At 67.5% G+C, this 450,256-nt stretch carries 438 protein-coding genes, 10 tRNA genes, 1 other RNA gene, 5 pseudogenes, 1 riboswitch and 1 other annotated feature (2 of these 456 only partly in view); of the genes and pseudogenes, 235 read left to right on the forward strand and 219 right to left on the reverse strand.

Going from position 1 to position 450,256, the window contains the following annotated elements:
• A protein-coding gene (locus NVV32_RS07120) for a dihydrodipicolinate synthase family protein (protein ID WP_422391822.1) crosses the window boundary here: on the forward strand, positions 1-852 show its 3' portion. It extends 48 nt beyond the left edge of the window; the window shows 852 of its 900 coding nt (coding positions 49-900); its start codon lies off the left edge, out of view; its stop codon occupies positions 850-852.
• Positions 853-928: 76 nt separating this feature from the next.
• Here NVV32_RS07120 and NVV32_RS07125 read toward each other — a convergent pair whose 3' ends face one another.
• From NVV32_RS07125 to NVV32_RS07135, 3 genes are read right to left on the reverse strand one after another with little or no spacing between them, the layout of a single operon-like run.
• On the reverse strand, positions 929-1,900 hold the full coding sequence (locus NVV32_RS07125) for a COX15/CtaA family protein (protein WP_422391823.1): 972 nt from the start codon (positions 1,898-1,900) through the stop codon (positions 929-931).
• A gap of 4 nt (positions 1,901-1,904) precedes the next feature.
• The gene (locus tag NVV32_RS07130; protein ID WP_422391824.1) at positions 1,905-2,711 is read right to left on the reverse strand and encodes an ABC transporter permease; all 807 of its coding nucleotides are present in this window, start codon (positions 2,709-2,711) and stop codon (positions 1,905-1,907) included.
• A complete protein-coding gene (locus NVV32_RS07135) occupies positions 2,708-3,664 on the reverse strand; it encodes an ABC transporter ATP-binding protein (RefSeq protein WP_422391825.1) in 957 nt (318 codons plus the stop codon). The genes NVV32_RS07130 and NVV32_RS07135 overlap by 4 nt, the downstream gene beginning before the upstream one ends.
• Positions 3,665-3,787: 123 nt before the next feature.
• On the opposite strand from NVV32_RS07135, the gene NVV32_RS07140 reads away from it, so the two are divergent.
• The 6 genes from NVV32_RS07140 (at position 3,788) to NVV32_RS07165 (ending at position 9,095) form a co-directional block, all read left to right on the forward strand.
• A complete protein-coding gene (locus NVV32_RS07140) occupies positions 3,788-4,699 on the forward strand; it encodes a helix-turn-helix transcriptional regulator (RefSeq protein ID WP_422391826.1) in 912 nt (303 codons plus the stop codon).
• On the forward strand, positions 4,699-6,171 hold the full coding sequence (gene sufB / locus NVV32_RS07145) for a Fe-S cluster assembly protein SufB (protein WP_055773500.1): 1,473 nt from the start codon (positions 4,699-4,701) through the stop codon (positions 6,169-6,171). Before NVV32_RS07140 ends, sufB begins: the two co-directional genes overlap by 1 nt.
• A gap of 2 nt (positions 6,172-6,173) precedes the next feature.
• Positions 6,174-7,517, forward strand: a complete 1,344-nt coding sequence (gene sufD, locus NVV32_RS07150) for a Fe-S cluster assembly protein SufD (protein WP_082471653.1) — start codon at positions 6,174-6,176, stop codon at positions 7,515-7,517.
• On the forward strand, positions 7,517-7,876 hold the full coding sequence (locus NVV32_RS07155; RefSeq protein ID WP_055773499.1) for a non-heme iron oxygenase ferredoxin subunit: 360 nt from the start codon (positions 7,517-7,519) through the stop codon (positions 7,874-7,876). The genes sufD and NVV32_RS07155 overlap by 1 nt, the downstream gene beginning before the upstream one ends.
• Positions 7,877-7,946: 70 nt before the next feature.
• Positions 7,947-8,714: a Fe-S cluster assembly ATPase SufC gene (gene sufC / locus NVV32_RS07160; RefSeq protein WP_055773496.1), complete on the forward strand. Its 768-nt coding sequence runs from the start codon at positions 7,947-7,949 to the stop codon at positions 8,712-8,714.
• 51 nt (positions 8,715-8,765) lie between these two features.
• Positions 8,766-9,095, forward strand: a complete 330-nt coding sequence (locus NVV32_RS07165; RefSeq protein WP_055773495.1) for a metal-sulfur cluster assembly factor — start codon at positions 8,766-8,768, stop codon at positions 9,093-9,095.
• Positions 9,096-9,197: 102 nt separating this feature from the next.
• Here the strand turns inward: NVV32_RS07165 and NVV32_RS07170 are convergent, their stop codons facing one another.
• From NVV32_RS07170 to NVV32_RS07180, 3 genes are read right to left on the reverse strand one after another with little or no spacing between them, the layout of a single operon-like run.
• A complete protein-coding gene (locus tag NVV32_RS07170) occupies positions 9,198-9,866 on the reverse strand; it encodes an energy-coupling factor transporter transmembrane component T family protein (RefSeq protein ID WP_422391827.1) in 669 nt (222 codons plus the stop codon).
• A complete protein-coding gene (locus NVV32_RS07175) occupies positions 9,863-10,585 on the reverse strand; it encodes an energy-coupling factor ABC transporter ATP-binding protein (protein ID WP_422391828.1) in 723 nt (240 codons plus the stop codon). The genes NVV32_RS07170 and NVV32_RS07175 overlap by 4 nt, the downstream gene beginning before the upstream one ends.
• A gap of 27 nt (positions 10,586-10,612) precedes the next feature.
• On the reverse strand, positions 10,613-11,242 hold the full coding sequence (locus NVV32_RS07180) for a biotin transporter BioY (protein ID WP_422391829.1): 630 nt from the start codon (positions 11,240-11,242) through the stop codon (positions 10,613-10,615).
• A 171-nt stretch (positions 11,243-11,413) separates the two neighbouring features.
• Here NVV32_RS07180 and NVV32_RS07185 point away from each other — a divergent pair, with 171 nt between their 5' ends.
• Positions 11,414-13,012 (forward strand): ABC-F family ATP-binding cassette domain-containing protein, encoded by a 1,599-nt coding sequence (locus NVV32_RS07185; protein ID WP_055773488.1) that lies wholly within the window; start codon positions 11,414-11,416, stop codon positions 13,010-13,012.
• A gap of 318 nt (positions 13,013-13,330) precedes the next feature.
• Here the strand turns inward: NVV32_RS07185 and NVV32_RS07190 are convergent, their stop codons facing one another.
• Positions 13,331-14,686, reverse strand: coding sequence for an ice-binding family protein (locus tag NVV32_RS07190; protein ID WP_422391830.1), 1,356 nt, complete (start codon positions 14,684-14,686; stop codon positions 13,331-13,333).
• 216 nt (positions 14,687-14,902) lie between these two features.
• Here NVV32_RS07190 and NVV32_RS07195 point away from each other — a divergent pair, with 216 nt between their 5' ends.
• The gene (locus NVV32_RS07195; protein WP_422391831.1) at positions 14,903-15,295 is read left to right on the forward strand and encodes an MmcQ/YjbR family DNA-binding protein; all 393 of its coding nucleotides are present in this window, start codon (positions 14,903-14,905) and stop codon (positions 15,293-15,295) included.
• Positions 15,296-15,315: 20 nt separating this feature from the next.
• On the opposite strand, the gene NVV32_RS07200 is transcribed toward NVV32_RS07195, so the two are convergent.
• From NVV32_RS07200 to NVV32_RS07210, 3 genes are read right to left on the reverse strand one after another with little or no spacing between them, the layout of a single operon-like run.
• A complete protein-coding gene (locus NVV32_RS07200) occupies positions 15,316-16,143 on the reverse strand; it encodes an SURF1 family protein (protein ID WP_422391832.1) in 828 nt (275 codons plus the stop codon).
• Positions 16,144-16,437 (reverse strand): hypothetical protein, encoded by a 294-nt coding sequence (locus NVV32_RS07205; RefSeq protein ID WP_422391833.1) that lies wholly within the window; start codon positions 16,435-16,437, stop codon positions 16,144-16,146.
• Positions 16,430-16,783, reverse strand: a complete 354-nt coding sequence (locus tag NVV32_RS07210; protein WP_422391834.1) for a DUF3099 domain-containing protein — start codon at positions 16,781-16,783, stop codon at positions 16,430-16,432. Before NVV32_RS07210 ends, NVV32_RS07205 begins: the two co-directional genes overlap by 8 nt.
• 281 nt (positions 16,784-17,064) lie before the next feature.
• On the opposite strand from NVV32_RS07210, the gene fabG reads away from it, so the two are divergent.
• A complete protein-coding gene (gene fabG / locus NVV32_RS07215) occupies positions 17,065-17,802 on the forward strand; it encodes a 3-oxoacyl-ACP reductase FabG (protein WP_422391835.1) in 738 nt (245 codons plus the stop codon).
• 67 nt (positions 17,803-17,869) lie between these two features.
• Positions 17,870-18,619 (forward strand): SDR family oxidoreductase, encoded by a 750-nt coding sequence (locus NVV32_RS07220; RefSeq protein ID WP_422391836.1) that lies wholly within the window; start codon positions 17,870-17,872, stop codon positions 18,617-18,619.
• Between the two features lie 222 nt (positions 18,620-18,841).
• Here the strand turns inward: NVV32_RS07220 and serB are convergent, their stop codons facing one another.
• Positions 18,842-19,723: a phosphoserine phosphatase SerB gene (gene serB, locus NVV32_RS07225; RefSeq protein WP_422391837.1), complete on the reverse strand. Its 882-nt coding sequence runs from the start codon at positions 19,721-19,723 to the stop codon at positions 18,842-18,844.
• A gap of 92 nt (positions 19,724-19,815) precedes the next feature.
• Between serB and NVV32_RS07230 the strand changes: the two genes are divergently transcribed.
• From NVV32_RS07230 to NVV32_RS07245, 4 genes are all read left to right on the forward strand, one after another.
• A complete protein-coding gene (locus NVV32_RS07230) occupies positions 19,816-20,601 on the forward strand; it encodes an ABC transporter ATP-binding protein (protein ID WP_055773469.1) in 786 nt (261 codons plus the stop codon).
• A 40-nt stretch (positions 20,602-20,641) separates the two neighbouring features.
• Positions 20,642-21,475, forward strand: coding sequence for a TrmH family RNA methyltransferase (locus NVV32_RS07235; RefSeq protein WP_422391838.1), 834 nt, complete (start codon positions 20,642-20,644; stop codon positions 21,473-21,475).
• Positions 21,476-21,599: 124 nt separating this feature from the next.
• A complete protein-coding gene (locus NVV32_RS07240; RefSeq protein WP_055773464.1) occupies positions 21,600-21,857 on the forward strand; it encodes a type B 50S ribosomal protein L31 in 258 nt (85 codons plus the stop codon).
• 160 nt (positions 21,858-22,017) lie between these two features.
• Positions 22,018-23,094: a lipoate--protein ligase family protein gene (locus NVV32_RS07245; protein ID WP_422391839.1), complete on the forward strand. Its 1,077-nt coding sequence runs from the start codon at positions 22,018-22,020 to the stop codon at positions 23,092-23,094.
• Here NVV32_RS07245 and pepN (NVV32_RS07250) read toward each other — a convergent pair.
• Complete coding sequence (pepN, locus tag NVV32_RS07250; RefSeq protein WP_422391840.1) at positions 23,079-25,679, reverse strand: aminopeptidase N; 2,601 nt, start codon at positions 25,677-25,679, stop codon at positions 23,079-23,081. The genes NVV32_RS07245 and pepN (NVV32_RS07250) overlap by 16 nt on opposite strands.
• A 117-nt stretch (positions 25,680-25,796) precedes the next feature.
• On the opposite strand from pepN (NVV32_RS07250), the gene NVV32_RS07255 reads away from it, so the two are divergent.
• From NVV32_RS07255 to NVV32_RS07265, 3 genes are read left to right on the forward strand one after another with little or no spacing between them, the layout of a single operon-like run.
• Positions 25,797-27,365, forward strand: coding sequence for a circularly permuted type 2 ATP-grasp protein (locus NVV32_RS07255; RefSeq protein WP_422391841.1), 1,569 nt, complete (start codon positions 25,797-25,799; stop codon positions 27,363-27,365).
• A 51-nt stretch (positions 27,366-27,416) separates the two neighbouring features.
• Positions 27,417-28,343, forward strand: coding sequence for an alpha-E domain-containing protein (locus tag NVV32_RS07260; protein ID WP_422391842.1), 927 nt, complete (start codon positions 27,417-27,419; stop codon positions 28,341-28,343).
• Complete coding sequence (locus NVV32_RS07265) at positions 28,340-29,191, forward strand: transglutaminase family protein (RefSeq protein ID WP_422391843.1); 852 nt, start codon at positions 28,340-28,342, stop codon at positions 29,189-29,191. Before NVV32_RS07260 ends, NVV32_RS07265 begins: the two co-directional genes overlap by 4 nt.
• Positions 29,192-29,324: 133 nt before the next feature.
• On the opposite strand, the gene NVV32_RS07270 is transcribed toward NVV32_RS07265, so the two are convergent.
• Positions 29,325-30,512, reverse strand: coding sequence for a glucose-1-phosphate adenylyltransferase (locus tag NVV32_RS07270; protein ID WP_055773452.1), 1,188 nt, complete (start codon positions 30,510-30,512; stop codon positions 29,325-29,327).
• A 189-nt stretch (positions 30,513-30,701) separates the two neighbouring features.
• On the opposite strand from NVV32_RS07270, the gene glgA reads away from it, so the two are divergent.
• Positions 30,702-31,904, forward strand: a complete 1,203-nt coding sequence (glgA, locus tag NVV32_RS07275) for a glycogen synthase (protein WP_422391844.1) — start codon at positions 30,702-30,704, stop codon at positions 31,902-31,904.
• A 177-nt stretch (positions 31,905-32,081) separates the two neighbouring features.
• On the opposite strand, the gene NVV32_RS07280 is transcribed toward glgA, so the two are convergent.
• The gene (locus NVV32_RS07280; protein WP_422391845.1) at positions 32,082-34,202 is read right to left on the reverse strand and encodes an acyl-CoA dehydrogenase; all 2,121 of its coding nucleotides are present in this window, start codon (positions 34,200-34,202) and stop codon (positions 32,082-32,084) included.
• Positions 34,199-35,020: a TetR/AcrR family transcriptional regulator gene (locus tag NVV32_RS07285; protein WP_422391846.1), complete on the reverse strand. Its 822-nt coding sequence runs from the start codon at positions 35,018-35,020 to the stop codon at positions 34,199-34,201. The genes NVV32_RS07280 and NVV32_RS07285 overlap by 4 nt, the downstream gene beginning before the upstream one ends.
• 64 nt (positions 35,021-35,084) lie before the next feature.
• Here NVV32_RS07285 and NVV32_RS07290 point away from each other — a divergent pair, with 64 nt between their 5' ends.
• The 6 genes from NVV32_RS07290 (at position 35,085) to NVV32_RS07315 (ending at position 41,954) form a co-directional block, all read left to right on the forward strand.
• Positions 35,085-36,401 carry an acetyl-CoA C-acetyltransferase gene (locus tag NVV32_RS07290; protein WP_422391847.1) on the forward strand — a complete coding sequence of 439 codons (1,317 nt, stop codon included), beginning with the start codon at positions 35,085-35,087 and terminating at the stop codon, positions 36,399-36,401.
• Entirely contained in the window at positions 36,401-37,777 is a 1,377-nt protein-coding gene (locus NVV32_RS07295) for a 3-oxoacyl-ACP reductase (protein ID WP_422391848.1), read from the forward strand. Before NVV32_RS07290 ends, NVV32_RS07295 begins: the two co-directional genes overlap by 1 nt.
• Entirely contained in the window at positions 37,774-38,691 is a 918-nt protein-coding gene (locus tag NVV32_RS07300; RefSeq protein WP_422391849.1) for a MaoC family dehydratase, read from the forward strand. Before NVV32_RS07295 ends, NVV32_RS07300 begins: the two co-directional genes overlap by 4 nt.
• 154 nt (positions 38,692-38,845) lie before the next feature.
• Positions 38,846-39,811, forward strand: a complete 966-nt coding sequence (locus NVV32_RS07305) for a trypsin-like serine peptidase (RefSeq protein WP_422391850.1) — start codon at positions 38,846-38,848, stop codon at positions 39,809-39,811.
• A 124-nt stretch (positions 39,812-39,935) separates the two neighbouring features.
• Positions 39,936-41,180 (forward strand): kynureninase, encoded by a 1,245-nt coding sequence (locus NVV32_RS07310; protein WP_422391851.1) that lies wholly within the window; start codon positions 39,936-39,938, stop codon positions 41,178-41,180.
• A 36-nt stretch (positions 41,181-41,216) separates the two neighbouring features.
• Positions 41,217-41,954, forward strand: coding sequence for a M50 family metallopeptidase (locus tag NVV32_RS07315; RefSeq protein ID WP_422391852.1), 738 nt, complete (start codon positions 41,217-41,219; stop codon positions 41,952-41,954).
• A 15-nt stretch (positions 41,955-41,969) separates the two neighbouring features.
• Here NVV32_RS07315 and NVV32_RS07320 read toward each other — a convergent pair whose 3' ends face one another.
• The gene (locus NVV32_RS07320; RefSeq protein ID WP_422391853.1) at positions 41,970-42,245 is read right to left on the reverse strand and encodes a hypothetical protein; all 276 of its coding nucleotides are present in this window, start codon (positions 42,243-42,245) and stop codon (positions 41,970-41,972) included.
• Between the two features lie 279 nt (positions 42,246-42,524).
• Between NVV32_RS07320 and NVV32_RS07325 the strand changes: the two genes are divergently transcribed.
• From NVV32_RS07325 to NVV32_RS07345, 5 genes are all read left to right on the forward strand, one after another.
• Positions 42,525-42,611: transfer RNA gene (locus NVV32_RS07325), tRNA-Leu, on the forward strand.
• A gap of 288 nt (positions 42,612-42,899) precedes the next feature.
• Entirely contained in the window at positions 42,900-43,169 is a 270-nt protein-coding gene (locus tag NVV32_RS07330) for a hypothetical protein (RefSeq protein WP_422391854.1), read from the forward strand.
• 195 nt (positions 43,170-43,364) lie between these two features.
• A complete protein-coding gene (locus NVV32_RS07335) occupies positions 43,365-43,625 on the forward strand; it encodes a hypothetical protein (protein ID WP_422391855.1) in 261 nt (86 codons plus the stop codon).
• Between the two features lie 118 nt (positions 43,626-43,743).
• Positions 43,744-43,896 carry a hypothetical protein gene (locus NVV32_RS07340; RefSeq protein ID WP_422391856.1) on the forward strand — a complete coding sequence of 51 codons (153 nt, stop codon included), beginning with the start codon at positions 43,744-43,746 and terminating at the stop codon, positions 43,894-43,896.
• 1,438 nt (positions 43,897-45,334) lie between these two features.
• Positions 45,335-45,466 (forward strand): ANTAR domain-containing protein, encoded by a 132-nt coding sequence (locus NVV32_RS07345; RefSeq protein WP_422391857.1) that lies wholly within the window; start codon positions 45,335-45,337, stop codon positions 45,464-45,466.
• A gap of 214 nt (positions 45,467-45,680) precedes the next feature.
• Here NVV32_RS07345 and NVV32_RS07350 read toward each other — a convergent pair whose 3' ends face one another.
• The 5 genes from NVV32_RS07350 to NVV32_RS07370 all read right to left on the reverse strand — a co-directional run bounded on the left by NVV32_RS07350 (position 45,681) and on the right by NVV32_RS07370 (position 49,192).
• Complete coding sequence (locus tag NVV32_RS07350; protein ID WP_422391858.1) at positions 45,681-46,352, reverse strand: GNAT family N-acetyltransferase; 672 nt, start codon at positions 46,350-46,352, stop codon at positions 45,681-45,683.
• Positions 46,353-47,073: 721 nt separating this feature from the next.
• Positions 47,074-47,730 (reverse strand): ANTAR domain-containing protein, encoded by a 657-nt coding sequence (locus NVV32_RS07355; protein ID WP_422391859.1) that lies wholly within the window; start codon positions 47,728-47,730, stop codon positions 47,074-47,076.
• A 121-nt stretch (positions 47,731-47,851) separates the two neighbouring features.
• Positions 47,852-48,106, reverse strand: coding sequence for a hypothetical protein (locus tag NVV32_RS07360; RefSeq protein ID WP_422391860.1), 255 nt, complete (start codon positions 48,104-48,106; stop codon positions 47,852-47,854).
• Positions 48,107-48,159: 53 nt separating this feature from the next.
• Complete coding sequence (locus NVV32_RS07365) at positions 48,160-48,429, reverse strand: hypothetical protein (RefSeq protein WP_422391861.1); 270 nt, start codon at positions 48,427-48,429, stop codon at positions 48,160-48,162.
• Positions 48,430-48,823: 394 nt separating this feature from the next.
• Positions 48,824-49,192, reverse strand: coding sequence for a hypothetical protein (locus tag NVV32_RS07370; RefSeq protein ID WP_422391862.1), 369 nt, complete (start codon positions 49,190-49,192; stop codon positions 48,824-48,826).
• Positions 49,193-49,591: 399 nt separating this feature from the next.
• Between NVV32_RS07370 and NVV32_RS07375 the strand changes: the two genes are divergently transcribed.
• The 3 genes from NVV32_RS07375 (at position 49,592) to NVV32_RS07385 (ending at position 52,475) form a co-directional block, all read left to right on the forward strand.
• Positions 49,592-50,428: an alpha/beta fold hydrolase gene (locus tag NVV32_RS07375; protein ID WP_422391863.1), complete on the forward strand. Its 837-nt coding sequence runs from the start codon at positions 49,592-49,594 to the stop codon at positions 50,426-50,428.
• 297 nt (positions 50,429-50,725) lie between these two features.
• Positions 50,726-51,499, forward strand: coding sequence for a hypothetical protein (locus NVV32_RS07380; RefSeq protein ID WP_422391864.1), 774 nt, complete (start codon positions 50,726-50,728; stop codon positions 51,497-51,499).
• A gap of 517 nt (positions 51,500-52,016) precedes the next feature.
• Entirely contained in the window at positions 52,017-52,475 is a 459-nt protein-coding gene (locus tag NVV32_RS07385) for a sigma-70 family RNA polymerase sigma factor (RefSeq protein ID WP_422391865.1), read from the forward strand.
• On the opposite strand, the gene NVV32_RS07390 is transcribed toward NVV32_RS07385, so the two are convergent.
• The 3 genes from NVV32_RS07390 to NVV32_RS07400 all read right to left on the reverse strand — a co-directional run bounded on the left by NVV32_RS07390 (position 52,455) and on the right by NVV32_RS07400 (position 54,649).
• On the reverse strand, positions 52,455-52,862 hold the full coding sequence (locus tag NVV32_RS07390; RefSeq protein WP_422391866.1) for a hypothetical protein: 408 nt from the start codon (positions 52,860-52,862) through the stop codon (positions 52,455-52,457). The two genes, NVV32_RS07385 and NVV32_RS07390, sit on opposite strands and share 21 nt — an antisense overlap.
• A gap of 7 nt (positions 52,863-52,869) precedes the next feature.
• Complete coding sequence (locus NVV32_RS07395; RefSeq protein WP_422391867.1) at positions 52,870-53,601, reverse strand: GAF and ANTAR domain-containing protein; 732 nt, start codon at positions 53,599-53,601, stop codon at positions 52,870-52,872.
• Between the two features lie 256 nt (positions 53,602-53,857).
• The gene (locus tag NVV32_RS07400; RefSeq protein WP_422391868.1) at positions 53,858-54,649 is read right to left on the reverse strand and encodes an ANTAR domain-containing protein; all 792 of its coding nucleotides are present in this window, start codon (positions 54,647-54,649) and stop codon (positions 53,858-53,860) included.
• A 619-nt stretch (positions 54,650-55,268) separates the two neighbouring features.
• Here NVV32_RS07400 and NVV32_RS07405 point away from each other — a divergent pair.
• Complete coding sequence (locus NVV32_RS07405) at positions 55,269-55,847, forward strand: TetR/AcrR family transcriptional regulator (protein WP_422391869.1); 579 nt, start codon at positions 55,269-55,271, stop codon at positions 55,845-55,847.
• A gap of 96 nt (positions 55,848-55,943) precedes the next feature.
• On the opposite strand, the gene NVV32_RS07410 is transcribed toward NVV32_RS07405, so the two are convergent.
• The gene (locus tag NVV32_RS07410; RefSeq protein WP_422391870.1) at positions 55,944-57,107 is read right to left on the reverse strand and encodes a glycoside hydrolase family 26 protein; all 1,164 of its coding nucleotides are present in this window, start codon (positions 57,105-57,107) and stop codon (positions 55,944-55,946) included.
• A gap of 319 nt (positions 57,108-57,426) precedes the next feature.
• On the opposite strand from NVV32_RS07410, the gene NVV32_RS07415 reads away from it, so the two are divergent.
• The gene (locus tag NVV32_RS07415) at positions 57,427-57,789 is read left to right on the forward strand and encodes an Hpt domain-containing protein (protein ID WP_422391871.1); all 363 of its coding nucleotides are present in this window, start codon (positions 57,427-57,429) and stop codon (positions 57,787-57,789) included.
• 104 nt (positions 57,790-57,893) lie between these two features.
• On the opposite strand, the gene NVV32_RS07420 is transcribed toward NVV32_RS07415, so the two are convergent.
• The 4 genes from NVV32_RS07420 to NVV32_RS07435 all read right to left on the reverse strand — a co-directional run bounded on the left by NVV32_RS07420 (position 57,894) and on the right by NVV32_RS07435 (position 62,822).
• Positions 57,894-58,142, reverse strand: coding sequence for an antitoxin (locus NVV32_RS07420; protein ID WP_422391872.1), 249 nt, complete (start codon positions 58,140-58,142; stop codon positions 57,894-57,896).
• Between the two features lie 305 nt (positions 58,143-58,447).
• Positions 58,448-60,463, reverse strand: coding sequence for a putative bifunctional diguanylate cyclase/phosphodiesterase (locus NVV32_RS07425; protein WP_422391873.1), 2,016 nt, complete (start codon positions 60,461-60,463; stop codon positions 58,448-58,450).
• A gap of 88 nt (positions 60,464-60,551) precedes the next feature.
• Positions 60,552-60,833, reverse strand: coding sequence for a hypothetical protein (locus tag NVV32_RS07430; RefSeq protein ID WP_422391874.1), 282 nt, complete (start codon positions 60,831-60,833; stop codon positions 60,552-60,554).
• Positions 60,834-61,499: 666 nt separating this feature from the next.
• Positions 61,500-62,822 carry a tail fiber protein gene (locus NVV32_RS07435; protein ID WP_422391875.1) on the reverse strand — a complete coding sequence of 441 codons (1,323 nt, stop codon included), beginning with the start codon at positions 62,820-62,822 and terminating at the stop codon, positions 61,500-61,502.
• Between the two features lie 374 nt (positions 62,823-63,196).
• On the opposite strand from NVV32_RS07435, the gene NVV32_RS07440 reads away from it, so the two are divergent.
• The 3 genes from NVV32_RS07440 to NVV32_RS07450 all read left to right on the forward strand — a co-directional run bounded on the left by NVV32_RS07440 (position 63,197) and on the right by NVV32_RS07450 (position 64,634).
• Positions 63,197-63,772, forward strand: a complete 576-nt coding sequence (locus NVV32_RS07440) for a recombinase family protein (protein WP_422391876.1) — start codon at positions 63,197-63,199, stop codon at positions 63,770-63,772.
• Between the two features lie 151 nt (positions 63,773-63,923).
• Complete coding sequence (locus NVV32_RS07445) at positions 63,924-64,130, forward strand: hypothetical protein (protein ID WP_422391877.1); 207 nt, start codon at positions 63,924-63,926, stop codon at positions 64,128-64,130.
• Positions 64,131-64,184: 54 nt separating this feature from the next.
• A complete protein-coding gene (locus NVV32_RS07450; protein ID WP_422391878.1) occupies positions 64,185-64,634 on the forward strand; it encodes a GAF and ANTAR domain-containing protein in 450 nt (149 codons plus the stop codon).
• A 123-nt stretch (positions 64,635-64,757) separates the two neighbouring features.
• Here the strand turns inward: NVV32_RS07450 and NVV32_RS07455 are convergent, their stop codons facing one another.
• The 4 genes from NVV32_RS07455 to NVV32_RS07470 form a co-directional block, all read right to left on the reverse strand.
• Positions 64,758-65,237, reverse strand: coding sequence for a GNAT family N-acetyltransferase (locus NVV32_RS07455; RefSeq protein ID WP_422391879.1), 480 nt, complete (start codon positions 65,235-65,237; stop codon positions 64,758-64,760).
• A 599-nt stretch (positions 65,238-65,836) separates the two neighbouring features.
• Positions 65,837-66,118 carry a hypothetical protein gene (locus NVV32_RS07460; RefSeq protein ID WP_422391880.1) on the reverse strand — a complete coding sequence of 94 codons (282 nt, stop codon included), beginning with the start codon at positions 66,116-66,118 and terminating at the stop codon, positions 65,837-65,839.
• 564 nt (positions 66,119-66,682) lie between these two features.
• A complete protein-coding gene (locus tag NVV32_RS07465) occupies positions 66,683-68,884 on the reverse strand; it encodes a transglycosylase domain-containing protein (RefSeq protein ID WP_422391881.1) in 2,202 nt (733 codons plus the stop codon).
• A gap of 539 nt (positions 68,885-69,423) precedes the next feature.
• Positions 69,424-69,822 carry a DUF1622 domain-containing protein gene (locus NVV32_RS07470; RefSeq protein WP_422391882.1) on the reverse strand — a complete coding sequence of 133 codons (399 nt, stop codon included), beginning with the start codon at positions 69,820-69,822 and terminating at the stop codon, positions 69,424-69,426.
• A 690-nt stretch (positions 69,823-70,512) separates the two neighbouring features.
• Between NVV32_RS07470 and NVV32_RS07475 the strand changes: the two genes are divergently transcribed.
• Complete coding sequence (locus NVV32_RS07475) at positions 70,513-70,992, forward strand: MarR family winged helix-turn-helix transcriptional regulator (protein ID WP_422391883.1); 480 nt, start codon at positions 70,513-70,515, stop codon at positions 70,990-70,992.
• Positions 70,993-71,006: 14 nt separating this feature from the next.
• Here the strand turns inward: NVV32_RS07475 and NVV32_RS07480 are convergent, their stop codons facing one another.
• Entirely contained in the window at positions 71,007-71,456 is a 450-nt protein-coding gene (locus NVV32_RS07480) for a hypothetical protein (protein WP_422391884.1), read from the reverse strand.
• A gap of 91 nt (positions 71,457-71,547) precedes the next feature.
• Positions 71,548-72,048: a hypothetical protein gene (locus tag NVV32_RS07485; RefSeq protein ID WP_422391885.1), complete on the reverse strand. Its 501-nt coding sequence runs from the start codon at positions 72,046-72,048 to the stop codon at positions 71,548-71,550.
• A gap of 466 nt (positions 72,049-72,514) precedes the next feature.
• On the opposite strand from NVV32_RS07485, the gene NVV32_RS07490 reads away from it, so the two are divergent.
• The 8 genes from NVV32_RS07490 (at position 72,515) to NVV32_RS07525 (ending at position 79,212) form a co-directional block, all read left to right on the forward strand.
• Positions 72,515-73,063: a hypothetical protein gene (locus tag NVV32_RS07490; protein ID WP_422391886.1), complete on the forward strand. Its 549-nt coding sequence runs from the start codon at positions 72,515-72,517 to the stop codon at positions 73,061-73,063.
• Between the two features lie 288 nt (positions 73,064-73,351).
• Entirely contained in the window at positions 73,352-74,047 is a 696-nt protein-coding gene (locus NVV32_RS07495) for a hypothetical protein (protein WP_422391887.1), read from the forward strand.
• Complete coding sequence (locus NVV32_RS07500) at positions 74,022-74,363, forward strand: hypothetical protein (protein ID WP_422391888.1); 342 nt, start codon at positions 74,022-74,024, stop codon at positions 74,361-74,363. The genes NVV32_RS07495 and NVV32_RS07500 overlap by 26 nt, the downstream gene beginning before the upstream one ends.
• A 394-nt stretch (positions 74,364-74,757) precedes the next feature.
• Positions 74,758-75,093 carry a hypothetical protein gene (locus NVV32_RS07505; RefSeq protein ID WP_422391889.1) on the forward strand — a complete coding sequence of 112 codons (336 nt, stop codon included), beginning with the start codon at positions 74,758-74,760 and terminating at the stop codon, positions 75,091-75,093.
• 75 nt (positions 75,094-75,168) lie between these two features.
• On the forward strand, positions 75,169-75,753 hold the full coding sequence (locus NVV32_RS07510; protein ID WP_422391890.1) for a hypothetical protein: 585 nt from the start codon (positions 75,169-75,171) through the stop codon (positions 75,751-75,753).
• 76 nt (positions 75,754-75,829) lie between these two features.
• Entirely contained in the window at positions 75,830-77,179 is a 1,350-nt protein-coding gene (locus NVV32_RS07515) for a DUF2254 domain-containing protein (RefSeq protein WP_422391891.1), read from the forward strand.
• 568 nt (positions 77,180-77,747) lie between these two features.
• Positions 77,748-78,407, forward strand: a complete 660-nt coding sequence (locus NVV32_RS07520) for an amino acid permease (protein ID WP_422391892.1) — start codon at positions 77,748-77,750, stop codon at positions 78,405-78,407.
• A 256-nt stretch (positions 78,408-78,663) separates the two neighbouring features.
• Positions 78,664-79,212, forward strand: a complete 549-nt coding sequence (locus NVV32_RS07525; protein ID WP_422392018.1) for a MarR family winged helix-turn-helix transcriptional regulator — start codon at positions 78,664-78,666, stop codon at positions 79,210-79,212.
• Between the two features lie 892 nt (positions 79,213-80,104).
• Here the strand turns inward: NVV32_RS07525 and NVV32_RS07530 are convergent.
• From NVV32_RS07530 to NVV32_RS07545, 4 genes are all read right to left on the reverse strand, one after another.
• Positions 80,105-80,578, reverse strand: coding sequence for a MarR family winged helix-turn-helix transcriptional regulator (locus NVV32_RS07530; protein WP_422391893.1), 474 nt, complete (start codon positions 80,576-80,578; stop codon positions 80,105-80,107).
• On the reverse strand, positions 80,575-81,417 hold the full coding sequence (locus tag NVV32_RS07535; protein ID WP_422391894.1) for a phosphatase PAP2 family protein: 843 nt from the start codon (positions 81,415-81,417) through the stop codon (positions 80,575-80,577). The genes NVV32_RS07530 and NVV32_RS07535 overlap by 4 nt, the downstream gene beginning before the upstream one ends.
• A 98-nt stretch (positions 81,418-81,515) precedes the next feature.
• Complete coding sequence (locus NVV32_RS07540) at positions 81,516-82,679, reverse strand: AI-2E family transporter (protein WP_422391895.1); 1,164 nt, start codon at positions 82,677-82,679, stop codon at positions 81,516-81,518.
• Between the two features lie 74 nt (positions 82,680-82,753).
• Positions 82,754-83,995, reverse strand: a complete 1,242-nt coding sequence (locus tag NVV32_RS07545) for a DUF368 domain-containing protein (protein ID WP_422391896.1) — start codon at positions 83,993-83,995, stop codon at positions 82,754-82,756.
• 116 nt (positions 83,996-84,111) lie between these two features.
• On the opposite strand from NVV32_RS07545, the gene NVV32_RS07550 reads away from it, so the two are divergent.
• A complete protein-coding gene (locus tag NVV32_RS07550) occupies positions 84,112-84,288 on the forward strand; it encodes a CsbD family protein (RefSeq protein ID WP_104121794.1) in 177 nt (58 codons plus the stop codon).
• A 364-nt stretch (positions 84,289-84,652) separates the two neighbouring features.
• On the opposite strand, the gene NVV32_RS07555 is transcribed toward NVV32_RS07550, so the two are convergent.
• Positions 84,653-85,210 carry a hypothetical protein gene (locus NVV32_RS07555; protein WP_422391897.1) on the reverse strand — a complete coding sequence of 186 codons (558 nt, stop codon included), beginning with the start codon at positions 85,208-85,210 and terminating at the stop codon, positions 84,653-84,655.
• A 65-nt stretch (positions 85,211-85,275) separates the two neighbouring features.
• Between NVV32_RS07555 and NVV32_RS07560 the strand changes: the two genes are divergently transcribed.
• A complete protein-coding gene (locus tag NVV32_RS07560; protein ID WP_422391898.1) occupies positions 85,276-85,872 on the forward strand; it encodes a TetR/AcrR family transcriptional regulator in 597 nt (198 codons plus the stop codon).
• A 100-nt stretch (positions 85,873-85,972) separates the two neighbouring features.
• On the opposite strand, the gene NVV32_RS07565 is transcribed toward NVV32_RS07560, so the two are convergent.
• From NVV32_RS07565 to NVV32_RS07575, 3 genes are all read right to left on the reverse strand, one after another.
• Positions 85,973-86,521: a hypothetical protein gene (locus tag NVV32_RS07565; RefSeq protein WP_422391899.1), complete on the reverse strand. Its 549-nt coding sequence runs from the start codon at positions 86,519-86,521 to the stop codon at positions 85,973-85,975.
• Between the two features lie 11 nt (positions 86,522-86,532).
• Positions 86,533-86,901: an SdpI family protein gene (locus NVV32_RS07570; protein ID WP_422391900.1), complete on the reverse strand. Its 369-nt coding sequence runs from the start codon at positions 86,899-86,901 to the stop codon at positions 86,533-86,535.
• Between the two features lie 85 nt (positions 86,902-86,986).
• Positions 86,987-87,553: a TetR/AcrR family transcriptional regulator gene (locus tag NVV32_RS07575; RefSeq protein WP_422391901.1), complete on the reverse strand. Its 567-nt coding sequence runs from the start codon at positions 87,551-87,553 to the stop codon at positions 86,987-86,989.
• Positions 87,554-87,606: 53 nt separating this feature from the next.
• Here NVV32_RS07575 and NVV32_RS07580 point away from each other — a divergent pair, with 53 nt between their 5' ends.
• Positions 87,607-88,323, forward strand: a complete 717-nt coding sequence (locus NVV32_RS07580) for a DUF998 domain-containing protein (protein WP_422391902.1) — start codon at positions 87,607-87,609, stop codon at positions 88,321-88,323.
• Between the two features lie 1,115 nt (positions 88,324-89,438).
• Here the strand turns inward: NVV32_RS07580 and NVV32_RS07585 are convergent.
• The 3 genes from NVV32_RS07585 to NVV32_RS07595 all read right to left on the reverse strand — a co-directional run bounded on the left by NVV32_RS07585 (position 89,439) and on the right by NVV32_RS07595 (position 91,877).
• A complete protein-coding gene (locus NVV32_RS07585) occupies positions 89,439-89,714 on the reverse strand; it encodes a hypothetical protein (protein WP_422391903.1) in 276 nt (91 codons plus the stop codon).
• A gap of 110 nt (positions 89,715-89,824) precedes the next feature.
• Positions 89,825-90,211, reverse strand: coding sequence for a hypothetical protein (locus tag NVV32_RS07590; protein ID WP_422391904.1), 387 nt, complete (start codon positions 90,209-90,211; stop codon positions 89,825-89,827).
• An 895-nt stretch (positions 90,212-91,106) separates the two neighbouring features.
• The gene (locus NVV32_RS07595; protein ID WP_422391905.1) at positions 91,107-91,877 is read right to left on the reverse strand and encodes a MerR family transcriptional regulator; all 771 of its coding nucleotides are present in this window, start codon (positions 91,875-91,877) and stop codon (positions 91,107-91,109) included.
• Between the two features lie 54 nt (positions 91,878-91,931).
• Here NVV32_RS07595 and NVV32_RS07600 point away from each other — a divergent pair, with 54 nt between their 5' ends.
• From NVV32_RS07600 to NVV32_RS07610, 3 genes are all read left to right on the forward strand, one after another.
• Positions 91,932-92,513, forward strand: coding sequence for a HEAT repeat domain-containing protein (locus NVV32_RS07600; protein ID WP_422391906.1), 582 nt, complete (start codon positions 91,932-91,934; stop codon positions 92,511-92,513).
• 369 nt (positions 92,514-92,882) lie between these two features.
• Entirely contained in the window at positions 92,883-93,491 is a 609-nt protein-coding gene (locus NVV32_RS07605) for a hypothetical protein (RefSeq protein ID WP_422391907.1), read from the forward strand.
• 302 nt (positions 93,492-93,793) lie between these two features.
• Entirely contained in the window at positions 93,794-94,525 is a 732-nt protein-coding gene (locus NVV32_RS07610; protein ID WP_422391908.1) for a DNA/RNA non-specific endonuclease, read from the forward strand.
• A 236-nt stretch (positions 94,526-94,761) separates the two neighbouring features.
• Here NVV32_RS07610 and NVV32_RS07615 read toward each other — a convergent pair whose 3' ends face one another.
• Positions 94,762-94,962 (reverse strand): hypothetical protein, encoded by a 201-nt coding sequence (locus tag NVV32_RS07615; RefSeq protein WP_422391909.1) that lies wholly within the window; start codon positions 94,960-94,962, stop codon positions 94,762-94,764.
• A 395-nt stretch (positions 94,963-95,357) separates the two neighbouring features.
• On the opposite strand from NVV32_RS07615, the gene NVV32_RS07620 reads away from it, so the two are divergent.
• Positions 95,358-95,624, forward strand: coding sequence for a hypothetical protein (locus NVV32_RS07620; protein ID WP_422391910.1), 267 nt, complete (start codon positions 95,358-95,360; stop codon positions 95,622-95,624).
• A 77-nt stretch (positions 95,625-95,701) separates the two neighbouring features.
• Here NVV32_RS07620 and NVV32_RS07625 read toward each other — a convergent pair whose 3' ends face one another.
• From NVV32_RS07625 to NVV32_RS07655, 7 genes are all read right to left on the reverse strand, one after another.
• On the reverse strand, positions 95,702-97,024 hold the full coding sequence (locus NVV32_RS07625; RefSeq protein ID WP_422391875.1) for a tail fiber protein: 1,323 nt from the start codon (positions 97,022-97,024) through the stop codon (positions 95,702-95,704).
• A gap of 629 nt (positions 97,025-97,653) precedes the next feature.
• A complete protein-coding gene (locus tag NVV32_RS07630; protein ID WP_422391911.1) occupies positions 97,654-98,094 on the reverse strand; it encodes an SRPBCC family protein in 441 nt (146 codons plus the stop codon).
• Between the two features lie 541 nt (positions 98,095-98,635).
• On the reverse strand, positions 98,636-98,875 hold the full coding sequence (locus NVV32_RS07635; RefSeq protein ID WP_422391912.1) for a hypothetical protein: 240 nt from the start codon (positions 98,873-98,875) through the stop codon (positions 98,636-98,638).
• Positions 98,876-99,097: 222 nt separating this feature from the next.
• Positions 99,098-99,763 (reverse strand): ANTAR domain-containing protein, encoded by a 666-nt coding sequence (locus tag NVV32_RS07640; protein WP_422391913.1) that lies wholly within the window; start codon positions 99,761-99,763, stop codon positions 99,098-99,100.
• 423 nt (positions 99,764-100,186) lie between these two features.
• A complete protein-coding gene (locus tag NVV32_RS07645; protein WP_422391914.1) occupies positions 100,187-101,023 on the reverse strand; it encodes a GNAT family N-acetyltransferase in 837 nt (278 codons plus the stop codon).
• A gap of 652 nt (positions 101,024-101,675) precedes the next feature.
• Positions 101,676-102,131 carry a MarR family winged helix-turn-helix transcriptional regulator gene (locus NVV32_RS07650; RefSeq protein ID WP_422391915.1) on the reverse strand — a complete coding sequence of 152 codons (456 nt, stop codon included), beginning with the start codon at positions 102,129-102,131 and terminating at the stop codon, positions 101,676-101,678.
• Between the two features lie 239 nt (positions 102,132-102,370).
• On the reverse strand, positions 102,371-102,946 hold the full coding sequence (locus NVV32_RS07655; protein WP_422391916.1) for a MarR family winged helix-turn-helix transcriptional regulator: 576 nt from the start codon (positions 102,944-102,946) through the stop codon (positions 102,371-102,373).
• Between the two features lie 299 nt (positions 102,947-103,245).
• Between NVV32_RS07655 and NVV32_RS07660 the strand changes: the two genes are divergently transcribed.
• The 6 genes from NVV32_RS07660 to NVV32_RS07685 all read left to right on the forward strand — a co-directional run bounded on the left by NVV32_RS07660 (position 103,246) and on the right by NVV32_RS07685 (position 106,197).
• Entirely contained in the window at positions 103,246-103,758 is a 513-nt protein-coding gene (locus NVV32_RS07660) for an Asp23/Gls24 family envelope stress response protein (protein ID WP_422391917.1), read from the forward strand.
• Between the two features lie 131 nt (positions 103,759-103,889).
• Positions 103,890-104,072, forward strand: a complete 183-nt coding sequence (locus NVV32_RS07665) for a DUF2273 domain-containing protein (RefSeq protein WP_422391918.1) — start codon at positions 103,890-103,892, stop codon at positions 104,070-104,072.
• Positions 104,073-104,264: 192 nt separating this feature from the next.
• Positions 104,265-104,597 (forward strand): Asp23/Gls24 family envelope stress response protein, encoded by a 333-nt coding sequence (locus NVV32_RS07670; RefSeq protein ID WP_422391919.1) that lies wholly within the window; start codon positions 104,265-104,267, stop codon positions 104,595-104,597.
• Positions 104,594-105,142, forward strand: a complete 549-nt coding sequence (locus tag NVV32_RS07675) for a DUF6286 domain-containing protein (RefSeq protein WP_422391920.1) — start codon at positions 104,594-104,596, stop codon at positions 105,140-105,142. Before NVV32_RS07670 ends, NVV32_RS07675 begins: the two co-directional genes overlap by 4 nt.
• Positions 105,143-105,157: 15 nt before the next feature.
• Positions 105,158-105,784 (forward strand): hypothetical protein, encoded by a 627-nt coding sequence (locus NVV32_RS07680; RefSeq protein WP_422391921.1) that lies wholly within the window; start codon positions 105,158-105,160, stop codon positions 105,782-105,784.
• A 239-nt stretch (positions 105,785-106,023) separates the two neighbouring features.
• On the forward strand, positions 106,024-106,197 hold the full coding sequence (locus tag NVV32_RS07685; protein ID WP_422391922.1) for a CsbD family protein: 174 nt from the start codon (positions 106,024-106,026) through the stop codon (positions 106,195-106,197).
• 445 nt (positions 106,198-106,642) lie between these two features.
• Here NVV32_RS07685 and NVV32_RS07690 read toward each other — a convergent pair whose 3' ends face one another.
• Entirely contained in the window at positions 106,643-107,356 is a 714-nt protein-coding gene (locus tag NVV32_RS07690; RefSeq protein WP_422391923.1) for a TetR/AcrR family transcriptional regulator, read from the reverse strand.
• 89 nt (positions 107,357-107,445) lie between these two features.
• Between NVV32_RS07690 and NVV32_RS07695 the strand changes: the two genes are divergently transcribed.
• Positions 107,446-108,360, forward strand: coding sequence for an NAD(P)H-binding protein (locus tag NVV32_RS07695; protein WP_422391924.1), 915 nt, complete (start codon positions 107,446-107,448; stop codon positions 108,358-108,360).
• 445 nt (positions 108,361-108,805) lie between these two features.
• On the opposite strand, the gene NVV32_RS07700 is transcribed toward NVV32_RS07695, so the two are convergent.
• Complete coding sequence (locus NVV32_RS07700) at positions 108,806-109,276, reverse strand: Hsp20/alpha crystallin family protein (protein WP_422392019.1); 471 nt, start codon at positions 109,274-109,276, stop codon at positions 108,806-108,808.
• Between the two features lie 503 nt (positions 109,277-109,779).
• On the opposite strand from NVV32_RS07700, the gene NVV32_RS07705 reads away from it, so the two are divergent.
• Positions 109,780-110,232 carry a hypothetical protein gene (locus tag NVV32_RS07705; RefSeq protein ID WP_422391925.1) on the forward strand — a complete coding sequence of 151 codons (453 nt, stop codon included), beginning with the start codon at positions 109,780-109,782 and terminating at the stop codon, positions 110,230-110,232.
• 83 nt (positions 110,233-110,315) lie between these two features.
• Here the strand turns inward: NVV32_RS07705 and NVV32_RS07710 are convergent, their stop codons facing one another.
• The 5 genes from NVV32_RS07710 to NVV32_RS07730 all read right to left on the reverse strand — a co-directional run bounded on the left by NVV32_RS07710 (position 110,316) and on the right by NVV32_RS07730 (position 116,183).
• Complete coding sequence (locus tag NVV32_RS07710) at positions 110,316-110,771, reverse strand: VOC family protein (RefSeq protein WP_422392020.1); 456 nt, start codon at positions 110,769-110,771, stop codon at positions 110,316-110,318.
• Positions 110,772-110,837: 66 nt separating this feature from the next.
• On the reverse strand, positions 110,838-111,386 hold the full coding sequence (locus tag NVV32_RS07715) for a hypothetical protein (protein WP_422391926.1): 549 nt from the start codon (positions 111,384-111,386) through the stop codon (positions 110,838-110,840).
• An 11-nt stretch (positions 111,387-111,397) separates the two neighbouring features.
• Positions 111,398-111,766: an SdpI family protein gene (locus tag NVV32_RS07720; RefSeq protein WP_422391927.1), complete on the reverse strand. Its 369-nt coding sequence runs from the start codon at positions 111,764-111,766 to the stop codon at positions 111,398-111,400.
• Positions 111,767-113,337: 1,571 nt separating this feature from the next.
• Positions 113,338-114,591, reverse strand: coding sequence for a phospholipase D-like domain-containing protein (locus NVV32_RS07725; protein ID WP_422391928.1), 1,254 nt, complete (start codon positions 114,589-114,591; stop codon positions 113,338-113,340).
• An 875-nt stretch (positions 114,592-115,466) separates the two neighbouring features.
• Complete coding sequence (locus NVV32_RS07730) at positions 115,467-116,183, reverse strand: DUF998 domain-containing protein (RefSeq protein WP_422391929.1); 717 nt, start codon at positions 116,181-116,183, stop codon at positions 115,467-115,469.
• Positions 116,184-116,236: 53 nt separating this feature from the next.
• Here NVV32_RS07730 and NVV32_RS07735 point away from each other — a divergent pair, with 53 nt between their 5' ends.
• A complete protein-coding gene (locus tag NVV32_RS07735; RefSeq protein WP_422391930.1) occupies positions 116,237-116,803 on the forward strand; it encodes a TetR/AcrR family transcriptional regulator in 567 nt (188 codons plus the stop codon).
• 33 nt (positions 116,804-116,836) lie between these two features.
• Here the strand turns inward: NVV32_RS07735 and NVV32_RS07740 are convergent, their stop codons facing one another.
• Positions 116,837-117,748 (reverse strand): MerR family transcriptional regulator, encoded by a 912-nt coding sequence (locus NVV32_RS07740; RefSeq protein WP_422391931.1) that lies wholly within the window; start codon positions 117,746-117,748, stop codon positions 116,837-116,839.
• Positions 117,749-117,932: 184 nt separating this feature from the next.
• On the opposite strand from NVV32_RS07740, the gene NVV32_RS07745 reads away from it, so the two are divergent.
• Both NVV32_RS07745 and NVV32_RS07750 read left to right on the forward strand, forming a co-directional pair.
• Positions 117,933-118,283, forward strand: coding sequence for a hypothetical protein (locus NVV32_RS07745; RefSeq protein WP_422391932.1), 351 nt, complete (start codon positions 117,933-117,935; stop codon positions 118,281-118,283).
• A 170-nt stretch (positions 118,284-118,453) separates the two neighbouring features.
• Positions 118,454-118,945: an AAA family ATPase gene (locus NVV32_RS07750; RefSeq protein WP_422392021.1), complete on the forward strand. Its 492-nt coding sequence runs from the start codon at positions 118,454-118,456 to the stop codon at positions 118,943-118,945.
• Here NVV32_RS07750 and NVV32_RS07755 read toward each other — a convergent pair.
• The 3 genes from NVV32_RS07755 to NVV32_RS07765 all read right to left on the reverse strand — a co-directional run bounded on the left by NVV32_RS07755 (position 118,864) and on the right by NVV32_RS07765 (position 122,778).
• Positions 118,864-120,657 (reverse strand): BCCT family transporter, encoded by a 1,794-nt coding sequence (locus tag NVV32_RS07755; RefSeq protein WP_422391933.1) that lies wholly within the window; start codon positions 120,655-120,657, stop codon positions 118,864-118,866. The genes NVV32_RS07750 and NVV32_RS07755 overlap by 82 nt on opposite strands.
• A 559-nt stretch (positions 120,658-121,216) precedes the next feature.
• Entirely contained in the window at positions 121,217-121,471 is a 255-nt protein-coding gene (locus NVV32_RS07760) for a YrhK family protein (protein WP_422391934.1), read from the reverse strand.
• A gap of 23 nt (positions 121,472-121,494) precedes the next feature.
• Positions 121,495-122,778 (reverse strand): DUF2254 domain-containing protein, encoded by a 1,284-nt coding sequence (locus NVV32_RS07765; protein ID WP_422391935.1) that lies wholly within the window; start codon positions 122,776-122,778, stop codon positions 121,495-121,497.
• 1,085 nt (positions 122,779-123,863) lie between these two features.
• On the opposite strand from NVV32_RS07765, the gene NVV32_RS07770 reads away from it, so the two are divergent.
• Positions 123,864-124,640, forward strand: a complete 777-nt coding sequence (locus NVV32_RS07770; protein ID WP_422391936.1) for a GAF domain-containing protein — start codon at positions 123,864-123,866, stop codon at positions 124,638-124,640.
• A 120-nt stretch (positions 124,641-124,760) separates the two neighbouring features.
• Here the strand turns inward: NVV32_RS07770 and NVV32_RS07775 are convergent, their stop codons facing one another.
• Positions 124,761-125,471: an ANTAR domain-containing protein gene (locus tag NVV32_RS07775; protein WP_422391937.1), complete on the reverse strand. Its 711-nt coding sequence runs from the start codon at positions 125,469-125,471 to the stop codon at positions 124,761-124,763.
• Between the two features lie 416 nt (positions 125,472-125,887).
• Between NVV32_RS07775 and NVV32_RS07780 the strand changes: the two genes are divergently transcribed.
• From NVV32_RS07780 to NVV32_RS07800, 5 genes are all read left to right on the forward strand, one after another.
• Entirely contained in the window at positions 125,888-126,340 is a 453-nt protein-coding gene (locus NVV32_RS07780; RefSeq protein ID WP_422391938.1) for a VOC family protein, read from the forward strand.
• Between the two features lie 120 nt (positions 126,341-126,460).
• On the forward strand, positions 126,461-127,426 hold the full coding sequence (locus NVV32_RS07785; RefSeq protein ID WP_422391939.1) for a nitronate monooxygenase: 966 nt from the start codon (positions 126,461-126,463) through the stop codon (positions 127,424-127,426).
• Positions 127,427-127,749: 323 nt separating this feature from the next.
• A complete protein-coding gene (locus NVV32_RS07790; protein WP_422391940.1) occupies positions 127,750-128,043 on the forward strand; it encodes a hypothetical protein in 294 nt (97 codons plus the stop codon).
• A gap of 110 nt (positions 128,044-128,153) precedes the next feature.
• Positions 128,154-129,455: a M20/M25/M40 family metallo-hydrolase gene (locus NVV32_RS07795; protein WP_422391941.1), complete on the forward strand. Its 1,302-nt coding sequence runs from the start codon at positions 128,154-128,156 to the stop codon at positions 129,453-129,455.
• Between the two features lie 29 nt (positions 129,456-129,484).
• Entirely contained in the window at positions 129,485-130,657 is a 1,173-nt protein-coding gene (locus NVV32_RS07800; RefSeq protein WP_422391942.1) for an acyl-CoA dehydrogenase family protein, read from the forward strand.
• 45 nt (positions 130,658-130,702) lie between these two features.
• Here NVV32_RS07800 and NVV32_RS07805 read toward each other — a convergent pair whose 3' ends face one another.
• Positions 130,703-130,936 carry a DUF5703 family protein gene (locus tag NVV32_RS07805; protein ID WP_055771038.1) on the reverse strand — a complete coding sequence of 78 codons (234 nt, stop codon included), beginning with the start codon at positions 130,934-130,936 and terminating at the stop codon, positions 130,703-130,705.
• A gap of 41 nt (positions 130,937-130,977) precedes the next feature.
• Here NVV32_RS07805 and NVV32_RS07810 point away from each other — a divergent pair, with 41 nt between their 5' ends.
• Complete coding sequence (locus NVV32_RS07810) at positions 130,978-131,268, forward strand: hypothetical protein (protein WP_422391943.1); 291 nt, start codon at positions 130,978-130,980, stop codon at positions 131,266-131,268.
• A 113-nt stretch (positions 131,269-131,381) separates the two neighbouring features.
• Here the strand turns inward: NVV32_RS07810 and NVV32_RS07815 are convergent, their stop codons facing one another.
• Entirely contained in the window at positions 131,382-132,317 is a 936-nt protein-coding gene (locus tag NVV32_RS07815; protein ID WP_422391944.1) for an aldo/keto reductase, read from the reverse strand.
• A 44-nt stretch (positions 132,318-132,361) separates the two neighbouring features.
• Here NVV32_RS07815 and NVV32_RS07820 point away from each other — a divergent pair, with 44 nt between their 5' ends.
• Together NVV32_RS07820 and mshC are read left to right on the forward strand one after the other, a co-directional pair.
• A complete protein-coding gene (locus NVV32_RS07820; RefSeq protein WP_422391945.1) occupies positions 132,362-133,192 on the forward strand; it encodes an undecaprenyl-diphosphate phosphatase in 831 nt (276 codons plus the stop codon).
• A gap of 23 nt (positions 133,193-133,215) precedes the next feature.
• Positions 133,216-134,481 carry a cysteine--1-D-myo-inosityl 2-amino-2-deoxy-alpha-D-glucopyranoside ligase gene (mshC, locus tag NVV32_RS07825; RefSeq protein ID WP_422391946.1) on the forward strand — a complete coding sequence of 422 codons (1,266 nt, stop codon included), beginning with the start codon at positions 133,216-133,218 and terminating at the stop codon, positions 134,479-134,481.
• Between the two features lie 110 nt (positions 134,482-134,591).
• Here the strand turns inward: mshC and NVV32_RS07830 are convergent, their stop codons facing one another.
• Positions 134,592-135,482, reverse strand: a complete 891-nt coding sequence (locus NVV32_RS07830; protein WP_055771052.1) for a PAC2 family protein — start codon at positions 135,480-135,482, stop codon at positions 134,592-134,594.
• Between the two features lie 105 nt (positions 135,483-135,587).
• Here NVV32_RS07830 and NVV32_RS07835 point away from each other — a divergent pair, with 105 nt between their 5' ends.
• The 18 genes and pseudogenes from NVV32_RS07835 (at position 135,588) to NVV32_RS07920 (ending at position 156,885) form a co-directional block, all read left to right on the forward strand.
• A complete protein-coding gene (locus tag NVV32_RS07835; protein WP_082471500.1) occupies positions 135,588-136,364 on the forward strand; it encodes an HAD family hydrolase in 777 nt (258 codons plus the stop codon).
• Positions 136,361-137,515: a site-2 protease family protein gene (locus NVV32_RS07840; protein WP_422391947.1), complete on the forward strand. Its 1,155-nt coding sequence runs from the start codon at positions 136,361-136,363 to the stop codon at positions 137,513-137,515. The genes NVV32_RS07835 and NVV32_RS07840 overlap by 4 nt, the downstream gene beginning before the upstream one ends.
• A gap of 110 nt (positions 137,516-137,625) precedes the next feature.
• Positions 137,626-138,720, forward strand: coding sequence for a tRNA (adenine-N1)-methyltransferase (locus NVV32_RS07845; RefSeq protein ID WP_422391948.1), 1,095 nt, complete (start codon positions 137,626-137,628; stop codon positions 138,718-138,720).
• 233 nt (positions 138,721-138,953) lie between these two features.
• Positions 138,954-140,708, forward strand: a complete 1,755-nt coding sequence (arc, locus tag NVV32_RS07850) for a proteasome ATPase (RefSeq protein WP_055771060.1) — start codon at positions 138,954-138,956, stop codon at positions 140,706-140,708.
• Positions 140,708-142,360, forward strand: coding sequence for a depupylase/deamidase Dop (gene dop, locus NVV32_RS07855; RefSeq protein WP_422391949.1), 1,653 nt, complete (start codon positions 140,708-140,710; stop codon positions 142,358-142,360). The genes arc and dop overlap by 1 nt, the downstream gene beginning before the upstream one ends.
• A 45-nt stretch (positions 142,361-142,405) precedes the next feature.
• A pseudogene (locus NVV32_RS07860) lies at positions 142,406-142,617 on the forward strand (ubiquitin-like protein Pup).
• Between the two features lie 3 nt (positions 142,618-142,620).
• Complete coding sequence (gene prcB, locus NVV32_RS07865) at positions 142,621-143,448, forward strand: proteasome subunit beta (protein WP_422391950.1); 828 nt, start codon at positions 142,621-142,623, stop codon at positions 143,446-143,448.
• A gap of 2 nt (positions 143,449-143,450) precedes the next feature.
• On the forward strand, positions 143,451-144,191 hold the full coding sequence (prcA, locus tag NVV32_RS07870) for a proteasome subunit alpha (protein ID WP_422391951.1): 741 nt from the start codon (positions 143,451-143,453) through the stop codon (positions 144,189-144,191).
• The gene (pafA, locus tag NVV32_RS07875; protein ID WP_422391952.1) at positions 144,191-145,552 is read left to right on the forward strand and encodes a Pup--protein ligase; all 1,362 of its coding nucleotides are present in this window, start codon (positions 144,191-144,193) and stop codon (positions 145,550-145,552) included. The genes prcA and pafA overlap by 1 nt, the downstream gene beginning before the upstream one ends.
• A gap of 132 nt (positions 145,553-145,684) precedes the next feature.
• Positions 145,685-146,647, forward strand: a complete 963-nt coding sequence (locus NVV32_RS07880; protein ID WP_422391953.1) for an FKBP-type peptidyl-prolyl cis-trans isomerase — start codon at positions 145,685-145,687, stop codon at positions 146,645-146,647.
• Between the two features lie 45 nt (positions 146,648-146,692).
• Positions 146,693-147,088, forward strand: a complete 396-nt coding sequence (locus NVV32_RS07885) for an FKBP-type peptidyl-prolyl cis-trans isomerase (RefSeq protein WP_055771076.1) — start codon at positions 146,693-146,695, stop codon at positions 147,086-147,088.
• A gap of 122 nt (positions 147,089-147,210) precedes the next feature.
• Positions 147,211-149,199: a helix-turn-helix transcriptional regulator gene (locus NVV32_RS07890; RefSeq protein WP_055771081.1), complete on the forward strand. Its 1,989-nt coding sequence runs from the start codon at positions 147,211-147,213 to the stop codon at positions 149,197-149,199.
• A 10-nt stretch (positions 149,200-149,209) separates the two neighbouring features.
• Positions 149,210-149,560: a hypothetical protein gene (locus tag NVV32_RS07895; RefSeq protein WP_055771082.1), complete on the forward strand. Its 351-nt coding sequence runs from the start codon at positions 149,210-149,212 to the stop codon at positions 149,558-149,560.
• A gap of 37 nt (positions 149,561-149,597) precedes the next feature.
• Entirely contained in the window at positions 149,598-149,972 is a 375-nt protein-coding gene (gene tatA / locus NVV32_RS07900) for a Sec-independent protein translocase subunit TatA (protein WP_422391954.1), read from the forward strand.
• A gap of 69 nt (positions 149,973-150,041) precedes the next feature.
• Entirely contained in the window at positions 150,042-150,827 is a 786-nt protein-coding gene (gene tatC, locus NVV32_RS07905; RefSeq protein WP_422392022.1) for a twin-arginine translocase subunit TatC, read from the forward strand.
• A 382-nt stretch (positions 150,828-151,209) separates the two neighbouring features.
• Positions 151,210-154,032 carry a DEAD/DEAH box helicase gene (locus NVV32_RS07910; protein WP_422391955.1) on the forward strand — a complete coding sequence of 941 codons (2,823 nt, stop codon included), beginning with the start codon at positions 151,210-151,212 and terminating at the stop codon, positions 154,030-154,032.
• Between the two features lie 59 nt (positions 154,033-154,091).
• Positions 154,092-155,732 carry an amidohydrolase gene (locus tag NVV32_RS07915; RefSeq protein ID WP_055771093.1) on the forward strand — a complete coding sequence of 547 codons (1,641 nt, stop codon included), beginning with the start codon at positions 154,092-154,094 and terminating at the stop codon, positions 155,730-155,732.
• A gap of 427 nt (positions 155,733-156,159) precedes the next feature.
• Entirely contained in the window at positions 156,160-156,885 is a 726-nt protein-coding gene (locus NVV32_RS07920) for a polyprenol monophosphomannose synthase (RefSeq protein ID WP_055771097.1), read from the forward strand.
• Between the two features lie 106 nt (positions 156,886-156,991).
• On the opposite strand, the gene NVV32_RS07925 is transcribed toward NVV32_RS07920, so the two are convergent.
• Both NVV32_RS07925 and NVV32_RS07930 read right to left on the reverse strand, forming a co-directional pair.
• Positions 156,992-157,339 (reverse strand): RNA polymerase-binding protein RbpA, encoded by a 348-nt coding sequence (locus NVV32_RS07925; RefSeq protein ID WP_043445375.1) that lies wholly within the window; start codon positions 157,337-157,339, stop codon positions 156,992-156,994.
• Positions 157,340-157,551: 212 nt separating this feature from the next.
• A complete protein-coding gene (locus NVV32_RS07930; protein ID WP_055771100.1) occupies positions 157,552-158,409 on the reverse strand; it encodes a putative RNA methyltransferase in 858 nt (285 codons plus the stop codon).
• An 80-nt stretch (positions 158,410-158,489) separates the two neighbouring features.
• On the opposite strand from NVV32_RS07930, the gene NVV32_RS07935 reads away from it, so the two are divergent.
• Positions 158,490-160,532, forward strand: coding sequence for a S9 family peptidase (locus NVV32_RS07935; protein WP_422391956.1), 2,043 nt, complete (start codon positions 158,490-158,492; stop codon positions 160,530-160,532).
• 31 nt (positions 160,533-160,563) lie between these two features.
• Here the strand turns inward: NVV32_RS07935 and NVV32_RS07940 are convergent, their stop codons facing one another.
• Complete coding sequence (locus NVV32_RS07940) at positions 160,564-161,229, reverse strand: peptide deformylase (RefSeq protein WP_200914821.1); 666 nt, start codon at positions 161,227-161,229, stop codon at positions 160,564-160,566.
• A gap of 147 nt (positions 161,230-161,376) precedes the next feature.
• Here NVV32_RS07940 and NVV32_RS07945 point away from each other — a divergent pair, with 147 nt between their 5' ends.
• From NVV32_RS07945 to NVV32_RS07985, 9 genes are all read left to right on the forward strand, one after another.
• On the forward strand, positions 161,377-163,776 hold the full coding sequence (locus NVV32_RS07945) for an ATP-binding cassette domain-containing protein (protein ID WP_422391957.1): 2,400 nt from the start codon (positions 161,377-161,379) through the stop codon (positions 163,774-163,776).
• A 56-nt stretch (positions 163,777-163,832) separates the two neighbouring features.
• Entirely contained in the window at positions 163,833-164,540 is a 708-nt protein-coding gene (locus NVV32_RS07950) for a histidine phosphatase family protein (protein ID WP_055771107.1), read from the forward strand.
• Positions 164,541-164,549: 9 nt separating this feature from the next.
• A complete protein-coding gene (locus NVV32_RS07955) occupies positions 164,550-165,104 on the forward strand; it encodes a DUF3090 domain-containing protein (RefSeq protein WP_422391958.1) in 555 nt (184 codons plus the stop codon).
• Complete coding sequence (locus tag NVV32_RS07960) at positions 165,104-165,871, forward strand: SCO1664 family protein (protein ID WP_055771112.1); 768 nt, start codon at positions 165,104-165,106, stop codon at positions 165,869-165,871. Before NVV32_RS07955 ends, NVV32_RS07960 begins: the two co-directional genes overlap by 1 nt.
• A 257-nt stretch (positions 165,872-166,128) precedes the next feature.
• A complete protein-coding gene (locus NVV32_RS07965) occupies positions 166,129-166,779 on the forward strand; it encodes a nucleoside/nucleotide kinase family protein (RefSeq protein ID WP_422391959.1) in 651 nt (216 codons plus the stop codon).
• A 109-nt stretch (positions 166,780-166,888) separates the two neighbouring features.
• Positions 166,889-167,461 (forward strand): carboxymuconolactone decarboxylase family protein, encoded by a 573-nt coding sequence (locus NVV32_RS07970; RefSeq protein ID WP_422391960.1) that lies wholly within the window; start codon positions 166,889-166,891, stop codon positions 167,459-167,461.
• A gap of 659 nt (positions 167,462-168,120) precedes the next feature.
• Positions 168,121-169,665 carry an APC family permease gene (locus tag NVV32_RS07975; RefSeq protein ID WP_422391961.1) on the forward strand — a complete coding sequence of 515 codons (1,545 nt, stop codon included), beginning with the start codon at positions 168,121-168,123 and terminating at the stop codon, positions 169,663-169,665.
• A gap of 52 nt (positions 169,666-169,717) precedes the next feature.
• Entirely contained in the window at positions 169,718-170,824 is a 1,107-nt protein-coding gene (locus NVV32_RS07980) for an agmatine deiminase family protein (RefSeq protein WP_422391962.1), read from the forward strand.
• Positions 170,824-172,584, forward strand: coding sequence for an amidase (locus NVV32_RS07985; protein ID WP_422391963.1), 1,761 nt, complete (start codon positions 170,824-170,826; stop codon positions 172,582-172,584). Before NVV32_RS07980 ends, NVV32_RS07985 begins: the two co-directional genes overlap by 1 nt.
• 20 nt (positions 172,585-172,604) lie before the next feature.
• Here NVV32_RS07985 and NVV32_RS07990 read toward each other — a convergent pair whose 3' ends face one another.
• Entirely contained in the window at positions 172,605-174,119 is a 1,515-nt protein-coding gene (locus NVV32_RS07990; RefSeq protein ID WP_422391964.1) for a GntP family permease, read from the reverse strand.
• Positions 174,120-174,263: 144 nt separating this feature from the next.
• On the opposite strand from NVV32_RS07990, the gene NVV32_RS07995 reads away from it, so the two are divergent.
• The 11 genes from NVV32_RS07995 (at position 174,264) to NVV32_RS08045 (ending at position 187,558) form a co-directional block, all read left to right on the forward strand.
• Positions 174,264-175,742, forward strand: coding sequence for a four-carbon acid sugar kinase family protein (locus NVV32_RS07995; protein ID WP_422391965.1), 1,479 nt, complete (start codon positions 174,264-174,266; stop codon positions 175,740-175,742).
• A gap of 40 nt (positions 175,743-175,782) precedes the next feature.
• Positions 175,783-176,673: an NAD(P)-dependent oxidoreductase gene (locus NVV32_RS08000; RefSeq protein ID WP_422392023.1), complete on the forward strand. Its 891-nt coding sequence runs from the start codon at positions 175,783-175,785 to the stop codon at positions 176,671-176,673.
• Entirely contained in the window at positions 176,651-177,373 is a 723-nt protein-coding gene (locus tag NVV32_RS08005) for a FadR/GntR family transcriptional regulator (protein WP_422391966.1), read from the forward strand. The genes NVV32_RS08000 and NVV32_RS08005 overlap by 23 nt, the downstream gene beginning before the upstream one ends.
• A complete protein-coding gene (locus NVV32_RS08010; protein ID WP_422391967.1) occupies positions 177,370-178,134 on the forward strand; it encodes an SDR family NAD(P)-dependent oxidoreductase in 765 nt (254 codons plus the stop codon). The genes NVV32_RS08005 and NVV32_RS08010 overlap by 4 nt, the downstream gene beginning before the upstream one ends.
• Positions 178,135-178,360: 226 nt before the next feature.
• Positions 178,361-178,487, forward strand: a riboswitch (SAM riboswitch).
• Positions 178,488-178,646: 159 nt separating this feature from the next.
• On the forward strand, positions 178,647-180,329 hold the full coding sequence (locus tag NVV32_RS08015) for an ABC transporter substrate-binding protein (RefSeq protein WP_422391968.1): 1,683 nt from the start codon (positions 178,647-178,649) through the stop codon (positions 180,327-180,329).
• Positions 180,330-181,262 carry an ABC transporter permease gene (locus NVV32_RS08020; protein ID WP_055771132.1) on the forward strand — a complete coding sequence of 311 codons (933 nt, stop codon included), beginning with the start codon at positions 180,330-180,332 and terminating at the stop codon, positions 181,260-181,262.
• The gene (locus tag NVV32_RS08025) at positions 181,259-182,176 is read left to right on the forward strand and encodes an ABC transporter permease (RefSeq protein ID WP_422391969.1); all 918 of its coding nucleotides are present in this window, start codon (positions 181,259-181,261) and stop codon (positions 182,174-182,176) included. The genes NVV32_RS08020 and NVV32_RS08025 overlap by 4 nt, the downstream gene beginning before the upstream one ends.
• A gap of 97 nt (positions 182,177-182,273) precedes the next feature.
• Positions 182,274-183,920 carry a dipeptide ABC transporter ATP-binding protein gene (locus NVV32_RS08030; RefSeq protein WP_422391970.1) on the forward strand — a complete coding sequence of 549 codons (1,647 nt, stop codon included), beginning with the start codon at positions 182,274-182,276 and terminating at the stop codon, positions 183,918-183,920.
• Positions 183,917-185,506 (forward strand): LLM class flavin-dependent oxidoreductase, encoded by a 1,590-nt coding sequence (locus NVV32_RS08035; protein WP_422391971.1) that lies wholly within the window; start codon positions 183,917-183,919, stop codon positions 185,504-185,506. The genes NVV32_RS08030 and NVV32_RS08035 overlap by 4 nt, the downstream gene beginning before the upstream one ends.
• Positions 185,503-186,951, forward strand: coding sequence for an acyl-CoA dehydrogenase family protein (locus tag NVV32_RS08040; RefSeq protein ID WP_422391972.1), 1,449 nt, complete (start codon positions 185,503-185,505; stop codon positions 186,949-186,951). The genes NVV32_RS08035 and NVV32_RS08040 overlap by 4 nt, the downstream gene beginning before the upstream one ends.
• Positions 186,952-186,988: 37 nt before the next feature.
• Positions 186,989-187,558 carry an MOSC domain-containing protein gene (locus NVV32_RS08045; RefSeq protein ID WP_422391973.1) on the forward strand — a complete coding sequence of 190 codons (570 nt, stop codon included), beginning with the start codon at positions 186,989-186,991 and terminating at the stop codon, positions 187,556-187,558.
• 240 nt (positions 187,559-187,798) lie between these two features.
• On the opposite strand, the gene NVV32_RS08050 is transcribed toward NVV32_RS08045, so the two are convergent.
• Positions 187,799-188,353 (reverse strand): isochorismatase family protein, encoded by a 555-nt coding sequence (locus NVV32_RS08050; RefSeq protein ID WP_055771144.1) that lies wholly within the window; start codon positions 188,351-188,353, stop codon positions 187,799-187,801.
• Between the two features lie 176 nt (positions 188,354-188,529).
• On the opposite strand from NVV32_RS08050, the gene NVV32_RS08055 reads away from it, so the two are divergent.
• Positions 188,530-188,967 carry a VOC family protein gene (locus tag NVV32_RS08055; RefSeq protein WP_422391974.1) on the forward strand — a complete coding sequence of 146 codons (438 nt, stop codon included), beginning with the start codon at positions 188,530-188,532 and terminating at the stop codon, positions 188,965-188,967.
• A gap of 126 nt (positions 188,968-189,093) precedes the next feature.
• Here NVV32_RS08055 and NVV32_RS08060 read toward each other — a convergent pair whose 3' ends face one another.
• Complete coding sequence (locus NVV32_RS08060; protein WP_055771151.1) at positions 189,094-189,558, reverse strand: VOC family protein; 465 nt, start codon at positions 189,556-189,558, stop codon at positions 189,094-189,096.
• A gap of 103 nt (positions 189,559-189,661) precedes the next feature.
• On the opposite strand from NVV32_RS08060, the gene NVV32_RS08065 reads away from it, so the two are divergent.
• Together NVV32_RS08065 and NVV32_RS08070 are read left to right on the forward strand one after the other, a co-directional pair.
• On the forward strand, positions 189,662-190,093 hold the full coding sequence (locus NVV32_RS08065; RefSeq protein ID WP_422391975.1) for a DUF3054 domain-containing protein: 432 nt from the start codon (positions 189,662-189,664) through the stop codon (positions 190,091-190,093).
• A 31-nt stretch (positions 190,094-190,124) separates the two neighbouring features.
• A complete protein-coding gene (locus NVV32_RS08070) occupies positions 190,125-190,406 on the forward strand; it encodes an Lrp/AsnC family transcriptional regulator (RefSeq protein WP_055771154.1) in 282 nt (93 codons plus the stop codon).
• A gap of 50 nt (positions 190,407-190,456) precedes the next feature.
• Here the strand turns inward: NVV32_RS08070 and trpD are convergent, their stop codons facing one another.
• Entirely contained in the window at positions 190,457-191,518 is a 1,062-nt protein-coding gene (gene trpD, locus NVV32_RS08075) for an anthranilate phosphoribosyltransferase (RefSeq protein WP_422391976.1), read from the reverse strand.
• Positions 191,519-191,666: 148 nt separating this feature from the next.
• Between trpD and NVV32_RS08080 the strand changes: the two genes are divergently transcribed.
• The 5 genes from NVV32_RS08080 (at position 191,667) to NVV32_RS08100 (ending at position 196,720) form a co-directional block, all read left to right on the forward strand.
• Positions 191,667-192,305: a cytochrome c oxidase subunit 3 gene (locus NVV32_RS08080; RefSeq protein WP_082471506.1), complete on the forward strand. Its 639-nt coding sequence runs from the start codon at positions 191,667-191,669 to the stop codon at positions 192,303-192,305.
• Positions 192,306-192,391: 86 nt separating this feature from the next.
• Positions 192,392-193,183: a c-type cytochrome gene (locus NVV32_RS08085; protein WP_191931786.1), complete on the forward strand. Its 792-nt coding sequence runs from the start codon at positions 192,392-192,394 to the stop codon at positions 193,181-193,183.
• Between the two features lie 72 nt (positions 193,184-193,255).
• Entirely contained in the window at positions 193,256-194,278 is a 1,023-nt protein-coding gene (locus NVV32_RS08090; protein ID WP_055771161.1) for a ubiquinol-cytochrome c reductase iron-sulfur subunit, read from the forward strand.
• Between the two features lies 1 nt (position 194,279).
• Entirely contained in the window at positions 194,280-195,965 is a 1,686-nt protein-coding gene (locus NVV32_RS08095) for a cytochrome b (protein ID WP_422391977.1), read from the forward strand.
• Positions 195,966-196,075: 110 nt separating this feature from the next.
• The gene (locus NVV32_RS08100; RefSeq protein WP_422391978.1) at positions 196,076-196,720 is read left to right on the forward strand and encodes a phosphatidic acid phosphatase; all 645 of its coding nucleotides are present in this window, start codon (positions 196,076-196,078) and stop codon (positions 196,718-196,720) included.
• A 123-nt stretch (positions 196,721-196,843) separates the two neighbouring features.
• Here NVV32_RS08100 and NVV32_RS08105 read toward each other — a convergent pair whose 3' ends face one another.
• From NVV32_RS08105 to NVV32_RS08130, 6 genes are all read right to left on the reverse strand, one after another.
• On the reverse strand, positions 196,844-197,635 hold the full coding sequence (locus NVV32_RS08105; RefSeq protein ID WP_055771586.1) for a GntR family transcriptional regulator: 792 nt from the start codon (positions 197,633-197,635) through the stop codon (positions 196,844-196,846).
• 126 nt (positions 197,636-197,761) lie between these two features.
• Positions 197,762-198,163, reverse strand: coding sequence for a cytochrome c oxidase subunit 4 (locus NVV32_RS08110; protein WP_055771172.1), 402 nt, complete (start codon positions 198,161-198,163; stop codon positions 197,762-197,764).
• A complete protein-coding gene (gene ctaD / locus NVV32_RS08115) occupies positions 198,160-199,887 on the reverse strand; it encodes a cytochrome c oxidase subunit I (RefSeq protein ID WP_055771175.1) in 1,728 nt (575 codons plus the stop codon). The genes NVV32_RS08110 and ctaD overlap by 4 nt, the downstream gene beginning before the upstream one ends.
• Entirely contained in the window at positions 199,887-200,759 is an 873-nt protein-coding gene (coxB, locus tag NVV32_RS08120) for a cytochrome c oxidase subunit II (protein ID WP_422391979.1), read from the reverse strand. The genes ctaD and coxB overlap by 1 nt, the downstream gene beginning before the upstream one ends.
• 203 nt (positions 200,760-200,962) lie before the next feature.
• The gene (locus NVV32_RS08125; protein ID WP_422391980.1) at positions 200,963-201,343 is read right to left on the reverse strand and encodes a HesB/IscA family protein; all 381 of its coding nucleotides are present in this window, start codon (positions 201,341-201,343) and stop codon (positions 200,963-200,965) included.
• 170 nt (positions 201,344-201,513) lie between these two features.
• Positions 201,514-202,935 (reverse strand): dipeptidase, encoded by a 1,422-nt coding sequence (locus tag NVV32_RS08130; protein ID WP_422391981.1) that lies wholly within the window; start codon positions 202,933-202,935, stop codon positions 201,514-201,516.
• Between the two features lie 96 nt (positions 202,936-203,031).
• Between NVV32_RS08130 and NVV32_RS08135 the strand changes: the two genes are divergently transcribed.
• Positions 203,032-203,622 carry a DUF3043 domain-containing protein gene (locus tag NVV32_RS08135; RefSeq protein ID WP_055771187.1) on the forward strand — a complete coding sequence of 197 codons (591 nt, stop codon included), beginning with the start codon at positions 203,032-203,034 and terminating at the stop codon, positions 203,620-203,622.
• 129 nt (positions 203,623-203,751) lie between these two features.
• Here NVV32_RS08135 and NVV32_RS08140 read toward each other — a convergent pair whose 3' ends face one another.
• The gene (locus NVV32_RS08140; RefSeq protein WP_422391982.1) at positions 203,752-204,822 is read right to left on the reverse strand and encodes a quinone-dependent dihydroorotate dehydrogenase; all 1,071 of its coding nucleotides are present in this window, start codon (positions 204,820-204,822) and stop codon (positions 203,752-203,754) included.
• A 107-nt stretch (positions 204,823-204,929) separates the two neighbouring features.
• Here NVV32_RS08140 and NVV32_RS08145 point away from each other — a divergent pair, with 107 nt between their 5' ends.
• The gene (locus NVV32_RS08145; RefSeq protein WP_422391983.1) at positions 204,930-205,994 is read left to right on the forward strand and encodes an alpha/beta hydrolase; all 1,065 of its coding nucleotides are present in this window, start codon (positions 204,930-204,932) and stop codon (positions 205,992-205,994) included.
• 52 nt (positions 205,995-206,046) lie between these two features.
• Here NVV32_RS08145 and NVV32_RS08150 read toward each other — a convergent pair whose 3' ends face one another.
• From NVV32_RS08150 to leuA, 3 genes are all read right to left on the reverse strand, one after another.
• Positions 206,047-206,847 carry an isoprenyl transferase gene (locus NVV32_RS08150; protein WP_422391984.1) on the reverse strand — a complete coding sequence of 267 codons (801 nt, stop codon included), beginning with the start codon at positions 206,845-206,847 and terminating at the stop codon, positions 206,047-206,049.
• Positions 206,844-207,590, reverse strand: coding sequence for a DNA repair protein RecO (recO, locus tag NVV32_RS08155; protein ID WP_055771199.1), 747 nt, complete (start codon positions 207,588-207,590; stop codon positions 206,844-206,846). The genes NVV32_RS08150 and recO overlap by 4 nt, the downstream gene beginning before the upstream one ends.
• A gap of 107 nt (positions 207,591-207,697) precedes the next feature.
• Entirely contained in the window at positions 207,698-209,440 is a 1,743-nt protein-coding gene (gene leuA, locus NVV32_RS08160; protein WP_422389798.1) for a 2-isopropylmalate synthase, read from the reverse strand.
• Positions 209,441-209,666: 226 nt separating this feature from the next.
• On the opposite strand from leuA, the gene NVV32_RS08165 reads away from it, so the two are divergent.
• Positions 209,667-211,634 carry a M13 family metallopeptidase gene (locus NVV32_RS08165; RefSeq protein ID WP_422389799.1) on the forward strand — a complete coding sequence of 656 codons (1,968 nt, stop codon included), beginning with the start codon at positions 209,667-209,669 and terminating at the stop codon, positions 211,632-211,634.
• Positions 211,635-211,710: 76 nt separating this feature from the next.
• Here NVV32_RS08165 and NVV32_RS08170 read toward each other — a convergent pair whose 3' ends face one another.
• The 5 genes from NVV32_RS08170 to NVV32_RS08190 form a co-directional block, all read right to left on the reverse strand.
• Complete coding sequence (locus NVV32_RS08170) at positions 211,711-213,300, reverse strand: LCP family protein (RefSeq protein ID WP_422389800.1); 1,590 nt, start codon at positions 213,298-213,300, stop codon at positions 211,711-211,713.
• A gap of 182 nt (positions 213,301-213,482) precedes the next feature.
• Positions 213,483-214,412 carry a GTPase Era gene (gene era / locus NVV32_RS08175; RefSeq protein ID WP_422389801.1) on the reverse strand — a complete coding sequence of 310 codons (930 nt, stop codon included), beginning with the start codon at positions 214,410-214,412 and terminating at the stop codon, positions 213,483-213,485.
• Positions 214,399-215,709 (reverse strand): hemolysin family protein, encoded by a 1,311-nt coding sequence (locus NVV32_RS08180; protein ID WP_422389802.1) that lies wholly within the window; start codon positions 215,707-215,709, stop codon positions 214,399-214,401. Before NVV32_RS08180 ends, era begins: the two co-directional genes overlap by 14 nt.
• On the reverse strand, positions 215,706-216,179 hold the full coding sequence (gene ybeY, locus NVV32_RS08185) for an rRNA maturation RNase YbeY (protein ID WP_422389803.1): 474 nt from the start codon (positions 216,177-216,179) through the stop codon (positions 215,706-215,708). The genes NVV32_RS08180 and ybeY overlap by 4 nt, the downstream gene beginning before the upstream one ends.
• Positions 216,176-217,210 (reverse strand): PhoH family protein, encoded by a 1,035-nt coding sequence (locus NVV32_RS08190; protein ID WP_422389804.1) that lies wholly within the window; start codon positions 217,208-217,210, stop codon positions 216,176-216,178. Before NVV32_RS08190 ends, ybeY begins: the two co-directional genes overlap by 4 nt.
• Before the next feature lie 445 nt (positions 217,211-217,655).
• Between NVV32_RS08190 and NVV32_RS08195 the strand changes: the two genes are divergently transcribed.
• Positions 217,656-218,645, forward strand: coding sequence for a GerMN domain-containing protein (locus tag NVV32_RS08195; RefSeq protein WP_422389805.1), 990 nt, complete (start codon positions 217,656-217,658; stop codon positions 218,643-218,645).
• Positions 218,646-218,700: 55 nt separating this feature from the next.
• Here NVV32_RS08195 and NVV32_RS08200 read toward each other — a convergent pair whose 3' ends face one another.
• From NVV32_RS08200 to hrcA, 3 genes are all read right to left on the reverse strand, one after another.
• Positions 218,701-219,468, reverse strand: coding sequence for a 16S rRNA (uracil(1498)-N(3))-methyltransferase (locus NVV32_RS08200; RefSeq protein WP_055771221.1), 768 nt, complete (start codon positions 219,466-219,468; stop codon positions 218,701-218,703).
• A 2-nt stretch (positions 219,469-219,470) separates the two neighbouring features.
• Positions 219,471-220,601 carry a molecular chaperone DnaJ gene (gene dnaJ, locus NVV32_RS08205; protein ID WP_422389806.1) on the reverse strand — a complete coding sequence of 377 codons (1,131 nt, stop codon included), beginning with the start codon at positions 220,599-220,601 and terminating at the stop codon, positions 219,471-219,473.
• 77 nt (positions 220,602-220,678) lie between these two features.
• Positions 220,679-221,692: a heat-inducible transcriptional repressor HrcA gene (gene hrcA / locus NVV32_RS08210; RefSeq protein ID WP_422389807.1), complete on the reverse strand. Its 1,014-nt coding sequence runs from the start codon at positions 221,690-221,692 to the stop codon at positions 220,679-220,681.
• A 175-nt stretch (positions 221,693-221,867) separates the two neighbouring features.
• Between hrcA and NVV32_RS08215 the strand changes: the two genes are divergently transcribed.
• Positions 221,868-222,719, forward strand: coding sequence for a DUF3097 domain-containing protein (locus NVV32_RS08215; RefSeq protein WP_422389808.1), 852 nt, complete (start codon positions 221,868-221,870; stop codon positions 222,717-222,719).
• Between the two features lie 79 nt (positions 222,720-222,798).
• Complete coding sequence (locus NVV32_RS08220; RefSeq protein ID WP_055771234.1) at positions 222,799-223,215, forward strand: DUF4870 domain-containing protein; 417 nt, start codon at positions 222,799-222,801, stop codon at positions 223,213-223,215.
• A 96-nt stretch (positions 223,216-223,311) separates the two neighbouring features.
• Here NVV32_RS08220 and hemW read toward each other — a convergent pair whose 3' ends face one another.
• Positions 223,312-224,541 (reverse strand): radical SAM family heme chaperone HemW, encoded by a 1,230-nt coding sequence (gene hemW, locus NVV32_RS08225; RefSeq protein ID WP_055771236.1) that lies wholly within the window; start codon positions 224,539-224,541, stop codon positions 223,312-223,314.
• A gap of 27 nt (positions 224,542-224,568) precedes the next feature.
• Positions 224,569-226,422, reverse strand: a complete 1,854-nt coding sequence (lepA, locus tag NVV32_RS08230; protein WP_200914824.1) for a translation elongation factor 4 — start codon at positions 226,420-226,422, stop codon at positions 224,569-224,571.
• Positions 226,423-226,610: 188 nt separating this feature from the next.
• Between lepA and NVV32_RS08235 the strand changes: the two genes are divergently transcribed.
• Both NVV32_RS08235 and rpsT read left to right on the forward strand, forming a co-directional pair.
• Entirely contained in the window at positions 226,611-227,171 is a 561-nt protein-coding gene (locus NVV32_RS08235) for a type II toxin-antitoxin system PemK/MazF family toxin (RefSeq protein WP_055771242.1), read from the forward strand.
• Between the two features lie 186 nt (positions 227,172-227,357).
• Positions 227,358-227,618 carry a 30S ribosomal protein S20 gene (rpsT, locus tag NVV32_RS08240; RefSeq protein WP_055771245.1) on the forward strand — a complete coding sequence of 87 codons (261 nt, stop codon included), beginning with the start codon at positions 227,358-227,360 and terminating at the stop codon, positions 227,616-227,618.
• Between the two features lie 221 nt (positions 227,619-227,839).
• On the opposite strand, the gene holA is transcribed toward rpsT, so the two are convergent.
• From holA to NVV32_RS08280, 8 genes are all read right to left on the reverse strand, one after another.
• Positions 227,840-228,853: a DNA polymerase III subunit delta gene (gene holA, locus NVV32_RS08245; protein ID WP_055771249.1), complete on the reverse strand. Its 1,014-nt coding sequence runs from the start codon at positions 228,851-228,853 to the stop codon at positions 227,840-227,842.
• 158 nt (positions 228,854-229,011) lie between these two features.
• Positions 229,012-231,612 (reverse strand): ComEC/Rec2 family competence protein, encoded by a 2,601-nt coding sequence (locus tag NVV32_RS08250; RefSeq protein WP_422389809.1) that lies wholly within the window; start codon positions 231,610-231,612, stop codon positions 229,012-229,014.
• Positions 231,609-232,466 (reverse strand): helix-hairpin-helix domain-containing protein, encoded by an 858-nt coding sequence (locus tag NVV32_RS08255; RefSeq protein WP_422389810.1) that lies wholly within the window; start codon positions 232,464-232,466, stop codon positions 231,609-231,611. The genes NVV32_RS08250 and NVV32_RS08255 overlap by 4 nt, the downstream gene beginning before the upstream one ends.
• A gap of 366 nt (positions 232,467-232,832) precedes the next feature.
• Entirely contained in the window at positions 232,833-233,678 is an 846-nt protein-coding gene (locus NVV32_RS08260) for a DegV family protein (RefSeq protein WP_055771256.1), read from the reverse strand.
• An 88-nt stretch (positions 233,679-233,766) separates the two neighbouring features.
• Complete coding sequence (gene leuS / locus NVV32_RS08265; protein WP_422389811.1) at positions 233,767-236,265, reverse strand: leucine--tRNA ligase; 2,499 nt, start codon at positions 236,263-236,265, stop codon at positions 233,767-233,769.
• A gap of 385 nt (positions 236,266-236,650) precedes the next feature.
• Positions 236,651-238,168 carry a glycerol kinase GlpK gene (glpK, locus tag NVV32_RS08270; protein WP_055771261.1) on the reverse strand — a complete coding sequence of 506 codons (1,518 nt, stop codon included), beginning with the start codon at positions 238,166-238,168 and terminating at the stop codon, positions 236,651-236,653.
• 66 nt (positions 238,169-238,234) lie between these two features.
• Complete coding sequence (locus tag NVV32_RS08275; protein WP_055771264.1) at positions 238,235-238,981, reverse strand: MIP/aquaporin family protein; 747 nt, start codon at positions 238,979-238,981, stop codon at positions 238,235-238,237.
• Positions 238,982-239,120: 139 nt separating this feature from the next.
• Positions 239,121-240,833, reverse strand: a complete 1,713-nt coding sequence (locus NVV32_RS08280) for a glycerol-3-phosphate dehydrogenase/oxidase (RefSeq protein ID WP_055771267.1) — start codon at positions 240,831-240,833, stop codon at positions 239,121-239,123.
• Between the two features lie 155 nt (positions 240,834-240,988).
• On the opposite strand from NVV32_RS08280, the gene NVV32_RS08285 reads away from it, so the two are divergent.
• From NVV32_RS08285 to NVV32_RS08305, 5 genes are read left to right on the forward strand one after another with little or no spacing between them, the layout of a single operon-like run.
• Positions 240,989-241,987 (forward strand): sugar-binding transcriptional regulator, encoded by a 999-nt coding sequence (locus NVV32_RS08285; RefSeq protein ID WP_055771592.1) that lies wholly within the window; start codon positions 240,989-240,991, stop codon positions 241,985-241,987.
• Positions 241,988-242,033: 46 nt separating this feature from the next.
• Complete coding sequence (locus NVV32_RS08290; RefSeq protein WP_422389812.1) at positions 242,034-242,867, forward strand: aldo/keto reductase; 834 nt, start codon at positions 242,034-242,036, stop codon at positions 242,865-242,867.
• Positions 242,867-243,763: an alpha/beta fold hydrolase gene (locus NVV32_RS08295; protein ID WP_055771273.1), complete on the forward strand. Its 897-nt coding sequence runs from the start codon at positions 242,867-242,869 to the stop codon at positions 243,761-243,763. Before NVV32_RS08290 ends, NVV32_RS08295 begins: the two co-directional genes overlap by 1 nt.
• Positions 243,760-244,881, forward strand: coding sequence for a glycosyltransferase family 4 protein (locus NVV32_RS08300; RefSeq protein ID WP_422389813.1), 1,122 nt, complete (start codon positions 243,760-243,762; stop codon positions 244,879-244,881). Before NVV32_RS08295 ends, NVV32_RS08300 begins: the two co-directional genes overlap by 4 nt.
• Positions 244,882-244,915: 34 nt before the next feature.
• On the forward strand, positions 244,916-245,200 hold the full coding sequence (locus NVV32_RS08305; protein ID WP_055771281.1) for a hypothetical protein: 285 nt from the start codon (positions 244,916-244,918) through the stop codon (positions 245,198-245,200).
• Between the two features lie 86 nt (positions 245,201-245,286).
• Here NVV32_RS08305 and NVV32_RS08310 read toward each other — a convergent pair whose 3' ends face one another.
• The 13 genes from NVV32_RS08310 to pyrR form a co-directional block, all read right to left on the reverse strand.
• Positions 245,287-247,494, reverse strand: a complete 2,208-nt coding sequence (locus NVV32_RS08310) for a primosomal protein N' (protein WP_422389814.1) — start codon at positions 247,492-247,494, stop codon at positions 245,287-245,289.
• A 43-nt stretch (positions 247,495-247,537) separates the two neighbouring features.
• Entirely contained in the window at positions 247,538-248,749 is a 1,212-nt protein-coding gene (gene metK, locus NVV32_RS08315) for a methionine adenosyltransferase (RefSeq protein ID WP_338403214.1), read from the reverse strand.
• A 77-nt stretch (positions 248,750-248,826) separates the two neighbouring features.
• A complete protein-coding gene (coaBC, locus tag NVV32_RS08320) occupies positions 248,827-250,038 on the reverse strand; it encodes a bifunctional phosphopantothenoylcysteine decarboxylase/phosphopantothenate--cysteine ligase CoaBC (RefSeq protein WP_422389815.1) in 1,212 nt (403 codons plus the stop codon).
• Between the two features lie 10 nt (positions 250,039-250,048).
• Positions 250,049-250,309, reverse strand: a complete 261-nt coding sequence (gene rpoZ / locus NVV32_RS08325) for a DNA-directed RNA polymerase subunit omega (protein ID WP_055771293.1) — start codon at positions 250,307-250,309, stop codon at positions 250,049-250,051.
• A 43-nt stretch (positions 250,310-250,352) separates the two neighbouring features.
• Positions 250,353-250,922, reverse strand: coding sequence for a guanylate kinase (gene gmk, locus NVV32_RS08330; protein WP_055771296.1), 570 nt, complete (start codon positions 250,920-250,922; stop codon positions 250,353-250,355).
• Positions 250,923-250,931: 9 nt separating this feature from the next.
• Positions 250,932-251,270: an integration host factor, actinobacterial type gene (gene mihF, locus NVV32_RS08335; protein ID WP_055771299.1), complete on the reverse strand. Its 339-nt coding sequence runs from the start codon at positions 251,268-251,270 to the stop codon at positions 250,932-250,934.
• Positions 251,271-251,400: 130 nt separating this feature from the next.
• Complete coding sequence (gene pyrF, locus NVV32_RS08340; protein ID WP_422389816.1) at positions 251,401-252,282, reverse strand: orotidine-5'-phosphate decarboxylase; 882 nt, start codon at positions 252,280-252,282, stop codon at positions 251,401-251,403.
• The gene (gene carB / locus NVV32_RS08345) at positions 252,272-255,577 is read right to left on the reverse strand and encodes a carbamoyl-phosphate synthase large subunit (RefSeq protein ID WP_055771305.1); all 3,306 of its coding nucleotides are present in this window, start codon (positions 255,575-255,577) and stop codon (positions 252,272-252,274) included. Before carB ends, pyrF begins: the two co-directional genes overlap by 11 nt.
• On the reverse strand, positions 255,577-256,926 hold the full coding sequence (carA, locus tag NVV32_RS08350) for a glutamine-hydrolyzing carbamoyl-phosphate synthase small subunit (protein ID WP_422389817.1): 1,350 nt from the start codon (positions 256,924-256,926) through the stop codon (positions 255,577-255,579). Before carA ends, carB begins: the two co-directional genes overlap by 1 nt.
• Complete coding sequence (locus NVV32_RS08355; protein ID WP_422389818.1) at positions 256,923-257,498, reverse strand: hypothetical protein; 576 nt, start codon at positions 257,496-257,498, stop codon at positions 256,923-256,925. Before NVV32_RS08355 ends, carA begins: the two co-directional genes overlap by 4 nt.
• On the reverse strand, positions 257,486-258,916 hold the full coding sequence (locus NVV32_RS08360) for a dihydroorotase (RefSeq protein ID WP_422389819.1): 1,431 nt from the start codon (positions 258,914-258,916) through the stop codon (positions 257,486-257,488). Before NVV32_RS08360 ends, NVV32_RS08355 begins: the two co-directional genes overlap by 13 nt.
• Complete coding sequence (locus NVV32_RS08365; RefSeq protein WP_055771311.1) at positions 258,913-259,950, reverse strand: aspartate carbamoyltransferase catalytic subunit; 1,038 nt, start codon at positions 259,948-259,950, stop codon at positions 258,913-258,915. Before NVV32_RS08365 ends, NVV32_RS08360 begins: the two co-directional genes overlap by 4 nt.
• Entirely contained in the window at positions 259,947-260,534 is a 588-nt protein-coding gene (gene pyrR / locus NVV32_RS08370; protein WP_055771314.1) for a bifunctional pyr operon transcriptional regulator/uracil phosphoribosyltransferase PyrR, read from the reverse strand. Before pyrR ends, NVV32_RS08365 begins: the two co-directional genes overlap by 4 nt.
• A 96-nt stretch (positions 260,535-260,630) precedes the next feature.
• On the opposite strand from pyrR, the gene NVV32_RS08375 reads away from it, so the two are divergent.
• Positions 260,631-261,908, forward strand: coding sequence for a PrsW family intramembrane metalloprotease (locus NVV32_RS08375; protein WP_422389820.1), 1,278 nt, complete (start codon positions 260,631-260,633; stop codon positions 261,906-261,908).
• Between the two features lie 117 nt (positions 261,909-262,025).
• On the opposite strand, the gene NVV32_RS08380 is transcribed toward NVV32_RS08375, so the two are convergent.
• Entirely contained in the window at positions 262,026-262,970 is a 945-nt protein-coding gene (locus NVV32_RS08380) for an oxygenase MpaB family protein (protein WP_422389821.1), read from the reverse strand.
• A gap of 201 nt (positions 262,971-263,171) precedes the next feature.
• Here NVV32_RS08380 and NVV32_RS08385 point away from each other — a divergent pair, with 201 nt between their 5' ends.
• Entirely contained in the window at positions 263,172-263,432 is a 261-nt protein-coding gene (locus tag NVV32_RS08385; protein WP_422389822.1) for a hypothetical protein, read from the forward strand.
• Positions 263,433-263,596: 164 nt separating this feature from the next.
• Here NVV32_RS08385 and NVV32_RS08390 read toward each other — a convergent pair whose 3' ends face one another.
• Both NVV32_RS08390 and NVV32_RS08395 read right to left on the reverse strand, forming a co-directional pair.
• Positions 263,597-263,983 carry a VOC family protein gene (locus NVV32_RS08390; protein ID WP_055771324.1) on the reverse strand — a complete coding sequence of 129 codons (387 nt, stop codon included), beginning with the start codon at positions 263,981-263,983 and terminating at the stop codon, positions 263,597-263,599.
• 209 nt (positions 263,984-264,192) lie between these two features.
• A complete protein-coding gene (locus NVV32_RS08395) occupies positions 264,193-265,083 on the reverse strand; it encodes an EamA family transporter (RefSeq protein WP_422389823.1) in 891 nt (296 codons plus the stop codon).
• Positions 265,084-265,169: 86 nt separating this feature from the next.
• Here NVV32_RS08395 and NVV32_RS08400 point away from each other — a divergent pair, with 86 nt between their 5' ends.
• A complete protein-coding gene (locus NVV32_RS08400) occupies positions 265,170-266,021 on the forward strand; it encodes a LysR family transcriptional regulator (protein WP_422389824.1) in 852 nt (283 codons plus the stop codon).
• 135 nt (positions 266,022-266,156) lie between these two features.
• Here NVV32_RS08400 and NVV32_RS08405 read toward each other — a convergent pair whose 3' ends face one another.
• Both NVV32_RS08405 and NVV32_RS08410 read right to left on the reverse strand, forming a co-directional pair.
• Positions 266,157-266,600 (reverse strand): DinB family protein, encoded by a 444-nt coding sequence (locus NVV32_RS08405; protein ID WP_422389825.1) that lies wholly within the window; start codon positions 266,598-266,600, stop codon positions 266,157-266,159.
• A 305-nt stretch (positions 266,601-266,905) separates the two neighbouring features.
• On the reverse strand, positions 266,906-267,244 hold the full coding sequence (locus NVV32_RS08410; RefSeq protein WP_422389826.1) for an ArsR/SmtB family transcription factor: 339 nt from the start codon (positions 267,242-267,244) through the stop codon (positions 266,906-266,908).
• Here NVV32_RS08410 and NVV32_RS08415 point away from each other — a divergent pair.
• Entirely contained in the window at positions 267,243-267,365 is a 123-nt protein-coding gene (locus NVV32_RS08415; protein ID WP_162237546.1) for a JAB domain-containing protein, read from the forward strand. The two genes, NVV32_RS08410 and NVV32_RS08415, sit on opposite strands and share 2 nt — an antisense overlap.
• An 86-nt stretch (positions 267,366-267,451) precedes the next feature.
• Here the strand turns inward: NVV32_RS08415 and NVV32_RS08420 are convergent, their stop codons facing one another.
• Complete coding sequence (locus NVV32_RS08420) at positions 267,452-268,816, reverse strand: MFS transporter (protein ID WP_422389827.1); 1,365 nt, start codon at positions 268,814-268,816, stop codon at positions 267,452-267,454.
• 451 nt (positions 268,817-269,267) lie between these two features.
• Here NVV32_RS08420 and NVV32_RS08425 point away from each other — a divergent pair.
• A pseudogene (locus tag NVV32_RS08425) lies at positions 269,268-270,086 on the forward strand (IS3 family transposase); the annotation flags it as partial.
• 171 nt (positions 270,087-270,257) lie between these two features.
• On the opposite strand, the gene NVV32_RS08430 reads toward NVV32_RS08425, so the two are convergent.
• From NVV32_RS08430 to NVV32_RS08455, 6 genes and pseudogenes are all read right to left on the reverse strand, one after another.
• Positions 270,258-270,398, reverse strand: a complete 141-nt coding sequence (locus NVV32_RS08430) for a DUF1905 domain-containing protein (protein ID WP_414826631.1) — start codon at positions 270,396-270,398, stop codon at positions 270,258-270,260.
• Positions 270,388-270,546 (reverse strand): annotated as a pseudogene (locus tag NVV32_RS08435) (DUF1905 domain-containing protein); the annotation flags it as partial. The gene NVV32_RS08430 and the pseudogene NVV32_RS08435, both read right to left, overlap by 11 nt.
• Positions 270,547-270,664: 118 nt before the next feature.
• Positions 270,665-270,982 carry a hypothetical protein gene (locus tag NVV32_RS08440; RefSeq protein ID WP_422389828.1) on the reverse strand — a complete coding sequence of 106 codons (318 nt, stop codon included), beginning with the start codon at positions 270,980-270,982 and terminating at the stop codon, positions 270,665-270,667.
• 200 nt (positions 270,983-271,182) lie between these two features.
• Positions 271,183-272,109 carry a DUF1349 domain-containing protein gene (locus NVV32_RS08445; protein ID WP_422389829.1) on the reverse strand — a complete coding sequence of 309 codons (927 nt, stop codon included), beginning with the start codon at positions 272,107-272,109 and terminating at the stop codon, positions 271,183-271,185.
• Positions 272,110-272,450: 341 nt separating this feature from the next.
• Positions 272,451-272,978 (reverse strand): hypothetical protein, encoded by a 528-nt coding sequence (locus NVV32_RS08450; RefSeq protein WP_055771338.1) that lies wholly within the window; start codon positions 272,976-272,978, stop codon positions 272,451-272,453.
• 89 nt (positions 272,979-273,067) lie between these two features.
• Complete coding sequence (locus tag NVV32_RS08455; protein WP_157365889.1) at positions 273,068-273,829, reverse strand: hypothetical protein; 762 nt, start codon at positions 273,827-273,829, stop codon at positions 273,068-273,070.
• A gap of 314 nt (positions 273,830-274,143) precedes the next feature.
• Here NVV32_RS08455 and NVV32_RS08460 point away from each other — a divergent pair, with 314 nt between their 5' ends.
• The 6 genes and pseudogenes from NVV32_RS08460 to mscL all read left to right on the forward strand — a co-directional run bounded on the left by NVV32_RS08460 (position 274,144) and on the right by mscL (position 279,898).
• Complete coding sequence (locus NVV32_RS08460) at positions 274,144-275,100, forward strand: hypothetical protein (protein WP_422389830.1); 957 nt, start codon at positions 274,144-274,146, stop codon at positions 275,098-275,100.
• A gap of 253 nt (positions 275,101-275,353) precedes the next feature.
• Positions 275,354-276,615 (forward strand): annotated as a pseudogene (locus tag NVV32_RS08465) (IS3 family transposase).
• Positions 275,654-275,787, forward strand: a sequence feature (AL1L pseudoknot). It overlaps the preceding pseudogene by 134 nt.
• Positions 276,616-276,737: 122 nt before the next feature.
• Complete coding sequence (locus NVV32_RS08470; protein WP_422389831.1) at positions 276,738-277,133, forward strand: SRPBCC family protein; 396 nt, start codon at positions 276,738-276,740, stop codon at positions 277,131-277,133.
• A gap of 297 nt (positions 277,134-277,430) precedes the next feature.
• The gene (locus NVV32_RS08475) at positions 277,431-278,258 is read left to right on the forward strand and encodes a GNAT family N-acetyltransferase (protein WP_055771349.1); all 828 of its coding nucleotides are present in this window, start codon (positions 277,431-277,433) and stop codon (positions 278,256-278,258) included.
• Between the two features lie 320 nt (positions 278,259-278,578).
• Complete coding sequence (locus NVV32_RS08480) at positions 278,579-279,208, forward strand: ANTAR domain-containing protein (RefSeq protein WP_422389832.1); 630 nt, start codon at positions 278,579-278,581, stop codon at positions 279,206-279,208.
• Between the two features lie 270 nt (positions 279,209-279,478).
• Positions 279,479-279,898 (forward strand): large conductance mechanosensitive channel protein MscL, encoded by a 420-nt coding sequence (gene mscL / locus NVV32_RS08485; RefSeq protein WP_422389833.1) that lies wholly within the window; start codon positions 279,479-279,481, stop codon positions 279,896-279,898.
• Between the two features lie 329 nt (positions 279,899-280,227).
• Here the strand turns inward: mscL and NVV32_RS08490 are convergent, their stop codons facing one another.
• Positions 280,228-280,596, reverse strand: a complete 369-nt coding sequence (locus tag NVV32_RS08490) for a hypothetical protein (RefSeq protein ID WP_422389834.1) — start codon at positions 280,594-280,596, stop codon at positions 280,228-280,230.
• A 672-nt stretch (positions 280,597-281,268) separates the two neighbouring features.
• Here NVV32_RS08490 and NVV32_RS08495 point away from each other — a divergent pair.
• Entirely contained in the window at positions 281,269-281,577 is a 309-nt protein-coding gene (locus NVV32_RS08495) for a hypothetical protein (protein WP_157365890.1), read from the forward strand.
• A gap of 534 nt (positions 281,578-282,111) precedes the next feature.
• Here NVV32_RS08495 and NVV32_RS08500 read toward each other — a convergent pair.
• Both NVV32_RS08500 and NVV32_RS08505 read right to left on the reverse strand, forming a co-directional pair.
• Positions 282,112-282,489 carry a hypothetical protein gene (locus NVV32_RS08500; protein ID WP_422389835.1) on the reverse strand — a complete coding sequence of 126 codons (378 nt, stop codon included), beginning with the start codon at positions 282,487-282,489 and terminating at the stop codon, positions 282,112-282,114.
• A 180-nt stretch (positions 282,490-282,669) separates the two neighbouring features.
• On the reverse strand, positions 282,670-282,945 hold the full coding sequence (locus tag NVV32_RS08505) for a hypothetical protein (RefSeq protein WP_422389836.1): 276 nt from the start codon (positions 282,943-282,945) through the stop codon (positions 282,670-282,672).
• A gap of 420 nt (positions 282,946-283,365) precedes the next feature.
• Between NVV32_RS08505 and NVV32_RS08510 the strand changes: the two genes are divergently transcribed.
• Together NVV32_RS08510 and NVV32_RS08515 are read left to right on the forward strand one after the other, a co-directional pair.
• Positions 283,366-284,088, forward strand: coding sequence for a GAF and ANTAR domain-containing protein (locus NVV32_RS08510; RefSeq protein ID WP_422389837.1), 723 nt, complete (start codon positions 283,366-283,368; stop codon positions 284,086-284,088).
• A 132-nt stretch (positions 284,089-284,220) separates the two neighbouring features.
• Complete coding sequence (locus NVV32_RS08515; protein WP_422389838.1) at positions 284,221-284,997, forward strand: GAF domain-containing protein; 777 nt, start codon at positions 284,221-284,223, stop codon at positions 284,995-284,997.
• A 102-nt stretch (positions 284,998-285,099) separates the two neighbouring features.
• Here the strand turns inward: NVV32_RS08515 and nusB are convergent, their stop codons facing one another.
• The 13 genes from nusB to NVV32_RS08580 all read right to left on the reverse strand — a co-directional run bounded on the left by nusB (position 285,100) and on the right by NVV32_RS08580 (position 298,001).
• On the reverse strand, positions 285,100-285,510 hold the full coding sequence (gene nusB / locus NVV32_RS08520) for a transcription antitermination factor NusB (protein WP_422389839.1): 411 nt from the start codon (positions 285,508-285,510) through the stop codon (positions 285,100-285,102).
• The gene (gene efp / locus NVV32_RS08525) at positions 285,507-286,070 is read right to left on the reverse strand and encodes an elongation factor P (RefSeq protein WP_055771376.1); all 564 of its coding nucleotides are present in this window, start codon (positions 286,068-286,070) and stop codon (positions 285,507-285,509) included. Before efp ends, nusB begins: the two co-directional genes overlap by 4 nt.
• Positions 286,071-286,241: 171 nt before the next feature.
• Positions 286,242-287,336: a 3-dehydroquinate synthase gene (gene aroB, locus NVV32_RS08530; RefSeq protein ID WP_422389840.1), complete on the reverse strand. Its 1,095-nt coding sequence runs from the start codon at positions 287,334-287,336 to the stop codon at positions 286,242-286,244.
• Entirely contained in the window at positions 287,326-287,988 is a 663-nt protein-coding gene (locus NVV32_RS08535) for a shikimate kinase (protein WP_422389841.1), read from the reverse strand. The genes aroB and NVV32_RS08535 overlap by 11 nt, the downstream gene beginning before the upstream one ends.
• A complete protein-coding gene (gene aroC / locus NVV32_RS08540) occupies positions 287,988-289,196 on the reverse strand; it encodes a chorismate synthase (RefSeq protein ID WP_422389842.1) in 1,209 nt (402 codons plus the stop codon). The genes NVV32_RS08535 and aroC overlap by 1 nt, the downstream gene beginning before the upstream one ends.
• A 32-nt stretch (positions 289,197-289,228) precedes the next feature.
• Positions 289,229-290,110, reverse strand: a complete 882-nt coding sequence (locus tag NVV32_RS08545; protein ID WP_422389843.1) for a shikimate dehydrogenase — start codon at positions 290,108-290,110, stop codon at positions 289,229-289,231.
• The gene (locus NVV32_RS08550; RefSeq protein ID WP_422389844.1) at positions 290,111-291,340 is read right to left on the reverse strand and encodes an endolytic transglycosylase MltG; all 1,230 of its coding nucleotides are present in this window, start codon (positions 291,338-291,340) and stop codon (positions 290,111-290,113) included.
• Entirely contained in the window at positions 291,337-291,951 is a 615-nt protein-coding gene (gene ruvX, locus NVV32_RS08555; RefSeq protein WP_422389845.1) for a Holliday junction resolvase RuvX, read from the reverse strand. The genes NVV32_RS08550 and ruvX overlap by 4 nt, the downstream gene beginning before the upstream one ends.
• An 8-nt stretch (positions 291,952-291,959) precedes the next feature.
• A complete protein-coding gene (alaS, locus tag NVV32_RS08560; RefSeq protein ID WP_422389846.1) occupies positions 291,960-294,638 on the reverse strand; it encodes an alanine--tRNA ligase in 2,679 nt (892 codons plus the stop codon).
• Positions 294,639-294,756: 118 nt separating this feature from the next.
• The gene (locus NVV32_RS08565) at positions 294,757-295,038 is read right to left on the reverse strand and encodes a DUF6167 family protein (RefSeq protein ID WP_055771399.1); all 282 of its coding nucleotides are present in this window, start codon (positions 295,036-295,038) and stop codon (positions 294,757-294,759) included.
• A gap of 24 nt (positions 295,039-295,062) precedes the next feature.
• The gene (locus NVV32_RS08570; RefSeq protein WP_055771402.1) at positions 295,063-295,437 is read right to left on the reverse strand and encodes a DUF948 domain-containing protein; all 375 of its coding nucleotides are present in this window, start codon (positions 295,435-295,437) and stop codon (positions 295,063-295,065) included.
• 160 nt (positions 295,438-295,597) lie between these two features.
• A complete protein-coding gene (gene rpsD / locus NVV32_RS08575; protein WP_055771608.1) occupies positions 295,598-296,224 on the reverse strand; it encodes a 30S ribosomal protein S4 in 627 nt (208 codons plus the stop codon).
• A 280-nt stretch (positions 296,225-296,504) separates the two neighbouring features.
• Positions 296,505-298,001, reverse strand: coding sequence for a replication-associated recombination protein A (locus NVV32_RS08580; RefSeq protein ID WP_422389847.1), 1,497 nt, complete (start codon positions 297,999-298,001; stop codon positions 296,505-296,507).
• Between the two features lie 147 nt (positions 298,002-298,148).
• Here NVV32_RS08580 and NVV32_RS08585 point away from each other — a divergent pair, with 147 nt between their 5' ends.
• Positions 298,149-298,853 carry an acVLRF1 family peptidyl-tRNA hydrolase gene (locus NVV32_RS08585; RefSeq protein ID WP_422389848.1) on the forward strand — a complete coding sequence of 235 codons (705 nt, stop codon included), beginning with the start codon at positions 298,149-298,151 and terminating at the stop codon, positions 298,851-298,853.
• A gap of 162 nt (positions 298,854-299,015) precedes the next feature.
• Here the strand turns inward: NVV32_RS08585 and NVV32_RS08590 are convergent.
• The 6 genes and pseudogenes from NVV32_RS08590 to NVV32_RS08615 form a co-directional block, all read right to left on the reverse strand.
• Positions 299,016-299,117, reverse strand: a pseudogene (locus tag NVV32_RS08590) (D-2-hydroxyacid dehydrogenase family protein); the annotation flags it as partial.
• 277 nt (positions 299,118-299,394) lie between these two features.
• Positions 299,395-300,081 carry a ribulose-phosphate 3-epimerase gene (gene rpe / locus NVV32_RS08595; protein WP_422389849.1) on the reverse strand — a complete coding sequence of 229 codons (687 nt, stop codon included), beginning with the start codon at positions 300,079-300,081 and terminating at the stop codon, positions 299,395-299,397.
• A 62-nt stretch (positions 300,082-300,143) separates the two neighbouring features.
• Positions 300,144-301,727 (reverse strand): RsmB/NOP family class I SAM-dependent RNA methyltransferase, encoded by a 1,584-nt coding sequence (locus NVV32_RS08600; RefSeq protein WP_422389850.1) that lies wholly within the window; start codon positions 301,725-301,727, stop codon positions 300,144-300,146.
• The gene (locus NVV32_RS08605) at positions 301,724-302,707 is read right to left on the reverse strand and encodes a methionyl-tRNA formyltransferase (protein WP_422389851.1); all 984 of its coding nucleotides are present in this window, start codon (positions 302,705-302,707) and stop codon (positions 301,724-301,726) included. Before NVV32_RS08605 ends, NVV32_RS08600 begins: the two co-directional genes overlap by 4 nt.
• The gene (gene def / locus NVV32_RS08610) at positions 302,704-303,312 is read right to left on the reverse strand and encodes a peptide deformylase (protein ID WP_422389852.1); all 609 of its coding nucleotides are present in this window, start codon (positions 303,310-303,312) and stop codon (positions 302,704-302,706) included. Before def (NVV32_RS08610) ends, NVV32_RS08605 begins: the two co-directional genes overlap by 4 nt.
• A 154-nt stretch (positions 303,313-303,466) precedes the next feature.
• Positions 303,467-304,384, reverse strand: a complete 918-nt coding sequence (locus tag NVV32_RS08615; protein ID WP_422389853.1) for a cytochrome — start codon at positions 304,382-304,384, stop codon at positions 303,467-303,469.
• A gap of 240 nt (positions 304,385-304,624) precedes the next feature.
• Here NVV32_RS08615 and NVV32_RS08620 point away from each other — a divergent pair.
• The 5 genes from NVV32_RS08620 (at position 304,625) to NVV32_RS08640 (ending at position 305,451) form a co-directional block, all read left to right on the forward strand.
• Positions 304,625-304,698: transfer RNA gene (locus NVV32_RS08620), tRNA-Gly, on the forward strand.
• A 52-nt stretch (positions 304,699-304,750) separates the two neighbouring features.
• A tRNA-Cys gene (locus NVV32_RS08625) sits at positions 304,751-304,821 on the forward strand.
• A gap of 33 nt (positions 304,822-304,854) precedes the next feature.
• Positions 304,855-304,926 (forward strand) — tRNA-Val (locus NVV32_RS08630).
• A 29-nt stretch (positions 304,927-304,955) separates the two neighbouring features.
• A tRNA-Gly gene (locus NVV32_RS08635) sits at positions 304,956-305,029 on the forward strand.
• 170 nt (positions 305,030-305,199) lie between these two features.
• Positions 305,200-305,451, forward strand: coding sequence for an antitoxin (locus NVV32_RS08640; RefSeq protein WP_157365892.1), 252 nt, complete (start codon positions 305,200-305,202; stop codon positions 305,449-305,451).
• A gap of 92 nt (positions 305,452-305,543) precedes the next feature.
• Here the strand turns inward: NVV32_RS08640 and zapE are convergent, their stop codons facing one another.
• Positions 305,544-306,575 (reverse strand): cell division protein ZapE, encoded by a 1,032-nt coding sequence (gene zapE, locus NVV32_RS08645; protein WP_422389854.1) that lies wholly within the window; start codon positions 306,573-306,575, stop codon positions 305,544-305,546.
• A 263-nt stretch (positions 306,576-306,838) separates the two neighbouring features.
• Here zapE and NVV32_RS08650 point away from each other — a divergent pair, with 263 nt between their 5' ends.
• Both NVV32_RS08650 and NVV32_RS08655 read left to right on the forward strand, forming a co-directional pair.
• Positions 306,839-307,765, forward strand: a complete 927-nt coding sequence (locus tag NVV32_RS08650; protein WP_055771432.1) for a sulfurtransferase — start codon at positions 306,839-306,841, stop codon at positions 307,763-307,765.
• Positions 307,762-308,214: a SufE family protein gene (locus tag NVV32_RS08655; protein WP_422389855.1), complete on the forward strand. Its 453-nt coding sequence runs from the start codon at positions 307,762-307,764 to the stop codon at positions 308,212-308,214. Before NVV32_RS08650 ends, NVV32_RS08655 begins: the two co-directional genes overlap by 4 nt.
• Here the strand turns inward: NVV32_RS08655 and NVV32_RS08660 are convergent.
• The gene (locus NVV32_RS08660; protein ID WP_422389856.1) at positions 308,198-309,484 is read right to left on the reverse strand and encodes an alpha/beta hydrolase family protein; all 1,287 of its coding nucleotides are present in this window, start codon (positions 309,482-309,484) and stop codon (positions 308,198-308,200) included. The two genes, NVV32_RS08655 and NVV32_RS08660, sit on opposite strands and share 17 nt — an antisense overlap.
• Before the next feature lie 101 nt (positions 309,485-309,585).
• Here NVV32_RS08660 and NVV32_RS08665 point away from each other — a divergent pair, with 101 nt between their 5' ends.
• The 9 genes from NVV32_RS08665 to NVV32_RS08705 all read left to right on the forward strand — a co-directional run bounded on the left by NVV32_RS08665 (position 309,586) and on the right by NVV32_RS08705 (position 319,470).
• Positions 309,586-310,071, forward strand: coding sequence for a hypothetical protein (locus tag NVV32_RS08665; protein WP_422389857.1), 486 nt, complete (start codon positions 309,586-309,588; stop codon positions 310,069-310,071).
• 14 nt (positions 310,072-310,085) lie between these two features.
• Positions 310,086-310,511 carry a peptide-methionine (R)-S-oxide reductase MsrB gene (gene msrB / locus NVV32_RS08670; protein WP_055771444.1) on the forward strand — a complete coding sequence of 142 codons (426 nt, stop codon included), beginning with the start codon at positions 310,086-310,088 and terminating at the stop codon, positions 310,509-310,511.
• A gap of 234 nt (positions 310,512-310,745) precedes the next feature.
• Entirely contained in the window at positions 310,746-312,116 is a 1,371-nt protein-coding gene (locus NVV32_RS08675; protein WP_422389858.1) for a DUF6421 family protein, read from the forward strand.
• Positions 312,113-312,823, forward strand: a complete 711-nt coding sequence (locus tag NVV32_RS08680) for an SDR family NAD(P)-dependent oxidoreductase (protein ID WP_422389859.1) — start codon at positions 312,113-312,115, stop codon at positions 312,821-312,823. The genes NVV32_RS08675 and NVV32_RS08680 overlap by 4 nt, the downstream gene beginning before the upstream one ends.
• Before the next feature lie 19 nt (positions 312,824-312,842).
• Entirely contained in the window at positions 312,843-313,913 is a 1,071-nt protein-coding gene (locus NVV32_RS08685) for a threonine aldolase family protein (RefSeq protein WP_422392024.1), read from the forward strand.
• A 93-nt stretch (positions 313,914-314,006) separates the two neighbouring features.
• The gene (locus NVV32_RS08690) at positions 314,007-314,633 is read left to right on the forward strand and encodes a DUF3000 domain-containing protein (RefSeq protein ID WP_422392025.1); all 627 of its coding nucleotides are present in this window, start codon (positions 314,007-314,009) and stop codon (positions 314,631-314,633) included.
• A gap of 61 nt (positions 314,634-314,694) precedes the next feature.
• Positions 314,695-316,011, forward strand: coding sequence for an HRDC domain-containing protein (locus tag NVV32_RS08695; RefSeq protein ID WP_422389860.1), 1,317 nt, complete (start codon positions 314,695-314,697; stop codon positions 316,009-316,011).
• Positions 316,012-316,096: 85 nt separating this feature from the next.
• On the forward strand, positions 316,097-317,347 hold the full coding sequence (locus NVV32_RS08700) for a thiolase family protein (RefSeq protein ID WP_422389861.1): 1,251 nt from the start codon (positions 316,097-316,099) through the stop codon (positions 317,345-317,347).
• Complete coding sequence (locus tag NVV32_RS08705) at positions 317,344-319,470, forward strand: 3-hydroxyacyl-CoA dehydrogenase NAD-binding domain-containing protein (RefSeq protein WP_422389862.1); 2,127 nt, start codon at positions 317,344-317,346, stop codon at positions 319,468-319,470. Before NVV32_RS08700 ends, NVV32_RS08705 begins: the two co-directional genes overlap by 4 nt.
• Before the next feature lie 136 nt (positions 319,471-319,606).
• On the opposite strand, the gene NVV32_RS08710 is transcribed toward NVV32_RS08705, so the two are convergent.
• The 3 genes from NVV32_RS08710 to NVV32_RS08720 form a co-directional block, all read right to left on the reverse strand.
• Positions 319,607-321,850 (reverse strand): rhamnogalacturonan lyase, encoded by a 2,244-nt coding sequence (locus NVV32_RS08710; protein ID WP_422389863.1) that lies wholly within the window; start codon positions 321,848-321,850, stop codon positions 319,607-319,609.
• A 178-nt stretch (positions 321,851-322,028) separates the two neighbouring features.
• Positions 322,029-322,409 carry a hypothetical protein gene (locus NVV32_RS08715; RefSeq protein ID WP_422389864.1) on the reverse strand — a complete coding sequence of 127 codons (381 nt, stop codon included), beginning with the start codon at positions 322,407-322,409 and terminating at the stop codon, positions 322,029-322,031.
• Between the two features lie 123 nt (positions 322,410-322,532).
• Positions 322,533-323,354, reverse strand: coding sequence for a GAF domain-containing protein (locus NVV32_RS08720; protein ID WP_422389865.1), 822 nt, complete (start codon positions 323,352-323,354; stop codon positions 322,533-322,535).
• A 524-nt stretch (positions 323,355-323,878) separates the two neighbouring features.
• Here NVV32_RS08720 and NVV32_RS08725 point away from each other — a divergent pair.
• The 3 genes from NVV32_RS08725 to NVV32_RS08735 all read left to right on the forward strand — a co-directional run bounded on the left by NVV32_RS08725 (position 323,879) and on the right by NVV32_RS08735 (position 326,780).
• Entirely contained in the window at positions 323,879-324,595 is a 717-nt protein-coding gene (locus NVV32_RS08725) for a PAS and ANTAR domain-containing protein (protein WP_422389866.1), read from the forward strand.
• 353 nt (positions 324,596-324,948) lie between these two features.
• On the forward strand, positions 324,949-325,758 hold the full coding sequence (locus NVV32_RS08730; protein WP_422389867.1) for a hypothetical protein: 810 nt from the start codon (positions 324,949-324,951) through the stop codon (positions 325,756-325,758).
• The gene (locus tag NVV32_RS08735) at positions 325,755-326,780 is read left to right on the forward strand and encodes a glycosyltransferase (RefSeq protein WP_422389868.1); all 1,026 of its coding nucleotides are present in this window, start codon (positions 325,755-325,757) and stop codon (positions 326,778-326,780) included. The genes NVV32_RS08730 and NVV32_RS08735 overlap by 4 nt, the downstream gene beginning before the upstream one ends.
• A 4-nt stretch (positions 326,781-326,784) precedes the next feature.
• Here the strand turns inward: NVV32_RS08735 and NVV32_RS08740 are convergent, their stop codons facing one another.
• Positions 326,785-327,699 (reverse strand): 2-hydroxyacid dehydrogenase, encoded by a 915-nt coding sequence (locus tag NVV32_RS08740; RefSeq protein ID WP_055771471.1) that lies wholly within the window; start codon positions 327,697-327,699, stop codon positions 326,785-326,787.
• Positions 327,700-327,868: 169 nt separating this feature from the next.
• On the opposite strand from NVV32_RS08740, the gene NVV32_RS08745 reads away from it, so the two are divergent.
• The gene (locus NVV32_RS08745) at positions 327,869-329,251 is read left to right on the forward strand and encodes a D-arabinono-1,4-lactone oxidase (RefSeq protein ID WP_422389869.1); all 1,383 of its coding nucleotides are present in this window, start codon (positions 327,869-327,871) and stop codon (positions 329,249-329,251) included.
• Between the two features lie 42 nt (positions 329,252-329,293).
• Positions 329,294-330,148, forward strand: coding sequence for a glycosyltransferase family 8 protein (locus NVV32_RS08750; protein WP_422389870.1), 855 nt, complete (start codon positions 329,294-329,296; stop codon positions 330,146-330,148).
• Positions 330,149-330,289: 141 nt separating this feature from the next.
• On the opposite strand, the gene NVV32_RS08755 is transcribed toward NVV32_RS08750, so the two are convergent.
• The 5 genes from NVV32_RS08755 to ileS form a co-directional block, all read right to left on the reverse strand.
• Positions 330,290-331,255 carry an aldo/keto reductase gene (locus NVV32_RS08755; RefSeq protein ID WP_422389871.1) on the reverse strand — a complete coding sequence of 322 codons (966 nt, stop codon included), beginning with the start codon at positions 331,253-331,255 and terminating at the stop codon, positions 330,290-330,292.
• 68 nt (positions 331,256-331,323) lie between these two features.
• The gene (ndk, locus tag NVV32_RS08760; protein WP_422389872.1) at positions 331,324-331,740 is read right to left on the reverse strand and encodes a nucleoside-diphosphate kinase; all 417 of its coding nucleotides are present in this window, start codon (positions 331,738-331,740) and stop codon (positions 331,324-331,326) included.
• 62 nt (positions 331,741-331,802) lie between these two features.
• Positions 331,803-332,255, reverse strand: a complete 453-nt coding sequence (locus NVV32_RS08765; RefSeq protein WP_422389873.1) for a DUF4233 domain-containing protein — start codon at positions 332,253-332,255, stop codon at positions 331,803-331,805.
• Positions 332,256-332,261: 6 nt separating this feature from the next.
• Positions 332,262-333,662, reverse strand: coding sequence for a bifunctional folylpolyglutamate synthase/dihydrofolate synthase (locus NVV32_RS08770; RefSeq protein WP_422389874.1), 1,401 nt, complete (start codon positions 333,660-333,662; stop codon positions 332,262-332,264).
• The gene (gene ileS / locus NVV32_RS08775; protein ID WP_422389875.1) at positions 333,655-336,951 is read right to left on the reverse strand and encodes an isoleucine--tRNA ligase; all 3,297 of its coding nucleotides are present in this window, start codon (positions 336,949-336,951) and stop codon (positions 333,655-333,657) included. Before ileS ends, NVV32_RS08770 begins: the two co-directional genes overlap by 8 nt.
• A 432-nt stretch (positions 336,952-337,383) precedes the next feature.
• Between ileS and NVV32_RS08780 the strand changes: the two genes are divergently transcribed.
• Positions 337,384-338,712: a cytochrome P450 gene (locus NVV32_RS08780; RefSeq protein ID WP_422389876.1), complete on the forward strand. Its 1,329-nt coding sequence runs from the start codon at positions 337,384-337,386 to the stop codon at positions 338,710-338,712.
• A 10-nt stretch (positions 338,713-338,722) separates the two neighbouring features.
• On the opposite strand, the gene NVV32_RS08785 is transcribed toward NVV32_RS08780, so the two are convergent.
• The 5 genes from NVV32_RS08785 to NVV32_RS08805 form a co-directional block, all read right to left on the reverse strand.
• Positions 338,723-339,037, reverse strand: coding sequence for a winged helix-turn-helix domain-containing protein (locus NVV32_RS08785; RefSeq protein ID WP_422389877.1), 315 nt, complete (start codon positions 339,035-339,037; stop codon positions 338,723-338,725).
• Positions 339,034-339,483 (reverse strand): hypothetical protein, encoded by a 450-nt coding sequence (locus NVV32_RS08790; RefSeq protein WP_422389878.1) that lies wholly within the window; start codon positions 339,481-339,483, stop codon positions 339,034-339,036. Before NVV32_RS08790 ends, NVV32_RS08785 begins: the two co-directional genes overlap by 4 nt.
• A gap of 104 nt (positions 339,484-339,587) precedes the next feature.
• Complete coding sequence (locus NVV32_RS08795; RefSeq protein WP_422389879.1) at positions 339,588-340,481, reverse strand: diacylglycerol/lipid kinase family protein; 894 nt, start codon at positions 340,479-340,481, stop codon at positions 339,588-339,590.
• Positions 340,482-340,587: 106 nt separating this feature from the next.
• A complete protein-coding gene (locus tag NVV32_RS08800; RefSeq protein ID WP_422389880.1) occupies positions 340,588-341,385 on the reverse strand; it encodes an SDR family oxidoreductase in 798 nt (265 codons plus the stop codon).
• Between the two features lie 78 nt (positions 341,386-341,463).
• Positions 341,464-341,826 (reverse strand): MerR family transcriptional regulator, encoded by a 363-nt coding sequence (locus tag NVV32_RS08805; protein WP_422389881.1) that lies wholly within the window; start codon positions 341,824-341,826, stop codon positions 341,464-341,466.
• Positions 341,827-342,033: 207 nt separating this feature from the next.
• On the opposite strand from NVV32_RS08805, the gene NVV32_RS08810 reads away from it, so the two are divergent.
• Positions 342,034-343,557: a SulP family inorganic anion transporter gene (locus tag NVV32_RS08810; protein ID WP_422389882.1), complete on the forward strand. Its 1,524-nt coding sequence runs from the start codon at positions 342,034-342,036 to the stop codon at positions 343,555-343,557.
• Between the two features lie 44 nt (positions 343,558-343,601).
• Entirely contained in the window at positions 343,602-346,226 is a 2,625-nt protein-coding gene (gene valS / locus NVV32_RS08815) for a valine--tRNA ligase (RefSeq protein WP_422389883.1), read from the forward strand.
• 62 nt (positions 346,227-346,288) lie between these two features.
• Here the strand turns inward: valS and NVV32_RS08820 are convergent, their stop codons facing one another.
• Positions 346,289-346,906 (reverse strand): DsbA family protein, encoded by a 618-nt coding sequence (locus NVV32_RS08820; protein WP_422389884.1) that lies wholly within the window; start codon positions 346,904-346,906, stop codon positions 346,289-346,291.
• Positions 346,907-347,179: 273 nt separating this feature from the next.
• On the opposite strand from NVV32_RS08820, the gene NVV32_RS08825 reads away from it, so the two are divergent.
• Complete coding sequence (locus tag NVV32_RS08825) at positions 347,180-348,646, forward strand: glyceraldehyde-3-phosphate dehydrogenase (RefSeq protein WP_235498958.1); 1,467 nt, start codon at positions 347,180-347,182, stop codon at positions 348,644-348,646.
• A 68-nt stretch (positions 348,647-348,714) separates the two neighbouring features.
• Here the strand turns inward: NVV32_RS08825 and clpX are convergent, their stop codons facing one another.
• The 5 genes from clpX to NVV32_RS08850 all read right to left on the reverse strand — a co-directional run bounded on the left by clpX (position 348,715) and on the right by NVV32_RS08850 (position 353,516).
• Positions 348,715-350,007 carry an ATP-dependent Clp protease ATP-binding subunit ClpX gene (gene clpX, locus NVV32_RS08830; RefSeq protein ID WP_055771521.1) on the reverse strand — a complete coding sequence of 431 codons (1,293 nt, stop codon included), beginning with the start codon at positions 350,005-350,007 and terminating at the stop codon, positions 348,715-348,717.
• Positions 350,008-350,183: 176 nt separating this feature from the next.
• A complete protein-coding gene (locus NVV32_RS08835) occupies positions 350,184-350,858 on the reverse strand; it encodes an ATP-dependent Clp protease proteolytic subunit (protein ID WP_055771523.1) in 675 nt (224 codons plus the stop codon).
• Positions 350,859-350,899: 41 nt separating this feature from the next.
• Positions 350,900-351,526 (reverse strand): ATP-dependent Clp protease proteolytic subunit, encoded by a 627-nt coding sequence (locus NVV32_RS08840; protein WP_277819703.1) that lies wholly within the window; start codon positions 351,524-351,526, stop codon positions 350,900-350,902.
• Positions 351,527-351,777: 251 nt separating this feature from the next.
• Positions 351,778-353,373 carry a trigger factor gene (gene tig / locus NVV32_RS08845; RefSeq protein WP_422389885.1) on the reverse strand — a complete coding sequence of 532 codons (1,596 nt, stop codon included), beginning with the start codon at positions 353,371-353,373 and terminating at the stop codon, positions 351,778-351,780.
• A 69-nt stretch (positions 353,374-353,442) separates the two neighbouring features.
• Positions 353,443-353,516: transfer RNA gene (locus NVV32_RS08850), tRNA-Pro, on the reverse strand.
• Positions 353,517-353,630: 114 nt separating this feature from the next.
• Here NVV32_RS08850 and NVV32_RS08855 point away from each other — a divergent pair.
• Positions 353,631-353,701 (forward strand) — tRNA-Gly (locus tag NVV32_RS08855).
• Positions 353,702-353,790: 89 nt separating this feature from the next.
• Here the strand turns inward: NVV32_RS08855 and NVV32_RS08860 are convergent.
• The gene (locus NVV32_RS08860; RefSeq protein ID WP_055771531.1) at positions 353,791-354,669 is read right to left on the reverse strand and encodes an Fpg/Nei family DNA glycosylase; all 879 of its coding nucleotides are present in this window, start codon (positions 354,667-354,669) and stop codon (positions 353,791-353,793) included.
• Positions 354,662-355,132 (reverse strand): ribose-5-phosphate isomerase, encoded by a 471-nt coding sequence (locus NVV32_RS08865; RefSeq protein WP_055771534.1) that lies wholly within the window; start codon positions 355,130-355,132, stop codon positions 354,662-354,664. Before NVV32_RS08865 ends, NVV32_RS08860 begins: the two co-directional genes overlap by 8 nt.
• 214 nt (positions 355,133-355,346) lie before the next feature.
• Here NVV32_RS08865 and pepN (NVV32_RS08870) point away from each other — a divergent pair, with 214 nt between their 5' ends.
• The 4 genes from pepN (NVV32_RS08870) (at position 355,347) to NVV32_RS08885 (ending at position 360,070) form a co-directional block, all read left to right on the forward strand.
• Entirely contained in the window at positions 355,347-357,899 is a 2,553-nt protein-coding gene (pepN, locus tag NVV32_RS08870) for an aminopeptidase N (protein WP_055771622.1), read from the forward strand.
• A gap of 178 nt (positions 357,900-358,077) precedes the next feature.
• The gene (locus NVV32_RS08875) at positions 358,078-358,563 is read left to right on the forward strand and encodes an OsmC family protein (RefSeq protein ID WP_422389886.1); all 486 of its coding nucleotides are present in this window, start codon (positions 358,078-358,080) and stop codon (positions 358,561-358,563) included.
• A 122-nt stretch (positions 358,564-358,685) separates the two neighbouring features.
• Complete coding sequence (locus tag NVV32_RS08880; RefSeq protein ID WP_422389887.1) at positions 358,686-359,435, forward strand: mechanosensitive ion channel family protein; 750 nt, start codon at positions 358,686-358,688, stop codon at positions 359,433-359,435.
• A gap of 170 nt (positions 359,436-359,605) precedes the next feature.
• The gene (locus NVV32_RS08885) at positions 359,606-360,070 is read left to right on the forward strand and encodes a globin (protein ID WP_422392026.1); all 465 of its coding nucleotides are present in this window, start codon (positions 359,606-359,608) and stop codon (positions 360,068-360,070) included.
• Between the two features lie 357 nt (positions 360,071-360,427).
• Here NVV32_RS08885 and NVV32_RS08890 read toward each other — a convergent pair whose 3' ends face one another.
• Positions 360,428-361,120 (reverse strand): hypothetical protein, encoded by a 693-nt coding sequence (locus tag NVV32_RS08890; RefSeq protein WP_422389888.1) that lies wholly within the window; start codon positions 361,118-361,120, stop codon positions 360,428-360,430.
• On the reverse strand, positions 361,104-361,568 hold the full coding sequence (locus NVV32_RS08895; RefSeq protein ID WP_422389889.1) for an acyl-CoA thioesterase: 465 nt from the start codon (positions 361,566-361,568) through the stop codon (positions 361,104-361,106). The genes NVV32_RS08890 and NVV32_RS08895 overlap by 17 nt, the downstream gene beginning before the upstream one ends.
• Before the next feature lie 170 nt (positions 361,569-361,738).
• Between NVV32_RS08895 and NVV32_RS08900 the strand changes: the two genes are divergently transcribed.
• Complete coding sequence (locus NVV32_RS08900; protein WP_422389890.1) at positions 361,739-362,713, forward strand: acyl-CoA thioesterase; 975 nt, start codon at positions 361,739-361,741, stop codon at positions 362,711-362,713.
• A 113-nt stretch (positions 362,714-362,826) separates the two neighbouring features.
• Here NVV32_RS08900 and ettA read toward each other — a convergent pair whose 3' ends face one another.
• The 3 genes from ettA to ssb form a co-directional block, all read right to left on the reverse strand.
• Complete coding sequence (ettA, locus tag NVV32_RS08905; protein WP_055773380.1) at positions 362,827-364,509, reverse strand: energy-dependent translational throttle protein EttA; 1,683 nt, start codon at positions 364,507-364,509, stop codon at positions 362,827-362,829.
• 99 nt (positions 364,510-364,608) lie between these two features.
• On the reverse strand, positions 364,609-365,166 hold the full coding sequence (locus NVV32_RS08910) for a DUF6993 domain-containing protein (RefSeq protein ID WP_422389891.1): 558 nt from the start codon (positions 365,164-365,166) through the stop codon (positions 364,609-364,611).
• A gap of 57 nt (positions 365,167-365,223) precedes the next feature.
• A complete protein-coding gene (gene ssb / locus NVV32_RS08915) occupies positions 365,224-365,814 on the reverse strand; it encodes a single-stranded DNA-binding protein (RefSeq protein WP_422389892.1) in 591 nt (196 codons plus the stop codon).
• Positions 365,815-366,032: 218 nt separating this feature from the next.
• On the opposite strand from ssb, the gene NVV32_RS08920 reads away from it, so the two are divergent.
• Entirely contained in the window at positions 366,033-366,521 is a 489-nt protein-coding gene (locus tag NVV32_RS08920; RefSeq protein ID WP_422389893.1) for a DUF6098 family protein, read from the forward strand.
• A 95-nt stretch (positions 366,522-366,616) separates the two neighbouring features.
• Here NVV32_RS08920 and NVV32_RS08925 read toward each other — a convergent pair.
• The 3 genes from NVV32_RS08925 to mptB form a co-directional block, all read right to left on the reverse strand.
• Positions 366,617-366,689, reverse strand: a tRNA-Arg gene (locus tag NVV32_RS08925).
• A gap of 80 nt (positions 366,690-366,769) precedes the next feature.
• Positions 366,770-367,201: a DUF3224 domain-containing protein gene (locus tag NVV32_RS08930; protein ID WP_422389894.1), complete on the reverse strand. Its 432-nt coding sequence runs from the start codon at positions 367,199-367,201 to the stop codon at positions 366,770-366,772.
• Positions 367,202-367,283: 82 nt separating this feature from the next.
• Positions 367,284-368,735 (reverse strand): polyprenol phosphomannose-dependent alpha 1,6 mannosyltransferase MptB, encoded by a 1,452-nt coding sequence (mptB, locus tag NVV32_RS08935; RefSeq protein WP_422389895.1) that lies wholly within the window; start codon positions 368,733-368,735, stop codon positions 367,284-367,286.
• 428 nt (positions 368,736-369,163) lie between these two features.
• On the opposite strand from mptB, the gene orn reads away from it, so the two are divergent.
• From orn to def (NVV32_RS08955), 4 genes are all read left to right on the forward strand, one after another.
• The gene (gene orn, locus NVV32_RS08940) at positions 369,164-369,766 is read left to right on the forward strand and encodes an oligoribonuclease (RefSeq protein WP_422389896.1); all 603 of its coding nucleotides are present in this window, start codon (positions 369,164-369,166) and stop codon (positions 369,764-369,766) included.
• A gap of 135 nt (positions 369,767-369,901) precedes the next feature.
• Positions 369,902-369,974: transfer RNA gene (locus NVV32_RS08945), tRNA-His, on the forward strand.
• Between the two features lie 153 nt (positions 369,975-370,127).
• Entirely contained in the window at positions 370,128-371,300 is a 1,173-nt protein-coding gene (locus NVV32_RS08950; RefSeq protein ID WP_422389897.1) for an acyl-CoA dehydrogenase family protein, read from the forward strand.
• A 4-nt stretch (positions 371,301-371,304) separates the two neighbouring features.
• Positions 371,305-371,877: a peptide deformylase gene (gene def / locus NVV32_RS08955; RefSeq protein WP_055773370.1), complete on the forward strand. Its 573-nt coding sequence runs from the start codon at positions 371,305-371,307 to the stop codon at positions 371,875-371,877.
• A 57-nt stretch (positions 371,878-371,934) separates the two neighbouring features.
• Here the strand turns inward: def (NVV32_RS08955) and NVV32_RS08960 are convergent, their stop codons facing one another.
• The 3 genes from NVV32_RS08960 to rnpB all read right to left on the reverse strand — a co-directional run bounded on the left by NVV32_RS08960 (position 371,935) and on the right by rnpB (position 374,539).
• Positions 371,935-373,230: an MFS transporter gene (locus tag NVV32_RS08960; RefSeq protein ID WP_422389898.1), complete on the reverse strand. Its 1,296-nt coding sequence runs from the start codon at positions 373,228-373,230 to the stop codon at positions 371,935-371,937.
• 527 nt (positions 373,231-373,757) lie between these two features.
• Positions 373,758-373,967, reverse strand: coding sequence for a hypothetical protein (locus NVV32_RS08965; RefSeq protein WP_422389899.1), 210 nt, complete (start codon positions 373,965-373,967; stop codon positions 373,758-373,760).
• 182 nt (positions 373,968-374,149) lie between these two features.
• An RNA gene (gene rnpB / locus NVV32_RS08970) (RNase P RNA component class A) lies at positions 374,150-374,539 on the reverse strand.
• A 101-nt stretch (positions 374,540-374,640) separates the two neighbouring features.
• Here rnpB and NVV32_RS08975 point away from each other — a divergent pair.
• Complete coding sequence (locus NVV32_RS08975) at positions 374,641-375,402, forward strand: YaaA family protein (RefSeq protein WP_422389900.1); 762 nt, start codon at positions 374,641-374,643, stop codon at positions 375,400-375,402.
• A gap of 92 nt (positions 375,403-375,494) precedes the next feature.
• Here the strand turns inward: NVV32_RS08975 and NVV32_RS08980 are convergent, their stop codons facing one another.
• From NVV32_RS08980 to NVV32_RS08990, 3 genes are all read right to left on the reverse strand, one after another.
• Entirely contained in the window at positions 375,495-376,439 is a 945-nt protein-coding gene (locus NVV32_RS08980) for a reverse transcriptase-like protein (protein WP_422389901.1), read from the reverse strand.
• Entirely contained in the window at positions 376,436-377,185 is a 750-nt protein-coding gene (locus NVV32_RS08985; RefSeq protein ID WP_422389902.1) for a zinc ribbon domain-containing protein, read from the reverse strand. Before NVV32_RS08985 ends, NVV32_RS08980 begins: the two co-directional genes overlap by 4 nt.
• Before the next feature lie 193 nt (positions 377,186-377,378).
• Positions 377,379-378,374 (reverse strand): Nif3-like dinuclear metal center hexameric protein, encoded by a 996-nt coding sequence (locus tag NVV32_RS08990; RefSeq protein WP_422389903.1) that lies wholly within the window; start codon positions 378,372-378,374, stop codon positions 377,379-377,381.
• 142 nt (positions 378,375-378,516) lie between these two features.
• Here NVV32_RS08990 and msrA point away from each other — a divergent pair, with 142 nt between their 5' ends.
• The 3 genes from msrA to epsC all read left to right on the forward strand — a co-directional run bounded on the left by msrA (position 378,517) and on the right by epsC (position 380,767).
• Positions 378,517-379,041, forward strand: a complete 525-nt coding sequence (gene msrA, locus NVV32_RS08995; protein ID WP_422389904.1) for a peptide-methionine (S)-S-oxide reductase MsrA — start codon at positions 378,517-378,519, stop codon at positions 379,039-379,041.
• Between the two features lie 110 nt (positions 379,042-379,151).
• Positions 379,152-380,087, forward strand: a complete 936-nt coding sequence (gene cysK, locus NVV32_RS09000; RefSeq protein ID WP_422389905.1) for a cysteine synthase A — start codon at positions 379,152-379,154, stop codon at positions 380,085-380,087.
• 92 nt (positions 380,088-380,179) lie between these two features.
• Positions 380,180-380,767, forward strand: coding sequence for a serine O-acetyltransferase EpsC (epsC, locus tag NVV32_RS09005; RefSeq protein ID WP_422389906.1), 588 nt, complete (start codon positions 380,180-380,182; stop codon positions 380,765-380,767).
• 60 nt (positions 380,768-380,827) lie between these two features.
• Here the strand turns inward: epsC and gndA are convergent, their stop codons facing one another.
• Positions 380,828-382,267 carry an NADP-dependent phosphogluconate dehydrogenase gene (gene gndA, locus NVV32_RS09010; protein WP_422389907.1) on the reverse strand — a complete coding sequence of 480 codons (1,440 nt, stop codon included), beginning with the start codon at positions 382,265-382,267 and terminating at the stop codon, positions 380,828-380,830.
• A 242-nt stretch (positions 382,268-382,509) separates the two neighbouring features.
• Here gndA and rlmN point away from each other — a divergent pair, with 242 nt between their 5' ends.
• Both rlmN and NVV32_RS09020 read left to right on the forward strand, forming a co-directional pair.
• The gene (gene rlmN / locus NVV32_RS09015; protein WP_422389908.1) at positions 382,510-383,763 is read left to right on the forward strand and encodes a 23S rRNA (adenine(2503)-C(2))-methyltransferase RlmN; all 1,254 of its coding nucleotides are present in this window, start codon (positions 382,510-382,512) and stop codon (positions 383,761-383,763) included.
• 97 nt (positions 383,764-383,860) lie between these two features.
• A tRNA-Val gene (locus NVV32_RS09020) sits at positions 383,861-383,933 on the forward strand.
• A 142-nt stretch (positions 383,934-384,075) separates the two neighbouring features.
• On the opposite strand, the gene NVV32_RS09025 is transcribed toward NVV32_RS09020, so the two are convergent.
• From NVV32_RS09025 to NVV32_RS09040, 4 genes are read right to left on the reverse strand one after another with little or no spacing between them, the layout of a single operon-like run.
• Complete coding sequence (locus NVV32_RS09025) at positions 384,076-385,188, reverse strand: tyrosine-type recombinase/integrase (RefSeq protein WP_422389909.1); 1,113 nt, start codon at positions 385,186-385,188, stop codon at positions 384,076-384,078.
• Positions 385,160-385,372 (reverse strand): DUF3263 domain-containing protein, encoded by a 213-nt coding sequence (locus NVV32_RS09030; protein WP_422389910.1) that lies wholly within the window; start codon positions 385,370-385,372, stop codon positions 385,160-385,162. The genes NVV32_RS09025 and NVV32_RS09030 overlap by 29 nt, the downstream gene beginning before the upstream one ends.
• A gap of 4 nt (positions 385,373-385,376) precedes the next feature.
• Entirely contained in the window at positions 385,377-385,778 is a 402-nt protein-coding gene (locus tag NVV32_RS09035; RefSeq protein ID WP_422389911.1) for an ImmA/IrrE family metallo-endopeptidase, read from the reverse strand.
• Between the two features lie 46 nt (positions 385,779-385,824).
• Entirely contained in the window at positions 385,825-386,277 is a 453-nt protein-coding gene (locus NVV32_RS09040; protein WP_422389912.1) for a helix-turn-helix domain-containing protein, read from the reverse strand.
• Between the two features lie 200 nt (positions 386,278-386,477).
• Between NVV32_RS09040 and NVV32_RS09045 the strand changes: the two genes are divergently transcribed.
• The 11 genes from NVV32_RS09045 to NVV32_RS09095 all read left to right on the forward strand — a co-directional run bounded on the left by NVV32_RS09045 (position 386,478) and on the right by NVV32_RS09095 (position 395,039).
• Entirely contained in the window at positions 386,478-386,774 is a 297-nt protein-coding gene (locus tag NVV32_RS09045; RefSeq protein WP_422389913.1) for a helix-turn-helix domain-containing protein, read from the forward strand.
• Positions 386,775-386,856: 82 nt separating this feature from the next.
• The gene (locus NVV32_RS09050) at positions 386,857-387,105 is read left to right on the forward strand and encodes a hypothetical protein (protein WP_422389914.1); all 249 of its coding nucleotides are present in this window, start codon (positions 386,857-386,859) and stop codon (positions 387,103-387,105) included.
• A 72-nt stretch (positions 387,106-387,177) separates the two neighbouring features.
• Positions 387,178-387,393 (forward strand): helix-turn-helix domain-containing protein, encoded by a 216-nt coding sequence (locus NVV32_RS09055; RefSeq protein WP_422389915.1) that lies wholly within the window; start codon positions 387,178-387,180, stop codon positions 387,391-387,393.
• Between the two features lie 120 nt (positions 387,394-387,513).
• A complete protein-coding gene (locus NVV32_RS09060) occupies positions 387,514-387,882 on the forward strand; it encodes a hypothetical protein (protein ID WP_422389916.1) in 369 nt (122 codons plus the stop codon).
• Positions 387,883-387,889: 7 nt separating this feature from the next.
• Positions 387,890-388,726, forward strand: a complete 837-nt coding sequence (locus NVV32_RS09065; RefSeq protein WP_422389917.1) for a hypothetical protein — start codon at positions 387,890-387,892, stop codon at positions 388,724-388,726.
• Between the two features lie 31 nt (positions 388,727-388,757).
• Positions 388,758-389,453: a hypothetical protein gene (locus tag NVV32_RS09070; RefSeq protein ID WP_422389918.1), complete on the forward strand. Its 696-nt coding sequence runs from the start codon at positions 388,758-388,760 to the stop codon at positions 389,451-389,453.
• Between the two features lie 155 nt (positions 389,454-389,608).
• Positions 389,609-389,743, forward strand: a complete 135-nt coding sequence (locus NVV32_RS09075) for a hypothetical protein (RefSeq protein ID WP_422389919.1) — start codon at positions 389,609-389,611, stop codon at positions 389,741-389,743.
• An 84-nt stretch (positions 389,744-389,827) separates the two neighbouring features.
• Positions 389,828-390,043, forward strand: a complete 216-nt coding sequence (locus NVV32_RS09080; protein ID WP_422389920.1) for a hypothetical protein — start codon at positions 389,828-389,830, stop codon at positions 390,041-390,043.
• Between the two features lie 97 nt (positions 390,044-390,140).
• The gene (locus NVV32_RS09085; RefSeq protein ID WP_422389921.1) at positions 390,141-392,678 is read left to right on the forward strand and encodes a phage/plasmid primase, P4 family; all 2,538 of its coding nucleotides are present in this window, start codon (positions 390,141-390,143) and stop codon (positions 392,676-392,678) included.
• A gap of 223 nt (positions 392,679-392,901) precedes the next feature.
• Positions 392,902-393,696: a DUF4406 domain-containing protein gene (locus NVV32_RS09090; protein ID WP_422389922.1), complete on the forward strand. Its 795-nt coding sequence runs from the start codon at positions 392,902-392,904 to the stop codon at positions 393,694-393,696.
• On the forward strand, positions 393,693-395,039 hold the full coding sequence (locus NVV32_RS09095) for a hypothetical protein (protein ID WP_422389923.1): 1,347 nt from the start codon (positions 393,693-393,695) through the stop codon (positions 395,037-395,039). Before NVV32_RS09090 ends, NVV32_RS09095 begins: the two co-directional genes overlap by 4 nt.
• A gap of 2 nt (positions 395,040-395,041) precedes the next feature.
• On the opposite strand, the gene NVV32_RS09100 is transcribed toward NVV32_RS09095, so the two are convergent.
• Positions 395,042-395,803, reverse strand: coding sequence for a hypothetical protein (locus NVV32_RS09100; protein WP_422389924.1), 762 nt, complete (start codon positions 395,801-395,803; stop codon positions 395,042-395,044).
• A gap of 228 nt (positions 395,804-396,031) precedes the next feature.
• On the opposite strand from NVV32_RS09100, the gene NVV32_RS09105 reads away from it, so the two are divergent.
• Positions 396,032-396,715 (forward strand): hypothetical protein, encoded by a 684-nt coding sequence (locus tag NVV32_RS09105; RefSeq protein ID WP_422389925.1) that lies wholly within the window; start codon positions 396,032-396,034, stop codon positions 396,713-396,715.
• 275 nt (positions 396,716-396,990) lie between these two features.
• Here NVV32_RS09105 and NVV32_RS09110 read toward each other — a convergent pair whose 3' ends face one another.
• Entirely contained in the window at positions 396,991-397,827 is an 837-nt protein-coding gene (locus tag NVV32_RS09110) for an HNH endonuclease signature motif containing protein (RefSeq protein WP_422389926.1), read from the reverse strand.
• A gap of 57 nt (positions 397,828-397,884) precedes the next feature.
• Between NVV32_RS09110 and NVV32_RS09115 the strand changes: the two genes are divergently transcribed.
• Genes NVV32_RS09115 through NVV32_RS09130 form a run of 4 tightly spaced genes read left to right on the forward strand, consistent with a single transcriptional unit; the run spans position 397,885 to position 402,316 of the window.
• The gene (locus tag NVV32_RS09115) at positions 397,885-398,367 is read left to right on the forward strand and encodes a helix-turn-helix domain-containing protein (RefSeq protein ID WP_422389927.1); all 483 of its coding nucleotides are present in this window, start codon (positions 397,885-397,887) and stop codon (positions 398,365-398,367) included.
• Positions 398,360-399,634, forward strand: a complete 1,275-nt coding sequence (locus NVV32_RS09120) for a PBSX family phage terminase large subunit (RefSeq protein ID WP_422389928.1) — start codon at positions 398,360-398,362, stop codon at positions 399,632-399,634. The genes NVV32_RS09115 and NVV32_RS09120 overlap by 8 nt, the downstream gene beginning before the upstream one ends.
• Positions 399,635-399,643: 9 nt before the next feature.
• Entirely contained in the window at positions 399,644-401,218 is a 1,575-nt protein-coding gene (locus tag NVV32_RS09125) for a phage portal protein (protein ID WP_422389929.1), read from the forward strand.
• Between the two features lie 9 nt (positions 401,219-401,227).
• The gene (locus tag NVV32_RS09130) at positions 401,228-402,316 is read left to right on the forward strand and encodes a phage minor capsid protein (protein ID WP_422389930.1); all 1,089 of its coding nucleotides are present in this window, start codon (positions 401,228-401,230) and stop codon (positions 402,314-402,316) included.
• Here NVV32_RS09130 and NVV32_RS09135 read toward each other — a convergent pair.
• On the reverse strand, positions 402,313-402,534 hold the full coding sequence (locus NVV32_RS09135; protein ID WP_422389931.1) for a hypothetical protein: 222 nt from the start codon (positions 402,532-402,534) through the stop codon (positions 402,313-402,315). The genes NVV32_RS09130 and NVV32_RS09135 overlap by 4 nt on opposite strands.
• Before the next feature lie 93 nt (positions 402,535-402,627).
• On the opposite strand from NVV32_RS09135, the gene NVV32_RS09140 reads away from it, so the two are divergent.
• The 19 genes from NVV32_RS09140 (at position 402,628) to NVV32_RS09230 (ending at position 422,803) form a co-directional block, all read left to right on the forward strand.
• On the forward strand, positions 402,628-403,434 hold the full coding sequence (locus NVV32_RS09140; RefSeq protein WP_422389932.1) for a hypothetical protein: 807 nt from the start codon (positions 402,628-402,630) through the stop codon (positions 403,432-403,434).
• 18 nt (positions 403,435-403,452) lie between these two features.
• A complete protein-coding gene (locus tag NVV32_RS09145; RefSeq protein WP_422389933.1) occupies positions 403,453-404,412 on the forward strand; it encodes a major capsid protein in 960 nt (319 codons plus the stop codon).
• Positions 404,413-404,507: 95 nt separating this feature from the next.
• Entirely contained in the window at positions 404,508-405,098 is a 591-nt protein-coding gene (locus NVV32_RS09150) for a hypothetical protein (protein ID WP_422389934.1), read from the forward strand.
• A gap of 21 nt (positions 405,099-405,119) precedes the next feature.
• On the forward strand, positions 405,120-405,551 hold the full coding sequence (locus NVV32_RS09155) for a hypothetical protein (RefSeq protein WP_422389935.1): 432 nt from the start codon (positions 405,120-405,122) through the stop codon (positions 405,549-405,551).
• Positions 405,551-405,880: a hypothetical protein gene (locus NVV32_RS09160; protein WP_422389936.1), complete on the forward strand. Its 330-nt coding sequence runs from the start codon at positions 405,551-405,553 to the stop codon at positions 405,878-405,880. Before NVV32_RS09155 ends, NVV32_RS09160 begins: the two co-directional genes overlap by 1 nt.
• A 9-nt stretch (positions 405,881-405,889) precedes the next feature.
• Entirely contained in the window at positions 405,890-406,228 is a 339-nt protein-coding gene (locus NVV32_RS09165) for a hypothetical protein (RefSeq protein WP_422389937.1), read from the forward strand.
• Entirely contained in the window at positions 406,229-406,666 is a 438-nt protein-coding gene (locus tag NVV32_RS09170; RefSeq protein WP_422389938.1) for a minor capsid protein, read from the forward strand.
• 33 nt (positions 406,667-406,699) lie between these two features.
• Positions 406,700-407,194 (forward strand): phage tail tube protein, encoded by a 495-nt coding sequence (locus NVV32_RS09175; RefSeq protein ID WP_422389939.1) that lies wholly within the window; start codon positions 406,700-406,702, stop codon positions 407,192-407,194.
• Positions 407,195-407,291: 97 nt separating this feature from the next.
• The gene (locus NVV32_RS09180) at positions 407,292-407,915 is read left to right on the forward strand and encodes a DUF7426 family protein (RefSeq protein ID WP_422389940.1); all 624 of its coding nucleotides are present in this window, start codon (positions 407,292-407,294) and stop codon (positions 407,913-407,915) included.
• Positions 407,916-408,020: 105 nt separating this feature from the next.
• A complete protein-coding gene (locus NVV32_RS09185) occupies positions 408,021-412,454 on the forward strand; it encodes a matrixin family metalloprotease (RefSeq protein WP_422389941.1) in 4,434 nt (1,477 codons plus the stop codon).
• Positions 412,455-412,463: 9 nt separating this feature from the next.
• Positions 412,464-413,306, forward strand: coding sequence for a phage distal tail protein (locus NVV32_RS09190; protein ID WP_422389942.1), 843 nt, complete (start codon positions 412,464-412,466; stop codon positions 413,304-413,306).
• A 7-nt stretch (positions 413,307-413,313) separates the two neighbouring features.
• On the forward strand, positions 413,314-414,366 hold the full coding sequence (locus NVV32_RS09195; protein ID WP_422389943.1) for a hypothetical protein: 1,053 nt from the start codon (positions 413,314-413,316) through the stop codon (positions 414,364-414,366).
• Between the two features lie 16 nt (positions 414,367-414,382).
• Positions 414,383-415,447, forward strand: coding sequence for a hypothetical protein (locus tag NVV32_RS09200; protein WP_422389944.1), 1,065 nt, complete (start codon positions 414,383-414,385; stop codon positions 415,445-415,447).
• The gene (locus tag NVV32_RS09205; protein WP_422389945.1) at positions 415,448-420,115 is read left to right on the forward strand and encodes a hypothetical protein; all 4,668 of its coding nucleotides are present in this window, start codon (positions 415,448-415,450) and stop codon (positions 420,113-420,115) included.
• Between the two features lie 10 nt (positions 420,116-420,125).
• Positions 420,126-420,554, forward strand: coding sequence for a hypothetical protein (locus NVV32_RS09210; RefSeq protein WP_422389946.1), 429 nt, complete (start codon positions 420,126-420,128; stop codon positions 420,552-420,554).
• Positions 420,555-420,603: 49 nt separating this feature from the next.
• Positions 420,604-420,990, forward strand: coding sequence for a hypothetical protein (locus NVV32_RS09215; RefSeq protein ID WP_422389947.1), 387 nt, complete (start codon positions 420,604-420,606; stop codon positions 420,988-420,990).
• The gene (locus tag NVV32_RS09220) at positions 420,983-421,381 is read left to right on the forward strand and encodes a hypothetical protein (RefSeq protein ID WP_422389948.1); all 399 of its coding nucleotides are present in this window, start codon (positions 420,983-420,985) and stop codon (positions 421,379-421,381) included. Before NVV32_RS09215 ends, NVV32_RS09220 begins: the two co-directional genes overlap by 8 nt.
• 70 nt (positions 421,382-421,451) lie before the next feature.
• Entirely contained in the window at positions 421,452-422,498 is a 1,047-nt protein-coding gene (locus tag NVV32_RS09225; RefSeq protein WP_422389949.1) for a hypothetical protein, read from the forward strand.
• The gene (locus NVV32_RS09230; RefSeq protein WP_422389950.1) at positions 422,498-422,803 is read left to right on the forward strand and encodes a hypothetical protein; all 306 of its coding nucleotides are present in this window, start codon (positions 422,498-422,500) and stop codon (positions 422,801-422,803) included. The genes NVV32_RS09225 and NVV32_RS09230 overlap by 1 nt, the downstream gene beginning before the upstream one ends.
• Before the next feature lie 52 nt (positions 422,804-422,855).
• Here the strand turns inward: NVV32_RS09230 and NVV32_RS09235 are convergent, their stop codons facing one another.
• A complete protein-coding gene (locus tag NVV32_RS09235; RefSeq protein ID WP_422389951.1) occupies positions 422,856-423,101 on the reverse strand; it encodes a hypothetical protein in 246 nt (81 codons plus the stop codon).
• Positions 423,102-423,394: 293 nt separating this feature from the next.
• On the opposite strand from NVV32_RS09235, the gene NVV32_RS09240 reads away from it, so the two are divergent.
• Positions 423,395-423,523 carry a hypothetical protein gene (locus NVV32_RS09240; RefSeq protein WP_422389952.1) on the forward strand — a complete coding sequence of 43 codons (129 nt, stop codon included), beginning with the start codon at positions 423,395-423,397 and terminating at the stop codon, positions 423,521-423,523.
• Here NVV32_RS09240 and NVV32_RS09245 read toward each other — a convergent pair.
• The gene (locus NVV32_RS09245) at positions 423,520-424,185 is read right to left on the reverse strand and encodes an OB-fold protein (RefSeq protein WP_422389953.1); all 666 of its coding nucleotides are present in this window, start codon (positions 424,183-424,185) and stop codon (positions 423,520-423,522) included. The two genes, NVV32_RS09240 and NVV32_RS09245, sit on opposite strands and share 4 nt — an antisense overlap.
• 473 nt (positions 424,186-424,658) lie before the next feature.
• Here NVV32_RS09245 and NVV32_RS09250 point away from each other — a divergent pair, with 473 nt between their 5' ends.
• Positions 424,659-425,696 carry an XcbB/CpsF family capsular polysaccharide biosynthesis protein gene (locus NVV32_RS09250; RefSeq protein WP_422389954.1) on the forward strand — a complete coding sequence of 346 codons (1,038 nt, stop codon included), beginning with the start codon at positions 424,659-424,661 and terminating at the stop codon, positions 425,694-425,696.
• A gap of 347 nt (positions 425,697-426,043) precedes the next feature.
• Here the strand turns inward: NVV32_RS09250 and NVV32_RS09255 are convergent, their stop codons facing one another.
• The 4 genes from NVV32_RS09255 to NVV32_RS09270 all read right to left on the reverse strand — a co-directional run bounded on the left by NVV32_RS09255 (position 426,044) and on the right by NVV32_RS09270 (position 428,891).
• The gene (locus NVV32_RS09255; RefSeq protein WP_422389955.1) at positions 426,044-426,895 is read right to left on the reverse strand and encodes a hypothetical protein; all 852 of its coding nucleotides are present in this window, start codon (positions 426,893-426,895) and stop codon (positions 426,044-426,046) included.
• 119 nt (positions 426,896-427,014) lie between these two features.
• Positions 427,015-427,902: an NAD-dependent protein deacetylase gene (locus NVV32_RS09260; RefSeq protein WP_422392027.1), complete on the reverse strand. Its 888-nt coding sequence runs from the start codon at positions 427,900-427,902 to the stop codon at positions 427,015-427,017.
• A gap of 102 nt (positions 427,903-428,004) precedes the next feature.
• A complete protein-coding gene (locus NVV32_RS09265; protein ID WP_422389956.1) occupies positions 428,005-428,469 on the reverse strand; it encodes a redoxin domain-containing protein in 465 nt (154 codons plus the stop codon).
• 2 nt (positions 428,470-428,471) lie between these two features.
• The gene (locus NVV32_RS09270; RefSeq protein ID WP_191931470.1) at positions 428,472-428,891 is read right to left on the reverse strand and encodes a DUF3052 family protein; all 420 of its coding nucleotides are present in this window, start codon (positions 428,889-428,891) and stop codon (positions 428,472-428,474) included.
• Between the two features lie 348 nt (positions 428,892-429,239).
• On the opposite strand from NVV32_RS09270, the gene aceE reads away from it, so the two are divergent.
• The 6 genes from aceE to fabF all read left to right on the forward strand — a co-directional run bounded on the left by aceE (position 429,240) and on the right by fabF (position 437,221).
• Positions 429,240-431,993 carry a pyruvate dehydrogenase (acetyl-transferring), homodimeric type gene (gene aceE, locus NVV32_RS09275; protein WP_422389957.1) on the forward strand — a complete coding sequence of 918 codons (2,754 nt, stop codon included), beginning with the start codon at positions 429,240-429,242 and terminating at the stop codon, positions 431,991-431,993.
• Positions 431,994-432,112: 119 nt separating this feature from the next.
• On the forward strand, positions 432,113-433,447 hold the full coding sequence (locus NVV32_RS09280; RefSeq protein WP_422389958.1) for a PucR family transcriptional regulator: 1,335 nt from the start codon (positions 432,113-432,115) through the stop codon (positions 433,445-433,447).
• Positions 433,448-433,525: 78 nt separating this feature from the next.
• Entirely contained in the window at positions 433,526-434,491 is a 966-nt protein-coding gene (locus tag NVV32_RS09285; protein ID WP_422389959.1) for an ACP S-malonyltransferase, read from the forward strand.
• A complete protein-coding gene (locus NVV32_RS09290; RefSeq protein WP_422389960.1) occupies positions 434,488-435,549 on the forward strand; it encodes a beta-ketoacyl-ACP synthase III in 1,062 nt (353 codons plus the stop codon). Before NVV32_RS09285 ends, NVV32_RS09290 begins: the two co-directional genes overlap by 4 nt.
• A 76-nt stretch (positions 435,550-435,625) precedes the next feature.
• Positions 435,626-435,871, forward strand: a complete 246-nt coding sequence (locus NVV32_RS09295; RefSeq protein ID WP_026552001.1) for an acyl carrier protein — start codon at positions 435,626-435,628, stop codon at positions 435,869-435,871.
• A gap of 114 nt (positions 435,872-435,985) precedes the next feature.
• Positions 435,986-437,221 carry a beta-ketoacyl-ACP synthase II gene (fabF, locus tag NVV32_RS09300; RefSeq protein ID WP_422389961.1) on the forward strand — a complete coding sequence of 412 codons (1,236 nt, stop codon included), beginning with the start codon at positions 435,986-435,988 and terminating at the stop codon, positions 437,219-437,221.
• 161 nt (positions 437,222-437,382) lie between these two features.
• Here fabF and NVV32_RS09305 read toward each other — a convergent pair whose 3' ends face one another.
• From NVV32_RS09305 to NVV32_RS09330, 6 genes are all read right to left on the reverse strand, one after another.
• Positions 437,383-437,886, reverse strand: coding sequence for a DUF3145 domain-containing protein (locus tag NVV32_RS09305; protein WP_055773336.1), 504 nt, complete (start codon positions 437,884-437,886; stop codon positions 437,383-437,385).
• 222 nt (positions 437,887-438,108) lie between these two features.
• The gene (locus tag NVV32_RS09310) at positions 438,109-439,191 is read right to left on the reverse strand and encodes a tyrosine recombinase XerC (RefSeq protein WP_422389962.1); all 1,083 of its coding nucleotides are present in this window, start codon (positions 439,189-439,191) and stop codon (positions 438,109-438,111) included.
• An 86-nt stretch (positions 439,192-439,277) separates the two neighbouring features.
• Entirely contained in the window at positions 439,278-440,003 is a 726-nt protein-coding gene (locus NVV32_RS09315; RefSeq protein WP_422389963.1) for a methylated-DNA--[protein]-cysteine S-methyltransferase, read from the reverse strand.
• A gap of 114 nt (positions 440,004-440,117) precedes the next feature.
• Positions 440,118-441,320 carry a DNA-processing protein DprA gene (gene dprA / locus NVV32_RS09320; protein WP_422389964.1) on the reverse strand — a complete coding sequence of 401 codons (1,203 nt, stop codon included), beginning with the start codon at positions 441,318-441,320 and terminating at the stop codon, positions 440,118-440,120.
• Complete coding sequence (locus NVV32_RS09325) at positions 441,317-442,813, reverse strand: YifB family Mg chelatase-like AAA ATPase (RefSeq protein WP_422389965.1); 1,497 nt, start codon at positions 442,811-442,813, stop codon at positions 441,317-441,319. Before NVV32_RS09325 ends, dprA begins: the two co-directional genes overlap by 4 nt.
• Before the next feature lie 38 nt (positions 442,814-442,851).
• Positions 442,852-443,217, reverse strand: a complete 366-nt coding sequence (locus NVV32_RS09330; RefSeq protein WP_422389966.1) for a YraN family protein — start codon at positions 443,215-443,217, stop codon at positions 442,852-442,854.
• Between the two features lie 228 nt (positions 443,218-443,445).
• Between NVV32_RS09330 and NVV32_RS09335 the strand changes: the two genes are divergently transcribed.
• The gene (locus NVV32_RS09335; RefSeq protein ID WP_422389967.1) at positions 443,446-443,739 is read left to right on the forward strand and encodes a hypothetical protein; all 294 of its coding nucleotides are present in this window, start codon (positions 443,446-443,448) and stop codon (positions 443,737-443,739) included.
• A gap of 174 nt (positions 443,740-443,913) precedes the next feature.
• Here the strand turns inward: NVV32_RS09335 and NVV32_RS09340 are convergent, their stop codons facing one another.
• From NVV32_RS09340 to NVV32_RS09385, 10 genes are all read right to left on the reverse strand, one after another.
• Positions 443,914-444,240, reverse strand: coding sequence for a DUF2469 domain-containing protein (locus NVV32_RS09340; protein WP_055773327.1), 327 nt, complete (start codon positions 444,238-444,240; stop codon positions 443,914-443,916).
• A 7-nt stretch (positions 444,241-444,247) separates the two neighbouring features.
• Positions 444,248-444,988, reverse strand: a complete 741-nt coding sequence (locus NVV32_RS09345; RefSeq protein ID WP_422389968.1) for a ribonuclease HII — start codon at positions 444,986-444,988, stop codon at positions 444,248-444,250.
• Positions 444,985-445,818: a signal peptidase I gene (gene lepB / locus NVV32_RS09350; protein ID WP_422389969.1), complete on the reverse strand. Its 834-nt coding sequence runs from the start codon at positions 445,816-445,818 to the stop codon at positions 444,985-444,987. Before lepB (NVV32_RS09350) ends, NVV32_RS09345 begins: the two co-directional genes overlap by 4 nt.
• Before the next feature lie 91 nt (positions 445,819-445,909).
• The gene (gene lepB / locus NVV32_RS09355; RefSeq protein ID WP_235499043.1) at positions 445,910-446,530 is read right to left on the reverse strand and encodes a signal peptidase I; all 621 of its coding nucleotides are present in this window, start codon (positions 446,528-446,530) and stop codon (positions 445,910-445,912) included.
• A 73-nt stretch (positions 446,531-446,603) separates the two neighbouring features.
• Positions 446,604-446,963 carry a 50S ribosomal protein L19 gene (gene rplS, locus NVV32_RS09360; protein ID WP_055773319.1) on the reverse strand — a complete coding sequence of 120 codons (360 nt, stop codon included), beginning with the start codon at positions 446,961-446,963 and terminating at the stop codon, positions 446,604-446,606.
• A 210-nt stretch (positions 446,964-447,173) separates the two neighbouring features.
• A complete protein-coding gene (gene trmD / locus NVV32_RS09365; protein ID WP_422389970.1) occupies positions 447,174-447,965 on the reverse strand; it encodes a tRNA (guanosine(37)-N1)-methyltransferase TrmD in 792 nt (263 codons plus the stop codon).
• A complete protein-coding gene (rimM, locus tag NVV32_RS09370) occupies positions 447,965-448,555 on the reverse strand; it encodes a ribosome maturation factor RimM (protein ID WP_055773316.1) in 591 nt (196 codons plus the stop codon). Before rimM ends, trmD begins: the two co-directional genes overlap by 1 nt.
• A gap of 112 nt (positions 448,556-448,667) precedes the next feature.
• Entirely contained in the window at positions 448,668-448,913 is a 246-nt protein-coding gene (locus NVV32_RS09375; RefSeq protein ID WP_055773313.1) for an RNA-binding protein, read from the reverse strand.
• A gap of 1 nt (position 448,914) precedes the next feature.
• Positions 448,915-449,319: a 30S ribosomal protein S16 gene (gene rpsP / locus NVV32_RS09380; protein WP_055773311.1), complete on the reverse strand. Its 405-nt coding sequence runs from the start codon at positions 449,317-449,319 to the stop codon at positions 448,915-448,917.
• 153 nt (positions 449,320-449,472) lie between these two features.
• On the reverse strand, positions 449,473-450,256 hold the 3' portion of the coding sequence (locus NVV32_RS09385) for a VOC family protein (protein WP_055773309.1). 110 nt of this gene lie beyond the right edge of the window; only the last 784 of its 894 coding nucleotides appear in the window; the start codon falls outside the window, past its right edge; it ends in the stop codon at positions 449,473-449,475.

The following is a 450,256-nucleotide window of genomic DNA, read 5'->3' on the forward strand; positions in this document are numbered from 1 at the left end:
GACGGCGGCGTGGCCCACGCGGACCTCCGCTCCCTCCTCGACGGCCTGGCGGCGTCGGACGTCGACGCGATCACGGTCCTCGGATCCTCGGGGAGCTTCGCCTACCTCGACCGCACCGAACGGGCCGAGGTGGCACGCACCGCCATCGACGCGGTGGGTGGCAGGAGACCCGTCGCCGTGGGCATCAGCTCGGTGGGCACGCGGGAGGTCCTCGAGTCCGCGGTCGACGCCGAGCGGGCCGGTGCCGCCGGACTCGTCCTCTCCCCGGTCTCCTACGTGCCGCTCACGGATGACGAGGTGGTGGCGCAGGTGCATGCGGTGTGCTCGGCCACCGACCTGCCGATCTGCCTCTACAACAACCCCGGTACCACCCAGTTCGACTACTCGCTCGACGTGGTCGCCGAGGTGGCCGCGCTCCCTCAGGTCGTCGCGTTCAAGGACACCGCGCCCGACGCCGCGACCTTCAACGCGCGGCACCGTGCACTGCGGTCGCTGGTCGGCGGATCCTTCAGCCACGGCGTCAGCGGGGATGTCCTGATGATGTCCGGCGAGGTCGCTGCGGACGCGTGGCACAGTGGTCCGGCAGCACTGCTGCCCACCGTCTACGCCCGCCTCAGGTCTGCCGTGGTGGACGGCGAGCAGAGGGAGATCGACCGGGTGCGGCACGTCCTCGCCCCCCTGGTCGACCATGTGGCCGGCCTCCGGAAGATCAGCGGGCTCCACCTCCTGGCACGGGCGTGCGGGGTGGCCGCCGGTGATCCGCGGCCGCCCCTGCTGCCGAGCCCCGGGTCCGAGCTGCGCGAACTCGGCCGGCTGCTCGACGTGCTCGAGGGCGAGTTCGACGACGACTGACGCGGACCGTCCGTCCGGCGTGGCCGCCGACGTGGCCGCCGGACTCGCGCATCACCTCGCGATGCCGGCGGTCGCGCTATGCGACGGGCTGCGGGACCCTCGTCGCCGCGACCGTCCCCGGGAGGGTGCGTCGGGTCGTCCCGGTGTAGTGGGCGTGCACCGCAGCTGCCATCAGCAGCGACGCGCCGAGCATGTGCAGCGCCACGAGCACGACCGGCAGGTGCAGGAAGTGCTGGGTGTAGCCGATGGCTCCCTGGACGAGCACGACGGCGGTCAGCAGGACGAGCGCCTTGCGGAGCTTCGCGTGGACGTCCGTGCGGTAGGCGACGACGACGGCGAGTGCCACCGTGGCGACCAGCAGGTACACCGGGACCGCATGGAGACGCGTCATGAGGTCGGAGTCGAGGCCGTTGCGCGCGGCACCGTGGTCCCCCGCGTGCGGCCCCGAACCCGTCACGATCACGCCGAGGACGACGGCTACCGAGGTCAGCACGGTCGAGGTGACGAGGAGCTGCCGCAGGAGTGCCGGGGCTGCCGCGGGCCTGCGGATCGCGTACTGCTCCGTCGTCAGCCGTGCGCGGTTGACGAGGACGGTCGCGAGCGCCACCAGGACCATCGAGACGACGAAGTGCAGTCCCACGATCCAGGGGTTCAGCCCCGTCCATACCGTGATGCCGCCGATCACGGCCTGCGCCGGGATGCCCAGGAACAGTCCCACGGAGAGCCTGAACAGGTCCTTGCGCTCCCGCCGCATCCCGAGCACGGCCACGATCATGGCGACGGCGATGATGACGAGCACGAAGGTCAGGAGGCGGTTGCCGAACTCGATGACCCCGTGGAAGCCCATCTCGGGCGTGGTGACGATCGACTCCGGCGTGCAGCGCGGCCACTCGGGGCACCCGAGCCCCGAGGCGGTCAGGCGGACAGCCCCGCCGGTGACGACGATGGCGATCTGGGACACGAGGGATGCGATTGCGAGGCGGCGCACCAGCGATGTGGTGGTCCTCGGCAGGCGGCCGGTGAGGCGGGTAAGTGCGGGGAAGGTCATGAGATCAGCTCCATTTGAACCAGCGGATGGCCGCCAGGCCGGCGAGGGTGGCCCAGGCGAGGAGCACCAGGCACGCGAGAGGGTCGAGGGCGCCGTCCACGAGGGCGTTCCGCAGGCCGTCGCCGAGCGCGGAGGACGGCAGGATCGAGACGAACGGTTCGACGGCGGCGGGGAGGCCCGTGGCCGGGATGATCACGCCGCCGGCGGCGGCGAGGAGGATCCAGACGAGATTGGTGACCGCGAGGGTCGCCTCGGGCCGCAGCGTGCCGGCGACGAGGAGTCCGAGGGAGGTGAACGCCGCGGAGCCGACGAGCAGCAGGAGGGCGACGGGGAGGATCCCCTCCGGCCGGGGAGACCATCCCAGCAGCAGCGCGGCTCCGCCGATCACCACGAGCTGCACGGCGAGGACGGCGGCCACGGCGACGGCTTTGCCGAGGATGAGGCCCGATCGACCGAGCGGAGTGGTCGAGAGGAACCGGAGCACCCCGTACCGCCGGTCGAAGCCCGTGGCGATTCCTTGGCCCGTGAAGGCCGTCGACATGGTGCAGAGGGCCAGGACTCCCGGGGCGGCGACGTCGATGCGGCTCGGCCCGTAGGCGTCCAGCAGGGGGGTGACGACGAGGGCCACGAGGGCGAGCAGCGGCAGTACGATCGCGAGCACCAGCTGCTCCCCGTTGCGCAGCATCGCCAGCGCCTCGTAGCCGCCGTGCCGGAGCACCCGTGCGGACAGCGGCGCGGCCGTCCCCGACGTCGTCCTGCCGCGGGGGAGGGGCGCGGCAGGAAGGCCGGAGGCCGTGTCGGGCCGGCTCATCGGATGCTCCGTCCGGAGATGTCCAGGAAGACGTCCTCGAGGGATCGGGGCGCCAGGGAGATGGTCGTGGGCATGACGCCGCAGGAGGCCCACCAGGTGGCCAGGTGTGCGACGTCCTCCGCCGTGAGCGTGCCCCGCAGGACGTACTGCCCGGGTTCGGATTCGAGCTGGTGCAGATGGGGGAGGAGGCCGGGCGGGAGTGTGAGCCCGGGGACGGTCTCGAAGCGCAGCTCGCGTATCCCGTCCGTCTCGCTGTCGGCCGTGAGCTCCGCGACGGTCCCTTCGGCGACGGTCCGGCCGCCCTCGACGATGTACACGTAGTCGGCCAGCTTCTGGGCGTCGTCGAGCAGGTGCGTGGTCAGGACGACCGCGAGGCCGTCCGCACGCAGTTCCCTGATGAGATCGAACACGATGGTCCGCGACTGGGGGTCCAGACCTGCACTGGGTTCGTCGAGGAACACCACCTCGGGTCGACCCACCAGGGCGCAGGCGAGGGCCAGGCGCTGCTTCTGCCCGCCCGAGAGCCGGCGGATCGAGACGGCGCCGAATTCGTCGAGCCCGAGGCGCCCGGCGAGGTCGTCGACCGGCAGGGGATCGCTGTACATCGAGGCGACGTGGCGGAGCAGTGCCAGCGGGCGCACCGACGGAGGCAATCCGCCGTCCTGCAGCATCACGCCGACCCGGGCGCGCAGGTCCGGCGATGCACGGTACGGGTCCTGGCCGAGGAGTCGCACCACGCCGCCGTCGGCGCGCTGGAGTCCCTGCGCGCACTCGAGAGTGGTGGTCTTGCCTGCTCCGTTCGCGCCGAGGAGCACGGTCACCGCCCCGTGCGACGCCCGGAGGTGCACGCCGTCCAGCACGCGGACCATGCGGCCGTCGAGGGAGCCGACCGGACCGAAGTCCTTGATCAGGCCGTCGATCTCGAGGGCGGGGGCAGTAGTCGGCACCCTCATATTCTACGACAGGTAGTAGTGCTGCGGAGGGTCCTCGATGGGTAGCCTCGCCTAAGTGGTCGGCCGGAATACATTAGGTCATGCTTGTGTTGTGTATTTTGTCGCCGACGGGAGGAATGGACTGTGACCGTATCGCCACGCGCCGCCCTCTCCACTCCGGATCCCGCGCCGGCGGTCGGCCCGCGCAGTGCGCAACGGACCGCCCAGATCGTCTCCCCGGATCCCGACGAGCGCACCAGGGACCGGGTCCTGTCCGCGGTCCTCGAGCGCGGCCCCGTGAGCGCCGCCGAACTCGGTGACAGTCTCGGATTCACCCCCGCAGCCATGCGGCGGCACCTGGACGCACTGTCGCAGGACGGCCTGATCGAGGTGAAGCGCGCGCGGAGCTCCGCCACCGGCGCGGGACGCCCTGCACGCCGCTACGTGCTCAGCCGGCGTGGCCAGACCGAGATGGGCGACGACTACCTCGACATCGCCACCGCTGCGCTGGCGCAGCTCGGTGCGGCCGCGGGCCCGGAGGCCATCGAGGAGTTCGCCCGTGCGCGCTTCTCCGGGATGGAGGAGCGTTACCGGCCCGTCGTCGAGGCCGCGGGCCCGGACCTCGAGGCACGGGCCCGGGCGCTGGCCGGTGCGCTGACCGCAGACGGCTTCGTCGGGTCGACCAAGACCGTCGGACTGCCGCAGCTTCGGGGCTCCCGCCCCGTCGCGTCCTCGGCTAGGCCGGTGATGCTGAGCGTGCAGCTCTGCCAGGGCCACTGTCCCATCCAGGGGCTGGCTTCGGCCTTCCCCGCCTTCTGCGAGCAGGAGACCGGCGTGTTCTCCCGGCTGCTCGGCGTCGACGTCCGGCGCCTCTCCACCCTGGCGGCAGGCGGCCACGTCTGCACCACCCACATTCCCCTGGGACGGACGACGGCGGCACCTGCCGCGCCGGCCAGCCCGGATGCTCCCGGCGCCGCCGAATCCACGGCGGCTGCGGAAGCCGCGCCGCCCAGCAATCCAGCAACCCCTTCTATCCATCAGCAAGGAAGGCCGTGATGACGGATCAAGTAGACCGCAAGCCAGCCGCGTCGGCAGTGCCGGAGTCGGTGATCAGCGACATCCTGGAGAAGAACCCGGAGCTCGAGGGCATCGGTACCTACCAGTACGGGTGGGCCGACAAGAACGAAGTGAGCGACAACGCCCGCCGCGGCCTGAGCGAGGAGGTCGTCCGCGACATCTCCGCGAAGAAGAACGAGCCCCAGTGGATGCTCGACCTCCGCCTCAAGGGCCTGAAGTACTTCGACCGCAAGCCCATGCCCGCCTGGGGTGCAGATCTCTCCGGCATCGACTTCGACAACATCAAGTACTTCGTGCGTTCCACGGAGAAGCAGGCGAACACGTGGGAAGACCTCCCCGAGGACATCCGCAACACGTACGAGAAGCTCGGCATCCCCGAGGCGGAGCGTGCACGCCTCGTGTCCGGCGTCGCTGCCCAGTACGAGTCCGAGGTGGTGTACCACCAGCTCCGTGAGGACCTGGAGCGCCAGGGTGTCCTGTTCCTCGACACCGACACCGCGCTGCGCGAGCACCCCGAGATCTTCAAGGAGTACTTCGGCACGATCATCCCCGTCGGGGACAATAAGTTCGCGTCGCTCAACACGGCCGTGTGGTCGGGCGGTTCCTTCGTCTACGTCCCCAAAGGCGTCCACGTGGAGATCCCCCTCCAGGCCTACTTCCGCATCAACACCGAGAACATGGGCCAGTTCGAGCGCACGCTGATCATCGCGGACGAGGACTCCTACGTGCACTACATCGAGGGCTGCACCGCCCCGATCTACACCTCGGACTCCCTGCACTCGGCCGTCGTCGAGATCGTGGTCAAGAAGGGCGCGCGCGTCCGGTACACGACCATCCAGAACTGGTCGAACAACGTGTACAACCTCGTGACCAAGCGCGCCATCGCGCACGAGGGCGCCACCATGGAGTGGATCGACGGCAACATCGGGTCGAAGGTCACTATGAAGTACCCGGCCGTCTACCTGGTCGGCGAGCACGCCAAGGGTGAGACGCTCTCGATCGCCTTCGCCGGCGAGGGCCAGCACCAGGACACCGGGTCGAAGATGGTGCACATCGCGCCGAACACGAAGTCCTCGATCATCTCGAAGTCCGTCGCCCGTGGCGGTGGCCGCGCCGCCTACCGCGGTCTGGTCCAGGTCCGCGAGGGAGCCAAGCACTCCGCGAACACGGTGCGGTGCGACGCCCTCCTGGTGGACACCATCTCGCGGTCGGACACGTACCCGTACGTCGACATCCGCGAGGACGACGTCACCATGGGCCACGAGGCGACGGTGTCGCGCGTCAGCGAGGAGCAGCTGTTCTACCTGATGTCCCGCGGCCTGCCGGAGGACGAGGCCATGGCCATGATCGTGCGCGGGTTCATCGAGCCCATCGCACGCGAGCTGCCCATGGAGTACGCGCTCGAGCTCAACCGGCTGATCGAACTGCAGATGGAAGGGGCTGTAGGCTAGTAATGGCTGAGACCACCCACACGGAATCCACACCCGACACTGCGCCTGACGCCGAGGTCACCGATCTCGGCGACCTCGACGAGAAGGCGCGCCTCGGCGCTCCCGCAGGCGCCGTCGACCGCTCGAGAGCGATCGACGGCTTCACCGAGGAGGGCGAGTCCCTCTCGACCGGGGACACCGGCAGCGAGCAGCTCGGCCTGAAGAAGCACAGCCACGGCAATGCCCCGGTGATCCCGGAGGCGTCTCGCGGTGAGCGTCGCAGGTCCTTCGACATCGCGGACTTCCCGACCCTCACGGGGCTCGAGGAGGACTGGCGTTTCACCCCGCTGAAGCGCCTGCGCGGCCTGCACACGGAGGCGCTGTCCGCCTCTGCGCCGGCGGTCGAGGTCACCGGGGCCGGCAACGTGACCGTCGAGACGGTCGGTCGCGACGACGTCCGGCTCGGCGCCTCGGCGACCCCCGAGGACCGCGTGTCCGCCGCCGCGTGGAACGCCTTCGGTGACGCCACCGTCATCACCGTCCCGCAGGAGACCGTGGCCGACGGCGAGGTCATGGTCAGCGTCCGGGGGACGCACGCCGAAGCCTCGGCGCAGCACATCCTCATCGACGCGAAGGCCTTCTCGAAGGCCGTCGTCGTCCTCGACCACCAGGGCTCGGCGACGCTCGCGCAGAACGTCGAGATCGTGGTCGGCGACGGCGCGGAGCTCACCGTCGTCAGCGTCCAGGAATGGGACGACGACGCCGTGCACGTCTCCTCGCAGCAGGCGAAGGTGGGCCGCGACGCGCGCTACAAGCACGTCGTCGTCAGCCTCGGCGGCGACCTCGTGCGGCTGACGCCGTCGTCGATCTTCACCGCGCCCGGCGCGGAGGTCGAGATGTACGGGCTGTACTTCGCCGACGCCGGCCAGCACCTCGAGCAGCGCCTCCTGGTGGACCACGCCGTACCCAACTGCAAGTCCCGCGTCACCTACAAGGGCGCCCTGCAGGGCGACGACGCGCACACCGTCTGGGTGGGCGACGTCCTCATCCGCAAGGCCGCCGAGGGTACCGACACCTACGAGACCAACCGCAACCTGATCCTCACGGACGGTGCGCGCTCGGATTCCGTGCCGAACCTCGAGATCGAGACCGGCCTGATCGAGGGTGCCGGCCACGCCAGCGCCACCGGCCGCTTCGACGACGAGCACCTGTTCTACCTGATGGCACGCGGCATCCCCGAGAAGGCTGCACGCCGCCTCGTGGTCCGCGGGTTCCTCACCGAGGTCATCCAGCAGATCAAGGTGCCCGCCCTCGAGGAGCGCCTGTCGGAGTCCGTCGAGCGCGAGCTCGCTGCGGGCAACCTCTGATGGCTGCCGAACCCCGCGGCGAGCTGATCTGCAGCGTCGACGACATCCAGGTCAAGCAGGCCCTGAGGGTCCTCATCGACGACTACCCCGTAGCCGTCGTCCGTGACTCCGACGGGGAGATCCACGCGCTGGGGGACACCTGTTCCCACGCGGACATCTCCCTCTCGGAGGGCGATGTCGAGGGGTGCGCCATCGAGTGCTGGGGCCACGGTTCCCAGTTCGACCTGCGCAGCGGCGCCCCCCTGCAGCTCCCGGCGTACGAGCCGGTCCCGGTCTTCGCGCTGGAGATCCACGACGGCAACGTCTACGTCGATGTCACCACCGTCACCAACGGGGCGCCGGCACCGCAGTTCGGCTGACGGAACGCCGTCCCGCACCCCCTACTTCCTGCACTCTTCCTGCACCAGCAGGCGAAGGAGAAAGAACACGATGTCCACACTTGAAATCAAGGACCTGCACGTCAGCATCGACACCGAGCAGGGGAATGTCCCCATCCTCAAGGGCGTCACGCTGACCATCAACACCGGCGAGACCCATGCCATCATGGGGCCCAACGGCTCCGGCAAGTCGACCCTCGCGTCGACCATCGCCGGCCACCCCCGCTACACGGTGGACAGCGGCTCCATCACGCTCGACGGCGAGGACGTCCTGTCCATGAGCGTCGACGAGCGTGCGCGTGCCGGCCTCTTCCTCGCGATGCAGTACCCCGTCGAGGTCCCGGGCGTCACCATGACCAACTTCCTGCGGACCGCGAAGACCGCCCTCGACGGCGAGGCGCCGAGCCTCCGCCACTGGACCAAGGACGTCAAGACCGCCATGGCCCAGCTGCGCATCGATGCGGACTTCGCCCAGCGCAACGTCAACGAGGGCTTCTCCGGTGGTGAGAAGAAGCGCGTGGAGATCCTGCAGCTCGAGCTCTTCCGCCCCAAGTTCGCCATCCTCGACGAGACCGACTCCGGCCTCGACGTCGACGCCCTGAAGGTCGTCTCCGAGGGTGTCAACCGTGAGCACTCGAAGGGCGAGATGGGCACGCTCCTCATCACGCACTACACGCGGATCCTCCGCTACATCAAGCCGGACTTCGTCCACGTGTTCGTCGCCGGTCGCATCGCCGAGCAGGGCGGGCCCGAACTCGCCGACCAGCTCGAGGCCGAGGGCTACGATCGGTTCACGGCCCAGACTCCGGTCGAGGCCTAGGACCACTCCGATCTCCCGACCGCCGTCGGGATACGCGAAAGGAACAGTTCGATGACTGATGTGCAGCAGGCGCAGACCGCGCTGGGCGACGTCGAGGAAGCGCTCCGTGATGTGATCGACCCCGAGCTGGGCGTCAACATCGTCGATCTCGGCCTCCTCTACGGCCTGAAGTACGCGGAGGACGGTGCCCTCCTGATCGACATGACCTTGACGACGGCGGCCTGCCCGCTGACCGACGTGCTCGAGGAGCAGGTCGGCCAGGCGCTGGACGGCGTCGTGGACGAGTGGCGCCTCAACTGGGTGTGGATGCCGCCGTGGGGTCCCGAGAAGATCACCGAGGACGGCCGCGACCAGATGCGGGCACTCGGCTTCAACATCTGATCGTCCGACGCCGGCTGCCGATGTCGGCTGCCGACGGGCGTGATGGACATGGAGGGCGGTTCCGGCGACGACCGGGACCGCCCTTCTGCGGACCCGGCGGTTTCATCCGACGACGCTCCCGTGGTCCTGCCCGCGGTCGTCCTCCTCGTCGTCGTGCTCACCCAGCCCCCGGGCGGCCAGCGCCTCACCCGTCCGGTGCGCGTACGCGACGGCGCCGAGGACCAGCGGGGTCACCGCGACCCGGGGGCTCCGCTCCAGGCCCCGGGCGCGTGCTGCCTCCCGGACGTCGACGAACAGGCCTGCGAGGTAGGGGATGCTCCGCAGCATGATGGACAGGGCCAGGGCGAAGCGTTCCGGGTCGGCGCCCAGTCGCCGGAACGGGCGGGCGAGCGACGCGGTGCCGTCCAGCAGCACCTGCAGGGGAGTCGTCAGCGTCACCGACCGCGCCGCGAGGAGGCATCCCGCGATCCCGCCCACCACGACGAACGCCTGGACCCAGCCCTGCGAGAAGCCCTGGTAGAGCGCGAGGATCCCGAGCACGGGGGCCACCGGAAGCAGCATCCGCGCCGTCTGCAGCACGGATTGTCGGGCGCCGATCAGCAGGCCGGCGAGCGCGAGTACCAGGACGGTGCTCGTGGTGGGCACGGAACCCCACCCGACGACGGCGATCGCGCACCCGAGTGACGCCGCCGCTTTCGGTGCGAGCGGCAACCGGTACAGGAGGCCCGCTCCCGGACGGTACAGGCCGAGCGTGCTGCCGAATCCCCTCACGGCAGGAGGTGTCCGTCGCCCGCCGGGCCGCCGTCGGGCTGGGCGGACAACGCCCGGTAGAAGGACACCGCGTCGTCGGGCCTGCCGTCGAACACCACCCGTCCGCCGTCGATGACGAGGGTACGCTCCGCCTCCCGGGCGAAGTCGAGGTTGTGGGTGGTGAACACCACCTGCTGCCCGAGGCCGGCGAGCAGGGCTCGCACCGCCCTGTCGTTCCGCAGGTCGAGCAGCGTGGTCGGTTCGTCGGCCAGGAGGATGTGCGGCTCGACCGCGAGGACCACGGCGAGGGCGAGGATCTGCCGTTCACCGCCGGAGAGGTCGTAGATGCTGCGGTCGGCGAGGTGCTCCAGGCCGAAGTGCCGCAGCACCTCGCCGGCGCGCAGCCGGCGCTCCGCGGCAGGCAGCTTGCGGGTCCGGAGGGACAGCTCGACGTCCTCGCGTCCCGTGGGCATCACCAGCTGCGAGAGTGGATCGGTGAAGACGAACCCCACCGATCTGCGGACGGTGTTGCCGGCCTTCCGGGTGTCCCGACCGAGGACCTCGACCCGCCCCTGCGAGGGCAGCCGCAATCCGTTGACGAGGCGGAGGAGGGTCGACTTGCCCGAGCCGTTGGCGCCGATGACGGAGATCCGTCGTTCCACCAGGGACAGGGTCAGCGGGTGCAGCAGCGTGCGCCGGTCGTCGTCCGACCGCACTGCCGCTCCGATGAACTCGATCATCGTCGGCGGGCTCGGCAGTCGGGGCGCTCAGGCACGGGGTCGGGCGAGGAGCCGCGGGAAGGCGCGATGCACCGACACCGCGAGGAGGGCCGCGAGGACGTTCTTGACGACATCACCCGGCAGGTATGCGGCGTCGACGAGGACGGCGTCACGGAGGGACAGCTCGGCGTTCACCATGAGCCCCGCCACGCCGAGCGGATGGATGGTCGACAGGCTCGCGACGACGCACGCGAGGAAGAGCAGGACGGCGCGGAAACGGGTGGCACTGCGCAGGACCGCCCTGGCGAGCAGTCCTGCGACGAGTGCCGCCGGCGGGAAGGCGATGAGGTAGCCGGCGGACGGTCCGGCGAGGACGCCGAAGCCGCCGCTGAAGCCACTGAACACGGGGAGGCCGATCAGTCCGGCGGCGAGGTACAGGAGGACGGCGGCGGTCCCGCGCCCTGGTCCCAGGACCGCTCCGGCGAGCATGACGCCGAGCGTCTGCAGGGTGATCGGCACGCCGAGCGGGCCGACCGGGATACCGGGTACGATTGCAAGGGCGGCGATGAGGGCGGCGAAGACCGCGACCAGCGAGAGATCGGTGGTGTCCCACCGCTTGCGGGACGACGGACGGCCGTCGGTGATAGGTCCGGGAGAGGTCTTCTCGGTCGGCTGCATGGCACACGCTCCTCCAGCGGGCCGGAGTCGCACCGGTTGCTCCGGTGATTTGTCGACTTCCTCCAGCCGTAACTGCTTCTGTACCGAGACTAGCGCCGGTCACCAGGGGATCCCTTGTGGGATTCCTACAATAAACCGCCGTCTCAGGCACACCATCGAAAGGCCCTGACCGTGATCAACGTATCGAACCTGGAGCTCCGGGCCGGCGCTCGCCTGCTCATGGACGAGGTGTCCTTCCGCGTGGACAAGGGCGACAAGATCGGCCTCGTGGGCCGGAACGGCGCAGGCAAGACGACGCTGACCAAGGTCCTGGCGGGGGAGTCGCTGCCCGCAGGAGGCACTGTCACCCGGTCCGGCGAGATCGGCTACCTGCCCCAGGACCCGCGCACGCCCGACATGGAGCAGCTCGCCCGGGACCGCATCCTCTCCGCCCGGAACCTGGACGCAGTCGTGACCGAACTGCGCCAGGCGCAGGAGGACATGGCGAGCGAGAAGACGTCGGTGCGGAACAAGGCCATGGCCCGCTACGACCGCATCGAGGCGGCATTCCTCGCCGGTGGCGGCTACTCGGCAGAGGCCGAGGCCGCGGCCATCTCCTCCAACCTCGCTCTGCCGGAGCGCATCCTGAACCAGCCGCTGAAGACGCTCTCGGGCGGCCAGCGCCGCCGGGTCGAGCTGGCGCGGATCCTCTTCTCCGGCGCGGAGACGATGCTCCTCGACGAACCCACCAACCACCTCGACGCCGACTCCATCACCTGGCTGCGTGAATTCCTGAAGAACCACCAGGGCGGCCTGATCGTGATCAGCCACGACGTGGAACTGCTGCAGGCGACCGTCAACAAGGTGTTCCAGCTCGACGCGAACCGCGGCACGATCGACATCTACAACATGGGCTGGAAGCGATTCCAGCTGCAGCGCGAGACGGACGAGCGCGCGCGGAAGCGCGAGCGCGCCAACGCGGAGAAGAAGGCGCAGGTCCTCATGGACCAGGCGAACAAGATGCGCGCGAAAGCCTCGAAGGCCGTCGCTGCGCAGAACATGGCCAAGCGGGCCGAGCGGCTGCTCGGCGGGCTCGACGCCGTCCGCGCCTCGGACCGCGTGGCGGCGCTCCGCTTCCCCGAGCCCTCGCCCTGCGGCAAGACCCCGATGACGGCCGAGGGGCTCAGCAAGTCCTACGGGTCGCTCGAGATCTTCACCGACGTCGATCTCGCCATCGATCGCGGTTCCAAGGTGGTCATCCTCGGGCTCAACGGAGCCGGCAAGACGACATTGCTCCGCATGCTCGCGGGCGTCGACACGCCGGACACCGGCAAGGTCATCGCCGGTCACGGTCTCAAGGTCGGCTACTACGCCCAGGAGCACGAGACGCTCGACACGGAACGCTCCGTGCTCGAGAACATGAAGTCCTCGGCCCCCGACATGCAGGACGCCGAAGTACGCGGCATCCTCGGCTCGTTCCTCTTCTCGGGTGACGATGTCGACAAGCCGGCCGGAGTGCTGTCCGGTGGTGAGAAGACCCGCCTGGCCCTCGCCACGATCGTCGCCTCCTCGGCCAATGTGCTGCTCCTGGACGAGCCCACCAACAACCTCGATCCCGCGAGCCGCGCCGAGATCCTCGGGGCGCTGAAGAACTACAGCGGTGCCGTGGTGATGGTGAGTCACGACGAGGGTGCGGTCGATGCGCTCGACCCCGAGCGGGTGGTGCTACTGCCCGACGGCGTCGAGGACCTCTGGAACCAGGATTACCTGGAGCTCGTCACCCTGGCCTGATCCGTCAGGTGGCCTGATCCGCGTCACCCGGCGGCGGTCCGCGGAACGGACGCGCCGGTGACATGGATCCATCGACCGCGGAACGACCGCCGGCGAACCACCGGCGGCGAACCACCGGCGGGGAACAACAGGTCAGCGGCTGCTCTCGCCGTCACCGGCTGAGCCGAGACGGCGGACCCACAGGGACGAGGGTGGGCCCGGAGGCCGCACCCTCGCACCGGTGGACAGGTCTGTCCGGGCCGACGTCGACCGACCTGGGGCCCGAGAACAGCCGCGACGCCGGACGGATGATGCGCCCGGTCCGTGGCCCGATGCGGGTCAGTGCCGGCGGTGCGATCGCGCCGTGCGCCTGATTCCCACGTCCTTAAGCGAGCCGAGCGCGGCGACCGCGCACAGCAGGGCAGCGCCGGCGAACGTCGGAGTGAATGGCGTCGACGGGCCCGCGACAGTGGCCGAGGTCTGGACGTTCGTCCCGCGATTCATGCCGAGCGACCTGCTGCCGCCGCCGGCCGTATCGTCGGTCGACCCGCTGGAGCCGCCGCCGATACCGCCCGAACCACCGGTGCCGCCGCCCAGACCGCCCGATCCGCCGAAGCCGTCGCCCGTGCCGCCCGAACCACCGGTACCGTCCCCAGTGCCCGGCAGGATCGGTGCGCCGGGCGCGTCGGAGGGACCGGTCGTCGGCTGGGGAGCGGTCGGCTGCTGGGAGGGTGTCGGCGTGGCCGTGGCAGTGGGCGTCGGCGTAGGAGTGGCCGTCGGAGTGGCAGTAGGAGTGGCCGTAGGTGTCGGTGTGGCAGTGGGAGTGGCCGTGGGTGTCGGTGTGAGCGTCGGCGTGGCCGTGACCGTCGGCGTGGCCGTGGGGGGCACGGTCGGCGTGGCGGTCGGCGTCGCACTGGGGCTCCCGGTGGGCTCCGCCGTCGGTACGGCGGCGCACGAGTCGGTGACGAAGACATTGTCGTCGAGGGTGACGGCACCGGTCCGCGCGAGCGCCCGGCCGTCGACGGTGGCGGATGTCGTCACCGCGATCGAGCTGAGGGCGAGGATCGTGCCCGTGAAGGAGGAAGCGGTCCCGAGGGTCGCGGAAGAACCGACCTGCCAGAAGACGTTGCAGGCGCTGGCCCCGCCGATGAGGGCGACGTTGCTCGCGGACGCCGTGATGAGCGTCGACGCGACCTGGAAGATGAAGACGGCATTCGGGTCGCCCTGCGCGTCGAGGGTCACCGTGCCGCTGAGCGCCAGCGGGCCGGTGGAGTTGTAGACGCCCGCAGGGAACGTGCGCCCCACCAGATCGCCCGCAACGCTTTCGGTGAGGGCCCTGCTCGCGGCGTCGTCGTAGGCGATCCCGACGTCGGACTGCGCCTGAAGTGCTTCGGCGTTCGCGGTATTGATCGTTCCGGACGCGACGCCCGGCGGGAAGCCCGTGATCGCGGACCCGGGGCTGACGCCGAGGTTGCCGGTGAGGGTGGTGGGACCGGTGTTGGTGACGGTCTCACCGCCGAGGACGGAGTAGGACCCGGCCGTGCCGAGGCCCACGGGGGCTTCGGCGGCGGACGCCGACCAGGGGCCGCTGGCCGTGGCCAGCAGCGTGAAGACGAGCGCCCCCGCCGCCAGGGCGCCGGGCGCCCGTCGGTTCGGGCGGGAGTGGGCATGGCGTGCTGTACTGCTGCTTTTCAAGGTTCGCCTTCCAGCGGAGGGGCGGGGCCGAAAGCGCGATCGCACTGCTGAGTATCCAGAAGGGATGATCTCGGATCAGGTCACGAGGTGATCAGCACGAGGGTCCGTCAGCATAACTCCTCAGGGGGCTGTCGAACCGATCAGCTCCGACGTTTCTCGGACGACTTTCCACCGGTCCGGCGGCGCAGTCACGGACGTCAGGACTAGGGTGGCCGTATGGACGTCGAATGGCTCCGGGCCGCCTGCCTGGGACTCACCGGTGCCTATGAGGACTATCCGTTCGGCCCGGAGATCGCCGTGTTCCGGGTGCGGGTCCCTGGACGGGCCGCACCGCCCGGCCCGGGCAGAATCTTCGCCCTCGTCCGGGTGGAGGTGGAACCGCTCTCCATCTCCCTCAAATGTGACCCCGCCCTCGCCGTGCAGCTCCGCTCCGCCCATCCGGAGATCACCGGCGCATGGCACCTGAACAAGAAGCACTGGAACGGTGTGCGTCTCGACGGCGCCCTGGACGAGGAGATGCTCCGCGACCTGATCGAGGACTCCTACGACCTCGTCGTCTCGTCGCTGCCCGTGGTCCAGCGTGCTGCGCTCGGCTGGCTCCGTCGCTGACGGAAGCCCGGCATCCGGAGCTAGCGGATCCCCTGTGCGTCGAGGATGGCGTCCTCCTCCTCCTCGGACGAGGGACGACGGCGCTGCCGCGTCGGCAGGTCGGGGGCGGTCCCGTCCAGCTCGGCATTGCTGCGTCGCTGCTGCCGGGCTGCGTACCCGAGGCCCACGAAGGCGAGGACCCCGAAGGCGAACCACTGCAGGGAGTAGGACAGATGCGGGCCCTCGTCGATCGACGGTTTGGGGGCCGCGACGGGCGTGACTGCGGCTCCTGGCCGCTCGAGCGCGAGGAGTCCGTAGGCCGCGTCCTGCAGTGGGTAGTTGAGGCGGTCGGACAGCGCGACGAGGTCGATCGACGCCACCTGGCCCTCCGGCGCTCCGCGGTTGACGGCCGGCTCACCCGGCTTCATCCTCGCGGTCACCTCGACCTGCCCGGACGGAGGGGCCGGGATCTCATCGGGCCGGCCAGCCTCGATGTTCCCGATCGGCAGCCAGCCGCGGTCGATGATGACGGCCGTGCCGTCGTCGAGCCGCAACGGCGTGAGCACCTCGTATCCGGGCTGGCCGTTGAGGGGACGGTTCCGTGCCACGACCTGGTTGTCCACGTCATAGGTACCGATGAAGGTCACGGGGGTCCACTCGCGTGCTGGGTCGTACCTGTCGAAGCCGTTCTCGCCCGGGACGTAGCGCTGGGGCGCCGCGTCGTAATTCGCCTCGATGCGCTGGATGTCCTCCACGACGGCCTCCCGCCGGTCGAGCTGCCAGCGGCCGAGCCCCACGCAGCCGGCTGCCAGCACGATCACCATGGCGAGCCAGCCGAACCAGCGTGCGGAGAAGAGGAACCGGTACATCTAGCGGGCTCCCATCGGCCGGCCGGCGGTCAGGGGCAGCGTCTCTTTCCACAGCCCGCGCTCGCGCAGGTACTCCTCGAACCACGTCACGTGCTCGGGACAGGAGGCCCAGGCCTTGCGTCGCCCGGGTGCATGGATCCGCGGATTGTTCCAGAGCAGTTGCCAGGTGGCCCGCTCGCGGCATCCCTTGCGGGAGCAGACCGGAGCGTCGCCGGGTGCCGGGTGCACACCGAACAGACCGAGACCCGCGGTCGGGGTGACCGCGGGTCGGGGGAGCGGTGATACGTCAGGCATCCGTGCCCGGTCCTCCGATGCGCGCCGCGCGTGATCCGTGATGGGCAGGGTCGACGCTGTCGTCGACGATCTCGCCACTCAGGATGTCGTCGTCGTCCTCGGGACCGGCGTCGACCACCTTCGCCTCGATCTCGCGGACCGGCGCACGGTCGATCAGCGCATCGCTGTGCCGGATGTTGCTCGTGTCACCGCCGCCGTTGGCGACCACGACCGCGAAGTACGGCAGGAAGACCGCGCCCGCGATCATGACCCAGGACAGCCAGCCGTAGGGAACGACGAAGACCAGGATGAAGCAGACGAGGCGGATACTCATCGAGACCGTGTAGCGGATCATTCGGGTTCGCATTTCATCGCTGTGTGATTCACGTGCGTCTGAGATGCTGTGGACGTCTGTGTTGTGCTTCGTTTGTTTACTCATCACACTCCAAAGAGACTCCCTCTATTGTCTCACTTCGGGCTTCGTTCCCGAAGTCGAGGGATGCGCCGATAGGATCGTCGGGATAGTTCGACGGACAGGCGCGGACGGGGCCGGCGGGACGCGGTACATCCCCGCCGGATCGCTCGCGACGATCGTCGATACGGACAACGCGGACCCCTTTCCGGCCCGCAGACAGAGGAGTTCTTCCCGTGGCATCTGGTGCAGACAACACGACGACGGCCACCGGCCGCAGCGTCCTCATCACCGGGGGTAACCGTGGGATCGGACTGGCCATCGCCAAGGTATTCGTAGCCAACGGCGACAAGGTTGCCATCACCTACCGAAGTGGTGAGATTCCCGAGGGCATGCTGGGCGTCAAGGCCGACGTCACCAGCGAGGAGCAGATCGACGCCGCCTTCACCCGGGTCGAGGCCGAGCACGGTCCCGTGGAGGTCCTCGTGGCCAACGCCGGCATCACCCGGGACACGCTGCTCCTGCGCATGACGGAGAGCGACTTCACCGATGTCATCGACACCAACCTCACCGGTGCCTTCCGTGTGGTCAAGCGCGCCTCCCGCGGCATGATCCGGCTCCGCCGGGGTCGGGTGATCCTCATCTCGAGCGTGACCGGCCTGTACGGCGCGCCCGGACAGATCAACTACTCGGCCTCCAAGTCGGGGCTCATCGGAATCGCCCGCTCCCTCACGCGGGAGCTCGGCTCGCGCGGCATCACGGCCAACGTCGTCGCGCCCGGGTTCATCGACACCGACATGACGGCGGAACTTCACGAGGACACCCGCAAGAGCTACCTCGCCACCATCCCGGCCGGCCGGTTCGCCTCGCCGGAGGAGGTGGCCGGTGTCGTGTCCTGGCTCGCCGGTGAGGACGCGGGGTACATCTCCGGCGCCGTGATCCCGGTCGACGGCGGCCTCGGCATGGGGCACTGACGCAGAAGGCTCGCCCCGGCCACCCGAAGCACCCTTTTCCGCACCAGCCCCCAGAACAAGGAGCACCATGTCCACCCTCGAGGGAACCACTGCAATCGTCACCGGCTCGTCGCGCGGCATCGGCGCCGATGTCGCCCAGCAACTCGCAGCGCAGGGCGCTGCCGTCGTCGTCAACTACCGGCAGAAGGCACCGCGCGCCACGAAGGTCGTCGCCGGCATCGAGGCAGCCGGCGGCAAAGCCGTCGCCGTGGGCGCGGACCTCACCACGCCGGAGGGCCCGGCGGCCCTCGTCGACGCCGCCGTCTCGACCTTCGGTGGGCTCGACCTCCTGGTGCTGAACGCGTCCGGGGGCATGGAGACCTCCATGGGGGAGGATTACGCACTCCGGCTCAACCGCGACGCGCAGGTGGCCATGCTCACCGCAGCCGTCGAGGTCATGCCGGCCGGCTCCCGCGTGGTCTTCATCACGAGCCACCAGGCACACTTCATCGAGAAGGTCGAGACGATGGATGCCTACGAGCCGGTTGCGCGCAGCAAGCGCGCGGGCGAGGACGCGCTCCGCGCACTCATCCCCGACCTCGAGGCCAGGGGCATCTCGCTCGTCGTCGTGTCCGGCGACATGATCGAGGGGACGGTGACGGCCACGCTGCTGGACCGCGCCACCCCCGGCGCCATCGAGGCCCGCCGCCAGGAAGCCGGTCGGCTGTACTCCGTGGCGGAGTTCGCCACGGAGATCGTCCGGATGGCCAGGGCCGACATCGCCACCGGACACACCGAGTACGTCGGCGGTGCGGAGGACTTCCTCGCCAAGAGCTGACGTCCACCCACGGCGGGACGCTGCGGCCGGCTCGGGGCGGGCGGTCGCAGCGTGACCGCGGACCGACGCGGAATGGGCGTCGTCGGGTCGCCGGCCGCGCGGGGCCGAGCAGCACAGGCCGCTGGCCGCGCCGGGCGGATCGCAGCGGGATCGTTCCGGGCCGCTGTCCGCCGCAGGATCCGAGCCGTCGGCGCCGGTCCGAGGTCCCGCGCTGCAGCCCTGTCAGAGTCCTGACAGGTGGCGGACGACGTCGAGGTCCGGCAGGTCCAACGCGACATCCGCGGCCGCACGCACGGCCGGCTTGGCATTGAACGCCACGCCGAGTCCCGCGGCCGCGAGCATGTCGAGGTCGTTGGCGCCGTCCCCCACCGCGATGCTCGAGGCCAGGGGGACCCCCGCACGCTCCGCCTCCGAGCGCAGGACGCGTTCCTTCTCCGCGCGGTCGACGACGGCCCCGGACACCCGGCCGGTCAGCATCCCGTCCTGGAGCCCCAGCTCGTTGGCGCGCGCGAAGGACAGGCGCAGCCGCTCCGCCACAGGCGCGAGGACCTGGGAGAACCCGCCGGAGACCACGCCGACCACATGGCCGGCGTCCCGGTAGGCGGCGACGAGCTGCTCCGCGCCGTCGCTCAGCTCGATCCGGGACACCACCTCGTCGATCACGGACATGGGCAGGTTCTCGAGCGCACGGACCCGCTGGTGCAGGGACTGCGAGAAGTCGAGGTCGCCCCGCATCGCTGCCTCCGTCACGGCCCTGACCTCGGCCTCGCGTCCCGCATGGGCCGCGAGCAGTTCGATGACCTCCTGCTTGATGAGCGTGGAATCGACGTCCATGATGAGCAGCTTGCGCCCGGGTGCATAGACGGGTTCACGTACGAGGGCGGCGCCGATGCCGGAGGCCGCGCTCCACGCGGCCAGTCCGGTCCGCAACGACGCGTCCAGGGCTCCGGCCCGCACCTCCAGGGTCAGGACGTCGTACGTCGCGCCGCGGTGCAGGGACCCGACCTCGACAATGACGCCGGCGCGCTCGAGTCGTGTGGCCAGCTCGTCGCGGTGGGCGTCGTCGAGCCGCGCCGCCCAGGCGACCACCCGTGCCTTGATCACTCCGTACGCTCCTGTCCCGCCGCGGTCGGCGCCTCTCCCGAAAGGCCGGTGGTTTCGCCACGAAGCCGCTCCTTAGCCTAGTGTCTAGGACCATGAGTGACGTTCTGGAACTGGCGGGAGTGAGCCTCGTCAGGGGTGGCAAGACCCTGCTCGACGGGATCGACTGGCAGGTCGGCGAGGGTGAGCGCTGGGTCGTCATGGGCCCCAACGGGGCGGGCAAGACCACACTGCTGCAGCTCGCGGGCGCACGGCTGCACCCCACGCGCGGCATCGTCGGGATCCTCGACGAGGTCATGGGTGCCGTCGATGTCTTCGAACTCCGGCCGCGGATCGGACTCGCCTCGGCGGCCCTCGCCTCGCAGGTGCCCGACCACGAGACCGTGCTGGACGTCGTCGTCACCGCCTCCTACGGCGTCACCGGCCGCTGGCGCGAGCAGTACGAGCGCCTCGACGAGCGCAGGGCCTTCCGCCTGCTGGACACGTGGGGCATGTCCCGCTACATGAACCGTTCCTTCGGCTCCCTGAGCGAGGGGGAGCGCAAGCGCGTGCAGATCGCGCGGGCACTCATGGCCGATCCCGAGCTGCTGCTCCTGGACGAACCCGCCGCTGGCCTCGACCTCGCGGGACGCGAGGACCTCGTGCGCCGTCTGACGGACCTGGCACGTGACGAGGACGCGCCGGCGATGGTCCTCGTGACGCACCACCTCGAGGAGGTGCCGCCCGGCTTCACCCACGCCCTCCTCCTGCGCGACGGCAAGGTCGTGTCCGCAGGACCCCTCGCCGACGTCCTCACCGAGGACAACCTGAGCGCCGCGTTCGACGTCGCGCTGAAGGTCACGGAGGAGAACGGCCGCTACAGCGCGGTCGCCCGGGCGTGACCTGCCGCACCGCGGCAGGCTCTCCGTCCCCGGGGTCCTGATGCTGGTCCACCTCGATTCCGTCGATGATCCCCGGCTCGCTGACTACCGGAACCTGACCGACGTCCAGCTGCGGCTCGCCAGGGAACCCGCCGAAGGCCTCTACATCGCGGAGAGCTCGAAGGTTCTGCGCCGGGCGATCGACGCGGGGCATGTTCCCCGGTCGTTCCTGCTGGCCCCCAAGTGGCTGCCTGACCTCGAGGACGTCGTCGGCCGCTTCCCCGCCGCGCCCGCGTTCGTTGCACCGGAAGCGACCCTCGAGGCGATCACGGGCTTCCACCTGCACCGGGGTGCGCTGGCCGCGATGAACCGTCCGCCGGGCCGGACCCTGGGCGACGTGCTCGCGACCGCGCGCCGCGTCGCCATCATCGAGGACATGGTCGACCACACGAACCTCGGAGCGGTGTTCCGTTCGGCGGCGGCCCTCGGGATCGACGCGGTCCTCTTCAGCCCCCGCAGCGCGGACCCGCTGTACCGCAGGGCCGTCCGGGTCAGCATGGGCAGTGTCTTCCAGGTTCCCTGGGTCCGGCTCGCCTCCTGGCCCGATGACCTCGCCGAGGTCCGGGCCGCCGGCTTCACCATCGCCGCGCTCGCACTGGTGCCGGGCGCCGTCAGCCTCGACGCCTTCGCCGGCCGCGACCACGAGCGCCTCGCCCTGCTCCTCGGGACGGAGGGCGACGGACTGAGCGCGGACGCCCTCGGGGCAGCCGACGTCGCCCTCACCATCCCCATGCACGGCGGGGTGGACTCGCTGAACGTCGCCGCCGCTGCCGCCGTCGCCTTCTGGGAGTGCCGCTCCGCGCCGGCAGGGCCGTCGGCGTCCTCCACCGTCTAGCCGCCGTCTAGCCGCCGTTTAGCCGCCCGCCACGGGCTGCGCTAGTATGGACAGCTGGCGCATCCGCCACCCTTTCGTACGTCCCGTGCCTGGCAAAATCCAGGCAACCAGAGAAGGTAGTCCTGTGAAGTCTGATATCCACCCCAAGTACCAGTCCGTCGTCTTCCGCGACCTGGCCTCCGACAAGGCGTTCCTGACCAAGTCCACGGTCGGCTCCGCGAAGACCATCGAATGGGAGGACGGCAACACCTACCCCCTCATCGAGGTCGAGATCTCGTCCGAGTCGCACCCGTTCTACACGGGCAAGCAGCGCATCATGGACTCCGCCGGTCGCGTCGAGCGCTTCAACGCCCGCTTCAAGGGCTTCGGCGGCAAGAAGTAGGACGTCCCCGACGGGACACGGAACCAGGGCGCATGCCCTGGTCCACCAGCAGGAGCCACGCCGGTCCGGCGCGGCTCCTGCTGCGTTAACCCAGGAGAAGCACCCCGACCGCCGGCCGGTACCGACCGCCGCGGCCGGATCGACACGAGAGGACCAGACCATGGCCCAGCACCCCGACGCCGACGGCCTGCACGGCGAGTTCAAGACACCGGGCGGGAAGCTCACGGCCGTCGACCTCGCGGTCCGCCACGGTCGGCTGTCCGGGGTCTCGGTCAACGGCGACTTCTTCCTGGAACCGGACGAGGCGCTGCTGGACATCAATGCCGCCCTCGAGGGCCTGCCCGCCGACACGGCACCGGGTGAGATCGCCGCAGCCGTCACCGCACGGCTCGACCCGTCGGCGGTCCTGTTCGGGTTCTCGGCCGAGGCCATCGCGACGGCGGTCCGCCGTGCACTCGGGCGGGCTACCGGCTTCGCTGACCACCAGTGGGAGATCATCCCGCCGACGCCCCTGTCCACGGCGATGCACGTCGCCATGGACGAGGTCCTGACGCACGACGTCGGCACTGGCGCGCACAACCCGACCCTGCGCTTCTGGGAGTGGCAGTCCCCGTCGGTGGTGATCGGGAGCTTCCAGTCGATGCGCAACGAGGTGGATCCGGCCGGAGCGGAACGCCACGGCGTGACGGTGGTCCGGAGGATCAGCGGCGGAGGCGCCATGTTCATGGAGCACGGGAACGCCATCACCTACTCGCTGTACGTCCCGCAGTCCCTCGTGGACGGTCTCAGCTTCGCCGAGTCCTACCCCTTCCTCGACGCATGGGTGATGGAGGCGCTGGAGAAGCTGGGCATCACCGCGTGGTATCAGCCCCTGAACGACATCGCGACGGACCTCGGGAAGATCGGGGGAGCCGCGCAGAAGCGCCTGGCCAACGGCGGGATGCTGCACCACGTCACCATGAGCTATGACATCGATGCGGACAAGATGCTCGAGGTGCTGCGGATCGGCAAGGAGAAGATGTCCGACAAGGGCACGCGCAGCGCGAAGAAGCGGGTGGACCCGCTGCGGCGACAGACCGGGATCACCCGCGAGGAGATCATCCAGGTGATGATCTCCACGTTCCGCCGGCGCTACGGAGCCGTGGACGCCACCCTGTCCGCCACCGAACTCCAGCGGGCCGAGGACCTCGTGGAGCGGAAGTTCGGAACCGAGGAGTGGCTCTACCGCGTCCCCTGAGCCTGTGCGCGCAGTGCGCGGAGCAGGTGGTCCCGTTCCTCGACGACGATGCGGCGGAGCGCGGCGGGCGCCTCGGCGTTGGCGGCCAGCCAGTCGTCGGTCCGGACGACGACGGAGTGGTCCGTGGGCTCACCCTCGAGGTCCTGGTGACCCGGGTACAGTCCGCGCACGATCCTGCTGGCCATCTCGATGCCACGGGTCGCCCAGACGTCGCGCAGCGCTGCGAAGTAGGGCTCCTCGTACGCCCCGAGCAGGTCCCGGGACCCCAGCATGAACCCCTCGACGGCGGCGCTGAGGAGGTCGTTGGACAGACGCGTCCCGTGCACGGCCTCGTCCCACGTGGCCTTCTTGATCGCCGCGTCGGGCAGTGCGGCCGACGCGAGCGCGAAGCCCACCCGTCCTGACGCCGTCGGGTCCGCGCTCTTCTCCGCCTCCAGTTCCCCGGGCAGGACGCGCTGCTGCGCGGCGAGGCCCTGGAGGAAGAACCAGCGCAGTTCGGCGTCGAGCCGCAGGCCCGGCACCTTCTCCTCGCCGTCGAGCACCGAACGCAGATGGTCCGCCGCCGCGGGGGCTGAGCGCGCCGTGGCAGCCAGCGCCCGCGCCCAGGCGAGCTGGAGGTCCGAGCCCGGCTCCGCGCCACGCAGGCCGTCCCAGAGGAAGGCGCCCACGCGTTCCCACAGCCCGGGTCGTTCGGAAGCGGGTGCGAAGCTGCCGATGGCCGTCCGGACATTGGCGAGGAGGACCTGGAGGACCCCGACGCCGGTCTCAGCCGGTGCGGCGAGCATGACGGCGTCCAGGTAGGACGGCACGGGCAGGGTTGCGTCGCGCGTGCTCGACCACAGCGCGGTGAGGCACGTTGCGCGGGCCAGCGGATCCTGCAGCCGGTCGATCGAGGTCAGGAGCGTGGCGAGCGATCGCTCGTCGAAGGACAGCTTGGCGTAGGTGAGGTCGTCGTCGTTGACCAGCAGCAGGTCCGGCTGCCGGACACCGACCAGTGCGGCGACCCGCGTGCGTCCGCCGTCGACCGTGACCTCCTCGGATCCCGACCGGACGAGGGCGCCGTCGTCGTCGAACGCGTACAGGCCCACGCGCACGAGGTGCGGCCGGTACTCGTCGATACCGGTCACGGGGTCCACGGCGTCCTGGACCACGGTCACGTCCGTGAGGACACCGTCCTGCACCGCGACCTCGGCGCGCAGCGCGGGGACCCCCGAGGTCTGCAGCCAGGACCGCGACCAGGCGGTCAGATCGCGGCCCGTGGCTTCCGCCAGCACGTCGAGCAGATCGGCGAGCGTGGTATTCCCGTACGCGTGCCGGCGGAAGTACCGGCGGGCCGCGTCGGTGAAGGCGTCCCGACCCACGAAGGCGACGAGCTGCTTCAGGACCGAGGCGCCCTTCGCGTAGGTGATGCCGTCGAAGTTCTGCTTGGCGGCTTCGAGGTCGGTGATGTCGGCGACGATGGGGTGCGTCGTCGGCAGCTGGTCCTGCACGTAGGCCCAGGACTTGCGGCGATTCGCGAAACTGACCCACGACGTGCTCCACCGGGTCGCCTCCGCCACGGCGAGCGCCCCCATGTAGTCGGCGAAGGACTCCTTCAGCCAGAGATCGTCCCACCAGGTCATGGTCACGAGGTCGCCGAACCACATGTGCGCCATCTCGTGCATGATCGTGTTCGCGCGTGCCTCGCGCTGGGCGTCGGTCGCGGCCGACTGGAACACGTAGCTCTCGGTGAAGGTCACCAGCCCGGGGTTCTCCATCGCGCCGAGGTTGTACTCGGGGACGAAGGCCTGGTCGTACTTCCCGAACGGGTAGGGGTAGTCGAAGAGGGTGTGGAAGAAATCGAGCCCGCGCCTGGTGGTGTCGAAGATCTCCGGGGCATCGAACGCAGGGGCGAGGGAGCGGCGGCAGTACAGGGCCAACGGGATGCTGAGGCCCTCTCCCGCCGTGCCGGCCGTACCGGTCCAGACGTCCGTCTCCCGGTGGTACGGTCCCGCCAGCACGGCGGTGATGTAGGTGGAGATGCGCTCGGTCGGCGCGAAGGTCCAGCGCGCCGCAGTGTCCGAGACCTGCTCCCTGGCGCTCTCGCTGCCGTTGGAGGCGACCGTCCAGCCACTCGGGGCCAGCACGGTGAAGGAGAAGGACGCCTTCAGGTCCGGCTGCTCGAAGGTGGCGAAGACGCGGCGCGCGTCGGCCGGCTCGTACTGCGTGTAGAGGTAGGTCTCGCCGTCGGCGGGGTCGACGAAGCGGTGGAGCCCTTCGCCACTGGAGCTGTAGTGCGCCTGGCCGGTGACCGTGACCGTGTTCCGCCCGGCACGTGCCTCGAGGTGGATCCTGGCTCCGTCCCGGACGGAGGAGGGGTCGAGGGCCGTTCCGTTGAGCTCCACGGCGGTGACGTCGCCGATGAAGTCGAGGAAGGTCGAGGCACCCGGCTCCCGGCAGGTGAAGACCACCGTGGTGGTGGTCCGGTAGGTCCGTTCCCGGGCGTCCCGCGCCTCGGAGAGGTCCAGTTCGACGGCGTAGGTCTCGGTCCGCAGCAGCGCCGATCGGGCGGCCGCCTCGTCCCGGCTCAGGTTCTCGTTCTCCATCCGGCCATTCAACCACGCGCCCGGAGGGGGCCCAGCGGCTGTTTCCGGGAGGTTAACGGTGACGGGGGCGGTGTGTACGGCTGTGTCCGGCGGGGTCATCCATGGCACTGTTGACCCATGTCCGAGCTCTTCGCTGACTATGCAGCCGCCGCCCGCAAGACGCCCGCGTTCGACGAGATGTTCGATGTCGTGCAGTCACCGCGTACCGAGTACGGCCAGGTGGCGGCAGCCCTGGATGCCCTGAACCTCGCCGATGTGACGGCCCGCGCGGACTCCATGGCGCGAACCTTCCTCGACCGCGGCGTCACCTTCGATTTCGCCGGGGAGGAGCGGCCCTTCCCCCTGGACATCGTGCCGCGCGTGATCGCCGGGGACGACTGGGACGTCCTCGAGAGCGGTGTCGCCCAGCGGGTACGCGCCCTCGAGGCGTTCCTGGGCGACGTCTACGACAAGATGGCGGTCGTGGCCGACGGTGTCATCCCCCGCCGGCTGATCACCTCGAGCGCCCATTTCCACCGGGAGGTCGCCGGGTTCAGCCCGGCGGGCGGCGTGCGCGTGCACATCTCGGGCATCGACGTCGTCCGCGACCAGCAGGGCACCTTCCGGGTGCTCGAGGACAACGTCCGGGTCCCGAGCGGCGTCAGCTACGTGCTGGAGAATCGCCGGGCCATGGCCAAGGGCCTGCCGGAGGCGTTCGGCCAGCAGCACATCCGCCCCGTGGAGGAGTACCCGCGACGTCTCCTCGCAGCCCTCCGGAAGACGGCGCCTCCGGGCGTGGACGACCCCACCGTCGTCGTCCTCACCCCTGGAGTGTTCAACTCCGCCTACTTCGAGCACACGCTCCTGGCGGGGCTGATGGGTGTCGAACTCGTCGAGGGCCGCGACCTCATCTGCCGCGGGAACCGTGTGTACATGCGGACGACGGCGGGGGAGCAGCGTGTCGACGTCATCTACAAGCGGATCGATGACGAGTTCCTCGACCCCCTGCAGTTCCGTGCGGACTCCGTGCTCGGCTGCCCCGGCATCGTGAACGCCGCACGTGCCGGGATGGTCACCATCGCCAATGCGGTGGGGAACGGTGTCGCGGACGACAAGCTCGTCTACACCTACGTGCCGGACCTCATCCGCTACTACCTGGGTGAGGACCCGATCATCGCCAACGTGGACACCTACCGCCTCGAGGACGCCCCCGCGCGCGAGGAGGTGCTGGACCGCCTCGACGAACTCGTCGTCAAGCCCGTCGACGGCTCCGGCGGCAAGGGCCTCGTGATCGGGCCGGACGCGACCCGGGCCGAACTCGACGCGCTGCGCGCGAAGGTGCTCGAGGACCCGCGCGGCTGGATCGCCCAGCCGGTCCTGCAGCTCTCGACCGTGCCCACGATGTCCGGCGGCCAGTTCAGCCCGCGCCACGTGGACCTGCGCCCGTTCGCGGTCAACGACGGCGAGGACGTCTGGGTGCTGCCGGGCGGGCTCACGCGCGTCGCCATGAAGGAGGGCTCGCTGATCGTCAACTCGAGCCAGGGCGGCGGCTCGAAGGACACGTGGGTGGTCGACGGCGAGGTGCGGCGCCCCGCGGACGGCAGCGTCCCCGCCGAGCGGCCCTCCGTCAGCGTGCGGGAACGGACCAGCGTGTGGCCGATCGAGACCAACTGGCAGGACAAGCAGCCGGAACAGCAGCAGCAATGACCCGTTTTCCAGCGCCGGACGTCCCAGCACCCCTTCGGAAAGGCAGGACCCATGCTCAGCCGCATCGCTGAATCGCTCTTCTGGATCGGCCGCTACGTGGAGCGGGCCGACGGCACCGCGCGCATCCTCGACGTGCATCTCGAACGGCTCAACCAGATGCCGCTCCCGCAGCAGCGGGAGACGTCGCGCCAGCTGCTCGGCGTCATGGGCAGCCGCCCGGAGAAGCAGGACCTGGAGCTCTCGGACCTCCTCCAGGCACTTGCGTACGACCGCACGAGCGCGACGTCGATCGCCGGCGCGCTCGGTGCCGCACGCGAGAATGCCAGGCGGGCCCGCGAGACCGTCTCCAGCAGCGTCTGGGAGAGCCTGAACACCACCTGGTACGGCCTCACCCAGCACCGCAAGGACGTCGTCGGGACCTACCGTTTCTGCCACTGGGTGGTGGAGCGCACCGCCATGGTGCGCGGCCTGTCCGACACGACCATGAGCCACGACGAGAGCTGGCAGTTCCTCGTGCTGGGGCGCAGCCTCGAGCGGGCGGACATGACCGCGCGCATGCTCTCGACCCACGACGTCCACGCGGCCGGACTGTCCTGGGTCAACATGCTGCGGTGCGCCGGCGCCTACGAGTCCTTCCTGCGTACCCGGCGGGCGGCCTTCGGCGACCAGCAGGCAGCGGAGTTCCTCCTGCTGGACCGGCTCTTCCCGCGATCGATCGTGTACGCGCTCAGTGACGCGGAGAAGTGCCTGACCCAGCTCAATCCGGCCTATCAGCGTGTCGGCTTCATCAACGACGCCAGCCGGATCGTCGGTCAGGCGAGGACCTTCCTCGAGTTCCACCAGACGCGGGACCTCATGGCGGAGCTGCCCGAGCACATGGACCGCGTGCAGAAGGCCTGCGCTAAGGCGTCCGACGCCGTGTCCCGTACGTACTTTTCCCAGGCCGACGAGCTGTCCTGGGTCGGAGAGGTCTCATGACACGCCTGCTGATCGAACACCGCACCGGCTACGACTACCTCCGCCGGGTGTCCCTGTCCTACAACGAGGCGCGCATGACGCCGCTGACCGATCCCCAGCAGGTGGTGCTCGAGTCGACGCTGAAGGTCACCCCGTCCAGTGCCGCCGTCGCCACCTACCGCGACTACTGGGGCACCCGGGTGACGTCCTTCGACGTGCACGTGCCGCACGAGCATCTCGAGGTCACAGCGGTCTCCACCGTCGAGGTCAGCCGGACGGAGCGCGTCCCGGCCGAGGGCGACATCCTCTCCTGGGAGGACCTCGCCTCACCGGCCCTCACCAACGACTTCGCCGACTGGCTCGGCCAGACGGCGCTCAGCGAGCCCGGGGACGAGGTGCGGGAGCTCGTGGCGGAGACCGCGCGCGGCCTCGACCCGCACGAGGCCGCGCGCGCGGTGTTCGACCGGCTGCGGTCCGAGATCGACTACGTGCAGGGGGCCACGGGCGTCCAGACCAACGCGCAGGACGCGTGGGCCGAGCGGAAGGGTGTGTGCCAGGACCTCGCCCATGTCGCGATCGGAGCACTCCGCAGCCTCGGCATCCCCGCCCGGTACATCTCCGGCTATCTGCATCCGCGCCGCTCGGCGGCCGTCGGTGAGACGGTCGCCGGACAGTCCCACGCCTGGGTCGAGTGGTACGACGGCGAATGGCGCGGCTGGGATCCGACGAACAGCGGGCCCGTCAGCGATTTCCACGTCTCCGTGGCCCGCGGGCGTGACTACCGGGACGTATCGCCGCTGAAGGGCATCCTGTCCGGCGGCGGCGGATCGACCCTGAACGTCACGGTGGCCATCACGCGCGTCGCGTAGCCGGCCGTGCTACCGGCCGTCGGATCCGGTCACGTCGGATCCGGTCACGTGGGGTCCTGACACAGCGAGAGCCCCGGCGGACGCCGGGGCTCTCGCTGTGTCGGCGCCTCGTGCCGGCGCGTCGGTTGTCCGATCAGGCCGGTTCCACGGCCTGTCCCTTGCTGACGATCGTCAGTCCCGATTCCGTGACGGAGAAGCCCCGGCGCCGGTCCAGCTCCGGATCCACGCCGATCGTCGCCCCGGCGGGGATGCGGACGTTCTTGTCGATGATGGCCCGGCGCACCACGGCGCCCGCTCCGACGTTGACCTTGTCGAGGAGCACGCTCCCGGTGACCTCGGCCGATTCCGCGATGAAGACGTCGGTCGCGAGGATGGAGCTCTGGACGGCGCCACCGGACACGACCACGCCCGCGGAGACGATGGAGTCGTGCGCCTCGCCGGACTGGCCCGAGGAGCTGCGGACGAACTTCGCGGGTGGGGACACGCTCTGCCGCGTGTAGATGGGCCACTGCAGGTTGTACAGGTTGAACAGGGGCAGCGGCGAGATCAGGTCCATGTTCGCGTCGTAGTACGAGTCCATGGTGCCGACGTCGCGCCAGTACTGCCGGTCCCGGTCGGTGGCCCCGGGGATGTCGTTCTGCGTGAAGTCGTACACCGCGGCGTCGTTGCGCTCGACGAAGTAGGGGATGATGTCCCCGCCCATGTCGTGCTTCGTGTCCAGCCGTGCGGCGTCGTCCTCGAGTGCCTTCACGAGCGCGTCCGTCGTGAAGACGTAGTTGCCCATCGAGGCCAGGAAACTGTTCGGGTCGTCGGGCAGGCCGGGGGTGGAGTCCGGCTTCTCGACGAAGGCCGCGATCCTGCCCGGATCGTCCTGCGCTGTCTCGATGACGCCGAATTGGTCCACGAGGTTCATCGGCTGCCGGACGGCCGCGACGCTCACGGATGCCCCGCTCCTCACATGGGCGTCGACCATCTGCTCGAAGTCCATGCGGTAGACGTGGTCGGCGCCGATCACGACGACGATGTCGGGCTGCGCGTCGTGGATCAGGTTCAGCGACTGGTAGATGGCGTTGGCGCTGCCGAGGAACCAGCTCTTGCCGCGTCGCTGCTGCGCCGGGACGGACGCGATGTAGTTCTGCAGCTGGGTGGACATGCGCCAGGTCTCGGAGATGTGGCGGTCGAGGCTGTGCGACTTGTACTGCGTCAGCACCACGATCTGCAGGTAGCCGGAATTGACGAGATTGGAGAGGGCGAAGTCGATGAGCCTGTAACTCCCCGCGAACGGGACGGCCGGCTTGGCCCTGTCCGCGGTCAGCGGCATGAGCCGCTTGCCTTCTCCGCCTGCCAAGACCACGGCAAGTACTTTCTTCGGTGCCACTGGTGACCCCCCGCTCTTCCTCGAGTGTTCTGCGTCCACGACCGGTGGTCGATCAAGCGTAGGTCCGCGTTCCGGAACCCCTCCGGTCACTTCACACTAGAGGACTCCGCCGCACTGCACTACGTTGGTTCGGTGCGAGTAGACATTGTGACCAAGGAGTTCCCGCCCGAGATCTACGGTGGCGCGGGGGTGCACGTCGCCGAGCTCAGTAGGGTGCTCGCGCCGCAGGTCGACCTGCGGGTGCACGCGTTCGGCATGCCGCGTCCCGGGGACTACCACGGCGCGGCCGTGTTCTCCTACGGGGTGCCGGAAGGCCTCGTGCAGGCCAACGCGGCGGTGCAGACGCTGGGCACGGACCTGCAGATGCTCGACGGCATCGGTGGGGCGGACCTCGTCCACTCCCACACGTGGTACGCGAACATGGCCGGGCATCTCGCCTCGTTGCTGCACGGCATCCCGCATGTGCTGAGCGCCCACAGCCTGGAGCCGTTGCGCCCCTGGAAGGCCGAGCAGCTCGGGGGCGGCTACGCGCTCTCCTCGTGGGCCGAGAAGACCTCCTACGAGGCCGCGGCAGCCGTCATCGCCGTCTCGGCCGGAATGCGCGCCGACATCCTCCGCAGCTACCCGGACGTCGACCCGGCGAAGGTGCACGTGGTGCACAACGGCATCGACGTGGCCACCTGGACGCGGGACGAGGACGACGACGCCCTCCGGGCCCACGGCATCGATCCGGGCCGGCCCAGCGTCGTCTTCGTCGGACGCAACACCCGCCAGAAGGGCGTCCCGTATCTGCTGCGCGCAGCAGTGCACCTGCCCGTCGAGGTCCAGCTGGTGCTCTGCCTCGGCGCTGCGGACACCCCGGAGCTGGCCGCGGAGACCGAGGTGCTCATCCGCACCCTCCGCGAGCAGCGGGGTCGCGAGGACTCCGTGATCCTCATCGAGAGGATGCTGCCGCGGCGCGAGGTCGTCCAGATCCTCAGCCATGCCACCGTCTTCGCCTGCCCGTCCATCTACGAGCCGCTCGGGATCGTCAACCTCGAGGCCATGGCGTGCGGCGCAGCCGTCGTCGCCTCGGCCACCGGGGGGATCCCGGAGGTCGTCGACGACGGCGTGACCGGCACCCTGGTGCCGCTGGAGCAGGTGCAGGACGGTACGGGGACCCCGCTGGACGCCGAGCGCTTCGTCGCGGATTTCGCAGCCGCGCTGAACGCCCTGGTCGGTGATCCCGGACGGGCCCGGGAGATGGGCGCAGCGGGACGGGAGCGTGCTGAACGCCACTTCGACTGGGGGTCCATCGCCGAGACGACCCTCGGGGTGTACCGGAGCGTCCTCTAGCCGTCGCGGCCCGGTGATCGCCGCCTGCGTGGTCACCGGTGCGGATCCTTCGACGCCGGGCCGAGCCCGGGAGGCGATGAAGCCCGTGCGCAGCCGGTTCCCCCGGCGGGGCCGACCTGCACCCCCCGTCGCCCGACCCTCGGGGGCCCGATCAGCCCGGCCCGGCGCCTGCGCCGATCAGCCGGCGCGGGCGGTTTTCTTCGCCTTCTTCGCCTTCTTGTCCTTCGCCACGCGGGCGAGGAGGGTCTTCTCGTCGATGGGTGCATCGCCGCCCGCCCGACGGCGGCGCATGTACTCGGCCGCCTCCTCCTGGCGGAGATCCTCGACGCCCGTCGCGATCTCCGACCTGAGGTGCTCCGGTCCGTAGCCGAACGCCTCGACGAGGTCGAGGGCATGCGGGCGGATCTTGGCCAGGAGCCGGTTGATGTACCCGTCCAGCGTGCGCGCACGCTGCGAGGAGAGCCGGCCGTTCATCAGGAACCAGGCCAGGTCCTTCTCGATGAGGCACAGACCGAAGAGATCACGGAGGCGGGTGAGGACCTCCCGCGTCCCGGGATCCTCGATCCTCTCCAGGCCCCGTGTGAAGGCTTCCCACTGGAGCAGTTCGGCGTGGGCGTGGGCCACCTCGATGAGCTCGTTCTGGTGCTGGTTGAAGAGTGCGGCGGACTTCTCCTGGGACATGCCCTTGGCTCCGCGCAGTGCGCCGGCGAGCTCGGCGACACGCGTCTGCACCCGGTCCGAGAGCAGCTCGTGCTGGGTGTCCTCGTCACGCAGCGCGATCGCCGACTTCTTGCCGGATCCCGAGTCGGCCACGGTCTGTGCGACCCGGCGCAGGCCGGAGCGGTGCAGCGTCCTGCCCGCGGCCTGGGACACGGCGTAGCGGGCGAGCACCCCGAAGTCGACGCCCTTGAACTCCTTGGCGTAGTCCGTCAGCAGGCGCTTCGCCACGAGCTGCAGGAGCACCGTGTTGTCACCTTCGAACGTCACGTACACGTCGAGGTCGGCGCGCAGCGACGCGAAGCGGTTCTCGATGAGGAAGCCCTGACCGCCGGTCGCCTCGCGGCATTCCTGCAGGGTGTCGAGGGCGAGCCACGTGGAGAGGGGCTTGAGGGCTGCGGCAAGGGTCTCGAGGTCCTGCCGGTCCTCGTCCGTGTCGTGCGCGCCGGAGAAGACGTCGTCGAACTTCTCGAGGAGTTCCTCGTGGGCGAAGGAGGCCGCGTAGGTCGCCGCGAGGCGGGGGAGCAGGCGGCGCTGGTGCCGCTGGTAGTCCATGAGCACCTCTTCCTTGAGGTCCGACGAGGCGTTGAACTGCCGTCGCTGGGTGGAGTACGTGACGGCCGCGGTGAGCGCGAGCTTGCTCGCTGCGACGGCGGCACCGTCCAGCGAGACACGGCCCTGCACCAGCGTCCCGAGCATGGTGAAGAACCGGCGACCCGGCGAGGCGATGGGGGAGGTGTACGTACCGTCCTCGGCGACGTCCCCGTAGCGGTTGAGCAGATTGGTGCGCGGCACCCGCACGTCGGTGAAGTGCAGCCGCCCGTTGTCGATCCCGTTCAGGCCACCCTTGATGCCGTCGTCCTCGCCACCCACACCGGGCGTGAAGGAGCCGTCCTCGGTGCGGAGCTCGACGTAGAGGCCGTGCACGCCGTGATTGACGCCGTTGGTGATGAGCTGGGCGAAGACGACGGCGGCGCGCCCGTCGATGGCTCCGTTGCCGATGTAGTCCTTCCAGGCGGCCCGGAACGGGGTGTTGATGACGAACTCGTCCGTCGCGGCGTCGAAGGTCGCGGTGGTGGCGATGCTCGCCACGTCGCTGCCGTGTCCGGTCTCCGTCATCGCGAAGCAGCCCGGGATTTCCATGTCCATGATGCCGGGGAGCCACGCCTCGTGGTGCTTCTGCGTCCCGAGGTGCATGACGGCGGAGCCGAAGAGGCCCCACTGCACGCCGGCCTTGATCTGCAGTGACGGGTCGGCGACGACGAGCTCCTCGAAGCCGGCGATGTTGCCGCCGTGGTCGTCGTTGCCGCCGAACGCGACCGGGAAGGCGCGGTGCACGGCCTGCTGCTGCACCAGGTAGTGCAGCTGGTCGAAGCAGCGCAGCCGGTGGTCGTGGTGCGTCAGGCCCTCGATCTTGTGGACCTCGGGGCGGCCGGCCAGCTCACGGGCGACGCGGCGAACGTCCGCCCACTTGCCGAGGAGCAGTTCGCCGAGTTCCGCGGTGTCCACCGTGGCTCGCTCGTCGTCGCGGATGTCGACCGTCGCGGGGATCTGCTGCGGCCGGGAGATGGTCTGCGTCATGGTGTGTCCTTCGCTGGTCGGCGGGTGGGTGAACGCGTCGGTGGGACCGGGGGTGGGGAGGGAGCGTCAGGGGAGCGGGGCGGGACGCGACGGCCGGGGGAAGCCGCCTGCGCGAGGGCTTCGTACCTGGTGATGCCGTCGAAGAGCCAGCCGGTGATGTGGTGGGCCATCTGCTCCTCGGTCGGTCTGTCCGGACCGTCCGGGGTGGCGAGCCAGTGCTCACCTGCTGCGCGCACCATGCCGATGGCTGCCGCCGGCCAGTACTCGGGTGCGGAATCGTCGGGACCGCTCGGCCGGTCGGGGGAGACCAGGTAGGCGCGCATGGGGCGGGACACCATGTCGGTGACGGCTGCGAGGAAGTGGGCGAGGGTATCCTGGGCGCCGTCGTCGTGCGCTCCTGATTCCGCGATCCCGACCCTCGTCACGAACGCGTAGACGTTGGGAGAGGTCCTCGCCATCTGGAGGTAGGCGAGGACCATGGAGTGGAGTCCTTCGCGTGGGGTCGCGGCGGCCCGCGCCGCGTCGATGACCTTCTGCTGCATCTGCCCGATGACCACTTCCGCGACGGCCCGCTGAAGGCCGGTCTTGTCGCCGAAGTAGCGGTAGTACACGGACTTCGACGTGTCCGCCGCAGCGGCGATGTCCTCCATGGAGGCTCCGGGACCGAGTGAGTCGATGGCCCGCCGGGCCGTCTTGATGAGTTCGCGTCGCCGTGCCGCGCGGTGTTCCTCCCAGCGGCTCGACCGTCCGTCCGGGGCGGTCGGCGCATCGACGGACGCCTGGCGGGAGGCACCCTTCCGGGCAGCGGCGAGCTTCATGATACTCAGCGTATCAGGTACGCTAGGTATCGGTAATCCACCCCCTCGTACCAGGAGTCCTTCCATGGCAGATCAGGCCGGCGCGCAGAACGCTGCCCAGTCACCCCGCAAGGCAGTCGTCATCGGCGGCAACCGCATCCCCTTCGCCCGCGCCGGCGGTGCCTACGCCTACTCGTCCAACCGCGACATGCTCATCGCCGCGCTCGACGGGCTCGTGGCCCGCTTCGGCCTGCAGGGCGAGCGCATCGGGGAGGTCGCCGCGGGCGCCGTCCTGAAGCACTCCCGCGACTTCAACCTGACCCGCGAGGCAGTACTCGGATCGGCACTCTCGCCGGAGACTCCCGCCTACGACCTGCAGCAGGCCTGCGCCACCGGACTCGAGACCGTGGTGGGGCTGTCCAACAAGATCAAGCTCGGCCAGATCGAGTCGGGGATCGCCGGTGGCGTCGACTCGGCGTCCGACGCCCCGATCGCCGTCAGCGAGGGGCTGCGCCGCGTCCTGCTGGACCTCTCGCGCGCCAGGACGACCCAGCAGAAGATCCGCATCCTCAGCACGCTCCGGCCGAAGGACCTCTCGCCCAACGCGCCGGGCACGGGCGAACCCCGGACCGGGCTGTCCATGGGGGAGCACCAGGCCATCACCACCGCCGCCTGGCAGATCACCCGCGAGGCCCAGGACGAGCTCGCCTACCGTAGCCACCAGAACCTCGCGGCAGCCTACGACCGGGGCTTCTTCGCCGATCTCCTGACGCCCTACCGTGGACTGCTGCGTGACGCGAACCTCCGCGCCGACACCTCGCCGGAGAAACTCGCAACGCTCAAGCCCGTCTTCGGCAAGGGCCTCGACAGCCCGGCGACCATGACGGCCGGCAACTCCACGCCGCTGACCGACGGAGCCGCCGTCGTGCTGCTCGGCAGCGAGGACTACGCGCGTGCCAACAACCTGCCCATGCTCGCGAACGTCGTCGACGCCGAGGCGGCCGCGGTGGACTTCGTGCAGGGCGACGAGGGCCTGCTGATGGCGCCGGTCCACGCGCTGCCCCGCCTGCTGAAGCGCAACGGCCTCACCTTCGCGGACTTCGATTTCTTCGAGATCCACGAGGCGTTCGCCGGGACGGTCCTCAGCTCGCTCGCGGCCTGGGAGGACGAGGAGTACTGCAGGCGAGTGCTCGGCCTGGACGGCGCGCTCGGCAGCATCGACCGTTCGAAGCTCAACGTCAACGGGTCCTCGCTCGCTGCCGGGCACCCGTTCGCCGCGACGGGCGGGCGCATCGTCGCGTCCCTCGCCAAGACGCTCTCCGAGCAGGGCGGACGAGGACTCATCTCCGTCTGCGCCGCGGGTGGCCAGGGCGTCGTCGCGATCCTCGAGGCGAGGAACTGATGGCCGACGCGTACCTGGAACTCGTCAACACGCCCCTGCCCGCGAGGATCGCCAAGGCGCTCGGTCTTCCCCGCCCCTCGGTACTGCGGCGCTGGACGCCCGGTGAGGTGCTCGCGCCGCACCCCGTCCTGGTCGCCGGCGCCGGTGCGGGGGCGGACGCGCTCGCCGACGTGCTGCTCGGCTGGGACATCGAGGTGCGGCGCCACGTCCTGCCCGGCGAGAAGCTGAGCGCCGCCGTCGTCGTCCTGGAGGCAGCGACCGAGCCCGCCGACCTCGCCGCCCCGATGCTCGAACTCGGGCACGCCGTCAGGCTGCTGGTACGGGGCGGACGCGTGATCGGCGTCCTCCGCTCGGCCGCGGACGCCTCCGGACCCGCGCAGGCGGCTGCCCGCCAGGGGATCGACGGCGCCCTCCGCTCGGTCGCGCACGAACTGCGGGGCGGGGCGACGGCGAACGGCATCATCCTGCGCGGCGACGCCACCACGACGGATCCGACGACGCTCGGCGCCCTGCGCTTCTTCCTCTCGGGTCGCAGCGCCTATGTCGACGGCCAGTTCGTCGAGGTGGCTTCCACTCCGTCGGGGAGCATCACCGACCTCGCCGCCGCGACCGCTGCCTCGGGCGAGGGCGTCGCGGACCAGCCCCTCGCCGGGAAGACCGCCGTGGTCACGGGCGCTGCCCGCGGCATCGGTGCGAAGATCGCCGAGGTCCTGGTGCGGGACGGAGCGCGTGTCGTCGCCGTCGACGTCCCGGCCGCGGGGGAGCAGCTCGCCGCCGTGGCGAACAGCGTCGGCGGGACGGCGCTGCAGCTCGACATCACCGCGGCGGACGCCGCCGTGCGGATCCTCGACCACGTGCGCCGGCGCTTCGGGACGCTCGACATCGTGGTGCACAACGCCGGGATCACGCGGGACAAGCTCCTGGCCAACATGGATGCGTCCCGCTGGGAGTCCGTCATCGCGGTCAACATCGCCTCGCAGCTGCGGATGAACGAGCAGTTCATCGCCTCCCCGGTCTTCTCGGAGACTGGACGGATCGTCAGCCTGGCCTCGACGAGCGGCATCGCCGGAAACCGCGGGCAGAGCAACTACGCTGCGTCCAAGGCGGGTGTGATCGGCATGGTCCGGGCGCAGGCGGCCGAGTTCGGGGGCGCGGGCCGCAGCATCAACGCCGTCGCCCCGGGCTTCATCGAGACCGACATGACGGCGAAGATCCCGCCGCTCACGCGCCAGGTCGCCCGGCGCCTCAGCAGCCTGCAGCAGGGCGGCCTGCCCGTCGACGTCGCGGAGACCGTCGCGTTCCTCTCCTCCGATGCGGCGGCTGGTGTCAACGGCCAGGTGCTCCGTGTGTGCGGGCAGAACCTGGTGGGCGCGTGAGCCAGGGGAACGGTGCGACCGATCTCGTGCAGCTGGAGGCCGTCCCCGCCCTCGCCGGGCTGTACCGCCGGGCGCTGCTGACGACGGCCGCCCGCAGGGTGGCACGGAAGGGTGCGCCGTCGGACCTGCCCGCCGTGCGGCACCGCGTCGGCGGCGTGCGCGTGGAGCTGCCCGCACTCACGCGCTTCCAGCATTTGCTCGGGTCCGCGGCCCGGGACCAGCTGCCCTCCGCCTACCTGCACACCGTCGCGTTCCCCGTGGCCATGAGCGTGCTCGCGCGGCCGGACTTCCCCCTCCCGCTCCTCGGCATGGTGCACCTCAGCAACGAGGTGCGGCAGGAGCGGCAGGTGGGCGTGTCGGAGACGCTCGACGTCGTCGCGTGGAGCGAGTCCCTCAGGCCCCACCCCGCCGGGACGCAGGTCGACCTCGTGACGGAGATCGCCGTCGATGGGCAGCGCGTGTGGTCGGGACGCTCCGTCTACCTCGCCCGCGGCATCCGGTCGGAGGGCGCACCGGAACGCTCATCCGTGGAGCGGCCCGCCTTCGTCCCGCCCGTCCCGACGGGACGCTGGCGTCTCGACGCCGACCTGGGGAGGCGGTACGCGGCCGTGTCGGGAGACTGGAACCCCCTCCACCTGAGCGGTCCCTCCGCGCGGCTGCTGGGCATGAAGGGCGCCATCGCCCACGGCATGTACCTCGCGGCACGGATGGTCGACGAAGCCGTGCCTGCTCCGTCGGGTGCGCTCTCGTGGCGTGTCGACTTCGCCACGCCCGTGCCGCTGCCCGGCAGGGTGGCGCTCTCCTTCGCCTCGCCGACCGGCGAAGTCGCTGCAGCCGGCTCCCGGATCGACGTCGTGGGCTGGGATGCGAAGCGCCGCCGGCCGCACTTCACGGGGTGGGTCCGCGCGGAATAGTTCCATGCCGGGCAGGCCCTGTCCAGAGAGCCGGTGGTTTTCACGGGTGATTCTTCCGAAGTCACCGAATCGGCTGGGCAGGGCACGTGGGCGCGGGGCAGACTCCAGGGACCGGCCCCCGAAGGCCGCCCCACTGGATGGAAAGAGGAGTTTCGTGAACTCTAGAGGTCTCAAAGCCGGCATGATCGCCGCGTCGGCCCTGATGGCATCAGCGCTGATGGCAGCAGGTCCGGTCCAGGCAGCGCCGTCGCCCGCCACCGACACGAGCGTTGCCGGCGTCGTGTCCCACGCCCAGAACGAGAGCCAGGCGTCGCTGGACGCCTACTGGACCGCGGACAGGATGAAGAACGCCAAGCCGGCGACCGCGATCAACTCCGGATGGGCGGCCGAGGGCCGGTCCATCATGCCGAAGGCAGGCCAGGAGTCGGTGGCCAAGGCGCCGAAGCAGCCCGTCGTCGAACCCCGCGCCGTCGCCCAGACGGCCGTACCGCGCATCGGCAAGGTGTTCTTCACCCAGGGCGGCCAGAACTACGTGTGCTCGGGCAACTCCGTGCAGAGCGGCAACCAGAGTGTCGTCGCCACCGCCGGCCACTGCACGCACGACCTCGCCACGGGATTCGTCACGAACTTCGTCTTCGTGCCCGCCTACAACAACGGTGCGGCGCCCTACGGCAAGTTCACCGCGCGTTCGCTGGTCGCAGCGAGCGAGTGGGTCTCCCGCAACGACATCAACTACGACGGCGCCTTCGCCGTCATGAACACCCTCAACGGCCGGACCCTCTCGGCGACGGTCGGCGCATCGAGCATCGGCTTCAACATGGCCCGCGGGCTGAACTACACCGCGTACGGCTACCCTGCCGCCTCGCCCTTCAACGGTGAGCGCCTCTACAGCTGCACGGGGACCGCAACGGCCGATCGCATCGGCGGCACGCAGTCGCAGGGCATCCCCTGCGACATGACCGGCGGCTCCTCGGGCGGTCCGTGGTTCGTCGGCTCCGGATCCGGCGGCACGCAGAACTCCGTCAACAGCTTCGGCTACAGCACCCAGAAGAACGTCATGTACGGCCCGTACTTCGGCAGTTCCATCCAGGCGGCCTACAGCACGGCATCCAGCCTGTAGTCGTCCCGCGCGCAGTACCCACGCAGTACCCGTGCAGTATCCAGGAGGGCGGTTCCCCAGGGAGCCGCCCTCCTGGACCTCCGCGGCCGCCGGAACGGCAGGGCGCGCCACCTAGACTGGAGCGATGACCAGCTCCACCCTCGCCGACAGGGCGGCCGAGCTCGACGCCGCCGACCCCCTCGCCCGTCACCGCGCACTCTTCCTGGGGACCGCGGATGTATCCGTCCGCTCGTACCTCGACGGCAACTCCCTCGGTCGTCCCCTCGCCGTGACGCCGGACAGCCTCACGGCGTTCGTCGGGGAGCAGTGGGGCGGCCGCCTCATCCGGGGCTGGGACGAGGGCTGGCTGGAGCTGCCGCAGCAGGTGGGCGACAGGATCGCGCGGGTGGCCCTCGGTGCCGCCGAGGGACAGTGCATCGTCGCCGATTCCACGAGCGTCCTCCTCTACAAGCTGGCGCGCGCGGCCGTTGCAGCGCGGCCGGAGCGGACCGAGATCGTCGTGGACCGCGACAACTTCCCGACGGACCGCTTCATCGTGGAGGGCATCGCCCGCGAGCGGAACCTGACGGTGCGCTGGATCGACGTCGCCTATGACGGCGGGGCGACGACGGTGGACGTCGCGGGCGCCGTCGGGCCACAGACCGCCCTGGTGCTGCTCAGCCACGTGGCCTACAGGTCCGGCCACGTCGCCGACGTCGAGGGCATCACGCGGGTGGTCCACGACGCCGGGGCGCTGGTCCTGTGGGACCTCAGCCATTCGGTCGGGTCCGTCCCGGCCGAGCTGGACGCCTGGGACGTGGACTTCGCGGCCGGGTGCAGCTACAAGTACCTCAACGGTGGACCGGGCGCTCCCGCGTGGGCGTACGTCGCGCAGCGGCACCTGGCGACGCTCGACCAGCCGATCCCCGGCTGGCTCGGCAGCGCAGACCCCTTCGCGATGGGTGCTGCGTACCGGCCGGCAGACGGGATCCGCAGGCTCGTCTCGGGAACCCCGCCCATCGTAGGCATGATCGCCATGCGCGACATGCTGGACCTGCTCGAGGTTGTGGGCATGCCCGCCGTCCGGGCGAAGTCCGAGCGGCTCACGGCGTTTGCCGTCGAGGCCGTGGAGGCCGTGCTCGCGCCGCACGGCGTCGTTGTCGCCTCACCGCGCGATCCCGCCCGGCGTGGCGGTCACATCACCATCGATCATCCCGCGTTCGCCGCCATGGTGCCCGATCTGTGGGCGGACGGCATCATTCCCGACTACCGCAATCCGAACGGCATCAGGCTCGGACTGTCGCCCCTGTCGACCTCCTTCGCGGAGGTCGCCGTCGCGATCGGTGCCATCGCCGAGCGCCTCGATCGGGCGGCCGACGCCGATCGGTAGGACGGCCGTGCAGGCCGGGGTGGGACGGGACGGCACATGAGCACGCCGGCGGCCGAGTTCCGGGACCGCATCGTCGGCGGATTCGCGCAAGCCGCTCCGCCGTCGGTGGGGCTCACCGGCATCCTGGTGATCGCGGTCGCTGCCGCCGTGCTGTGCGTCCCGCGGCGTTCCTGGCGCATCTTCGGACTCTTCGTCACCGTGGTCCACGAACTGGGCCACGTGGGGGCCGCCCTGCTCACCCTGCAGCGCGTCACGGGGATCACTCTCCGCCTCGACCACTCGGGCACCACCACCAGTCTCGGGCGCGGCGGCCGGCGCGCGGCCTTCACCACGTTCTGGGGCTACCCCGCGCCTGCGGTCGTCGGGCTCGGGCTCCTGTGGAGTGCCGCGCACGGGTGGGCGGGGGCTGCGCTCTCAATCGGGGCGCTGCTCCTGGTGGCAGCCCTCGTCCTCGTGCGGAACGCACAGGGCATCCTGATCCTGGGCGGCAGCGCCGCCGTCGCCCTCGCGCTCGTGTGGTTCGGGGGAGGGGAGCCCGCGGGATACGCCTGCCTGGTCCTCGGGATCGCCCTGCTTGTGGGTGCCTGCCGTGACTGGATCAAGGTGGTGCGGGTCCATGCCCGACGGCGGGACCTGGGGTCGTCCGACGCCTACCTGCTGAAGGCCGCCACCGGCATCCCGTCGGCGCTGTGGCTCGGTGGCTTCGCCGTCGTCATCGGCGGGTCGCTGGCACTCGCGTCCGGCCCGCTGGCGCGCATGGCCGTCGCGCCCTGACCGCAGGGCCCCTCGTCAGTCGTCGCAGATCCTCGTACGCCCGGAGCTGTAGGGGGCGCCACGCTGCCGGCAGAGGTCGTCGTACAGCTCGTTGACAGCCTGCGAGATGCAGTCGCGCTCATGTTCCGGCAGGTCGATCAAACCGTGCAGGTAGGCGTTCACCTCGTACTCGTCGACGCCTCCGCCCATGCTGAAGTAGTGGAGCCAGAGTTCCCCCGTGGAGATGTTGGTCCGTTTCATGGCGTCGAACGTCAGGGCGAACTGCTCCTGGCCGGGATTCGTCTCGTCCACCGCATCCATTCCCTGTTGCCTTGAATTTCCTCGTCACCACGGCACATGCCGGCCCGTGGTCTGGCCAGCATATGCCGCGCGACGTGTGCGACGGGTCGGGCAGGGGGTGGTTGCCGCGGTCGCGGGCGCCACGGTAGGGGGTCCTCCGTGCTCCGTGCTCCGTGTTGTGCCGGTTGTCGTCGGCGGCCCGAGGGCAGGCCGCCGATTCAACTCCTGAGCGGTTCTCGTGGTAGAGTCTTTCTCGTTGCTTTCGCCGGTTTATACGGCGAAAAACCACCCGCGCGGGTGGCGGAATGGCAGACGCGCTAGCTTGAGGTGCTAGTCCTCTTATTGAGGGTGGGGGTTCAAGTCCCCCTCCGCGCACCAAGAAAACCCCGGTTCGCCGGGGTTTTTTTGTGCCCTCGACCACGCGGCGGCTTTCGCCGACCACGTGAGTGCGCCCATCCGCGACCCGTGGCCGCTCGGACCGCCCCGTGAAGTGCATGGCGAGCATAGAGAGAAGAAGCCGCAGGAACGGTCAGACGGCCTCCCTGCGGCAACGGGTCGACAAGCGACCTTCTGAACGGACGTCTCACCGGTTCGAGGACGTCTCTTTGCCAGATCGGACAGTCGTGGATCGGTAGGGGCAGCCGCTGGCCCTTCGTCGACTTCGAAGTGATCGAGGACAACCTCGAAGGACTCTCCGGCGGTGAACGCCGGTTCATGCTGCTGGTTGCATCCCTCGGCGACGGGGGAGTGCTGGTCGACCTCGGCGACATCATCCCGGGCCTGGACGGTGGCGTGCTGGCACTTGTCCTCGCCGCGATCGCGCACGCCGGCGGAAGCCACGAACACTCAGGGTTCGAGTTCACCGAGGACGGCACCCCAACGTCCATCGTGCGCCTCGCCCGGCTTTACGACTGGCTTAACGGCAACATCATCTGAGCCGCTGCGCGGCACACCCGCCGCCGAAGAAGCGGTACTCGAGGGCAGTGCTCGATGACAGTGGGACGTCCTGCCCAGGGTGCACGGTAGGTCGAGTACGACGGACACCCCGGACAGGACTCCACTACAGAGCGTAGAACACTACTCTGACACCATCCCCGGGCAGCAGTTGGTGGAGGCTGACAGACTGATTGGATGCCTGCGACCCGCCCCGACAACGACCAGGTGGCCGAATGCGCGGAATGCGGCAGGACCGCCCCGCTGACGCTCACCGGTGATGGAACGCCGAAGGATTGGGCGTACATCGCGGATGCGGGACTGACATTCTGCCCGCTGCACCGGCCGCGGATGCCCGAAGGCCGGCAGGACGTCATCAGGATCTACAAGAAGGGCGAGCTCGACAAGCTTGCCGGCGAGCCCAAGTCTCCGCCCACCGGTTCGTTCGAGGAACAATGACGAAGGCCCCGGGGAGGCTGCGTGGATGGGGGATCAACACACAGACGACCGGGGCCCTCACCGACAGTTCTACTGGGTGAGAGCGCTCCCCACCTAGCCGAAACAGACGCATGACCTGATGAGAACTCCAGCCCTGGCACAGTGCTGCATCTGCCGCGGGACGACCAAGCTCCAGGACGAGGGAAGGCCCCTGCCCGAGGGCTGGCTGTACCGGACGATCACCGTCGACGTCGGCCGCTACTACTGCCCCGAGCACGCGCACCGGGCTTGATGCGAGTGCGCTGCATGGACCAGAACACAACACCAGCGAGCAGTCCGGCCCACTGCCACCGCACGAGACCCGGTGGCGGCCGAGTCAAGAGCAAGCTGACGCGGTCAGAGAGCATGTCCACGAGAGACTGTCCTGCATCCCCTCACTGCAGTCGGCCGGTGCGTGAATCGTGCTGGAACAGCCGGACACCTACAACGGGGTTCCAGGAACTCGACATAGCAGATCTGCATCTGCTCATGAACCGCGCTTTGTCGTCGTCATGATGTGCGGGTTCATTGGCTGGGGGGTTCGTGTTTGGGTAGAGTGCCTGCCAGTGGCTCAGCAGTGGGCTCGACCAACGTCGTGTCTGGAGATGATGATGTGCCCCCACTGCTCAACACCCCGCCTCGAATCACCAACGACGTCGCCCGTAGAGTCGCCGTCCAGACCACTGCGGAATCCTTCTGACGCTCTGCCCCCGAATTACCTGCGGATGCCCTTGCGGGAGCTTCGCGTCCATGCGAACCGGCTCTACGAGGTTCTGGACACATCGGATCCGCCCGAAGACGCTGTGTACGAGTATCGGCTGGTCAGTTCCATCCTGACGCTGCGTGCCGAGTACGCCCGGCGCCGCTCACCCTGACCTACGAGCTGACCGGTTCCCGGCATCAGGTGCGAGCACGGTCCCCGCCAGGGGCCCTCCCGGTGCGGTATCGAGGACCGTGATCGGCGGGCTTCCGCGTTGGTCGGAGTGATACCAGATCGCGGTGGAACGTTGTGGAGAAACCAGGACGCGGGCGAGGTGCCATGGCCGGTGACGCTACCGGTATGGTCGCTCAGATCGTCCCGTACCGAGGACGATGTCATGACACGGGTACTTCCGGTAGGCGCTCGAATTCTGAGAGCTCGCCTACAAGGGCCTCAGCTGTGGTGAGGACCATGATGAACAACCGTTCATTCGCGCAAGACAACGCCCCGTAAGGCGCGGACCCTGACACCAAGGGCGGCTCCGAGCACGACCGGGAGATCCCCGAGCTCTTACACCGCTCGGTCACCGATAGCGGGAACCTCGTGGAGCACCTCGAGATCCTGGTGAGCACGGCGGTCGATGTCCTCGAAACCCCAGGAGAGGACGTGTTCTGCGGGGTGACGCTCCTGCTGCCACGCCGCGCAGCGACGGTGTCCAGCAGCAATGACGTTGCCCAGAAGATGGACGAGGTCCAGTGCAGGTCAGATGACGGGCCACGCCTAACAGCGGCTCACGAGGAACGAGAGGTCTACCTCGACGAAGCCCGGCGCCTTCACACCCCGGTCCACGAATCTGGCCCATAGATTCGCGCAGGAGGCATCGAAGTCCCTCCGGATCGCAGTGCGCCTGGCGGACCTGTCCGATAGGGGCGCTGACCTACGCGCCGCGATGGAGGGCCGGCACGTCATCGACACCGCAGGAGGAATCATCATGTCCCAGACCCTCTGCAGCCAGGAGGAAGCCTTCGTCACCCTCCGTCAGGCCTCCAGCTCCCGCAACACGAAGCTGCTGGTCCTCGCCCAAAGCATCCTCGACAACATCGGCACCACACCCACCCCATAGAGAACTTCCACCCATGAGCCGACTATCCGGCTGAGCGCCCCCGACTTGCTACCCCCGACTGACGCCCCCCCCGACTGACGACCCCCGACTGACGACCGCACCAGTTGGAGCGGCCGGCTCAGACAGGACAGCCGAAAACGCCCCACCGCAGCCCTGCCCGACCGGATGCCGCTGGCTCCACAGCGAAAGCGGGACCCAGCGAATCAGCGATAGGTCAATGGTGGCCGGTGTACTGCTGATATTGAGGGTGATCGGCCAGGAACGCGTGAGCCATCGGGCAACGGGGGATGAGGTTCAACCGCCGCTTGTGGGCGTCGAGGACGATGTCGCGCATCAGGATTGTAGCAGCGCCTTGGTTCCGGAAGCCCGGCAGTTCGTTACCCATGATCAGGGTCAGGTCCCCGCCGGTCATCCGGTACTGCATGTACGCGACCACGTGTCCGTCGATGAACAGCTCGAACCGGGAGGACAGCGAGTTATCGCGGAACTTCTGCCGCGTCGCGCTCGCCGGATGCCGTTTCTTCGCTGCCTCGGCTCTGCGCTCGAGCTCGTCGACGAGCATCTCGTACCGGTCCACCGTCCGGCTGGGCGGGAAGCCGGTATCCATCAGCGTGTACGCCTGGTTGACCAGCGTCCTCAACCGGCGGACAGAGAGTGACGCGAGAACAGCTGGGGTCGGTCGTTCATCGTCAGTGAGGGAGTCATCAGGCTCCTGCCGGGATTCCATCCACGCAGTCGGCTGCTCCGTGTCGATCGTCCCGAACTGATTCGCCCGGGTGAGCTTTGCCGTCGTCTTGGACCGATCGGATTCTGTGAGGAGCGTGAGCGATGCTGCAGCGGCAGTGGTGCTCGTGGGTATTGCGGGGTGATTCATCAGTTCGGTCATGGCCGTCTCCGCACTAACTACACATCCCTGGCCTGTGTCTAGACCTATGTGTGATTCGAACACTAGACCTAAAGCCCGCAGAAGCAACCAGCATCAGCTGAACAGTTGGTGACGGCCAACCCGTGAGGGATTGGGAGGTTGAACGGGGCGACAGGGCACGAATTTTGTGCAGTATCGCTACCGCTCCTCTACGCCTTCCTGCCCACTGCTATACAGATGAAGCCGCACGTCTTGGTAGGGACCCCGCGGAGGGGGACTACCGGTGACGAGATCGCCACCGAAGAAACTACTCACTACAGCGGCAACCGTCTCCGCCGGCATCGGGCACACCGATCCTGTACGGCGCTCCTGAGTCGCAGATGGCCGACCTCGACGACGTTCCGACGTCCGGCGCTAGCGGGCACGATGTGCCGCTTGTGAGGCCGTTTTGGACCTTTCAATTCCTCATCTGCGACATCGCAGCCCTCACCGGGCCTGACGCCGATCAGCTGGTAGGGGTTGATTCCGCCGTTTCGGCGAGGCGGCCAGCATCGCGCCCCTGAAGGTGCACTATGTCGTTGCGTGCTGCAAGGGACACGGCGATGACCCGGCCGACGTCGCTCGAAGCTCCGTTGATGAGCGCTGAGCCCTCCATCCGGCAACGTCACCCCGATGACTGATCGTGGTCAGAGGCCCGGTCAACAGCAGACATGCGCATGACGCACCCGCCAGGGGAGTGCGGCTACAGAGAGCGCAGGAACTGACGTGCCCGGTCCTTACCGTCGACCTGCCGGGGGATATGGTGCCCGATGGCGTCGACGATGTCCTGTGCGATAAGGCTGACCTTGCGGTTGGTGTCCTGGCTGTGTTGGGAGATGACGTCGAAGGCTTCGCTGGCGCTGATGCCGGTCATGCCGGTGAGGATGCCTTTTGCCTGGTCGATGGTGCTGCGCTTCAGGGTGGCCGCGGCGACGGCTTCGTTGGCGAGCCGGTGCGAATCGGTGTGAATTGAGCGCGTGAGATCGATCAGCAGCCCCCACACCCCGACGTGCTGACCGTCCTCGAACAGTGGGCCGCCCACTACGAGAGTCTGATAGTCCTTGCCCCTTCTGTCCTGAAGGGTCAGATACATCGACAATGGGCCGGCGTGGTCTGTCACTTCGACCCAGAATGCAGCGCTGCTCTCCCGCATCGTGGGGTGGACGTGGGACTGGCCGAGCTCGAAGGTCGGCTCGATCTCGCCGGGCTCGTACCCGTGCATGATGAGCATCTCGTCGGACCAGTGGAAGGTGTCGGTCGCGAAGTAGTACTGGAAGGTCCCGGTCGGACAGTTATGGAACAGGTGAGAAGGTACACCGAAGCCAGGGGTGGACTTCGGGGCATCATCGAATGACTGCACGAGGAGATGGCTCTCCACGGGTCGTCGCAGAGCTAGCTGCACAACTCTGTTCGCCCTGAAGAATAGCAACACGGTCTGACACGGTCCGACATGAACCGGAGGGCAGCCAGGGGCGGACTAATCAGGGAATTCCCGAAGCGTCTGTGGCGAGGTTGAAGATCACGGGGTCCAGCTCCCGCAGAACCTGTTCGAGCATGGATCGATCAACGGCCGGGAGGGTGTTTATCCCGTAGACGTAGGCATCGAGGTCCAAGAGTTCGAGGTTGCCGCCCATTGCGTAGTACCCCAACCACAGGTCAGGCAGGCTGATTCCGAGGAGGTGCACTGTCGAGGAAAGGGCGGTGTACTGTTCAGCGGCAGTCATCGGTCTGCCCATCGCTGTCCCTCCTCACGAGGTTGCGCTACACCCACCGTAGACCTGTCATCTCGTCAACCGGTCGGATTCGGGGTGGCTTTGAGGTAGGAGGCGAGGCGGGCGGCGTTGCGGAACAGCCCGGGGTCGGTGGACGCGACGGGGTCGGGGACCTGGTCGAGGTCCTTGAAGTCGACTATTTGCATGGCTTCGCCAACCCAATAGGCGCCGCCCTGTACGGGGAGGGTGAACCCGACGTCGTTGAGTCCCTGCATGAGGTCCGCGACGGTTTCGTGTGCGCCGTCTTCGTTGCCGACGACAGCGACGGTGGCGACTTTCCCGTACATGATGCGCCGTCCCTCGTCATCGGTTGCGAACAACTAGGCGTCAAGGCGTTCCATGACCTGCTGGGCGATGCTGCAGGGGTGGCGAATCCAGATCGGGGTGGACAGGACCAGGATGTCTGCGGCGAGGATCGGGGGAGGGTGTCAACGTACAGATCAACGCAAGAGCAGCTGGATCAGCCATGAGGGGCTGCGTTCCCTTCAGTGATCCTGGTAGTCAGGAGGGTGGGGGTGACCATGGAGCTTCACCGCATTGGCGGTGAAGGTCACGTGCTTCCCCTCGCCGATCCTCGGCCTCCCCAGCTAGCAGGCGGCTCACTCGCCACCTGTCGGTCGACTTGTCAACGTCTGTTGACCGACTTCAGTCAGTGATTCAGGCAGCTGACAGGCGTGGATATCAGGGGTGGAGGAGGATTGTGGTCCAGCCGTTCTCGCGCTTGTCGACGTTGGAGTAGGCGTCCACGGCGTCGTCGAGTGAGAGTTCATGGGAGACGATCCAGGACGGGTTCGCCCGTCCGCGGATGATGATGTCCCGTAGCTCCCGGTTGTACTTTTTCACCGGGCATTGGCCGCCGGCGATGCTGATGCCTTCAATGAACGCTTCGCAGTCGTTGAACCCGATGCGCCCCTCATGCGGGTGTAGGTCGGACCCGTAGATGTTCGCTGTCGTGATCCGGATGATCGTGTCCAGTGGACCTTGGATCGTGGGGTCATCGACGGTCTCGACGGACAGTTCGTACGGTGCTTTGAAAACTACTGCCTTCATAGGAGAACCCCCTCTACCGGAGATCGGCCCGATCGCTTAAGGACCCGGGCGGGCCCTGCTCAGTATCCAGCCGCTTCTTGACCAGATGCTAAGCCTACTGATGAGTCAACGCGACCAGCCGCACCGACGTCAAGCAAGCACCGATTGTGGGGCACTGTTTGACGATCCGGCATGGCGCGACCGCTACAGACGAGAGGCCCTCCATCTCCGGCGCATCCAGGTCCGATCCTGGGGCCCGGCTGCCCAGCGTGGTATCACGCGTCTTGCGGCAGCGCAACCGGCACCCATCCGAACGACAGCATGCTGACGAATGTCTAGGGTGAAGGACGCGCCCATGGCGCGTCACCGACAAAGAAGCTTCGGTGAAGTATCAGTGAAGCATCAGAAGGAGTTACCCCTATGGCGGAGATCGTCGCGCATCATGGTCTGTTCAAGAACACCAACCTCCACGTCGATGACACCGGAGGAACAGGTCGCCCCGTGGTCCTGATTCATGGGTGGCCCCTGTCGGGGGAGGCGTTCAAGAATCAGGTCCCTGCACTGCAGTCTGCCGGGTACCGGGTGATCACCTATGACCGGCGCGGTTTCGGTCGCAGTGACAAGCCGATGACCGGGTACACGTACGACACTCTGACCGAGGATCTCCAGGCCCTGCTCGAGGAACTCGATCTGCGGGACGTGACCCTGGTCGGGTTCTCCATGGGCGGGGGAGAGGTCGCCCGCTACTTTTCCAAGTACAGCCATGAGCGCATCCGCAGCGTCGTGTTCGCCTCCGCGGTCCCGCCGTTCATGATGCAGGGCGAAGACAACCCTGACGGACCTCTCACCAAGGACGCTGCTGCCGGGATGACCAAGGATCTGTCCAAGGATGAGGAGTCGTTCTATGACGGGTTCACCACCGATTTCTTCTCGGCGAACGGGGAGCTGAAGGTCACCGAGGGACAGCGTCAGGAAGCCCTCGAGCTGTGCCGGCAGGCTGATAAGAAGGCAGCCCTGGCGTGCATCGAAGCGTTCGGGACCACGGACTTCCGCGACGACCTGCTCAAGGTCACCGTTCCGGCCCTGGTCCTGCACGGCGACGCCGATGCGACCGTTCCGTTCGAGGGCTCCGGGCAGCGCACCCATGCAGCGTTGCTCGGCAGCGACCTCCACGTCATCGCCGGTGGCCCGCACGGGTGCAACGTCAGCCACCCCGATGAATGGAACCAGGCCCTGATCACCTTCCTCGCCAAATAGAGCAGCCGACAAATTTGCCGGGCATAGGAAATTGGGTGCTCAGAACTGGCTGACACGACCAGTCTGAAAGACCGACGGGTAGGGTAACTCCGTGTGGCTCGGGCGTCTCACCCTTCCCTGGGATGAGGCGCCTAATCCGCTGACCAGTCCTGGTGTCGAATGCGTCCATCCAAGCCCGCTGTTCACCCCTGCTGTCTGACGCGCGCTCAATCCGCCAATCCAGATCCGGGTGTGGTCCGAAGCACAGTAGGCACACTGAGAAAGGTGTGCCCATTCGCACAGTAAAGGAATCACCTGATGAAGAACAGCATGCGACTGCTCGCAGTCCCCACCCTCGCCCTCGGCGCCCTGGCCCTGTCCGGTGGGTCCGCCATGGCAGCGGACGCCTCCTACTCCTCGACCCTGGGCCAGCTCAACGGCACCACGGGCACCGGCACGATCACCGTCGACGTCACCGGTGATAAGGCCATGGTCAACCTGCAGGTATCCGGCCTCGCCGAAACCTTCATGGACGGACCGTACCCCCACGTCCAGCACATCCACGGCGGTGCGGCGGGTGTCTGCCCGACCCCGGCCAACGACACCAACGGTGACGGCATCATCAGCGTCACCGAAGGCGCCGGCGGCTACGGCGCCATCCAGACCACGCTGACCACCAGCGGTGCCACCACCCCGGCCGAGGGCCTGAACCTCGAGCTCGGCGGCCAGGGCGGCACCTACAGTGTCCAGCGCGAGATCACCCTCGACGCAGCCACTAAGGCATCGCTGGAGTCCGGGACCGCTGTCGTCGTCGTCCACGGCCTGGACCCCGCTACCGCTGGCGTCTCGACCGAGGTCTTCTCCTCCCCGAGCGACCTGAACCCCGATCTGCCCCTCGGCGCTACCTCGCCGGCACTGTGTGGCACGCTGACCGCCACCCAGATGGGTGCTATGCCCCAGGGCGGAGCCGACACCGGTGTCGCACAGGAGACCGGCACGAACACCGCCGCTCTCGCCCTCGGTAGCGGCCTCGTCCTGGCCGCAGCAGCCGGCGGCGCTTACATGGTCCGCCGCAGCAATACCAAGGTCTGACACCAAGGCCCGCACGAAGTTCGGAGGCGAAAGCTTGATGTCCTCGGACGTCTCAGCCGTAGCAGCACGAGTAGGCGCCGCTCACCCTGATCGAGGGTGGGCGGCGTTTGCTGTTCCTGGTCTTAGGAGCAGGGTTGGCGCAAGGAAGAGCGTCGACCAGCAGGATTGCTGATGATCTGTGGTTGGGTGTCCTTAGTTTGTTTAGCAGTCGGGTAGGTCGCGTGCGGGGCGTGATGCGTATCGGCTGGACGCGATGGTCTCTCTTGAAGGTCTCACTCTCATGCATACAGTTCAGTTGCCGCTCGTTGTTCCCTCACGAGGTGCCCTCATGTCGGACACGCCCTTCACAGTTCTCGGGTCTGACGCTCCTGCGGTGCCTGCTCAGCCTGCTCAGCGTTCGTCAGGACCCGCCAGTTCGAACGTTGGTCGGGGGTGTGAGGTCGGAGCTCTTCTGCTTCGTCTTGAGCAGGGTGACGCCAGCGCCTTCACGGAGCTCTATGAGCGCACGTCTCACCGCGTGTACGGGCTGGTGCGGAAGGTCCTCGTCGACCCAGATCTGAGCGCCGAGACAACCCAGGACGTCTTCCTCGCTCTGTGGGTCGGTAGTGGAGTTCACTTTGATCCTGCCAAAGGCTCCGGAATCTCGTGGGTCATGACCCTCGCCCACCGCCGCGCAGTGGACAGGGTCAGGGCAGACGAATCCCACCGTGTACGCGACCTCAAATGGGGGCTCAAGAACCGCGGCAATGACCACGACCAGGTCACCGAGGTCGTCATCCAGAACGCGGAAACCGACGAGCTCAGGGAGTCGCTCAGCAAGCTCTCAGACCTGCAACGGGAAGCTATTTTCTTCGCTTACTACCGCGGTCTGACCTACGTCCAGGTCGCCGAGCACCTCGGGATTCCAATATCCACGGCTAAGACCCGTATCCGCGACGGCATCAGACACCTCAGCTCACACCTGCAGAACCTCTGACCGACACCTGATTGACCGAACACCCCCACACCGGCTGATCAGGCCCCTGGAAGCGTCGGCCGATGTCGTCGCACAGTCACGCCAGCACTCAGAGGCCAGAGCCAGGTTCGGTGCCGTTATTGGTGCTGGGTCGGATGTCGGTGCTGTAGGGGCTCGTGGCAGGGGTGGTTGTTCGTCGATGAGTTCGTTGATGGCCAGAGCGATGAGGTAGCAGTCCAGGACCGGGAGGCGTATCAGTCCGTGCAGGTACGCGTTGATGTCGTACTCGTCAACGTTGCCGGTCATCATGAAGTACCGGATCCACACGTCCTGCACGCCGAGGTTCGCGGCGCGGAGTGCGCCTAGGGTACGCCGGCGCTGCTCCTCGAGTAGCTGGGCAGGGGTCATCGCTGCATCACCGCCTGGTGGTGAGGTCGGAGCCGTTCTGACGCTCGGCGATCCTGCTTGCCATCACGACAAGAGGGCTCTCGGCTTCGACGGCCATCTTGACCAGATGATTCATGGCTTCGTCCCTGGTCAGGTCGAGGCGTTCCATGATGATGCCCCGGGCGAGAGCAACCGTATCGCGGGCATCGAGGGCGATTTTCATTTCGGCGCTGATCCGCTGCGGTAGATCACTGGCCTGAATGTGGCTGAGAAGAGCGGCAGCGGAGCGTGAAAGGTTCATCAGCACCTGCTCATGACCATCGGTGAACGCGCGGGGAGTGTTGGCGTACACCTTCAGCGCCCCTACCCGACCCGAATCGGCGTGCAGGAGCGGGACGCTGAGGCAGGACCGCACACCCCTGTCCGCGACGGCGGCCGACCACTGCGGCCACCGCTGATCCTCTTCGGTGTCGGGAATGTGCGCCGGTTCCCCGGACGCCCAGGCCGTCAAGCACGGACCTTCGCCGAGTTCGTACTGCAGTGTGTCGGCTTCGAGGACGCGGGCGTCCGTAGCCCCTATGCTTTGCCGTTGCCCGTCGACGCTGATCACACTCACTCCTGCCCCTGTGGCCGGACCCACCACGTCCCGGGCTACTTCCGCCAGACCGTCGACCGCGTCATGAGCAGTCTGCTCCGTCAGCAGATAGCCCTTCGTACGCCCGAAAATCGTCTTCAACTCATCGGAAGATGGTGTGGTCACGGGTTCGCCCTACCTGTCATCGGCAAGGCGCCACCCTGCATCGGAAGCTGTCTGCTCAACCCCACAGCGCTCGTATGAGCGCCTGGGGCTTACGCTAGCCTGCGCAAGCCCCCACTGCACCGAGAACCTTGACTGCCGCAGCAGCGCAGGGAAAGGATATGGCCGCCCCCTTCAGTGGACACTCTGCTCCGCCGTGCGGGTGTCAGGAGAACCTCACACCCGGGTCGCTACTTAGGCAGTGCCCTACAGTTTCCCCTCAGTGGTCAAAGTAGGTGGTGACGTTGCCGGCTTTCATGGCATCGAGGATTGCTGAGGCGACGTCGCGGGCAGGGATACCCCGGGCCTGGGCGGTGTCCATGATCTTCCTGCAGGCGTGATCGTGCGTGCATCTCTCCTTCGCCATGATGGTGCCGACGGCAAGATCGATGATTGTCCGCTCGTGCATCGCGGCAGTTAGCTCCTCGGCCCTTCGTGCCAGACGGGCCAGTGTCATGGCCAGCATCAGAGGCTTCGCCGCGGTGACAGCGAAAGACTTCAACGTCCACATCATCTGCGGGGTCAGCGCCCCGGCAGGCGTGGAATACAGGGCGAAGGAGACCTGCGCTGCACCATCGATGGGCAGCATCACGTCAATGACCGAACCGACGGACAGCTCACGTGCGGCGCGTGAGAACGATGGGTACTCATGATCCGTGCGGGTCTCCCGGATGTAGACCCTGTGAGCGGCCACTGCGATGGACGGTACCTTCAGACCACCGTTCCCGCCCTGCACGGCCGGTTCTCCGACGTCATCAGCGTGGTGTCTCGGATCGAGGGACGCTATGCGGCGATCAACTGGTCCCGGTCCTGCAACGACCGTGACCGGAGACCGCTGCTGGTCCGTCACCCGGATACCGAGGAGAGCTTCATCATGCACAGTGTCCTTCAGGTTCTCTGCGGCGATGTGTGCGACCGCCTGAAGGTAGGAGGTGAAGCCTGTTTGTAGGAGAAGGAGGTCCTGTAACAGGAGCTGCAGTTCCTGACTCCGGACCATCCCTGTATCGCCCATCGGGGCCTCACTGACCAATCGGAGGAGGGAGGGCCATCCCGACGCTACGCGTGCACTCCCGTCGCTGGCTGCTCAACAACTGGCCGTAACCATACCGACTGCTGATCGACACCGATAGAGGAAGACCCGAATTGGTCGGGCCCGCCACAGAGCCTAATTCCACGGCGGGTACTGAGGGTTCGACACCTGACGCCCAGTTCCACCTCGTCACCCGCGATGGAGAGCACGAACCAGCGCTGGGGCACTGGCCGGGCAACATGGTTTTGTTCGCTTGACGGGTAGCAGGTTGAACACCTCACGTGAGTCAGAGGCTGCACATGTAGGGACCTGCCGGGACGCACATGTAGGGACGTGCCGAGATTTGGGTGGACGCCGAGATGTCTGAGGTCGCGACTCATAGTTCGAGCGGTCCTGACGAACGGTGGTGTCGGCTCCTATCTGACACGTCGGATCATCCGGCGTTCGTTTGCCTGAGCTCGGGGACCATCGGTGTGGCGCGAGATGATCGGCTTTGTCCGACGGAGGTTCACCGCTGGACGTCGCCCGCGTTCAGCAGACAGACTGGTCTTGCTGGATCGGCGCGGGACGCCAAGTAAAGGGGAAAGGGAGATGTAGCGACATGTCTGTACAAGCTGCTGGTTCGGATGTGAGGCAGCGGATTCTTGACACGTCGTATGACCTGTTCGTCGACCGAGGTGTGCGGCAGGTGGGGATCAACGAGATCATCAGGACTGCGGGGGTGGCGAAAGCTTCCTTTTACAGTTACTTCCCGTCGAAGGACGATCTGATTCTCGCGTTCCTGGAACAACGTAAGGATCTCTTTACCATCGGGTACCTGTCGGCTGAAGCGCAGGAGCGAGCGGACACCCCGGAGGGCCGGCTGTTGGCCATTTTCGATATCTTCGATGAATGGTTCCGTGCGCGGGACTTCAGGGGCTGCCCCTATATTCGTGCCCTGCTGGAGACCGGCCCGAATGACCCGGTCGGGCGGGCCAGCGCAGGATATTTGCGCGAGATCCGCGACGAGGCCGAGCAGTCGGCTGTCGACATGGGGCTTGTTGATCCTCGGGAGTTCGCCGAGAGCTGGATGATCCTCCTGCAGGGCACCATCGTTGCCGCCCTGGGTACCGGTTACTCGTCTCCTGGCCGGGTGAAGAACCTTGGCACGATGCTCATCTCGAGCCACCGAAACACCTGAACCACCACTCTGACCAGAGAGTCCCTTACCCGTTCGTATTCGCCGCGCCTAGGTGCGACTGCTGAATTGCCGCCGCCCACGGTCAAACGGGTCCTGTCAGGTGAGGGGTTCTCCGCAGGTGTGTGGTTCGGGTGCGTAGTGGTACCAGTCTGGTAGTGCGGTGGTGAACTCGTCGTGGGTGGTGTTGTTTTCCAGGACTGTCCAGTCCACGGGTGCGCCGACTTCGGGTTCCATCTTGTTCCACTCGAACCAGTTGACCATTTTCAGGTGGGGGAACCGTTTGTGCACTGTGGGGTCGAAGACTTGCTCCCACCAGGCCCGTTTGATGTTCAGGCTTCGTAGTTCCCCGATGTCGGCCTGTACCAGGGATGCTGTCTCGGGGATGGCGACGGGTTTGCCGTGGTCCACCCCGTACTGGGTGTAGAAGTCCGGCAGCATCGAGTCGTTGCCGTTCTTTCCGTTGTAGGTTCCGGTGAGCTGGTCGATGAACTTGCCTTCCTCGGGCATCTCACTTTCGGACCAGGGGTAGGTGTTGCCCCAGTGGTAGAGGGACATGCCCACCCAGTCCACGGCGTCGTCGCCGGGATAGTAGGGGGCGTACGGGTCATCGAACGCGGTCAGGGTTCCGTCGCCGGTGGTGTCCAGGGCGGGAAACCCGGGCGCTCCGGGGAGGGATTCGAACTCACCTCCGGCGAATGGGTACCCGCCGGCGTAGTTCGGCGCCCACATCATCGCCGATCCTGGAGCCTGAGCGTGGACGGCGTCGGCGACCCGTCGGTAGGCGGCGATGTACTCGGCTGGTTGCTGACCCCATGGGTACCAGGACCCGTTCATTTCGTGCGCGAAACGAATGATCACCGGCACGCCGTTGGTGTTGAACCGTGCGAGCAGTGCTGCGAGTTCATCGGCACGCTCGGAGGTAACCGCGTCGAGGCCGTCCATCGGTTCCAGGGTCAGCAGCAGCATCCCCCCGTTCTGGCGCAGCTGCTCGGCCGCTGAGGCCAACAGGCCCGGGTCTTCCTCGTTGAACGGAAAGTCCGCGAACGTCACCGCGACCGCGGGGCGTTCACCGAGCTTCTCGGAGTACTCGGCGAGGGTCTCCCTGCCCCATTCCAGATTCACGCCCATCAGCGTCCCGGTATCGGGTGCGAGATTCCTGCCGTCGATCGGATCGCAGGGCACGGCTTTGGGGTTGATGTTGCAGGCACACAGGGACAGCAGAAGTGCCGCCATGACCAGGCGAACGAGACGTGAGACCACACCCTCAATGTACGGGGAGGGGACCCGCCGGGAACGGGAACAGACCGAAGCTCACCGAGTCCTGCGAATACCCTGCCGAACCGAACCCACCAAAGGAGTGAACTCATCGAGGGCGGCCCAGAACAGGTAGCCGCTACTCGTGTGCTGGCCGGCCTGTCCGGACGACACTGGGAACGGTTGCCACGGTGGCGGCGGGTGTCGGAACTGGGGCGGCGATGAACAGGCAGCAGGGTGGCTCGACCTCGACGTTCGTGGCCTCGCACGAGGATCTCGGTGCGTCGCTCGTGCGGTGCCTGTGATTCCGGCGTTTGACCCTGCAGTGTTCGAGGAGCTGATTGATCAGCTGGACTCGCGGGCGACTGCCACTGATTTCCTCGACTCCTTTGCTGCCATGCTCACTGACCGTATCCGCGTCATCGAGCACGCGCTCAGAGCCCACCACCATGAAGATGCTCTGCGGGCCCTGCATAGTCTGCGGGCCAGCGCCGTCATGGTCGGAGCGCGCCAACTGGAGGCATCCACCACCCGCGCACTCGAACTCAGCAACCCCGAGTCGACTGCCGTCGGGCCACTCGTGCGCAAGCTTCAAGGCCAAGCTGACCTGTTCCGCACAGCCAGTATCCCGTTCCGCACGCCCGCGGATCTCTCCCTACATGAGGCCGAAGCGCGACAGCACGCCTGACCGAAAGCTAGGCGTTCTTGCCGGGGCCCGCGGTCACGGTAGGGACATGATGCGTACCCCTCACGAAAAGGCTTTGGCGCCCGTTCACGCCGTTCTCCTGATGGCTACCTGGTCGGTCCGAAGCCTGTACCGTCACCTTCTCGACCGTTCTTCCTGTTGAGCTTCGTAACGGCGTCGGCGATTTTCGTTTGGGCACCGGTGATGTGGCGTGAGTACTTCCCGTGGGTGCGTTTGTTGATGAAGTCGCCTGCTTTCGCGACCCCGTTGTTGACCTTGTCGGGGTTGCTGCTGATGAAGTGCAGTGCCTTGGATGCGAGGGATCCTGCTTTGCCCTGCCTGCCGAACAAGCCCATATCGAACTCCTGCCGTCGTGGGTGAGGGACGCGTGTTCCCTGGGTCCTTCACTGTAGGTGGTGAGGATGAGAGAAGCGTGAAAGCGTCCCACGCCTCAGTGGTACGACTTCGATAGGGCAGTGAGCATGTTTGTGGCGGCTCGTCGGTGGTGCGTCCTACTCGGGAAGATAGGGCTTGTAGGGGTCGAGGGTGTTGTCGACGACAGGGACGAGCAGTTCCACGTCCCCGGCGTCAGTCGTCGCGGTCAAGCTTCAAGGAGGGGAAGAGGGTGATGCTCGTTGTCCATCGGCCACTCGCCGCTCGCTCAGCTGCCGGGCGTTGGTGTTGGGCGGATGAGTGAGGAGAGCCAGTCGATGAGGTGGCGGCTTGATGCTCGGTGGATGCCGTTGTCGGTGTGTTGTTTTGCGTGCCAGAGGGGTGCGTCGTGGGGGGAGCCGAGCTCGGTGATGAAGCGTGTGAGGGGGCAGTGGTCGAGGTCCAACGGGTGGGGTGAGTGAAGTCGGGCGAATTGCCAGTGGTAGGCGAGTGCTCCCAAAAGGGTCTTGATTGGTGTCTGGTGCAGTGTGAGGGAGAACGTTTCGAGCCACTGGCGGCTGAGTGCAGGTGATCGTGGTCGGGCGAAGAAGTAGCCCTGCCCCAGGGGTGCTCCGAGGACGATTGCTGCTTCGGTCAGGCTTTCGTCCTCGAGGCCTTCGATGACGACACCCATGTCGAGGTCCCGGCCCATCTGAATGAGGGTGGCCATGATGCTCAGGGATTCCAGCGGCCTGTCATGCACATTGCCGAACAGTCCTCTGTCCAGCTTCAGTGCGTTGAACGGGAAGCTGGCGAGCCGTTGCAGGCTGCTGTGTCCGGCTCCAAGGTCATCGATGGCCAGGCCCACTCCGAGATCCACGAGTTGCTGGATGGAGGCGCGTTGGGTGTCGAGGTTCATGACCTGGGATTCGAGGATCTCCAGTCCCAGGCGTGAGGGGGCGATGGCATGCGCTTCCAGGAGTGCTTTGACGGTGCCTGGTGTCGCGGTGTCTTTGAGGACGATGGGCGGCAGGTTGACGGAGACGTTGTGGTGCGCGCCGTCCTCGTCCCATCGGGTCAACACGCGCAGTGCCTGATCGAGGACCGTCGTGAAGAGGACTTGTTCATCCTCGTCCGTCAAGTAAGGGAGGAACTGGTCGGGTTGAGCTGTCCGGCCGTCGGGAAGATGAAGTCGGGCCAGCGCCTCGAAGAGGTGGATCGATCCGTCACGGAGATCGACGACGGGCTGAAGTTCGATGAACACTGCGGCGGGTGAGAACTCGGACCCCGGGGTCCACGTTGCCCTCGCCGGCCGATTCTGCGTGTCGGCCGGTCCTGCCGAGGCAAAGCCTGCGTCCCCCTGTGCTGGGAGGCCAGGTGAGCGGTGCTCGGGAGTTGATCGTGCGGTGCCGAAGCTCCACCATGTCGACCGGTTGGCTCGCTTGTCCTTCACGTCGTAGAGGCACACGTCAGCTGCGTGAAGCACCGTTTCTGCGGAGGTCAGGTCCTGGGGAGCCAGGACGAGGCCCATGCTCATACCGATGAGTGCTGTCTGGCCACTGATGACGAAGGGTTCCTCGACCACGCGGTGGAGCCGGTCCAGTTCGCGGGCCATGTCCGCATGGCCGGCGTGCCACCGGTCAGGTCGAAGGACGAGCAGGAACTCGTCTCCTCCAATGCGCCCGAGGAAATCGTCACTACGGAGAGCGTTCCTCATCCGATCAGACCATTGCCGGAGTACGGCGTCGCCGGCAGCATGCCCGTAGACGTTGTTGATCGTCCGGAAATCATCCAGATCGATCATGCCGATCACAAGGTCGGACGTGGGGGATCTGGGTTCTCTCAGGGCTTTCGTTACCGCCTGCTCTGTTGCGCTCCTGTTCGGTAATCCTGTGAGGTGATCGCGCAGTGCCTGATGGTGCAGTTGATTGACCAGTGCAACGCGATTACTCACATCGCGTTGCACGCTCACAAAATGGGTGATCGCGTTGTCGACGCCCAGACGCAGGGGAGTGACTTTCAGGTCGGACCAGAAAGCCGATCCGTCCTTACGGTAGTTGAGGATTTCGCCTTCGAAGACACCGCCGGAGGCCAGGACCTGATTCATGTCGCGGATGGTCGACCGGCTCGATCCGGGCCCCTGAAGAAACCGGCACGTCTTCCCCAAGACATCCCTGGACGGGTAACCAGTGTGCAGGGTAAAGGAGTCCGACGCGTAGATGATGCGCTGGGCGGCGTCGGTGATGACCGCGAGCTCTGCCACGGCGATCTTCGCGGCGTCGATCACGCCGGAAGGGAAGTCCACGGCAGCCGGTCGAGAGCTTGTCACAGTCATCGGAGCCACCCAATCCTTGAGGCGGGGGTGCTCGAACGCCCTCGTCGGGGCTGCGACGTCACGCTGATTGGAGTACAGCATCGCTTGTCGGCGCCGGGTGGTCGTTGTCCGGGCCCGCTGCCCTGAGCTTGAACGCAGCTCCGCTGTCCACGCGAGCCAACGCCTGGCGTTGCATCTCCTGGATCGTCACCTTCATGTCCTCCAGACACCCCAGCATCCACGAAGCCGCTTCGACATCAGCCCGGCACTCCTTGCCGAGCTTCGGCGATAGAACCTGAAGATCCACATAGAGGGTCAGCGACGACGCCAGTTCCTCCACAATGGACGCACTCTTACTCATAAGTGAAGCGCACTGAGTTTTAGTCTCTTTATTCATCATCAGCCTTGCTTTCTCCTACCACCGGAGTCGGTGACCCGAGTGCGTTTTTCCCTTTTCAATCCACAGCGTCGAGGATGGAAAGGAGGTGCTTGAACGTTATATTATCCATTCCGTCCCGTGTATAGACAAAGCTCTGAGCACATTTTTCGCGCAGTTTTCGGCTTTAATCAGGATCTCCGACGGTTGAAAGCGCCGCCAAAGCTCTCGGCAAGGTCAATTAGCTAAACAAACTAGCTATCAGGGCAAGGGATATATCCCACTTATTGGCCAAGCTAGACGAAACGAGAATATCGTTAGTCGATCCTCGAGCGGGCCTCCGTTGGAAAATCGTTCAGTGCTCCTGGTTAGTAGTCCGCGAGTCTCGCCGGCCGTGAGGGGTTCGACGAGCAGTTCCTCGGCGTCCCGGTACCCGTGCCAGCACTGGCTAGGGTCGAGACGGTCCTGCTCCCGTGCACGCACTTCTCGGTGCTCATGCCGCCGGACAAGCGACTGGCTGCTGGGCACCGGCACCGGCACCGGCACCGTCGACGTCGACGTCGCCGTCGCCGTCGACCAGGCTATGAGCGCCGCTCAGTGGCGGGGCGGTCAGACCACCCGGCGACGCCCTTGAGTCGGAAGTTTTTGGGGCTATCCCCGTCTGGGAAAAGAGCCTTGGAAGGCCGACATTTTCACGCTGAGCCCGGGAACAGGGCTTTCCACCCTCGGAAGGGAGAAAGTCGACTTGCCGTCGCCGCCAAAAGTGGTCCCGAGTAGCGAGAACAACGCACTGTACTGCGAAATCGGCATTAGCTCGCCCCGAATGCCCGCAGAACCCTGGCCGTACCATCCCTGCGGAGCCTGGGTATCTGCCGTCGCCCAGTAGCTCACATCACCCATGGTCGTCGGGGATTGATCAGGCGTGTAGACCGACCACTGGAAGTAGCCTGACTGGCATACCTGCTGGCTCATCCCGGGAGGGGCCGGGATGGAAGGTGTAGCGAAAGTCTTGACTCCGTCTCCTCCGAAGGTAGTTCCTGCGTAGGCGAACAGGCGGGAGGTCTTCGGCAACTCCTGCCCATTGGCCAGCGCGTACCCGTACACAGGCTGCTCCTGCGCAAAGAGTTGCACCTTGCCGACGGAACATGTCGTATCAATCTCATCGTCCGGACCATCGAAGGCAGGGTCGGCGCCTTGAGTGCAGATTCGCGCCTCGATACCGGGAGCGAGATCAGGCACAGACGGCACGGCGAACGTGTCCCCGTCTCCCCCGAATCGGTTGCCCAGCACCTCGAACAGTTCGGGGTACGCCTGGACGTTGAGGGTACGACCGTCGGCAGGAACGTAGGGCAATGCCTCCGATTCGAATGGGAAGTAGTCGACCTCGCCCCTGAACAGGCAGCTCGTCTGGATTGAGGCATCGTCTATGAAGAGAGAGGCTTCCCCGAAGGTTGAGGGGATGTCGCCGACAGCCTCGTGTCCGATCACTCGCACGTTCAGGGTGAGCTGATTCGTTGCGTCCTCGAAGGCCGGTGACATCAGTTCAATGACGAGTCCGGGCTGCGACTCTCTGCCTGTGACGCTTAGGACAGCGTTGGGTGCGTCCCCTTCGAATCCGAGAGCCGCCCACTCGTTGATTAGGGTCGCTGTGTCGATGGTGCCGCCGTCGCGCACCGGCCTGTCAGAGAACCAGGTTGTCCGGTCAGAAGCGTCGGAGAGCGTGAGTGTGAAGGTGCCCTCGCCCTCTGCCTCCTCAAGCGTTCCTGATGCAGCTTGCAGCGCAAACAGCAGGTTCTCGCCCTCTGGCAGGTCGTTTGAGGCGACTCCTTCGGCAGTGGCACCGGTACTCGATGCTTCGTTGGGCGCCGCCGAGACGGCCGGGCTCTCAGCTGGGGGTGATGTTTCGGTGCTCGTGCAGGCGGCGAGGGGGGCGATGAGCGCAAGAGCAGCGGCGAGCCCGACTATTCGATTCATGGAGGCTGAGACCTTTGATGAGTGCTTACCTCGGCCACCTTCAGGCACGAGTTGCCTCAGTGTAAGCGAGTCCCCCTGCGGTCCTCAGCTTGCGACCGAGGTGCGCGAACTGTGACGCCCTCATCGCCGCGGGCCTGAGTGCTGATGGTGAATGCTGTGGCCCCGCCGCCCACATTCGGACCGAAACCGGTGCCGATGAGCAGTCCAATCAAAGGATCCTTTGACTGGACGCGTGTGCGGGGTCCCGAGCGGTCCGAGCGTTTTCAGTGTCGGCGCGAGATTCTGTAGTTGGCGCTTGTCTCAGCAATGTGTCTCACGCGGAGTATTCTCACCAAAGTGGTAGTGGGCCTTTGATGAGTGTGGGGAGCGCCGGGATGGGAAGAATCGGGTACGCGAGGGTCAGCACGTTGGAGCAGAACGTGGATCTGCAGCGCGCGGCGCTGTCCGCGGCAGGCTGCGATCGGATCTTTACCGATCATGGCGTGAGCGGAACGATGGCGAGCCGGCCGGAACTCGATAAGCTCCTCGATCACCTGCGCAGCGGTGATGAGGTGGTGGTGTGGAAGTTGGATCGGTTAGGACGCAACACCCGGAGCCTGCTTGCCCTCATCGATGACTTGGAGAACAGGGGAGTGCACTTCCGGAGTGTCACCGAGGGCATCAGTACGACAGGATCGATGGGGCGGGCGATGCTGACGGTGATGTCTGCCTTCGCTCAGCTCGAGCGTGATCAACTCGCAGAGCGGACCAGGGCGGGTATGGCTGCGGCTGCTGAGCATGGCCGTAAGGCCGGCCGGCGGGAAGTCACGACCGACCATGCGAAGGTCAGGCGCGCGGTGGACCTCAAGGCTCAGGGGCTCGCCCCAGCCGACATCGGGAAGATCATCGGAGTCAGTCGGGCGACGGTGTATCGGTATCTCAGTATTGGCGGCAGTGAAGTAGTCATGTGAGTGCCGCGCTGAGGCCAACGTAAGCTCGTGCGCAGGAGATGTTTTTGAACGCGTGCACAGCGCCTACCGGAGGGTGCGCCGTAATCACCCCATCCTGTCGTCAGATTACCGAGTTGAGGACCCTATGAGTTCTACAGAGAATGATTCACCGGTGTCGCCCACCATGGTCTTACAGGACGCGGTGTTGGACAGTGAGGATGTGCGCGGGTTCCTGAACTCCCTGGCCATGACTGCCGCCGAGCAGCTGTCTACGGAAACGGCGCCGGTGTTGTGCGGGGTGACGCTTCTTCGGCCGCGCAGGATGGCGACGGTCGCCAGCAGCAGTGTTGAGGCCGAGAAGATGGACGAACTTCAGTGAGAGCACAATGACGGCCCCTGCCTGCGGGCTGCGCGGGAGGAGAAGGTGTACCGGGTGGAGGACTTCCGCACCGAGGAACGGTTCGGCGGGTACTCTACCGATGTCGCCGAGCACGGGATGCTGTCCGCGATCGGAGTGCCGATCGTTCTCGACGGTCAGGCCAACGCCGGCCTGAACCTCTACTCGCCGCGGGTTAGCGGCTTCGACGACGCAGCTTTGGAGAAGGCACGCGCCTTCGCCCGGGACACGTCGAACGCGCTGCGTACGGCGGTGCGGATCGCTGACCTGACAGATCATTCGAGGGACCTCGAGACCGCGATGCAGAACCGCACGATCATCGATGTGGCAGCGGGGATCATCATGGGGCAGAACAGGTGCTCCCAGGACGAGGCCATGACGATTCTCAAGATGGCTTCCAGTTCCCGGAACCAGAAGTTGAGCGCGGTTGCCGCCGCAGTCGTGGAAAGTGTCACTCAGGCCCCGGTCGCTACCCACTTCGACTGACACCCACTACGTCTGCTGCAACCGCGTATCTGGGACGAAGTGCTTACCTAGAAGCCTGTTCGCTGCGTACTACGGCGAGAAGGGGCTGCACATCAGTAAGGTCCCACCAAGTGTTCCGTGATGTCAGTAGTGGCCGGTGTATTGCTGGTACTGGGGGTGGTCGGCGAGGAACGCGTAGGCCATCGGGCAGCGGGGGATGAGGTTCAGGCGCCGCTTGTGGGCGTCGAGGACGATGTTGCGCATGAGGGTCTGATCGGCGCCCTGGTCCCGGAAGCCGGGCAGTTCGGTGCCCATGACAAGGGTGAGGTTCCCGCCGCTCATCGTGTACTTCACGTACGCGGCGAGATTCCCGTCGGTGAACAGCTCGAACCGGCAGTACAGGGGGTTGTCCCGGAATTTCTCCCGGGCCGTTTTGGCGACACCTGAGGTTAATGTCACCTGAGCCCGCAGGTCGAGTTCGTCGACGAGCATCTGGTACCGGTCCAGGGCTTGGTATGGCGGGTAATCGGTGTCGATCACCGTGTAGGCGCGGTTCACCAGAATCCTCAGCCGCCGCGTGGACAGTGACGCCAGCTCAGCTGGAGTCAGTTCCTCGGCGGTCATGTCGTCGTCATGGTCCTGTTCAGAGGCTACCCACGCTGTCAGCTGGTCCGTGTCGACCGCACCGGACCTGCTCGCACGAGCAAGCCGCGCGAGCGTTACAGGTACCTCGGGCGACGGCCGGCCTGTGAGCTGCGCCTCTCGGCCTGATCCTCGGGCTGGTGCTGGGGTGGTTTGTGGTGCGGGGTTGTTCAGAAGGTCGGTCATGGCCGTCTCCGGGGTGCTATGCACATCCGTGGCCTGTGTCTAGACCTATGTGTGCTTCGAACACTAGACCCAATCCCAGGAAACGCCACCAGCAGAAGCTGAACATCCGGTGACCAAGCCCTGCCAACAGCACCGATAGAGGAACGCGCTGAGTTGTGGATGGTGAGACGGGGCGGCAAGGCACCAACCTTGCACAGCGTCCCTGCGGCCCTGCGCGTCTTCCTGCCCACTGCTAGACAGATGGAGTTGCACTCTCAAGTAGGCCTTTTCATCCGGGCTAACCACCTGTGACGAACAACCCACACGGAAAGATACCCAACAGCCCTGTCGCGTGCCACGCGTGCGGGGCATCAGGAGGGCAACCTGGATCCGCGGTCGCACCGGTAAGTGTGTGCCTATCTGTCTTCGACCCCGGTGTTAGTGCAGGTGACGTGCGGAAAGAACCGCCGCAGCTGGTGATCCCATTCCTTCTCCACGAGACTCTTCAGCCCCTCGTCGAGAAGGTCCCGCTCGAGCTGAGGCAGATCGCCCCTACCAAAGACGTAGTCAGCGACAGCCTTCTCCGATGCGTTGCCGGCGACCGCGATGTACTCGACCCACACCTCCCACGGTTGAAAGCCATGACTCTGCACCAGTTCCACCACGTCCCGCTGCTGGGGATCCCATTCGACGCTCATCGATCGTTCCTTTCCTGAGGCTGCTACCCCTCCATCAAGGTCATCAGACTGGTCATTAGTCCGCAACCAGGAAATACCGCTTGCACCCGGTCGTCCCAGTGCCCAGCGGGCACCACTGCTGGTCGGGCTAAACCCCGATCACCACCACGCCAGACGTTGTTCCCTACTCAAGCAAAAGTCCTGGGCTCATGGGTGCAGATGGGACTCTGGTTCCTGCTGTCCAGGTGTGTGCAGGACAAGCAGCGAAGCGTGGGGGAGCTTGTGCCGTGCATAGGTGGTCAGGAGGCGCGGACCTTCGACACGCACCCAACGGCTCCGACCGACTCTGCACCACTCATGCGCGACGTCTTAACAAGCTGCTGGTTCTGCCGATCTCCAATCTGACTCTCAAAGCCCTAATACGAGCACTTTTGAGACGAAACACAGTGAGACAGGTTTTCGAGACAAGGGCAGACCTGTGGTTACGGGGGAGTGGTTGCGCGGCGCTCGGCTCGATCGAGTGTCTTGTAAAGCTTTAGGTTTGCGAGACACCCGTGAACGTTCTGGCGGTGGTAGGTGCAGTTGCTATGGTCGGTCGTTCGGATTGCTATTCGGGACCTTGTCTATGGGTGGGTTGGTGCCGTCTCGGATGGTATTTGTGGGGTTGACGAACGGTTCGGCGGGATGGATGCCGGGAATTTGGCGCATGAATTGTGCCCAGGAAGGGGCTGCAATGAGGGAGCCGTCGACTTCCGGGTAGGTTTGGCCGCCGATTTTCAATCCACTGAGGGAGCCGTTGCCTTCTTTCCAGTTCCCGATCCAACTGGCGGTGGCTATTCCGGAGTTGTAGCCGATGAACCAAGTCTGTGATCGCCGGTCATTGGTTCCAGTCTTGCCGGCCATCGGGATGTTTCCGTAGTCGAGCAGCCGGCCGGATCCTGTTTTCATGACTTCCTGGGTTGCGTAGTTGACCCCGCGAGCAATCCCCTTCGGGATGACTTGGTCGCAGTCGGTGGTAGGAACCGGGTAGTTGGTGCCGTCGGCTGCTGTGACCTTCAGGAGGGCACGCGGTTGACACACTTTGCCCTCGGCGGCGAAACCGGCGTAGGCGGTGGCCATGGATAGCGGTGCGACGTCCTGGACACCTCCGATGAGGCCGGGCGCGAGGACGTCCAGCCTTTCGAGATGACCGCTGGAGCTCTTGCCATCATGGACGCCCATTTCGTAGGCGAGGTCGAAAATCCTGCACATATCGAGTTGCCGGGCTGTTTCCATGGTGATGGTGTTGTAGGACTGGGCGAGTCCGCGGAGAACTGTGTAAGTGCCGTAGTTGATGTCTCCGTAGTTCTGCGGCGTGTACCCTTCCCCCTGAGGTGTCCGTACGGTGTAGGAACCTCCGGGGAGGCAGCTCGCGGGCCATTCATCACCCTCCGGGTAGGTGCGTTTCCGGCCGTCGATAGGGGTGTTCAGGGAACCGCCGGCCTCGATCCACGCGGCGACGACGAATGGTTTGAACGTTGATCCGGGCTGAAAGCCACCCACGCCACCGAGAGGTTTGGATTGGTCGCCGCCCTGGTACAGGTCGACATTGAAGTTCAGCACGGAGTTGCCCGGCGCGGCCCCTGGTAGGTAACGGGTGTTCTGGGCCATCGAAAGAATGTTGCCGGTGCCGGGTTCGATGCTGACCATGGAGTGGCCCACGGCCTCGTTCGTGGTGTCCGGATCCGCGGTGTCGTCAATGGCGGTTTGCGCCGCACTCTGCACCCGGGAATCGAGTGTTGTCTTGATGGTCAGACCGGAGCGGTAGAGCACCTCCTTGCGATCTTCCCTGGTTTCCCCGTATGCAGGGTCGTTGAGGATCAGGTGCGAGACATAGTCGCAGAAATAGGGTGCTTGTGCTGCGCCGGCACAGCCGTTGAGGGTGGGTGTGATGTTCAGGCCGAGTTCGGTGGTCACCGCGGCGTTGTGCTCTTCCACGGTGATCTTTCCGTGGGTGAGCATCGCGTCGATCACGAGATTTCTGCGCTGTAGTGCGCGTTCAGGGTGCTCGATGGGGTTGTAGAACGTGGGACCGTTGACCAACCCGGCCAGCAGAGCGCCCTGATCGATGGTGAGGTCTTTGGCGTCGACGTTGAAGAAGTACCGGGCGGCGGCTTGGACACCAAAAATGGTCCCGGTGAACGGGACGATGTTCAGATACCCAGCGAGTATCTCGTCCTTGCTCAGGGTTTTTTCGACCGTGATGGCCAACTTCATTTCGCGGAGCTTGTCACCTACCGTTTTACTGCCGCTGAACACGGCCTGCTTGTCGTCGCGTAGAGCGGAATCGATGAGGACATTCGTCACGAACTGCTGCGTGATAGTCGAAGCCCCGCGGGTCGAATCACTCGTGAGGTTGCTGGCGATGGCGCCCGCGATGCCCTGGAGGTCAACGCCTCCGTGCTCGTAGAAGCGATAGTCCTCGATGGCTATCAATGCATCCTGCATGTCCTGAGATACCTGATCGAGGGTTACCGGCTGTCGGTTCTCCTCGTAGAGGGTCGCAATCAAAGACCCGTCCGATGCCAGGATCGTCGTCGGCTGGGCGAGGGCTTCCCGTTCCAACTCGGCTGGCAGGTCTTCGAAGAAGTCGATGGAGGCAGAAGCTCCGGTACCCGCGACGGCGGCGACCGGCACCAGTAAGCCCGCGGCGAGCACACCCGTCAGGGCGCTGATGCTCAGGAACGCCAGAAGGGAACCGATGATGGATCCCGAGCCGAACCAGGGGAAAGGCTGCCTTTCCATCATGTGTGATTTTCGGAGTGACGGGCGTCGTGTCGCTCGCTCTGGTGCAGGTGTGTTGTATCGCAGATCTCGTTGTCTCCTTCAAAGGACTTGATCGAGAAGACATTGACTGTCTTCTGATTGCTTACTCGCTTCACATGGGCATAACGTCAGCGGCCCCGTTAGGTACAACCAGAACGTCTACCCAAACTGGTAAACAGTCCTGTTGCCCGTCTGTAACGTCCTTGCGTGCGTCGTTGCGTAACTGTCGCTGGGCAGTGTTCTGAACGTCACCAACTGTCTGTTTGCTGGACTCGATCGTTTCGACGCACTTGTCAGCGGTTTATCGAAGCTGCTGATACGTGGGAGTTGTGTGGGAAGGTCCCGTTGGAGCGCCCGGGTGCACTCCGAGTCTCCGTCAGTAATGCCTTCGCCGTCATCGCTACCGGGCTCCGCCGTCATCCGGCCGGCGGCGCCCGCTCGTCGGATACCTGTTTTGGGGTTTTGGCCGTGGTTACAGGAGTCGTGTTCGAGAGGGTTGCCCAGCAGCAGTGGGTTGGGAATCACGGCTGTGTTGGTTGCTGTGGGGCTGTTCCGTGAGGACGGCTATCAGGGTGAGCGGATGTTTTTTGCCATGGCAGTTGTCCGGTGATCTCGAGCTCAAGGGAGAAGCTGAGGAAGGTACGGATGACCACGATGAGGGCCAGAACTCCGACGGACTCGAAGGTCGGGGTAACGGCGACCGTGCGGATGATGTCGGCTGCGACGAGAAGCTCGAGTCCGAGCAGAATTGATCGTCCAAGGCGCTTACGGTACGTGTGATACGTCCTATCTGCGTCCTTACGGCGGAGGATCGCTGCGGCGGCGATCAGGGTTGCAACGACTGCGCCTAGGACGATGGCGATGACTCCTGCCGCGTCAACTGCCTTCCCGACTGATTCCATGAGGTGTTGGAAGCTCATGCGCTACCTGCTGTCAGGTGGTGGAGTCAGGGGCTGCTTCCGCAGGATTGCTTCGGCACCCCATCGGGCCTCGTTGCTGATGATGTACGGGTAGCCGAGAGAGGCTGAGGTGGCCGCGGCGTCGAGCCATAGACCACTGGGTGGGGTGACACGCATTCCGATAATCGCTTCAGCCAACTTCCGCCGCACTTCATGAACAGGTTCGCCTCGGGCTGTCTTTGCGACTTCGAAGACGGCCAACTGCAAGTCAACGACCTCCGTACGCTGTTTCGAATCGAACGGAGTGTGCATCATGTGGACCTCCCCACATCGGATGAGTGAAGCGTAGGACGAGCGTGATCTCCAGGTACCGGCAACACATCGACCGTCAGGCCCTTTACCTGCTCGTGTACACGCAGATCCGGTAGCGGTGCCCGCAAGAAACCCGCTCATCCCACGGTAAACCTATTATTTGCCGTACCGCAACTATCCCTTCTGAGGCTGAGAACTGGTGCGTCGGAACTCGTAGGGACGTAACAGGCGGCGTGGGCGGTCACTTCTGCCGTCTTCGGCGTTCGAGTCTTGAAGCAGCCTGCGGCCACCAGTGTGTTAGAGGCTGGAAAGGGGTACGGAGACATTGCCATTCAAGATGAGCGCAGGCTCTGGGGAAGCATTTTGTCGGGTTGTGGACCCGGTTGGATACTGGGAGGCATGGACGAACATCCGGTCTCAACTGCTCAGATCGACGCGATGATGCGTGCTTCGCGGGTATTGCTCTCGGTCATCGCCAAGTCGTTGGCTGAGGTCGACAACATCGTGACGCCGTCCCAGCTGCGGGTCCTTGTCATGATCGCCAGTCGCGGACCACAAACACTGACAGCCGTGGCCGAGGACCTGGGTGTTCACCCATCGAACGCCACGCGCTTGTGTGACCGGCTTGTTGCGGCCAAACTGATGCGCCGCGACAACAACCCGCAGGACCGTCGTTTCCTGCAGCTCCGCCTGACGGAACAGGGCCTGGATCTTGTATCGACGGTAATGGTGCGGCGCCGGGCGGCCCTGGCTGCGGTTCTTTCCCGGATGACGCCCGACGAGCGGCACTATCTGGAGCAGGTGATGAGTTCGTTTGCACTAGCCGCCGGCGAAGACCCGGCTGAGGCAATGCCCGCAGCCCTGGGAATCGCGCCCTGATCACCCGCTTGCTGCTACTGGTCTTCGGCGTCATTGGGAACGATGTCCCCATACTGGTCCACAGTCCCATCGACGACGGGTAACTCGACGGCTTCCTCGTCGGAGGCGACCCTGATCATGACGGTCATGATCGTTCCAGGCTGGACGTCCGCAGTTTCAAACACGGTTGCTGTTGTCCCTAGATCCAGTGTGCTGTTCGCGGGGATCGTCACCGACGTTTCGTCGTCGTCGTCGCTGAAGGTCATCTCCAATGGTGCTGCGCTTTGGTTGGCGAGAACACCGAGGAACTGTGCGGGCTCACCTTCGGCGAAGGTAGTGAGCCTGAGGTCCGCGATCTCGACCTGCTGGACCTGGCCGTCGGTCCCGGCGAGCTCAGCTCCTTTCGGGTCCGCATACCCGGTACTGCACGCGGTCAGGGTGAGACCGAGGACGGCGGGTAGAGCCAAGGCCCGGGGCGAGGGCATCCGAGCGAGAGGCGCCCGGGGTGGACGCGTGGGCATGGTTTGCCTACGTGAGGAGTGCATGGGGGTTCTACTCCTTGGGTGTTGTGGGTGATCAGGTGTGCTGGCCCGGTGATGTGCGGGGCCGGACCAGCAGCGCTCCCAGCGCCGCGGCAATACTCGCGACAAGCAGGACTGTTCTCACAACAGTGAGAGTGGAGGCCATGGCGACCTCGCTGGAGAGCACGTCAGGGTCGTTGACGAGAGCTTCTAGGGTGAGGTTCTCCGCGATGTCGACGGCGGCGAACAGGATCGGGGGCACCATGAGCAGCCAGGCGATTGTCCGCCCCTTGCAGATGTAGTGGACCAGGGTGAGGACCGTCGCGGCGAAGACGAGTGGAAACAGCAGATCCCACAGGTAGTGCGACGCGCCGTACCTCTCGAGGAGCTCATCGGTCATACGCCCGCGTATGAGCTCGATGTACCCGGTGTCGTAACCACCGAGCTGGGATTCCGGCAGGGCCAACCCGCCGAGCGCCCGTTGCAGGGACGCCAACTGCAACCCGTTCACGGCAGCCAAGACAGCGCTGAGAGCTACTCCGATCACGATCAGCACAGGCGCCTTCCACCGCCCACGCCTTTCACCCGGACGGCCAAGCGAGCCGGGATGACCCGTTGCGTCGGCCTGCATGTTGCCCTGTCCTTCCTGTAAGGCCGGTCGCCCAGTAGCTGAACTGTGCGGAATGCCCGGTCCTGCCTCATCCGCAAGACCGGCAGAGGTGTCATTTACGGACTGATGAGGCGACCGCTGGGGTGATCGGTGGCTTGATCTGTGGTCGAAGGCTGGAGTGGACATAGCCCCAGTATGACCCCCAAGTTTGTGGTTTTCACCCTTAAGATCCGCGAGATAACGGGACAGTTGCGATTGCGCAAAGGTTTGCTGGGAATCGGGTAACGGAGCCGCAACGGCTGTTGATTCCTCTTCTGCGGCCTGCTTACGGTCGGTGCAGGCGCAGCACAACCCAACCGATAGAAGGGCCGGACTTGCGCCCCGGTCCCGAACCGAAAGGAACGTGGACACCATGGCAAATTCCACTCTCGTAGAAGCAACATCAGCAGGCGATCACCTCTGGAAGAAGAGGCTCGCAGCACTGTCCATTGCACCGATGGCCGCCTTCGGCCTGGTCGGGTGCAACAGCACCTCCGGCACGGAGGAGGGTGCTGACGTCGAGGACATCGTCGAGGAAGAGCCGGTTGTCGACGAGGCCGATACCGGCCCGTACGACGGGGTCTATGACCAGGGCTTCTACGATGACGTCGACACCTACGTCGGTGAGGAAGTCACTGTCTCGGCGGACGTGAACGAGATCCTCACTCCGATGTCGTTCACCATCGCCGGAACCGATGACACGACTGTCGATGCTCTGCTGGTCCTGCATGACACCGAGCTGCCCGAGGTGACACCCGGACTGACGGTCGGTGTCACCGGCACCGTGCAGGAAGCCTTCGACCTGCCAACCGTCGAGGAGGAGATGGGCGTCGACCTCGATGACGCGGCCTTCGAGGACTGGGACGGCGAGCCCTATATCGAAGCCACCAGTGTCGACACGTCCCTGGACGCTGACAGCTGACAGCAGGTACTTGTCCGTCGTTGATCAATTGTTGGTACGTGGCAACTCATCACTGCCAGGATTGACGGCCTTCCCGACGCTGACCCGGCCCCGGTTCCCTGCCGGGCATGAAAGCCGGCGTCTGTATCAATTTTCGCGCTAGTTCCGCTATTGGCTTCGTTGCTGGTGCACGTGCTGGCCCCCTGACCCCGGGTGGGTGGTATCCGACAGCGGACGGTTGGACGCCACCTGCCCGGCACCTACGGAAAGTCAACGGTCGTGCCTAGAACCACTGCACAGGACAACATTATGAACACCACGTCAGATCCCGTTCCGGATCTCATCGCGGATCATCGTCGACACCTCGTCCAGCACCGAATCGCTGACGGGGTACGCCTGTCATCCGTGGTGAGCATCGTCGTAGCGGCAGTGTGGTTCGACCTGCCAGCGGTACTGGGGTTGATCGTCGTCACCATCGGGTTGATCATCCCGCGGCTCTGCCGGCTGGCAGGCCCATTCGACGCAGCGTTCTGCATCACGATCCTCATCGCAGCGTGGAGCGGCATCGGCGGCCTGTACCGGGCAATTTCCTGGTGGGACCTCGCCGTGCATTTCGTGACAGCAGGATCATCGGCCGCGGTCCTCTACCTGATCATGGCCCGCACGAGCATCACCCCGACCGCCACCAAGCAGGCCTTCCCTGCCCGCTCGGTCATCGTCCTCACCACAGCACTTGGCATGACAGCAGCGGTGCTGTGGGAGTTCCTGGAATGGGCCGGAAACCGGTACATCACCGATCGCATTCATGTCGGCTACAACGACACCCTCTCAGACCTAGCCATCGGCGGTCTCGGCGCCGTCATCGCAGGCGTAGCCTTGGCCCGCTGGAGCACGAGAGCCCCCGACAACACCAAGAGCACCAACAGCGACAACCCCAACCACGACACCGATCACCACTCTGAACAGAGAACGGATCATCATGAAACCCATCGAATACGTCCGTGAAGGCATGGACGTCTTCAACTCCTCCGGTGCCAGGATCGGCACAGTCGCCCGCGTCAAAATGGGCGACCCTGAAGCCATCAGCGCCCAAGGACAGCAACCGGATCAAACCGGTGGACTCATCGGAGCCCTCATGTCAGCCGTCGACGGATCCCCCACCCTCCCCGAGGAACGCAAGAACCGGTTACTCCGCCTGGGATACGTGGAAATAAATGGCCCCGGCATCGGGAACCATCAGTACGAGTCAGCCGAAGCGATCAACCGCGTCACCGGCGACAGTGTGTTTCTCAAAGCCCCCACCACAACACCAACGACCTGACCTAGTCTGCCGATCGCCCGGCCGACCCAACCCGAATCCGGTCTGCCTGAACCACCGGGACCTACAAAAGCACGCAGCTGCCAAATACCCAGTTGGACGGACCAGCGATTCAGCCCGGTAGTGCCCCTCGAGCGGCGCTACCGGGCAATCGCCGTCAGCAGGACTGGACGCATCCCGGTACCACCCTGGCGGGCCGAGCCGGAGCAGAACAACGAAAGGACAGGACGGTATGGCGGTTCAAGGTTCACCTCGACAACCTCGACAACCTCGGCGGCCTCTACGACGCTTACCCCTTCTGCTAGGGCTGCTCCTCGTCGCGGCCAGCGCTGCAGTTATTCTCGAGGGATGCTCTTGGATGCCAGGGTCACGCATCGAGCTCGGGCCCGGACAGGACATGAGCATCGGCGAGGTCCAGGGCGCCGACCTGAAACTGGTCACCGACGGCACGGAAGAACCTGCACGCTTGTTAGGAACCCTGGCCAACACCTCCGACGCATCCCTGGAGGTCACCGTCAGTGATTCCGACGACAGAGCGACAGTAGCGATCTCTGCAGGACAATCCTTCAGCTTCACCGACAACCCAACCCTTTTCGCCACCCTCGACGCAGAAATCGGTGGAGAGGCAACAATGGTCTTCAGCAGCCCGGGTGAACAGGAGGACGTCCTGATACCGGTCTATGAAGGTCCCATCGGAGGGTACGTGCACTACACCTCCGACACTGACGAGTGACACCTGACCGACCACTGACTGATGAGCAAGTACCCGGGGCCAGAACCCTCTGGTCCGAAAACCAAGGAGTCCGCCATGCACCGCAACACACCCCGCACCACGCAGACCTCACACAAGACCTCACACAAGACCCCACACAAGACCTCAGCTAAGAGCGCACGCGATGTCGTGGATGAGGCTTCAGCTCGAGCTGAACCCGATGTAGTGCACCCCCGAGCGCATCGCCGGACCCTGATGCGGGGATCGTTCACGCTGGCGCTTCTGACCGCTCTGACGGTGACCGGGTGCAGCGGTCCGGAGGAATCCATGGATGCCATCGCTAACGGGGAGGATGGGCAGGTCGGCGTCGTGGAGCTGCGCAGCATGCTCCTGGTATCGGCAGAGGAAGGAGGGCCCGGCCGACTCCTGGGAACCCTCGTCAATGACACTTCGGCCCCGGTCGAAGTCATGATCAGCGACCCGGACGATCAGATCGTGGTGACAGTGCCGGCGGACGGCCAGTACCCGCTGGACACCAACGAGCAGATCTTCAGCTCGGTGGAGGAACCGCCCGGCGCCCTGACGGAGATTTCCCTGAGCACCCCGGCTGAATCCACGACACTGAACATTCCTGTGCTCGATGGGACACTCGACCCGTACAAGCCATACCTGCCCGAATAGGCGCACACCCACAAACAACGCCCAGCACGGTGGGGTGGCACTCATGGTGGACGACACGACGGACAGGTGAGCAGTCATGGCCGAATTCGACTCGGCGCTGGATCCAGCACTGGTACGTGATTCCCTCCGCAGCCAGCTCTGGCCGGTACCCCTCGCGGCTGTTGTTGTAGCAATCCTTCTGGGGCAGTTCCTCCCGGTCGTTGACCGCAGGCTCGACGATGACCTGCCGGCCTGGCTGACGGGTGTTCTGTTCAGCGGCGGCCCTGAAGCGGCACGCTCACTGCTGGAAACGATCGCGAGTTCCATGGTCACGGTCACGTCCCTGACGTTCTCCCTGACCGTCGTCACCCTGCAACTGGCCAGCAGCCAGTTCTCCCCACGCCTGCTCCGGACGTTCACCAGGGACCGGTTCGTCCACAACACCCTCGCCCTGTTCCTGGCAACCTTCGTCTTCGCTCTGACCGTACTGCGCAGCATTCGCGTCGAGACCAGTTCCGGTCCCGCGTTCGTTCCCGAACTCGCCGTCACAGCCGCATTCGTGCTCGTAATAGCCAGCGTCATCGGCCTCGTTCTCTTCCTCGCCCACCTCTCCCGACAAATCCGCGTCGAAACCATGCTCCGCGACGTGCACCACGAGACCAATCAAACCCTCGACAAGCTCTTCCCACCCGATGAACCGGCCAGAGAAAAAACCTGCGTCCCACGAACGCCGGCTGCAGTCATCACGACGCGGTCCTCTGGTTTCCTGATCCGGGTCGACCCCGACAAGGCCGTTGCAGCAGCAACCCGGGCAGAAGCCTTCGTCAGCATTGACGTCGCACCAGGAACATCCCTGATCAGCGGCATCCCGGTCGCCCGAGCATGGTCGCTCACTGGTTCCATTCTGGAAGGAGACCGGCTGAGCGACCTGGAAAAGCAACTCGACAGTGCCCTGCATACAGGGTTCGAACGCACCTCAACCCAGGACGCGGGCTTCGGACTGCAGCAACTCCTCGACGTCGCGAACAAGGCCCTGTCTCCCGGGGTGAACGACCCCACGACCGCCGTGCACGCCATCAGCCACATCTCCGCAGTCCTGTGTACCCTCGTTAGCCGTCCCACCGGACCTCGAACCCTGCACGATTCCGACGGATCCGCGCGGCTCACCCTCACCTACCCGACCTTCATCCAACTGCTCGAGCTCGCTGTCGACCAACTGCTCACATACGCGTTTACCGACCCGAGAGCTGCGCGCCGCACCATAGCGATGCTCCAAGAGATAGCCCTGACCGCGCACACCGCACCTAAACCATTCACGGCCCGCAGATCCGTCCAATCACACATCCGCCGTGTGCGTTCCGCGATCGACGCCAGCCCCCTGGACTCCGACATTCGCGCGCGGCTGCACCACGAGTTACTGCATCTCGAAAACGAGCTGCGAGTCTGACCTGACGAAACAAGTCACATCCCGCGGCAGGGATTCTCACCAAGCACGCACAATCGGGCCCGCTCGTCCCCAGTTCCCTGTCTGCCCGAAGCGCTGTGAAAATCACCGACCAATCTTGACCCCAGCGATAGGACATCGTGACGCACAGGCGCCCATACTGAGTGCACCCTGCAGCGTCCCGACTCCGTGTCGCGGACTCAGCCGGACACACCGACGAGACTCGTGCACAGACGTGGGACTCTCCTCAATGGTCAAGCAGCCGGCTGTTGGGGACAGACTAACGAGTCCGCCCGTCACCCATGGCTCACCCACAGATGGACGGCTTTAAGCTCCACCCTTCGGGGTCCACCCGCCCACGGTAATAGTGGAAACTGATCGCGGGACCGGTGTGGCTCTCCGCCCACATGACGTGGCTCTTGGGCTACTGTCCGTCACTTGACCTGTCCGCTGGCCCCGCGATCGCTTCACGCGCCGGTGGGTATGGCCTGATAGGAGCCTGACCAGATCCCCTTACCGTATTGCCTACCCGTTCTGGCGCGTGGAGATTCACCTCCATCGAAAGGCAGACATGTCAGAGTCAGAAGCTCAGGAAAAGCGCGTCGTCGTCGGCATCGACACGCACGCTGATACGCATCACGTCGCCGTCGTAACCGAGTACGGGAAACCGCGAGGTGATCGTGAATTTCCGACGACGTCAGCGCGCTACCGGGACATTGTGACCGCAAGCGGCGCTGGGATCCCGCCCTGGCTGTTCGGTCTGATCGCGCTCATCGCGATCGCCAACGGCGCGCTGCTGTTCATGGTGATGGCCAGCCGCGTCGGATACGGCCTGGCCGAAGCCGGACTCCTTCCCCGGGCCTTCGGCCGGGTACTTCCGAAACGGCGCACACCATGGGTCTCGATCCTCGTCGTCGCCGGGTTGACGATTGTGCTCACCCTCGTCGGGAACGTGTCCACCCTCGCGGAAACCACGGTGCTGCTGCTCCTGCTGGTGTTCCTGTCCGCCAACATCAGTGTGCTCGTCCTGAAGAAGGACAAGGTCGGGCATGACCACTTCACCGTGCCGCGGATCGTACCGATTCTGGCCATGATCGCCAGCATCGCACTGCTGACCCAGCAGACCGGCGTCGTATGGCTCGGCGCCATCGCCTACATCGTGGTCGGGTCACTGCTGTTCCTCGCCGCCCGCGCCGGCCGGTCGAGAGAAGAACGTGTCGCGGCGAAATAATCCATCAACCGACTGCTGAACCTAAGCACGAGCCAGCACCGTACTCACGACAGGTACCAACGGTTGGTATCAACGACTGATACCAACCGGCGATATCCGACCAGTCCGCCCAACCTGCTCACCAGCCACGCCTGAACCTGTCATCGACACGGCCGAGGGTAATAGGCAGGATCGAGCAACAGGCGAGATCGCGGTCCGCTCAATAGATCAGGTGGCTCCCGACGAGGGCTCATGAAGACTTCCGTAAGTGGACGAAATGACAGACTCTGACGTCAACTCCGCCGCCACCACCACCACCGCTAAAGCTAAAGCTGAAGCCCACGCTGGCGTTGACGCAGGTGGGAGAAGGACTAGCACCCAGGGCGGCAGCCAGGCAACCATTGCAAAGGCCCTTGAGGCGCTCGACGAGCAGGTCGCGGCTCTTCTCGCCTCGCACCGTGCCTGGTTCCGACGGCACGACACACAGGATCAGGGGCTGAATGCCTCGGAGTACGCGTTCCTCTACGTGATCCATCAGCACACCTCACTCCGACCCAGAGACCCCGATCTGTCCCTGCACTTCTCATCCGCCACTATCAGCCAACATGCCATCCGATTGGAGCGACAAGGCCTGCTTGCCCGCACCCCTGATCCCCACGATGGTCGCGGACGAGTACTAACCCTCACCCCGCTCGGCGCCGAGCGACTAGCTCACATGCGCAGCAGCTACACGGTGTTCCTCAAGAACGCCCTCTCTTCATGGCCAACCTCAGACATCCACAGGGTTGGACACTTCCTCGCACTCATGGACACGCCAACGAAATGAACCGCTGTCCATCCCACCCGGAACGCATCCTCGCAGCCTGTCGAAAGAGCATGCTCACCACGAAAACTTTGCCATGATCACGTCGCGGGCCATACGGGGACCACTAGGTTCACCAGCGTGCTGGCCCTTACTTTATGCGGCGGCTTTTTCCGCGCACTCCGTTGGTGAAAGCGCCACAGCCTCAATCAGGAGGTCATCTTCGTCGTACCATTGGCCCTCCAGCAGGTGATCATCGCCTCACCCCCCGCTGACGAATCAAGAGTGCCGTCGAAGCGCGCCGTCCTGACTCACAAACCCCGGATACGAGCACTTCTGAGACGAAACGCGTCGAGACGAGTTTCCGAGACAAGAGTAAGACCGGCATTGAGGGGGAGTGGTCGCGCAGCGTTCGACTGGTTCAGACGTCTTATAAACCTTTAGGTTTCTAAGGCACTCTTCTGCGGTCCGGAGTCGGGGTGGAGTGGGCTGGCACCTCTTATAGGGGGAGGATTTGCGCGGTTCTACGGATGTGTACAGGCTGGATGTATGGGTGAGCAGGAGAGCGAGGTCCGGGCTGGCGGTGATGCGGTCGGGCGCCACTTGGTGGGCGCGTTGGCCTGGCTGGCAGTTGCAGGGTCGTGGCTATGGGCAGCGATCATCAGTGATGGAATCGCCGGACCGTACTTCTTTCTTCACCTCAGCGCGGTGTGTTTGTGCATGGCTGCGGCTGCCCACAGCTGGATGTCGTTTCGCGGCCAGGCCCTGAAGGCAAGTCGCCGGCATCGCCGCCCGTAGCGGAACCAGAGGACTTCTCGCCAGCATCGAGTCCGATCATCATGATGAGTGCCGGACTCCGCGTTCTGGCTGGCGAATACCTTCCTCGCGTTGATGCGGAACAGACCGCTGTTTTGTCTTACTGTGGCGGGCGAATCTGGTCGAGGATTTTGGTGCTGATGCGCTCGAGATCTGATACGTCCTGGTTATCGAGAGCGTCGAAGACCACGGCCCGCACCTGTCTCACATGGTTCTCGGCGAGGGACACGACAGTGTCGAAGCCGACGTCTGTCAGCACGGCCATGCCACGGTTTCCTCTGCTGTCTCTCTGTCCGTCGGCATCAACGGCGCTGCGGGTGATCCATCCGCGTTTTTGGAGTTTGCGAATGACATGACCGAGGCGGGATAGGGAGCATGACAGAGTTCCGGCGAGTTCCTTTAAGGTCATCCGCGTCCTTTCGGCTTCGGACAATATCGCCAGTACGTAGTAGTCGAACATGGTGATTCGTGCCGCGTGGAATAGGGGTGAGCTCAGCCGCGGCGGGACGTTCAGGGTTACCGCCTGAAGGATCAGCCATGTCCTTCGCTCCTGCTCGGAGAAGGTTTGATTCACTCGTCGTTTTCCTCATTTGCCGTGGTCCGACGATCCCCAGAGAGAAGTTTGGAGGTGAGGTAGAGGCGGTGGGTGGTGATGACGATGGTGAGCCAGATTGCGCCCAGCGCCCAGGCCATGAGGACGTCGGTGAGCCAGTGATGGCCGAGATACACACGGCTGATACCCATGGTGACCGCGAAACCGATGGCGATGACCGCTGTCCATGCCACGGTTCGTTGTGTCCGTCGGCGGAGCATCAGCAGGTAGGCGATGATGCCGGCCAGGACCAGTGAGTTCAGTGCGTGGCCGCTGGGGAAAGAGTCGGAGTATTCGTACGGGGGGATGGCATTGCTCAGGGGTGGTCGGGCGCGTCCGATGAACTGTTTGCTGACGACGGTGATGAGAACGGACCCGGCAGCGGCGAGGACGATCAGTACCACGGGGGTCCAGGATCGTCGCCGGATGGCCAGCACAATCATGATCGTGCCGGCCAGGGCGGTCATGCCGGTGGGCCCGCCGATCGTCGTGTACGCGGTGAGGGCTTCATCGACAGGAGGCGACCGTATCGCCATCGCCGCTTGGAGTGCTGGCGTGTCGAGGAGCTGGGCGCCGTCTCCTTCCACGGTCGCCTCGTACAGTTCGGTGGCGCCGGTCGCAGTTCCTAGGGTCAGCAGAACCCCGGTAAGGAGCACGACGGCGAAGGTCACCACGGCGCCAATGCGCGAGCTCAGTCGAAATAGGAGGGCGACGAAGCGCTGCATGAGCAGGGTGTGCCAATGCGTCAGGTCGTAGCTCAGTAGGAACCTGTCCGAAGGAATACTTCGTTTCGCTCTCGTCAGTGGTGCGTGCTCACTCATCGTGGCTCCATCCTTCGTAAGTACCCGGCTCGAAGAGTCCCGATCTGCTGGGGCCCTCCCCAGGGCAACTCGATTCGGCCGGTATCAATGGGTGTCTCTCACGAGCGAGAGTCCGGTGCAGGGTGTGGGCGTTCCGTCGTGGAAGGGATGTTGGCTTCTGTTTCGGTCCTGATGAGTTCCTCGCCGGTGTCCGTGTGCGGGGCTGCGGCGGGTTCGAGCATTTGTTCCCGCGCGTACTGGAAGGCCGTCATGCCGACGGCGATGACCGGGGTCGCGAGGAACGCCCCGATGAGACCGAAGAGAGAACCACCAGCCGTCACCGCGGTGAGCACGACGGCCGGGTGGAGTTTGAGGGATTTGCCGACGAGGATCGGTTGCAGGACGTTGCCCTCCAGTTGTTGCACGAGCAGCACGATGCCCAGCACGATCAGCGCTGTGACCCACCCGTCGGCCAGGAGCGCGACGAGGGTGGCGAGGAAGCCCGATCCGACGGCCCCGATGACGGGGAGGAATCCTCCGAAGAAGACCAGGACCGCTAGTGGGAGGGCCAGCGGTACGCCGAGTATCCAGAGGCCGACACCAATACAGACGGCGTCCACGAGTGCCACGGCTGCCTGTGAGGAGACGTAGGCGGAGAGGGTCTTCCAGCTTCTCGATGAGATCTCGGCGGTGTGCACGAAGACCGTGCCGGTCGTCCAGCGCAGGAGCCATGCGGAGAACCGGTCGCCGTCCTTCAGACAGAAAAACGTCAGGACGAGGGTCAGCAGGATCGTTACGGTGACGGACCCGATCGTGCCGAGACCGGAGGACACCCGGGAGAGGATCTCGCCGACGTTCTCCTGCAGCCAGGACAGACCGGAGGTCAGTAGTTCGTCGATGTCCGGTGCATCGAAGGGGAGGGACTCGACGAACTCGCCCAGGTTCCTGACGTTATCCACGGCCTGGCTGGACAGGTCCTTCACACCATCGACAGAGAGCGCTGCCGCGCTCCAGCCCACACCGATCATGCCCACGAGCAGACCGATGATGGTCAGTGCCGCGGAGGCAGCAGCGGGCATGAACCGCCGCAGGAGCCTGTTGGCGGGCCAGAGGATGGAGGACAACAGAAGGGCCAGGATCAACGGCAGGACGATGACCCACAGGGCGGACAGGAGGTAGAACAGGCCCACCACCACGGCAGCGACGATCAGGAGTCGGCCGAGAATTGTTGTCGCGGTCGTCAGCGTCTCGAGGAACGCGCCGCGGCGGACCCGCTGCAGCATCGCCCGCGAAGGTGTTGATCCGTGTCCTCGCGTTTCGGGGCGCTGCTGATCCTGGGAGGTATTGGCGTGCTCGGTCATGTAGTCCCTGTCCCTTGTGCGGTTGTTGCAGCGCTGACCGATTTCCGGCGGTCCCATGCCCAGAGCAGGAGGACGAATCCTGCGCCTACGGTGAAGGCGGCCAGGGCGCCGGTCCACTCCCCGGCCGGGGGAGTCTGGAGCGCACTGTCGTCCTGCCACGGCCAGAGGGCGCGGAGGGACCCGAGGATCAGGCCCGTCGCGACGAGCAGAACCGCCCGTCGATGCGCGCGCAGCAGATACGCCAGAAGCTGCACCACGGACACCAGGCCGAGAACCGCTCCGGCGACGAACGGAGCGAGGTAACTCATGTCCCTGGTGCTGACCGCCTCGAGGGTCGGCTCATACAAACCGAGGGTGAGCAGGACGAAGGACCCTGACAAGCCGGGAAGGGCCAGTGCGCAGACAGCAGCAGCGCCGCTGAGGACGATCACCCACACCGGCGGGTGTCCGATGGTGAGGGTGGGCAGCCCGAGCACGACGAACGCCACGGCAGCGACCCCGAGGATGACCACCAGCGCAATCAGGTCTGATCGGGCCGGTCGGGCTGATCGGGTCGAGAGTGGGGGTGTGGCGTCCCGGGCCATACTGATCGGCACCAGCAGACTCGCGGTCACCATGCCCAGGAACAGAGCGCTGGAGACCACAAATTGTGTCTCCACAAACGTGTGCAGGGGAGTCGCCAGGGTGAACAGGGCGGCGAACATGCCCACGATCAGCGGAAGGATCAACAACCACTCGACGGCCGCGAACGAGGCCGAAGCACTGGTTCGAGCACGATGCTTCACACTGTTCGTACTGGCTGTGGTCCTGGTGGTGGTCTTGGTTGTTGCTCTGCGGGGGAGGAGCCCAGTGATGCCGCGCAGGAGGTGGTGCGCCGAGAGGACGAGTCGGTCGTAGATTCCGAGTACGAGAGCGACTGTGCCGCCGGAGACACCGGGAACAAGCTCGACCAGACCGATCAACGCACCGCGAAGGGCATGGGCCAAACCAGTCTTGGCCACTCCAAAAATAGAGGGTAAAGCGGCGGAAGGGGCCTTTAGGGTCTGGTTTCGTGGAGCATCAGCGCGGGTTGGTGGGCCATGAGGTTGCGGGGAGGAAGAAATCACCGTTTCAACGCTAACGATCCGGTTGCGGTCGTCTCTGCCCACGGGGTGGTTCGAGATAGGTCCGATGCAGAATCGATGACTGCCCGTGACCAAAGCGGGCCTTTCGTGTGTCGTCCACCACGTCCATAGCACGAGTCAGATTCTCCCGAGGGCGTCCGCAACGCCTTCAGGAATCTCTCCTAGGATCAGGAGCGGTCGGTCACCGTCCGACCGCACCATCAAGCACGCCGATCAGAAGGAGAATGACCATGGGTCTGGATGACAAGATCAGCAACGCCGCGCAGAAGCTCGGCGGACAGGGCAAGGAAGCCGCCGGTCACGCGACCGGCGACGAGAGCCTGAAGGCCGAGGGTCAGGGCGACCAGGCCAAGGGTGACCTCAAGCAGGCTGGCGAAAAGATCAAGGACGTCTTCAAGAAAGACTGATCCTCTTACCGTCGTCGGTAAGTGAGCCTGTGACGTGAGGGGAGCACTCCTTCGTGGAGAGTTCCCCTCTGGCGCCCGGGCTTTCAGCGAAGTGGTTTGGTCTTCGACGGTGTGGCTTGAGGCTCCTCGGGCCAGCTGTCACTCGCAACCGCCCTACGGAAGGGTCGGGCACGGGAGGGCTTAGAGGAGGGGCCGCAGGGGTACGAGGACGGTTTCGGCGCAGCGGGCTGCGGGGTGACGCTTGGTCCACTCATCCAGTTCCACCCTGGTGGAGTTGTCCCGGCCGATCGCGAACATGGCACGACCACCTTTGATAACAGCCGTGTTCGACTCGATCATGCGGCTGTCGGTGAGCGGTTGGTGATCAAGGCGTTGGAAGGCTCCGGGGGATTGATGGAAATGGTCTGCGCGGCCAGATGGTGTAGCTCAGAGCCCAGATGAATTCGGCGGCCACGATTATTCCGAGGATGCCATTCCATCCCGTGAGCGCTCCGGTGCGGCCCGGATCGTCGATCCACCAGGTGATGACTGCAAGTATTCCTGCGGCGATCACTGCAGAGCCGACTGTGCGTAGGAAGTCGCCCCAGCACCGCTGCGTGTACTGCGCACCGGAAAGCTTCACTGGTGCCGGTCCGTCGGCGAACCGGTGGGCGAATCGTGTGTCGGCCCAAGTGATCATCCGGTGGCCGTAGGTGATGGAGAACCCGATGTAGAGGGCGGCTAGACCGTGGTGCCAGGAAGCCGTGGCGCCGGTGGACAGGTGCAGGGCGACTGTCACGAGCAACACCACATCGATCAGCGGAGCGCAGAGGAGCAAGGCGGCACTGAGTCGTCTGGATCCGAGGATGTATCGGGCTGCGAGTCCACAAAGGATGGCGACCCAGAACCCAATCTCGCACGCGATGATGATCCCCAGGATCATGGATCCTCCCTTAGTAGCACGACTGTGCCACGAAGTTATCATACGGTCGTGCCAGAATCGTGGTCATGCCCAAGTTGATTGACAAGCAGGCCCGGGAAAGGCTGATTGGTGAAGCCGCCTGGCGGGTCGTCGTGCGCGACGGGATCACGAGTCTCTCCGTCCGCAATGTCGCCGTGGAGGCCGGGATTGCCGCCGGCTCCCTGCGGTATGTCTTCCCGACGCAGGAGGTCCTGCGCGTCTACGTGCTGGACCTGGTCCGTCAGCGTGTGCTGGACCGGATCGTCGCAATGAAACCTTCGGTATCGCCGCGTCAGACGGTGGAGAACTACTTCTCCCAGCTCCTACCACTGGATGCCGAGCGGCGCGTAGAGATGGAAGTCTTCCTCTCGGTAGGGGTGCTCGCCTTCACAGATCCAGTACTGCAGCCCGCCTACGATCGAGCGCACCAGGACCTGCGGGCAGGATGCTACAGATTCCTCGAGTTGTTGAGCGAGGACCCAAGCTATGGCGGGCTCAACCCAACCGCCGAGACAGCCCGTACTCACGCCGTCATCGACGGGCTGGCACTTCACCTCATCAGGCAGCGTAAGGACGAGGACACAAGCTGGGTATCGAACGAACTCTCCCGTCATCTCGACTCCCTTGCCATAGCCGCCGAATAAACCCTATGGAGGCCCGCCACCACGCAACCGTGCTAAGCCTGCTCCCTCCCAAGATGCAAAGCGAAAGGACCGTTATCGAGCCGTCCCAGTGACGGATCGCCTAGCGCTCAAGGTGGTTGCTGCGGGTGGGCCCATGCGTGAGTCTGAAGCGAACGAGGCGCTGGATCATGATCGGATAGATATGCAGGATTGCTCCGACGAGCAGGATCTGCAGGGCGCCCACGGGGTGGGACGTCACCACGGCAAGAAGGACGAGGAGCCCTGTGGCGGCGAGGCCGAGAAGGTGACCAGTTTCGGACTGTTCAGTCCCTCGACGAAAGCCGCTTGTGCCCGGCTCTTCATTCTCCGTCTGACGCATGTTCTTGATGACCCGGTTCCAGCCGACGAGGTCGAGGGTACGCCGGAACGCTTCGGCGCCCAGCAGCTTATAGATCCGTGGTTCGAGCGATCTGACCTGGTAGCGGGAGCGCGCAACGTCGACCAGTGACGGACCGATCAGCAGCGCCATGAAGAGAAACCCGCCCTGGACGATGACCGCGTAGACGACGTGGTCGGGCCCGATAGCGAACCAGCCGGCACCAGCTAGTCCGACACCGACCAGCAGGCCCGCAACAACTGGTGTAGGTGATGTGTCTTGTTCAGCGCCCACTGTTCTGGGCTCTACTCGGTCGCCGTGCGTGCGGCGGCATTAGCCAGTGCAGTCGAGCGGAAGAGAACGACGGTCTGCGCGATGAGCGCCGCGAACGCGATCAGCGGTCCTGTTTGTCCACCAACAAGGACCTGTGCGGTCAGGGCCGTAATCATTCCGATGCCGGCGACTGGCATCATCTTCCTCAACGCTGGAAGAGCGGCCCTGTGCCCGGCTGCCCAGGCTTCATCGGATGCCTGGGTGTGCCTGGTGCGGATTCCGGCTGCTGCGTTGCGGCTGATCAGGCCCTCAGCTGCCTGACGGGTGACGAACAGGCAGATAGCGGGTAGGAACACCAGGGTGAGAAGCAGGATGGTCAGAGCGACATACTCTTCAAACATCAGAGACCAGCAGCGACGAAAGCATCGTTGTCATGCTCTCGAGTCTATCCAGCTCCATTGGACAGACGTCCTGTAGACCAATCGCTTAGCGGGACGAAGGATCGAGTCTGTTGAGGTATCTGTCGATGAGTTGCTGGGCTCGGGTTGGCGTCATGCGGTCGGTTTCGGTTGCCCTAGCAATGGCGATGCCATCAAGTAGTGCCATTAGCATGGCGGCGTCATCATCTCCAAGGGATGGATTCCATCGCTGGAGCAGAGTTGTCAGGCCCTCTTCCATGAGGCGCCAGGATGACTGATGAGCGTCGGCTACTGCGCTGCTTGTTGTTGCCTTCGCAGCGTAGGCCAACCAGATGACTGAAGCGGTACGGGACTCGTCATCTAAGCCACCGAGGATCCTGCACACCGCATCCAGGTTCTGGCGTGCTGACGCCTCCGGCGTCAGCGCGGCGCTCACCCTCTCGATGAAGTTTCTGGAGACCTCGTCCATGGCCGCCATGATCAAATCGTCCTTGGTCCTGTGGTGATGCTGGACTGCACCTATAGAGAGACCGGCGGCTGCGGCGACGTTACGGATCGTCACGTCCTCAATGCCCCTCTCGATCAGGATGTCCTGCACGGCCGTCAGGATGCGCTGAGCGCCAGCGGAGGTCATGAGCCGAGGCTACCCCCAATCAGAACAATACGATCGTATTGTATGCTCGTGGCATGACACGAACTCGTCTGGGTGCCACGCTGTGGATTCTTTGCCTCCTGACCTTCCCGGCCCAGGCATTCGCAGCCGCTCAGTGGCCTAACCAGTATTCCTGGTCATCGAACTTCATCAGCGATCTGGGCGTGACCGAGTGCGGAATCTACGACGCCGGTACCCGCGTCGAACGGTACATCTGTTCACCCGCACACCTCCTAGCCAATGGCGCGACAGTAGCCAATGGCATCTTGTTGACCGTAGGCGCGATTCTTTTCTGGTCCATATGGCCGAGACGACGGACCGGGCAGGCAGCGATGGCCTTCCTCGCTTTGGGCGGTCTACTTGTGGCGGCAGTCGGTCTCCTGCCCTGGGACCTGCAGCCCGCAGCTCACGACAATGCGGCCCTCGCCCAAGCCGTGCTCCAATGGGTGGGAATGCTCGTCCTCGCGGCCGCACTCAAAGGCAGCACCGCAGCACGCTGGGCACGTGTTCTGACCCTGGCCAGTGTCGGGCTCTCACTCGCTGGATTCGTTCTATTCATCGACGCGATCAGCGGCCGGCCATCAATACCACTGGGGCTCGGCACAACCGAACGCTTCGCCTTCGACACCCTCACGATATGGGGTGCCGCGCTGGGCCTGATCCTGCTCACGACACGACACAGCAAACATCACGCCAGCTCAGGCCACAACGAAAAGCCGGACCACGCCATGCCAACATCACCAGTCGTGTAGGTCAGCAACACCAGCTTTTCCAGCCGATGGGCCAGCGGGACGTTGCCTGGAAGGGGTCACGGATCTTTGCGGTGTAAAGATGTGGTCATGACGTCCCAGGAGAAGCGATTCATGTGGGTATTGGTCTGCGGAGTCGCTGCGCTGTTCCTCTTCGTGGGAAGCGGTTCCCTCGCGTATGTCTTTGACTCCTCACCTGAGATGTCCTGCACGGTTCAGCAGCGGGACGCCGCTAAGGACTGCTGAGCGGGCATTGCCGTCTGCGGACCGATCCTGCTGCAAACAGTGGGGCATGCACGGCTCAGTTTTTGTACCTGTCGGAGCAAAGGATGCGCCTTTGTGGCACGGTGAACATAGTTTGCTGCGATGAAGATGGGGGACGTGATGGGTGCACTACGATGGTTCGGTTTGCTTCTCGCTGGGATGGTGCTGATCTATTCCGTCATAGGGGGGGTGCGGGGTTCGGGTCCTCTATGGGCGACCGCTGCGGCAATGGTCATTGTTTTCGGAGGCATTATTTGGACTGCTCGTCAGGATCGGTCCCGCCCCGGACCGCCGCCGCAGAGCCCAGAACCATGAGTGGTGCGTACACCGGGACTCAAGCGCAACGGCAATAGGTGGACGACTTTGAGCTCTATCCTTCGGGCTCCACTTGCTCACAGGTGGATGACCTGGTGATCACCCGACACATAAGTAGGGTCCCTGCCGGTGCCGGTGCCGGTGCCGGTGCCGGTGCCGGTACCTGTGCCTCGTAGCGTGATCGGCGTCGTGGTTCCAGTCCTGACGTCACCGGACCTGCCGTCCTCGATCAGCTAGGCAGGTAGCAGAAAAGGGCCCTCCTGCGTAAGCGGGAAGGGCCCTTTCCATGCGCTCGTCCGACTAGGGATGTCGACAAGAACACAAACCAGCGTAAGTGCCGGTATAGCGTGCATGCTGGAGCGACGCGCGCCCTTCCGCTGATTACCCGACTGACCGTAACCCTGACCGTGACCCTGACCCTTGTGGCCGTGGTGATGACTTGGGTTGTTATTGGACGGACGCGAGGTCCCTCGCGAACGACGATGACGTGAAGTTGCAGCGCGTCGCTATCCGCTCATTCGCGGCAGTGTCGGCTTCCGTTATCGGGGCGTTCGTGGTCGGGAGTGACGGCGGATGAGATCGTTGATCGCGAGTGTCGCGATGATGATGGAGATCGCTACGGCTGCCAGGCCGACGTAGAGTCCGGTCAGCATCATGAGGGGCGAGCTCGCTTCGGCCAGGAACCCGATTCCGTTGATCGCCCCAACAACCCAGAGCGCGGCAGTGGCGAGCAGTGCGGAGATTGACGGCAGATCCCCCCGGTGCTCGCGTAACCAATGCGTCGTGCGTGCCTCTTGTGCCCCCATGAGTGCCATGCTCCAAGTCTCCGGTGACAACATCACAAGGAGGCTGACGACACGTACCGGAATGGTCACAGTCCGGTAGGAGAAGACCACAACCTGCGGCTGACCCGGTCTAACGGTCTTCACTGGATGTCGAGGCAGTCATTGATGATCCACCAGACCCCGTCGAGGGTGTACCCGCGGTCTTGGTCCTGGCTGAGCGTGTGCGCCCGGACTGCTCGCATGGCGATGCCTGCGTGCGCCCAATCATCGATGGTGGCATGCCGATCATCGACGTACCGGTTCCACAGGTCATCGTGCTGCTCTTTGGGTAGTCGCACCATCGCACCGTAGGGTCCCCGGAAATCATCGACCGGGCCCTCGAACCGGACGGTCGCGAAACCCAGCCGGGCTTCGGCCGAGAGCAGCCTCAGGCCGCTCAGGCTCGGACAACGCACGAACGCCCGCTCGATCGCCGGCACATACTCCTCAGACTGTGGTGGTGCACTATGTCCCTTCACGTTCCCCATGACAGTAAGTTTCCCACCCCCGTCGCCCGGCACCCCAGATACAGGAGTACCTGCGCGAAGGTCCAGATCGGCGTCCTTCCCCCAGGCGGCGCTTCATCCTCGACATTGCTGCACGAGCCCCTGGTACGAGCTTGTGCTGGGTGCACGTGGTCAGGAGGCCGGCCGATCAGAGTTCGCGCTGTAGAGGGGGCGCGGGGGCTTCGGCAGACGTCGTCGTACATCTCGTTGACGGATTGCCAGAGCATGACGCGGGTGAGGAACGAATTCGCCGTGAGCGGCACAATCCACGTCACAACCACGCGATGAAAAGACGGGGTGTAGATCCCGCTAAATCTACAGATCTACAAAACAAGGTTTGTTGGACGCCCTTGCACATGTACGAGTGCTCACGCGCCCCGCAGGGTGGGGCTCACCCACAGGTGGACGGCTTTGAGCTCCACCCTTCGGGCTCCACCCGCCCACAAGTGGATGACCCATCACCAGTCTCCAGCGCCTTCGAAAGCCTCATCGGCCATTCGGATCAACCAGATCGCGCTGTTCACGACCACGCTGGTAGGAGGCTGTGCACGCCTACCTCTCGCTCGAGGTGATCTATTTCGTGTCGGTGAGGTGGTGGGTGTGTGCAGGCGGGCTATCGGTTCCTGCTGTCCAGGTGTGTGCGGGACAAGCAGCGGAGCGTGGGGAGCTTGTGCCGTGCACAAGACGCTCCTATAAGAGTCAAACCAAGGCGGGTGGCATCAGTCATTGTTGCGGTTGACCCGCTGGCACTGGGCAGTTGTCCGGCTGTTTGCGTAACTGCTCGAGGTCGCCTGCCTGGATTTAGAGCGGCCGATGACGGTCATTCGCTGCGTCCGTCGACACGGCGATGCATCGCGTTCGTGCTCGCATTCTGTGTTCAAGCGACCTGGTGGTTGAGGTGGTGAACTGCGTAAGCGCGGATGGCAGTTGCTACCCAGGGGGGAAGATCAGAATCCTCAGCTGCGAGGGCGTCTCGTTGTTCGGGATCGGTCTCGATCAGGTCAGCGAGGGCGTAGTAGGCGGCTGCGTCGACGGGCCATACGGCCCGTATCGCTGCGTAATGCTCTGCGATGAGGTCAAGCGCTGCAGGTGATGTGGGATCGACACCCGTTCGACGGGCCTCGGACAGACGGGCATAGAGCTCTTGCCCATCGGCTGCTGCTTGGTCGTAGTCGCTCCTCGTCCACTGTGCTGTGCGAATGGTTACGGCTTCCACGCTGGCGCCGGCAGCCGCTCCGAATCGTTCCTGGAGAGTGGCGGCGAGGTTCGCACGTTTCTCGTCCAGGCCGCGGAAGAAGTCCTCATCGGCGAGACGGTCATTGCGTTCCAGGTCGTCCACGGTGTGCATGATGGTGGCAGCGATCCGGTCGAGGCGATCACGTTCGGCGGTAATGAGCGTCAAGTGGCGGCGCAACGCGGACGCTTCGTCGTCATCGCCGGCGATAATGGCCTTGATCTGGGTGAGCGGAATGTCGAGCTCGCGCAGCAACAGGATGCGCTGTAGTCGGCGCAGCTGGTGACGCCCGTACCAGCGGTACCCGTTGGATGACACAGCGGCAGGGATGAGTAACCCGATGTCGTCGTAGTGCCGCAGAGTCCTGGCTGAGACGCCTGCCATCTTCGCGACCTGACTGATCGAGTACCGCATACCTCGACGGTAGCGGTTTGACTCTCTCGTAATGGCAACTTCTAGCGTTGCCCCATGGAATCAGCACAGCCTGTCATTGAACCCACCAACATCGAATTCACCGGCGAACCCCGGGTCGACGGGGCCCTTCGGCGGCTCGTGGATCCAGACCGGGACGTACGTCAAGCCGCAGCCCTTGATCTCGGCACGATCGCCGCCCCAGCCGCAGCGCAGGCACTGGTAGCAAGGCTGGGGCGTGAGCAGGACTTCTTCATACGCGACACCCTTTCCTGGGCACTCACCCGCATCCCCAACGCCGCCACGCCCCTTCTGCTCGACTCGCTCACCGGAACGGACACTGCCAGCCGTGTGCAGGTACTTCATGTCCTGAGTAAGATCGCCGACCCTGCCACCACGAGAGCCATCGTGGCGCTGACAGCAGACACGGACTCCGCCGTGGCCTCCAAAGCCAGATGGGCGCTCACCCGCATCGGGGACCCCACAGTAGTTCCCGCCCTGGCGGTGCACTTGGGAATCGGTGGGGAACGCCTGGTCACCCAAGGGCTTTCCGTACTCGGTGACGACGGCGACGTGATGGGTATCAGCGTGTGTGTCGATTCCAACGACAATGCGCTGTTCCTGCAGCTCAGGGTCTGACATGTCTGCCTTTCGTTGGAGGTAGGTCTCCACGTAGCCGGACCGGGCAGGCAATACGGTAAGGGGATCTGGTCAGGCTCCTATGAGGCCATACCCGGCGGCACGTGAAGCGATCGCGGACCGGTGGACAAGTCTTGTGAAAGACAGCAACCCCGAAGGGCCGCGTCAGGTGGTCAGAGAGCCACACCGGAACCGCGATCAGTTTTCACTATTACCGTGGTCAGGAGGCGCGCCAACTCCTTCACCCCTGTCGACCAGCCCCGACCGATTGAGCACCGGCGGGTTTTGCTAGCCAGCTGTTTCCCCAAAGGAAGTGAAGGACTCCTCGTACAGTGGCGTGAGGGGCGACAGAGGAGACACGAGGTCGGCATGACGTATCGGGAACGCTGGATCAGAGCGATCACACGCACGCCCAAGAAGCTGTTCGGCGGGGGACACGAATGGACGTATGCCCTCATGGACGGACATGGTACGGAGCGTCGAATGGTGGGCACGCGCGAGCTGTTGAGCCGGCTGGTGGAGGACACGAGGTTCCCAGGCAACGACGCGTACAACGCCCTGAGTCTGGCCCAGAAGGCGTTCCTCGCGGGTAATAGGAGCTGGGTCGGCTATCCGTCAGGGTCCGAGGTGGAAGACCCGCTGGCGACGAACCTGCACGCAGTGAGTCTGGACATGCTGGCCTTCGGCTCCCTGTTGAGGGTGCGGCGTCTTCCAGCTCTGGCGCAGCAGTACGAGGCGATGGCGCTGGATATGCGGGCGGACCCCACCGAAGCTGAGGTCGAGGCGGCGCGCGCATGGGTCGGACCGACTTTGCGGGGCGGAGCCGGGAGCCTCAACGACGCCTACGTGCAACATCACGGCACGGTGGACGAGTACCTCGACGACTGGTTCGAGGCGATCAAGCTCAGGCTCTGGGACTTCTCCAGCGGCGGCAAACGCTTCCATGACGATGCTCCTGAGCATGGCATTATGTCCTAGCCATCGGTTCGACACTTGGAGAAAGACCCAGCGGTTGGTCGAAGCCGGTCAACGGTCTCGAGGTGCCCTATCAATTCACTCAACCAGGGTCGGTAGCGCTGCGTATGGGTACACCCAGCGCAACAGCGCAGATCGGCTCGTATCGTGTTGTTCTTGGGTCCTTCTGCGGCTTCTGCAACAGAATTGTTCAAGGGTCTGGACGTTGTGCAACGTCTGTGAGCTGCCTTGTGGTGCGCGAAGGTGCCGGTTCTACTCCTGGTTGGATCGTTCACCGTGGCACTTGCCGCTGGTAGCTTCACCGGATGGACGCCACCCTGCCTACACCTGAAATCGGGCACACTGCCACGGCTGCGAGTCTCGCCGGCCGTGAGGGGTTCGACGAGCAGTTCCTCGGCATCCCGGTACCCGTGCCGGCCCTGCCGGGGGTCGAAACTGTCCTCCTCCCGTACACGCACTTCTCGGTGCTGATGCGCCCGGACAAGCGCCTGGCCGCGATCACAGCTCTCGGGATCGACGGGGCGAAGCTCATGGACCTCGACCGGTCCGGCATCGACTGGCGGTTGGATCCGCGGCTACCCGAGGATCAGCAGACGGGGGAGCGAGTCTACGCGCGCAACGACATCGACCGCGGACACCTCGTCCGGCGAGCCTCAGCGGTGTGGGGTGATACCCGGGCCGAGGCTGCGACCGCGAACGAGGACACGTTCCACTACACCAACGCTGCCCCGCAGGCCGCGAAGTTCAACCAGGGACTCGAGCTCTGGTTGGGCTTGGAGTCGTACCTGCTGGAGAACGCGGCCGACAACGGACGGCGCCTGATCGTGTTCACGGGCCCGATCTTCAGCGACGTCGACCCCGTGTACCGGGGCGTTGAAATCCCTCTGCGATACTTCAAGGTCGCCGTGTTCCTTCACGAAGGCGCGTTGGCTGCGACCGGGTACGTCGTGGACCAGACCCCGCAGCTCGCTGACCTCGACGACGTGTCGAAGCCCGGTGCTGTCGGGGATGCTGTTGGAGATGACGCACCCCGTTAGGGCCGTTCCGAACGTTTCAGGTGCCGGTCCGCGACATTGCCGCGCTAACCCAGCTGGACCTCGAGCAGCTGGTTGGGGTTGATCGGATGCCGATCGCCGTAGCCCTACCCAGCGCACGCGTCACTTCCCCCTGGCGGGAGCTCTCGAACCCGGAATGCCTCGACCTCGGCTTCGACCTCAGAGGCTGACTTCGATTTGAAGCTGTCTTGCTTGTTGAGGAGAGCGGGACTATTCCGTCACTTCACCGAGCGGAGGAAGTGTGCGAGGTCCTGGGGTTCGTTTCCGGTGATGCGGTAGACGTCGCGGGTGACCGGGGTTAGTTCGTTCGCGGCGATAGCTGTGTAGGTGGAGACCCAGGCGTCGTACTTCCACTGGGGTGCGTCCCACGCTCGACGGGAAGCGTATGCCTCTTCGATCGTCTCGTCGTGGAAGCTCACGGGCTTATGTGTCTGTTCGGTAAGGATCGCGGCGATCTCTGAGAAAGTCAGAGCTTCGGGGCCGGTGAGGTTGTAGGTGGCGCCGGCGTGGGGTTCTGGGTTGCTGAGGACAGTGATCGCTACTCGGGCGACGTCGGCTCGGGTAACGGCGCCTCCGCTGGCTGGCATCGGAAATGCGAGCCGATAGCCCCCGGTTCGCAGTGACTGGACTGGAAATCCATGAGCGACGAGATTGAGCGCCCAAAATCTGAGGGCCCGACGGCTGATATCGGAATGATCGTCGGCGCCGGTCGGGCGACGGTGTACCGCTACCTCAGCATGGGACAAGAGAAGGTGCCTTAAGAAACTGCGTCCGCTCTCGATTCGCTGCGCCGCTAACAGTTCTGCAGGAAGCCTTGGGCCACGGGGCAGTAGGGGATGGCTGTAAGACGGCGCTGGCCGGGGAGTTCGTCGACGCTTTGCGTAGCGGCGGGGATGAGGGTCACTATGCCAAGGCTTGCGAGGCCGAAGCCGATGATGATCGAGAGGGTACTCGGGATGAGGAGGACTGTTCCCATGCCGACGAGGACGGTGATGCCGCCGAGTCGGGCGATGAGTCGTTGGCCATTCCGGTCGATCAGACGGTCGGCAAGAGTTCTAGGAGATTTTTTATACTTGCGTAGAACTCCCTACATCAGCGCCGCTCGATGGCGGGGCGGTCAGACCACCCGGCGAAGCCCTTGTGTAGGAGTTTTTGGGGCTATCCTCGTCTGGGAAAAGAGCCTTGGAAGGCCGACATTTTCACGCTGAGCCCGGGAACAGGGCTTTCCACCCTAGGAAGGGAGAAAGTCGACTTGCCGTCGCCGCCAAAAGTGGTCCCGAGTAGCGAGAACAACGCACTGTACTGCGAAATCGGCATTAGCTCGCCCCGAATGCCCGCAGAACCCTGGCCGTACCATCCCTGCGGAGCCTGGGTATCTGCCGTCGCCCAGTAGCTCACATCACCCATGGTCGTCGGGGATTGATCAGGCGTGTAGACCGACCACTGGAAGTAGCCTGACTGGCATACCTGCTGGCTCATCCCGGGAGGGGCCGGGATGGAAGGTGTAGCGAAAGTCTTGACTCCGTCTCCTCCGAAGGTAGTTCCTGCGTAGGCGAACAGGCGGGAGGTCTTCGGCAACTCCTGCCCATTGGCCAGCGCGTACCCGTACACAGGCTGCTCCTGCGCAAAGAGTTGCACCTTGCCGACGGAACATGTCGTATCAATCTCATCGTCCGGACCATCGAAGGCAGGGTCGGCGCCTTGAGTGCAGATTCGCGCCTCGATACCGGGAGCGAGATCAGGCACAGACGGCACGGCGAACGTGTCCCCGTCTCCCCCGAATCGGTTGCCCAGCACCTCGAACAGTTCGGGGTACGCCTGGACGTTGAGGGTACGACCGTCGGCAGGAACGTAGGGCAATGCCTCCGATTCGAATGGGAAGTAGTCGACCTCGCCCCTGAACAGGCAGCTCGTCTGGATTGAGGCATCGTCTATGAAGAGAGAGGCTTCCCCGAAGGTTGAGGGGATGTCGCCGACAGCCTCGTGTCCGATCACTCGCACGTTCAGGGTGAGCTGATTCGTTGCGTCCTCGAAGGCCGGTGACATCAGTTCAATGACGAGTCCGGGCTGCGACTCTCTGCCTGTGACGCTTAGGACAGCGTTGGGTGCGTCCCCTTCGAATCCGAGAGCCGCCCACTCGTTGATTAGGGTCGCTGTGTCGATGGTGCCGCCGTCGCGCACCGGCCTGTCAGAGAACCAGGTTGTCCGGTCAGAAGCGTCGGAGAGCGTGAGTGTGAAGGTGCCCTCGCCCTCTGCCTCCTCAAGCGTTCCTGATGCAGCTTGCAGCGCAAACAGCAGGTTCTCGCCCTCTGGCAGGTCGTTTGAGGCGACTCCTTCGGCAGTGGCACCGGTACTCGATGCTTCGTTGGGCGCCGCCGAGACGGCCGGGCTCTCAGCTGGGGGTGATGTTTCGGTGCTCGTGCAGGCGGCGAGGGGGGCGATGAGCGCAAGAGCAGCGGCGAGCCCGACTATTCGATTCATGGAGGCTGAGACCTTTGATGAGTGCTTACCTCGGCCACCTTCAGGCACGAGTTGCCTCAGTGTAAGCGAGTCCCCCTGCGGTCCTCAGCTTGCGACCGAGGTGCGCGAACTGTGACGCCCTCATCGCCGCGGGCCTGAGTGCTGATGGTGAATGCTGTGGCCTCGCCGCGCACATACGTTCCGAGGCCGGTGCATTTCGGCGCGCTACCCCCAGCGAACGAACCGACGCGATTGGAAGTCCAACGACCACTTCTGAGGAAGCAGCAAGCAGCACGTCGGTCGATCCGGTACCCAAGGAGATTGTGCGCAAGTGCTGTGCCGGCAAGAGCTGCGGCAACACCAACTTCTACCTCGATGAATCCGCCATCCTTGACGCGTGTCGAACGAGTGAAAGTTCCATCAACAGCGCGTCGTCCGGTTCAAGATCGAAACCTAAGGGTCTCTGAGGCGGAATACGGCAAGACAAGTTCACGAGACAGGAGGAGCCCCCCGGAATCTCGGGCGATTCATAGATCGAAGCGAATCTGCTTCAACCGTCCTACAAAGCTTTAGCTCGGAGCAGCTCGGAGCAGCTCGGAGCAGCTCGATGCAGCTCGGTGCACGGAGCGTTGCACCGGCAGAGTGGTGATTTAGGTTCGCTCAACCAGGTTCTTGATCTCGATGATTGCGTCCGACCACATACCTCGCATGTCAGCGGCCCACTCCTCGGGTACCTCGAGGTCCACGACGAGGGTCGTGACTCCGTCCGTCTCGCTGAAGGAATAGTTCTCATGCGATCCGACGGCCGGCCCTTCGAGTACGTCGACGTCGTTGTCGATCATGCCAAGATAGCGAATCGACACGAACTCGTAAGGCCGGCTCTGAACGATCTCACCGAGCAAACCACTCCTCTTACCGTCGTCGCTCGGGCCGAGAAAGCGGATCGTGTCGCCTTCGTTCCATCCACCCTCATAGGTCGAACCCTCGTGGAATGCGCCCGTCCACTCCTGATAGGTATCGAGGTCGAGCATGGTTTCCCAAACGCGCTGCGCGGAGGCGTGCACATCGACGCTGAACTGAAGATTCTCCATGAACGATGGTAGATCGTTGGTGCCGGGACGGCGCAAGATCGGGACAGCTCCGCAAATCACGAGGGCTAGCGGTCATGAGCTTTAGCCATCTGACGACAGACGATTCGCTGTCGTCGTGCCCCTGATGGCGATGTCCATCCCGGCCTGGAGTGGGGCAGATGATCGAGCATGAATGGAGGGAATTACTCATCGGTGGTGTTGTGCTGGGGCATACCCCAAGGCCACAGTGCAGGTGGGCTCAAACCGTGTTGTTCTAAGGTCCTTCTGAGGCTTTGCAACAGAGCTGATTGGGGGTCCAGGCGTTATGTAATGCCGACAGAGGGGTATGGGGCCGTCCGGGGCTACCAGGTTGGATGGACCTGCTTCGAAGGTCAGTGGTTGGTTGTTGACCTTGTTTATCGAGCAATGGGGGAGAGGCCGACATGGCAACGAGGTTTGATTGTCTGCAGGTCGTTGCAGCAGGGGCGATTGTCTGTCTCGCTACTGTCGCCGCAAAAGGCTCGTCGACTCTGAGGCGAGAAGGTGCTTGCTCGTCGTTGGGCTATCTGGTGTTCGGCTGGTCAGCGAGGAGTTCGAAGAGTGCGTGATTGAGGAGGAGGCAGTCGAAGGTGGGGACGTCGGTGAGGTCGTAGAGGAATGCTTCGATGTCGAGTTCGGCGAGGTTCCCGCCGATGCCGTAGTAGTACACCCACAACTCCCAAGGCGTGATGTGTGCGCGGTCGATGGCAATCAGGACGTCCGGCCCGCGGAGGTTACTCGTTCGTCGGCGACTCCCGCTCATCTGCCTGATCCGCCTGTTCCGCTATCGCCGTGTCCTACCTCTACCTAACCGTAGAGCGGCGTTCGGCTAAGGGTGGCCAACCAGCAGAAAATGACCTTGGGGTTGCGCACCGAGGAATTGAAGTGTCACCAGGAATGACTCATTGACCAAGCTGGCCTGCCGCCCAATGACGCGAGGTCCTGCGGAAGCTCAGCAGAATGGGTTATCCCCGCTGGCCGGGCTTCAGTCAGTGGTAAGGAGTTTCAGTAGCTCGTGCTCGGAATCGAGACCTGTGCGTGAGGTGCCGCGGTGGAGGTGGTGGGCGAGGTCGATGATGTCCTGTGCGACGATGACGACTTTGCGGTTGGCGTTCTGGCTGTAGCTGCTGATGCGTTGGAAGGCTTCCAGCGCGTTGATCCCGTGCCGGCTCATGAGGATGCCCTTGGCTTGTTCGATGACGGCCCGGCTGACTGTTGACGCGGCGACGGCTTCGTTCGCGAGTTGGTGCCGGTCGGCGTGGATGGACCGTGTGAGGTCCACGACGAGCCCCCACACCCCGACGGGGGTGTCGCCGTCGAGGATGAGGTCGGCGCTCACCAGGATCTTATGGACCCGGCCGTCCACCGACCGCAGGGATGCGTACGCTGACGCTGGGCCCTTGGTCGTGGATACGCGGTCCCAGAACGCCTGGATCCTGTCCCTGTCGACGGCTTCGATGTGCGCGAGACCGAGCTCGAGGGTGGGAACGATGTCGCCGCGTTCGTAGCCGTGGATCCGGAACAGCTCATCGGACCATTGGAACGTCGGTGACCCGAAGTAGTACTCGACCGTCCCGGTGGGACAGTCAATGAAGTAGTCGATACCAGTGTCCCCGGTGTGGGGTGCCGCCGATTCTTCGGAAATGGTCATGGTGATAGAACCCATTCAACGGACTTGCCTCGGGCTAGCGTCTTAACCCGGACCTCAAAGGAGGACAGTAGCAAAGCCCTCCGACACCATTCTCCCGCTGTCACCTCGGCGGATCGGACGCCTGCCACAGATCGCCCTACCACCACTACGGCAGCAGCGTGCGCAACGGCACCTGACTGGCGGGTACGGGCGGTCGATGATGGGATTGATCCTGGACACGAGGCGCCGCTCAAGAAGCGGGCGGCGAGCCCACGTCCTGGGACGGCGGCTTCCCTAGCCAACTACTGCCGCTACGAGGCCGCCGTCCCAGCCCTCCCTACCACCGCCTTTTTGTCACTGCCTTCCTACCACTGCCTTCACCTACTACGAGCTGAGCGTCCCGGAGTGTTTGGCAGTGTCATCTGGAGTGTTGTGCGGGTCGGTTCAGGTGTGGACGAGTTGCTTGTACTGGGGGTTGAGCTGGAGGAAGTCCTGGGCTTTCTGGCAATACGCGATAGCTGCGAGGCGGCGCCGGTGGGCGGTGAGGAAGACCTGATGGATCAGGATGCCCTCAACGCCCTGATGCTCGAACGGCTCCGAAACGACCGTTCGCTTCAGGCGCAGCACCCCTGCCCGCATGGAGTAGGCGATAAAGCCGGCAAGCACACCGTCGCGGAAGAGTTCGAACCGTCGGCCCCGAGCGTTGTCCCGGAACTTCTGCCGGAACTCCGGCGGGTTCGCGCTGGAAGCCGCGTCGGCATCACGGCGTTCGATTTCCTCGATGACTCGTGTGTAGTCATCAACGATCATGAAGGACGGCGAGTCCCTGTTCAGTTGCTTGAACAGGTCAGTACTCCACCGGCGTAGCTGACGGTCGCTGGCCTCGCCCAGGTGGAACGGGATGACGTCCGGCGCTTCGCTGGCCGGCCGAGACCAGCCCTCGAGCTCCGAGTCCGAAAGGCCCTCGATGCGATCCGAGGAAGACGCAATACCGTCGACACCATCAACGCCGTCGACGCCGTGGAGGTCGTCATCAGGTGACTCGGATGAGGTCTCGCTTGCGGCTGAAGCGGCGACGGTGAGAGCGACGACGGAGCCGATGATTTCCTCAGCGACAGATGCCGGATCAAGCGCATGAGCCGCCCTCGTCGCTTCGGAAGTCGGAGCCGGATCAGCCAGATCCGCCGGGTTCGCTAGATCTGTTGTCTGCGGAGACATAGATGGGGAGCCGTAGGCTGCATCAGTAGCCTCAGCGGCGTCGGTCACGGGTGAAACGGACATGTATTCGTCCTTCGTGCAACAAGCTGTAGTGGCCGTTTCTTGACCTAAGTTCCACTGTACGCACTCAACTCACGAACCGTAAAGCTAGGCAAACTAGCTATCAGTCTTGTTTCGATACCCGGGAAACGCGGCGTGCTTCCTAACCGGCCTGCTGCTAACCTCGATGCCTTTGGCTGTCAGCCGCACGACTTACGCGATTTAGATGGATCTCACCGTTGTCCTTGAGCGCAGATGGTCCACCAGAACTTCGTCCAGTAGAAGACCGACGACGGTCGCAACTAAGAGGAATGGCCCGTGAGGTGAATCACGTGAAACGAGCGTGCGACATCGGTCTGCTGCCACGACTTAGCGATGGCAGGACGGGTTCCACCGCCCCCTAGGAGCCCGTTCTGTCCTTCCGGTCCTGCCCGAAATTTCACCTGAGAGGCTGGTTTCGTCAGAGATCAACCGCTCGACACGGAATGCATGCATTGAGAACGACCGTGCGATGCAGGCGCGGGACGCCCGGCTCTCATCGTGTAGGCGACATATCCGGTGAGGGCGCTATCACCGAAAGAGCTCGAATCGGCATCGGCGCGCGTTGTCCCGGAACTTCTCCCGAACTTGACGGTGCTTTCACTTCCTGGCGCCGCGTCCTGTCGTCTCTGTGTAGCTAGAGCTGGGCAAGGGTGCGCAACCCTTTTCTGAAGGCGTCGGTATCGCCGGCGGAAAGAGGGGCAAGCGCGTCGAGGACGATCGTTCCTAGATCCTCCTGGAGGCGGGAGTGAGCAGCTGCCCCTTCAGGAGTGGGGTGAAGACAAATCTTCCTCCGGTCTGCCACGTTCGGTCTGCGCTCTACCAGTCCGGCGGTTTCGAGGCGGTCGGTGACAGCGGTCATGCTCGCCGTTGACACATCCAGAACATCAGCAAGGACGCGTGGACTGAAGGCTTCCACCCCTGCATCCGCTTCAACGATGAGGGCCAGCGCCCGTGCCGCAGTGATGTTCAGGCCGGCTTTCTCGGCGAGGTCCTTCTCCACCCCGGCAAGATAGATCGAGGTTCTACGCAGCAGGTCAACCAGTGGAAGATCCTCGGAATCCGTCAAGTACCTGCCCACAGGTGAAGTCATGACTTATGCCTACCACGGGAGAAACGAATCAGCGTTAGGTCTGACGCGCCCCCGGAGCTTGCTGAGCCTGATGAGCTGGCCACGAAATGCTGCGTGAGCCTCATCTCGGTCTCAGCGGGTCTGTTCAAAGTGGGCTGAAGGAGATTCATCGATTCTGATCAGGGACTGCGCGGCGACGGACTCGAACGGTGGAGTTCGATCGTCGGGCTGTACGGGCAGAGTCTTTGGTGTGGGTCGTGTCAGGGCAGTCTGTGGTTCAGGTTTTCGAGTACTGCCGAGAAGTACCGTTCGATGATGTCGACGTCCTTGCAGTCAATTCCTTCCGCTACCTCGAGGAAGCTCGTTCGAAGGATTTCGGACGGATGCTGTTCGAGCCAGTCGGGTAGGGACTCTGCAGGTTCCAGATGAATGCCTCGCCTGTCAGTGGCACTGGGGCGACGACGCAGATAGCCGTCTGCTTCCAGCCGGTCCAGAACAGACGTCGTGGTCGCCGAGGAAAAGCCCAGGTGCGCGGCAACGTCCTTCGGTGCCACAATCCGCTTCTCTTTCCATTCCTGGCTGAGATAGAAGAGGGCCGCCATGTCCTTGTCGTTGAGGTTCCGCGAGTCACGCTGCAGCCGATAGGCGCGATCGGTGGCCTGGCGCATCTGCCGAAGCCGGAACACCATCTGATCCACGTGGCGTAGATGCTGCTCGAAATCCTCCAGGGGGCGTTGAAGCACCCCCGGCGTTTCCTCATGCGCCTCCGGCCCCGCACCGCCTTCCATGTAATTGGTCAACTGTTCTGCACGCATCTGTGGTTCGTGGTGATTCATCTGCCATCCGCCCGCCGTGAAAACACAGGGCCCAGAGGTTGCGCCCCCGCAACATGCCTCTACCGTCCCACAGCAGGGCTGATATGTCATAAAACGAATAGCTAGATTGTCTAGCTTGTTGATTTGCGATTGAACGTGTAGCGTTCGAAACAAGTCATCAACGGTTCTGCGGGGGCGCATACCGATGAAGCAGCACGTGTTCCCCCGCACCGTCTGCTCCTTCTTGTGTGTGCCCGCTCACCACGGGTGACTCACCCCCACAAGGAGCGCACAGCGCTCGAACAAGAAGGAGCACTTCGATGACCGAGAATCCGACCCGACCCACCACCAACGGCCAGGCGCCCCGAGCAGCCACGCCGATCGTCGACCCGGCGAGGACCGGGGCCCAGTCCTCCGGCCTTCACACGGATCAGGGCAACACCTCCATTGCGGACACCGTGGTGCAGAAGATCGCCGGCGTTGCCGCACGTGAGGTCCCCGGCGTCCACGCCATGGGTAACGCCGCCCGGCGCGCCTTCAACCAGATCACCGAGCGCATCCCCGGATCCCAGACGAACGCGTCCGGAGGCGTGAGCGTCGAAAAGGGCGAGAAGCAGACAGCCATCGATGTAACGATCGTCGTCGAGTACGGGGCATCCATCGTCGATGTCAGCAACACCATCCGCAAAAACATCATCAGCGCCGTCGAGCGTGCGACGGGCCTTGAGGTTATCGAAGTCAACGTCAACGTCTCCGACGTGCACCTTCCGACCGATGACGCCGACGAGTCCGACGACAACAAGACGTCCTCCACGGGCAAGGAACTCGAGTAGCAGCACAACCATCTGGCCCCTGCGGTCACCGGGACACCGCCCGGAAGAAGACACCGGACCGGCCCGGTGACCGCAGCCCCGCCCCACCGCGACTTACCTTCACACACCCATCACAGCGTCAGGACCACACCATGTCACGCAGCACCATCGGACTTTTCGTGGGTCTCCTCCTCGGCTTCGTCGCCGTCTTCGGAGGCTTCCTGGAATTCCTCGCCGTCATCATCTTCGCCGCCGTCGGTCTTCTGATCGGACGATTCCTTGACGGGTCCCTCGATCTCAACCAGCTCGCCGGTTCCCGCGCGAGGAAGGACTAACCCGTGGAGCCCACGCTTGACTCGCGCGAGGCCGGGCCGGGCAGATCGGCCCGACGCCGGGCAGCGAACACCTCAAGAGACGGGGAGCCCGGACGGGACGCAGCGAGCCTTGATCCTCACCCGGTTCCCTCGCACCACCCCACCGGTCGTAGCCTGACCCCCCGCCCCGCAGCTGATCGAGGTTCGCTGACGATGAGCGAGAAAGTCTTCGAGAAGCTGGCAACCCAGAGCGCCTCGGAACTCCCGTATGTCACCGGTACCGGTGGAGGACTGCTCGGCCTCGGCCGGAACCCCGGAAGAGATCAACGACCGCATGCAGCGATAAACCTCAGCGGCCGTAACGTCACAGTTTTCCTCGATGTCGCACTCGAGTTCCCGACAGACATCGCAGCTAGGTCCGCGCAGATCCGGCACCACGTCACCGCCAGCATCGAGCATGCCACCGGACTGGATGTACGCCGCATCGACATCACCATCAAGGCCCTCACCCCACAGACGGACCGATCACGCAGGAGCCTTCAATGAGCACCCGAACCACCCGAGCCTCGATCCGGAAGCGCCCCAGCCGCAGCATCCCGGCCGTCATCGTCGCCCTTGTCCTCCTAGCAGTAGCCGTCACGGCGGTCTGGTCCGGCATCACCGTCCTGACCGGCGGCAACACCGCGATCGTCGACGGAATCTCATCAGCAGCCGACACACCATGGTCGGCGCAAGCGGCGTACGTCCCCTCGATCGCCGTCGCCCTCATCGGCATCGCCCTGATCATCACTGCCCTCGTCCCCGGTCGGCACGACACGTACCTTCTGAACCACGACGGCGCGGCCGAAGCCGCGCTGACCCGGAAAGGACTGAAGACCTACCTCCAGGACCAGGCAGCCGACATCGACGGAGTCGACTCCGTGCGGGCCTCCACGAAAGGACGTCAGGTCGGTGTCCGCATCAACACCTACGCCCTAGATCGCCGCCAGGTCGAGAAGGACCTCGACCAAAGACTGCGGGGCAGGATGAACTCCTTAAACCTCAAGCACTCCCCACGCGTCCACATTCGCACCAGCACTCTCAAGGACTAGGAAGAGGATCCCACCATGCGACACACCGCAGCACGCCTCAACCGTGTCTGGCTCGCCATCATCGGCCTCATCCTCACCTTGGGAGCAGGTGCGGCGGCCACCATCGGCCTCGGATTCCTTGATCGCCGGTCCCTGGCCGGCATCCAGGCACCCGACCGCGCCCAGCCCATCCTCGGACTACCCGATGACCCGGCAACCGCCACGACACTCGCGACCATTCTGGTGGTGGGCGGCGCCATCATGGGCGTCCTTTGCCTCCTCTGGCTTCTGGCGCAGATTCCTCGCAAGCACGGGGCATCCGCGATAAAACTTCAGGACCCCGACAACAAGGGCCTGACCGTCATGAAGCCGAGCCTGCTCGAGAACGCGATCAGCGGCCGGGTCCAGGAGCTCGAGGACGTCACTGGCGCCACAACGATCATCCGTGGCTCCTCCCGCGCACCCGACATCGCCATGCGCATCACGACAACCTCACACGCCGACATCCCCACGATCGTCGGCGACGTCGAACAGCGCATCAACCACGACCTACGTCTGACCCTGGGCAGGGAGCCGGCTTCGCTAACCATCGCCATCGACGTGACAGCCGATCCGAAAAAAGACGACTCTGTCACCCTTCAACCAGCGCTCGCCCACGCGTGACTCACGCACATCTCATAAGCCCGCGCCAAACTGACGAAATGTCGAGGACACCATGAAGAAGATTGCCATCACCATCATCACAGCACTGTTCGGCCGATACATGGAGCGCCGGCGCGTCGCCGAGGGCCGCCCGAAAAAATCCCACGGCCGCCGCTGAACTAGCTATACCTTTTCAGACCCCGGCCCACTCATCGGACCGGCACATCAAAAACACCCCATCACAACGCAAGGAAAACATCGTGGGACTCGACGACAAGATCAAGAACGCAGCCGAGAAGATCACCGGCCAGGCCAAGGAAGCCTACGGCGACGCCACCGACAACGATCGCCTACGCGCCGAAGGCCAGGCTGACCAGTCCACAGCAGACATCAAGAACGCCGGCGAAAACGTAAAGGACGCCTTCAAGAAGTAGGGCAACCCCGAGCTGGAGGTCACCAGCCCGCCGCACACCCGCCGATGGCCTCCAGCTCCACCCCTCCCTGCCCGCACCCAAATCCCGGCAGACGCTGTGCACTCCTCTTCACGAGAGTGGTTGCGCGGCGCTCGGCTCGATCGAGTGTCTCGCAGATCTTTAGGTTTTCGAGACGTGTCTCGGCGGCCGATCGACCGGATTAGCTGTTGCAGTTGTGGTACCTCTGCGCCCGTTTTCATCGTCGCAGGTAGACGTCCCTTCGCCGGTCCGGCGGTGCTGATCGAGGAAGGAGTGTCAGAAGGTACGGAGAACCACCGGCTTGCGGGCCACGCTGTGCTCTCATCTTTCTTGCGCGAGTGCAACGTGAAGTGCGGTTCAGCTTCCCATCCCGGTGTCTAACTCGTTGATCCTTGCGTAAAAGGTTTTTCTTTCGGCTTCGTCGCGATCAGTGCTGTTGTGCGGTTTGGATGGAACGGTTTAACCACTCAACCATGAGGGACCGTTCCGCGGCACTCAGGCCGGGCAGTTGCGGAACGAGCGTGGCGAAGTTGACCGTGATTGAGGTGTTGCTGCCTGTTTCATCCACTGCGCGTCGTGGTCGGGTGATCTGGTTGAGCACGGCCTCGAAGAGGGCGTCTGCGAGCCCAGGATCCCTCCGCTCGGGTGGAGTCTCGAGTAGGGCTTGCACGGCGCCGGTGCCAGCGGCGTGAATCATCTCGAGAGCGCGCCTTTCGCTGACTTGCAAGAGGCCAGCAGTCGCGAGGGCGTGGATGCGACCCTGCAGCACCTCGATGCCTGTCTCGATGGCGGGAGAGGTTCCGGGGCGGGCATTCATCAACCGGATCAGTTCGGGGTTCGAGAGGCCAAAATCCATCTGCATACGCCACCCTGACCTCAGGGCCTCCACCGGGTCTTGGTGCCCGTCGGCATGTGCCGCTTTGCCTGCGACATGAACAGCCATGACGTGTTCCGCAATGGCGTCGAGGAGTCCGTCCTTATCACCGAATAGACGGTAGATCGTCGGCGCCTGAACGCCGGCGGCGTCCGCGACCCGTCGGGTCGTGACCGCAGCAGCTCCGCCCTCGCGAAGCAACCTGGCGGCGCCCTCGATGATGTGCGCGCGCAACTCTGCGCGGGGAGCATCCATGTCGACCGTCATGTATCGATGGTACTCGTTGATTGATTCCATCGGAAACAAGGGGTACAGTCGCCGCAGCAGTTATCAATGGAAACAACGAAGGTGAACCAATGATCATCATCACAGGAGCAACCGGGAATCTCGGCGGCCGAATCGTGGCCCGACTACTCGAGCGCGTGCCAGCCGCGGCGATCGGGGTCAGTGTCCGAGATGAGGCCAAGGCGACAGGACTCACTGCGAAGGGAGTACGAGTCCGGGAAGGAGACTTCACCCGGCCGGCCACGCTCGAGAAGTCACTCGAGGGTGCTGATCAAGTCCTCGTCGTATCCGCTGCCATCCGCGGAGGAGGAGCATTCGAGGCGAACAGCGCCGCCATCGATGCTGCGGTCGCGGCAGGCGCCTCACGGATCCTGTACACGAGCCATCAAGCAGCCTCAGCGACATCGCTCTTCCCGCCCCAGCGGGTCCATGCCGCAACCGAGGAGTACCTGGCGCAGCAAGGCATACCTTTCGTCGCCCTCCGAAACGGCTTCTATGCCAACGCGCTCGGCATACACCTCGACAGCGCGCTGTCCACCGGGAAGATCACGATTCCCGAAGACGGCCCAGTCTCCTGGACGGCGCACGAGGACCTGGCTGAAGTCGCCGCAGTCGCTCTTACCGAACCCGACGCGATCAGCGGCACCTCACCGCCGCTTACCGCGTCAGCAGCCCTCGACCTCGGTGACGTGGCCAGGGTCCTCACTCGACTTACCGAACGTACCATCACCCGAGTGACGATCGGCGACGACGAATGGAAGGCTGCAGCGATCGCCCGCGGGCTGCCACCCATGGTCGCCGACTTTTCTCTCGGCATGTTCCAAGCCGCACGACGAGGTGAGTTTTCTGTCGTAAACCCCACCCTCGAGACCACCATTGCCCATCCACCTCTACCCGTTGAGCACACGCTCCAGCAGCTCCTCGGAAGGCGTGATCGAAGCGCGGCGGGTCAAAATCGAGCAGTCCCGCATCGTCCCAATAGATGATGGTCAAAAGGAACTGAGCAAGCGGCCACAAAGCGCTGTGAGAACCGCGCCACTTACCGTTGCGATTCACACACGGGGGAGTCGTCGCGCGGCGCTCGGCTCGATCGAGTGTCTTGTAAAGCTTTAGGGTTTGAGACGGTCTGAAATGGATCGATGTCTTATGGCGGCGCCGTCGAGCGGTGGCGCGCTCATCAGGCGTCGGACAGCAACATTTCTTGAAGGTGAGCAGCTCCGCCCAGCCAGTTCAAGGGATAAGGACGAGGCGTCCGCGGAGCCTTCGTCGTTCCAGGCGGGTGTGTGCCGCAGAAGCGGCGGTCAGAAGAGGGGAACCTATTGTTCACGAAGTTTATGGGCGTTTCCTGCTGGGTGCGTGCCACGAGATCGAATGATTAGTACCCCCGCACGTCTGCGCGGGGGTACTAATTCTTAGGGAAGGACGGTAGAACTATGCCTCGACTGCCTTTTGGTTTTCGGTAGCGGATGCCGGGGATTCGACTGCCGCTGATTCGACCGGGGTGGAGGAATCGGCGCTGACGATCTCGATCTTGCGGGGCTTGGCCCGTTCGACGACGGGGATCATCACGTTCAGGACCCCGTTTTCGTACCGGGCGGAGATCCCTTCGGTGTCGATGCCCTGGCCGAGGTTCAGCTGGCGCAGGAACGAGCCACTCTCACGCTCACGGGTCAGCCATTTCACACCTTCAGTGCCGTGTAGAGTGCGCTCGGCGCGGATGGTCAGCAGCTGGCCGTCGACGTCGATGTCGACCGAACCGGGGTCGATGCCCGGCAGGTCCGCGGAGAGGATGTAGTGGTCCTTCTCCCGGTACAGGTCCATCGGCATCAGGCGCAGTCCCGGACGGTTCTCCAGCAGGGCGCCGGCAACGCGGTTCAGCTCACGGAACGGATCAAAACTCATGGCCACTGGAATCAACTCCTTTGCAGAAGCCACCGACAGGTGGTTTGTTCTTCAAGGTTGAGCGTCCTCCGCTCAACTACGAAAAATGTTAGCACTCACCCTGGCAGAGTGCCAGATGCTGTTCACGGACGTCGTCCCGACGGCTGTTGGCGTGCGACCAGTGGTAGTCAGATGTGCCAGTTGGTTGGACGGTCACCCCGTTCGATCGGACGGTCGGACGGTCGAACGAGGGTCATTGCTGGCAGCGCACTCCTGCCGGCAAAGGTCGAGTTTCCCCAACGAGGTCTCTCCACTCGGACAAGGATTTTCGACAGCGACAAATGCAGATGGGTGGAGCTGAAGCAGCGCCTCATCCCAGCGCCTCCCACCGGGTCTTCTTCGAGTGTGTTCACTCTGAGGGGTTTGGCTGTTCTCCTTCTTAAACCCGTCGAAAAAACGACCGTTCTTTCGAGATCCGCCTTGCGACTGATGACCACAAGCTCCAGGTCGCTTACTGTGCGAGCATGTCCCATAAGAAGCTTGCATCCAGCATCGTGAGGAACCCCTGGTCTCACGCCGTCGCCGGCGGAGCACTGGCTCTTATCCCGGGTAGGAAGTACCCAGCCTGGCTGCGCCGAACCATCACTTTGGGCTCCACAGCAACGGTGGTCGCTGTCATCACGGTCCCAAGACTCGGCTCTAAGTTCCTCAAGCACACCTCCGTACAGGAAACACCACCAGTCACCAACATCAGCCCAAAAGCCAAGGCCGGCTTCGCCACCGTCGCCGGAGCCCTGATGTACGGGACGATGCGGCTTGGTTGGTGGTTCGACGAAGCCGCCGAACAGACTATGCGGAAGATACAGGTGCCCTATCCCCGGGTCGTCCTAGGAGTAGCTACCGGTGTGCTGTACTACTACACCGACGATCGACGATTGAAGAAAGACGATCAAGGACGGACAAAAGCCGACGTCTGAGGATACTCACGACGGTCACGACTGCTCCACCCGATCGCTCAGCGGATGGGGCTTGAGCCTGCCCGCGTCGAACGGTGTGTCTCTCACTGGACGGATCGCGCGTGCTGCTCGAACGACGGTGATTCTGCGGGAACAACGTCGAAGAGAAGCCCCGCTGGATCTTGCATCACCACCCACGTCCTGCCGACAGCGACCTGGACGGCTCCGAGCCGTTTAGAGCGATCGACCTCGGCGTGCACGTCATCGGTCTCGATATCGAGGTGATACCTGGCGGTCCTCGCAGGTCCAATGTCCTGTAATCCGACCCAGGACAGGGCAGCTGGCTGCGGAAGAGCCGTGAACTCAGGAAATTGCTTGACTTGCTGGGCATCGGTGAGCAGAGCGGCGGCCCAAAAATCGGGGTTGCGGCGAATGTCTCGGACGGCGCGTCGATGATGACCTCGCGCAGCAGTATCCGGTGCATAGCTCTTAGTAGAACGTGACAACAGTCGACGGCGCCACATCTTCCGAGCTTCAAATCTGAACGTCGGGCACGACATCGTGCGGGTCGATTGACGGCCACCCACCGTCGTGTCCGACGGGGCGACGTTCCGGTAGCCGGTCCCTTAGCGCTCAACGTAGTTGCTGCGGGTGGGCCGCTGCGTGAGTCTGAAGCGAACGAGGCGCTGGATCATGATCGGGTAAACGTGAAGGAGGACTCCGATGAGCAGGATCTGGAGTGCGCCCGCGGGGTGGGACGTCACTGTGGCAATGAGGACGAGGAGCCCTGTGGCGGCGACGCCGAGAAGGTGACCAGTTTCGGACTGTTCAGTCCCTCGAAGAAAGCCGCTCGTACCCGGCTCTTCGTTCTTCGCCTGACGCATGTTCTTGATGACCCGGTTCCAACCGACGACATCGAGGGCACGCCGAACGGCCTCAGCACCCAGCAGCGTATAGATCCGTGGCTCGAACGATCGGACCCGGTAGCGGGAGCGCGCAATATCGACCAGTGACGGACCGATCAGCAGCGCCATGAAAAGAAACCCGCCCTGGACGACGACCGCGTAGACGACGTGGCCGGGCCCGATAGCGAACCAGCCGGCACCAGCTAGTCCAATACCGACCAGAAAACCCGCAACAACTGGTGTAGGTGATGTGACTTGTTCAGCGCCCACTGTTCTCGGTCCTACTCGGTGGCGGCGCGTGCGGCGGCATTAGCTAGCGCAGTCGAGCGGAAGAGGACCACGGTCTGCGCGATGAGCGCCGCGAACGCGAGCAGCGGTCCTGCCTGTCCACCAACAAGAACCTGTGCGATCAGGGCCGTAATCATTCCGATACCGGCAACGGGCATCATCTTCCTCAGCGCTGGAAGAGCAGCTCTGTGCCCGGCTGCCCAGGCTTCACTGGATGCCTGGGTGTGCCTGGTACGGATCCCGGCTGCTGCGTTGCGGCTGATCAGGCCCTCAGCTGCCTGACGTGTGACGAACAGGCAGACAGCGGGTAGGAACACCAGGGTGAGAAGCAGGATGGTCAGAGCGACATACTCTTCAGACATCAGCGACCCGCAGCGACGAAAACATCGTTGTCATGCTCCCGAGTCTATCCAGCTCCATTAGTCAGACGGCCTGTGGACCAATCGCTCAGCGGGACGGAGGTTCGAGCCTGTTGAGGTACCTGTCGATGAGTTGCTGGGCTCGGGTTGGCGTCATGCGGTCGGTGTCGGTTGCCCCAGCAATGGGGACGCTCCAGCAGCCATCCCTCATCAGTCAGGTACCTCCAACCCTTCAACAGTCGGTTGTCCTACGCCACCTGATCCTGTGGTTTCTCCTATCTAGGGCGACCCTCTTGGAACCACGCGTCCCGGTTGTCGTTAGTGTCCAGTGGACGGCGGATGTTTTGTTTTATCTCCATCATCGAGATACTGGTCTATGAGCTCTCACCATCCGGCGCCTGTAGCCCGCCCGACGAAAAGCACTCGCCACGTCGATCGGGCGCGTCAGATCGCCGTTACTGCAAGCGAAATCATCAGTCTCCTTGGACCTCTCATCGGTGCGGGGATCATCGGATCTCAGGTCGAGGAGTCCTCAGGCGGTGACCTGTCCTCCGACGCAACACTCGTAGCGCCAGGTGGACCCGCTTTCTCCATCTGGTCGGTCATCTATTTGGGCCTTTTCATCTACACAATCTGGCAATGGTTACCGTCACGGACTGCTGATACGAGGATGCGGGCAACGGGCTGGCTCTCGTCCCTGTCCATGCTGCTGAAGGCTGCATGGCTCGTGGTGACTCAGCAAGATTGGATCTGGGCAAGCGTCGCGGTCATCGTCGCATTGCTGGTCACCCTGGTTCTTCTAGTCAGGCGGCTTACCCGGCACAGAGCATCACATGGCAGGAGTGAGCTTCTGGTCGTGGACGGTACGTTCGGGCTGTACCTTGGCTGGGTCTGCGTCGCCACCGCAGCGAATATCGCAGCAGCCCTCGCCTCAGCGGGCGTCGCGACAACAGGGTTGAGCGCCGAGTGGGCTACGGCCGCCTTGATTCTGTTCCTCGCTGGCGCTTTGACACTGCTGCAGACCAAGGTCGGAAGGAGATGGGCGGTAGCTGCAGCATCATGCTGGGGGTTGGCTTGGGTAGCCATAGCAAGGATTGCTGATCAGCCCCAGTCGGTGGTCGTAGCCGGCACGGCTGCCGTAGCGACAGTGCTTGTCCTCGGTGTCACCGCCCTCCTCAGATCCAGGCACGCCTTGTCCCGTTAGGTTTCGGCTCCCTACCCTGAAGTTTCTCCATTCGTGGGTGTCGGCTGGCCAGTGGTGGCCGAGGTGGACGTACCTGGTGCCCATGGACACGCCAACACGATGGCAGCTCGGCTCAGGGATGGTCTGGTGCGTCGGATGATGGGCTTGCCGAACAGGCCGCCGAAAAGGTTAAGGCTGTTCTCGAGAAGGATCGGCCTGTCCAGCGGTATGAGTAGCTGTGCAGTTGCCATGAGAGGAACTCTCTTTAGGGGAAGCTCCCTTCTGGCTTTGGGTCTCTCAGGCCAGGTTGATAACCGCTGGTGCGGCCGGAAATTCCAGTGGGCAACCCGCACCCACAACTGCCCTGCAGACGGTCTGGTCACGAAAGCCGCTAGAGGAGGGGTCGCAGGGGTATGAGGACGGTTTCGGCGAAACGGGCGGCGGGGTGACGTCTACTCCATTCGTCCAGTTCGACTTTCGTCGAGTTGTCCCGGTCGATGGCGAAGATCTTCTCCATGTCGGCGGCAAAGCCCTCGTCCTGGACCTCGAGGTTGGTTTCGTAGTTGAAGCGCAGACTGAGCCGGTCGATGTTCGCGGTCCCGACGATGGACCACTGGCCATCGATCGTGGCGGTCTTGGCGTGGATCATCGCGTTCCGATACTGCAACACGGTAATACCGGCTTCCAGGAGTGAGGAGTAGAAGCCTCTCGAGAGCCAGTCGGCGAGGATGTGATTGGAATCCTGCGGGACGATGATCTGGACGTCGACTCCTCGACGGGATGCTTCGACCAGGCCTGCGAGGATCCTTTGGTCGGGGATGAAGTACGCGGTCGTGAGGTAGATGTGGTGCTGGGCTCGGCTGATCGCATCGAGGTAGACGCTGCGGATCGGGTAGACCAGGTCGGCGGGGATGTTGTTGATCGCCACGATGCGCGAGTTCCAGTGCACCGGGTTCTGCGGGGATAGTTCGGGGCGTCTGACGGCGAGGTGATTCCATACCTGTCCGAAGGCGTGTCCGAGTTCGAAGGCTGCCGGCCCGACGAGCCGCACATGCGTGTCCCGCCACTCCGTTGCATAGAGGGATCCGATGTTGTATCCGCCGATGAACGCGGTGTCGTTATCGACCAGGAGGATTTTGCGGTGCGTCAGCCCTGTCGCCGCGACGGGACCGTATTGCAGTTTCGGTCCCAGGGCGGGGAAGCGGAACACATGGACGTCGGGGTGGAAGGTGTAGAACGACGAGGGCACCACGAGGTTCCCGAAGTGGTCGTAGATGACGTACACGGCAACGCCCCGGGCGGCAGCTTCATTGAGGGCGTCGCGGAACGCGTGCCCTACCTCGTCGTCCTTCCAGAGATATGTCTCGAGGAAAATCCGGTTCTCGGCCGCCCTGATGGCCTCGAGCATGTCGTCGAACAGGTCCTGGCCGTAGGTGTAGGTCGTCGTTGCCGTTTCACCGACCTGCGAGTGGAACGTGCCGGGACGAGGGAAGCCGGTGCGCTGGGACCTATCCTTTTTCTTCAGAGCGTCAGCGGCTATGAGTGCCGCGATTACCGCTCCCTGAGCGGCGACGACGCCGGCCGCGCCCTTCATGGCGAAGCGCCGGAGGGAGGGGACAAGGGAACTCCTACCGGCAGCGACCATGATCTGAGCCTAACTGCACATCTTCTCCCTGCTTTGCCGCGTCACTCACATTTCATTGGAGCACCGATGAGTTCTTCGTTTTCGAACGGCAACGAGGGCGTACCAGCTCGAAGCTTTCAGCTGTGCGAGACGTCGTGGCTTTACGGGTCTCGGGGACAGGCATCCGCGGAAGGCGTGGATCGGATGGCCGGCACTGTTGGTGGTGAGATTGGTATGGGGTCGATCTGTTATGTGACAGATTCTGCGCGCGGTCTAGATCGACACGGTTGCGGGCATCTCCACGTCACCGGGGTAGTGGAGCCCTATTTGATGGCGGGCCTCGTCGAGGAGCTCCATGGTCATGACAGTTTCAGAGGTCGTCATGTGGGGGCTTTCGGTCATGCCGGTTTGTATGCAGCGGGTGACCTCACGTAGTTCGTGGCTGAAGCCTTGCCCGTATGCCTCGAAGTGTTCCGTTCTGAGGGTGCCTTGGCGGGGTTGAATGATGAGTTCACCGGGGTTGAACAGGGGAGTGGATGACCGGAGCCAGCCTTCAGTGCCTCCGACGGTGACGATGCTGGGGCATTGGGAGCCGATGGATGTGATGAGTTGTGCGTGGGCTCCGGTGTCGTAGGTGAGGGTCAGGGCGGGTACACCCCTACGCCACAGCTCAGATCGGTTCAGATCGTGTTGATCTAGGGTTCTTCTGCGGCTTCTGCAACAGAAGTGCTCAAGGGTCTAGACGTCGTGCACCGACAACGGGGCGTGGGGACTGCCGTCTTACCTCTTCCTGACCCGCCTTCGATGAGGAAGTTTCGCTTGCCCATACCAAAGGGTAAACGCGACTCGCACTGTCGGACATAAGGCGATCGGCTAAAGAAACTCGTGTTGGTGACCTACGTGACTGGAGATGTTGGCATGGCGTGGTCCGGCTTTTCGTTGTGGCCTGAGCTGGCGTGATGTTTGCTGTGTCGTGTCGTGAGCAGGATCAGGCCCAGCGCGGCACCCCATATCGTGAGGGTGTCGAAGGCGAAGCGTTCGGTTGTGCCGAGCCCCAGTGGTATTGATGGCCGGCCGCTGATCGCGTCGATGAATAGAACGAATCCAGCGAGTGAGAGCCCGACACTGGCCAGGGTCAGAACACGTGCCCAGCGTGCTGCGGTGCTGCCTTTGAGTGCGGCCGCGAGGACGAGCATTCCCACCCATTGGAGCACGGCTTGGGCGAGGGCCGCATTGTCGTGAGCTGCGGGCTGCAGGTCCCAGGGCAGGAGACCGACTGCCGCCACAAGTAGACCGCCCAAAGCGAGGAAGGCCATCGCTGCCTGCCCGGTCCGTCGTCTCGGCCATATGGACCAGAAAAGAATCGCGCCTACGGTCAACAAGATGCCATTGGCTACTGTCGCGCCATTGGCTAGGAGGTGTGCGGGTGAACAGATGTACCGTTCGACGCGGGTACCGGCGTCGTAGATTCCGCACTCGGTCACGCCCAGATCGCTGATGAAGTTCGATGACCAGGAATACTGGTTAGGCCACTGAGCGGCTGCGAATGCCTGGGCCGGGAAGGTCAGGAGGCAAAGAATCCACAGCGTGGCACCCAGACGAGTTCGTGTCATGCCACGAGCATACAATACGATCGTATTGTTCTGGTTCGGAGTAGCCTCGGCTCATGACCTCCGCTGGCGCTCAGCGCATCCTGACGGCCGTGCAGGACATCCTGATCGAGAGGGGCATTGAGGACGTGACGATCCGTAACGTCGCCGCAGCCGCCGGTCTCTCTATAGGTGCAGTTCAGCATCACCACAGGACCAAGGACGATCTGATCATGGCGGCCATGGACGAGGTCTCCAGAAACTTCATCGAGAGGGTGAGCGCCGTGCTGACGCCGGAGGCGTCAGCACGCCAGAACCTGGATGCGGTGTGCAGGATTCTCGGTGGCGTGGATGATGAGTCCCGTACCGCTTCAGTCATCTGGTTGGCCTACGCTTCGAAGGCAACAACAAGCAGCGCAGTAGCCGACGCTCATCAGTCATCCTGGCGCCTCATGGAAGCGGGCCTGACAACTCTGCTCCAGCGATGGAAACCATCCCTCGGAGATGATGACGCAGCCATGCTGATGGCACTACTTGATGGCATCGCCGTTGCTAGGGCAACCGAGACCGACCGCATGACGCCGATCCGAGCCCAGCAACTCATCGACAGGTACCTCGACAGGCTCGAACCTCCGTCCCGCTGAGCGACCTCCGTGCGGGCATTTGTGGGCCCCTATTCAGGACGTCGGCTCCGGCGCCTCGGGTGCTCCGAGTTGCACTGCCAACTCCATGCAGCGCAGGCGGGCTGGGGAGAAGTCGTAGGGCATGCTCCGGATGACCTCCGCCGCGCTCCTGGCGCGGGAGCCCTCTGGCGGCTTGGGGCCGGGCGCTGCGTCGGCGTCTTCGGGCGGGTGCAGTTCGTCCCAGGCGTCGAAGAGTGCGTTCTCCTTCTCCATTTGGCCGGACTCCTCGATGACGCGCATCAGCGCGGTCTCGAAAGCGTGCCGCTCGGCCGCCGCCTGCGCCACGCGGGGGTCGTCGACGGCGACAGTGTCGTCCAGGGCCGCCTCGGCGGCGTCGATCCTGTCGGACTCCGCCCGCAGTGCCGGATCGGCGGCCAGAGCGAGGAAGCGGCCGGCCTGGACGGCGGCGCCGAGCGGACCGAAGATCCGTTCGGTGACCAGCAGGACATCCAGGTCGTCCTGGCGCAGCGAGCCCTCGGGCGCGCCCTCGAGGCGACCGGAAACGATGCCGTCGAGCAATCCCAGCCGACTGCCGAGCGTCTGCATGCGTTGCACCGAGGCGCGCTTTCGCTGCAACTCGGCCTCCTGAGCGGCGAGGGTGTCCTCCAGCCGAGTGAGGACGCCTGCCATCTCGTCCTCGCCGTCACCGCCGTCGGTGTCACTTGGTGCGCCGTCGAAGGCGTCGCGGATGTCGTCGAGGGCGATCCCGGCGTCGGCCACGCGTCGGATCCAGAGCAGCCGGATGATTTCCTCGTAGCCATATCGGCGGCGGCCGTCGCCGCCCCGCTCCCGCTCGGGAAGCAACCCGACCTGGTGGTAGTGGCGGATCGCCCGGGGCGTGATGCCGACGAACGCAGCAGCGTCACCGATCAGAACCTGTCGGGGCGGGGCCGGAAACGGGTGCAAGGGGGACCTTTCGGAGCGGGACGGGACGTGCTTCGAGCAGACCACATGACCCTGCGGCAGGTGCAAACCCGATCTCACGGCCCGCGGCCTGCAGCCGGGACAGACGGCCCCGTCGGGGATGCTCCTGGAGCGTTCCACAGGGGACGGATCAGCGGACGCTGTGTAGGCCCTTTACGATCGGAGGATGATTCCTGAATCGTGGGCGGCGTACTACCGGCAGGACGACGGGGAGCTACTGGGGTACCTCGTTCCTGACGGCGATTCGTTCCTGCCAGTGACCGTCTTCGGGTACGAACTCGGGGAGCCTGTCGAGGAATACGATGCCTCCTACGTCCTGGAGAGCATTGGCCTGAGCTATCTGGCCGACACGTGGGCGTTGTCCGTCGCGGACCGTAGTGAGCCGATCAGCGTGCAGATCGTCGAGGCGAGCCCCGAGGCCTTGAAGGTGAAGAGCGTGGACTACGGGTGGGGGCAGGACTACGGCACGATGATCGAGCTACCCGTACCGGAACCGGGCCGACTACGCCGGCGCTGAGGCTTGAATCGATCGCCCTGCAGATCCCGGTGATGGATCCTGGACCGGACGTTGTACCCGGTGGCGGGCACACTGAGCGAATGGCCTTCGATCGTTTCCCGATCCGAAGCCTGACCGAGCACCCCGCCCATACCCTTGATCGCCGGGCCTGGCCGGCGATCTTGGCGCCAATGACGACGATCCTTGATCACGGACTCGATAATGGTCCAGCAACTGCCCTGGTCGGTGAGAACGGATCCGGGAAGTCCACGATCATCGAGGCGATAGCTCTGGCCTACGGGCTGTCTCCCGAGGGAGGGTCGACCGGAGCACAGCACCGGACGCGTTCCACAGAGTCGGTTCTAGCGGATCATCTTCAACTGGTCCGCACCGCCGGCACCACCCGTCGCGGGTACTCCCTGAGGGCCGAAACCATGCACGGGTTCTTCACGTACCTTGAGTCACATCCGAGCACGAACGGCCCGGACGTTCCTTTTCATGAGATGTCCCACGGAGAATCGTTCCTCGAGCTAGGTGTGGTTCACCGCATCACGGCTGACTTCCTGCACGCAGCTCTGGAGGGGCTGCGTGCAGGGTCGGCTTATCGTGTGTCGGTGGGGCGGCGTGTAGCGCGGCTGCTGCTGTGCGAGCGGAGGTGCTCCGCTTCCTGCTCGCTGGAGTAGTCAGCGAGGTGCTCCTGTACCTGGCGTTCGACCTGGCCAGACATCGATTCGCTGACCTGGTCGCTGACGCGGTCTGCCATCGCTGCTGCGGCGGCCTTGCGTTGGGCTGACTGCCAGGCGCGGTGCTCGCCGTGGAACGCCTTCGCGGTGGCGATGCACATGAGGAGCATGACGACGCTGAAGGGTAGTGCTGTGAGGATCGCTGCGGTCTGGATGGAGCTCAGACCCGTGTCACCGACCAGCAGCAGGGAGATCGCTACCAGGGCGGCGAGGCCGGCCCAGAACACGCGGATCCAGTTCCGCGGGTTGGGATCGCCGCCGGTGGAGATCATGCTCATCACCAGGGCCCCGGAGTCCGCGGACGTGATGAAGAAGATGGCGATGAGGAGGATCGCGCCGATGAGCAGTGCTGGGCCGCCGGGCAGCTCACCGAGGAGACCGAAGAGAGCGTTCTCGGTGTCCACCGATCCGTCCTCTGCGATCAGGCCGCCCTGACCGAAGATCTCCCGGTAGATCGCGGAACCACCGAGCACGGAGAACCAGAGGAACCCGAGCGTCGTGGGGACCAGCAGCACGCCGGCGACGAACTCGCGGACGGTGCGGCCCTTGGAGATCCGGGCGATGAAGATGCCGACGAAGGGTGCCCATGACATCCACCAGCCCCAGTAGAACGTGGTCCAGGCCGCCTGCCAGGCCTCGCCCTCGGCACCGGAGAACGCGAGGGTGTTGAACGTGAGGCCCACCACGTTCTGCAGGTAGTTGCCGATGGACTGGACGAACTCACGCAGGAGGAAGAGCGTGGGCCCGGCGAAGAGGACCACGAGCAGCAGGACACCGGCGAGCACCAGGTTGATGTTGGACAGCCATTTCATGCCCTTGCCGACCCCGGAGATGACCGAGACGATGGTCAGCGCCGTGATGCAGAGGATCAGGCCGACCTGCGTGGCCTTGGTCGCGGCGAGGATCCCGACGGTGTCGAGTCCGGACGAGATCTGCAGTACACCGAGTCCGAGCGAGGTCGCCACGCCGAAGAGGGTGCCGACGAGCGCGACGACGTCGATGGCGTGGCCCCAGCCGCCTTTGACGTGATCACCGAGGAGCGGCTCGAGGGTCCAGCGGATGGAGATGGGGCGTCCCCGACGGTGGACGGCGTAGGCGATGGACAGACCGACGACCACGTAGATGCTCCATGCGTGCAGCCCCCAGTGGAGGAAGGTCTGCGTGATGGCCTGCTGCCCTAGCTGGACGTCAGTGCCCGTGACCCCGGGGCGCGGGCTGGCGAAGTGGTTGAGCGGCTCGGCGACGCCCCAGAAGACCAGCCCGATGCCCATGCCGGCGGCGAAGAGCAGCGCGAACCAGGACATGACGGAGAACTCGGGTTTGTCGTCGTCCTTCCCGAGGCGGATATCGCCGTAGCGGCTGAACCCGACCCAGAGGGAGAAGGCAACGAAGAAAGCGACGAGGGCCACGTAGTACCAACCGAAGGCACCAATGACGTTCTCCTGAATGCCGGCGAACAACGAGGACGCGGAATCAGGGGCGATCAGCGCATAGGCCACAAACAGCACGATAAGCGCCGCCGCGGGAACGAAGACCGGAAGCGCCAGGCGCGCGGTATGGACGGGCTTCGTGCGGGCGGGCTTCGTACGGGACGTCGGACGGGCGGAGTCGGGCGGGCCGACGACACCCTCTTCCCTGTTCTTTATACTCACGGCAGTTCTCCTTCGTCGATGCGTGGCGGGCTCATTGAACATCCCGGCCCGCACTCCGGACAGGATGACGGGTAATAAGCCTACAGACGGCATTCGTGTCGAGGACTTGGACCAAGGCGTCTACGGCACCTAGCGCCTGGGCGGAGAGGCACGGCACGCACCGGCAGGCGAACGCCGTTTACGCGTCATGGCAGCGATGCGCGGGGGTTGCATGGCAGGTTCATCCTGTAAGGGCATCGTGGGCCAATAGTTATCTCCCCGCTCTCACCCGAGGGGCAATCCGGGCTGTGGGCCACTGGTGTTCCCGTGGACGCCATGTCGGCGGTGGCCCGACAGGATTTCCTCGAGGCCTACGTGTCGGCTCATATGCGGGTCGCTCCGATGATCGTATGCAGAGTGGTGCGGATGCCTACTGATCCTTGAGCGGGACAAACCATCATGCCGATGCGGCCTGTACCCGCTCCTGTTCCGTCGTAGGACTTACGGGCTGCGCCACGTAGGTGTACCCGTTTGCCGGGTAGGTGATTCGGGGCTGCCGTGCCTGGTTCGGGGGGGCGGATCAGTAGTCGTTGCTGTTCCTCGTGCGGGTGATCGCGCGCAGATGGACGTTCCTGGAGAGGCGGATCACGGGGCGGACCAGGAGTTCGATCGATCCGATCAGGAACAGCCAGGTCCCCGCCGTCGTGGTGCTCTCCTGGAAGAAGAGGATGCTGCCGATGATGAACCAGAGCGCGACCAGGATGTCGTTCACGATCGACAGGACTTCGTACCTGTTGTGCACGACCAGTTCCCGTCCACCCAGTGGTACGTCCATATCGTCGCCCTCAGAGATCGCCCTCACCGACCGATACTCGTGCTGATGGTCGTCCTGATGCTGTTGATCTTTTCGGTGAGGTTCCGCTGGATCGTGTCGTCCATGGGGGAGTTCTCGACCGCGGTGCGGACACGCTCGAGCTGTTTGTCGAGCTGCGCGTTGAGCGGGGTGGTGGTGGACAACGCGGCGCCGGTAAGAGTGGCTGTGGTGTGGATCTCGGAGAGCATGTCGATGGTGCGGTTGGCGGTCCGCGGGTCGGAGAAGGCGTAGGTGATGAGTTGATCCATGACGAGTTCCACGAGATCGGTGAAGGTCGGCAGGTGCAGCTTCACCCGGGGTACCCCCTCGCCGTCGGTGAGTGTGCGGGGACCTGTGGACCGGCCGGCGAGTGAGCACAGCAGTGCCGAGATGTGGCTCAGCGCGTGGACGGCGGTCGTGGGGTCGTTCACCCCGGGGGAGAGAGCTTTGTCGGTCACGTCCAGGAGCTGCTGCAACCCGAACGACGGGTCCTGGGTCGAGGTGCGCTCGAACCCTGTGCTGAAAGCTCCGAGGATCTCCTCCGACACTTTTGCGCTTTCGTGATCCTCGAGCGGAGTGCCGTCGGCGGTCCAGAACCTTCCGACGGGAACGGATTCGATGAGGGAAGTCCCGGGGCTGACGTCGACGCTGACAACAACCTTCCGGCGGGTAGCGATGTCCAGGAGGCCGCCCTCGTCGACCCGGGTCAGGAAACCCGAGCGCGGGCTTCGCAGCAGCCCCCTGTTCGTTGGAGAACCTACCTCAAGGGGTGTTGTGTCCCCGGGTTCGGGGTAGATGCGCTCGAGGCTGTGTTCGGTTTCGCGGTGCACGTCGCGGAGCATCGTTTCGACCCGGATCTGCCGCGCGAGGTGGGCCAGGAAGAGGACGAGGCCGACGACGCTGGCAAGGGTCAGGAGGAACGCTGTGGTGACGGCGATCTCCGGGACGAAACTCTCTCCTGCGCTGCTCTGCACCCGGATGCTTCTCAGGACGGTCAACACGAACACGAAAGTCGCCAGGAACAGCGCCAGGGTGTTGTGGACGAACCGGTCCCGGGTGAAGGTGCGCAGAAGGCGGGGGGAGAACTGGCTGCTGGCCAGTTGCAGAGTCACCACCGTCAGGGAGAACGTCAGCGACGTCACGGTGATCGTGGAACTGGCGATCGTTTCCAGTAAGGACCGGGCCGCTTCCGGGCCCCCGCCGAACAGCACACCGGACACCGCCGCCGGAAGCCGGTCATCCACGCGCTCATCGAGGAACGGAAGAGCCTGCCCGAGAACAACTGCCACCAGCACCGCCGCCAATGGGACCGGCCACAACTGGGCGCGCAACGACTCCCGAACAGACTGCCCATCCACACGACTCATCTCAGAACACCCCTCATATCGTCGCCCTCATCTTTGTCCCATCCGCCGTCGATAGTGCCGTCCAGCCACCGAGCGGCAGCCACGTGGCAGCTTGCTGACCGAGAAGCTGACGGTGAATCTGCGAAATTGCACTGCCTGCGCCGCGGGTAGCGGTGACACCCGGGCGTTACGAAGGGGTGGGACAACGACGGAATCGCTCGGGGAGGTAGGGCTGGTATCGCTCGAGTGTGCCGTCCAGGACGGGGATCGTGAGCTCAGTTGTTTCGCCGTCGCCTTCGCCCGTGATGGTCGTGTTTGCTCCTGGTGCGTCTCCTGCTGTGTCGAAAACTACCTCGTATGCCTCAAGGGATCCAGCGAGCCCTGAGGAGGAACTCGGCGACGAACACCGCCCAGAACATCCACCCCACGACGGTGAAGTACAGAATCATGCCGGAACTGGTGGCCATAATCTGCCCCAGCACCACGAACAGGAAGATGACACCCAGCGGGCCGGGCCCACGGGCCTGTCCAAGCGAGCTGCCACGACCTCGGTGCGGAACAGACCGCTCTCGCGTCCCCCCGGTACTTCTTTCTGTTTCTGGCGCGGAGTCAGCGTCGTCTGGTCTCTCCGCTATCACCCACTTCACGTTCCTAAGCGTCGAATAGCCGTCCATTCGAACGGAATCGTCGTGCCTCCGGGCCTTGGCGCCATTGGACGGGTGTGCTCGCACGGGCTGTCACCTGGTAGCGGCCACGTCTTCGCGCAGGGCTGATCATGAGTGATCGACTCGCTGATCACGTGTGACGACCCATTATGGGCCGCGGATCAGCTCATCCCCGACGGAAGGAGAACGATCGGACCGTCACACGAGGTGATCGTTTCCTTTGCGCCAAGTACTGCTCTACCCTTGGAAAACTAAGCTAGCTGATTATTGGTGCTGCACAGCACGCACTGCTTCAGCCCCAGCTCGCCGTTGCCGAAGGTCGAGCGGTTTGGTTTTACGAGGATGGACGGGACCGGAGATCCTATGGACGGCCAGACGCAGATCAGGCTCACGACCCTCGCGTTGTCGAAGGCGAACATCACTGTCGGTGAGCTGTGGGTGAAGTACTACGGCCTGGGCGGGGAGGTATCGGAGTTCGAGGTCGAGGCGTACCTCGGGGGACTCCTGATTCTGTCCGGAGCGGAGCGTTCCATCCTCGCGGATGCCATGAATGAACTCCTCGAGGGTAGTTCTGTGAACATCCAGATTCCCCGCAGTGAGGACGACGAAGCCGCCGAGACGCCGGAGGATGCCCGTAGGGCGCTGGGCGCGTTCGGCGCTTTCCTGTTCACGGATGAGGAGGCTGAGCAGGAACGCCTGGACGCTGTCATGCACACGAACCTCGTGGGTTCGCCGTTCGAGGAGCGTTTCGACCGGTACACGCAGCAGGCCCGCGACCACTTCAACGTCAGCTCGTCGATCGTGGCGCTGGTCGACGACCACAAGTTGTTCCTGAAGTCGGTGGTCGGGCCCATCGAGCAGAACATGCCACGGGAAATCACCTTCTGCAACGCGACGATTCGCAACGCCGGACCGCTGATCGTCGCCGATGCCCTCGAGGACGACCGCTTCCGGACTAACCCTTTGGTCACAGGGGAGCCCTTCATCCGTTTCTATGCCGGCTACCCTCTCCGTGGCTTCGGAGGCTGGACGGTAGGAACACTGTGCGTCATTGACCAGAAGCCGCGCGGCTTCTCACCCCAGGACGGGCGTTTCCTGCGCAAACTCGCCCGCCTCGTCGAAGACGAAATCAACTCCTGACGCCTGCGATCAGCGGGCACCGCTCGTGGCCACGGCTTGCCGCGCAGGAACATCGCGCAGGACTACACCGGACGGCGAGGACCAGCATGGAGGGCCAGTTGGTGGGACCGGTGGTGGGGATCAGCTGTCGAAGTAGGTGACGACGGGTCTGTGCTGCCCGATCGAGTTCAGGATCTCGGCGGACAGGTCGCGGAGCTTCACGTTCCGGTTCGAGGATGCCCTACGGAGGATCGCGGTGGCTTCGTCCTGACTGCACCGGTTCTGGGCCATGATCGCGCCGATCGCCATGTCGATGCTGGTGCGTGATTCCATGGCCGTGCGCATGTTCGTGCCGGCTTCGGTGAGCTTGGCGACCCGGACGGCGAGGCGAAGGGACTGGGAGGCATCGCGGGCGAATCCCTCCGCGACGCGGATGCCCTTTGCGTCGAAAGTGTTCGGTTCGGTGGAGTAGAAGTCGAGGCCGGCGCTGGCCCCGTCGTCGAGGCGGATCGGGATACCCAGGGCCGAGCGGAGTCCGTAGCTGGCGATCGCGTCGCGGTACTCCGGGAAGCGGGGGTCGGTGAGGAAGTCCCTGATGTGGATGGTGATGCCTTCTCGAGCCGCCCGCAGGCATGGTCCGTCGTCGAACCCGTACTGCACCTCGTCGACCTGCCGGGCTTTTTCGCTGCTGCTGGCGACGGTGACCATGGACCGTGGGCGCAGGAGCGTGATGCCGCAGAACACGTCCCCATAAGGGCCGGTGAACGCCTGAGCCGCAACCGTGACCAGTCCGTTCAGGAACTCCTGGACGTCGTCGCTTTCCAGCACCATGCTCTGCAACTGGGCTGTCACGCTGTCACGCTCACGTAGAACCGGATCCCGGCAGCGGGCCTGACGTGATGGGACACGCGTCCTCGTGCTGCACGGACCCTGATGTCGAATTCCTGCCGTCGGCGATCCTGTCTTGGCGGTCAGATAATCGGCCGAAGCCTCAACAGTCACCATTGCGCCGGTCGAAGCGATCGCGTCCGTCGCGGCCGTGCTTCATGCTGAGCTCTGCAACGGCGTGGACGGCTTTCGTCTGCCGTCCACGTGGAGCGTGAGTACGTTCGGTGGGTGCGCGTGTCGCGCTCATTGGACTTGATGCCGTGGGTGTCGAGGACGAGGGCTTGCTGCGGGGTGCTTGACAACGCGGTGAACCCGTCTTCATCATGCAGTGACGATCGGTGGCGGCGGACCACCAACGTCTTCAGAGAAGGGTCATGTCGATGCCCACCACGATCTTCGTCAACCTGGCTGTCAGGGATCTCGCCCGATCCCGAACGTTCTTCGAGTCTCTGGGGTACTCCATCGACGAAGGATTCAGCGACGAGAATGCCGTCAGCGTGGTCATCAGCGACACGATCACGGCGATGCTGCTCACACGCGAGTTCTTCTCCGCATTCACCAGCAAATCGATCATCGACGCCACCACCTCCACCGAGGTCCAGCTCGCGCTCAGCGCTGACAGCAAGGAGGAGGTCGACGGCCTCCACGAGAAGGCCCTCGCCGCAGGCGCGACCCCTGCAGGCGAGCAGGACCATGGGTTCATGTACTCGAAGAGCTTCGACGACCCGGACGGCCACCACTGGGACTTCGTGTGGATGGATCCGGCCGCGGCGGCCGACGGTGCACCGAAGCTGAGCCTCGAGGAAATCCGGGAGAACACGACGCACAGCTGAATTGCGGGGGCCGCAATCAGGAGACACGCGTTCAGGTGTCCACGTGATGTTCGACCCATCCACGATTATTGTCCTGTGCCCTTACCCTTCGCGTTGAAGCGACCGATCATTGGAGCCCCGATGGCGGGAGGGCCTTCAACGCCCGAACTCGTCGCCGCCGTCACCCGTGCCGGTGGTATGGGTTTCCTCGCCGGTGGGTACAGGACGCCGGCGCAGCTCGCGGACCAGATCACCCGCACCCGGGCACTGACGGGAGGGTCCATCGGGGTGAACCTGTTCGTCGTTTCCAGAAACGACGTGGACGCGGACGAACTGGAGGACTACCGGCAGGAGCTGAAGTACTACGCCGACCGGTACGGCATCGAGGTCGGCGCCCACAAGTGGGACGACGACGCCTGGCAGGAGAAGCTCGACGTGATCCGAGACCTCAGACCTGACCTCGTGTCCTTCACCTTCGACTGCCCCGAAGCCGACGTGCTGCACGAGCTGACCACCCTTGGCATCCATACCGCCGTCACCGTCACGTCCACGAGCGAAGCGGTGACCGCGGCAGGCCGCGGCGCGCGGATCCTCGTGGTGCAGGGCCCGGACGCAGGCGGCCACCGAGCCACCTTCGACCCCGCTGCGGATCCGGGCACCGACGCACTTCCCGAGCTGATCACTGCCATCAGGAACACCGTCGACCTACCGCTGATCGCGGGAGGCGGTATCAGCACGCGCCAGCAGGTCGAGGCGATCCTCGGCACTGGAGCCGCCGCGGTCCACGTCGGGACTGCCCTGCTCCTGGCCGACGAAGCCGGGACTACTCCCGCCCACCGTTCAGCACTGCATGACCCGGCCTTCACCGAGACGAAGGTGACCCGGGCTTTCACCGGCAGACCTGCCCGGGGCCTACGGAACAAGTTCATGGACGACCACGAGCGACCAGGGCACGCCTACCCGCAGATCCACTACATCACCGCGCCATTGCGTGCTGCAGCGGCAAGGAACAATGACCTGCAGGCCCTCCACCTGTGGGCCGGCACAGGCTACCGCACCACCCGCACCGGGCCGGCCGCCGACATCATCGCCGACCTCGCACCCTGACGTCGACACCAGGCACGCCACGCGGGCACCAGACGGGCGACCGTGATCAGTCAGGCGGAGATCACCGGGCAGCGACCAAGCGCTGGACTGTTCTGCGGCCTGCTACTCCGGGCCGACCGTCGGTCGGGTCAGCGCGGGCGGACGACCGCCAAGCGCCCGGGCCCGTCGATGACCGTGTACGAGTTGGCGCTGAGGATCGGACCGATGGCGAGGAGTGGCGCCGAGCACGTGCCAGCCGCGTCGCCACGCCCCGACGCGTCGAGCGTCGTGGTCCTGACGGTCCGCAACCCGAACAACCCTTGTCCGAGAGTTCGCCGCGTACCGTGGACGGCGCCGTAGACGACGACGATGATGACGAAGAGCCCGACGGGCCGAGGACGGTGAGCGCACTACTGAGGAAGACACCGAGGGTAAGCACCATGAGGCCCGGAACAGCGGCGATGACAAAGCTGACGGGCGAAGCGACCCTGGCGACCGCCGGTTCGTGGCAGTACCGGATGGTGCTCGCCGCACGCACTCCCGGGGCCGCGATGAGCCCGGTGGCGATCCAGGAGACGACGCTCAGGTGCCGGATCTCCATGCTTACCCGCTGCCGCACTTCCGGTCAGGGTACCTGACGGGCGCGCTTGTCCGAAGCCGTCGGGCGGAACGGCCGCTCACCCGCCGGTCCCCACGGCGCCCGCCACCCTCGGTAGGCTGGGCAGCAACTGCTACCCAGGAGGACCACATGGGCATCACCCCCGAAGATGAAGTCGTCAGGATCTGCCAGGAACTGATCCGGTTCGACACCTCGAACTTCGGCGACAACGCCGGTCCGGGCGAGCGGTCCGCCGCCGAGTACACCGCCGGCCTCATCGAGGAGGTGGGCCTGTCCACGGAACTGTTCGAAGCCGCTCCCGGCCGCACGTCCGTCGTCGCGCGCATGGAGGGCACGGATCCGTCGCTCCCGGCCCTCGTCGTGCACGGGCACCTCGACGTCGTGCCCGCCCAGAAGGAGGACTGGACCGTCGACCCCTTCGGCGGGGAGGAGAAGGACGGGCTCATCTGGGGCCGTGGCGCCGTGGACATGAAGGACATGGACGCGATGATCCTGTCCGTCCTCCGCTCCATGCAGCGCGACGGCGTCAAACCGCAACGGGACCTCATCTTCGGGTTCTTCGCCGACGAGGAGGCCGGCGGCGCGTACGGTGCCTCCTGGCTCGTGGACAACAAGCCCGAGGTCTTCGAGGGTGCCACCGAGGCCATCTCCGAGGTGGGCGGCTTCTCGGCGACCATCGGCGGGCAGCGCACCTACCTGCTGCAGACCGCCGAGAAGGGTATCTCCTGGCTGCGGCTGGTGGCCCACGGCCGGGCCGGGCACGGCTCGCAGATCAACACCGACAACGCGGTGACCGCCCTCGCCCGGGCCGTCACGCGCATCGGTGACCACGCCTGGCCCATCGAGCTCACGCCCACCACGCGCCAGTTCCTCGACGGCGTCACCGAACTGACCGGCGTCGAGTTCGACCCGGACAATCCCGACATCCTCCTGCGGGAACTCGGCACCGTGGCACGCTTCGTCGGGGCGACGCTGCAGAACACGGCGAATCCGACGGTCCTCAAGGGCGGGTACAAGCACAACGTCATCCCCGGCACCGCCGAGGCGCTGATCGACGTGCGCACCCTCCCGGGCCAGCAGGACCAGGTCCTGGAGATCATCCGCGGACTCGCGGGGGAGGGCGTCGACGTGAGCTACGAGCACAAGGACACCTCCCTCGAGGTGCCGTTCGCGGGGAATCTCGTCGACTCGATGATCGATGCCCTGCACGCCGAGGATCCCGGCGCCAAGGTGCTGCCGTACACGCTCTCGGGCGGCACGGACAACAAGTCGCTCAGCCGCCTCGGCATCACCGGGTACGGCTTCGCACCCCTGCAACTGCCGGACGATCTCGACTTCACCGGCATGTTCCACGGCGTCGACGAGCGCGTGCCTGCGGACTCGCTCCGCTTCGGCGCCAAGGTGCTCGCCCGCCTGCTCACCACCTACTGACGGCAGGTGTCGGGACGGCAGGGGCGATCATGACGACGACGTCCGCAACGGCCGCCGGTCAGCTCCTCACCGCGGAGCTGCTCGAGCGCTTCCGGGGCAGGGCCGCAGGCTACGACGCCGCAAACTCCTTCTTCACGGAGGATTTCGACGACCTTGCGGCCGGCGGGTATCTCCGCATGCTCGCGGACGTGCGGCCCGGCGCCTCGGGCGGGCTGACGCGCGCAGCCCGGGCCCAGCGTCTCCTGGCCTCCGCGGCGCCGGCCACCGCCCTCGGCACGAACATGCACCTCGTCTGGACTGCGGTGGCCGGCCTGCTCGCGGACCGCGGTGACACCAGCCTGGAATTCGTGCTCGACGACGTCGCCCGCGGCGAGGTCTTCGCGTTCGGGGTGTCCGAGCCGGGCAACGACGCCGTCCTCTTCGACTCCCTGACGCGCGTCGAACGGACCCCCGACGGCGGGTACGGCTACACCGGCACCAAGGTCTTCACCAGTCTCTCGCCCGTCTGGACCCGGCTCGGTGTCTTCGGCAAGCTCGAGGGGCGCGACGGCGCCGAGGACTCGATCCTGCACGCCTTCGTTCCGCGCGGTACGCCCGGGGTGGAAACCCTGGCCGATTGGAATCCCCTCGGTATGCGGGCCACGCAGTCGAACACCACACGCCTCACCGATGTCCGTGTCCCTGCAGCCGCCGTCTTCCGCCGCCTCCCCGTCGGACCGAACGCCGACCTCCTGGTCTTCGGGATCTTCGCCGCGTTCGAGACCCTCATCGCCGCGGTCTATCTGGGCATCGCCGACCGTGCGCTGGAACTCGCGGCGCAGTCGCTCCTGCGGAGGCGGAGCCACACCGCAGGACGACCGCTCGCCGACGACCCGGTGCTGCGGAACCTGCTCGCGGGGGCGGCGATGCGGCGCACAGCAGCGGATGCCGAACTCGAGAACGTCATACGCGACCTCGATGCGGGGGACGAGGCCGGACCGGCGTGGTTCCCGCGCCTCGTGACCCTCAAGACCCACGCGGTCGACGCCGCTGTGGAGGCGACAGGGGTCGCGCTGCATGTGGGGGGAGGGTCGGGCTTCTCGGCGGACTCCGAGGTGGTGCGCCTGCACCGTGATGCCCTGGCGGGGCAGTTCCATCCGTCGACCGTCGAATCAGCCCGGTCGACGGTCGCGACCTCGCTGCTGGGGCCGCCGTCATCGTGACTGACCGATGGTTCCGGGACCTGACCGACCGGCGGCCCGGTGGGGTCAGGCCGTGCGCTCCACGCGCAGGACCTTCCGCCTCAACCAGTAGCGCCTGCTGCCGCCCATGTAGATGCAGCTGCGCTCGAGCTCCCACTTGCCGTACTCGGCATGTTCGGTGAGCAGTTTCCGCGCCGCGGGGAGAGGTTCACCCGCGGTGACGGTGAGCACCAGATACTCGTACTGCCGCCCGTAGTCGCGCTCCCGGACGGCTGTCGCGTTCAGAAAATGTTCTCGCATATCCCTCCAATTTCGATCACTTTACCGATAACGTCTAGGCCATGAGCATTGATCCGCGTGTCGCGCTCCAGTCCCTCGTGACAGCCCTCGAAGAGCATCTTGCTGCCTCGGCGTCACGTCGGCGGGAGGACGATCCCGCGGTGGAGGCGGCCTACCTCGGCATCGCCGACGCCTTCGAAGTCTACGAGGAAGCCCTGTACGACGCGTTCGGTGAGGTCACCCCGCTCGAGATCTACGAAGAGTCGGACGACGACGACGATAACGAGGATAACGACGACAATGACGACGCCGAGTACGCCTCCGACCTCGTCGACGCCGAGATCGAGCACTGACCTCTCACGCCAGGGCTCTCGCCCGGAGCGCTCGACCTTCTGATCGCCGCTCACGCTGAGCGGCTCGCCGCTCACGCGCGGTCCGGCCACTCACGCACAGCCTGCCGTGGATCTCAGGAAAGCAGTGCGGAGACCTCGTCGAGGACCTCGGAGATCGGCCCCGCGACGGGTGCGCCGCTGACCTGGAGGATCTCCTTCAGCTGCTGGGGAGTGCGGGCGCCGATGATGGCCGAGGCCACGCCGGGCCGGTGCAGCAGCCACCGCAGCGCCACCTCGTGGGGTTGCAGGTCCAGCCCGCGCGATGCCGTGCACAATGCCTCGGTGACGCGCTGCGGCTTCCCTGACAGGTAGGGCTCCACGTAGGGCGACCAGACGTCGGAGGCGCCCCTCGATTCGGACGGGATCCTCCCGCGGTACTTCCCCGTCAGGACACCCCGCCCTAGCGCACCCCAGGCGAGGATCCCCGCGCCCGAGGCAGCCGCCGCCGGGAAGACGTCGCGCTCCGCGCCGCGGTTCACGAGGGAGTACTCGACGTCGTTCACGAGGAGCGGGAAGGACGCGGTGGCGGCTGCGCGCGCGAACTCCCACCCCGCGTAGTTGGAGACACCGACGTAGCGGGCCCGGCCGGAGGAGTAGGCCACGTCGAGCGCGCTGAGGATCTCCGGCAGCGGCACGGAGGGATCGGGGGAGGGCGCCAGCCAGACGTCCGCGTGGTCCGTACCCAGCAGGGCCAGGGACGCATCGAGCGAGTCGAGGAGGCCACGGCGCGAACTGTCCAGCCTCCTGCTGCCGGACCTCGTGGTCCCGCCCTGCACCACGAGGACGAGCTCCGAGCGGGCCACGGTGTCATTGATGAAGCCGCCCAGCATGGCCTCCGACTGACCCTCGCCGTAGCGCGCCGCCGTCTCCACGAGGGTGCCGCCGGCATCGGTGAAGAGGCGCAGCTGCTCACGCGCCGATTCCTCGTCGACCTCCTGGCCCCAGTTCATGGTGCCGAGTCCCAGAGCGGAGACGGTCAGGCCGCTCGCTCCCACGTTTCGCCGTTGCATGAGGCCAAGCCTAGGGCCTGCGCCCGGCTGCATGGCTTAGGGTCATGAGCGTGCATTGGATAGAAGCTGTCATCCTGGGATTCGTCCAGGGCCTCACCGAGTTCCTCCCCATCTCCTCGAGCGCCCACCTGCGCATCGTCGGCGAACTCCTCCCCGACGCGCAGGACCCGGGAGCCGCGTTCACCGCCATCACCCAGCTGGGCACCGAGACCGCCGTCGTGGTCTTCTTCTGGCGGGACATCGTCCGGATCGTGAAGGCGTGGTTCGGAGCGTTGCGGGGCACCGTCCCCCGGAACGACCCGGATGCCCGCATGGGATGGCTCGTGATCCTCGGAAGCGTCCCGATCGTTGTGCTCGGGCTCCTCTTCCAGGACCAGATCGAGAGCACGTTCCGCAGTATGTGGATCGTGGCGACGATGCTGATCGTCTTCGGGCTGATCCTCGCCGTCGCTGACCATGTGGGGCGCCAGACGCGGGAGCTGCACACCCTCACCTACCGGCATGGCATCCTCTTCGGGCTTGCCCAGGCGCTGGCCCTCGTCCCGGGCGTGTCGCGATCGGGCGGGACCATCACCGCGGGCCTCCTCATGGGGTACACGCGGGAGGCTGCGGCGCGCTACTCGTTCCTCCTCGCCATCCCCGCGGTGTTCGGCAGCGGTGTCTTCCAGCTGGTCAAGAGCTACGACGAGACCGGACCGTACGCGCTGCCCGAGACGGCCCTCGCCACCGTGGTGGCCTTCGTCGTCGGCTTCGCGATCATCGGCTGGTTCCTGAAGTTCGTGACGACCCGCGGGTACGGGCTCTTCGTCTGGTACCGGATCCTGCTCGGACTCGCTCTCTACGTGCTGCTCGGACTGGGCGTCATCAGCGCCTGACGCCGAGCCGTAAGGTAGAACGTGTGATTGCGTGGAACTCGACTCCTGTCCCTGAACTCGACGGCACCCAGTCGGACATCACCCTGTTCGACACGGCCCTGCAGGGAGGGACGGTCCTCGAACGGCATCCGGAGCGCAGCCTGTACGTCTGCGGCATCACGCCCTACGACGCCACACACCTCGGCCATGCGGCCACCTACGTAGCCTTCGACCTCCTCAACCGCACCTGGCGGGACGCCGGCTCGACCGTGTCTTACGTCCAGAACGTCACGGATGTCGACGATCCCTTGCTGGAGCGGGCCACGGCCACGGGCGTCGACTGGCGGGACCTCGCCACCGAGCAGATCGCGCTCTTCCGCGAGGACATGGAGGCACTCAATGTCCTCCCGCCCGACCACTACGTCGGAGCCGTCGAGGCGGTCGGGTGGATCGTCCCCGCCGTCGAGGACCTCATGTCCCGCGGTCTGGCCTACACCGTCCCCGGTGAGGGCGGGGACCCCGACGGCGACGTCTACTTCTCGCTGGATGCGGCCGCCCTGCTGGACGAGGACGACGACGCCCGCTGGTTCCTCGGTCAGGTCTCGCACCTCGACGCCGACGCCATGGTGGCCCTGTCCGCCGAGCGCGGGGGAGACCCGACGCGGCCGCACAAGCGCAACGCGCTCGATCCACTCCTCTGGCGCGTCGCGCGGCCGGCCGAGCCCGACTGGCCGGGAGCCACTCTCGGCGACGGCAGGCCCGGCTGGCACATCGAATGTGCCGTGATCGCGCACCGCTACCTCCCGGCTCCCTTCACGGTGCAGGGCGGCGGCTCGGACCTCGTCTTCCCGCACCACGAGATGAGCGCCTCGCACGCCTGGGCCTCGAGTGGCTCACCGCTCGCTCAGCACTATGCCCACGCCGGCATGGTGGGCTACGACGGCGGCAAGATGAGCAAGTCACGCGGCAACCTGGTGCTCGTCTCGAAGCTGCGCCGGGCCGGCGTGGACCCGGCAGCCATCCGGCTCGCCATCCTCGCGCACCACTACCGCTCGGACTGGTCCTGGACGGACGCGGTCCTCGAGGAAGCCGTCGCACGGCTCGCCACCTGGCGGTCCGCAGCCACGCTCGCGTACCGCGCCGACGTCGCCCATCTCCTCGCACAGGTCCGGGAGCACCTCGCGGACGACCTCGACGCCCCCTCGGCGCTGGCCGCGATCGACGCCTGGGCCGCCGGCATCCACGGCGACGGCTCGGGCCGGCAGGAGTTCGCCGACCTGGTGGACGCCCTGCTCGGGGTGCGCCTCTAGGCCCTTCCTCCGGGTCGAGCGCCGGGCCACCGCAACGCGTGAGCACGGCGGGCGGGCATCCCGTGGCGGCTCAGCGGGCCGCGTTCATGGGGGGCTGCTACCGCCGACACTCACTGCTCGCGGCGGCGCTTCTTCAGGTAGCGCTCGAACTCGCGCGCGATCGACTCGCCACTCGCCTCGGGCAGGTCGACGGTGTCCTTCGCCTCCTCGAGCTGACGCACGTAGGCTGCCACCTCGGGGTCCTCGGTGGCGAGCTCGTCGACCCCGCGCTCCCAGGCTTCGGACTCCTCGGTGAGGACGTGCGTCTCCACCGAGATCTGGAGGATCTCCTCGAGCTTGTTGAGCAGCGCGAGCTGCGCCTTCGGCGACGGCGACTGACCGACGTAGTGCGGCACCGCGGCCCAGAGCGACATGGTGGGAATGTCCGCCAGGAGGCCCATCTCGGCGAGGACGCCGACGATCCCGATGGGTCCCTCGTAGGTCGACGGCTCCACCTCGAGGCTCTCCCGGACGAGGTCGTCGTCGGAGGTCACCGTCACCGGGATGGGACGGCTGTGCGGTACGTCGGCCAGCAGTGCACCCACGAGGACGATGCAGTCGACGTTCAGCTCCTTCGCCAGCGCCACGAGTTCGGCCGTGTAGGCACGCCACTTGTAGGAGGGCTCCACGCCGTTGACGAGGATGAGGTCCACGGCCGAATCCGGCACGACAGCCTTGCTGATCCGCGTGTTCGGCCACTTGATACGCCGCTGACCGGCGGAGTTCCGCTTGATGACGGGACGGGTGAACTGGAAGTCGTAGAACTCGTCGGCGTCGATGGTGGAGATGCGTTCGCTGCCGAAGAAGCGCCCCATGTAGGTGAGGGCGTCACTGGCGGCCTCACCGGCGTCGTTCCAGCCCTCGAAGGCCGCGAGCATGATGGTGATGCGCCGCTCCGGCTCGCCGGCATCCTGGAAGAGATCCTGCACGCCGGTCGGCTGGTGTTCGTCGAAGCTGTCCACGTTCTCACCCTAAACCCCGCTGCGCGGCCATGTCAGGCGAGGTTGGACGGCTACGCGGACAGCTGACGCGCAGTCCTGTCAAGGGGTCACCGTAGACTTGGGACCATGGCACACCACCCCACCGGCACCGTCCAGACCCTTGCCCGCGTCGAGGCCGAGCCGGACGGCAGCAGCACCGGCGGGAACCTCGGGAGACTGCAGGGCGTGCTCTGGGACATGGATGGAACCATCGTCGACACCGAGCCGTACTGGATCCGCGCGGAGAGGGATCTCGTCGAGTCCCACGGCGGGACCTGGAGCATCGAGCAGGCCACCGCCCTGGTCGGCCAGGCCCTCGATTTCTCGGCGGGTCGGCTGCAGCAGGCCGGCGTGGACCTCGGGATCAGCGCCATCATCGAACACCTGACCGGGCGCGTCGCCGCCGACGTCGCCGCGGACGTGCCCTGGCGACCCGGCGCGCGCGAACTCCTGGCGGCCCTGCGTCAGGCGGGCATCCCCTGCGCCATGGTCACCATGTCCGAACCACTGCTGGCGACGGCCGTCGCCTCGCACCTGCCCGAGGGCACGTTCTCCCACCTCGTCACCGGCGACCGCGTCTCCGCGGGGAAGCCGGACCCGGAGGCGTACCAGCTGGGCTTCGACCTCCTCGCCGCAGATCATCCAGGGCTCACGAAGGATCGCGTGGTCGCCATCGAGGATTCCCTGCCGGGTGTGACCTCCGCCCTGGCCGCGGGCCTCGTGACACTGGCCGTCCCGCACTTCGTCCCACTGCCGCCCGACTCGCGCCGCACGGACTGGAGCACGCTGGAGGGCCGCACCCCCGCCGAACTCGCCGCCCTCGTCGCTGCCCCCGGCACGGCCCCCGCGGAGGAGCGGGCATGACCAGCTCCCCGCCTCCCGTGAAAGCAGAGCCGAGCCCGGGACTGTCCCTGGGCCGCATCGCCGGGATCCCCGTGGTCCTCGCGTGGTCCTGGTTCGTCATCACGGTGTTCATCGTGCTGGTGTTCGGCCCCCGCGTCACGAACGCGTTCCCCGGGATCGGCGCAGGCGCGTACGCCGTCGCCCTCGGCTACGCGCTCCTGCTCGCCGCCTCCGTGCTCATCCACGAACTCTCCCACGCGCTCACCGCCCGGGCCTTCGGCTGGCCCACCACGCGGATCGTCCTCAACCTGTGGGGCGGCCACACGCAGTTCGCCAGCTTCAACGCGTCCCCCGGGCGATCCCTGCTCGTCGCCCTCGCGGGGCCGGCCGCGAACTTCGTCCTGGCAGGTATCGGCTGGGGCATCCTGCAGGTCATGACCCCCGGGTCGGTCACCTACCTCCTGGCGACCATCCTGGTCTGGGCCAACCTGCTCGTCGCGGTGTTCAACGTGCTCCCCGGTCTGCCACTCGACGGCGGCCGCCTCGTCGAGAGCGCTGTCTGGAGGGCCACGGGGAGCCAGGAGAAGGGAACGGTCGCCGCGGGGTGGGCGGGCAGGGTGCTGGTGATCCTGCTCCTCGCCGTCGTGATCGGGCTGCCCCTGCTCCAGGGCCGCTGGCCGGACTTCACGGTGATCATCATCGCCGTCGTCATGGGCGCCTTCCTGTGGATGGGTGCCACGGCGGCCATCGAGAACGCACGCATGCGGCTCCGTCTGCCGGCCATCAGTGCCGGGCGTCTCCAGCAGCGCGCTCTCGGACTGCCCGCGGGGACGACCGTTCTCGCCGCCCGTCGCCTCCTCCGCGAACACCCGGGGGCCGCGGTCGTCATCACGGGCGCCACCGGCATCCCCGAAGCCGTGGTGGACGAGGGCGCCCTCCTCGCCGTCCCCGAGGAGGTCGCCGGGACGACGGCGGTGAACGCGACCGCCCGGCGCCTCGCCGCAGGGGCGTACGTCCCCGAGTGGGCCGAGGGGCAGGAACTGGTCCAATTCCTCGCCCGGCTGGAGGGCAACGAATACGCCGTCGTCAACCGCCAGGGTGCCGTCACCGGACTGCTGCACCAGCGCACCGTGGTGCAGGCCATCACGGGCAAACCGTCGCCGGGCGCCTGACCGCCGCGCCGGGCGCCGGAAGGCTTGGCCCCGTGCTCCCGACCAGCGCCCCCGAAACATCCCCCATCACTGACACTGCCGGCCCCGCTGGCACCTGCCGAAGGACCACCATGAGCGACACCCCGTCCACCCCCACCGTGCCGTCCTCCGACGTCGAACCGCAGGCCGCACCGCACGGCGCCGCTGCTCGCCGAGGGCCCTTCCGGCCCGGTGAGCGCGTCCAGCTGACGGACGAGAAGGGCCGGATGAACACCGTCACCCTGACGCCCGGCGGCGCCTTCCACACGCACAAGGGCTTCCTGCAGCACGACGCCATCCTCGGCACCGCGGAGGGGACGATCCTCGAGAACACGAGCGGCCAGCTCTACCAGGCGCTCCGTCCGCTGCTCTCGGACTTCGTCCTGTCCATGCCGAGGGGCGCTGCCGTCGTCTATCCGAAGGATGCCGGGCAGATCGTCACGATGGCCGACATCTACCCGGGCTCCCGCGTGGTCGAGGCCGGTGTGGGCTCGGGCGCGCTGTCCATCTCGCTGCTGCGCGCCGTCGGCGACTCCGGCTACCTCCACTCCTTCGAACGCCGCGAGGAATTCGCCGACATCGCCCGCGGCAACGTCGAGACGATCTTCGGCGGCCCGCACCCCGCCTGGCAGATCACCCTCGGCGACTTCCAGGAACAGGTGGTGGAGCACGAGGAACCGGGCTCCGTGGACCGCGTGGTCCTCGACATGCTCGCTCCGTGGGAGTGCCTCGACGCCGTGGCCACCGTGCTGGCACCGGGCGGCGTGTGGATCAGCTACGTCGCGACCGTCACCCAGCTGTCCCGCACCGCGGAGGCCATCCGCGCCGACGGCCGCTTCACCGAGCCCGACGGCTGGGAGTCCATGGTGCGCGGCTGGCACCTCGAAGGACTCGCGGTGCGCCCCGACCACCGCATGGTCGCCCACACGGGCTTCCTGCTGACCACGCGCCGGCTCGCCGACGGCGCCGTCGGGTTCACGCCGAAGCGCCGGCCCTCGAAGACCGGGTTCAGCGCGGAGGACCTCAATGCGTGGACCCCGCAGGCGGTGGGCGAGCGGGACGTCTCCGACAAGCGGCTCCGCCGGGTGGCCCGCGACGCTGCATCCACCATCCAGCGCGGCTCCCTGCCCGCCGAGGAGGCGCAGGCGCGACGCGACGCCATCGCCGACGGCGGCACGGTCGAGTAGAGGTCGGCCCGGCGCCGCCTGCCGGCCCGGGTCAACTGCGGGTCCAGCGGGGGAGAGCCTCGCCGTCGTCGCGCGTTGGAGCGTGAGTGATGGCCGTGCAGCTGATGCAGCAGGCACGGGACGGCCGCGTCAACCCCGCGTCGTCGCACGAACGACCGGTGGGCTCCGCGGGGCGGGGTCTGCGCTAAGGTCGAAAGACAGCTGACGGACCGAACCCAAGGTGGCGAACCGATATGCCGGACTCCCAAGACAACCCCGCCGCTGACCAGCGGGACGTGACTCCGCCCGCCGTGGATGCCTCGATCGCCCAGCGGCAGCTCAACGTCCTCCGCGACAAGCTCCGCCACATCGACCGGCAGCTCGCGGCCGCCACCCAGAACAACGGAAAACTCGTCAGCGCCCTCGAAGCGGCGCGCACGGAGATCGTCCGGCTGAAGGCCGCCCTGGAGAAGGAGGGCGCTGCGCCCTTCAGCTTCGCCACGGTCATGCAGGTGAATCCGCGGCGTCCCGCCGAGCCCGGCACCACCACCGAGGCCACCGTGCAGGACACCGCGGACATCCTCCAGTCCGGGCGGAAGCTCCGCGTCACCGTGAGCCCGCTCATCAACGTGCGGCAGCTCGCCGCCGGCCAGGAGGTGCTGCTCAACGAGTCCCTCACGATCGTCGCGGCCCTCGGCTTCGAGCGTGCCGGCGAGCTCGTCACGGTCAAGGAGCTCATGGGCACGGACCGCGCCCTCGTGGTCGGCCGGACCGACGACGAGCGCGTCATCAAGCTCAGCGGCCCCCTGCAGGCGGAGCGGATCCGTGTCGGGGACGCCCTCGCCGTCGACACGAAGTCCGGGTACGGGCTGGAGAAGGTCCCGCGGAGCGAGGTCGAGAACCTCGTGCTCGAGGAGGTGCCCGACATCGCCTATGGCGACATCGGCGGCCTCGGCCCGCAGATCGAGCAGATCCGCGACGCCGTCGAACTCCCGTTCCTGCACCCGGACCTGTACCGCGAACACGGGCTGAAGCCACCCAAGGGGATCCTGCTCTACGGGCCTCCCGGCTGCGGCAAGACCCTCATCGCGAAGGCCGTGGCGAACTCCCTCGCTGCCCGGGCCGCCGAGCGGGCAGGGCTGGAGCAGATCCGCAGCTACTTCCTGAACATCAAGGGACCCGAGCTGCTGGACAAGTACGTGGGCGAGACCGAGCGCCACATTCGCCTCATCTTCGCCCGCGCCCGCGAGAAGGCCTCCGACGGCAGCCCCGTCGTCGTCTTCTTCGACGAGATGGACTCGCTGTTCCGCACACGCGGCACCGGTGTGTCCTCCGACGTCGAGACGACGATCGTCCCGCAGCTGCTCAGCGAGATCGACGGCGTGGAGAAGCTCGAGAACGTGATCGTCATCGGGGCCTCGAACCGCGAGGACATGATCGACCCGGCGATCCTGCGTCCCGGGCGCCTCGACGTCAAGATCAAGATCCAGCGGCCCGACGCCGAGGGCGCTGCGGAGATCTTCGCGAAGTACATCACCCCGGATCTGCCCCTGCACGCGGACGACCTCGCCGAGAACGGCGACGACCCGCGGACCACCATCGCGGAGATGATCCGGCGGACGGTGGAGCAGATGTATTCCACGGACAAGTCCAACGAGTACCTCGAGGTCACCTACGCCAACGGGGACACCGAGATGCTGTACTTCAAGGACTTCAACTCCGGCGCCGTCATCCAGAACGTCGTGGACCGTGCCAAGAAGTACGCCATCAAGGACCTGCTGCTGGACGGCAGCAAGGGCCTGCGGATCGAGCACCTCATGCGCGCCGTGGTGGACGAGTTCCGCGAGCACGAGGACATGCCGAACACGACGAACCCCGACGACTGGGCGCGCATCTCGGGCAAGAAGGGTGAGCGCATCACGTACATCCGGACCATCGTGCAGGGCAAGGCGGGCCAGGAGCCCGGCAAGTCCATCGAGACGACGGCGAACACCGGCCAGTATCTGTGATGGACACGGGTGGACGGCTCACGGGCCGCCCACAGGGGCTGCCTGCCGTCGGTGAGGGGATCTCCGTCCACCGCGTGATGGGGACGGAGACGGAGTACGGCATCATCGCGCCTGCCCTGCCGTCGGCCAACCCCACGCTGCTGTCCTCCCAGGTGGTCAACGCCTATGCCGCGACCCTGCGCGAGGGTCTCGGCAACCTGGCCGGCACGCGCTGGGACTACACCGACGAGACCCCGCTGACGGACGCGCGCGGTTTCCGGATGGACCGGGCGCGTGCGCATCCGAGCCAGCTCACCGACGAGCCGCCGGAGCTGGACGAGCTGACGGCCGAGCAGATCGCCCTCGAGCGCGGTGAGCCGGCCGAGGCGGCGGTGCTCATGAACCTCGTGCTGAACAACGGGGCCCGCCTCTATGTGGACCACGCCCACCCCGAGTACTCCTCGCCCGAGGTGACCAATCCGCTCGACGCCGTCCTGTGGGACCGCGCCGGCGACAGCGTGGCCGTCGCGGCGATGGAGCGGATCGCCGCCACGCCAGGCTTCTCCCCGGTGATCCTCTACAAGAACAACACCGACAGCAAGAGCGTCTCCTACGGCTCGCACGAGAACTACCTCGTCCCGCGGAGCGTGCCCTTCTCGAAGCTCGCCGAGGCACTCATCCCCTTCTTCGTCTCGCGGCAGGTCATCTGCGGAGCGGGCCGGGTGGGGCTCGGTGCACTGAACCAGGACGCAGGCTTCCAGATCAGCCAGCGCGCGGACTTCTTCGAGAACGAGGTCGGCCTGGAGACCACGGTCCGGCGGCCCATCATCAACACACGGGACGAGCCCCACGCGGTCGCGGAGAAGTACCGGCGCCTGCACGTGATCATCGGGGACGCCAACCTCCACGAGGTCTCCAACTACCTGAAGACCGGGACGACGGCGCTGGTCCTCGCGCTCATCGAGCAGGGCCGCGCGCCCGTGCCCGTCCTGGCGGATCCCGTCGCGGCGCTCCAGTCGATCAGCCACGACGCATCCCTCACCCGCACCGTGCAGCTCACCGACGGCCGCGCGATGAGCGGCCTCGACCTCCAGGAGCTCTACTGCGAGGCCGTCACCGCCGCCCTCCCGCCGGACGCCGACGACCAGACGCGTGACGTCGTCGAGCGCTGGCAATCACTGCTCGCCACCCTGCGCCGGGATCCGATGGACGCTGCCCGCCAGGTGGACTGGATCGCGAAGCTCTCGGTGCTGGAGGCGTACCGTGCGCGGGACGGGCTCGACTGGACGGACCCGCGCCTCGCGCTCGTCGACCTGCAGTACGCGGATCTCCGACCGGACAAGGGCATCTACCGACGCCTGGCGCGACGCGGCGACGTCGAGCTGCTCGTCGGGCCGGGAGACGTGGCCCGTGCCGTCGTCGAACCCCCGCGGGACACCCGCGCGTACTTCCGGGGACGCTGCATCGCCGAGTACCCGGCAGAGGTCGTCGGAGCGAGCTGGGACTCGCTGATCTTCGAACTCCCGGGCGAGCGGCGGCTGCAGCGCGTACAGACCAGGGAGCCGCTCCGGGGCACGGCCGAGCTCACCGGTGCGCTCTTCGACGCGGCGGTCGACGCTGAGGATTTCCTGTCCCGATTACTGAGCGGCCCCGAGCGCCGCGTGGCACCATAGGAACCTGACCACCGCACGCATCACGACCACGAAAGGGTGGCCACCATGGCTTCACAGGACCGCATCTCCACCGGCGGCTCGACCTCGGGATCCGAGGAGGAACTCCCCGAGCCCGCCCCGGCGGCCCCGCCGCCCCCGCCGCCCAGGAGTCGTCGCAGACGCAGGGCGTGGACGATCTCCTCGACGAGATCGACGGTGTCCTCGAGTCCAACGCGGAGGAGTTCGTCCGGGGCTTCGTGCAGAAGGGCGGCCAGTAGCGGATGCTCCCGGACGATGCAGCCGCAGCCGTTCCACGGGCCGCCTCGGCCTCCTTCTCCGCCTATCTCGGTGAACACCACCCGGGACTGCTGCCCGCCAACCGGTCCCTGGGTCCCGTGACCGCCTCGACCGACGCCTCCCACCTGGCGCCGCACGCGACGACGATCGTCTCCCTGACCTTCCCGGGCGGCGTGCTGATGGCCGGTGACCGCCGGGCCACCATGGGCAACGTGATCGCCAGCAGGCACATCGAGAAGGTGTTCACGGCCGACAACTACTCGGTCCTCGGCATCGCGGGAAGCGCCGGGATCGGTCTTGACCTGACCCGCCTGTTCCAGGTGGAGCTCGAGCACTACGAGAAGATCGAGGCCACCATGATGAGCCTCGACGGCAAGGCGAACCGGCTCGCGGCCATGGTGCGGCAGAACCTCCCGATGGCGATGCAGGGCCTCGCCGTCGTCCCGCTCTTCGCCGGCTTCGACCCGGACCGCCACGTGGGGCGCCTGTTCTCCTTCGACGTCACCGGCGGGCGGTACGAGGAGCACGAGCACCACTCGGTCGGCTCCGGATCGGTGTTCGCCCGCGGCGCCCTCAAGAAGCTGTGGAGTCCGCGCCTCGACGAGGCCTCGGCCGTGCGTGTCGCCGTCGAGGCGCTCTACGACGCCGCAGACGACGATTCAGCCACCGGTGGCCCCGATACCGTCCGCGGGCTGTGGCCCGTGGTGTACGTGGTCGACGGTGCCGGTGCGCGCCGGATCCCCGAGCGCGAGCTGGAAGCGGTGGCACACGCCATCATCGACGCCCGCTCCTCGGCCGGCAGGGAGGCATAGCCATGACGCAGCAGTTCTACGTCTCACCCGAACAGCTGATGAAGGACCGCGCCGACTTCGCGCGGAAGGGGATCGGGCGGGGGCGTTCGGTCGTGGTGATGAGCTGCCGCGACGGCATAGCCCTCGTCGCCGAGAACGCCTCGCCCTCGCTGCACAAACTGGGCGAGATCTACGACCGCATCGCCTTCGCCGCCGTCGGCAAGTACAACGAGTTCGAGAGCCTCCGACAGGCCGGCGTACGGTACGCCGATGTCCGGGGCTACTCCTACGCCCGCGAGGACGTGACGGCCCGCGGGTTGGCGAGCGTCTACGCCCAGAGCCTCGGCGCCGTGTTCACGGCGGAGAGCAAGCCCTTCGAGGTGGAGCTCGTCGTCGCCGAGGTGGGCCGCTCGCAGGACGCAGACCACCTCTACCGCCTCACCTTCGACGGCTCGATCGCCGACGAGACGGGCTTCGTGGTCATGGGCGGCGCGGCGGACGCCGTCGTCGACGCCCTGCGCGGTTCCTGGTCCGCCGACCTCAGCCTTCCCGAGGCCGTCCGGGCAGCAGCCCGTTCCCTCCGGCACGACGGCGTCGTCGCCGCCGGGGCGGGGGACGCGGGCGCACCCGTGCTCGATCCCTCCGTCCTCGAGGTCGCGTTCCTCGAACGCGACCCGGACACGCTGCGGGGAAGCAGGCGGGCGTTCCGCCGCATCGGCGCGCCCGAGCTCGACCTCCTGCTGCAGACCGGGCAGGACAGCTGATGGACCGCCGGATCTACGGTGTGGAGACGGAGTTCGGCATCTCCTACTCGGGGCCCAACTCCCGGCCCCTCTCGCCGGAGGAGGTGGCGCGGTACCTGTTCAGGAAGGTCGTGAGCTGGGGGAGGTCCTCGAACGTCTTCCTCACCAACGGCTCGCGCCTGTACCTCGACGTCGGCTCCCACCCCGAATACGCCACGGCGGAGTGCGACGATCTCGCGCAGCTCATCGCGCACGACCGCGCAGGTGAACTGATCCTCGAGGACCTCGTCGCCGAGGCGCAGCGCAAACTCGCGCAGGAGGGCTACGACGGCAAGATCTACCTGTTCAAGAACAACACGGACTCCGCCGGCAACTCCTACGGCAGCCACGAGAACTACCTGATGCCGCGCAAGCTGGAGTTCGCGCGCCTCGCCGACATCCTGATCCCCTTCCTCGTCACCCGGCAGCTGCTCGTCGGAGCCGGGAAGGTCCTGAAGACGCAGACCGGATCCCTCTACGCCTTCTCCCAGCGGGCCGATCACCTGTGGGAGGGCATCTCCTCCGCCACGACGCGCTCCAGGCCGATCATCAACACGAGGGACGAGCCGCACGCGGACGCCGAGCACTACCGCCGCCTGCATGTGATCGCCGGCGACTCGAACATGTCCGAGACCACCACGCTGCTGAAGGTCGGGTCCGTCGACCTGCTGCTGCGGATGGTCGAGGCAGGCGAGATGATGCGCGACTTCCGCCTGGAGAATCCGATCCGCAGCATCCGCGAGATCTCCCACGACCTCACGGGACGCCAGCTCCTGAAGCTCGCCAACGGACGGCAGATGACGGCGCTGGAGATGCAGCGGGAGTACCTCGCGCGAGCCACCGCGTTCGTGGCGGACCACGGCGCGCACAACGCGCACGTCCCGACGATCCTGGACCTGTGGGAACGGGTACTCGACGCCGTCGAGACGGGAGACACCGCGCGGATCGACACGGAGATCGACTGGGCGATCAAGAAGAAGCTCATCGACCGATACCTCGCACGGTCCGGGGGAGACCTCGAGTCCGCCCGCGCGGCGCAACTGGACCTCACCTACCACGACATCTCGCGGTCGAGGGGCCTGTTCTTCCTGCTGCAGGCGCGGGGGGAGGTGGCACGCGTCGTCGACGACACCGCTGTGAAGGAAGCCGTCGACCTTCCGCCGCAGACCACGCGCGCACGCCTGCGCGGCGAGTTCGTCCGGCGGGCGAAGGAGGCGAACCGCGACTACACCGTCGACTGGGTGCACCTCAAGCTCAACGACCGCGCCCAGCAGACCATCCTCTGCAAGGATCCGTTCACTTCGGTGGACGAGCGCGTGGAGGCCCTGCTGCAGCAACTGTGAGCCGCCCGCACCCGCGATCCGGCGTCTGCCAGCACTTTCACAGGAGAAACCGCCGGCCGGCAGCCGTTAGGCTTGTCAGGGCCCTTTCTTCTGCGGGCAGCCTGAACCGGTCACCAACCCGAAAGTAGTTCTGTGCGAAAAGTACTAGCATTCCTCCTTCCGCTGCTGCTGTTGCTGCTGACGGGCTGCGGCGGACCGACGACGGACAACCTGACCGGCGAGGAGTCGGGGAACTCGGCTGGCGCCGCCGAGGTCTTCGACACCGTCGAGGTGAGCGGCGGTTCCGACGAGGAGCCCCCGACCGTCGAGTTCGAGTCTCCCCTCGAGATCACCGGCGTGGCGGCGAAGACTGTCATGGAGGGCGAGGGCGACGCGATCGAGTCCGGGCAGCGGATCCGGTACCAGCTCGTCGCGCTGAATGCCACGGACGGTGAGGTCCTCGGCGACACGTACGCCCAGGGCGAGCCCCAGGTCCTGCCGGTCGACGACACGCTCAAGGAGCAGGACGCAGAACTGTACGACGTCCTGGTCGGTACGAAGGTCGGCGCCCAGATCGCCTACACCCGCCCCTCGCCCGAGCCCGCGGAGGGCCAGACCGCCCTGCCCGAGCAGCTGATCGTCCTCAAGGTCCTCTCCGCCGAGCAGCCTCCGCCCGAGCCCGAGGTCCTCTCGCCCGAGGACGTCCAGAAGCTCGACGACGAGGGTCAGCTGCCCACGTTCGAGTTCGACGACGCCGGCGTGCCGGCGGTCACCATCCCGGAGAACGGGCCCTCCGACGACCTCGTGGTCAAGGTGCTCGAGGAGGGCGACGGCGAGGTCCTGACGGACGCCGACACCATCACCGCGAACTACTCGGGCTGGACCTACAGCGACGGCGAGAAGTTCGACTCGAGCTTCGACCGCGGTGAGGCCGCGGAGTTCCCGCTCAACGGCGTCATCACCGGCTGGACCAAGGGCCTGGCCGGACAGAAGGTCGGCTCGAAGGTCATGCTTGTCATCCCCGAGCCCTGGGCCTACCCGAACGCCCAGCAGGGACAGCCCTCCGGAACCCTCGTGTTCTACGTCGAGATCGTCAGCAAGGCCGCGGCGGAGTAGTCCGGCCGGTCACCCCACACCCCCGAAGCTCCAGGAAAGGAAACCATGTCCTTCGGACAGCGCGACTTCGACCGGCAGAAGCCGGAGATCGACTTCCCCTCCCATGACGTCCCCGCGGACCTCGTCATCGAGGACCTCATCGAGGGCAAGGGTGACGAGGCGAAGCCCGGCAACACCGTGTCCACCCACTACGTCGGCGTCGCCTTCTCGACCGGTGAGGAGTTCGACGCCTCCTGGAACCGCGGGGCGCCACTTGACTTCAAGGTCGGCGTGGGCCAGGTCATCCAGGGCTGGGACCAGGGACTGCTCGGCATGAAGGTCGGCGGACGACGTCGGCTGGAGATCCCCTCCCACCTGGCCTACGGACCCAGCGGCGCCGGTTCGGCGATCGGACCCAACGAGGCACTGATCTTCGTCGTCGACCTCCTGGCGGTCCGCTAGCACCACCTCCGCCCCGCCCGTCGGGCCGGAGGAAAGCACCACGGTTTCGTCCGGAAGGGACGCAGGTCGACGATCGTCGGCGTGCGTCCCTTCCGTGCTTGCAGTGAAGGTAGGGTTTCACCGTGTCCGCAAAACGTACCGAGCGCCTCCTCACCCTCGTGATCATGCTCCTCTCGAGCCGCCGGGGATTCACCAAGGAGGAGTTGTTCGACGAGATCGACCTCTACCGGGAGGCGACGTCCGTCGCCGCCCGGGAGAAGCTCTTCGACCGTGACAAGGCCGCGCTGAGGGAACAGGGGATCCCGCTCGAGTCCTTCAGCGAGGACACCCTCTTCGACAACGACAACACCGTGCAGCGGTACCGGATCAGTGCGGAGGACTACCGACTCGGCGGGGTGACCTTCCTGCCGGAGGAGTACGCCGTCCTCAACCTGGCCGCGGGCGTCTGGGACCAGGGGTCCCTGGACTCGGCGGCGTCGCGCGCCCTGCGCAAGCTCAGTTCGCGGAGCACGGACGGCGGCACCGAACTCACGCCCCTCATCCAGCCCCGCATCACCACCGACGCCCCCTACTGGGACATCGTGTGGCAGGCCCTGACCACGCGGACGCCGCTCCGCTTCCCCTACCGCGCCGCCAGTACCGGGCGCGAGGAGGTCCGCACCGTGCACCCGTGGGGCATGGGGGCCCGGTTCGGCCACTGGTACGTGGTGGGGTACGACACGACGCGCAAGGCCGAGCGCTTCTTCCGGCTCTCCCGCATGACCGGTGAGCCCGTGGTGCTGAGCGGGACGTTCGACGTCCCGGACTCCTTCGACATGAACCAGACACTCTCCTCGCTGTCCCGCAGCGAACCGGACCGGACCGCCGTCGTCGCCGTCCGCCCCGGTTCGTGCCAGGTGCTGCGCGTCCGCAAGGATGCAGAGGTCCTGCAGACGGGGGAGGAGTGGGACATCCTGCGCGTCCCCTACGCCGCGTCCAGCCCCATGGCGGCGACGATCACCGGGCTGGGCACCAATGCGCGCGTCGAGGAACCGCAGGAACTGGCGGTCGAGGTGGGGCGGCTGCTCGAGAAGGCGTACGACGCCGCCCTGGCCGCCCCGCAGGGCCTCGAGATCACCGACGGTGTGCGTCCGGCTCCGCGGCGCAAGTCCTCGTCGCAGGACCACCTCCTCCGGCTGCTCGACCTGGTGCCCTACCTCCTCGCGCACCCGGGCTCCGAGGTGGGCGAGACCGCCAGGAGGTTCGACGTGAGCGAGAGCCAGCTCACCAAGGACCTCGACCTCCTGTTCGTCAGCGGTCCGCGCCACTACCCGGACGGGCTGATGGACGTGAACATCGAGGACGGCCGGATCTACCTGACGAATGCCCGCGACCTCGCCGAACCCGTGAAGCTCAGCATGGACGAGGCCTGCTCGCTGATCGTGGGCCTGCAGGCGCTGCGGGAGCTGCCCGGCATGCGGAACAACGAGGCGATCGTGAGCGCCCAGACGAAGCTCACGGCAGCCGCCGGCGACGCGGCGCGCATCGGCACCGCGGTGGCCACGAAACTGACCGAGGACGACATCGATCCCACCCTGGAGGTGCTGCAGGCCGCGCTCCACTCGGGCGTGCGCGTGGAGGTGGACTACTTCGTCCCCACGCGGGACGAGATCACGCACCGCCTGCTCGAGCCGATCCGCATCTTCCTGCACCAGGACACGTGGTACCTGGAGGCGTGGAGCGTCGACTCCGACGGGCTCAGGAACTTCCGCCTGGACCGGATCCAGCGGGCCGCGCTCACGGACCAGCCGGCGACGGCGAGCATCGACGAGGAGTCCCTCGCCCGCGGGAGGAAGGCCGTCTCGCCCTACCGCTCGGGTGCGAAGGACCGCACGGTGACCCTGGTGCTCGAGCCCAGGGCGCGGTGGATCGCCGCCCAGTACAACGCCGAGGCCGTGCAGGAGCTCGGCGACGACCGCCTGGCGGCGAGGCTGCGCGTCGCCTCGAGCACGTGGATCCCCGGACTCGTCGCGGGTCTCGGCGGCTCGGCCGCCGTCGTCGCGCCCGAGGAACTGCGGCAGGAGACCCTGCAGTGGCTCGCCGCCGCCCGTGCCCACCAGGCCCTGGCCTAGACTGGACCCCATGCTCTGGTGGATGTGGATCGTGCTCTGGGTCGCGCTGGTCGCCGTCAGCGTGATCTTCCTCGTGGCGGTCGGTTTCGGCGTCTTCCGTCGCGGAATGCGAACTCTCGGTGAATTCGGGGAAGCCATGGATCGCTTCGAGGTGAACGCCCCCGCCGACGCAGCGGCTCCGCCCCGCGCGGCCGGTGTCCCGGGTATCGCCGTCCCCGCCGTGTTCTCGGCGCCTGAGGACGTCCGAGCTGCCCGTGACCTGGCCAGGACCCGCCGGCTCGACGACCGACGCAGCAGGCGTGTCCTGAAGCGCGACCGCCGTGGACAGCCGCAGCTCCTGCGGGACATGCCCCACCTGTGACCTAAACTGTGGTGGGGATCAACGAGAGGAATTGGGCATGAGGCTCGAAGGCTGGCATATCGTCATCATCATCGTTCTTGCGATCGTTCTGTTCGGTGCGCCGAAGCTTCCGGGTCTGGCGCGCAGCGTCGGTCAGTCATTGCGGATCTTCAAGTCCGAGGTGAAGCAGATGAAGGACGAGAACAACACCGGTGGGGCCGGTACGGATCCGGTCGAGGGTCGTGTGGTCGACCCGGCGTCCCAGACGTACACCCCGACGTACCAGGCTCCCGTTCAGCACTCGCAGCCTGGTGGGCAGCCGGGCCAGTTCCAGCAGCCCGGGCAGCCGGTCCAGCATGGTGAGGGTCCTGTGGGGGGCCAGTCTCCGGCGGGGGAGTCCCGGCAGGGTGGTTCCTCGCACACGAACCAGTAGCTGGTCCTTGATCCTGTGACGACCGAGAAGGTTCCTGCGCGCGGCAGGAAGGCGAATCCTGAGGGCCGGATGGCCTTGAAGGAGCACCTCCGCGAGGCGCGTAACCGGCTGTTCAAGTCCGCGTTGGCGGTGCTGGCCGGGACGGTGGCGGGGTTCTTCCTGTATGAGCCGGTGCTGGAGGCGTTGGGTGCGCCGATCGTGGCGATCAACGAGCAGGACGGCCGGACGGCGTCGCTGAACTTCGACACTGCGGCGTCCCCGTTCGATCTGCTGATCCAGGTGTCGATCTTTTTGGGTGTGGTGCTTTCCAGTCCGGTCTGGCTGTATCAGTTGTGGGCGTTCATCACGCCGGGGCTGAAGACGGGGGAGCGCCGGACGGCGCTGGGGTTCATCGTGGTCGCGGTCCCGTTGTTCCTGACCGGGATCTATCTGGCGTGGCTGATCCTGCCGAACGCGGTGCGGGTCCTGACGGATTTCACGCCGGACCAGTTCTCGAATCTGATCAGCGTGACGGTGTATTTCGCGTTCGTGCTGCGGTTGATGTTGGCCTTCGGTATCGCGTTCCTGCTGCCGGTGGTGCTGTTCGGGCTGGACATGGTGGGTCTGGTCTCGGGGAAGCAGATCCTGAAGGCGTGGCGGATCACGGTGTTCCTGGTGTGTCTGTTCGCGGCGATGGCCGCGCCGGGTGGGGATGCGCTGAGCATGTTCTATCTCGCGGTGCCGATGTTGGTGCTGTTCTTCGTCGCGATCGGTCTGTGCCTGCTCAATGACAAGCGTCGGGCCCGCCGGAACGCGGCCCGGGAAGCGGACGTGGAAGCACACGCGGACCGGGCGACACCCCTGAACGACCTCTAGACCACACCCCTGAACGACCTCTAGACCACACCCCGGCCGACCGGCGCCGGGAAGACGGCGGTGCGCCACGAGCCGTCCCCGCGCGGATCCCGAACGACCGACACCGATGACGACGGCTGGGTGCTGGCCGGGGGCACCTGGGATGAACTCCGCATGGCCGGACTGCCCGCGTCGACCCCGGCCCTGATGCCCCGGGGACGGTCGAGAACCAGGCCCGCCACTGCGGCACCCCGATCTGCTCCGGGAGTGCATCGACGGGAGAGTCGGCCAGTGGGCGTGCAGACGGTTCCGCTGCCTCCTATCACCGTGGGCAGGACCGGTACCCGAACGCTCTGCGCGTACAGGACGCACCCGGCCCCGCGGATGCGTCTAGGGTGGAAAGATGAGCACTCCCGCTGAGAGATACGCAGCTGCGAAGGCCCGTACGCAGCACGCGCGGACGCAACTGTCCCACTTCGAGCAGACCCTCGAGTTCGAGCTCGATCCGTTCCAGCGGGAGGCGTGTACGGCCCTCGAGGCGGGCAGGGGCGTCCTTGTGGCCGCGCCCACCGGTGCTGGTAAGACCGTGGTGGGCGAGTTCGCCGTCTTCATGGCCCTGCAGCATGGGCTGAAGGCTTTCTACACCACCCCTATCAAGGCGCTGAGCAACCAGAAGTACTCGGAGCTGGCGGCGGTCCACGGCAGCGAGCGTGTGGGGCTCCTGACCGGCGACACGAGCATCAATGCCGACGCCGACGTCATCGTCATGACCACTGAAGTGCTGCGGAACATGCTCTACGCCAACTCCGATGCCCTCGACAACCTCGGTTACGTGGTGATGGACGAGGTCCACTACCTCGCGGACCGTTTCCGCGGAGCCGTGTGGGAGGAGGTCATCATCCATCTCCCCAGCGAGGTCAAGCTCGTCTCGCTCAGCGCCACGGTGTCCAACGCCGAGGAGTTCGGGGCCTGGCTCGACACCGTGCGCGGCGACACCGACGTCGTCGTGTCCGAACACCGGCCGGTGCCGCTCTGGCAGCACGTCATGGTCGGCCAGAACCTGATCGACCTGTTCGCCGGCGACGTCGCCTTCGACGAGGCCGCTCCCGCTGGTGCCGAGGCCGGCGCTCGGGACCAGTACGACGTCAACCCGGAGCTGCTCGATCTCGCGAGCAACGAGATCCGCCTGAACCAGCGCGCCAACTGGGGGGCCGGCGGGCGGCGTGGGAAGTCCCGTGCAGGCCGCGGCGGTCCACCCCAGCAGACCATCGTGCGGCGTGCCACGCGACCCCAGGTGATCAGCGCACTGGACCGTTCGGACCTGCTGCCGGCCATCACCTTCATCTTCTCCCGGGCGGGCTGCGAGGCGGCGGTGACGCAGTGCCTCCACGCCGGTCTGTGGCTCACCACGGAGGACGAACGGGACGAGATCAGCGAGACGATCGACGCCGCGACGACGGACATCCCGCGGGACGACCTCGAGATCCTCGGATTCTGGACCTGGCGGGAGGGCCTGATCAGGGGCTTCACCGCCCACCACGCCGGGATGCTCCCCACCTTCAAGGAGGTCGTCGAGCGCCTCTTCGCGGCGGGGCTGGTCAAGGCCGTCTTCGCGACCGAGACGCTCGCGCTCGGCGTGAACATGCCGGCACGCACGGTGGTCCTCGAGAAGCTGGACAAGTTCAACGGCGAGGCGCACGTCAACGTGACGGCGGGGGAGTACACCCAGCTGACGGGCCGTGCCGGCCGCCGAGGGATCGACGTCGAGGGCCACGCCGTGGTGCTGTGGCAGCCCGGGACGGACCCGGGCGCGGTGGCCGGACTCGCCTCCCGGCGGACCTACCCGCTGAACTCGAGCTTCCGGCCCACCTACAACATGAGCATCAACCTCATGGCCCAGTTCGGGCAGGAGCGGTCCCGGGAGATCCTCGAGACCTCCTTCGCGCAGTTCCAGGCGGACCGGTCCGTCGTCGGCCTCGCCAAGCAGGTCCGCAGCCGCGAGGAGTCCCTCAAGGGCTACGAGAAGTCGATGACCTGCCATCTCGGTGACTTCCGCGAGTACGCGAACCTCCGGCGCGAACTGTCCGACCTCGAATCGAATGCGTCCCGCGACCGCTCGCGCACGCTCCGGTCCGCCGCGGAGTCCTCGCTGGAGTCACTGCGGCCGGGGGACGTCATCGACGTGCCGGGCGGGCGGAGCCAGGGCTTCGCCGTCGTCCTCGACAGCGACACGGCCCGGGAACCGCGACCGACAGTCCTGACGCTCGAGACGCAGATCCGCCGGGTGGGCGTGCAGGACCTGGACGGCCCCGTGGAGGTCCTGTCCCGCATCCGGATCCCCAAGCACTTCAGCGCCCGCAGCCCGAAGGACCGGCGGGACCTCACGTCCTCGCTCCGCAACGCGCTGCAGGACCGGCGACCGGCGCGGCGCGGCGCGGACCGCGTGGCCGCAGGCTACTCGGCATCGGCGGCGGCGGAGGAGCGGGCCATCACCGACCTGCGCCGCCGCCTGCGCGCGCACCCCTGCCACGGTTGCAGCGAGCGGGAGCAGCACGCCCGCTGGGCCGAGCGGTGGTGGAAGCTGCGCCGGGAGACCGACAAGCTCGCCGGCCAGATCCGCGGCCGCACGAACACCATCGCGAAGACCTTCGACCGCGTGTCCGAGGTCCTCGGGCACTACGGCTACCTCGAGTACACCGATGACGCCGTGCGGGTCAGCGCGGCCGGTCAGAAGCTCCGCCGCATCTATGGGGAGAAGGACCTCCTGATCGCGCTGTGCATCGAGGCAGGCGCCTTCGGCGACCTCGACGCGGCCGAGCTCGCCGCCGTGACCACGGTGCTGGTGTACCAGGCGAAGCGGGAGGAACGCGGTGTGCGGCCGGTGATGCCGAGCGTCGCGCTGGAGGGCTCGGTCGAGACGATCATCCGCCAGTGGTCCCAGCTGAACGACGTCGAGGAGCAGCACCGGCTGCCCGTGACCAGCGAGCCCGAACTCTCCCTGGTCTGGCCCATGTTCAAGTGGGCGCAGGGGCGTTCCCTGCAGGCGGCCCTCAGCGGCACGGAACTCGCCGCGGGGGACTTCGTGCGGTGGTCGAAGCAGGTGATCGACCTGCTCGACCAGCTGGCCAAGGTCCCCGACCTGCCGGGCGGACTCCAGCAGACCTGCGTGCGGGCCATCAGGCTGGTGCGCCGGGGCGTGGTGGCATACTCGAACATCAGTGAGTAGGACCGGCTGCAGCCCGCGTCCTGACCCGACCCCTCCACGGAAAGCAGCCCAGCACAGCGATGCCCACGTCCCAGCGCCCCCGCCCCGTCCTCTACCGCAACGGCTCCGTCTACAGCCCCGCTGATCCGTTCGCGACGGCGATGCTCGTCGACGGCGGGACCGTCGCGTGGGTGGGAACCGAACACGCAGCCACGAACCTCGAGGGTCCGGATGTCCGGACCGTGGACCTCGACGGCGCCCTGGTCACGCCCGGCTTCGTGGATGCGCACACGCACACCACCGAGACGGGTATCGCCCTCGGCTCGATCGACCTGACAGCGTGCCGATCGCTGGCCGAGCTCCTCGCCGCCGTCGAATCAGCGGCGGCCACGGGCGCGACGACCATCCTCGGCTACGGGTGGGACGAGTCCTCCTGGCCGGAGCGGCGCGTCCCGACGGCGTCGGAGCTCGACCGCGCCGGAGGAGGAGCGCTGGTGTATCTCGTCCGCGCGGACATCCACTCCGCCGTGGTCTCGGGGACCCTGGCAGCGGGTCTCGGACTTGCCGCGGTGGACGGATGGGACGACGGCTTCGTGGTGCGCGCCGCCCACGAGACCGCCCGGCGTGCCACCCGACGCCTGACGGTGGACCAGCGCCGCAGCTACCAGCAGGCCGCGCTGCTCCACGCCGCCTCCCGCGGCTATGTCGCGGTCACCGAGATGGCAGCACCGCACATCGCGCCGAGGGAGGACCTCGAGACGCTGCTATCGATCGACGGACCGGGCCACGACCTGTCGCTCCCCGAGGTCATCCCCTACTGGGCGCAGCTGACCTCGTCGCGCGAGGAGGTCCGGGAGCTCATGCGGGGATTCGGGGGCAGGCTCGCAGGCCTCGCGGGAGACCTCAACGCCGACGGGTCGATCGGGTCCCGGACGGCCGCGCTGCGTGAGCCGTACAGCGACGACGCCGGGTCCAGCGGGACGCTCTACCTCACGGAGGACGACGCCGCCGCCCACTTGGTCGCGACCACTGCCGAGCAGGTGCAGGCCGGCTTCCACGTCATCGGGGACGCGGGCCTGGATCTCGTGCTGCGTGCCCTGGAGCGCACCGCCCAGGAGCTGGGCGTTGAGGAGGTCCGCCGCGCGAGGCATCGCCTCGAGCACGTCGAGATGGCCGACGACGCCGCGATCGCCGCGCTGGTCCACTACGGCGTGGCGGTCAGCGGCCAACCCGTGTTCGACGCGCTGTGGGGCGTGGACGGCGGCCTCTACGAGCAGCGCCTCGGACATCGCAGCAGCTCCATGAACCGTTTCGCGTCCCTCCTGTCGGCCGGTGTGCTCGTGGCCCTCGGCTCGGACAGCCCCGTGACCCCGCTGGATCCGTGGGCCTCGGTGCGGGCCTGCCTGGAACACACCTCCGCCGCGGAGACCATCTCGGCGAGGGCGGCGTTCATCGCCCACTCGAGGGCGAGCTGGCGGCTCTCGGGCCGCAGCCCGATGATGGGTCAGCTGGCTCCGGGTACCCCCGCATCCTTCGCCGTCTGGAAGGTCGACGAACTCATGGTCCAGACGCCCGACAACCGCGTCCAGTCCTGGAGTACGGACCCGCGCGCAGGCACCCCGCTCCTGCCGGCGCTGGACACCGAGAACGCTCCGCTGTGCCTCGAGACGGTGCACGACGGCACCCGCCTGTACGCCGTCGACGGCTTCGCCACGGCCTGATCCGCAGATCGTCCGACGTCGTTCCCCGGCCGGGGAACCACCCCCGCCTGACCTGCGCCGAAGGACGTTTCCGCAGGTCAGCGGGCTGTTGACACCTCCTCCACAGCACGTAAGCTTTTGCCCTACGGGTTAGAGGAACTCCTGCGGGAGGAAACCTGGCTGGTCTCCACGAGCGCAACGCATCGGCCTTCTTCCATGGCGCGTGTTGCCCCTTCGGCTGGAGCCGGCACTCACAAGGGCAGGTTCACACGTCAGTAGAAAACGATGCCGGCACGCGTGCCGGGATCGGTACGAAGACGCGTGGGCCTGCCCGAGGAGTGGCACCGGATCTCCGACGCCCGATACCGGTCGCCTATACTTGCTGACTGGCTCTGCGTGCGGAGCAGTCCCCGCGCGATGCGCATCCTCGATGGAAAGGCCCACCTGCGTGCGAGTCGTCACGATCATCCCCACCTACAACGAGATCGAGTCCCTCCCGCTGACCCTCGCCCGGCTCCGCGCGGCGGTGCCGGCCTCCGACGTCCTGATCGTGGACGACAACAGCCCCGACGGGACAGGGGAGCTCGCCGACCGCGCCGCTGCCGAGGACGACCAGGTACACGTGCTGCACCGGACCGGCAAGGAGGGCCTGGGTGCTGCGTACATCGCCGGGTTCCGCTGGGGCCTCGCGCGGGACTACGACGTCCTGGTGGAGATGGATGCCGACGGGTCGCATCGCCCGGAACAGCTGCAGGGACTCCTGGACGCGATCGATCGCGCCGATCTCGTGATCGGCAGCCGGTGGGTGACCGGCGGCAGCGTGGTCAACTGGCCCCTGCACCGCAAGCTGCTCTCCCGCGCGGGAAGCACCTACTCGCGGCTCATGCTGGGCCTTCCGGTCCATGACATCACCGCCGGATTCCGGGCCTTCCGCCGCTCCACCCTCGAGACACTGGACCTCTCGGCCGTGGAGTCGGTCGGTTACGGCTTCCAGGTGGACATGACGTTCCGTGTCGCGCGCCTCGGGTTGACGATCGTCGAGGTCCCCATCACCTTCGTCGAGCGGGAACTCGGTGACTCGAAGATGAGCGGCAACATCGTGCTCGAGGCCATCGCCAATGTCACCCGCTGGGGCCTCGCTGCGCGCTGGACCACCCTGACCGGCCGCTCCTGAGGATTCACCGACGCGTCCTCCCCGGGCCTGACGCACCGAAGGCACCCGCCGAACGGCGGGTGCCTTCTCATCGGTGCGAGGACCTGCGTCAGCAGGCCTCTCCGTCCTAGGCGGAGCGGCGCTCTCCGCGGCGCTCACGCAGGATGGTGAGCCGGTCCTGGAGGATCTGCTCGAGTTCCTCCACCGAGCGGCGCTCCAGCAGCATGTCCCAGTGCGTACGCACCGGCTTGTCGTTCGACGTGTCCGGCTTCTCGCCGTCCACCAGGAGGGCTTCCTTGCCGGTCTTGGAGACCCAGGTCGCCGGGATGTCGGCCTCGGAGGAGAAGGTCACGAACACCCGCTCGCCGTCCTCGCAGCGGTACTCGACCCGCTGGCGGGGAGCGGGCTCGACGCCGGACTCCGTCTCCATCGATTGTGCTCCGAGGCGCATGCCCCGCAGGCTGCGATCGCTCATGTCGTTCTCCTTGTCACCGTGATCCCCGCAGGACGGGGATCGTTACCGCTTGTGTGCCGTGCCGCCCGCCACCTGCAGGTGGCGGGGGAAGTCATGTGTACAACACCGGCGGGCGCGCGGATGTTCCTGCGCAGGACCGGGTAAACACCTAAGTGTACAGGGTGGGCAGTGGACCCCTGCGGCGGCCGGATCGTCGCCGGGGGCGCGCGGAGCTAGGCCGGTCGGGTCAGGACCTGCAGCGTGAAGCGCGCATCGACCTCCAGCGGTCCGGCGTCGAGCCCCCGATCGGCGGCGGCTCCTCCGGTGGTTCCGGTGACGCGCAGGTCCGCGTGCCGCGCCGCCGGTCCCATCACCAGCGCCGACCGTGCGAGGTCCCGGGGGAGAACCATCGTGTAGTCGATGTCCGTGCGCTCGGCTTCGGCGAGGACACCGGCGAAGGATGCGGCGACGTCGTCGGCCTTCTGCGGCGGTACCGAGAGGAGGGGCCCGACGGCGTCGAGCCCGGCGAGGTGCCCGGGCCGCGGGGTGACGACCACGAGGCATCCGTTCGGAGCAAGCACCCGCACGAACTCGGCGGCGTTGCGCGGGGCGAAGACGTTGAGCAGGACGTCCACCGAGGCGTCGGCCAGCGGGAGCGGGCGCCACACGTCCCAGACGAGGCTGACGCCGTGCGGCAGGCGGCGGGCAGCACGTCGGAGCGCGGCCTTGGAGACGTCGAGCGCGATCGGGACGTGGGACGGCAGGGCCTCCGACACGCCCGCGAGGTAGTATCCCGTCCCCGCTCCGGCATCGAGCGCGACCCCGCCGCGCGCAGCGTGGCGGAGGCTCGCGGCGATGACCGCATCCCTCAGCGGCGCATAGTGCCCGGAGCCGAGGAACGCCTCCCTGGCGTCGACCATCTCCGGGGTGTCGCCCTCGAACGGCGAGCCCTTGCCGGTCAGGAGGTTCACGTAGCCCTGGCGGGCCGCGTCGAACCGGTGCCCTCGACCGCACACCAGCGCCCGGCCGTCCGGAGCCAGGGGGGACGAGCAGACGGGACAGGTGAGGACGTCGTGGGGCAGCGCGGGCATCGTCCCATCCTAGGGATCCCCACCGATCTATCCTCCGTCCACCGTTGACTCAGGCCACTATTTCGGGTCTGATCGGGAGGGTGAAACCAGACCAGATCGAACTCCTGACCACCACGGGCGCACCGACCCTCCACCCGGACGGTTCCCGTCTGGTCGTCGCCGCCACCCGCCCCGACCTCCGCGCCGACAGCTATGTCGGGCAGCTGTGGGAGATCACGCTCGACGGCGGACGTCGCCGGCTCACGCGCGGCTTCCGCGACACCTCGCCCCGCTTCGCACCGGACGGGACCGTCCTCGTGTTCCTGCGCGCGTCCGCCGGCGGGAAACCGCAGCTGTTCGCCGTGCAGGCCACCGGAGGGGAACCCGTCCAGCTGACCGACCAGCCGCTCGGCGTCGGCCGGTTCGACATCTCCCCGGATTCGGCGACCGTCGTCTTCGCCGCCCGCGTCCCCGAGCACGGTCGCTATGGGACCATCGACGGCGTCGGTGCCGGCCTCGAGGACCCCCGGCTGGTCACGCAGTACAAGTACCGTATGAACGGCCTCGGCTACACGACGGACAAGCGGTCGCAGCTCTTCTCCGTCACCCTCCCGGACCTCGACGACGAGCCGTATGTCACCGCCGTCGGGCGGCTCGGGCAGAAACCCGTGGAGGGCCCGGGCGCCCTGGAGGAGCAGGGGGCGGTGCCGGCGGCCACGCAGCTGACGGGTGCGGACGCGGACCACCTCGAACCGGTCTTCTCCGCCGACGGACACCGGATCCTCTTCACCGCAGCGCTGGGCGACGACGCCGATTCGACGCTGGTCTCCGACATCCACTCCATCGCGCTCGACGGCGGCGACCGTCGGCAGCTCACCAACCTGGGCGGCGACACGCTGCTCGGCTGCGGAGCACCGCGCCCCAGCGCGGACGGTGGGTCGGTCTTCTTCCTGGCCTCGGACCTCTCGCCCTCGGGTCTCGACTTCGTGGCGCGGAACACCGCCCTCTACGTGCTGAGCGTCGACGATCCGACCAGCGTCCGGCGGCTCAGCGAGCCCGAGACGGTCGACTTCGGCGACGTGCAAGATCTCGTGGCCGCCGGACCGGACGCGGTTCTCGCCTTCAACCGGACGCGGGGCGCGGGCGAACTGCTGAGGATCTCCGCCACGGGCGAGACCGAGGCCCTCGTCACCGGCCCCACCGTCGTCACCGGGGCGGACGCGGCGGGTGACGCCGTCGTCGTGTCCTACACGGATCCCGCCACCTCGGGCGACGTCGCGGTGGTCGAGGGCGCAGGGCTCCGGACGCTCACCGACTTCTCGGCGGGGCTCCGCGCGGACACCCGCGTCGGCACACCGCAGGAGCGCACCTACACCGCTCCGGACGGGACGCCCGTCCACGGATGGGTGGTGCTGCCCGAGGGGGACGGCCCGCACCCTGTCCTGCTCGTCATCCACGGCGGGCCGTTCGCGCAGTACGGCTGGGGCTACTTCGACGAGGCCCAGGTGTACGCCGCTGCGGGGTACGCCGTGCTGCTGTGCAATCCGCGCGGTGCCGCGGGGTACGGCCAGGCCCACGGGCGGGTCATCAAGGAGGCCATGGGCACGGTGGACCTCGACGACGTGCTGGCGTACCTGGACGGCGCCGTCGCCGAGTTCGACGCCATGGACGGCGAGCGCCTGGGTGTCATGGGTGGTTCCTACGGCGGCTACCTGACGGCGTGGACCATCGCGCACGACCACCGTTTCCAGGCGGCGATCGTGGAGCGCGGCTACCTCGATCCGCCGTCGTTCGTGGGTTCCTCCGACATCGGGTGGTTCTTCTCGGAGGAGTACACCGGCACGGATCCTGCGCACGTCGAGACGCAGAACCCCTTCGCGACGATCGGCGCGGTGCGGACACCGGCCTTCGTGATCCACTCGGAGGAGGACCTGCGCTGTCCCATCGAGCAGGCCCAGCGGTACTACACGGCCCTCAAGAAGCAGGGCGTCGAGACCGAGATGCTGGTCTTCCCGGGCGAGACGCACGAGCTCTCACGCTCCGGGTCCCCGTGGCACCGCCGGCAGCGGTTCGAGCACATCCTGCGCTGGTGGGCGCGCTACCTCCCGACGCCTGCGAACCCCTCGGACCCCGCCGTCCGGTAGCGGCCTCCGGGCGGCAGGAGGCGCGCCGTGGTCAGAAGCCCAGGCCGCGGCGCGCGTCCTCGACGGTCGGCTGCGCCCAGCGTGCGTGTTCCCGGTCGGACGAGAGCGAGCGCACATGCGCCCGGTCCAGGTAGAGCCGCCCGTCCAGGTGGTCGGTCTCGTGCTGGACGATCCGTGCCGGCCAGCCCTCGAAGACCTCCGTGGTGCGGGTGCCGTCCGGTCGCGTGTAGGTCGCCTCCACGGCGTGGTGGCGATCGACGACCGCCTGGTAGCCGGGGACCGAGAGACACCCCTCGTAGAAGCTGTCCTTCGCGTCGCCGACCGCGGTGTAGTGCGGATCGATCATCACGGTGAAGGGAAGGGGCGTGCGGGAGCGGGCGGCAGCCACGGCCTCGTCCGGGACGCCGCGATCCTCGAGCACAGCGATACGCAGGGGGATGCCGATCTGCGGCGCCGCGAGGCCCACCCCAGGCGCGGCATGCATCACCCTCCTCATGGTGGCGATCAGCCGGTCGAGGAGTTCGTCGTCGAGCCGGCCGTGGACCTCCTCCGCCGGATGGCGCAGCACCGGGTGGCCGGCGACGACGATGGGCGGGAGCTCGTGCGCAAGGACGGACCCGACCAGCTCGGTCATCGCCGCCGCCGTCAGGGCGTCCCCGGGGGCCGCCGGGTCGGGACTGTGGTCGAGGGTGCTCATTTCCTCAGCCAACCACACATCGCGGACAGGTCCGGGTCAGGAGCCCATTGCCGGTTCCGCCGCGGCACAGGACAATCGGACGAGCCGAACCGGGCGGGGCGGCAGCAGGCGGGGCTGACCGCCGAGCAGGAGCTTCGAGGGGACACCATGACCACGGCCACGGCGGACGAGCAGCAGGCAGCGGACGGAAGGACCGGACACGCGGCGGACACCCATGACCTGATCAGGGTGCAGGGCGCCCGGGAGAACAACCTCGACAACGTGACGATCGACATCCCGAAACGGCGGCTGTCGGTGTTCACCGGTGTCTCGGGCTCGGGCAAGAGCTCCCTGGTGTTCGACACCATCGCCGCGGAATCCCAGCGGATGATCAATGAGACCTACAGCGCCTTCCTGCAGGGCTTCATGCCCACGCTCGCGCGGCCCGACGTCGACGTCCTCGAGGGACTGACGACGGCGATCATCGTGGACCAGGAGCGCATGGGTGCCAACCCCCGCTCGACCGTCGGCACGGCGACCGACGTCAACGCGATGCTGAGGATCGTCTTCTCCCGCCTCGGCCGGCCGCACATCGGGTCACCGCAGGCGTTCTCCTTCAACGTGGCGTCCATCAGCGGTGCGGGCGCGGTGACCATCGATCGCGGCGGCACCACGGTCAAGGAACGGCGCAGCTTCACGATCACCGGCGGGATGTGCCCGCGGTGCGAGGGCATGGGCTCGGTGACCGACATCGACCTGACGCAGCTCTACGACGAGACGAAGTCCCTGAACGGGGGAGCCCTGACCATTCCCGGCTACAGCATGGAGGGCTGGTACGGCCGGATCTTCGGTGGGTGCGGGTACTTCGACGCGGATACCCCAATCCAGGACTTCACGGAGCGCGAGCTGCAGGATCTCCTCTACAAGGAACCGACCAAGATCAAGGTCGACGGCATCAACATCACCTACGAGGGCCTCGTCCCCAAGATCCAGAAGTCCATGCTCGCCAAGGACCGCGAATCCATGCAGCCGCACATCCGGGCCTTCGTGGACCGGGCGGTCACGTTCACCACCTGTCCGGAGTGCGACGGCACCCGCCTCAGCGAGGCGGCGCGCTCCTCGACGATCGACGGCGTCAGCATCGCCGACGCCTGCCGGATGCAGATCAGCGATCTCGCGGCCTGGGTGCGCGGCCTCCACGAACCATCGGTCGCGCCGCTGCTGAAGGCACTGGGGGAGACGCTCGACTCCTTCGTGGAGATCGGCCTGGGCTACCTCAGCCTCGATCGGCCGTCGGGCACCCTCTCCGGCGGTGAATCCCAGCGCACCAAGATGATCCGGCACCTCGGCTCCTCCCTCACCGATATCACCTACGTCTTCGACGAGCCGACGATCGGCCTCCACCCGCACGACATCCAGCGCATGAACGACCTCCTGCTGCGCCTGCGCGACAAGGGCAACACCGTGCTGGTGGTGGACCACAAACCCGAGATGATCGCGATCGCCGACCACGTCGTCGACCTCGGTCCCGGGGCCGGGACCGCCGGCGGGACGGTGTGCTTCGAGGGGACGGTCGAGGGCCTGCGCGCCAGCGGGACGCTCACCGGCCGGCACCTCGACGACCGTGCCGCCCTCAAGGACGGCCTGCGCTCGCCGAAGGGTGTCCTCGAGGTCAGGGGCGCGACGGCGCACAACGTCCGGGACGTCGACGTCGACATCCCCCTCGGGGTGCTGTGCGTCGTCACCGGAGTGGCCGGCTCCGGGAAGAGCTCGCTGATCCACGGCTCGGTCTCCGGTCGCGACGGGGTGGTGGCGGTGGACCAGACGGCGATCAAGGGATCACGGCGCAGCAACCCTGCGACCTACACGAGCATGCTGGAGCCCATCCGCAAGGCCTTCGCGAAGGCCAACGGGGTGAAGCCCGCCCTCTTCAGCGCCAACTCCGAGGGTGCATGCCCCACCTGCAACGGCGCGGGCGTCATCTTCACCGATCTCGCGATGATGGCCGGGGTCGCCACCACGTGCGAGGTCTGCGGTGGCAAGCGCTTCATGGCCGAGGTGCTCGAGTACACGCTGGGCGGGAAGAACATCAGCGAGGTGCTCTCCATGCCGGTGAGCGAGGCGGTCCGGTTCTTCGCCGAGGGCGACGCGAAGGTCCCGGCAGCCCTCGCGGTTCTCCGCCGGCTGGCCGACGTCGGGCTCGGCTACGTGAGCCTCGGCCAGCCGCTGACCACGCTGTCCGGCGGCGAACGCCAGCGCCTCAAGCTCGCCACCCACATGGGGGAGAAGGGCGGCATCCTGGTCCTCGACGAGCCGACGGCCGGCCTGCACCTCGCGGACGTCGAGAACCTCCTGGGACTGCTGGACCGTCTCGTGGACGCGGGGAAGTCGGTCATCGTCATCGAGCACCACCAGGCGGTCATGGCGCACGCCGACTGGCTCGTCGACGTCGGACCGGGTGCCGGCCACGACGGCGGGACGATCGTCTTCGCGGGGACACCGGCGGAACTGGTGGCGAGCCGTGCGACACTCACGGGCCGGCACCTCGCCGCGTACGTGGGCGCCTGAGGCACCCGGCGGACGCTGTGTCCGCCCGCCGTCGTGCCGATGGTTAGGCTGGGGTCATGGCCACAGTCATCCTCGTGCGGCACGGACGCACCACAGCGAATGCCACCGGCCTCCTCGCCGGCCGGACCCCCGGCGTCAGCCTCGACGGGACCGGGCGCGGGCAGGCGGCGACGACGGCGGACCGGCTGTCCGCGGTGCCCCTGGTCGGGGTGGTGTCAAGTCCCCTCGAGCGGTGCCGCGAGACGGCGCAGTTCATCGTCGACCGCCAGTCCGGGACCCCGCAGGTCCCCATCGACGCCGATCTCACGGAATGCGACTACGGCCGGTGGCAGGGCCGATCCCTGAAGGATCTCGCGACCGAAGGGCTCTGGTCGACAGTGCAGTCCCAGCCCTCCGCCGTCGTGTTCCCGGGCGGTGAGTCGATGGCCGGGATGCAGGCGCGGGCCGTGGCGGCGATCCGAAGACAGGACGCGGCCTTCGAAGCAGAACACGGTGCCGGCGCGGTCTGGGTGGCGGTCAGCCACGGGGACATCATCAAGTCCGTCCTCGCCGATGCCTACGGGATGCACCTCGACCTGTTCCAGCGCATCACCGTCGGTCCCGCCTCGGTGTCGATCGTGCAGTACGGCAGCATGCGCCCGACGGTGCATCTGACCAATTCCGATGCGGGTGACCTGTCCTGGCTGAAGGCCGCCGCGGCCGCAGCCGATGCGCCCGTCGGCGGTGGCGCAGGTCATCCGTCACCACCGTCCCCGAGCGCCTAAAATAGGATCATGCCTACCATCGTTCACGAGTTCACCTGGCCTGACCGGGTCGTCGTCGGCACCATCGGAGTACCGGGGGAGCGCACGTTCTACCTGCAGGTGCGCACCGGGAAGCAGATCGTCAGCATCGCGCTGGAGAAGCAGCAGTCGGCGCAACTCGCCGAGAAGATCGACGAGATCCTCGACCAGCTCATCACCCTCGAGGGCAACCCCTTCAGCGTCCCCACGGGAACGCCGATCGAACTCGTGGACAACGACCAGCTCGACTCCGTGCAGGAGCAGTTCCGGACCGGCACCATGAGCCTCGGGTGGGACCCCACCACCGCGCAGATCGTCGTGGAGGCCTATCCGCTCGTCGACGCCGACAGCGACGACGACCTCGATGCCCTGGACGACGACGAGACGGACGCGTCCGAGATGCTGCTGGTGCGGATGCCGGTCGGCACCGCACGGGCCTTCGCCAAGCGGACCAGGGAGATCGTCGGTGCCGGCCGTCCGATCTGCGTGATCTGCGGCCGGCCGATCGATGCCGACGGGCACACCTGCGCCATGCCCGAGGCCTGATGCCGGCACCCGACCTCGTGGGCGCCGAACTGACGCTCACCGGCCGCATCAGGACGGCGTCCAATGCGACATTCCTCGGCAGCGTCGACGGTGCGGCGGTCGTCTACAAGCCGATCGCGGGGGAGAACCCGCTGTGGGACTTCCCCGACGGCAGCCTCGCACACCGCGAAGTGGCCGCGTTCCTCGTCTCCGAGGCGTTCGGATGGGACGTCGTCCCGCGGACCTGGCTGCGCGACGGACCGTTGGGCGACGGCATGGTCCAGCTGTGGCAGGACGCCGATCCGGAGCAGGATGCCGTCGACCTCGTCGGGGCCGACGAGGTTCCCGAGACCGGCTGGAAGCACGTCCTCGAAGGTCAGGACGAGACCGGCCGGACCGTCGCCCTCGTCCACGAGGACACGACGGCGCTGCGGCGCATGGCGGTGTTCGACGTCGTCGTCAACAACGCCGACCGCAAAGGGGACCACATCCTCGCGATGACCGACGGGCACCGGCACGGCGTGGACCACGGGCTGACCTTCCACACCGAGCACAAGCTCCGCACCGTCCTCTGGGGCTGGGTGGGGGATCCGCTGACCGCCGACGAACTCGACGGCGTCGCCCGTGTCAGCGGAGCGCTCGATGGCGCATTGGGTCGTGCCCTCGCGGCGCTCATCACGCCGGGTGAACTCGCGGCCCTCGCGGCCCGTTGCGACCGGCTGCGATCCGCGGCGCGATTCCCCGAGCCACGCGGCGGGATGCCCGCTGTGCCGTGGCCGCTGTTCTGACCCCGTTCCGACCGCTGTTCCGACCGCTGCCAGGGAGGGGACAGGGGAGGCGTCGGGCGCTGTCCCGGACGCTGATGGTCGTGACCGACCGCCGGTCCTTCCGCCCGGTGGCCGACCACGACGGACCGGAATCGCCGGTCGACCCGTGCAGCCGGAGCTTGTCCGGGCCCACGTGGTGCAGAATCTCCTGTCATGACCATCACTGCTGACCAGCGACGTCCGACCATGAAGCGACTCATCCCGCGACGCTCCGCGCGATGATCGTCACGCCTGTCTCGGACCCTCGCCAGCTCGCGGCACTGCTTCCGCGGGCCACCGACGGCAGTCGCTTCCTGCTCGGCATCGTCGGGGCGCCCGGCGCCGGGAAGTCGACCGTGGCAGAAGCCGTCGTCGGCCTCGACGCCGCCGCGCACGCCTCGGTACCCATGGACGGGTTCCACCTCGCCGATCAGGCTCTCCTCACCCTCGGGGTGCTCGACCGGAAGGGCGCACCCGAGACCTTCGACGCCCACGGCTACGTAGCTCTTCTCTCCCGGCTGCACGAACGACCGGACCACGTCGTGTACGCGCCGGCTTTCGAGCGCGCCCTCGAGCAGCCCCTGGCGAACGCCCTGCCGGTGCCGCCGTCGTCGACCCTGATCGTCACCGAGGGGAACTACCTGCTGCTCGATGCCCCCGGCTGGCGGGAGGCTCGGGACCGCCTCGACGAAGTCTGGTTCATCGACATCGACCCCGACGTACGCCGTGCGCGGCTCATCGCCCGCCACGTCCTGTTCGGTAAGACGCCCGCGGCCGCCGAGGAATGGGTGCGCCGCGTCGATGAACCCAATGCCGACCTCGTCGCTGCGACCCGTGACCGTGCGGACCGGGTCCTCGACCTCTCCGCCTGGCAACCCGCCCGACCTTGATCGGGGAGTCCGCGACGGCGCGGGAAGCGTTCACCGGTGCCGCCTGCTCTGGTCTGCCGTTCTCCGACGCCTGATACTGGAGGCCCGACGTACTGCAGGAGGTCCGACAGTGAGTATTCTCGAGCAGGTGTCCGAGAGCGAGGCGACGGGCGAGATCGCCGCCATCTATGGCGAGGATGCCGACTCCCTCGGCTACGTCGCGGCGCACACCAAGGTCCTTGCGCTGCATCCTCCCGCCTACCGTGCGTGGGAGGGACTGATCAGCGCCATCGCCGGGTCGATGGACCCCCGGAGATACGAGTTGGTGACGCTGGCTGCGGCCCTGGGCATCGGAAGCAGGCATTGTCGGCTCGCGCACGGCCGGAAGGCGTTGCCCTACATCGGCGAGGAGGAACTGACGGCCATTGCCCGGGACTACCGCACGGCGGGCCTGTCGTCTCCAGAGGTGGCGATGATGGTCTTCGCCGAGAAGATGAGCACCGCGTCGGCGTCGATGACCGACGCCGATGCACTCGCCCTGCGCGCCGAGGGGTTCACGGACCCGGAGATCGTGGAGATCGCTCTCGCGGCGGCCGCCCGTAACTACCTCAGCCGCGCACTGCAGGCGCTGGGCGCGGACGTGGATGTTCCGCCCGGCCTGAGCGCGACCCTGACATCTGCACTTCTCGATCCGCTTCCGTAGATCATCCGTGGCGCTTCCAGAGCCGACGGTCGACGACCGATGATGCCGCGGCCCGCAGTTCTCGCACCGGTGCGGGCAAGACCTTCAGGAACCGGATAGCCCCTTCCAGAGGGACTAATAATTCGCCGATAATCTACATTATGTCAACTAGCGTCGGCGATCACCCCTCGTCAAGGCTGCGCCGACCTCACGTCAAATAACAGCGAGTCTGCAGTGGGCCCATAGAGACGGCTCCCGCCGCTCCATTCCCGGCGAGCTCCTCACAGGTGTCGACGGCGCTGCCTTTCTCTCGACGGCCGGAGTGCCCCTCGTGATGCCCATGGCGAGCAGGGCATCGGCCGTCTCTTGCCGAAGGGCTTGTGCCGGATCAGTCACGTCCTCTACAGTGATCCAGAAATAATGAACGTCATTCATTTTGTGGCGTCCGTCATGACCAGGAGGACACCATGCGCGCTGCGGGATGTACCGCGGACGCACGACCCTCCAGGGCAGTCGGCGCACACGCCTGACCGTACGGTCCGGTCGACGACGAAGCACGATCTGCTCCGTCCGCGTCGTCCGAGGATCGTCACCGCACCTCACGGCTGCGGCATGTCACCACCTCCCGCGGACGGGTCGACGAGGACCCTCCGCCCCGTCAGAAGAGGCACACCATGAGAATGTCCGGCACCGGAGCGACCAGCACCGTACCCACACCGAGGGATTCCCCATCCCTGTCCCCCAAGGGTCTGGCCCGGGGCCAACTCGGTCTGCTCGCCATCGTCGTCATCGGGATCTCGACGATCGCTCCCGCCTATGTCCTCACCAGCACCCTGGGTCTCACCGTGGCCGAGATCGGCGTCCACCTCCCCGCGATCTTCATCGTCGGCTTCATCCCGATGTTCCTGGTCGCCCTCGCCTACAAGGAACTCAACGCCGACTCCCCCGACAGCGGCACGACCTTCACCTGGGTCACGAAGGCCTTCGGGCCGTCGCTGGGCTGGATGGGTGGGTGGGGCCTGCTCGCTGCCAACATCATCGTGCTCTCCAATCTCGCGGGTGTCGCCGTCGATTTCTTCTATCTGTTCCTCGCCCAGCTCACCGGCACTGCGTCCCTCGCCGACCTGACGACCAACAAGGCCGTGAACATCGTCACGTGCCTGGCGTTCATGGCCATCGCCGTCTGGGTGTCCTGCCGTGGCATCCGCACCACCAAGTCCGTGCAGTACGTCCTCGTGGGATTCCAGCTCCTCGTCCTGGCCTGGTACACCATCCAGGCCTTCGGCCGCATCGCCGCCGGTCAGGCCTCAGGACTGGCCTTCAGCTGGGAATGGTTCAACCCGCTCGGTATCGAGAGCTTCTCCGCGTTCGCGGCCGGCCTGTCCCTGTCGATCTTCGCCTTCTGGGGATGGGACGTCTGCCTGACCGTCAGCGAGGAGGCCACCAACGGGCGGCGTACTTCGGGGCTTGCCGCGACGATCGCTGCGGCAGTCATTCTCGCGATCTACCTGATCGGCTCCATCGCCACGATCATGTTCGCCGGGACCGGGGACACAGGCCTCGGCCTCAACAACCCGGACAACTCCGAGAACGTCTTCACGTCCCTCGCGGCGCCCGTCATGGGCCCCTTCGCGATCCTGCTCTCACTGGCCGTCCTCTCGAGCTGCGGCGCATCGCTGCAGTCGACCTTCGTGTCCCCCGCGCGCACCCTGCTCGCCATGGGCTACTACAAGGCCTTGCCTGCCAGGTTCGGATCGGTCAGCCCGACCACGAATTCCCCCGTATACGCCACGATCTTCGCCGGCGTCCTGTCCGGCGGCTTCTACGTCCTCATGCGCATCATCAGCGAGAACGTCCTCAACGACACGATCCAGGCCCTCGGGCTGATGATCTGCTTCTACTACGGACTGACGGCGCTGGCCTGCGTCTGGTACTTCCGGGCCTCCCTGTTCACCAGCACGAGGAACATCCTCTTCAGGTTCCTCGCCCCACTCCTCGGCGGCCTCGGCCTCATCGTGGTGTTCCTGCAGACCGCCATCGACAGCTGGGACCCCGCTTTCGGCAGCGGATCAGAGCTCTTCGGCGTGGGCCTCGTCTTCGTGATCGGCATCGGCATCCTCGTCGCCGGCGCCGTCATCATGCTGATCTTCCGGGCCCGGAATCCGGAGTTCTTCAACGGGCGCACCCTGACCGAGGAGTCGTCGGCGCTCGTCATCCCCGAGTGACGGGGCACCCGACGGCGACGACCACCGACTCACACCACGGAAGCAAGGAATCATGAACAGCTCAGGAACCGCGGCCCCCGACACGGCGACGGACGCAGGGCCGGGTCGGGCGGACGCGCGCACGACGACGATGCCCCCGGAGTGGGCACCGCACGAACGCACCTGGATGGCCTTCCCGCCCTCCAACGACACCTTCGGGCGGCCCGGATCAGAGACCCTGGGCCGCGCCCGCGCAGCGTGGGCCCGCGTCGCCCGCACCATCGCCCGCTACGAACCCGTCGCCGTCCTGGCCGACCCGGCAGACGTCGACACCGCACGGACCATGCTCGGGCACGCCATCGCCGTGCACCCCGTCCCGCTCGACGACGCCTGGCTCCGGGACTCCGGACCCACCTTCGTCCACGGGCCCGACGGATCGGTCCACGGTATCGACTGGATCTTCAACGGCTGGGGAGCGCAGTCCTGGGCGGAGTGGGGCAAGGACGAACAGGTCGGACGGCAGGTCACCGAGCTCGCCGGCGTGGGAGCGACCAGCAGCGTCCTGGTCAACGAAGGAGGTGGTTTCCACATCGACGGACACGGTGCCGTCCTGCTCACCGAGACGGTGCAGCTCGACCCCGGACGGAACCCCGACGCCACCAGGGCGAGCGTGGAAGCCGAGGTCCATGCCCGGCTCGGAACACGTCATGCGATCTGGCTCCCACGGGGCCTCAGCCGCGACTACGAGGAGTTCGGCACGCGGGGGCATGTCGACATCGTCGCGAGCTTCACGCCGACCGGCACACTCCTGCTGCACCGCCAGGACGACCCCGACCACCCCGACCACCCCGTCACCCGATTCCTGCGCTCCGTCCTCGAAGCGGCTGTCGACGCCGACGGATCTCCCCTGACGATCGTCGACGTTCCCGCTCCTACCGTCATCGAGGAGGAGGACGGCTTCGTCGACTGGTCGTACATCAACCACTATGTCGCCAACGGCGTCGTCGTCCTCTGCGCCTTCGACGACCCCAACGATGCAGCAGCACGACGGATCCTCCAGGAGGCCTACCCCGACCGCTCCGTGGAACTGGTCGATGCCCGCGACATCTTCGCCTTCGGCGGCGGCATCCACTGCATCACCCAGCAGCAGCCCGCTCCCCACCCGGGCACGGTGCGCTGATGTTCGACGTCGTGGAAGCGAGCATCGCCGAGCTCAGGGACGCGCTCACCACCGGCAGGACGACGAGTGAGGAAATCGTCACGGCCTACCTCCGCCGGATCGAGGCCTACGACCGAAGCGGCATCCGGCTGAATTCCGTCGTCGTCATGAACCCCGCGGCCCTCGACGAAGCTCGTGCGTCAGATCGACGCAGGGCACGTACCGGGACCCTCGGCCCGCTCGACGGCATCCCCTACACCGCCAAGGACAGCTACAAGGTGCAGGGGCTCACCGTCGCCGCCGGATCTCCCGCCTTCGAGGACCTCGTGGCGCAGCAGGACGCCTTCACCATCGCACGGCTCCGCGCCGGCGGAGCCGTGCTGATCGGACTCACCAACATGCCGCCCATGGCCAACGGCGGCATGCAGCGCGGCGTTTACGGTCGCGCCGAAAGCCCCTACAACGCCGACTACCTCACCGCTGCGTTCGCCTCCGGATCGTCCAACGGATCCGGGACTGCCACCGCCGCGAGCTTCGCCGCCTTCGGCCTCGCCGAGGAGACCTGGTCGTCAGGGCGCGCCCCCGCCTCCAACAACGGCCTGTGCGCCTACACGCCATCCCGCGGCCTCATCTCCGTCCGCGGGAACTGGCCGCTCGTGCCGACCATGGACGTCGTCGTCCCCCACACCCGCACCATGGCCGACATGCTCGACGTCCTCGAGGTGATCGTCGCCGACGACGACGAGACCCGGGGTGACTTCTGGCGCGTGCAGCCCTGGATCCCCATCCCGCCCACATCCGAACTCCGTCCCCACTGCTACACAGACCTTCATCCCGGGGCTCCCGACGCGGCACGGCATGTCCTCGCCGGCAGACGGTTCGGTGTCCCCCGCATGTACATCAACGCCGATCCCGACGCCGGTACCGGTCCCGACCCCGGTATCGGAGGACCCACGGGTCAGCGCATCACGACCCGCGATTCGATCATCGAGCTGTGGAAGCGGGCGCGGCGGATCCTCGAGCAGGCAGGCGCCGAGGTCGTCGAGGTCGATTTCCCCGTCGTCTCCAACTACGAGGGCGACCGGCCCGGAGCTCCGACGATCGCGACCAGAGGGCTCGTCAGCCCGGACTACCTGCGCCGCGAGATCCTCGACCTGTCGGTATGGGCCTGGCACGATTTCCTGCAGGCCAACGACGACCCACGGCTCTCGTCACTGGCCGACGTCGACGGAACCCTGATCTTCCCCGCGCCCGACGGCGCACTGGATCGCTACAGCGGCTTCGACGACGACATCGCGGCGTATCCCGAGCACATCCGCCGCAACGGTGCCGTCAGCATGACGAGCATCCCCCACCTCGCGGAGGGGCTGCGGGGTCTCGACCAGACGAGGCACGTCGATCTGGACCAGTGGATGGACCGCCTCGGACTGGACGCCGTCGTCTTCCCCGCGGCAGCCGACGTCGGACCGGCGGACAGCGACAGGAACCCCGCGTCGGCGGACATCGCCTGGCGGAACGGCGTGTGGGTCTCCAACGGGAACCTCGTCCCCCGCCATCTGGGGCTGCCCACCGTCACCGTCCCCCTGGGCATCATGGCGGACCTGCAGATGCCCGTGGGCCTCACCTTCGCCGGCTCCGCCTACGACGACACCGAACTGCTGCGCATCGGAGCCGCCTTCGAGGCGGTGAACCCGACGCGAAGGACGGTTCCCGCCCGCACCCCGCGCCTCGACCCGGAGGTCGCGCCGCGCTCGGCGAGCGGCGGCGGGGCGGCGGCCTGAGCGACGGCGGGCCTCGCGGATCAGCCCAGAACCGCGTTGGCGATGAACAGGAGCGGAATGGAACCGGCCCACACCGCCGTCGTGATGCCCGACCATCCCTTGAGGGCCGCGACGCCGTCGAGCCCGGCGAAGCGGGTCACGACCCAGAAGTAGGAGTCGTTGAAGTAGCTGAACACCATCGATCCGGCGGTGCAGGCCATCGCCGCCACGATCGGGTCGATGCCGAGTGAACCGACCAGCGGCGCGGTCACCGATGCTGCGGTGATCATCGCGACCGTCCCGGAGCCCTGGGCAAGGCGCACCAGTGTGGCGATGAGGAACGGTACGAGGAACGCCGGCAGGGCGGTGCCGGCGATGGCCTCCGCCAGGGCGTCCCCAACACCTGAGCTCCGCAGCACCTGACCGAGCGCCCCACCGGCACCGGTGATGAGGAGGATCAGGCCGGCGGACGCCGCAGCCTCGGCGAACCAGCCCTGCACCTTCGACCTCGGGGTCCAGCGCGGCAGCAGGATGTAGACGGCCAGGATGACACCGATCACGAGAGCCACGACGGGGTTGCCGACGAAAGCCAGCGGAACGGCCCATGACGACGGCACGTACTCCCCCGTACCGACGACGCCCTGGTTGTTCTGGTCGATCGCGCCGCTGACGGTGTTGAGGATGATCAGGAGCAACGGGACCAGCAGCGGCAGCGATGCGACGAAGGCACCGACCCGGTGCGGTGCGGCGCCCTCCGGAGGGGTGCCGAGGGTGGTGTTGTCGACGTCCATCGACGGGGCATCCCCATCGGCGCCTGTTCCGGCTCGGCCCCCACCACGATCCGCAACAGCGGTCCCTCCTCGGTGCCCTGACTGCGCCTGCGCCGTGCCGTAGACGACCTCGCGCACGCTCTCGTTCATGGACGGCTCGATCTTCGGACCGATCCACTTGGCGTAGACGATGACGATCGGCAGCAGCAGGATGGTGAACACGAGACCCGCGAGGATCAGCGCACCGAGATCCGCACCGAGGATTCCGGCGACCGCCAGCGGGCCAGGGGTCGGTGGTACCAGGTGATGGGTCAGCGTCATGCCGCACCCGAGGGCCAGCGCAAGGGTGATGTAGCCGGCGCGCTTGACCCGGGCGATCGAACGGGCCAGCGGATTCATGATCACGTAGCCGGAGTCGCAGAACACCGGGATGGACACCAGTGCGCCCACACTCCCGAGCGCCCAGGGCTCTCGTCCCTTGCCGAAGAGTTTGAGGAACGCCATCGCCAGCGAATTGGCAGCACCCGATACCTCGAGGATCTTGCCGATGCCGACGCCCAGGCCGATCACGATGCCGATCGACGCCAGGGTGTTGCCGAAGCCCGTCGTGATCGACGTGACGATGTCCAGCGGTGCCTGCCCGGCGACGATACCGGTCACGAGCGCGGCGATCAGAAGGGCGACGAAGGCATCGAGCCGGGTCCTCAGCACCAGCACGATGATGGTGGCGATGCCCAGGACGAGCGCCAGAAGAAGTTGAATATCCACGTACTGCTCCTCGATCACTGAGGGGGCCTCGTTGCCAACCCAGGGGTAGCACGGACCTGGCCGGTACTTTGACGGGGAATGTGCTGCCTGTCACACTAGCACTGGACATATGACATCTGACAAGGGTCCTGGGGCGATGACCAGGAGTGAAGGTGCGGATCAGTGATACTCGAGGAAGAGTTGCTCGGCCCCTATCCGGCGGTCCGGCCCGTGGACCCGGCGACGATCGCCGCCGCGGTCCAGGAATCCGGGCGGATCCTCGTAATCCTCGACGACGACCCGACCGGCACCCAATCGGTCGCCGATCTGCCCGTCCTCACCTCCTGGGAGCCGGTCGACTTCGCGTGGGCCTTCGCCCAGCGGATCGATGGAATGCCTGCACCGGCGGTCTATGTCCTGACCAACACGCGCAGCCTCGACCGGCAGGCCGCTGCATCGCGCAACCGGGAGATCGTTGCGAACTCGCTCCGGGCCGCTCGAGACGCCGGCGTCACCGTCGGGTTCGTCAGCAGAGGGGATTCAACCCTCCGGGGCCACTTCCCGCTGGAGACCGACGTCATCGGCGGGACCCTTCGCTCGCTCGCAGGCATCAGGACCGACGGCGTCGTCATCGTCCCGGCCTTTCCCGACGCCGGCCGGATCACCATCGGCGGCACCCACTACCTCCGGGGAGACGAGGGTACGGTCGTCCCGGTCGGGCACACCGAGTTCGCCAGGGACGCCACGTTCGGGTTCACGTCCTCGGACCTGGGTGACTACGTGGCGGAGAAGAATGGTGGAACGGCCGGCGCCGTCGTCCGGCTCGACCTCTCGATCATCCGCTCGGGAGCCCAGGCCATAGCCGACGCACTGGACCGCGTGACCGACGCCGTGCCGATCGTGGTGGACGCCGTCACCGAGGACGACCTCCGAGCCCTCGCCCTGGGGCTCGAGGAATCGGAAGGCCGCGGCAAGAAGCTGCTCTACCGGGTGGGTCCGCCCTTCGTCCGTGCCCGGATCGGCCAGAGCGAACGCGCGCCGCTCACGGCCGAGGACGTCTTCGCCGACCTGGACGCTCCCACCTCGGGCGGACTGATCGTGGTGGGCTCCCACGTGGGACTGACCACCCGGCAGCTGGACGCCCTGGTGGCCCGTCGACCCGAGGCAGGGCTGGTCGAACTCGACGTCGAGGCCGTCCTCGACCCCGATCGTCGGCAGACCGCGGTGGCCGACGCCGTGCAGGCCGTCGTCGACGGGCTCCCCCTGGGCGAGGTGATCCTGCACACGAGCCGCCGCGTGATCCGGACGGACGATCCGGAGCAGAGCCTCGAGGTGGCCCGCACCATCTCCCGCTCCGTGGTCGACGTCGTCCGCTCCACCCTTGGCGCAACCTCGGTCCGCTTCGTCGTCGCCAAGGGTGGCATCACCTCCTCCGACGTCGCCGCTCACGGCCTCTCCATCCGGCATGCGATGGTGCGCGGACCCATGCTCCCGGGCATCGTCTCCCTCTGGCAACCGGCCGACGGCCCCGCCCGCTCCGTCCCGTTCGTGGTCTTCGCCGGCAACGTGGGAACGGATGACTCCCTCGCCGACGTCGTGGACATCCTCCACTCTCCAGCGACGGACCGCACAGCATCGGCGGGTGACACCCGTGACGCCTGAGGCCGGCCCCCCGCAGGTCGCCGTCCTGGGCCTCGGCGCCATGGGCCTGCCGATGGCAACCCGGCTGGCCGGTGCCTTCAGGATCATCGGCTACGACCCGCTGCCGGCTTCCCGGGAGAAGGCCGAGCAGACCGGCGTCAGGTGTGCGGCGTCGGCCGCCGACGCGGTGGCCGACGCCGGGATCGTGCTCCTCGCGGTCCGCGATGCAGCCCAGGTGGAGAGCGTCCTCTTCGGCGAGCACGGCATCGCCGCCGAACTTGCGCCGGGTGCCGTCGTCGTGATGACCAGCACCGTGGGCCTGGGCGCCGTCGCCGCTTGGACCGCGCGTCTCGCCGAGCAGGGCGTGGCCCTGGTAGACGCACCCCTGTCCGGTGGCCCCGTGCGAGCCGGCGACGGCGATCTGCTGATCGTCGTGGGCGCCGAACCACGCGCCCTCGACACCGCACGCCCCGTCCTGGAACGGCTCGCCTCGACCCTGACCGTGGTCGGGACGAAGGCAGGGGACGGTCAGGCCTTGAAGACCGTCAACCAACTCCTCTGTGGCGTGCACATCGCGGCGGCGGCCGAGGCACTCGCCCTCGCGGATGCTCTGGGGCTCGACCGGCGGCAGACGCTTGCCGCGCTGGAGGCGGGGGCAGCATCGTCGTTCATGCTGTCCAACCGTGGACCGCGCATGGTGGAGGGGTACGACGACGACGACGTCCAGGTGCTGAGCCGCTTGGACATCTTCGTCAAGGACCTGGGCATCGTCGGGAATGCTGCCCGGGCGGCGGGACTCGCCGCCCCTGTGGCCGCCGCGGCCGAACAGCTGTTCCTCCTCGGCCAGGTGCAGGGTCTGGGCACTGCCGACGACTCAGCCGTCATCAAGGTGCTGGCTCCCCGACGACGCACGACCGAGGAGGACACGGATGGCGCGCAAATCCCTCGCTGAGTCGGTGTTCGACGACCTGCTCGAACGGGTCATCGACGGCACCTACGCACCCGGCTCGGCCCTCCCACCCGAGAAAGACCTCGCAGCGTCGAGCGATGTGAGCCGTCTGACGGTGCGGGAAGCGCTCAAGCGACTCCAGGCGCAGAACATCGTCCAGATCAGGCGGGGCCTCGGAACGTATGTGAATCCGGCGGCCCAGTGGACGGATCTGCAGGCCATCCTCAGATACGCGTCCACCACGGCCGACTCCCCCGACGTGGCGCTGCGCCTGCTGGAGATCCGCAGGATGGTGGAGACCGGTGCAGCGGAGCTGGCGGCACTCCATTCCACGGACGAGGACCTCGAACGTATGGAGGAGGCGAACCTCGCCTTGCGGGCCGCTCACCACGCCGGCGACCTCGATGCCGTGACCGCGTCGGACCTCGCCTTCCACGACGCGATCTTCCGGGCCTCGGCGAACCCGTTCCTCCCGGTGATCCTCGGACCGCTCAGTCAGCTGCTCTACGCGATGCGACGCGCGACCTCGTCCTTCCCCCAGGTACAGGAACACGCCATCGAACATCACCAGGTGGTCCTCGCGGCGATCCGTACCCGCAACCCGGAGGTCGCGCGCAAGGCGATGCAGGCGCACATCAACCAGACCTACGACGACTACGAGCACTTCATCCACCAGCAGCAACGACACCAGGAGACCACGTGACCTTCCCGACAGAACGCACCGCAGTCCTGACCGGCGCGGCCTCGGCCCGCGGCATCGGCCGTGCCACGGCCGACCGGCTGGCCCGCGACGGGTGGTCCGTCGCCATCCTCGACATCGACGGTGCCGCAGCCGAGGAAGCCGCAGCAGCCATCGCGGAGCGGCACGGTGTTCGTACGGTCGGCGTCGCCGCCGACGTGTCCGACGAGGCCTCGGTCGACGCCGCGATCACCACGGTCGAGGCGACGGTGCCGCCGATCGTCGCCGTCATCAACCTGGCCGGCATCAGCTCTCCTACGGGGTTCATGCAGGAGACCAGGGCGGCCTGGGACAAGGTCTTCGCCGTCAACATGACCGGCACCTTCCTCGTCACGCAGCGCGCCCTGCGCGGGATGATCGAACGCAAGCTCGGCCGAGTGGTCAGCATCTCCTCCATCTCCGCTCAGCGCGGCGGCGGCACGTACTCGAAGGTGGCCTACAGTGCGTCGAAGGCGGGCATCATCGGCTTCACCCGTGCCCTTGCGCGCGAGATGGGGGAACATGGCATCACCGTCAACGCCGTGGCACCCGGCCCTGTCGATACGGACATCATGGGCGGAACCCTCACCGAGGATCGCAAGCAGGACATGTCCAGGGACATCCTGATGGGACGTGTGGGCACCGTCGATGACATCGCCGCGCTCATCTGCTTCCTGGTGGGACCCGACGCCGGCTACATCACCGCGGCCACCTACGACATCAATGGCGGTCTGCAGATCTCCTAGGCCTGCGCGGGATCCGCGACGCGCTGTCGGTGACGATGAGCGGCACCGCCGGGGATTCTCACGTGCGCGCCTTTCCGGAGTGCAGGGAATTACGGCGTGTCCTTCTGGACATCTCGAAGGCGCCTTCGCCGAATTCCCTGCACTTTTGATAGATGATCGGATCTTCGCGTCACATTACTTCTTTTGTTTCCCCAAGCCATCAGCACTCTGCTTATAGTTGGGACAGCTTCAAGAGACGCGGTCGGAAAGCTCCGACTGGACCGCGCACCAACCCCATGTTCCTGGGTGGTTCGGATGACGAAGCGGCCTCCACCCCGGCGCATGCGCCGGACCGGTGCGGGCAAGAGCACTCCGAAAGGGCTTCGCCGTGAGCTGTCCAGCACTCCCCTAGCATTTCTCTCCCTGTCCCGACGCCGCGCCCTGCGCTGCTGACGAGGGACTGCTTCCACCTTTCTCCGGACGCCCTTCGCTCGAATGCTTCCTTTTTCCCGAGGGAATTCACCATGCCTGAAATGTCGATCCATCCTGCCCGGAATTCATCCGGTGCATTCACCTCCGCCCTACCCTTCCGCACGCCGCTGTCACGGACGGCCCTCGGCGCCGTCACCCTGATCGTCGTCCTCGCCGGATGCGCCGGACCCACGGGATCCACTGCGCCGGCAGGCACCGAGCCGGTGTCCGGTGGCATCCTCGACGTCTCCATCTCCGCAGAGCCCGGCTGCCTCGACGGGCACGGTATCTCGGCCACGCAGCAGCAGTTCCTCGGGCGTCTCATCTACGACAACGTCGTGACCCTGGACGAGGACGGGGAGATCGCGCCGTACCTCGCCGAGTCCTGGGAGATCTCCGAGGACGGCAGGACGTACACCTTCCGCCTGCGCGAAGGTGTCACGTTCAGCGACGGGTCACCCTGGAACGCGGAGGTCTTCGGACAGAACCTGGAGCACATGCGGGACCCGGCCACCAAGTCGCCCCTGGCCGCCGCCTACATCGCCCCGTACGTGGACGGGACGGTCGTGGACGAGTACACCTTCGAAGCACACCTCGCCTACCCCTACACGCCGTTCCTCTACACACTCGCGCAGTCCTGGCTCGGCATGAACTCGGGCAAGGCCATCACCGAGTCCCCGGAGACCCTCTGCCAGAATCCCATCGGCACCGGCCCGTTCACCGTGGAGGACTACCGGCCCGGGCAGAGCATCAGCTACGCGAAGCGGGAGGACTACGACTGGGCGCCCGCGTGGCTCGAGGGTGAGGGCGCGGCCCACCTCGACGGCGTCGAGGTCACCCTCGTCGCGGAACCGGTGATCCGGCACCAGTCCCTGGTCTCGGGACAGTACGACCTCACCGAGAACCTGGCACCCCAGAACGCGGCGGCGGTGCAGGCGGACCCGAACTTCGTGTACGAGAACCTGCCGAGGACGGGCAGTCCCTACGTGCTCGGCTTCAACCTGGCGCGCGCTCCGTTCGACGATCTCGCCGTCCGCCAGGCCTTCGCCGCTGCCGTCGACACCGAAGCGGTGACCGAGAGCCTCGGGTTCGGCACCTACACACCGATCGACAGTTTCCTCTCGAAGGAGAGCAAGTACTACGATCCGACCGTCGAGGGCGTGCTGACCTACGATCCGGCACGAGCGGACGCGCTCCTCGACGAGGCCGGCTGGACGGGGCGGGACGCAGATGGCTTCCGCACCAGGGACGGCGCGCGGCTCACCGTCGAGGTGCCGACCGTCGAGAGCTCGACGCCCAGTCCCCTGCTCGTGCAGCTGCAGGGTGAGGCGCGGAAGGTGGGGTTCGATCTCCGGATCATCCAGGTACCCCAGGCCCAGCTCACGGAACTCCGCTACGCCGGCGATTACGACGCCCTGGCCGGCGTGTGGCACACCAACACCACCGATGTCCTCTTCATCCGGTACCACTCCTCGGAGATCACGGGTGAACGGATCGGCCAGAACTCCTCCTCGGTGGATGACCCCGCCCTGGACGCGCTGCTGGCCACCGCGCGGGAGTCCGATGACGGGCCGGAAGCGGCGGAGGCCTACGCGAAGGCCCAGCACCGCCTGCTGGAGATCGTTCCCGGGGTGCCGCTCTACGAGAATCCGAGCCAGTTCGCCTACTCGAGGACGGTGCAGGGCGTCGCCGTGGACACCTCGCATCCCGTGCCCGTCCTCACCTACGCCTGGAAGGCGGAGTAGGTGGCCGTCCTCCGCCGCGTCGTCACCCGCCTGCTGATCGGGGTCGGCGTCCTGTGGGGCGCGGCCTCCCTCACCTTCCTCGCGATCCATCTGGTACCGGGGGACATCGCCCTGCTGATCCTCGGTGGGCCGGACGCCCGACCTACCCCGGAGGCCCTCGCCCAGGTCCGCGCCGACTATCTGCTCGACCAGCCGTTCGTCGTACAGTACGGCAGCTACCTGGGCAACCTGCTGCAGGGTGACCTCGGACAGTCCTATCGGCTGCGCATCCCCGTGTCCGAGGCCATCGGACAGCAGATCGGGGCGACGGCGGCCCTGTCCGCCGCCGCCGTCGCCCTCGCGCTGCCCCTCACGTTCGCGGTGGCGATCCTCTCGGCGCAGCGCGCCCCGTGGATCCGCGGGATCGTCTCCGGGATCGAGGTGGTCCTCGCTGCAACCCCCACGTTCATCATCGGGTTCGCCCTCCTGATCGTCTTCTCCTTCACGCTCCACTGGTTCCCCATCGGCGGCAACCAGGGGCCGGCCGCGCTCGTCCTGCCTGCCCTCACCCTGGCCCTGGCCGTCTTCGGCACACTGTCGCAGGTCCTCCGCAACGAACTCGAGGACGTCCTGGAGCAGCCCTTCATCCTCACGGCACGGTCCCGGGGCCTGCGGGATCTCGCCGTCCGCTTCCGCCACGCCCTGCGGCACGCCATCATCCCCGTGCTGACGATGTCCGGCTTCGTGGTCGCGGCACTGCTCGGCGGTTCCGTGGTCGTGGAGACGCTGTTCAGCCGGCAAGGGCTCGGTTCCCTCACCCTGGCGTCCGTGTACAACAAGGACCTCCCCGTCATCATCGGGATCGTGCTCCTCGCTGCCGCGGTCTACGTCGTGGTGAACCTCGTGATCGACCTTCTGTACACCCTCATCGACCCGAAAGTGGTGACCGCATGAGCATCACCGACCGCACGCTCGCGCCGGTCGCGGTGCAGGCCGCCCCGACCGGTACGCTCCCCACGCCCGCGGAGCCGAGGCCGCACGTACGAGCGGCACGACGACGGCCCGGTCTCCGCCCGGGGCTCGTCCTGGCCTCCGCGTTCCTCCTGTGGCTCGCCGCGGCGGTCCTCGTTCCCGGACTGCTCGCTCCCGGCGATCCCTACGCCGTCGAGCCGGCGAGGAGTTTCGAGGCACCCGGCCCGCAGGCGTGGTTCGGCACGGACGACTCCGGCGCCGACGCCTACACGCGGATCATCCACGGCACAGCGACATCGCTCTCGATCGGTCTCGGCGCGACCGCGATCGGGGTGGTCGGCGGCACCGCGATCGGCCTGCTGGCCGGCCTGAACGGGCGGCTCGTCGAGGCATCGGTCATGCGGGTGCTCGACGTGACCCTCGCCATCCCGGAGATCCTCCTGGCGCTCGTGGTGATCGGCATCATCGGCGGCGGGACGGGGAACGCCATCCTGGCGATCGGCGCCGGCAGCATCGCCTACTACGCGAGGATCACCCGTGCGCAGACCCACCTGGTCCGCCGCTCCGGGTACGTCGAGGCGGCGCGTACCCTGGGGCTGCCCGGCTGGCGCATCCTGCTCGCGCACATCCTGCCGAAAGTCCTCAAGCCGGTCCTGGTGCTGGCGACGATCGGCGTCGGGTCCGCCATCGGAGCAGGTGCCTCCCTCAGCTTCCTCGGGCTCGGCACCCCTCCCCCCGCGCCCGAATGGGGTGCCATGCTCTCGGCCGGGCGCAACTTCATCTCCAACGCGCCGTGGCTGATCACGCTCCCCGCGGCCTTCCTCGTCGCCACCGTCCTGTCCATCACCGTCGTCGGGCGCGAGCTGCGCCGGCGGTCCGAAGGAAGACTCCCATGACCTCGCTCCCCGTGTCCCCCGTGTCCCCCGTGTCCCCCTCGTCGAGCTCCACAACCTGACCGTCGCCTTCGGGCACGGCGCCCGGCGCCGCGAGGTGGTGCGCGGCGTCAGCCTGTCCGTCCGGCCCGGTGAGTGCCTGGCCCTCGTGGGTGAATCGGGATCCGGGAAATCGGTCACCGCCCGCACCCTCGTGGGCCTGACCGGTCCGTCCGCAGTGGTCCGGTCCGACGTCCAGCGGTTCGGCGGGGTGAATGCCGGGCAGTGGTCCGAACGGCAGTGGTCCCGCGTCCGCGGGCGCCGCGCCGGGTTCGTCCTGCAGGACGCACTGTCCTCCCTCGATCCGCTCCGGACCATCGGCGCCGAGGTCGGTGAGGTCCTGCGGCTCCACTCCGAGCTGGACCGGCCAGGACGACGGCGTCGCGTCGCGGAGCTCCTGGCCTCCGTGGGCGTGCCGGATCCCGAGCTGCGCGCGGACCAGTACCCGCACGAGCTGTCCGGTGGTCTGCGGCAGCGGGCGCTCATCGCCTCCGCCGTCGCAGCGGACCCGGCCCTCCTCATCGCGGACGAACCGACGACGGCGCTGGACGCGACGATCGCGGCGCAGGTCCTCCGGCTCCTCGGCGGCCTCAAGGGATCACGGACCGGCATGCTCGTGGTGAGCCATGACCTCGCCGTCGTCGCCGACCTCGCCGATCGCGTGGCGGTCATGCGGGACGGGGAGATCGTCGAGGAGGGTTCGGCCGAGGCCGTCCTGCGGGATCCCCGCCACCCCTACACGCAGGGACTGCTGGCGGCCGTACCGTCCCGCGCGTCCCGGGGTCGCCGCCTCACCGCGCCTTCGTCCGCCGCCGCCGCGGGGACACCGGACCGGCCACCGTCGGACGCGCCCGCCCCGGCGGTGCGTGACCTCCGCGGGTCCGCCCGCCGGTCCCCGGCCGGCGACGCCCCGATCCTGACGGTCGCCGGGCTCCGGAAGGACTATCCCGGACCGTCCCGCACCACGCGCACCGCGCGCACCGCGGTGCAGGACGTCTCCTTCACCCTCGAAAGGGGGACGACCCTCGGGATCGTCGGCGAGTCCGGTTCGGGAAAGAGTACCGTCGCCCGGATCGTCCTCGGGGTCGAGCAGCCCGACGCGGGCTCCGTGCTGGTCCACGGACGCACCTGGGACGAGCACCGCGCGGCTCGCGACACCGCTGCTCGGCGCTCCGTGCAGATGATCTACCAGGATCCCCTGCAGTCCTTCGACCCGCGCAGGACCGTGCGGCAGGTCATCGGTCAGGCCGTCGCCGCGGCAGGGGTTCCGCGCAGGGCCCGGGCCGCCCGCGTCCTCGACCTCCTCGAGCTCGTGGACCTGCCGGCGGACCGCGCACGGTCCCGTCCGCTCGACCTCTCGGGCGGCCAGCGCCAGCGCGTCGCGATCGCCCGCGCGCTCGCCGCCGAGCCGGAGGTGATCATCTGCGACGAGCCGGTGTCCGCCCTCGACGTCACCGTGCAGGCGCGCATCCTCGACCTCCTGGCGGATCTCCAGGAACGGTTCGGTCTCAGCTACCTCTTCATCTCGCACGACCTCGGCGTGATCCAGCACGTGAGCCGCGACGTCCTGGTCCTCCGCGATGGCGTGGTGCTGGAGCACGGCCCGGTCGACCACATCTTCGAGTACCCGCGCCACGCGTACACGCAGCACCTCATCCATGCCATCCCCGCGCTTCCCGCCCTCCGGAAGGACACCGTCCGCTCATGACACGCCAGATCTCCTTCAATCTCTTCGAGATGAACTGCGTGGGACACATCTCCCACGGTCTCTGGGTCCACCCTGACAACAACCGCCACCGCTTCAACGACCTCGACTTCTGGGTGGAGACGGCGAAGCTGCTCGAGGCCGGTCTCTTCGACAGCGTCTTCCTCGCCGACGTCATCGGCACCTACGACGGCTATCGGGCCGGGCCGGAGACGGCACTTCGGGAAGCAGTGCAGATCCCGAGCAACGATCCGCTCCTGATCATCCCCGCCATGGCGGCGGTGACCGAGCACCTCGGGTTCGCTGCGACGTTCTCGACGACCTACGAGCCGCCGTTCGCCTTCGCCAGGAGGGCGTCGACCCTCGATCACCTGACCAAGGGCCGTTTCGGCTGGAACATCGTGACCTCCTACCTGCCGAACGCCGCCCGCAACTTCGGCCTGCCCGACGAGGTGGAACACGATCAGCGGTACGCGATCGCCGACGAGTACCTGGATGTCCTCTACAAGCTGTGGGAGGGGTCGTGGGACGACGATGCGGTGATCGAGGACCGCGAGCGCCGCGTGTACACCGATCCGTCGAAGGTGCGGTACATCGACCACCGCGGCCCCCACTTCTCGGTCGCGGGTCCCCACCTCAGTGCTCCGTCGCTGCAGCGCACGCCGGTGCTCTTCCAGGCCGGCAGTTCGACGGCCGGCAAGGCCTTCGCGGCGAGGCATGCGGAAGGGGTCTTCGTCGGAGGGCGTGACGCCGCCGCGTACCGCGACAACGTCGCGGACGTCCGCCGGCTCGCCGTCACGAACGGCAGGGCAGCGCACCACATCAAGGCCTTCGCCGGTGCCGTGGTGATCGTCGGGCGGACCCACAAGGAGGCCCAGCGCAAGGCCGAGGAGTTCCGCCGGCTGTCCAGCGCGGAGGGCTACCTCGCCCATGCCGGCGGTGGCGGGATCGATCTCGCCGCGTACCGTGCCCACGAGGTGATCGACGACATCCTCGCGCGCGAGGACCGCCCCGGTCGTGACCGGCTGCCCAGCAACCGACGGCATCCGGCGGGCACGACCGTCGGCGAAGCCCTCGAGCGCATCACGAGGTTCGACCGCGGCCCCTTCGTGGCCATCGGCACGCCGGTCGAGGTCGCGGACGAGATCGAGCGATGGGTGGAGGCCACGGATCTCGACGGCTTCAACCTCCGGCAGTTCCTCACGCCCGGGACCGCCGAGGACTTCGTCGAGTTCGTCGTTCCGGAGCTGCAGAAACGGGGGCTCTACCGGCGCTCCTACGAGGAGTCCACGCTGCGCGAGCGCCTCTTCGGGCCCGGCAACAGGCGCCTGTTCCCAGAACATCCGGGAGCCCGCTACCGCAACGGTGCGCACCTCGGCGACGACGCGCGCCCCCTCGCCCGGGAGGAGGCGTCCGACGACGGGCACCTTGCCCTCCTGTCGGTTGCCGGCTCGTCGGTCGCCGCCTCGTCCCCCGCTGACCGGAGCGCTGCTGCGCCAGCCGGCGCCGGAGCGCCCGCAGGGGCCGACGCGTCCGGCGCCACGCCGTCGTCCGCCGCTACGCCGGCTTTCGCCGGAGGCAGGCGATGAGCGTGGCCGCGGATCGGGAACCGTCGACCGCCCGGGCCGAAGGGACACCTGTCCGGGCCGAAGCGACCACCGCCGGGCCGGCCGGGCGGACCTCCGGAACGCCCCACGCCGACAGGGCGGTCGGTGCGGTCGGTGCGGTCGGTGCGGTCGGTGCGGTCGGCCGCGGGCCCGGCACGGCGGATCCATCATCGACCGCCGCCCTCCTGGACCGGTTCCGTCCGCTGTTCGCCGGCATCGCCGAGGGCGCCGTGGACCGCGAGCAGCAGCGCCGGCTGCCCTTCAGGGAGGTGGCGGCCCTCAAGGAGGCCGGCTTCGGGGCCCTGCGGGTGCCGGTCGAGTACGGAGGCTCCGGTGCCGCGCTCCGGCAGCTGTTCTCGCTGCTCACCGAGCTGGCAACCGCCGACTCCAACCTCACGCAGCTGTGGCGCGGCCACTTCGCGTATGTCGAGGGGCTCCTGCTGCAGCCGCCGTCGGCACATCGCGACCGCTGGCTCTTCGACATCGCGGCAGGAGCGATGATCGGGAACGCGTCGAGCGAGCTGACGGGAACCTCGCTGCGCGACATCCGGACCGCCCTCACCGAGACGGACGGGCGGGACGGCGCCCTCACCCTCACCGGGTCGAAGTACTACAGCACCGGGAGCCTCTACGCGGACTGGATCGCGGGCAGCGCCGTGCGCGACGGCGAGTGTGTGGGCTACGCGGTCCGCGCCACCGCCGCCGGCGTGGAGCGCGTCGACGACTGGGACGGCTTCGGGCAGCGGCTGACCGGCAGCGGGACCACCCATTTCACCGACGTCAGGGTGGACCCGGCGCATGTCCGCACCTACTCCCCGGACGCCCCGAGCCATGTACACGGCTTCTTCCAGCTCGTCCTCGTCGCAGCGCTCGCGGGTGTCGCCCGCGCGGCGGCCCGTGACGCTGCGGACTTCGTGCTCCCGCGCACGCGCTCCTACATCACGGCGACGACGGCGCTCCCCCGGGAGGACCCGCAGGTGCTCCAGGTGGTCGGAGAGGTGGCGGGGCGTGCGTTCGCGGCCGAGGCCGTGGTGCTCGCGGCCGCCGACGCCCTCGACGCCGCCGTCGGACTCCTCCGGGCGGACCCGGCCGGCGTCCGGCTCGCCGGGGACGGCCCGGGTACCCGCCCGGCGACCTGCACGGCGGCGGCGGATCGTTCCGCCACAGGTCCCGACACCGCTGCACGGGCTGCAGTGGACGCCGCCGAGGTCGCGGTGAACCAGGCCCAGCTGGTCGCGGTCGAGCAGTCGCTGAGGGCGGCGACAGACCTCTTCGAGATCGGCGGAGCCTCCGCGACGGAGGCAGGCAGGGCGCTCGACCGGCACTGGCGCAACGCGCGCACCATCGCCTCCCACAATCCGGCCGTGTACAAGGCGCGCTCGGTGGGCCACTGGCTGGTGCACGGCGAGCGCGAGCCCGTCCCCTGACCCGCAGCGGGTCCGGCCGTGCGGGTAGCGTGGGTGCATGGCCGAGTACAGGTACGACGTCGAGATCCTCCACCTCCTGGTCTCGCCTGCGCACGCGTACTTCGGGCGCGCGAAGGACGGGGCTGCGGACGTCCCGACACAGGATGCCCCCGGCGTCGACGTGGTCGCGGGCAAGGGGATCGTCGGTGACCGGTTCTTCGGGAAGGCCGCCCACATGGACGCGGCGGTGACACTGATGGCCGTGGAATCACTCGACGCCATCGCTGCGGACCTCGGTGCAGAGCCCTTCGACGCCCTCCTCCCCCGCCGCAACATCATCCTGCGCGGTGCCGAGCTGACGCCGCTCATCGGCCAGGACTTCGCCCTCGAGACGCCGGCGGGAACCGTCGCGTTCCACGGCGGACGCCACGCGCACCCGTGCGCTTGGATGGACCGCGTGCTGGCGCCGGGTGCGCATAAGGCCATGCGCGGCCGGGGCGGGGTCCGCTGCCGCCCGCTGACCAGCGGGACGCTGCAGCGCGGGCGCGCCGTCCTGATCAGCCCGGTCCTGCTCGACCCCGGCAGGGCGCACGTCGCCTCGGTGCTGCGACCGGGCCGCCTGCCCTGACGGGGGTCCTTCCCCGACGCCTGTCGTCATTCCCCGGGTGAGCCGCCGGAATCGCCGTCACCGGCAAGATGGCGAGGCGTCATCGCGCGCCGGAAGGATGCGCACACTGCCCACGCCCACGCCCACGCCCTCGATCGCCGTCGCTCGCCCGCTCGCCCGGTCGGCCGACGCGTCCACGGCGTCCACGGCGTCCATCAACGGCTCACCGGCGTCCACGGCGTCCATCGACGGCTCACCGGCTCACTCCGAGAAGGCCACCTCCCGGGTCGTCGCCACTGCGGCCTTCCTGCCGGGCGCGGTCTGGTTCCGCCAGTACAGGTTGGTGTGCGCGATGACCCTGTCCGGCGTCGGCGCGCCCCACGCGCTGAGGTCCTCCGTCGTGTGGGCGTCACCCACGAGGGTCACGTCGTACCCGCGGACGAAGGCCCCGTGGATGGTCGAGCGGATGCAGGCGTCCGACTGTGCGCCCGAGACCACGAGCCGCCCCACCCCTGCCGCCGCCAGGACGTCCTCGAGGTCCGTACCCTCGAACGCATCGCCGTGCGCCTTGTGCACCAGGCGCTCGCCGTCGAGGGGACGCAGCTCGGGCACGACCTGCCACGCGTCCGAGTCGCGCTCGAGCTCCTCGTCGGAGTGCTGCACCCAGACCACCGGGACCGCCTCGGCACGCGCGCGCCGGACGAGCGCACCGATGTTCGCGACCACCGCGTCCCGGTCATGGGCGGACGCGACGACCCCGTTCTGTACGTCGACCACCAACAGTGCTGTGGAGGGACGGTGCTCGAGTGTCGTCATGGCTTCTCCTCGTCGGTACCGGATGTTCGTGCTGCGCTCCCCTCGGGGCAGCGGGATCCTTCAGCGGCTGCCACCCAGAGTACGACGACGGCGCCTCCCGGAGGGAGGAATGCGGACAGGGCAGTTCCGCAGGGTCGGGAAGCCGCCACCACCGCTCCGTCCGCGATACTCAGGTCATGGATCAACAGGTGCACTTCGTCACGCTGGCAACGCCCGACCTCGACGCGGCACGGCAGTTCTACACCGCAGGCCTCGGCTGGACACCCCTCATGGACGTCCCCGGCGAGATCATCTTCTTCCAGGTGGCCCCCGGCGTCCTCCTCGGGCTGTTCGACGCGGAGTCCTTCCGCCGCGATGTCGGCGGCAGTGCGTCGGGCGCTCCCGCGGGTGCGCACGGGATGAGCCTCTCCCACAACGTCGGCTCACGGGAGGAGGTCGCGGTGACCGTCGGACGCCTCGCCGACGCCGGCGGAACCGTCCTGAAGGACCCCCAGGACGGCGAATTCGGCGGGATCCACCATGGCCTCGTTGCCGATCCCAATGGCATCATCTGGGAGATCGCCCACAACCCCGGCTGGCGCGTCGACCAGCTCGGGAACGTCCGTCTGGCGTGAGGGCCGCGCGAGCGGCCCCGGCCCCGGCTCAGGACTCGGCGTACCTCGCGTGAGGCCGGCCGGGCCCCGGATCGGGACCTGCCCGATGCGGCTGCAGGGCGTCGGGGCCCAGGTCGGGTGACCCGTTCAGGTACCGCGGTAGGCCGTCTCCAGGGCGGCGATGTCGAGTTTCTGCATCGTCAGCATCGCGGCGACCGCGCGCTGGGCGCCGTCGGGGTCGGCTCCGCCGATGAGGGACGGGAAGACGGCAGGGATGATCTGCCAGGACAGGCCGTAGCGGTCCTTCAGCCATCCGCACCGGCTCTCCTCGCCGCCCTCGGTCAGCGCCGCCCAGTACCTGTCGACCTCCTCCTGGTCGTTGCAGGAGATCTGGAAGGAGACGGCTTCGGTGAAGGAGTACTGGGGACCGCCGTTCAGCCCGACGAAGGGTTGCCCGTCGAGCTCGAAGGACACCGTGAGGGCCGGGTCGCTCTCGGCGGGGCCCGTGCGGGAGACATCGAGGATGCGCGAGTTCCGCACCACGGAGGTGTACAGCGCGGCAGCCTCCTCGGCCTGGCCGTCGAACCAGAGGCACGGAGTGATCGATCCCATGGGGGTACCCTTCGTCTGGCCGTGCAGCCGTGCACGGCTTCGTGTGGTGCGTGGCTCGAACCTAGTCCAGGAGACCGGGGTCGACAAGCAGTAGGGTGGCCCCATGCCGAGCCGCCCCACGACCAGCCCGACACAGGATCGCTCCGGCCCGCCCCGCACCTCCCCGGTCAGCCCGGCTCTCGTCTGGACCGGAGTCGACGTCGTCCTGATCCTCGCCTTCGCGGTGTCCGGTCGCAGGACCCACGAGCACGGGGTGACCTTCCTCGGCGTGCTCGACACGGCGTGGCCCTTCCTCGCCGCCTATGCCGTGGTGAACCTGGCACTGCGCGCCCGGCGCTCGCCGTCGACGCCGTGGCCCACCGCCGTCGTGCTCTGGCTGGCGACCGTGGTGGGCGGGCTCCTCCTGCGCGCGGCGTCGGGTGAAGGGGTGGCGCTCAGTTTCCAGATCGTGACGCTGCTGGTGCTCGGGACCTTCCTGGTCCTCCCCCGCGCCGTCGTGCGCGCCCTCCGCCGCCGTCGCCTGCCGGTAGCGTAGGAGCAGATCCCTTCCCCCCGAAAGGCACTCCATGATCACCGCATTCGTCCTCATCCAGACCGATGCCTCACGCATCCCCGAGAGCGCGCAGGCCATCTCCGAGATCGAGGGCATCAGCGAGGTCTACTCCGTCACCGGCGAGTGGGACCTCATCGCGATCGCCCGCGTCAGTCGCCACGAGGACCTGGCCGACGTCATCGCGGACAGACTGTCCAAGATCGAGGGCATCCGCTCGACGACGACGCAGATCGCCTTCCGTTCCTACTCCCAGCACGACCTCGACGCCGCGTTCTCCCTCGGGTTCGACAGCTGACGGCCACGCTTCCGGGAGGACCGACCGCAGAGCCCTCGGCGGCCGTCGGGTCAGAGGGCCCGGCTGACGTCGATCCAGCGGGTTAGGGCGTTCTCGGCGGCGCCCGAATCGATGGAGGCACGGGCGCGGACCATGGCGGCCCGGAGGCGCTCGACGAGTGAGCCCTCCGCCGCCTCGTCGAGGGCGACCAGCCCTGCGGCGGCGTTGAGCACGACGGCGTCGCGCACCGGACCGGGGTGGCCTGCCAGGACGGATCGTACGACGGCGGCGTTCCCGGTCGCGTCGGACCCGCGGAGGGCGTCGACGGGTACCACATCGAGCCCGACGTCGCCGGGGTGGACCACCTGGGCCTCGACCCTGCCGTCCCGTACCTCCCACACCGTGGAGGAGCCGCTCGTCGTCATCTTGTCGCGGCCGTCATCGCCCCGGAAGACGAGGGCGCGGATGCCACGAGCCGCGAGCACCCCGGCCATCAGCGGCGCCATCCGCGCGTCCGCGCAGCCGAGCGCCTGGGCGCTGACGCCGGCAGGGTTGCTGAGCGGCCCGAGGAAGTTGAAGGTGGTGGGGATGCCGAGCTCACGTCGCGGGACCGCCACGTGTTTCATGGAGGGATGGAACACCTGCGCGAAGCAGAAGGTGATGCCCGCCCGCTCGGCGGTCAGGGCCACCTCCGCGGGCGCGAGGTCCAGGCGTACACCGAGCTCTTCGATGACGTCGGCGGCCCCCGAGGCGGAGGAGGCACCGCGATTCCCGTGCTTGACAACCCTCGCGCCGGCACCTACGGCCACGAGGGAGGACATGGTCGAGATGTTCAGGGTGTTCAGTCCGTCGCCGCCCGTGCCGACGATGTCGAGGGTGGGCCCGGCCACCTCGATCCGGTGGGCCCGGCCCAGCATCGCCTGCACCAGGCCGACGAGCTCGTCGACCGACTCCCCCTTGGCGCGCAGGGCCACGAGGAAGCCGGCGATCTGGACGTTGCTCGCCTCGCCGGACATGATCGCGTCCATCGCCCAGCGGCTCTGTCCGGTGCTCAGATCCTTCCGCCCGAGGAGGGAGGAGAAGATCGAGGGCCAGGTGGGGTACGCCGCGTCAGGGCTGGTTGTCAGGCTCACTCCCACAGATTATCTACGAATTGTAGAAAGTCATCACGGGGAACTTCCGCGTAAACACGGGCGTCGGCGCCCACTTCGGCGCGGTGGCGGCCCTGTGGGCCCCGTTTCGCGTTGGTGATCACGCCGATCTTGGGGACATAATGAGTCTGTGACATCTGCGACCCAAGCCCCCAGCGCCGCTCCGCATCCCGCCCTGAACCGCCCCAACATGGTCTCCGTCGGAACCGTGGTGTGGCTGTCCAGCGAGCTGATGTTCTTCGCCGGCCTCTTTGCCATGTACTTCACCCTCCGCTCCACCTCGAGCGAGCTCTGGGCGATGGAGACCGAGAAGCTGAACGTCCCCTTCGCCCTCGTGAACACCATCATCCTGGTGTCGAGCTCCTTCAGCTGCCAGTTCGGTGTGTTCGCCGCCGAGCGGCTCCAGCCCCGCCGCACCGGCGGGGTCTTCCAGCTGGCCCGCTGGGGCATGGTCGAGTGGTTCCTCCTCACCTTCGTGATGGGCGCGATCTTCGTGTCGGTGCAGGCCTACGAGTACGCCGAACTCGTCGCGGAGGGCGTCGCACTCTCCTCCAACGCCTTCGGCTCGGCCTTCTACATCACCACGGGCTTCCATGGCATCCATGTGATCGGCGGACTGATCGCGTTCCTGTTCATCATCGGCCGCGCCTTCATCGCACGGCAGTTCGGACACTTCGAAGCGACCTCCGCGATCGTCACGTCCTACTACTGGCACTTCGTCGACGTCGTCTGGATCGGCCTCTTCATCATCATCTACTTCCTTCAGTGATTCCCTCCGCTAGACTCTTCTACTAGAGGTAGAATTCAATGAAGAACACCAGCAGCTCTGGCACCACGACAGGTAGGAAACACTCCGTGAAGGCACTTTCCCAGAGGCGGCGTCACCCACTAGCAGCGTTCGCCCTGCTCCTGATGGCGCTCCTCGTCACCGGCGGGATCTACGCCGCAGCCAGCACCGCCAACGAGGCTCAGGCGCAGACCACCACGTTCACGGCGAACGACGTCGAAGAGGGCAGCAAGCTGTTCTCCGCCAACTGCGCCTCCTGCCATGGCATGGGCGCCACGGGCTCGGACGCCGCTCCCTCCCTCGTCGGTGTCGGCGCCGCCTCCGTGGACTTCCAGGTCGGCACGGGCCGCATGCCCATGCAGATGGACGGACCCCAGGCGCAGGCGAAGCCGGTCCAGTTCACCGACGAGCAGATCCGTCAGATGGCCGCCTACGTCGCCTCGCTCGGTGCCGGCCCGGCCATCCCGGGTGAAGAGATCCTGAACGCCTCGGAGGGTGATTCCTCCAACGGCGGCGAGCTGTTCCGCGTGAACTGTGCCATGTGCCACAACGCCGCCGCGGCCGGTGGCGCCCTGACCCGGGGGAAGTTCGCCCCGTCGATCGACGGCACCAGCGAGAAGCACATCTACGAGGCCATGGTCACCGGCCCCCAGAACATGCCGGTTTTCAGCGACGCGAACATCTCCCCGGATGACAAGCAGGACATCATCGCCTTCCTCAAGACCATCGAGGAGCAGGGCTCCCCCGGCGGAGCGGACCTCGGTTCGCTCGGACCGGTGTCCGAGGGCCTGTTCATCTGGGTCGCCGGTCTCGGCGTCATCATCGCCTTCACGGTGTGGCTCACGTCAAGGTCCTCGTGACCATCCGACTGAACACCGCCAACGAATCACAGACAGTGCGCATGCACCAGCCAAAGAAGGATGAGAGGGATCATGGCCGACTCTAGTCACGGCGCTCCCGGCACGTCGGTCACCGTAGCCGCACCGGGCGGGGAGCTCGACGAGTTCCAGAACCCGGGCCTGCCCCCGCACCGGCCGCGCCTGGCCGACCGCGACCCTAAGGCGGAGAAGCGTGCCGAGCGCCAGGTGGCGCTGCTGTTCGCGATCTCCGTCGTCGGGACCCTGCTCTTCTTCGTCGGATACTTCTTCATCCCGCTCGACCAGACCATCGAACGCCTCCGCCTGCAGAATCTCATGCTGGGCCTCGGCACAGCCTTCGCCATGCTCGGCATCGGCGTAGGAATCGTGCACTGGGCCAAGACGCTGATGCCGGACCACGAGGTCACGGAGAGTCGCCACGAGGTCCGCCCCGAGCAGGACCGCCAGGACGCCGAGAAGATCGTCAACGACATCCTCGAGGAGTCCGGCATCAAGCGCCGTCCCCTCATCCGCAACACCCTGCTCGGTGCAGCGATCCTCGCTCCCCTGCCGGCGATCGCCATCTTCCGGGACCTCGGTCCCCTGCCCGGGAATTCGCTGAAGCAGACCATGTGGGACACCGGCGTCCGTCTCACCCGCGACCCCAGCGGCACCCCCATCCGTGCCTCGGACGTGACCGTCGGATCGGCGTTCCACGTCATCCCGGAGGGTCTCAACGAGGTCGAGAACAAGCTCGAGGAGAAGGCCAAGGCAGTCGTCCTGCTCATGCGCCTCGACCCCGAGGAACTCAATCCCTCCCCAGGCCGGGAGAATTGGGGCTACGACGGAATTGTTGCGTATTCCAAGATCTGCACGCACGTCGGCTGCCCGGTAGCACTGTACGAACAGCAGACGCACCACCTGCTGTGCCCCTGCCACCAATCCACCTTCGACCTCGAGCAAGAGTGCAAGGTGATCTTCGGACCGGCAGCACGTCCGCTACCACAGCTACCCATCGAGATCGACGACGAGGGCTATCTCGTCGCATCGAGCGATTTCCAAGAACCCGTAGGACCTAGTTTCTGGGAGCGAGGCTGACATGAGCAGCTCAACCGCGACACATACCTACACGCCGAAGACGCGTGTCGGAAAGGTCACCGACTACGTCGACTCCCGGGTCGGCGGTTCGGGAATCGTCAAGGAATTCGGCCGGAAGATCTTCCCCGACCACTGGACGTTCATGTTCGGTGAGGTGGCGCTCTACACCTTCGTCATCCTGCTGATCTCCGGTACCTTCCTCACCTTCTTCTACGACCCCTCCATGGCGGAGACGCACTACGAGGGCAGCTATCTGCCGCTGCGTGGCGTCGAGATGTCCGTCGCCTATGCGTCGTCGCTGGACATCTCCTTCGACATCCGCGGCGGACTGTTCATGCGTCAGATCCACCACTGGGCTGCGCTGCTGTTCGTCGCGTCGGTCGCCGTGCACATGCTGCGCGTCTTCTTCACGGGTGCGTTCCGTCGCCCCCGCGAGTTCAACTGGGTCGTCGGCTGCGTCCTCCTCATCCTGAGCCTGGCCGCCGGCTTCACCGGTTACTCGCTCCCCGACGACCTGCTCTCCGGAAACGGCCTGCGGATCATCGACGGTGTCATGAAGGCCATCCCGGTGGTCGGAACCTACCTGAGCTTCTTCCTCTTCGGCGGCGAGTTCCCGGGCACCATGATCATCGGCCGCCTCTACGTGCTGCACATCCTGCTGATCCCCGCGGTCATCCTGCTGATGATCGGCATCCACCTGTTCATGGTGGTGCTGCACAAGCACTCCCAGTTCCCCGGCCCCGGACGGACGAACACCAACGTGGTCGGGTACCCCGTGGGTCCCGTCTACGCAGCGAAGGCCGGCGGATTCTTCTTCATCGTCTTCGGTGTCCTCGCAGCGATCGCCGCGGCGTTCACGATCAACCCGATCTGGAACTACGGTCCCTACGACCCCTCCCCCGTATCGGCCGGCACACAGCCGGACTGGTACATCGGCTGGGTCGACGGCGCCCTGCGGCTCATGCCCGGCACCCTCGGTGACAACTTCGACTTCGAGTTCATGATCCCGTTCCCCTGGGGCGTCAACGCGCTCTCGCTGAACGTGCTCATCCCGGCCCTTGTCCCGGCGATCATCGTCTTCACGGCGATGTTCCTGTGGCCCTGGATCGAGGCCTGGGTCACGAAGGACAAGCGTGAGCACCACCTGCTGAACCGGCCGCGCAACGCCCCGACCCGCACGGCCATCGGCGTCGCCGGCATCACGTTCTACTGCGTCATGTGGGCCGCTGCCAGCTCGGACCTCATCGCCACGCACTTCCTGGTGTCGCTGAACGACGTGCTGTACTGGCTGCGCTTCCTCGTGATCTTCGGCCCGATCCTCGCCTTCATGGTCTCGCGGCGCATCTCCCTCGCACTGCAGCGCAAGGACCGCGAGATCGCGCTCCACGGTCGCGAGACCGGCCGTATCGTCCGACTCCCCCACGGCGAGTTCATCGAGGTCCACGAGCAGGTCGACGACTACAAGCGGTACAAGCTGACCGCCTTCGAGTCGCCCGAGGTCATGGTCCCGACGCCGGACGAGAACGGCAAGGTCGGTCTGGTCGACAAGGTTCACGGACGGGTGTCGCGCTTCTTCTTCGAGGACCGCGTCGCACCGGTCACGCCGAAGGAGCTCGCCGCCTCGCACGGCGACCACCACGGCGAGATCGCCGGCGCGAAGGATCGGGAGTCCATCGCCAGCCACTGATCGGCTGCTGATCTCGTCCTGATCGACCGAAGGGCCCGGGCCTCACCGTCCGGGCCCTTCGTCATGTCCACGGAGGGCGGTACGCGCCGTCCAGTCCGGAGGTACTTCCCATGCACCACCACGACGACTCCCGGCCACTGCCCGATCCCGTTCCCTCCGGACACCGGCGGCACACCGGGCTGCACAAGGCCGCGACGATCGTGAGCGAGGTCCTCGCGCCGGCCGTACTAGTCTCGTTGTTCCTCGTGATCCTGGCCTTCCGCTTCGCCGGATGGCCCGCCGGGCTGCCCACCGCGCTGGTCGCCGTGGGATTCACCACCGCGCTCCCCCTGGCCGGCGTGCTTGCGCTGGTGAGACGGGGCTCGATCACCGACCACCATGTCAGCGACCGACGTCAGCGGGCGCCGATCCTCGGCGCAACCCTCGTATCCATCGCCCTGGGCCTCGGGCTGCTCCTGGTGATCGATGCACCATGGGAGCTCATCTCCGGGGTGCTGTGCACCGTGGGCGGCGTGGTGGCGGTCCTGCTCGTCAATCTGGCGTGGAAGCTGTCCGCGCATTCCGCCGTGGCGGTCTTCGTCGTCGTCGGGTCCATGGGATTCGCCGGCGGGTGGATCGCCGTCCTCCTCGTGGTGCCTCTCATCATCGGCTGGTCCCGCGTCACGCTCGCTGCCCACACTGCCGGGCAGGTCCTCGCCGGATACGCCGTCGGTGCCGTCATCGGCGGCGCCTTCGTCCTCGCGATCAGCGACTAGGACACAGCGCTCCCGAGGGAACCGCGCCGGGAGCTGACACGCCCACGGTGCGCGACGCCGTCCTGGCGGAACAACCGTCCGCGGCCACCAGCAGCCTCCTGGACGCCGGGGACGGGAATCCGGTCATCCGAGCCGCTTGGAGCTGTACGCGCGCGGCGTGCGCACCCCTGGGCGCTGCAGCGGAACCCACAGCTTGTAGCGGTCCGCCCGATAGTAGGACACCGAGTAGTCGATCATCGAGCGGGCCACATAGGCGTGCCGCTGGATCCTCAGCAGGGGTGCATTCAGCTCGACATTGAGCAGGCGGGCAATCGACGGTGAGGCTGCCGTCGCCTCGATGGTGTCCTCACCCCATTCCATGACCAATCCGTACTTCTCGCTCAGCACGTTGTACAGCGAGGTCGGCGGAGGGTCGTCGAGGATGCCGACAACCCGGTGCGCCGGAATGAAGTTCTCGTCGACGCTCATCGGCTCACCGTCGGCAAGGAGCTGCCGACGGAACCGCACCACAGGCTGACCGATGTCGATCTGGAGCTCCCGCGCCACGAGCGGCGACGCGCCCTGCTGTTCGAAGGCGAGGACCCGTGCGTCCGGCACCATGCCGCGACGGATCATCTCCTCGGTGTAGGACGTCATCTTCATGTGGAGGTCCATCTTGCTCCTGGCGACGAAGGTCCCGAGCCCGACGATCCGCTCCAGCACCTCCTCGGCGACGAGAGCATCGATGGCCTGCCGGACGGTCATTCTCGCGACACCGAAATACTCGCTCAGCTGCCGCTCGGAGGGGATGGCGGTCCCCGGTTCTCCGTACGTCTCCAGGTATCGCCGCAGGCTCTCGCGGAGCTGCACGTGCTTCGCCTCGTGCGACACCGGGTCCAGCGGCTCGGCGTCGAAGGGACGCGGGAGGATCGTCATGGCCATCCAGCTCCTGTCGTCCTGGTTCCTACCGGCCGACGACGGTGCGGCGGTCGACCGTGGTTAACGCGAAGGGAGCCCGCTCGTGGCGGACTCCCTGTGACGCGATGATGCTGTCGTTCTGCCCTAGTGGGCGTGGTACCCGCGGCTGTATTCGAAGACCCAGCCGACCAGCGCGATCACGGCGAGTCCCATGCCGATGTAGAGGATCCAGAAGCCGATGGCGATGCCGAGGAATCCGGTCGCTGCGGACAGGCCGAGAACCAGGGGCCACCAGCTCCAGGGGCTGAAGTGCCCCTGCTCGCCGGAACCCTCGTGGATCTCCGCGTCCAGACGATCCTCCGGTCGCTGCCCGACCCGCTTGCCGGTGAACGCCAGGTAGAAGCCGATCATGCCGGCGAGTCCGCCGACCAGAAGGATCCCGAGGAATCCGACCCATTCGGACCATTCGGTCAGCCAGCCGTAGACGAGGGCGATGGGAACGAAGATCGGCACGCCGATCAGGAACAGGTTCTTCTCGATCCTCATGACTTGGCATCCTGTCGGTCCGCCGAGCCCATGAAGCTCGCGGCGCTGTCGTCCGGCGTGTGCGTCTGCTGCAGCTCCGGGTGGTGCAGGTCGAGAGCAGGGCGCTCGGACCGGATCCGGGGCAGGGAGGTGAAGTTGTGGCGCGGCGGCGGGCAGGAGGTCGCCCACTCCAGCGAGGCACCGAAGCCCCAAGGATCATCGACCTCGACCTTCTTGCCGGTGCGCCACGTGATGTAGACGTTCCAGAAGAAGGGGATCAGTGACGCACCGAGGACGAAGGACCCGACGGTGGAGAACTGGTTCATCGCCGTGTAGCCGTCCTCGGGCAGGTAGTCCGCGTAGCGGCGCGGCATGCCTTCGACACCGAGCCAGTGCTGGATCAGGAACGTGGCGTGGAACCCCAGGAACAGCATCCAGAAGTGGATCTTCCCGAGCCGCTCGTTCAGCATCTTCCCGGTGAACTTCGGCCACCAGAAGTAGAAGCCCGCGAACATCGCGAAGACCACGGTCCCGAAGACCACGTAGTGGAAGTGCGCCACGACGAAGTAGGTGTCCGAGACGTGGAAGTCCAAGGGCGGCGACGCGAGGATGATCCCGGTGAGCCCACCGAACAGGAAGGTCACGAGGAAGCCGAGGCTCCAGAGCATCGGGGTCTCGAACGTCAGCGAGCCCCTCCACAGGGTGCCGATCCAGTTGAAGAACTTCACGCCCGTCGGCACCGCGATCAGCATCGTCATGAAGGCGAAGAACGGCAGGAGCACGGCTCCGGTCACGTACATGTGGTGCGCCCAGACCGTCACGGACAGCGCGGCGATGGCGATCGTCGCGTACACCAGGCCCTTGTAGCCGAAGATCGGCTTGCGGCTGAAGACGGGGAAGATCTCGGACACGATGCCGAAGAACGGCAGCGCGATGATGTAGACCTCGGGGTGGCCGAAGAACCAGAACAGGTGCTGCCAGAGGATGGCACCGCCGGCCTCGGGGTCGAAGATGTGCGCCCCGAAGCGCCGGTCCGCACCGAGCGCGAACAGGGCGGCGGCGAGGGGCGGGAAGGCCATCAGAACGAGGATCGCCGTGATCAGCGTGTTCCAGGTGAAGATCGGCATCCGCCACATCGTCATGCCGGGAGCCCGCATGCAGATGATGGTGGTGATGAAGTTGACCGCACCCAGGATGGTGCCGAAGCCCGAGAGGGCGAGGCCGAAGACCCACAGGTCACCACCGACACCCGGGGAGAACGTGGTGCTCGAGAGCGGGGCGTAGGCGAACCAGCCGAAGGACGCCGCGCCCTGCGGGGTGATGAAGCCGGACACGGCGATGGTGCTGCCGAACAGGAAGAACCAGAACGCGAGGGCATTCAGTCGCGGGAAGGCCACGTCGGGTGCGCCGATCTGCAGCGGCATGATGACGTTCGCGAAACCTGCGAAGAGCGGCGTGGCGAACATCAGGAGCATCACGGTGCCGTGCATCGTGAAGAGCTGGTTGTACTGCTCCTTCGTCTGCAGGATCTGCATACCCGGCTCGAACAGCTCGGCGCGGATGATCAGCGCCATCACACCGGCGAAGCAGAAGAACACGAAGGACGCCATCAGGTACATGTACCCGATGGTCTTATGGTCCGTGGAGGTGATCCAGTTGACGACGATGCGTCCCTTGGACCTCGGAACTACACGGGGAGCGGCGATGGTGCCGGCTTCCTCAAGGGTGTATTCGAAGGTGGACATCAGCTGCTGCTCCTAGCTGGGTCGGTATCGGGATCGTCCTCCGGGTAGGAGTCGCGGTCGTACTCGTCGCCGAGCTGTCCGTCCTCCAGCTGCGCCATCTGTGCGTCGAACTCCTCCTGGGAGACCACCTCGACGTTGAAGAGCATCTCCGAGTGGTACTGCCCGCACAACTCGGCGCACTTGCCCGCGAAGGTGCCCTCCTTGGTGGGCGTGAGGTTGATGTAGTTGGTGCGGCCCGGGTAGAGGTCACGTTTCTGCAGGAACGCGGGGACGAAGAAGGAGTGCTGGACGTCGCGGGCGTTGAGCTGGAGCTCGACGCTCCTGTTGACCGGGAGGTACAGCGTCGGGAGGTTCTCCGGAACACCTTCCTCGCCGTTCAGGCTGCCCTGGACACCGGTGGAGTACTTGTCTTCCTTGACATAGTTGAAGTCCCACGACCACTGCTTGCCGCGGACGTCGACGATGACGTCGGGATCCTCGACGCGGGCGTCGATCGTCGCGATGTCGCGCTCCGTGAAGTAGAAGAACACCAGCACCATGAACAGCGGGATGGTCAGGTAGAAGATCTCCAGCGGCAGGTTGTAGCTCATCTGGCGCGGGTACCCGGTGTCGTTCTTGCGGCGGCGATAGGCGATCATGCACCAGATGATCAGGCCCCACGTGATGATGCCGACGGCGAGCGCCGCGATCCACGAGTTGACCCACAGGTCCGTGATGATGCCGGTGTGGTTGGTGTTGTCCCGGTCTGCCGGAAGCCAGCCCTTTTGGGCTTCAGCCGAACAGCCGGTCAGTAGGAGGGCGCCGACCAGCGAGATGCTGGAGATCTCCGCGATCCTGACGCGCTTGCTACCGGTTCGGTCCTGCGAAATCACAGACGGACCTTCCTTTTCTACGTGCGTTGCCACCCGCTCATGAAGCTGCCCGGGGTGCACATCCAGTTTTACTACTCACTGTAGAGCTTACCCGTAACACCGACGATTCGGTGACATGCAAAAGGCCCGGGAAGCACGTCCAGCGTGCAGTCCCGGGCCTTTCCGCAATGCCGTCCCACCGCGGCTGCGGTGCGGACAGGAGGTCAGTGGAAGGAGTCCCCGCAGGCGCAGGATCCGCCCGCATTCGGGTTGTCGATCGTGAAACCCTGCTTCGAGATGGTGTCCTCGAAGTCGATGGACGCGCCCGAGAGGTAGGGGACGCTCATCTTGTCGACGATGACCTCGACGCCGTCGAAGTCGCGGACGGCGTCGCCATCGAGCACGCGTTCGTCGAAGTAGAGCTGGTAGATGAGGCCGGAGCAGCCCCCGGGCTGGACTGCGACGCGCAGCCTCAGGTCGGTGCGCCCCTCCTGCTCGAGGAGGCTGCGGACCTTGCCGGCAGCGACGTCGGACAGGTCGACCTCGTGCGCGGGGAGCTCGGTGGTCTCCTCGAGGGAGGCGGTCTCGGTGGTCGAAGTACTCATGGTGTTTCTCCTAGCTCGGACGACAGCATGCCGTGTCCGCTCTCAGTGCTGTCCGCGGTGTCGCGCGCACGGCTTCGTTCCATGGTACGCCGGGCCCGCTCTCGTCATAACGAGGGGACGGGCGGAAACATTTCCACCCGCCCCCTCGGGCACCTACTGTGGGGCGGCCCTCAGGCGCTGAGGCCGCCGTCGTTGATCCGGGCCAGGAGGATGGCTTCGGCGAGGACGGCCTTCCGGAACTCATCGAGGTGGAGGGACTCGTTGGCGCTGTGCGCGCGCGAGTCCGGGTCCTCGACGCCGGTGATGAGGATCTGCGCGGACGGGAACAGTTCCGTGAGGTCCGCGATGAACGGGATGGACCCGCCCATCCCGGCCTCGACGGCCTTGACGCCCCACGCCTCCTCGAAGGACTCGAGGGCGAGGCGCGAGGCGGGCTCGCCGGTGTCGGTGCTGAAGGGGCTGCCGGTCTCCCCCGGCGTGAAGGTCACGGTGGCACCGAACGGGGCATGTGATTCCACGTGTGCACGAACGGCGTCCATGGCAGCCGCGGGCTGCTGGCCCGGGGCGAGACGGAGGCTGAATTTGGCGCGCGCCCTGGGCAGGAGCGTGTTCGAGGACAGCGCGACGGTCGGGACGTCCATCCCGATGATGGAGAGGGCCGGCTTGTGCCACAGGCGCGACGCGATCGATCCCGTTCCCGCGAGCTGTACGCCCTGGAGCACCGACGCGTCCGAGCGGTAGTCCTGCTCGTCGTAGTCCACGGTCGCGTGGTCGCCGCCGGCGAGTCCCGCGATGGCGACGTCGCCGCCGTCGTCGTGCAGGGTGGCGATGAGACGCGCGAGGAGGGTCGGTGCGTCGAGCACGGGACCACCGAACATCCCGGAGTGCACGGCGTGGTCGAGGACCTGGACCTCGATGGTGCCGTCGACGAGGCCGCGCAGGCTGGTGGTGAGCGCGGGGACGCCGACCTTCCAGTTGCTGGAGTCGGCCACGATGATGACGTCCGCTGCGAGATCGTCCCGGTAGGTCTCGAGGAAGGAGCGGAAGGTCGGCGAGCCGGCCTCCTCCTCACCCTCGATGAAGAGGGTCACGCCGACGCCGAAGGAGTCGCCGAGCACCTCGCTGAGAGCGCCGAAGGCACCGATGTGGGCCATGATGCCGGCCTTGTCGTCGGCGGCTCCGCGCCCGTACAGCCGACCGTCGCGCTCCGTGGCGACGAAGGGTTCGGACTCCCACAGGTCGGGGTCCCCCGGCGGCTGCACGTCGTGGTGGGCGTACAGCAGGACGGTGGGCCTGCCCTCGGCCGGGGCACGGCGGGCGACGACGGCGGGTCCGCCGGGCGTGCCGTCGTTGTCCACGCGGAGGATGCGCACGTCGTCGATCCCGACGCTGCGGACCAGCGCGGCGACGGCCTCGGCGCTGCGATCGAGTTCGTGGGCGTCGAAGGCGTCCCAGGCGATGCCCTGGATCGCGACGAGATCGGAAAGCTGCTGCACGATCCGCGGGAAGGCCGCATCCACGCTGGCACGGAGGCGGGAGCTGACGGCCGACGGCTCGTCCGGGAGCGCTGGGGAAGTGTTCGAGGAGGTCATGCCGAAAACCCTACACAGCCGGATGATCCGCTCGGCCCTCCCGGTCGTGATCTGGCGCAGGGACGGCGGCGGGCGGGGAGCCGGTATCCTGAGGGGGTGTTCGGACGTAAAGAGAAGACTCCCGCTGCCCCTGCTGTCGTCGACGGGGCCCCGCGCTCCCAGGAAGCCGTGCGTGCGCAGGGCAAGGGAGCGCCGACGCCCAGGCGCAGCGTGCAGGAGGCAGCGCGGAAGCGCCCTCTCGTCCCGAACGATCGCAAGGCGGCCCGGGAGCAGAGCCGGTCGACCGTGCGGGACGAACGGGCGAGGATGCGCCAGGCGCTCGACACCGACGACGAGAAGTACCTGCCGCTGCGGGACAAGGGGCCGAACCGGCGGTACATCCGCCAGTTCGTCGACGCCCGCGTCAACATCGGCGAGTTCCTGATGATCGCGGCGCTGGTCTTCGTGATCCTGAGCTTCTTCCAGTCCCTCGCCGTGCAGAGCGCGGTCCTGATGGCGTTCTGGGTGCTGATCGTCGCCGTGGTGGTCGACTGCGTGCTGCTGCGGCGCAAGCTGAAGAAGAAGCTGACGGAGAAGTTCGGGTCGCCGAACCAGGGCGACCTCTGGTACGGCGTGACGCGTGCGCTGCAGTTGCGCAGGCTCCGGCTGCCGAAGCCCCAGGTGAAGCGCGGCCAGTACCCCTCCTGACCTCCCGCGGGAGGTCAGGACGCTCCCTGCTCAGAAACGTCACGAGCCGGGCCTTCGGGCCCGGCTCGTCGCGTCTTCGACGATGGTCGCCCACGGACGAAGGCCGCCCGGTCCAGCGGACGCGAGGCCTCAGGCGCCCGAGCGTGCCAGCCCGCGGTTGATCCGCCGGGCCCAGAACGGGCCCTCGTAGAGGAACGCCGTGTACCCCTGGACGAGGGTGGCTCCTGCGTCGAGGCGTTCCCTGACGTCCTCGGGTGTCTCGACTCCCCCGACGGCGATGATCGCCAGACCGTCGCCGACAGCCGCGTGGAGCCGCTTCAGCACCTCGAGCGAGCGCGCCTTGAGGGGTGCACCGCTCAGGCCGCCGACCCCCTTCGACATGACGGTCGCAGCGTCGGTGGCCAGGTTCTCGCGGGTGATCGTGGTGTTCGTCGCCACGATGCCATCGAGACCGAGGTCCAGGGCGAGGGCACCGACGTCGTCGATGTCCTGATCGGTGAGATCCGGCGCGATCTTCACGAGGAGGGGGACGTGTCGACCGGCGGCCGAGTCCGCCGTCGACCGGACGGCTTCGAGCAGGGGCCGCAGCGACTCGACGCTCTGCAGGAGCCGGAGGCCGGGCGTGTTCGGCGAGGAGACGTTGACGACGAGGTAGTCGGCGACGGGAGCCAGCTGCTCGGCACTCACGAGGTAGTCGGCGACCGCGTCGACGAGGTCCACCTTCTTCGTCTTCCCGATGTTCACGCCGACCACGGGTCGGGTCCGTGGCCCGTAGCGGCGGGTGAGCCTGGTCCTCGCGGACCGCAGGCGCGGGGCGACGGCGGCAGCGCCGTCGTTGTTGAAGCCCATGCGATTGATCACGGCACGGTCCTCGACGAGCCGGAACAGGCGCGGGGCCGGGTTCCCCGGCTGCGCCTGCCCGGTGATGGTGCCGATCTCCACGTGGCCGAACCCGAGCGCGGTCAGGGAGAGGATGCCCTTTCCTGCCTTGTCGAAACCGGCGGCCAGTCCGAACGGCGACGGGAAGTCCACGCCGAACGCCGTGGTCGCGAGGCCGGGGTGCGGTGCACAGAAGCGGCGCAGGGCCCAGCCTGCCGGGGTGAGGTCGGCGGCACGGATGAGGGCGAACCCGATCCTGTGCGCCTTCTCGGCGTCCATCCCGGAGAAGACGATCCGGAAGAAGGTCGGGTAGATGCGCATGGTCCCAGAATTCCACGCTCCGTCGCCCCGGACCAACTCGCCGGCCGTCATCGGTTCCATGCCGGACAGCTGCAGCCGACCCGCTGCGCACGCGGTACTGTCGCTGCATGGACGATCCCTGGGTGGAGGACATCCTCGGCGAAGACTTCCGGGCCCTGACCCTGCACCTCGAGCCCGACGACGAGGGCCCGCGGGTGGCCACGCTCGTCGCCTACGAGCCGGTGGGCGGGACCGCCACTGCAACTGCGCCGGGAACCGGTCCACAGGACGATCCGCCGGCCCGCGCAGTCCTGTACCTGCACGGCTTCAGCGACTACTTCTTCCACCGGGAGCTCGCCGCAGCCCTGCACCTGTGCGGGTGGGCCTTCTTCGCCCTTGACCTGCACAAGTACGGGCGCAGCCTCCGTCCCGGCCAGACTCCCGGTTTCACCACCTCCCTCGAGGAGTACGACGCCGACCTGGAGGCCGCCGTCGCAGCCCTCGGCAGGCGCATCGCGGGCCGTGCCCGGCGGGTCCCCGATGATCCGGCGCCGGGGTCCGTGGACCTCGTCCTGATGGCGCATTCGACGGGCGGCCTGACGGCGGCGCTCTGGGCGGCGCGGCATCCCGGCCGGGTGGCAGGCCTGGTCCTCAACAGCCCCTGGTTGGAGGCGCAGGGCAGCGCACTGCTGCGCTCCGCGGCACAGGGCATCCTCGACACCGTCTCCCGCCGACGGCCCAAGGCGCGCCTGCGCCTGCCCGAGCTCGGCTTCTATTTCAGGAGCATCAGCGATACGCGCGACGGCGAGTGGCCCATCGATGCGGCCTGGCGACCGGAGGCCGGCTTCCCGATCAGGGCGGGCTGGCTGGCAGCGGTCCTCGCGGGTCACGCCGCGGTGGCCCGGGGTATCGCGATCGACGTTCCGGTCCTCGTCCTGTGCTCGGCGGCGTCGACCCTCAGCACCACGTGGAGTGATGCCATGCTGCGCACCGACAGCGTCCTGGACGTGTCGGCGATGGTGCGGCGAGCAGCGGAACTGGGCCACACGGTGACCATCCGGCGGCTGCAGGACGCGCTGCACGACGTCTTCCTGTCCCGGCGCGATGTGCGCGAACAGGCCATCGACACCGTGGAGTGGTGGCTCGAGGCCTCGGTGCCACCCCTTCGCACCGCCCGCACAACTCCCCGCTGACGGGGTCCGACCGCCTTCGCGCGGTCGGGACCCTGGCGGAACGCCCGTCACCTCAGGAGGACTTCCGCTCCGCCGACGCCTGATCCACGGCTCCGCCGTATCGGCGATCGCGCGCGGCGTACTCCTCGATCGCCCGCCAGAGCGTGCGTCGATCGACGTCCGGCCACAGCGTGTTCATGAAGACCATCTCGGCATAGGCCGACTGCCAGAGCATGAAGTTGGACAGCCGCTGCTCCCCGGAGGTCCGGAGGAAGAGGTCGACGTCGGGCAGATCGGGTTCGTCGAGGTACCGCTGGATGGTCTTCTCGCTCACCGACGACGCCTTCAGCCTGCCCGCCGCGACGTCCTCGGCGATGGCCCTCGCCGCGTCCGCGATCTCCGCACGGCCCCCGTAGTTGACGCACATGGTGAGCGTGCAGGTGGTGTTCGCGACCGTGTGGCGCTCGGCCTCCTCCAGTTCGCGGATCACGGACTGCCACAGCCGGGGCCGCCGCCCGGACCAGCGGATACGGACCCCCCACTGGTTCAGCTGGTCGCGCTGGCGCCGCAGGACGTCCTTGTTGAAGCCCATCAGGAACCGGACCTCCTCGGGGGACCGCTTCCAGTTCTCGGTGCTGAAGGCATAGACCGAGACGTGCTTGACGCCGATCTCGATCGCGCCGGCCATGACATCCAGCAGGGCCGCCTCGCCGGCGCGGTGCCCCTCGGTGCGCGGCAATCCGCGTTCGTTGGCCCAGCGCCCGTTGCCGTCCATGACGATCGCCACGTGCCCGGGAACGAACTGCGCGGGAATCGACGGCGCCCGCTCGCCGCTCGGGTGCGGCCAGGGTGCTACGGATCCGTCGGGCTTCATACACGCTCCACATGTTTGAGGGAGGCGACCCCGCGTTCGAGGTGCCATTGCAGGTAGGCCGCGACCAGGCCGGCCGCTTCGCGCCGGGCCGCGGCCTCCGAGGTGTCGGCGACCGTCCAGTCCCCGGTCAGGAGGGCGCCGAGCAGCGCCATGGTGGACGACGACGGCGACGCCGCTCCCGGCGGCCTGCAGTCGGGACAGACGGCCCCGCCGAGCGGTGCGGAGAACGCGGAGTGCGGTCCGGGCGCGGCGCAGCGCGCACAGTCCGTGAAGCTGGGAGCCCATCCCGCGGTGGCCAGGGCGCGCAGGAGATAGGAGTCGAGGATGAGCTCGGACGGGTGCAGGTTGCGGCTGAGTGCGGAGAACGCGCCGGCTACCAGGGCGTACTGCGCTCCCCCGGTCTCGCCGATGTCCGTGAGCCGCTCGGCGGTCTCGGCGATCGCGGTCGCTGCCGTGTAGCACCCGTAGTCGGAGGCGATCCCGTGGCCGTAGAGCCCCTTCGTCTCGACCTGGGTGATGACATCGAGGGTGCGGCCCCGCGCCAGCTGCAGGTCGACCGACATGAAGGGCTCCAGCCTCGAGCCGAACTTGCTGCTGGTGCGGCGGACCCCCTTGGCGACGGCCCGCACCTGCCCCTGGTCACGGGTCAGCAGCACGATGATGCGATCCGCCTCGCCGAGCTTGTACGTGCGCAGCACCACTCCGTGGGTGCGGTAGGTACGCGAGGCCGACGAGGAAGTCACGTCCCCATTCTTCCACCTGCCACCCCCGCGCCGGCCGAGCGGCACGGGGGCGGCAGGTGCGGCGATGCCGGGCCCGGCAGAAGGACCCGGCCGCGCGGCGCGATGGATCAGGCGGCGTCGCGGATGGCGCGGTTGACGGCCGAGACGACGGCCTTCAGCGCGGCCATCGTGGTGTTGGCGTCGATCCCGACGCCCCACAGCACCCGCTCGCCCACGGCGCACTCCACATACGCCGCAGCGCGGGCGTTGCCGCCGGAGGACAGCGCATGCTCGGTGTAGTCCAGCACCCTGACGTCCACGCCGTCCTCCCCGAGGATGGTCAGGAGTGCGTCGATGGGACCATTGCCCGTGGAGGACCTGCGCTGCTGCACTCCGTCCACCAGCAGGGTGGCGACGAGCTTGAACGCGCCGTCCTCGGCCGTGTCGGTGTTGACCGAGGTCAGTTCGTAGTGGCCCCAGGTCTCTGAGCCGCCCTCCGCACGGGTCGGCAGGTACTCGTCCTGGAAGACAGACCACAACTGGGCGCCGCTGACCTCCCCGCCCTGCGTCTCGGTGCGGCGCTGGATGACGCCGGAGAACTCGATCTGCGCGCGGCGCGGCAGGTCGAGGCTGTGCTCGTTCTTCAGCAGGTACGCCACACCGCCCTTGCCGGACTGGGAATTGACGCGGATGACCGCCTCGTAGGACCGGCCGATGTCCTTCGGGTCGATGGGCAGGTAGGGGACCGCCCACGGCAGGTCGTCCACCCCCACACCCGCTGCGGCGGCGTCGCGCTCCATGCTCTCGAAGCCCTTCTTGATGGCGTCCTGGTGGGAGCCGGAGAAGGCGGTGAAGACGAGGTCGCCGCCGTACGGGGAGCGCTCGGGCACGCTGAGCTGGTTGCAGTACTCGGCCGTGCGGCGGATCGAGTCCATGTCGGAGAAGTCGATCTGCGGGTCGATGCCCTGGCTGAACAGGTTCATGCCGAGCGTCACGAGGTCCACGTTGCCGGTCCGCTCACCGTTCCCGAAGAGGCAGCCCTCGATCCGGTCCGCGCCGGCCAGGTAGCCGAGTTCGGCGGCGGCGACGCCTGTCCCCCGGTCGTTGTGCGGGTGCAGCGACAGGATGATGCTGTCCCGGTCGGCGAGGTTGCGGCTCATCCACTCGATGGAGTCGGCGTACACGTTGGGTGTGGCCATCTCGACGGTCGCGGGGAGGTTGAGGATCATCTGCCGGTCGGCGTAGGCCTCGAAGACGGCGGAGACCTCGTTGCTGATGCGAGCGGCGAACTCGAGCTCGGTGCCCGTGAAGGACTCGGGCGAGTACTCGTAGGTGATCCGGGTGTCACCCATGGTCTCCTCGAACTTGCGGCACAGGCGCGCACCCTGCGTCGCGATGTCGATGATGCCGTCCTGGTCCTGGTTGAAGACGACCCGTCGCTGGAGGACCGAGGTGGAGTTGTAGAGGTGGACGATCGCCCGGTCCGCTCCCTCGAGAGACGCGTAGGTCCGTTCGATCAGGTGCTCGCGGGACTGTGTCAGCACCTGGATGGTGACGTCGTCGGGAATGCGGTCACCCTCGATCAGCTGCCGGACGAAGTCGAAGTCGGTCTGCGAGGCGGACGGGAAGCCGACCTCGATCTCCTTGTAGCCCATGCGGACCAGGAGATCGAACATCTTGTGCTTGCGCTCCGGGTTCATCGGATCGATGAGGGCCTGGTTCCCGTCGCGGAGGTCGACGGCGCACCAGCGGGGTGCCTTCGTGATCGTGCGGTCGGGCCAGGTGCGGTCCGGGAGCTCGACCGTGATCTGGTCCTGGAACGGCATGTACTTGCCGAACGGCATTCCGGAGGTCTTCTGAGCGTTGTCCATGAACATCGGCCTTGTCTGTGGGAGGTGAGGTGCTGGCGGCCGGGCATCGCGGACTCCGCGGCGAGGGGTGGCCAGTAGCTCTACAGCGTCCTAGGCCTCGCCGCGGCACCGAAGGAGAGTCGTCTGTGCGCGCACTCCGTCACCCTAGCACGGCACCTAGGATGGGTTCCGGGGCGCTCGGACGGGCGTCGTCCTGCGCTGCACCACGGAGAACCAGGAGCCGATCTTGACCATCAGCACGTTCGATCCAGCCCATCTCGACGGGACCACCCGTCCCCAGGACGATCTCTTCCGGCATGCCAACGGCGTGTGGCTGAAGGACGCCGTGATTCCCGAGGACCGCCCGCTCGCCGGGTCCTTCACCGCACTGCGCGACGCCTCGGAGCTCGCCGTCCGGGCGATCATCGAGGAGGCCGCCGCACGATCGGCGGACGGTGCCGGTGCGGCCGCGGACGGGATCGACGCGAAGCTGGGGACGCTCTATGCGGACTTCATGGACGCGGACCGCGTCACCCGGAACGGTTCGACGCCGGTCCTGCCCCTGCTCGAGCGCATCTCCGCCGTGACGACGGCCGATGAACTGGTGGGCCTCAGCGCAGGCCTGTCGCGCTCGGGCGTGCAGGGCCTCCTCGCGCCGTACGTCAGCAACGACGCCGGGAACCCGACCCGCTACCTGCTGCACCTGTACCAGTCCGGACTGGGCCTGCCGGACGAATCCTACTACCGCGAGGACGGCTTCGCCGAGACACGGCAGAAATACCAGGCACTCCTCGAGCAGCTGTTCGTGCTCGTCGACGCTCCCGACGCCGCCGGCGCGGCCGCGCGGGTCGTCGCACTGGAGACACGCCTCGCGTCCTCGTCGATGGGCTCGGTGGAGCGTCGGGACCCCCAGAAGACCTACAACCTCCTCGGGCACGGGGACCTCGAGGATCTCTCCCCGCACCTGGTGCCCTGGCTCTCCACGGTGACCGACACTGCGGCGCAGTACGCCGAGCTCGTGGTGAACCAGCCCGACTTCGTGCGCGGGCTGGACGCCGCACTCCGCGAGGAGGAGCTCGGGACGTGGCGTGAGTGGCTCGCGAGCCGCGTCCTGCTGCACGCATCCGACTACCTCGACGATCGCTTCGTCGACGCGACCTTCGCGTTCTACGGCACCCACCTCGCCGGGACCCCGCGCCTGAAGGACCGATGGAAGCGCGGGGTCGCCCTCGTGGAGGGAGCGATGGGCGAGGCGATCGGCCAGAAGTACGTCGAGCGGCACTTCCCCGCCACCCACAAGGAGGCGATGCTGGCTCTCGTCCGGAACCTCATCGCGGCCTACGGGACGAGCATCCGCGGCCTCTCGTGGATGACCGACGAGACCCGGTCGAGGGCCCTCGAGAAGCTCGCGCAGTTCACCACGAAGATCGGGTACCCGGAGGAGTGGATCGACTACGCCCCGCTCGAGGTGATCCCCGCGGACCTGTATGCCAACGTCCTCCGTGCCGCGGAGTTCGAGCACAGCCGGCAGCTGGGCAAGCTCGGCGGACCCATCGACCGTGGCGCGTGGCTCATGACGCCGCAGACCGTCAACGCCTACTACATGCCGACCATGAACGAGATCGTGTTCCCGGCGGCGATCCTGCAGCCGCCGTTCTTCGACATCGAAGCCGACGACGCCGTGAACTACGGCGCGATCGGCGCGGTCATCGGTCACGAGATCGGACACGGTTTCGACGACAAGGGCTCGCAGTTCGACGGGACCGGGATGCTGTCCAACTGGTGGAGCGAGGACGACCGGAAGGCCTTCGACGAACTCACGGGCCGCCTCGTCGCCCAGTACGCCGCCCTCGAGCCCTCGGAGGTCCCGGGGCAGGCGGTCAACGGCGAACTGACCCTCGGCGAGAACATCGGCGACCTCGGCGGACTCGGGATCAGCTACCGGGCGTATCTCCTCAGCCTCGAGGGCAGGGAGGCACCCGTGGTCGACGGCCTCACGGGGACGCAGCGCTTCTTCCTCTCCTGGGCCACGTGCTGGCAGCAGAAGATCCGCCCCGAGGAGGCCCGGCGTCGGCTGACCGTGGACCCGCACTCCCCCAACGAGTTCCGCTGCAACCAGGTGGTACGGAACCTCGACGAATTCCACGAGGCCTTCGGCGTGGGTGAGCAGGACCGCCTGTGGCTCGGGCCGGAGGACCGCGTCCGCATCTGGTGACGCAACGGGAGGTCCGCCCGTCGGCTCGGGGCCGGACCTCCCCGGGGCACGGACCCCGGTCGTGCGCGGTTCGCGGCTACAGCCCCGAGGATGCCTGGCAGGTGATCTGGTCGGCGGTCTGGCCGTCGAGCTCGTTCCCGAGTGGGGGGACAACGACGGCGGAGCCGGTCGCGAGATCCGCTCCGACCTGCACCTGGACCCCGACGAGACCCGGATCGGCGATGACATTCGGCGTGGCGACCCCGAAGCGCGTCGCCACGTCCGCTGCCGCGGCGTCGTAGCCCGGTCCGTAGACCACGAGGGTGGTCTCCGCAGGCACCGACTCGAACGTCGTCGCCTGCGTGTACCCGGCCTCGAGGACCAGCCGCTGCACCTCTGCAGCGCGGCCCGCGTCCGTCGTCGCGTTCACGACGAGCAGCGGCACGGATGCAGGGTCGAAGGCCGGTGCCTCGGGTGTGGCAGGAGCATCGGAGGGGTCCGGCGTCGTCCCCGGTGCGGAGGGTGCGGACGGTACCGCGCTCTCCTCGGTCAGGCCACGATCCTCGCGCAGCGCATCGAACAGGGGTGCTGCCGCCGCTTCGTCGATCACGAGGCGGTTCGGATCCTGGTCCCAGGGCTGCACCGGGACCGTCACGAACGCCATGTTGCCGAGGTCCACGTCCTTGAGCCGGTCGGCGATCTTCAGGATCTCCGCAGGCTGGGACAGGCCTTCATCCACCGTGAGGTTCCGCGTGACCACGTCCGCGATGGAGTAGAGCTTGGGCAGGTTGGTGAGGGTACCCTCTGCACGCACCTTGCGGGCGAGCGACGCCATGAACGACTGCTGGGCAGCGATCCGGCCGATGTCCCCTCCGTCACCGAAGCTGTGGCGCGTCCGGAGGAACGCGAGGGCCTGGTCGCCCTCCACCTCACTGGTTCCCGCGGGCAGCCTCAGGCCCGAGAACTCGTCGTCGACCGGTTCCTGAACGCAGACCTCGACACCGCCCACCTCGGACGAGAGCTCGCTGACCGCAGTGAACCCCGCCATCATGAAGTGGTCGACGGAGAGCCCCGTCAGGTCGTTGATCGCGGCGACGGTGCAGCCGGGACCGCCCTCGTTCAGTGCCGCGTTGAGCTGGCCCAGCTCCTGGGCCTCCGACGGCCGCCCCGTGTCGGGGTTCACGCACGCGGGCAGCGGAACGAGGAGGTCCCGCGGGAACGAGACGACCGTGACGTTCTCCCGATCGGCCGAGAGGGTCAGGAGCATCATCACGTCCGAGTTGCCCTCGCCCGAGGAGTCGCTCTCGTCACCGAAGAAGTCGCCCGAGTTGCCCGTCCTCGTGTCGGAGCCGAGGATCAGGATCTGGAGGGGATCCGTGCTCGAGTCGACGGGAAGCGCGGACTCCTGGCCCTCCGCGAGATTGAGCGGCATCGTGACGACGTTGGACTGGAGCCTGAAGACCTGGACCCCGACGAAGGCGACGGTCGCGACGATCAGCGTCGTCATGACGAGGGCCGTGATCTTCAGTCCGCGGTGGTGCGGGGCGTGCCCGAGGTGGCGGCCGACCGGACCGTCGCCGTCGGTCGTGCCGCTGATCCCGCCGTCTCCGACCGACGGGTCACCCGACGCGCCGGACGGCGGGACGTCGACGCGGTCGGCGCCCTCGGGTGGCTGTCGGCGGGTCATGCCCGGGCTCCTTCGGATGGCTGGACGATTCGGATCATTCTGTCACCGTCCGGACGGCCGGGCGCGCGATGCGCCCGTGGCGCTCCCGAACGTGATGGAGGGACCTGCTCGCCGATGATCCACGCCGTGCGTGACAGGACCCCGCTGAGGTGCCAACGACCGGGGCAGGTCGTTGGTGCCCGTCAGAAGCCGAGCTTGACGAGCTGCTTGGGGTCGCGCTGCCAGTCCTTGGCGACCTTCACGTGGAGGTCCAGGTAGATCCGCGTCCCGAGCAGCGCCTCGATCCCCCGCCGCGCGTTGGTGCCCACCTCGCGGAGGCGGGCACCACCCTTCCCGATGATGATGGCCTTCTGGGACGGCCGCTCGACATACAGGTTCACATGGACGTCCAGCATCGGATTGTCCTCGCTGCGCCCCTCGCGGGGAATCATCTCCTCGACGACGACGGCGAGGGAGTGCGGCAGCTCGTCACGCACTCCCTCGAGGGCCGCCTCCCTGACCAGTTCGGCGACCATGATCGCCTCCGGCTCGTCGGTGAGCTCACCGTCCGGGTACAGGACGGGCGATTCGGGCATGTGCCGGCTGAAGACGTCGGCCACCGTGTCCACCTGGAACCCGTCCGCCGCGGAGACGGGAACGATGTCGGCCCACCCCTCCGGCCCGGCAACATCGGTGCCGAGCGTGGCGACGGCCAGGAGCTGTTCGGTCAGCGCCCTGCGATCCACGAGGTCCGTCTTGGTGACGACGGCGATCAGCGGCTTGCGGCGCAGGCGTGCGAGCTGTTCGGCGATGAAGCGGTCGCCGGGGCCGATCTTCTCGTTCGCGGGGAGGCAGAAGCCGACGGCGTCGACCTCGGCGAGCGTGTCCGCGACGAGGTCGTTCAGGCGCTGCCCGAGCAGCGTCCTCGGCCGGTGCAGGCCGGGCGTGTCGACGAGGACGATCTGCGCGTCCTCCCGGTTCACGATTCCACGGATGGTGTGGCGGGTCGTCTGGGGCTTGGCCGAGGTGATGGCGACCTTCTGCCCCACCAGGGCGTTGGTGAGGGTCGATTTCCCGGCGTTCGGGCGTCCGACGAGCGAGACGAACCCCGCCCTGTGCTTAGCGTCGCTCATGGTCTGCCTCTGTCGTCTCTCGTTCGTGGTGCTCGGTGTTGATGGGCGCGATGCGGTGCGCGATCACGTGCGAGACCCTGTTGCGTCGACCCTCCACGCGCTCGGCCCGTAGACCGATACTGTCTATTGTGACCTCCGACCCGACGATCGGCACCCTGCCCAGGGTCTTCGCGAGCAACCCTCCGACGGTGTCGACCTCCTCGTCATCGAGATCGAGGCCGAAGAGCTCCCCGAGGTCGTCGATCCCCATCCGCGCACTCACGCGGAATTCGCCGTCGTCGAGCCTCTCCTGCTCCGGTACCTCCGAGTCGTACTCGTCGACGATCTCGCCGACGATCTCCTCGATCAGGTCCTCCAGCGTGACCAGACCCGCGGTGCCGCCGTACTCGTCGATGACGATGGCCACGTGCGTGGACTCCCGCTGCAGCTCCCGCAGGAGGTCGCCCACGGGCTTCGACTCGGGGACGTACCGGGCAGGCCTGCATTCGGCGTCGACCGCTCGCACGAGATGGGAGGCAGGCCTGCCGTGGAGGCTGGCCACGACGTCCTTGAGGTAGAGCAGACCCTTGATGTCGTCCGAACTCTCGCCGATCACGGGGATCCTCGAATAGCCGGAGCGGAGGAACAGGGACATCGCCTGGCTCAGCGTCGAGCCGGACTCGATGGTGACCATGTCGGTGCGCGGGACCATGACGCTGCGGACCTTCGTATCGCCGAGTTCGAACACCGAGTGGATGAGTTCGGCCTCGTTGTCCTCGATCATCTCGGCATCGGAGGCACGCGAGAGCAGTTCCCTGAACTCCTCCTGCGTGAAGAAGGCCGCCTCATCCCGCGCGGCCCCCGGCGTGATCGCGCTGCCGATGCGGACCAGCCAGCGCGGGACAGGGCCGAGCAGGGCACGGAGGAACGCCACCAGGCCGGCCGTCAGGCGGACGACGGTCGCGGCGTGCATCCGTCCGAGCTGGCGCGGGGACACGCCGACGATCACGAACCCGATGGCTGCCATCACCGCGGTAGCGAGGAGTCCTGCCAGCCAGATGCTGTCCAGCAGATCGTGGAAGAGGATCGCCACCGCGACGGCGCCGGCCATCTCGAACCAGACCCGCCAGAACCGCAGGGCGTGCATGTGGGCCACGGGGGCGTCCAGGATGCGACGCAGGGACGAGGTCCGCGAGCCCTGGACGAGGGCTTCGCCCTCCTGTCGTGGCAGGTAACTGAAAGCTGCTTCGGCCGCCGTGACGAGTGCAGCGGTCAGGGCGAAGAGCAGGCCCATGAGCCCGAGGAGCCAGATGGTCAAGCGCGGGTCTCCCGGGGGGCGTCGCCACCGAGGAAATCGGCGAGCAGTTGGCGCTGCAGACCGAACATCTCCTTCTCCTCGTCGGGCTCCGCGTGGTCGAATCCGAGAAGATGCAGGATGCCGTGGGTGGTCAGCAGCAGGAGCTCGTCCCGCGTCCCGTGGCCTGCTGCCGCACCCTGCGCGGCGGCCACCTCGGGGCAGAGCACGATGTCACCGAGGAGCCCCGCGGGTGTCACCCGGCCCGCGGTCCCCGGCCGGAGTTCATCCATCGGGAAGGAGAGCACGTCGGTGGGGCCCGGCTCGTCCATCCACTCGATGTGGAGTTTCTCCATCGCTGCGGTGTCCACGAGGATGACGGACAACTCGGCCTCGGGATGGATGAACAGGGATTCGAACAGGAAGTTGGTCAGGCGGACGAGGGATTCCTCGTCGACGTCGTAGCCGGACTCGTTGTTGACCTCGACGCTCATCGGCCGGTCACCGGGCGGCCGGAGCGCTGCTGGTTGCCGCGCTGCTCCTCGTCCCAGGCGCTGTAGGCGCTGACGATGTCGCCCACGAGGCGGTGGCGCACCACGTCCGAGGCGTCGAGTTCGCTGAAGTAGACGTCGTCGACGTCGCGCAGGATCTCGCTCACGATCCGCAGTCCGGAACTGGTGCCGTTGGGCAGGTCCACCTGCGTGACGTCGCCGGTCACGACCATCTTGGACCCGAACCCGAGGCGTGTGAGGAACATCTTCATCTGTTCCGGCGTCGTGTTCTGCGCTTCGTCGAGGATGATGAAGGCATCGTTGAGCGTCCGGCCGCGCATGTACGCGAGGGGCGCCACCTCGATCGTGCCGGCGGCCATCAGGCGCGGGATCGAGTCGGGGTCCATCATGTCGTGGAGGGCGTCGTACAGCGGGCGGAGATACGGATCGATCTTGTCGTTGAGCGTTCCGGGCAGGAAGCCGAGACGCTCCCCTGCCTCGACGGCGGGCCGGGTGAGGATGATCCGGTTGACCTCCTTCTGCTGCAGGGCCTGCACCGCCTTGGCCATCGCCAGGTAGGTCTTGCCGGTACCCGCCGGTCCGATGCCGAAGACGATCGTGTTGCGGTCGATCGCTTCGACGTAGGTGCTCTGGTTCAGGGTCTTCGGGCGGATCGTCTTCCCGCGGGAGGACAGGATGTTGACCGAGAGCACCTCCGAGGGGCGTGCGGCGCTCTGCGTCTTGAGCATCGTCACGAGCTGCTCGAGCACCTGCGGGGAGACGGTCGCGTTGTTGCTCGCCATGGTGCGGATCTCGCTGACGAGGCGCTCGGTGCGCAGCACGTCGGCAGACGGTCCGGAGATGGTGAGCTCGTTGCCCCTGGCCTGGAGGCCGACGCCGGGGAAGGACTCCTCGATCAGGCGGAGGGCCTCGTCATTGGAGCCCAGTGCCTGCACCATCTGCTCCGTCGAGTCGAAGTAGACGGTCCTCGTATCAAGTCCTGCCACGTTGATCCCTGTTGAAGATTCGCTCATAGCTCGGCCGTGCGGCCTTCGATCGCCCCTCGTTCGCGTTGTCGTCCTGGCTCCGTACCCTGCGTGCCGCGGCTGTGTCCACCCGTTCACGGCGAACCGGTTCGGCCTGGGACAGAGAGCTTAATCGTACGTCATAGGCACGGCGCAGCAGGGGCCGATGCTCCGGGGGCACCAGGGCTCCCGATGCATCCCGAGGGCTGCCGACCCAGCCGGTTCCCGTCGCGAATCGGCAACGGCTTCGTATCGATCCGGTTTCAGTCCTCCACACCCCTCGTATTCCTGCCGGGCCGCCGTTCGGGCTGTGCCAAGCTGATGCAGGTTCGGCAGGGGTGACCCGTCCCGTGGCCGGCCTGGCGAGAGCACCCTCCGTGCCCGCTCGTCACCCGAGAATCTCGTACCGATCGACCCATCGCGCCCTTCAAGCGCCTGACGGAAAGGGGCCAGCATGAACAGCCAGGACCCCCTCCGGCAGAGCAGGCTCGGCCTCCGCGGGATCCTGCTCGTCTCCGGCGGCGTCCTCGTGGCGAGCAGTGTCTTCCTCCTCCCGAATCTCGACGTGTTCGAGGGCAGTGCCGCGAGGACGGATCTCGCCCGGCCGATCGAGGCCTCCGGTCCGGGGACCGTCAGCGGCACCCCGTCCGAGGAGGCCCTGAAATCGCAGGGGGCCGCTGCGGGGCCGGCGGCGACCTCACGGCCGCTCGTGCCGGTCTACTGGCTGGGTGATGTGAACGGGTCGGACAGGCTGTTCCGGGAGTTCCTGCCCTCCCCTGCGGCATCGAGCGGTGATCCCATCTCCGAGGCCGTGCGGATCATGACCGAGGGCGAACCCCTGGACCCCGACTACACCTCCCCCTGGGATCCCGCCTCGAGCATCAGTTCCTCCGTCTCGACGAGGAACGTCATCACCCTCGACATCTCCTCCGACGCGCTGTCGCAGCGCCTCGACGAGGAGGATGCCCGGCTGGCACTGCAGCAACTCGTGTTCACGGCGACGGCGGCAGCGTCGGACGGCGGTCTCATCACGGGCGGTGAGGCCAGCTCGGTCGTGGTGCTGGTCGACGGGACCGCCGACTACCGTGCCTTCGGATCGGTGGACCTTGGCGGACAACTGACCAGGGACACCGGCGTCCTCGCTCCGGTGTGGATCATCGACCCGCAGCAGGGCGTCGAACTCGGCAGGGAGAGCTTCACCGTCCATGGGCTGGGACCGGCGGGAGACGACTCCGTGGTCTGGCGCATCGACCGCAGGACCGAGGGCTCTGCCGGCGGCACGGACCTGTTCCTGGACGGCGTGGTCGAGATCGTGCCCGCCGACGGCGCGCCGGGCGCCTACTCCTTCGCTGTCGGCCTGCCTCCGGGGAGCTACGACATCACGGTCTCGGCAGGAACCGGCGAGGGCGTTGCTGAGGACTCGAAGTCCGTCGTGGTCCGCTGACCGGATCTGTGACGGTGCCGCGCGGGTACCAGCGCCCGGGCAGGTGACCGAGCGACTACCAGCGCCCCAGCAGGTGGTTCAGCAGGACGAGCGCCGCCGGACCGGCGGACGATGACCGGAGCACGTGCGGCCCCAGCCGCGCGCTCTCGGCGCCCGCGGACCGCAGCTTCCCGAGTTCCGCGTCGCCGATCCCACCCTCGGGTCCGACGACGACGGCCGTGGTCGACGGCCCGTCGAGTCCGCCGGTGCTGCGGAGCACGTCGAGGTGATCGGACAGCGAGGCGTGGGCGTCCTCGTGCAGCACGATGACGTGGTCGACCGCGGCGGCCCAGGCGATGAGCCCGGCGGTGTCCATGACGGGCAGGACGTCGGGGACGAACGAGCGCCGCGACTGCTTCGACGCCGCATTCACGAGGGACAGCCACTTCTGCCGGCCCTTCTCCGCCTTCTCGCCGCGCCAGCGCACGATGCTCCGCTCGGCATGCCACGGCACCACCGCGTCGACCCCGAGTTCTGTCGCCGCCTCCACCGCCTGTTCGTCGCGGCCGGCCTTCGCCAGGGCCTGGACGAGGACGAGGCGGTGCAGGGGTGCGGGGTCCTGCCCGGCAGTCTCGACGGTGAGCTCGACCGTCCCTGCTCCGACGGCCACGATGACACCGGTCAGGCGGTACCCCGTCGAGTCCGAGACATCGATCCTCTCGCCCTGGCCGAGTCGACGCACCGTGGCGGCATGGCGTCCCTCGTCTCCCCCGAGGACGAAGGGGCCCCCAGGGCAGGCGGAACGGACCTCGGTGCCCGGCGCGAAGAACAGCGGACGCGTCATGGTCAGCGGTTCCCGAGCCGCTCCCGCAGACGGGCGAACACGCCGGAGCCGTTGCTCGCCAGCTGACCGTCGGTGTACTCCTCGTTCCGGAGCTCGGCGAGCCTCCGGAGAAGTTCCTCCTGCTGGTGGTCGACGTTGCGCGGCGTCTCGACGTTGAGGTGGACGCGGAGGTCTCCCCTGCCCTGGTTGCGCAGGTGCGTGACGCCGAGCCCCCGCAGGGTCAGGATCTCCCCGGACTGCGTGCCCGGCTTGATCATCAGCTCCTGGTCGCCGTCGAAGGTGTCCAGGTGGACGGAGGTACCGAGCGCCGCCGCCGTCATGGGGACACTGAGCGTCACGTGGAGGTCGTCGCCGTCGCGCAGGAAGGTGGAATCCGCGTTGACCCGGATCTCCACATAGAGATCGCCCTGGGGCCCACCGGCGATCCCGGCCTCGCCCTGACCGCCCAGCTGGATGCGGGTGCCGGTGCTCACGCCTGCGGGGACCTTGATGGTCAGGGTCCGGCGGGCACGGATGCGTCCCTCGCCGCTGCATTCGTGGCAGGGGCTCGGGATGACGGTGCCGTAACCCTGGCACGTACCGCACGGCGCGCTGGTCATGACCTGGCCGAGGATGGACCGGACGGCCCGCTGGACCTGTCCGGAGCCACCGCAGATGTCACAGGTGCGCGGCGAGGTACCGGGCTGGCAGCAGGAGCCGTCACAGGTGGGACACACCTCGGCGGTGTCCACCTCGATCTTCTTGTTGGTGCCGAAGACGGCGTCCTTCAGATCGATCCGTACATTGATCAGCGCGTCCTGCCCCCGGCGTGTGCGGGACGGTGCGCCGCCCTGCTGGCCGCTCCCCCCGAAGAACGTCTCGAAGATGTCCTGGAAGGCGAACCCGGAGCCGGAGTAGCCCGAGCCGTAGCCGGTGTCCGTCCCGTTCTCGTTCCCGGTCGTGTCGTAGACGCGACGCTTCTGCGGGTCGGAGAGCACCTCGTAGGCGCGGGTGACGAGCTTGAACTCCTCGGCCGCACCATCGCCCGGGTTGACGTCCGGGTGGAGCTTGCGGGCCAGCTTGCGGTAGGCCTTCTTGATTTCCTCCCCGGTCGCGCCCTGCGCCACACCGAGGACCTCATAGTGATTACTCACTCCTGCACATCACTTCCTGTTGGAGACAACTGTCGTCTGCTCACCGGCCGGGCCGGTGGGAATCCTGCGGGGCCCCACTACTCCTCGAGGATCCTCGAGAGGTAGCGGGCGACGGCGCGCACGGCGGCCATCGTGGTCGGGTAGTCCATGCGGGTGGGTCCGAGGACACCGAGCTTCGCTCCGGCGTCCGGTCCGTAGCCGGTCGCCACCACCGACGCCCCCGAGAGGCCGCCGTAGGGGTTCTCGCTGCCGATCCGCACCGAGATCCCGCGTGCGTCGTACTCCATCTCGGAGAGGAGCCGCAGCATGACCACCTGCTCCTCGAGTGCTTCGAGGATCGGGCCGATGCTCAACGGGAAGTCGCCGGTGGACCGTGCGAGGTTGGCCGTCCCCGCGAGCAGGATCCGGTCCTCGCGGCCGAGCCCGGCAAGCTGCTCGAGCGCCCTGACGATCGTACCCCCGTGCGTGCGGAGGCCGGCCGGCAACTGGGCGAGCGCGGAGCCGAGCTCCGCGGGGAGGTTCGTGAGCCTGACCCCGGAGACCGCGGACAGGATCCTCTGCTTGAGTTCGGCGAGTTCGCTCTCCTGGATGTCCGTCGGCGTCCGGACCATCCGCTGCTGGACCGTCCCGCTCGTCGCGATCAGCACCACCAGGATCTGCTGAGGAGCGAGCAGGACGAACTCGATGTGGCGGACCGATGCCCCTCCCACGCGGGGGAACTGGACGACGGCGACCTGGTTCGTCAGCTGCGCGAGCAGCCGCACCGTCCGGTCCATGACGTCGTCGACGTCCTCTGCACCCTCGAGCAGCGTCTGGATGGCTTTCTTCTCCGGACCGGAGAGGGGCTTCACCTCCGAGATGCGGTCCACGAAGAGGCGGTAGCCCTTGTCCGTGGGGATCCGGCCGGAGCTCGTGTGAGGTGCGGCGATCAGCCCCTCCTCCTCGAGCACCGCCATGTCGTTGCGGATGGTGGCCGAGGACACCCCGAGCCGGTGGCGGTCGACGAGCGCCTTGGAGCCGACGGGCTCCCTCGAGTGGACATAGTCCTCGACGATGGCCCGGAGCACTTCCAGGCGTCGCGGTTCACTCACTCCTCAAGTCACCTCCGGGTCTGTCCCTACCTCACGAGCACGCGGTCAGGGTGGTTCCGAGCGGTTAGCACTCGACACACCCAAGTGCCAAGTCTAGTACGTCGCGGGCGATTGTTAGCATTGGCAACCCGGGCCGCGGCATACCGCCGGAGCCCTCGTCGGAAGGGTATTCGGGATGGATCACGGCTGGGGAGCACAGGACATCTCGGCTCCGCGACGCGTCACCCTCCCGGAGGTCCCGGTCGAGCGGGACATGGTCCTCGAGGACGTCCAGAGCGGATTCGTGGGCGCTGTGGTGCGCGTGGAGAAGTCCGGCGGACTGCACGTCATGGTGCTCGAGGACCGCCGGGGCAGGCACCGGACGTTCAGGCTGGGACACGGCTTCCTGCTCGACGGCGCTCCGGTGCAGCTGGTCGCCCCGCGCCCGGTGACGACCGCGGCACGCACCCGAACGGCGTCGGGGAGTGTCCGCGTCGAGGGGGCGCGCGCCCGGACCGCCCGCGCGAGCCGGATCTGGGTGGAGGGCCAGCACGACGCCGAACTCGTGGAGAAGGTGTGGGGTGACGACCTGCGGCTGGAGGGGATCGTCGTCGAACCGCTCCACGGAGTCGATGATCTCGAGGGCGCGATCCGCGCGTTCGGGCCCGGGCCGACCCGCCGCCTCGGGATCCTCGTCGACCACCTCCTGCCCGGCACGAAGGAATCACGGATCGCGCAGCAGGCGATGACCGTACCCGGAGCACGTGACCACGTGCTGATCGTCGGCCACCCCTACGTGGACGTCTGGCAGGCGGTGAAGCCGGCCGTCCTCGGGCGGACGGCCTGGCCCGTGGTGCCGCGCGGTCAGGACTGGAAGACGGGCATCCTCGCAGGGCTCGGCTGGCCGCACCAGGACCAGGCCGCTGTCGCCCAGGGGTGGAAGCGCATCCTCGGAGGCGTCGGGAGCTACGCGGACCTGGAGCCCTCGCTGCTCGGTCGCGTCGAGGAGGTCATCGATTTCCTGACCGTTCCACCGGGCACGGCCTGAAGCGATCCGCGGCGGCCAGCCCGTATCCTTGGAGCACAGTCACGGCGGAGGAATTCCGCGAGCCAGCAAAGGAATACCGTTGTCCAACACCGCCGACCATCAGCACGAAGGACAGAGCGCGTCCCTCCCCGCCTTCGAGGGAACTCCGGCCAACGCGCTGCCGCTCACGGCGTCCGAGGACCGGCAGTTCGCCACCCTCGCGCACTTCGGCGGCATCCTCGGGTTCATCCCCTCGCTGCTGATCTTCCTCATCTTCAAGGACCGCGGCCCGTTCACCGCCCAGGAATCGAAGGAGGCGCTGAATTTCACGCTCCCACCGACCCTCCTGGCCCTCACGGCCTGGCTGCTGTCCCTCGTGCCGGACATCGGCGGGATCTTCGCCGTCGTCAACGCCCTCATCTGGGTCGCCATCACGATCTTCTCCGTGAACGCCGGTATCCAGGTGAACCGTGGACGGCCCTACCGCTACGCCCTGAACCTCCGGCTCATCCGCTAGGCACGACCGCCCGTATACCTCCGGCGCCTGCGCCGCGGTGATCCGGCGACCCTCCGGAGGTGTGCGGGGGCAGTGTGCGGCGGCGCTCCGTCGGTGTCAGTCGGGCAGCAGTCGGCGCACGACGGCGTCGGCCAGCAGGCGTCCCCTGAAGGTCAGGACCACGCGACCCGCGAAGGCCTCGACGGGCTCCACCAGCCCATCGGCGATGAGACCGGCCACGGCCTTCCTGCCCGACGCCGTCAGGACCGCCGTCGGGAGTCCCTCGCGCAGGCGCACCCGCAGCATGACGTCCTCGACGTAGCGGTCCTCGCCACCGAGGATCTCGCGGCCGGCTGCGGGAGACGACCCGCCCTCCAGCGCGGCGGCATAGGCGCGCGGATGCTTGACGTTCCACCAGCGCGTCCCGCCGACATGGGAGTGCGCGCCGGGACCGGCTCCCCACCAGTCGTTCCCGCGCCAGTAGGCAAGGTTGTGGCGGCAGGCGTCGGCGGGCGTCCTGGCCCAGTTGCTCACCTCGTACCAGTGCAGTCCCCCGGCCGTCAGCAGCTCATCCGCAAGGGCGTACTTGTCCGCGTGGTCGTCGTCGTCGATGGGTGGGACCTGCCCGCGACGGATCTGGGACGCGAGGCGGGTGCCCTCCTCGATGATCAGCGCATACGCGGAGATGTGGTCCGGCGCGTAGGACAGCGCCGTCGTCAGCGAGGTCCGCCAGTCGTCCAGGCTCTCCCCGGGCGTCCCGTAGATGAGGTCGAGACTCACCGCCAGGCCCGCCTCGCGGGCCCACTGGACGGCCTGCGGCACGCGTTCCGGCGCGTGCGTCCGGTCGAGCACCGCGAGGACGTGCGGGACGGCGGACTGCATGCCGAAGGACACACGCGTGAAGCCCGCGTCACGGAGGATGCGCAGGGAGTCCGGCGTCACCGAGTCCGGGTTGGCCTCGGTGGTGACCTCCGCACCGGGCGCCAGTCCCCAGCGACCCGTCGCGGCCCGGAGGATCGAGGCGAGATCCTCCGCGGGCAGCAGGGTCGGCGTCCCGCCGCCGAAGAACACGGTGGACATCGGGCGGGCCGGCACGCCGGATGCCGCCAGCGCCCGTGCTCCGAGGTCCAGCTCGGCGAGGACGGAGCCGGCATACGCGTCCTGCGACGCTCCCCCACCCAGTTCGGTGGCGGTGTAGGTGTTGAAGTCGCAGTAGCCGCAGCGCACGGCGCAGAAGGGGATGTGGACGTAGAGGCCGAAGTCGCGAGCCCCGGCATCGACGGCGGCCTCCGCCGGCAGGATCCCGTCCGCCGGCGCGGGCAGGCCGAGTGGCAGGGCGCTAGGCACTCCTGACCTCCTTCGAGGGGTAGAACGTCACTTCTTGGCTTTGTCCTTCGACTCGTCCGAGGACAGTGCGGCGATGAACGCCTCCTGGGGAACCTCCACGCGACCCACCATCTTCATGCGCTTCTTGCCCTCCTTCTGCTTCTCGAGGAGCTTGCGCTTGCGGGTGATGTCACCGCCGTAGCACTTGGCGAGGACGTCCTTGCGGATGGCCCGAATACTTTCGCGCGCGATGATGCGGGCGCCGATGGCAGCCTGGATGGGCACCTCGAACTGCTGGCGCGGGATCAGTTCGCGCAGCTTCCCCGTCATCATCACGCCGTAGGCATACGCCTTGTCGCGGTGGGTGATGGCGCTGAAGGCGTCGACCTGCTCGCCCTGCAGCAGGATGTCCACCTTGACAAGGTCCGAGACCTGGTCGCCGTCGGCCTTCCAGTCCAGCGAACCGTAGCCGCGGGTCTTCGACTTCAGCAGGTCGAAGAAGTCGAAGACGATCTCCGCGAGGGGCAGTCGGTACCTGATCTCGACGCGGTCCTCGGACAGGTAGTCCATGCCGCCCAGCACGCCGCGGCGCTGCTGGCACAGCTCCATGATGGCGCCGACGAACTCCGACGGCGCCAGGATGGTCGCGGACACCATGGGCTCGCGGACCTCGGCGATCTTCCCCACCGGGTACTCGCTCGGGTTGGTCACCTTCAGGACCCGCTTGTCCTCGAGCGTGACCTCGTACTCCACGTTCGGAGCCGTGGAGATGAGGTCCAGGTTGTACTCGCGTTCGAGGCGCTCCCGCGTGATCTCGAGGTGCAGCAGGCCGAGGAAGCCGACACGGAAGCCGAACCCGAGCGCGGCCGAGGTCTCGGGCTCGTAGACGAGGGCGGCGTCGTTCAGCGTGAACTTCGCGAGGGCGTCGCGGAGCACCGGGTAGTCGGTGCCGTCGAGCGGGTACAGCCCGGAGAACACCATGGGCTTCGGATCCTCGTAGCCGCCGAGCGACTCCGCGGCCGGCTTCTGCAGGTTGGTGACGGTGTCACCGACCTTCGACTGGCGCACGTCCTTCACGCCGGTGATGAGGTAGCCCACCTCGCCCACACCGAGGCCCTTGGAAGGCTTCGGCTCGGGCGAGCTCACGCCGATCTCGAGCAGTTCGTGGCTCGCGCGCGTCGACATCATCTGGATGCGCTCCCGGGGGCTGAGCTTGCCGTCGACCACCCGGACGTAGGTGACCACGCCGCGGTAGGTGTCGTACACGGAGTCGAAGATCATGGCGCGCGCCGGTGCGTTCGGGTCTCCGGTCGGCGCGGGGAGGTCGCGCACGATCTTGTCCATCAGCGCCTCGACGCCGACGCCGGTCTTGCCCGACACCATGAGGACGTCCTCGGGTTCGCCGCCGATGAGGCTCGCGAGCTCTGCCGCGTACTTCTCCGGCTGCGCTGCCGGGAGGTCGATCTTGTTCAGGACCGGGATGATCGTCAGGTTGTTCTCCATGGCGAGGTACAGGTTCGCCAGGGTCTGCGCCTCGATGCCCTGCGCGGCGTCCACGAGGAGGACGGCCCCCTCACATGCCGCGAGGGACCGCGAGACCTCGTAGGTGAAGTCGACGTGCCCGGGGGTGTCGATCATGTTCAGCGCGTAGGCGGTCCCGTCGACCTCCCAGGGGAGACGAACGGCCTGGGACTTGATGGTGATGCCGCGCTCGCGCTCGATGTCCATGCGATCGAGGTACTGCGCCTTCATGTCCCGCTGCTCGACGGCACCCGTGAGCTGGAGCATGCGGTCAGCCAGGGTGGACTTCCCGTGATCGATGTGGGCGATGATGCAGAAGTTCCTGATGATCGCCGGATCGGTGGCGGCAGGCACCGGCGCGGTGCGGGCCATGGGTGACACGTGTGTTCCTCACTTCGACGGGACGGGGGTCGGCGTACTGGGCGAGCGGTCACCCTCGTGCGGCGACCCGCCCGGTCGCGGCGGCCTGCCCCTAGTCTCCCACGACGCCGGTCGGCGCCGACAATCGCGCGAGGACGCACGACGGCGGGCCCCGCGGCCCGCGTGGGCCGGCTCGGTAGGATCGCTGCATGGCATTCTCGGTCAACACCCTCGTGTCACTCGCCCGCGACGTCCTTCGGGTGGTGGCCCGCCCGTCGAGGACGACGGACCGTCGCACGGGCGGTGGCGGCACCCGGGACGCCGGACGCGCGACGAACCCGTCGTCGACCCCGACGAAGCGGTCCGCCGCCCACCCAGATGCCTCGGCGCGCCGCCACAAGGCCGTCGTCTCCTACTCGCCCTCCGCGGACGGTGACCCGGATCCCGGCGAGATCGTCTGGTCATGGGTGGCCTACGAGGATGATCCGACGCAGGGCAAGGACCGCCCGGTGCTCCTGATCGGCCGGTCGGGCTCGGACCTGCTCGGGCTCATGCTGACCAGCCGGGACCGTAACAACGACCGGGATCACGACGACAGGTATGTGGACGTCGGTACCGGGGGCTGGGACCGGCAGGGCCGGCCGAGCGAGGTGAAGGTGGACCGCGTGCTGCGGCTGTCCGCGGCGGACATCAGGCGTGAGGGCTCGGTTCTCCCGCGTGAGCGCTTCGAGCGCGTGATCGCCGCCGTACCTGCCCATCTCCTGCACTGATCACCGGCTCACCCTGCCTGGCAGGTCCTCTGCGCGGTGCGTTTCTGGTAACCTTAACAGCTGTGTGTCCGCGCAGGTCTTCGGGCACTTTGGCCGATCACCGCACGGTATCCCCACGCCGCTCAGTCTCCGGTTGGCCGAAATACCCTCACGACCCAGTCCGCAATACAAAGAAAGTTCTCATACGTGGCAAATATCAAGTCCCAGAAGAAGCGCATCCTCACCAACGAGAAGGCGAGGCAGCGCAACAACTCGGTCAAGTCCGAGCTGAAGACCGCCATCCGCGCCGTGAACACGGCCGTCGAAGGTGCTGACAAGGATGCTGCCGCAACGGCCCTCCAGGCCGCCAGCCGCAAGCTCGACAAGGCTGTCAGCAAGGGTGTCCTGCACAGGAACAACGCAGCGAACCGCAAGTCCGCGATCTCCAAGAAGGTCAACGCGCTCTAAGCTGCGGACCTCAGTGACGAAGGGCCGGCTCCCCACGGAGCCGGCCCTTCGTCGTCCGGGCTGCAGTCGGACTGCGGGAGACCTGCATCCCTCACCCGGCCCTCATCCCGGAGGGGCCGGGAGCACGCGACGACCACCGATAAGTCGTGGCGCGAGGCCGCTCGACCGCCACGTGGGGTCGGCGAGTCGCCCTCCCGGGCGGGACGCCGCCGATCCGTCCCTCAGCCGTCGCCGAGCGCGATGACGGTCACGGCGCGCTCGACGGCGTACACCGGGTCGCGGGACTCGCCCTTGACCTGCGCATCCGCTTCTGCCAGGGCCCTGATGGCACGTGCGAGGGCGTCGGAGCTGAAGCGCTGAGCCTCCCTCCGGGCCTGGTCCACCTGCCACGGCGCCATGCCGAGGTCCCGGGCGAGCTGGGCGGAGGACCCGCGCACTCCGTGGACCTTCGCAACGGCCCGGACCTTCATGGCCAGGGCCGCGACGATCGGCACCGGGTCCGCGCCGGTGGCCAGGGCATGGCGGAGCATGGACAGGGCCTGGGCCGTCCGGCCTGCGAGCGCTGCATCGGCGACCTTGAAACCCGTCGCCTCGACACGGCCGCCGTAGTACTTCTCGACGAGTTCGGCAGTGACATCCACAGCGGTATCGGCCATCAGCTGCTGACATGCCGCCGCCAGTTCCGGCAGCTGGGAGCCCACCGCCGCGACGAGCGCGCGGACGGCGTCCGGGTCGATGCGGCGCTTGGCCCGCTTGAACTCGGCTGTGACGAACTCGGCCTTCTCGCCGTCCTTCTTGAGGGGCTGACAGTCCACGATCGTGGCCTGCGCGGCGCGGACGGCGTCGAGGAGCTTCTTGCCCCGGTTCCCTCCCGTGTGCCGCAGGACCAGCACGACATCGGGCGCCGGATCCGTCAGATACGCCAGGGCGTCGACCAGGAAGGCGTCGTTCATCTGCGCGAGGCCGGCCGCCTCGATGATCTTCCAGTCGCCGAACAGCGAGGGGCTCGCATGCATCGTGAGCATTCCGGCCTCATAGGTTCCGGCGTCGAACCGCACGAGCTCCGCACCCGGCTGGGCGATCCTGACCTGGTGGCGGATCGACTCCGCCGCCTTCGATGCGAGGTAGTCCTCCGGCCCCGCCAGCAGCACCACAGCGGCAGGCCGGACATCACGCCAGGGGGTCGGGGCCTGCGCGGCGCTGCCCGCGCGGCTCACCGGTGTTCTTGTTGCCATGAAGGGCAGTTCCTCTCGAAAAGATCGGTACCTACTGTTGCACGATGGTGCCGCGCCTCCAAGCCGTCTTCCGGTCTCCTGATCCTGGTCCCGTCCGTTGTGCGCCTCCGTGGTCACCGCGTGGCGCTTGTCCCCCGCTCGACGGCGGGATCCTCCGGTCAGCCGATCGGCCTCACCTCGAGACGGCTCCCGTCGATACGGATGAGGAAGGAGCCGAGTTCATCGGTCCGGGCCGTCGGGACGCCGGCGGCATCGAGGGCATCGACGATCACGGGGTGCGGGTGCCCGTAGTCGTTGTCCGCTCCGACGGAGATGACGGCCAGCCGCGGGTCGAGCCCGTCGATCAGGACGGTCCCGCCGTTCCTCGCCCCGTGGTGGGCGATCTTCAGGACGTCCACCCCCGGGCGGAGAGCCGGCGTGGCACCGAGCATGCGGGCTGCCATGTCCTCCTCCTGATCGCCCGTGAGGAGGATCCGCACCGGCCGGTGAGGGGTGTCGACGAGGAGGTCGAGAACTGCACTCGCGTTGTTCTCCTCGCCGCCGCTGACGGGTCCCTCGGGCCAGAGGACGTCCACCGTGACGCCATCGAGCTCCATCGTCGTGCCGCCGTCGAGCTCTGTCGGCCGAACCCCGGCTGCGGAGGCCGCGTCCGCCACCTCCCGCGGGAGGCTTTCCTCGCCGGTCGAGTAGTAGAGAGCCCCGACGGTCCTGCCGCGAAGCGCTCCGGCGGTGCCGCCGTAGTGGTCGTCATGGAGGTGGGTGATGACGAGGGCATCGACGACGTCCACCCCCAGCCTGTCGAGGCACCGGTCCATGGCGGCGGCGTCCGGCCCGGTGTCGACCACGAGGGCGTGCCCGGGTCTCGTCCGGACGACCAGACCGTCGCCCTGTCCGACATCGCAGGCGGCGAGCAGCCAGTCGGAGGGCGCAGAGGGCTGCCGGACGTGGATGACCATGAAGCCCCCCACCACGGCCAGGACGACGCAGGCGGCAACCGCCGTCCGACATCGACCGCTGCGGCGTCGGTGTGGGTGGGACACGCCTGCGGCCTCCTCCTGCGAGCGCGACCGTGGAGGGGACTCAGGGCTGTCGGCCGCTGCACCCGGGTGCGAGATCGCGGGAGCGGCCGGGCTCCCTCCTCCCGCGTCGCGGGCCCCCCGCACCCACTGCAGCGGTCGCCCGTCGAGGAGCCGGGATCGGGCCGTGAACCGTGCCGTCGAACTCGCCGGCCTCCTGACCAGCAACGACAGCACCGCGGCCGAGGCCAGTGCGGCGAGGACGACGCCGACCGGACCGGTGGCCCACGGCACGGAGGTGCCCGGCAGGTCGGCGAACGTGTCCGCCACGGCACCGACCCACCGTGTCCCGACCTGCGCCGAGGCGACGAGCGGTTGCGCGAGCACCGGGGCGCCCGCCAGAGCGAGGACCGACACCATCCCGAGGAGCGTGACCGCCGGCACGACGGGCGAGGCGGCGACGTTCGCCGGCAGCGAGTACACCGGCAGCGACGGCTGGAGCAGGACGAGGATCGGCGTGCAGAACAGCTGGGCCGTCAGCGGGATCGCCAGAAGCTGAGCGGGGAGGCGGGGCATGACGCGGCACATCGACTCGACCACCGACGGACCAGCACTGACGAGTCCGAGGGTCGCGGCGACCGACAGCATGAACGCGAAGGACACCGACAGCCAGGGATCGACGGCGAGCAGGATGATGATCGACAGCATCAGCAGTGTCAGGGAGACCCTCCCCCGGCCGGACAGGACCGCAGCCACGCCGATGGAACCCATCACGGCGGCCCTGAGCACGCTGGGCTCCGGCCGCACCAGGAGGACGAAGGCTGCAAGTGCCATGACCGCACCCGCCGCCGCCACCGCGCGGGGTGTCCTCGCAGCCCTGAGCCCGATGAACGTGAAGGCCAGGACGTAGGAACAGTTCGCCCCGCTGACCGCCGTCAGATGCGTCAGTCCGGTGATCTTCATGTCCGCCTCCAGGGCAGGGTCCAGCGCCGTCCTGTCGCCGAGGACCATCCCTGGGAGGAGACCACGATCGCGCCCGTCCTGCTCCGCTGCGGTGCGGAAATCCGTCCGGAGCGTGTCCGTGGCGCCGAGCCAACCGGTGGCATGCTCGATGGTCGGCCGGCGCGACGGGAGGAACATCGCGGTCGCCCGGCCCTGCCGGGTGCTCGGCTGCAGTAAGCCGAGCACCCGCACGATGTCACCTGTTCCGACCTGCGACCACGGTGCTCCGCCCAGCACCACGACGGGCGTGGCCGCGGTGAAGCCGACCCCCCGCAGGACCCCACCGACGACGTCGGCGTCGACGAGGAACCGCTCACCGTCCCCGAAGGCGCCCGGCGGTAGAGCGGACGGCTCCCCCGTGACACGCAGCACGACCGTGATCGGAGAGCCGCTGTCCACGGCGTCCGACACCGGACCGGCCTCTGCACGAGCGAGGCTCCCACCCGTGGCCAGCAGGATGAGGGCGATCGTCGCGACGGGCACCAGTCCGTGGGCGAGCCCGGCGGACCATCGCCGGGCCGACCGCCGACGGAGGACGACGAAGACCACGAGGACCAGGGCGAGTGTCGCAGTGCCCAGCCCCCCGGCCGTCGAGGCCGCTGCGGTTCCTCCGCTCGCAACGGCCGCTGCCGCCCAGGCGGCCACAGCTGACGGGAGGAGACGCAGGTCGGCCGTCCATCGCGACGGACCGGTCCCGCGGGCGGCCAGGGGCTCGGCTGCGGCCGCCGCCCGCCTGGTCACTGCACCACGATGAGCGGCAGGATCCCCTCGAGCAGGGCCGGCCCGATGCCCGGTACCGCATCGATGTCGGAGGCCTGCAGGAAGGGACCGTGCTCCGTCCGCCAGTCCAGGATCCGTTGGCCGAGCACCGGACCCACGCGCGGAAGTGTCTCGATCTCGGTGAGTGTCGCAGCATTGATGTCGATGGGACCGGTCCCGGTCGGGAGGTCGGCACCGGCCGGGCGGTCCCCGCCGCCTGCCTCGGCCGGCGTGCCCGGCGGCGTCGGGTTCTGCGGCCCCCCGGGGACCACCGGTGCTTCCTCCCCGACGGCCAGGAGGTGAAGATGCTGCCCGTCGGTGGGCCGCGCCGCCAGGTTCACCCGTTCGAGGTCTGCCTCCGGCAGCGCACCACCGGCTGCTTCGAGGACATCGGCCAGACGCGCATCGGCATCGATCTCCACGACTCCCGGTCCTGCGACAGCACCGGTGACATAGACCCAGAGCGTGCGGGTCACCTCGTCCTGCCCCTCGCCGGCCCGGCCAGGGGGTGGCAGGGCCGATGCCGCGGAGGGCACCGTTGCCCCGTCGGCAGCGGCGCGGTCCGGATGGTCGGCGTCGTCCAGTGCGTCGGGGTCGTTGCGTTCGGTCCCGACGGCATCGTCCGGGCCATCGAGCTCGATCGACATCGCCGCAGCCGACGGTTCGGAGCTGCGGACGAGGAACAGGGCCGCGCCGACCGCCAGCGCGATCCCGAGGAAGACCAGTGCCGCCGATCGGGCGACATGCCACTGCAGACCCCGGGTGATGGCCGGACGACGTCCTACCGCGCTGTCCTCCTCCTCCGACGGCCACTCGACCTCGTTCTGCTGGGACACGGCGGGACGCGACCAGGATCGCCGGCCGCCCGGGGCGGATGGGGCGGATGGGGCGGATGGGGCGGATGGCTCAAATGCGTCGGATGGGTCGAAAGGATCACCCGATCCGTCGCCACTGTCACCGCGCAGACGGAGGCGCTGTAATCTCCGGGAGTCCTGCATGACCGCCGGGATGTCTGCGTCGCCGGTCGTCGGCCATCGGTGCTGTCCCATGCAGGTAACGCTAGGAGGAGCCGGCGTGGCCTTCGTGGCGTGATGGTGCTATGTGGACAACGCGGCCAGGAGTGCGGCACACGAACCGGACCGTAAGGATCGGATCGACGGACCGGGTACCGGACGGATGCGCTCGATACCGGACGGACGGGCTCACAGCCGGACGGACGGGCTCACGGTGACGGCGACGACACCGAGACCGGCATGGGCCGCGAGCACCGACGGGCAGGGGGCGGTGGTGACCTTTCCCCCACTGGCGGACTCGATCCGTCCTGCCAGCGCAACGGCCTCGGCCTCGTTGCCGAAGTGGTGCACCGTGAGGTCCACCGCACCGACCCGCGCAGCGGCGTCCGCGAGGACGACTTCCTCGAGCCGCTGCAGGGCCTTCGGTGCGGACCTGAGGCGTTCCAGGGGTACGAGCCGTCCACCCTGGACGTGCAGGATCACCCGGACCGAGAGCAGCGTGCCGAGCCAGCCGGCCGCCGCCGGGATACGCCCCCCGCGGCGCAGCTGCTCCAGGCTCGGGACGTAGAAATAGAGGGCCGAGGCCCGGGCAGCCATCGCGGCGGCGGCAGCGGCGGTCTGCAGGTCCCCACCCCTCTGCAGCGCCGCCAGCGCGGCGAGGGCAGCCCGGCCCTGGGCCATCCCGGCCGTCCTCGTGTCGATCACCTCGACGGGCAGGACGGATCGCGAGGACGCCATCCTCGCCGCCTCGACGGTGCCGGAGAGCTGGCCCGAGAGGTGCACGGAGACGACGCCGTCGTACCCCTCCTCCGCGAGGGAGCCGTAGACGCGGTCGAACTGACCGGGCGAGGGCCGCGAGGTCCTCACGTCCGCACCGGCGGCGAGGGCGACCATCAGGGGTGCGGTGACGTCGTCGTGTTCACCCGTCAGGATGTCGTGGCCGACGAGCACCGGCATGGGCACCACCCGGATGCCGTCGGCGAGACCGCCGGCCGCGCTCCACCCGGGAGCGAAGCCGGCCGCCGAATCGGTCACGACAGCTATCCGCACCGTCGTCTCCCGATCGCGCGTGCGGCACCTGGAGCGGGACGCATCAGGCCGGGACGCATCAGGCCGGGACGCATCAGGCCGGGACGATGTTGACCAGCTTCGGCGCCCGCACGATCACCGTGCGGATGCCCCGGCCGTCCAGGACCCGCTGCACCTGCTCGCTCGCCAGGGCGAGCTCCCGCAGCTCCTCCTCGGCGATGTCGGGCGACACCGTCAGGCGGTCACGGACCTTGCCCTGCACCTGCACGACGGCGACGACGGTCTCCTGCGTGAGGAGCGCGGGGTCCACCGCCGGCCAGCCGGCCGTCGCCACCGTGGCCTCGTGGCCCAGCCGGTTCCAGAGGTCCTCGGCCGTATAGGGCGCGAACAGGCTGAGCAGGATCGCGACCGCCTCGGTGGCCTCCCGGACGGCGGGATCGGCACCGCCGGCGCCGGAGTCGATCGCCTTCCGCGTCGCGTTGACCAGCTCCATGAGCTTGGCGATGACCACGTTGAACTTGTTGGCCTCCATCAGCTCGGCGGCGTCGGAGACCGTCCGGTGCGTCACCGACCGCAGTGCGCGGTCGCCTGTCGCCGGGTCGGACCCGACTGCACTCGTCACGTCGTTCCCCAGGCGCCAGGCACGGGCCAGGAACTTCGCGGAGCCCGACGGCGAGACGTCCGCCCAGTCGACGTCGTCCTCGGGCGGGGACGCGAACACCATGGTGAGGCGCACCGCGTCGACGCCGTAGCGGTCGAGCTGCTCCCCCAGGTCCACGCCGTTGCCGAGCGACTTGCTCATCGCCTTGCCGCCGTTGAGCACCTGCCCCTGGTTCAGGAGTGCGCTGAAGGGCTCGGTGAAGCCGACCATGCCGAGGTCGAACAGCACCTTGGTGAAGAACCTGCTGTAGAGCAGGTGCAGGATGGCGTGCTCCACGCCGCCGACGTACTGGCCGACCGGCAGCCAGCGGTTGACGGCGTCCGTGTCGAACGGTGCCGTCTCCAGGTCCGGGTTCACGAAGCGCAGGTAGTACCAGGACGAGTCGACGAAGGTGTCCATGGTGTCGGTGTCGCGCTTCGCAGCGCCGCCGCAGGACGGGCAGGGGACGTTCACCCAGTCCTCGACGGCGGCCAGGGGCGAGGTACCCTTCGGCGCGAGCGACTCGCCGCGCAACCCCTCGGGCAGTGTCACGGGAAGCTGGTCGTCCGGTACGGGTACCTCGCCACAGGACGGGCAGTGGATGATCGGGATGGGTGTACCCCAGAACCGCTGGCGGGACAGCAGCCAGTCGCGGAGCCGGTAGTTGATGGTGTGCTCGCCCGTCCCCTGCTCTTCGATCAGTTCGACGGCACGGCGGATGGCGGTGGGTTTGTCCAGGCCGGTCAGCTCGCCGGAGTTGACCAGCGTGCCCTCGCCGGTGGTGGCGACACCGGTCACGGCGGCATCCTCCGCGCCGGTGTCCACGACGGTGCGCACGGGCAGGTCGAAGGCGCGGGCGAAGTCGAGGTCACGCTGGTCGTGCGCGGGCACTGCCATGATGGCGCCCGTGCCGTAGTCGGCCAGCACGTAGTCCGCGGCCCAGACCGGCAGTTTCTCCCCGGTCAGGGGGTTCACGGCGTAGCGGCCGGTGAATACCCCCGTCTTCTCACGCTCGGTGGCCTGGCGCTCGATCTCGGACAGTTTCTTGACCTGTTCGCGGTACGCCTCCAGCTCGGCACGCTGCGCGGGCGTGACCAGGTCCAGCGCCAGGTCGGCGTCCGCGGCGACGACGAAGAACGTCGCCCCGTACAGGGTGTCGGGGCGTGTCGTGAACACGGCCACGTCCGACGCCGCCTGGTCGGCATCGGCCTCGATGCGGAACCGCACGTGCGCGCCCTCCGACCGGCCGATCCAGTTGCGCTGCATGGCCAGCACCCGCTCGGGCCAGTGGCCCTTCAGCTGCTCCATGTCGTCCAGCAGGCGGTCGGCGTAATCGGTGATCTTGAAGTACCACTGGTTCAGGTTCTTCTTGGTGACCATGGTGCCGCAACGGTCGCACGCACCGTTGATGACCTGCTCGTTGGCGAGGACGGTCTGGTCCTTCGGGCACCAGTTGACCGGCGAGTTGCGGCGGTAGGCGAGGCCCTTCTGGAAGAACCGGACGAACAGCCACTGCGTCCATCGGTAGTACTCGGGATCCGAGGTGTGCAGGCGGCGCTCCCAGTCGGCGCTGATCGCGTAGCGCTTGAACGAGTGGGCCTGTGTCTCGATGTTGGCGTAGGTCCACTCGGCCGGGTGCGCGTTGCGCTTGATGGCGGCGTTCTCGGCGGGCAACCCGAAGGAGTCCCAGCCGATCGGGTGCAGGACGTCGTAGCCCTTCTGCCGGTAGAAGCGCGCGGCGACGTCACCCATGGCAAAGGCCTCCGCATGGCCCATGTGCAGGTCTCCGGAGGGGTAGGGGAACATGTCGAGCACGTACCGTCGCTCCCGCGAGCCGTCGTCCGCCGGGGCGAAGGCCCGGAGCTCGTCCCAGACCGCCGGCCAGCGCGCCTCGATGGCGGCGATGTCGTAGGTGTTCTCGTCCGGCTGGGCGACCTCGGGATTGGTGCTCACTGTGTGACCTGTTCTGTCGGTGGAACCTGGTGGGACCCAAGGGACCCTGGTGGAAGGCGACGGGACGCGCGGGGTGATGCTGCTCCTGCCCCTTCGTCCTGCGCTGCGGAACCGGGAATCCGACGCACCCTGCGCCGGACACACAAAAGCCCCTCACGCAGGAGGGGCCGCCGCACGGTCGATACCGTGCGGCTAGGTAAGCAGGAGGTTCCGGGACATGCGGCCAGTTTAGCAGTGTGCGCAGCGGTGGCGGCAGCCACGACGGCACCCGATCCGCACGAGCGCGGCAGCGCCCGGCCCAGGGGCCGCCTGGCAGCGCCCGGCCCGTCGAATGACGGACCGGGCGCTGTCGAGTGGTGCCAGGAGCCCCGGAAGGGCGCCCGTGCTAGCTGACGTCCTCGTCGACCCAGTCGAAGGTCTTGGTGACGGCCTTCTTCCAGAGGCGCAGCTGGCGATCACGCTCGGCGTCGTCCATGGACGGGTTCCAGCGCTTGTCCTCGGCCCAGTTGGTGGCCAGCTCGTCGGTGTCCTTCCAGAATCCGACGGCGAGGCCCGCGGCGTAGGCGGCACCGAGAGCGGTGGTCTCCGTGACCTTCGGACGGATCACGGGGATACCGAGGATGTCCGCCTGGAACTGCATCAGGGCGTCGTTGGCGACCATGCCGCCGTCGACCCTGAGGTCCTCCATGTTGACGCCGGAGTCGGCGTTCGCGGCGTCCAGTACCTCGCGGGTCTGGAACGCCGTCGCCTCGAGAGCGGCGCGCGCGATGTGGCCCTTGTTGACGAACCTGGTCAGGCCGACGATCGCACCGCGCGCATCCGAGCGCCAGTACGGCGCGAACAGGCCGGAGAACGCGGGGACGATGTACACGCCGCCGTTGTCGTCGACCGTCGTGGCGAGCTGCTCGACCTCGGGTGCGCTCTTGATGATGCCGAGGTTGTCGCGGAGCCACTGGATGAGCGAACCCGTGACGGCGATCGATCCCTCGAGCGCGTAGACGGGCTTCGCGTCACCGAGCCGGTAGCAGACCGTGGTGAGCAGACCGTTCTTGGAGTGGACGATCTCCTCACCGGTGTTGACGATCATGAAGTTGCCGGTGCCGTAGGTGTTCTTCGCGCCGCCCTTGGCGAATGCCGCCTGACCGAAGGTCGCCGCCTGCTGGTCACCGAGGATGCCGGCCACGGGGGTCTCGCGGAGCAGCTGCGAGGTGTGGACCGAGCCGTAGACCTCGGAGGAGGATTTGATCTCGGGCATCATCGACAGGGGCACACCGAAGTCGGCGAGGATCGACTCGTCCCACGACAGTGTCTCGAGGTCCATGAACAGCGTGCGCGACGCGTTGGTGACGTCGGTGATGTGGACTCCGCCGTCCACCCCGCCCGTCAGGTTCCACGTGACCCACGAATCGGTGTTGCCGAAGATGAGGTCACCGGCCTCGGCCTTGGCACGCGCGCCGTCGACGTTGTCGAGGATCCACTTGATCTTGGTCCCCGAGAAATAGGTGGCCAGCGGAAGCCCGACCTTCGACTTGTACCGCTCCACGCCCCCGTCCTTCGCGAGTTCGTCGACGATGTTCTGGGTGCGGGTGTCCTGCCAGACGATCGCGTTGTAGACGGCCTTGCCGGTGGTCCTGTCCCAGACGACGGCGGTCTCGCGCTGGTTCGTGATGCCCACCGCGGCGATGTCGTGGCGGGTCAGGTTCGCCTTCGAGAGCGCTGTACCGATGACCTCGCGGGTGTTGTCCCAGATCTCGGCGGGATCGTGCTCGACCCACCCGGCCTTCGGGAAGATCTGCTCGTGTTCCTTCTGACCCGAGGACACGATGTCGCCCTTGTGGTCGAAGACGATGGCCCTGCTGGAAGTTGTGCCCTGGTCGATGGCGATGACGTACTGCTGCGACATGTCCTACTCCTTCATTGGATGACAGGTGGTGGCGGTCGGTGACGACTGCGGTGCTGGCGTCGGGGCCTAGGCGGCAGGGACGGGGAACGAGATGAACTGGATGACGATACCCGCGAGTGCGCCGCCGATGATCGGGCCGACGATGGGCACCCAGGCGTAGCCCCAGTCGCTGCCGCCCTTGCCCTTGATCGGCAGGAAGGCGTGCGCGATACGGGGCCCGAGGTCACGGTTCGGGTTGATGGCGTATCCGGTGGGGCCACCGAGCGAAGCGCCGATGCCGACCACGAGGAGGGCGACGGCCAGCGGGCCCAGTCCCGACGGCGTGTTGCCGAAGGAGAGGATGACCAGGACCAGCACGAAGGTGGCGATGATCTCGGTGACCAGGTTCCAGCCGTAGTTGCGGATGGCCGGGCCGGTGGCGAAGACGCCGAGCTTGTTGGCGGGGTCCGGCTCGTCGTCGAAGTGCTGCTTGTAGGCGAGCCAGCAGAGCACCGCGCCGAGGATCGAACCGATCATCTGGGCGGCGAGGTAGGCCAGGGTGGTGGCGAAGGTCTTGTCCACGCCGGGCGCGTACTCGGCCGCGTCGCCGTTGAACAGCAGGCCCATCGTCACCGCGAAGTTGAGGTGTGCTCCCGACAGGGCGCTGACATAGACACCGGCGAAGACCGCGAGGCCCCAGCCGAAGTTGACCATGAGAAAGCCGCCGTTATTACCCTTGGTCTTGGCCAGCGCCACGTTCGCGACGACACCCGTACCGAGCAACAACAGCAGCATCGTGCCGAAGGTTTCGGCAACAAATACTTCCAGAGACATCTTTGACTCCTCTATCTATTCATTTATTGGCGGGTGCCGCCGCCTCGACGGCACCCGTTTGGTTCCCCCCGGCAACCACTGCCGTTGGCATAGCACCGCTGCGAGTGACAGCGGTTCGATCACGTGACGGCGGGAGCCGCTAGGCGATCAGGCTTTTGACCTCGACCCTGTGGGCCGCGGCGAGGACGTTCTCGGCGAGCTCGATCTCCGATGCTGACCGTGCAGCATCCCACCCCAGCAGGGGGGCCAGGGTCCCGGCAAGTTCTGAGAGCAGTTCCTCGGAGACGAGTCCCCGGAAGGCGAGCGATGTACGGCGGATCAGGACGTCGATCAGGTGGCCGATCTGCTCGTGCTCCACCATGTAGGCGAGCTCACGCGTACTCAGCTCCTTCGTGGAATTAAACATCCTGTCGGGACCTTCGGCGAGGTATTCGATGACGTCTTTTGCGCGTGTTCCGTACCGGGTGAGCAGAACGTCCACGCGGGCCTCGTCGAAGCCCGGCCGGACGGCATTCCGGATCCACAGGCGCTCGGCGTCGTCGTCCGTCGGGAAGTCCTGGCCACCACCGATGGCGACTCCCGCCGTGGAGGTCTTTCGAGCGGCCCCGAGAGCGGCGAGTGTGTCGTCGGCGAGGTGTTCGGAGAGGGCGCGGAAGGTGGTCCACTTGCCGCCGACGAGGCTCAGGGTGGTGACCTGGCGGTCGCCCACCTTCTCCTGGCGCTTCTCGATGCGGTAGTCGCGGGACACGAAGCCCGGCTGGGTGTCGTCGTGGCGCGGCAGCGGCCGCACGCCCGAGAAGCTGTACACGATGTGGTCCTTCGAGACCGCGATGTCCGGGAAGACATGGCCGATCAGTTCGAAGAAGTAGTCGATCTCCTCGTCCGTGCAGACGGCCTGCTCCTCGACGTCGACGTCGATGTCCGTGGTGCCGACAAGCACGCGGTCGCCCATGGGGTAGATGAGGACGATCCGGCCGTCGACGTGCTCGAAGAAGATCTCGGTGCCATTGCAGGCCTCGAGCAGCTGGGGGTGGTCGAGGACGATGTGCGAGCCCTTGGTGCCACCCATGAACAGGGTCTCGGTGCCGAGGGCCGCATTGGTGCCGTCGGTCCATGCGCCGGTCGCATTCACGACGACGTCGGCCTGGAAGCCGAAGGTCTCGCCGGTGAGCTCATCGCGCAGGAGCACGCCGTCGTCGGTCGTGCCGACGGCACTGACGTAGTTCGCCGCCCGCGCGGCGGGGTTGGCGATCTGTCCGTCGCGCAGGACGTCGAGGGTCAGGCGCTCCGGGTTGTGGACGGAGGCATCGAAGTAGGTGGCCGCGTACTTGATGTCCTTGCGGAGTTCGGGCATGGCGGCGAGCGCCTTCTTGCGACCGACGAACGAGTGACGGGGCACGTTGCCGCCGTCGCGCGAGAAGAAGTCGTACATGGTCAGGCCGGCCTTGATGAGGACCGCGCCACGCTCGACCTGCTTGCCCTGCTTGTGCGTCAGGAAACGCAGGGGGGCGGAGAGGATGCCCGAGAACGTGGTGTAGATCGGGATGGTGGTCTGCAGCGGCTTGACGTAATGGGGGGCGATCTTCATCAGCGCGTTCCGCTCGATGACCGATTCGCGCACGAGGCGGAACTCGCCGTTCTCGAGATAGCGGATACCGCCGTGGATCATGTGGGAGGACGCGCCCGATGCGCCCTGGCAGTAGTCGCCCCGTTCAACGAGAGCGACGTCGATGCCCTGCAGCGCGAGGTCGCGGAAGGTTCCGACCCCGTTGATGCCGCCACCGATGATGAGTACGGACGCCCGGGGGTTGTCCCTGAGCTCCTGCACCACGGTGCGCGTCGAAGATGTCATGCCTTCACCGGGGGTGCGGTCGGCTGGAATGCTCAAGGGACTACTCCGTAACTTCAATGTCGGGAATGTTTACTGCGCTACCAATTCTTCGAGCAGTGGGAATAACAGTCAACCGCATTGCACAAACGTGCACAGCGCGTCAGACTGACGGGATGATGACCATCGAGGACGGCTCGTCGGACGGTATCGGCGACCCCGACCGGGCACCGGGCAACCGCTCGCGGGATGCCCTGAGGGCAGCCCAGATGTACTACCTGCAGGACCTCACCATGAACGCCATCGCGCGGGAGCTGCGTACCTCCCGCTCCACCGTCTCCCGCCTGCTCTCGATGGCACGGGAGACGGGACTGGTGCAGATCCAGGTCAACAACCCGTCCGACCGGGCTCCTGCGCTGGAGCAGCAGATCAGCCGTCGTTTCGGCGTGGAGGCGCACGTCGTCCCGGTGGCCGACAGTGTGAACGACTCAGAGGTGCTCGACCGCGTCGCCATCCAGGCCGCCCGGACGATCGGCCCCCTCGTGGATTCGAACGCCATCGTCGGCGTCGCCTGGGGATCCACCCTCAGCGCGGTGAGTCACCATCTGACCCGGAAGCAGACCCACGACAGCACGATCGTGCAGCTCAACGGGGCGGGTAACACCCAGACCACGGGCATCACCTACGCCAGCGAGATCCTGCGGCGCTTCGGCCAGGCCTACGGAGCGCGGGTGGAGCAGTTCCCCGTCCCCGCCTTCTTCGACCATGCCGCCACGAAGACCGCCATGTGGGAGGAACGCAGCGTCCGCCGCATCCTCGACCTGCAGCGGCGCATGACCATGGCGATCTTCGGCGTGGGATCGATCGGGGCGGGGATCCCCAGCCACGTGTACAGCGGCGGCTACCTGGACCGCGAGGACCTCGAGACGCTGGAGACGGACGAGGTCGTCGGTGATGTGGCCACGATGTTCTTCCGCGCCGACGGCACGCATCGTGACATCGTGCTCAACACGCGCAGCACGGGCCCCGAGCTCGACCAGCTGCGCACGGTCCGACGCCGGATCTGCGTGGTGTCCGGGGAGTCGAAGATCAACGGACTCCGCGGCGCCCTGGCGGCGGGGCTCGCCACGGACCTCATCCTCGACGAGGGCTCGGCCCGGCGGCTCGTGCACTCCTGACGGCCCGGGGCAGCCGGGTGCGCCCCGTCCTCGATAGAGTGCACGCATGAGCTCTCCCGCGCCCCGTGCCGCACTCGCCGACGGACGAATGATCGACCGGGTGGGGTACGGCGTGTACAAGGTGCCGCCCGAGGACACAGCGCGCCTCTGCTCCACGGCGCTCGACGCCGGCTACCGACTCCTCGACACCGCGTCGCTGTACGGCAACGAGTCCGGCGTGGGATCGGCGGTCCGTGAGTACCTCGGATCGGGTGACCGGGACGAACTCTTCATCACCTCGAAGGTGTGGAACGACGACCACGGCTTCGATGCGACGCTCCGGGCCTTCGACACGAGCATGGACCTCCTCGGACTCGACCGGCTGGACCTCTACCTCATCCACTGGCCCTGCCCCTCCAAGGACCTGTACGTGGAGACCTGGCGCGCCCTCGAGCGGCTCCAGGGCGACGGCCGGGTGCGCTCGATCGGCGTCTCCAATTTCCAGCGGACCCACCTCGAACGGCTGATCAACGAGACCGACGTGATCCCGGTCCTCAACCAGGTGGAGCTGCACCCCTACCTGCAGCAGCGGGAGCTGCGCGCCTTCCACGCCGAGCACGGCATCGCCACCCAGGCGTGGAGCCCCCTGGGGCGCGGCAACGTGCTCGACGACGCCGTGATCGTCCGCATCGCGGCCGAACTCGGCCGTACCCCTGCCCAGGTGATCCTCCGCTGGCACCACCAGCAGGACATCCTGACGATCCCGAAGGCCAGTTCGAGGGAACGCATCGCCTCGAACCTCGACATCTTCGGCTTCGAGCTCGACGACGCCCGGATGGCCGCCCTCGACGGGCTGGAGCGTGGCCGGCGCTTCGGGTCACACCCGGACCGGGTGGGCTGATGCGCGACGCCGTCGTCCGCACCATAGGCTGGGAAGGCACGCTGCAACGCATCTGGGACTTCCCTGCCGTCGGGTCCCCGGAACCGGCGGGACCGGCCGGACCGGCCACCCCTGCCGCACTGCCGATCGTCATGGTGCACGGTTTCCGGGGTGACCACCACGGCCTGCTGCGGCTCGTCGAGGAGCTGCCGGGCCACCGGGTCGTCCTGCCGGACCTGCCCGGGTTCGGGCAGGGCCAGGAACTGACGTCCACGCACGACGTCGGCACCTACGCCCGCTTCACCGCCCATGTCGCGCGACTCGTCGGTCCCGGACCGCGCATACTCCTCGGTCACTCCTTCGGGTCCATCGTCGCGGCCGAGGCGGTGGCCTCGGACCCGGACCTCGCTGCGGTCCTGGTGCTGGTCAATCCGATCAGTACCCCTGCCCTCGAGGGACCCAGCCGCGCGGCGTCGCGGGTCGCGGAGGGCTATTACGTGGCTGCCGACCGGCTGCCCGAAGCCGCGGGACGCGCACTGCTCGCCAGCCCGGTGATCGTGCGCGGCATGAGCGCCTTCATGGCGAAGACGAAGGACCGGACGCTGCGCCGCTGGATCCACGGGCAGCACGACGCCTGGTTCAGCTCCTTCGCCAGCCGGCGCGTGGTCCTCGAGGCCTTCCAGGCGTCGATCTCCGGCACGGTGCGCGACCGCGCACAGGACATCGACGTTCCGGTGCTGCTCATCGCCGCCGAGCAGGACGACATCGGGTCGGTCGCGAGCCAGCGGGACCTCGCCGCGCTCTTCCCTGCCGCGACCCTCCGGGTCATCCCCGACGTCGGACACCTCGTCCACTACGAGAAGCCGCGCGAGGCGGCGCAGCTCATCGAGACCTTCCTGGAGGCCCTGCCCGCATGAGGATCCTGTTCGACGCCCGCTTCACGCGGACCGACCACCACGACGGCATCAGCCGGTACGGGGCGAGCCTCATCGAGGCCCTCGCTCGGACGGACGATGTCGTCATGCTGATCAGCGACCCACGGCAGCTCGCCCTCCTCCCGGACGTACCGCACGTGCGGATCAGCAGCCCGCTCTCCCCCGCCGAGCTGTTCGTGGCGCGGCGCATCAACGCCCTGCGACCCGACGTCGTCGTCTGCCCCATGCAGACCATGGGCTCCTGGGGGCGCCGCTATCCGCTGGTGCTCACCCTGCACGACCTCATCTACTACGAGAACCCGACGCCCCCCTCCTTCCTGCCGCTACCGGTGCGCCTCCTGTGGCGGCTCTACCACCGCGCGTACTGGCCCCAGCGGCTGCTGCTGGACCGTGCCGACGTCGTCGCCACGATCTCCCGCACCACCGCCGGGCTCATCGCCGCGCACCGCCTCACCCGGCGGCCCGTCATGCTCGTCGGCAACGCCCCGCAGCCGACCGGACGACGCCGCGATCCCGAGGCTCCCCGCGCACCGTCGCTGCTCTACATGGGCTCGTTCATGCCGTACAAGAATGTCGAGACGCTCGTCCGCTCGATGTCCGGGCTCCCCGGACATGTGCTCCACCTCCTGAGCCGCATCACCCCGGAACGGCAGGCCGAACTGGAAGTACTGCGGGCGCCGGCAGGCAGAGTCGTCTTCCACGGCGGGGTCACGGACACCGAGTACGAGGACCTGCTGGACGACGCCACCGCGCTGGTCACCCTGTCCCGGGCCGAGGGATACGGCCTGCCGATCATCGAGGCGATGGCGACCGGCACGCCCGTGATCGCCAGCGACATCCCGATCTTCCGGGAGGTGGGCGGGAACGCGGCCCTGTTCGTCGACCCGGCTGATCCGCAGGCCGTGGCGGACGCGGTCCGTCAGCTCGACCATCCCGGCCGCTGGGCGGAGGCGTCACGGCTGGGCCTCGAGCGGGCCGCCATGTACTCGTGGTCGGCGTCCGCCAGTCAGCTGCGCGACGCCTGCCGCCGCGCCATCGAGGAGCACGGACGGCGGAGACCGGGTTCGCGGAGGCGGGCCGGACGAGGCCCATCGCGATGACCGCGTCGCGCCGGGGCCGACGCAGGGCGCGCGCATGACGGACCTGCAGTGCGCTGCCGTCGTCGTCCTGCTCGGGATCGGCGCCCCGCTACCGGCCTGGCTCGGCCGACTCAAGATCGCCGAGACCGTCGACGCCCCGGCGCAGGCGGATGTCTGTGCCCTCGTCGACGACGCCGCCGATCGTTTTCGGGGCGAGACCCTCGTCCTTGCGGCCCCGGCGCCCGCCCTGGTGGCGGCTCTCCGCGCCCACGGCATCAGCGGCGCACCGCCGGTCATCGTCGGGGTCGACTCCGAGGGGTGGACGGTGCGCTCGCCGTGACGGGCGGTGTCCCCGATCGGACCTGACACCTCGGGCGCACCCGGAGCCGGTCTCGGAGGCCGATGACCGCGCGCGGCAGGACGCGCTCAGAGCACGTCCAGCGCGTCGAGCCGGACGTGCACGGGATCACCCGTCCGCTTGGCGGAGAGCGCCGCGCGGCGGGCACGCAGCTGCCGGGTGATCCCGGCCGCAGCCCGGTAGGGGAAGAACAGCAGCACACGGTGGCTCCCCTGCCCGGCCAGCACCTCCGTCGAGGGCGCACCCTTGCCCGCACCGCGCAGCGCTCCGGCGGCACGCGCGATGAGGACGGCCTCCCGGCGGATGTCGGGCGGGATGGGGGCCGGCCCCACCACGCGGGCGGCTCCCTCGAGCTCCAGATCCTCGAGGAAGTGGGTGAGGGCCTCGCGGGTGCCGGTCAGCACGGCGTAGCGCACCGCGGGCGGGAGGCCCAGCTCGCGGCGCTCGGCCAGTTCGCGTGACGCGGCGCCCGCGGGATCCCAGCGGACCAGGTGACCCACGGCGACGTCGTCGTCCCCCGTGATCACCACGGTGCCTCCGGCCGACGACGGCCGCGCGAGCGCCGCCGCGGAGAACCAGCGTCTCAGCGCGTCCTCGCCCGCACGCAGCGACTCCCTGCTGAGCAGGGCGTTGCCGTCGAGCAGGATGACCGCCGTGTACCCGCCCGCGGCCACCGGCTCGGCACCCGGTGTCGCGACGACGACGGCGGGAGAATCCCGGACGGTGTCGATGATGTGATCGCCCGCCGAGGAGATCACCGGGACGCCGGGGAAGGCCCGGCCCAGTTCCTCGGCGGTCCTCGTGGCACCCGCCACGGTCGCCCGGACGCGCGTGCCGCCGCACTCGGCGCAGACCCAGTGGTTGTCGGGCCGGCCGCACCAGCGGCAGGACAGCGGGGCGTTGCGGCTGCCCTGCGCGAGCGGCCCGGAGCAGGAGGAACACCGAGCGGGGTGCCGGCAGCGATCACACGCCAGCGCCGGCGAGAACCCCGTCCGGGCCACCTGCAGGAGCACCGGCCCGCGGGTGAGTCCGGCCTGCGCAGCGGCCCACGCAGCATGCGGGATGCGGGCCTGCGCCGCATGCGGGTCCCGCTCCATCTGGAAGGCGTCCGCGGCGTGCACCACGCGCGGGGTCGCCCGCCGTACCTCCGCCCGGTCCGCCTGGATGGCACGCGCCCAGCCTGTGTCGACGAGGCGCTGCGCCTCGGTGGAGCGGGCGAAGGAGGACAGCAGCATGCCCGCACCCTCCTGCTCCGCACGGAGCAGGAGGACGTCCCGGACGTGCTGGTAGGGCGCGCGTTGCTCGACGTGCTGGTCGTCGCCGTCGTCCCACAGGCAGACGAGGCCGAGGTCCGCCACGGGGGCGTAGGCCGCCGAGCGTGTCCCGACGGCCACACGGGCGGACCCGTGGAGCAGGCGCAGGAAGTTCCGGTAGCGCGGCGTCGCTCCGTCCTCACCCGTGAGCCGTGCGACGGTCCCGGCCCCGAGCCTCGCCGCGAGCGAGGCCTCGACACGGGCGAGGTCCCGCTGGTCGGGCACGACGACGAGGGCTCCCCGCCCCGAGGCGACCGTCGCCGCGACCGCATCGGTCAGTTCCTCCGTCCAGGCTCGCGGCCCGAACCCGCCGAGGCTGCTGAGGACGGCACGGGGCGCCTCGCCGGCCTCGAGGTGCTGGAGGAAGGCCACGCCGTTGGTGTACCGCCCGAAGGCGCCGGAGCTGCTGACGCTGCCCGGGCTGTCCGATGCGGGGGCGACGCCGGAGGACGACGCCGGTGCGTGCCCCGTCCCCGATCCTGCGGCCGGCAGGAACTCCGCCTCGACGCGCGCCATGCGCGGCGGGATCGCGGACCGCAGGACGTCGCTCACCGTGCCCACGGAGCGTGCGGCGACCGACGTTGCGAGAGCCAGGACGTCGGGGGTCAGGACCTGCAGCGGGGAGACGACCTTCCCGAGCGGCAGCAGGGTCGCGGTCGTGCTGGACCGAGCGACGCGTTCGGCAAGGAAACCGGCGTGCTCGCGCCCGGCGAAGCGCACCTTCACCCTGACGCCCGGCTGGGCGTCGACGTCCATCGCCGCCGGCACCGCGTAGTCGAAGTACCGGTCGAGGTGGGGCAGCTGCGCGTCGAGCACCACGCGCGCGATCGGCAGGGTGGCGGCCCGTTCGGGATCCGCCATCGGGAGGTTCGCGGCCCCGAAGCCGTGCAGGAGGGAGAGTTGTCCCCCGCTCTCACCGTCGCGCCGGGACGGCCCGGCGGTGCGGCTCTCGTTGTCGGTCATGGTGTCGGCCGTCCGCCTCGGCGGCCCGTCCCGTCCCTCCGCGTCAGGCGTTGAAGTAGCTCCGCAACTTCTCCACGCGATCGGTGCGCTCCCAGGTGAAGTCCTCGTCCTCGCGTCCGAAGTGCCCGTGGGCCGCGGTGCGCTGGTAGATGGGACGCTTCAGGTCGAGCGCGTTGATGATGCCGAGGGGCCGGAGGTCGAAGATCTCCCGGATCGCGTCACCGATGGCCTGGGGATCGACGGTCTCGGTGCCGAAGGTCTCGACGTAGATGCCGACGGGCTGGGCCATGCCGATCGCGTAGGCGATCTGGATCTCCGCGCGGCGCGCGAGCCCGGCGGCGACGACGTTCTTCGCGACCCAGCGCATGGCGTAGGCGGCCGAACGGTCCACCTTCGAGGGATCCTTGCCGCTGAAGGCGCCACCACCGTGGCGGGCCATCCCGCCGTAGGTGTCGACGATGATCTTCCGGCCCGTCAGGCCTGCGTCCCCCACGGGACCGCCGATGACGAAGGCCCCGCCGGGATTCAGGATGTGCCGGACCGAGGAGGTGTCGAGCTCCGATTCGGCGAGCACGGGCCCGATCACGTGTTCGGCGAGATCGGCGCGCAGCTCGTCGAGGGAGACCTCGGCCGAGTGCTGCGAGGAGATGACGACGGAGTCGATGGAGACGGGGCGATCGCCGTCGTACCCGATGGTGACCTGCGTCTTACCGTCCGGACGGAGGTACGGGAGCGTCCCGTCCTTGCGCACGTGCGTGAGGCGTTCGGAGAGTCGGTGCGAGAGCCAGATGGGCGTCGGCATCAGGACGGCCGTCTCGTCGCTGGCATAGCCGAACATGATCCCCTGGTCGCCGGCTCCCTGCGCGTCGTAGGGGTCGACCCCGGTGCCCTCGCGGGTCTCGAGGGAGGTGAAGACGCCGGACGCGATCTCCGCACTCTGCTGGCCGATGGACACGGAGACACCGCAGCGTGCGCCGTCGAACCCGTTGGCGGAGGAGTCGTAGCCGATTCCCAGAATGGTCTTCCGGACGATCTCGGGGATCTCCACGTACGCCTCGGTGGTGACCTCGCCCGCGACGTGCACGAGGCCGGTCGTGACGAGCGTCTCGACGGCCACCCGGGAATCGGGATCCTGCGTCAGCAGGCCGTCGAGGATGGCGTCACTGATCTGGTCGCAGATCTTGTCCGGATGGCCCTCGGTGACCGATTCCGAGGTGAACAGGCGCAGGGGGGAATCGGTGCTGGGTGAATTCACGTGCTCACTCTACTTGGTCGGAGGGACGATCCTGCCCGGGCGGCGAGCCACGTGACGGGACGGGACGGACGACGGCGTCAGCGGACGAGCAGGCGGGCGGCGTGGTCGATCACAGCGTCCGCGACCGTCCGCTTGGACCCGCGTACCGGACCTGATTCGGTGCCGTCCGCGTCCAGGATGGTGACCTCGTTGGCGTCCTGGCCGAAGACGAGGCCGGAGCCGACGACATTGAGGACGAGGAAGTCGCAGCCCTTCCGGGCGAGCTTCGCCCGGGCGTGGGTGATCGGGTCCGCTGCTGCGTCCCCGGTCTCCGCCGCGAATCCGGCGATGACGAGGGGCTCCGCCAGCGACGAGCGGGCGATCACCGCCTCACGGAGGACATCGGGGTTCCGGACGAGCGTGATGACGGGATCGGCGCCGTCGTCGGTCTTCTTGATCTTCGTGGCCATGACCTCTGCCGGTCGGAAATCGGCCACCGCGGCGGCCATCACCAGGACGTCGGTGGTCGGCAGGAGGCCGAGGACGGCGTCGCGGAGCTCCAGCGCGGACTCGACCCGGACGACGTCGCAGCCCGACGTCGGAGCCACCTCGGCATGGGCGAGGACCAGGGTCACGTGGGCCCCCTGCGCCAGCGCCGCCTCGGCGAGGGCCATCCCCTGCTTGCCCGAGGACCTGTTGCCGAGGAACCGCACGGGGTCCAGCGCCTCGCGCGTGCCGCCGGCCGTGATGGTCACCCGTTTGCCCGCGAGGGCTCCGGATCCCGCGGCACCCGTGGCCGCGATGGCCGCCGCGAAGATGTCGGCGGGCTCGGGGAGCCGGCCCGGTCCCGAGTCGGAGCCGGTCAGCCTCCCGGACGCCGGCTCGATGACCGTCACGCCGCGTGAGCGGAGGGTCTCGACGTTGGCGCGGGTCGCGGCGTGCTGCCACATCTCGGTGTGCATCGCCGGGGCCATCACGACCGGGCCGTGCGCCATCAGGAGGGTCCCGGTCAGGAGATCGTTCGCGAGCCCCGCGGCGGCACGCGCCAGGACGTCCGCGGTGGCGGGCGCGACGACGATCAGGTCCGCCTCGTGGCCCAGGCGCACGTGGTTCACCTTGTCGACGTCGTCCCAGACGCTGTTGCTGACGGGGTGGCCGGACAGCGCCTCCCAGGTGGCCGTCCCCACGAAGCGGGTCGCAGCATCCGTGGGGATGACCGTGACGTCGTGGCCGGACTCCGTGAAAAGACGGAGGAGGGATGCAGCCTTGTAGGCTGCGATCCCTCCTCCGACACCCAGTACTATGCGCACCGCTCGGCGGTTACTCGGACTGTTCCATGGGCGAGGACACGAGCATGCCCTCGTTGATCTCGCGCAGCGCGATGGACAGCGGCTTCTCGTTCAGCTTGGTGTCGACGAGGGGGCCGACGTACTCGAACAGGCCCTCGTGGAGCTGCGAGTAGTACGCGTTGATCTGGCGGGCGCGCTTGGCACCGTAGATCACGAGGGCGTACTTCGAGTCCGAGGCCTCCAGCAGAGAATCGATCGGCGGGTTGATGATGCCTTCGGGCTGAGTTGACACAGAATCTCCAAATATTAGGCGGGACGGCGGGTGCAGGGCGTTGTCAGCGCTGCAGCGGAAGCAGTCCCATCAGTGATACGAGCTCGTCTGCCGCATGCTCCACGGTGTCGTTGACGACGGTGTGGTTGAATTCCGGCTCGGCAGCAAGTTCCAGTTTAGCCGTTTCCAGCCGCTGCTGCTGTTCCTCGGGTGTTTCCGTGCCGCGGCCGACCAGTCGGCGCACCATCTCCTCCCAGCTGGGCGGGGCGAGGAACACGAAAGTGGCGTCCGGCATGCTCTCCTTGACCTGCCGCGCACCCTGCAGGTCGATCTCCAGGAGCACCCGCCGACCCTCGTCCATGGCGGCCTGCACGGTCCTCCTGAGGGTCCCGTAGCGGTTGCGGCCGTGGACCACGGCCCACTCCAGGAGCTGGCCCTCGTCGACGAGCTGGTCGAACTCCTCGGACGAGAGGAAGAAGTAGTGCACACCGTCCACCTCGCCGGGGCGGGGCGGGCGCGTGGTGGCCGAGACGGACAGCCACACCTCGGGATAGTTGTCACGGATGTACGTGGAGACCGTTCCCTTGCCGACCGCCGTCGGACCGGCGAGGACTGTCAACCGGGGTTGTGACACTGGGGTTCCTTACTTACCGGCCGGGCCGGTGTGATGTTGTTCGAGGTGCGAGACCAGGGCCTTGCGCTGGTGGATGCCGAGGCCGCGGACGCGCCGCGTGCCCGCGATGCCGACCTCCGCCATGATCGCGACCGCCCGGACGTCTCCGACGCCGGGCAGTGCCTTGAGGAGGTCGAGGACCTTCAGGCGGCCCACGGCGTCGTCGCCGTCGCGGTTCTCGATCACGTCCGCAACAGAGAGCTTACCGGTCTTCAGCCGGGACTTGATGTCCGCCCGCACCGCCCGCGCAGCCGTCGCCTTCTCACGCGCCCGGGTTCGTTCGTCATCCGTCAATGGCTTCAGGCTCACTCATGCTCCCTGCGCTGGACGGCACCACGGAGGGCGGCGGCTGCTCGTCGATTGGATCGGTCACGTTCCGGGGTCGGACTGGAACCGAACCTACCGGGCGCACACCCCTGAAATCAATGCTGCCCCTGCTTCACGCGAGCTCGTCGCGTGTCCGTTCGGCGGCTGCCCGCAACCGGGCCCCGTCCGGCCCCGCAGCGAGGATGGCACGGCTCGACGTCGGGAGCACGAGCGGCAGCGCGCCGCCGAACGCGGCGCGGAGCTCGCGCGTCCCCGCCCCCTGCGCGCCCACTCCCGGGGCGAGGATCGGGCCGTTCAACCGTGCCAGGTCGAGGCCGAGCCGCTCGGCGGCGTCACCGATCGTCGCTCCGACGACGAGCCCGACATGGCCCGGTCGGCCCGCGCCGTCCTGGTCCGCGTTCTCGCCGGCTGCGGCGAGCGCTATCGAGCGGGCGACGGAGGCGCCCCCGCCCACGTGCTGCACCGAGCGGCCCTCGGGATTGGAGGTGAGGGCGAGGACGAAGACCCCCCGACCCGTGGACCGAGCGAGGTCGAGCGCCGGCCGCAGCGATTCGAAGCCGAGGTACGGATTGAGGGTCACGGCGTCCGCCGCCAGCGGGCTGCCCTCCCCCAGCCACGCCTCGGCGTACGCCTGCATGGTGGAGCCGATGTCGCCGCGCTTGGCGTCCGCGATGGTCAGGGCACCGGCGTCGGCCGCACGGGCCAGCAGCGTCTCGAGGACGGCGAGCCCGCGTGAGCCGTGCCGCTCGTACAGGGCGACCTGCGGCTTGAGGGCCACCGACACCGGCCCGACGGCGTCGAGCACCGCGAGGGAGAACCGTTCCAGGCCCTCGGGTGAGTCCGGGAGGCCCCACGCCGCGAGGAGCGCCGGATGGGGATCGATGCCGACGCACAGGCTGCCCTTGCCGCTCCGGGCCGCCGCGAGGCGCTCCCCGAAGGAGGCGCGGGAGGTGCCGGATGCCCGGGGTGCGGCGGCAGGGACCTCAGGACGCATCGCGTGCCTCGGTGGACGCGCGCAGGTTCGCGGCGTGCTCCTGCAGGCTCGTGACCGACCACTCGTAGGACCGCATGGCCTCGATGGCCTGCACGGCGGCACCGACCTCGGGGATCGTCGTGATGACCGGCAGGCCGTAGGAGGTCGCAGCGGCCCTGATCTCGTAGCCGTCACCGCGGGCCTGTCCACCGGAGGGCGTGTTGATGATCATGTCGATCCCGCCCTCGGTGATGAGGTCCACCACCGTGCCCTGCCCCTCGCCGGCTCCCTCGGCCACCTTACGGACCGTCGTGGCGTGGATGCCGTTGCGGCGCAGCACGTCGGCGGTGCCGCCCGTGGAGACGATCTCGAAGCCGAGGTCCACGAGCCGCTTGACCGGCATGATGATGGACCGCTTGTCCCGGTTCGCCACCGAGACGAAGACCTTGCCCTCGACCGGCAGGGCTGCATTCGCCGCGGCCTGGCTCTTGGCGAAGGCGGTGTCGAAGTACTTGTCGATCCCCATGACCTCGCCGGTGGAACGCATCTCGGGGCCGAGCAGCGAGTCGACGACGGTGCCCTCCGGCGTCCGGAAGCGGCTGAACGGCAGCACGGCCTCCTTGACCGAGACCGGCGCATCCAGGGGCAGGGAGCCCCCGTCCCCCTGTGCGGGCAGGAACCCCCGCGTGCGGAGCTCGGCGACGGTGACACCGGTGCCGATCAGGGCGGCGCCCTTGGCCAGCTGCACCCCCGTGGCCTTCGACACGAACGGCACGGTACGGGACGCCCGCGGGTTGGCCTCGAGGACGTAGAGGACGTCGGAGGCGAGGGCGAACTGGATGTTGATCAGTCCGCGGACCCCGACCCCCTGCGCGATCGCCAGCGTGGCCTCACGGACCCGCTGGAGGACGTCGGCGCCGAGGGTGATGGGGGGCAGGACGCACGCGGAGTCGCCGGAGTGGATGCCGGCCTCCTCGATGTGCTCCATGATGCCGCCGAGGTACATCTCGGTGCCGTCGTACAGCGCGTCGACGTCGATCTCGATGGCGTCCTCGAGGAAACGGTCGATCAGCACGGGGTGCGCCTCGGTGATCTCCGTGGCGTTGGCGATGTAGCGGGAGAGGTTGGGCTCGTCGTAGACGATCTCCATGCCGCGCCCGCCGAGGACGTAGGACGGGCGCACGAGCACGGGGTAGCCGATGTCGTCGGCGATCCGCTTCGCGTCCTCGAAGGACACCGCGGTACCGTTCTTCGGCGCGATCAGCCCGCCGGCGTCGAGCACCCGGCTGAAGGCCCCGCGGTGTTCGGCGAGGTCGATGGCCTCCGGTGACGTGCCGAGGATCGGGATGCCGGCGTCGGCCAGTTCCTGCGCGAGCTTCAGCGGGGTCTGGCCGCCGAGCTGGACGAAGACGCCGAGCACGCCTCCCGTGCGCTCCTCGGCGGCGATGACCTCGAGGACGTCCTCGAGGGTCAGCGGCTCGAAGTAGAGGCGCGTGGAGATGTCGTAGTCCGTGGACACCGTCTCCGGGTTGCAGTTGACCATCACGGTCTCGTAGCCGGCCTCGCGGAGCGCCATGGTGGCGTGGACGCAGGAGTAGTCGAACTCGATGCCCTGGCCGATCCGGTTGGGACCGGACCCCAGGATGATGATGGACGGCTTCTCGTGCTGGGCCACCTCGTCCTCCTCGTCGTAGGAGGAGTAGTGGTACGGGGTGTAGGCCGCGAACTCGGCGGCGCACGTGTCCACGGTCTTGAACACGGGACGGATCCCCAGCGCGTGGCGCACCCCGCGGACGACGGCGTCGGGGGTGTGCGTGAGGGCGCCAATCTGCTCGTCGGAGAAGCCGTGGCGCTTGGCCAGGCGCAGCACGTCCTCGGAGAGGTTGGGGGCGGTGCGGACCTCCTCGGCGACCTCGTTGAGCAGCACGAGCTGGTCGAGGAACCAGGGGTCGATCCCCGTCGCCTCGTACAGGCGCTCCACGCTCGCACCTCCCAGCAGCGCGCGCTGCACCTGCGAGAGGCGCTCGGTGGTGGGGCGCTTCGCGGCTTCGACGAGGGCGTCGACCTCCTCGGGCGCCACGGCAGCGTAGGACAGCTGGGAGCCCTTCTGCTCGAGCGAGCGGAGCGCCTTCTGCAGGGCCTCCGTGAAGTTGCGGCCCATCGCCATGGCCTCGCCGACCGACTTCATGGTGGTGGTCAGCGTGGGGTCCGCCGCCGGGAACTTCTCGAACGCGAAGCGCGGGACCTTGACCACCACGTAGTCCAGCGTGGGCTCGAAGGACGCCGGGGTCTTCAGCGTGATGTCGTTCGGGATCTCGTCGAGCGTGTAGCCGAGGGACAGCTTCGTGGCGATCTTGGCGATCGCGAAGCCCGTGGCCTTCGATGCGAGGGCCGAGGACCGGGACACGCGGGGGTTCATCTCGATGACGACGACGCGACCGGTGTCCGGCTCGACGGCGAACTGGATGTTGCAGCCACCGGTGTCCACGCCGACCTCGCGGATGACGGCGATGGAGATGTCGCGCAGGCGCTGGTACTCGCGGTCGGTGAGCGTCAGCGCGGGAGCCACGGTGATGGAGTCACCGGTGTGCACGCCCACGGGGTCGAAGTTCTCGATGGAGCAGACGACCACGACGTTGTCGTTCCTGTCCCGCATCATCTCGAGCTCGTACTCCTTCCATCCGAGGATGCTCTCCTCGAGGAGGACCTCGCTCGTGGGGCTGTACTGCAGGCCCTGACCGACGATCCGGCGCAGGTCCTGCTCGGTGTAGGCGAGCCCGGACCCGAGGCCGCCCATGGTGAAGGAGGGCCGGACGACCATCGGGTAGCCGAGGTCGTCGGCGGCGACGAGCGCCTCGTCGATCGAGTGGATGATCGCCGACCGCGCCGACTCCGCACCGCAGCGCTCGACGACGCCCTTGAACTTCTCACGGTCCTCGCCGAGTTCGATGGCGGCGATGTTCGCTCCGATCAGCTCGACGCCGAACTTCTCCAGCACCCCGTTCTTGTCGAGGGCGATCGCCGTGTTCAGGGCCGTCTGCCCGCCGAGGGTGGGCAGGAGGGCGTCCGGGCGCTCCTTCTCGATGATCTTCGCGACCACGTCGGGCGTGATCGGCTCGACGTAGGTGGCGTCGGCGAACTCGGGGTCCGTCATGATCGTCGCGGGGTTCGAGTTGACGAGGATGACGCGCAGGCCCTCCTCGCGCAGGACGCGCAGGGCCTGGGTGCCCGAGTAGTCGAATTCGGCGGCCTGCCCGATGACGATCGGGCCGGAGCCGATGACCAGGACGCTCTTGAGGTCGGTTCTGCGGGGCATCAGTTCTCTTCCTGCGTGGTGCTGGTCTGTTCTGCGTGGCTGTGCCGGGACTGGTTACCCGTCACCTTCGAACCGTGGGTGCCGAGTTCGGCGGCGGCTGCCTCAGCCAGTGCCCCGGCTTCGGAGCCGGCATCGAGTGCCGAGGCCAGGACGGCGTTCCCCGAGCCGGGCGCGGCCTTCTCGGCCTGCATGAGGTCGATGAACCGGTCGAAGAGGTAGGCGGAGTCATGGGGACCCGCTGCCGCCTCCGGGTGGTACTGCACCGAGAAGGCAGGCAGGTCCAGGCACGCGAGGCCCTCGACGACGTCGTCGTTCAGGCTGACGTGGCTGACCTCGACGCGGCCGTAGCGTCCGGCGGGAGCCTCGACGGGGCCGTCGAGGGGAGCGTCGACGGCGAACCCGTGGTTCTGCGACGTGATCTCGACCTTTCCGGTGCGGCGGTCGAGGACCGGCTGGTTGATGCCGCGGTGGCCGTAGCGGAGCTTGTAGGTCCCGAAGCCGAGGGCGCGCCCGAGGATCTGGTTGCCGAAGCAGATGCCGAAGAACGGCATGCGGGCGTCGAGCACAAGGCGGAGCAGCTCCACCTGCGCGTCCGCGGTGGCGGGGTCGCCGGGTCCGTTGGACATGAACACGCCATCGGGCTGCGCAGCGACGACGTCCTCGAAGGTGGCGGCAGCGGGCAGGACGACGGTCCGCACACCGCGCTGGGCGAAGTGCTTCGGTGTCATGGCCTTGATGCCGAGGTCGAGCGCCGCGATGGTCGCGAGGGTCTCCCCGGTCCACCCGTGCTCGGCGGGCTCCACGACGTACGCCTCGTCGATGCTGACCTCCTCGGCGAGCCGGGCGCCCGTCATGGACGGCTGCGCGAGGACCTTCTCGACGAGTTGCGCCTCCGTCAGCCCGGCCTCGGAGCCGGAGAAGATCCCGGCGCGCATGGCGCCGCGCTCGCGCAGGTGGCGTGTGACGGCGCGCGTGTCCACGCCCTCGATCCCGACGACGCCCTGCTCGCGCAGCTGGTCGTCGAGGCTCTGCTCGGAGCGCCAGTTCGACGGGCGGCGGGCGGCGTCACGGATGATGTATCCGGCCACCCAGATGCGGCGGGACTCGGCGTCGTCCGCGTTCACGCCGGTGTTGCCGATGTGCGGTGCGGTCTGGACGACGAGCTGGCGTGCGTAGGACGGATCGGTGATGGTCTCCTGGTAGCCGGTCATGCCGGTGGCGAAGACCGCCTCGCCGAGCGCGGTGCCTCGGGCGCCGTAGGCGCGGCCGCGGAAGGTCCGGCCGTCCTCGAGGACGAGCACCGCGGGTGCTTTCGCCTGGATCGGTGCCGTCGATGGAGCGTGGCTCACAGCTGTTCCCTGCCTTCGGGGGTCGGTGGAGTTCGGTGGGTCGTGCGGCTGGTCCCGTCCGGGGGCCCAGCGGGGATGAGGGCGGCGACGGCCGCGACGAGCTGGGCCTTGTGGACCGCGTGGCGCGTGCGGAAGCCGGTGTCCACGCGGCGCTGCTCGCCGTCCGGGCCGGTGCCGAGCCGCCAGGTGACGACGACGAGGCCCTCCTTCTCGACGAACTTGCCCGTCATCCCGCCGGCGAGCTGCACGGAGACGAGGTCCTCGCGCGGAACGAAGACGGCGCGGGCCCCGGTACGGGTGAACAGGACGCCGTGGGGGTGGACGGTGGCGACGGCGTTGCCGCGGAGGCCGAGGCCGTGGACGGCGATGCGGTCCAGCCAGTCCCCGGCTGTCGTCGTGGCGACGTACTGGCCGTCGGCCTCGTACAGGACGCGTCCGGGATCGGTGGGCATCTCGGGTGGTGGGGGGACGTCCGACTGGCGTCGGAGCCGGTTCCGCCAGCCGAGGGCCATGAGTGCCACGATGACGACGATGATCGCGACGGTCATCAGGATCCAGCCTAGATATTCCATGCCGGAGCCTCTCCGCCCTGCAGACCGCCCTGCAGATCGCCCTGCGCCCCGGTCTGCTCCCCGTGCGTGGCCGAATGCGCGGTCGGTCGCGGGGTCGCGAGGCTGCCGTCGAGGACGGTGGGGTGACCGCCGAAGAACGTCGCCCGGACGCGGCCGGGCAGTTCGAGGCCGCGGAAGGGGCTGTTGCGCCCCTTGGTCGCCATCGTCGAGGGATCCACGGTCCAGCGGGCCGCGGGGTCGACGAGGATCAGGTTGGCGGGCTCCCCGACGGCGAGCGGACGGCCCTGGTGCGCCAGGCTGCCGATCCGTGCCGGCGTCACCGAGGTGACCCGCGCGAAGCCGTCCCAGTCGAGCAGACCGGTCTCCACCATGGCGTGCTGCACCACGGACAGGGCGGTCTCGAGACCCGTCATGCCCATTGCCGCCTGCGCCCACTCGCACTCCTTGTGCTCGCTCGGGTGCGGGGCGTGGTCGGTGCCGACGACGTCGATGGTGCCGTCCGCGAGGGCCGCCCGGAGCGCGTGGACGTCGTCGGACGTGCGCAGCGGCGGGTTGACCTTGTACACGGGGTCGTAGCTGCGGACCAGTTCGTCGGTCAGCAGCAGGTGGTGCGGTGTGACCTCGGCCGTCACGTCGATGCCGCGGGCCTTGGCCCAGCGGATGATCTCCACCGACCCGGCGGTGGAGACGTGGCAGACGTGCAGGCGCGAGCCCACGTGCTGGGCGAGCAGGACGTCGCGGGCGATGATGCTCTCCTCCGCGACCGCCGGCCACCCCGTCAGGCCGAGGACGGCGGAGACGTCGCCCTCGTTCATCTGGGCGCCCTCCGTCAGGCGGGGCTCCTGCGCGTGCTGCGCGATCACGCCGTCGAACGCCTTCACGTACTCGAGGGCCCGGCGCATCAGGACGGGATCGTGCACGCAGATACCGTCGTCGGAGAAGACCCGGACGCCGGCCCGCGACTCCGCCATGGCACCGAGTTCGGCCAGGCGCTCGCCGCCGAGCCCGACGGTGACGGCGCCGACCGGCCGGACCTCGACCCACCCGGAGGCGAGCCCGAGGCGGTAGACCTGCTCGACGACGCCCGCCGTGTCCGCGACGGGCGAGCTGTTGGCCATGGCGTGGATCGCGGTGAACCCGCCGAGGGCCGCGGCCCGCGAGCCGGTCTCGACGGTCTCGGCGTCCTCGCGGCCGGGCTCGCGGAGGTGCGTGTGGAGGTCCACCATGCCGGGCAGCGCGACGAGCCCGTCGGCCTCGATCGTGACGGCTTCCGTGCCGGCGTCACGGCCGGCCTCCGGGCCGAGGGCGGCGATCACGCCGCCGCGGACGAGGAGGTCGGTGGGCGCGCCGCCGAGGAGCGAGGCGCCGCGGATGAGGTATCCGGCGTCGTCGGAACGGGGTGTGGTGTCGTGGCTCACGGAGTACGGCCTTCCGGGGTCGTGGCGGGCGGGTCGTCCTGGTCGGCGCGGCCGTCCGCTGCGTCGTCGTCCTGCGGGTCACCGGACAGCAGCAGATAGAGGGCGGCCATGCGGACGGAGACACCGTTGCGCACCTGCGCCAGCACGGTGGACCGCGGGGAGTCGGCGGCGGCGGAGGAGATCTCGAGCCCGCGGTTCATCGGCCCCGGGTGCATGATCACGGTGTCGTCGAGTCCCATGGTGTCGAGCAGCGCCAGGCGGCCGTCGTCGAAGCCCCAGCGCCGCGAGTACTCCCGCGTGGACGGGAAGAACGCGGCGTTCATGCGCTCGGCCTGCAGCCGCAGCATCATGACGGCGTCCGGGCGCTCGGCGAGGGCGTCGTCGAGGTTGTAGAAGACCCTGCAGGGCCAGCTGCCGACGCCGACCGGCAGGAGCGTGGGCGGACCCGCGAGGAGTACCTCGGCACCGAGGGTGGTGAGGAGCCAGACGTTGGACCGGGCGACGCGCGAGTGCAGCACGTCGCCGACGATCAGGACCTTCATGCCCGCCAGCGTGGTCCCCGCGGAGGGGGTGCCGGCGATCCGCGCCCAGTGGCGGCGGAGCGTGAAGGCGTCGAGGAGCGCCTGGGTGGGATGCTCGTGCGTGCCGTCACCGGCGTTGACCACGGCAGCATCGATCCAGCCGGACGCGGCCAGCCGTGCGGGTGCGCCGGAGGCCGGGTGGCGGATGACGACGGCGTCGGCACTCATGGCCTCGAGCGTCTGTGCCGTGTCCTTCAGCGACTCACCCTTCGACACGGAGGAGCCCTTGGCCGCGAAGTTGATGACGTCCGCGGACAGGCGCTTCGCGGCAGCCTCGAAGGATATCCGCGTGCGCGTCGAGTCCTCGAAGAACAGGTTCACGACGGTGCGGCCGCGCAGGGCGGGCAGCTTCTTGATCTCCCGCTCCCCCACGGCCGCCATTTCCTCCGCGGTGTCCAGCAGGCGGAGCGCGCTCCGGGCCGAGAGGTCCTGCGTACTGAGCAGGTGCTTCACGCGCGGTCCTCGATGACGACCTCGTCGACCGGCGAGCCGCCGATCAGGTCGATCTCCGCGAGGTGCACGCGGACGCGCTCCTGGGACGACGTCGGGAGGTTCTTGCCCACGTGGTCCGCGCGGATGGGCAGTTCGCGGTGCCCGCGGTCCACGAGGACGGCGAGGCGCACCGCGCGCGGGCGGCCGAGATCGGCGAGCGCGTCGAGGCCGGCCCGGATGGTCCGCCCCGAGTAGAGCACGTCGTCGACGAGCACCACGACCTTGTCGTCGATGCCCGACGGCGGCAGCTGGGTGGCCAGCGGGGAGCGGGTGGGATGGCGGCGGAGATCGTCCCGGTACATGGTGACGTCGAGCTGGCCGGTGATCAGGTCGGGATCGACCGTCGGGTCCACGGCGGCGATCTTCTGCGCGAGTCGCTGGGCGAGGGGGAAACCCCTGCGGGGGATGCCGAGGAGCACGAGGTCACGGGACCCCTTGTTCGCCTCGAGGATCTCGTGGGCGATGCGCGTGAGGGCGCGATCGATGTCTGCTTCTGCGAGAACGACGCGCTTGTGGATGCCGGATTCCGAGGCAGGCACAGTCATAACACGCTTCCTCCTTCCCCGCCTCACGGGACGGAATTTAAAGGCTGGTTGCGGGGTCAAAACTATCACAGCAGCGCCGACCCCTAGGGTTGCAGCATGGCTATGAACAACCCTGGACCCGGTGACGGCGAGCCGCGCGACGTCGGCCACCGGCAGTACGCGCCCGATCGGCAGGACCAGGGCTGGTGGGGCACCACCACCGTCCGGCAGCACCGGCCCGCGCCGCTGCGTCCGGGCGGGCCGGCGTCCCGGCCCGTCTGGGACCAGCCCGCGCCCCGGCGGCGCGGAGTGCTCAACGTCATCCTGGTCGTCGTCGCCGCGCTCGTGGTGGCGGCCGTGCTGCTCCTGCTCTCGCTCTCCCTCGGGCCGTCGGCGTTCATCCTGTGCGGCATCCTCGCGCTCGTCCCCCTCGGGATCTGCCTGCTGGGACTGCGCTGGATCGACCGCTGGGATCCCGAGCCGAGGGGGGCCCTGCTGTTCGCCTTCCTGTGGGGCGCGGGGACCTCGGTGGTGGTGACCCTGCTCCTGGGGACCTATGTGGTGGAACTGCTGGGCAGTGCGCTGACCACCACGTCACCCGACCTCATCGGACCCGTACTGCAGGCACCGCTCGTCGAGGAGTTCGCCAAGGGCCTCGGCGTGCTGATCCTCGTGTACACGCGCCGCAGCCATTTCGACGGGCCCGTGGACGGGATCGTCTATGCCGGCACGGTGGCGGCCGGCTTCGCCTTCACGGAGAACATCCTCTACTTCGGCTCGGCCGTCGTGGAGTCGGGGAACGCAGCGGCGGTGGTGGGCGTGTTCATCCTCCGCGGCCTGTTCTCGCCCTTCGCGCACGTCATGTTCACTTCGCTCCTCGGCTTCGTGCTCGGATTCGCCCTCAGCCGCGGGGGTGGCAATGCGCGGATCCTCGGGGCGTTCGTGCTGGGGCTGATCCCCGCGATCGCGGGACACATGCTCTGGAACGGCGGCACTCTCGTGCTGTTCCACTGTTTCTTCCTCTTCTACCTCGTGGTGCAGGTGCCGCTGTTCGTCGCCGCCGTCATCGCCGTCGTGCTCCTCCGCCGCTCAGAGCGCCGTCTGACGGAGTCACGCCTCGGCGACTACGCCCGCGCGGGCTGGTTCACCCCGGAGGAAGTGCGCATGCTGGCCACGCGGCCCGGGCGCTCGCAGGCCCTGGCGTGGGCGGGCTCGGTCGGTGCCCGGCAGGAGATGCGCGGGTTCATCCGCACGGCATCGCGGATCGCCTACACCCGCCAGCGGATGCTCGGCGGACGGCGCGACGCCGACTACGCGGCCGAGGAGCGCGTCCTCCTCGACGAGGCGACGCAGCGGCGGGCGCGCATCTTCCAGCTCGCGTCGACGCCCCGGTAGGTCCTCCCCGCGCACTCCGTTCGTCTCTGCGGGCGAGTCCGGACCGCAAGTCGTTCGGCGCGAAGCCGATGCGCCGGCCGCCCTACGCTACGCCGCCGCGCGCTCCGCCGGTGAGGGTCAGTCGAGCCAGTCCGGGCGGCCGGCGAGGCCCAACCGGTAGCGCGCCGCATCCACGGAGGGGCTGTGAGGTCCGAGGGCCAGCTGGAAGGTCCGCAGCTGCACGCGGGTGCGCTGCAAACGGAGGCGGTTCGCGAGCGAGCGGTCACCGCGGCCGGGCACCCCGGCGAGGGGTGCCACGGACGGTGAGATGACCAGCGCTCCAGCGCTGGCGATGCCGCTGTAGAAGATCCGTTCCGCGCGGTTCAGCCCGTCCGGGGCTGACAGGAACGTGAGCAATTCGGCGGGGACGGGTTCGAGCTCGGGTTCCAGCGCACGCAGTGCGTCCGCGAGTTCCCGGCGGTTGACCGGGAGATCTTCAGCTCCCAGAGTCCGGGCGCTGCGGGACCAGTCGGCGACATAGGTGTCGGCCCAGTTGCGGCCGAACCGTGGGGCCAGGTCGTGGCCGACGGCTTCGTGGGCCCCGAGGAAGGCATCGGTGAAGGCCAGGTGCACCCATCGCAGGAGGGCGGGGTCGGAGGCGGAGTAGGCGCGGCCGTCGTCGGTGGTGCCATTGACCCGCCCGTGCATGCGGCGGACCCGAGCCGAGTCCCGCTCGGCGAGTTCCGCGGAGCCGAAGGTGGTGATGGTGAGCCAGCGCGCGGTCCCGGCGAGGCGGGCCCAGGGGTCACTGCGGTAGGAGGAGTGACGTGCAACACCGGCCATGGCGAGGGGGTGCGCACCCTGTCCGAGGAGGGCCGCGACGCCGCCGACCAGAGTGGAGAGGCCACCGTGGACCTGCCAGACGACGCCGTCGGGCTCGAACAAGCCGGGGCCCTCCCCGACCAGGGCGATGTCGCGCACCCAGTCAGGTGCACCGGTGGGGTCTCCGGAGACCCGGGCACGGAAAACGCTGCGGACGCGGTGGGCCACTTCGGCGGGGCGCGGTATCGAGCTGACAGGCATGATGCTCCAACGACGGTAGGTCGGGTACGACGGACACCCCGGACAGGAATCTACTACGAAGCGTAGAACACCGCTCTGACACGGCGATCGACGCGAGGACCAGTGACGTCGTGGAGCCGACGACGGGATGCACCTGAGCAGAAGCACAGGGGTCCGGCCACACGAGCGACGATCAGCCGTCCGCGGTGAGCGGGTATCGACATGAACGAGTTGGGCCGTGCACCGGCACCCGGGGCCTGCCCGGCCCCAAGGCTGCGCGGCTCGCGCTACGACGCACGCCCTACCCGAGGAGCCTTCACTGCAGCACTGCGCGCCGACGTTGTCGCCGTCCTTCGCCTGCAGCCTCCGCCCACGGCCGCTCTGATGTGGCTGGGGATCTGCGTCAGCGTCGACCTGATCACCCCGGCCCTTCCGGTCCTGCTCGCCCGGACCATCGCCAGTGCTCTGGGCATCATCGCGTAGGCATCATCCCCTGCAGGTCGGTGAAGGGCTCGCCCACTCGGACGATGAAGCGGACAGTGGCCCCGGGTTCGATGTCGTGATGGCATGGACTGAGCGGGCGGCGACGAGCCGAGGATCCACCCTCGGGTGCGACGACGCGCGACCAAAGTGCGTCGTCTCCAGCGCTACGGTTCACCCAGCTCCTGCATCGCGATGATACTCATGACATTGCCGGAGGGGTCCGTGAACCAGGCGATGAGGGGACCACCGTGTCGATTCACCCCCTTGTCGTCGGTCATACCGTCGTAGCGTGCAAACACAACGCCCTTGGCCGCGAGCTCGTCGACAGTGGCGTCGACGTCCGGAACCGGGAAGTTCAGGACGGTGAACGACGCAGCCTGATGAGCTGACCCTTTCGGGTACACGAGCACATGATGATCACTCCCCAGATCGATCGAGAGCATTCCGTGTTCCTCGGTGATCGATAGTCCGAGTGATTCCTCGTAGAACACCCTCGCCTCGTGAAGGTCCCGCACCGAGAAGCCACTGAATGCTTTCGTCTGATCGATCATGCGGCTCAGTGTGACACTCCGGATGGGTGGCCACCAGAGTCGGACGTCCGTGGACAGCTCCCGGCAGACTCGGCAGACGGCCACGGGAATCGACGGGGGCCCGGACCACGGGACGCCCGTCCCACCGTGCGCGGCTGGAGCTGCCTGCACGGGCCGAGATCCCACCGGCTTCCGCACGTTCGCGCAGGTGGATCGAGGTCACTGCTTGATCAGCCTTCATCGGCTCGCGCGGTTGCTGATCGTGTTGTGCGGGCGGCCAGGCGTAGGGCGGCCGTGTTCGCGGTCACGATGAGAACTATCCCGACCGATTCCACCGTTCCCAGGTGCTCGTCGAGGAGTACCGCTCCGATGAGTGCGGCCAGCACCGGGTTGATGCTCATCAGGATGCCGAACACATTCGCAGGGATCCTCCGGAGGGCAATCAGGTCCGCCATGAATGGAACCGCTGAGGCGAGGACGCCGGCACCGATGGCGCAGAGCAGGGTGAATGCGTCCGGACGGCTGGTGACGAGGACCCAGCCGCCGATGGGCAGGAAGAGAACGGCGGAGACTCCCGTCGCTGTGGCGGTACCCTGTGCTCCAGGGATGCGGGAGCCGATGGTCCTGTTGAGCAGGATGTAGGCGGCCCAGCTACACGCAGCAATGAGGGCGAGCCCGATGCCCGCATAGTCCGTGGTGGATTGAGGCCGGCTGATCGCGGTGACGCCGGCTCCTGCGATGACAGCGCAGATCACACTGCTCCTGGTCCGGGCGCTGAGCAGGGCGACCGCGAGGGGCCCGCAGAACTCGAGGGTCACAGCCAGGCCGAGGCCGATGCGATCGATGGCCAGGTACAAGGTGAGGTTCATCGTCCCGAACACCAGCGCCAGGAGCAGGACCGGCCACCACTGAGCCCGGGTGAGGTCGAGCACCCGGGGTCTGACGAGCGGCAGCAGGATCGCGGCGGCGACGATCTGGCGGACAGCAACGACACCGAGCGGCCCGATGACCGGGAAAGCCAGAGACCCACTGGCCGCCCCGAACTGATTCGAGAGCGCACCGCCCAGAGCAGTTGCCAGACCGGTTGTGCGGTCACCCGCCGCGTGCTTCAGCTTTCTCATGCTGGAAGTGTGCAGAACCGCCACGGCCTGCTCACAATGCATGAATCCCATGATTGATGCGTTTGAGGCATGAGTAGGATTCAGGGATGGATATCGAACTGCGTCACCTTCGATCCTTCGTCAGCGTCATCGATACGGGCACTTTCACCGACGCCGGAATCGAGCTCGGTATCTCGCAGACCGCTGTCTCCCGCAATGTCGCCGCGCTCGAGTCCATCCTCCTGGTCCGGCTCCTGCACCGCACGACCCGGACCGTGGACCTCACTCCGGACGGTGAAAGGGTGCTTCGGCATGCCCGCCGAGCCTTGGCTGTCGTCGGAGACCTGCGCCAGGACGCCGTCGCCGGCTTGAGCACCCTCCGGGTCGGCTACGCATGGTCAGCCCTGGGCAGGCACACCCCCGAGTTCCAACGCCGATGGGCCGAAGCCCTCCCCCACCACGAGCTGCGACTGACCCGGATCAACACACCCACAGCAGGACTGGCCGAGGGGACGAGTGACGTGGTGATCCTGCGTCGGCTACCGGATGTGGCAAACCTCGACCTGGTCCTGATCGGTACCGAGAAACGCTATTGCGCAATGGCCGTCGGGGACCCCCTGGCGGCCAAACGTACAGTGACACTCGCTCACGCAGCTGCAGCTCCGCTGGCGATCGATCACCGGACCGGAAGCACCCAGCTCGACCTCTGGCCCGACGCCGGCCAACCACGCCAGACCATCCCCACCACCGACGTCGATGACTGGCTCACCGTCATCAGCAGTGGAAAAGCCCGTGGAGTGACCGCGCAATCGACAGCACACCAGTACCGCCGCCAGGGGCTCACCTACCGACCTATCCGCGATGCAGCACCCGTACCCGTCTACGCCGCCTGGACCCGGACCGACCCGCCAGCCATCCTGCAGGACATCATCGTGCTCCTCGCGGGCCTCTACCGCTGAGCCCGAAGGAGGTGCTGGCTGCATGGGACTCCTGCTACGACGGCGAGGGTGCGGGCTCCTCAGGTGGTCGTTCGCAGCTGCGCCGGGCGCGGGGGCACGTCCATGCCCTGAGCGGTCCGAGGTTCGCGCTCGTCCTCAACGCGCGCGGTGAACGTAGAGATCGCGGAGGAGCGCGATCTCGGCACCGTGGTGCAGGATCTCCTGGTTCATCCACCAGACGATCGAGGGAAACGTCTCCTCGGCATCACTGCCGTACGGGTAGCTGCTGAGGCCGGTCCGGTCGTAGTCGGACTCGGCGATCTGGAGGAGCGACCGGCGCCAGTCGGCCGCCGTTCGCCGGATCTGTGCAATGGCGCCGGCTGCATCGGCGGGGGATACGTAGGCAGCTCGAGTGAAGGTGCGATCACCGCCCAGATGACTGGCGCGGCCCATGAGCGTCTCGGACAGGTGATCGAGCCGCCAGGCGATCGTTGTGAGAGGCGGGGGCCACGGACTGTCGGGGGCTCCGTCCCGCCCCCACTCCCCTGCGCCGATCAGCTGTGCAGCGCCGCGTCCGGGACCGTCGGCACGCCGTCGCACCGACCAGCACCCGCCGACCGGTTCCCACAGGTATTCGGCGTCCGTCAGTACCGGGACGTCGACGTCCCGGTCGTCACCCGCCCGTGGCGGTCGCCCCCTGCGGTGGGGGCGGCGCGGGTGAAAACTCCTGGAAGGGAACGTCGACGGATGGACACGGGAGCTCGACGGTCCCGACGATCGAGGTCGGAGGGTCTACGACAGGTGATCCAGTTCCGTGGCCCTCCCACCGGCCGGAAGGTCCCATCGATCACGGAACGTGGCACTGTATCGCGGAGACCCACCACCCTTCGAGTGCCGGTCGGCGTCTATTCGTGGACGGGTTCACCGGTGACGCGGTGGTCGGCGTGGTTCATCCCCTCGAGGATGAGGCGGGTGAGGTGTCCGTCGATGATGCTGTAGATGACGTTGCGAGCTTGCTTGCGGGTGGAGACGAGCCCGGAGAGGCGGAGTTTGGCCAGGTGCTGACTGACCGCGGTGCGGTTCGCTCCGGTTCCGGCGACGAGGGTCCCGACGTCGGCCGAGCCCTGTGTCAGGATCCAGAGGATGTGCAGCCTGGTGGGGTCCGCTAGCATCTGAAAGGTCGCCGCACCTGCGGCCAGGCGATCCGCGTCGGGGTGGACCGAGTGCACCAGACTCGGAGTCATGGGGCGCACCCCCGTGACGTCCTCAGGCCTGACGTCCTCACCCGTGGACGTCCGGGAAGTGGTCGTGGATGCCCTCGACCGGTCGGCCTGTACGTCGCCCATGATGTTCCTGGCCCCCTGATCGCCCTGTTGATACCGGTGGATCGTCCCGAACGCCGTTGTCCGTCCCGCAGGTACGTCATCCACGTTACCGCCCTCCCCTACCCCTTACTGCCCGCGTTCGGTACCGTGCTGCGCCTTTTCAGCTGATTCGCCGGACGCCGCGTCGACAGATCCTTCTCCCTCAGCCTCCGCCGCCAACTGCGTCGAACCGTTCCGTGCAGGCGGCCCTACCTCCTCCTGTGGTCCGGAAGGGACGGTGGCGGGCCAGAGGACGAGCGCGGCGATCGTCCCGATGAGAGCACATGCCGCCAGGACCAACGCCACGGTCTCCTGCCCTGCGGCGGCGCCGACCCACCCGGCGAGGGGGTAGGCGAGGAGGAAGCAGGCGTGGGACAGCGAGAACTGGGCGGTGAAGAGGTAACTGCGGGTGTCGTCGGTCGCGACCCGGCGCAGTAGACGGGAGGACGGTGTGCTGATCATCGACGTGCCGATGCCGAGCAGCACCCACAGGCCAAGGAAGATCGCCCACGAGTTGTCGGTGAGGTGGATGCTGCTCTGTTCCGTGGACGCGAGGAAGGCCGCGGCGATCAGGCCCGCAATCAGGATCCACCCACCTGTCAGCATGAAGGTGCGGTCCGGGGTCCGTTCCAGGACCCGAGGTGCGAGGAAGGCCACCAGCATCGAGCCGACCCCGTAGAAGGCCAAAGCGATTGCTACGTCGGTGTTGGAACCGCCGAACAGGTCCCTCGCGTAGACGACGGTGTTGACCAGCACCAGAGCCGTTGCGGTGGCGACCACCAGGTTCAGTGCCATCAGGCCGCGCAGGGAGGGTTCCCTGAGGAAGATCCGGGTTCCGAGCGTGGTGCGGTGCAGCAACGAGCCCTGAGAGTGCGACGCCGGGATGGCCGGCAGCCGGGTCGCCAGGACCATCGCCGCGGAGACGAGGAATCCGATCATCGTCCCGACGAACAGGTTGTGGAAACTCATCACCGCCAGGAGAGCAGCCGCCAGCAGCGGGCTCACCAGGGACTCCAGGTCATAGGCAAGCCGGGACAGGGACAGTGCCTTGGTGTACTCCTTCTCCCCGGGCAGGACGACGGGAATCAGGGCCTGGAACGCGGGCGTGAACGTCGCCGAGGCGGATTGCAGGATGAACACGAGCACGTAGATCTGCCAGACCTGATCGATGAAGGGCAGACTCAACGCGATCGCCGCCCGCACCAGATCCGCGCCGACCAGGACACCCTTGCGCGGCAAGCGCTCGACCAGTGCCGCCATCACGGGGGCGACGAAGACATACGCGATCATCTTGATCGTCAGCGCCGTTCCCAGGACCGCACCGGCCTGTCCACCGGCCAGATCGAACGCGAGCAGGCCCAGGGCGACCGTCAACAAGCCAGTACCCAGTAGGGCGACCACCTGAGCGGTGAAGAGGTTGCGGTACGCCGTGCGGCGCAGAACAGAAAGCACGAGGGGGACCCATCTTCAGCAGGAACACGACCGCCAATGATACGTGCATTATTACGCACTGATGTATATGTGCCTGACTTGCGGGTCGGACGGTCCAGCCGAGGAACTAAAGGATGTCGCCTATCGCGCGCACACGAGTCGAGACAGGGTGCCCTACCGGCGGGTAGTGCACATGTCCTGCAGCGCTGCCTGAGATTCGGCCTCTATACCCCTCGTACCCCCTGCTGCCATCCGCCTGCTACCCCGGTCGCACGGTGTCCGAGCCCCAGGCGCAACGATTCCGACACTGTGACCGGGCGATAAAGCAACGCGATTCCAGCGATGTCGCGCTGCCCTGTTGAGTGTGTTCTATCGCACCGCTCTGCGACCAGTGTCAGAGCGCATCTCGATCCACGCGGGCCGCCCGAACCTCTCGCGCACGGCTCTTTTGGTCCATACAGCTGACCCAAACCGGGATTGGGAAGAAGCACGCCTGATCAACGCGGCCCTCGATCTTCACGCCGATGATCCGGCGTTCGGGTACCGCTTCATCGCCGACGGGCTCAACGCCGGTGTTACCCGTGTGGCCAGCGAGCGTCGCATCTGGCGACTGTGCTCAGCCAGCGGCATCCTCTCGGTCATCCACCGCAAACGGGTCGGCGACCGGCAGGCGGGCCCACCGGTCCACCGGTCCACCGGTCCACCGGTCCACCGGTCCACCGGTCCACCGGTCCACCGGTCCACCGGTCCACCGGTCCACGATGACCTGCTCGAGCGGAACTTCACCGCCACTACGAGGGACACGCGGTGGGTCACGGACATCACCGAGCAGCCTACCGCTGAGGGCAAGCTCTACCTCTGCGCGATCAAGGACCTGCACTCGAACCGCATCGTGGGCCACTCCATCGACGGGCGCACGAAAGCCTCCTGCGCGGTGGCAGCACTGGCCCACGCCGTGGCGCTCAGAAGCCCCTCGGGAACGGTCGTGAATGCGGACCGAGGTAGCCAATTCAGAAGCCGGACATTCGGCTCCGCGCTGCACGCGAACGGGCTGCACGGCTCGATGGGTAGGGTCGGTGCATGCGGTGACAACGCTGCCATGGAATTATTCTTCGCCCTGCTGCAAAAGAACGTCCTGAACCGCAAACGGTGGGAAACCCGGCAGGAACTCCGCCTGGCCATCATCACCTGGATCGAGCGAACCTACCACCGTCGGACACGGCAGAAAGCACTCGGCAAACTCGCCCCGATTGAATTCGAGACAATCAACAACATGGCGCTAGCCGCCTGAAATCTATCAACCCACGAGTCAACCAAACCGTGGGCAGTCCCCCGCGCACGGCACCCGAGTAGGACCAAGCGCAGTCAACGCGGAACGGCCCACATCACCTCCGACAGTGATGACGGTGCCGCTGGTCAGAAAAGAGCTAGCTGAGCACCAAATCTCACTGAAGAAGTGCTGTCAGTTGAGGCGTTCAGTCAGGTGCACAGTAACGGTGTCGCCGAGCTCTTTGCCGAGCTTCCTCCGTAGCTTGACGCTGATCGAGAGCATGTGCCCCCCCGATACCAGTGGGCAGGAGACCTGCTGTAAGCGGTTCACCATCGACGGTAGCGACGACCTTGATTGTCTTACCTGTTCCGAAGAGTTCAACCGAGTCTGGCACCTCCACGCATGACCAGAGGTCACCTATCACCGTGACTCCGATCAGCGCGGAGAAGGCGAGATCGAGTGGACCGACTCTCGTACTCACAGTAGTTTCCTCATCGTCTCTGGTGGCGCGGTCCTTCAGAGGATATCGGGACGACGCCCGCAAGCGGATCCTTGTGCGGACAGCCAGTCGGCACCTACGAGATTCCGTCTCAGCGCTTTCAGAACGGAGCGAATCCGAGGAGAAGAGAGTAAAACCGTGCGCACAGTAGCCAGGCGAACCTCAAGGCAGCGAACAGAAGGCTTCCCTGGGAGGACCGTGTTTTGAGCGCAACCTCAGGCTCGAGGCAAAGGTAGATCAGCACGAGGAAGGGCGCGAAGAGTAGAACTGCGACAGCAAGCCGAAATGCCTGGGTGTCGCCGGCAACTTTAAGCGCAACACCCTGCTGGATCGTGATCCAGAACCAGGCCCCCAGGAAACCGGCGAACAGAACAGCCGCAGCAACCGACACGGCTTTCGTAGCATCGCCCTCTCTCATGATGCTCCACTCACTTCCTCGCTCATGCGAATTCCCCGGAACCTACTGCCACATGACCTGGGGACCATACTTCCCGCCTGCCCGGTCGATGATCCCCCGCCGTCCGCAGCACGATCCTCCAGCGGGATCCATTTACTGGTCGCGTCGATTCACTTGTTCAGCCGAGCATGCTGCGCATCCCGTAGATGTGTGGTGCAGCTCTAGTCGTGTTCAGGGTGCAGCGTCGCATCTGCATCGGTTTCAATCCATCGGGTGAAGGTGGTCGTGAGGCCGGCCCGGGTAGGCGAGGCGCAGAATGGGCCGATCTCGACGCTCGCGGTCTCCTTCAGAGGTGCAACGCGGATAAGCCGAAAAGGCTCATCCCCAGCGCGGGCCCGAATGGTGACGGCGTTACCGGCCCTGCTGAGGCGTACTGTGATCTCCTGATCGATCCACTCAGGGACAGGTGCCACCGACCAGTCCGAGACCTCCTGTGTCACGACTGCCCCAACCTGGGGGACTCCGTCTGACACCTCCACACCGGCCTTGATCCACACGGAATCCGAAACGTGCAGGTAGATCCCCGCCTGGTCGAACTGCTCGGTGTAATCCAGGAGAAATGAGACCTCCATTGCACCCTCGGCGGGCAGCGGTGCCAGCAAGGCATGCGCGCTGTCATGGACGAAGCCGTACGAGGTGTGCCTCCAGGCGTCGCTGTTCTCGGCCGCAGTCACCCGCAGAGCTCCCCCCTCAGCGACGGCACGCACAGGCGAATTGCGCCATGTCCCCCGGTCCCAGACATCGCCGGCCTCACTGATTGTTCGTGTCATGCCATATCCCCTATGTCTTTCGTTCAAGCTTCGGACCCCATTCAACCAATGACACATCCGACACAACAGCGAGGTTCCGGTAAGCCGGTCCGCTTCCCGGCATTGCGCATCGTCCCGATGGGCTTGTCTGTGACCGTGGGTGGGCTGGTTGTCGAGGCGGCCGACGCCGACGGGGCGGGCAGGAAGGGCGAAGACGACAACAAGCGAGGTGGCGAGAAGGTCTACCGCGCCTAACAGCATGAGTCCGGCCCCGCCGATGTGATTGCCGACTGCTTGTGGTGTGACGGTTGCGAGATACATTCCATTGGCGATGAGCATGGGCAGCGTGGCGCCGGCCAGAAGGATCGTACCTAGCTCCACGAGACCCGCACGGCAGCTACTTTTTCTACCAACCAGGGCGAAAGGGATCGGGACGCTCACGTAAAGCAGGGCAGGACTGACGTGCGACACAGTGAAGAAGAATTGCGGATTGGATGTGACGTCGAAGGTGAGGGCGAGGTTGATTGCGAAGACTTAGGCGGCGAGGAGGGACAGTGTGGTAGCGGTGAGCCCGGCAGAACCCGGAGCGCGGTAGGCATTACTCAAGCTTGTCTCTTCGTCGTGGTAGACGTTATTGAGCGGGTTGCTGCTTTCGACCGCCGGGGGGTTTGTCCGTGGTGCTAGCACTGGTTATCCGTGAGTTCGAGCATCATGTTCGTATCGGCCGTGAACTGCTCGGGTCCTTGCTCGTAGGTGAAGCGGACAGCTCGGGTGGTGCCAACGTCTGCAGCTCCGTTATCGATCACGAGGACGATGTTCACCTGCTGGCCGGCTCTGAGTTTGTCGTCATCAAGCTTCCTCGCGCTGTCCCAGGCCGCCATCGCTTCCGGTTCCGTCGGATCCGTCGAACCCGTGCCGATGACGAACGAGTGAGTCTCATCGACCGGCATGACGTAGGCATCCCGGATTTCGAGGCTCTCCCCCTCGACCAGAACGGCCCCCGTGATGGTGAGTGTCGTATCGCCGTCGTTCGTTACGACGTTCCCGAAGACAGCGCTGCCTTGGTCGGGTTGCACGCTGCAGACTTCAGAGGGATCACCTCCCGCCCTGAGCGGGCCGCCGCTACTCACCTGCAAAGTGCAGGTGGTCAGCAGGACCGTCGACGTGATGAGCAAGGCAACGCGTAGAAGGCGATCCGCTTGCGACATCTGTATCACCTCACTACAGGGGAGACCGGGCTGCTACTGTCGCACGCGACCATCAGATACGGGTCAAACGTCGCTCACAAGCGCTGGCATCAGTCCGTTGCAGGCGGTGAGGGATGTCCTGCCAGCCAGTGGCGTGCTTCTTCGGCGGTGGTGAAGTAGCTGGTCTTATAGGGTGGGCGGGCCCGCTGCCGGTAGAAACTGGTCAAGGTCCGACCGCTCGGGTCAGCGCTGACGACGGCCAGGGCTGTGATGTTCAAACCATCAGCCAGGATCTTCATGGCACCCTCGGACGCGGACAGCATCTCGTGAAGTTCCAGGAGCAGTGGCGGGCACGTGGTGGGATTCATGAATTCGGCCCGTGCGAGGAGGTTCTCAGCAATCTTCTCAGTGATGTGGAAGGCCTGCGTCCACCTCACCCACAGCACACCGCCCCTCATCTCCGAGACGAAGGCGTGCTGCACACCGTAGCTCTCGCCGAAGATACTGGGATGCTCGTGGGTGTCATCGAGCAGCCATTCGCGGGCAGCGGTGTCATCCGTGAAGTACCCGGTCGGTGTCACCGACCGGTGGGTGAAAGCGGTGAGGATCCGTCCGATGTCGTCGATTCCGACGATGGCGATGCGGGAACACCTGGTGTTCCTGATGAGAAGTTGCTTGGCCTCGGCGGTGATGCCGCCAACGAGGCTGACGTACATCAGCAAAGGACGCGGCCCTTCCGGGGATGCGACGGTGATCTCAGCCGAAACGGAGGCAACGTCCGCGGAGTCGACCGTGATGTCTGCGGACCACCGGAGGCGGAGATGGTCGCCGGCGTCCTCGAGCGCGTACCGTCCGCTCGTTGTCTGTCTCACCACACAGTTCCTGACCTTCACACCACCGAGAAATTTCCCGGAACGAACGGACGGGGGCCCAACCGACCCATCATCATCCCACCAACGACAGGCACCAACGTCAGCGCCACCAGACACCCTCAACGAAAATATCAAAAGCGGCTACATGAGATTCTCCCTTGCGACACACTGCGGAGACTGCGCCAACTCACGATCGACGCGACCGGCACACGACTCACCCCATCGTGGCCCCGGCAGTTGCGGCATCCAAGCAAAAATCCTTTGCTTGGGCGTTGCGGCGATCGCATGCACGAGACCGGCATGACATTCGGCGGGTGTTTCTCATCGCGTTTCCCGTGCTCGTTGCAGTTCTGCTGTCTATCGTGATCCCCGTGATCGTCGGAGCGGCTGGCCGGCGAATTGACCGCAACGGTCACGCAGGGGTTCGCCGGAACCCAGACACGGAGGCACTGTTCACGGTGACGAATCGTCGCTGGCAGTCCGTCCTATTTCGCGCGCTCGGCATCGCCTTCCTAGTAATCGGCGGTTTATCCACGCTCGTCTCGATCGTGGAATCCGAGGAGATGGACGGGCCGGGTCCCCTCATCAGTGCGGCCGGCATCGCGGTCGCTGGAGCTCTCCTCGTCGTTCTCGCCATTGGTATTCGTCGATTCCGGGTAGACGCCTTCGACAACCACCTGACGGTCCGCCCCTGGTTCCGAGCGACGCGGATCGTCGCACTGACCGAAATCGGTTCGATCCGCCGGGCACTCCATAGCTTTGGCGGAATCGACGTGAAGGACGTGAACGGCAGGGCGCTCTTCACTGCGACAAAGATCAGCATCAGCTATGACAACATCGTCGCCTACCTGCACCAGCGATTTCCCAAACAGCAAACCCACAACTCCCCGGCGCCCAGCGACGTCGAGCCCTGGCAAGGCGCAACCCTTCGAGCCGAGTGGATCCCTCTTCCCCGCGGACGCAAGGGCACTCTGGAATCGGGCGTTCTCCTAACTGCTGGCGCGGTGGCCGGGCGCATGTACACGAGTGAACTCATCGACCTGCTCAAGCACCGGGTCGGCATCGTGGAGTCCACCCCTTCGGATGCCCTTAGCTTCCTCTGCTGGCCCGACGCAGCGTTACCGTCGTCGGTCGTCTGGGAGGCCACGAAAAACCTCCCAGCCGACTCGCTGGCCCTCCTCGCCGACCCCATGGACAGCGGACCCACCGCCGCGCTCACCGGAACTGAACTCACCTACTTCTCGGAATGGATCAGGACTCTTCCCCGCTAGCCCGGCCCGGAAAGACCCGTCCCATCCGACAAAGGTGACTCAACTATAAGACAAGTCAGCCTTCATCGCTGCGACTCGTAGGTCGGCCGCCGAACTCGCCTGATCGTCCTCCGAGCGAACCCTTGTTGAGAGCACTCGGAGGCGGGAGCGGAATGCGCGAGGAGACCGATGCTGGCCCATATGTGCCGCCGCCGGCCGGTTGAACCGCTATGGGTTTGATGGAAACTTCTGACCTTGAAACGAGAAGAGAGTCATGGCATCAAGTCAAGGAGCGGGCAAGCCGACAGCACGTCTGTACTCGCCGGAAGACAAAGCCGCAGCGGTCCTGGTGGTGCGAACGCTGCGGGCAGAGCTCGGGACCGAGCACGGGACGGTCCGTCGGGTCGCGTCGCAGCTCGGGTTCGGAACGGAATCGGCACGGTCATGGGTCCGGCAGGCCGGCGTCGATGAAGGTCACGCCGCCGGCGTGAGTACCGCCGAGGCTTAGTGGTTGCGGGAGTTTGAACAAGAAGTCCGGGAGCTGTGGCGGGGCGAACGAAATCCTGATGCGGGCCGCGCGTTTCGTCGGGGCGGAGCTCGACCGCCACCACCGGAAGTAGTTGCGTTCATCAACGCGAACAGACACGACATCGTCGAAGGCGACCGCTTGGGGTCGAGCCCATCTGCACCCTGCTGCAGGTGGCCCCGAGCACGGACTACGCCGCGAAGAACCGCGTGCCATCCACGCGTGCCGACAGCGACGCGGACCTCACACTCGAGCTGGTCACCCCGTGGGAGGCCGATCACCGGGTCTACGGTGTCCCTGAACTCTGGAAAACCGTCCGCCGCCGGTATCGCTATCGGCCGCGACCAGACGGGCAGATTGATGCAATCCGCCGGCATTGAAGGTGCGACACGTTCGAAGAGGGTGAGGACCACGCGGCCTGATCCCGCCGCGACACGACACCCGGACCTTGTTCGCCGTATATTCACGGCGCCAGCGCAAAACCGGCTGTGGGAGACTGACCTGCCCTTCGTTCCGACCTGGGCCGGCGTCGCGTACGTCTGCTTCATCATCGACGCGTACTCGCGGACGATCGTCGGGTGGAGGTGCGCGTTTCTCAAGCGCAGCGAGATGATCCTCGACGCGATCGAAATGGCGATGTGGGCCGAGGCACTCGCCCTGCGGACCTTCGGTGTCACAGCGATGCGGGGAGCCAATTCACGTCGATCCGGTACGGCGAACGCCTTGCTGAGATAGGCGCCACCTCGTCGATCGGGACTGTTGGCGATTCACATGACAACGCTCTGGCCGAGACGGTGAACCGTTACTACAAGGCCGAGCTCGTTCGACGTCCAGCACGCCCGGGACCTTGGAAAACCGTCGAGGACCTCGAGCTAGCGACGCTCGGATGGGTCCACTGGCACAACACGCAGCGCATTCACGGCTACCCCGGCGATGTTCCGCCTGCGGAGTTCGAGCGGAGGTTCCATGCTGGGCACACCGACCGCCATCAGCTGGTCGAAGTCACATAACCCGAGTCTCCATCAAACCCAGAGCGGTTCAATCGCGACGACCTTCGATAATTTGGAACCGCCTTCGACAATCTCCTGAGTGCACGCTTGATGGCCGACTCGATTAAGCGCATGATGCCGCTATGAAGAGCCAACATGTAAGCCGAGTCATCAGCGCGCCCCCGCATGTCGTCTACGACTATGCGTCGAACATCGAGAACCTTCCCGCATGGGCTGAGGGACTTGCACAGAGCGAAGTAGTCAGGAATGGCGACACGCTGTTCGTGGAATCACCGATGGGTCGGGTGGAGGTCCGCTTCGTCGAACAAAACCGCTTCGGCGTCCTCGACCACGATGTGACGTTGCCGTCCGGGACCGTGGTCACAAACCCTGTTCGGGTGCTAGCGCACCCGGATGGGGCTGAAGTGGTCTTCACGGTCCGCCAGATCGAGCTCGACGACGAACAATTCGCCAGGGATATCACCCTGGTCGAAGCCGATCTAGAGCGACTTGATCGCCAGCTTGGTCAGCAGTCCTAGCCATCGGGCTGCTGTCAACGCTACTTTCACCGAAGAATCTCCCGACGAGACCGACGACAGGAACCGCGTCCGCACCGCTGCCGACACGACACCTGCGAGCCGGCCGCTCAGGCAGAACGCATTCGAGTAAGACGACGGCGCGGACAACTCGCGGTCAGGAGCCCCCGTTGCAGGTCAGTGTATCCGAACAAGGCTGATAGCTAGTTTGCCTAGCTTTACGGGTCGTGAGTTAAGTGCGTACAGTGGATCTCAGGTCAAGAAACGGCCACTACAGCTTTTTGCACGAAGGACGACTACATGTCCGTTTCACCCGTGACCGACGCCGCTGAGGCTACTGATGCAGCCTACGGCTCCCCATCTATGTGCCCGCAGACAACAGATCTAGCGAACCCGGCGGATCCGGCTCCGACTTCCGGAGCGACGAGGGCGGCTCATGCGCCTGATCCGGCATCCGTCGCTGAGGAAGTCATCGGCTCCGTCGTCGCTCTCACCGTCGCCGCTTCAGCCGCAAGCGAGACCTCATCCGAGTCACCTGATGACGACCTCCACGGCGTCGACGGCGTTGATGGTGTCGACGGTATTGCGTCTTCCTCGGATCGCATCGAGGGCCTTTCGGACTCGGAGCTCGAGGGCTGGTCTCGGCCGGCCAGCGAAGCGCCGGACGTCATCCCGTTCCACCTGGGCGAGGCCAGCGACCGTCAGCTACGCCGGTGGAGTAATGACCTGTTCAAGCAACTGAACAGGGACTCGCCGTCCTTCATGATCGTTGATGACTACACACGAGTCATCGAGGAAATCGAACGCCGTGATGCCGACGCGGCTTCCAGCGCGAACCCGCCGGAGTTCCGGCAGAAGTTCCGGGACAATGCTCTGGGCCGACGGTTCGAACTCTTCCGCGACGGTGTGCTTGCCGGCTATATCGCCTACTCCATGCGGGCAGGGGTGCTGCGCCTGAAGCGAACGGTCGTTTCGGAGCCGTTCGAGCATCAGGGCGTTGAGGGCATCCTGATCCATCAGGTCTTACTCACCGCCCACCGGCGCCGCCTCGCAGCTATCGCGTATTGCCAGAAAGCCCAGGACTTCCTCCAGCTCAACCCCCAGTACAAGCAACTCGTCCACACCTGAACCGACCCGCGCAACACTGCGGACAACCTTCAAAATGCCACCACCGAAGACGGAGCAGGCGACACTGCCAGACACTCCGGGACGTTCAGCTCGTCCCAGGTGAGGGCAGTGACCAGGATCAATCCCATCGTCGCCCGCCCGTACCCGCCAGTCAGGTGCCACTGGGAGCGCCGATGCCGTCGTGGTGGTAGGGCGATCAATGGCACGCGTCCGATCCGCCACAGTGATGACGGGGAATGGTGTCGGAGGACTTTGCTACTGTCCTTTTCTGAGGTCCGGGTTAAGACGCTAGCCCGAGGCAAGTCCGTTGAATGGGTTTCATGACCATGACCATTTCCGAAGAATCGGCGGCACCCCATCCCGGGGACACAGGTATCGACTCCTTCATCGACTGTCCGACCGGGACGGTCGAATACTATTTCGGGTCACCGACGTTCCAGTGGTCCGATGAGCTGTTCCGGATCCACGGCTACGAACGCGGCGACATCGTTCCCACCCTCGAGCTCGGTCTGGGTCTCGCGCACATCGAAGCCGTCGTCAGGGACGGAATCGAGGCGTTCTGGGACCGCGTATCCACGACCAAGGGCCCCGCCTCAGCGTATGTATCCCTGCGGTCGCTGGATGGCCGGGTCCGTAAGATCCTGATGAGCGCCGACCTCATCCTCGACGGCGACACCCCCGTCGGGGTGTGGGGGCTCGTCGTCGACCTCACACGGTCCATCCACGCCGACCGGCACCAGCTCGCGAACGAAGCCGTCGCCGCGTCAACACTCAGCCTGGTAGTCATCGAACAAGCCAAGGGCATCCTCATGAGCCGGCACGGGATCAGTGCGCTGGAAGCCTTCCAACGCATCAGCTGCTACAGCCAGAACGTCAACCGCAAAGTCGAGCCACGACGTTCGAACGCGCCTGAACTCAGACCGGCGACGAGCGTGAGGACACCCTCCTGACCAGCGCTTCGGCCGTCGTCGGGCTCGCATCCCTTCCCCTGATCGGGATCGCCACGCCGGCCATCGGCTTCGGCGCCGAGACGCCCATGGTCATGACACTGCTGATGGGCGCGCTATTCGTCATTGGAGTCGGTTCGTCTGCGGTCCTCAATCACCGCAATTGAGTACAGCTGCTTCTCCCCCTGCCACCCGCGAAAGAACGTTCCCGGTCTACTGTGTGGGTATCGACGACCGTGCACACCGTACGGCTGGAAACGAAGGGCACCCATCATGCTGCAGGGCTTCAAGGACTTCATCATGCGGGGCAATGTCATCGAACTGGCGATCGCGGTCGTCATCGGGGGTGCGTTCACCGCACTTGTCGGCGCTTTCTCGACCTTCATCATCAACCCGGTCATCGCCTCGGCCGGCGGCGTCGATGCCGCAGGTCTCGGCTTCGAGATCCGGCCCGGCAACGCAGCAACATTCGTCGACTTCGGCAGCCTGATCACCGCGGCCATCACCTTCCTCATCACAGCAGCAGTGGTGTACTTCGTGTTCGTCGTCCCGATGAACCACGCAGCGGCACGCGTGAGGGCTCGAGCGGAAGTCCGAGAGCCGGCAGCCGAACCAGTCCCGGTGGACGTCGCCCTGCTCACCGAAATGCGTGACCTGCTCCAGCGCATCGACTCACGCAGCGGTCGCCTCTGAAACGGCAACACTGTGGCTTTACCACCATCGAAGCTCGGGCCCGCTTACTCGACGTCACCACATACCAGCACCATCGGGGATGCCCCATCGCCTCGCCTGAAGCATCACCGCCTCACGTGAAAGGTGGCATCTTCTCGATAGGAGCTCGCACCATCCGGTTCGTTGTCGCAGCGGTGTCCGTAGTGATCGGCGTCTTGATTTCTGCTGGAGGAGGGGTTCCCACCGATGTGGTGGGCGCTCCGGTCTCCTGAGTCTTGATCATCGCCGGCGAGGTTCGCTTCTCCTTGAGGAGCAGCAGGTAGCCTCACGAAAGCGCTCTCGACCGACTGTCACGACCCTTGACGGCCTTCCTGTGGTGAAGGTCCTCCGTGGTACAGGGAGCCGAAGGCCAGCATGTCCAGACTCACTGCGTGCAGGTTCGTCGCCAGCGGGTCTTCCACCTCGGACCCTGACGGATAGCCGACCCAGCTCCTACTGCCCACGAGGAACGCCTTCTGGGCCAGACTCAGGGCGTTGTACGCGTCGTTGCCGGGGAACCTCGTGTCCTCCACCAGCCGGCTCAACAGCTCGCGCGTGCCCACCATTCGACGCTCCGTACCCTGTCCGTCCATGAGGGCATACGTCCATTCGTGTCCCCCGCCGAACAGCTTCTTGGGCGTGCGTGCGATCGCTCTGATCCAGCGTTCCCGATACGTCATGCCGACCTCGTGTCTCCTCCGTCGCCCCTCACGCCACTGTACGAGATGTCCTTCTCATTCTCAGGAACCCCTGACTGCCACATCACCCCTGGACGGTGCGCGACAGGGACATCGTCCTATGTGCGACCCGTGCTGAGGGTGTGCCCCGACGCCATCGTTCGGACGAGGAGCAGAACCCGTCGCAACCCCGCGGAACACCAACAGGACTTCCGCACATGGCTCCTGCCACACTCCTGGCCGAGGTTGGACGTTGCACAAGCCACGGATGCCGAAGATGTCCTTCTCCACTGTGCAGGAGGCGGAGCGCCTCCCCTCGCACAGCAGTAGCCCCGTTAGACGCCGCCCCACCGACACCCGGTAGGCCGACCCTGCACGCAACCCCTCCAGCACTGCGTGCAGGAAGTCAGCCATGATGCGGTGAACACACAGTCACCACGGTCACCGAAGGTGGCACCGATCAACTCAGGCGTCTATCGCGGGGCGGACGATCAATTCCATGATCACCACGTAGTGCGCCTATGCCGGGGCAGCAGTGACAGACGATCCTCGCCCTGTCGAGCTCTACGTGACCTCGCGGCGCGGTTGCACGCTGTCCTGCTGCTCAGTGAAGCTTGATAGCCGGAACGAGCGTGTGACGCAGACGCGTCACACCACATGCTTGAGGAGGTTCAGGTGGACTCTTATACCGAACGATTGGGGAGGCCTCTGGAGCACACCACAGCCGTCGACCTCCAGTTGGCCATCTTCGACACCGTTGAGCAGGCTCGTGGCCTGTCCGTTCGCGAGGCACGTGAGATCTTCGCCGAAGAGCTTTCCGCCAGGAAGATCACTCCGCCCAGCGGCTTATGGATTGATGCTGCCATGACGTCCGCCGCGCTCGGCAACCACTACATCATCAGTAACGAAGCCCGCTGGGGAGCCGAAATAGCGCTCGAGCACCGGGAACAAGAGAACGGTCCACGCCAGGAACGACGCGCGTAGATAGCGTAGATAGCACTGTCGCCTCGCCGGTCGAGCTCGATCCAGAGCAGCACAAGCCCCACCAACCAACTGCGACCCCGAGCCCGTTCGACCCCCGCTTCCCACGCGCGGTGGAGATCACCCTCGAGGGATTCCTCGACGACGTCGACTCCTTCCTGCAGGAAGGCGGACTCGACCACCGGGACTACGACGGCACTACCCTCCGCGACCACCTCCGCGCCCTCACCCAGAACGGACTCGACCCCCGCCCCCGGAAACTCCACGCCATGAACAACCAGCCGCACCAGCACAACCGTCACCACGGCGAGCACCGACTCCACAGGGACCACCCTGCGGGTGGGAGCGCAGCCTTCCTCATCCACTCGTACTCCCGCCGCCGCGCGTCGTCCGTGACCTGGCCGGCGCCGGGGCGTGGTGTCCATGGGGCATCGACCTGCTGCCGGACGCACCGTGGAGAGAGTCCATGTACTGCTGGAGTGCGGCCTGGGGTATGAGATGCGAGCGGCCTACGCGCACGCTGTACAGCGCTCCGGACTACACCAAGCTGTACACCGTCATCTTCGACACCCTCATGCTCAGCGCAATCTCCCCCACCGTCGGTGTCCCGTCGCGGACACCGAACCCGACCCTGTACCGCTCGATCGACTCCTCCGTCAGCTCCCCCAGGGTGGACAGGCCGAGCATCTCCAGGATCCTGTAGGCATGGCCTTCGATGGCACAAATCGGCACCTGCAGCCTTCCTGTGATGCTGACGCACGTCTCGCCGCGGATGACCATCAGCGCAATCAGTTCCTGCCGATCGGTCAGCAGACGCTGCACCGGCGAAGGGCCGCGCTCCTCGTCATCGGCACTGGTCATGGTCATGGTCATCAGTGAATGGTCAAGAACTGCGAAAGGCGATGGTGCGAGCATGGTGAGACCTCCAGCGGAAGGGACAGGGCATGGTGCCGACGTACAGGAATGCCGCCCTTCCTCAGTCTCGCGGCGTGTCTCGGGCACTAGCAAGATCCTCTTCAGGACGCGTCTGGAACAGGACATGAGACCGGACCGGACAGGTACTGCGGTGACCGATCCGGGGCAAGTGAGGTCTGGTCAGGGCTGCTCGCTGCTCCTGCTCCTGCTCCTGCTCCTGACGAAGCTCACTCCGGACGGTGGTGCCGTCCGTGACGTCGGAGGCCCACGCCACGCCGACGGCGAAGAGTAGGCCAGCTCCTCGCCCTCGCGGCCGAGTAGACCCCGCACCCGGAGACTGCTGACCGCCGCTCGCGCATCGTCCAGGTCCAGGTCCAGGTGTGACAACCTGGCCACCTCGGTCGGGGTCACCGAACGCCCCTGATCGATGATGGCCGGCAGCATCTCGTCCTGCATTCTCGCCCTCCTGGTGGTCGTGCACATCGCTGTCCGCCGGCCCTCGTTCGGATCGTCGTCACGAGCGCGTGCGTGCGTGCCGGTCAGATTCTGCACCGCCACCTCACACTCGTCCCCTGGTTCACGCCGTGCGGGTTACTACGGCCATCCGCCGAGGTGGGTGCAACTCGGCCGGTCCTGAAGGCGCTCGGCCACGATCCCCTCTCCGTCGGCTCGTCTGCCCGGTCGCTCCAGGCATGGGGCTCGGAGCGCGCAGCAGCGCAACGGCGCCGGAGCACCCATCGGGTCTGTAGGCTTTCCCTCATGCACGATGCCCTTGGTCCCGCGACGCTCGACTCCGCAACGAGCGGAGTGGTCGGAGCACCTGGAGGCGTGCAGCGAGTCGCGAGCCCCCGCAGCGCCGGCCGTACGGCACCAGAAGTGACGACAACTGCTGTCGACGGCGTACCAGGCGTTCTGGCGCGTCCGGGAGGCACTCCGGCGGTCCTCGAGCAGTTGACGGATCTCGGGACGCAGCTCTTCGGCCCTGATCGCGCCGTACCCTGCGGGCTCATGTTCAGGCGTCAGGGCGAGCAGGCGCTCTTCCTCAGCGTCTCCCCCGTGGTATTGGCGCTCTACGCCGCCCTCAACGCGCAGCATGCGGCGGACGCCGGGCCCGCTCCCCTGGCCCTCGAGGCGCTGGGCCCGCAGGTGGCCGACGACACGAGCGATCCGACCTATCCCCCGTTCTTCGCGGTGACGGCGGCGGTTGGATTCCTCTCGATCCTCAGCATTCCCCTCGCCCTCGACGGCGGGGACCGAGCGGCCCTGAACTTCTACGCTCGCCCCGCCGCGTTCTTCACCCCGGAGCGCCAGCACATCGCGGCCGTCTTCGCGGAGCAGGCCGGCGCGACCGCGCGGACGCACATCCGGCTGAACGCCAGCGAGAAGCTCACGGACGACCTGCAGGCAGCCATGCGGTCCCGGACGGGCATCGACATCGCGATCGGGATCATCGTCGCCCAGAACCGCTGCTCGCAGGACGAGGCCTTCGGCATCCTCAAGCGCGCCTCGATGGCCCGCAACATCAAGCTGAAGGACCTCGCGGCGGGCATCATCACCCAGGCCGGCGGAGCCGGGACCCGCACGCATTTCGGTACCTGATGCGCCTCGTGGCAGCAGTGCCGGACGGCGACGGGTGCAGGATGCAGCCGTTCCACCACCGGCGTCGTCCGCGCCTCTCCCCCACCCCACGGAACGGGACCGGATGACCGGACCCTCGATCTCGGAGACCCCATGAGCAGCCAGGTGCAGATCACCACGACCACCCGCGCGTTGTCCGAGGCGAACCTGGAGCTGTCGCAGCTCTGGATGCGGTACTACGCGATCGGCGGAGCCGTCTCGGGGTATGAGGTCGAGGCGTATCTCGGTGGGCTGCTGATCCTGCCCGGACCGGAACGGGATCTTCTCGCTGACGCCATGAACGAGCTGCTCGAGCAGACCTGCGTTCTGACGCGGGTACCGCAGAGCGGAGCGCAGTCCGACGGCGGCTCGGAACAGGACCCGAGAAAGGCCCTGGGAGCGGCGGCCGCCTTCCTGTTCACGGACGGCGAGGCAGAACAGGAGCGCCTCGACGCCGTCACCCGCACCCACCTGCTGGACACCGCTTCGGAGCAGCGATTCGACCGGTACACCGCCCGGGTGCGGACGCACCTCGGGGTGCGCTCCTCGATCATCGCCCTGATCGACGACCACAGGATGTTCCTGAAGTCCGTCCTCGGACCGATCGAGCAGAACCTGCCCCGGGAGATCACCTTCTGCAATGCGACGATCCGGAATGCAGGGCCGCTGATCATCCCGGACGCCCTGAAGGACGCACGCTTCGCCTCGAACCCCCTGGTGCTCGGGGAACCCCGCATCCGCTTCTACGCGGGCTATCCCCTGCGCGGCCAGGGTGGATGGACTGTGGGCACCCTGTGCGCGATCGACCAGGCGCCACGAGACTTCAGCGCCGCGGACGAGCGGTTCCTGCAGGATGTGGCTCTCGCGGTCGAGGCCGAGATCACCCGCTGAGACGCTCGACGCGGCAGGATCGGATGCGTCGGCAGGGCGCACGAAGAAGCTCCCGTCCCGCGGGAGGCGGGTGACGGGAGCTCCGGGTCGCGCGGGCGGCGACTACGCCAGGAGCGTCGGCTTCAGCTGCTGCAGACGGCCGAGGAGCCCGTTGACGAACTTGGGCGACTCGTCGGTGGAAAGCATCTTGGCGAGCTCGACCGCCTCGCTCACGGCGACGCCGTCCGGGACGTCGTCGTTGTAGAGCAGTTCCCAGCTCCCGATCCGGAGGATCATGAGGTCGACGGCGGGCATCCGGTCGAGCGTCCAGCCCTGGGAGTACGTGCTCAGGAACTCGTCGATCTGCTCCTGGTGCTCCTGGACGCCCTCGACGACATCGACGGTGTAGTCGGCGATGACCATGTCGGTCTTCTCCCGGCGGGCGCGGATGACCTCCAGGGCCGGCATCTCACGCTGCGTCGACTCGAACAGGATGTCCAGCGCCCGGCGTCGCGCCTTGCTGCGTGCGCTCACTCGTTGACGCGTCCCAGGTACTCGCCCGTGCGGGTGTCGACCTTGACCTTGGTGCCGTTGCCGAGGAAGAGGGGGACCTGGATCTCGTGGCCGGTCTCGACGGTGGCCGGTTTGGTGCCGCCGGTGGAGCGGTCACCCTGCAGCCCGGGCTCCGTGTAGGTGATCTCGAGCGTGACCGAGGCCGGGAGCTCGACATAGAGGGGCGAACCCTCGTGCATGGCGATCGTGGCCATCTGGCTCTCCAGCATGAAGTTGGCCGCGTTGCCGACCGTCTTTCCCGGGACCGTGATCTGGTCGTAGTCCGTGGTGTCCATGAAGACGAAGTCCTCGCCGTCCTTATACAGGTACTGGTAATCGCGGCGGTCCACGGTGGCCGTCTCGATCTTCAGGCCGGCGTTGAAGGTCTTGTCGACGACCTTCCCCGAGAGGATGTTGCGGAGCTTGGTGCGGACGAAGGCGCCACCCTTGCCGGGCTTGACGTGCTGGAATTCGAGGACGTTCCAGAGGTTGCCCTCGAGCTTCAGCACAGTGCCGTTCTTGATGTCGTTCGTGGTCGCCACAGATTCACTTTCGTCGGTTTCGGACGTGTCGTCGTCGGACACGGGAGCGGATGGGCCGGCCGAGGCGCAGCGGGCGCGCCGGAGCGCGCCGAAAGTCCGTGGCCCAGTCTACCCTGTGCACGCCGACCGGCTGCTAGGGACCCGGCAGTCCGTGGAACGGCCGGGGCCCGGTCAGGAGGCGATCTCCTGGTACGCCGCGAAGAGGAGCGACGTGTCCGGGACCTCGAGCATGCCGGGACGTCCGACGCCGTCGAGCACCACGAAGCGGAGCAGGTCGCCGCGCGACTTCTTGTCCCGGCGCATCCCGTCCAGCAGGGCGGCCCAGCGGTCCCGCCGGTAGGTGACGGGCAGCCCGAGGGATTCGAGGACGCTGCGGTGGCGGTCGGCGTCTGCATCGCTGAGCCGCCCCACCATGCGGGAGAGTTCGGCCGCGAAGACGAGCCCCACGGACACCGCGGCCCCGTGGCGCCAGGAGTACCGTTCCGCCAGTTCGATGGCGTGCCCGAGCGTGTGCCCGTAGTTGAGGTACTCGCGCCGGCCGGATTCGCGGAGGTCCTCGGAGACGACCTCCGCCTTGACCCGGATGGACCGCTCGACGAGTTCACGGAGCACCGGTGAGCCGGCGTCCGTCGCCGCAGCGGTGTCACCCTCGATCAACTCGAGGATCGCCGGATCCGCGATGAAGCCGCACTTCACCACCTCGGCGAGACCCGTGACGAGCTCGTTCCTGGGCAGGGTCCCCAGGGCGTCGAGGTCCACGAGAACGCCCGCGGGGGGATGGAACGCACCCACGAGGTTCTTGCCCTCGGCCGTGTTGATCCCCGTCTTGCCACCCACGGCGGCGTCGACCATGCCCAGCAGGCTCGTGGGAAGGTGGACCACCTTGACGCCCCGCAGCCAGGTCGCGGCGACGAAGCCGCCCAGGTCCGTCACGGCGCCGCCACCCACGGTGACCACCGCGTCCGAGCGCGTGAAGTCGTTCTGTCCGAGGACCTGCCAGCAGAAGGCGGCCACCTGGATGTGCTTGCCTTCCTCGGCGTCCGGGATCTCCGCGGTGACCGCGGTGAATCCGGCCTCCGCCAGCTCGTCGCGGACCGTGTCCCCCGTGGCCCGCAGGGCGCGCGGGTGGATCACCAGGACGCGGCGCACCCGCTCACCGAGGATCTCCGGGAGGCGTCCGAGCAGTCCGCGTCCCACGACGACGTCGTAGGTGCTCTCGCTGGTGCTTCCGGTGACCGGGATGATGGTCGCGTCGTCAGGGGCCATGGGGGTGGAGTCCGATCTCGTGGTTCTGGTCCGGGGCGGGCGTGTCGTCAGGCCCGTCGTGCTGGTCGTTCTCGGCGTGCGGCAGGGTACCGGTCCGTTTCGTCGGCTTCGTCGCCGCGGCAGGCGGATGCGACGGTGATCGGTCGGCATCGAGGGGAAGGCTTTTCAGAACGGCGTCGGTCGTCGCGCGGACCGACAGGCCACGGCAGTCGACGACGACGTCGGCGACGTCCTGGTACACCGGCCTGCGGGCGAGGTACAGCTCCTGCCACCGCTCGGCGGGCCGGCCGGCAAGCAGGGGGCGCGCAGCGTCGCCCTCGATCCGCGGGAGGACGGTGGCGAGATCGGTGTCCAGGAACACGACGACGGCGTCGGCGAGGAGCTCCCGCGTCCTGTCGTGCAGCACCGCACCGCCGCCCAGGGACACGACCGCGCCGGGCACCAGTGACTCTGCCACCACCTCGGCTTCCAGGGAGCGGAAGCCCTGCTCGCCGTCGCGCTCGAAGATCCTGGCTATAGTGCCGTGGCGCGAGACGATCACGCGATCGGTGTCGACGAACCGCGCGCCCGTGCGCAGCGCCAGCACCCGACCCACCGTCGATTTGCCCACGGCCATGGGACCCACGAGCACCACAGGCCGGTCCAGCTGCATCAGGGCTGCGCGGAGCCCAGGAACTCCGGGATGTTCTCGAGGTACGTGCGGAGGTTCCGCCTGGTCTCCTCGAGGGAGTCGCCGCCGAACTTCTCGGTGACCGCTTCGGCGAGGACCAGGGCCGTCATGGCCTCGGCGACGACGCCGGCCGCGGGCACGGCGCAGACATCCGACCGCTGGTGGTGGGCACGGGCGGCGGCACCCGTGCTGACGTCCACGGTGCGCAGGGCACGCGGCACGGTCGCGATGGGCTTCATGGCAGCGCGGACGCGCAGGACGTCCCCGATGCTCATGCCGCCCTCGATCCCGCCGGCGCGGTTGCTGGCACGCACGATCTTGCCGTCGTCGTCGCGGATGATCTCGTCATGGGCGGCGGTGCCGCGGCGCGCCGCGGTCTCGAAGCCGTCGCCGACCTCGACGCCCTTGATCGCCTGGATGCCCATGAGGGCCGCAGCGAGCCGTGCGTCGAGTCGCCGGTCCCAGTGCACGTAGCTGCCGAGGCCGGGCGGGAGGCCGTAGGCCACCACTTCGACGACACCGCCGAGGGTCTCGCCCTCTTTGTGGGCCGCGTCGACCTCGGCCACCATGGCGTCCGAGGTGTCGCGGTGGAAGCAGCGCAGCGGGTCGGTGTCGAGGGCGATGACATCGCTCGGCCTCGGCAGCGGGGCGTCCTCGGGCACGGACACCGAGGCGATGGACACCGTGTGGCTGACGAGGCGGATGCCGAGGCCCTCGAGGAACTTCACGGCGACGGCGCCGAGCGCCACGCGTGTGGCGGTCTCGCGGGCGCTGGCCCGTTCGAGCACGGGGCGCGCCTCGTCGAAGCCGTACTTCTGCATCCCGGTGAAGTCGGCGTGTCCGGGCCGCGGCCGCGTGAGGGGTGCGTTGCGCGCGGAATCGGCGAGCTCGGCGGCGTCCTCCTCGCTCAATGGATCGGCGGACATGATCTTGTCCCACTTGGGCCACTCGGTGTTCGCGACCTCGATGGCCACGGGACCGCCCTGGGTCACACCATGGCGCACCCCGCCGATGATCCGGACCTGGTCCTGCTCGAACTTCATCCGGGCGCCGCGGCCGTAGCCGAGCCTGCGCCGGGCCAGGGACTCCTGGATGTCGGTACTCGTGATACCCACCCCGGCGGGCATCCCCTCGATGATCCCGACCACGGCGGGGCCGTGCGATTCTCCTGCCGTCAGCCAACGCAACATGGCTCCCATACTGCCATGCAGCAGGGCGGTGATCAGCGTCGAGTCGTGCCGACCGCGTCACACATCACGCCGAGCACCGCGGCGCGGTCCTGCGCCACCTCGGGGAAGAACAGGCGCACCTGCTCCACCGCCTGGTGCAGCAGCATGTCGAGGCCGGGGACGATGGTCCCGCCGGCCCGCTCCCACGCGTCGGCGAGCACGCTCGGCCAGGGGTCGTAGGCGACGTCGAGCAGTGTCGCCTGCGTGCGGAAGCGCTCGTCGGCGGCGAGTTCCCTGCCGAGGTCGTCGGCCGCCCGCGGCGGGAGGGTCGAGAGGACGACGTCGGCCGACCGCACGCGCTCCCCCGCGCTGTCCCACGACTGGAGGGAGACATCGATCCCGAGGGCCGAGCCGATCCGCAGCAGGTCTGCGGCGGCGCCGGGGCGCCGGACCAGCACCGTGACGGCGCGTGCTCCGAGCCCGGCCAGACCTGCCACCGCAGCGGCGGCCGTGCCGCCACCTCCGAGGATCACGCCGCGCGCAGGATCGACGACGCCCGCTGCGGCCAGCGCATGAGAGATACCGGCGACGTCCGTGTTGTGCGCCTGCAGGCGGGCATCACCGCCTGCGTGCTCGACCACGACGGTGTTCGCGACGCCGAGGACTTCGACGAGCTCCGAGACGCCGTCGGCCAGCCGGGCGATGCCGGGCTTGAGCGGCATGGTGACGGACAGTCCCCGCCAGCCCGGCGTGCTCCGCACGTCGGTGACGAAACCGGTGAGGGCCGACTCCGGCACGTCGATGGCGCTGTAGTCGCAGTCGACGCCGATGAGGCGATAGGCAGCCGCGTGCAGCACGGGCGACTTCGAATGACCGATCGGCGAACCGATCACGGCGGCGCGCAGATCAGGCGCCGCCGATCCGTCCCGAACCACCTACTCGCATCGCCCGGGGTTGTCCCCGCACCAGGCGTCGTACTCGGCGACGTACCGGAGGTGCTCCGCGTAGGTCTCGGAGAACTTCGTCTCGGCCGTATCGAGGTTGACGGTCACCCAGAAGTAGAACGGCACGTCGGCGGGATTGACCGTGGCGTCGATCGCCTCGTCGCTCGGCGAGCCGATCGGACCCTTCGGAAGCCCGGGATTGGCGAAGGTGTTGTACGGATTGCTGGTGTCAGCCTTCTCCTCGGGACTCAGCTGGTAGGTCCGCTTGCCGAGTCCGTAGGCCACCGTGGCGTCGGACTGCAGGAGCCCGTTCGTCTCGGTGTTCCCCGGGGTGAGGCGGTTGTTGATGGACCCGGCGACGGTCGCATAATCGCCCTCGCCGGCTTCCGCCTGCACGATGCTCGCGATGGTCAGGATCCGGTACTGCTCGCTCGGATCGGTAACGCCGTCCTGCGCAAGGCGGTCGGTGGTCGCCTTGACCATCTCCGCCACGATCTCGGTGGCGGTGGCCTCGACGTCGAAGCGGTACTCACCCGGGTGCAGGTACCCCTCCAGGGACAGCGCCTCGGGCGGCAGCCCGAACTCCGTGGGCTCGGCCGCCAAGGCGTCGAACTCGGCCCGCGGGATCCCCGTGGACGTGCTGAGGATGTCGAACACCTCACCCTGGCGCAGGTCACGGGCGACAGCGGCGTAGGAGACGAGGGATGGATCCTCGCCGAGGAGTGCCTCTGCGGCATCGGCGGCCGGCATCTGGAGCCGCATCTCGTACTCGCCGGGCTGCACCTCGCGGCCCTCCGAGATGCCACCGAGCGCGTCGATGAAGGTCTGGGAGTCCGCGACGATGTCCGCGCTCTCGAGTCCGGTACCGATCGCCAGCGCGCCGGCGCCCTCGGGAACGGTGAAGACGGTCGTCTCACCTCCCGGCCCGGGATAGTCCGTCACCTCGTTCAGGCCGATCGCGTCCCGGAGCATCAGCGCCGCAGCGTACACCGTTCCCGCGAAGAGCATGAGGACCACGAGCAGGACGACCGTCCGGCGGAGACGCCGCCGCTGCTTGGCCTTCGAGGTCGGCCGGCGAGGGCTGCGCCGGGGCGTCTCCTGGGCCGCGAAGAACTCCTCGACGGGTTCGGGGTGCGCATAGTCGGCGTCGTCGTCGTACGCCTCCGCGTGCTGGTCCGGGGTGTCCTGGGGCGTGGAGGGGTTGTGGGTCCGGTGGTTCACGACTCCTGGTCCCTCCTGCTCGGCGTGCTGTGCTTGATAACTGGCTCCTCCGTAGGGGTCAGCAACGGGTCCTGAGCGCCCGGTGCGTCACGCACAGGAACCGGATCCCCCACGTCCCGTCCACGTGAACGTTGCATGTTGATGGCGTGCTGGAGAATTTCGACGGCCGCCACCTGATCCACTACCTTACGATGCTCCCGGCTGCTCAGACCAGCGGAATGTAGCGATCGGTGCGCGGATACGGTACTGAGCCGCTCGTCGACCAGCCGTACCGGTAACGGATGGGACTGCCGGGATAGTTCCCCCACGAGCAGGTCGGCGTACGTCCTCGCCATCTCCGCGGAGGCACCCTCCCTGCCGGACATGTTCTTCGGCAGCCCCACGATGACCTGCACGGCGCCCCGCTCGATCGCCTCGCGCACCACGATCCGGATGTCGCTGTTCCTGCGGGGGTCCCGCTTCATGGTGCGGACGGGCGTGGCGAGCAGGCCGTCCCGGTCCGACGCCGCAAGCCCGACGCGGACCTGCCCGACGTCGACCCCCAGCTTGGGCCCACAAGGGTACGGGGCTGCGGACGGGCCAGCCTCCGCTCCCCCGTCGCCCTCGGACACCGGAACGGTCAGCGCTCGGCGACCGCGGAGCGGATCGCCGAGAGCGCGTCGGGGATGCGTGCGGCGTCGGATCCGCCGCCCTGCGCGACGTCGTCCTTGCCGCCACCGCCGCCCCCGAGGATCTTCGCGGCGGTGCGGACGAGGGCACCCGCCTTCACGCCGGCGGCCCGGGCCGCTTCATTGGTCGCCACGAGGACGAGCGGGCGGTCCTGGGAGACACCCGTGGCGGCGACGACGGCGGGTTCGGAACCGAGCCGGCCCCGCAGGTCCAGCACGAGGGTGCGGAGCTCGTCCGCGCCACCGATCGAGCCCGCATCGTGGGCGATCAGGCGGACGCCGTCGACGTCGACCGCCGTGTCGACGAGCGATCCCGCGGCCGCGGCGAGCTGTTCCTTCCGCAGGCGGTCCAGCTCCTTCTCCGCGGTCTTGAGCTTGGACAGCGTGGCGGAGAGCCGCTCGGGCAGCTGCGCGGAGGGGACCTTGAGCATGTCGGACAGCTCGGAGACCAGGGCGCGTTCGGCGGCCAGATGGCGGAAGGCGTCGAGCCCCACGAGGGCCTCGACGCGCCGGTTCCCCGAGCCGACGGACTGCTCGCCGAGCAGGGTCAGGCTGCCGATGAGCGACGTCGAGGCGACGTGGGTGCCGCCGCACAGTTCCCGGGAGAACTCGGCATTCATCTCGACGACCCTCACGGTGTCCCCGTACGCCTCGCCGAACAGCGCCGTTGCACCGAGCGCCTTCGCGTCGGCGAGGGACATGATCTTCGTCTCCACCTCGTAGTTGTTGCGGATCGCGATGTTCGAGACCTCCTCGATCTCCGAGCGGGCGGCGGCACTGATGCCCTCGCCCCAGGAGAAGTCGAAACGGAGGTAACCGGCCTTGTTGAAGGATCCGCGCTGGAGCGCCTCGGGGCCGAGGATCTCGTGGAGTGCCGCGTGGACGATGTGCGTCCCCGAGTGGGCCTGCTCGCCCGCGTGGCGGCGCTGCCGGTCGACGGCGGCCGTGACGGTGGCGCCCTGCGCGATCTCACCCTCGCGGACCACGGCGCGGTGGACGCTCAGGCCCTTGACCGGGCGCTGGACGTCGAGGACCTCGACCACGAAGCCGTCGCCCGTGATGAGCCCGACGTCCGCCGCCTGGCCGCCTGCTTCCGCGTAGAAGGGCGTCTGGTCCAGGACCACCTCGATCTCGTCGCCCTGCAGGGCGCTGGGGATCGACTGTCCCTTGTCGAGAACCGCGACGACGAGGGCCTCGGTGGTCAGCTCGTCATAGCCCGTGAAGACGGTCTGACCCCGTCCGAGGAGTTCGGTGAAGACGGAGAGGTCGGCGTGGCCGGCCTTCTTGCCCCGGGCGTCCGCCTGCGCCCGTTGGCGCTGCTCGAGCATGAGGGAGCGGAAGCCGTCGGCGTCGACGGCGAGGCCGGCCTCCTCCGCCATCTCCAGCGTGAGGTCGATCGGGAAGCCGTAGGTGTCGTGGAGCGTGAAGGCTTCCTCGCCCGAGAGCTGGCGCTGCTCGGCGAGCGATTCGCGCACGGCGTCCTCGAGACGCGCGGTCCCGGAGGCGATGGTGCGCAGGAAGGCCTTCTCCTCGGCGTAGGCGATGCGGCTGATGCGCTCGAAATCGCTCTCGACCTCCGGGTACACACCCTTCATCGCGTCACGCGATGCGGGGAGCAGTTCGGGGAGGCAGGCCTTCTCGACGCCGAGGAGCCGCATGGCACGCACGGCGCGACGGATGAGGCGGCGCAGCACGTATCCGCGTCCCTCGTTCGAGGGTGACACGCCGTCGGCGATGAGCATCAGTGAGGAGCGGATGTGGTCGGCGACCACTCGCATCCGGACGTCGTCGGTGTGGTGGGGGTCCTCGGGCGACTCGGCGCTCGTGTAGGGCCTGCCGCTCAGCGCTGCGGCCCGGTCGAGGACGGGGCGCACCTGGTCGGTCTCGTACATGTTCTCGACGCCCTGCAGGATCATGGCGAGCCGCTCGAGGCCGAGACCGGTGTCGATGTTCTTCTTGGGGAGCTCGCCGAGGATCTCGAAGTCGTCCTTGCCCGTGCCCTCGCCACGCTGGTACTGCATGAACACGAGGTTCCAGATCTCGACGTACCGGGTGTCGTCGGCCTCCGGGCCGCCGTCGATCCCGTACTCGGGGCCGCGGTCGTAGAAGATCTCCGAGCAGGGGCCGGCGGGGCCGGGTTGCCCGGTGGACCAGTAGTTGTCCTTCTTGCCCATCTTCTGGATGCGATCGGCGGGGACGCCGATGCTGTCGCGCCAGATGCCCAGCGCTTCCTCGTCCTCGTGGTAGACGGTGATCCAGAGCTTCTCCGCGGGCAGACCGAAGCCGCCGTCGGCGACGTCGCTGGTCAGCAGGTTCCAGGCCATGCGGATGGCCTCGGCCTTGAAGTAGTCGCCGAAGGAGAAGTTGCCGCACATCTGGAAGAAGGTGCCATGGCGTGCGGTCTTCCCGACCTCCTCGATGTCTCCCGTGCGGATGCACTTCTGCACGCTGGTCGCACGGTCGTAGGGCGCCTCCTCGCGGGCGGTGAGGTACGGGATGAAGGGCACCATGCCGGCCACGGTGAACAGGAGCGAGGGATCGGAGGAGACCAGCGAGGCCGACGGCACGACCGTGTGCCCGTTCTTCTCGAAGTAGCTCAGCCAGCGGCTGGCGATCTCGTGGGACTTCATGGGAGGAACATCCTTCGTTCAGTGGTCTGGACGCTGCCGTGGGCGCGTCCGGGCACGGGGGCCGACGCCGGTCCGTGGCTGCGGCGCCGGCGGGACATACCGCGCGCCGGAGGGTCTGCTAGCGGAGGGAGCGGCGCGAGGCGGGAGCGGCGTCGGCCTCCGGCGCAGGGGCAGCGGGGGCCGCGGGCGCCTCTACGCCGAGGGCGGCGCGGAGATCGGTCTCCCGCTCGGACATCGCGGACCGGAGGGCGTCGGTGAAATCGGCGAGGCTGTCGCTGATCTGTCCGACGGCACGGTTGAGCCCCTCGGGCCCGAGGTTCGACTTCGCCTGCGACACCTTGCGTACGGCGATGACGCCGATGGTGATACCGGCGGCCAGCCAGAAAGCTCTTCTGATCATCGTTTCTCTCCGGGGTTCGTGGGTCTAGCGGCTGCGGCGTCGGCGCGCGGGTGCGGTCCGGCCGGCGACTGCGGAGCGGACGCCGTAGGAGAACGCCGACACCTTGATGAGCGGGGAGCCGATCGTCGCGGCGATGAGCGACGACAGCGCGGAGATGTTGGCCGAGGCGTCGGAGACGTTCGAGGTGATGCCGTCGACGGTCTTGAGCTGCTGGTGCGTGGTGCTCACGGTGCTGGTGACTTCCTCGATGAGCGGCGTCGTCCCGTCGGTGACGGTCCGGATCGCCGTGCGCAGCTCGTCGAGGACCCGCCCGAGCTTCCAGATCGGTACGGCCAGCAGCAGGACCAGGACGGCGAACACGCCAGCAGCTATCAAGCCCGCAATATCTCCACCTGACATGGGCGGTCTCCTTTACGCAGGGGTGCACCGCCTCCATGGGCGGGCGTGGGAATTCTTGGCTCCTAGTACCTTACAGAACGAAGAGCCCGCGGCGTGTGCCGCGGGCTCTTGGTCCACACTCCTCGCAGATGCCGGCTGGTTCGCAGCCGGTACCGGGCGACTAGCGTGCGTAGTACTCGACGACGAGCTGCTCTTCGCAGGTCACGGGGACCTCGGAGCGCTTCGGGCGACGCACGAGGCGCGCCTGGAGCTTGTCGAGCTGGACATCCAGGTAGCCGGGGACGGCGGGGAGGACGTCGCGGTGCGCACCGGCGGCGGCAACCTGCAGCGGGACCATGGTCTCGCTGCGGCTGTGCACGTGGATGAGCTGGCCTTCGGCCACGCGGAAGGACGGGCGGTCCACGCGGGCGCCGTCGACCATGATGTGGCGGTGCACGATCAGCTGGCGGGCCTGTGCGCTCGTCCGGGCGAAGCCGGCGCGGAGCACGAGGGCATCGAGACGCATCTCGAGCAGCTCGATCAGGTTCTCACCGGTCAGGCCTGCGGTGCGGCGCGCTTCCTCGAAGATGCGGGCCATCTGCGCTTCGCGGATGTTGTACTGGGCGCGGAGTCGCTGCTTTTCGCGCAGGCGGACGGCGTAGTCGCTGTCCTGCTTGCGACGCGCGCGGCCGTGCTGGCCCGGCGCGTAGGGCCGACGCTCGAGGTACTTCTCGGCCTTGGGGGTCAGAGCAATGCCGAGGGCCCGCGAGATGCGGACCTTGCGGCGGGCACGTGTGTTGTTAGCCACGTTCACCTTTCGATTTTTGCGGCGAAGAAGCGGAGTGAGCCACGGGGGCGTCCGCACTTCCTGGTGTCGCTGGCCTCCACTTGCGGAGAGCCGGGATTGGCCGCTTCCCGGTACTACAGTCCGCCGCGACCCTGGCCGCCCGCGCACACACCATCAGCGGAACTGCCGGGATGCGAGGGGAGGCTGGTACACGACGACTTGCCAGTCAGCGTCCAATGGTACCAGCGCCACGGGGCGGGTCCGAATCACGAGGACCCGGACGGATCGGCCGGGCCCGGGCCTATTTCCCGCGGATGATGCGGCGCAGCTTCGACACCCTCGACGCGATGTCGCGCTCGACACCACGGTCCGTCGGCTCGTAGTAGTCCAGACCCACGAGGTCGTCCGGTGCGTACTGCTGGAGGGCGATCCCGTGGGGCTCGTCATGGGAGTACACGTAGCCCTTGCCGTGCCCCAGCTGGGACGCGCCGGGGTAGTGCGCGTCCCTGAGGTGCGCGGGGATGCCCTGCCCCCGCCCGGCCCTGACGTCGGCGATGGCGGCATTGATGCCGTTGTAGGCGGCGTTGGACTTGGGCGCCGTCGCGATGTGCACCACCGCTTCCGCGAGGATGATCCGCGCCTCGGGCATCCCGACGAGCTGGACGGCCTGCGCGGCCGCGACGGCGGTCTGCAGCGCCGTCGGATCGGCCATCCCCACGTCCTCGGCGGCGGAGATCATGAGCCGGCGCGCGATGAACCGCGGGTCCTCCCCCGCCTCGAGCATCTTCGCGACATAGTGCAGGGCTGCGTCGACGTCGGACCCGCGGAGCGACTTGATGAACGCGCTGGCGACGTCGTAGTGCTGGTCCCCTGCGCGGTCGTAGCGCAGGGCTGCGACGTCCACCGCCTTCTCGGCGTGCTCGAGCGTGACCAGGACGGGGAGGACCGACCCGTCGCCGTCCTCCCCGTCGTCCGCTTCGTCCGCACCGGGTCGTCCCGCGGAGGGGTCACCCTGCGCCTCGGGTCGTGCTCGTTGCTCGGGTTGCTCCGACTGCGCGACGCCGGCGGCCGCCTCCAGGGCTGTCAGCCCGCGCCGGGCATCGCCCGCAGCAAGGCGGACGAGGTGTTCGAGTGCCTCCTCCGACAGTTCGACGGACCCGGCGAGGCCGCGCTCGTCGGTCACGGCGCGCTCCAGGAGGCCCCTGACGTCGGCTTCGTCGAGCGGCCTGAGGGTCTGGAGCAGGGATCGGGACAGCAGGGGCGAGACCACCGAGAAGGAGGGGTTCTCGGTGGTCGCGGCGATCAGCACCACCCAGCCGTTCTCCACGCCCGGCAGCAGCGCATCCTGCTGGGCCTTGTTGAACCTGTGGATCTCGTCGAGGAACAGCACGGTGGTCTGCCGGTACAGGTCACGGGTGGTCAGGGCTTCATCCATGACGCGGCGGACGTCCTTGACGCCGGCGGTGATGGCGGACAGTTCCACGAACGTCCGGCCCTGGCCGCGGGCGATCACGTGCGCCAGTGTGGTCTTGCCCGTGCCGGGAGGGCCCCAGAGGATCACCGACGACGGCGCCGCATGCGCACCCGGATCGTGCTCACCCGCGAGTGTGCGCAGCGGGGCGCCGCGACCGAGCAGGTGCTGCTGGCCGACCACCTCGTCGAGCGTGCGCGGGCGCATGCGCACCGCGAGCGGACTGCGCGGGCGTGCGGAGCCGGAGGGCCTCGCGCCCCGAGCGCCACGGACGGCGGAACCGTCCGCTCCGTCGTCGTCGGAAGCCGCGCTGAATAGATCGTCCACGACGTCAACGTTACTGTGGGCCACTGACCCCCCGAGCACCACCCGGACCCGCCGGGCGCGTGTCCGCGCGGCGCCGCCGCACCGCCGTCACCGGTCCCTCCGCTCCTGCGGAGAGCCTGACGGCACGCGGCCGAACGGAAGGTGATCATGCCCACGCCCAGATCGGTGCTCGTCGAGCCGGCGCGCCTGCCCGGCTGGCTCGCCCGCTTCGAGGAACGGAACGGCGCCTACGCCATCGAGCCCGGCACGACCGCGGACCACGGCGTCGGCCTCGTCGCCGCCAACGGCTGCAGGGCGCGGCTGACCCCCCCGCTGCCCGGACCCGGCACCGTGGGAGGTGCGCCCGCGCCGATGGACCGCGAGGCCCTGCTCGCAGCGGTGCTGCCGGACGCCGAGCAGTCGCACACGGTCGGTCTGGTGCTCGTGCGCCGCGGCGGGTACTCCGTGGGAGTGGCGCGCGGCGGACAGATCGTGTCCTCGAAGACCGGTACGCGGTACGTCCAGGGCCGCACGGCGGCCGGCGGGTGGTCGCAGCAACGCTTCGCACGCCGCCGGGCGAACCAGGCGGATGCGCTCGTCGAGGAGACGGCCGTGCGGGCGGCGGCGCTCTTCCGTGCCGACCCGCCGTCGTGCCTGCAGCTCGGCGGGGACAGGACGCTCGCGGCCGCCGTCCTGGCGGAACCGGTCCTGGCGCTCGTCGCCGATCTGCCGCGGGTGCCCTTCCTGACCGTGCCGGATCCCCGCTTCGTGGTGCTGAAGGACGCGGCCCGCACGGCGCTCGCCGTGCGCATCGCCGTGACGGACCCTCCGGCCGGGACTCCGGACGCCGGCAGCACGGACACCGGAGCCTGAACCCTCGGGCAGTTCTTCGCAGCGGGCGGCGCGCGGCCCGGGCCGCGATGTTCTCGACGGCCTCGGCGTGCAGGACCGCGTAGGTGTCATCGGTGACCGACCGGGGTGCGGGGTGTGGACCGCCCTTGGCGCCGTGAGCAGCGCATGGTCCGCCGGCAGGGGTTCGACGTCGAAGGCGTCCGGTCGGGCTCCCCGGAGGCGCCCGCTCCGGAGTGCTCGGATCAGCGCGTCGGTGTCGTCGAGCAGTCCTCCCGAGGTGTTCACGAGGACCGCCGAGGACGTATCAGCGCCGGTTCACGGGCCCCGACGATCCCTCGGCTGCGGTCGGTCGGCGCGTGGACCGTCGCGACGTCGGGCAACGCGAACGGCTCCTCGTGGCCCACCGTCCGTGCGCCGGCTTCCGCTGCCCGTGCCGGATCGAGGTTCTGGCTCCCGCGATGATCTCCGTGCTCACGGTCGCGCCGACGGCTGCGACCCTCGTCCGGCGGTTCGAGGACGGGACGTGGACGATCCCTCGGCAGCCCGGAGGAGCCGGCTCGGGTCAGGTGCCGGAGTGGCCGCCGTCCGCAGCCCGGCTGCCTGCCGCAGCCCGCAGGGAGGCGATCGCGGCGGCGGCGTCCTCGGCCCCGTACACGGAGGAACCGGCCACGAAGACCGTCGCCCCGGCATCGGCTGCGCGGAGGATGGTCTCCTCGGTGATCCCGCCGTCCACCTGGATCACGAGGGGCAGGCCGGCACCCCGGATGGCGTCCGCTGCGCGGCGGATCTTCGGCAGGGTGAGATCCAGGAAGGACTGGCCGCCGAATCCGGGCTCCACCGTCATGATGAGCAGCAGGTCCAGCTCCCCCAGCAGGTCGAGGTAGGGCTCCGCGGGGCTGGCCGGACGCAGCGCCATGCCCGCTCTCGCACCGATGCTCCGCAGCTCCCGGGCCAGCTTCACGGGAGCCGCGGCGGCCTCCGCGTGGAAGGTCACCGACGCGGCTCCCGTCTCCGCGTACTGCGGTGCCCAGCGGTCGGCGTCCTCGATCATGAGGTGCACGTCGAGGGGAAGGGGACTGACCTCCTGGATGCGCCGGACGATCGGCAGCCCGAGCGTCAGGTTGGGCACGAAGTGGTTGTCCATCACGTCGACGTGCACCGCATCCGCGGTGGAGATGCGCTGCAGCTCGGCCTGCAGGTTGACGAAGTCCGCCGAGAGGATGCTCGGATTGATGCGGAGGTGGGTCACAGCCGTTCCTTTCGTTGCGGCGCGCGGCCGTGGACCGGCGGGATGTACGCGCTCTGGACGGGTCAGGTGGTCTTGCGGAGGAGCGCCAGGTACATGGCGTCCGTCCCGTGGACATGGGGCCAGAGCTGCGCGGTCGAGCCGTGTCCGGCACCGAGCGCTCCCCCGATGCTGACGGCGTCGAGCGCCGAGCCCGCGTCGAGCCGCTCGAACCCGCTGCGCTTGCGCAGGCAGTCGTCGACGACGGCGTCGGTCTCGGCGTGGTGCGGGGAGCACGTCACGTAGGCGACCACACCGCCCGGCGCGACGGCGTCGAGTGCGGACGTGAGGAGTTCCCGCTGCAGCGGCGCGAGGGACACGAGGTCCGAGGGCGTCCTTCGCCAGCGCGACTCCGGCCGGCGACGCAGGGCACCGAGGCCGGTGCACGGCGCATCGACGAGGACGCGGTCGAAGCTCTCGGACCGGTCCTTGCCGACACCGCGCCCGTCGGCGACCTGCACCGTCCAGGACTGCTCGGGCAGCGGGCGGAGGGCCTGGCGGACCAGCTGTGCGCGATGCGGGACGGGCTCGACCGCGGTGAGGTGCACCCCCGTGTCCTGGCCGATCGCAGCGAGGAGTGCCGATTTGCCGCCCGGCCCTGCACACAGGTCCAGCCAGCGTTCCGGCTCCGCGCCGCCGCGGTGCCCGAGGTCCACCCCGGCCAGTGCGCGGGCGACGAGTTGCGACCCCGAGTCCTGGACCCGGACGGTCCCGGTCGAGATCCCGGGCAGGCGGCTGACGTCGCCGCCCGCGTAGTAGGCGGAGTCCGGTACCAGACGGCCGGGTTCCGCCCCCTCGGCGAGGGCGGCGTCCAGCGTCGCCAGTCCCGGCAGGGCCACGAGGTGCACCATCGGCGCGGCGTTGTCCGCGGCGAGGAGCGCATCGATCTCGGCGACGTCCCGGCCGTGGGCGACGAGAGCCTGCCGCAGGGCCCGCACGATCCATTCGGGATGGCTGTGGGTGAGGGCAGCGATGGCGGTGCCGTCCGTCAGGCCGTCGGTGATCTCCGTGATCCAGCCGTCGAGATCGCGCACCGTCACCTTACGGAGCACCGCGTTGACGAGCGACGACGGTCCCGCGCCGATCACCGCGCGCACCAGGCCGACGGTCTGGTCGAGCGCCGCGTGGGCAGGGACGCGCATGGCGAGGATCTGGTGCACCCCGATGCGCAGGGCGTCGAGGACCGCGGGGTCGAGCTGGTCGAGTGGACGGTCCACGCAGCGCGCGAGCACCGCGTCGTACGTGCCCTGGCCGCGGAGGGCGCCGTAGGTGAGTTCGGTGGCGAATCCGGCGTCGCGACGATCGAGGCGGTGCCTGCGGATGCTCGTCGGCAGCACGAGGTTCGCGTAGGCGTCCTCGGCCGCGACCGCGCGCAGGACCTCGAAGGCCACCAGTCGGGCCGGATCCGCCCGCCTCGTGCGCTGCGACGGCGCCGCCTGGGAGAACTGACGCTCTCCGCCCCGGTTCCGCTCCCTGCCCTGCTCGTTGCGCCGGCCGGCTCCCTGCCCGCCTGTACCCTGCCCACCGGCTGCACCACCCGAGCGCTGGCCCTTGCCCTGCCGGGGGGTTCCTCGTCCCCGGGATCCGCCGGTTCCTGCGGTCTCGCTCATTCGAACACCAGCTCTCCGCGCGCTGCCGCGCCTCGTGCCCAGTCGAGGGCACCCATCATCTTCTTACCCGCGGGCTGGACCTGTCCGAGCTGCACGGGCGCGGTGCCGGTACCCACGAGGACGGCGCGCCCCTCGACGCCGAGCTCGCCGGGCGCCAGCGCGCGGTGTCCCGGCTCCCCTTCCGTCGGCGCGGCGCCGTCGGGAACGGTGGTCCAGGGTGACCCGGCCGGTTCGGCGGCCTGCGTCACGGGCCCCACCTTCACCCGCTGGCCCTCAAGCGTGGTCCAGGCACCCGGCTCGGGCGTGACCGCGTTGATCCGCCGCCGGACCGCGACGGCAGGCTGTGACCAGTCGATGCGGGCGTCGTCGATGGTCAGCTTGGGTGCGAGGGTGGGCTCCCCCGTCTGGGGAGTCGCCGTGACCTGCCCGGTGTCGATCCCCGTGAGCGTCTGGACGAGGAGCACCGATCCGCTGCGCGAGAGGCGCTCGAGCACTTCACCGCTGGTCGAACCAGGATCGAGCGTCTCGGTCATCACGCCGAAGACGGGCCCTGTGTCGAGGCCCTCCTCGAGCAGGAAGGTGGAGGCGCCCGTCACGTCGTCGCCCGCGAGGACGGCGTGTTGCACCGGGGCCGCTCCGCGCCAGGCGGGGAGGACCGAGAAGTGGAGGTTGATCCAGCCGTGGCGCGGGATCCGCAGCCCGGCCGGCGGGACGATGCCGCCGTAGGCGACGATCGCCGCCGCGTCGAGGTGCAGCTCGTCGAGCTCGGCGATGAGTTCCGGCGAGAAGCGGTTCGCCTTGAGGACCGGCAGACCCAGCTCCTCCGCGGCCGTTGCCACGGGGCTGGGCGTCAGGACCTTCCGCCGTCCGAGCGGCGCGTCGACGCGCGTGAGCACAGCGGCGACGTCGAACCCCGCGTCCACCAGCGCGCGCAGTGAGGGCACCGCCACCTCGGGTGTCCCTGCGAACAGGATCCTCATCGGCTCGTCCCGCCGGAAGGTCCCGGCGTCGCTCCCGGCGCCGGCACGACTCCGCGGGTGAAGCTCGAGCCGAGCGATCGGGCCCGCTCCGCGGCGGTGCGGGTCGTCACCCGGTTGTAGTCGGCGCTGCGGATGGCGCGGAGGGCGTTCTTCCGGTCCTCGCCCGCCAGCCGGTCGATGTAGAGCCTCCCCCTGAGATGGTCCGTCTCATGCTGCAGCGCCCGCGCCAGCATGCCGGTACCCTCGACGACGATCTCCTGACCCGTGAGGTCCCTGCCGGTGACCCTGGCCCAATCCGACCTGTCGACGAAGCTGCCGAGCCCCGGGACGGACAGGCAGCCCTCGACGTCGACCTCGCCCTGCGATGCGCCGGCGACCTCCAGCACCGGGTTGATCACATGGCCCTCGGCGCCGTCCACGCGGTAGGTGAAGACCTGGAGGCCGATGCCGACCTGGGGTGCAGCGAGGCCCGCCCCCTGGACGTCGATCATCGTCTCGGTCATGTCGCCGATCAGGCGCGCGAGCTCGGGGCCGAAATCGGTGACCTCGGCGGCCGGTGTGCGGAGGATCGGGTCGCCGATCATGCGGATGCTCAGGACGGCCATCGGTATTCGGTTCCTCGTTTCGGTCGCGCGGCGCTCCCGCCGGACTGTGGGTCTGTGCCCCGCGGGCCACTCCATGGCCGCGAGGCTCCCGTCAATCCTAGTGCCGAGCCGGAATCCGGTCGCAGGGACCCACTCTCTGCAGCTCTCGCCTGCATCAGGCGGGGACGGTGGGTCCGGTCCTGCCGGTGGTGCCCGTCGAGGCAGGGTCCGATCCAGAAGGCGAGCCCGTCCGGGCGGGCGGTGGACCGACGGGCAGGAGGGCGCGCCCTGCCTCCTCCGCCTCCAGGCCCGCCTCCCACGCACGCCGCAGCGCGCAGAACCGCAACCAGTGGTTCCTGAGCACTGCCGGGTTGGCACGCATGGCGCGAACCTCGGTCTGCCCGACGGCCACGCCGAGCAGGAGCGGCTGGTCGCCGTGCGCCCACGGGCGCCATTGCCCCTTCTCGGGATCGACCAGCGACTCCTCGGCCTTCATCCCTGCGACCAGCTGCATGACGACCTTGTCGTCGAGTGCCTTCACGAACCCGTCGCTGTCCGTGTTCTTGGTCTTGTAGTCGATCAGGCACGTGCGTCCGCCGATCGTCGCGACCAGGTCGAGGGTGCCCGCGTAGCCGAGTGCAGCGTTCCAGACGGTGATCTCCGGTTCCACGGGCCGGACGTCGTACAGGTCCCACCATTCGTCGAAGCGCTGCGCGAAGCCCTGCTCCCCGTTCTCCTCGAGAGCCAGGCGCGCGGAGTCCAGCGCGTCGGGCCTGCCGAGGGCCCGCAGCGCCACCTGCTCGCAGTAGTGGTGCACCCGGGTTCCGCGCAGGGCCGCCTCGTCGCGGTACCGTTCGGCCGCCGAGGACGCGTCCCGCACCGTGGTCCGCAGTTCGGCGGGGTTGCCGAGCGCGCCGGGAAGCCGCGGATCCTTGGCCAGGGCCGTTGCGGCCATGTGGCCGTACCAGCCGCCGAGGGAGCTGGGCAGCTGGGAGATGACGGTGGTGATGGAGGGTACGGCGGGCTGTTCCGCGGTGGAACGCGCGTACATCCTGCCGTGGGGCGTCGCATGGGCGAGGAGCGGAGCGGTCATGACCCAAGTCTCTCAGGCACCTCCGACAGGATGGTGCGAGGGCGGCCCAGGGCCGTGATGCGGAGAGCGGACCGCCGGCACGTCGCGAAGCCGGACCGTCGGCGTCGGCGAAGCCGGACCGTCGGCGTCAGCCGATTGGACGAACCCCCGAACGTCCTATAGAGTTTTTTCTCGTTGGAAAACGAAGAAACACCGTGAAATGCAAGTCATCGAGCGGATATTTCGGAGCATTTTTCTTCTGCGGACGTAGCTCAGCTGGCTAGAGCACCACCTTGCCAAGGTGGATGTCGCGGGTTCGAATCCCGTCGTCCGCTCGCAAGTCACTGTGAAGCCGGACCAGTCCGGTGACCGGAGTCATCCGGTCATGGTGGGGTGGCCGAGAGGCGAGGCAGCGGCCTGCAAAGCCGTATACGCGGGTTCGAATCCCGTCCCCACCTCGGTGCAGTACGAGCAGCACAACCCATGAATTTGGGCGATTGGCGCAGCGGTAGCGCGCTTCCCTGACACGGAAGAGGTCACTGGTTCGATCCCAGTATCGCCCACGACGGCGCCCCCTCGGGGGCGCTTTTTTGCGGACGTAGCTCAGCTGGCTAGAGCACCACCTTGCCAAGGTGGATGTCGCGGGTTCGAATCCCGTCGTCCGCTCTCAGGCCGGTCGTCGGCCGTTGCCCGGTCCTGGCGAGGACCGGGCATTTTTTATGCCCTGCGCGTACCGGCCTCACTCCCGGTCCTGCTCGGAGGACATCCCCCTGTTCGTGCCCTAGAATTTCGGGAGCGGAGACGGACTGCGTCTCCACGACCGAAAGGAGGTGTCCGTGGGTTTATTGGACGGGCTCAAGGGCAAGGCCGGCACCCTCGCGGGTAAGGCGACCGAACTCATTGGCGATAATTCCGACAAGGTGAAGAACGGCATCGGGAAGGCCGGCGACTTCGTCGACGGCAAGACCCATGGCAAGTACGCGCACCACATCGACGGAGTGCAGACAAAGGCTTCGGAGATGGTCGACAAGATCGACAAGAAGGACGGCAAGGGCGACGTCGGCCCTACCCCTCCGCCGGCCGTGTAGTACCCAGCCTGGCAATACGGAAGCGCCGGTCCCGCCGAGAGGCGGCACCGGCGCTTCCTGCGTTCCCGGGCGAGACCGGGGCGCATGACGTTCTAGCCTGCGACCTCACTGCCCTGCCGGGCCAGAGCCGTGAGGCGTGAGACAGCGCGGTAGTACTTCTTCATGTAGCCACCGTGCATCATCTCCTCGGTGAAGAGCTGATCGAAGGTCGTCCCGCTCGCCATGATGGGCACGTCGCGGTCGTAGAGACGGTCGGCGAGCACCACGAAGCGCAGGGCGACGGACTGCTCGGTGATGGTCTCCACGCCGTGCCACGCCACGGCATCGACGCCGTCGAGGAGCTGCCGGTAGCGGCTCGGATGGACGCCCGCGAGGTGACCGACGAGCTCGGAGAAGTCGTCCTCGGCGAGGACCCCGCCGGAGAAGGAGTCGATCCGGTCGCGGAGCGCTGCGTCGTCCATGGCGTCCGGTGCCTGCGGGAGACCGCGGTGGCGGTAGTCCTCGCCGTCGATCCGCGCCACGTCGAACTGGTCCGCGAGGACCTGGATCTCCCGCTGGAAGTCCTCTGCGGCGAACCGTCCGTCACCGAGGGAACCGGGGAGGGTATTGGACGTCGCGGCCAGCTTGACCCCGGCGTCGGCCAGTTCACGCATCAGGCGGGACATGAGCACGGTGTCACCGGGATCGTCGAGCTCGAACTCGTCGATGCACACGAGGCTGTAGTCGCTGAGGGCCTCGACGGTCTTCCGGAAGGTCAGCGCTCCCACCAGGTTGGTGTACTCGACGAAGGTCCCGAAGGACTTCTTGCCGGACGAGGCGTGCCAGAGCGAGGCGAGGAGGTGGGTCTTGCCGACGCCGAACCCGCCGTCGAGGTAGATACCTGCCCGGGAGGGGGCCTTCCTCGCCCCGAAGAGCTTCCGTAGGCCCGAGGGTGCCGGCTCGTCGACCGTGCCGGCGAATTCCCGCAGTGTCGTGACGGCGGCCGCCTGGGAGGGTTGCTGGGGATCGGGCCGGTAGGTGTCGAAGGACACCTCCCCGAACCTCGGCGACGGGTAGAACCCGCCGAGCAACTCATCGACGGAGACCTTCGGTGAACGCTGCGTCAGGTGTTCGATGACTGGCACGGATGTGGACCGCTTTCTCTTTCCGGCAGGCGCGTCCCGTCCGGTACACGCACGCGACGGCGGTATGGTCACAGCGCCGCCCCGCTACGCCAGACTACGGCACGGTGCACACCGCGGGCGGCCCACTCCGGCGCCGGCACCGCGCCTTGACCTCGCCGTCGACCGCTCCCCCACAGCCTTCGGCGACCGGAAGGAATTGCCGCCTCGCGTGGTTAGGGTAGGGGAAGACCAGCACCGTGCACACCGCTATGCGAAAGGCCGCAATGACCCTGGCACCAGACACGCAGGACAAGTTCGCCGAATACGCCCATCCGGAGCGGCTCGTCTCCACCGACTGGCTCGCCGCGCATCTCGGCGCCGACGGACTCGTCGTCGTCGAGTCCGACGAGGACGTGCTCCTGTACGAGACGGGCCACATCCCCGGTGCCGTGAAGATCGACTGGCACACCGAGCTCAACGACGAGGTCACGCGCGACTACATCGACGGCGCGGGTTTCTCGCGCCTGATGGCCGCCAAGGGCATCGCGCGCGACTCCACCGTGGTCATCTACGGAGACAAGAGCAACTGGTGGGCGGCCTACGCCCTCTGGGTCTTCACGCTGTTCGGCCACGAGGACGTGCGCCTGCTGGACGGAGGCCGCGACATCTGGGTCGCCGAGGGTCGGGACATCACGACGGACAGGCCCGATGTCGTCGCCACCGACTACCCCGTCGTCGAGCGCGACGACTCCTCGATCCGCGCCTATCTCGGTGATGTGCTCGAGCACCTCGGCAAGCCACTGATCGACGTCCGATCCGGCGACGAGTACACCGGCGCACGCACCACCATGCCCGCCTATCCCGAGGAGGGTGCACTCCGTGGCGGCCACATCCCGACCGCGGCGTCCGTCCCCTGGGCGCGAGCCGCGGCCGAGGACGGGACCTTCCGGACACGGGCGGAACTCGATGCCATCTATCGTGGCGAGGCCGGGCTGAAGGACGGCGACGACGTCGTGGCCTACTGCAGGATCGGCGAGCGGTCGAGCCACACGTGGTTCGTCCTCACGCACCTCCTCGGCTTCGAGCGGGTGCGCAACTACGACGGCTCCTGGACCGAGTGGGGCAATGCGGTCCGTGTCCCGATCGTCCGGGGCACGGAGCCCGGTGAGGTTCCCGTGTCCGTGAACCGCTCCGCGCAGGCCGCACGATGACCACCGGGACCGTCCCCACGAAGCTCGCCGAGATCATCGACGACTTCCAGGACCTGACCGAGCCCGACCGCCTGCAGCTGCTGCTCGACTTCTCCCGGGAGCTGCCCGCCCTGCCGGTGCGCTACAGCGACCACCCGGAGCTGCTGGAGCAGGTCGTCGAGTGCCAGAGCCCGCTGTTCCTCACGATGGAGATCGGCGAGGCCCCCGGGCACCCGGTGCACCTCTTCTTCTCGGCACCCCCCGAGGCTCCCACGACCCGAGGTTTCGCGGGCGTGCTGCTCGAGGGGCTCGACGGACTCCCGGCCGCGGAGGTACTCGCCGTGCCCGACGACGTCCCGGACCGCCTCGGCCTGACCCGCGCCATCACTCCCCTGCGCATGCGGGGCATGTCCGCCATGCTGGGGCGCATCAAGCGGAAGATCCGGGAGTCCGTCAGGGACGAGGCGTAGGCGCGGGCGGCTCCTGCGCCGCGGGCCCGGCGGACCGACCGCCGGGCAGGGTCCTGCCGAAGACGTTGTCGTCCAGCCAGTGCTCGACGACGCTCTCCCACCGTTCCGGCGCGACGTTCCACTCCTTCGTGTGGCGCGCCCGCTGGAATCGCTCGAGCGTCACGAAGGTCGGGTTCTTCGCCGCGAGTTCCGCCGAGGGCCCGATGGGCACGAACTCGTCGTCCTCGCTGTGCAGCACGAGGGTCGGCAGGGTGAGCTGTTCCGCGCGGGCGATCCAGTCCATGCTCTTGAGGTCGAGGGGCGCGGCCAGCCCGGTGATGCGTCGGGCCCGCTGACTGGCCAGCAGGTACTGGCCCAGGCGGCCCACCGGTGCGGGGATCCTGTTGAGCTCGGCGTGGTGGGCGAGCACCTCGATCCAGTTGATGACCGGTCCGTCGAGCACGAGCGCCCTGATGCGCCGCCTGTGGCGCGAGAGATCGGCCGTCTGCAGCACGATCGCGCCGCCCATGGACCAGCCGAACAGCACGACGTCGCGTGCACCGTGGGACACCGCGTAGTCGATCGCGGCATCGACGTCGTGCCACTCCGTCATCCCGAGTCCGTACCTGCCGTCCGGTGCCGAGGGGGCTTCGCCGTCGTTCCGGTAGGACAGCACGAGGCTCGTCATCCCCAGCCGGCGCGCGGGTCGCAGGGCGCGCAGGGCTTCCGCGCGGGAGGCACCCCGACCGTGCACCATCACGGCCCACGTACTGGCGGGGCCCTCGGCCCGGACGAGCCAGGCCGGTGCCGAACCGCCCTCGACCGGGATGAGGACCTCCTCCTCGGCGAAGCCCATGGCGAAGGGGCTGGGGTAGACGGCGCCGCCCCACCAGCCCCTCGTCGCCGCGGCGAGGTCACCCGCGTAGACCTGCTCCACCTCACGCTCGACGGTGCCCTCCCGGGGCACGTAGGAGCGGATGGCGCCGATGCGCGCGTGCCCCGTTCCCTGGGCGAAGTGGAGGCTGTAGGTCCCCTCGATCGTCGTGTCGTCGGTGGCGGGGAGGATGATGGTCTGCCGGCCGGTGGCTCCGACCACTGCGAGGATGTCCAGGTTCTCGACCCGGACGCGCGAGGGTGTCACGATCTGCCGCGCGAAGTACACGGCCAGCCCGGAGACGGCGCCGGCCGCGGAGGAGGCAAGGGCTACTCCCGCCCCGATCCCGAGGGCGGTCCACCTGAGCCAGGAAGCAGGGGGCCGCTGCTCTGCGGCCGGTGACCTCGTCGATGCCATGGTTCCATTTCTACCCTGCCCGAGGCCCGTCCTGCGACGAGCCGCCGCATTCCGGTGCCCGTGGCGAGGCGAGGCTCCCCCGCCGGCAGTACAGTGGCGCCATGAGCCAAACGATCCTCGTGCTGACCGAGGAAGCCCTGACGCCCGCCGATCTCCTGAACCTGCGGACCCTGCAGGGTGATGACCCCGCGGATCTCGTGGTCCTCATCCCCGAGGACCGGAACGAGTCGGTGCTCGGGGAGTTCTTCCGCCACCTGAGCCTCCTCGAGGTCGGCGAGGCCTTCCGCAGCTTCTCGCCCGACGACCGCCGTCATGACGAAGCAGCGGCACGGGCCGCCGTCGAGGAGTCACTGCGGCTGCTCTCCTGCGAGGGCTTCACCGCACGCGGGCGGACGACCACCGGGAACCCCGTGGACGCGCTGGTGGCGGAGGCCGCCGCCGGCGGTGCGGCCCAGGCCGTCGTGATCACCCGACCCCACGCGATGGCGGACACCTTCCACACCGACTGGGCCAACAGGGCGCAGGACAAGCTCGGCATCGCCGTGCTGCACCTGTACTCGGGGTCGGGATTTATTGGCGACTCGTAGGCGTTGAGCACGGTATGACGACCGAACGCGAGGCATTCCTGCCTGACATCGACAAGTCCGACGACGAGTGGCGGCAGGAACTGACGCCCGAGGAATTCCAGGTCCTGCGCAAGGCGGGCACCGAACGTCCCTACACCGGCGAGTACTACGACTCCAAGGCGGAGGGCACCTACGCGTGTCGGGCCTGCGGCGCCGAGCTGTTCACCAGCAACGAGAAGTTCGACTCGCACTGCGGTTGGCCGTCCTTCTGGGCACCCCTCGCCGAGGACAAGGTGCGCTACCTCCATGACCGCTCCCTCGGCATGGAGCGCATCGAGGTCCGCTGCGCCCGGTGCGACTCGCACCTAGGCCACCTGTTCAAGGGCGAGGGATTCGACACCCCCACAGATCAGCGCTTCTGCATCAACTCCATCTCCATGCGGCTCGTCGAAGCCTCCTAGGGCCTGATCGACCCGCTCCGCTGCACGACGAAGGCCGGCCCCCGGGCCGGCCTTCGTCGTTCTCGCGATGATCCTCCCGGGCGGTGAAGGAGGACTGGTCCTCGGCGGGACCACCAGACGTCCCAGCGTAAGGAACTCTGGATCTCACCGAACTTCGCTGTAAGTATTCCTGTTCCCCTTGCTACGCTCGCCGCAGACGTACACCGCCCGGCCCGTCCCGAGGAAGCAGGAGCCATGACACTCGCCCCGATCGACCGCACATCCGCCCGGAACACCCCCCACGAGCACGCGTCCTGGCTCTCGCTGAAGCACGCCGTGGAGGAGCTTCGCCTCCTGCAGGTCAAGGACGGCTCGATCCCGGATCCCGGACACCACGAAGCCGCCGGCGCACTGACGACCGCCATCATCCAGTCCGTCCAGGACCTCGCGCCGCTCTTCCCCCAGGATGCCGAGTACCTCGCCAGGACGGTCACGGCCTTCGAGGCGTGGCGGACCGGGACGTTCGGTGTCCCCGACTTCCTCGAGCCGCTCCTCGCCTTCCAGCCACAGCTGGACCGTGTCGACGGGCTGCAGCATCTCGTCGTGTTCCCCATGTACACCCAGAACGGCAGCACCAACAGGCTCGTCGAGGCCGTGCTGATCGAGGTCCTCTGGCCCGATTTCATCGACGAGCTCGAAGCCGGCGCCTACTCCAACGCCCTGTTCGTCCCGATCCGCTTCCTCGATTTCACCGAGGGCTACAACACCAATTCCGCCGTGCTCTTCCCCGAGACCGTGGCCGTCAGCTCCACCCCGACCTTCACCTGGGGCGCCATCTTCGCCGATCGCGAGGCGGCCCGCTTCCGCCGGGTGGTCCGCGCAGCGGCGGAGATCACGCGCCTGGACCTGCCCCAGGATGCCCTCGAACTGCTCGACGACCAGACCCTGACGGAGGAGACCTTCGTCATGTGGGACCTGATCCACGACCGCACCCACATGCGCGGCGACCTGCCTTTCGACCCCTTCATGATCAAGCAGCGGATGCCGTTCTTCCTCTACTCCCTCGAGGAGCTGCGCTGCGACCTGACGGCCTTCCGCGAGTCGGTCCGAATCGAGAAGGACGAGGACGCATCACCCGAGGCCCGGAAGCACGCCCGGCTCGTGCAGTACGCGGTCATCTTCGACCGCATCTTCCGCTTCAGCATCACCGGGAGCCGGGTGCGCAACTACGACGGCCTCGGCGGCCAGCTGCTCTTCGCCTGGATGCACCAGCACCATGTCCTCCACTGGACCGACACGAAGCTCACCATCGACTGGGACGAGGCCGCCGACGTCGTCGTCGCCCTCGGCGAGCAGATCGAGCAGCTGTACTGGCGTTCGATCGACCGTCCGAAGATCGCGCACTGGCTCGCCGCCTACGAGCTCGTGTCCGCGACCGTCACGCCCCACCCCGCCTCGGTGTGGGCGAAGGGGCCCGGGGCGCTCGAACTCATGGGTCCGCCGCGCGGCCTGACGGACGCCGTCCTCGATGACGAGTTCCCCCTGTCGATGTTCTTCGAGGCCCTCGACCGCAAGATGAAGCCGGTCATCGAGTCCACTGCCGGCATCACCGCGGACGCGGCATGACGGGAGCCGGAGCCGGAGCACGGACGGCGGTCGTCGCAGGCGCCTCGAGCGCCTCCGGCGCGGCCCTCACGCGTGCCCTGCTCGAGGACGGCTTCACCGTCGTGGCGGTGGGAACCGATACCGGCCGCCTCGCGTCGGCCTTCGACGGGCTCGACGGCGTCGACCGGCGGGTGTGCGACCTGACGGACGAGTCCGCCGTCGCCGCCCTCGCGGCGGAGGTCCTCGTCCAGCACGGGGGCGCCGACGCGCTCTTCCACCTCGTCGGCGGATGGCGCGGGGCCAGGGGCATCACCACGCAGGCGAGATCCGACTACGACACCCTGCACCGCTCGGTGTTCGTCACGCTCTTCAACACCAGCCGCGCGTTCTACGACCAGCTGGCGGCCCGGGACGGACGGCTCGCGGCCGTGTCCGCCACGGCCGTCGCAGCACCCATCGCCGGCAATGCCTCGTACGCGGCCGTCAAGGCATCGGTCGACGCGTGGCTGCAGGCGGTCGCCGACGGATTCTCGAAGGACGGGACGGCGGCGGCAGCCACCGCCGTCGTCGTGAAGGCACTGGTGGACGACCGCATGCGGGCGGAGCACCCCGAGCGGACCTTCCCCGGGTACACACACGTCGCGGACCTCGCCCGGATCCTCGCGTCCCTCCCCGGCCGGCCGGCCACGGAGATCAACGGGGCCCGCATCGACGCCGTTCGGGGATAATGGCAGGGTGACCGAGACCATGATTCCCGCCGCTCCCGCCTCCCCTGCGCTGCACGACCCCACGCAGCGCAGCTTCGCCTCCGACAACTACTCCGGCGTGCACCCCGAGGTGCTGACCGCACTCGCGGCCGCCAACGAGGGGCACCAGGTCGCCTACGGGGACGACCAGTACACCGCGCGCCTGCTGGAGGTGATGGAGCAGCACTTCGGCGAGGGCATCTCCATCTACCCCGTGTTCAACGGCACCGGCGCCAACGTCCTGTCCCTGCAGTCGATCCTGCCGCGCTGGGGTGCCGTGATCTGCCCCCAGACCGCGCACATCAACGTCGACGAGAACGCGGCCCCGGAGCGCGTCGGCGGCATCAAGCTCCTGACGGTCCCGACGCCGGACGGCAAGCTGACGCCCGAGCTGATCGACCGCGAGGCCTGGGGCTGGGGCGACCAGCACCGTGCGCAGCCGCTCGCCGTCTCCATCACGCAGACCACGGAGCTCGGGACGCTCTACTCGGTCGCCGAGATCAGGGCCATCGCCGACCACTGCCACACCCGGGGCATGCGCGTCCACATGGACGGGGCGCGGCTCGCCAACGCAGCCGCGGCCCTCGGCCAGCCGTTGCGCGCCTTCACGCGCGACGCCGGCGTGGACATCCTCTCCTTCGGGGGCACCAAGAACGGGCTGATGTTCGGCGAGTGCATCGTGGTCCTGGACCAGGAGGCCTCCACCGGACTCGACTACCTGCGCAAGCTGAACATGCAGCTCGCCTCGAAGATGCGCTTCGTCTCGGCCCAGCTCATCGCCCTGCTCGAGGGGGATCTCTGGCTGCGCTCCGCATCGCATGCGAACGCCATGGCCGCCCGGCTCACCGAGGGCGTGCGCGCCATCAAAGGTGTCACCCTGACGCAGGAAACCACCGCCAACGCCGTCTTCGCGATCCTTCCGCCCGGTGCAGCGGACCGGATCCGCGAGAGCTTCCGGTTCTACGACTGGGACCAGGCCACGGGCGAAGTGCGCTGGATGTGCTCGTTCGACACCACCGAGGAGGATGTCGACGCCTTCATCGAGGCGATCCGCCGGGAAGTGTCGAACTGACGGTTCCGTGATCCGGGAGGCCGACACCTCCCGGGAGCGGCGCGCCGCCGGACGTCCGCCGGGATCAGGGCGTAGCCTGCGGGGGTGAGTGCAATCGGTGGCGTATCCCATCTTCCTGGGGAATTCCTCGACGCCCTCGCCGGCCTGCGGACAGCGGCCCGGCGCAGCGAGATCAGGCTCGAGGAGATCCCGGCCCCCTCACGCCTCGCCCCGTTCGCGGTCGCGCTCGGGGCCGAGGTGTTCGAGGCGACACCTGTCGTGCCGCCGCCCCTGCATGGACCGGCCCGCACCCTGCTGGTTCCGCCCGAACCGCTGGAACTGGCCACCGGGCGTTTCATCCTCCTCTACGACCCGGAGGGCTCCGAGGTCTGGAACGGGCGCTTCCGGATCGTCACCTACATCCGGGCGCAGCTCGAACCCGACATGGGCAACGATGCCCTGCTCGGATCCGTCGCCTGGACGTGGCTCGTGGAGGCCCTCGACAACCATGGTGCACGCCACCACAGCACCGGCGGCACAGCGACCCGGATCCTGTCGGAGAGCTATGGAACGCTCGAGGACCGCCCCGACACGATCGACATCGAACTGCGGGCCTCCTGGACACCCGAGACCTCCGACGTGCAGCGGCACCTGGAGGCGTGGTCCGAGATGGTCTGCACGTTCGCCGGGCTGCCTCCCCTTCCCGCCGGCGTCGCGCACCTGCCCCACCGCCGATCCTGACCGGTCAGGGAGCCGTCCGGTTCCGCCCGGCAGTCGGCCGCGGGGATAGACTGAAATCACCATGAGTTCCCACACCTCCGAGCAGACGGACAGCACCGAAGCGTCCGGTCCCGCAGCCACCGAAGCCGATGCCCCGATCGAACTCCCCCTCCTGACCGAACCGCGTGACGGCGTCCCCCTCGTCGTCGACACCCGGGCCGGGCTCGAGCGGGCGGCGGCGGCCCTCGCCGCCGGTACCGGACCGGCAGCGGTCGACGCCGAGCGGGCGTCGGGGTTCCGGTACGGACAGCGCGCGTTCCTGGTGCAGATCAGGCGTGAGGGAGCGGGGACCTGGCTCATCGACCCCGAGCCCTTCGAGGACCTCCGGATCATCGACGACGCCCTCGACGGCGTCGAGTGGATCCTGCATGCCGCGAGCCAGGACCTGCCCTGCCTCTCCGAGCTCGGGATGTGGCCCGATCATCTCTTCGACACGGAGCTCGCCGCCCGTCTGGCCGGTCTGCCGCGGGTCGGCCTCGCGGCCGTGATCGAGTCCCAGCTGGGCTTCAGCCTGGCGAAGGAGCACTCGGCCGCCGACTGGTCCAAGCGACCGCTGCCCGAGCCGTGGCTGCGCTACGCGGCGCTCGACGTCGAGGTCCTGACCGAGCTCCGCGACAGGCTCGCCGAGTTGCTGGAACGCGACGGGAAACTGGCCATCGCCGAGCAGGAGTTCGAGCACATCCGGCAGACTCCGCCGGCGGAACCACGCGTCGATCCCTGGCGCCGGACCTCCGGGCTGCACCAGCTGCGTGACCGCCGCCAGCTGGCGGCCGTCCGGCAGATGTGGCTCGAGCGCGAGGACCTCGCCCAGCGACGCGACGTCGCTCCCGGGCGCCTCGTCCCGGATTCCGCCATCATCGCTGCCGCCAAGGCCATGCCGGCAACCGTCCCGCAGCTGCTCGGTACCAAGGGCTTCCACGGGCGCGCCGCGCAGAAGGAAGCACCGCGGTGGCTGAAGTGCATCAGCGACGCGCGGAAGCTGACGAACCTGCCGCCGCTGCACATCTCCACGAATGCCCCCCCACCCCCTCGCATCTGGGCCGAGAAGGATCCGGAGGCAGCCGCCCGGCTGCTGACGGCGCGGCCCCGCGTCGCAGCACGCGCCGAGTCTCTCGGCATGCCGGTGGAGAACCTGCTCACCCCCGACTACCTGCGGCGCATCGCCTGGCGGCCCCCTGCCGAGGTGTCCCTCGAATCGGTCTCGGCAGCCCTGGCGGACCTCGGTGCGCGCCCCTGGCAGATCGAGGAGGTCGCCGCGGTCATCACAGTGGCGTTCCTCGATCCCGATCCCCTGCCCGACAAGGGCCGGGCACAGCAGCAGGTTGCCGCCGGCGACTGAGCCCGCCGCCTCCCGGGCTTGCTTGCACGCTATGTTACCCACCAGTAACATGATCGCGGATCAACAACTCGAAGAGGAGCACCAGGTGAGCCAACACACCGAGACCCCTGCCGCGCGGCGTACGTCACGTGCCGTCCGCGACGTCGTCTTCGTCGACGGAGTCCGCACACCCTTCGGCCGAGCAGGCGAGAAGGGCATCTACGCCGGGATGCGCGCCGACGACCTCGTGGTCAAGTGCATCCGCGACCTCATGCGCCGCAACCCGTCGCTGCCGGCCGAGCGCGTCGACGAGGTCGCGATCGCCGCCACGACCCAGACGGGGGACCAGGGCCTGACGATCGGCCGCACCGCCGCCCTGCTCGCAGGACTCCCCCGGACCGTACCGGGTTTCGCCATCGACCGCATGTGCGCGGGTGCCATGACCGCCGTGACCACGACGGCCTCGGGTATCGCCTTCGGCGCATACGACGTCGTGATCGCCGGTGGCGTCGAGCACATGGGGAACCACCCGATGGGCTCGGGAGCCGATCCGAACCCCCGCTTCATGTCGGAGCGCATCGTCGATCCCGCTGCACTGAACATGGGGAACACCGCGGAGAACCTGCACGACCGCTTCCCGGACATCACGAAGGACCGCACCGATGCCTACGCCGTGCGGAGCCAGCAGAAGCTGGCGAAGGCCTACGAGGCCGGGCTGATCCAGCCGGATCTCGTCCCCGTCGCGGGCAGGAAGGCCGGCGGGGGCTGGACCTTGAACAGCGTTGACGAACCTCCCCGCCCCGACACGACCGTCGAGGACCTCGCGTCCCTGCGCACGCCCTTCCGGGCCCATGGCCGTGTCACGGCAGGCAATGCGGCAGGCCTGAACGACGGGGCGACCGCCGCGCTGCTCGCCTCCGGGGACGCCGCTCTCGAGCTCGGCCTCCCGGTCCGGATGCGCCTCGTGGCCTACGCCTTCGCCGGCGTCGAACCCGAGGTCATGGGGATCGGACCGGTGCCTGCGACCGAGAAGGCGCTGCGTCAGGCAGGGCTCGGCATCTCCGACATCGGGCTCTTCGAGATCAACGAGGCCTTCGCCGTCCAGGTGCTGAGTTTCCTCGACCACTTCGGCATCGACGACGAGGACCCGCGCGTGAACCGCTACGGCGGCGCCATCGCCGTCGGGCACCCCCTCGCCTCCTCCGGCGTCCGGCTCATGAACCAGCTCGCCCGCCAGTTCGAGGAGGACCCGTCGGTGCGCTACGGCATGACGACCATGTGCATAGGCCTCGGCATGGGAGCCACGGTCATCTGGGAGAACCCGCACCACGAGCACTACGGACAGGACGCAGCATGAGCTTCGAACGCTACGACGAGCTGGCAGCACTCGTCCCCACCGAGATCGTCACCCACTCCTACGTCCAGGACATCACGCTGCCGGAGGGCGCCGGCGTCCTGGCTCTCATCACGCTCGACAACGACCTCGACCATGCGAAGCCGACGACGCTCGGGCCGAACACGCTCATCGAGTTCGGCCGGACGCTCGAGGGCCTGAAGGAGCGCGCCGCGCACGGTGAGATCCAAAGTGTCGCTGTGACCGGCAAGCCGTACTTCCTCGTTGCGGGGGCCGATCTCAGCACGGTCAAGAGCGTGAGGTCCGAGCACCTGGGCCGCCTCATGGCCGAGCTCGGGCACGAGGCGTACGATCTCCTCGCGGATCTGGGCGTGCCGAGCTTCGCCTTCATCAACGGTGTGGCCCTCGGCGGCGGGCTGGAGATCGCCCTTGCCGCGAACTACCGGACCGTGTCCTCGGGCGCCACGGGGATCGGTCTGCCCGAGGCGTTCATCGGCCTGGTTCCGGGCTGGGGCGGCGTGTACCGCCTCCCGCGCCTCGTCGGGCCCGCGAACGCCGTCAAGGTCATGATCGAGAATCCCCTGAGCAACAACCGCAGCCTGGACGGCGCCTCGGCGCATGCGCTCGGGATCGCCGATGCCCTGTTCGAGCCGGCGGACTACCTCGAGCAGTCACTCCTCTGGGCGGCGCGGATCCTCACCGGCGGCGGGACACTGGAGGCCGTCACCCGCCGCCGTGCCGAGCTCGGCTCCTACGACGACGCCGCGTGGACGGGCGCTGTCGCCGCGGGGCGGGCGTTCGTCGAGGCGAAGACCGGCAATGCCGCGCCGGCGCCGTCGCGCGTGCTGGACCTGCTCGAGGCAGGCCTGACGCTCACGCGGAAGGAATCCGCGGCGGCCGAGTGCACGGCCCTCGCCGAGCTGATGCAGACTCCGGAGTTCCACGCGACGGTCTACGCATTCCTCGACCTCGTACAGAAACGCGCCAAGCGCCCGGCCGGAGCACCCGACAGGAAGCTCGCGCGGCCCGTCTCGAAGGTCGGCGTCGTGGGGGCCGGACTCATGGCGGGCCAACTCGCACTCCTCTTCGCGCGCCAGCTGAAGGTGCCGGTGGTCCTCACGGACATCGACCAGGCGCGCGTGGACAAGGGCGTGGCATACGTCCACGCCGAGATCGAGAAGATGCTCGGTCGGAAGCGGTTGTCCCAGGACGCGGCGAACCGCACGAGGGCACTCGTGACCGGCTCCGTCTCGAAGGACGCGTTCGCCGACGCGGACTTCGTGATCGAGGCCGTCTTCGAGGAACTCTCGGTCAAGAAGCAGGTGTTCGCGGAGGTGGAGGCCGTGGTCTCCCCCGACTGCATCCTCGCGACCAACACCTCCTCGCTCTCCGTCGCCGAGATGGCCGCGGACCTGAGCCACCCGGAGCGCGTGGTCGGCTTCCACTTCTTCAACCCCGTCGCGGCCATGCCGCTGCTCGAGGTGGTGCGCGCGCCGAAGACCGACGACGCCGTCCTCGCTACGGCCTTCGTCCTCGCCAAGGGCCTGAAGAAGAACGCCGTGCTGGTGCAGGACGCGCCGGCCTTCGTGGTCAACCGCATCCTGGGACGCATGTTCGGGGAGATCACCGCCGTCTTCGACGAGGGGACCGACGCGGCGACGGCCGACAACGCACTGCGGCCCATGGGTCTTCCGATGACGCCGTTCATGCTGCTCGCTCTTGTGGGTCTGCCCGTCGGCCAGCATGTGCAGGAGTCGCTGCACTCGGCCTTCGGCGACAGGTTCCACGTCTCGGCGAACCAGCAGAAGCTGATCGACGCGGGCGTGAAGGGGCTGTGGCAGAAGCAGGAGGACGGCTCCTTCGCCGTCCCCGAGACCACGCTCGCCCTCCTGGAGCGCGATGCGTCGCCGTCCTCCGCCGACGAGGTGCTCCGCCGGACGCAGGACGCGCTGGCGGACGAGATCGGACGCATGCTCGACGAGGGCGTGGTTGCGGCGCCCGAGGACATCGATCTCTGCATGATCATGGGAGCGGGGTGGCCCATGCACCTGGGCGGCATCACACCGTACCTCGACCGAGTCGGTGCCTCCGAGCGCGTCCGCGGGAAGGCTTTCCACCGGGCCTGATACCGCCGGCGCCTAGGCCGTGCTCCGTCGACCGCCCGCTCCCCGCGAGCGACGGCCGCCGCGAGCAGCGGAACGGGTGGTGGGGCGTTGCCCCACCACCCGTTGCGCTACTGCCTGTGACGTGCGGCGCGGCGTGCTAGTGGGCCTTGCCGTTACCGGGTCGCACGGTGATCTCGGCCGCCGCGGTCGTCTCGATCCCGGCGTGGTTCACCGCCGTCGCGATCAGCTCGTAGCTGCCCTTGAGTCCTTCGAGGGGCAGGTCGTATCGGCCGTCGGTTCCAGTGATCTCCTGACCGTCGAAGGTGACGATGAGCGAGCGGACGCCCGATTCGGCGTCCTCTGCCCGGACGTCGACCGTGAGCCCCCGTTTGGCACCGACCTTGGTGTCCTTCAGCCCTGTGACGACCGGTGCTGTCCCATCCAGGACCGGGGCGTTCACGTAGGTGATGCTCGGCGCCGCAGGCATGGTCATTCCCTCGCCGAGGAAGAAGCTCGTGTGAGGGGGCTGGTTGTACGCGGTGTTCTGCCAGGCGACACCGAGACGGTACACGGGGTCGTGCATGAGGGTGCGGATGCGGTGCTCGGTGACAGCGGTGGTGGTGAAGATCTTCAGCGAGGAGTGGTCGGCACTGCGGTAGACCAGCTCCTCGCGCCAGTCACCGAACAGGTCGGCCTGGAGTGCCGGGTTTCCCTTGGTGCCGTTTCCGGTGAGGGTGCCGTCGAGCGTGAGCAGCCGATCCTCCGCGCCGGACTCCCAATTCCACTTCGAGATGGTCGGCGTCGCGCCGGTGGCGAGCTCCAGGGGGTCGGTGTAGTCGTGGTCGGTGATCTCGCGCAGCAGGTCCCCGTCCCACCAGGTGAGGAAGTTCGCCGCGGGAATGCCGGTGCCGAGGTCGGTACCGTCGGCTGCCCGGAGTGATCCGACCTTCGAGTAGAACTTGTAGGTGCCGCCGATCGCCCACGCCTCATTGCCCTCGTGGGTCGGGTCGATGTCCCCTGCAGCTCCACGCCCGGTGTCGCGGGCACCGGGTATGGACCACAGGATCTCGCCGGTCCCTGCGTCGCGCATCGTCGCGGCACGCTGACCGCTGCTCGTCATACTCTCGTGCACCGAGTAGACCTCGAGGCCGTCACGGGACGGAACGTGGTCTGCAACGTGCATCGCGTCCCCGTGGCCGAGGCCGGTGGTGTACAGCGGAGTGCCATCACTGTCGATCGTCATCGATCCGAAGACGATCTCGTCAGACCCGTCGGCGTCGACGTCGGCGATGGAGAGGTTGTGGTTGCCCTGCCCGGCGAACTGGTTCCCGGCCGTGGTCGAATCGAAGGCCCAGCGCTCCTGGATCCTGCCGTCCACGAAATCGAACGCGGCGATGGAGGTCCTGGCGTAGTACCCGCGGCTGAAAATCATGCTCGGAGTCTCACCGTCGAGGTAGGCGGTGCCGGCCAGGAAGCGGTCCATCCGGTTGCCGCTGGTGTCACCCCATGAGGCGAGCTCTCCGCGCGCCGGTACGTAGTCGACGCTGTCCAGGGCCGCACCGGTCAGGCCCTCGAAGACGGTCAGATATTCCGGCCCGGCGAGGATGCGGCCGCTCGTGCTGCGGTAGTCCGCAGAGGCGTCGCCGATGACCACGCCGGCGCCGTCCACCGTGGCGTCAGCGGTCTTCATGGCGAGTTCGGCCCGACCGTCGCCGTCGTAGTCGAACACCTGGAACTGGGTGTAGTGCGCTCCGGCACGGATGTTGCGGCCGAGGTCGATCTGCCACAGCCGTGTGCCGTCGAGCTCGTAGGCATCGAGGTAGACGTTGCCGGTGTAGCCGGAGCGCGAGTTGTCCTTCGCGTTCGTCGGATTCCACTTGAGGATGATCTCGTACTCGCCGTCGCCGTCGAGGTCTCCGACCGATGCGTCGTTGGCTTCGTACTCGTACGCCTCCCCTGCCGGAGTCGTCCCGCCTGCCGGACGCTGGAGCGGGATGTCCAGGGACTGGTCCCCCCACGGGGTGAACTCATCGGTGACCGTCACCTCTCGCTCGTCGATCAGCGCGGTCACGCGGTAGACCGAAGCACTGGTCCCTTCCGCGTCGAGCAGGTTCGTGCTGCCGGTGATCGGGGTCCCGGTGATGCGGACGCCGTCGCGGTACACGTGGAAGCCGATCGATTCGGCGTCGAGCCCGAGCATCCGCCAACCGACGTAGACTCCGCCGTCGGTGGTCACGGCGACCGGGGCCCGATCGAGGTATTCCATCTGCCGGACCGGTGTGTCTTCCGGCGCAGCTGATGCAGGCATGCTCACCAATGTCGCGGCAGCAACGGCTGCCGCTGCCGCCGCTCCCAGTGCTCGTCGTGATCTTCGTGCGTGGACGATTGAAACCATTATCATCTCCTGTGATGTCCTGGTGCAGAAGCAGGGCAGGATCCCCCAGTGGGAAACCGCTTTCCTAATCTGTCCATCGTCCGTTCACCCTGAGCCTGTTGTCAAGAGCAACAGATCGGGTGGCCGGGCCGACGACATCTCCCCCGCGGGCCGGTCACGTCCTCCAGCGTCGTGGTCAGGCCGCTCAGGCGTGCGGGTGATCCTTCAGCCACATCGTGGCCTCCTCGACGGTCGTGAAGTGACGCGTCGGATACGGGGGCTGGTGAACCTCCGTGAAATAGCTCACCAGCAACCGATCGACCGGTGACGGACCTACCAGGGCCATGGCTGCGATGTTCAGACCGTGGGAGAAGGTCTTCAAGGCGCCCCTGCTCAGGGACACCATCTCGTTGAGCACCACCAGCATCGGCGGACACACGTCAGGGCACAGGGCATCGACCCTGGCCACCAGAGAGAACGCCTCATGATCGGTCACGGTCGATCCGGCGACCCACTCGATCCGCACGACGTCACCGCGCAGTTCCGCGGTGAACGAGTCCTCGGCAGGTCCGCCCACAGCGATCATGATGATGCCCCCCTCCCCCGGGATCAGCGAGATCCACCGAAGCGCACACTACGCCCTCAGCCCTCCATGTCCAGAGAATCCGCGGTCCGGCCTGCCCACACGGTCACTGCCGCGGACCCGGCGTCACGTGTGCGGTCCCCAGATCTCCAGTTGGACCAGGGCCGCGAGTGTCCGCAGCTTGTGCTCGTCGGCGGGGCTGAAACTGCGGGGAGCGTCGTCGATGATGCACAGCGCGCCGATCCTCATGCCCCCTCGGCCGTGGACGGGATGCCCGGCGTAGAACCTGATGAACGGTGGACCGGTGACGAAGATCCTGTCCCTGAACACCGGATCGTGCAGGGTGTCGGAGATGACCAGCGTCCTGTCCAGGCCGATCGTCCGGTGACAGAACGTCTCACCGCGCGGCATGGCGCCCTCCAGGGTGCCGACCGAGGATTTCGTGACGAGTTGGTCCTCGGTGATGAGGGTGATCGCTGCTCCCATGACACCGAAGTGGTCCCGCGTCATGCGCGGCAGCCGTTCCAGGTTCCCGGACACCGGTGCGTCGAGGAGCCCGGAGGTGTACAGGGACTCGACACGGGCCTCCTCTGCTTCCTGCGTCAGCGGAATCAGGTGATCAGGCGGGCGCCCGTGCTCGGCCAGGCGTTCACCGTCCAACTCACTCACCCCGTACCCACCGGCCATCGCCACACTCGCACTGCTGTAGGGGGCGCGGGAGGTGCCGGCGCCCGCAGAGGGACCCCCGAGCTGCTCGTTGACCGCGTGCGCCATCAGGTCCCGTTGCAACTGCGGCAAGGTGGCGGATCCCGCCAGGTAGCGGAGCACCTCGGACTCGGTACTCATGCCACCCGTCTCCCTATAGACGGCGTAGATCCTGCGCACGTCCAGGTGGTGTTGCAGCACCAGATCAGCCGTGACCCCCTGCTGCACATCAGCATCACTCATCCGCGCATCGCCCCCCGAGGCTTTCCAGCCACGCCCCCAGTGGCGTGGACTCCGACGTACAAAAGGTCAGCGGGAGTTGTTCGTTCCCCGATCACCGCACACCTGTTCTTCGCCGGCACCCACGGCAGGGATTGATCGTCGAACGTTCTATCTTCGACCGTTTCCACGCCGCCGATCGACGAACTCGACGAGAGCTGCGGGATCAGGAGGCGGCCTGCCGGTCGGAACGAAAGGGTCAGGAAGTGCAGGCTGGTCTTGAGTCTTTACCCGACCGATGTTGAGAGTGTGCTGCGCATACTGGATGTACGCCTGAACGATGGCCCGCACTGTGTCTCTGCAGGGTGCGGGGCTCAGCCGGCCACACCGACGAGCCTCGTGCACGAACGTGGGATCTCCTTCACAGGTCAAGCAGATGGACTGTGGGGGAGAACTGAACGCGGACGAGCAGGAACGACGTCGGGCACCTCATCGAATCGGTCAGGGGACTGGCCGGTTCCTCTGTCGCGTCGAAGGATCGTGCACCCGTGACCACTCCTGCTTCCTCCATCCCGGAAATCCCGGATGCTTCGGGGGCCCTGGCTGTCCAGCCTGCTGTCGAGGTCCCGTCGGCTGAACCGGTCGAGTACTTCGCCAACTGCCCCACCGGGATCGTCGAGCACTACTTCGAATCGCCGGCTCTGCACTGGTCCGATGAGCTGTATCGCATTCATGGGTACGAGCGAGGCGAGATCGTACCCACCCTCGACCTCGGCATCTCCCACGTCGAACCTGCGGACCGGCATGCGGCAAGATCGCTGTGGGAGAGCCTGTTGAGCAGGAGCGGCCCACGTTCGGCGTACCTGTCCCTGCGGGACGCGAACGGCAGGATCCGCAAAGTGCTGATCTCCGGCAACTACATCCTCGCGGACGCCGCACAGGGCAGGGAAGCGATCGGGGTATGGGCGCTGGTCGTGGATCTCACACGATCCATTCATGAAGACACCCACCAGCTGGCGAATCAGGCCGTTGCTGCGTCCGCGTTGCAGCGCAGCGTGATCGAGCAGGCCAAGGGCATCCTGATGGCGCAGGCCGGGATGACGGCCGCCGAAGCGTTCGACTGGCTCAGCCGGCGCAGCCAACTGAGCAATCGGAAGGTCGTCGCCGTCTCCCAGGGCATCATCGATCGTATCCGGCAGCTCAACCAGGAGAAGCGACCTGCTGCCCGGGCCGACGCCCTGCTGAATCTCCTCACGACGCCGTGAAGGAGCCCGGGCAGCACCGCGCGCATCGCGCGGCGTCGCAGCACGCGCGCTCCCGCAGTTGAGGGAGAGCGAAGCAGGAGGAAGCAGCGGTACTCGGTGCGGGTCCACCGGGGTGGCCACTGCATGGCAACGGCGGGACGGTACCCCGACGACGACGACAGGTAAGCCGGCTACATCACCGCTCCTCCAGCGTGGGCGACAGGACGCGGCGTTGCCGCCCCTGGTGAACGGAGCTGCAGCAGATCCGCGGTAGTCTTCAGAGCCGTGGCACCAGTCCACCTGAGCTGACGGGAATCGATCTTCGTGACCACCTTGTACCGCGACCGCGGGGGCCGTGCCGCCCGCACCGAGCAGTGACCACTCCGAGCACCACCGCGTCGACCCTGGTGGTCATCCCGGCGTTCGGCTCACCGGAGTTGACCGACGCCGTCGTCGGTGACCTGTGCCGCGACGGCAATGATCTCGATCCGGACGTGCGGATCGTGGTGGTCGACAACGCCGGCGACTACGTCCTCCCGCAGGGGAACATCTCGGTCCACCGCCCCGGGCGCAACCTGCGCTGGATCGGCGCCACGAACTGGGCCCTGCAGACGTCCAGCCGCGATGGACATGCTGTCTGCGTCGTGCTGAACAACGACATCCGCCTGTCGCCCGGGTTCCTCGACGGGCTGCTCGCGACGTTCTCGACCGCGGACGACATCGCGATCGCAGCTGCCTGCTACGACGACTTCTGGCTGCACCAGCGAGCCCGGACCATCCCGCCCACTGCCGCAGACTACGTCCCGCAGGACGTGCTGCGCGACGTCGATTTCTGCGATGGGACGGCGATCGCCTTCGCGGTGCCCCCCGTCGTCGAACTCGGGGGCCTTGACGAGGTGACTTTCACCCGGCACGGCTATGGCGCGGACATCGACCTGGCGATCCGGGTCCGCGCGGCCGGCCTGCGGTGCGTGGTCACCGAACGCGCCTATGTCTCGCACCTGCGACGGCAGACGATGAACCGGACCGGCCAGACCTCGGAGGACAACCGCGCGGAGATCCTCCACGGTCTGGACGCCAAGTGGGGCGACGACTGGCGGGCGGAGGTCGGGCTCGGCCCGGATTCCTTCCCTGCCCACAACGTCGGCAGCGGCGCCTCGTGGTACCTGACACCTCCGGCATGACCACTCGTCCCGGCCTGTCGCCGGGGCGGATCGTCTATGCGGGCTTCGCCACCGCCCACCACAGTGGCGGTGTGCATGTCATGACCCAGCACGTCCGGCTCCTGCGCGAGGGCGGCCACGAGGCCTGGCTGTGGCTGCCCGACCCGGACGATCGCACCGACTGGATCCCCGACGGCGTGCCGATGCTGTTCGGCGCCACCACTGGGATCGGCGCTGACGACCTCCTGGTTCTGCCGGAGACCCCGACCGTCCAGGGCCGCGATCCGGCGCCCGGAGCCCGGAAGGTCATTTTCAACCAGAACCACTTCTATACCTTCGCTGCCGGCACGCCAGGCAAGGAGTTCCCCGGCTGGTCACCGGCGCCGGCTGTCTGGGTGGTGTCCGAGGAGAGCCGCGACGTGCTGGCCGCAGCACTTCCCGGTCTGCCGGTGAGCCACGTGCCCAACCCCGTGGACGGCGAGCTGTTCGCGCCCTCGGCGAGCGAACAGCTGCGGGTGTGCTGGTTCCCCAAGAAGCGGCCGCGGGAGGCCTCACTGCTGAAGCGGTTGCTGGCCGGCGACCCGCGGCTCTCAGGGGTCGATCTGGTGGAGCTGGTCCAGGCTCCGCGGGCGGAGGTGGCGGCGACCCTGGCGAGCAGTGCCGTCTTCGTCGCGCTCGGACATACCGAGAGCTTCGGTCTGCCCGTCGCCGAGGCCCTGGCGGCCGGCTGTCTCGTCGTCGGCTACGACGGCGGTGGTGGCCACGAACTGTTCGAGGCCCCCGGCGCGTGGCGGATCCCGGATCAGCGGCCGTTGCTCCTCCGCGACCGGGTGGCGGCTTTGATGCAGGAGCTGAACACCTTGACACCGGTGCGCGCAGCGAACCGCCGTTGGGTCCTGGACCGCTATCCGTTCGCCCGGACCGGGGCTGCGCTGGAGGAAGCGGTTGCCGCTGCACGGGAACGGCCCGGGGCGGCGACCGTGGCCGTGCATCCGGTGGCATGGCTCGACACCCTCGGCCCGCACTTCACGGCCTTCGCCTGACCCGTCAGTCTGCGCTCTTCACGACGTTGACGAGCTCCTCGCCGGCGAGATACCGGTGCATCTGAGCATTGACCAGCGCGAAGGCACGGGGGCCGGACTGGCTGACGGACCCGGCCGCATGCGGGGTGATGATCAGGTTCGGGGCTGACCACAGCGGGTGATCAGCCGGCAGGGGCTCGGGCTCCATCACGTCCAGCGCGGCGCGCAGCCGACCGGCGGTCAGCTCCGCAAGCAGCGCGGACGTGTCGACGACCTTTCCGCGTGCCACGTTGACCAGCAGGGCGCCGTCACGCATGTGGGACAGGAATTCCGCGTCGACGAGACCCGTCGTGTCCGCCGTGAGAGGAACGGTCAGCACCACCACGTCGGCCTCGGGCAGCAGGCCCGGCAGCTCCGACGTCGCATGGACGCCGTCGCGGGCCGTGTGCGCCACGAACACCGGGCGGGCGTCGAAGCTCCTCAACCGGTGCGCGGTCTGCTCCCCGAGGTCACCGGCGCCGATGATCAGGACGCGCTTGTCGCGCAGGTCATCGGCCTCCATCGGATCCCACCGGCCCTGCCGCTGCGCTTCATCGAAGTGGGGCAGCCGACGCAGGGTGGCGAGCACGACGGCCAGCACCAGTTCGGCGACCGCCGAGCCGTGCACACCTCGCGCACTGCACAGCGTCACGCCGTCCGGGACGTGCTCGAGGATGTCCTCCACGCCGGCACTCGTCAGCTGGACGACCTCGAGCTTCGGCATCGCGGCGAACTTCTCGACGAGGTCGGTCGAGTCCTCGACCTGCGGAACCCAGAAGAGGGTCTCCGCCAGCCGATCGGGCTTGTCGTTCCCGCCATCCCAGACAATCACCTCCACTCCGTCGGGGAGGTTCCCCAGGAGATCTCGGGCGTTCTGGTCGGGGATGCATACGACGGTCATTTTGTCAGTGTAATCATTCGCTTGACCTGCGCTGGGCTATGGTGTGGGAGGGACTTCTACAGAAGTAAGAAATTCGTCGGGGGCACCGGGGAACACCCGGGTCGACGGATGCGCCCAGTACACCCGTGTGGCTTCGAAGGCAGAAGCGAACTTCTACAGGAGACGCGCCATGGCAATCACGCAGCTCGCTTACCCCGCCCAGGAACCGGAACTCGCCGGCGAGGACATCCGGCTCCGCAACTGGGCCAGGAACTCCCGGCTGGGCCTGCCCGGCTCGGTCGTCACTCCGGCCACCGAGGCCGAGTTGTGCGACTTCCTGTCCACCAGTGATGGCGCGGTCCGGATGATCGGGAGCCGGATGTCGCCCGGCCGGATGATGTCGGTCGCGGACGGGGCCGGCACGCTGCTGGACCTGAGCCGGCTGAGCGGCCTGATCTCCAGCACCGAGGACACCGTGACCTTCGCCGGCTCGACCCCGTTGTCCGAGGTGTACGCGTTCCTCACCGCGCGGGGCCGGATGCTCAACGCCTCGCCCGGGGTGATCGCCGAGCAGACCCTGGCCGGCGCGGTGTCCACGGGAACCCATGGTCAGGGCCTGCAGCAGAGCTCGATCGCGGGCGACGCGCTCTCGATCCGGATCGTCCTGGCCGATGGCACGATCGCCGAGTTCGACGAGGAACACCCGGACTTCGGCGCCGTGCAGCTCGGCCTCGGCTCCCTGGGCGTGATCACCGCCGTGACGCTGCGCACACGGGAATCGCTGGTCTACACCTGCGTCAAGCAGGCGGTCGACGCCGACACCCTGGAAGCGGACCTCGGGACCTGGAACCGGGAGAACCTCCTGGTCAAGGCGTGGTGGTTCCCCCAGGAGAACCAGGTCCAGGTCTGGACCGCCAACGAGGCGTCCGACGACGAGGTCTCCAGGTACCGGGCCGGCGGCGGGGAGCTGCTGGAACACGCCGGCACCAACGCCACGATGAACACCACCGTGGAATCGACGTTGCGCCTGCTGCGCGCCGACTCGAGGGGTGTCGCCGACGACGGCAAGCCGATGCGCACCGTGACCCGCTTCAGGGACTTCACCGACGTCACGGGGGATGTCTACCAGGTGTTCTGCCGCGGGATCGCGACCCCGCAGATCAACGTGGAGATCGGTATCCCCCTCGCCCGGGCGGGAGCGGTGATCAGGAAGATCAAGGACTGGCATGCGGAGACCCAGCCTCGCATGCACTACCCGGTGATCCTGCGCTGCACCGGCGCGTCGGACGCGTGGTTGAGCCCGTCGAACGGCGAGGACACCTGCTACTTCGGCTTCGTGGTCTACTACTCGGCCGACGGCTCGCTGTCCGAGGAGGGCGACAGCTTCCTGAGGGCCGTGGAGCGGGCCCTGTCCGAGGAGGGTGGCCGTCCCCACTGGGGCAAGTACTTCGACGAGTCCCTCTACGACTGGCCGGCGCTCTACCCGCAGTGGGAGGCCTTCCGCCGGGTCCGCGAGACCCTGGACCCGCAGCACCGCTTCGCGAACGCGTTCACCGCCGCCCTGCTCGACTGACCCGACCCCACGCCCTCGATTCCCTGGACAGGAGCACCACCGATGAACGCCTGGGTGACGTTGCTGACGCAACCCCACTACCTGATCGGGGTCCGGACCCTGCGGGCCTCGCTGGCCGACTCCGGCAGCGACGCTCCCCTGGTGGTCATGGTGACCGAGGGGATCGACGAGCAGGCCCGGCGCCTCCTGCTCGACGACGGATGCATCGTGCGCGACGTCGCGCCGTTGCGACCGGCCGGCGGGTCCGCCGACAGCTACGCCAACGCCCGGTTCGCGGAGGTATGGACCAAGCTGGCCGTCTGGGGCCTCACCGAGTACGAGCGCGTCGTGTTCCTCGACGCCGACATGCTGGTGACCCGGACCATGGACGAGTTGTTCTCGCTGGAACTGGCCGACGGCGCCATCGCCGCCTGCCACGCCTGCCGGTGCAACCCCAACCGGATCGCGAGCTACCCGCCGAGCTGGACACCCCAGACCTGTTTCTACACGCACTGCCGCGGCGGGGACCACGTCACCGAACCGGACGCGACGGACAACTACCTCAACGGCGGCTTCCTCGTGCTCTCACCCGACGAGGCCGTCCTCGCCGACATGGTGGCCCGCCTGGCGGCCGTCGACGACCTGTCACGCTACCCCTTCGCCGAACAGGACTTCCTCAACGAGTACTACCGCGACCGCTGGCAGCCACTGCCCTACATCTACAACGCACTGAAGACCCTGCCGCACCAGCACCCGACGGTCTGGGATCCAGCGGAGGTGAAGAACATCCACTACATCATCGACAAGCCGTGGGAGAAGCCCCTCGACCCCACCGACCGGTACGCCGAGGTGAACCGGCTCTGGTGGGCAACGGCTGATCGGCTGATGGATCGGGCGTCGGGTCCCGCGGCCGGTTGACGGCACGGTCTGCCCGACACGGCGGTACCTCATGGGTCGGCTTGTCGGTCGACCCTTCAGGTCCCGGCCTGCACGACGGAGTGGCATGGTAGACGACCTCTTCAGAATCGTCCCCGGGGCGCCCCCGGGCGGTAACGCCACTCAGGCCGTCGGTGCCGGGAAGATGCGATCCAGTTCGGCGAGGTCCTCATCGGTCGGCGTCCAGTCGGCGGCCTCGGCGTTCTGCCGCACCTGCTGCGGCGTGGTGGCTCCGGCGATCACGGAGCCGACCGCCGGCTGGGCCGCGAGCCACGAGAAGGCGACCTGCACCTCGCTCACGCCGCGCTCGGCCGCGAAGGCCGAATATGCTTCGAGCTGGTCCCAGTCGGCGGTCTCGAGGACATTCTGGCGTGAGTGGGTGAGCCGGCTGCCCTCAGGTACCTCGTTCCGCCGGTACTTGCCGGTCAGCAGACCATTGGCGAGCGGGAAGTAGGGCAGCACCCCGAGTCCGTACGCCTCGACGGCCGGGACCACCTCGCGCTCGAGTCGGCGGTCCAGCAGGTTGTACGGGTTCTGGGCCGAGATGAACGGCGTGTAGCCGCCGCTGCGCGCCGTGAACTCGGCCTCGGCGATCTGCCAGCCGGCGAAGTTGGAGTGCCCCACGTACCGGACCTTGCCACTGGTCACCAGGTCGTCGAGCGCCGCGAGGCTCTCCTCGATCGGCGTGAGGGCATCGGGCGCGTGGTACTGGTAGAGATCGATCCAGTCGGTACCGAGACGGCGGAGGGAGGCCTCCGCCGCGCGGACGATGTACCGCCGTGAGCCTCGCGCGTTCCAGTCGGGGCCGTTCACCCCTCCCATGTCGAGGCCGAACTTGGTGGCGAGGACGACGTCGTCGCGCCGTGGGCCCAGCGCCTTGCCGAGCTGCATCTCGCTGACACCCGGCGCCTTGCCGTACATGTCGGCGACGTCGAAGAGGGTGATGCCGGCATCGATCGCGGCATGCACGACCGCGTCCGTCCCCTCCTGGGATTCCGAGGCGGTGCCCGCTCGGCCCAGGTTGTTGCAGCCGAGCCCGACGGTGGAAACGCTGAGCCCGGAGGTGCCCAGTCTGCGGTAGGTCATCATGTACCTAACCTACCAACACAGTTGCCCCGGGCACATGACCCGGGGCAACTGGCGCGAACGGGGTGGGATCAGGCGAACCAGATCCCGATCTCCCGCTCGGCGGACTCCGCGGAGTCGGATCCGTGGACGAGGTTCTGCTGGACCTTGACGCCCCAGTCGCGGCCGAAGTCGCCGCGGATGGTGCCCGGCGCTGCTATCGTCGGCTCCGTCGTACCCGCGAGCGAGCGGAATCCCTCGATGACCCGCTGGCCCTCGAACACCGCGGCGACCACGGGTCCACTCAGCATGAACTCGACGAGCGGCTCGAAGAAGGGCTTGCCCACGTGCTCGGCGTAGTGCTCCTCGAGCAGCTCACGCGTCGCGTGCACCTGCTTCAGCTCGGCGATGGTGTAGCCCTTCGCCTCGATCCGGGCGAGGACGGTGCCGGTCAGGCCACGTGCCACGCCGTCGGGCTTGACGAGGACAAGGGTGCGCTCGGTACTCATGGGTCTCCTGGGGGTGGGGCGCCACGGGAGGCGGCGCGGATGTCGGGGTATCACCCCCGACTCTACTCAACGGCGGGGCCTTCCTCGGGATGGGCCTTCTCCCACTCGGCCTGCAACCGGTCGCGCTCCACGTTCTCGCGGTCCACGCGCGCGCCCTGCCTCAGCCCGTACAGCCAGGTGATCGCGAACGCGAGTCCGACGACGAACATCGCCGGCTCCAGGAAGCCGCCGGCGATGATGACGAGCTGGAGCACCCAGCCCACCGCGATACCCCACCTCTTCGTGACGACTGCACAGGTGAACACCAGGAGGACGCTGAGGATCACACCCGAGGTCAGGATCACGGCCGGTGAGATCTCGTCACGCCGCAGCCCGAACACGGTGAGGGTGGCGAAGAAGACCACGAACGCCTCGAGCAGGAGCACGGTCGAGGCGAACATGACCTTCGTCGAGCGCCGCTTCTTCGGCATCCCGGGCCGCCACTCGCGCTGGGCCTTCGTCATGCGTCGTGCCATGCCTGCCTACTTCCCTAGCAGCGTGCGGGCTTCGCCGACCACCGTGACGGAGCCGGTCACGAGGATGCCGCCGGACAGGTCGTTGTTCTCCTCGGCCTTCATGACCGCCCACTCGAGGGCGTCGTCGAGGGCCGGGAGGATGGTGATGTTCTCCTCGGCGAAGCCTGCCGAGAGAGCGGCCTGCAGGAGGTCGGCAGCCGGGACCGAGCGGGGCGAGGTGGACTGCGTCAGGCACACGTCCTCGAGGATCCCGCCCAGTTCCTCGTGGAGCTCCGCAAGTATCCCGGCGGCATCCTTGTCCTGCAGCACCCCGATCACGAGGACCAGGCGCGAGAAGTCGAAGGCCTCGCTGATGCCCCTGGCGGCGGCTCGCGCACCGGCCGGATTGTGCGCGGCGTCGACGATGATGCTCGGCGCCGTCCGGACCACTTCGAGGCGCCCCGGGGATGTGACGGCGCGAAGGCCGTTCCGCACGAGGGTGGTGTCCAGCTCCCGCTCCCCTCCCCCGAGGAACGCCTCCACCGCGGCGACGGCGACCGCCGCGTTCTCGGCCTGGTGCTCACCGTGCAGCGGTACGAGCAGTTCTCCGTACCGTCCCGCGAGGCCCGTCAGGGACACCACCTGGCCGCCGACGGCGACCGTCCGAGTCTCCACGCCGAATTCGACGCCCTCGAAACGGAATTCCGCTCCGACCTCGCGGGCCCGTTCGAGGAGCACCTGCGCGGCATCCCGCGGCTGGATCGCGCTGACCAGGAAGGCTCCGGGCTTGATGATGCCGGCCTTCTCCAGCGCGATGTCCTCCACCGTGTCACCGAGCAGTTCGGTGTGGTCGAGGGAGATCGGCGTGATCACGGCGACCTGGCCGTCCCCCACGTTCGTCGCGTCGGTGATCCCGCCGAGCCCCACCTCGATCACGCCGACGTCGATCGGTTCGTCGGCGAAGATCGCGAAGGCGAGGATGGTGACGCACTCGAAGTAGGTCAGTCGCGGCTCACCGGCGACGAGCAGTTCGCCGTCCACGATGTCCAGATAGGGCTTGATCTCGTCCCAGACGCGGACGAACGTGCCGTCGCTCACGGGCTCACCGTCGATGCTGATGCGCTCGGTGACGCGTGACAGGTGAGGGCTCGTGAAGCGTCCGGTACGGAGGTCGTGCGCCAGCAGGATGCTCTCGATCATGCGCGCCGTCGACGTCTTGCCGTTGGTGCCGGTGATGTGGATGATCGGGAAGGTCCTGTTCGGCTCCCCCAGGATCTCCATGGCGCGGTGCAGCGGGGTCATGCGCGGTTCCATCCTGTGCTCCGGTGCGCGGCTCAGGAGCTCGGCGTAGACACTCTCCACGGAGAAGCCGTCCGCCTCCCGGCCGCTGTCCGCCGCGCCCGCCTGGGTATCGCTGGTCTCACTCATGGTCCTGCTCCTGCTTTCCTACGGTGATGCCGAACTCGGTTCCCGCGGCGTCGTCCGCGATGATGCGGAGCTCCGTCGTGAGGGTCTCGGACCGGATCAGCCCGGCGTTCGCCTCGAGCGCCTGGACCTGATGGGGTGCCACGGTGATGGTCGTGGAGATCCGGTCGCTGATCTCGAGACCCGCGTCGCGGCGGGCCTGCTGGACGGCACGGATCGCATCGCGCGCCGTGCCCTCCGCCGCAAGCTCGTCCGTCACCTCGGTGTCGAGGACGAGGAACCCGCCGCCCGGGAGGACCGTCACCGCCTTCGACGTCGCCCCGTTGCCCTCCACGACGGTGTCGAGCGTGTACTCGTGCGGCTCCAGGGCGAGGCCGCCCGCTGTCACGCCGCCGTCGTCGGACACGGACCAGTCACCGGACTTGGACGCCTTGATGACGGTCTGGACATTCTTGCCGAGGCGCGGGCCGGCTGCACGGGCGTTGACGACGAGCCGCTGCGAGATGCCGAACTCCGCGGGCTCGGCGTCCGCCGAATCCACCAGGCGGACGCCCTTGAGGTTCAGCTCGTCGGCGATGATCGAGGAGTACTGCCCGGACAGTGCGCCTGCACCGGGAGCGACGACGGTCAGCTCGCGCAGCGGCAGGCGCACGCGGAGGTTCGCGGCCTTCCGCAGGCTCGAGCCGACGGAACACACCTGCCGTGTCCGGTCCATCCGCTCCACGAGGTCCGGAGCAGCCGGGAACGACGCCGTGTCCGGCCAGTCGGTGAGGTGCACCGACCGTCCGCCGGTCAGTCCACGCCAGATCTCCTCGGTGACGAGCGGCAGCAGGGGCGCTGCGGCACGGCAGACCGCTTCCAGGCACGTGTAGAGGACGTCGAAAGCGTCGGTGTCCTCCTCGAAGAACCGCTGGCGGCTCCGGCGCACGTACCAGTTGGTGAGCGTGTCGAGGTACCGGCGCAGCGATTCGCAGGCGTCGCTGATCGTGAAGGCGTCGAGGGACGCCGTGAGGTCTCGGACCAGATTGCCGGTGTTCGCCAGGATGTAGCGGTCGATCGGCTCGGGGAGCTGCGCGGCGGCCTCGGCCGTCACGGTCTTCGCCTCGTAGCCCTGTCCTCCGTTCGCGGCGTTGGTGTACAGGCTGAAGAAGTGCCACACGTTCCAGAGGGGCAGGATCACCTGGCGGACTCCGTCGCGGATGCCCTGCTCGGTGACCACGAGGTTGCCACCGCGGAGGATCGGCGAGGCCATGAGGAACCAGCGCATGGCGTCGGAGCCGTCGCGGTCGAACACCTCGGAGACGTCCGGGTAGTTGCGGAGGCTCTTGGACATCTTCTGGCCGTCGGAACCGAGGACGATCCCGTGGCTGATCACGTTGCGGAACGCGGGGCGGTCGAACAGCGCCGTGGACAGGATGTGCAGCATGTAGAACCAGCCGCGTGTCTGCCCGATGTACTCGACGATGAAGTCGGCAGGATTGTGCGTGTCGAACCACTGCCCGTTCTCGAACGGGTAGTGAACCTGGCCGTAGGGCATCGAGCCGGAATCGAACCAGACGTCCAGCACGTCCTCGACCCGGCGCATGGTCGAGCGGCCGGTCGGATCGTCCGGGTTCGGCCGGGTCAGGTCGTCGATGAACGGACGATGCAGATCCACCTCGCCCTGCTTGTTCCGCGGCAGCCGGCCGAAGTCGGCCTGCAGCTCGGCGAGGGATCCGTAGACGTCGGTCCTCGGGTACTCGGGATCGTCGGACTGCCACACGGGGATGGGGCTTCCCCAGAAGCGGTTGCGGCTGATGGACCAGTCGCGCGCATTGGAGAGCCAGGTGCCGAACTGGCCGTCCTTGACGTTCCCGGGGATCCAGGTGATGTCCTGGTTGAGCTCCACCATGCGGTCGCGGATCTTGGTGACCTCGACGTACCAGGAGGACACGGCGCGGTAGATCAGCGGGTTGCGGCAGCGCCAGCAGTGCGGGTAGCTGTGCACGTAGCTGGCCTGCCGGACGAGTCGGCCCTCGGACTTCAGCACGCGGGTGATGTGCCGGTTCGCCTCGAAGACCTGCAGCCCCACGATCTCGGCCAGCGGACCGCGCCCGAACATCGGCAGGAACTTCGCGCCCTCGTCGACCGAGAGGATGACCTGGATGCCGGCCTCCTCGCAGATCTTCTGGTCCTCCTCGCCGTAGGCGGGGGCCTGGTGCACGAGGCCCGTTCCGTCCGTCGTCGTGACGTAGTCCGCCACGAGGATGCGGAAGGCGTTGCGGTAGCCGCCCTCCTCCGGGTCGGCGAGGTAGTCCCACAGCGGCTCATAGGTGAGGCCCTCGAGCTCGGTGCCCCGGTACCGCGCTGTGACGGCGTCGCGTGCGGCGGCGGCATCGGCGAAACCGAGGTCCTTGGCGTAGTTCCCCAGCAGGTCCTCGGCGATCAGGTAGCGTCCGGCCCTGCCGTCGCGCACGGCCTCGACGACGGCGTAGGTGATGTCCGGCCCGACGGCGAGCGCCGCGTTGGTGGGCAGGGTCCACGGAGTGGTGGTCCAGGCGAGGGCCTGCACGCCGGCGAGGTCCTTCGACAGCTGCGAATCGCCGACGAGGAGCGGGAACGTGACGGTGACGGTCTGGTCCTGGCGGTCCTGGTACACGTCCTCGTCCATGCGGAGTTCATGGTTGGACAGCGGGGTCTCGTCGTTCCAGCAATAGGGCAGAACGCGGTAGCCGTTGTACGTCAGACCCTTCTCGTGGAGCGTCTTGAACGCCCAGAGGACCGACTCCATGTACTCCGGGTTGAGCGTCTTGTAGTCGTTGTCGAAGTCCACCCAGCGGGCCTGGCGCGTCACGTAGTCACGCCACTCCCCCGCGTACTTCATGACGGAGGCACGTGCGGCATCGTTGAAGTTGTCGATGCCCATGGCGACGATCTGCTGCTTGTCCGTCATCCCGAGCTGCTTCATGGCTTCGAGTTCTGCGGGCAACCCATGGGTGTCCCAGCCGAAGCGGCGCTCGACGCGGTGCCCACGCTGGGTCTGGTAGCGGCCCACGAGATCCTTGGCGTACCCGGTCAGGAGGTGCCCGTAGTGCGGGAGTCCGTTCGCGAAGGGGGGCCCGTCGTAGAACACGAACTCGTTGGCGCCGTCGTCGCCGGCGTCCCGCTGGTCGATGGAGGCCTGGAAGGTCCCGTCCTGCTCCCAGTAGCGGAGGACGCGCTCCTCGAGGTCCGGGAAGCGCGGCGACGGGCCGTGCGGCTGGTTCGCCCCGTTCTCGTCGGGTGACACGGCTTTGGGGTAGATCTGCGGCATGAATCTCATCCTGTGTACGGCGGCGTGGGTGGAGCAGGAGTCCTGCCGTGAGGACGGTTGCCGGGCCCGCCGCCACCGGTTGCCTGACCGGTGCCGGGAGCACCGCACCCGCGGTACCACCTCACTTGCCGCCGTCGCCGCCGTGCCGCTCGCTGCGGTCACGAGGGCTGGGCTGCCGCTCGTTACGGGCTGTCACGGGCCTGCCCGTCCGGTTCTACTGGTCCGCCCTGAGGCGTCCGTTCTTCCGGAAGCTCGCCGGTGATGGCCGGGTCGATGCTTGTGCGCCCAGTCTAGCCCCGGGCGGAAATCGTTGTCGAAAGGTGTTCACGAGGAGAATCAAGAGCCGGGGAGCTGCGGAACGGGCGTTGTGCCGCGCGGGCGGGCTTGGCAGGGTGGGAGGGCACCCGATCGCTACAGGATGGACACCGCCCCATGTCGAGTCCCGCACTCCCCACCGCCTCCGCGCTCGATACGGGAAGGCTTCTGCTCGGGGTGTTCCTGCCCACCGTCGCCAAGGGGCCGATCATCCGACGGCCCTGGGCGGTCCGGCTGGCGGCGCGCCTCGATCTCAACACGAGGGCCGTCGGGATCGTGACGACGATCCATGCGAAGTACCCCACCGGTCCGCTCCTGCTGAAGGTGCCCCTGCGGAAGCAGGCCATCGTGCTGGCGCCGGAGGACGCCAACGCCCTCCTCGCCGCGTCACCCGAGCCGTTCTCGCCGGCGAGCAGCGAGAAGAAGGGCGCGCTGTCCCATTTCCAGCCCCACAACGTCCTGATCTCCCGCGGGCCGGTCCGTACCGTACGCCGTGCCCTGCAGGAACAGGTCCTGGACACGGACCATCCCGTGCACCATCTGGCGGACCGGTTCGTGCCCGTGGTCGAGGAGGAGATGCGGCAGCTGCTGGCGGAGGCGGCACGTGGGGGCTCACTGCCCTGGGGCGATTTCCTCGACGCCTGGTACCGGGTGGTCCGGCGGGTGGTGTTCGGTGACCACGCGCGGGACGACAAGGAGCTGACCGCGCTGATCATCCGGTTGCGGAAGGACGGCAACTGGGCCTTCCTGAGGCCGAAGCGGCGGAGGGTGCGGGCGGCGTTCCTCCAGCGGGTGGCCGACGAACTGGCCGACGCCGAGCCCGGCAGCCTCGCCGCGGTCATGGCAGCCGCCCCGAAGGGCGACGGCGCCGAGCCGGCGGAGCAGGTACCCCAGTGGCTCTTCGCCTTCGACCCGGCCGGGATGGCGACCTTCCGGGCGCTGACCGTGTTCGCGACGCATCCGGAGGCGATGGCTGCCGCCCGCCGTGAGGCGGACGCGGACACCTCCGGACGCCGGTTCCTCCCCTACCTGCGCGCGAGCATCTTGGAGTCGCTGCGGCTGTGGCCGACGACGCCGATGATCCTGCGGCAGAGCACGCGGCCCGTGGAGTGGCCTGACGGGACGATGCCGGCGGACTGCGGCGTCCTGCTCTACGCGCCGTACTTCCACCGCGACGACCGCCACCTGCGGGACGCGCACGGTTTCTCCCCGGAGCGTTGGCTGACCGACGAGGACGACGGCTGGCCGCTCGTCCCCTTCAGCGACGGGCCGGTGGTGTGCCCCGGCAAGCAGCTCGTCCTCCTGCTGACGAGCGCGGCGCTGGCTTCCGTCGTCGGCGATCACGACCTGCGCGTGGAGCGGGGGCAGCACCTCGATCCGTCCCATCCACTGCCCGGGACCCTGGACAACTACTCCGTGGCGCTGAGCGTGTCACCACGCTCCTGAGGCAGGACGCCTAGAGATCCGCGGCGATCTCCCGCAGGGCGGCCAGGTGACTCCGCCAGATCGCCTGGCCCTCCTTCGTGGCCTTGAGCCACGTCCGCGGGCGCTTGCCGATGAACCCCTTGCGCACCTTCACGTAGCCCACCGTCTCCAGCGCAGCCACCTGCTTGCTGAGCACGGAGTCGGAGACCTGGAGGTGGTCACGCAGGGTCGCGAAGTCGAACTCCTCCGTCTGCGCCAGCGCGGCCATGAGTGAGAACCGCACGGGGTGACCGAGCGTCTCCGCGAGGAGGTGCCGAGGATGGGCCGGTGTGTCCTGGGCGCTCATCGTCGTGCCTCGTAGAGGGCGCACCCGGCCGTCAGGAGCGTCAGTGCCGCGGCATGGGCGGCGGCGAAGCCGAGATCGCCCACGAACACGGAGCCGGCGAGGATGATGCCCGCGACCCACAGGACGCTCCACCCTCCGATGTACAGGCCCCAGCGCGCCCCGAACCCGCGCTTGGCCGTCTGCGCGAAGACCAGCGCCATGGTGACGAAGATGGCGAGCCAGACGAGCATCGCACCCATCGGCAGGACGATCGAGGCCCCGGGGATCTGTGCCGCGTAGGCCAGGGCGATGACGCCGAGCGAGGAGATGGCGCCGAGCCCGAGCAGCAGGGTGATCTGCGGCCAGCCGGCGCCGGTCCGGACGCTCCCGCCGATCTGGTCCGCCTGGGCGAGGAGCCTCCGGGCCTGGTCGGCGTCCGGTGCGGTCGGCATGTCGGTCTCGTTCATGGTGTCCCCCTGCTGAGAAGTGATGATGATCCACTCTCGCAACTAGTTTCCAGTTTGGCAAGTACTTTCGCATGGTGGAACGCGTCAGGGGCGCGGATTCACCGTCATCGGCTGGGCGACACCGCGTCACCAGGCCGGCCGGTCGGGAGCAGCACTCGCAACGCTGAAGGATCGACGGTCACCGTCATGGGCAACGGACCCACGAGTTCACCGTCGGCATAGACGTTCAGCTCCCGGTCCGCGCTGATCGAGATGACGCGGCCGCGGCGGGAGCTGACGCCGGGCCGCCCCAGGTGGCGCCCCCGGTAGGAGAGCAGGTAGACGACGACGACGTGCGCGATCGAGGACTTCCCGAGGGAGACCACATCGAGGAGTCCGTCGTCGATCTCGGCGTTCGGACAGATCCGGAGTCCCTTGCCGTACTGGCCGAGCCCGCCGACGGCGGCGAACCACCCTGTGAAGGAGCGCTCCTGGCCGTCGACGCCCACCGTCAACGTCACATCGCGCCATGCTCGGAGGGCCCTGATTCCGCCGTACAGGTAGACGAACGGTCCGAGGGGGAACCGGGCCGCGTTGCCGTACTCGTTGGCAAGTGCGTCGAAGCCCGCGTGGGCCACCCCGAGGAAGGGGCGTCCGTTGACGAGGCCCACATCGATCGACCGGACACTCAGCTCGCGTATCGCCCGCACGGCGCGCACGGGATCGAGGGGAAGTCCGAGCCTCCTGACGGTGTCGTTGCCGCGTCCACCGGCCAGCGGCAGCACCACGGCACCGGAGACCCTCGCGCCCGCCGCCACGGCTCCGAGGAAGCCGTCGCCGCCGAGGGCGGCCACGATCGTTCCCTCCGCAGCACGTCGGGCGCACTGCGTGGCCTCGGCGAGACTTCCGGTCATCACGACGACCGGCGAGAAGCCCTGCTGCCGCAGGGCGTCCGCGACCGATGGTCCGAGGCGCCCGGCACGCCCGCGGCCGGCGGTGGGATTCACGAGGAGGAGCACCGCCGGTGATCCCGGTCGTCGGGTATCAGGCGCCGGGCCGGGACGGCCCGGACCGAGCATCGCGCGGACCCGCCGGAGCAGATCGGTCAGGGACGGCACCGGCAGGTCAGCTCGACCGCAGCACCTTGTGGTTCGCCGCCTGCGCCAGCGGCCGGAGGACGAGCTGATCGATGTTCACGTGGTGCGGGGCATTCAGGGTGAAGGCGACGGCTGCGGCGACGTCGTCGGCCGTCAGCGGGTTCGCCACGCCCGCGTAGACCTTGTCGGCAGCGCCCTGGTCGCCGCCGAGGCGGTTCAGAGAGAACTCCTCGGTGTGCACCATGCCGGGCGACACCTCGATGACGCGGATATTGTTCTCTGCCTCTTCGAGGCGGAGCGCTCGTGCCATGGACTGCTGTGCCGCCTTGACCCCGCAGTAGCCGGCGCCGCCCTCGTAGGCGGCGATCGCAGCGGTGGACGTGAGGAACAGGACACTTCCCTGGCCGCCGTCACGCAGCGCCGGGAGCAGTGCCCGCGTCATGCGCAGGGAGCCGAGCACGTTGACGTCGTACATCCGCTGCCAGTCCGCCGTGGTGGTGTCCAGAACGCGGTCCGCACCGAACGCGCCGCCTGCGTTGTTGATCAGGGCATGGACCGGTCCCGCAGCCGTCACCTCCGCGGCGAACGCCTCGACGGACACCTGATCGGTGACGTCGAGGGCGAGCGGGACGGCTCCCGTCTCGTCCGCGAGCGCCTGAAGACGGTCGATGCGGCGGGCCGCGGCGACGACATCCCACCCGTCACGGCGGAGCGCACGGACCGTGGCGGCACCGATACCGGAACTGGCTCCGGTGACGACGGCGCGCAGTGCGGACGGGGCGGGATCGGCGGGGGCGCCGAGCTGCGGGGAAGAGGTCTCAGTCATGGGCCCACTGTAATCATCCCGTCCCGGCTCCGCCGCCGGATGTGGAGGGTCGCCCACCGCACCGGGACTCCGCCGGTGCTAGTACTGCCGGAGTCGTTCGATGAACTCGTCGGCGCGCTCGAGCGTCAGGGCGAGCTTCTCGCGCCTCTCCTCGGCGGAGGATCGGAAGACGTCCAGGGCCGCGTGCAGCCGTGTCCGCTCATCGGGGTCCTCCTCCACGTCCAGGGCGTCGGTGACCGCGAGCAGTTCCTGCATCTCGTCGAGGGTGAACCCGAGTGGCTTCATGCGCCGGATCAGCACCAGCCGGCTCGCGTCGGTCTCCGTGTAGACGCGGAAGCCACCCTCGGTGCGGCCGGTGGCCGGCAGGATGCCGACATCGTCGTAGTGCCTGATCGTGCGCAGCGAGAGGCCGGTCCGCTCGGCCAGCTCACCGATGTGCATCGTCCTCCCTGCGGGAGAACCGTGTGCGTCCTTCGTTCCGGGCACGGTCACCACCCTTTCACGAAGACTCTACCCTTACGTTAGGGTTGAGTACGTCACCCCTGTACAGCGCGGTACAGATTCCCCTGCCCGTCGCCCCCGTACGCCATGAAACCGCGACACCGCATCAGACCGCGACGGCCACCGGCACTCCAAGGAACCCCTGCCATGCACGCAGCTGCACACACCGCGCCGCCCGGGCTCACGCCCGCCGAACGGCAATCCGTCGTCCGCACCCTGAAGACTCCCCGCCTCCTGAAGACCGAGGTCCTCGCGGGTCTCGTCGTCGCCCTCGCACTGATCCCGGAAGCCATCGCGTTCTCGATCATCGCGGGCGTGGACCCGCGCCTCGGACTGTTCGCCTCCTTCACCATGGCGGTGTCGATCGCCTTCCTCGGTGGCCGCCCGGCCATGATCTCGGCCGCGACCGGCGCCGTCGCCCTCGTCATCGCCCCCCTGGTGGCCAGCCACGGCGTGGACTACTTCATCGCCGCCGTCATCCTCGGCGGCGCCTTCCAGGTCCTCCTCGGTCTCGCCGGTGTCGCGAAGCTCATGCGCTTCATCCCCCGCTCGGTCATGGTCGGGTTCGTGAACGCCCTGGCCATCCTGATCCTCATGTCCCAGGTGCCCGAACTCCTCGGTGTCCCCTTCCTCGTCTACCCCATGGTCGCGGTCGGCCTGCTGATCGTCTTCGGTCTCCCCCGACTGACCTCCGTCGTCCCGGCGCCGCTCGTGGCGATCGTCGTCCTGACCGTCTTCGCGGTCCTCGCCGATGCCCTGGTCCCCACGGTCGGGGACAAGGGCGAACTTCCCGAGAGCCTTCCGTCCCTGTTCTTCCCGAACGTCCCGCTGAACCTCGAGACGCTGCAGATCATCGCCCCGTTCGCCCTCGCGCTGGCAGCCGTCGGACTCCTCGAATCCCTGATGACGGCGAAACTCGTCGACGACATCACCGACACCCGGTCGAACAAGACCCGCGAATCCTGGGGGCAGGGCGCGGCGAACATCATCACCGGGTTCTTCGGCGGCATGGGCGGCTGCGCGATGATCGGCCAGACCATGATCAACGTGAAGGCCTCCGGCGCCCGGACCCGCATCTCCACGTTCCTCGCCGGCATCTTCCTGCTGATCCTCGTCGTCGCGCTCGGCGACATCGTCGCCCTCATCCCCATGGCGGCCCTCGTCGCGGTGATGATCTTCGTCTCCATCACCACCTTCGACTGGCACAGCATCCGGCCGACCACCCTCAAGCGCATGCCCAAGAGCGAGACCACCGTCATGCTCGCCACCGTCATCATCACCGTGTGGACGCACAACCTCGCCATCGGCGTCGGCGTCGGCGTCCTCGTCGCGATGGTGGCGTTCGCCCGGAGGGTCGCCCACTTCGTCACCGTCGAGCGCACCGAAGACACCGGGAACGGGCAGCGCCACGCCACCTACACCGTGAACGGCGAACTGTTCTTCGCGTCCTCCAACGACCTCTACACCCAGTTCGAATACGCCACCGACCCGCACCGGGTCACCATCGACCTGCACGGCTCCCACCTCTGGGACGCCTCCACCATCGGCGCCCTCGACGCCATCCAGGAGAAGTACCGCGGCCACGGCACCGAGGTGAAGATCGTCGGACTCAACGACGCCTCCGCCATGATGCGCGAACGCCTCGGCGGGAAGCTCGGCGCCGGACACTGATCAACCCGGCACGTGACCCGCGACGGGTAGGGAACAATGGAGGGATGGCCGATACCACCCAGGGCACAGACACGCCCTCTCCCCAGCCCGTTTCCGTTCCCGACAAGCCCGCGCTGGAGGGCCTCGAGGAGATGCTGTCCCGCCAGTGGCGCGAGGACGGCACCTACACCTTCGACCGCGACACGACCCGCGAGAGTGTCTACTCGATCGACACCCCTCCGCCCACCGCCTCGGGTTCGCTCCATGTGGGCCACATGTTCTCCTACACGCAGACCGACGTCATGGCGCGGTTCAAGCGGATGAACGGCGCCAACGTGTTCTACCCGATGGGCTGGGACGACAACGGGCTGCCGACGGAACGCCGCGTGCAGAACTACTACGGTGTACGGTGCGACCCGTCGGTGGCCTACGACGCCGGCTACCGCCCACCCGCGGAGCCCGCGAAGAACCAGCGCGACTTCGACGCGGTCTCCCGCCGCACCTTCATCGAGCTGTGCGAGGAACTGGCCGTCGAGGACGAGAAGGTCTTCGAGAACCTCTTCAGCACGCTCGGGCTCTCGGTCGACTGGGACCTCACCTACCGGACCATCGACGACACCTCGCGGTCCGTGTCCCAGCGGGCCTTCCTCGACAACCTCGCAGCCGGCGACGCCTACCTCGCAGAAGCGCCGACGCTCTGGGACGTGACCTTCCGGACCGCCGTCGCGCAGGCCGAACTCGAGGACCGCGAGCAGCCCGGCGCCTACCACCGCATCGCGTTCCACGCGCCCGACGGCAGGCAGGTGCACATCGAGACCACGCGTCCCGAGCTCCTGCCGGCCTGTGTGGCCCTGGTGGCGCATCCCGACGACGAGCGCTACAAGCCCCTCTTCGGCACCACGGTGACCTCTCCCCTGTTCGACGTCGAGGTGGAGATCAAGGCGCACCCGCTCGCGAAGCCGGACAAGGGCAGCGGTATCGCCATGATCTGTACGTTCGGCGACCTCACCGATGTCACCTGGTGGCGCGAGCTGCAGCTCCCCACGCGCGCCGTCGTCGGCCGTGATGGCCGCATCCGGACCGAGACGCCGGAGTGGATCGCCACCGGGCGTGCGCGCGAGAACTACGCGCAGGTGGCCGGCAAGACCATCTTCAGCGCGAAGGAAGCCGTGGTCGGCATGCTCCGCGAGAGCGGGGACCTCGACGGCGAACCCACGAAGATCACCCACCCCGTGAACTTCTACGAGAAGGGCGACAAGCCGCTCGAGGTCGTCACGAGCCGCCAGTGGTACATCCGCAACGGCGGCCGCGACGCCGGCAAGCGCGAGGCGCTCATCCAGCGCGGGCGGGAGATCGAATTCCATCCCTCGTTCATGCGCTCGCGCTACGAGAACTGGATCGAGGGCCTGAACGGCGACTGGCTCGTCTCCCGCCAGCGGTTCTTCGGCGTGCCCGTACCCGTCTGGTACCGCCTCGATGCCGACGGCGAGCCCGAGTACGACGCCCCGATCGTGCCGTCCATGGACATGCTGCCCGTGGACCCGGCGGCCGAGCCCGCGCCCGGCTTCGACGAGTCGGCGCGGAACCAGCCGAACGGCTTCACCGGTGACCTCGACGTGCTCGACACCTGGGCCACCTCGTCGCTCACGCCGCAGATCGTCGGCGGGTGGGCGCGCGACGAGGACCTGTTCGCCAAGGTCTTCCCGTTCGACCTCCGCCCGCAGGGACACGACATCATCCGTACCTGGCTGTTCTCGACCGCCGTCCGTGCGGACGCCCTCCAGGACTCGGTGCCCTGGAAGCACGCCGCGCTCTCCGGCTGGATCCTCGACCCGGACCGCAAGAAGATGTCCAAGTCCAAGGGCAACGTGGTGGTACCGACCGACGTCCTCGAGCAGTTCGGGGCGGACGCCGTCCGTTACTGGGCTGCGTCCGCGAAGCTCGGTGCCGACACCGCGTACGAGGTCAACCAGATGAAGATCGGCCGCCGGCTGGCGATCAAGCTCCTCAACGCCTCGAAGTTCGTGCTGAACCTCGGCGTCACGGAGGCTTCGATCGGCGCTGGGTCCCTGGACCGCGTGTCCACCGCACTCGACCAGTCGCTGCTGGCGCAGCTGCGGACGGTCACGGAGCAGGCCACCGCCGCCTTCGGGAAGTACGACTACGCCCGCGCGCTGCAGCTCACGGAGTCGTTCTTCTGGACGTTCACCGACGACTACGTCGAACTGGTCAAGGATCGCGCCTACGGCGACGCCGACGACGCCGGGACACAGTCCGTGCAGACCACCCTCGCGACGACCCTGGACGCTCTCCTCCGGCTCTTCGCGCCGTTCCTGCCCTTCGCGACGGAGGAGGTCTGGAGCTGGTGGCGCCAGGGTTCGGTGCACCGCGCGGCCTGGCCGTCCGCGGACGCCCTCGACGGTCTCCCGGCGTCGGCCGACCCTGCCGTCCTGACCTCCGTGGCCCTGGCCCTCGGAGGTATCCGGAAGGCGAAGTCCGAGGCGAAGGTGAAGCAGCGGACCGAGGTGGAGACCGCGGTGGTCACGGCTTCCGCCGCCCAGGTGGAGCAGGTCCGCGCAGGGCTGGCCGATCTGCTGGCCGCCGGCAACGCGAAGGACCTCCGGCTCGCCGACGGCGAGGGGGCACTGACCGTGTCCGACGTCGAGCTGGTGCCGCAGCCGGCCGAATAGGCGCCCCGGAACGGGAGAAGAGACCCGCTGTCGAGCGGGTCCCTTCTCCCGGGCGGGACGGATCAGTCGAACGAGGGGCTGGACGTGCGTGAGCGCTTGAGCTCGTAGAACTCCGGGAACTCGGCCATCAGCAGCGCGCCGTCGAAGATCCGGCCGGCGGCCTCGCCCCGGGGGATCTTCGTCAGGACGGGCCCGAAGAAGGCGGTCCCGTTGAAGGCGACCACCGGCGTGCCCACCTCGTCGCCCACGCGGTCGATGCCGTCCTGGTGCGAGGCGCGCAGCTGGGTGTCGTACTCGTCCGTGTGGGCGTACGCCGCGAGCTCCGCGGGCAGACCGACCTCGTCCAGCGATTCCCGGATCACGACGTCGAAGTCCTTGAGCTGGCCGATGTGGATGCGCGTGCCCATGGCGTCGTACAGCCTCTTGATGTACTCGTCGCCGTGGAGTTCCCGCGCCGCGATGATGACGCGCACCGGCCCCCACGCCTTCTGCATCATGGCCTGGTACTCCTCGGGGAGGTCACGACCCTCGTTGAGCACGGACAGGCTCATCACGTGCCAGTCGACCGTGATGTTCCTGACCTGCTCCACCTCTCCGATCCACCGGGAGGTGATCCACGCGAACGGGCACAGGGGGTCGAACCAGAAATCGGCCTTCTCTACGGTTGCTGACTCGCTCATGCGCTTCTCCTTCGGTCGGGATCAAGGCCGTTGCCTTTTCTCGTGCAACCCGCCTCCCCCACTCCATATTCCGCGCGGATTGGTGCACCGCCGCCGAAGGCGGTTCAATGAAGGGACACGACCAGTCGACGGTGCCTGGCGCTCTCCCTGCGTCGCCATCCGGCTGGATGACTCCGCGCCGGTGCGTCCGGCGCAGAAGAGGATACGGCTGTGCAGCACGACGGGACCGACAATCACGACACCTGGCTCGAACGCGAGGCGCTGGCAGAGGCGATGATCCCGCTGATCGGGCAGCTCTACCGCAGGAACAACGTGGTGACGAGCATCCACGGGCGCAGCCTCATCAACAAATCGACCATGAACATCCTCAAGGCCCACCGGTTCGCCCGTCGGATCACCACCGAGGAACTCCGGCTCGAGGACACCGCTCCCCTGCTCCGACTGCTCGCGGACCTGGACCTCGGCGCCGCCGCGATCGACCTGGGCCGGCTGAGGCTCGCCTACGACCGGTCCGCCGCAGGCGGTGACAGCCGATCGCTGGAGCAGTTCGTCCGTACCGAGCTCGCGGACATCGTCGGACAGGGCGGCCGCGACGAGCGCACCAGCACCGACGTCGTGCTCTACGGCTTCGGCCGCATCGGCCGCCTCGTGGCGCGCCTGCTCATCGAGAAGGCCGGCGGCGGCCACGGATTGCGGCTGCGCGCCGTCGTCGTGCGCCGCGGATCCGACAACGACCTCGCCAAGCGGGCGAGCCTCCTGCGCCGCGACTCGGTGCACGGCTCCTTCGAGGGCACGATCCAGGTGGACGAGACAGCGAACACCATCACGGCCAACGGCATCAGGATCCAGGTCATCTACTCCGACGATCCCGCCTCGATCGACTACACCGCGTACGGGATCTCCGACGCCCTCGTGGTCGACAACACCGGCCGGTGGCGCGACGCCGACGGCCTCTCCCAGCACCTGCGCAGTACCGGGGTCGCGAAGGTCCTCCTGACCGCGCCCGGCAAGGGGGACCTCAAGAACATCGTGCACGGCATCAACCACGCAGCGATCGGCAAGGAGGACCGCATCATCACCGCGGCCTCCTGCACCACCAACGCCATCACCCCGGTGCTCAAGGCCATCAACGACCGCTTCGGGGTGGTCCACGGACACGTCGAGACCGTCCACTCCTTCACCAACGACCAGAACCTCATCGACAATTTCCACCGCGGTGACCGCCGCGGGCGCTCGGCCGCGCTGAACATGGTGCTGACCGAGACCGGTGCGGCGACGGCTGTGGCGAAGGCCCTGCCGGAACTGGCCGGGAAGCTCACCGGCAGCTCCATCCGCGTACCCACTCCCGACGTGTCCATCGCCATCCTCAACCTGACACTCGAGCGAGCGACCACCAAGGAGGAGGCGAACACCTATCTGCGCGAGATGTCCCTGCACTCGGACATGCGCAAGCAGGTCGACTACATCGACAGTCCGGAGGTCGTGTCCACCGACTTCGTCGGCTCGCGGCGGGCGGGCATCGTCGACGGTCTCGCCACGATCGCCGACGGCACCTACCTGGTCCTCTACGTCTGGTACGACAACGAGTTCGGCTACAGCTGCCAGGTGGTCAGGGTCATGGAGGAGATGGCAGGGGTCCACCCGCCGTCCTACCCCGCGGCAGACGTGGTGCCGGGTGCGGACACGGGCGACGACGCTCCCGATTTCCCTGGTACGGCTGCGGTGACCGCCGACGCCTGAGTGCCGCGCGGAGCGAACGCACGAAGGGCCCGACCATCAGGTCGGGCCCTTCGTTGCGCGAGGAGGAATCAGGCGGACTTGTTCCGCCGCTTGGCCACGACCTCGTGGGAGATGAGTGTCGGCTCGGCGCGCTTGGCGACGACGTCGTCCGTGATCACGACGGTCGCGATGTCCTCGCGGCTCGGGAGGTCGAACATCACGGGCAGGAGGACCTCCTCCATGATGGCGCGCAGACCGCGCGCACCGGTCCCGCGATCGAGCGCCAGATCGGCGATGGCCTCGAGCGCCTTGGGCTCGAACGCCAGTTCGACGCCGTCGAGCAGGAACATCTTCTGGTACTGCTTCATGAGCGCGTTCTTCGGCTCGGTGAGGATCTGCATGAGCGCCGGCCGGTCGAGATGGGTCACCGTGGTGATGACCGGCAGGCGACCGATGAACTCGGGGATCAGCCCGAACTTCAGCAGGTCCTCCGGCATCACGTCCCCGTAGCTGGCCTCCTCGTTCTTGAGGGAGCTCAGCGGAGCACCGAAGCCGATGCCCTTCCGCCCGGCACGCGATCCGATGATCTCCTCCAGTCCGGCGAAGGCGCCGGCGACGATGAACAGGACGTTCGTCGTGTCGATCTGGATGAACTCCTGGTGCGGGTGCTTCCGGCCACCCTGCGGGGGCACCGACGCCACCGTCCCCTCGAGGATCTTGAGGAGAGCCTGCTGCACGCCCTCACCGGAGACGTCCCGGGTGATCGAGGGGTTCTCGCTCTTCCGAGAGATCTTGTCGATCTCGTCGATGTAGATGATGCCCTGCTCGGCCTTCTTGACGTCGTAGTCGGCAGCCTGGATGAGCTTGAGGAGGATGTTCTCGACGTCCTCACCCACGTAGCCCGCCTCCGTCAGCGCCGTCGCGTCGGCGACCGCGAACGGGACGTTGAGGCGGCGGGCGAGGGTCTGGGCGAGATAGGTCTTGCCGCAGCCCGTGGGGCCGATCAGGAGGATGTTGGACTTCGCGATCTCGACGTCCTCGGCCTCGGCCGCATCGGCGAGGGTGCCGGCCGCACGCGGGCCGCTGCCCGACTGGATGCGCTTGTAGTGGTTGTACACGGCGACGGCGAGGGAGCGCTTCGCGGGCTCCTGCCCGACGACGTACTCCTGCAGGAAGTCGAAGATCTCCCGCGGCTTGGGGAGCTCGAAGGTCCCGAGGTCGGCCACCTCGGAGAGCTCCTCCTCGATGATCTCGTTGCAGAGGTCGATGCACTCGTCGCAGATGTACACGCCGGGGCCGGCGATGAGCTTGCGTACCTGCTTCTGGCTCTTCCCGCAGAAGGAGCACTTGAGCAGATCGGTGCTCTCACCAATGCGAGCCATGGTTCAATCCCCTTAGGTATTACGCGATTGCTACCACCACTCTAGGCCACATGCCTGTGGTAGCCGGTATCAAAATGCCCGTGGTGCCGTTCGGCGCCACGGGCATTCTGATCGTCCTGGCCGGGACCCGGACGCTCCGGCCGGCTGCCCTCAGGACCGCCGGACGGACGCCCGGATCACGGGGTGTTGATCTTCGGCGGCGTGATCTTCCGCGAGTTGAGGACCTCGTCCACCAGGCCGTACGCGACGGCGTCGGCGGCGGTGAGGATCTTGTCGCGCTCGATGTCGAGGTTCACCTGCTCGGGCGTACGGCCCGAGTGCAAGGCGAGGGTGTCCTCGAGCCAAGTCCGCATGCGCATGACCTCGTTGGCCTGGATCTCGAGGTCGGAGGCCTGCCCACCCTGGCCGCCGGACAGGGCCGGCTGGTGGATCAGCACGCGGGCGTTGGGCAGGGCGAGACGCTTGCCGGGCGCACCCGCGGCCAGCAGGACCGCCGCGGCACTGGCCGCCTGGCCGAGGCAGACCGTCTGCACCTCGGGGCGGATGAACTGCATGGTGTCGTAGATCGCCGTCATCGCGGTGAAGGAGCCACCGGGCGAGTTGATGTACAGCGTGATGTCGCGCTCAGGGTCCGTGGACTCGAGGACGAGCAGCTGCGCCATGACGTCGTCGGCCGATGCGTCATCGACCTGAGTCCCGAGGAAGATGATGCGGTCCTCGAAGAGCTTGGTGTACGGGTCCTGGCGCTTGAAACCGTAGGGCGTGCGCTCTTCGAACTGGGGGAGGATGTAGCGGCTGGTCGGCAGGTTCTGCGCCGTGGATCCCGCTGCTGCCTGGAATTCGTGGTTCATGGTGTCTCCTGTAGGACGACGGGTGGAGGGCTGGGAGCGGACTACGCGGTCTGCTCGGTGCCGCCGCCGCCGGCGACGGAGCCCGAGTGCGCGGAGATGTGGTCGAAGAAGCCGTACTCGAGGGCTTCCTTGGCCGTGAACCACTTGTCGCGGTCGTTGTCCTTGAGGATCGTCTCGACGGTCTGGCCCGTCTGCTCGGCCGTCAGCTCGGCCATGACGCGCTTCATGTGCAGGATCAGCTCGGCCTGGATCCGGATGTCCGTCGCCGTTCCGCCGATGCCGCCGGACGGCTGGTGCATCAGGATCCGGGCGTGGGGGGTCGCGTACCGCTTGCCCTTGGTGCCCGAGGACAGGAGGAACTGTCCCATGGAGGCCGCGAGACCCGTCGCGACGGTGACGACGTCGTTCGGGATGAACTGCATGGTGTCGTAGATCGCCATGCCCGCGGTCACCGATCCACCCGGTGAGTTGATGTAGAGGAAGATGTCGCGCTCGGGATCCTCCGCCGACAGCAGGAGCAGCTGCGAGCAGATGGCGTTCGCGTTGTCGTCGCGGACCTCGGAACCGAGCCAGATGATGCGCTCCTTGAGGAGTCGCGTGTAGATGTACTCGTCACGGCCGCCCATCTCGGGACCAGCCATGCTCGGGATACTTGGTTCGGTTGCCATGTGGTTGACCTCTCACTCTGGCGGGCCGCTGCCTCGTCGGCCGACCCGTCCGTTTGTCTCTCCTTGGACACTAACCCGCTGCGGCGACGAATTGCTCCCGCTCCGTGAACTGTTCGCTGACGGCGCACGGTCGCGCGGCCGAGCCCCGGCAGGCGTTCGCCCAGGGCCCCCGTCCGCTCGCCGAGGGCTTAAGCACATCAGCGGTGCCGCTGCCCGGGGGCTGCGACACCGCTGACGGTCGTGCGTGGCTACTACTCGGCGGCGGGCTTCTTCGCCGCGGGCTTCTTGGCCGCGGGCTTCTTGGCCGCAGCCTTCTTGGCCGGTGCCTTCTTGGCGGGCTTCTCGACGACCTCTGCGGGCGCGGTGTCCTCGACGACCTCTGCGGGCGCGGTGTCCTCGACGACCTCGGCGTCCTCGGGGGCGGCGGCCTCTTCGACGGGGGCCTCTTCGACGGGGGCCTCGACCGCGTCCGCGGTCTCGTCGGCCTGGAGGTCCTCGGCCGCACCCTGCTCGGTGTCGACGTCGTCGACCTCGATGGTCTCGGGCTCGTCGCCGGCCGGGCGGACGAATTCGGTCAGGTCGATGGCCGCGCCGTTGGTGTCCGTGACCGTCGCGTACTCAAGGACCTTGGCCAGGGCCTTGCGCCGGCGCACCTCGCCGACGATCATCGGCACCTGGCCGCTCTGATCCAGCATCTGGGCGAACTGGTTGGGCTCCATGCCGTACTGGCCGGCCGTGGAGACGATGTAGTCGATCAGCTCGCTCTGGCTGACACCGACCTCTTCCGTCTCGGCGACCGCATCGAGGATGACCTCGTTCTGGAAGGCGCGCTCGGTGTTGCTGCGCACCTCCGCGCGGTGTTCCTCGGTGTCGTGGTCCTCGCCGGCGCTGTGGGCGTTCTCACCGTTGAAGTGCTGCTCGAGCTGCTCGTCGATGACGCTCTCGGGAACGGGCACGGCGACGAGCTCGACCAGCAGGTCCAGCACCTTGTCGCGGGCCTCGACGCCCTGATCCATGAGCTTGGACTCGGAGGCCTGCTTGGCGAGATCGGCGCGCAGTTCATCGGCCGTGTCGAACTCCGATGCCAGCTGGGCGAACTCGTCGTCGACCTCGGGGAGCTCGCGCTCCTTGACGGCCTTGACGACGACCTTGACCTGCGCCGCGGCACCTGCGTGCTCGCCGCCGGCCAGGGTCGTCTCGAACGTGGCGTCCTCGTCGGTGGACAGGCCCGTGACGGCCTCGTCCATGCCCTCGAGCATGGTGCCGGAACCGATCTGGTACGAGAGGTCCTGGGCGGCGTCGACCTCGTCACCCTCCACCGATGCGGTGAGGTCGATGGTGAGGAAGTCGCCGTCCTTCGCGGGGCGGTCGACGGCGGTGAGCGTGCCGAAGCGGCCGCGCAGCTCGTCCATGGCCTTCTGGATGTCCTCGTCCGACGCCTCGACGGGCTCGACCGTGACTTCGAGTCCCTTGTAGTCGGGGAGCTCGATCTCGGGGCGGATGTCCAGCTCGACCGTGAAGGCCAGCTGGCCGTCCTTCTTGGACGGGTCAGGCACCTCGGTGATCTCGACCTCGGGCCGGCTGAGCGGGCGGATGCCCGTCTCCTGCACAGCGCTCTGGTAGAAGCCGTTCAGGCCGTCGTTGACGGCGGTCTCGATGACGTAGCCGCGGCCGACGCGCTGGTCGATGAGCTGCTGGGGAACCTTGCCCTTGCGGAACCCGGGAACCTGGACCTGGGTGGCGATGGTCTTGTAGGCCTCGTCGATGCTGGGCTTCAGTTCCTCGAAGGGGACCTCGACGTTCAGCTTCACCCGGGTGGGGGAAAGGGTTTCAACAGCGCTCTTCACAGCGTAGGACTCCTGAGATGATTGGATTCGGTTCTGCAGCGGAGGCACTTTCCTCATCACATGACAGAGTCGGGGTGACAGGAGTTGAACCTGCGACTTCCTGCTCCCAAAGCAGGCGCTCTACCAAGCTGAGCTACACCCCGTAAGTGCGAGTGTCAGTCTACGCATCTTTGCGGCCGGCTCGCACATTTGGTGATCGCGCGGCCGCTGTGGTGTAGTTGTAGGCGTTCCACGGGGCTCCGCCAGGGGCCCGCTGCGGGGATGTAGCTTAATGGTAAAGCCTCAGTCTTCCAAACTGATTACGCGGGTTCGATTCCCGTCATCCCCTCATCGCCCGACACGGCAGACACCCGGACCCCTGGTCCGGGTGTTCCTCGTTAAGCTGCGCATGCCGCATCCCCCGCATCCCCCGCGGCGTCAGTCGGCCTGGCAGGACGGGCACCAGTAGACCGTGCGGGCCGCCATCTCCGCGCTGAGGATCGCCGTGCCGCAGCGACGGCAGGGCTCGCCCGTCCGCTTGTAGACATAGGTGGGGGCGGATCGCTTCGGCCGTCCGTTCCGCGCCTCGACCGTCGTCGTGATGATGCGCCCTTCGCGGACTCCGTCCCTCATGAGCCGGACGGTATCGGCCCAGATCCCCAGGGCCTCGTCCTCCCTCAGCTGCTTGCCCGGGCGCCAGGGGTTGATGCCCTGCAGGAACAGCACCTCTGCGCGGTAGATGTTGCCGATCCCCGCGATGACCGCCTGGTTCATGAGCTGGATCCCGACGGGCGTGATGCTCGACATGACCTTCGTGACGAAGGCCGATCCGTCCGGCCGGGGCCGGAGCGGATCCGGGCCGAGCTTGGCCCGGGCCACCTTCTCCTCCGCGGCGGTGATCACCTCGCAGGCCGTCGGTCCACGGAGATCGGCCCAGCCGTGATCGGACACGAGGCGGACGCGCACCGCACCCACCGGGTCCGGTGGTCCCGCATAGGCCGCCGGGCCGCCGTCGGAGGGCTGCTCCGACTCCCCCACGCGGCGGGGTGCACCGATGCTCGAGGCTCCGCGGAACGTGGCGTCCCCGCCGAAGCTCCACGCGCCGTACAGACCGAGGTGGATCCGGAGGACGCGGTCGTTGTCGAACCGCAGGAACATCTGCTTGCCGTGCGCGAGCGCGCTGACGAGGGTTGCGCCGTCGAGCTGCTCCGCCCCGGCGGCGAACCGACCCTGCGGACTGGAGACGGCGAGCCGCGCACCGGTGAAGACGGAGGTGAACTGCTTCGCCAGGCGGTGGACCGAGTGGCCCTCAGGCAACGCTGCCCGTTTCCTCGAAGCGGGTGACCTGGGCGATCCTGCGGCTGTGCCGCTCCGCCCCGCTGAAGGGTTCGGCCAGGAAGGCCTCGATGATGGCGGTCGCCTCGTCCACCGAGTGCTGCCGCCCGCCGACGGCCACCACGTTGGCGTCGTTGTGCTGCCGCGCGAGGCGGGCGGTATCGAGGCTCCACGCAAGCGCCGCCCGGATCCCGCGCACCTTGTTGGCAGCGATCTGCTCGCCATTGCCCGAACCCCCGAGGACGATGCCGAGCGCTTCGACGCCCGCCGCCTGGTCGGCGACGACGGCCGCTGCCGCGTCGATGCAGAAGGAGGGATAGTCGTCCTCCGGGTCGTACGACGTCGGGCCGTGGTCGATGACCTCGTGCCCGGCCCGGACGAGGTGGGAGAGGAGGTGGGCACTGAGCTCCATGCCGGCGTGGTCGGTGGCGAGGTGGACGCGCATGGCGATCTGTTCCTTCTGGAGGGCGCCGGTCGGCCCGGCGGCGACCGGGCAGGGGTCCCGGCGGTGGAGGTGGGACGATGCCAGCCTAGTCCGCTGCCGGCGGGGCCGACCACGCGCGCGAGCTCACCGGCGGAGTGAGAGAATCGGAGCGCCGCGTAACCCGCATCACACGCGACGTACCCGTACCCCACCCTGGAGGCGATCCTTGCCCGGTCTGAACCTGACGCGCGACGAAGCACGCACGCGCGTCGATCTGCTCACCGTCCACTCCTACGAGGTCACGCTCGACCTGACCCGCGGCGATCGCCTCTTCCGGTCGACGACCGTGGTCACCTTCGATGCGCAGCAGGGCGCATCGACGTTCATCGACGCCGTGACGGACACGGTCCACCGCGTCGAGCTCAACGGCGTGAGCCTCGACCCCGCCGCAGTGGCCGACGGCGTCCGCATCCAGTTGCCGTCGCTGTCCGCGAGCAACCGCCTTGTCGTCGAGGCCGACATGCCCTACATGAACACGGGCGAGGGGCTCCACCGCTTCACGGACCCCGTGGACGGCGAGGTGTACCTCTACACGCAGTTCGAGGTGCCCGATTCCCGGCGGGTGTTCGCCGTCTTCGAGCAGCCGGACCTCAAGTCCACCTTCCGTTTCTCGGTGACGGCGCCGTCGCACTGGGACGTCATCTCGAACTCGACCACACCGGAGCCTGTCCAGGCGGTGTCCGCCGCCGACGGCGGGGCGGCGTCCACCTGGTACTTCGAACCGACACCGGTCATGTCCTCGTACGTGACCGCCCTGATCGCCGGCCCCTACCAGTCCGTGCGCAGCGAGCTGACGAGTTCCGACGGCCGCACCATCCCGCTCGGCGTCTTCGCCCGCAAGTCCCTCATGCAGTACATGGACGCGGAGAACATCTTCGCGCTGACACGGCAGGGCTTCGCGTTCTACGAGGAGCAGTTCGGCGCCCCCTATCCGTTCGAGAAGTACGACCAGCTGTTCGTCCCCGAGTTCAACGCGGGTGCCATGGAGAATGCCGGCGCCGTCACCTTCGTCGAGACGTACGTGTTCCGCTCACGCGTGCCCGACGCGACCGTCGAGCGCCGCGCCATCACGATCCTCCACGAACTGGCCCACATGTGGTTCGGTGATCTGGTCACGATGCGGTGGTGGAACGATCTCTGGCTCAACGAGTCCTTCGCCGAGTTCATGTCCACCCTCGCCGCCGCCGAGGCGACCGAGTTCACGCAGGCGTGGACCACCTTCACCATCCTCGAGAAGGGCTGGGCGTACCGGCAGGACCAGTTGCCGAGCACCCATCCGATCGTCGCGCAGATCAACGACCTCGAGGACGTGCAGGTCAACTTCGACGGCATCACCTACGCCAAGGGCGCCTCGGTGCTCAAGCAGCTCGTGGCCTGGGTGGGCCAGGAGGAGTTCATGCAGGGTGTACGCCAGTACTTCGCGAAGCACTCGTGGAAGAACACGGAACTGGTGGATCTCCTCTCCGAGCTCGAGGCAGCCAGCGGCCGCGACCTGAAGGAGTGGTCAGCCCTCTGGCTCGAGACCGCAGGGGTCAACACCCTGCGTCCAGAGTTCGAGACGGACGGGAACGGCGCCTTCACCTCGTTCGCCATCGTGCAGAGTGCCATCGAGGCCTTCCCCACCATCCGACCGCACCGCCTCGCCGTCGGCCTCTACGACCACGACGACGACGGCGCGCTGGTGCGGGTGCACCGGGTGGAGCTCGACGTCGACGGCGAGCGCACGGAGGTGCCGGAGCTCGTGGGACAGCGGCAGCCGGCGCTCGTCCTGCTCAACGACGACGACCTCGCCTACGCCAAGATCCGTCTCGACCCGGCATCGCTGCGCACCTCGGTCCGCCACGTCAAGGACTTCAGGGACTCGCTCCCCCGGACCCTGGTGCTGGCCTCCGCCTGGGATGCCGCCCGTGACGGCGAGACGCCGGCCCGCGACTACGTGGAGCTCGTACTGCAGAACATCGGTGCGGAATCGGACTCGTCGGTGGTCCTCGTCCTGCTGCGCCAGCTCGCCTCGACCCTGACCTTCTACGTCACGCCGGAGGACAGGGAGGCGATGGGCGATGCCGCGGCGGACAGCCTCCTCGAGCTCGCCCTGACCGCCGATCCGGGGTCCGATGCCCAGCTGCAGTTCACCCGCGCGTTCTCCTCGCACGCCCGCACGTCGGCGCACCTCGACACCGTCGAGGCGATGCTGACGGGAGTCACCGTGCCCGAGGGCATCACCGTCGACCAGGACCTCCGCTGGGAACTGGTGACGAGCCTGGTGGTCGGCGGCCGCTACGGGACCGCGGAGATCGAGGCCGAACTCGGACGCGATTCGACGGCGACGGGCGAGCTGGCCGCTGCAGCGGCCACGGCGGCTCTCCCGACCGCAGCTGCGAAGGACGCCGCGTGGTCGGCCCTCGTGGAGTCGACCGACCTGCCGAACGCCACGCAGCGCTCGATGATCTCCGGCTTCACCCGGGTGCACGACCGCTCGCTGCTCGAGCCGTTCGCCGACCGGTACTTCGCGTCCATCCGGGACGTGTGGGCCACCCGCACGCACGAGATCGCCCAGCAGATCGTCGTCGGGCTCTATCCGTCGCTGCTGACCACCCAGGACACCCTCGACCGGACCGATGCCTTCCTCGCCGGGCTCGGCGACGCATCACCCTCGCTGCGGCGGCTCGTGCTCGAGAGCCGTGACGGCGTGGTCCGGGCGCTGACCGCGCAGGCAGCCGACAGGTAGCCACGACGCGGGTCGTATCCCCTGCGGGCGTGCATCCCGTCGACGGGGAGGACCGGACCGGTCCTCCCCGTTCGCGTCCGCGCGTCAGGCCCGGAGGCGCAGGGCAGGCGTGCCGCGAGCGGCTCTCAGGTCGGGCAGGCGCGACGACGGCGGACTAGGGTCGGACTAGGGTCGGACCATGAACCTGCAGGAACACCGCTATTCCGCCCGCCTCCGCTGGACGGGCAACCTCGGGCCGGGCACCACCGGCTACCGCACCTACAGCCGGGACCACCAGGTGGAGGTGGACGGACCGGGCCTGCTGCTCGGCACGGCCGATCCCACCTTCCACGGTTCCCGGGACCGCTGGAACCCGGAGCAGCTGCTGCTGACCGCCGTCGCGCAGTGCCACATGCTCTCCTACCTCCATGTGGCGGTCAAGGCAGGAGTGGTGGTCACCGCCTACTCGGACACACCCGAAGGAACCATGCGGCTCAACCGCGACGGCAGCGGGGAATTCACCGCGATCATCCTCCGACCGCATGTGGAACTCGCCGATGCCGACCACACCCCGCTGGCGGACACCCTGCACGCCGAGGCGAACCGCCTGTGCTTCATCGCGCGGTCGGTCTCGTTCCCCGTCCATCACGAACCGACCTCCTCGGGACCGGCGGGTGCGGCGTAGGAGCGGGCGACCGCCGGCCGGGCCGCGGTCGCGGGTGGACCGCGGCGCGGCTGTAGCCTGTTAAGGCACCCCGCGCCTACCCCTCCGGGCGGACCCCACGGCGCCTGCTCGAAAGCGATTCCATGACCTTCCTCCCCTCCCTCGGCTACGGCGGCCAGATCCTCGGCGCGCTGATCGTCCTGATCGGCGCACTGCTGCTCTGGCTCGTGGTCCGCTACCTGATCACCCGGGCCGTCACCCGGGTGCAGAACGGGTACAGCGTCTTCAAGAAGCCGCACTTCAAGTGGGCCCAGCCGGCTCTCCGACCCTTCGACAGCGCGCGCCGCGTGCAGCGGGCCGAGACGATCGGCGGCCTCCTCTCCAGCGTCACCGCCGGCACCATCGCGATCGTGGCGATCCTCATGGCCATCGACACGCTGGGCTTCAACATCGGACCGATCCTCGCGAGCGTGGGCATCGTGGGTATCGCGATCGGCTTCGGCGCCCGCGAGGTCATCCGCGACGCCTTCCTGGGGTTCTTCATCACCATCGAGGACCAGTACGGCATCGGTGACACGATCGAGGTGGGCGACACCGTCGGCGTCGTCCAGTCGCTCGGTCTGCGCATCACCCGCATGATCGACGAGGACGGGGCCATCTGGTACGTCCGCAACGGCGACATCACCAAAGTGGGCAACCGCTCGCAGGGCGACTACGTGGCACCTCCCGCCGATCCCCCGATCTCCCCTGCCGCCGACGCGGCGGCACCCGGTACCGCCCCTGCGTCCTCGCCTGCGTCCTCGCGGGCCGCCGTTGCTGCCGCTCCTGCGGCTTCCTCACCCACAACCCTCGCCGCCCCTCCGGCGGCCTCCTCACCGGAGGGTCGGGCATGAGCGGCCCAACGCCCGACGGCGTCGCCCAGCCGCCGGCAGGTGCGGAGCGCGCCGGTTCGGACCCCGCGTCGCCTCCGCCGGAGCCGAACGGGCAGGAGCCGCGCCGACCAGGCATACCGGAGCCGGAAGGACGCCGGTCCGACGCGCGCCCGCAGGGATCCCCGACGTCCATGCCCCTCTCGCCGTCGGCCGGCGGTCGGGCAGCCCTCCCGGTCGAGCGGCTGGTCGCCGCCGGGCAGACCTTCAGCCAGCCCGAGTACACGGAGAACTTCTACGACGCGATCGGTGGCCATCCGACCTTCGTGCGCCTCGTCGACGTGTTCTACGACGGCGTGGCCGAGGACGAGGTCCTCCGTCCGATGTACCCGGAGCAGGACCTCGGCCCCGCCAAGGAACGGCTCCTGTTGTTCCTCGAGCAGTACTGGGGCGGTCCGAAGACCTACGGCGAGCAACGCGGCCATCCGCGGCTGCGCATGCGGCACATGCCGTTCCGCGTCGGGCCCGAGGCACGGGACCACTGGCTCCGGCACATGCGGTCGGCCGTCGACGCGCTCGACCTCGCTCCGCTGCACGAGGCCACCCTGTGGGACTACCTCGACCGGGCCGCCCACTCGATGGTCAACGCGGCCGACTGACGTCAACGCAGCCGACTGACAGCGCCCCCCCCCCCCCCCGGCCGAGAAGCGCCTTCCTTCGTCGAGCTCGGCGGCGATCCCCGCCGCACCCGGTGGGCACCGCGTGGCATCGCATCGCGTGACACTGGGTGACAGCGCGTGGGGACGGTCGTGACAGCGCGTTGGGACGGTCGTGACAGCGCGTGGGGACGGTCGTGACAGCGCGTGGGGACGGTCGTGACAGCGCGTGGGGACGGTTGTGACGCGATGGGCCGGTCATCACCACGGGCGCGGGTTGTGCCCCAGGGGTGCCCCCTTGTGACCGGCGCCTGCGCAGACACGCGCCGCTGCGGCCTGACGCCGGCTCCCGACGACCGGTCAGAAGAGCGCTGCGGCCCGGACCAGGATGTGGCCGCGGCCCGTGCTCACGCGGGACCAACGACCGTTCGTGTGCACCGTCGCATCGCCCTCAGGATCGAGGAAGCCGAGGCTGAACGCACCGAACGCCGCTCCCGCGGCGACCGATCCCGGCACACCGTCGAGCTCCCGGCCCCACACCGCGGCGCGGGCGCTGCTCACAACGGGTGCCCCTGCACGGTCGGGAAGGCTTCTGGCCACCTCGCCGATACCGTTCCGTGCAGCCTGCTCCAGGAGGCTGTTGGGGATCGAGCCGACGGGCGTCCAGCCCGATCGCGGCGGCAGGACGCCCGCCCAGGCCTCCGTGACCGTCACCGTGGGAAGCGTGAACGCCAGGTCGCCGTCCTGCATCCGGGCGAGGCGGTCGAGCACCGACCCGAGCGCGACGGTCGTGTCCACCGGACCGATCAAAGGGTGGGCGGCATCGAGCGCCATGGTCCTCAGGCCGAGGACCGTGGGTAACGCTTCGCCGAGGACGGTCGGGCCGAGGGTGCGGACGTACGCGGCGAGGACCGGACCCGAGGCGACCAGGCGCATGCCGCCGTCGTCGTTCGCCCTGGCCCGTGCGCTGAACGTGCGGAAATCGGCAACGGTCGGAGTGTCGGCGAATCGGAGCACGGGATCGGGCACGACGTCGCTACCTGGCACGCGCACGACGGAAGGGGACGGGCTCGCCCTGCCACGATCCGAGGATGTCCTTCTGGGTCCCGGACAGGCGGACCGGCCGGCCCGTGCTGCGACTCACGAGAACCATGGTGGTTGCTGCGATGGCACTGGTCACACTCCCCGCCGGCCCGATGCGGTCCCGCACCGCGTAGCCGAGGTCGAAGCTGGACACCCCGACAGCGGTGGTCCAGAGATCCACCGCCGCCGGGACCGTGCTGAAGTTCAGGGGCGCGAGGTATTCGATCTCCTGCCGGCCCACCAGTGTGTAGTGGTCCGGGTCGACGGTGTCCATGAAGGAGAGCCCGCCGGCCGGACGGCTCATGAGCTGCACGCGGGCGTCCTCGAGGAACTGGAAGTAGCGAACGTTGTTGACGTGGCCGTAGGAGTCCTCGTCGCCGAAGCGCAGGTGGAGGGGAAGGGTGTGGACCGTGGACATGACCTCATCCTCGCAAAGGCAGCCACACCGAATCCAATCCGCGGGCGCCGGCCTCGTCGACGACCGGAGGGCAAGCAGCGGTGTTGAGCGCCGCAGGGTCGGCGTCTACTGTCAGAAGACGTCAGGGAGCCGTCGCTCCCACAGCACCCGTCCCGAGGAGACCCCGAACCATGGCAGAACACCGGCCCCGCGCGACCGCACCGCGAGCGGCAGGACCGTCCGGCACGTCGGAGTCGCCGGGAGAGGAGACCGCCGCCGGGTCGTCGGACTCCGTGACGGATCCCACGGCGGCCCTCCTCGACCTGCTCGACCTGAGCCCGGCCGAGGGTGCCCAGACGGACGAGGAGATCTTCGTCGGCACCTCCGCACGGCAGCCCAGCCGCAGGGTGTTCGGCGGTCAGGTCCTCGCGCAGTCCCTGATCGCCGCCATGCGCACCGTCGAACCGACGCGGGACGTCCACTCGATGCACGGGTACTTCCTGCGTGCCGGGGACGCCGACAAGCCCATCACCTTCGGGGTCCAGCGCCTGAGGGACGGACGCTCCTTCTCCGCCCGGCGCACCCACGCGTATCAGAACGGCGTCCCCATCCTGTCCATGATCGCGTCCTTCCAGGAGCCCGACGACGGCGTGGAGCACCAGGATCCGATGCCGGCCGGCGTACCCGATCCGGAGGACCTGCCCACGACGGCGGACCTCCTCGGCGGGTTCGACCATCCGGTCGCGCGGGCCTGGGCCTACGAGCGCCCCTTCGACATCCGGCACATCGACGCGCCCCTCTATCTCACCAACGAGGGCTCGAAGGAACCGCGGAACGCCGTCTGGATGCGCAGCCTCGGCCCGATGCCGGACGATCCCGACCTGCACCGCGCCGCCCTCGCCTACGCGAGCGACTACACCCTGCTCGAATCGATCCTGCGACCGCACGGGCTCAGCTGGATCCAGCCCGGCATGAGTGTGGCGAGCCTCGACCATGCCATGTGGTGGCACCGGCCGGTCAGGGTCGACGAGTGGCTCCTCTACGTGCAGAGTTCGCCGAGTGCGTCCGGCGCGCGGGGGCTGGCCGCCGGCCGCATCTACAACCGGGGCGGAGAACTCGTCGCCAGCGTGGCGCAGGAGGGCATGATCCGCATCCCGCGGGACTGACCACCAGGCGGAGTCATGCCGGCCGGACCGGCGTCTCGTCCGTCAGCGATCGTCAACGCGCGACGCCGTCCGACCTGTGCGTACGCCCGACCACGGTCGGGGCAAGCCGTCCGTCAGTCACGCGTCAGGCGGCGGTGCGTGACCCGGTGCGGCTTCGCCGCGTCGGCGCCCAGACGCTCCACCTTATTCTGCTCGTACGCGTCGAAGTTGCCCTCGAACCAGTACCAGTTGTCGGGGTCCTCCTCCGTGCCCTCGTAGGAGAGGATGTGCGTCGCCACGCGGTCGAGGAACCAGCGATCGTGCGAGACCACGACGGCACAGCCGGGGAATTCCAGCAGGGCGTTCTCGAGGCTCGAGAGCGTCTCGACGTCGAGGTCGTTGGTCGGTTCGTCGAGGAGCAGGAGGTTTCCGCCCTGCTTCAGGGTCATGGCGAGGTTCAGCCGGTTGCGCTCACCACCGGAGAGGACGCCGGCCTTCTTCTGCTGGTCAGGACCCTTGAAACCGAAGGCCGAGACATAGGCCCGCGACGGCATCTCGACCTGCCCGACCTGGATGAAGTCGAGTCCGTCGGACACGACCTCCCAGAGCGACTTGTTCGGATCGAGGCCGCCACGTGACTGGTCGACGTAGGAGATCTTCACGGAATCACCGATGCGCAGCTCTCCGCCGTCGAGCTCCTCGAGCCCCACGATGGTCTTGAACAGCGTGGTCTTGCCGACGCCGTTGGGGCCGATGACCCCCACGATGCCGTTCCGCGGGAGGGAGAAGGACAGTCCGTCGATGAGGACGCGGCCGTCGTACCCCTTCTTCAGGTTGTGCGCCTCGATGACCTGGCTCCCGAGGCGTGGACCCATCGGGATCTGGATCTCCTCGAAATCGAGCTTCCTGGTGCGGTCGGCCTCCGCCGCCATCTCCTCGTAGCGGTTGAGACGCGCCTTCGACTTCGTCTGGCGGCCCTTGGCGTTCGAGCGGACCCATTCGAGTTCCTCGGAGAGGCGCTTCGACAGCTTCTGGTCCTTCTTGCCCTGCACCTCGAGACGCGCGCGCTTCTTCTCGAGATACGTCGAGTAGTTGCCCTCGTAGGGGTAGAGGTGGCCGCGGTCCACCTCGGCGATCCACTCGGCCACGTGGTCGAGGAAGTAGCGATCGTGGGTCACGGCGAGGACTGCACCGGCATAGGACTTCAGGTGCTGCTCGAGCCAGAGCACGCTCTCGGCGTCCAGGTGGTTGGTCGGCTCGTCGAGCAGGAGAAGATCGGGCTTCTGGAGCAGCAGCTTGCACAGCGCTACGCGTCGACGTTCACCACCGGAGAGGACGGTGACGTCCGCGTCCGGCGGCGGGCAGCGAAGAGCGTCCATGGCCTGCTCGAGCTGGGAGTCGAGGTCCCACGCGTCCGCAGCGTCGATGGCCTCCTGCAGCTTGCCCATCTCGTCCAGCAGGGTGTCGTAGTCCGCGTCCGGGTTCGCCATCTCGTCGGAGATCTCGTTGAAGCGCTGGATCTTGCCGTAGATCTCGCCCACGCCCTCCTGGACGTTGCCGAGAACGGTCTTCTCCTCGTTGAGGGGAGGCTCCTGCAGGAGGATCCCGACGCTGTAGCCGGGTGACAGGCGGGCTTCACCGTTCGAGGGGGTGTCCATGCCGGCCATGATTTTCAGGATGGTGGACTTACCGGCACCGTTCGGGCCGACGACGCCGATCTTCGCACCAGGGAAGAAGGACATGCTGACATCGTCGAGGATTACTTTGTCGCCAACGGCCTTGCGGGCCTTGGTCATTGTGTAGATAAATTCCGCCATGGTCCTAAGGCTAGTGCGTGCCGGGCGAGTTCTCCCACTCGACGGAAACTCCCCGCGCCACGGCCGGTCGGCCATGACCTGCAGCGCGCCTCTGCTGCGTCAGCGCTGATCCCCGACGAAGCAGAGGCCCGTGGCGAGGACCGGAAGCACCACCGCCGAGACGGCGCCCTCGCGCACCTCCCCCACGACGCATCGGTCCCCGATCAGCCCGGCGCCCTGGATGGCGTCGACGTCGAGCCCTGTGGGGGTCCGGTCGACCGACACCTCGACCCGTTCCGGGACGGTCCCCCCGTCGGCGAAACCCTGCTCGATCGCCGCGCGTACCTGATCCCGGGTCACCGGGTCCTGGCCGTCGGCGAGTGCCTGCAGGGAGGACCTGACGGCTTCCGCGACACCCATGGCGTCCCCGGCCGCCGTCGCCGTGGGGCTCGTCCCCTCCGGCGAAAGCACACCGGAGGAGGAACCGTCGGACGGTGCCCCCACCGCAGCGCCGGGCCTCGGCGTCCCCTCCGCTGCGTCCGATGCCGGGTTGCTGATCGGCCCGGCGCCCGGATCGGGCGGGGCGGTGCAGGCGGTGACACCCACGGCGAGTGCCGCCGACACCGTGAGGATGCGCCACAGCGCGGACGGCGGTCTGATCGGGAGGCGGCGACTCACGCCCTCATCCTGCCACGCGTCTGACCGCCGGCCGCTCTCCCGCAGCGGGCATGGTCCCTAGAACGGGACGGACGTCGCGTCGACGAGGTCGTCGCGTGCTGTGCCCACGCGGCCGTCCGTGGGCGCCGCACCGTCCTCCGCGGCGTCCGTCGCCTCGGGTTCCGTCGCCGGGTCGAACAGCTCCCCCGTCACAGGATCGACGCCGTCCGGCAGCGCGCCGGCGTCGTCCTGGTCCGCGGTGTCCTCCCTCCGCCGGTCCTCGGCCCCGGCGGAGGGATCGCTCCGGTCGGCGCTGGTCCGCCTGAAGTTCGCCGTGCCCCACATCAGGTCGTGGCCAGCCGTGTCGGCATCGATCTCGACCGACGTTCCCGTGCGGCCGTCGGCGTTGATCCACGGACGGACCTTGAGTCGTCCGCTGACGATGACGCGGTCACCCTTCTTGATGCTCGCGCCGGCGTTGGTGGCGAGCTGACGGAACATCGAGACGGAGTACCAGTTCGTGTGGCCGTCGACCCAGGTGCCCGTCTCCCTGTCGAGGCGTCGTTCCGTGGAGCACATCCGGAAGCCCGTGATGGGCAGCCCGCTCTGCGCCAGTGTCAGCCGGACCTCGGTGGCGACGTAGCCCCGCACGGTGATGATGTCGGTCATGATGTTCCCTTCGGTTGAGATGGAGTGCCGGGCGCCCGGTCCGGGTCCAGTGTGGGACGGTCTGCCATGCGGTCGCCGAGCAACGGGCGCTATGTTGACAACCGAAGGCGGCGAACGGTCGCCGACCCTTCCTAGCCCACCGATCCAGGCCGTGGAAGTCATTCCCGGGTCGGAGCGATGTCTTGAACGGCCGGCGACCGGTTTCCTACCGTGGAGGCATGGACACCGCAGCATCCGTCGACAGCGCCCACCACCCCGAGGCACGCGACGCCGCCCCCACCGGCTCCTACATCAGGACGGAGGAAAGGGTCGTCGACAGCCTCGAGCAGCTCGCCGGGCTGGTCGAGGATTCGGGTCCCGTCTACCTCCGCTACTCGTGCGGTTTCGCGGCAGACAGGACGTCCACGAGCAGGGATGGGGAGAGCGGCCTGACGCTGCCCGGGCTCTCGGTCAATCCGCTCACCCCGGAGGACTGGTGGACGCGCCCCCTGGAGGACTGGCTCGCACGGCAGATCTGCCAGTACCGGCATCTCGCCGAGCAGGAGGAGCGGTACGCCTGGATCCTCAGCGGATTGCCGGTCGGCCGCGGACCGGACTGCGAGCCGCTGCTCACGGACGTGGTGCCCCTCGGGCGCATCAGCGATCGGTTGCTGTGCGAGGCGGGACGGGTGTACGACGAGCGATTCAACGCCGGGAACCAGCCCTAGCCGAGAATTCATCCGGGTCGTAGGGACCCGGCCAACAGCGAAGACAGTTCCACCAGGACATGGCAAGGGCCGGACGCGCACGCCCGGCCCCTGAGTGCCCCCGGCAGGATTCGAACCTGCGACCAGAGGATTAGAAGGCCCCTGCTCTATCCCCTGAGCTACGGAGGCAGTACCCCGAGTTTACTATGGCCGCCCGGGACCGCTCAGGGTCGATGGCCATACGCCGGCGGCGACGGGCTGCCACGACATCATTCGTCGTCGACGGCGGCCTCGGCCGTGAAGGTCACCCGCAGTTCGAGGCGGTGCTGGCCGTGAGGGTCCTGCGAGTAGACGGCCTTCCCGGAGATGCCTCGCAGTCCGTCCGTCCCGGATCCCGGGATGATGTGCCCGGAGCTCGCAGCGTCGGCGCCCTCTGCGACCCCCCAGTGCTGCACGGTCATCGTGCCCGTGCGCCCGCCGATCGAGCCGACGAACTGTTCGGACGCCACATAGCCGGCTCCGACGTCGTTCCCTGCCATCAGCAGCTCTGCGGTGCTCGTTCCGCTGATCTCGCCCTCGAAGACTTTCGCGGCCCGCACACGGGAGAGCTCGCCGGTGCTTCCGGGTTCGGAGTACGGCTCCGCGACCCACTCGCTGATCTCGTACTCGCCGGTGTACGCCGTCGTTCCTGTATCGGTCATCGGTCCAGTATCGCCGTTCCGCGCCTCCCCCGCTCGCGCGACCCCCGATCCGTCCCGCCTCGACACCCCGGCCGACGTCGGATCAGTGCAGCTGACCCGGGGCAAGCGGACTGTACCGCCGTCGGAAGAGCACTTTGGTGCTGCGGTCCAGGAACACGAGGTACAGCGCGAACCCGAGCGCGACGACGGCCGCCACCTGCCGCGCCACCGTCAGGCTGAGATCGAAGTAGGGGAAGATGTCGAGCTGGTCCGAGATGGCGTAGACCATGAAGAACGCCACCGTGAAGTAGAGGAACTTGACCTGCCAGTCGTCCCGGATCCCGGTCACGGCGAACAGTGGGATCAGCCAGACGACGTACCAGGACTGGATCATGGGGGCCAGCAGCACGATGGCGGCGAAGGCGAACGCGAGTCGCCGGACGAGCCGGCTGTGGTCCCCGCGGAACACCTGGATCGCGATGATCACGAGCGAGGCGATGCGCGCAACGGTGTGGAAGGCGTTGGCGAAGTCCCACCCGCTGAGGCCGACGGCATTGCCGAGGGTCGCGATCACCAGTCCGATGAAGCCGACCGGCGCGTACCAGATCCAGACGCTCCCCGGGGTGCTGAGTGCACCGACCCAGCCGAACCCGAACGTATTGATGAGCCCCATGATCCAGAGGATGCCGAGACACAGGCCGGCCGTCATGAACCAGTAGAGGAACTTCCGGGGCCAGGAGGCACCCTTGCCTGCCCACATGAGGCCGACGAACGGCAGGAAGATGAGGGTGATCGGCTTGATGCCGACGGACAGCGTGATGAGGAGGATCCCGAGCAGGGGTCGCTTCGTCGCGCACAGGTACAGGCCGGCCAGTGCCAGCCCGATCATCAGGGAGTCGTTGTGGATGGCGGCGACGAAATTGATGAGGAAAAGCGGATTGGCGACGGTCAGCCACAGGGCTCGGGTCGCGTTGATGGAGTGGAGCGCCGCGAGCTTCGGGACGAAATAGATGCACAGTGCGACGCCGAACAGCGCCACGACCCTGAACAGGATGATCGACGTGTCCGGGTAGCCGCCCGTGACGCGGACGATGCCCTCCTCGATCCACAGGAACACCGGACCGTAGGGCGTCGGACTCTGTGCCCACAGGTCGTCGGCGCCGATCTGCAGGTAGTTGGAGATCTGCGAGTAGCCGTCCCGGTAGGGATTCAGCTTGGCGATCATGACCTGGCCCTGCGCGATGTAGGCGAAGACGTCGCGGCTGAAGAGGGGCAGCGACGCAGCGAGCGGGACGGTCCAGGCGAGGATGGCCTTGAGCACGTACGGACGCGTCTCGTCGGACCAACCGTTCAACCGCTGGCCCAGGCGCAGCCACGCGCGGATCAGCAGCATCCCGCCGAGGGCGAGGAGCAGGACCGAGAGCACCGCGCCCACCGGTTCGAAGCGCAGCCAGATGATGACGGGGTTGCGTCGTAGCTCCACCGACGCGAGGGACAGCCAGCCGACCCCGAGGGAGCCCATCCACATCATCAGCGACCCGACGAACCCCTGCACGATCGCGACGTTCGGCCGGTTGGGGCCCGGCGCGTCTCGACCTGCAGGGCGGGGAGCTGGGCGGGCATCTGGGGAATCCAATCGTCGGCAGGCATGAGTCGGCGTCGAACGCCCATGTCCTCAGGCGGCCGGCCGGCGACGGCCTGGCGCGGGGCACATCGGTGCCTGTACCGGAAGCAGCAGGGTTACCCAGATCTCCCCGCAGCCCTGAGCGAACTGTTCGAATATTAGCACCGGGTGGAGCTCCGGGACCGGCAGCCGCCGTCCTCGGCGGCGCGTCGACAGGGGCCCGCATCCCGTGCCCGACGGCCATAAGCGGTCCGGTCCGCTGCCGCTCCGGCTGCCCGCCACGGGGCGCGCCGCGCCTCTCCCGCGGACCGACCCGTGCCTCCGCGAAGCGCGTCGTCGGCGGACGGTACATTGGTCGAATGCCGATATCGAATGAACACATCGTCTGGATCGACTGCGAGATGACGGGCCTGGACCTCACGAACGACGCGCTGATCGAGGTCGCCGTGCTCGTCACGGACGCCGAGCTCAACATCCTCGGCGACGGTGTGGACGTCGTGATCAAGCCGGCGCCGGAGGCCCTCGAACAGATGGGCGACTTCGTGCGCACCATGCACACCACCTCCGGCCTCCTCGAGGAGCTCGACGGCGGTATCAGCATGGAGGACGCGCAGCAGCAGGTCCTCGACTACATCCGGACCCACGTCCCCGAACCCCGCAAGGCCCAGCTCGCGGGCAATTCGGTCGGCACGGACAGGAACTTCCTCCTGCGTGACATGCCCCTCGTGACCGACCACCTGCACTACCGGATCATCGACGTGTCCACGATCAAGGAGCTGGCCCGCCGCTGGTACACCCGCGCCTACTTCCAGTCGCCGGCCAAAACGGGCGGCCACCGGGCCCTGGGGGACATCGAGGACTCCATCCGGGAGCTGCGCTACTACCGGGCCGCCGTCTTCGTTCCCGCGCCCGGACCCGACTCGGCCATCAGCAAGGCGATCGCCCGCGGCATCGTCTCCTGACCCCGCCCGGCGGCGCCGACGCGGCGTCGGCGGGCGCTGTCCGGAGCACTCCGAAAAGTGTGTAAACTTGTATCCGCTGCCTTTCGCAGCCAGTCCGGACGAAGGTTCTCACCGGACCGGACAGCGAAGCACATGGTGGGTATAGCTCAGTTGGCAGAGCGCCTGGTTGTGGTCCAGGAGGTCGCGGGTTCAACCCCCGTTACTCACCCTCAGTCGTCAGGTTGATTCCTGACCACGAATGCCGTCCCGGAGATCGTCCGGGGCGGCATCCGCATTTTCCGGACCCCGTACGCCCACGCCTCCCGGACGCAGCCTGCACAGGCCGGCGGCCCCGGCGGCCGAGAGCACCGAAGGACCCACCATGGAACGCACAGTGTTCGACGAGGATCACGAGCTCTTCCGCGACGTCGCCCGCGAGTTCAACGAGCGCGCCGTCGCACCGCACTACGCGGACTGGGACAGGCAGCACATGATGGACCGCTCGGTGTGGACGGCCGCCGGGGAGCAGGGCCTGCTCGGCCTGGCGGTCCCCGAGGAATTCGGCGGAGCCGGCATGCCCGACTACCGCTTCCGGTCCGTCCTCGACGAGGAATTCGCCCGCAGCAACCATCTCTCCGTGGGCCTGGCGTTCCACCTCCACGACGATCTGGTCCTCCCCCACCTGCTCGCGCACGGCTCCGACGACCTCAAGGAACGCTGGCTCCCCGGGATGGTCTCGGGGGAGATCGTGACCTCCTGTGCATGGACCGAACCCGGAGCCGGCAGCGACCTGCGCGGGATCCGCACCAAGGCGGTGCGCGACGGCGACGACTGGCTCATCAGCGGCCAGAAGGTCTTCATCGGCAACGGGATCAGCGGGGACGCGTCACTCGTCCTCGCGAGGACCGACGGCGGCTCCGGTCGCGGGGCCAGCGACTCGTTCTCCCTGTTCATGGTGCGTAAGGGCGAGGGATACACGCCGGGCCGGCAACTCGACAAGATGGGCTTCCACGCCTCCGACACGGCCGAGCTGTTCTTCGACAACGTGCGGGTCCCCGGGACGGACCTCGTGGGCGAGGTGGGGCAGGGCCTCCGCTACAGCCTCGAGCAGATCCCCCAGGGCCGGTTGGGTATCGCCGTCGCGGCAGCCGCCCTCGCCCGGGCGGCCTACGAGCAGACCGTCCGCTACGTGACGGATCGGAGCGCCTTCGGTGAACGGGTGCTCGATTTCCAGAACACCCGCCACGTCCTCGCCGACATCCTCACCGAGGTCGAGGTGACGGAGACCTTCGTGGACCGGGCGGTCCTCGCCTTCAACGCCGGGAGCCTGACCCCCACCGCTGCAGCGCAGGCGAAGCTGTGGGCCGGCGAACGGGCGAAATCGATCACGGACCGCTGCCTGCAGCTGCACGGCGGGTACGGCTACATCCTGGAGTACCCCGTGGCGCAGGCCTTCCTGGCCGCGCGGCTGCTGACGATCTTCGGCGGTACCAGCGAGATCATGCGCGAGTCCATCGGTCGCACGATCGCGGACCGCGCCGCACGGAAGAGGTAGTCCCATGACCGTCCACCCCATCACGATCACCGGTGAGCCGGTCCTGCATCAGCGCGCCCGGCCCGTCGAGGCGTTCGACGACGCACTGCGTACCCTGATCGCCGATCTGTTCGAGACGATGGACACCGCCAACGGGGTCGGTCTCGCGGCGCCGCAGATCGGCGTCGGCCTGCGGATCTTCGTCTACGGCATGGAGAACGACGACGACGTGCCGGCACGGGGCGTCGTCGTGAATCCCACGCTCGTCACATCGAAGATCCCGGGCTCGGAGCCCGACCCCGACGAGGAGTCGGAAGGATGCCTCTCCGTTCCGGGTGAAGCGTTTCCGCTCAAGCGCGCCGACTGGGTGCGGGTCTCCGGCTTCGACGGCGAGGGGGCTCCCGTGGAGTTCGAGGCGACGGGGTGGTTCGCCCGGTGCATGCAGCACGAGAACGACCACCTGGACGGGAAACTGTACGTGGACCGGCTCAACGCGAAGCACACGCGCCGGGCCAGGAAGGCCGTGAAAGCCAACGGGTGGGGTATCGCGGGGCTCACCTGGATGCCCGGGGTGGATCCGGACCCCTTCGGTCACTGATCGCGCTGCAGACCGCGCCGCTCCGCCCGGTTCGATCGATCGCTCGGTGAGCGGGTGTCAGGACGAGGACTTCGGAGTGTGCTCCTGACCCATCGGTGCGGGCGCTTCGACGAGGTCCTCGAGGCGCGTGACCCCCCTGAGTGGACCCAGCAGGGCGACGAGTGGCGCCGAGCAGGCGATCACGACGCCGACGAGGATCGCCTCCCTGATCCCGATCGACTCTGCGAGCACACCCGCCAGGAGACTGGCGAGGGCGAGCATGCCCCAGCTGACCGTCCGGGACGCGGCGCCGAGCCGACCCATCATGCCTGGCGGGCACACGCGTTGGCGGAAGCTGGATCCCACCACGATGTTCCACGAGACGCTCGCTCCCATGACGAACATGCCGAGCAGGCCCCAGAGCATGCCCCACCCGGGCGAGAGCACCAGCAGCGATGCGTACCCGAGGACCCCCGGCACCATGGACCACCGCCAGAGAGGACCGGAGCCGATACGCTCCCCCAGGGCGTTCGCGGTGACCCCTCCGACGGCCCCACCGACCGACGCTGCGGCGAGGAGCAGACCGAGCCAGATCTCGGACTCACCCAGCGTGCGGAGCACCAGGAGCACGAGGAGGGACGCGGCGATGTTCCCGCCGAGGTTCCACAGGGCGGCATTGAGGAGGAGCGCACGCAGGGGCGCGGTGCTGAACGTGTAGCGCAACCCGTCCGCCATCTCCCTGAGGATGGGACGCTTCGCCGGCGGCTGCACCACCTCCCTCACGTCGAGCCGTTGTACCGCGAGGAGCGAGACGATCGACGCGGTCAACTGCACCAGGAGGGTGTTGGAAGCACCGGCGAACGTGGTCAGCCACCCTGCCATCGCGCGACCGGCGGCGTCCGCTGCGGCCCCCGTTCCGGTGATGAGGCCGTTGCCCTCCATGAGTTCGTCCGGCGTGACCGCCTGCTGGACCAGGGCGGCATCAGCCAGCTGGAAGAAGACGGAGGCGATGCCCGCGACGAAGGCGACGACGAAGAGGAGGGGCGTGGACAGGAAATCGAGCCAGTACCCGATCGGCAGCAGGCCGAGTACGAGCACGCGCACCGCGAGGGCGGCCATCATCACGGGCTTCCGCGGCAGCCGGTCCACCCAGACACCGATCAGGAGTCCGAGCACCAGCCACGGGAGGAAGGTCATACCGGCAAGAGCCGCGACCTCGAAGTTGCTGGCCTGCAGTTCGACGGCCGCGATGATCGGGAGTGCCACGGCGGCCACCGCGTTCCCCAGGACGCCGGAGGTGCTCGAGACGAGGAGGGCGCGGAAGTTGCGGTTGCGCGCGACGAGTCGTCGCTCCTGCATACCCCCAGCGCTCATTCGAACACCATAACCGAGCCGCTGTAGGGCTCCCGCCGAAGCACCGCCATTCGGAGCCAGGACTTCAGCCACCCTTGACGGGCGAGCACGTTCCACCGATAATCATTCGCCTCGGCAATCAAACTGTGCCGTCGGCTGGAAGTTCCCGGTTTCTCCCCTGGCGAAGAGCGGCGTCTCCCGATTGCCGTGGCCGCAGCAGGGGCGGACCATGGAGGTGGAGGGTCATCCCGCGATCGTTCCCCCAGCAGCATCGCGGTCGACGCCCCTTCGAGGCGGCTATAGACGCCGGGCGGTCCCCCTACCTCTTGAGACCGGGTACGGGGGACCGTTTCATGCGCTGCTCGGGTCCACCGCTCTGCTGCCTCCGTCGCGTGAGGGACCGAGGCGAACGGACCGGCCCCGAAGCCCCAGCTGTAAGCCGGCCCGTTCATACCGTCGCGCTTGCGTACGAGACCCGCGGCGGTCCTCACACAGTAGGCCGCTCGGCGGGCATGGACAACGGGCGGCGCGCCCATTGCGCCGATGTGTCACTTCCGTCGGCGGACGAGGACCGCTGTTCGGACCAGGACGGCGAGAAGAAGTACGGCTCCGACGATGAAGAGCAGCGCGAGCCAGAGAGCCGGACCCTCGTCGCCGTCGCCGGTCCCCCAGCCGAGCCGGCGGGCAGCGATGACGAGCGCTATCAGCGAGGCTCCCAGGATGAAGGTCACGCGGGGCCACGGGTGCGTTTTCGCCATCTGTCCAGCGTAGTCGAGCCGGTGCCGCCGGCACGCGGCGGCCGATCCTGGATGCCCCGGGCTCGTCGGTGAGGTGCGCCCGCACGGATCCGGTCCCTCCAGTCACCTGCGCAGTGATCACCCAGGTCAGCACGTGGGGCCCACGCTCGTCGTCGGGTTCCTGCAGCTCTCCGGGTGGTCGGGGGATGGGTCGACCGATACGCCGGGTTCTGTCATCGCACGACGTTGCCGCTGTGCGAGTGGCGACCATCCATCTACGGACGCCGTTACCGACGCCCTCCAGCGGCCTACCCGTGCACTCGGGCGGGCAGCCCTCGGACGCGCACTGTCTGGCCTTGCTCCGGGTGGGGTTTACCGAGCCGCACCGGTCACCCGGCACGCTGGTGGTCTCTTACACCGCCTTTTCACCCTTACTCCCGTCCACGCCGGAGCGTGGTGGGGAGCGGTCTCTTTTCTGTGGCACTGGCCTGCGGGTCACCCCGAGTGGGCATTACCCACCACCCTGCCCTGCGGAGCCCGGACGTTCCTCGGTGGCCCGCAAGCGGGCTCAACGCGGCCGCCTGGTCGACCCATCCGTCATCCATTCTAGGGGTTCGGCCCCGCTCCTCGGATCGGCAGGCAGGCGGCCGTCCACGCGTGCGGCCGGCCCGCCGGCATCCGATACGGTGGACCGGTGCTGATCCTCCTCCCGCCCTCCGAAGGCAAAGCCGCAGCCCGGAGGGGGGACCCCCTCGTCCTCGAGGATCTCGCGTTCCCCGGACTCACGGCCGCCCGCAGGACTGTCCTCACAGGGCTGGAAGCGGCAAGCGCCCACGACGACGCCCACACGCTCCTCGGCGTCGGAGCATCGCTGGCGGAGGACCTGTGCCGGAACCTGGTCCTCGAGACCGCCCCTGCCGCCCCGGCGCACGACGTGTACTCCGGGGTGCTCTACGACGCGCTCGGGTACGCCACGATGACCGCGGTGCAGAAGCGCCGTGCACGCGAGCAGTGCGTCGTCGTCTCCGGCCTGTGGGGAGCCATCGGTCTCGGCGACCGTATCCCGGCCTACCGCCTGTCCATGTCCGTGGACCTACCCGGGATCGGGCGGCTGGCGAGCTACTGGAAGCAGCACCTTGCTGACCCCCTGACCGGGCGCGCCGGTGCGGACTTGATCGTCGACTGCAGATCCAGCACCTACACGCCGGCCTGGGTCCCACCCCCGCAGCAGACCGCCGCCGTCGGTGTCTTCCAGCTCCGCAAGGGGAAGCGCACCGTCGTCTCGCATTTCGCGAAGCACACGCGCGGTGAACTCGCGCGACACCTCCTGACCCGGCGAGGCGCTGCTCCCACCTCCCCGGAGGCGCTCCTGCGCGCCACTCAGGAGCGGTGGTCGGCGGAGCTCACTCCGGCGACGGCACGCAAGCCTGCCCAGCTCGCCATCCTCATCGACTGACCATCAACGGCCCGGTGTCCCGGGCGGAACGACGGTCCTGACGCCCCGCGTACACCGCGTACACCGCGTACACGGTCCCCCTCGCGGACCACTCAACCGGCGACGAGCTCCACCTCGAACCCCTCCGCGTTCTCGAGGTAGGCGGCGTAATGGTCAGCGCCCCCTGCGTGAGGATGTTCATCGGGGAAGAGCAGCGACCAGCCGTGACTCGCCGCGCGGCGCACCAGGAGGTCGACGTCCGCCGTGGAGCCGGCGTGGAACGCGAGGTGGTTGACGCCCGGGCGGCGGCGTTCGTGGTGTCCCGCCGCGAGGCCGGGACCGCTCTCGAGCACGACATAGAAGTCGTCGGATCCGTAGCTGGTGCCGTCCCGCCAGGACTCACGCTGCGGGAAACCCAACCGCTCGAGCAGCCAGCCGAGGCTCTCCCGCGACCCGGCGAGATCACCGGTCCAGACCTCGACGTGGTGCAACCTGCCGGCGGGTCGTGGCACGGCGGGCGTGGGATCGGGCTCGACGGCGGCCACGGGAGTTTTCTGGGCACGTGGCGTCCACTCGACTCCGGCCATGCCCGCATCCATGGCCTCGTTCGACAGGCGATCGGCTTCCTTGTTGCGCTCACGCGGGATCCACTCGTAGCTCACACGCCGCGGATCGAGCACTTTCCGTGCCTTCGCCGCCAGCACCCGCATGTCGGCGTGCTTGATCTGCCACCGACCCGACATCTGCTCGACGACGAGCTTCGAGTCCATCTTCACGTGGACGGAGGCGGTCGGGTTGATCTCACGGGCGAGTTCCAGACCGGACACCAGGCCGGAATACTCTGCCACGTTGTTGGATGCCTTGCCGATGTAGGCGGCCTTCTCGACGAGGATCCGACCCGTCTCCGGATCCCTGACGAGGGCGCCGTAACCGGCGTGGCCCGGGTTGCCGCGGGAGCCGCCATCGGCCTCGACGACGAGCCGCGCCGGGGCACCCGTCACCGTCTCCCCGCTCTGCTGGTCCCGCTCGTAGGGGTCGAACAACTGCTGATCCGTCACGGCTGCTGGTTCCCCCAGTCGCTCGACCGCACGAGGATGCAGCCGGAATCCGGACACAGCACGATCTCGTCCGGGGCGGCTCCGGAGATGTCGGCCAGGTCGCCGGGGCTGAGCTGCATGCCCGACCCCTCGGACTTGCCGTGGAACAGGCGCGCGGCGCCGACACCGCGCCGCGCGAGGATCCGCTCGTACATCGTCAGGAGCGGCGCGTCGAAGGTCGCGGCGAGCTCATCCCGCTGGGCCTGGACGGAGCCACGCTGTTCGTCGATGGCCGCCAGCTCGGCATCACGGGCCTCCTCCAGGCCGCGCAGCTCGGCGCGCACGCCGTTGGTCCTGCCCTGCACCTCGAGCTGGGCGGACCGCGCGGCCTCCACGCGCTCCATGACGTCGAGTTCGACGTCCTCGAGATCGGAACGCCGCTTCGTCAGGGAGGCCACCTCGTGCTGCAGCGCCGTCAGGTCCTTCGACGAGCCGGTTCCGCTGTTGAGCCGCTTGTCGTCACGCTCCAGCCGGGTCACCACCGACTGCACCTCGTCCTCCGCACGCGTGAGTTCGCGTTCGAGGTCGCGGAGCTCCGTGGTGGCCCGGACCAGTTCCCCGTCCACCTCGGCGACGCGGGCGCCGACGATCCCCAGCTCGGGGTTGCTGCGCGCGGCGGCCGCCTGGCGTGACAGCTTGTTGAGGGTCGAGTCGAGGGCCTGCAGATCGAGCAGGCGTAGTTGTTCCTCGGGAGCAGCCTTGGCCACGGAAAACCTCCAGGGTGGGACGGGTGGTGCACGACGGGCGGGCGGGGGCGTCGTCCAAGCCTAGGCCACGGTGCGGGCGTGCACGGCGTGGGCGGCCCGACGGGCGGCAGGCCGCGAGCGTGGACCGCGCGACGGACGACGACGGCCTGCGGCGGCTCAGCGGCCCGGGGGGCAGCGGCGGCTCGGTGGCGGCTCAGTGGCCCGGGGTCAGGACGAAGTCCCACGGATCGGTGTTGACGCCGCTGACACGGATGTCGGTGCTGAAGCCCTGGTCCGACAGCACGTTGCCGAGGGCGTCGGCCGCGGGGGTGAGCCACAACCATTCGCTGCCGAAGTGGGAGACGTCGATCAGGTACGGTGCGGCGCCGGCGGCCGCCTCCCGCACCTCGGACGCGGGGTGGTGGCGCAGGTCCGCCGTGACGTAGACGTCGGCGCGGCTCGCCCGGACGCTGTCGAACAGTGAGTCCCCTGCGCCGCCGCAGACGGCGATGCGCCGGACCAGCGCGTCCTTGTCCCCTGCCACCCGGACGCCACCGGCGACCGCGGGGAGGATCGAGAACACCGAGGCGGCGAAATCTCCGAGGGTCGCCGGGGCGGCGAGATCGCCCACCCTCCCGATGCCCTCCTCGGGCAGGCCCTCGGCGGCGCGGGTGAGCGGCTGCACGTCCTGCAGGCCGAGTGCGTCGGCGAGGACGTCGGAGACGCCCCCGACGGCGCTGTCGCCGTTGGTGTGCACCGTGACGAGAGCGCAGCCGGCTTCGATGAGGCGGTGGACGGCTTCGCCCTTGAAGCCCGCGGCGGCGACCGAGGAGACCGGCTTCAGGAGGAGGGGATGGTGGGAGATGATCATCGTCGCACCCCAGCCGAGCGCCTCGTCGAGCACGGCGGCGGTCGGGTCGACGGTGAAGAGGATCTTCCCCACGCGGTTCCCGGACCGCCCGGCCACGAGGCCGACGGCGTCCCACCCCTCCGCCAGGCTCTCCGGCCACAACTCCTCGATGGCGACGAGGACATCGCCGACGGTCGGCGTCGCCGTCCTGTCGGTCACCAGCCCGGCGCGGGAGCTGTCGGCCTCCGGCGCGGCGTCGGAGCCGGGGCCCTCGGGTGCCGTGGGGTCGCCCTGGAGAGTCTGCTTGGTCTCCTCCTCCGTCGAGGGGGCGACGCCGGCGTCGTGCTCGTTGTTGTCCATGCCACCAGTAATACCCGTCCGCCGCACGGCCCTCCAACTCACCGCCGGACCCGCCTCGGAGCTCCTGCCGGACGCAGTCCGCTTTCACTGCGGGCTGATCCGCCGCGGGAATCTTCGGTGCGCGCCGCGCATTGACACAGTCATGAAGACATTTGTGCTTGGAGGGGGCTGTTTCTGGTGCCTCGATGCCCTTTACCAGAAGACCCGCGGCGTGACCGACGTCGTCTCGGGCTACACCGGTGGCCACACGAAGCATCCCGACTACGACTCCGTCTGCTCCGGTATGACCGGCCATGCGGAGGTCGTCGCGGTGAGCTTCGACGAGACCGTCATCCCCGAGGACGTCATCCTCGACATGTTCTTCGTCTCCCATGACCCCACGACGCTCAACCGCCAGGGCTACGACGTCGGCACGCAGTACCGCAGCGTCATGTACTACCAGGACGCCGAGCAGAAGGCGGTCTACGAGGAGGCGATCGCGCGGAACCAGGAGAACTGGAAGAACCCGATCGTCACCGAGGTCAGCAGGCTGCCCGAGTTCCACGTGGCCGAGGACTGGCACCAGAACTACTACGCCAAGCACCCCGAGCAGGGATACTGCCAGGTGATCATCAATCCGAAGCTGTCCAAGGCTCGGAAGTATTACTCCCAGTGGCTCGCCGCGTAGGCGGCAGGGCCTCCAGCCGTTAGGCTGACCGCCGTCGTCACGGCGGATGGTCCGAAGGCCTCCGCCGTGACGACACCCCTCCTCCCGACTCCAGAACAGGCAGGCCCCGCATGGCAAAGATCTACGACGACGTCACCCAGTTGGTCGGACGCACTCCCCTCGTGCGCCTGAACCGCCTCACCGAGGGACTCGATGCGCAGGTCGCCGTCAAGCTGGAGTTCTACAACCCTGCGAACAGCGTGAAGGACCGCATCGGCGTCGCCATCATCGATGCCGCCGAGCAGGCCGGCGCACTGCGCCCGGGTGGCACCATCGTGGAAGGCACGTCGGGGAACACCGGGATCGCCCTCGCGATGGTCGGCGCCGCCCGGGGATACAAGGTGATCCTGACGATGCCCGAGACCATGTCCACCGAGCGCCGGGTCATGCTGCGCGCGTACGGCGCGGAGATCGTCCTGACGCCGGGCTCCGAAGGGATGCGCGGCGCCGTCGAGCGGGCCAAGGACATCGTCGCCTCGACCGAGAACGCCATCTGGGCCCAGCAGTTCGCCAACACGGCCAACCCCGCCATCCACCGTGCCACCACCGCCGAGGAGGTCTGGGAGGACACGGACGGCGCAGTCGACATCTTCGTTGCGGGCGTCGGCACCGGCGGGACCATCACCGGCGTCGGCCAGGTGCTGAAGCAACGCAAGCCCGGCGTGCAGATCGTCGCCGTCGAGCCCGCCGACTCGCCCATCCTCAACGGTGGAGCTCCCGGACCGCACAAGATCCAGGGCCTCGGCGCCAACTTCATCCCGGAGAACCTGGACCGCGACGCCTACGACGAGGTGCTGGACGCCACCGTCGAGGATTCCGTCCGCGTGGCACGCGCGCTCGGCACGCAGGAGGGCATCCTCGGGGGGATCTCGTCCGGCGCGATCGTGTGGGCAGCTCTCGAGCTCGCGAAGCGGCCCGAGAACGCCGGTAAGCTCATCGTGGCGATCGTCTGCGACTTCGGCGAGCGCTACATCTCCACGGTGCTCTTCGACGACATCCGCGGCTGAACCGGCCGCGGACCATCCCGGACAGCCGCTCCGATCCGCTGACATCACGACCCGTCGATGCAGCACCACCACCACCCATGCGAAGGTAGCCGGTGAGTTTTCTAGAACGATTGCGCGAGGATCTCGAGACGGCGCGCACTCATGATCCGGCCGCCCGTGGAGACGTGGAGAACACCGTCGTGTACTCGGGCCTCCACGCGATCTGGGTCCACCGCCTCACGCATCGCATGTGGCGTACCGAGGGCCTGCGCTTTCCCGCGCGGGTACTCTCGCAACTCACTCGGGTGCTGACCGGCGTCGAGATCCATCCGGCGGCGACGATCGGCCGGAGGTTCTTCATCGACCACGGCATGGGTATCGTCATCGGCGGCACGGCCGAGATCGGCGACGACGTCATGCTGTACCAGGGCGTGACCCTGGGCGGACGATCGCTCGAGAAGGTCAAGCGCCACCCCACGATCGGTGACCGCGTGACGATCGGGGCCGGCGCCAAGGTGCTCGGTCCCATCACGATCGGCGCGGGCAGCGCGGTGGGCGCGAACGCCGTCGTCGTCAAGGACACCCCGCCGGATTCGATCGTGACGGGGATCCCTGCGACGTTCCGCCACCGCGACTCGCGGCGCGAGACCCAGCCCGCGGTGGATCCGGCCGAGTACGTGGACCCCGCGATCTACATCTGAGCCTCGGACGCAGGGAGACCCCGGACCACGGTCCGGGGTCTCCCTGCGTTCAGCGTGCCGTCAGTGGGTGTCGACGGCCTCGATCTCGGACTTGTCCTCGCCCCACAGGGTATGGAAGGTGCCCTCGGTGTCCACGCGGTTGTAGGTGTGCGCTCCGAAGAGGTCCCGCAGTCCCTGGGTGAGCGCGGCCGGCAGGCGGGGGCGGCGCAGTCCGTCGTAGTACGCGAGCGATGCCGAGAAGACCGGCACGGGGATGCCGAGCTGGACGGCGGTCGAGACGACCCGCCGCCAGGCGGGGACCGCACCGGCGATGGCCTCGGTGAAGGCCGGTGCGAGCAGCAGGTTCGCCGGACGCTCGTCGGCCACGGCGTACGCCTTCATGATGTCGTCCAGCAGTTCCGCCCGGATGATGCAGCCCGCGCGCCACAGCGAGGCGATCTCGTCGAGCTTCAGGTCCCAGCCGTACTCCTTCGCGGCCGCCGTGAGCATGTCGATGCCCTGCGCGTAGCTGACGAGCTTCGAGGCGTAGAGGGCGAGCCGCACGTCCTCGACGAAACTCTCGGGGAGCTCCACCGTCGCTTCGTGGCCCTGCAGCATCTCCTGGGCGGGCACCCGCTGATCCTTCTGCGAGGACAGCGCCCGGGCGAACACCGACTCGGCGATACCCGACGTGGGGCTCCCGAGCTCGAGGGCTGACACGACCGTCCAGCGGCCGGTGCCCTTCTGACCCGCCGAGTCGACGACGACGTCCACGAAGGGATTGCCCGTGCGCCCGTCGATGTGGCCGAGGACCTCTGCGGTGATCTCGATCAGGAAGGAGGACAGGGTGCCGGAGTTCCAGTCCGTGAAGATCTTCGCCTGCTCGGCGGGCTCGATGCCCGCGCCGGAGCGCAGGAGGTCGAAGGCCTCGCCGATGACCTGCATGTCGGCGTACTCGATCCCGTTGTGCACCATCTTCACGAAGTGGCCGGCGCCGTCGGTGCCGATCCAGCGGCAGCAGGGCTCTCCGTTGTACTTGGCCGAGATCTTCTCGAGCATCGGGCCCAGGGAGTCGTAGGACTCGCGGGATCCGCCGGGCATGATCGACGGGCCGAGGAGGGCGCCCTCCTCGCCGCCCGAGACGCCGACGCCCACGAAGTGCAGGTCCTGCTGCGACAGGGCCGCCTCGCGGCGGCGCGTGTCCTCGTAGTGGGAGTTGCCGCCGTCGATCACGATGTCGCCGGGCTCCAGGAGCGGCGTGAGCTGGTCGATGACGGAGTCCACGGGCTTGCCCGCCTTGACCATGATGAGCACCCGGCGGGGCTTCTCGAGGGAATCGACGAGTTCCTGCAGTGTCTCGGTCCGGATGAACTCGCCGTCGCCGCCGTGCTTCTCCAGCAGGGTGTCGGTCTTCTCGATGGACCTGTTGTGCAGGGCCACGGTGTACCCGTTGCGGGCCAGGTTCCGGGCCAGGTTCGCTCCCATGACTGCCAGGCCTGTGACGCCGATCTGTGCGCTCAATGTGTTCTCCGTCGTTTGTCAGCTGCATGCATGTGCGCTGCAGGTGCCGGTGCTCGGCGCGTCTCCGCGCGGGCCGTCCGGTCGCTTTCACACTATTACCGTCGCGACACCTGCCGCTACACCGCCGGCCTGCGGGGACGGTTTGTTTCGTCGGGCGACGATTCCGGGACCGCCGGACATGTGTCCCGATCGACAGCTGCTCCGGCTGGGTCGCTGGCGCCATCCGTGAAAGAATGGTAGGGATGTCCGACGTTACCGTTACCCCCGTTGCCCCCGTTGCCCCCGCCCTCGCCCCCGCCCCCGCCCCCGCCACGGCGCGCCCTCAGGTGCGCCCAGAAGTCGAAGGTGCGCAGCCCATCGTGGCGAGCGACGGCCGGCCTCTGCTGCAGTTCAAGTCGCCGCGCGTCAGTCAGCCGCCGGTGCACCTGGCCGATCTCACGCTCGCTGAGCGGCAGGACCGCCTGAAGGAGCTGGGGCACCAGGGCTTCCGGGCGAAGCAGCTCTCCACCCACTACTTCTCGCACTACACCACGGATCCCGCCGCGATGAGCGATCTTCCGAAGGCCGGTCGCGAGGAGCTGGTGGCGGCGATGTTCCCGCCGCTGCTCACCGAGGTGAAGCGCCTGACGACGGACAACGGCGACACCATCAAGTTCCTCTGGCGCCTGTTCGACGGTGCCCTCGTCGAGTCGGTGCTCATGCGGTACCCGGGCCGCGTCACGCTCTGCGTGTCCTCGCAGGCGGGCTGTGGCATGAACTGCCCGTTCTGCGCCACGGGCCAGGCCGGCCTCACCCGCAACATGTCGACGGCGGAGATCGTGGATCAGGTCGTCGCGGCGAACCGGGCCCTCGCCGAGGGTGCGCTGGGTGATCTGCGGACCGACGGTGGGCACGACGCCGACCGCGTCACCAACATCGTGTTCATGGGGATGGGTGAGCCGCTCGCCAACTACAAGCGGGTCATGGCGGCCCTGCACCGCTTCGTCGACGACTCCCCCGAGGGCCTCGGTATGTCCGCGCGGAACATCACCGTGTCGACGGTGGGCCTCGTGCCTGCGATCGACAAGCTGGCCGCGGAGAACCTCCCCGTGACCTTCGCCCTGTCCCTGCACGCACCCGACGACGAACTGCGCGACGAACTGATCCCCGTCAACACCCGCTGGAAGGTCGACGAGGCCCTGGACGCCGCGTACAACTACTACCGGACCACGGGGCGCCGGGTGAGCATCGAGTACGCGCTCATCAAGGACATGAACGATCACGCCTGGCGGGCCGATCTCCTCGCCAAGAAGTTGAACCAGCGCGGACGCGGATGGGTACACGTCAATCCGATCCCCCTCAACCCCACGCCAGGTTCCATCTGGACCGCGTCGGAGAAGAGCGTCTCGACGGAGTTCATCAACCGGCTGCGCGCCGCGGGTATCCCCACCACGCTGCGGGACACCCGCGGCAAGGAGATCGACGGCGCCTGCGGGCAGCTCGCGGCGGGCGAATAGCGATCGTCTGAGTGGCGCGACCACTCGGCGTGCCGGTATAGTCGGTCCTCGTGATGCAGCCCGTCCGTCAGGATCCGATGGCGGCATCAGGTTCGATGGGTCTTTAGCTCAGCTGGTAGAGCGCCACGTTTACACCGTGGATGTCATCGGTTCGATCCCGGTAGGACCCACTGCCGAAAGCCCCGCCGTTTCAAGGCCCCCACCCTGAAACGGCGGGGTTTTCTACTGTCCGCAACGACTGAACGATTCCCCCGTATTTGCAACGAGTAGCAACATCCTGCAACAACTGACACGCCACACAGACGCCACGACTCACGCAGCCAGCAAAGCGTCGAGCCGGACCGCGACGTCGTCCAAGTCCTGGTCAAACAGGCCTGCATACACGTCCAACGTCATCGCCGCCGTCGCGTGCCCAAGCATCCGCTGCACACTCTTCACGGACGCGCCCGACTGCACCGCCCATGAAGCAGCCGTGTGCCGCAGGTCGTGCACCCACAGGCCCGCCGGAACCCGCGCACCGTCGGGCACGCCGTTGACCCGCGCGACCGCGTCGTCGAAGTGCCGGCGCTTGAAGTTGTTCGCCCGCACCTGCATCCCCCTCGACGTCGTGAACACCAGCTCGTCCCCGCCAGCTGTCCCCCTGCGCTCGGCCAGGACCGACGCGGCCATCGTCGTCAGCGGAATTGTGCGCGGCTTCCCGCTCTTCGGCGGGCCCACCACAGGCCTCCCCTGAACGAACACCACCGCGCGCGCCACAGTCAGCCGCCGGCGCCGCAGATCCACATCCTTCCACCGGAGCTCGCACGCCTCCCCCATGCGCATGCCGGTCGTTGCAAGCAGCCACACCAGGTCCGCGTAGCGGCCGTCGATCGCTTCCGCGAGTGCGCGGACCTGAGCGACGGTGAGGAACTGGTGCTCACGCTTCGCTCCGCGGGGCAGGTTCACGCCCCGGGCCGGGTTCACGGTGATGCGTTGCTGGTCCACGCACCAGGACAGGAAGTTGTTGAGCCGTCCATGGATGGTGTCCACGGTCCGTGCGGCCTTACCCATGCCAGCTACCCACCGCTGCACGTCGTCTTTCGTGATGTCAGCGAGGACCCTGTCACCCCAGTAGGGCAGGATCGTCGCACGTACGTCGGAGCGCATGGCCGCCGCGGTGGACGCTCGCAGATGCACCTGCGCGTCCATCCACGCATCGAGTAGGTCGCGCACGAAGACCCGGCCGCGGTCCGCGGACACGTAAGCGCCGGTCTTCTGCTGATGGGTCACCCACACGAGATGCTCCTCGGCAGCGGCCTTCGTCGGACAGGACTTCTTCCGCGGCTTCCCGTCCTCGAACCACACAGCCTGCCACCGCTGCCCCGTGCCGTACCTCGAGGTGCGAGTCCGGTCCCGGTTATGCCAGAGATCGACGACGCGCGCCACGACTCACCCTCCTCTTCCGGAGCCGGTTGACCATCATCGGAGCGTGCGCCAGTGGGGACTCGTTGTCGAGCAGGGCATTCAACCGTTGGTAGTAGTGGGTGGGTGACAAGGAGAGCAGGTCGCGGGTGTCGGCTTCCTTCCGCCCGGGATACCTATACGCGCGGGCCTCCATGTCGAGGATCATCCGATCAGTCGTCGAAAGCGTCGAAGGCACGGCGCTCCTCCCCCTTCAGGTAGTTGATGCGGTCGAACAGAACCTCCGGGGTGACCCAAAGCTCGTCGGCCATCTCGGTGTAGTTGTGCCCGGACCAGGCGCGCGCCTTCATCAGGTCCTCGAACGTGATGAGCTTATGGGCGGTGGTGATGCGCACGCCGAGCTCGATGGCCGGCGGCTGATGTCCGCGGTGGCCTCGCTTGATGTGCTCGAGCTCGTGTTGGAGGTGCACGCGGCGCTCGACCTGGTAGAGGTGCTTGTCCATCCAAATCAGGTCGACGCCGTTGGTCATCGCGCACCACGGGGCGGGCATGTCGACGTACGACACGCGGATGTGGGGTAAATGGCGAAGCTCTCGCCACGGGTGTGAGACCATGCCTGCCACCGTAGGATCCGGCGGTGACGTTATTGCTCAGAGGCAACTATCCCTGAGGGTCCTGCGACTCCTCGCCGAGGGCGTCAGCGTCTTCCTTCGCGGCACGGCCGCGGTTCGGGCCCTTACTCGCGGCGAGGCTGTACGCGTCCTTGGGCAGTGGTACGTCGTTGGTGAGTGGCTTCTGATCGACGAGCAATCGGATGAGCTCATCGACCGCCTTTCGCTCCCTGGGCGACAGCCTGGCCGCTTCGGCCGGCGGCGTGTACGGGTCGAGGTCGCCGGACACCCGTGCGCCGACGATCGCGTAAACCGTGGCTGGCGGAACCTGGAGGGCGGCGGCAAGCTGCTGAAGACTCTCGTCCTTCGCGGTTCCTTCGCCGTGCACGATCCTGGCGATTGCGGTGTGCGAGATGTTGGATGCTGCCGCCAGCTGGCGCAGGGAGCCTATTCCGCGACGGCTCATCAGTTCGACCCACTCCTGTGGGATGTCTCTTCTCATGGTTACAAGAGTTCCTTCATGCGCCAGCTTGCCGTCAACACCCCAGAGTAACCGCGCCGGTTACAAATCACACGCTTGTAAGTAGTGGTTCCCGCATATCGGCGCGGAGAACTGGGCTTGCGGCTGTAACCGATACCGATTACATTGGCACTTGCTACACGCACCACACACCAGTACGATTACAAGGACAGGAACACAGCATGGCGAAGATCATCCCCATCAGCAGAGCAAGGGAAGGAAGGTTCTACGTGGAGCTCATCAGCCAGATGGCGTTGGCACGCCACATGCAGCACCAGAACCTCAGCAACAGCGAGCTCGCGGCGCGCATCGGACGCTCGAAAGCAACGATCGGGCATCTCCGCTCCGGTGGTCGGACGACGACCAGCAGCGAGACGGCCAAGCGCATCGAGAAGGCCCTGGGCCTGCCGACCTGCACTCTTTTTTTGCCCAAGGTGGAACCTGCAACGAGCACCACACGCCACCTCCGGGCGGCATAGAAAAAGCCCCCACCTGAGCCAACAGGTGAGGGCCCCGACCACCACATCAGCAGCAATCCGTTTCCAACAAGGAGCATACCTCGTGTCTCAGACCAGCACCCCGTCAAACGTCGTCTCGATCGCTTCCCGCCAGGGCAAGCACACCGCCACGCTCACGGACACCACCGGCTACTTCGAGTACTGGGCCAAGCGCTACCCCGGCGGGCAGCGGCAGAAGGAGCAGGACCGCCTGCGCCGCGGCCTCGCCAAGCACCGCCCACACCGGATGGTCCTTAGCAGCCTTCCCCCTTCTCCGGCGCCGGCGCCCGCACCGCTCGCCCCCGTCGCATGAACCCCCGCACCACCGCACCCGGCATCTACCGCCGACCATCACCGAAGCGAGACCCGAAAGGAGGTTGGACCCTTGGCAATCAGACCGTCACCCGACCTGTCCGTGAAGGAACTCGCTGATCAGATCGGCGTCCACCCCGTCAGGGCGTCCGACCTCATCCGCCGCGGCTACTTCCCCGGAGCGTTCAAGACCGGCGCCGGCGGCCAGACGAGCCCCTGGCGGATCCCCGCCACCGCGGTCACCGAGTACAAGGCGCGGCAGCCACAAGCACCGGCCCGGGCCGCATGACCCTCCCCGACAGCATCGTCGTCCTCCTCCTCATCGGCGTGATCTTCACCCTGATGTTCGAGATCAAACGCTGGCTTGACCAGCGACCCGCAACCACCCCACCAGTACAGGAGTCAGATCATGACCACGCAGAACACCAATAGCCCCCTCACCGCCGTCGAGCAAGACATCCGCGACGCCGCCGAGGTCGCCACCCTTGAGCAGCACATCGAGAACCTGACGATGCGCCTCAAGGACGCGAAGGCCCGCATCGCTGAACGTCACCCCGAGAAGGGCGACTACGTGGCTGGCGACTTCAAGATCCGGGTCACCGTCACCAACACCCTGGACGCGAAGAAGATCGCCGAGGCGTTCCCGCCCGAGACGTTCGGCGACACCATCTACAAGCGGGCCGTCGACACCGAGCGGTTCAAGGCGCACATGCTCGTCGCCGGCCGGGACCTCGCCGAGTTCCAGAAGCAGTCCGCGCCGTCCGTCAAGGTCCTCTGAGCTCGTCATGACGATCACGTTCGAGCCGCCGGCGGACTTCGACTACAGCATCGAGTCGCCCCGCTACGGGGCCTACCAGGGCATCAACCCGAGGGCCGGCCTGCAGGAAGCACGCGCGCTCATCGAGCACGCCATCCTGCACCAGCCCCGCAGCCTGCAGAAACGCATCGGGCCCAGCGAAATCGGGACCCCCTGCGACCACTGCCTCGCCGCGAAGCTCGCAGGCTGGCCGTCAACGGAGAAGGACGTGCCATGGCTGCCATTTATCGGCACCGCCGTGCACTCGGCGCTCGAGGACATGTTCATCAACCACGAGATCCACCGCAACGCCATCAACACGACCGGCCTGCGATACCTCGGCGAACACCGGACCATGGTCGGCCAGATCGACGGCGAGGACATCTGGGGGTCCGTGGACCTCACCGACCTCGCCACCGGCATGACCGTCGACTGGAAGATCGTCGGCAAGACCACCCTCGACGCCGCCCGCAGGGGGCCGTCCGAGGTGTACCGGGCACAAGCCCACCTCTACGCCAAGGGCCTGTGTGACGAAGGCTTCGACATCCGCCACGTCAGCATCGCCTACCTCCCCCGCAACGCCATGAGCCTCGCTCAGGCGGTGTGGTGGACCGAACCGCACAACCGCGCCGTCGCCGAAAACGCCCTGGCGCGCGCCAACCGGTTCGCCCTCAACATCCGGGCCCTCCGCACCATCGGCCAGGAAGCAGTGGACGGGTGGATCACCAACCTCCCCCGCTACGCCAACTGCCGGGACTGCGAGCGATTCCCGGACTACAAACCCCAGGCCCGAGACGACGAGTTCTCGGACCTGGCCCGCAAATAGCACAAGCACCCACACGAAAGCAGGCACCACCATGAACCTCGACCACATCGACGAAGCACTCTCCGGCGGCGGCGCGAAGTCCGCGTTCACCAAGGAATCGCCCCTCGGCAGCCGGGTCGCCGGCATCATCCTCAGCGCCGACGTCCAGCAGATCAAGGACTTCGTCTCCGGAAAGCCCAAGTTCTGGGATGACGGACGACCGCAGGAGCAGATCGTCGTCAGCATCCAGACGGACATCCGCGAGAACGAGGACGACAAGGGCATCCGTGGGATCTACATCAAGACGTGGGGCGTCTGGAAGGAAGCTCTCATGGAAGCCGTCCGCGGCGCTGGCTGCGCGAAGGTGTCTCAGGCACTCGCCCCGGGCGGGACCTTCGGTGCGGAGTTCACCGGCACCAAGCCCTCCTCGCAGGGCTCGGACACCAAGCTCTACCGGTACTCCATCCAGCCCGCCCAGGCGTCCGCCTTGGACGCCATGGGCGCGGACACCAGCACTGGGGAGCTTCCGCCCCAGCAGGCGCCCCAGCCGGTCGCACAGCAGGCCGTACCGCAGCCCGCCGTGCAGGCCGCTCCCCCGGTGCAGCAGGTCCCCGCACCCGCAGCAGCCCCTGACCCGATCGCCACAGCACGCCAGCTGATCGCCCTCGGCATCGACGACCAGACCATCGCGGCCAACACCGGCCTCGACCCCGTCGTCATCGCGGCTCTCAAGAGCCAGGCAGCCTAACCAGCCGCCACCCCAGACTGTTGCGCCGGGCCTCGGCGGAGGGGAAGCCCCTTGGCCCGGCGCAACACCCACCCCTCCGGAAGGAATCCCCATGAACCCCCTCGCGCGGGCCCGCCTCATCGCCCTCGTCCTCATCTGGCGGGTGATCAGCCGCCGTGGCTGACCTCCTCCGACGCCGGGCCCGCGCATGGGCGCGCCTCCTCATCGGCGACATCCCCACCCTCCCGGGCTACTACTCCCACCTCGACAACCTCGACGGCCTCGAAGCCCTCCACCCGGCAGAGCGATGAGCCTCCACGGTTCCGTCTACGCATGTTTCTCCTCGAAGCCAGGGAGGCAAGCAGGTCAAATCTGGTCGATGAAGTGGAGGAAAGATGCTCAACGAGCATGAGGGCAACGCAGAGCACTACCTCGGCAACGCCCACGGCAATGAAGGGGTGAACGCTGTCAAAGCCGTAGCCCATGCGCTGCTGGGCCTGGCCTACGAAACGCGGCAGGCGACGCAAGTCCAATTCCTGAGGAGCGCCACCCTCACCGACGAGCAGCGCCAGCGTTGCGAGCAGCACCTCAAGAGAACGCTCGACCTCTAGTCGAGTCGCCCTGACCAGCAGGCACCCGGACGCAAGCCCCGGGCAGGGCACAAAGCACCTCGCACACCACCAGCACCACCAGGAGGGCGCAAGCCGTATGACCACCACACTCGAAACAGCCCTCAACCTCCACGCCCAAGGCATCAGCGTCGTCCCCGTCAACACCGACGGCACCAAACGCCCCCTCGGCCAGTGGAAGCACTACCAAACCAGCCGCGCCACCACCGAAGAGATCCACCGCTGGTTCACCACCGGCGACCTCGGCGTCGGCATCGTCACCGGCACCATCAGCGGCCACCTCGAAATGCTCGAAGTCGAAGGCCGCGCCGCCCACCGCGTCATCGAACTCAAAGACCTCGCCCACGCCTCCGGCCTCGCCAACCTCTGGGACCGCGTCACCGCCGGCTGGTTCGAACTCTCCCCCTCCGGCGGCTACCACTGGCTCTACCGCCTCGCCTGGACCCCCGACCACGGGAAGTTCCCCGGCAACACCAAACTCGCCCAAGCAGCCACCCGTGAGACCACAGCCGAAACCCGCGGCGAAGCCGGCTTCGTCGTCCTCGCACCCTCCGCAGGCACAGTCCACCCCACCGGGAAGCCCTGGACCCTCCTCGCCGGCGGACCCGCCACCGTCCCCACCATCACCCCCGCCGAACGCGAGCAGCTGCACCTCATCTTCGGCACCCTCAACGAGTACGAACCCCATCAGGTCGAGCAGCCATCCATCCTCGACCAGGCCCTCACCGGTGCCGCCCCCTTGAGCAGCGACGGCATCAAGCCCGGCGACGACTACGAAGCCAAGACCGACTGGGCGGACATCCTCACCCCCGCCGGCTGGACCCTCGTGTACGGGGCAGGCCGCACCCGCTACTGGCGCCGCCCAGGCAAAACCGACCCCGGCTTCTCCGCGACCACCGGCCGCGCCGAGGACCGCGACCGCCTCTACGTGTTCACGACCAGCACCGAATTCCAGCACGAGATCCCCTACACGAAGTTCGGGGCCTACGCCCTCCTCCATCACGGCGGGGACCACACCGCAGCCGCGCGCGCCCTCAAGGACTCCGGGTTCGGGGAACGTCCCCAGCACCTCCGGCCTGCCGACGACGTCGTCATGGACCTCGAGCAGCTCGGCAACCCAACCCGCCCCGCCCCGGCCGCGCCCACCCCAGCTCCGGCAGTCGCATCCGTAACCGACGGCACCCTCGCCCTGGGCACCGTGCACCACTTGCCCCGCGCCTACTCCGAAACCGACGACGGCAACGCCCTCCGCCTCGTCGACGCCCACCACCGAAACATCCGATACGTCCCCCAACGCGGCCAATGGCTCACCTGGGACGGCCATCGATGGCGATGGGACGAGGCCCAAGCGGTCCGCGAACTCGCCCGCCAGATCGCCCGCAATCTCCCCGCCGACGACAAGCACGAACAGAAGCACCAACAGGTTTCCCTCTCCCGCCGCGGCATCGATTCCATGGTGTCCCTCGCCCAGTCCGACCAGCGCACTGTCGCCCACCTGGCAGCCCTAGACGCCCGCCCCTACGAACTCAACACCCCCGGCGGCGTCGTGAATCTCCGCACCGGCGAAATCGCACCGCCCAACCCCGAGGCCCTCCACACCCGATCCACCGCCGTCGCACCAGACCCCACCATGCCCACACCCCTCTTCCACCAATTCCTCGCCGACACCTTCGCCGGAGACCCCGACCTCACCACCTACGTCCAGAAACTCCTCGGCATCAGCCTCGTCGGCACCGTCCTCGAGCAAATCTTCCCCTTCGCTCACGGCTCCGGAGCCAACGGCAAGACCACCCTCCTTGGACTCCTCCAACGCATCATCGGCATCGGCGACGACGGATACTCCATCAGCGCCCCCGCCGAGATGCTGCTCGCCACCCACCATCCCGGCCACCCCACCGAACTCGCCCGACTGGCCGGCGCGCGCGTCGTCGTCACCAGCGAACTCGAAGACGGCAAGAACTTCGCTGAAGCCAAGATCAAGCAACTCACCGGTAGCGACGTCATCAGCGGCCGCTTCATGCGCCAGGACTGGTTCAGCTTCGTCCCCACCCACACACTTTGGCTCCTCGCCAACCACCAGCCCGGTGTGAAGGCCGGCGGGCCCGCGTTCTGGCGCCGCATCCGACTCCTGCCCTTCATCCACACCGTGCCGCCAGAGAAGCGCATCGCCGACCTCGAGAACAGGATGGCGGCCGAAGAGGGACCAGGCATCCTGGCGTGGTTCATCCAGGGTGCCGCCAGCTACTTCGAGCAAGGCCTCACCGAACCTGAGTCCGTGAAAGCTGCCACCGCCGACTACGCAAACGAGCAGGACAGCGTCGGCCGGTTCGTCGAAGAATGCTGCGAGCTCGGCCCATCCAACGACCAGCTCATGCACATCCGCGTCAGCGAGCTCCGCCACGAGTACGAGACCTGGTGCCGCCGCGAATCCGAGGAGCCCGTCTCCCCCAAGGCCTTCACGAGCGCACTGACATCACGCTTCCGGGTGTCCGCGCAGCGCTCCAACACCGCCCGCTTCTACTCCGGCATCCGCTTCCTCAACCTGTCACCAGACCCCGACGATCCGTCACCCGCCGAGCAACTCGACCTCATCGACGGCCGCCGGTACCCCTCATGAGCATCCAAACCAGCCCCGAATCTGTCACCACACCCAAATCTGTCACTGGAACTGTCACGCCTCTGACCTGCAAAAACATCCGAATCGTGACACTTGTGACAGTTGTGACAGTTTTCTCCCATATCCAGCCCATACACGCGCATGCATACGCACACATGTTCCGCCGAGGAACTAGGAAAGACGCGTCACAACTGTCACTACCGTCACGCAGCAGGCGGACCCCATGACTGCCCAGGCCGCGCTCTTCCACACCACCGACGAGCTACCAGCCTGGGCCCGCGTTCTCCCCGCCTGGCTCGCCCACAACCTCGACAACCACCAACCACCACCCCGCTCAGGCCTCGCCAAACTCCACCCCTGCGACCGCTGCAAACACCCCATCCTCACCGGCCACGACCAAGTCACCACCTGGCACGCCGACACCACCCGCCTCGACCCCAACCAAGAAGTCGCAGCCGCCATCCTCGCCCGCCCCACCATCCACCTCAACCGCACCCACCAAGGACTCCAAGGCCACCGACGCTTCGAATGGGACATCACCGCCCAACCAGCCCGCACACACCTCGTCGTCCCCGCACACCACTGCCACCGCCCCTCGGCACCCCCCTCCCCTGGGCAAGCCTCTACACCCCACCACAGGAGACAACCGATGACTGCCCCTTCTAACCCCAAAGTCCTCCACATAGCCGGACCCATGACCGGCATCGAGGAGAGCAACTACCCCGCATTCAACGCCGCCGAAGTAGAGCTCCGCGCCGCCGGCTACGACGTCCTAAACCCCGTCCGAAGCGACGTCGAGGAGACCGCTGTCTACGACTACGTCGACGAGACCACGACCTGGGACGCCTACATGCGCAACGGCATCAACCAGCTCATCCGCGCCACCGGCATCGTCCTCCTCCCCGGCTGGCTCCACAGCCGCGGCGCCACCCTCGAGGTCCACATCGGGCAGCAACTCGGCCTCGACATCCGCGACCTCACCGAGTGGCTCCACGCCGTCGAGGAGAGTGCAGCATGACCACCACCGACCTGTACCGGTACAACAAGCAATGGCGCTACGACCGGTCACACGGACTCACCCGACGCGTTCCCTCTGAACCAGCAGCCGCTCATGTCGATCAGCTCAGCACCGCCGGCCTCTCACTCCGAGGCATCGCCGAACTCGCAGGACTCACCCCCGGCGTCATCAGCAACATCCGCGCCCGCAAGCAAGCCCTCATCCAACGCACCACAGAGACGGCGATACTCGCCGTCCAGCCCTCAAACATCTACGACCGCACCCTCAAAGAAGGCTTCGTCCCCAACATCGGCGGCCGCCGCCGCATCCAAGCCCTCCTCGCCATCGGATGGCGCCACCAGGACATCAGCGTCTGGATTGGCTCCCCCAGCTCCAATGCCCTCCACCAAGTAGGCGACTGGATCTCGAAGGCCAAACACGACGCCATCGTCACCGCCTACAACGAGCACTGGAACCAGCGGGGCCCATCCGACAAGACCGTTCGCTGGGCCAAGAAGCTCGGCTACGCTCCCCCACTCGCATGGGACGACGACAAAATCGACGACCCCACAGCTATGCCGCAAGGCCTCGACCTTCTGACTAGGACGACGTCACCCACCGAACAGCGCCTCGAAGACCTCGAACACCTCCTCGACACCGGGGCCGGCTACGACGAGCTTCTGTCCCGCCTCGACGTCACCCGAAACACCCTCGACCAGACCATTCATAGGGCCGGCCGGTATCGACCTCGCAGCCCGCCTCGCAACCCGCACCGACACCCGAAGGAGCCAAGCAGCATGACCACCAACCAGCCGATCGTCGGCCTCGACCTCAGCCTCGCCAGCACAGGCATCGCCATAGACCACACCCACGGCCAGATCATCACCAGCAGGGTCCGCTCAACCGGCAAAGCAGGAGCCACCTGGGACCAACGCGCCCAACGACTCCGCAAACTCGCCCAAGACATCGCAGCCCACGCCCCCAACGGGGCACTCGTCATCGTAGAAGGACCCTCATACGCCAGCAGCGGAGCCGGCACCCACGACCGCGCCGGCCTCTGGTGGATGGTCTACCAGCAGCTCCACGCCAAAGCCTGCACGATCATCCCCGTCAGCCCAGCCCAACGCATGAAGTACGCCACCGGCAAAGGCGGCGGGAAGGACGCCGGAAAGGACGCCGTCCTCGCCGCCGCCATCCGCACCTACCCCCACCTCGACATCACCGGCAACGACATCGCCGACGCCGTCATCTTCCTAGCCATCGGACGCCGCCTCACCGGCCAACCCATGGAAGCCTCGCTCCCGAAAGCCCGCCTCGACGCCCTGGCCAAGATCGAACTCCCCGCAATGAGACTCGAAGCATGACTCTAATGACCGTCACTTCGTTTCAAATAAGCCTGGTAGTCAAGAACTGGTCGAAGCTCCTCACTCAAATTTTGAAACCCCCGGAAGTTGTACCACTGACTGCAGAGGGCCTCGATTTGTCGGAATGCCCAATCTCGTTCTTCTTCCTCTTCACGAGTGGGACTGACGATGCACCTCTCGGCGAGCTCAAAGAGATGCTTCGGCCACCTTCGCACTACAAGATCGACTTTGATGTCCTGCAACTCGAGCGTCAGTTTCAGAAAGGCGATGTCCAATTCCCGCCGACGCACGTGCAGCGCGTTCAGAGATCGAACCTGACTCATTTCAGCGCATATAGCAGCGATCTCCGCCACAGCCTGGAACTCGCGACCTCTCCTCGCTTCTGCTTTTTGCGCGGTGATACTCAAGAGTGCTGCATCTTTCTGAGCTTTCAGCGCTTCTTTGTGACGTCGCTCCGACGCCCCGAGCTCGGAACGAAATCGCTGCCCTTGTTCCTCCGCTGCTGCTTGATCACGTTCGCGTTGCTTCTCGACTGCTTCTCCAGCCAAGCGCACTTGCGCCTCATTGGATCGTCGAAGCACGAAAACTGCGACCACCGCTGCACTTACGGCCGAGATCAAAGCTCCCGGCACCGTTCCAAGGGCTCCGCTCCAAACGGCTTCCCAGCCGCTAGTTCCCATTGCCGTCGTTCCCTCAGGGAAGCAGCAACCCTTGAGTATGCGGCGAAGAACGGCCTGCAACAAAGTCCATTCCGGATCATTCAACGCTCACTCACTTCCCGAGCCATTCAGCTACTTACTCGTCTACATTCCTAGGAGCACTTTCTCATGGACAGCACATTAGATCTTGGTCCGGTCCAAGGTGAGGTATCGCGCGGGCGGTCGGCGGCGCAGCGTACGTGTCAGTGCAGCCGGCCTTTGGGTGCGACGCGGTCGGTGTTGTGCGCAGTGTGCGTCGGTGCGCTGCGGGCGAGGTTGGGGCAGGTGCCTGGCGTGGGCGCTGATCTGCAGGTGATGGTGATGCGGCAGGACCGGCTCACCAGTGGCGGCCCTGGGCGTGCGTCGACGGCGCCACCGCTGCCGGTGAACTTCCATGCCGCCGGCGGGTTACAGAGGCTCTTCGACGCGACCAGGGCATTCACCGAAGCACCGCCGGCGGCAGAGCATAGCTTGTATATGCTGGCCCGTCTCGCTGTCTTGAACCTGCCGAACTTGCTGCGCTTCGACGAGCTCGTCCTTCTCGCCAACGAGCTGGCCGAGGCCGTGACGGTGGCGAGGCGGATGATGGACCACAACGCGCCCCGCGTGTACACGGGTCCATGTGGGGCGATCGTTGAGGACGTGGAGTGCTTCGAGGAGCTGTGGGCGGCTGAGCACGACGTGCAGATCCACTGCCGGGTGTGCGGGACTACGTGGGACATCGCAGCCCGCCGGAGGTCCGCGCTCGAAGCAATTGCCGGCCAGGTCGAGACCGCCGAGCAGATCAGCCGGGCGCTCACCTCGTTCCAGGTGCAGGTCACCCGCGATGACATTCGGTACTGGTGGAAGAAGGGCCTGATCACGCGGTGCGTGGACGAGCACGGCAGGGCGACGTACAGGGTCGGCCAGGTTGTGGATGCGTGGCACACGATGCAGGAGCGTGGGCGCGGCCGTAAGAAGCCTGCCGGCGCGCCCTAACTGGTGTGTGGTGCGCGTGACAACTACCGGTATTCCGCGTACCATTCGATAAGAATCGACTGATTCAGCTCCGGAGCCCCGCAGACCATCTTCCACTGGTGCGGGGCTCCACCCACTTGAGCCTGGTGTGCGTGCGTCAACGGTGAACCCGCGAAGCGTCACGATCATAGATAGCCGAAGGTAGGGCCGGCCCTTTTTCCATCGCGGTGCCTCCCTCAGGGCTGCCATGGTCCTTCCTGCGCACGCACACCACCACCACTGCCTCCCCAGCTAGCTCACCTTCCGGTCTCCGCGTTGAAGGCTCCAACAGGGCAAGGGAAGGCGCCATAACTGCGCTTCACTGAGTCGCGGAAACGCAGGAAAACGCCTGATTCGGGTTGAGGTGCGCCAGCACTGATGACGTAAGCGCCTTGCACCGTCAGATTCGCGACGGTGAACTCACCGTTGACGAATTCGAGTCCTCCCTGCGAAGACGCCTTGCCAATTTTGAACAGGTAGCCATTCGCCCAAATTAGGGCAGTCTCGACTACTATCTCGCCAGGTGGCTTCAAGCTCATGCGGAGCATGACCTGCCTTGACGCCGATCGGACGATCAGAGTTTGCCCGGAGAACTCCACGTCCCAAGCTTGGGCAGCATGTCGCAGCTCTCCTCCCCGGACAATCAGGAACGGGACGTTATTCCGATCACGGAGGGTGATGTCCAACTCCAGGTGGCCTTCGGTGCGACGAACGCCAAAAACATTCTTGCCATCTACGACGAGCGCAAGCCTCGTTGCGTCTTCTTGATCTTGATTTGTGCAGGCCATGTTCCCGAAGACAACCGAGAAATTTTCGGCATCGAAGTACAGCGGATGTCCCGCGCCCAGACGGTGCGGTTGGTTGAAAGGCCGGCGGGTAGCAGCCTCCACGATCTCGATCGGCAGACGCTTTGCTGTTTTTTCTCGGTGATGCGCGGGGCATAGAAGCGTCATCGCATCTGGGTCGTTGCCCGTCTGCTCATAGCCGTAGATGTGCTCGTAGTCGAAGATCGGAGATCCGCACATTACGCAGCCAAAATAACAGTTTTGCCGAACCAGCCTCTTGATGCCGTTCGGTATTTGTTCGCGATCCATCCAATGATGCTATGGCTTGCCGCTTGCTTGAGTTAGACACTGAGGGGTGACGATGCTGTGCCCGCACCCCTCACCAATGACCAACGCAACACCATCGTCGCCCTCCACGCCGCCGGTCATACCCGCAACCAGATAGCCCGCGAAGCCGGCATCAGCGCATCCTCAGTGTCCAGGATCTGTAAGGCAGAGGGCCTCAACTTCGATCGAACCGCCACAGCCGCCGCGACTAGGGCGAAAGTCGTCGACGCCAAGGCCCGCCGCGCCGAACTCGCCGAACTCCTCCTCGACGACGCGTTCCGCCTCCGCGCCCAACTCTGGCAGCCAGCCCGCCTGGTCAACTTCGGAGGCAAGGACAACACCCTCGCCGAAGTGACCCTCGACGAACCCCAATTCGGCGACAAGCGGAACATCATGAACGCCGTCGCCATCGCCGTGCAACGCCACGAAGCACTCGTGAAAATGGACACCGACAACGGCAACGGCGCCGTCGTGAACATGCTCACCAGCCTCGCCGAGAAGCTCGGAGTCACCGATGCTTGAGACGATGCCCCTGTCCCCCAAGCAGCTCGCCAGCGTTCAGGAAAGCACCGGACGCGTCAACATCTGGGAAGGGTCCGTCCGCTCCGGGAAGACCATCGCCTCCCTCCTCCGCTGGCTCCTCTACATCGCGACATCCACGATCCGCGGCGAGCTTGTCGTCGTCTCCCGCACCCGCGGCTCAGCTGCCCGCAACGTATTCGCGCCCCTCATGGACCCCAACATCTTCGGGCCCATCAGCAAGCACGTCACCTACACGGCCGGCGCCGACTACGGGTACATCCTCGGCCGGAAGGTCTGGGTCCTCGGGTCCTCCGACGTCCGCTCCGAGAACGTCCTGCGTGGCCTCACCTGCGCCGGCGCGTACGTCGACGAACTCACCCTCCTCCGCGAAGACTTCTTCACCCAGCTCCTCAACCGGCTGTGGGAAGGCGCGAAACTCTTCGGGACCACGAACCCCGACAACCCCGCCCACTGGCTGAAGCGACGTTTCCTCGACCGCCTCACCGAACTCTTCGACTGGCGGACCTGGAAGTTCGTCCTCGACGACAACCCCATGCTGTCCGAGGAACGCAAGGCCGCGATCCGACGCGAGAACACCGGCCTCTTCTACCGCCGGAACGTCCTTGGCGAATGGGTCGCCGCTGAAGGCGCGATCTTCGACATGTGGGACCCCGACAAGCACGTCATCCCCTGGGAGGCCCTGCCACCCATGCAGCGCATCCTCGGCACCGGCATCGACTACGGGACCACGAACGCGACCGCCGCGGAGATGCTCGGCCTCGGCGTCGACAATCGCCTGTACCTCCTCGACGAGTGGGACTACGACCCGGCAACGTCGCAGCTCCGGCAGACCGATGAGCAGCTGTCCCGCGGCATCCGCGGCTGGCTTGGCGGCGCGCACCTGCCCTACGTCAATCAGCTCGTCCCCGAATGGACGCTCGTCGACCCGGCCGCCGCGTCGTTCAAGGTGCAGCTCGCCGCGGACGGGATCACGAACGTCGTCAACGCCGACAACGACGTCACCTACGGCATCCGCACCATGGCGTCCCTGCTGTCCGCCGGCGCCCTCCTGGTGTCCTCGAGGTGCGACGGGTTCATCCGTGAGGTGCCCGGCTACTCGTGGGACCCCAAGCAGACCGAGAAGGGCAAGGACGTCCCGCTCAAGACCGCTGACCACCGCCTCGATGGGGCCCGGTACGCGGTTGCGACGACGGAGACGAACTGGCGCCCGTACATCGACCGACTTCTCTTCGACCTCGCCGCATAGGAGGCACGCATGCCCTTGCCCCCGAACGGCACCAACTGGCCCCCAGCCCACATGCATGACATCTTCAACGCTATGACCGAATGGGCGGCCTGGTGGTCCAACGACACCGACCGCCTCCACGAGCTCTATGGCGCCGGCGCACCCCGCACCCGTCCCTCCGCCGGCCGGACAGGCCTCGTGGGCGCGTTCACCAAGTTCTTCTGGGGCAAGAAGAACACCAACCTCGAGAAGCCCCTCCACAAGCTCCACGTCCCCGTCGCCTCCGACATCTGCCAGGCATCGGCCGACCTCCTCTTCTCCGAGCCGGCCACCATCACCGCCAACAACCCCCGGGCCACCGAACGCCTCGCGCTCATCGCCGACGAACACTTCGAGCAGCTCCTCACCGGCGCCGCTGAATCCGCCGCAGCACTCGGCGGCGTCTACCTCCGAGCCAATTGGGACGACAGCACCCGCAAGAACGTGTTCATCACCGCCATGGACGCCGACAAGGCCATCCCCGAGTTTTCCTGGGGGATCCTCACCGCAGTGACGTTCTGGCGGGTCGTGAAGACCGACGGGCAGATCGTGTGGCGGCACCTCGAACGCCACGAGCTGGACAGCTTCGGCATCGGCGTCATCGCTCACGGGCTGTACCAGGGCAGCACCGACAAGCTCGGCCGGGCCATGGCCCTCGCCGACCACGCGGCCACCGCCGACCTGCCCGTCAACGAGGCCGGCACCATCAGCACCGGCACCCCCGGCCTCGCCGTCGAGTACATCGCCAACCAGACCCCGAACAGGGCGTGGCGGGACCACCCGATCGGCGTGCACCTCGGCCGGTCCGACCTCGACAATGTGTGCGCGCACATGGACGCCCTCGACGAGACGATGTCGTCGTGGATGCGTGACGTCCGCCAGGGCAAGGCCCGCCTCATCGTTCCCCAGTCGATGCTGCAGGTCATCGGACCCGGCCAAGGCGCGGCGTTCGACATCGACCAGGACATCTACGAGGCCGTGAACGCCGCACCGGGCCGGGCGGACAGCAATCAGCTGTCCCTCGAGTCGGTGCAGTTCAAGATCCGCACCGAGGAGCACAAGGGAACGTTCGACCAGCTCCTCGCCACGATCTACCGGACCGCCGGATACTCAGCGCAGACCTTTGGCGAGGAGAACGACACCCGGGGCGCGAACATGACGGCCACGGAGGTCGTTGCCAGGGAGCGCAGGTCTTTCCTCACGAGGGACCGGAAGATCCGCACGTTCAAGGCAGGCCTGCAGCGCATCCTCCGCAAGGCCGTCCTCATGGATGCCAGCATCTTCGGCGGCACAGTGCCGGCTGACGTCCTCGTCGACGTCGAGTTCGGCGACAGCATCCAGGACTCGACGAGCGTGAGGGCGCAGAACGCGCAGCTCATGTACGCGTCTCAGTCCGGGTCCACGAAGACCCGCGTTGAGGAGCTGCACCCCGACTGGGATGAGAAGCGTGTCCTGATCGAGGTGAACACGATCCGGGCGGAGAACAGCTTGCCGCCCTTGGCTGACCCGGACGAGGTCGGCGAGGACGGGCAGCAGCTCTCCACGTCGGTCAGGGCGCCTGAGTAGGATGCGGGGGTGTTGCGAGTGATCCGGCCGGAAGAAGCCGCAGAGAAGGCGAAAAGCGTCCGTGAGCTCTTCGTCACCGCGGAAGCGATCATGCTCGCCCGCATCGCCAAGGCCCTGGCTGAGGGGCGCGACGAACCCGACTGGGCGAATCGGAAGCTCAATCAGCTCCGGACCGTCATGGCCGGCGTCGACGACACCCTGGCCAAGGTCGAGAACGACACCCCGATCCTCGTCGACCAAGCCCTCTACGGCGCGTACCTCCGCGGTATCGCCACCGGCGGCCTGCAACTCAAGGACGTCGGCCTCAGCGCGGGCGCGTTGGACGGCCCGCAGAACACGCGCGCGGTCGTCGCCCTCGTCGCTGAGACCATGGGCCGCCTCAACCCCATGATCCGGCTCATCAGCCGCACCGTCCGCGACGTCTACCAGCAGACCATCACCGAGACCGCCGCGCAGGTACTCACCGGCGCGCAGACCCGCCGCGACGCATCCCGTGACGTCCTGGTGAAGCTCACCGAGCGGGGCGTCACCGGCTTCAAGGACGCCTCTGACAGGAACTGGGAGATGGCGTCCTACGCGGAGATGGCCGTCCGGACGACGGCGACGAAAGCCGCCCTGCAAGGCCAGTCGGACCGGCTGACCGAGCTCGGCCTGGACCTGGTCATCGTGTCCAACGCCCCCGAGGAATGCAATATCTGCCGGCCGTTCGAGGGCAAGGTCCTCACCCTCATGGGATCGTCGGGCGGCGAGGTCTTGAGGGACGGAGTGACCGTCTACGCCTCGCTCGCTGAGGCACAGACCCGCGGCCTTTACCACCCGAACTGCCGGCACTCCCACACCGTGTACCTGCCCGGCATCACGAAGGCCATGACGGACACCGAGGACCCTGAGGGTGATGCGCTCAGGCAGCAGCAGCGGGCGTTTGAGCGGCGGATCCGGGAGTTGAAGCGTCGGGACGCGATAGATAAGGAGTTCGGCGGTCCGAAGGCGGCTGAGACGCGGGGCAAGCTTCGCGCCAAGCAAGCAGAGTTTGCTGATTGGCGCGAAGCTAACGGCCGGAAGAACTTGGCCTACCGGATGAGCATCAAAAACCGCTAGCGCACCGGATAGGACGGTGCAGAAGCATTGGTCAGATTGCCGCTGATCAAAGCGTAGGCGTAGGCCGCCGATGTGATTTGGTACCAGTTCTTCTCGTTCTGAACGTGCCAAAGCAGCTTCGACTTGGCTTCGAGAAGCTCCTGCCCCACCTGCGTGCTTGTTGTCGGCTTCTTGGTGGAAGGCGTTCCCGCTGCTTCGTTCGGCGTTTCGTCCGTCATGGTCATCCCCTTTTCGTCGGCGCCACCTTGTGTGGCGCATCACTCTCACCGTAAGCACCACCACCCACGAAATAGCACCCCTTGGAGATCCTCATGCCCAAAGCAAAGCGCAACCCTTTCCCCCACGGTATCGACATCACTGCCCCCGGCGGCCTCGACGCCCTATTCGCCTACCACCGGGCACGCTTCGGCAACGCCACCATGGAGGCCGGCGACGGCGGCGCCGGTGGCACCGGTGGCGGCGACGGTGGCGAGGCTGGCAAGGGCGGCGACCAAGGCGCAGGAGCCGGCACTGGCACTGGCACGGGCACGGGCGACCAGGGCAAGGGCGGCGACCAGGGAAAGGCCGGCACCGACACCACCAAGGCCGGCGATCAGGGCAAGGGCGACGTGTGGGACGACCCAGCCGCGGCACGCGCCGAGATCGAACGTCTCCGCCGCGAGAACGGCACCGACCGCGTCAACGCCAAGACGCAGGCCGCCGAGCAGGCCAAGAACGAGCTCATCCAGTCCCTCGGCAAGACCCTCGGCCTCGTCAAGGACGACAACGAGAAGCCCGACGCCGCGAAGCTCGCACAGCAGCTCACCGACCGCGACGCCGCAGCCGTCCAGGCCCAGCGCGAACTCGCCGTCTACAAGGTCGCCGGCAAGAACGGCGGCGACCCCGACGCACTCCTCGACTCCCGCGCCTTCCTGGCGAAGATCGCGGACCTCGACCCGACTAAGACCGACGCCATCGCGGCAGCGGTCAAGGACGCGGTCAAAGACAACCCCAAGCTCTCGGCAGCCCAGGCGGCTGGCAAGGGCGGCGCGGACTTCTCCGGCGGGACCGGCGAACAGCGCAACAACCAGCAGCCCAAGTCCCTCGCCGACGCCGTCTCCGGCCACTACGGCACCTAACCACGTAGGAGCACCACCATGCCCGTAACCCTCGAACAGTCCAAGCAGAACGCCACCCAGGCGTACGACCCGTCCGTCATCGACGAGTTCCGGAAGTCCAGCTTTCTCCTCGACCAGCTCACCTTCGACGACGTCGTGTCCCCCGCTGGCGGAGGTGCGACCCTCGACTACGGCTACCGCCGCCTCGTCACCCAGCCCACCGCCGCGTTCCGTGCCATCAACGCCGAGTACGTGCCCACCGAAGTCACCACCAGCAAGCACTCGGTGGAACTCAAGGTCCTCGGCGGGTCCTTCCAGATCGACCGCGTCCTCGCGAAGATCGGCCCCGCCGCCTCCGGCGAAGTCGCTCTGCAGATGTCGCAGAAGATCAAGGCTGCCCGCACGAAGTTCTGCGACGCAGTGATCAATGGCGACGGCGCCACCGAAGCAGAGTCCTTCGACGGCCTGTCCAAGGCCCTCGCCGGGTCCTCCACCGAGTACCTCATCGCCGGTCAGGCGGGCTCCGACTGGGCGGCCGTCACCGAGCGCGCGGCCGGCGTGAACGCGCTCAAGCACCTCCGCAAGCTCGCCGCCCGCATGGACGGTACCCCGTCGGCGTTCCTCATGAACGAAGACGCCCTCGCGACCCTGCAGACCATCGCGGAGTTCGTGTCCCAGCTCGGCACCCTCGACGCGTTCGGGCAGACCGTCACCACGTGGCGGGGCATCCCCCTCGTCGACCTCGGCGAGAAGCCCGGCACCTCGAACCCGGTCATCCCGACCAGCGGCACCGGCACCACGGACATCTACGCGGTCCGCATGGGCCTCGACGGCTTCCACGGCGTCTCCACGGTCGGCGGCCAGGTCATCCAGTCCTGGCTGACCGACTTCACGAAGGCCGGCGCCGTCAAGACCGGTGAGGTCGAGATGGGCCCCGTTGCCGTCGCGCTGAAGGCCACGAAGGCCGCCGCCGTCCTCCGCGGCGTCAAGGTCGCCTAACCAGCGACCCACCTCAAGCTGGTTGGCCGTCGCATCCTGAGACCATGCGGCGGCCAACCTCCTACCCGGCACCACCAACCGCCCAGGAGGGCACCATGGCACCCACCATCACCACTCCCGTGAAGAACTACACCGGCACCACCGTCGTCGGCCCGACCTCGCTCACGTTCAAGCAGGGCACGGCCGAGCATGACGGCGAACTCCCCAAGGGCGTCGCCGCGTACCTCGCCGAGAACGGGTACGGCATCGACGGCAACGAGCCCGCCGAAGCGACCACCACCCCCGAGCCGCCCGACCCACGGCAGGAGGCCGAGCAGCAGTTCGGCACCCCGGTCCGCGACGCAGCCGTCGACCCGCGGGCCACGGACTTCCTGCCGCCCACGAACGCCGGCCAGGAAAACCCGCACGGCACCACCGTCGTCAGCCCCGAGCTCCACGCCTCCGAGGGCGTCCGCCCAGTCACCCCGGGAGTCGTCCACGTCGACGACATCGAGGCGCAGCAGGCGAAGGAGACCGCGGCCATCGCCGCCGCTCAGGACCTGGCGACGGTCGGCGTCGCGAAGCCGAACGGCAACGCGTCCCGCGAGGAATGGGTCGAGTACGCCCTGGCCGACGGCCAGCACCCAGACACCCTCGCCGAGCTGAAGCGCGACGAGATCCGCGACCTGTACAAGGACGCCGAGTAGCAACCCCCTGAGGAGGCCCGCATGCGCACCTACGCCACCACCGAAGACCTGACCACCTTCCTGGCAGGCAAGCCGGTCCCGGCGGACGCTGAGGGCCTCCTCCGGGTCGGTTCCATGCTCGTCGCACGAGAGACCCGCACCGCCTACTACTCGGTCGACGCCGCCGGATACCCGCTGCGCACGGACACCCGCGAAGCGTTCCGCGACGCCGTTACCGCGCAGGCCGCGTTCTGGGCTGCGAACAACCTCGACCCGACCGCCGGCGCCCTCAAGGAAGTCAGCAGCAACCACACGATCAGCAAGTCGATCAAGGGCGCGAGCATCGGGAAGTCCGTGACACTCGTCGAGAACAGCAACCGGGAGCGGTCCCTGGCGCTGAATCGTCTGTGCGAGGAAGCGCGGACAATTCTTGAGATGGCCGGTCTGCTCAACAACCCGCCCGCGGGGTACTGATGAGCGGCGCCGACGAGCTCGAGGAGTTCTACGTCCACACCGTCACCGTCGACCTGCCCGGCACCGAAGGCGGCTGGGGCAGCACCCCCGGCCGCACATCCGAGCCGCTCCGCTGCTTCATCGACGACTCCCGCCGCCTCGTCCGCGACGCACAAGGCACCGAAGTCGTGTCCGAGACCACCCTCACCGGGCCCCGCGAACACCTCGCCCTTTTCCCCCTCGGCGCGACCGTGCACCTCCCCCACCGCGACGCCGAAGTCATCCACGTCGCCGACGCCAGCAGCGGCGCCCTTGACCTCCCCGACCACATCGAGGTCATGCTCACCTAGGAGGCCCCGATGTCGGAATGGAACCTTCACCTCGACGACGACATCGACACCCAGCTGCATGCCGCAGCGAACCGGGGCCTCGCCATCGCCGGCGAATACGTGCTCGGCGAATCGAACGCCCACGTCCCCATCGAGGAGTCCCTCCTTCAAGCCTCCGGGGCCGTCGTCCACGACCCCGCCCGCAGCAGGGTCGCCGTCGTCTACGACACGCCCTACGCGGTCAGGCAGCACGAGGAACTGACGTACCGGCACGACGCCGGCCGGAACGCGAAGTTCCTCGAGAACGCCCTCAACGACCACCGCACGATTCGGCACATCATCGCGTCCGCCATCCGGGGGGAGATCTGATTGGGCTTCACCACTACCCTCCTCACCGCGGCAGCCGAGTATCTCCACGCGCAGAACGTCGGCGCCTGGCGTCCAGACACTTCCTACAGCGCGGACGACGTCGCGATCACCATCGATCAGTTGCACAGCACCGTCAACAAGGCCATCGCCCTCGGCGCCTACCCGGTCGACGACGGCGACGGTGGCACTGACGCGATCGTCGGCCTGCAGCTGTGGATCCGCGGCGCCCCTAAGAACCGGGCCAGCGCGAAGGACATCGCCGACCGGGCGTTCGACGCTCTCGACGGCGTCAACGCCACCACTTGGGCGGGGATCCCTATCGTCCTCATCCGCCGCCGCTCACAAGCCCGCATCGGCCTCGACGCCAACGAGCGGGAAGAACTGTCCGCCAACTACTACATCCAACTGACCCGCACCGGGGCACACCGCCGCGACTAAGCGGACACCACCATCACCGATTGGAGCTCCACCATGTCCGTTGACATCACTACCCCCATCACGCCCGGCATCGCCGCTGACTGGGTTCTCGAAGTCGCCGAGTACGGCGACGGAACCGCCCCTGACACCACGGACTTCAAGCGCGTCCGCGGCATCCAGAACTATACGCCGCCGTCCGCGACCAAGAACCTCGAGGACGACTCTGACTTCGACTCCGGCGCCTGGGGGTCGCAGGTCGGTACTGGCCTCAGCCACGAGGCGAGCGGCACCGTCAAGGTCCCCCGCGCGTCCCTCGCAGCGGACCCCGGTCAGGCGATCCTTCGCGAGGCCGGCCGGAACGTCGCCGAGGACGGCTTCGTGTACTTCCGCACCTACAAGCGCGGCGGCACGCAGGGCGTCCAGGGCATCGCCGACGCTTCCTTCACCGAGGGCGGCGGGTCCCGCACGGACCTGACCACCGCGGAGTTCACTCTCGCCGGCCGCGGAGCCCTCGCCCCGTACGCCGTTGCCGCAGGCGCTGGCGCCTAGCACCAAGCCCCTGCCGCGTCGCTGATCCAAGGCAGCGGCGCGGCAGGTACCACCACCACACCTTGGAAAACCGAATACCCACCCCTTGGAGAACCTCATGACAGCAGCACAGCAGCCGCAGCTCAAGGAGCTCGGCGACTTTCTCAACCCCATCCTTGTCGTCCCCGTGGGCGGTAAGACCTACCAGTTCAAGGCCATGTCCGCCGAGAACGGGCTCTTCGTCCAGACCCTGTCCGAGAACGCGCAGAAGGCCATCGACGCCGGCGAGCCCCTCACGAAGCTCGCCCTCGAATCCGAAGGCGACTCCGACTCGTACATGCGCCGCGTCCTCGGCGACACGTACGACGAGCTCATGGCTGATGGTGTGTCCGCGATCGTCATCAAGCGCCTCCTGTCCGTGGTCATGGCGTGGACCTTTCAGGGCTTCGAGTCGGCCGAGAGGTTCGTCGCGCAGGGGGGAAAAGCGCCGGCGCTGAATCGGGAACAGCGCCGAACGGCGACCCGGACCCGTACGGCCGCGGCGAGTACGACCCGGACAGCGGCCTCTCGGACTACTACGAGTACCCGGAAGGGCACGGCAAAGGTCGCTCCTGGCAAGAAATCCTCGTCCACTGGAACAGCATCGAAGCCGACTTCCAAGACGTCGGCATCGACCTCAGCTCCGGAGTCCTCGGACAGCGCACCTGGCGGTGGTTCGCCGTCCGAGTTCACGGCTTCCTGAGCAGGCCGCCCGTCCTGATCACCCGGGACAAACAGCAGGTACCCCCGACGCGGGTCGGTTTCGCCCTCAACCCACCACGACCAGCGAAGAAATAGGGGGCCTCCCGTGTCACTGACCCTTGGCGAGCTCAGCGGAATCATTAGCCTCAACGAGAAGCCGGCCATGGCCGCTCTCGGCCGGGCTCGCCAGGGGATGCGGGACACCGCGGCGGAAGGCCAGCGGTCCACGGACAAGCTCGACGCGCAGCAGCAGAAGTACGCGGCGTCGGTCGAGTCGGCGTCGGAGCGGGTCAACAAGGCCCGCCAGCGGGAGAGCGTGGCCGTTCGCGCCCTCGGTGCGGCTGAGGTGCGCCTGTCTGAGGCGAAGAAGAAGGGCGTGGACGGCGACGCGAAGGTCGTCGCAGCCCAGGCTCGGCTCGCCGCAGCACACCAGCGGGTCCGCGCCTCCCAGGACGCCACGGCGAAGTCCACCCGCGACTTCGAGGTAGCGCAGGAGCGCCTCGCCACCAGCACGAATCGCAACACCCGCCGCGTCAGCCTCGACTTCCACAAGATGGCCGAGAGCGTCAGCAGCGACGGCACCCGCTCCGGCCGCGCCGTCAGCCGCGGCACGGCCCTCATCGTGGCCGGCCTGACCGCCATCCTCCCCGCAGCAGGTGCCGGCGGGGCTGCGCTCGTCGCTACCGCCGGCGGAGCCCTGACCCTCGCCGCGTCCCTCAAGCAGTTGGTCGGGGTCGCAGCTCTCGCCCCCGCAGGTCTAGCAGCTGTCGGCGCCGGTGCGGGCGTCCTGCTGGCCGCGTTCAACGGCATGGGTGAAGCGTTGAAGACCGCGACCGAGCAGACCAGCGCATCCGCTGGCAGCGCCCGCCTCGACGCCATGGCCCTCGCCGACGCCGCCCGCGCTGTCACCCAGGCGGAGCGGGCCGCCGCCGAGCAGCAGGTCGACGCAGCCCGCCGGGTGGAAGACGCGAAGCGGGCCCTCCGCCGCGTTGTCGAGGACAACGCCGAGCAGCAGGCCGCCGCCGTCCGCCGGGTCGCCTTCGCGGAGCGTGACGTCGAGTCCGCTAACAGGCGGGTCGAGGAGTCCCAGCGGGACCTCAACGACGCCCGCGCCGAAGCGGTTTTGCGCGTCGACGACCTCAACCGTTCGCTCGAGCAGGCAGGCCTGTCCGAGCGCGAAGCGTCCCTCCGCTACGAAGACGCCCTCGCAGCGTTCAACGAAGGCGTCGCATCCGGAGCCGACACTGGCTCACGTGAGATGCGTCGCCTTCAGCTCGACCTCGACCAAGCCGCCCTCGGCCTGACCGAAGCGAAGGAAGAGACCGCGGACCTCCGCAAGGAGCAGGCCACGGCGACCCGCGAGGGCGTCAAGGGCAACAAGCAGGTCATCAGCGCCGAGCAGGCTCTGGCGGACGCCAGGCTGGCCGCCAACGACGCCGTCGTCGCCCGCCAAGAAGCCATCGCCGACGTCGCGAAGACGGAGCGGGAGAACGCCGACCGCGCCATCGAGGCGCAGGAAGCAATCACCGACGCGTCAGAGGGTGCGGCGCGCGCGCAGGTTGACGCCGCCGAATCTGTCGCCGACGCGTACCGGAACCTCGAACGAGTCCAGGTGCAGCAGGCCGAAGCAGCAGCGGCAGCGTCGGAGAAGTCCGTCGCTGCGATGGACGAACTGACACCGTCCGCGCAGCTCGCCGCGCTGGCCCTCCTCGATGTATACCGCCGTCTCGGCGGCATCAGGCGCATCGCCCAGGAGAACTACTTCAACGGGTTCTCCGAGCCCCTCCTGGAACTCGCGGACGTCCTTCTGCCCCAGCTCGAGACCGGAGTCGGAGCCCTCGCCACAGCACTCGGCGAAGGGGCACAGAAGACTCTCCGCGCCCTGACCAGGAGCCTCGGTGGCGGAGTAGCTGAACGCATCCTCCTGAACATCGCCGACGCTGCCGACGTCCTCAACGACGCCATCGACCCCGTCGTCGACTCGATCGTCACCCTCACCGACGTCGGCTCCGAGTACCTGCCCGACCTGTCTGCAGGGATCCGCGATGCCGCGGACGAATTCAACGACTTCATTCAGGGCGCGGCAGCGGACGGGTCCCTGCGCGGCTGGATCGACGACGGCATCCAGGGCACGAAGGACCTGTTCTCTGTCCTCGGGTCCGTCGTCGGGATCCTCGACGCTCTCGAGGACGCAGCCCGCGCCGGCGGAATCGACACCACCATCGGCGGGGTCGCGGACGGACTTGACCGCATCGAAGAGACGATGCGCGGCGGGGACTTCCAGGACACGATGTCCACGATCTTCGGTGGTGCAAAGGGCGGGGCCGAAGGACTCCTCGCAGCCCTCGGCCCGATCGGCGAAGCCTTCAAAGTCGGAGGGCCCGCCCTCGCCGAATTCCTTCGCCTCGGCGGGGAAATCGCCGGCATGTTCATCGGCGACCTCTTCACCGGGCTCAGCGACCCAGGCTTCGGGTCCGGGCTCACCACCTTCCTCGAGGGGGTCCGTGGCGGGGTCGAGGACCTCGGCCCGAAACTGCCGGGCCTGTTCGACGCCCTCGGCGACATCCTCACCGCAGTAGCGCCCGTGGTCGAGGCCTTCGGGCCCACAGCAGTCGACGTCCTGACAGCCTTCGCGGAGGGCTTCGGGGCCATCCTCGGCTTCGCTGAACCGCTGATGACCGAACTGGCCGGCAGCCCAGCCCTGATCGGCACCTTCATCGCCGTCATCGGGGCCTCGGCGGTCCTCAGCACCATGGGGACCTTCGCCGGCAACCTGCAGGCCATCGCAGTTGGCTTCCGCGCTATCTGGGCTGCAGCGTCCGGGCCCGTCGGCTGGATCGTGGCCGGCATCGCCCTCGTGTCCGCAGCGACGATCTGGTGGCTGACAGAGACGGAGACAGGCCAGAAGTTCGTCAAGGACTCTGCCTGGGATCTGTTCAACGCCTGGCAGGACATTAGCTGGCTGTACGAGAACATCCTGAAGCCGCGGATGATCAACGCCGTCCTGGATATCTCTTCGGCTTTCCAGACCGTGAAGGTGGCCACGGCCAGAGGGATGGTCACGCTCCGGAACGGGGCGACTGACCTTGCCCTGTGGTGGGGTATCCGCTTCGCTTCCATGAAGACGAGCTCCACACGGAGCATGCTCGACATCGTCTCTGGCGCGCTGGGCCTGAAGAAGGACCTCGAGACCTACATGTCCGCCATTGGCGTGGCATTGGATCTGGTGCCGGGCTACTTCGAGGCCGCCGTTGACGGTGCCATGGTTGCCTGGAACCTTCTTAAGGCGGAAGCCAAGAAGCCGGTTTCCTTCGTCATCAATGATGTCATCAACGACGGACTGATCGCGGCGTTCCGGCTCCTTCCCGGCATCAACGAGAAGAACATGCCGGACGTCAGCGTTCCAGGCTTCCGCGATGGTGGCTACACCGGCGACGGTGGGGTCAACGAAGCCGCCGGAGTGGTCCACGGCAAGGAGTTCGTGGTCAACGCGGCGGCCACCGCGGCCATCGGCAAGGAGAACCTCGCCGAGATGTCCCACGCAGCCGTGCACGGCGGCGCGGCGGCCACCGTGGGCGAAGGCAACATCGGCGGCTTCTTCCAGGGAAACGCGGCCGCCATCGGTCAGCACGGCGCCTACTACATGAGCGTCGCGCAGGGCATGGGCGGCTGGGACTTCCCCGGCGCGGCGAAGCTGTGGGACGGCGCGGCCGGCGTCAAGGTCAAGATCGGCACAGGTAAGCACCAGGGCCACGTCTACCCGCGGGAACGCGGCGGCGGGATCCTTGGCTACACAACCGGCACCGACATCGACATGTCGCCGTCGTGGATGAATCAGCTCGGCGAGACTCAGCGCCGCACGGTCGCCGCGCACGAGATGGGCCACGCGCTCGGACTGCCTCACAACAGCCTGAACTCGATCATGCAGCCCAACCTGGGCAACATGGCTTCCGTCCCGACCGCCTTGGACATCCGCAACCTGCAATCCCTCTACCCGGGCGGCAGCGGAAAGGCCGGGTCCCCTGATGTCCCGAACCCATTCGAGGGGATGGTCGAGCAGCTCATCAGCGAGTTCCGGGCTGCGTTCCCCTCTAGCGGCATGTTCGTCGACGGGACGGCGGGAGTCGCCACCTCGGGCATCAACGAGGTCATCGACTGGGTGCAGTCCATCAAGGAAACGGCAACCAGCGTCGGCGAGATCGGCGTCGGCGTCCTCACGGACAAGGCAGGCGACATCGCATCCGACGTCGTCGGCAACATCCGCGAGTTCTTTGGAGGCGGTGCGGCGACTGTCGCTCCGACTCTCATGGATGGCGGCGGAATGCTCTACAACACTGGCGGCCCGCAGCTCATCGACCATCGACGGTCCAAGCCGGACCGGGTGCTCTCCGATGAGCAATGGAACGCACTGTACAAGGCAGCGGCCAACGGGTCAGCGGGCGGAGTGACCTACGCCCCGGTGTTTCAGGCGAGCAGCTTCGAGGAGCAGGAACGGCATGCCCGACGCATGTTCGACGAGTACATCAGCCCAGGTATCTAGGAGAAGCGCATGCCCGGATCGGTAGTACTCAACGGCCTACCGCTGCACGGCCCCGACACGTACGGGGCCGTGTGGAAGGTCAACGACATCGAGCATTGGCTGGACCCAGCGGAGACGACTGGGACGGTAGAGCAACGCGAGCACGCCGATGGTGGCTTCACCACGCCGTCCTACTTCAAGCCGAAGACGGTCATCCTCAAGGGTCGAGTGTCGGCCCCGGATAGGCGCGGCGTCCTTGCAGCGCTCGACAGACTCAGCACTGCAATACCCAAGAGCGTCGCGAAGCCGCTCGTAGTCGGCGACGCCGACGGCCTGACGCACCGCCTGGTCAGGCAAAGCGGGCAACCGATTTTCCCGAAGCCGACCGAGAGGTTCGGACGGTTCAACATCGAACTGGTCGCCCCAGACCATCGCCGCTTCTCGGGGGATGGGGCAGGGCCCACCTACTCCGTAACGGTGGGCCTGCCGTCCCAGATGGGCGGTCTCGTTCTACCAGCGGCGCCACCATGGACGATCAACGCCACCGTCGTCTCCGGGTCCGTGATCATGACCAACCGGGGCAACACCGCACCGCCGGCGCTGGTGCGCATCGAAGGGCCGGTATCGAAGCCAGTCATCTCGACCGATGACGGGCAGTCCATGCCCTTCGACATGGACCTCACCGAAGGGCAGTTCCTCTTGGTCGACCTCGACCTCCGCACTGTCCTTCTCAACGGTCAAGCACCTCGCCGCGGGGCGCTGCGCGCGCAGTGGATCAACCTCTCCCCCGGCACCAACACCCTCCGGTTTGATGCGGCCGCATACAACGACCAGGCGCGGATGACCGTGACCTGGTCCGACTCTTGGAAGTAGGAAGCTCATGGCTGTAATCCCGCCGTCGTTCATCAACACCGTCGCGTACTCGGGCGAGACGCTCCGCAGGGACCTGTCGGGCCTCGCCGCCGGCGGCGCCTCCGCTGGCGTCCCGCGCACTGGCTTGCTGGACGTGCGCGGCATGGGCGTCTCCCTGTCGGGCACCACCGTCCGCGTCGACGCCGGGCCCTGCATCATCGGCTCAGCCAAAGGCGGGTACCTGACCGGCACCGATGCCCTCACGACGATCCGCGCGCTCACCGCGTCAGACGCGACGAACCCGCGCCTGGACCGGGTCGTGCTCGAGGTCCTGGACCCGGACAACGGGATCGCCGGTGGTAACCGGACCGGCCAACTGCGCGTCATTGACGGAGTGGCCGCAGCTATCCCGGGGCTCCCCGTACAGCCGGCGCTGTCCATCCACCTCGGGCAGATCCTCGTGCCGGCCAACGGAGGCGCGCCGGCGGTCACGGTCAACCCGCCGCTGACCGCGGCCGAGGGGGCACCAATTCCCGTCCGGTCAAAATCCGAGCGCGATGCCCTCCCGAAATGGGGCGGGCTCATGGTTCAGCGCATCGACCTAGGCTGGGCCATCGAGCTGTGGGATGGCGCCAAGTGGACACTGCCCTCCGCAACCCCGCACCTGTCCCTGCGCGTCTCGCAGTCCACCTTCAGCACTCCGAATGTGCCATGGGGCATGGGCACGATCGCGCAGCTCACCAACGGTGTGCAGCCCGCCACGCGGCAGGCTGACCAGTTCACCTTCCCGTTCAACGACAGGGTCGCTGTGGCGCAGGCAGGCGTCTACACCGCCCACTACGTCGTGGACTTCTTCGGCAGCGACGGCGTCACCCCGAAGGCCTCCACCGGCTGGATCCAGATCAGTGAGAACAACACGGCCGGACAGCTTCTTGGGGCGGCGTCGTTCTCCGCCGTCGGCAGCATCTCCGCGACCGCGGCCGGCTTCTACCTACCGGCTGGGGGCATCGTCGCCGTCAACTATCAGACCGCGTCCGGCGTCACTGCAAACGGGCGCTTCACGCTGACCCGCATCGCCTAGAAGAGGGGGGGACCCTGTGTACCGGTTCATGCTGTGCTCCCTGAAAACGGGCAGGGTCCTCTACGAGATGCCGTTCACCATCGCCGGCTCCCTGTCCCGGCTTCTGCAGGGCTTCGGGACAGGGACTCTGGCGTTGCCCATCCACGACCCCGCCTGCTCGTCCACGTGGGCGCAGGACGTCCTGCCTTGGCGTTCGGTGATCCTCGTCGTCGACGAGCACAACCGGATCCTGTGGCATGGCATCCCGATTAACCGGCTCCGCAGCGGCAACGGGATCGTCCGCTACCCCTGCGTCACGATCGAGGGATACCTGCTGCGCCGATACACACCCAACCTCATGTTCGAGGCCGTCGACCAGACCGCTATCGCCGCCGCGCTCGCGGGCGTAGCGGCAGATGCCGTCGGCATCCCCCTAACCATTGACGCTCCCGCATCACGGGTCATCAGGGACCGCGTATATGCCGACGATGAGAACGCTCGTCTCTACTCCAGACTGCAGGAGCTCGCCGCCGTCGACAACGGCTTCAACTGGACGATGGACGTCACCTGGACCAACACAGACCAGACCTCGGTCCGCTACGTGTTCCGGACCGGGTACCCGCACTTGGGCAACCGGACCTCGACCCCGGAGCATGTGTTCGAGCTGCCGGGCAACGTCACCGACTTCGAGTTCGACGAGCGGTGGGGCGACGGCGACGCAGCTACCCACGCCCGCGCTTTCGGCGACGGGGACAGCGAAGCGAAGGTCATGTCCAAGCCCGTCGTCGACACGGTCCGGGAGGCCGCCGGGTGGCCTCGCCTCGAAGAACGCCGATCCTTCTCTGGCGTCACCGAGCAGCACACCATTGACGCCCACGCTGCCCGCCTCGGCCGCCAGCTCTTCGCCGGGCAGGAACTCATCACGCTCGCGGTCCGCGAAGATGCCGGCACCCGCCTCGGGGACCTGCACCTGGGCGACACGGCGCGCGTGAGCATCTCCACGCCCGATGTCGACCTCGACGCCGTCTGGGTCGTCACCGAATGGTCCCTCACCCAGGACGCCACCACATACTCGCCCACCCTCGCCCGACTGGAGGCTTAGATGGACTACTCCGGCATTCCCCGTGCAGCCAAGATAAACCAGCTCACACAGTCCGTCAGTGACGCGCGCCGCCACCTCGAGCAGCTGTCCTCCGCACGCACCGGCGTGGACAGGATCGCCGACCGCGCCAAAGAGGCAGCCGTCGGCCGGGCCTCCGAACTCGTCGAGCAGTCCACCGGTGTCGTCCTCGAAACCGTGCGCGCCGAAGCGATCGAACAGGCCACCCAGCTGACCGAAGGCATCCTCACCGAGGCAGATGCCCGCCTCGAGGAGGCCCGGGCCCTGCTCGCCCAGGCAGACCAGCAACTCTCCAAAGCGCTCGCCGACAACACGCAGGCGCAGGCTGCGCTCGCGGCAACGGTCAGCGAGCTGAGGAACACCACCCTGCCCGCCCTCGATACGGAGCTCACTTTCGCGCAGGACCGTCTGAACGCGGCCGAGGAGGACATTTCCGACGCGTTCGGGCAGATCAACGCCGTCCCCGCGCAAATCAGCACCGCCAAGCAGCAGGCCATCGACGCGGCCGCTGCCGATGCGACAGTCAAAGCCGCCGCCGCGACGGCTGAAGCTCGCACTGCTGCCGGCCTTGCGGGCAGCAAGGGCCGCACCTTCTTCCAGGCAGACCCTCCCCCAGTAGGGGCCGTTTACTCCTGGCTCGGGGCGACACACCTCAGCGCGTCGACCAAATCCCTGGACGGGACTGTCGTCGGGCGGAATGTGTGCACAAACCCGAGCTTCGGGACAAGCGCAGCCGGCTGGACGAGGATTACCGGCACGAACGGTGTCGCGACCATCACCCGCGAAGTCGGGGCGGGAGCTGACGGGAAGCCCGGTTACGGCCGCATCCTGTGGTCGACGGGTAACACAGGCGCCGGCGGTTTCAACTGCGGTACGACCCTGATGCCAACGGCGATCGCGGTAGGCGACCGGTGGACACTCCAGGCAATGGTCCGCACCAATCGCGCCCGGACGATCAACTTCGGCGGCTATTACCGGCTCGGATCGACCGCTACGAATGCCGCGACGCAGACAGCGTTCTCCGTGCCCGCGGACACCTGGACGCGAGTCACGATCGTCCTTCCCGCCGCGACCGCCACCAGCGACAACCTGTACCTTTACAGCTACTTCGTCGGTGTCACGAATGCCGGTGACTGGATGGACATCGACCTCGTCATGGCCGAGGCGGGGACAACCCCTTCCCCGTATTTCGACGGTGCAACCGACGATGAGCGGACCCCGGACCTGTGGATTGACATCGACGCTGGGAACACGCCCAAGCGGTGGGACAGCTCCACCAACACGTGGGTCGACGTCACCGACACTGCCGCGATCGAAGCAGCGAAAACAGCGGCCGCGGCCGACGCAACCCAAAAGGCCAACCAGGCCCTCGCCGACGCGAAGAGCGACGCAACATCCAAGGCCGACGCCGCGAAGGCCGCTGCGATCACGGCTGCTGCCGCTGATGCGAAGGCGCAGACCGAGGCAGCCGAGGCCCGCGTAGCCACAGCAGCCGCCGCCGATGCGAAGGCAAAGGCGGACGCTGCACAGACCGCGGCCCTGGCCGCCGCCAAGACGTACGCGGACGCTCAGGCTTCCGGAGCCGGAGCAGATGCCCTCGCCGCGGCGAAGGCCGACGCGACGGCGAAGGCGGACGCTGCGAAGGCTGCGGCCATCACCGCCGCGGCCGCGGACGCCACGGCGAAGAAGGAGCAGGCAGAAGCCAACGCTGCAGCCGACGCGAAAGCGAAGGCCGATGCTGCGCTGGCTGCCGCGAAGGCCGATGCGACGACAAAGGCAGATGCCGCGAGGACCGCTGCCATCCAGGCTGCTGCGTCGGATGCGACCACCAAAGCTGATGCGGCCAGGGCTGTGGCCACGACCGCGCAGTCTGCAGCGGATCAGGCGAAAGCCGACGCGCTCGCCGCGTCGGGCCTGGCAGGGTCCAAGGGTGAGGTGATCTACCAGCTCAGCGCGCCCACCGGCACTCGGGCGGTCACACAGAACCTGTGGATCCGCTCGAGCGACAACAAGCCGCACCGGTGGAATCCGGACAGCCCGAACGCCTCGAAGTGGGAAGCGGTCACCGACAAGGTTGCCGTCGACGCCGCGGCCGCGGCCGGAGCAGCGCAGACCACGGCCGACCAGGCGAAGACCGCAGCAGCGACCGCGCAGACCCGCGCGGACAACGCCTACGCGCTCGCCGGCACTGCGAACGGCACCGCCGACCTCGCCCTCGCCTCCGCGAACGGCAAGACCCGGGTCTACCGGGACACTGCCGCACCATCGGGCACGGGCACCACCTCCGGCGACGTCTGGTGGCAGTTCGCCGACAACACCTACAAGGTCGTCATCGGTGAGTGGACATGGACAGGCACCGCCTGGTCCTCGCAGCAGCGGGGCCACCAATCGATCGCCAGTGTGGACCTCGGCGCACTGACCGTCGTCGGGCAGTCCACGCTCAGCAGCGTCGTCGCGCAGAACGTGGCTGCCGCTGCCGGGCAGTTCGTCGAGGCGGACATCGGGAAGCTGACCGTCACCGGGACGACGAACCTTCGCGACGCCGTCGCGCAGCGCATCGCGGCGAACACCGGCTCGTTCATCAGCCTCGCCGTCAGCCAGCTCACCGCCGGCAACGCGAGCATCGCCGTCGGCGTGATCGACAAGCTGTACTCCGAGGTCGTCCTGTCCCGGAAGATCATGGCCGAGCAGGTCATCCTCGGAAGCTTCAGCAACCTGCTGCCGGATTCACTGTTCGTGGACCCGACCATGCTGGCCCGCCGGAACGCTGCCGCAGGTGGCGCGACGGTGACGCTCAGCTCCTCCGGCGACCTGCAGATCGCCATCCCGGGCACGGGCAACTACTACCTCCGGCCCTCTGGCGTCGCGCAGACCACCGCGGCGTACAAGGACTGGTATCCGGTCGTCCCGGGCGAGGTCTACAGCTTCACCGTGACGATGTCGACCGTGAAGGGGGCCAGCAACGACCTGAGGTTCACCGGCCGGGCAAAGGACGGCCAGTCGACGATCGGCGTCCCACGCATCCAGGACACGGCGACGTCGACCGCGTTCCCCGCGGGATCGGGCACCTACACCCACACCGTGAAGATCCCCGCGAACGTGTACTGGCTGCTCCCGGAGATCCGCCTCAGCGGAGCGGTCGGAACCTGCTACGTCATCAAGGGCAGCATGATGCTGCGCCAGCTCATCGACAACAACCTGGTCGTCACCGGTGGCATCATCGCCGACAACATCACCGCCAGCGAGGCGCTCACGGCCAAGGTCGCGCAATTCCTCAAGGTCAAGGCCGACCAGGTCGACGTGAACGAGCTGTGGGCGAACACGGCCTGGCTGACCAAGGCCAACGCCCAGGTCCTGACGCTGCTCTCGAACACTGACGGCTCCGGATACACCAGCACCGTCACGGGGCAGGGGCTCCTGGTCACCTACACCGCACCCGATGGCACGGTGCAGGACGTCATCAAGCTCGGCACCTTCGGCGAGGACCGCTTCGCGCTGTATCGGGACGGCATGGCTACGATCGCCTTCGATTCAGGAGGCAACGGCGCGTTCAAAAGCCTCGAGGCATCGGACTCGTTCCGGTACAAGGGTGAAGAGCTTGCCGCCACGATCGAACGCGTCGGAGCCGGGGTCTACAACTACGGCGACTTCGACTACGGAGCGTTCGGCGGCACCGGGCAGATCGAGGTCGGATCGCTGAAGTTCATGGGCGTCGCATCGGTGGACTACATCACCGCAGGCAACCGCATGACTCGAGTCACGTTCACCACACCCACCATCTCCTTCCCAGCAACGGGAGGCGAATCCAGATGGGACATCAAATGGCGAATCACCGACGCTGATGACACCTCCGCGATCACAGAGGCGAACAGCGCCACCTTCGACTCCTTCATCCGCCCGAACCCCGCCCCAGGTGCCTGGCACGACCACACCTTCATCATCCACCGCCCCATCTCCGCGGCAGACGCCGGCAAGCGCGTGCAGATCCTCGTGATGGCCTACTGCGGGCCGGCGGGCAACCAGAGCTACTTCCGGCTGTTCCAGAAGGGCAACATCGTGGTCGACGACGCGGGCGCCCTGCCCTCATCGCCGTCTGTGGTCAAGAACGCCGGCGGCGGCGCGCAGTGGGCCTCTGCCACCACGACCAAGCCAGCACCCGCGCCAACCGTGTCGAAGACGCAGCGGGCAAAGGAGTGGTCTTTCACCCAGGTCCGTTCGTACCTTGGCTCAGGAGGGATCTACAACTACAACCCCGGAAAGGGATACCAAGGCCTTCAGTTCGGGACCAGCAACGGCAATCTCGGATCAATGTTCCTCTTCCCGGACTTCGCCCCCTACATCAGTGGTTCGACCATCGACAAGATCGAGGTCACCATGAAATTCGACCACTGGTACTACGGGGACGGCGGCATCGCACGCATCCACCTGCACAGCTATCTCAACGGACTGCCGGCCACCTTCGACGCCGACTTCAGTCACGCGGAATCTGGCTGGGGCATCAACTCCACCCGGACGTTCCGCATCCCCTCACAACACCATGCGGGCTTCCTCTCTGGCGCTTACAGAGGCATCGGGCTACGAGGAGACGGGACGCTGCGCACGTACGGTTTCGCGAGCGTCTGCAAGATCAAGATCACCTACACCAAGTAAGGACCTCACCATGACAGAACAGCCAGAGCAGCCGGCCGAACAGCCCGCCGAGCCGGCCCCGCGCCCCGCCTCTCAGCTCTTGAAGTACGCGAGGTCCCGCGACGACCAGAGTTTCACCTGGCGCATCGCGGCCGCCATGATGGTCCGAGCCCGGGAGATCGAGTTCTACGAGCTCGTACCCTCCGAACGGCAGCTCGTCGATTGGACCCTCGATAACCCGATGGTTCCCAACGGCACCATGGTGAACTTCGTTTCCACCACCCCGACGATCGCCGCGAACGTCACCATCACCGCCAACGGAGCCGTGTCCACCGAAGGCATCCCGGACGATGACATCCAGTACGTCGTGAACACCGTCTGGCCGAAAGTCGCTGCCTCTCTCTTCGAGTCGAAGCCGCCATCGACGACCACCGGCCACTCAGCAGCACGGACAGCCTGAGGAGAGCCAAGTGCGGAAGCTGAAACCGTATGGGCCACGCGGCGTGGCGATGCTTGCGCTCGCTGTCCTGGCGTTCGGTCGGGCGGTCGCGTACATGCAGCCAGGGTCCCCCGCCTTCACCCCGGCCGTGCTCCTCGAGATCCAGCACATCATCCCAACCCTCACCTACGGGGTGCTCTGGTTCGGTACGGGTGTCATCGTCACCGCAGGGGCGTACCGGAAGCAGCAGATCCCGGCACTTGCAGTCATGGCCGGGATGTCGACCCTGTGGGCGATCGTCTACGTCTGGGCCGCGGTCACCCGCACCCTCGATGCCGGCGCCCTTGCGTCGATCGGGTCGTGGATAACCGCCACCGTGTACGCCGCGATCGTCATCATCATCGGGGCGATGGCGGCCATGATCAACAAAGTAGAACGGGTGGACGTGGATGAGTGACACGGTAGCGATCATCGTCGCGATCCTCGGCCTCATCGGCTCGCTCGGCGGCGCGTACCTCGTCGTCCGCCGGGGCCGCAAAAGCGACCACGAGACGAACACCCTGGCGACGAAGAAGGAATCCCGCGAAGACCGGGAGTCCCTCATCGAGACCTACCGCGAGGAGCTCAAGGAACGCGACGGCCGCCTCGACAAGATCGAGGCGGGCCTGAAAAAGATCACCCGGGAGTTCCGGATCAGCATCAACTACATCGAGGCCGGCCTTCTCTGGGAGCGCCGCGGGTCCAAGCCGCCGAAGCCCGCAATCCCGGTCGAGCTCCACGAGTACCTCGATCCCGCCCTCATCCGCGAGCATCAGCGGCAAGAGGACCAGCACAGCCCAAAAGCCTGACCGGTCTCACGATCAGCACAAGCCCCGCCCATCCGGTCGGGGCTTTCCTATTGCCCTGGAAGGGGCTCGCGTGTCCTATTACCTCGTAGAACGCCCGAACACCATCACTCCGCAGTTCGGGTGGGAACGCACCCGAGTCTCCGGCGTCATCGGCGTCCACACCGCCGAGAACAACACGTGCTTCAACGGGCCCGATGGCGGAGCGGAGGACGTCGCCGCATTCATCGGCGGACGCTCGGACTACGGCTCGTACCACGTCCTCGCTGACGCCGACTCGATCATCGACCTCGTGCACCCACGTTGGGCGGCATGGGCCGACACGACGAACAACCCGCACGCGATGAGCGTGTCCGGTGCCGTCCGTGCCAACGACTGGCGATCCATCTCCGAGGCGAATCGCGTAGCGGCAACCGTCAACATGGCCGTCGGCGCAGCGCGGATGGTGCAGGAAGCCGTGGCCTACGGACTCCTCGCCGCCCCAACCCCCGCCAGACGCATCAGCGCTGCTGAGGCGATCAGCGGATCCCGTGCCGGCTTCTACGGCCACGGGGAAACGAACCCCGGCACCCGGTACGACCCGGGCGTCGGCTTCGACTGGGACCTCTTTCTGAGGTCCTACCAGGAAGCCCTCGGCGGGAACGCGTCGATCGGCTACCAGAACGACGACATCACCATCATCGAACCGGAAGAAGAAGACATGGGACACGTAGAGAGCATCACCGACGAAGCGGCCAAGACCATCGCCCGGGTCCTGCTGGACACCCAGGTACAGCGCGAGGGGAAGCCGAAGGGTTCCACCAACACCCTCCGCTGGTCGCTGGCCGCCGAGGCGAACCGGATGGAGGGAGTGGTCAGCCGCACCGCGGAAGCGACGGCCCGGCTCATCCTCACCACGGCAATCAAGCGCGGCGGGAAGTCCGTCGGCGGGAACAGCAGCCTCGGCGGGGTCGTGGCCTACTTCGACCAGTTCCGCGCCGACATCCTCAACGCCGTCGGAAAGGTACCCGGTCAGGTCGAAGGCCTCGACCCTGCCAGGGTCGAAGCGGCCATCAGCGCAGGACTCGAACGGGCCCTCGACGGTACGAAGGCAACCATCGAGCTTGGGAAGGACGCCTGATGGAACCCACTCAGACAGCCCACCCGTGGCGGGCGGCAGCCCGGACAGCGGCGGCCGCCGCAGTGGGACTCTTCCCGCTGCTCAACGGCATCCTCGCCACCAGCATGAGCTGGCTGACCGAGAACACGGCGATCATCCCCGAGTGGCTGTACGTGGTGCTCAACGGGATCCTCGTCGCCGCGATCGCGCTCACCGCACTCGTTACCCGCATCCTCGCGGTTCCCGGCGTTGTCGAGTGGACGAGGAAACACGTGGCGTTCCTCTCCCCTGACGGGAACCCGCCGGGACGCCACGAGCTCGTGTAGTGGAAAGCGCCCCACCCTCATATCGAGGGTGGGGCGCTTTCGTCGTTGCTGCTCAGACGGAATCAGTGCGACACCAGAGCTGGCTAGCGTGCTGCTCGGCGAAATCATCGATTGCCAACATCAGCAGGTCGACCTGCAGCTCAGGTAATTCGTCTCGTCCCCCCATCCACTCCTGGAGGTCTTTGATCGATGCTGAGCCAGCGAGCGCCAGATAGGACACCCAGATGTCTTCAATGCCTACCTGGAGTAACTCCAGCGCTGCTCGAAGTGCGTCCCGACGATCCCAACGCGGTTCCACACGTGCTCCTAATTTCGGCGATATGACAATCAACCGTCTCGCACTGGTCGCTACGGATCGAGCACGAATTGCCGCTTGCGAAAACCGTCAGAGACGCGCCGTACGGTCACTACATGGCACCCAATCCTCGCCCCGGCTGGCATGGAATCCCGCCTTCACGAGACAAGTTTGTCCCACCGATCGGGCTCCCAGCACCATCCCACGGCGTGACGGCCACGGAGCGGAAGGCTCCGCCGATTTGGTGTGAACTCGTCTACCCCGACGGGCACACACAAACTGTGAAGGGCTTCGCGATGGCTTGGACGAACAGCATGGTCCTCGTGCAATGGGTCGAGTACTCCGTGGCCCGCGAGGTGTGGGTCAACGCGAACGTCGTCAGCCGCCGGCAGCTCGAGGAACGCAAACGACACCGAGACGGCTAAAGGACCACGCAATCCCTGAGCTCAATGCCAAGATCGCCACCGTCCTCAAAAATTCCGCGGATGGTGATGTCGGTATCCGGGACGGCAGCGGCAGCCTGGTCGGTTGGCACGTCGTTGCAGTTGACGGTCGTGAAACTGAACTCAGCGCCGTCGTCGATGCGGACAACGTACTTAGTGTCGTCGAGGAACTCGGTGTCGACCTTGCTGACGCTGCCGGCTACCTCGAGCACTTGGCCGGAGTACTTTGCATCAGCGGCGGCCTCGTTGCCTTCGAAGTCCGCGAGCAGCGTGGCTGCGTCAACGGTCATGGCCTCTGCTTCAGCCGGAGGTGCTGCACCTTCCTGCGAGACCTCGCTTGTGCCTTCCTCCATCGCTGTCGACATAGCCCCGAAAAAGACTGAGGTCACGGTCGCAGCAATGATGATGGACAGGATCCCCAGAACAAGACCGGTGATCGATGTGCCCTTCGGCTTGTGTGCCCGGGTTAGCCCAACGATCCCGAAGATCACGGCTAATGGCCCGAGGATGAAGGCAGCGATGCCGAGGATCGGGATGATCGACGCGACGATGGCGATGATGCCGAGCACGAGCGCGGTGACGCCGAAACCGTTGCCCTGCTTGACTGGCGGCTGGTAGTACGCGGGTTGGTATTGCTGAGCCAATGGTCCCCCTAGGACTGTAGATGTGGTTGTGATTGTGGCACGCACACCCGCGTCACAGTGGTCTCGGTTAGGTGTCTGTGCGAGGCGATACGCCACCGATACGCCACGCGGGCTCGCACACCCTGCCCTGACATGGGCAAACTTTCGGGTCCTGCCACGTTTACACCGTGGATGTCATCGGTTCGATCCCGGTAGGACCCACCACCGAGTCCCCGCCTTTCCGAGGAGAGCTTCCGGGAAAGGCGGGGATTTCTTGTTGGGCGGCTGTGTCGGTTGGCTTTTCTGTCCTGCTTCTGCAGCTCCGTGGGACGTAGCAGCATGGTAGTCGCGAGTCCTCGCGCTCGAAAGCAGCGCCACGGGCTCCGCGAACCGGTTGCCTGTGTTGGCGAGTTCCCACCGAACGGGCCGGAAGTCCGCCCCTTCGACCTCGGCGGTTTTGAAAACGACGCAAGACCGACAATCCTTAGACAACTATGACGACAATCACCATGCTGGGTGCCGCCAACGCCGACGAGCTGGCAACCCTCGCCGAGAAACCAGCGACGAAGTTCGTGCATGTCGGGCACCCTGGGAAGACGAGTGCAAACCTCATCCAGATCAGTCGGACGGACAGTGTGGCGAAGCAGGCTGTCACGAATCTCGCGAAGCTCGGCTACTACCTCTACAAGCAGGACAATGATGTGTCGTCGTTCGTACGGCACGACGAGATCAAACATCTCTGGCACAGGGTGAAGACCGGGGAGTTCTCCGCGAACGACCAGGGTGTCATCTATTCGTACACCCCGCCCACCCTAGAGTCGGACAGCCCGACGATCCTGGTGGTCTTCGCTTCCATCCACGAGGACATGTACGGCTCCGGTCTGATGCGTTACTTCAAGCACAACTTTCCGAGTATTCAGAAGTACGTGACACCGGGGACCGGAATTCTCCGCATCGCGGACATCGGCGGTGTCACCGGTGCGTTCTATCTGAACACTGTCGCCCACCCGACGAACACCGCCCGGGTACAGAAGCTCATCGAGCAGGTTGCATCGGACAACGACGTCGATCGGGACAGCATCGTCTTCTACGGCGCTTCCAAGGGCGCAACCGGCGCGCTGTATCACGGCATGGACATGAACATCCGTTGCGTAGTCGTCGATCCAATCGTCTCGGACGAGGTGTACGAGAGGCGCTACCGCGACTCTCACTACACGGCCGATGGGATTTTTCCAGAGAGGAAGAATCAGGTGTTCGACCGGCTGGTCGAGAAGGTCGTCTCCGACAAGCGCTTCAGTGGGCTCAACGCACGTTGGGCCGTCATCTGCTCCGACAGATCCCCGCAGTACGACTACATCAACCGGACTCTGATCCAGCCCATGTGGGGCGGGGCAGCGTTCTTCAACTCACAGCACCCGAGCATCACCGACCACCCCGACGTTGGGCCGAACACGATCACCATGATGACCACGCTGTTGAACAATCAGTTGTACCGTATGCCGATCCGTTCGGGGATTTACAAGTTCACCTGACGCGTGTCGGGGCGGGAACGACGTGCCGAAGGCATTCAGCACGCTGGTTCGTGCAGACCGCGATGATGACTCCGAACACTACGTGCCGGTCCTTACGCTGAGGAAAAAGCGCCAGCTACTGTCTCTTGGCCGCGCATCAACGAACCTCGCCCGCGGTATGAGGTTCGGGGTGCGGATCCCTGTTGTCGAGATAGACGCGTTGACGGCTTACGCGCACCACCGTTCGTCATGGTCGTACCGGTGGGCAATGCACCTCAGACCTTCCGGGGGCATGGTCCATCGTCGCGGGGGCGCGATCTTCCGCACGCATCGCTGGCCTGTTCCGACTTCGACGCTGCGGGCGAAGATCAGCACAACGGGTCAGGCTGAACAGAAGGCTCCGCAGTTCGTGACGATGACTTCAGCGGCGCCGCCACGTCTGCCACGGCCTCGTCCGCACCTGCCGGGTCCCCGACGATCGGTTCCAGGAGCTCAGGATCGATACCCGGCGGAGTCGGCTCGTGCCACCCCACGGATCCCTCCGGAACCTCGACCTCGACGATCGGTTCCAGGAGCTCAGGATCGATACCCGGCGGAGTCGGCTCGTGCCAGGGGACCGATGCCGGCGGGATGCATGTGTAGGGGTCGGCCGGGTCGGTCCACCAGGCGCCGGCCGCGGTGATGGGGCAGTGCGGGTAGGGCGGTGCGGGTAGGTTCCCGGGCGGCAGGTCACCGCCCATTCCGCTGCCGATCCCCGGGTCGGGCCGACCCGTCCCGCCGGCGTCCACGACGACGACTGTCACCTCCGCGGACGGCGGAACGTCGATCTGGACCTCGGCCCGCTCGACCATCACCGGCACCACCGGGGTGGCAGGAGGAACAACGGATGACGCGGGCCCGGCGATGGCGTCGAGCGGACGAGGCCCGGCCGGAACCGACGCGCCGGGGTCGGTGACTCCCGTCCCGACGCTGCCGGATCCGTCGGCGTCGGAAGGACCGACCGGGGTAGATACCGATCGGACGAACGGCTCGTCCGGAGGACCGGACATACCGGCACCGTGCAGCGGGGAGCGCTCGGCGACGCCTGCAGCAGTCGCCTCGACAATCCCTGTCGGATCATCGACCCCCGCTCCACTGCGGAGATCGACGGCGACAGGCACGACGACGACGGCCGCGACAGTGCTGAGAACGATGGCGAGAGACCTGATCGACGAACGCATTTTCCACCCCGGGTGAGAGACCTATGGGTAGACCGTAGGACGCCCGGGGCGGGGCCGGAACAGTAGCCGATACTCGAATCGTTCAGTGACTACTTGCTTCCGGCAGCAGGCAGCACGTGTCAGTCCGGGAGGTCGGGCAATTCGTCGGCGAGATAGGTGAGGGCCTCGGAGACGCCCGCCTCGATCTTCAGCGAGGCGAACTCGTCCCCCCTGGTCCACCCGCGGTTGACGATCACCACGGGCTTTCCCGCCTTCGAGGCGTGCCGCACGAACCTCAGTCCGCTCATCACCGTGAGGGAGGAGCCCGCGACCAGCAGGCCCTCGGCGCCGTCCACCAGCCCATACGCCTCCGCGACGCGGTCCTTCGGGACGTTCTCGCCGAAGTAGACGAAGTCCGGCTTGAGCATGCCACCGCACACCGGACACGGTGCCATGACGAAGTCGCCCGTGTCGTCGACATCGGCATCCGCGTCGGGAGCCACATCGCCCGCGTCGGACTCCCGCTCCAGGTAGCCGGGATTCAGATCCTCGAGGATCTCGGCGATCCGCGATCTCGGGAACGTCGACGAGCACTGCAGGCACACCACGCGGTCGAAGGTCCCGTGCAGGTCGATGACCCTCGTGCTGCCTGCCGCGGAGTGCAGCTTATCGACGTTCTGCGTGATGAGCCCGGACAGCAGGCCGCGCTGCTCCAGCCGTGCCACGGCCGCGTGGCCGGCGTTGGGATCGGCCCGGCGCAGGTGTCGCCAGCCCACGTGGTTCCGCGCCCAGTAACGCCGCCGCAGCACCTCGTCGCCGACGAACTGCTGATAGGTCATGGGATTGCGGGGTACGGATGTGGGCCCGCGGTAGTCGGGGATCCCGGAGTCCGTGCTCAGGCCCGCTCCGGTGAGAACGGCGAGGCGTCGGCCGGCGAGGAGGGACACCGCACGCTCCAGTGCTGCGCGCTCCTCCGGGCCCAGCGGTGCGAGGGCCGCGGAGGGGGTTTCGCTCACGAACCCGGTCAGACCGAGCCTCGGGTTGGACTCCGGTCCCGGGAGATCGTCCTGCCGGACGGGACGGTCCCCCGCCGAACTCGTCGTCACGCCCGGACCGTGGGGGTCACGGCGTCACAGGGCTGCTTCGACCGAGGACAACGCGTGGGCGTAGTGGGCGATCGGGCGTCCCTGTCCGTGGTCGGAGGATACGACGGCGCGGACCGTGCCGGAACCGTCGAGGACGTAGCTCACACGATCGGCGTAGCCATTCGTGTCGTCGAACGCCTCGTAGCTCCTTGTGACGGTGCCGTGCGGCCAGAAGTCGGCGAGGAGATCGAAGGAGATGTCGTTGGCGTCCGCAAAGGCACGAAGCGTGTACTTGTGGTCGACCGAGACGGCGACGAGCGTGACGCCTGCCGCGTCAAACAGCTCCAGGTTGTCGCGCAGTTGGCCGAGTTCGTCCGTGCAGACGCGGGAGAAGGCGAAGGGGAAGAAGACGACCACGGCGCCGCCCACCAGGGAAGAGCTCTCGACGACCTCGCCGAACTGGTTGGCGAGCGTGAAGGCGGGTGCGGGGGAACCGATCTCGAGGGGCACCGCTACTGCTTCCGTCGGCTGACGAGCCGGGTGGCGGACCATTCCCTGGACACGCCGGCCGAGGAGGTCGAGTGGAGGCCGGCGGTAGGAGCCGCCTCCTGGACGTCAGCGGGCGGCACATATCCTGGGCGGCCGGACTTCGGCGTAAGGAGCCAGACGACTCCCCCCGCCCCGAGTGAGGTCAGTGCGTCCACCAGGGCGTCCACGAGGTCGCCGTCGCCGCTCCGCCACCACAGGATCACGCCGTCGACGACGTCCTGGTCGTCCTCCGTGAGCACTTCGGACCCGAGGCCGTCCTCCAGTTCCTCCCGGAACTCGAAATCGACGTCGTCGTCGTATCCGAGCTCCTGAACGAGGTCTCCGTTCTTGAAACCCAACTTGCCTGCCACGTTGACCGCAGTGGCGGCTTCAGCCTCGCTCACTTAGCTCCTCCTGGAAAGACGGGCCTGACGCGCCCTCGTATGGTTGTACATTGCTACCAGCCAACACCTTTATACGCCAAGCATCAAGCCGGAGGGCGCTTTTGGCCGCCGTCGTCCGCAGGCACGCTCGGACCGGCCCCCGGACGTGGCGTGCGCAAGCCCTCGGCGTAATCTGCCCGGCGACCCCCATCTCGCTACGCACGGACCGTACGGCGGCGATAGAGTGAACCGATATATGGCCACGGTGCTCACACCGTCCGGCCGAGCATGCATCTCTGCGCGGGCCAACGAGCCGTGCGCAGGCATAAAACGACACAGACAGAATCTGTGGAAGTGGAGAGATATCGCGTGGCTGTTGAACAAGGTACGGCGGATATTCTGAGCGGTCTGACAGTCGGCAAGCCCGACGGGGATCCCGAGGAGACCGCTGAGTGGATCGAATCCCTCGACCAGCTGATCCGCACCCAGGGCACCGAGCGCGCGCAGTACATCATGCGTTCGCTCCTCCAGCGTGCCGGTGCGCAGTCCGTGGGCGTGCCCATGGTCACGACGACGGACTACGTCAACACGATCCCCGCCGACCAGGAACCCGAGTTCCCGGGTGACGAGGAGATCGAGCGGAAGTTCCGCGCATGGCTGCGCTGGAACGCAGCCGTCATGGTGCACCGCGCCCAGCGCCCCGAGATCGGGGTGGGCGGCCACATCTCCACCTATGCCGGCGCCGCGACCCTGTACGAGGTGGGCTTCAACCACTTCTTCAAGGGCAAGGACCACCCGAGCGGCGGGGACCAGATCTTCTTCCAGGGCCACGCCTCCCCCGGCATGTACGCCCGCGCCTACCTCGAGGGACGGCTCACCGAGGAGGACCTCGACGGCTTCCGCCAGGAGAAGTCCAAGGAGGGCCATGCGCTGTCCTCCTACCCGCACCCGCGCCTCATGCCGGAGTTCTGGGAGTTCCCCACGGTCTCCATGGGCATCGGCCCCATGAACGCCATCTACCAGGCGCAGTCGAACCGCTATCTGCACAACCGCGGACTGAAGGACACCTCCGACCAGCAGGTCTGGGCCTTCCTCGGCGACGGTGAGATGGACGAGCCGGAATCGCGTGGGCTGCTGCAGCTCGCCGCGAACGAGAACCTGGACAACCTGAACTTCGTCATCAACTGCAACCTGCAGCGTCTCGACGGACCCGTGCGCGGCAACGGCAAGATCATGCAGGAGCTCGAGGCGTTCTTCCGCGGTGCGGGCTGGAACGTCATCAAGGTGGTCTGGGGCAGGGAGTGGGACGCGCTGCTCTCCAAGGACGACGACGGCGCCCTGGTCGACATCATGAACCAGACGCCCGACGGCGACTACCAGACGTACAAGGCCGAGTCCGGAGGGTTCGTCCGCGACCACTTCTTCGGCAAGTCCCCCGAGACCAAGGCCATGGTGGAGGACCTGACCGACGCCGAGATCTGGAACCTCAAGCGCGGCGGGCACGACTACCGCAAGGTCTACGCGGCGTACAAGGCCGCGACGGAGTTCAAGGGCAAGCCGACCGTCATCCTCGCGAAGACCGTCAAGGGCTACGGCCTGGGGTCGCACTTCGAGGGACGCAACGCGACCCACCAGATGAAGAAGCTGACCAACGCCGATCTCAAGGCGTTCCGCGACCACCTCCGGATCCCGGTCACCGACGAGCAGATCGACGACGACCTCTACAACGCTCCGTACTACCACCCGGGCGCCGACGCTCCAGAGATCAAGTACCTCCTCGAGCGTCGCCGTGAGCTCGGCGGATTCATCCCCGAGCGCCGCACCAAGCACGCGGACATTGTGCTGCCGGGCGATAAGGCGTACGAGATGGCCAAGCGCGGTTCCGGCAAGCAGATGGCCGCGACCACCATGGCGTTCGTGCGCATCCTTAAGGACCTGATGCGGGACAAGGAGTTCGGCAAGCGGATCGCGCCGATCATCCCCGACGAGGCGCGCACCTTCGGCATGGACTCGTTCTTCCCGACGGCGAAGATCTACAACCCCAAGGGTCAGAACTACCTGTCCGTGGACCGCGACCTGGTCCTCGCGTACAAGGAGTCCATCGAGGGGCAGATCCTGCATGCGGGCATCAACGAGGCAGGATCGATGGCCGCCTTCACCGCGGCGGGCACGGCGTACGCCACGCAGGGGCAGCCGCTCATCCCCATCTACGTCTTCTACTCGATGTTCGGCTTCCAGCGCACGGGCGACTCCATCTGGGCGGCAGCCGACCAGATGGCCCGCGGTTTCATCATCGGAGCCACGGCCGGCCGCACCACGCTGACCGGCGAGGGCCTCCAGCACGCGGACGGTCACTCGCCGATCCTCGCGTCGACGAATCCGGCCGTCATCACGTACGACCCGGCCTTCGGTTACGAGATCGGGCACATCGTCCGTGACGGCCTGAACCGGATGTACGGCGACATCGGCGACAAGCCGGAGTCCTTCCGCAACGTCATGTACTACATCACGGTGTACAACGAGCCGTTCGTGCAGCCGGCCGAACCGGAGGAACTCGATGTCGAGGGACTGCTCAAGGGTATCTACCTGCTGAAGCCCGCCAAGGTCGACGGTCCCCGCACGCAGCTGCTGGCCTCCGGCGTGGCCGTGCCGTGGGCGCTCGAGGCACAGAAGATCCTCGCGAAGGACTGGGGGGTGTCCGCCGACGTCTGGTCGGTCACGTCCTGGAACGAGCTCCGCCGCGACGGCCTCGATGCCGAGGAGGACGCCTTCCTCAACCCCGGCGCCGAAGCCCGCAAGCCGTTCGTGACGCAGCAGCTCGAGGGGGCCACGGGTCCGATCGTCGCGGTCTCGGACTTCATGAAGGCGGTTCCCGACCAGATCCGGCAGTTCCTGCCGAACGAGTTCGCGACCCTCGGTGCCGACGGCTTCGGCTTCTCGGACACACGGGCTGCGGCACGCCGGTTCTTCAAGATCGACAGCCACTCCGTCGTCGTCCGCGCCCTCGAGATGCTCGCCCGCCGGGGCGAGGTCGACGCGAACGCGCCGAGGGAGGCCATCGAGAAGTACAGCCTCCTCGACGTGAATGCCGGGACCACCGGTAACGCAGGCGGGGACGCCTAGTCCGGCCACCAGCCCGACGGGCGACGGCGGGACGCAGCGCACGCTGCGTCCCGCCGTCGCCCTTTTTGTAGCCTTCTCACAAAGGGGGAGCAGCGTCGCCGAGACCGTATGCTCGAAGCATGCGGCAGCCCGACCATGTCCCCGCCACCTCCTCCGGCACCAGGCCCGGCGCGTCCGGTGCCACGAACGCGGGTGCCGCGCCCCCCGATCCCGCCACCGTCGAGAAGCTGCGCGCCACGATCGGTTCGCTCTCGACGGCGACGCTCAAGCAACTCGACACGGACCTGCCGTGGTACCGGGGACTCCGCCCGGATGAGCGTTCCGCCCTCGGCATGGTCGCCCAGAAGGGCATCGCGTCCTTCGTCAACTGGTACCAGAAGCCCGTGTCCCCCGCCTGGGTGCTCAGCGATGTCTTCGGGACGGCCCCCACCGAACTCACCCGCTCCATCAGCCTGCAGAAAGCCCTCCAGCTCATCCGCGTGGTGGTGCAGGTCGTCGAGGACCACGTGCCGTTCCTCGCGCCTGCCGCCGACCAGGCGCCGCTCCGCGAAGCCGTGCTCAGGTACTCCAGGGAGGTCGCCTTCGCCGCGGCGGACGTCTACGCGCGTGCCGCCGAGACCCGCGGCTCCTGGGACACTCGCCTGGAGGCCCTCGTGGTCGACGCGATCCTGAGGGGGGAGAGCTCGGACGCACTGCGCTCCCGGATCGCCGCGGTGGGCTGGAGCTCCCAGGCCCCGATCACCGTCATGGTCGGCAGCGCCCCATCCGAACCCAATGCGGGCTTCCTCAACGAGCTGCGGAGGATCACCGGGCGTCTCGCCGAGGACGTCCTCGTGGGGATCCAGGGCGAACGGCTGATCCTCGTCCTCGGCGGTGTCCGGGATGCGGACAAGGCCTATCCCAGGATCAGCGAACTCTTCGGCGACGGGGCCGTCGTCTTCGGCCCGGAAGCCGAGTCGCTCGTCGCGGCGAGCACGTCCGCGCAGGCCGCTTTCGCGGGTCTCACCGCTGCCCGAGCGTGGCCCTCCGCCCCCCGGCCGGTGTCCTCGGAGGACCTGTGGCCCGAACGGGTCATCTCCGGCGACGACACTGCGCGCCGCGCCCTCGTCCGCAGCATCTACCGTCCCCTCCTCGCAGCCTCCAACGGTCTCGAACAGACGCTGTCCGCGTACCTCACCCTCGGACACTCCCTCGAAGCCACATCGAGGTCACTCTTCGTCCACGCCAATACCGTGCGGTACCGCCTGCGGCGCGTCTGTGACGTCACGGGGTGGGATCCGCTCATCCCGCGCGAGGCCTACGTCCTGCAGACCGCGCTCGTGGTGGGGCGGCTGGCCGCTGCCACGGCACCGGCCGGCCCCGGCTCCGCCGCGGCCGGGGGAAGCACCCGGACCTCCCGGCCGGCCAGTGTCGACAAGGGCGTGACAGCCGCGGGGAGAGCCGCAGCCTTGTAGACTTCCTACAACGCGACACCGTCAGCTTGGTTCTGCTGAACACCCGATATTGCCCCTCCCCTTTGGAAAGCTGGAAGAGTGCTTGCAATTGCCTGCCCCGGACAGGGCTCCCAGACTCCCGGCTTCCTCGCCCCCTGGCTCGAGCTCCCCGGAGTCCGCGAGCACCTCGACCAGCTGAGCGACCGCGCAGGCACCGACCTCGTCCGCCATGGGACCACCTCCGACGAGGAGACCATCAAGGACACCGCCGTCGCGCAGCCGCTCATCGTCGCCGCCGGACTCGTCACGGCCCGCCTGCTCCTGACCGGTCACACGATGACCGCCGCGACCGTCGTCGCCGGGCACTCCGTCGGTGAACTCACCGCCTCCGCCATTGCAGGGGCCCTGACGGAGGACGACGCCGGCGCCTTCGTCCGCGTACGGGCGAACGCGATGGCCCAAGCGGCAGCAGCCACGCCCACCGGCATGAGCGCGGTGCTCGGCGGTGATTTCGAGGAGGTCGCCGCACGGCTCGCCGACCTCGGGCTCACGGCGGCGAACGCCAACGGCGGAGGACAGGTGGTGGCAGCGGGAACCCTGGAACAGCTGGCCGGCCTCGCCGAGAACCCGCCGGCGAAAGCCCGCGTGATCGCCCTTAAGGTCGCCGGCGCCTTCCACACCGCGCACATGGCGCCCGCCGTGACGGCGCTGGAGGAGCTCCGGCCCACGCTCACGCCGGCCGATCCCACGGCGACCCTCATGTCCAACTACGACGGGAAGCCCATCGCCACCGGCCAGGGCAACCTCGACAGCCTGATCGCGCAGGTCTCCCGCCCCGTGCGCTGGGATCTGTGCATGGAATCGATGCAGGCCATGGGGGTCACGGGGATGGTCGAACTGTCCCCCGCCGGCACGCTGACGGGCCTGGCCAAGCGCGGAATGCGCGGTACGGCCACCCTCGCCGTAAAATCTCCTGAGGACCTGGACGCCGCGCGCAGCTTCATCGAGGAACACTCGCGGACCACGGACCCGGTCACCGCACCCATCTCCGAAGGACCTCAGTGAGCATCAGCGCCATCAAGCAATCACCCCTGCGTGAGCACACGCGCATCCTCGGCGTCGGCGCCTACCGGCCCGAGATCGTCGTCACCAACGAGGACGTGTGCCAGTGGATCGACTCGTCCGACGAGTGGATACGACAGCGCACCGGCATCGTCACCCGGCACCGGGCACCGCGGGACGTCAGCGTCATCGACATGGCCGAGGCAGCAGCACGGGAAGCACTCGTCGCCGCCGGGATCGAGGCGTCGCAGCTCGGCGCCGTCCTCGTGTCCACCGTCACCCACCCGCACGCGACACCCTCCGCGGCCGCGCAACTCACCGATCGCCTGGGAGCCACCCCCGCACCGGCTTTCGACATCTCGGCGGCATGCGCCGGCTACTGCTACGGCATCGCCCAGGCTGACGCGCTGGTGCACGCCGGGACCGCCGAGTACGTCCTCGTGGTCGGCGTCGAGAAGCTCTCGGACTTCATCGACAACTCCGACCGCACCATCTCCTTCCTCCTCGGTGACGGAGCCGGGGCCGTGGTGGTCGGCCCTGGCGATTCGGCCGGCATCGGCCCCTCGGTCTGGGGTTCCGACGGCAGCAAGCACGGGGCGATCCGCATGACGAGGTCGTTGCTCGACACGCGGGACTTCTCACTCGGGACCGTCTCCACCGAGGGCGACGCCGAACAGGACGCCGACGCCGCCCGTGAGAGTCTCTGGCCCACCATGCGCCAGGACGGGCCGACCGTCTTCCGCTGGGCGGTCTGGGAGATGGCGAAGGTGGCGCAGCGCGCGCTCGACGCGGCCGGGGTGACTGCCGATGACCTCGCGGTCTTCCTGCCGCATCAGGCCAACATCCGTATCATCGATGAGATGGTGAAGCAGCTGAAGCTCCCCGACCACGTGTACGTGGCGCGGGACATCGTTGATGCAGGCAACACCTCGGCCGCGTCCATCCCCCTCGCCATGCACCGCACGCTCAAGGAACAGCCTGAACTCAGCGGCACGCTCGCGCTGCAGATCGGGTTCGGGGCCGGCCTCGTCTTCGGGGCGCAGGTCGTGGTCCTTCCCTAGTTTTCAAGCCCAGACCGTGACAGCGCGGTTTGACCATCCCCGCCGGTGTACCGGCAGCAACAGAAAAGGAGCCACCATGGCTAGCAACGAAGAAATCCTGGCCGGTCTGGCCGAGATCGTCAACGAGGAGACCGGCCTCGCGCCCGAGTCCGTCGAGATGGACAAGTCCTTCACCGACGACCTCGACATCGACTCCATCTCGATGATGACGATCGTCGTCAACGCCGAGGAGAAGTTCGGTGTGCGGATCCCCGACGAAGAGGTCAAGAACCTGAAGACCGTCGGCGACGCCGTCACCTTCATCTCCGGCGCTCAGGCCTAGTCCTGCAGCTCCCGGCGCTACGGCCGCTCCCGGTGTCACCTGCCGGGGGCGGCCGTCTCCGTCATCCCTGCGCCCCGTTCCGCCGGCGCACGCCCTAGCTTCGAAAGAGTGACCATGCCACGCAAAGTCGTCATCACCGGACTCGGTGCAACCACCCCGATCGGCGGGGACGTCCCCACCATGTGGGCCAACTCCCTCAAGGGAGTATCGGGCGCCCGGACCATCGAAGCCGACTGGGTGCAGCAGTACGAACTGCCGGTCACCTTCGCCGCGCAGATCACGGTGCCGGCGTCGGAGGTGCTGTCCCGCGTGGAAGCCAAGCGCATGGACCCGTCGACGCAGTTCGCCGTCGTCGCCTCCCGCGAAGCCTGGCGGGACTCCGGGATCGAGGACATCGACAGGGACCGTCTGGCGGTCGCCTTCGCAACGGGCATCGGTGGCGTCTGGACCCTCCTCGACGCCTGGGACACCCTCCGCGAGAAAGGGCCGCGGCGCGTCCTGCCCATGACCGTACCGATGCTCATGCCGAACGGGCCCGCAGCAGCGGTGAGCCTTGATCTGGGCGCCCGCGCCGGCGCGCACACTCCCGTCTCCGCCTGCGCCTCGGGAACCGAAGCCCTGCATCAGGGACTCGAACTCATCAGGTCCGGCAAGGCCGACGTCGTCGTCTGCGGCGGTGCGGAAGCCGCGATCCACCCGATGCCGATCGCTGCCTTCGCCTCCATGCACGCGCTGTCCCGGCGGAACGACGACCCCGAGTCGGCGTCGAGGCCCTATGACACGAACCGTGACGGCTTCGTCATGGGCGAGGGCGCCGGGGCGATCGTCCTCGAGGCCGAGGAGCACGCACGTGCCCGCGGTGCCCGTGTCTACGCCGAGCTGGCCGGGACGTCCGTCACCGCCGACGCCTACCACATCACTGCCCCTGATCCCGAGGGCCTCGGAGCCACGCGGGCGCTCAAGGCGGCGCTGTTCGACGCGCGAGCGCAGGCAGAGGACGTGGTGCACGTCAACGCGCATGCGACCTCCACGCCGGTCGGCGACAAGCCTGAGTACACGGCGTTGAAGGCTGCTCTCGGCTCGCACCTCGATCAGGTTGCGGTTTCCGCGACCAAGTCGCAGACGGGCCACCTGCTCGGGGCGTCCGGTGCCGTCGAAGCCGTCATGACGGTCCTCGCCCTGTACGAACGCACGATGCCGATCACGATCAACCTGGACAACCAGGATCCGGAGATCCCCCTCGACGTCGTCACAGCGCCGCGCGACCTGCCGTCCGGGGACATCGTCGCACTCAGCAACTCGTTCGGGTTCGGCGGGCACAACGCCGTGATCGTCCTCCGCAGCGTCTGACACCTGCTACGCGAGAAGGCGCCGCCCCGGACGGGGCGGCGCCTTCGTCGTTCAGCCGCGGACCCGACGCTATGGACGAGGGGACGCGGGAGGTGATCCCGTAGTGCGGATCCCCTGGATCACGCTGCGCGGCAGGGCGCAGACGGACGGGATGCGGTGGCTCAGCCGACCTGGTGCAACCAGCGCACCGGCGCTCCCTCGGCTGCGTGGCGGAAGGGCTCGAGCTCCTCGTCCCAGGACTCACCGAGGGCGAGGGACAACTCGTGGTACACCGCTGCGGGATCGCCGGCGCCGGCCTCGTAGGCGTACCGGATGCGATCCTCGGTCACCATGATGTTTCCGTGGACGTCCGTCGTGGCGTGGAAGATCCCGAGCTCTGGAGTGTGGGACCACCGGCCGCCGTCGGCGCCTGCGCTCTGCTCCTCGGTCACCTCGTAGCGGAGATGCGCCCAGCCGCGGAGAGCGGATGCGAGCTGCGCGCCGGCTCCCTGGGGGCCGACCCAGGACAGTTCTGCCCGGAGCATTCCGGGCGCGGCAGGCTGAGCCGTCCACTCCATGTCGATGCGCTTGTCCAGCACCGAGCCGATGGCCCATTCGACATGAGGGCACAGCGCAGTAGGGGCCGAGTGCACGTACAGGACACCGCGCGCCATCACAACAGACATTCCATCCTCCATAGCTGTAGGTACGTCTTCCCCAACGACCTGCACTGGCTGATGAAACTGCGAACAAGCGTGCTGCTACCTTACGAGACCCACCCGCACCGGAGTGCGAGCTCTGTGTTGCCACTGATCATTGTGCCCGACGAACCTGAATTTCGCCACTGTAACTACCGCGGTGCCATTTGAGCGGCAGCGCCGCGCCGGAGCTGGGCCACACTCCCTGCATCAGGCGCGCGGATGAGCCTGCTCGTAGCTGCGTCGGAGTCGATCGACCGAGACGTGGGTGTAGAGCTGCGTGGTGGCGAGGCTGGAGTGCCCGAGCAGTTCCTGCACGGCGCGGAGGTCGGCCCCGCCGTCGAGCAGGTGGGTCGCCGCAGTATGCCTCAGGGCATGGGGGCCTCGGGCTGCCGTGTCATCGAGCGCATCGAGCGCCTCCTTCACCTGGCTTCGGACCGACCGCTGGTCGATCCGCCCTCCCCGCCTGCCGAGGAACAGGGCAGGTCCGCTCGCCGGGCTGATCCATTGCGGACGGCCGTGGCGCAGCCACGCCTCGATCGCGTTACCGGCGGGCTCGCCGTACGGAACTGTCCGCTGCTTGTCGCCCTTGCCGGTGACGACGAGGGTACGGCGCCCCGTGTCCACGTCGTCGATGTCGATCCCCACCAGTTCGCCGACGCGGACCCCGGTGGCGTACAACACCTCGAGGATGGCACGGCGCTGCAGGAGGCCGGCGTCAGTACCGGCGTCCGATACCGGCCCCTCGAACAAGCTCTGTGCCTGGGAATGGCTGAGGACCGCGGGCAGCGCGCTGCTGCGCTTGGGCGCACGGAGCCGGAGGGCCGGATTGGCCGGGACCAGTTCTTCACGCACCGCCCAGTCCATGAGGGTCCGGACGGATGCCGCGCGCCGGGCCAGGGTCGAGCGAGCCAACCCTGTGTCGTCGAGCACGCCCAGCCAGCTCCGGAAGTGGCGGAGCTCGAGCTGGCCGAGGCTCGTGACGCCGGCCTGCTGCGCGTGGCTGAGGAAGAGGCGGGCATCCTTCAGATAGGCCCGGATCGTATGAACGGACCGGTTGCGCTCGAGCGCCAGATAGTCCTCGAACGCCCGCAGCGCGGCGGAGAAGGCGAACTGATGCGCGGCGTCGCCCGGAGACTCGACGACCGCCTGGTGCTCGGCAGCGTCGTTCGCGACGGTGCCGGCCTCGACCCCGCTGTCCGTGACCGTACCGGCCGCGACGGCGTCAGCCTCGACCGCGTAGTTCGGGGTCGGGCCGTTCGCGACGGCATCGACCACGTGTCCCCTGTTCATGTCACCTCTGTGCACGTCACCAGTATCTCCCCGGATCAGGGTTCCGCCCGGAAGGAGCGCCCTGCCGATCCCCCTGCACCTCCGCACTACTGCGCCTCACCCGATTCAACCGGTGCAGCCGCACGAAGAGGGGTCCTGGGATGATCGGCCGTTTCGTGCTCCAGAAGGGCCGTCTTCACGCCGATGCCTGCTGCGTAGCCCACGACTGCGCCCGTACTGGCGACGATACGGTGTCCGGGCACGATGATGGACACCGGATTGGCTCGCACCGCCGCTCCGATGGCCCTGCCCATGCTCGCATTGCCCAACTGCTCGGCGATGTCGCGATAGCTGCGACGCTCGCCGAAGGGGATGTCTGTCAGGGCGGCCCACACCGAACACTGGAACGCGGTGCCCCGCAGCACGACGGGGACGTCGAACCGTCGCCGACTTCCTGCAAAGTACTCCCGGAGCTCACCGGCCGTCCGCACCAGGAGTCGCCGTGACGCGTCCGAAACCACGACGACGCTCTCCCCCGCTGCTGCGATGGGACGGCCCCGCTCGCCGACTGCGTCGTCGCCCGCCGTCGGAGCTGACGGGGGCATCACGTGACCGCATGGCACATCTACTGGTGGGTCGGGCGGCACCGACGCCGGGTGTCCGAGGACCTCCGCGGTGGGACGCGGCACGTGCTCTCCGTGATACAGACCGATGACAGCTTCACTGTCGACCACGATGCGTAGTGTGCCGACGGGACTGTCGACGTCGAGGTACCAGCGAACGTCCCGTCTCCCGGCAGGTTTCCGCGGACCGGTGGACCGGGTTTCGGACATCAGGATCTCCTTCAGGTGCGTTCATGCGGGTGCTTGGGGGTTCATCGGGGCTCGTGCGACGGACACCTGTGGTATCCACTCAGGAGGGCAGCAGGGACAGCGGTCCGCAACAGTTCAGGCCTTCTGCCGGCGCCACCCCTCCGGCGTCCTCACGGCGAGCCCTGCGAGTTCGAGCCGACCGAGTCCGCCCATCACCTCCCGGGCGGACAGCCCCGCTACGACGGCCAGCTTGTCGACCGTCGTCGACGCACGAACCGGAAGACCGTCCAGAACCAGCAGATCGGGGATGGCGAGCCCGTCCTGCTCCTTCGCGGGCGTCGCCGCCTCACGCGTGCGATCCCCCGTCGGGAGGCTGCCGAGGGGCCCTGCGAGCTCGGCGACGTCGGCCGCATCGGTCACGCAGACTGCCGTACCGTCCCTCAGCAGGCGGTGACACCCCGCCGAATTGGCCGAGTGCACCGACCCTGGCACAGCCCCGACAGGGCGCCCCAGGCCGGCCGCATGATGGGCCGTGTTCAGGGCGCCGGACCTCCAGCGGGCTTCGACGACAACCGTCACCCCGCTCAGTGCAGCGATCAGCCGGTTGCGTTGCAGGAACCGCCACCTCGTCGGCGAACTCCCGGGAGGCACCTCCGAGATGAGTAGTCCCCGTTCTGCAATGACGCGCAGAAGCTCCTCATTCCCTGCTGGGTAGTAGCGGTCGATGCCGCAGGCGAGAACGGCGACGGTCGGCGGAAACCCGTCACCGTCCCCCGAGGCGAGCGCGGCGCGGTGAGCCTGGGCATCGATCCCGTAGGCACCACCGGACACCACCGAGTACCCGCGCGTGATGAGACCGGCGGCCAGGTCCGCCGTCACGGACGCTCCGTAGGAGGTGCTGTCCCTCGATCCGACGACGGCCGCCAGCCGACGGCGGTCGGGAATCTCAGGCCGGCCGCGCACCCACAGACACAGAGGAGCAGCTGATTGCAGATCGTCCAGCGCGCCGGGCCACTCCCCCGACTCCGGTGTCACCAGACGACCCCCGAGGCGCGCGAGAGTCGCCAGATCGCGGTCGGGCGCGAGGTCGGCGAGGCGAGGCGCCCACCGGTCCAACCCCTCCTGCAGGTGGTCGCGGCTCCCGTGCTCCGTCAGGTCCAGGAGGTCGTAGAGCTGTGCTCGGATCTCGCGCCCGGCCCTGAGCTCCCTCCGGGCGATCCGCAGGGCATCGACGGCACCCACCACAGCCGCCAGCCCGAGCCCGACCGTATCGGACGGCTCGAACAATCTCGACAGGGCAGCCCGCGCCTGAACCGCGGCCGAGACGGGCGCGCTCACGCGGCACGCTCGTGAAGTCGGAACCCCAGGGCGGTGACGACGTCGTCCGCATCAGGGCTCCCGCGGCCGCTGAGGTCGCAGATGGTCCACGCCACCCGCAGCACACGATCCCAGCCACGCGCACTGACGAGGGCACGATCGAGCGCCCGGTCCAGGGGCGCCGTCACCCTGCGCGGAAGCGCGAGCTCGCCGCGCAGGATGCGGCCCTGCACCTCCGAGTTCGTCGCATAGCTCCATCGGCCCAACCGGGCGCGCTGGGCAGCTCGTGCCTCGGCCACCCGAGCCGCCACCACAGACGAAGCCTCGGACGGCGCCCCGTCCGCGTGGTCCGCGAGACTCACGCGTTGCACGACCACCTGGAGGTCGACACGATCCAGGAGCGGTCCGGACAACCGGTTGAAGTACCGGCGTCGCTGCTGCGCCGTACACAGGCAGTCGATTCCCTTCCCGTTGGCGAGTCCGCACGGACAGGGGTTCAGGGCGAGTACCAATTGGAATCGGGCGGGGTAGGAGGCAGTGCCGGAGGCGCGATGGAGGACGAGGCGACCGCTCTCGAGCGGCTCCCTGAGCGCTTCGAGCACGCGGCGCTCGTACTCCGGCGCCTCATCGAGGAAGAGGATGCCGCGGTGGGCTCTGGACGCCGCGCCCGGCCTGGGGATGCCGCTCCCGCCACCGATGATCGACGCCGGTGTCGCCGTGTGGTGCGGGCTCTCGAAGGGCGGCTTCCGGACCAGCTCCGCACAGTGCTGCTCACCGCTCAGGCTGTGGATGGCCGTCACCTCCATCGCGTGATCGTCCTCCAGATCGGGCAGGATACCCGGCAACCGCTCGGCGAGCATCGTCTTGCCCGCGCCCGGAGGACCCACCATCAGGAGGTGATGGGCTCCCGCCGCGGCGATCTCCAGAGCGAACCGGGCCTCCACCTGTCCGGCGATGTCGGACAGGTCTTTCGGGAGCACGGGCTGCGCGGTGGGGACAGCGACCGGATCCCGGGGCGCTGCTTCGGCGGGGTCCTCGCCCTCGACGTCCGCGCCGAAGCACGCGGCCACTGACCTGAGGGTGTGGAACGACCTGACCTCCGCCGACGGGACGAGAGCCGCCTCTGCCTCGTTCTCCGCAGCCACCACGATGCTGCGGTAGCCGGCGTCGACGGCGGCCATCACCGCAGGCAGCATCCCGCGCACGGGACGAAGCTGTCCATCGAGTCCCAGTTCCGCGATGAAGACCGTCGTGCCGCAACCCCGCACATCTCCTGCCGCAGCGAGTGCAGCCATGACGATCGCCAGGTCGAAGGACGATCCCCGCTTCGGCAGGGACGCCGGGATGAGGTTGACGGTGATCTTGCGCCTGCTGAGGGGGACACCGGCGTTGCGGGCTGCCGCACGGATTCGATCCTTCGCCTCGTTCAGGGACGCATCGGGAAGTCCGAGGAGCACGAACGCCGGAAGAGTCTGCCCGATGTCCGCCTCGACCTCGACGATGTGCCCGTTCATCCCGACCAGGGACACTGCGTAGGTCCGACCGAGCACGGTCAGATCACCGCCCGGACATGCTCGATGCGCGGGTCACCGCTCCCGTCGTCGAGAACGCCCACCGCATCGATGCGGAAGCCACTGAAGCGCTGGTTGTGCGCCCGGGCCCACTGGGACGCAAGGACATACAGCCGCTCGAGCTTGCTCGCCGTGATCGACTCGAGCGGTTGCCCGAAATCGTCCGAGCTGCGCGTCTTGACCTCGACGATCACGAGCGTGGAACCGTCCACGGCCACGAGATCGATCTCGCCGACCGGACAACGCCAGTTCCGGTCCACGATCCGCAGTCCTGCATGTTCCAGATATCGCGCCGCCGTCGCTTCTCCGCGGCGGCCCAACTGATCCTTCGCCACCATGGCGATCACCTCCCTCCCCAGCTTCGGGGCAGCGGGAGGACGACAGCCGGGTGGGATGCCCTATGTGGACAACGGAGGAATCACGCCGTGCCCGATCTGCGGACGTCGAGGGAACCGGTGTCCACGGGGACACCATCCCGGCAGCGGGAAGTACTGGCCCCCGCATCGCTGCCTCTCGTACGGTGGAAGGCCAGCGGCCTCCATGGATGCCGACACACGAGAGCCGAGGAGGCGTCGATGTCAGAGTTCAGCGGTAGTGAGGCAGACCGGCAGGACCAGCGGACACCGGCGCTCCCGGACGCCCCGACGGCGTCCGGCACCATCGCGGACGCCGGAACCGGCGGATCGGAGGCAGACCGGCAGGACCAGGGAACACCGGCGCATCCGGACGACGCCACGGCCGGAGGTGGCATCGACGGCGGCGGGACGGGTGGATCGGAGGCGGACCGTCTGGAGCAGGCCGCATCCGTCCCGGACGACGGCGAGGACACCTTCTCCCGCAGCGCCGAGGAGGATGGACTCACCCCCTGAGTAACTCACCCCCTGAGCCGGACGCCGTACCGGATCGCCGACCCGATGGACGAGCCGCGGGGGAATCAGGGCGAAGGCGCCAGGCGACGGAGATCGCGGTCCCGACATCAACCACTCGACACCGGACCCCCAGACGGCAGGAGGGGAGGGCAGGAAGGAACGCCGGGGAACGGGTCAGTTGCCGAGCGTCCCGTCCTTGGGGAGCGCGATGTCGTCCGACTTCGTCAGCTCCTCGACGTTGACGTCCTTGAAGGTGATGACGCGGACGTTCTTCACGAAGCGGGCGGAACGGTACACGTCCCACACCCACGCGTCCTGCAGCGTGAGGTCGAAGTAGACCTCGCCGTCGGCCGACCGCGCCTGGAGGTCCACGTTGTTCGCCAGGTAGAACCGGCGCTCCGTCTCCACCACGTAGCTGAAGAGCCCCACGACGTCCCGGTACTCGCGGTAGAGCTGGAGCTCCATGTCGGTTTCGTAGTTCTCAAGATCCTCGGCACTCATCGGACCATCATCCCCCACTCTCCGTGGTCGACGCGCCAACGCGCTCCAGGTTGCCCAGCCGCCAGGTCCTGCGGTGGAACCCGGTGGGCCCGACGGCGTCGATCGCCGCCCGGTGGGCCTCGGTGGCGTAGCCCTTGTTGACGTCCCAGCCGAAGGCAGCATGATCGCCGGACAGCGTCACCATGTACGCGTCCCGCTCGACCTTCGCCAGGACACTGGCCGCCGCAACGCTGAGGCAGGTCAGGTCGGCCTTGATCCTCGTGTGCACGGGGGCAGTGCATCCCGGGGCCTCCACGGGAGGGGCGCCCTCGTCCGTCAGGAACAGGGGTTCCTGCTGCCGCGCGGACAGCCAGTCGTGGTTGCCGTCGAGTACGACGACGTCGGGAGACACGATCCGGAGCACCCCGTCCCACGCACGGCTACCCGCGGTGCGCAGCGCGCTCATCAACCCGAGGGAGTCGATCTCGGCAGCGGAGGCGTGACCGACGGCGGAAGCGACCGCCCAGCGCCGGATGCGTGGCACGAGCGCCTCGCGCTCGGCGGCAGCGAGCAGCTTGCTGTCCCGGACGCCCCTCAGGCCGGCGACGGAGTGCAGGTCCACGACGACGATGCCGACGGACACCGGCCCGGCCAACGCTCCCCTGCCCACCTCGTCGCAGCCGGCGACGAAGCGGTGCCCCTGCTCACCGAAGGTCCGTTCGAAGGTCAGGTTCGGGGCCGCGGTGCGCTTCCTGCGCGCTGCGGTCATGGTCCCGAGGGCGTGGGTGCTGCGGGAGTGGGCCGGGCCGCGGCCTCCGGCTCGGGGATGCCGTCGAAGACCTCGGGATGGTTGCCGAGGAAGCCGATCCTGTTGAGTGGCCACGCGATGACCGCGGCCTTGCCCTCGATCTCGTCCACGCTCACGAAGCCCTCGCCCGGCTTGTCACGGTTCGCCCGCGAATCGGCCGAGGCGTTGCGGTGGTCCCCCATGACCCAGACCTTGCCCTCGGGCACGACGACGTCGAACGGCACGTCCGACGGGTTGGCTCCCGGGAAGAGGTAGGGCTCGTCGAGCGGCTCGCCGTTGACGGTGATACGGCCCTGGGCATCGCAGCAGATGACGTGATCGCCGGCGAGGCCGATGACGCGCTTGACGAGGTGCTGCTGGGATTCGTCCGGGGCGAGCCCGATGAAGATCAGGGCCTCCTTGAACCAGCTCACCTGCGTCTGGGTCTGCGGGGGCAGCCATCCCTCGGCATCACGGAAGACGACGATGTCCCCGCGCTGGAGGTCGAACGGCTGCGGGACGAGCTGGTTGACGAAGATGCGGTCGTCGATCTCCAGGGTCTCCTCCATGGAGCCCGACGGGATGAAGAACGCACGGAAGAGGAAGGTCTTGATGAGGAAGGAGAGCACCAGGGCGATGACGACGATCGTCGCGATCTCCTTCAGCCAGGCACCGACACCGCGATCGGCCTCCTTCTTCGCCCGTGGGCGCCCGGCGCCGTCCTCGGACGTCTGCGGTGCGTCCGGGTCGAAGGGGTGTGCTGCGGGTGCCTCGGCCCCCGAAGCCGACTTCCTGCGGAAGCTCCGTGCCATGTGCTGATGTCCTTCGTGGTCGTGATTCCGGCGGCTGCGCGCCCGGATGCGTTACTGCCTGGGCGGCGTCAGCGCCGCAGTGCTGCCCACCTCAGCCGACGTGGCGCTCGATCGGCGCGAACCGGTCGAGTGGCCAGACTAGCTGAAAGGCCCTGCCGATGATCCGATCCTCGGAGACGAGGCCACCACCGGGCGCGCCGAGCAGGGACCTCGAGTCCATGGACGCGGAGCGGTGGTCGCCGAGGAGCCAGACGCGCCCCTCGGGGACGACGACGTCGAACGGCTGCTCACTCGCCGCATCCCCCGGATAGACGTACGGCTCGTCGATCCCGTTCCCGTCCACGCTGATCCGGCCGTCGGCCGTGCAGCAGACCACGTGGTCCCCCGCGACCCCGACGATCCGCTTCACGTACACGGTGTCGCTGCCCGAGAGTCCCAGCCACTGGCCGGCACCCGCCACGATCCGTTCCGGGAGGGATCGCGGGTCCGTGATCGGGTCGAAGGATCCCCGGCCGTCGAAGACGACGACGTCGCCCCGGCGGAGTTCCCCGCGCGTGTCGTGGAGCTTGCCGACGAGGACGCGGTCCCCCTCGGTGAGCAGCGGCTCCATCGAGGCCGACGGGATGAAGTAGACGTCGATCAGGAAGGCGCGGACCAGTCCGGTGATCAGGGCGGCGACGACGACGGCGGAGAACACGAAACGCCAGCCCACACGATGGGGCCGGCGTTCCGGGTGCTCTCCGACCGGGGGTCGGGAAGCAGGGTCTTCATGCACTGTCAGGGAGTTACTTGACCGTCTTCGGGTCGCGCTTCTCCTTGATCTTGGCTGCCTTGCCGCGCAGCTCGCGCATGTAGTAGAGCTTGGCGCGGCGGACGTCGCCCTTGGACACGACCTCGATCTTGTCGAGGACGGGGCTGTGGACGGGGAACGTACGCTCCACGCCGACGCCGAAGCTCACCTTGCGGACCGTGAAGGTCTCGCGGATGCCATCACCCTGGCGGCCGAGGACGAAGCCCTTGAAGATCTGAACACGGGTGTTCTTGCCTTCGATGATGTTGACGTGGACGTTGACGGTGTCACCGGCGCGGAAGTCGGGGACGTTGTCGCGGAAGGATCCGGCGTCGACGGAATCGAGAATGTGCATTGTCGTACTCCTGGTGAACGCCACAGGTCACTCACGTGGGTCACGGCGGTCAAGGACGGGACGGGGTCCGGGCAATGCCGCCGAAGAGGTTGTCCCGGCCGATCCGATGCTTCGGTGGCCGGTGTGCGACTGTTGGCCGGACGCCCCCTGTGGCAGGGTCCGGCCCAGTGGACACGAATCACCATTCTTCCACAGGCCGCCCGCCAACCACTAATGCGGAGGGCGCATGAGACGGCCTCCGACGACGACGAACCCCGCCTCCCGCAGTGCCTTCAGGTCCGCTGCCGGCAGCGACGTCGCGTCGATGTCCCCGAGGAGGTCCGGTCGCCTGTCGGCGGTCCGCCGGAACTGCTCCATCCGGCGCCACCGCGCGATCCTCGCGTGGTTCCCGCTGAGCAGCACCTCGGGGATGTCCCGGCCCCGCCACGACGACGGCTTCGTGTAGACGGGGTACTCGAGCAGTCCGTCGGCATGGGACTCCTCGACGAGGGACTCGGGGTTGCCGACCACACCCGGGATGAGCCGACCGACGGCCTCGACCATCGCGAGGACGGCGACCTCACCGCCGTTGAGCACGTAGTCGCCGAGGGAGACCGGACGGACGTCGAAGCCGTCCCGGGCCCAGTCGATCGCTCGCTCGTCGATGCCCTCGTACCGGCCGCAGGCGAAGACGAGGTGTTCGAGGCCCGCAAGTTCGTGCGCCATGGCCTGGTCGAAGACGGCCCCGGCGGGCGACGGGACGATCAGGGTGGGCCTGTGCTGCGACGCCGGTGCCGCCGCCAGCACGGACTCCAGCGCCTGCGCCCAGGGCTCTGCCTTCATCACCATGCCGGCGCCCCCGCCGTAGGGCGTGTCATCGACCGTCCGGTGCCGGTCGGTCGTGAAGGTGCGCAGGTCATGGACGCGCACGTCGAGGACGCCGTCCTGCCGGGCCTTGCCGATCAGCGAGAGATCGAGTGCGGCCAGGTACTCCGGGAAGATGGAGACGACGTCGATGCGCACTAGTCGCGTGCCTCGCCGGTGTCGCTGGCCGTCACACCGTCCGCGACGTCGTCGCCGTCGTCGGGCGCCTGGTTCGACCCCGGCGTGTTCAGGTCGAAGAGACCGGCCGGCGGCACGATGACGATGAAGCCGTGCTCGGTGTTCACCTCGGGGACGATGTCGCCGACGAACGGCACGAACGCCTCGTGACCGTCGGCGAGTTCGACGACGAGGAGGTCCTGGACCGCCAGGGTGCGCAGGGCGGTCACCTTCCCCACCGAGACACCGTCCACCCGGGCGTCGAGCCCGACGAGTTCGTGCTCGTACCAGGCGTCGTCGTCCTCGTCCCCGGCGCCGGTGGTGTCGATGAACAGCTGGGCACCGCGCAGGGTCTCGGCCTGGTTCCGGTCGGCCACCTGCTCGAAGGCGACGATCAGGATGTCCTTGTTCCAGCGCGCCTTCGCCACGGTCAGTTCGGCGACGGCGGCACCCTCGACCCGGAAGGTCTCACCGGCATCGAACCGGTCCTCGGGGGCATCGGTGAAGAGCTGGACCGTGACCTCGCCCCTGATGCCGTGCGGCTTCCCGATCCTCGCGACGAGTACGTCCATGGTGGTGCTCCTGCTCTCGTGCCGGTAGCGGCGTGAAAAGGGTGTGACATGCGACCGGCCCCACCACCATGTCCTGGTGGTGGGGCCGGTCGTGACGCTGTGAAGCTCCGGGTCAGCCCCGGCGGCGGTCCGTGTCGACGACGTCGACGCGGACCGGCTCGCCGTCGGCAAGCGCTGCGACCACCGTGCGCAGGGCGCGGGCGGTGCGGCCCTGACGGCCGATCACGCGGCCCAGGTCCTCCTGGTGCACGCGGACCTCCAGGGTCTCGCCGCGACGGTTGTTCTTCGCGGAGACCCTGACGTCGTCAGGGTTGTCGACGATGCCGCGGACGAGGTGCTCCAGAGCGTCGGCCAGCAACTTACTCTGCCTCGGTCGCTTCCGCGGCGGCGTCGTCGTTCTTCTTCGCCTTCGGCGTGATGGCCTCGGGGACGATCACGGAGCCCTTCTCGGGAGCGACGAAGGTCTCCTTCGGTGCCTTGGTCCGCAGGGTGCCTTCCTGGCCCTTGAGTCCCTTGAACTTCTGCCAGTCACCCGTGATCTTGAGGAGCACGGAGACCTGCTCGGTCGGCTGCGCGCCGACGCCGAGCCAGTACTGCGCACGCTCGGAGTTGATCTCGATGAACGAGGGCTCCTCGGTGGGGTTGTACTTGCCGATCTCTTCGAGGGCACGGCCATCACGCTTGGAGCGTGCATCCATGACGACGACACGGTAGAACGGTGCGCGGATCTTGCCCATGCGCTTGAGGCGAATCTTTACGGCCACTTGTGTGGTCACTCCTTGTTAACGAAAAGGGGCGAACCCGTCATCCTGCTCCCGTGGGGCGGGCCATTCATGGGGGTTCAGAGGACACAATGCGCACAGAGAGAGGGGCTGCACGGATCGAGTACGGCTCCATTATGCCAGATGCGCCGTGCTTTAGGCGATTCCGGCAGGGTCGGCGCCGACGGCCACGCGCAGCTGGTTCCGCCAGGGATCCTCGAAGCGCAACTCCTCCCCCGTGTGCCGGCTCGTGATGCCCGCGTGCACGAGGCGGTCGGCCAGCGCCGAGACCTCGTCGGCGCCGGGGACGCGGATGAGCACCTCGCCCAATCCGAGCGTGTCCCGGCGGGGACCTGCGCCCCTGCTGTTCCAGACGTTCATGGCCATGTGGTGGTGGTAGCCGCCCGCGGAGACGAACAGCGCCTGATCGTGCCACCCTGCGGTCCGCTCGAAGCCGAGCACGTCGACGTAGAAGTGCTCGGCCGTCGCGACGTCCCCCACCTGCAGGTGAACATGCCCGACGGCGGCATTCCTCGATGCGGCCTCCGACACGGCGTCCTCGGTCAGGTGCTGCTCGAGATAGGCGCGGGGTGCGAGCGGAAGGCTGTCCATGACCACCGTCCGGTGCCCGGTCCCGTCCTGCGTCCAGGCCCAGGCCTCCCGCGGGCGGTCGACGTAGAGTTCGATCCCGTTGCCCTCCGGATCGGTGAAGTAGAAGGCCTCGCTGACGAGGTGGTCCGCGCTGCCCACGTAGGAGCTCTGCGGATGCCGTGCCGCCGACCCGACCGCGGCGGCGAGGTCCGCGCGGTCGTCGAAGAGGAGCGCGGTGTGGAAGAGCCCCGCCTGGCCGGGCGGCGGGAGGCGCAGGTGTCCCGCGTGTTCGAGCCGGAGGACGGCCCGTCCCGCCCGACCGAGGACGACGGCGTCGATACCGTCCTCG

The sequence above is a fragment of the Arthrobacter sp. N1 genome (genome assembly GCF_048288285.1).
Lineage (GTDB): Bacteria > Actinomycetota > Actinomycetes > Actinomycetales > Micrococcaceae > Arthrobacter_D.

What these genes read in the sequence shown, in the direction of transcription:
- NVV32_RS07125 (WP_422391823.1), bottom strand. Translation starts at nt 1,900, where the DNA reads ATGACCTTCCCCGCACTTACCCGCCTCACCGGCCGCCTGCCGAGGACC.
- NVV32_RS07130 (WP_422391824.1), bottom strand. Translation starts at nt 2,711, where the DNA reads ATGAGCCGGCCCGACACGGCCTCCGGCCTTCCTGCCGCGCCCCTCCCC.
- NVV32_RS07135 (WP_422391825.1), bottom strand. Translation starts at nt 3,664, where the DNA reads ATGAGGGTGCCGACTACTGCCCCCGCCCTCGAGATCGACGGCCTGATC.
- sufB (WP_055773500.1), top strand. Translation starts at nt 4,699, where the DNA reads ATGACGGATCAAGTAGACCGCAAGCCAGCCGCGTCGGCAGTGCCGGAG.
- sufD (WP_082471653.1), top strand. Translation starts at nt 6,174, where the DNA reads ATGGCTGAGACCACCCACACGGAATCCACACCCGACACTGCGCCTGAC.
- NVV32_RS07155 (WP_055773499.1), top strand. Translation starts at nt 7,517, where the DNA reads ATGGCTGCCGAACCCCGCGGCGAGCTGATCTGCAGCGTCGACGACATC.
- sufC (WP_055773496.1), top strand. Translation starts at nt 7,947, where the DNA reads ATGTCCACACTTGAAATCAAGGACCTGCACGTCAGCATCGACACCGAG.
- NVV32_RS07165 (WP_055773495.1), top strand. Translation starts at nt 8,766, where the DNA reads ATGACTGATGTGCAGCAGGCGCAGACCGCGCTGGGCGACGTCGAGGAA.
- NVV32_RS07175 (WP_422391828.1), bottom strand. Translation starts at nt 10,585, where the DNA reads ATGATCGAGTTCATCGGAGCGGCAGTGCGGTCGGACGACGACCGGCGC.
- NVV32_RS07180 (WP_422391829.1), bottom strand. Translation starts at nt 11,242, where the DNA reads ATGCAGCCGACCGAGAAGACCTCTCCCGGACCTATCACCGACGGCCGT.
- NVV32_RS07195 (WP_422391831.1), top strand. Translation starts at nt 14,903, where the DNA reads ATGGACGTCGAATGGCTCCGGGCCGCCTGCCTGGGACTCACCGGTGCC.
- NVV32_RS07200 (WP_422391832.1), bottom strand. Translation starts at nt 16,143, where the DNA reads ATGTACCGGTTCCTCTTCTCCGCACGCTGGTTCGGCTGGCTCGCCATG.
- NVV32_RS07205 (WP_422391833.1), bottom strand. Translation starts at nt 16,437, where the DNA reads ATGCCTGACGTATCACCGCTCCCCCGACCCGCGGTCACCCCGACCGCG.
- NVV32_RS07210 (WP_422391834.1), bottom strand. Translation starts at nt 16,783, where the DNA reads ATGCGAACCCGAATGATCCGCTACACGGTCTCGATGAGTATCCGCCTC.
- NVV32_RS07220 (WP_422391836.1), top strand. Translation starts at nt 17,870, where the DNA reads ATGTCCACCCTCGAGGGAACCACTGCAATCGTCACCGGCTCGTCGCGC.
- NVV32_RS07230 (WP_055773469.1), top strand. Translation starts at nt 19,816, where the DNA reads ATGAGTGACGTTCTGGAACTGGCGGGAGTGAGCCTCGTCAGGGGTGGC.
- NVV32_RS07235 (WP_422391838.1), top strand. Translation starts at nt 20,642, where the DNA reads ATGCTGGTCCACCTCGATTCCGTCGATGATCCCCGGCTCGCTGACTAC.
- NVV32_RS07245 (WP_422391839.1), top strand. Translation starts at nt 22,018, where the DNA reads ATGGCCCAGCACCCCGACGCCGACGGCCTGCACGGCGAGTTCAAGACA.
- pepN (WP_422391840.1), bottom strand. Translation starts at nt 25,679, where the DNA reads ATGGAGAACGAGAACCTGAGCCGGGACGAGGCGGCCGCCCGATCGGCG.
- NVV32_RS07255 (WP_422391841.1), top strand. Translation starts at nt 25,797, where the DNA reads ATGTCCGAGCTCTTCGCTGACTATGCAGCCGCCGCCCGCAAGACGCCC.
- NVV32_RS07260 (WP_422391842.1), top strand. Translation starts at nt 27,417, where the DNA reads ATGCTCAGCCGCATCGCTGAATCGCTCTTCTGGATCGGCCGCTACGTG.
- NVV32_RS07265 (WP_422391843.1), top strand. Translation starts at nt 28,340, where the DNA reads ATGACACGCCTGCTGATCGAACACCGCACCGGCTACGACTACCTCCGC.
- NVV32_RS07270 (WP_055773452.1), bottom strand. Translation starts at nt 30,512, where the DNA reads ATGCCGCTGACCGCGGACAGGGCCAAGCCGGCCGTCCCGTTCGCGGGG.
- NVV32_RS07280 (WP_422391845.1), bottom strand. Translation starts at nt 34,202, where the DNA reads ATGACGCAGACCATCTCCCGGCCGCAGCAGATCCCCGCGACGGTCGAC.
- NVV32_RS07285 (WP_422391846.1), bottom strand. Translation starts at nt 35,020, where the DNA reads ATGAAGCTCGCCGCTGCCCGGAAGGGTGCCTCCCGCCAGGCGTCCGTC.
- NVV32_RS07290 (WP_422391847.1), top strand. Translation starts at nt 35,085, where the DNA reads ATGGCAGATCAGGCCGGCGCGCAGAACGCTGCCCAGTCACCCCGCAAG.
- NVV32_RS07295 (WP_422391848.1), top strand. Translation starts at nt 36,401, where the DNA reads ATGGCCGACGCGTACCTGGAACTCGTCAACACGCCCCTGCCCGCGAGG.
- NVV32_RS07310 (WP_422391851.1), top strand. Translation starts at nt 39,936, where the DNA reads ATGACCAGCTCCACCCTCGCCGACAGGGCGGCCGAGCTCGACGCCGCC.
- NVV32_RS07315 (WP_422391852.1), top strand. Translation starts at nt 41,217, where the DNA reads ATGAGCACGCCGGCGGCCGAGTTCCGGGACCGCATCGTCGGCGGATTC.
- NVV32_RS07335 (WP_422391855.1), top strand. Translation starts at nt 43,365, where the DNA reads ATGCCTGCGACCCGCCCCGACAACGACCAGGTGGCCGAATGCGCGGAA.
- NVV32_RS07340 (WP_422391856.1), top strand. Translation starts at nt 43,744, where the DNA reads ATGAGAACTCCAGCCCTGGCACAGTGCTGCATCTGCCGCGGGACGACC.
- NVV32_RS07345 (WP_422391857.1), top strand. Translation starts at nt 45,335, where the DNA reads ATGTCCCAGACCCTCTGCAGCCAGGAGGAAGCCTTCGTCACCCTCCGT.
- NVV32_RS07350 (WP_422391858.1), bottom strand. Translation starts at nt 46,352, where the DNA reads ATGACCGAACTGATGAATCACCCCGCAATACCCACGAGCACCACTGCC.
- NVV32_RS07360 (WP_422391860.1), bottom strand. Translation starts at nt 48,106, where the DNA reads ATGGGCAGACCGATGACTGCCGCTGAACAGTACACCGCCCTTTCCTCG.
- NVV32_RS07365 (WP_422391861.1), bottom strand. Translation starts at nt 48,429, where the DNA reads ATGTACGGGAAAGTCGCCACCGTCGCTGTCGTCGGCAACGAAGACGGC.
- NVV32_RS07370 (WP_422391862.1), bottom strand. Translation starts at nt 49,192, where the DNA reads ATGAAGGCAGTAGTTTTCAAAGCACCGTACGAACTGTCCGTCGAGACC.
- NVV32_RS07375 (WP_422391863.1), top strand. Translation starts at nt 49,592, where the DNA reads ATGGCGGAGATCGTCGCGCATCATGGTCTGTTCAAGAACACCAACCTC.
- NVV32_RS07380 (WP_422391864.1), top strand. Translation starts at nt 50,726, where the DNA reads ATGAAGAACAGCATGCGACTGCTCGCAGTCCCCACCCTCGCCCTCGGC.
- NVV32_RS07390 (WP_422391866.1), bottom strand. Translation starts at nt 52,862, where the DNA reads ATGACCCCTGCCCAGCTACTCGAGGAGCAGCGCCGGCGTACCCTAGGC.
- NVV32_RS07400 (WP_422391868.1), bottom strand. Translation starts at nt 54,649, where the DNA reads ATGGGCGATACAGGGATGGTCCGGAGTCAGGAACTGCAGCTCCTGTTA.
- NVV32_RS07405 (WP_422391869.1), top strand. Translation starts at nt 55,269, where the DNA reads ATGTCTGTACAAGCTGCTGGTTCGGATGTGAGGCAGCGGATTCTTGAC.
- NVV32_RS07420 (WP_422391872.1), bottom strand. Translation starts at nt 58,142, where the DNA reads ATGGGCTTGTTCGGCAGGCAGGGCAAAGCAGGATCCCTCGCATCCAAG.
- NVV32_RS07430 (WP_422391874.1), bottom strand. Translation starts at nt 60,833, where the DNA reads ATGAGTAAGAGTGCGTCCATTGTGGAGGAACTGGCGTCGTCGCTGACC.
- NVV32_RS07435 (WP_422391875.1), bottom strand. Translation starts at nt 62,822, where the DNA reads ATGAATCGAATAGTCGGGCTCGCCGCTGCTCTTGCGCTCATCGCCCCC.
- NVV32_RS07440 (WP_422391876.1), top strand. Translation starts at nt 63,197, where the DNA reads ATGGGAAGAATCGGGTACGCGAGGGTCAGCACGTTGGAGCAGAACGTG.
- NVV32_RS07455 (WP_422391879.1), bottom strand. Translation starts at nt 65,237, where the DNA reads ATGACCGCCGAGGAACTGACTCCAGCTGAGCTGGCGTCACTGTCCACG.
- NVV32_RS07460 (WP_422391880.1), bottom strand. Translation starts at nt 66,118, where the DNA reads ATGAGCGTCGAATGGGATCCCCAGCAGCGGGACGTGGTGGAACTGGTG.
- NVV32_RS07465 (WP_422391881.1), bottom strand. Translation starts at nt 68,884, where the DNA reads ATGATGGAAAGGCAGCCTTTCCCCTGGTTCGGCTCGGGATCCATCATC.
- NVV32_RS07470 (WP_422391882.1), bottom strand. Translation starts at nt 69,822, where the DNA reads ATGAGCTTCCAACACCTCATGGAATCAGTCGGGAAGGCAGTTGACGCG.
- NVV32_RS07475 (WP_422391883.1), top strand. Translation starts at nt 70,513, where the DNA reads ATGGACGAACATCCGGTCTCAACTGCTCAGATCGACGCGATGATGCGT.
- NVV32_RS07480 (WP_422391884.1), bottom strand. Translation starts at nt 71,456, where the DNA reads ATGCCCTCGCCCCGGGCCTTGGCTCTACCCGCCGTCCTCGGTCTCACC.
- NVV32_RS07490 (WP_422391886.1), top strand. Translation starts at nt 72,515, where the DNA reads ATGGCAAATTCCACTCTCGTAGAAGCAACATCAGCAGGCGATCACCTC.
- NVV32_RS07495 (WP_422391887.1), top strand. Translation starts at nt 73,352, where the DNA reads ATGAACACCACGTCAGATCCCGTTCCGGATCTCATCGCGGATCATCGT.
- NVV32_RS07500 (WP_422391888.1), top strand. Translation starts at nt 74,022, where the DNA reads ATGAAACCCATCGAATACGTCCGTGAAGGCATGGACGTCTTCAACTCC.
- NVV32_RS07505 (WP_422391889.1), top strand. Translation starts at nt 74,758, where the DNA reads ATGAGCATCGGCGAGGTCCAGGGCGCCGACCTGAAACTGGTCACCGAC.
- NVV32_RS07510 (WP_422391890.1), top strand. Translation starts at nt 75,169, where the DNA reads ATGCACCGCAACACACCCCGCACCACGCAGACCTCACACAAGACCTCA.
- NVV32_RS07515 (WP_422391891.1), top strand. Translation starts at nt 75,830, where the DNA reads ATGGCCGAATTCGACTCGGCGCTGGATCCAGCACTGGTACGTGATTCC.
- NVV32_RS07520 (WP_422391892.1), top strand. Translation starts at nt 77,748, where the DNA reads ATGTCAGAGTCAGAAGCTCAGGAAAAGCGCGTCGTCGTCGGCATCGAC.
- NVV32_RS07525 (WP_422392018.1), top strand. Translation starts at nt 78,664, where the DNA reads ATGACAGACTCTGACGTCAACTCCGCCGCCACCACCACCACCGCTAAA.
- NVV32_RS07535 (WP_422391894.1), bottom strand. Translation starts at nt 81,417, where the DNA reads ATGAGTGAGCACGCACCACTGACGAGAGCGAAACGAAGTATTCCTTCG.
- NVV32_RS07540 (WP_422391895.1), bottom strand. Translation starts at nt 82,679, where the DNA reads ATGCTGCAGCGGGTCCGCCGCGGCGCGTTCCTCGAGACGCTGACGACC.
- NVV32_RS07550 (WP_104121794.1), top strand. Translation starts at nt 84,112, where the DNA reads ATGGGTCTGGATGACAAGATCAGCAACGCCGCGCAGAAGCTCGGCGGA.
- NVV32_RS07555 (WP_422391897.1), bottom strand. Translation starts at nt 85,210, where the DNA reads ATGATCCTGGGGATCATCATCGCGTGCGAGATTGGGTTCTGGGTCGCC.
- NVV32_RS07560 (WP_422391898.1), top strand. Translation starts at nt 85,276, where the DNA reads ATGCCCAAGTTGATTGACAAGCAGGCCCGGGAAAGGCTGATTGGTGAA.
- NVV32_RS07570 (WP_422391900.1), bottom strand. Translation starts at nt 86,901, where the DNA reads ATGTTTGAAGAGTATGTCGCTCTGACCATCCTGCTTCTCACCCTGGTG.
- NVV32_RS07575 (WP_422391901.1), bottom strand. Translation starts at nt 87,553, where the DNA reads ATGACCTCCGCTGGCGCTCAGCGCATCCTGACGGCCGTGCAGGACATC.
- NVV32_RS07580 (WP_422391902.1), top strand. Translation starts at nt 87,607, where the DNA reads ATGACACGAACTCGTCTGGGTGCCACGCTGTGGATTCTTTGCCTCCTG.
- NVV32_RS07585 (WP_422391903.1), bottom strand. Translation starts at nt 89,714, where the DNA reads ATGGCACTCATGGGGGCACAAGAGGCACGCACGACGCATTGGTTACGC.
- NVV32_RS07590 (WP_422391904.1), bottom strand. Translation starts at nt 90,211, where the DNA reads ATGGGGAACGTGAAGGGACATAGTGCACCACCACAGTCTGAGGAGTAT.
- NVV32_RS07595 (WP_422391905.1), bottom strand. Translation starts at nt 91,877, where the DNA reads ATGCGGTACTCGATCAGTCAGGTCGCGAAGATGGCAGGCGTCTCAGCC.
- NVV32_RS07600 (WP_422391906.1), top strand. Translation starts at nt 91,932, where the DNA reads ATGGAATCAGCACAGCCTGTCATTGAACCCACCAACATCGAATTCACC.
- NVV32_RS07605 (WP_422391907.1), top strand. Translation starts at nt 92,883, where the DNA reads ATGACGTATCGGGAACGCTGGATCAGAGCGATCACACGCACGCCCAAG.
- NVV32_RS07610 (WP_422391908.1), top strand. Translation starts at nt 93,794, where the DNA reads ATGGACGCCACCCTGCCTACACCTGAAATCGGGCACACTGCCACGGCT.
- NVV32_RS07625 (WP_422391875.1), bottom strand. Translation starts at nt 97,024, where the DNA reads ATGAATCGAATAGTCGGGCTCGCCGCTGCTCTTGCGCTCATCGCCCCC.
- NVV32_RS07630 (WP_422391911.1), bottom strand. Translation starts at nt 98,094, where the DNA reads ATGGAGAATCTTCAGTTCAGCGTCGATGTGCACGCCTCCGCGCAGCGC.
- NVV32_RS07635 (WP_422391912.1), bottom strand. Translation starts at nt 98,875, where the DNA reads ATGAGCGGGAGTCGCCGACGAACGAGTAACCTCCGCGGGCCGGACGTC.
- NVV32_RS07640 (WP_422391913.1), bottom strand. Translation starts at nt 99,763, where the DNA reads ATGACCATTTCCGAAGAATCGGCGGCACCCCACACCGGGGACACTGGT.
- NVV32_RS07645 (WP_422391914.1), bottom strand. Translation starts at nt 101,023, where the DNA reads ATGTCCGTTTCACCCGTGACCGACGCCGCTGAGGCTACTGATGCAGCC.
- NVV32_RS07650 (WP_422391915.1), bottom strand. Translation starts at nt 102,131, where the DNA reads ATGACTTCACCTGTGGGCAGGTACTTGACGGATTCCGAGGATCTTCCA.
- NVV32_RS07655 (WP_422391916.1), bottom strand. Translation starts at nt 102,946, where the DNA reads ATGAATCACCACGAACCACAGATGCGTGCAGAACAGTTGACCAATTAC.
- NVV32_RS07660 (WP_422391917.1), top strand. Translation starts at nt 103,246, where the DNA reads ATGACCGAGAATCCGACCCGACCCACCACCAACGGCCAGGCGCCCCGA.
- NVV32_RS07665 (WP_422391918.1), top strand. Translation starts at nt 103,890, where the DNA reads ATGTCACGCAGCACCATCGGACTTTTCGTGGGTCTCCTCCTCGGCTTC.
- NVV32_RS07670 (WP_422391919.1), top strand. Translation starts at nt 104,265, where the DNA reads ATGAGCGAGAAAGTCTTCGAGAAGCTGGCAACCCAGAGCGCCTCGGAA.
- NVV32_RS07675 (WP_422391920.1), top strand. Translation starts at nt 104,594, where the DNA reads ATGAGCACCCGAACCACCCGAGCCTCGATCCGGAAGCGCCCCAGCCGC.
- NVV32_RS07680 (WP_422391921.1), top strand. Translation starts at nt 105,158, where the DNA reads ATGCGACACACCGCAGCACGCCTCAACCGTGTCTGGCTCGCCATCATC.
- NVV32_RS07690 (WP_422391923.1), bottom strand. Translation starts at nt 107,356, where the DNA reads ATGACGGTCGACATGGATGCTCCCCGCGCAGAGTTGCGCGCGCACATC.
- NVV32_RS07695 (WP_422391924.1), top strand. Translation starts at nt 107,446, where the DNA reads ATGATCATCATCACAGGAGCAACCGGGAATCTCGGCGGCCGAATCGTG.
- NVV32_RS07700 (WP_422392019.1), bottom strand. Translation starts at nt 109,276, where the DNA reads ATGAGTTTTGATCCGTTCCGTGAGCTGAACCGCGTTGCCGGCGCCCTG.
- NVV32_RS07705 (WP_422391925.1), top strand. Translation starts at nt 109,780, where the DNA reads ATGTCCCATAAGAAGCTTGCATCCAGCATCGTGAGGAACCCCTGGTCT.
- NVV32_RS07710 (WP_422392020.1), bottom strand. Translation starts at nt 110,771, where the DNA reads ATGTCGTGCCCGACGTTCAGATTTGAAGCTCGGAAGATGTGGCGCCGT.
- NVV32_RS07720 (WP_422391927.1), bottom strand. Translation starts at nt 111,766, where the DNA reads ATGTCTGAAGAGTATGTCGCTCTGACCATCCTGCTTCTCACCCTGGTG.
- NVV32_RS07725 (WP_422391928.1), bottom strand. Translation starts at nt 114,591, where the DNA reads ATGGTCGCTGCCGGTAGGAGTTCCCTTGTCCCCTCCCTCCGGCGCTTC.
- NVV32_RS07730 (WP_422391929.1), bottom strand. Translation starts at nt 116,183, where the DNA reads ATGACACGAACTCGTCTGGGTGCCACGCTGTGGATTCTTTGCCTCCTG.
- NVV32_RS07735 (WP_422391930.1), top strand. Translation starts at nt 116,237, where the DNA reads ATGACCTCCGCTGGCGCTCAGCGCATCCTGACGGCCGTGCAGGACATC.
- NVV32_RS07745 (WP_422391932.1), top strand. Translation starts at nt 117,933, where the DNA reads ATGATTCCTGAATCGTGGGCGGCGTACTACCGGCAGGACGACGGGGAG.
- NVV32_RS07750 (WP_422392021.1), top strand. Translation starts at nt 118,454, where the DNA reads ATGACGACGATCCTTGATCACGGACTCGATAATGGTCCAGCAACTGCC.
- NVV32_RS07760 (WP_422391934.1), bottom strand. Translation starts at nt 121,471, where the DNA reads ATGGACGTACCACTGGGTGGACGGGAACTGGTCGTGCACAACAGGTAC.
- NVV32_RS07770 (WP_422391936.1), top strand. Translation starts at nt 123,864, where the DNA reads ATGGACGGCCAGACGCAGATCAGGCTCACGACCCTCGCGTTGTCGAAG.
- NVV32_RS07780 (WP_422391938.1), top strand. Translation starts at nt 125,888, where the DNA reads ATGCCCACCACGATCTTCGTCAACCTGGCTGTCAGGGATCTCGCCCGA.
- NVV32_RS07785 (WP_422391939.1), top strand. Translation starts at nt 126,461, where the DNA reads ATGGCGGGAGGGCCTTCAACGCCCGAACTCGTCGCCGCCGTCACCCGT.
- NVV32_RS07795 (WP_422391941.1), top strand. Translation starts at nt 128,154, where the DNA reads ATGGGCATCACCCCCGAAGATGAAGTCGTCAGGATCTGCCAGGAACTG.
- NVV32_RS07800 (WP_422391942.1), top strand. Translation starts at nt 129,485, where the DNA reads ATGACGACGACGTCCGCAACGGCCGCCGGTCAGCTCCTCACCGCGGAG.
- NVV32_RS07805 (WP_055771038.1), bottom strand. Translation starts at nt 130,936, where the DNA reads ATGCGAGAACATTTTCTGAACGCGACAGCCGTCCGGGAGCGCGACTAC.
- NVV32_RS07810 (WP_422391943.1), top strand. Translation starts at nt 130,978, where the DNA reads ATGAGCATTGATCCGCGTGTCGCGCTCCAGTCCCTCGTGACAGCCCTC.
- NVV32_RS07815 (WP_422391944.1), bottom strand. Translation starts at nt 132,317, where the DNA reads ATGCAACGGCGAAACGTGGGAGCGAGCGGCCTGACCGTCTCCGCTCTG.
- NVV32_RS07820 (WP_422391945.1), top strand. Translation starts at nt 132,362, where the DNA reads ATGAGCGTGCATTGGATAGAAGCTGTCATCCTGGGATTCGTCCAGGGC.
- NVV32_RS07835 (WP_082471500.1), top strand. Translation starts at nt 135,588, where the DNA reads ATGGCACACCACCCCACCGGCACCGTCCAGACCCTTGCCCGCGTCGAG.
- NVV32_RS07840 (WP_422391947.1), top strand. Translation starts at nt 136,361, where the DNA reads ATGACCAGCTCCCCGCCTCCCGTGAAAGCAGAGCCGAGCCCGGGACTG.
- NVV32_RS07845 (WP_422391948.1), top strand. Translation starts at nt 137,626, where the DNA reads ATGAGCGACACCCCGTCCACCCCCACCGTGCCGTCCTCCGACGTCGAA.
- arc (WP_055771060.1), top strand. Translation starts at nt 138,954, where the DNA reads ATGCCGGACTCCCAAGACAACCCCGCCGCTGACCAGCGGGACGTGACT.
- dop (WP_422391949.1), top strand. Translation starts at nt 140,708, where the DNA reads ATGGACACGGGTGGACGGCTCACGGGCCGCCCACAGGGGCTGCCTGCC.
- prcB (WP_422391950.1), top strand. Translation starts at nt 142,621, where the DNA reads ATGCTCCCGGACGATGCAGCCGCAGCCGTTCCACGGGCCGCCTCGGCC.
- prcA (WP_422391951.1), top strand. Translation starts at nt 143,451, where the DNA reads ATGACGCAGCAGTTCTACGTCTCACCCGAACAGCTGATGAAGGACCGC.
- pafA (WP_422391952.1), top strand. Translation starts at nt 144,191, where the DNA reads ATGGACCGCCGGATCTACGGTGTGGAGACGGAGTTCGGCATCTCCTAC.
- NVV32_RS07885 (WP_055771076.1), top strand. Translation starts at nt 146,693, where the DNA reads ATGTCCTTCGGACAGCGCGACTTCGACCGGCAGAAGCCGGAGATCGAC.
- NVV32_RS07895 (WP_055771082.1), top strand. Translation starts at nt 149,210, where the DNA reads ATGCTCTGGTGGATGTGGATCGTGCTCTGGGTCGCGCTGGTCGCCGTC.
- tatA (WP_422391954.1), top strand. Translation starts at nt 149,598, where the DNA reads ATGAGGCTCGAAGGCTGGCATATCGTCATCATCATCGTTCTTGCGATC.
- tatC (WP_422392022.1), top strand. Translation starts at nt 150,042, where the DNA reads ATGGCCTTGAAGGAGCACCTCCGCGAGGCGCGTAACCGGCTGTTCAAG.
- NVV32_RS07910 (WP_422391955.1), top strand. Translation starts at nt 151,210, where the DNA reads ATGAGCACTCCCGCTGAGAGATACGCAGCTGCGAAGGCCCGTACGCAG.
- NVV32_RS07915 (WP_055771093.1), top strand. Translation starts at nt 154,092, where the DNA reads ATGCCCACGTCCCAGCGCCCCCGCCCCGTCCTCTACCGCAACGGCTCC.
- NVV32_RS07925 (WP_043445375.1), bottom strand. Translation starts at nt 157,339, where the DNA reads ATGAGCGATCGCAGCCTGCGGGGCATGCGCCTCGGAGCACAATCGATG.
- NVV32_RS07930 (WP_055771100.1), bottom strand. Translation starts at nt 158,409, where the DNA reads ATGCCCGCGCTGCCCCACGACGTCCTCACCTGTCCCGTCTGCTCGTCC.
- NVV32_RS07940 (WP_200914821.1), bottom strand. Translation starts at nt 161,229, where the DNA reads ATGAGCACCCTCGACCACAGTCCCGACCCGGCGGCCCCCGGGGACGCC.
- NVV32_RS07945 (WP_422391957.1), top strand. Translation starts at nt 161,377, where the DNA reads ATGACCACGGCCACGGCGGACGAGCAGCAGGCAGCGGACGGAAGGACC.
- NVV32_RS07950 (WP_055771107.1), top strand. Translation starts at nt 163,833, where the DNA reads ATGGCCACAGTCATCCTCGTGCGGCACGGACGCACCACAGCGAATGCC.
- NVV32_RS07955 (WP_422391958.1), top strand. Translation starts at nt 164,550, where the DNA reads ATGCCTACCATCGTTCACGAGTTCACCTGGCCTGACCGGGTCGTCGTC.
- NVV32_RS07960 (WP_055771112.1), top strand. Translation starts at nt 165,104, where the DNA reads ATGCCGGCACCCGACCTCGTGGGCGCCGAACTGACGCTCACCGGCCGC.
- NVV32_RS07965 (WP_422391959.1), top strand. Translation starts at nt 166,129, where the DNA reads ATGATCGTCACGCCTGTCTCGGACCCTCGCCAGCTCGCGGCACTGCTT.
- NVV32_RS07975 (WP_422391961.1), top strand. Translation starts at nt 168,121, where the DNA reads ATGTCCGGCACCGGAGCGACCAGCACCGTACCCACACCGAGGGATTCC.
- NVV32_RS07980 (WP_422391962.1), top strand. Translation starts at nt 169,718, where the DNA reads ATGAACAGCTCAGGAACCGCGGCCCCCGACACGGCGACGGACGCAGGG.
- NVV32_RS07985 (WP_422391963.1), top strand. Translation starts at nt 170,824, where the DNA reads ATGTTCGACGTCGTGGAAGCGAGCATCGCCGAGCTCAGGGACGCGCTC.
- NVV32_RS08000 (WP_422392023.1), top strand. Translation starts at nt 175,783, where the DNA reads ATGGGCCTGCCGATGGCAACCCGGCTGGCCGGTGCCTTCAGGATCATC.
- NVV32_RS08005 (WP_422391966.1), top strand. Translation starts at nt 176,651, where the DNA reads ATGGCGCGCAAATCCCTCGCTGAGTCGGTGTTCGACGACCTGCTCGAA.
- NVV32_RS08015 (WP_422391968.1), top strand. Translation starts at nt 178,647, where the DNA reads ATGTCGATCCATCCTGCCCGGAATTCATCCGGTGCATTCACCTCCGCC.
- NVV32_RS08025 (WP_422391969.1), top strand. Translation starts at nt 181,259, where the DNA reads ATGAGCATCACCGACCGCACGCTCGCGCCGGTCGCGGTGCAGGCCGCC.
- NVV32_RS08035 (WP_422391971.1), top strand. Translation starts at nt 183,917, where the DNA reads ATGACACGCCAGATCTCCTTCAATCTCTTCGAGATGAACTGCGTGGGA.
- NVV32_RS08040 (WP_422391972.1), top strand. Translation starts at nt 185,503, where the DNA reads ATGAGCGTGGCCGCGGATCGGGAACCGTCGACCGCCCGGGCCGAAGGG.
- NVV32_RS08045 (WP_422391973.1), top strand. Translation starts at nt 186,989, where the DNA reads ATGGCCGAGTACAGGTACGACGTCGAGATCCTCCACCTCCTGGTCTCG.
- NVV32_RS08050 (WP_055771144.1), bottom strand. Translation starts at nt 188,353, where the DNA reads ATGACGACACTCGAGCACCGTCCCTCCACAGCACTGTTGGTGGTCGAC.
- NVV32_RS08055 (WP_422391974.1), top strand. Translation starts at nt 188,530, where the DNA reads ATGGATCAACAGGTGCACTTCGTCACGCTGGCAACGCCCGACCTCGAC.
- NVV32_RS08060 (WP_055771151.1), bottom strand. Translation starts at nt 189,558, where the DNA reads ATGGGATCGATCACTCCGTGCCTCTGGTTCGACGGCCAGGCCGAGGAG.
- NVV32_RS08065 (WP_422391975.1), top strand. Translation starts at nt 189,662, where the DNA reads ATGCCGAGCCGCCCCACGACCAGCCCGACACAGGATCGCTCCGGCCCG.
- NVV32_RS08070 (WP_055771154.1), top strand. Translation starts at nt 190,125, where the DNA reads ATGATCACCGCATTCGTCCTCATCCAGACCGATGCCTCACGCATCCCC.
- NVV32_RS08090 (WP_055771161.1), top strand. Translation starts at nt 193,256, where the DNA reads ATGGCCGACTCTAGTCACGGCGCTCCCGGCACGTCGGTCACCGTAGCC.
- NVV32_RS08095 (WP_422391977.1), top strand. Translation starts at nt 194,280, where the DNA reads ATGAGCAGCTCAACCGCGACACATACCTACACGCCGAAGACGCGTGTC.
- NVV32_RS08100 (WP_422391978.1), top strand. Translation starts at nt 196,076, where the DNA reads ATGCACCACCACGACGACTCCCGGCCACTGCCCGATCCCGTTCCCTCC.
- NVV32_RS08105 (WP_055771586.1), bottom strand. Translation starts at nt 197,635, where the DNA reads ATGACGATCCTCCCGCGTCCCTTCGACGCCGAGCCGCTGGACCCGGTG.
- NVV32_RS08110 (WP_055771172.1), bottom strand. Translation starts at nt 198,163, where the DNA reads ATGAGGATCGAGAAGAACCTGTTCCTGATCGGCGTGCCGATCTTCGTT.
- ctaD (WP_055771175.1), bottom strand. Translation starts at nt 199,887, where the DNA reads ATGTCCACCTTCGAATACACCCTTGAGGAAGCCGGCACCATCGCCGCT.
- NVV32_RS08125 (WP_422391980.1), bottom strand. Translation starts at nt 201,343, where the DNA reads ATGAGTACTTCGACCACCGAGACCGCCTCCCTCGAGGAGACCACCGAG.
- NVV32_RS08130 (WP_422391981.1), bottom strand. Translation starts at nt 202,935, where the DNA reads ATGACCTCCTCGAACACTTCCCCAGCGCTCCCGGACGAGCCGTCGGCC.
- NVV32_RS08140 (WP_422391982.1), bottom strand. Translation starts at nt 204,822, where the DNA reads ATGCGCATCTACCCGACCTTCTTCCGGATCGTCTTCTCCGGGATGGAC.
- NVV32_RS08145 (WP_422391983.1), top strand. Translation starts at nt 204,930, where the DNA reads ATGGACGATCCCTGGGTGGAGGACATCCTCGGCGAAGACTTCCGGGCC.
- NVV32_RS08150 (WP_422391984.1), bottom strand. Translation starts at nt 206,847, where the DNA reads ATGAAGCCCGACGGATCCGTAGCACCCTGGCCGCACCCGAGCGGCGAG.
- leuA (WP_422389798.1), bottom strand. Translation starts at nt 209,440, where the DNA reads ATGGACAACGCTCAGAAGACCTCCGGAATGCCGTTCGGCAAGTACATG.
- NVV32_RS08170 (WP_422389800.1), bottom strand. Translation starts at nt 213,300, where the DNA reads ATGACCCGCCGACAGCCACCCGAGGGCGCCGACCGCGTCGACGTCCCG.
- era (WP_422389801.1), bottom strand. Translation starts at nt 214,412, where the DNA reads ATGAGCGACGCTAAGCACAGGGCGGGGTTCGTCTCGCTCGTCGGACGC.
- ybeY (WP_422389803.1), bottom strand. Translation starts at nt 216,179, where the DNA reads ATGAGCGTCGAGGTCAACAACGAGTCCGGCTACGACGTCGACGAGGAA.
- NVV32_RS08190 (WP_422389804.1), bottom strand. Translation starts at nt 217,210, where the DNA reads ATGAGCGAATCTTCAACAGGGATCAACGTGGCAGGACTTGATACGAGG.
- NVV32_RS08195 (WP_422389805.1), top strand. Translation starts at nt 217,656, where the DNA reads ATGAACAGCCAGGACCCCCTCCGGCAGAGCAGGCTCGGCCTCCGCGGG.
- NVV32_RS08200 (WP_055771221.1), bottom strand. Translation starts at nt 219,468, where the DNA reads ATGACGCGTCCGCTGTTCTTCGCGCCGGGCACCGAGGTCCGTTCCGCC.
- NVV32_RS08215 (WP_422389808.1), top strand. Translation starts at nt 221,868, where the DNA reads ATGGATCACGGCTGGGGAGCACAGGACATCTCGGCTCCGCGACGCGTC.
- NVV32_RS08235 (WP_055771242.1), top strand. Translation starts at nt 226,611, where the DNA reads ATGGCATTCTCGGTCAACACCCTCGTGTCACTCGCCCGCGACGTCCTT.
- holA (WP_055771249.1), bottom strand. Translation starts at nt 228,853, where the DNA reads ATGGCAACAAGAACACCGGTGAGCCGCGCGGGCAGCGCCGCGCAGGCC.
- glpK (WP_055771261.1), bottom strand. Translation starts at nt 238,168, where the DNA reads ATGTCGCAGCAGTACGTCATCGCCATCGACCAGGGCACAACTTCCAGC.
- NVV32_RS08275 (WP_055771264.1), bottom strand. Translation starts at nt 238,981, where the DNA reads ATGTCTCTGGAAGTATTTGTTGCCGAAACCTTCGGCACGATGCTGCTG.
- NVV32_RS08280 (WP_055771267.1), bottom strand. Translation starts at nt 240,833, where the DNA reads ATGACATCTTCGACGCGCACCGTGGTGCAGGAGCTCAGGGACAACCCC.
- NVV32_RS08285 (WP_055771592.1), top strand. Translation starts at nt 240,989, where the DNA reads ATGACCATCGAGGACGGCTCGTCGGACGGTATCGGCGACCCCGACCGG.
- NVV32_RS08290 (WP_422389812.1), top strand. Translation starts at nt 242,034, where the DNA reads ATGAGCTCTCCCGCGCCCCGTGCCGCACTCGCCGACGGACGAATGATC.
- NVV32_RS08295 (WP_055771273.1), top strand. Translation starts at nt 242,867, where the DNA reads ATGCGCGACGCCGTCGTCCGCACCATAGGCTGGGAAGGCACGCTGCAA.
- NVV32_RS08300 (WP_422389813.1), top strand. Translation starts at nt 243,760, where the DNA reads ATGAGGATCCTGTTCGACGCCCGCTTCACGCGGACCGACCACCACGAC.
- NVV32_RS08305 (WP_055771281.1), top strand. Translation starts at nt 244,916, where the DNA reads ATGACGGACCTGCAGTGCGCTGCCGTCGTCGTCCTGCTCGGGATCGGC.
- NVV32_RS08310 (WP_422389814.1), bottom strand. Translation starts at nt 247,494, where the DNA reads ATGACCGACAACGAGAGCCGCACCGCCGGGCCGTCCCGGCGCGACGGT.
- pyrF (WP_422389816.1), bottom strand. Translation starts at nt 252,282, where the DNA reads ATGCGTCCTGAGGTCCCTGCCGCCGCACCCCGGGCATCCGGCACCTCC.
- carB (WP_055771305.1), bottom strand. Translation starts at nt 255,577, where the DNA reads ATGCCCCGCAGAACCGACCTCAAGAGCGTCCTGGTCATCGGCTCCGGC.
- NVV32_RS08355 (WP_422389818.1), bottom strand. Translation starts at nt 257,498, where the DNA reads ATGGAATATCTAGGCTGGATCCTGATGACCGTCGCGATCATCGTCGTC.
- pyrR (WP_055771314.1), bottom strand. Translation starts at nt 260,534, where the DNA reads ATGACTGTGCCTGCCTCGGAATCCGGCATCCACAAGCGCGTCGTTCTC.
- NVV32_RS08375 (WP_422389820.1), top strand. Translation starts at nt 260,631, where the DNA reads ATGGCTATGAACAACCCTGGACCCGGTGACGGCGAGCCGCGCGACGTC.
- NVV32_RS08380 (WP_422389821.1), bottom strand. Translation starts at nt 262,970, where the DNA reads ATGCCTGTCAGCTCGATACCGCGCCCCGCCGAAGTGGCCCACCGCGTC.
- NVV32_RS08385 (WP_422389822.1), top strand. Translation starts at nt 263,172, where the DNA reads ATGAACGAGTTGGGCCGTGCACCGGCACCCGGGGCCTGCCCGGCCCCA.
- NVV32_RS08390 (WP_055771324.1), bottom strand. Translation starts at nt 263,983, where the DNA reads ATGATCGATCAGACGAAAGCATTCAGTGGCTTCTCGGTGCGGGACCTT.
- NVV32_RS08395 (WP_422389823.1), bottom strand. Translation starts at nt 265,083, where the DNA reads ATGAGAAAGCTGAAGCACGCGGCGGGTGACCGCACAACCGGTCTGGCA.
- NVV32_RS08400 (WP_422389824.1), top strand. Translation starts at nt 265,170, where the DNA reads ATGGATATCGAACTGCGTCACCTTCGATCCTTCGTCAGCGTCATCGAT.
- NVV32_RS08415 (WP_162237546.1), top strand. Translation starts at nt 267,243, where the DNA reads ATGGGGCGCACCCCCGTGACGTCCTCAGGCCTGACGTCCTCACCCGTG.
- NVV32_RS08410 (WP_422389826.1), bottom strand. Translation starts at nt 267,244, where the DNA reads ATGACTCCGAGTCTGGTGCACTCGGTCCACCCCGACGCGGATCGCCTG.
- NVV32_RS08430 (WP_414826631.1), bottom strand. Translation starts at nt 270,398, where the DNA reads ATGGTGAACCGCTTACAGCAGGTCTCCTGCCCACTGGTATCGGGGGGG.
- NVV32_RS08440 (WP_422389828.1), bottom strand. Translation starts at nt 270,982, where the DNA reads ATGAGAGAGGGCGATGCTACGAAAGCCGTGTCGGTTGCTGCGGCTGTT.
- NVV32_RS08445 (WP_422389829.1), bottom strand. Translation starts at nt 272,109, where the DNA reads ATGCTCATCGCCAATGGAATGTATCTCGCAACCGTCACACCACAAGCA.
- NVV32_RS08450 (WP_055771338.1), bottom strand. Translation starts at nt 272,978, where the DNA reads ATGTCGCAAGCGGATCGCCTTCTACGCGTTGCCTTGCTCATCACGTCG.
- NVV32_RS08470 (WP_422389831.1), top strand. Translation starts at nt 276,738, where the DNA reads ATGAAGAGCCAACATGTAAGCCGAGTCATCAGCGCGCCCCCGCATGTC.
- NVV32_RS08475 (WP_055771349.1), top strand. Translation starts at nt 277,431, where the DNA reads ATGTCCGTTTCACCCGTGACCGACGCCGCTGAGGCTACTGATGCAGCC.
- NVV32_RS08480 (WP_422389832.1), top strand. Translation starts at nt 278,579, where the DNA reads ATGACCATGACCATTTCCGAAGAATCGGCGGCACCCCATCCCGGGGAC.
- mscL (WP_422389833.1), top strand. Translation starts at nt 279,479, where the DNA reads ATGCTGCAGGGCTTCAAGGACTTCATCATGCGGGGCAATGTCATCGAA.
- NVV32_RS08490 (WP_422389834.1), bottom strand. Translation starts at nt 280,596, where the DNA reads ATGACGTATCGGGAACGCTGGATCAGAGCGATCGCACGCACGCCCAAG.
- NVV32_RS08500 (WP_422389835.1), bottom strand. Translation starts at nt 282,489, where the DNA reads ATGCTCGCACCATCGCCTTTCGCAGTTCTTGACCATTCACTGATGACC.
- NVV32_RS08505 (WP_422389836.1), bottom strand. Translation starts at nt 282,945, where the DNA reads ATGCAGGACGAGATGCTGCCGGCCATCATCGATCAGGGGCGTTCGGTG.
- NVV32_RS08515 (WP_422389838.1), top strand. Translation starts at nt 284,221, where the DNA reads ATGAGCAGCCAGGTGCAGATCACCACGACCACCCGCGCGTTGTCCGAG.
- aroB (WP_422389840.1), bottom strand. Translation starts at nt 287,336, where the DNA reads ATGGCCCCTGACGACGCGACCATCATCCCGGTCACCGGAAGCACCAGC.
- NVV32_RS08535 (WP_422389841.1), bottom strand. Translation starts at nt 287,988, where the DNA reads ATGCAGCTGGACCGGCCTGTGGTGCTCGTGGGTCCCATGGCCGTGGGC.
- aroC (WP_422389842.1), bottom strand. Translation starts at nt 289,196, where the DNA reads ATGTTGCGTTGGCTGACGGCAGGAGAATCGCACGGCCCCGCCGTGGTC.
- alaS (WP_422389846.1), bottom strand. Translation starts at nt 294,638, where the DNA reads ATGAAGTCCCACGAGATCGCCAGCCGCTGGCTGAGCTACTTCGAGAAG.
- NVV32_RS08565 (WP_055771399.1), bottom strand. Translation starts at nt 295,038, where the DNA reads ATGATCAGAAGAGCTTTCTGGCTGGCCGCCGGTATCACCATCGGCGTC.
- NVV32_RS08570 (WP_055771402.1), bottom strand. Translation starts at nt 295,437, where the DNA reads ATGTCAGGTGGAGATATTGCGGGCTTGATAGCTGCTGGCGTGTTCGCC.
- NVV32_RS08585 (WP_422389848.1), top strand. Translation starts at nt 298,149, where the DNA reads ATGCCCACGCCCAGATCGGTGCTCGTCGAGCCGGCGCGCCTGCCCGGC.
- NVV32_RS08600 (WP_422389850.1), bottom strand. Translation starts at nt 301,727, where the DNA reads ATGAGCGAGACCGCAGGAACCGGCGGATCCCGGGGACGAGGAACCCCC.
- NVV32_RS08605 (WP_422389851.1), bottom strand. Translation starts at nt 302,707, where the DNA reads ATGAGGATCCTGTTCGCAGGGACACCCGAGGTGGCGGTGCCCTCACTG.
- def (WP_422389852.1), bottom strand. Translation starts at nt 303,312, where the DNA reads ATGGCCGTCCTGAGCATCCGCATGATCGGCGACCCGATCCTCCGCACA.
- NVV32_RS08615 (WP_422389853.1), bottom strand. Translation starts at nt 304,384, where the DNA reads ATGACCGCTCCGCTCCTCGCCCATGCGACGCCCCACGGCAGGATGTAC.
- NVV32_RS08650 (WP_055771432.1), top strand. Translation starts at nt 306,839, where the DNA reads ATGACCCTGGCACCAGACACGCAGGACAAGTTCGCCGAATACGCCCAT.
- NVV32_RS08655 (WP_422389855.1), top strand. Translation starts at nt 307,762, where the DNA reads ATGACCACCGGGACCGTCCCCACGAAGCTCGCCGAGATCATCGACGAC.
- NVV32_RS08660 (WP_422389856.1), bottom strand. Translation starts at nt 309,484, where the DNA reads ATGGCATCGACGAGGTCACCGGCCGCAGAGCAGCGGCCCCCTGCTTCC.
- NVV32_RS08665 (WP_422389857.1), top strand. Translation starts at nt 309,586, where the DNA reads ATGAGCCAAACGATCCTCGTGCTGACCGAGGAAGCCCTGACGCCCGCC.
- msrB (WP_055771444.1), top strand. Translation starts at nt 310,086, where the DNA reads ATGACGACCGAACGCGAGGCATTCCTGCCTGACATCGACAAGTCCGAC.
- NVV32_RS08675 (WP_422389858.1), top strand. Translation starts at nt 310,746, where the DNA reads ATGACACTCGCCCCGATCGACCGCACATCCGCCCGGAACACCCCCCAC.
- NVV32_RS08680 (WP_422389859.1), top strand. Translation starts at nt 312,113, where the DNA reads ATGACGGGAGCCGGAGCCGGAGCACGGACGGCGGTCGTCGCAGGCGCC.
- NVV32_RS08685 (WP_422392024.1), top strand. Translation starts at nt 312,843, where the DNA reads ATGATTCCCGCCGCTCCCGCCTCCCCTGCGCTGCACGACCCCACGCAG.
- NVV32_RS08695 (WP_422389860.1), top strand. Translation starts at nt 314,695, where the DNA reads ATGAGTTCCCACACCTCCGAGCAGACGGACAGCACCGAAGCGTCCGGT.
- NVV32_RS08705 (WP_422389862.1), top strand. Translation starts at nt 317,344, where the DNA reads ATGAGCTTCGAACGCTACGACGAGCTGGCAGCACTCGTCCCCACCGAG.
- NVV32_RS08710 (WP_422389863.1), bottom strand. Translation starts at nt 321,850, where the DNA reads ATGATAATGGTTTCAATCGTCCACGCACGAAGATCACGACGAGCACTG.
- NVV32_RS08715 (WP_422389864.1), bottom strand. Translation starts at nt 322,409, where the DNA reads ATGATCGCTGTGGGCGGACCTGCCGAGGACTCGTTCACCGCGGAACTG.
- NVV32_RS08720 (WP_422389865.1), bottom strand. Translation starts at nt 323,354, where the DNA reads ATGAGTGATGCTGATGTGCAGCAGGGGGTCACGGCTGATCTGGTGCTG.
- NVV32_RS08735 (WP_422389868.1), top strand. Translation starts at nt 325,755, where the DNA reads ATGACCACTCGTCCCGGCCTGTCGCCGGGGCGGATCGTCTATGCGGGC.
- NVV32_RS08740 (WP_055771471.1), bottom strand. Translation starts at nt 327,699, where the DNA reads ATGACCGTCGTATGCATCCCCGACCAGAACGCCCGAGATCTCCTGGGG.
- NVV32_RS08745 (WP_422389869.1), top strand. Translation starts at nt 327,869, where the DNA reads ATGGCAATCACGCAGCTCGCTTACCCCGCCCAGGAACCGGAACTCGCC.
- NVV32_RS08750 (WP_422389870.1), top strand. Translation starts at nt 329,294, where the DNA reads ATGAACGCCTGGGTGACGTTGCTGACGCAACCCCACTACCTGATCGGG.
- NVV32_RS08755 (WP_422389871.1), bottom strand. Translation starts at nt 331,255, where the DNA reads ATGATGACCTACCGCAGACTGGGCACCTCCGGGCTCAGCGTTTCCACC.
- ndk (WP_422389872.1), bottom strand. Translation starts at nt 331,740, where the DNA reads ATGAGTACCGAGCGCACCCTTGTCCTCGTCAAGCCCGACGGCGTGGCA.
- NVV32_RS08765 (WP_422389873.1), bottom strand. Translation starts at nt 332,255, where the DNA reads ATGGCACGACGCATGACGAAGGCCCAGCGCGAGTGGCGGCCCGGGATG.
- NVV32_RS08770 (WP_422389874.1), bottom strand. Translation starts at nt 333,662, where the DNA reads ATGAGTGAGACCAGCGATACCCAGGCGGGCGCGGCGGACAGCGGCCGG.
- ileS (WP_422389875.1), bottom strand. Translation starts at nt 336,951, where the DNA reads ATGCCGCAGATCTACCCCAAAGCCGTGTCACCCGACGAGAACGGGGCG.
- NVV32_RS08780 (WP_422389876.1), top strand. Translation starts at nt 337,384, where the DNA reads ATGTCGAGTCCCGCACTCCCCACCGCCTCCGCGCTCGATACGGGAAGG.
- NVV32_RS08785 (WP_422389877.1), bottom strand. Translation starts at nt 339,037, where the DNA reads ATGAGCGCCCAGGACACACCGGCCCATCCTCGGCACCTCCTCGCGGAG.
- NVV32_RS08790 (WP_422389878.1), bottom strand. Translation starts at nt 339,483, where the DNA reads ATGAACGAGACCGACATGCCGACCGCACCGGACGCCGACCAGGCCCGG.
- NVV32_RS08800 (WP_422389880.1), bottom strand. Translation starts at nt 341,385, where the DNA reads ATGACTGAGACCTCTTCCCCGCAGCTCGGCGCCCCCGCCGATCCCGCC.
- NVV32_RS08805 (WP_422389881.1), bottom strand. Translation starts at nt 341,826, where the DNA reads ATGCACATCGGTGAGCTGGCCGAGCGGACCGGCCTCTCGCTGCGCACG.
- NVV32_RS08810 (WP_422389882.1), top strand. Translation starts at nt 342,034, where the DNA reads ATGCACGCAGCTGCACACACCGCGCCGCCCGGGCTCACGCCCGCCGAA.
- valS (WP_422389883.1), top strand. Translation starts at nt 343,602, where the DNA reads ATGGCCGATACCACCCAGGGCACAGACACGCCCTCTCCCCAGCCCGTT.
- NVV32_RS08820 (WP_422389884.1), bottom strand. Translation starts at nt 346,906, where the DNA reads ATGAGCGAGTCAGCAACCGTAGAGAAGGCCGATTTCTGGTTCGACCCC.
- NVV32_RS08825 (WP_235498958.1), top strand. Translation starts at nt 347,180, where the DNA reads ATGATCCCGCTGATCGGGCAGCTCTACCGCAGGAACAACGTGGTGACG.
- clpX (WP_055771521.1), bottom strand. Translation starts at nt 350,007, where the DNA reads ATGGCTCGCATTGGTGAGAGCACCGATCTGCTCAAGTGCTCCTTCTGC.
- NVV32_RS08835 (WP_055771523.1), bottom strand. Translation starts at nt 350,858, where the DNA reads ATGAACCACGAATTCCAGGCAGCAGCGGGATCCACGGCGCAGAACCTG.
- NVV32_RS08840 (WP_277819703.1), bottom strand. Translation starts at nt 351,526, where the DNA reads ATGGCAACCGAACCAAGTATCCCGAGCATGGCTGGTCCCGAGATGGGC.
- NVV32_RS08865 (WP_055771534.1), bottom strand. Translation starts at nt 355,132, where the DNA reads ATGCGCGTCCACCTCGCCACCGACCACGCCGGCATGGAGCTCAGTGCC.
- NVV32_RS08875 (WP_422389886.1), top strand. Translation starts at nt 358,078, where the DNA reads ATGAACCTGCAGGAACACCGCTATTCCGCCCGCCTCCGCTGGACGGGC.
- NVV32_RS08880 (WP_422389887.1), top strand. Translation starts at nt 358,686, where the DNA reads ATGACCTTCCTCCCCTCCCTCGGCTACGGCGGCCAGATCCTCGGCGCG.
- NVV32_RS08885 (WP_422392026.1), top strand. Translation starts at nt 359,606, where the DNA reads ATGCCCCTCTCGCCGTCGGCCGGCGGTCGGGCAGCCCTCCCGGTCGAG.
- NVV32_RS08895 (WP_422389889.1), bottom strand. Translation starts at nt 361,568, where the DNA reads ATGTCCACGGTCCACACCCTTCCCCTCCACCTGCGCTTCGGCGACGAG.
- NVV32_RS08900 (WP_422389890.1), top strand. Translation starts at nt 361,739, where the DNA reads ATGGCAGAACACCGGCCCCGCGCGACCGCACCGCGAGCGGCAGGACCG.
- ettA (WP_055773380.1), bottom strand. Translation starts at nt 364,509, where the DNA reads ATGGCGGAATTTATCTACACAATGACCAAGGCCCGCAAGGCCGTTGGC.
- ssb (WP_422389892.1), bottom strand. Translation starts at nt 365,814, where the DNA reads ATGACCGACATCATCACCGTGCGGGGCTACGTCGCCACCGAGGTCCGG.
- NVV32_RS08920 (WP_422389893.1), top strand. Translation starts at nt 366,033, where the DNA reads ATGGACACCGCAGCATCCGTCGACAGCGCCCACCACCCCGAGGCACGC.
- NVV32_RS08930 (WP_422389894.1), bottom strand. Translation starts at nt 367,201, where the DNA reads ATGACCGATACAGGAACGACGGCGTACACCGGCGAGTACGAGATCAGC.
- orn (WP_422389896.1), top strand. Translation starts at nt 369,164, where the DNA reads ATGCCGATATCGAATGAACACATCGTCTGGATCGACTGCGAGATGACG.
- NVV32_RS08950 (WP_422389897.1), top strand. Translation starts at nt 370,128, where the DNA reads ATGGAACGCACAGTGTTCGACGAGGATCACGAGCTCTTCCGCGACGTC.
- def (WP_055773370.1), top strand. Translation starts at nt 371,305, where the DNA reads ATGACCGTCCACCCCATCACGATCACCGGTGAGCCGGTCCTGCATCAG.
- NVV32_RS08960 (WP_422389898.1), bottom strand. Translation starts at nt 373,230, where the DNA reads ATGAGCGCTGGGGGTATGCAGGAGCGACGACTCGTCGCGCGCAACCGC.
- NVV32_RS08965 (WP_422389899.1), bottom strand. Translation starts at nt 373,967, where the DNA reads ATGGCGAAAACGCACCCGTGGCCCCGCGTGACCTTCATCCTGGGAGCC.
- NVV32_RS08990 (WP_422389903.1), bottom strand. Translation starts at nt 378,374, where the DNA reads ATGGACAACAACGAGCACGACGCCGGCGTCGCCCCCTCGACGGAGGAG.
- msrA (WP_422389904.1), top strand. Translation starts at nt 378,517, where the DNA reads ATGAAGACATTTGTGCTTGGAGGGGGCTGTTTCTGGTGCCTCGATGCC.
- cysK (WP_422389905.1), top strand. Translation starts at nt 379,152, where the DNA reads ATGGCAAAGATCTACGACGACGTCACCCAGTTGGTCGGACGCACTCCC.
- rlmN (WP_422389908.1), top strand. Translation starts at nt 382,510, where the DNA reads ATGTCCGACGTTACCGTTACCCCCGTTGCCCCCGTTGCCCCCGCCCTC.
- NVV32_RS09030 (WP_422389910.1), bottom strand. Translation starts at nt 385,372, where the DNA reads ATGATCCTCGACATGGAGGCCCGCGCGTATAGGTATCCCGGGCGGAAG.
- NVV32_RS09035 (WP_422389911.1), bottom strand. Translation starts at nt 385,778, where the DNA reads ATGGTCTCACACCCGTGGCGAGAGCTTCGCCATTTACCCCACATCCGC.
- NVV32_RS09040 (WP_422389912.1), bottom strand. Translation starts at nt 386,277, where the DNA reads ATGAGAAGAGACATCCCACAGGAGTGGGTCGAACTGATGAGCCGTCGC.
- NVV32_RS09045 (WP_422389913.1), top strand. Translation starts at nt 386,478, where the DNA reads ATGGCGAAGATCATCCCCATCAGCAGAGCAAGGGAAGGAAGGTTCTAC.
- NVV32_RS09060 (WP_422389916.1), top strand. Translation starts at nt 387,514, where the DNA reads ATGACCACGCAGAACACCAATAGCCCCCTCACCGCCGTCGAGCAAGAC.
- NVV32_RS09065 (WP_422389917.1), top strand. Translation starts at nt 387,890, where the DNA reads ATGACGATCACGTTCGAGCCGCCGGCGGACTTCGACTACAGCATCGAG.
- NVV32_RS09070 (WP_422389918.1), top strand. Translation starts at nt 388,758, where the DNA reads ATGAACCTCGACCACATCGACGAAGCACTCTCCGGCGGCGGCGCGAAG.
- NVV32_RS09080 (WP_422389920.1), top strand. Translation starts at nt 389,828, where the DNA reads ATGCTCAACGAGCATGAGGGCAACGCAGAGCACTACCTCGGCAACGCC.
- NVV32_RS09085 (WP_422389921.1), top strand. Translation starts at nt 390,141, where the DNA reads ATGACCACCACACTCGAAACAGCCCTCAACCTCCACGCCCAAGGCATC.
- NVV32_RS09090 (WP_422389922.1), top strand. Translation starts at nt 392,902, where the DNA reads ATGACTGCCCAGGCCGCGCTCTTCCACACCACCGACGAGCTACCAGCC.
- NVV32_RS09095 (WP_422389923.1), top strand. Translation starts at nt 393,693, where the DNA reads ATGACCACCACCGACCTGTACCGGTACAACAAGCAATGGCGCTACGAC.
- NVV32_RS09110 (WP_422389926.1), bottom strand. Translation starts at nt 397,827, where the DNA reads ATGGATCGCGAACAAATACCGAACGGCATCAAGAGGCTGGTTCGGCAA.
- NVV32_RS09120 (WP_422389928.1), top strand. Translation starts at nt 398,360, where the DNA reads ATGCTTGAGACGATGCCCCTGTCCCCCAAGCAGCTCGCCAGCGTTCAG.
- NVV32_RS09125 (WP_422389929.1), top strand. Translation starts at nt 399,644, where the DNA reads ATGCCCTTGCCCCCGAACGGCACCAACTGGCCCCCAGCCCACATGCAT.
- NVV32_RS09135 (WP_422389931.1), bottom strand. Translation starts at nt 402,534, where the DNA reads ATGACGGACGAAACGCCGAACGAAGCAGCGGGAACGCCTTCCACCAAG.
- NVV32_RS09140 (WP_422389932.1), top strand. Translation starts at nt 402,628, where the DNA reads ATGCCCAAAGCAAAGCGCAACCCTTTCCCCCACGGTATCGACATCACT.
- NVV32_RS09145 (WP_422389933.1), top strand. Translation starts at nt 403,453, where the DNA reads ATGCCCGTAACCCTCGAACAGTCCAAGCAGAACGCCACCCAGGCGTAC.
- NVV32_RS09150 (WP_422389934.1), top strand. Translation starts at nt 404,508, where the DNA reads ATGGCACCCACCATCACCACTCCCGTGAAGAACTACACCGGCACCACC.
- NVV32_RS09155 (WP_422389935.1), top strand. Translation starts at nt 405,120, where the DNA reads ATGCGCACCTACGCCACCACCGAAGACCTGACCACCTTCCTGGCAGGC.
- NVV32_RS09160 (WP_422389936.1), top strand. Translation starts at nt 405,551, where the DNA reads ATGAGCGGCGCCGACGAGCTCGAGGAGTTCTACGTCCACACCGTCACC.
- NVV32_RS09165 (WP_422389937.1), top strand. Translation starts at nt 405,890, where the DNA reads ATGTCGGAATGGAACCTTCACCTCGACGACGACATCGACACCCAGCTG.
- NVV32_RS09175 (WP_422389939.1), top strand. Translation starts at nt 406,700, where the DNA reads ATGTCCGTTGACATCACTACCCCCATCACGCCCGGCATCGCCGCTGAC.
- NVV32_RS09180 (WP_422389940.1), top strand. Translation starts at nt 407,292, where the DNA reads ATGACAGCAGCACAGCAGCCGCAGCTCAAGGAGCTCGGCGACTTTCTC.
- NVV32_RS09190 (WP_422389942.1), top strand. Translation starts at nt 412,464, where the DNA reads ATGCCCGGATCGGTAGTACTCAACGGCCTACCGCTGCACGGCCCCGAC.
- NVV32_RS09195 (WP_422389943.1), top strand. Translation starts at nt 413,314, where the DNA reads ATGGCTGTAATCCCGCCGTCGTTCATCAACACCGTCGCGTACTCGGGC.
- NVV32_RS09205 (WP_422389945.1), top strand. Translation starts at nt 415,448, where the DNA reads ATGGACTACTCCGGCATTCCCCGTGCAGCCAAGATAAACCAGCTCACA.
- NVV32_RS09210 (WP_422389946.1), top strand. Translation starts at nt 420,126, where the DNA reads ATGACAGAACAGCCAGAGCAGCCGGCCGAACAGCCCGCCGAGCCGGCC.
- NVV32_RS09215 (WP_422389947.1), top strand. Translation starts at nt 420,604, where the DNA reads ATGCTTGCGCTCGCTGTCCTGGCGTTCGGTCGGGCGGTCGCGTACATG.
- NVV32_RS09220 (WP_422389948.1), top strand. Translation starts at nt 420,983, where the DNA reads ATGAGTGACACGGTAGCGATCATCGTCGCGATCCTCGGCCTCATCGGC.
- NVV32_RS09230 (WP_422389950.1), top strand. Translation starts at nt 422,498, where the DNA reads ATGGAACCCACTCAGACAGCCCACCCGTGGCGGGCGGCAGCCCGGACA.
- NVV32_RS09240 (WP_422389952.1), top strand. Translation starts at nt 423,395, where the DNA reads ATGGCTTGGACGAACAGCATGGTCCTCGTGCAATGGGTCGAGTACTCC.
- NVV32_RS09250 (WP_422389954.1), top strand. Translation starts at nt 424,659, where the DNA reads ATGACGACAATCACCATGCTGGGTGCCGCCAACGCCGACGAGCTGGCA.
- NVV32_RS09255 (WP_422389955.1), bottom strand. Translation starts at nt 426,895, where the DNA reads ATGCGTTCGTCGATCAGGTCTCTCGCCATCGTTCTCAGCACTGTCGCG.
- NVV32_RS09280 (WP_422389958.1), top strand. Translation starts at nt 432,113, where the DNA reads ATGCGGCAGCCCGACCATGTCCCCGCCACCTCCTCCGGCACCAGGCCC.
- NVV32_RS09295 (WP_026552001.1), top strand. Translation starts at nt 435,626, where the DNA reads ATGGCTAGCAACGAAGAAATCCTGGCCGGTCTGGCCGAGATCGTCAAC.
- fabF (WP_422389961.1), top strand. Translation starts at nt 435,986, where the DNA reads ATGCCACGCAAAGTCGTCATCACCGGACTCGGTGCAACCACCCCGATC.
- NVV32_RS09305 (WP_055773336.1), bottom strand. Translation starts at nt 437,886, where the DNA reads ATGTCTGTTGTGATGGCGCGCGGTGTCCTGTACGTGCACTCGGCCCCT.
- NVV32_RS09310 (WP_422389962.1), bottom strand. Translation starts at nt 439,191, where the DNA reads ATGAACAGGGGACACGTGGTCGATGCCGTCGCGAACGGCCCGACCCCG.
- NVV32_RS09315 (WP_422389963.1), bottom strand. Translation starts at nt 440,003, where the DNA reads ATGTCCGAAACCCGGTCCACCGGTCCGCGGAAACCTGCCGGGAGACGG.
- NVV32_RS09325 (WP_422389965.1), bottom strand. Translation starts at nt 442,813, where the DNA reads ATGAACGGGCACATCGTCGAGGTCGAGGCGGACATCGGGCAGACTCTT.
- NVV32_RS09335 (WP_422389967.1), top strand. Translation starts at nt 443,446, where the DNA reads ATGTCAGAGTTCAGCGGTAGTGAGGCAGACCGGCAGGACCAGCGGACA.
- NVV32_RS09340 (WP_055773327.1), bottom strand. Translation starts at nt 444,240, where the DNA reads ATGAGTGCCGAGGATCTTGAGAACTACGAAACCGACATGGAGCTCCAG.
- NVV32_RS09345 (WP_422389968.1), bottom strand. Translation starts at nt 444,988, where the DNA reads ATGACCGCAGCGCGCAGGAAGCGCACCGCGGCCCCGAACCTGACCTTC.
- lepB (WP_422389969.1), bottom strand. Translation starts at nt 445,818, where the DNA reads ATGGCACGGAGCTTCCGCAGGAAGTCGGCTTCGGGGGCCGAGGCACCC.
- rplS (WP_055773319.1), bottom strand. Translation starts at nt 446,963, where the DNA reads ATGCACATTCTCGATTCCGTCGACGCCGGATCCTTCCGCGACAACGTC.
- rimM (WP_055773316.1), bottom strand. Translation starts at nt 448,555, where the DNA reads ATGGACGTACTCGTCGCGAGGATCGGGAAGCCGCACGGCATCAGGGGC.